The following is a 461,373-nucleotide window of genomic DNA, read 5'->3' as shown; positions in this document are numbered from 1 at the left end:
TATAGGTTTGAAGGTTACCACCCGTTGTAAAACTAGCATCAATATTCCAATCGTTGATAGTTGATTTGAAACCTACCGTACCATTATAATCACTTAATAATCCTTCAAAAGTTGGAACATAACCATCATATCCACCAGCAGTATTTGGATTATTGCCTGGAAAAAAGTCCGCTAAATAAGGGAAGTCATCAACGGTCCTCCAATAAGGAGTCCTATAGTTGGCAAAACTGTTTACAGATTTATAAACATATGCGGCATTTGCATAAAGTGAAGAATTCTCACTTAAATCATATCCAAAGTTAACAGAAAATTTGGCCGCTGCTGTTTCTGGGGAACCATTAATGTTACCAGCATCGGGTCTTCTAGATAAAAATTCTTGTACATCAGCAATATCGGCGCCAAAATCACCAGCTTCACCAGCAGCGTTAACGGTACCTGGTCTATTAGCTAAATTAACCTTAGAAAAGTCCACGGTATAATTTACAAAACCTTTATCATCGCCAATCTCTGATCCATTATTGATTGCAACGCCAAACATTTCGCCGTCACCTTCAGAAGTAATTCCAGTTCTAATTGTTGCCGATCCATCATTTGGAGAATCTTTTAATATGATATTCATAACACCTGCAATGGCATCGGAGCCATATTGGGCAGAAGCACCATCACGAAGAATTTCAACTCTTTTTATGGCATCCGTTGGTATGGCAGATATGTCAGCACCCGTCTCACCACGACCTGGTGATGTTTGTGTATATAATAGCGCACTTAAGTTCTTCCGTTTTCCATTGATCAATATCAATGTCCTACTTGGCCCCATATTTCTAATTTCATATGGATCCAACAAAGATGTTGCATCGTTCACGGGTGTTTGTACCGTGTTAAAAGATGGTATTCTATACTGTAAGGCTTTGTCAAAAGTAACTTGTCCCGTTGAAGTCAACTCTTTAACACCAACAACATCTACCGGTAATGGTGTATCTGTATTACTTCTTGGAGCGGTCCTAGAACCAACAACAATAAACTCATCTAACTTAACACCTTCACTTAATTGTACGTTCACCACAGCTTGTCCGGCTACTGCCTTTTCAACTGTAGAAAAACCAATATAACTATATACTAAAACTGCATTATCTGAAACGTCTATAGAATAATTACCATCAAAATCGGTAGTAGTACCGTTCGGGGTACCTTTCTCAACAATATTTACACCTGCCAATGGTGCTCCATTATCATCTGTTATCTTACCGGTAACTGAATTCTGCAATATAGTAAGGTCTATTTCGGTATTAAAGCCCAAATTTTCAAGATTGAGTTTACTTATTTTAACTTTCTCGGCCTTTTTGTGGTACACTACGTAGTATTTATTTCCCAAATACTCAAAATCAAAACTTGTCTTGTTTTCAAGTTTATTAATGATCTTGTTAAGTTTGGTGTACCTATATTCTTCTGGGTTGAGATGAGCTCCAGAAATTAAACTTGGGTTATAGGTGAAATAAACTTCATGTTTTTTACTCACATCGTCTAAAAAATCTGAAAGTGAAACACTTTTTTCCAATGTGGACACATCGGATTTGTTCGATGCCTGAATAGGAAGTGACCCAAAAATTAGGGACGCCAACATCAGCATGTTTGTAATAGTTGTTTTCATCATAATGATTTGAATTTGAGTTAGTCTTTAAAAATTAATAGTCTATTGTCCTTTAAAACAATTCTAGTTCCTGTCGATTTTTCAATTGCTGACAAACAAATTTTGAGATTTTGATTTGGGATACCTCCCGATAGTTTTTCGTCTTTTAATTCTTCATCAATGAATTCTGTCTCTAAACCATAGGCATGTTCAACATTTTTCATGACTTCATATACCGTGGTATTATTGAAAATATAGGTACCTTCCCTCCAGAGTGAATAGGAAAGTTCTTGACTCACTTTTTCATGGGTAACCGCCTTGTTCCCTATAGAGTATGATACCAATTCGCCAGGCACCATTGTTCTTGTAGCTCCGTTCCCTAACATTAATTCTATAGAACCCTCGTCTAGAAGAACATCCGTTTTATCATCTCTCGTATTTACATGAAATTGTGTTCCATAAACCTCTACTTTTAAATCCTTCGTGTTTACCCAAAATTTAGTATTGGTAGATGGTATGGATTTAACCTTAAAGTATGCTTCCCCGGATAAGTTAATTTTTCGAGCATCTGTTTTTTTATATGAAATTTCCGAGTTGCCATTTAGTACTACGGAGGTGCCGTCTGGTAATTTCAAATCTATGATTTCTCCATATACCGTTTTATGAACAACCGTAGTATCGTTCTTTATTAGCTTAAAAGTAATACCCGTTACCAAAACAAGAACAAAGGCTATCGCTAGACTAGCAATTCTAAATGGTTTGTTCTTTACTCTTTTTAAGCTTTTAGATGTTGGATCGATTTTTGAAATAACCTCTTTTAACTCTCCATTGACCTTACTTTCCGTAGGATTGTGCTTTTTAAATTTTATCCCTAGCACTATTGATTTGGCATTATAAACCGTATGAATTTTTTCTGGATGTTTTTCAATCCATTCATTCCAAAATGAAACGTCATTTTGATTATTGTTTTTAGCCCAATTAATAAATGATGCATCTGAAGTCAAAATTTCTAATAGGGAAAGGTCTTTTTTGCTCATAGGAATGGTCTTCTTTAATAAAGAGACCACTTATAAGGTATTATACCCTATAATTTTAGTTTATTTTAAAAATTGCTGAAATTTTTTGGTCCTCTACCTTGCTTCTAAGCTTTGTAAAGGCCTTTTGAAGCAAGTTCAAAACACTTTGGTATGATATATCCATAACTTCAGAAATCTCGTTAGTTGTTAGATTACTGTAATATTTAAGATAAATAACTTCACGCTGTCTAACAGATAATGCGTTTAAGAGAGATGCAAGTGTTTCATTTTTAAGTTTAACTACCTCTTGGTCAATTGCAAGTTCCACTGTGGAGAAGCCAAAAATTTCATTTGTTTCAAAAATTTGATCATATGAAGTATAACGACGCTCTTTTTTAATAAACTTTAATAGTGCCCTTCTAAATGAAATAAACAAATATGATTTCACATTGTTTATTGTACCTAAATTTTCTCGTGAATTATATAAGTATACAAAGAAACTTTGGAGGCAATCCTCTGTAATCATTTGATCCGAAGTTATTTTTATTCCATAATTGTGCAATTCGGAATAGTATGTTTTGAATAAAGAAGAAAAAGCATTTATTTCACCTTCAATAAACAATTGCCACAAAAGCTTTTCATTTATAGTGCTCATTTTCATGAAATAGAAAAACGTAATATATGTAAAACTTATTAAAAGTATTTTAAATAATGAATTTTTTTTACTAAAATGGAGTTTTTATTGATTTTTATGTAAAAAAAATTAAAAATATGCTAAAATAAAATCATATGCATGCATAATTTTTTGTAAGATATCAATCCAACAGCAATTCCATTAAAAATACTTTCTACCAATACCATTTCAAAAAGTTATCTTTGCGCACTATTTTAATAGACCTAAAAAAATTAAACCTTTTTAATTACAGTTTACAAGATGAAAGCAGGTATCGTAGGATTGCCAAATGTTGGAAAATCGACCCTTTTTAATTGTTTGTCCAATGCCAAAGCACAGAGTGCCAACTTTCCTTTTTGCACTATAGAACCCAATATTGGAGTTGTGAACGTACCCGATACTAGATTGGAAAAATTGGAGGAATTGGTGAATCCAGAAAGAGTTTTGCCAGCTACAGTTGAGATTGTAGACATTGCAGGTTTGGTAAAGGGTGCCAGTAAAGGTGAAGGTTTAGGGAACCAGTTTTTGGGTAACATTAGGGAGACAGATGCTATTTTACATGTCTTACGTTGTTTTGACAATGACAATATTGTTCATGTAGATGGTAGTGTGGATCCAATACGGGACAAAGAGACCATAGATATGGAGTTGCAGCTAAAAGATTTGGAAACCGTTGAGAAAAAGTTGGATAAAGTAAAAAGAGCTGCGAAAACAGGCAATAAAGAAGCCCAGAAAGAGGAAGCCGTGCTACAAGCCATAAAAAATGGACTAGAATCAGGAACTTCTGTTAGAGCTATTGAGATATCTAAGGAAGACAGGGCCGAGTTTGTTAAACCCTTACAATTTATTACTGACAAACCAGTATTGTATGTTTGTAATGTTGATGAAGGTGCCGCTGTAAATGGCAACGAATATGTAGAAAAAGTGAAAACCTCTGTTGCCAATGAAAATGCGGAGGTTATCGTTTTGGCAGTGGGAACTGAAGCTGATATCACTGAGTTGGAAACTTACGAGGAACGACAAATGTTTCTAGAGGATTTGGGTTTAAAAGAGCCAGGTTCTGCTAAATTAATCCGTGGGGCATACAAACTTTTAGACCTAGAAACTTACTTTACGGCTGGGGTAAAGGAGGTTAGGGCCTGGACTATTCCTGTAGGTGCTACTGCACCCCAAGCCGCAGGGGTAATACATACCGATTTTGAAAAAGGCTTTATACGTGCAGAGGTTATTGCTTATGACGATTATGTTAATTTTGGTAGTGAGGCAAAAGTAAAGGAAGCTGGTAAAATGCGTGTTGAAGGAAAGGAGTATATTGTAAAAGATGGCGATGTCATGCACTTTAGATTTAATGTTTAGACCGTAATATATCAACAATAGTCACAATTCTATTGTTAATTACTTTACAGTTTAGGGGTTTTTTCTTTTTGCGAGTCATGCTATCTTTAACATCACTTTCAAAAATTTTAGTTAAATGTCCCAAGAATCCCAATATACAGAAGACAATATACGATCGCTTGATTGGAAGGAGCATATCCGATTGCGACCTGGTATGTATATTGGCAAACTGGGTGATGGTTCATCTGCAGATGACGGAATCTATATTCTTTTAAAAGAAGTTATAGATAACTGTATAGATGAATTTGTAATGGGCTCTGGGAAGACTATAGAAATCACTATAAAGGATAAGATTGTAAAAGTCCGTGATTATGGTCGCGGTATTCCACTGGGTAAAGTTGTGGATGTTGTGTCCAAAATGAATACCGGGGGTAAATATGACAGTAGGGCATTTAAAAAATCTGTAGGGCTAAATGGTGTAGGTACCAAAGCCGTAAATGCGCTTTCCAGTTTTTTTGAAGTACAATCATCTCGAGAAAATCAAGTTAAAACCGCTCAATTTAGTTTTGGTAATTTAGATCAGGAAGAGGGGCCTGTAGAAACTTCTAAAAGGAAAGGCACCAAGGTAACCTTTATACCAGATGAAAGCATATTCAAGAATTATAAATACCGTAACGAGTATGTGGAGCGCATGCTTAGAAATTATGTGTATTTAAATCCTGGGCTTACCATAGTTTTTAATGGAGAAAAATTTCATTCTGAAAATGGTTTAAAGGATTTGCTAGAGGATAATAACAATGTTGAGGATATGCTCTATCCTGTTATCCATTTAAAAGGAGACGATATTGAAATTGCCATTACACATAGTAAAACCCAATACAGTGAGGAGTATCATTCTTTTGTAAACGGGCAGCATACTACCCAAGGAGGTACCCACCAAGCTGCTTTTAGGGAGGCCATTGTAAAAACTATAAGGGATTTTTATGGTAAAAATTATGAGGCTACCGATATAAGAAAATCCATCATCTCGGCCATTTCCATAAAGGTAATGGAACCTGTTTTTGAAAGTCAGACCAAAACCAAGCTAGGTTCTACAGATATGGGAGGTGAATTTCCTACTGTACGTACTTATATCAACGATTTTGTAGGTAAATATTTAGATAATTACCTACATAAGAACCAAGATACCGCAGATAAGTTACAGCGAAAGATCATGATGGCGGAGAAAGAACGAAAGGAACTCTCCGGTATAAGAAAATTAGCTCGTGATCGAGCCAAAAAAGCAAGTCTGCACAACAAAAAACTTAGGGACTGCAGGGTGCATCTTGGCGATATGAAAAAAGAAAATCGTTTGGACAGTACTTTGTTTATTACCGAGGGGGACTCTGCATCGGGCTCAATAACCAAATCCAGGGATGTAAACACCCAAGCAGTATTTAGCCTTCGTGGCAAGCCGCTAAATTCCTACGGTATGTCAAAAAAAATAGTTTACGAGAACGAGGAATTTAACTTACTACAGGCTGCCCTTAACATTGAGGAATCAATGGAGGATTTGAGGTATAACAATATAGTAATTGCCACTGATGCTGATGTTGATGGCATGCATATTCGATTATTGTTAATTACTTTCTTTTTACAGTTTTTTCCTGAACTAATTAAAGAGAACCATTTATATATTTTGCAAACGCCTTTGTTTAGGGTTCGTAATAAAAAGGAAACAATTTACTGCTATAGTGATGAAGAAAGGCAAATGGCCATTAATAAATTATCCGGCAAGCCTGAAATCACAAGATTTAAAGGATTAGGTGAGATTTCACCAGATGAATTTCAACACTTTATAGGAGACGATATAAGGCTAGAGCCTGTAATGTTAGACAAGGCAATGTCCATTGAGGAATTATTAAGTTTTTATATGGGTAAAAACACACCTGACCGGCAAGAATTTATCATTGAAAACCTTAAGGTAGAAGTTGATTTAATAGAAGAAAAATAATTACAAACCAAATAAATTCTATTGCTTCTGAATGGAAGAAAATGACGAACTGAACGAGGAACAGAACGAAAACCAATTTGCAGATGATGCGGTCATCCAAGACGGATCGGAAGCCCTGACAAGGGTTACGGGAATGTATAAGGATTGGTTTTTAGATTACGCTTCGTATGTAATTCTAGAGCGAGCAGTGCCGGCCATTGAAGATGGTTTTAAACCGGTACAGCGAAGAATAATGCATTCCTTAAAGGAATTAGATGATGGCCGCTACAATAAGGTTGCCAATGTTGTTGGGCATACCATGCAGTACCATCCCCATGGAGATGCCAGTATCGCAGATGCGATGGTCCAAATAGGACAAAAAGATCTACTGATTGATACCCAGGGAAACTGGGGAAATATTTTAACAGGAGATAGGGCTGCTGCTTCCAGATATATTGAGGCGCGTCTTTCTAAGTTTGCCTTGGAAGTGGTTTTTAGCCCCAAAATCACGGAATGGCAACAGTCATATGACGGTCGTAAAAAAGAACCGGTTAACCTTCCTGTAAAATTCCCGCTTCTACTGGCACAGGGTGCAGAGGGAATTGCGGTAGGCTTGTCTACCAAAATTTTACCTCATAATTTCATTGAGCTTATCGATGCCTCTATTAAACATTTAAAAGGGCAACGTTTCCAGCTTTATCCAGATTTTCCTACCTCAGGGATAATAGATATTACCAATTATAATGATGGTCTTCGCGGTGGTAAAGTTCGTGTGCGTGCAAAAATATCACAACAAGATAAGAATACACTGGTTATCAATGAGATACCATACGGCACTAACACCTCTTCTTTAATTGATTCTATCCTTAAGGCAAATGATAAAGGCAAGATAAAAATTAAAAAAATTGAGGATAATACAGCTGCAGATGTAGAAATTCTGATACACCTGCCTTCGGGTATATCACCTGATAAAACTATAGATGCATTGTACGCATTTACCGCCTGTGAATCATCTATATCTCCATTGGGTTGTATTATTGAGGATAATAAACCCTTGTTTATTGGGGTTACGGAAATGCTTAAACGCTCCACAGAAGCTACTGTAGATTTGCTAAAGCAAGAGTTGGAAATCCAATTATCTGAACTAGAGGAACAATGGCATTTTGCTTCCTTGGAGCGTATTTTTATTGAAAATAGAATATATCGTGACATTGAGGAAGAAGAAACATGGGAGGGAGTCATTAGTGCAATTGATAAAGGCTTAAAACCATATGTGACCCACTTAAGACGAGCTGTGACCGAGGAAGATATCGTCCGACTTACAGAAATAAGAATTAAGCGCATATCAAAATTTGATTTAGACAAAGCGCAACAGTATTTAGATTCTTTAGAGGAAAAAATAGCTCAAGTAAAACATCATTTGGAGCATTTGGTAGATTTTGCCATAGATTATTTCAAAAACTTGAAGTCTACCTATGGTAAAGACCGTGAGCGTAAATCCGAAATAAGGGTGTTTGATGATATAGAAGCTACTAAAGTGGCCATTCGAAATACCAAGCTGTATGTGAACCGAGAGGAGGGTTTTATAGGCACTTCCTTAAAAAGGGACGAGTACGTCGCAGATTGTAGTGATATAGATGATATTATTGTATTTACCAAAGATGGTAAAATGCAGATTACCAAAGTAGATGCAAAAACATTTATAGGTAAGGATATCTTACATGTTGCCGTATTCAAGAAAAAGGACAAAAGAACAACATACAACTTAATATATAAGGATGGTAAAGGTGGTGCTACTTATGTAAAGCGCTTCAATGTAACTTCCATAACTAGGGACAAACCATATGATTTAACCGCAGGAAGCCCAAATTCGCAAGTGTTATATTTTTCAGCGAACCCCAATGGCGAGGCAGAAGTAGTCACGGTAAATCTAAGACAGGCCGGCAGCATTAAAAAGCTCAAATGGGATATCGATTTTGCCGATGTCTTGATTAAGGGAAGGAACTCTAAAGGTAATATCGTTACAAAATATGCTGTAAAACGCATTGAGCTTAAAGAAAAGGGAGTATCCACTTTAAAACCCAGGAAAATTTGGTTTGATGATGTTGTTAGACGACTAAATGTAGATGGTAGGGGAGAGTTGATAGGGGAGTTTAGAGGAGATGATCTATTATTGATTATCACGCAAAAGGGAATTGTAAAAACTATTTCGCCTGTACTAACATCCCATTTTGAAGATGATATGATTGTTCTGGAGAAATGGAATCCAAATAAACCCATATCGGCAATTTATTGGGAAGGTGAGAAGCAACGTTATTATGTGAAGCGTTTTCTCATTGAGAACGAAAACAAAGAGGAATTATTTATTTCTGAACATCCAAAATCATTTTTGGAGTTGGTTTCAACAGATTGGAGACCCATGGTGGAAGTCGAATTCCCAAAACCGAGAGGTAAAGACGCTAAAGAGAGCATAAGTATTGATATTGAGGATTTTATAGCAATTAAAGGTATTAAAGCTTTAGGTAATCAGTTTATAACCGAGAAGGTAAAGAACATTAATTTACTAGATCCGTTGCCTTATGTAGAGCCTAAATCGGATATCGCAGAGGATATAGAGGTTATAGATGAAGAAAATGTAGTAGCTGACAAGGAAACGCCAATAAACAATAATAATTCTAAACTTTCAACAGACGAAGGTGAAGAAGGTCAAACTACATTATTTTAAATAACTCGATGAAAAAACTTTTTCAGGAATTTAAAAATTTTGCGGTTAAAGGGAATATGATAGATATGGCCATTGGTATCATCATAGGAACCGCATTTAACAATGTAGTAAATACCCTGGTTAAAAAGGTAGTGATGCCACCTCTTTCCTTATTAACGGATGATGTTAATCTTTCAAATAAAAAATGGGTACTCAGGGCCGGTAGTGATGAAATGGAGGAGATTTATATTGGTTACGGGGAGTTTTTAGAAGTTATAATAGATTTTGGAATTATAGCATTTACCATTTTTATGGTTTTGAAATTTATTAAACGTTTTAAAGACAAAGCGGAAGACCCTGATAATTCTGAAGTAGAAACTCCAAAAAATATAGAACTGTTATCCAAAATGGAAAGATTGTTACAAGAACAAAATGAAATTTTAAAGCAAAAAAGTCATTAGTATTTTGTTTAGCTAATGTTTAAGTAATCATAAATATAATACAGCTAAAAGTTAAACATGTTATTTAATAGTGGCATTTATAGCTATATTTGGTCGAAATTGAATTAAAATAATGGATTTAACAAACCCCCTCATTTATGGAGTTCCCTGCTTCATTGCCTTCATTTTATTAGAAATTACATATAGCTACACTCACGGTGATAAAGATTTATACGTTTGGAAAGACCTTATGGCCAGTGGGGCTATGGGAATAGGATCTGCAATATTAGGTCCGTTGCTAAAGGTTACCGTGCTAATAGTGGTGTTTAACTTCACCTATGAACTTTTTAATCCACTAGTAGACGGAGTACGAACCAATATCATGGGTTATGAATCCTTTGGTTATGCTTGGTACATATTTTTACTTTGTCAATTGGCCGATGATTTTACATATTATTGGTTCCATAGGGCAAATCATGAAATTAGGGTGTTATGGGCCGCACATATAGTGCATCATTCTTCTGATCACTATAATTTAGGCACTGCCATTAGAAACGGATGGTTTACATTGTTGTACAAACCGTTTTTTTATATGTGGATGCCCGCGGTGGGCTTTCCTGTAGAGGTGGTTATTTTTGCGCTGGCCATAGAATCTTTTTGGCAATTTCAGTTGCATTCCCAGTATGTTCCAAAAATGGGATGGATAGAGAAAATCTTCAACACACATACCATGCATCAGGTGCATCATTCGCAGAATGTTCAATATTTAGATAAAAACCACGGAGGATTCTTGAATATGTTTGATAAAATATTTGGCACTTGGAAAGAGCTAGATGATGATGTGGAAGTTAAGTTTGGGGTTATACACGCTCCACAATCCTATAATCCACTTGTAATACTTACACACGAATTCAAGGATATTTGGGCAGATGTTAAAAAGGTGGACAAACTATCACACAAACTGATGTATATATTTGGCCCACCTGGATGGAGTCATGATGGTAGCACCATGACGGTTAAACAACAACAGCGGTTGTTTAAGCAACAGAAACAAGCTAATCCTGAAGTTTCTTTTAGTAGGCCAAATTAAACATCTAGCTAATAATTAATTTATACTTCCCAACCTGGTCTGTAGTTGCGTCCAACAAATTGGTTAGCCTCTTCTAGATTGGTTATTCTCATGTTTTCACCATCCCATAATAATTTTTTGCGTGCAAAAAAGTCCATTTTACCTTCAGAATCTTCTTTTTGCAGCATATAACTTCTTATGGCCAAGTTACCCATTAAGACGGTCTCTGTCATAGGTCCTGCATAATCAAAAGAAGATGTTAGCCCTAAGTGCTCATCACTGCCAAAACCAGACTTACAAGCATCAACCCATCTTCGTTGGTGACCATATTCCGGCTCCAGGTTTTCTTCCACTTCTGGTCCAAATTCAGTAGTGCCATCATTTAAATATAATTTTGGCATTAATGGGGAGCTGTCATTGATATTCGTGGATATGATGCCTTTTTCCCCAATAATCAATACTCCATTGGCACTATTCTGACCTCCTATATCATCATTTGCGGGTATAATATCTGGGTGTGATGGCCTAATCCCACCATCACTCCAAGTCATTTCTATGGGTGACTTAGATTTTTCGGTTGCATCAAAATGCAGTGTAATAAATGACGATGGCGGACAACCCTCTGGATAATAATCTGGTGTCCACATTTTAGTAAAAACCGAACCAACACTGCATTCTGCATCTGTTGGATATTTTAAATTCAAGGTCCTGAATGGAATATCAATTAAATGACAGCCAACGTCACCTAAGGCTCCTGTGCCATAATCCCACCATCCTCGCCAGTTAAACGGATGCATATTAGGAATGTATGGCCTTTCCTTTGCAGGGCCAAGCCATAAGTCCCATTTTAAGGCATTTGGTTTAAGACTGTCATCGGGTTTAGACATTTCAACTCCTTGGGGCCAAACTGGCCTGTTGGTCCAAACTTGAACTTTGGAAATTGCACCAATGGCATCCTCATCAATCCATTTTTGCACCATTCCCAATAATGGATTGGATCCTCCCTGGTTTCCCATTTGTGTAACAATCTTGTTTGATCTAGCCATCTCCGTAAGTATTCTAGCTTCACGGATATTATGGGTCATCGGTTTTTGGACATATACATGTATACCTCTTTCCATGGCCCATTTGGCTGCAGGGCCATGCACATGGTCAGGGGTAGATATCGTTACGGCATCTATATTTTTTTTCTTATCAAGCATTACTCGAAAATCATCAAACAACTTTGCTTTTGGGAATGCCTCAACACTTTTGGCTGCAGAACCAGAAAAATCAACATCGCATAAAGCGACTACTCTTTCCCTTCCGCCAACAGATGCATTTACAATATCACTATGTCCTTTGCCGCCTGCACCTATGGCTGCCAAGTTTAATCTGTCACTTGGGGATATAAATCCGGGACCACCAAGTACATGTCTTGGCACTATGAAAATTGAAGAGGCTAGGGCACCTTTTTTAACGAAAGACCGTCTGCTTATGTGGTTGTTTTTTTTTACCGGTTTGCTCATTTTTTAATATAGGTTTACGTTTAAGTGGAATAATTAATCTTATTATGGTTATGAAGATAGTAAATAAACCAATTAAAGAATTAAGTACTTCGCAATCATGAAAAAACCAAGGGTGAAAATTCTTGAATTTTCACCCTTGGTTCAAACGATAGCCCATCACTTTGCAATATGACCGAAATAAATAGATTATTCTTCTGTTTCTATTTCTTTATGAGGTGTTTTATTCCTTTTCATTCGTAGATCAAAAAACTCTACCATTAACGAGAAAGCAATTGAAAAATAAAGGTATCCTTTAGGAATAGTGCCTACTTCATTACCAAAAACAATTAAATGGCTTAAGTGGGCCGACTCTGAAATCAACATAAAACCAATCAATATTAGAAACGAAAGCCCTAATATTTGTATTGACGGATGCCTGTTCACAAATTCACCAACAGGATTGGCAAACAACATCATTATCACTACAGATATCACAACCGCAACAATCATTAACACCAATGCGTCGTTTGGATTTGGGGAAATTCCATTCGTCATACCTATTGCAGTCAAAATTGAGTCAAAGGAGAAAACAATGTTTATTATGGTAATTTGAACAATGGCATTACTTAATGAGGTTGACCTCGCTTTTTTAACCTCCCTTTCATCATGGCCCTTATCCTCAACTTTTTCATGTATTTCTTTCGTACTCTTGTAAAGTAAAAAGAGCCCACCACCAAACAAAATAAGTGCTTGTCCACTAATTCCGCCACTTATCCAGTCGGCATCAATCATCCAAAAAGGTTTTTTCATTGACGTTAACAGTGAAATACCAAAAAGCAAAACAATACGCATTACCATGGCTAGAATAAGGCCAATATTCGTAGCCTTTTTTCTTTGGCCTCTTTCAAGTTTGCCAGCAGCAATGGATATAAAAATAATATTATCTATTCCTAGTACAATTTCTAGAAAAGTTAATGTCAACAACGCAATCCAGGCATCTGGACTTGTGAAAATTTCAAACATGTTATTTGGATTTAAATGCGGTACCAGTTTTAACTATTAATTTGCGATTAGGGTCTTTTATAGCGTTTGAATACTGAAAAGTATAGGAACTATCAGTAGTGCTTATTATCTTGTATTGAACACCGACCTTATTATTTAAATCTTGCAGGATGAATTCACAATCATTAATCCATCGGACACGTGCACTATCTATTTTTCCATCATAATAGTCTATACTGAAAGATTCATTTCTAATAAACTTACCTGACTTAACCGAATCGCCAATTTTATATTCAAAGGTAAATTCTCCTGTTTTAAATGAATTGCAATTTCTTTGTGGCTCATAACAAGACGCCAAAAGCAAAAACATAAAAAACACTAACAAGATTTTATATAACATACTCGCAAAATAAAGAAATTCGGAGTTAATTATAGAAGGATAAGCTAATATTTACTTGAAAAATAATCTTTGATTTTGCTTACCCATTTGGGTAATGGGTTGTAAAGGTTTGGTCCTTGTAAAAAATAACAATTCTTTCAATTTCAGACTTTGTAGATACGACGTTAGTGTCAGTGGCTTTTATTGCATCTTTTTCCTCTTTTACCCTAGAAGTGTATTCATATGCTGGGAAAGTGCCTTTGCCGTACAAAAGCCAATACAGATCAACTTCCTTGTAGACGTCAATCACCTTGGTTACAAACTCTAGACTAGGTTTGTTTCTACCTGTCAAAAGATGGGAAATTGAAGACCTCTGTACACCAATGGTATCGGCAAAGGCAGCAGCCGTCACTTGGTAAAAATTCATGATTTCCTCAATTCTTTTAATTACTGATTTCATTTCCATATCTGATTACAAAAATAAACAATATAGAGGCATCTTATAATTTAGTCTCAAGTTTAAATACATCATCAACCGTTATATTTTTACACAAATACTATATGTAAAAATGTCTTACTAACTGATTAATAGTATATTAAATTAATTAATTACTGCCGATTTACATTTGTTATTTTCAGTATTTTAAATCCTGTGAAAAATTGTATTTAACATTTTTAATTTGGTTACAATTGTAATTTTTAACTATTGTATTTTTGCAATTGATATTTTATTTTATGATTCTAGAAGATTTCGATTACGCCAACTTTAAAGTAAATGATGTACAGGGAAGGTATGTTACCAATCAACATATACTACCTTTTTTAAAGCAACTGGATTCAAGTTTTAATTTGGAGGTTATAGGTACATCGGTTAACCAAAATCCTATTTATGGGCTTACCGTTGGAAGTGGACCTATTAAAATATTAATGTGGTCACAGATGCATGGAAATGAATCTACAACGACCAAAGCCGTTTTAGATCTTTTACATTTTTTTGAATTAGAAAATGATAACGGTACGGAAATATTGTCTTCATGTACTTTGAAAATTATTCCAATACTAAACCCAGATGGGGCCGAAGCGTATACAAGAATCAATGCCAACGAGATTGACCTTAATAGGGATGCTCAAAAACGTACCCAACCAGAAAGTAGGGTGTTAAAATATATATATGATGAATTTAAACCTGATTACTGTTTTAATTTACATGATCAGCGTACCATTTTTAATGTTGGGAATACGGATAAACCTGCTACCATTTCATTTCTAGCCCCTGCTTTTGATGAGGATAGGAACAACTCTGAGTCCAGGGAGTTAAGCATGTTATTGATTGCTGCAATGAATTCCAAATTACAGACTATTATTAAAGGTCAGGTTGGCAGGTATGATGATAGCTTTAATTCTAATTGTGTGGGAGATGCTTTTCAAATGAGGCAAACACCAACAATTTTGTTCGAGGCTGGTCATTTTCCGGAAGATTATGCTAGGGAAAAAACTCGTGAATTAATCTTTTTGGCATTGACGGAAGTGATAATAAGAATTATCAACAATAGTGCAAATGATTTTTCTATAGAAGATTATCTCTCTATTCCCGAAAACAATAAGATGTTTTTCGATGTTCTTATTAAAAATGCACATATGATTGATTCTTCCTTAGAACATAATAGTAATATAGGAGTATTATTTAAGGAAGTATTGAAGATGGGAGAAATAGTTTTTAGCCCAACACTAGAAAAACAAGGACTATCAATTAATGAATATTTTGGGCATAAAACACTGGATTGCTCGGTTGAATCTGATATGGAATGGATGGCTCAAAATGGAATTTTAAAGCTTTTCTAAGCCTTTGTTTTTTATTTCTTTTACATCAAACTGCGCTAAACATTACATTTTCATTAAAAATATTTAAGATTCGTTACAATTAATTTTATAATTTTTTATTTTTGCTCAAAATTTAAGATAAATGGGAAAAGTTAAATTAGACGAAATAGATCACCAGATTCTGGATATGTTAATTGATAATACCAGAACTCCTTTTACAGATATTGCTAAAAAGCTTTTAATATCTGCTGGTACGGTGCATGTTAGAGTTAAGAAAATGGAAGAGGCCGGTATTATTAAAGGCTCCTCTTTAACATTGGATTATGTGAAGTTGGGTTACGCTTTTATAGCTTATGTTGGTATATTCTTAGAAAAAACACATCAAACTAAATTTGTGTTGGAAAGACTTAACCAAATACCAAATGTTACTATTGCACATATAACAACGGGTAAATTTAATATATTCTGTAAAATTAGGGCCAAGGATACAACCCATGCTAAAAATATTATTTTTAAAATAGATGATATTGATGGTATTAGTAGAACGGAGACAATGATATCATTAGAAGAGAGCTTCAATGATAAAAAGCGATTGATGCATACTATTTTTAATGAATTGTAAATATCCAGTCTAACCAATAAATTAAGCCTAATCTATATAGATTGGGCTTTTTTGTTACTTTATCTTATGAGAAAATCAGAATTACATTCTAGTGAATATGGATATTTTTATGCTACATATCTAAATGCTTTAGAAGATGTTGACTTATGTTCAGAACTTACCAATGGTAAACTAAAATTTGAACAATTTTTAAATACTTTGCCCTTAGGTAAATTATCATACAGGTATTCTGAAGGAAAATGGACCATAGAAGAAGTGTTACAACATATTATAGATTCAGAAAGGGTATTCCAGTATAGGGCTTTTCATTTTTCAAAAAATGACAGAACACCGTTACCAGGTTTTGAGCAAGACGATTATGTCTCGGAAAGCGAGCGGGGTAGAAATATAGAGGATATCTTACATGAATTTAATTCGGTAAGGAATTCAACTATTAGTTTATTTAAAGACTTGCCAAAAAATAAACTAAAAAGAATAGGTACTGCAAGTGGAATGCCATGGAGTGTTGCTGCATTGGGATTTGTTATCTGTGGTCACCAGCAGCATCACCTTAATATTCTTAAGGAAAGATATCTATATTATTGATTTAAATCTTAAAGTTCTTCCTCTTCCGAGGTAAAGTCAAAATTCATTTCAGAATTTAACTCTTCATCATTCATAATTGTTTCTGGAGTTTTAGATTCTAACTCTTTCTCCATATTTTCCTCAAAATTGGCAATAAAGTTGGATAAACTTTTACTGATTTTCACCAAGTACAAAGTATCCTCTGTACGCAATTCTACTGCTTCAACAATATCACCATTAATGTTTTTGAAACAAATGATATCCTCGTCACCATATCCATATGGGTAACTGTCTATTAATAAGGTTGCTAATTGGTGATCTAGCTTCTTATAATCTATTAATCTTCTGGTCATAACTGGTTAGGTTAAATAGGTTATTATTTCCTTGACCTAAGCTAGTTATTTTATGAATCTAACGTTCTAAAGAGTTGTGAAAAGCTATTTTTAGTATATGAAGTTTTTATTCACTGTAGTAAGCAAATGCTTCGGCAAATAATTGTGAATCAACGTTTACGTCAATTTCGGTATCTCCGATAGTTTTAAGCAACACAAAATTAATTTTACCATGGGCATTTTTCTTGTCATATTTTAACAACTCCAAAATCTTCTCTATGTCAAAATCTGTAAACTCCACTTTTGGGTAGTGCTCAAGAAAAGTACTTTTAATTTCCTCTAAATTGTCATGGGATAACCCTGTGAGTTTATAGGACAAATACCCTTCCAATATCATGCCGATACCTATGGCCTCACCATGCAAAAGAGTTTCCTTGGCTTCATTTTCTAGAAAATAAGATTCTATGGCATGACCAAGTGTATGGCCATAATTTAAGATCTTTCTTATATTTTGTTCTGTAGGGTCTTGTAAAACAACTTCATTTTTAATTTGTACCGATGTTAGAATTTGACTTTTTATTTCCGTAAGGTCATCGATTCTTTTTAGGGTGTTCCAGTACTTTTCATCTTTGATCAGTCCGTGTTTTAACATCTCTGCAAAACCGCTTTGCATTTGTCTATCTTCAAGAGTGTCTAGAAAATCAGATACAATAAGTACCATAACGGGTTGGTTGATCACCCCGATTTGATTTTTTAATGGACCGAGATCAACACCAGTTTTGCCTCCCACTGAGGCGTCTACCATTGAAAGCAGGGTAGTGGGCACATTAATAAAATCTATTCCCCTTTTAAAGGTAGATGCCACAAAACCACCCAAATCTGTTAGTACGCCGCCGCCTAAGTTTATGAGTAAACTTTTTCTATCTGCACCCAGCTCAGAAAGTGCTTCCCATACACCTACACAGGTTTCGATAGTTTTATTTATTTCTCCAGATTCAATCTCTATAATTTCATAATGATAGTCACCTGAAATTTGAGACATGAAGTTTGCAAGGCATAATTCATGGGTATTTTCATCTACCAAAATAAAAATAGTTGAGTATGCTTTTTTTACTAGATGGCTATTTAAAACATTAAAAGCAGTAGCGTTGAAATGAACCGAATATGAATCTGATACTATGGAATCCATTGAAAAAAGGTTGAATTGTGTCTTAGTTATATTATATTTTTTACGCAAAATAAAGGTAATTTTCAATGAAAGGAATATAAAAGGTGTGTTTATCTTTGATGCTTGTAGATATTATTACATATGGATAGGATTTTTGAGAATACGGCAACGGCATTTGCCCTAAAAACAGATTCTGAACTAGAAAGGGCATATTTTCTTTTTAAAATGATTGCGAATGAGCCCTTAGTGAAAATGGGCACATTAATGACCAATTTTGCAATAAAAGCACACCTCCCTGTGGAAGGATTGATTAGGGCAACCGTGTTTGATCATTTCTGTGGCGGTGTAAGTGAGGAAGATTGCTTGCCTATTGTAGATCGTATGTATGAAAAGGGTGTGTCTTCTGTTTTGGATTATTCCGTTGAAGGAAAGGAAGAGGAAGACCCATTTGATAATGCCACCAAAATGATTTTAAAAATTCTAGATTTTGTCAAGGAGAAAAAAGCTATCCCTTTTGCGGTGTTTAAACCTACCGGGTTTGGGCGTTTTGCATTATATCAAAAAGTAAGTGAGAAAAAAGATTTGACCAGTAATGAAAAAGCGGAATGGAGCCGTGTGGTCAGTAGATTTGACAGGGTATGTAAAAAAGCCCATGACCTTGAAGTTTCGCTATTAATTGATGGTGAGGAAAGTTGGATGCAACAAGCTGCTGACGACTTGGTCGAAGATATGATGCGAAAGTATAATAGTAAAAAAGCGATAGTTTTCAATACCTTACAAACCTATAGATGGGATAGATTGCCTTACCTCAAGGAATTGCACCAACGTGCAGTAAAGGATGGTTTTAAAGTAGGTGTAAAAGTAGTTCGTGGCGCATATATGGAAAAGGAAAATGATAGAGCCAAGGAAAAAGGGTATCCTTCACCAATTTGCGAATCTAAATTGGCAACAGATGAAAATTTCAATGATACAATTGCATATATGCTTAATGATTTGGATACATTTTCACTTTTTGCAGGAACCCATAATGAAAATAGTTGTTATAGGTTAATGGAGCTTATGGATGATAAAGGAATGGACAAAAACAATGAGAGCATTTGGTTTGGGCAATTGTACGGAATGAGTGACCATATTTCCTTTAATCTTGCTTCTGCTGGTTATAATGTGGCCAAATATTTGCCTTTTGGTCCAGTAAGGGATGTGATGCCTTATTTAATTAGAAGGGCTGAAGAAAATACATCTGTGGCCGGACAAACAAGTAGGGAACTATCTTTGCTTAAAAAAGAGCGAAAACGCAGAAAAATATAGGCTTATTGGGAATTATTGTATTTTTATAAGTTGTTGTATGATGGCCTCATTACTACAATTTTTGACTTCCATTTCAATTTCTTGATTATCCAAAATACCTTCAATCAAATAGGTTTTACATCCTACAGATTTAGTATCACTTCTGCCAAAATCTACTTCTCCTTGTGTAAGTATATAGTTAATATCTGTACTGTCAATTACCCTATCCTTCACTAAATCATTGACCTGGTCCGAATACACCAAGGGTTTAGACCTAATGTCTTTTAATGTTCTACAATTTGGAAAGTAACAAAAAGAAACACCTGTTTCTTCTGATTTCTTTTTAAGGAAAATTGTCAAGAATACAATCCCAATTGATAGTCCAAATAAATAAAATCCAAGACGCTTTAAAAAAGCCATATGTGTTGTAGTGAAATTAATTCCAAAATTATGGCTTTAATATTGATGTTGAAAGCAAGAACTATGTATTTCTAAAAAATAAGGAAGTTAATATCGCTGTATTGTAAATCAAACCACTCGCCAACAGATTTATTGGTTAATATCCCATGGTACATATATAGTCCGTTTCTTAGACCTTTATCGAACCTAAGAGAGTTTTCCAATCCGCCATCCTCACCAATCTTCAATAAATAGGGTGTGAAAATATTACTTATGGAAACCGTCGCCGTTTTTGGATACCTAGATGGTATGTTAGGGACCCCATAGTGTATAACCCCACATTTTTCTATGGTTGGCTTATTATGGGTTGTAATTTCACTTGTTTCAAAACAACCACCGGTATCTATACTTACGTCTATTACAACAGCACCTTTTTTCATGTGTTCTACCATGGTTCTAGTTACTATTACAGGCGACCTATCCTTACCCCTAGTGGCTCCAATGGCTACGTCACATCTTTTAAGTGCCTTTAGTAAATTTTTAGGCTGTATGGTAGAGGTGTACACGGTTTGTTTTAAATTGGTTTGTATTTTTCTAAGCTTGGTAATGGAATTGTCAAATACTTTAATATTTGCACCAAGTCCAATGGCTGATCTTGCCGCATATTCGCCTACGGTACCAGCGCCTATGATTACAACTTCTACCGGAGGCACTCCACTTATGTTGCCAAACATTAGTCCATTTCCCTTACTAGTGGCTGCCATAAGTTCAGCAGCAATAAGTACTGAAGAAATACCCGCAATTTCACTTAAAGAACGTACAGCAGGGTAGTTGCCATCTTCATCCCTTATATACTCAAAGGCAATGGCAGTAATCCGTTTCCTTGCAAGTTCCTCAAAATAGGTTTTATCTTGCGTTTTTATTTGTAATGCGGAAATAATGGTAGTTTGAGGATTAATCAAGCCTATTTCTGCCAAAGTAGGGGGTTCTACTTTTAATAACAGTGGGCATGAAAATACTTTTTTGGTATCGCGGGTAATTTCACCACCGGCATTTGTATAATCAATATCTGAAAAATGGGACCCTTCACCAGCACCAGCTTCAATTAAAACACGATGCCCGTTAGAAGTTATCGCATTTACTGCATCAGGTGTTAAACATATACGTTTTTCCTGAAATAAGTTTTCTTTTGGTAGGCCAATAAAGAGTTCGCCTTTTTGTTTAAAGACTTCTAGCTTTTCTTCTTGCGGAAGCAGTTGTTGCTTGCTAAAAGGTGATGTTGGTTGATTCATAAAAAATTATTGACTAACAGATAGGTGTTAGTGCTTCACCCAAATGTACAATTTTTAGGTAAAACTAGAATTTAATGAAAAATGTGGTGCTATGGAATAAAGTTTAAAACTTGAGATGAAGCCAGTTTTGGATTTTATACTGCCACTGTTTTAGCGAATTCTCTATGTTGTTAGTAGAAAGTTTTCTGTTTATTTCTTCTGAAAGTGATTCAAACTCTGTTTCATTATTGTCTCCGTTGGTTAAACCACTGCTTTCTCTGATCTCTTTTTTTGAGTTTAATTCTTGCAATTCCTCTTCCATGGCTTCCAAGTCTATGCCATGTACATATTTGTCATACAATTTAATACGAATAAAATATACAAAGGGGATGATCACCATACATATGGGAAGCACCCATAAAATGTTGGCACTATCTATTACTTCATCATAAACAAACCATTCTTCAAAAATTTGAAAGGCATACATCGCAATAGGGATTATCAAAATATGATACCACCAATCTTTTGACGTTAAAAACCATAAAACCATTAAATACAATGGGATTATTTTTCCCATCATAAACCACACATACGTAGAAACACTAGCAAAGCCATTACTTCCTATAGTTATTCCTAAGAAATTAAAACTAGCATTTTCTTCTTTTGGAAGGTAGTCATAGAATTTAAAAAGAAATGGAGCAATGGCTATTAGAAAAACAATTAATGACTCAATTATTATTTTTTTCTTGATTTTAACGTTCTTAGACATTCTTTTAGTTAACTCGTTAATAACAACCTTTTAACGAATAAATAAAGATTTAATTATAAAAAAAAGGGCAACTTTTTCAAATTGCCCTTTAAATCTACTCATATTGAGTACAATTATGCTCTACCACTAGGTTTGACCTCGCTTCTTTTAACACCATTAACATCATCGTTTACAGAAATTATAGGAGCAACAGTAGCCAAAAGAAAGATGCCTAATGCAATTGACGCTAAAAATGTTCTCTTGTTTTTCATTTTCGTTAGGGGTTTTTAGTTAGACAATCATTTGTTCTACCACAAACGTAAGAAATAATGGACAAACAAAATGTTTTTAAACGTTAAAATTGTGCATTTTAGCGATTAAACCGAGCATTTAATCGAAAATCGTGCTATTCGTCGAAAAAATGCAATAAAAATTATGTCAGACCGATATCCCCGAAATACAAAATATCTTCAGTTGTTGAAGTAAAATCAATAAAAAATTGATTAAAAAGTTAACTGCCTTGTAGTTGGGTTAATTATTTTAATGTTTATTTGGGAGCTATCAAGGGGAAGAAAACTAGGGATTTTTTCGGGCCATTCAATAAAAATCCAAGCATCAGATCTTAAATAGTCTTCGAAACCCATGTCTAAAGCTTCTGATTCATCCTTTAATCTATAAAAATCGAAGTGATAGGCAAGTAGATTATCATCCTTATCATGATATTCATTTACCAGTCCAAAAGTAGGGCTGCTGACATCATCTAAACTACCAAGTTCGCTTACAATGGCTTTTATTAAAGTGGTTTTGCCAGCTCCCATGGGAGCATTAAACGCAACAATTTTATTCGGTAAATTTTTAATCAATAAACTTGCTATTTCCACAAGGTCTTTTTCCTGATAGCTCTTCTCCATAATAAATTCATTTAGGATCCAAAACTACAAAAGGAATAATCATTTCCTCCAAAGAAACACCGCCATGTTGATATGTGTTTCTGTAGTAACTTACATAATGGTTGTAGTTATTTGGGTAAGCAAAGAACAAATCATTTTTGGCAAAAATATATGAACTGCTCATATTGATACTTGGCAGATAAATACTTTTAGGGTCTTTAGCGGCTATCACATCCTTATCCTCATAACTCAGGCTCCTACCTGTTTTGTATCGTAAATTAAGACTGGTATCCCGGTCGCCAACAACCTTAGAAGGTGCTTTTACGTTTATAGTCCCGTGGTCTGTGGTAATGATCAATTTTAAACCAAGAGTTTGTGCTTGCTGGATAATTTCTAGCATGGGAGAATTTTTAAACCAACTTTTTGTTAATGAACGGTATGCCTTATCATTGCTGGCCAATTCCTTTATTACCTCCATTTCAGTTTTGGAATGGGATAGCATATCAACAAAATTGTACACGATAACCGTTAAATCATTGTCTTTCTGAGATTTGAAATTCTGGGATAATTGTTTTCCTTGTTTAAGGCTACTGATTTTATGGTACTCCCATTTTAAGTCCATGCCCAATCTTCGTAATTGTTCTCCAAGAAATTTATCTTCAAAAAGATTTTTACCTCCTTCATCTGTATCGTTTTTCCACCAATCGGGATATTTTTTTTCCATATCCAGAGGTGTGAGTCCAGAGAAAATAGCATTTCTTGCATATTGTGTAGCTGTTGGCAGTATACTGAAATATGATTTTTCTTTTTGTTTTTTATAGAATGAACTAACAACGTCCTCAAAGGCATACCACTGATCATATCTCAAATTATCTACCACAATAAGCAATGATTTTTGGTCCTTTATTTCTGGTACTATCCAGTCTTTAAACAAGGTATGCGACATTACAGGCACATCATGGCTAGTGAACCAACCTGTGTAATTTTTATCTACAAATTTTCCAAATTGGTTATTTGCCTCTGTTTTTTGGGATTCTAAAATCTCAAACATACCACTATCCTCAATTTCTTCTAGTTGTAGTTCCCAGTATATTAGTTTCTTATAAAGTTCAACCCATTCTTCATAACTGTTTACCATTGACATATCCATAGCAATTTTACGGAATTCTTGTTGGTAATTACTAGTGGTTTTTTCAGAAACCAATCGAGAGTGATCCAAATTCTTTTTTAAAGAAAGTAGTATTTGGTTTGGATTAACTGGTTTTATTAAATAATCAGCTATTTTGGATCCAATGGCCTCTTCCATAATAAATTCTTCCTCACTTTTTGTAATCATTACAACAGGTAGGGAAGCATTATTTGTTTTAATTTCGCTTAAGGTTTCTAAACCGGAGATGCCCGGCATATTCTCATCAAGAAATACTATGTCAACGGTGGTTTTTTCTAATTCTTCAAGTGCTTCTTGACCACTTTGGCAGGTAATAACTTCATAATTCTTACTTTCTAAAAATAGGATGTGAGGTTTTAAAAGGTCTATTTCATCATCGACCCATAATATTTTTATTTTGTTCATAGTTGCAGTGATAGTGCTTATTCTAATTTATTCACAAGAAATTGGAGATAGAACACACCATAGTATCCCTAGTTATCTCAATTCATTTATATAACTTTGGGTCTGAAATTAATTGATTGAAACAGACCTTGAGTAAACCAAACAAGCTTAAAATATTTAATGATCCAATTTACGGATTTATTAGAATCCCAAACACACTCATATTTGATTTAATTGCTCATCCGTATTTCCAACGGCTTCGTAGAATTTCCCAAATGGGTCTTTCTTATTTGGTTTATCCAGGTGCCCACCATACAAGGTTTCACCACGCATTAGGAAGCATGTACTTAATGCAAAAATCTATTCAAGTGCTTCGTTTTAAGGATGTTGAAATTTCTAATGATGAGGAAAACGGACTTTTGGGGGCTATTCTTTTACACGATATTGGTCATGGACCTTTTTCCCATGCCATGGAACATAGTATAGTGGAAGGGATCAGCCATGAGTATATTTCGCTCCAATTTATGAATGAGTTAAATAAAATGTTTAACGGAAGTTTAACTGTTGCTATCTCAATTTTTACTGGAAACCATCCTAGAACCTTTTTAAACCAATTAGTGTCCAGTCAATTGGATATGGACCGATTGGATTATTTAAAAAGGGATAGTTTTTATACCGGAGTAGCTGAAGGAAACACCAATGCAGAGCGATTAATTACAATGTTAAATGTTGTTGATGATAAGCTGGTCGTGGAAGAAAAAGGCATTTATTCTGTTGAGAAATTTCTAATGGCAAGACGGTTTATGTATTGGCAGGTTTATTTGCACAAAACAGGGGTAGTTGCTGAGCAACTGCTCATAAAAATATTAAAGCGGGCTAGGCATGTGTTGGATCAAGGGGTTGACTTGAATGCGAGTAGTGCATTGATTTATTTTTTAAAAACACGAATTGACCAAGATAAATTTAATAATGAAACATTGGCTGTTTTTGCCAAATTAGATAATGTGGATATTTTATCTGCCATTAAGGAATGGCAAGAATCCAAGGATTTTGTGCTTTCTGAACTTTGTAAGATGATCGTTAATAGAAGGTTGCTCCATATTAAGGTTAAAAAAGAGCCAATTTCTAACGAAAAGATGAGGCTGAAAATGGAAAAAATCAAAGAACAACTTGGACTGAAGGATTTCGATGAAACATCTTACTTTGTTTTTACCGGAAAAATTGAGAACAAGGCCTATGATAGGGATAAACAAAATATTAATATCCTTAAAAAAAATGGCAAAATAGTGGATGTCGCCAAACTATCTGATCACTTAAATTTAAATGCATTGTCCAATACGGTAACTAAATATTATATCTGTTACCCAAAAGAGGCCGTTTAACTATTTTTCTTACTTTTGTGCCCATGGTATTTACAGCAGGTCAGATTGCAGGTATTTTAGAAGGTGAAGTACAGGGAAACCCAGAGATAGCCGTTCATAAACTTGCAAAGATAGAAGAGGGTGAAAAAGGCTCATTAACATTCTTGGCCAACCCTAAATACACTTCTTTTATATATAAGACAAAAGCTTCTGTCACTATTGTGAACAAAGACTTTATACCCGAACAGAATTTAACTACTACCTTGATTAAAGTAGAGGATGCATATAAATCATTTTCCAAATTACTGGAGTATTATAACCAGGTAAAGAATAATAAAATAGGAATTGAAGAACCAGTTTTTAAATCCGACACGGCAACTTATGGCCAAAATTTATACTTAGGTGCTTTTTCTTATTTGGGAAATAATGTAACTATTGGTAATAATGTAAAAATATACCCTAATGTATACATTGGTGACAATGTTAGCATTGGAAACAATGTAACTATTTTTGCAGGCGCAAAAATATATTCAGAAAGTATAATTGGCAATAATTGTGTTGTTCACAGTGGCGTTATCATTGGTGCAGATGGTTTTGGATTCGCCCCCAATGAAAATGGGGAGTTTACTAAAGTTCCACAAACAGGCAATGTGATTTTAGAGGACAACGTGGATGTTGGTGCTGGTACTACCATAGATCGTGCAACTTTAGGCTCTACAATTCTTAGAAAAGGGGTGAAATTGGATAATCAAATTCAAATTGCCCATAATGTTGAGATAGGGGAACACACAGTCATAGCTGCACAAACTGGTATTGCAGGTTCTACTAAAATTGGAAAACGCTGTATGATTGGTGGCCAAGTGGGCATCGTGGGCCATATTACGATAGGGAATAATGTTAAGATACAAGCGCAATCCGGTATAGGAAGAAATGTAAAGGATAATGAGGTATTGCAAGGTTCGCCAGCTTTGAATTATGGCGATTTTAATAAGTCTTATGTTCACTTTAAGAACTTACCCAAAATAATTAACAGAATCGACAACTTAGAAAAGTAGGGATTGACGATGAATACAACAAACAAGCAAAGAACTATTGAAAAAGCAACCTCTTTAACTGGAGTGGGCTTGCATACAGGTGAAAATGTAACTATTACATTTAAACCTGCACCAGAGAACCATGGTTACGCATTTAAGCGTATAGATTTGGAAGGTGAACCCATAATTGAGGCAGATGCCAATTATGTAGTCAATACGCAAAGAGGCACCAATCTTGAAAAGAGAGGTGTTAAAATACAAACGTCGGAACATGTATTAGCTGCCTTGGTAGGTTTGGAAATAGATAATGTCCTTATTGAGTTAGACTCTCCTGAACCACCAATAATGGATGGGTCATCCAAATTCTTTGTTGAAGCACTTGAAAACGCTGGCATATTGGAACAAGATGCTCTTAGGGAGGAGTACATTATTAAAGATGTAATCTCATTTAAGGATGAAGCTACCGGTAGTGAGATAACTGTGATTCCATCAGATGAATACCAAGTCACCACTATGGTGGATTTTGGCACCAAAGTTTTAGGGACGCAAAATGCCACTTTAGAGAAATTATCAGATTTTAAGACTGAAATAGCGGATGCACGTACCTTTAGTTTTCTGCATGAATTGGAAATGCTTTTGGAACATGGGTTAATTAAAGGTGGTGACCTTAACAACGCCATCGTCTATGTAGATAAAGAAATTTCTGAGGAAACCATGAAAAAGTTAGAGAAGGCTTTTAATAAAAAGAAACTCTCTGTTAAGCCAAATGGAATTCTTGACAACCTTACACTACATCAACCAAATGAAGCGGCACGTCACAAGTTATTGGATGTTATAGGCGATTTGGCATTGGCTGGCACTAGAATTAGGGGGAAAGTTATTGCTAACAAACCAGGGCATTATGTAAATACCCAATTCGCCAAAAAGCTTTCGAAGATAATTAAGATGGAGAAAAGGAACAATGTTCCTAAATATGATTTGCATGCTACCCCATTAATGGATGTTACCCAAATCATGAATATGTTACCACATAGGCCTCCTTTTTTATTGGTAGACAAGATTTTAGAATTATCTGACACCCATGTGGTTGGCGTGAAAAATGTAACCATGAACGAGCCTTTTTTTGTAGGACATTTTCCTGGGGCACCAGTAATGCCAGGGGTATTACAGGTTGAAGCTATGGCACAGACAGGGGGTATATTGGTATTAAGCACTGTACCAGACCCTGAGAACTACTTAACATTTTTCATGAAAATGGATAATGTGAAATTTAAAAGACAAGTATTACCTGGTGATACCTTGATTTTTAAATGTGATTTGATTACCCCTATTCGAAGAGGTATTTGTCACATGCAAGCGTATGCCTATGCTAACGGAAAATTGGTTTCAGAAGCGGAATTAATGGCGCAAATAGTAAAAACAAAAGAAGAAAAGTAAAATGAATCAACCGCTTGCTTATGTACATCCGGGTGCTAAAATCGCAAAAAATGTCGTAATAGAACCTTTTACCACAATTCATAATAATGTAACCATTGGTGAAGGTACTTGGATTGGTTCCAATGTAACTATTATGGAGGGTGCCAGAATAGGTAAAAATTGTAATATCTTTCCAGGAGCTGTTATTTCAGCGCCTCCCCAAGATTTAAAGTATGAAGGTGAGGATACTACGGTAGTTATAGGAAATGGAACAACCATACGCGAATGTGCGACTATCCATAAGGGTACCTCAGATCGCATGAAAACGGTAATAGGAGAAAATTGTTTAATTATGGCCTATTGCCATGTTGCCCATGATTGCTTAGTAGGTAATAACTGTATTTTTTCAAATAATTCTACATTAGCGGGCCATGTAACTATAGGCGATAATGTTATTTTGGCTGGGTTGGTGGCAGTGCATCAATTTGTTTCCATTGGTCAACATGCATTTGTTACAGGTGGTTCATTGGTAAGAAAGGATGTCCCCCCATATGTAAAGGCCGCAAGGGAACCTTTATCCTATGTTGGTATAAATTCTGTAGGTTTAAGAAGAAGGGGGTTTGTATCCGAAAAAATTAGGGAGATACAGAATATTTATAGAATTCTTTATCAAAAACACTATAACAATAGCCAGGCAGTGCAAATTTTGGAAGCTGAAATGGAGGCAACGCCAGAACGTGATGAGATTTTACAGTTTATTAGAGATTCCCAAAGAGGAATAATGAAAGGATATTTCAGTAATAATTAATAAGAAGATAATACGAGGGTTTTTTAGCATTTATAAATTCCCAATAAATTTAAATCAGATTTTATTAGCATGGCATCTACTTCAGATATTAGAAAAGGATTATGTATTAGATACAACAATGATATATATAAGATCATTGAGTTTTTGCACGTAAAACCAGGAAAAGGTCCTGCATTTGTGAGAACAAAATTAAGAAGCGTAACTTCCGGGAAAGTATTGGACAATACTTTTTCTGCAGGACACAAAATTGAGGATGTACGTGTAGAAACACGTTCTTACCAATTTTTATATGCAGAAGGTGAAACTTATCATTTTATGAATACAGATGATTATAATCAAATTATCCTACAAGAAAGTGCCTTGGATTCGCCAGGACTTTTAAAAGAAGGTGAAGTGGTTAAGATCATGTTCAACACAGAGGATAGTATGCCGTTATCTGTAGAAATGCCTGCAAGTGTTGTTTTGGAGGTTACTTATGCGGAACCGGGCGTTAAGGGAAATACGGCAACTAATGCAACTAAACCCGCAAAAGTAGAAACAGGGGCAGAAGTCAACGTGCCTTTGTTTATAAATGAGGGGGATAAGATTAAAATTGATACTTCTAGCGGTTCTTATATGGAGCGTGTTAAGGAATAAATTAAAGATTCATTGAAATTCCCAACTACTTTTACGCTGCAACAAATCTCTGAAATAATCGGGTCGGAGTTTGTTGGTGATACCAATTTCCCTATTCTTGGCATGAATGAAATTCATGTAGTGGAAGCTGGGGATATTGTATTTGTAGATCATCCAAAGTATTACGATAAAGCCTTGTCTTCCAAAGCTACAATTGTTTTAATTAATAAAAAGGTAGATTGTCCAGAAGGTAAGGCATTACTTATTTCCGATGACCCTTTTAGGGATTTTAACAAACTTACAGATTATTTCAAACCATTTGTAGTTTCCAATAAAAACATAGCAGATTCATCTAAAATTGGAAATGGTACTGTTTTGCAACCCAATGTTTTCATTGGTAATAATGTAATTATAGGCAATGATTGTACCATACATGCAAATGTTAGCATCTATGATAACTGTGTTATAGGTAATGGTGTTACCATCCATTCTGGAACCGTTATTGGGGCGGATGCTTTTTATTACAAAAACAGACCTAGTGGATTTGATAAATTAAAATCCGGCGGGCGTGTTGTAATTCAGGACCATGTTGATTTAGGTGCCCTTTGTACCATTGATCGTGGGGTAACTGGCGACACAACAATTGGGGAAGGCACTAAAATAGATAACCAAGTACATGTAGGTCATGACACGGTTATTGGTAAAAAATGCCTAATTGCCTCACAAACAGGAATTGCAGGGTGTGTAATCATTGAGGATGAAGTTACCTTATGGGGACAAGTAGGCACCAATAGTGGTATTACAATAGGGAAAAAGGCCGTAATTATGGGGCAAACAGGAGTTACCAAATCGGTTCCGGGCGGTAAAAGTTATTTTGGTACGCCCATAGAGGAATCTAGGGAAAAATTGAAACAATTGGCCTATACCAAAAAGATTCCGGATATAATTAAAAAACTTGAAAATAAATAAGGAGTAGAATACTTTAGTATTCTTTCACAAACATATATTTTTGCACAAAAGAAATAAAAACCAACTGTAGATATGAGCGTTTTAGTAAACAAGGATTCCAAAATAATTGTTCAAGGATTTACTGGAAGTGAAGGAACTTTCCATGCGGAACAGATGATAGAATATGGCACCAATATCGTTGGTGGTGTTACCCCAGGAAAAGGAGGTCAAGAACATTTAGGAAAGCCTGTTTTTAATACCGTTTCTGACGCCGTTGAAAAAGTTGGTGCAGATACCACTATTATTTTTGTTCCGCCCGCATTTGCTGCAGATGCTATCATGGAGGCCGCCAATGCCGGGATTAAAGTTATTATTACCATAACTGAAGGTATTCCAGTGGCTGATATGGTAATGGCTTCAAACTATATAAAAGATAAAGATTGTAGATTAATAGGACCTAACTGTCCAGGAGTAATTACCCCTGGTGAGGCCAAAGTGGGTATTATGCCAGGTTTTGTTTTTAAACGTGGTAAAGTAGGTATTGTATCGAAATCAGGAACATTAACCTATGAGGCCGCTGACCAAGTTGTTCGTCAAGGTTTGGGTATTACCACTGCAATTGGTATTGGAGGTGACCCAATAATTGGTACAACCACTAAAGAGGCTGTAGAATTGTTGATCAACGACCCAGAAACGGAATGTGTGGTTATGATAGGTGAGATTGGTGGTCAATTAGAGGCAGATGCCGCAAAATGGTATAAGGAAAGTGGTAGTAAAAAACCAGTGGTAGGCTTTATTGCAGGTGAGACCGCTCCTGCAGGACGTACCATGGGCCATGCAGGTGCTATCGTGGGTGGTAGTGATGATACTGCACAGGCAAAAAAGAAAATAATGAGAGAACACGGTATCCACGTTGTGGATTCCCCTGCTGAAATTGGATTAAAAGTAAAGGAAGTAATGGGTTAATAACTTCATGAATTCTATAAAATCCCGTCTTATGCGGGATTTTTTTTAGCCTATTTTTCAAACAAAACTTATATTTGGTAAACGACCTTACAAAGAGATAACTTATGAAATTGTTAGAAGGAAAGAACGTAATCATTACAGGAGCAAGCCGAGGAATTGGAAGAGGAATCGCAAAAGTATTTGCAGAACAAGGTGCAAATGTAGCCTTTACCTATAGCTCAAGTGAGGCACCTGCCTTGGAATTGGAAAAGGAATTAATTGCATTGGGTGTTAACGCTAAGGCCTATAAAAGTAATGCTGCAAGTTTTGATGAAGCCCAAGAGTTGGTAGATAACGTTTTGAAAGATTTTGATGGTGTTATAGACGTTCTTATAAATAATGCGGGAATTACAAAGGATAATCTCTTAATGCGCATGTCAGAGGCAGATTTTGACACAGTAATGGAAATAAATCTAAAATCTGTGTTTAACATGACCAAAGCCGTTCAAAGAACTATGTTGAAGCAGCGTAAAGGCTCCATCATAAATATGAGTAGTGTTGTTGGTGTTAAAGGAAATGCCGGTCAAACCAATTATGCCGCTTCAAAAGCTGGAATGATTGGATTTACCAAGTCCGTGGCTTTGGAACTTGGTTCTAGAAACATTCGTTGTAATGCTATTGCACCCGGTTTTATAGAAACAGAAATGACAGAAAAGTTGGATGAGAAAACCGTTCAAGGTTGGAGGGAAGGTATTCCTTTAAAACGTGGTGGTTCTACAGAAGATATAGCAAATGCATGCTTATTTTTTGCCTCGGACCTGTCTGCCTATGTAACCGGTCAGGTTCTTAATGTAGATGGCGGCATGCTTACCTAAGCGATAAAATACTTGTTGGCCAAATTGTTGCAATTGGTTGTCTATTGCTTTCCAAAATTCATTTTAAATAATTTTAATGCAAACGGAAACGGTTTTATTGATAGGTCTTGCAATAGTGATTGCACTGTCAATAACACTATTTCAGTATTTTTTTAAGACTAAAAGAAAAGGGAGCTTAAGCATTGTACTTGCATTGTTAAGATTTCTAGGTGTTTTTGGAGTATTACTTTTATTGGTCAATCCTAAGCTTTCAAAGATATCCTATACCTTAGAAAAGCCGAATTTAGCTTTACTAATAGATAATACTGAATCTGTAAAGGAGGAAGGTAAGTTAATTGATAGTTTAGTTATGGCTATTCGGACGTCGGACAAGATATTGGAACGTTTCAATCTAGCCGTCTACCCATTTGGAGAAGAAATATCACTATCGGAGGAGCTAAGTTTTGATAATCAACATACAAATATTTATAAAGCCTTACAGACTTTAAAAGAAGTTCATGGAAAGCAGAATTTAGCCACTATTCTTATTTCTGATGGGAACCAGACTATTGGTAAGGATTATAGCATTGCCCAAGCATCTAATTCCTATCCGGTATATGCCGTTACTGTTGGGGATACAACAAAATTAGAAGATGTAAGTATTGGCATAATCAATACCAATACATATGCATTTCTAAATAATAAATTCCCATTGGAAACTTTTGTTAAGTATCAAGGAAAAGGAAATGTTACCGTGAAACTTACAGCGCATATTGACGATGATTTGGTAGCATCCCAAACCATAACATTATCACCAACCAACAATTTAAAAAGTATAAAATTACTATTAGATGCCAAAACTGTTGGTCTAAAAAGCATTAGGGTATCGGTATCCCAACTCCAGAACGAAAAGAATATAACCAATAATGTTAGAAAGGCATCTATTGAAGTAATTGACGAAAAAACCAATATTGCCATAATTTCACAGCTCTTACATCCAGATATAGGGGCCTTAAAAAAAGCAATAGAAAGCAATGAACAAAGGGAGGTACATATTTTAAAACCATCGGTACCTCTTACTGAGCTAACCGAAATAGACTTTTTTATTCTTTATCAGCCTAATTCTTCCTTTAGAGGAATTATGGAATATATAGATAAGAAGCAATCTAATCTCCTTTTAATTTCAGGACTTCATACCGATTACAATTTTTTAAACACCGTTCAAAGTGAATTCTTTATTGAAGATGGGTACCCTGAACAGGAAGTTTTTGGTAGTATCAATAGTGGTTTTACCAAATTTGATATTTCAGATTTTGATAGTACAGATTTCCCGCCATTATTAAGTAATACTGGAGCAACCGATATAAATGTTTCCAATGAGCTACTTATGAGTATGGAAATAAAGGGATTGGAACTAGACCAACCTTTGTTTGTGGTTACAGAAAAAGATTCGAATAAAAAAGCACTATTATTTGGTGAAGGCATTTGGAAGTGGAGGGTTCAATCTTTTAAGAATTCTGGCTCTTTTGATAATTTTGATACGTTTATTGGTAAGCTCTTGAGATATTTGGTAAGCAATACTAAAAGAGACAGGTTAAATCTAGAATATTCTAATGAATATGAAGGAAGGGGTTCTGTTTTTATTACTGCCAGTTACTTTGATGAAGCCTATAATTTTAATCCAAATGGGGTACTTACCATCTCAGTGGTTAATGCAGACACCAACAAAACCTCCAGTATGCCAATGATTCTTAAGAATGGCTACTATGAGGCGGACTTATCCAATCTTGACCCAGGAAAATATTCATTTAATGTAGCCGTTAAGAATGAGGATATTAACAAATCAGGAACATTTTTAATTTCTGATTTTAACGTTGAAAATCAATTTGTTTCCAGTAATTATGAAAAAATGATTGCGTTGACAAGGGCCACAACGGGCACACATTACTTTCCTTCGGAGATAAATGAATTGGTAGATAATCTTACTACTGACCAGCAATACCTTCCCACTCAGAAAAGCACAGAAAATATCGTATCTTTGATAGATTTTAAAACCCTTTTGGCGTTGATTATAGTGGTCTTTACAGCCGAGTGGTTTTTAAGAAAATATAATGGATTAATTTAAGAAAAACGTATGGATAAGTTACCAAAGATTGCATTACCTGCTCTTTTTATTTTTATAGTATTAGTTATTGGAATATCAAAATCTACCGTTACCATAGAATCGGGTCAAGCGGGTGTTTTATATAAAACTTTTGGGGATGGCGTTGTAACCGATGAACCACCTATGGGTGAAGGATTTCACTTAGTTGCGCCATGGAATAAGGTATTTATTTATGAAGTAAGACAACAAGAGGTTTTTGAGAAAATGAATGTTCTTTCAAGCAACGGATTGGATATTAAATTGGATGCGTCCGCATGGTTTCAGCCAAAATATGCCGATTTAGGCAAGCTACATCAAGAAAAAGGCGAAGATTATATTCAACGCGTACTGTTGCCAACTATTCGTTCGGCGGCGCGTTCGGTAGTAGGGAGATATACCCCAGAACAATTGTATTCAAGTAAGCGTGATGCTATACAGGCTGAAATTTATGAAGAAACTAAAAAAATTGTTGATGGCGAATACATACAGCTGAATGAAATACTTGTTAGGGATGTTACCTTACCACCAACTATTAAAGATGCAATTGAACGTAAATTAAAACAGGAACAAGAGTCTTTAGAGTATGAATTCCGTTTGGTTACTGCGTCTAAAGAAGCAGAGAAAGTGAGAATTGAGGCCCAAGGTAAAGCGGATGCGAATAGAATTCTTAGTGCCTCGTTAACAGATAAGATATTACAGGATAAAGGAATAGACGCTACCCTAGAACTTTCCAAGTCACCAAATACCAAAGTGGTTGTGGTTGGTAGTGGGGATTCTGGCTTGCCGTTAATTCTTGGAAATAACTAATTTTTAAAAATTGTTATTTTTCAAGATTATTCTTTTGTACGAGAAAATTAAATTTTACTTTTACAGCATGACAAAAAATAATACACATCATCATTTTTACACTTGCTCTCAAGCGAGGTAAAGATGTATTGTAGTATTACAAACATATTTAAAACCCGTTTGAGCAATCAAACGGGTTTTCTATTTAATCCAGTTTTGATTGTTTTGAACTAATTAAACAACAAATGACAAAAATTAGAATTGCTATTCAAAAATCAGGAAGGTTGAACGAGGATTCCCTACAGATTTTAAAAGATTGCGGTATTAGTATCGATAATGGAAAGGACCAATTAAAGGCATCATCCCGAAATTTTCCAATGGAAGTGTTTTATTTACGAAATGGTGATATTCCACAATATCTTAGAGATGGGGTAGTAGATATTGCTATTATTGGCGAAAATGTATTGATAGAGAAAGGGGATGATATTGCGATTGCAGAGAAATTAGGATTCTCCAAATGCAAGGTGTCACTTGCCGTTCCAAAGTCTTTTAAATACAAATCCGTGAACGATTTTGAAGGAAAGCGTATAGCTACTTCGTATCCTAATACCGTTAAAAACTACTTAGCGGAAAAAGGTGTCAATGCAGAATTACATATTATAAATGGTTCTGTTGAAATAGCGCCGAACATTGGCTTGGCAGATGGTATTTGTGATATCGTATCAAGTGGTAGTACACTTTTTAAGAACAACTTAAAAGAAGTGGAGGTCATGCTCAAGAGTGAAGCGGTGTTGGCTGTTTCACCAAATATATCCGAGGAACGAAAGGTGATTCTTAAGAAATTACAGTTTAGGATTAAATCGGTACTACAGGCAAGGCAATCAAAATATGTATTATTGAATGCACCCAATGATAAATTAGAGGAAGTTATTGCCCTATTACCTGGAATGCGAAGCCCAACCGTTTTACCTCTTGCGGAAGAAGGCTGGAGCTCAGTGCATACGGTAATTAACAAAGATAAATTCTGGGATGTGATAGATAGTCTTAAACAGACCGGTGCAGAAGGTATATTGGTTTGTCCTATCGAGAAAATGGTGCTGTAATGAAGAAAATTTTTAATCCCGATAGAAAAGATTGGAAGAAAATCTTGGAACGCCCAACACAGACCGTTGCTGCTATTGAAGAAACTGTAAATACAGTATTTAAAGAAGTTCAAGAAGGTGGTGATAAGGTTTTGGATAAGTATACCCAAAAATTTGATGGTGTTGCCTTGGAATCTATTTTAGTTGTTCCTTCAGAAATTCAAGAAGCCAAAAATTTAGTTTCGGATCAGCTGAAAGGGGCCATTAATTTGGCCAAATCTAATATAGAATTATTCCATAAAGCACAACAAACAAATAGGGTTACGGTTGAAACACAACCTGGGGTACAGTGTTGGCAAGAAAAAAGGCCGATACAAAAAGTGGGGCTTTATATTCCTGGGGGAACTGCGCCACTATTCTCAACCATTTTAATGCTAGCCGTTCCTGCAACTATTGCCGGATGCCAAGAAATAGTACTATGTACACCTCCAAATAAGGAAGGAAAGGTAAATCCTGCCATTTTGTATACCGCCTTACTTTGTGGTGTTACAAAAATATTCAAAGTCGGTGGTATTCAGGCCATTGCCGGAATGACGTTTGGGACGGAAAGTATTCCTCAGGTGTATAAAATTTTTGGCCCTGGAAACCAATACGTAACTGTCGCCAAGCAAATAGCCACCAAATATAGAGTAGCCATAGATATGCCTGCGGGACCTTCAGAGTTATTGGTGGTTGCAGATGATACGGCAAATGCCTCATTTGTGGCTTCTGATTTATTGAGTCAGGCCGAGCATGGGATAGATAGTCAGGTGATTTTAGTCTCTACTTCTAAGGCAAGCATTGAAGCAGTGGAATTGGAAGTAGAAAAACAGATTGATGCCTTGCCACGTAAAGAGATCGCACAAAAGGCAATTGATAACAGCAAATTGATTTATGTTGAGGATGACCAAACCGCCATTGACCTAATCAATGCATATGGACCTGAACATTTTATTGTCTGCATGGCGAATGAAGATTTCTATATCGAAAACACCATGAACGCAGGTTCTGTATTTATTGGTAATTATACCCCTGAAAGTGCGGGAGATTACGCATCGGGTACCAATCATACGCTCCCAACAAACGGTTATGCCAAGCAATATAGCGGTGTAAACCTTGATAGTTTTACAAAAAGCATGACGTTTCAAAAGATTTCTGAAGCTGGAATTAAAGAAATCGGTAATGCTATAGAAATCATGGCAGATGCAGAAGGATTACAGGCACATAAAAATGCAGTGACACTAAGATTGAATAGTTTGAAATGAGTACGAAATTCAACATAGAAAACCTGGTTCGTGATAACGTAAAAGGATTAAAACCCTATTCTTCGGCACGTGATGAATATGTTTCGGATGGTTCTGAAATGGTGTTTTTAGATGCCAATGAGAATCCATTTGAAAGTGGGGTAAATCGCTATCCAGATCCCCAACAACGCAGTTTAAAATCAGTTTTGGCCAAGCAGAAAGGGGTATTGGTTAATAATATCCTTTTAGGTAATGGTAGCGATGAAGTATTAGATCTTATTTTCAGGGCCTTCTGTGAACCAGCTATAGACAACATCATCTCGTTACCACCTACTTACGGAATGTATAAGGTATTATCGGGTATCAATAATATAGAAAATAGAGAGGTGCTGTTGACCCCAGATTTTGAACCAGATGTTACGGCAATATTGAAAGCAGCTGATCTAAAATCTAAAATTCTATTCCTATGTTCTCCCAATAACCCTACAGGAAACGTTTTTTCAGAGGATAGGATAATACAATTGTTGGAAAACTTTAATGGTTTGGTGGTTATCGATGAAGCTTATATCGATTTTTCGAAAGAAAAAAGTTGGGTAGCACAGTTGAAAAACTATCCTAATCTTATCGTTACCCAAACCCTTTCCAAAGCCTATGGTTTGGCAGGAATCCGATTGGGAATTTGCTATGCCTCCGAAGCCATCATAGCGGTATTGAACAAGATAAAACCACCTTATAATGTGAACGAACTAACACAGCAAAAGGCCTTGGAGCGCATATTGGATATTGATTCTGTTAGATCGGAAGTAGTGTCTATTTTACATGAAAGGGAAATTTTGTCCGAGGTTTTACTTCAGGTTAATTTCGTTGAAAAAGTATATAAGACGGATGCGAATTTTATTCTGGCAAAAGTAGATGATGCCAATATGCGATATCAACAGTTGGTAGAAAACGGCGTGGTGGTGCGTAACAGAACAAGTCAGCCCTTATGTAACAATACCTTACGGTTTACTGTAGGAACAGAAAAAGAGAATAAAAAACTTGTTAAGGCGTTAAAGAGCATATAACCATTAAACTAATACCAATGAAAAGCAAGTTCATTTACTTATTTACTTTATTTTTTACGATTACAGTATCCCGGGCTCAGGATAAAGAACGATTAGAATTTATAGCAGATAGTTTAAACCTTAGTGCCGAAGACACAGAAGCATTGATAAGTTTTAAAATGTATTCTGATAGTATAGAAAATACGTTTACCTACATTTATGATAGAACTTTGCTAGGTGGTGATATAGCAAAAATTATAGTACCCAAAGGATATAAGTTCTTAGACAAACCACAAGCACAACGTGTACTTTCAGATATTTGGGGCAACCCTGTTGATAATTCCGTGATGGGATTATTGCTTAAAGAAGATGATACTCCTGTTGAAACTAGCTATGCTATAGAAATTTCATATGCCGAAGAAGGTTATATTAAAGATGATGATGCCCAAGATTTAGACTATGATGATCTTTTAAGTGAAATGCAAGAAGATGCTAAAAATGCAAATCCTGAAAGATCAAGATTGGGTTACCCTACGGTTGAATTGCTAGGATGGGCTTCTAAACCATATTATGACCAAGATGGTAAAAAACTATATTGGGCCAAAGAACTTTTATTTGAAGAGGATGAGACTAGCACTTTAAATTATAATATCAGAGTATTGGGTAGAAAAGGATATATGAATCTAAATGTTATTGGTGACATGGATACCCTTGAAGATGTTCAGAATAATTTGGATCCAATTTTAGCAAGCGTTTCATTTAATACGGGGTATAAGTATTCTGAATTTGACCCTGATTTTGATGATGTTGCTGCATATGGTATTGGAGGATTGATAGCAGGTAAAATTTTAGCTAAAGCTGGTTTTTTTGCCTTAATCCTTAAGTTTTGGAAGTTTATTGCCATTGGAGCAATCGCTTTGTTTACTGGGGTTAAAAAGTTCTTTTTCGGGGCAAAGCAACAAACCGCTATAGAAGGACCTAAAGACGATTCAAAATTGTCCTAGGAGAATAATTATATGAAAGAAAATGAAAAAAAGAGTACTATTTATTGACCGTGACGGTACACTTATTAAAGAAACCGTGGACGAACAGATTGATGCCTTCGAGAAGATGGTATTCTACCCCAAAGCATTTACCTATATGGGTAAAATTGCCAAAGAATTGGATTATGAACTTGTCATGATCACCAATCAAGACGGTTTGGGTACTGATTCTTTCCCTGAGGATACGTTTTGGCCCGTTCACAATTTTATCCTTCAGGCCTTTGAAAATGAAGGGGTTGTCTTTGATAGGATATTTTTAGACCGCACATTTCCACATGAAAATGCAAATACAAGAAAACCAGGTACCGGCCTGTTGACCGAGTATTTTTCAGAAGCGTATGACCTGAAGAATTCCTTTGTTATCGGTGATCGGTTAACGGACATGGAGTTGGCCAAAAATTTAGGGGCCAAAGGAATTTTCATAAACGATGATACAAACCTTGGAACAGGTGAAATTACCGTGAAACGAGACGAATTGGATGCCGTTATCGCTTTGGAGAACAGCGATTGGCAGAAAATCTACGAGTTTTTGAAATTGGAGAACCGTAGCGCTGAAATTAGTCGCAAGACCAACGAGACTGATATTCAAATAAAAGTGAACCTTGACGGTACAGGAAAAAGTGCTATTTCCACCGGGTTGGCATTTTTTGATCATATGCTAGACCAATTGGCGCGTCATGGCCAAATGGACTTGGATATTAAGGTAGATGGGGATTTAGAGGTTGATGAGCACCATACCATTGAAGATACCGCAATTGCCTTGGGTGAAGTTTTTCACAAGGCGTTAGGATCCAAATTAGGGATAGAACGCTATGGCTTTTGTTTGCCTATGGATGATTGTTTAGCCCAAGCGGCCATTGATTTTGGCGGGCGTAATTGGCTCGTGTGGGAAGCCGACTTTAAAAGGGAAAAAATAGGGGAGATGCCAACAGAAATGTTTTTTCACTTCTTTAAGTCCTTTACAGATGGGGCCAAGGCAAATTTGAATATTAAAGCCGAGGGCACGAATGAACATCACAAAATAGAGGCTATTTTCAAGGTTTTTGCAAAAGCTATTAAGATGGCAGTGAAACGAGATGTGGAGAAAATGGTATTGCCCTCAACGAAAGGGGTATTGTAAATAGTATTTAGTAGTAAGTAATAAGTATTAAGTTTTTAAAATTATACGAACGACTTACTTTGTACTCACTACTCTTTACTTAATACTAAGGAAAATGAAAATTGTAATAATAAATTATGGTGCCGGAAATATTCAAAGCATCAAGTTTGCCATTCAGCGTTTAGGCTATGAGGCGGTTTTGAGCGATAACCCTGAAGAAATCAAAAAGGCGGACAAGGTTATTTTTCCAGGTGTTGGGGAAGCGAGCAGCGCTATGAAAAAGTTAAGAAATAGTGGTTTGGATCAATTGATTCCCAATTTAAAACAACCCGTTTTAGGTATTTGTTTGGGGATGCAACTCATGTGTAACTCCTCGGAAGAGGGGAACACAAAAGGCTTGGGCATTTTCGACGTAGATGTGGTCAAATTTTCAAATAAAGTAAAAGTGCCCCAAATAGGTTGGAACCAGATTTCAAACTTGAAAACGGACTTGTTCCAGGGTATTGCAGAAAAAGAATATGTGTATTTAGTGCATAGCTTTTACGCCCCCCTGTGCCAAGAGACCATAGCTGAATCTGACTACGGACTTAGTTACAGTGCAGCTTTGGGCAAGGATAATTTTTATGGAACACAATTTCACCCAGAAAAGAGCAGTGATGTAGGAGAGAAAATTTTGGAGAATTTTTTGAAAATTTAAATGGTAATAAGTTAAAAGTACAAAGTAGTAAGTACAAAGTAGTAAGTACAAGGTATTAGGTAATTGTATTCAGTTTGGATTAAAATGTAATAAGATTCATTTAAATGAATAATTATAAAGAATTAAATATTTGGAAAAAAGGGATGCAACTTGTTGAAGAAATTTATTTCTTAACTAAGAAATTACCGGATGACGAAAAATTTGGACTGATTTCTCAAATTAAAAGATGTAGTGTTTCAATTCCATCAAATATTGCTGAGGGCGCAGGTAGAAATTCAAATAAAGAATTTACCCGTATTCTCAGTATTGCTAATGGTTCAACAACAGAACTTGAAACACAATTAATACTAATTGTAAATCTAAAATTTGCACCTGAGTCTGATATTAATAATGCGTTAGCGTCATGTAATGATATAAAAAACATGAACTATGCATTACAAAAAAGTTTAAAATAATTAGAGTCACGGTATTTAAGACTTAAGAGATTATGCTTGAGACTTTAGACTTTATACTATAAAAAAACATGAGAATTATACCAGCAATTGATATTATAGAAGGTAAATGTGTTCGCCTTTCCAAGGGAGACTATACTACTAAAAAAATATATAATGAAAACCCATTGGAGGTCGCCAAAGAGTTTGAGGCCCATGGTATTCAATATTTACATTTGGTAGATTTGGATGGTGCCAAATCAAAACACATTGTCAATCACAAGGTATTAGAGCAAATTGCTTCAAAAACGAGCTTAAAGATAGATTTTGGAGGTGGGTTAAAGACCGATAAAGATTTACATATTGCCTTTGAAAACGGTGCGAACCAAATTACAGGAGGTAGCATTGCAGTGAAAGATAGAACTACTTTCACCAATTGGATACATACATACGGTCCTGATAAAATTATCTTAGGAGCCGATGCCATGGATGAGAAAGTGGCTGTTTCTGGGTGGCAAGAAGAATCTAAAGAGGAATTGATACCATTTATAAAAGAGTATCAAAAGCATGGTATAAATTATGTTATTTGTACCGATATTTCAAAGGATGGCATGCTTGAAGGGCCTGCCTTTGATTTATACCAAAAAATCATAGATCGTACCGATGCCTCTATTAAACTCATTGCCTCAGGCGGTATCTCCACATTTGATGAACTGCCCAGACTTGCTGAAATAGGTTGCGAGGGCACTATTATCGGCAAGGCAATTTATGAGAATAAAATCAGTCTTAAACAATTAGAAAACTATATTCTATCGGTATGACACAAGAAAATTTGTTCAAGGAGGAATTGGTTAAAAATGCCTTATACCGTATGGATGAAAGTACCCGTATGATTAGCAAAAGTCTAGCCGAAATTTCAGAAGATGAAGTATGGCAAAAACCCAACAATTCCTTAAATAGTATCGGGAACTTGATTCTGCACCTATGCGGAAATATTACCCAATATGTGGTTTCTTCCTTGGGTGAAAATGAGGATGTTAGAAATAGAAATTTAGAGTTTTCAATATCGAATAGTGCTACAAAAATAGAATTGTTAAAACAATTGGAAGACACTGTAGATACGGCCAAACGTATCATTTTTGATGCCTCCGAAAAACAGTTATTACAATTAAAGTCCGTTCAAGGTTTTACCTTTTCAGGTGTGGGTATCATTATGCATGTGGTAGAACATTATTCATACCATACCGGTCAAATTGCTTTTTGGGTAAAGTTGTTAAGGAATAAGGACCTTGGTTTTTATAGTGGAATGGATTTGAATACTAAAAATGAATAGGAGGTACAAGGTTAAAGTACAAGGTTAAAAGTATAAGGTCAAAAGTATAAGGTTAAAAGTACAAGGTCAAAAGTACAAGGTCAAAGTGCAAGGTCAAAGTACAAGGTCAAAAGTACAAGGTCAAAGTGCAAGGTCAAAGTGCAAGGTCAAAGTGCAAGGTCAAAGTGCAAGGTCAAAAGTGCAAGGTCAAAAGTGCAAGGTCAAAGTGCAAGGTCAAAAGTGCAAGGTCAAAAGTGCAAGGTTAAAAGTACAAGGTCAAAAGTACAAGGTCAAAGTGCAAGGTCAAAAGTGCAAGGTTAAAAGTGCAAGGTCAAAGTACAAGGTCAAAAGTATAAGGTTTAAGGTAAAATGAAAATATGCAAGATTTAAAATCCAGAACTAAGACGTTTGCTGTTGACTGTTGGCGGTTTTGTGCGAAGCTTCCTAAATCTAGGGAATATGATGCTTGGGCAAGACAACTGATACGTTGTTCAAGTTCAGTTGGCGCTAATTATCGTGCTTCTCAAAGGGCAAAGTCTACTGCGGATTTTATAAATAAACTTAAAATTGTAGAGGAAGAAGTTGATGAGTCGGTGTATTGGTTAGAATTATTTTTGGAAGTTCTACCGGAATATGAACCTGAAATAATTTTATTAAAAAAAGAAGCTTCAGAATTACTCGCTATTACCGTATCATCTATAAAAACTGCGAGAAAAAATAGATAATGAAAAATAAGTATAAAGCTATAGACTTGTACTTCAAACCTTTAACCTCGTACCTTTGAATTATGTTAGCAAAAAGAATTATCCCCTGTTTAGATATTAAAAATGGCCGTACCGTTAAAGGTGTCAATTTTGTAGCCCTTAGGGATGCCGGAGATCCTGTGGAATTGGCAGAAATCTATAGTAAGGAAGGCGCGGATGAACTGGTTTTTTTGGATATTTCGGCAACGGAACAAAAGCGAAAAACCTTAGCGGAACTCGTTTACCATGTGGCCGAAAAGGTGAGTATACCGTTTACCGTAGGTGGGGGCATATCTTCAGTAGAAGATGTAGATATTTTGCTGCATAACGGGGCCGATAAAGTATCGATCAATTCGTCGGCGGTCAAAAATCCACAATTGATCAATGATTTGGTAGCCAAATTCGGCTCACAATGTATTGTTGTGGCCATTGATGCCAAACAGATTGATGGGGAATGGATCGTACATTTGGTAGGCGGTAAGGTTCCAACGGAGCGAAAACTGTTCGAATGGGCCAAAGAAGTTGAGGAACGCGGAGCGGGCGAGATTCTATTTACATCAATGGACCATGACGGTACAAAAGAAGGATTTGCCAATGAGGCCTTGGCACGCTTGTCCAAAGAGTTGAACATTCCTATTATTGCATCGGGCGGGGCAGGTAACACGCAACATTTTGTGGATACCTTTATAGACGGGAAAGCGGATGCTGCTTTGGCTGCCAGTGTTTTTCATTTTAAGGAGATAGGCATCGGCAACTTAAAACAAGAATTAAAAGATAATGGGATTCCGGTACGGATTTAGTTCTGGTTGATAGTTGATAGTTGATAGTTGATAGTTGATAAGTATAAGTAAAAATAACATTGTCATCCTGAGCGCAGTCGAAGGAATTGGAACACATATTCAGTTGACAGTTAGCAGTATAATAAAGGATAACAAAAGAAAAATAATGATTTAGGCTATGAAAAAGATAGGGTTAATTGGGGGTATTACTTGGCAATCCACCCAATTATATTATCAATATTTAAATACAAAAGTTGCTGCATCTTTAGGGGGCAAACATTCTTGCCGTTGCATTATTGAATCTGTTGATTTTGCGGATATCTCTAAAAAACAGGCGGCTGGTGATTGGGAAGAGCTTCATAATGACATGGCAGAAATTGCCCTTAGGTTGGAAAACGCCGGTGCAGATATTATTTTGATTGGTGCCAATACCATGCATTTAAGCGTACCAACGATGAAGAAAAGCGTATCGGTTCCTATTTTACATATTGCGGAAGTAGCAGGTAAGGCCGTTATAGAAAAAGGATGCCAGAAAGTAGTATTGTTAGGCACGAAATACACCATGGAACTTGATTTTTATAAGGATATTCTAAAAAATAAATTCGGAATTGAGGTTCTTATCCCCAATGATATTGACCGAGATATCATACATAATATCATTTATACAGAATTGGCAAAAGGAATCATAACCCAGGATTCTAAACAGCAATATGTAGACATTATAAAAAAGGCAGAAGAAGATGGTGCAGAAGGTGTAATTTTAGGTTGTACGGAAATACCCTTATTAATTAAGGAGGGAGATTGCGATATTCCCACTTTTGACACGACAAAAGAGCATGCGTATGCTGCGGTGGAGTTTGCGTTGGGTCAGTAATTGAAAAAATTAGTTGACGTCACCCTGAGCTCGTTTCAGGGTCACATAGTATAATGAATTAGTATTGGATGCGATTCTGAACTAAATTCAGAATAACAAGCTTATATAGAGTTAATAAAAGAATACAAAGGATATGGATTTTAAGACACCGGATTGGAATAAAATGAACGACGGACTCGTTCCCGCAATAATTCAAGATGCCACGACTAAAAGCGTATTGATGTTGGGGTACATGAACCAAGACGCTTTGGATAAAACCTTAGAAACCAAAAAGGTTACTTTTTTCAGCCGGACCAAAAAACGGTTATGGACAAAAGGGGAGGAAAGTGGCCGCTTTTTGAATCTGGTAGCTATTAAAAATGATTGTGATAATGACACGCTGTTGGTTTCAGTACATCCTGTTGGGCCCACATGCCATACCGGTAGTGACACCTGTTGGGATGAAAAAAATGAATCTCGTTTTGGATTTCTTTCCACATTGGAGGATACCATAGCCCAACGCCGAGAAGCTGCTGAGGATTCCAAGTCCTATGTTGCCTCCCTGTTTAAAAAAGGAATAAACAAAATAGCCCAAAAAGTAGGGGAGGAAGCGGTAGAGACCGTCATTGAGGCTATGGATAACAATGATGAGCTTTTCTTATATGAAAGTGCAGATTTATTGTTCCACTATTTGATGCTATTGCAGGCAAAAGGCTTTACTTTAAAGGATATTGAGGCGGAATTGATTAAAAGGCAGAAATAAGTAGTTTAAAATACCTTGAGGCAATAATTTTGATTTATATAGGTGTTTTGTGGCACCAAACTTTCATGAATTATTGCCCAATCCCTAGGTAGTTTTCTAGCCAATATTTACATTAAACAAGTAGCCCACCAATGCGGTCAATCCCATGGCAACGGTTCCCCAAAATGTTATTCTTAAGATTGCCTTCCAAATATTTGAACCACCCGTTTTTGCTGCTATGACGCCCAATACAATAAGAAAGAATAGCGCAAAGGCATACAGGGAATATTCCATACTTTTTAACGGCAAAAAAAGCACCACTAATAAAGGAAGTAGTCCGCCAATTGTAAAAGCCGCCCCAGAAGCAATTGCGGCCTGTATAGGTTTTGCCTGACTAATTTCATTTATTCCCAGTTCATCGCGAATATGGGCTCCTAAAGCATCCTTTTCAGTCAGTTCTTTGGCAACGATAAGCGCAGTTTCTTTTTTAAGGCCCCTATTTTCATAAATGTCAGCCAATCGTTGTAATTCAATTTCTGGCATTTCCTCTAATTCTATTTTTTCCCTTTCAATGTCGGCCTTTTCCACATCGGTTTGGGAACTTACCGAAACATACTCCCCTGCGGCCATGGACAATGCACCCGCAACTAATCCGGCTAAGGTGGCTAATATAATAGGCTCCCTTATATCGCTGGCGGCGGCAACACCTATCGCAAGACTTGCCGTTGAGAGAATTCCGTCATTGGCACCAAGTACAGCAGCCCTCAGCCAATTACTTCTTTGAATATAATGTGGGTCTAAATACGAATCTAAATCATCCAACTGTTCACTCATCTATTTATTTTTTTAACTTTTCAAACCATTAGCTCTTTAACTCGGTCCACTGAATTAATAAGGAAATATAACAAAATCTTCTAACTATTCCTTTGGATTTATTGGTGATCTAAGTACCACAAACTACTCATTTTCACTTGGCTTTGATAAGCATATCGTTATAGCCCCAGACCTGACCATGTTTAGGGTTACCGTTATATGTCATTCTGTCCACATAAAACACGCTATTTTTATGTTTTGAAAGTATGGCCATGACCATTTTCTTTAATACTTCATATCCTTCGTCAAGTCCCATTGGTGGGTTACCCCACGCAATAATGACGTTTTTGTTTCTTGAGCAAACTTCATCTATAACACGTATATTTTCGTCGTCGATGATACCTTCTTTTACATCTTGGAGTTTACTCGAATCGGTAAGATATTTAGGAATTAGATTCACTATGGTAACGGTTCCGATGTTTTGTAATTCCGTATAGTTTTCTCGGTTTCGGTATATATAATTAGACACATTATATACGGTTTTGTCCGATATAGTCTTATCGGCCCGACTCGGATTTTTTAAGATTACCGCGATACCATCCGTTTTGGTATCGTCAATTTTTAAGGTGAGCCAGTACCGTTTTCCATCTGTCCGTTTTAAGGTCACTTCTTGTACAAAATCGGGGTATTTGTAAATCGGTTTTCTCATACTATGATTACTCTCGTCTTTTAAATGGTGCATCTACCTATGCCCGTAGCGCTATGACATTAATAGGGGAGTATCATCGGCATGCTGCGCCATACATAAAAAGGATATAAGGTAGCACTATTTTGATTGAACACCGAATTGCCCATAACCACTAGTACATGAAAATGAGAGGCTTAAAGGTACTTATGTGTCAAATTATACACTACACAAACCTTTGAGGTGATGTACGGGTTATGCCTTTGTTTAAAATTTAAAAGTATTTTACAGGATATAAATCACAAAAAAACCTAAATAGGTTCCCAGGGTATTTCCCAAAGTACCAACTAAAATTGCGGGTAATATCAACTCCCTTCGGTCAAAGGTTTCGGCAAGTGCAATAGCAGTGGTGCCGCCCCCAATATTCGCTTGGCTTACAATAGCGATCATTTCCCAATCACGATACAACAAACCGCCGATAAGTATGATTATAATACCATGCAACAGTACCGCTGAACCTGCAAATAGAAACAGGGTCATACCAATATCCTTGAGTTCAGTAACAGCACTAAGTTCGCAATATGCGCCAATTACCGCTAAGAAAATATAGACCAAATACAATCCTAAACTATGACTGCCTTTCAAATTTGCCACAAATTTAGTTTGCGCCAATACAATTCCTATGGTAGATAGTATGAGTATAGATGGAATTTTGGGCAAAAGGCCTGAAAGGGCTTCTGATATAAAATATGCGGCAACTCCCAAAAAGACCAACCATTTAAGTGATGTCAAATCAATGCTCTCATCATAATCATGTACTTCATCATTGGTACTGGTAGGTGATTTTAAATTGGTTTTACCTTTCCATACGCGTCTTAAAAATATCGGAATGGTCAAGGTGGCCATAATCCATAACGTTGTGATTACATTATCCACCGCAATTGTTCCGGCATACAATATCCCTTTTTCATGGAATCCATATTCCAAAGCCACCGCATTAAAATTAACACTTCCTCCTGTGTAGGTTCCTGTCAGCATACCCGCAATAACTTTTCCGTCTTCACCTAAAACATTTCCCGGTGATAATACGGCCCATGAAAGCAATATACCTAACGTGGTTGCCATTGAACCCACTAAAAATAGGCCAATCATTGGAAAGCCTGCCTTCTTAATGGAGGTTAGGTTAACATTCAGCAATAAATTAAAAATGGAAATTGGTGCGATATACTTAAAAATCCCATCATATAAATCAATACTGTTTGATGCGGAAGGAATAAGTTTTAGGTTGGCGAGTATGGCTGTGAACAGAATAACAAGTAATGCCGCACCAAACTGTTTTCCAAATTTGGTTTTGCCAACATATATAGCTAAAATGACCATGAGGCATAATACCGCTAATACATAAATGGGGTTCGTTATAAAGTCCATGGTAATTGGTTGGTTATAATGAAACACAACGGAGATGTATTTCCGTCAGGTATGGGTTAAAGTTACACAAACCTTTCCGGGGAACCGTTTAAGGTTGAACCACTAATTTAACCAAAGCAAACAAAAGAACACAAAGACGCTATAATTACCTAATAAACTGAATCCTCCATCAAGTTACGGATACCTTCTGCAATCAAGGGGGCGATATTGATGGTATCGACCTTCTTTTCCATGAGTTCTTTACTCAGTAGTTGGGGAGGAATACTGTTCGTTATCACAATTTTATCCAAGGCCGTATCTTTCAGCGTTTCATTAGCTGTAACTGAAAAAACGCCATGTGTGGCCACCGCATAGACTTTTTCCGCCCCTGCTTGTTTACATGCCTTGGCGGCCCTTAACAGGGTAGTGCCCGTACTAATGAGGTCATCTATAATGATGACGGTTTTGGTACGGACCTCTCCAAAGATCTGTGCTGTCCCCCCAACAACACCTTCACTACGGGATTTGTGCATTACGGCCACAGGAATCGGTGTATTTTGTTCTTTTTCGAGGGTTTCCGCAAATGCCATGGCACGTTTTATACCTCCGCTATCTGGGGATAATACCACAGTTTCGGTTTTTTTAAGCAATGGGGCAAAATAGTTCGCAATATAGGTTTTGGCCTCTAGGTGGATCGTAGGTATCCGAAACGCATTTTCAAAGGCCTGTACATTATGCACATCAAGGGTCACCAACCTGTCCGTTCCCAGGGCCTCGAATAAACGGGCAACATATTGGGCGGTAATGGGGTCATGGCCCTTGGTCTTTTTATCTTTTCGGGAATAGCACAAATACGGGGCGATTACCGTAACCGTGGTTGCCCCCGCATCCTTTAACGAACCAATAAAGAACAATACGCGGCACAGTTTGTCATTGACCGTTAGTTGGGGGTCCCCAAAGAGGCTGTATATGATAAAGATGTCCTTGTTCCGCACATCTACCAATGACCGTATCTTATGTTCCCCTTCTGAAAAGTCCCGCTCCTCGTGGGCGCTCAAAGTGCTCCCTATCGCTTCTGCGACCATGCTGCCAAAAGCTTTACTGGGTTCCAAAGCAAAAATCAGGTTTTTGGTAGTGTTCATTCGTTTTTATTTGATGTAGTAGCCATGTTTCCCGTGAAATTGAAAAAAACAGAAACACAATACAATGATACTAGTCAGCCGAAACCCGATGATCTACATCATTGTAAAAGGGGCATGGGACCCATAATTTTATTAACATCGTGGTAGGATGGTAAACCACGGTAGATGTACAAAAAAATCAATTTAAAACAGAGTATTATGACACATTCCAATACATTCAAATTCAAGTATAGACTGACATTATTTTTGGTCATGGGCATAACGACTGTACTTTTCTCCTGTAAAAGGGCTGCGGAAAAGACCGGTGAAAAAATCTTGGAAAAGTCCATGGGCGATGATGCCAAAGTAGCTATAGAAGATGAGAAAATAGTTATTGAAACCGATGAGGGTACCTTTACCACAGATGCTACGGTACATAGCTGGCCCAAGGAAATTTCTAGTGAAGTACCTGAATTTACATACGGTAAAATAACGGCGGTTACTACGCAAGAAATGGAAGGAGACAAGAACTGGGTACTTATTTTTGAAGAGGTGCCCCAAACTGCCCTGGAACAATATAAAGAGCAGTTAGAGAACGAAGGTTTTGAAATCAAGTACACGGCCACTGCAGGAACCGGCGGCCATCTCACCTGTGAAAAAGGGAAACTCACCGTGATGGCCATGGTGGGGGATGGGAGTGCCACGCTTACCATTGGTTCGCAACAGTGAGAACCTATAAGAATAGCTAATGGCACAAAAAATCACCTTATGTTTCTCTGGCGATGTAATGACGGGGCGTGGTGTAGATCAGATACTGCCGCATCCGAGTAACCCCGTACTGTATGAATCCTATGTGAAAGATGCACGGCATTATGTGGAACTGGCCGAAAGAGTGAACGGACCCATACCACGCCCCGTCCCGTACAACTACCTCTGGGGAGATACGCTTAAGTACATGAAGGATGCCGATGCACGTATTATCAACCTGGAAACCAGTATCACCTATAGTGAAGCGTATTTGGACAAGGGGATCAACTATCGTACGCACCCCAAAAACATCCCTTGCCTTACCGAAGCGCATATCGATTGTTGTGTATTAGCGAACAACCATGTTATGGATTGGGGCACAGCGGGATTGCTGGAGACTCTTGAAACCTTAAAAAAGGTGGGGATCGGGTATGCTGGAGCGGGTAGGGACCGTACGGAAGCCAGCGCACCTGCAATTCTAGAAATGGGAGACAACGGCCGCGTGTTGGTGTTTTCCTTCGGATGTACCTCCAGTGGAATTCCGCAGTATTGGAAGGCAACAGAGAACAGCCCTGGGGTGAATGTACTCGATGATTTTTCCATGGAAACCGTAGAGCGTATCAACCAATTGGTCACTACCTACAAACAAACAAATGATGTGGTCGTTGCCTCCATCCACTGGGGCGGTAACTGGGGGTATGACATTCCGCTTGCACATCGGTATTTTGCATATCACCTGATCGATCAGGCCCAGATCGATATTATCCACGGACATTCTTCCCATCACTTTTTGGGCATTGAGGTGTATAAAAAAAGACCTATACTCTATGGTTGTGGCGACCTATTGAACGACTATGAGGGCATTAGCGGCCACGAATCCTACAAGGCCCAGCTGGGGTTCCTGTATGTTGTGGAAGTTAGCACTACTGGGGAGCTCACTAGCTTGCAACTGGTACCTACGGAAATAAAAAAGCTACAACTAAAACGGCCCAATAAAAAAAACCGTAGTTGGGTGCAAAAGGTCTTGAACAGGGAGTGTAAGCAGTTTGGCACCCAGGTGAACTTGGCGGATAATGGTTCTTTCTTTTTAGGCTGGACCTGAAGCCTTGGGTACCACGCCAGCTTTCTTAAATGATGTGTATCATTGTGTGTTTGCTAAGATGTTTACACCTTGTTTTCATTAGACATAACCGACCAGGAATGGGGTTTGGAAACCCCAACCATACCGTATAGTAGCACTAAAAAAGAACATCATGACAACTAAAAAAGCAAGGGGCCTTATTTTAAAATTTTTGGGTCTCACCGTATTCTTTTTATACACCGGCAGCTATGCCCAAGAACAGATTGGGGGCTGGGACCCGGAACTTGAGGCAAAGGCGATGGAAACGATAGCCCTGTTCAAGGAAAAAGACCCGGGATTGGAACGTTTCTTTAAAGAAGCCTATGGGTATGCCGTTTTCCCAGGGGTAGGAAAGGGAGCGGTAGGGGTTGGTGGCGCCCATGGCTCAGGAGTGGTTTTTGAGGCGGGGGAGCCTATTGGCAAGGCCACGATGACACAGATTACCGTTGGGTTTCAGTTTGGCGGACAGGCCTATAGTGAGCTTATATTTTTTGAGGATGAAAAGGCCATGAAACGGTTTAAGCGCGGAAAACTAAAATTTGCGGGGCAGGTCTCCGCCGTAGCAGTAACCCTAGGTGCCTCTGCCGATGTGGCCTACCAAAACGGTGTGGCCGTGGTCACTATGGGCAAAGCCGGACTTATGTACGAAGCCTCGGTTGGGGGGCAAAAGTTTAAGTTTAGACCTAAAAATGAATGAAGCGGAAGCAAGGGATAGGAACGTCTAGTACATGAAAAGTAGGCGATTTTGAAGCACTAAACTTTCAGCTTGGCACAAACTTTAATACGAGCCAAAATCTATGATTCTACTACTATTTTGCCTATTTTTTTATACATTGTTGTACTGCGTTATTATTGTATTTGTTGGTATTTTCTTCTTCTTTTTTCAAATGCCAGTTCTCCACCCTCAAGTATTTGGCATATTTTAGAGTTTATTAATTGGTTTTCTAAACTACCCGAAATATAGTTCAATATACCGTCAACATTTGAAGCAACTATAACTTGTTCTGCATCTGCATTTACAACTAAATTGGCATTATGAGTTACAATAATTACTTGTCTATACTGTTTTAATTCTTTAAATAATGAGATAAGATTTTGCATAATAAACTCATTATCTAAGTCATCTTCTGGTTGGTCAAAAATTATTGGTTTAGAAAAGGCTTCCGTTGCAAGCATCATTTTTAAGTAGACTGTTCCTTTTTGTCCAACAGAAATTTTATTTAAATCTTTTTCTTTGTATTTGAGTATTGGGAATACTTTCAAGTACTGCTTACGTTCTGATTCTTTAAAGAATATGTCTTTTAGGATTTTACTATGAATATTGTCGCTTTCATAAAAATCTTGATACTTGGTTCTGAGAAAGTCATAAAAAGAATCTAAGTCCGTAATTTCAAATGCACTTTTTTGGGCTTCAATATTTCCTTTAATTCTCCACTTTGCTCCATCTATTGAATGGTAGATTAAACTGTAGAATTTTTCAATATCAAAATCTATTTTGACTTCAATTTCGAGGTCTGTTAGTAGATTTTTCATAATTGCCTTTTGAGAAGGATTTAACCGTTCTTTAGAATCTACATCTTTGAAATCTTCCCAATTTTTCAGTAGTTCAGAAACTTGCGATTCATAGTCTGATTTAATTTTATCAATAAGTGAAATGTGTCCAGGGTCTGAAAAGTAAATCTTCTTTTTAAGTATTGCTAATTGTTCTTTTTTCGATTTTGAAATCGCAATATCTTCACGGATTTGAGATAAATTTTTCTGAAACTTATCTATATCATTTAGTAATGTTGTCAAATCACCTTTATAGTCTTTAAATTCTTCTTTGACAGCAGAAATGATAACTGAAATTGTTTCAACCTCTTTTTGCAATTCAGACTTCCAAGCAATTATTTCATCAAACTGTTTCTTTAAAGCAGATAATTCAATTAGAGATATTTTAGAGGCTTCTCCGTTTACTTTACTGATTTCTTGATTTAATTTCTCAATGGAATTATTTAGACTTATTTCTAATTCATTTAATTCTTTGAGCTTAGAATTCAGATTATTTCTATTCCTAAGATTTTCAGAGTATTTCTCTAATTTGTCTTTATTTTCACTTGTAGTGATATTACTTATGAAATCATTGATCGCTTTTTCTTGGCTTTCTAGATATTTAATTGAATAAATAAAATTTCCATCTTCATCTTTTATGCTAAAAAAACGATTCAATTCGTGAAACTCCTCTAAAGCATCCAATATTTGCTTATCAAGTTCCTTATTAAATTCTGGCTCTTTAAGTTTTGCAAGTTTTCTTATAGAGTTTGCAAGTTGAAATTGTTTATCTTTTTTCTCAACTAAAGTTTTTAATCGACCTTGATTTATATAGATAAATTCTACTGCTTTCTTATCTTCTGTTAGGTCAAAATTAATTATGTCATCTTCTGATTGATTGGATTTATGATATGACAAGTTAACTTCACCATTTTTATTAAAAACCCCTTCTTTTGAATGTTCTTGACCTATGAAACTACTAGCTACATAGTCTGTAAGCATACTTTTCCCTTCTCCACGACCTCCAATAATAGTTACTAAATTTTGATTTAATGGAATGCCCTCATTTTGTTGGAAATTCAAATCGTCTTCGTCCTCAAAGACACTTAAATTGTTTTTAAATTTAATGTTAGAAATGTATGGCTTGTCAAATTCGAGAACAGGGTTTTTGTCCGATATTCTTATTCTTTCCTCTGGTTCATAAAGAATTTGTATTAATCCGTCAAAAGTTGGGTCAGCTTTAATCCAACAATACCGATTATCATCAGGGTTGAATATTTTATCATTCGAATGAGCGTCACAGCCGTGAAAGCAAGGTTTTAATGAACCGCATTTTCGTATTACTGTCTGTTCATCATCAACACTTTTACCTGTAAAGTAATTTCGGTCTCCTTCGTTTGAAGAGAATATTGTGTCTGAAAACTGATATAGACTCTGTCGGGTGGCATCTAATTGTGATTCATTTTTGTTAATGAAAAAATCTTCGTGTTTAACAATACCTGTAACACCGTCAGTACTCTTGTTGGAAGCTACGATAATTGTGTTTTCCTTTAATTTTCGGTCATTTTTGAATATTGAATCGAGAGAATCTAATGTAATAACAAATTGCTCTACACCTTTTTTATATGCAGTTTCTTCATCTAAAGTTTGATAATTAGAATGGTCTCTGCCAAACCTTATCAGCTCTTGTTTTGTAGCTGAGTAACTGCTGTTAGAATTTGTAAATTTCAACTTTGCTAAAAATCTTGTTTCAATTTCGGAATCAATTGAATTATTAAAAATGCAATGCAAGTTAATAGGTGTTGCCGAACCTGTTACAGGTAAAACTCTTAACTCAATATTTGGTAATATAAGGTCAAACTGTTTAGTGATAGTCCCATCAGTTTGTAATTTTTTGAATTTGAAATAATTTTCAATACTGAAATAATCTGTGATTCCTAGGACAGAAATCTGCTGAGTTGAATTGTTAATTGAAGTAACATAATTATCCCATTTCTCTTCAAGATTCGCACCTGTAAATTGGTCGTTCTTTTTTGTTCCTGGTGTGTGAATATGTAAATCCCAAATTCTCCATTCAGAACCTTTAGGGTAATTTTTACTCATATGTTCGATTTTTCTTTAATGCAGTACAACTAATACATAAAGTTATTGTTGATATCCTGTTTATAAGGTTAACTCAAAAATAGTCCGTTCGATGGGGGAGAGAAAACGTACGTAACTATAGCTATTAACAAGAAATTACGACAATATACCCATACTATTCTTTACAAGTAGTATAAATTCTTATTTTCTTGGCAATTACCACCATACCACAAAAAACTACTCGTATTCGGTATCAGATTTCCGTAGCCAGACCATGGGGGCGTTTTCTTTAATTAGCCGCAGGTTAATTTCCATACAGGTCTCAAAATGATTGGTCCACTGTACTTTCCCATGGGGCGCTACCACCCATTCCGTTTTATAGGTTGTTTGATCTCATAAATAATTGTCCATCAAAATAAAAATTTACCTAATTGATCTTAGCTATTAAAGAATTTGTATATAAGTCATAGATGCATAAACTCCCGTCATTTTCTAATTGAAAAAAGGCATTGGTTCCAATTTGTGGCGTATTTGAGGCATAAATCGGATCAAAGTCATTATTGTAAAAAACCAAATTACAATCTGACTGCATGACCAACCTACCGGGAACCCCTAAATCCTTTTGCCAAATAGCAGCGGGTTTCGTTCCAGTTAAATCGTACAAGATCAATGATCCAGTTGTGTTATTAATGAACTGATAGTTTCCATTTAATGAGTATAAACACTGTCCTGGAGACAAGAATTGATTCTGATATCCAGAAAGGCTGTAATAAGAAGTTAATTCACCTGCTAAATCTTTGACCATTAATTGTTCAATTTGGGAAATATCATTCGTCCCGTATTGTGCATTCAACACAATCAACTTAGTTATTGCGGCAATTGCAGTCATATCATAACCGCTAATGACACCACAAGATTTCAACCACGCACCTGTGGCATAGGCGTTATAATTTACATCTCCTTGATAAACCTGCGTGCAATCCACAATTACTGTTCCCGAGCCATGAATACTTTTCAATACATTTTGCATTTGTTGATAACTTGGAACATTGCCTTCTCCATAAGCCTCCAATATTAAGCCTTTTATAGTTGGTGAACTCTTCATTATGTTTTGAATCATGGAAACTAACAAAGATTCATCTCCATTTACATTATAATATGCGGGAAACATTAGTAGCGGAATAGTGGCTGTAGAATCAATATTGGCTTTAATGGTTTGTAATATTTGTTTAACCTGTGGTATGTGATTATCGATTGCCTTATTTTTAGGTTGAGGCATCAACATTGAGTTATTTATAACGGGTAACACACCATATTCACCCAATGCAGGGAAATTAGGTGACGTAAAGGCGGTAAATTCACTGGCGTTGCTTTTCACAACACGATTTCCTCTATACAAATAATCATCAAAATAAAGACAAACCTCTGGCATCTTAAATGTTGCAAATTCGATTGCACCAAGTACATTTCTCAATGCATCAGTATTATACAATAGGGTACAATTTTCTGAATCATTTTGAAAAAATAATGGTAATTGAGACCCCGAAACAATAACAGGTTTAGAAACATTAGGTAATAAAAATGATAGAGCTGAAGATGTAAATGCCATGGTGTCAGTACCATGAAGAATGAGAAAACCGTCATAACCCTCATAATTGTCCACAATTTTATTTGCCATCAATAGCCAATCAGATGGTTGCATATTGGTGCTATCCAATGTTTTCTCAAACCAATCATAGTGTATTGTTGTTCCAGAAATTTGTGTTGTTATTGTCCCCTCCACATTATCTTTGAAGGCTTTGACAAATTTTGGCCCCTGTAATGGTGCTAATGGAGTCCCTACACAACCAATGGTTCCTCCAGTATATAATAGATATAATTTCATAATTTTCTGAAAATAGATTAAATTATATTTACACCGGTTGAGGGGACAAACATATAGGTATAAAAGTCATATGACACTACCAATTCACTAGGATTAGATTTACTAATTGGTCCTTGGTTTACTTTCCAATTTGCTGTTTGTGGATTTATAATTGGTTCTCCCGCAAAATCAAAGTTAGTTACTTGATCTCCACCATCTTTTTGTGACCATGTTGACAATTGAATATCATCACATCTAACCCAGTGATAATCTCCAGGCCAACCATTAGTAGCATCGGTTGGTGAGATTAACAAAGCAACATAATGTCCTGCATTAGCATTTGATTCTTGGTGTGTTTTAAGCTGTTCTAGAGAAGCTCCCACATCTTTTAAACCATCCATGGTCGCTCCTTTTACAACGTCTTGACCTGTGAAATTTGCAGGTAATAAATAGCCATTAATTCTTCCTGGTTGTGGAAATGAATTACTGGTAATTACACAACCGTAAGCATAACAGTTATTATTCGGTTGAAACTTAGCCGACATAAAATATCCATCGCAATCGGTAGGTGGATTATAGCCATTATACTTACCAAACACTGTAGGTGCGTATTGGGCAATATCACCCACTCCCGTTATATGTACATAATGGGGAGGAATTATGGATTCATCGGTTACTTGTGCTTTTAATAAATGTCTTGTATCATCTTCAGGTATGCGCCCTGAAAACTTAAATTTTCTTGGTTTGCTCATGGTTTAATTAAACTTTAGTTAATAATTCTTTAGATTCTCTGATAGAAATATTTTTTGAAACAGTATGCGTACCAAAAACATCCGTAATAAGAGTATAAGGATTTGTTCTTGGGTTGCCGTTTAATTGATATGCACAATTAACGGTATGACCATCTGTAAAAAACAAAGCGGTGGCCTGGGTGTAATAAGGAGATTCTTGCGGTGGTGTTTCACTATTTACCCTACAAATAGAGAATACCGTTTCACCAAAGTATTGGTCTTTTAATACGTTAAAGGGGCCTTGTGCATTAGTGTTTTTTTCAAGAGCAGCTTCAGCTCTAACCAACCTTAAATAAGAACTATGGTTCATAGGATAGAGTACCCCTCCATATAACATCCTAAAGTGATTAGTGGATGCAAAGAATAGATCCGTTCGTTCAATGCATTCCACAACATCTTCATTTGTTTCTATAAAATACGATGAGGTAGCATCATTAATAAGTAAAATATCAGGACTTTTAAAGCTTTTATAAAACTTACTCATATAGACTGCTGCCTCTTGAGCTGTTTTACAATCAGAAATAATTTTGGTGTATGCTGCAAATATATCTTGGTCTACACCCTTAAGTACAGCTATATGTTTGTCGGTTACTTCTAAATAAGCATCAGCAGCTACAAAAGACACCCCATAATTATTCACTCCTGCCCAAGGGCCATTACTTCCAACTCTTTTAAAGGGAAGGTATTTTATGTCTCCCAGTCCCTGTTCAATTATCGGTTCAATAAATTCAGTTTTTTTTTCTAAATCACATTGTTTAAAGGATATTAGTCCATTTGATTCCGGAATAAATACATTTCCAATTGTACACATATCCTTAGTTTTTGTTATTATAGTTTAACACATATTCCGCAGAAATTCTCAATGATTCATAGAACCAAGGAGCTTCATATTGTGGAGTTGATGAGTATTTGTTTAATACTTCATCTTTTGTCATTTTAAGAATGGATACCCAATTTTCTTTATTAGCGGCATCAACTAATAATTTAATTTGTTCAGGTGTGAAGTCTTGTGAAGCAAGTTGTAACACAATTTGAGGCTTTACTTTTAATCCAAATACGCAATATAAAGTTTGGACCCCTCCCGTTGGATCTCTTTGCAATGGCGTCAATACAAATTCCTCATTACTGACAATCATTGTTCCCAAATCTATACCATAACAACCACGGTCGTCTAACTGCGGATTACCTAATCCTAAAGAAAGACTTGACTGAGAAATATACCAGTTAGGTTTTGAATCATTTTTGTCCATTGAAGATGCCGATGGAATGAAAATATTGTCATTTATCCAATTGATAACTGTTTTCTCATTTAGTAGAGAGGTGTAAGTGTACTCATTGTTCTTTAATGCTGGTTGGGGAGGGTTGGCACCTTGAGCAAAAATGCTAACTTGACCATGAAATGTCTTACTAACAATTTTAAAAAAAGCTAAAAAACGTTCTGTTCTACTTAAGTGACTTAAGGCAATAATAGGATTGCTGTCTTTATCTTTTCCTTCAACAATTACAATAATGCATGACGTAGCACTGTCTGAATATAAGTAATGTTTATCTCGAACTGATGGATTGTTAAGGTTTGAAATAAAATAATTGTCTTGGCCTATATAAAAAAATCCATCAGGTAAATTATTTTTAACCAGTAATTTTGTTTGATTAATTTTCATTTTTTTGATTTATTAATTACCTATAACGATAGGAGTATACTAACTTTTTTATATGCCCAACTCAAAAATAGTTCGTTCGATGGTGGAGGAAAAATGAACGTATCTATAGCTATTAACAAGAAATTACGACAATATACCTATACTATTCTTTACAAGTAGTATAAATTCTTATTTTCTTAGCAATTACCACCACACCACAAAAAACTTCTCGAATTCCGTTTCAGATTTCCGCAGCCAGACCATGGGGGCGTTTTCTTTAACCAGCCGTAGGTTAATTTCCATACAGGTCTCAAAATGATTGGTCCACTGTACATTCCCATGGGGCGCTACCACCCATTCCGTTTTATAGGGGATATAATAGGTATGGGCCTTGAACTCGGACGTATTAAAACTATTGAACCGTAGCCAATACCCGGTAACACAGTGCTTGTTCAGGGGCCTAATATGCACCGAAGTGTCCCCATAGGGCATAAACAATTGGGCCTTATAACAAGTCTCATGGGTTATTTCGGTACTGTTGATATGGTTTTGGAGCAAGGTTTCCCTACCTTCTTTTGAATGGAGAAGTTGAAATTGAACGTTCTTTATCTTTTCCATTTTGGTAAAGAACATATCCCGTTTGTTAGGCCCCATCAATTGATGGATAGGTTCGGAGATATTCGTATCGATAATATAGAATTTGTAGGTAAGCTCTATATGTACCAGTTGTTCCGTTGTTTTGCTACGTATGATAAAATCAATTTCCCCTAGGGTCTGTTTTCCTTTCCGTACAGGTAGGTTGTGCAGCAAAATATCATAATGTCCGGAGTGGGAGAGGAGTTGATGAAATACATACTCCATTTGATGCCCCAGTCGCAAACGCTCCGGTATGGCTTGGGGTACAAAGGTGGAAAGGTCCAGCTCAGGAAGCTCAAATTGCGGAATACCGAATTGCACCCGCGTCCACAGGGGCGGTGTTTCTAGAAATCCGCTAAAGCGTTTATCGGTCATCATTGTTACTTGTGGCGAAAGCGTTAAGTTTTCTTAAAAGGGATATTATGCAATGTTAAAAGTAGTATTTTTATACTATGGCTATGAATATGAGAAAAGGGTTTCGGTTTGTTCCTTACGAAGCTCCCGAACAAACTCCCTTTGATAAACTTTTTGAGATTTTTCAAGAATTGATTACCCATACTTCGGGCGATTTCGATGAGGCCATCGATTGGCTACGTGAGCTGGACAAGGAATATGAGCTTACCGATGAGAACTATACCATAGATGATTTTATAGAAGACCTAAAGGCCAAAGGCTATATACGTGAAGAATTTGAGGATGGCGGCGGACAAATGGGCGAAGAGGGCGAGGAAGGTGATGGTGGTGGTAAGGGCACGATTTCCATCACGGCCAAAATGGAGCGTATCATTAGACAACGTGCCTTGGACCAAATTTTTGGAAAACTAAAACGTAGTGGCGCGGGCAACCATAAAACGGGAAAATCCGGCCAGGGAGACGAGCACACGGGAGACTTTAGGGAATATAGATATGGTGATGGCCTAGAGCATATCTCCATGACCGAAAGCCTTAAAAACGCCCAAGTAAACCATGGTATCGGTAGCTTTTCATTGAGTGAGGAAGATTTGGTGGTAGAGGATACCCAATACAAGGCACAGATGAGTACGGTGCTGATGATAGATATTAGCCATAGTATGATCTTATATGGTGAGGACCGGATCACCCCCGCCAAAAAGGTGGCCATGGCCTTGGCAGAGCTTATTACCACGCGGTACCCAAAGGATACCTTGGATATATTGGTGTTTGGTAACGATGCCTGGCCCATACCCATTAAGGACCTGCCCTATTTAAAAGTGGGGCCCTACCATACCAATACCGTTGCCGGACTACAATTGGCGATGGATATGCTACGGAGAAAACGCAATACCAACAAACAGATCTTTATGATTACCGATGGTAAGCCCAGTTGTCTGCGACTGCCCGATGGCACCTACTATAAAAATAGTGTGGGGCTGGACGATTATATTGTGGAGAAGTGCTACACTATGGCACGACAGGCGAGAAAGTTACACATACCGATCACCACCTTTATGATTGCACAAGATCCCTATTTGATGCAGTTTATCCGGCATTTTACGGAGGCCAATAAGGGCAAGGCCTTTTTTACGGGATTGAAGGGTTTAGGTGAAATGATTTTTGAGGATTATGAAAACAATAGAAGAAAAAGATTGAAATAGCTTCGACTACGCTCAGCTACCGGAGTAATAACAACTGGTGATTGAGCGGAGTCGAAATCACAAGGAAAAATAGCTTCGACTACGCTCAGCTACCGGAGTAATAACAACTGGTGATTGAGCGGAGTCGAAATCACAAGGAAAAATAGCTTCGACTACGCTCAGCTACCGGAGTAATAGGAACAGGTGATTGAGCGGCGTCGAAATCACGAAGAAAAAATAGCTTCGACTACGCTCAGCTACCGGAGTAATGGCAACAGGTGATTGAGCGGAGTCGAAATCACAAGGAAAGAAACTAAAACGGTTAAAATAGCTTCGACTACGCTCTGCTACCGGGGTAATAATAACAGGTGATTGGGCGGAGTCGAAATCACGAAGAAAAAATAGCTTCGACTACGCTCAGCTACCGGGGTAATAACAACAGGTGATTGAGCGGAGTCGAAATCACAAGGAAAAATAGCTTCGACTACGCTCAGCTACCGGAGTAATAGTAACAGGTGATTGAGCGGAGTCGAAATCACGAAGAAAAAATAGCTTTGGCTACGCTCAGCTATCGAAATAACGAAAAACGATTTATGAAATTAAAGCATACCAAAATCAAGACCTTGGACCAACTGATCAAAGCTGGTTACAAAAGTAAAAGTATAAAAGATGAATTACGTGATAACCTAAGGGAGCGTATTAAGAACGGGGAAGAAACCTTTGCTGGGGTATGGGGTTATGAGAATTCGGTTATCCCTGAATTGGAACGCGCTATTTTATCACGTCATAATATTAACCTTCTAGGCTTACGGGGCCAGGCTAAAACACGATTGGCAAGGTTAATGGTGAATCTATTGGATGAATGGATCCCTGTAGTGGAAGGTTCTGAAATTAATGATGACCCCTTACGGCCTATGTCCCGATATGCTATGGAATTGATACGGGAAAAAGGGGATGATACACCCATTTCTTGGATCCATAGAGAAGAGCGTTTTTATGAAAAACTGGCAACGCCAGACGTTACGGTAGCAGATTTAATAGGTGATGTGGATCCTATAAAGGCAGCGAACCTAAAACTTTCCTATGCAGATGACCGGGTAATCCATTTTGGTATGATTCCACGGGCCAACCGTTGTGTTTTCGTTATCAATGAATTACCGGATCTACAGGCACGTATTCAAGTTTCCCTCTTCAATATCCTGGAAGAAGGTGATATACAGATCCGAGGCTTTAAATTACGATTGCCTTTGGATATCCAGTTCGTATTTACGGCCAATCCAGAAGATTACACCAATAGGGGAAGCATCGTAACGCCTTTAAAAGACCGTATAGGTTCACAAATATTGACCCATTACCCCGATGATATTGAGACCGCCCGTAAAATAACGGAACAGGAATCGAATCTTGATCAGCGCCAGACAGAAACCGTTTATGTGCCGGATATAGCCAAAGACCTTTTGGAACAAATTAGTTTTGAAGCGCGGAATAGTGAATATGTAGATGCCAAAAGTGGGGTCAGTGCACGTACCAGCATTACTGCCTTTGAAAATTTATTAAGTACTGCAGAGCGTAGGGCCTTATTGTCAGGGGCAGATAAAACCATGGTACGGTTAAGTGACTTTCTAGGTGTTATACCAGCCATAACAGGAAAAATAGAGTTGGTGTATGAAGGAGAGCAGGAGGGAGCCGATGGCGTTGCCGCCATCCTAATCGATGATGCCGTTAAGTCCTTGTTTCCTGAGTATTTCCCGAAAATAAATAAATTGGAACGCAAGGATGCGGAAACCCCATATGATGCCTTGTTACATTGGTTTTTTCAGGGCGAAGGATTTGAACTATTAGATGATTTCACCGACGAGGAGTACAAACGCACCTTAGATGGCATACCAGAATTAAATCAACTTTTAAAGACCTATCAACCAGATTTTCCAGTTGAGGATAGTTATTTTTTAAAGGAGCTTTTGCTTTGGGGCTTGGTATCCCATAAAAAATTGAGTAAACATAGGTTTGAGGAAGGTTATCAGTTCAAAGACCTCTATGGTAGTTTTATAAGTGGATTATAAAATCAAAATGAGGCTGTCTAAAAATCCTATTTCGTTGTCTGTTCGAGCGCAGTCGAGAACTATAAGCCTTTGATTTTTCAATAAATTTCGACTGCGCTCGATATGACAGTAGTGCTAATTTTAGGTTTTTTAGACAGCCCCTTTTATTTATGACTTGGATTTTAATTCCAGTTGTCTACATGCTGGCCCATTTCGTCAAATCGGTAACTTCCAACGAGTTGTTTTCTATAGCTAAAGCTTAATAAGGTAAGACCCATTAGAACTAAATAGAGCAGGAATATTGAAACGCCTAGAGGTATAAAAGTGCTGGGTATTAAATATTCTTCATAATTACCATAAGATAAAAGTATAATAAGGCTATCTATGGTTTTGTATAAATAGATAATCAGAATTACATACAATGAAAATTCCAAATTTCGCATAGGCCGATCGCTTAGTTCGTCCTCTTTTATTTTAAACCACATGACATATAAAAATAAAAAATGCACCACCGATAAAATAGGAATGATGTAGTTGTCAATTTTAAAAAAATAAAACTTATTGGTGTAGAGGCCATAAAAGCTAAAAATGTTCAAAAAAAACAAAATAACAACGGACAAAAAAAGCGTTCGCTTCCAAGGAAAAAATCCTTTTATCATATTCATAATACCTTTATTATAGGCACATTGGGGCCTTTTGCACAATACTAACGATCAATTTATGGGTTTGTTTTAAAAAAATCGATGAACCGTATTAAACATAATGTAATCAGCAATAAAAGCAATAATACTATTAGCTAAGCCAGTTTTTGTCGATTGCCCTATTCGAAAATAACACGAGTAAAACGCTTACCACTAAAATCATAATTGGCATGGCCATGGCTCCCGTACCATACACCTCAAAAGTATTGCTCAAAAAGAAATTATAGGTGGTTTGTGCCAACACTCCCAAGAGGGAAATAACAAAAACGGTTTTCGCCAACTTTTTACGAATCAACAATAAAATACAGCCAAGCAACCCAGCCCAAACCGCTATGGCAAAAGCAGCGGTTACCCACGCCGGTTGTGATTCGTACAATGCCCGTTCCGCTTGGGACATGGCTTCCAAAGCTTCAATACTCATAAACGCTTGGGCCAAATAGGCAAAAACGCCCATTACATTCCATAAAAGAGCCAATACACTTACGATCCAAAACCACTTAGGTGGGTTAACTTTAGTTTCTGTAGTCATAATAATTTGGTTTAGATTAGTTGTTGTTAATTTACAAAAAAGAACAATTACTTGTTTTGAATAATTAGTACCACTATGGTATTTTGTTCGATTTTAAAAAAGCATGGAGAGAATACGGTTTTATTATCTTATCAGGATTCAATACTTAGGGTTTCGATTTAGTGGTTGGCAAAAGCAACCAAATCAGTTGACCATAGAAGGTATGCTTAGCAAGACCTTGAAATATGTGTTACCGGAAAAGCGATTTAAATTGTTGGCCTCTGGTAGAACAGATGCTAAGGTATCTGCGTTGAATGGTGTTTTTGAGTTATTTCTAGAGAATCATCAAATAGCAGATTTGGAGGAATTTATAGCGGTGTTCAATAAAAATTTACCACCAGATATTAGGGTCACGCAAATAGAGCCCACAAATGCGGATTTCAATATCATTCAAAACAGCAAATCGAAAGAGTATACCTATCTATTTTCATTTGGAGAAAAAAACCATCCGTTTTGCGCCCCGTTTTTAGCCAATATAGTTGAAAATCTAGATATTGATGAAATGATGTCGGTAGCAGAATTATTTAAAGGTACACATGATTTTTCAGCGTATACGGCAAGATTACAGCCAAATACCAAAGTTATACGAAACGTAAACTCGTGTAATATCTCCAATAATGAATTGATTAGTGCCAGTTTCTTTCCAAAAAACAGTTATGCCCTAACCATTAAGGGTGATGGGTTTATGCGGTATCAAATACGTATGATTATGGGTGCTTTGTTTCAAGTAGGTAAAGGGGAGTTAAGCAAACAGCAAATAATAGATTCACTGAAGCCTAACAACACTATACAACTTACGACGGTGGCTCCTGGCTCTGGATTAATACTTAACCAGGTAGAATTTAAAACCACAACGTAGCAGCTTTTATTATCTTTAAACAAACTTTTGACCAATGGCATTGAAACGGAAATTGAACATCCCTAAAATAAAAAAGAAGGTTTCCCGTGTACATGGTAAAATGGGCACCGCTCCCGGTACCGTAAGTTATTTGGGTAGTAAGGAAAAAGGGGAAAGTGAAGTTTTTGTTACAGCGTATGATGGTGAATCGTTCGAGAGTACCAATGTTAAGGACTTAGATGCCATTTTAAAGTATAAAAATTCTATAAAAACAACATGGATCAATGTGGTTGGTATCACTGATGAGTCCTTTATTGAAGAATTGGGAAAAAGATTTGGGCTAAACCCCTTACTGCTTGAAGATGCTGTAAACACGGACCAACGACCTAAAATTGATGAGTATGAAGATCATATTTTTGGAGTTTTTCGTATGCTTTATATAAATGGGAATGATGAGATTATTGGGGAGCATGTGGCTATGGTATTGATGGAAAATACGGTCCTAGTTTTTCAAGAGGTACGTGAGGACGTTTTTGGAGGTGTTAGAAATAGGCTCCAATCCCTTTCTGGAAGAATTAGAACTCGTGGGGCAGACTATTTGTTTTTTGCTTTGTTGGATGCGATTATAGATAATTATTTCCTCGTTTTGGAACATATAAACCATAGAATTGAGGCTTTGGAAGATGAAGTATATGCCGACCCAAAACCGATTGTGGCCCAAAACATACAGCAATTAAAAAAGGAAGTACTTAAAATTAGACGGTGGATCTTCCCGGTAAAGGAATTAGTGAGTAGGCTCATAGATTCTGACCATGCCCTTATAAAACATGACACTAAACTCTACTTAAGGGACGCTCTGGACCATTCGCTTGAAATTAATGAAAGCCTTCAGATCTACAGGGAAATGAGTATGAGTTTAATGGAAATGTACATGAGTAATATGAGCAATAAGATGAACGAGGTAATGAAGGTACTTACGATAATGGCCTCAATCTTCATCCCATTAACCTTTATTGCAGGCATCTACGGTATGAACTTTGAACACATGCCGGAATTGCACTATAAATATGGCTATTATACCGTTTGGGCGGTAATGATCTTACTTTTTATAGGGATGCTGTTCTATTTTAAAAAGAAGGACTGGCTTTAAGCACCCCTCTAAATGGGTTGCATTAATTAGTATCCCACTTATTTTGTAAATTGAAGACCTATGATTTCTTCAATAGATTGGAAGTACGTGTTGGCGGTTATCGTGATATCCTATCTCGTAATTAATATTCTTGTTTATTTTTTACAGGATTATCTATTGTTCAAACCTGAGAAACTGCATAAGGATTTTGAGTTCTACTATGACAATCAGAGTATTGAGGAATATAATATAGAAACTAGGGATGGTGCCGTGATTAACGGGTTACGATTTAAGACCAAGAACCCCAAAGGTGTTGTTTTTTATTTGAAGGGAAATTCTAAAAGCATCAAAGGCTGGGGAAAATTTGCGGTCGACTTTACAAGGCATCACTATGATGTGGTTATGGTAGATTATAGAGGGTTTGGCAAAAGCACGGGAAGACGAACCCAAAAAGCCATAAAACGGGACTTGCAAGTGGTTTATGATAAACTAAAGGAAAACGTTCCTGAAAAATACATCATTTTATACGGACGTTCATTGGGTTCAGGATTTGCAACGAAATTGGCATCCATGAACAATCCGAGGATGCTTATTTTAGATGCTCCCTATTACAGCTTAAGTAAAGTGGCAAAAAGATATATGCCTTTTATGCCCTTATCATTATTAATTAAGTTTCCTATGCCCACGTATAAATGGTTAAAATATGTAAAATGTCCCATTCATATTATCCATGGTACCGACGATAAACTAATACCTTATAAAACCAGTGTGAAACTCTCTAGAATTCAGCCAAAACTAACAACACTACATTCGGTAATAGGGGGAGGGCACAAAAATCTAAATACCTTTGAGGCATATCATAAAATGTTGGACAATATTATTACCACAAGATCAAAACCCATTAATTTAGAGGGTTCCAGTATTCATGTGAAGCACTCATCTAAAAAACGAAATGCGTAGATTAAAAAAAATTGGATTAGTTGTATTGGTCCTTTACTTGCTATTGTTGGGCTCTGCATATGTCTTTCAAGAAAAACTCATATTCATCCCTTCTAAAATGCCCATAAACCATACCTATGATTTTTGTCAAAATTATGAGGAACTTTGGTTAACGGCAGATGACGGCGCCAAATTAAACGCCGTACACATTAAAAACGAATCGGAAAAAGGTGTAGTACTCTATTTTCATGGTAATTCCGGAAACATTTCACATTTAAACCATGTTGCCAACTTAATTACAGCCTATGGATATGATGGAATTTTTGTTGATTACAGGACTTATGGCAAAAGTACTGGGGAATTGAGCGAGCAAGCCATTAAAAATGATGCACAACTTTTTTATGATTACGCGAAAGCCATTTATAATGAAAGTGATATTATAGTGTACGGAAGGTCTTTTGGTACTGGTGTGGCATCTGGTTTAGCGGCAACTAATAAACCATGTAAATTGGTGTTGGAATCCCCGTTTTATAGTGCGGTTGCATTAGGAAAACATAGGTTCCCAATTTTTCCAATAGATCTTTTGTCACAGTTTAAATTTCCATCGCACCACTATGTTAAACAAGTGAATTGTTCTATTTATATAATACATGGCACCGATGATTTTGTAATTCCTTACGAGCAGGCACAGGATTTATTTAATGAAATCCCAGATGGGCAAGGTTATTTTTATACTGTACAGGGTGGTGGGCATAATTATTTACAAGACTTTGAAGTTTTCGACCAAGCAATGGATGATGCCTTCAACTAAAACTTTAATCGAACAAGCCCGAAGATAAATAGCGATCTCCCCTATCACAAATAATAGATACGATTACCCCTTTATCCAATTTTTCCGCCAGCTTTAATGCAACGGTTGCCGCGCCACCACTGCTCATCCCAGAAAAAATACCTTCTTCCTTGGCAAGGGTTATAGCCATTTGCCTTGCTTCGTCCTCGCTGACCTCCATAACCGTATCCACTTTAGAAGCATCAAATATTTTAGGGAGATATTCTTTGGGCCATTTGCGTATGCCAGGTATTTTAGATTCGTCTGTTGGTTGTACACCAACAATCTGTATGTTTTGGTTTTGTTCCTTTAAGTAGGTAGAAGTTCCCATTATGGTACCTGTTGTTCCCATCGCAGAAACAAAATGAGTCACCAAACCATCGGTATCGTTCCAAATCTCTGGTCCTGTGGTTTTATAATGGGCCTTCCAATTATTAGCGTTGGAAAATTGGTTCATCATTACATATCCGTCTTTAATTACCTTCTGCTCCGCATAATCCCGAGCCCCTTCAATACCTACATCAGCAGGGGTAAGGGTAACTTTGGCGCCATAGGCGCGCATGGTCTGTACACGCTCTATTGTAGAGTTTTCTGGCATCACCAATTCTATATCCAAATGGTAAATTCCTGCAATCATTGCCAAGGCAATACCAGTATTGCCACTTGTGGCCTCAATTAATTTATCCGTTTTTTTAATACTACCGTCCTTAAGACCACTTTGTATCATGTTTAAGGCGGCACGGTCCTTTACACTTCCACCGGGGTTATGCCCCTCCATTTTAAAAAGGAGCTTTACATTTGGGTTGGTATTTAAGACCCTAGAGGCTATTAAGGGAGTATTTCCTATTAAATCTAAAAGGGATTTAGACATTTGAAGCTGTTTTTATTTTTATTTCTGGAGAATGGAACACAGTTGAGTGCGGTGGAACGGACGCCGTTAGCCATGCATTGCCACCAATAACACTATTGGCACCAATAATTGTTTCTCCACCTAATATTGTGGCATTGGCATATATGGTAACATTATCCTCTATGGTTGGATGCCTTTTTGTTTTTTGCAAGTGTTTGGCGACATACAACCCACCCAAAGTAACACCTTGATATATTTTAACATGGTCTTTTATGATTGCCGTTTCACCGATAACCACACCCGTTCCATGATCAATATGAAAAGAATTGCCTATGGTAGCTCCTGGGTTTATATCCACACCTGTTTGTCTATGGGCATATTCTGTCATTAAACGGGGAACCAAAGGAAATCCAATTTTATATAACTCATGTGCCAATCTGTATATGGCAATGGCATAGAACCCGGGATAGGCCATATACACTTCTTCTATAGATAAGGAAGCGGGGTCACAATTTACGGTTGCCTCTGCATCTAAATTAAGTCGTTCCAAAATTTCCGGTAATTTTTCAACATAGTTGGCCCAAACTTTTTTACAGGGTCTTTCACTTTCCCAACATGCAAGGTCCACAAGATTATTAAATTGTGCCTGTAGTTCCATTAGATTTTCCGAAACAGGCGTATCTATATCAAAAAGGGTGTAAAACAATAAATTTGTAAATGTTTCTACGTCTTCCTTTAATCGATACCTTAAATTAGGTTGTTTCTTATGTTTTATTATTTTCTCTACTATAGATGTGTGGTCCATTATCTTAGTTTATAGAATCAAAATTAACCAATAAATCAAAAGGACTTTCCTGCAATTGGTTAACTTTAGCTTAAAATCACAACTGCTAAGTCGTATGTTACATCCGGTAATTACCAAAGAAACCATAGAATTTTTAAATGACCTAAAAAAAAACAATAACCGTGAGTGGTTTACGGGACATAAAAATAGGTTTACAGAACGTCAAAAAGAGGTAAAAACCTTTATGGAATATATTTTGGAGATGATGAAATCCCATGATGAGATAGAAAAATTGAAAATGTTCAGGATCTACAGGGATATTAGATTTTCAAAGGACAAAACCCCGTATAAGCACAATTTTTCAGGTTCATTTAGTCGTTCTGGCTTAGATAGGAGAGGTGGTTATTATGTACATATAGAACCTGGCGGTAGTTTTATTGCAACAGGTTTTTGGAACCCCGAAAAAGACGACCTTCTAAGGATTAGAAAAGAATGGGAACTGGATACTACTGAGCTTAAGGGAATAATAGAAAATAAAGGGTTTAAGGAAATCTGGGGCGAGTTAGTCGGTGATGAGTTGAAAACAGCACCGAAAGGTTTTGATAAAGATGACCCTAATATTGATTTGATCAAAAAAAAGCAATTTATTTTTATCCGGAAATTTACGGACACAGAAGTCTTACAACAATATTTTGCGGATACTATACTTGAATCTTTTAGGCGTATTAGGCCTTATTTTGACCTAATGAGCAGCATACTTACCACCAATCTAAATGGGGAATCCTTATTGGATTAACACTTGTTCATCAAAAAACTGTACTTGGTCCTGTAACCTTGTAATAACCATATTCATCATTCTTTTGTTAAAAGCCGATGAATTTTGAATATAGTGGTCATATTCCTCAATGGTATATTGGCCTATAATCATTCCTTTTAAAGAATTACGAAATTTGATATCCTTTTGAATGGCATTGGTGATAAAATCCAATCGCTTTTCTAAAGAAAGGTCGTAGAAGGTATTCTTGGTCTTAACGATATAGTTTTGAAAAGCTGCCAACAATAAATCGTTCTGTAATTTGATAATTGGCCTAAGTGTTTCGTTTTGAAATCGCTCTTCAGAGCTCATATTTGGAAGGATTTTGGCCGAAGGAATTGTTGGCCTTATTTGAACTAGCTTTTGTGACCTGAGGTTCATAATGTAGTTATTTATCTAAAGGTAATGATTAAGGTTAGCCTAAATATTTAAGGAATTGGAAGTTTTTAACGAGGTTATAAACAGACTTCAGATTAAGTTGTAATCGCCTGATTATGATGCTAAATCATCCTTCATTATTTTACATTTCTTTAACATATTCTCAATAATTTGATAATATATCATTACTGTTTGTCGATTAATCGGCAAAATCGACAATAAAATGTCAATTTTATAATTGTTGCAGACTCCATTTACCGAATTTAAAATAAGGCCCTAGTGTAAAATCGAAAATGATAAATCTGCATTTTAAAATGAAGATTTATGACTTCTGTACTGATTTTCGTTATAATTTTGAACCATAAAATTTGCATTATGAGATTCCATACAAGAAAATTAGTAAAGCCTGAAGATTTAAATTCTAACGGTACATTGTTTGGTGGTAAGGTTTTGGCGTGGATAGATGAGGAAGCAGCCTTGTATAGTATCATTCAATTAGAAAATGGAAGGATAGTTACCAAATATATGTCTGAAATAAATTTTATGAGTGCCGCAAAACAGGGTGATATTGTAGAAATTGGTATACAGGTGGTAAAATTTGGAAAAACATCACTAACGCTAAACTGCGAGGTTAGGAACAAAATGAACCATGAAACTATCGTTACCGTTGATAATATAATTATGGTGAACCTTAGTGAAGATGGCAAGCCTACTCCCCATGGTAAGACAAAAATTGAGTTTGTTAAAGACAGGTTGGCGGCAATTGATAGTGTTTAGTTATGGGCTAATGTTTTGGCTATAACTTGTACTTCGTCTAAAACACGAAGTAGGTTACCGCGCCATAATTTTTCACTCTCATTTTCGGTATACCCTCTTTTAACAAGTTCTAAGGTTAGATAAGAGGGCTAAGAAGCATCTGACCAACTTTCTATTCCATTGTCAAGGTTAAAATTGGAATTTTCTACATGGTCTATTCTAATTAAACCTACCATATAATCTATATATGCGGTCTACAAAATCGAATATGGTAACCGTTCGTCATCAAGATTTCTGCAATGATCGATCAAGGCCGTAGTAGAGGAATGTGCGGCTATAATTGTTGATTTTTAAACGCTATCATTTCCTTCATTAGCGCTTCTAATGGGTCAGATATATGGATTTTAAATAATATTCTATCTATTTCATTTACATCATCTTAACCTGCATTAATTAAACTATTTTTTAACCTTTTCAAATCCTCTTTACTATTTGCCAAATGCTCAAATTGTTTTAACATCATTAGGGGTATTACGAGCTCTAGTGCACTAGGTGCAATTACTTCGTCTAACCAACAAATAACATCTAATTTTCCCATGGCATAACCTTTAGCGGTGAGTGAATCTTGACCAGTATATCAATTAAACAACTAACATCTAAGCCGCTCTTATTCATCTTAAGGAGATTTAACGGCGTATTTAAATCTTTTATATAGTTAACACCATCTGTGAATTTCTTGAAATTGATATCCTTATGCATATCAATCGTAATGATTTTTAAAGTAATATTCTTACTTTTTCTGGAATCTATTCTTGAGAATTCTATTCTTTTTGTTCACAAGAAAACAACACAGACACAAGGAGAAAACAGACTAAATGCTTCATAATGTTAAATTTTACACCTACAAATTAGGCCCATTCACAACATAAAAAGAAGGCTATAGAACATTTAATTGCCCATAGTAGGTGAAAGCAGGATTTTTAACACTGTAGATACTGAATAATGTATCAAAATTAGCAAACCAACCTATGTCCGTTTTGAAAACGAAAGATTTATTGCACCAATTGTCTCAATTGGAAACCAGTTTGGATTACTTCTCATTTGACACCTTAAGTGCTAAAGAAGCCTCTGCGCTTAAAAGCTCTTTCAATGGGTTTAAAGAAAAGTTAGAACAGCAAATATTTAATCCAGGTGAAAAGATTGAACAACCAAAAGATAAAAGAACTGCCTCGGGAAATGACACGAAGTTTATAGCCCATGTAAGTCACGAAATACGAACACCACTAAATGGAATTATTGGTTTTGTTAATCTTCTTAAAGATGAAGACCTAACTCCTAGCCAGGTTAAAAAGGTAAATGCCATACAATCGGCCTCCTATTCCCTAATGGAAATTATTAATGAGGTTTTGGAGTATTCCAAGCTAATTTCTGGTACAGATGAGTTTGATGAAATTGACTTTAATCTTCACGGCTTGGTAAATGACATCATGTTTTTATGCCAAACCTTAATACTTAATAAAAGTGTCAAACTACAGTATCATATTGACCCTAAAATACCAAATGTTTTAAAAGGGGATCCCTCTAAACTTTCACAAATATTACTTAACCTGATAGGTAATGCAATCAAATTTGTGGAGAAAGGTTCTATATCACTTAAAGTGACCTTAGGCAATACTACGGTTAATAAAGGTTTTAATCTAGATTTCACAGTTTCCGATACTGGTATTGGTATTGCACAAAATAGGTTGAAAAGTATTTTTGAAAGTTACACACAGGCTGAAAATGATACCTTTTCTAAATATGGCGGTACGGGTCTAGGCTTAAGTATTGTGAAGGAAATAGTGGAAAAACAAGATGGTAAAATAAGTGTTGATAGTAAAATTGGTGTTGGTACCACATTTAAGTTCAACATACCCTTTAAAAAAGGGATTCTAAAGAATATTCCACAAAAGTCTGCTGAAACCATTAATGTTAAAAAGGGCAAGGAACTTTTAAGCGGCACCAGCATCTTAGTGTTTGAGGATAACCTCATGAATCAGCATCTCATCACTGAACAACTCACGAAATGGGACTGTAAGGTAATCGTTACCTCTGATGGTAAAAAAGGATTGAACATGTTACTTACCCAAACAATAGATATGGTATTAATGGACCTAAAAATGCCTGGTATGAATGGATTTGAAATTTCTGAACAAATAAGATTACACAAAAAACTTAGTGACGTGCCAATTATAGCGGTTAGTGCGGATTTCACGGCACAAGATCAAGAAAGTTGTATTTCATCTGGCATAAATGACTTTTTATTAAAACCCTATACTTTGGAAGAGCTTTTGTCAAAATTACTTAAGAATAAATCAGAAAAACCACTAACACTTGAAAGTAGAACGCTTTTGCAGCAGACTACCATTAGACCTAACCTAGATTTGAAAGTTGATCTGAAATCTGTTCTAGATGATTGTTGTGAAGAATTGGATGTTCTAGAAGAGCTTATCAGGTTATTTAAGCAAAACGCTTATGAATTTATAGGGACTGTAAAGATTAATCTAGAAAACGATAACCTAGTAGAAATTGGTTTGGCGGCACATAAATTAAAGGCAGGTTTGGCAATGATGAAAGTTGATTACCTAAGAAATTTAATGGTTGAGATGCAAACCAGTTGTAAAAATAATGATAAGGAACGTGTTGAAGTTCTTTTTGAGGATTTCTTAATTAGCTATCCTATCTGTGAAGATAATATAAACAGTTCTTTTAAGAACCTTAAGGGATACTAATATGGTTGGAAAACAAATCTTACTGGCAGATGATGATGAGTTATTGGCATCCTTACTCAATTTTAGATTAAAAAAGGGAGGATATCAAGTACATTATTCTACTAATGGTAAAGAGGTTAAGGAATATTTGAAAACAAATATGCCAGACCTCATCGTCAGTGATATAATGATGCCTTATTTTTCTGGTATTGAGTTAATAAATTATGTTAGGAACGAGCTTTTATCCAGTATTCCAATTATTATCATTTCTTCAGCTGGTAATGAGGAAAATGTATTAAGCGCGTTTGAACTTGGAGCCAATGATTTTATTTCTAAACCAATAAGGCCTTCAGAACTTTTGGTTCGGATCGCACGGGAATTAAATAGCATATAAGATTTGATAAAAGTTCCCCAGACATATATCACACATTTGGTTACCGCCCCTAAAATCTCGACAGATTTATTATGGGGCCTGTCTATTTTGTTTGTGGTATTGACTTTGATTTACGTGTTCTCAGTATTTTATTTTCGAAATAAAATATCAAATGAGGCAGAAAAAATACGGGAAAAGAAAATGGAACTTTCCCCAATCATTAGTGAGTTTCTATTTTATGATGAAAAAGGGGACAAGATTGAAAAGATCAATTACATAGGTTTAAAAATTCAGGTACGGGAACTTATCAAAAATACTTTTGATCGTAAAGTACTTACTGAAATATTAATGGACCTAAGAAAGGATGTATCTGGGGCAACAAGAACGGAACTATTTCATATATACCAAGATTTGGAATTACATAAAGACGCCTATAAGAAATTAAAAAGTCTACGTTGGGAAATAGTTTCCAAAGGTATATATGAGCTTACACAAATGCATGTTGAAGAATCTTATGGTTACATTACCAAATTCATTAATGACAAGCGGCCAACCATAAGAAAACAAGCAGAAATTGCTACTGTAACGTTGAAAGAAGAAGGAATTGCATTTTTCTTGGACCATACTAAATTCAAGATTTCAGAATGGCAACAATTAAAACTGCTGGATGTAGTAAGAAATATAGAAGATCTTCAGCCCCCTTCATTTAGACTTTGGCTTACTTCTAAAAACAACCATGTGGTGCTCTTTTCTCTACGATTAATAAAATACTTTAATCAAAATGATGCCAGCGCATCTTTAATTCAGCTTTTAAATCACAAAAACCACACAATTAAGCGTGAGGCCATTACCTGTATCAAGGAATTTAATGTAAAAGAAGCCATACCGGAACTTAAGCAGATTTTTGGTCCTTGTAATACAGATTCAAAGTTATTTATATTGGATGCAATTTCAACCTTGGGGAATGAATCTGATTTGGAATTTCTTAAGCAGGTTGAAAAAACGGATAGGGATTTTACGGTAAGGAACAAAGCGGTAAGAGCTATTAACACCATTTGCCCTGAATCTATTTTACCTACAAAGGATATAGTGCCTACTATTGCTGAAATCGAAGATATAAACGCAAATGATTCTTCTGGAACCAGTATTGAGCACTTGGAAAATATAGAATACCATTCCTTGCAATCGGATATAAAAAGGGATAATACCCTTGGAGTCCATTCTTCTTCAGAACTGGAATCTATTGGTCAAGAAGTTGATGATGAGCCAGATACCATTACAAAAGACACAATTGATTTAGAGGATATTAACGTCTTGGCCGATGAAGTCTTAATTGACGAACAAGACATTGAGTTACCAGTTGAATTATCTATAGAGGATATTGGATTCTTGCCCATTGTTACCGATAGTATAACAGCAGGTAATGGCCAAACTACTGAAGTTGATGATGAAACTTTTGGTAACGTGCCAAATAGCGATCATGATACTAAAGGTAAGATTGAAGTAGAAACCAAGGAGTGGAATGGAGCACTGAATTTAAATTTTCTTCCAATTATTGTAGGGGAAGAAGTGCTTACGAACACCATAGAAGATCTAGAAGTTATTCATGAAACAATAATTGTTGCGCCATCCGAAGATATTGACATTAACGAACTAGAGGTGATTTATGAAATTGTTAGGGCTGCTAATCCAGTTTTAAATGTAACTGATAGAGTGGATGACCAAACAAATATCTTTACTAAGGACAATATAGATCTTAATGTTCATAAGCTTGAAGTCAATTACGAGGAAATAAGCTGTAATGAAGAAGCAAAAGAAGAAACCGAAATATTTTTAGACTGGACATTATTTTCGGATTTGGAAGAATCTGAACCATTAGAGATTACTACGAGTAAGGTCGAAATAGAAACTACTATCGAAAAATCAGTTAAAATACCTGAGACTACAAAAGACATAACGATACCAAAAGCTATCTTTTTTGAAGATGATGTGCTTGAAAAATTAGTGCTCTTAGAGGACATTTCAGATTTAGGGGATCATAGGGAGATACCTTTATTAAAATTAATGCTTTTAGATGAAAAGTCTAATCCTGTTAAACAAAGAATAAATGACTTAATACAAAGGTTTACAGTAAATTTTGATGGCGTAACCTACTTTAAAATAACTGACCTAGAGCCTAGTTATAGTGTTTTTCAAGAGTTATTTGAAAAAAGTGATTTTGAATCCAAGATCCTATTATTAGATGAGATTGCCCAGATTGGCGATGAAAAGGAACTTCCCTTATTAAATGAATTAGTTAATGGTAACAATAAAATTATTGCTAAAAAGGCGGCAATGGTTACCACGGCTTTACACAAGCGATTAGCAGCAATACAGGCAGCTAGCGGTATGATTTCAGGGAATGGAAATAGTTCAGGATCTTTTGCAATTCATGAATCAGAAGAAACTTTGTTCGAAATAGATTTTGAACCTGGTAAACCAAGCCTAACAAATACAATAAAAAATAAGGATAACCCAACATATGGCAGTACCCTATTTGACCATTTAGTTGGTGCATCATCAAAATTATACAACAAGTTTAACAAGTAATGGAACGATGGAAATTTTAATAGAATACATAAACCTGGTGTTTCTGGTGTTTACGGTAGTGCTATTTACCATGTTTACGCTTATGGGCTATTTTGCTACAAGAAATTCCATTCACTACAGAAACAAGAATAGCTTTGGTGATATGTCCAAATTAATGGCCTCCCCATTAGCTCCAAGTATTACGATAATTGCCCCTGCTTATAACGAGGGGCTTACCATTGTAGAGAATATTCGTTCATTAATGTCGCTCCGGTATGTGAACTACGAGGTTATGGTAGTAAATGATGGGAGTAAGGATGATACGCTTCAAAAAATGATTGATGCTTATGACCTGGTTAAAATTGAACAGGAAATTGATCCGGATTGGAAATCCAAGCCTATCAGGGGCATATATAAGTCTCCTCACAAGGCATTTTCAAAACTTACGGTAATAGATAAGGAAAACGGGGGCAAATCTGATGCCTTGAATACCGGTATGGCTTTGTCTACCAATCAGTACGTAGGTTGTATAGACGTAGATTGCCTACTTTTGCCCGATGCCTTGTTACATGTGGTCAAATCATTTTATCAACGTTCAGAAAAAAGAGTGATTGCCGTAGGTGGCGTTATTAGGGTGGCTAATTCCTGTGTTATTCAAGGTGGGCAACTAGAAGAAATAAAATTACCCACTAATTGGTTGGCCAGGTTTCAATTATTGGAATATACCCGTTCCTTTATTTTAGGAAGAATGGCATGGGGTAGAATAGACAGTTTATTGATTATATCAGGTGCATTCGGTTTTTTTGACAGGGAAATTGCATTAGCGGTAAATGGCTATGACACAAATACCGTTGGTGAGGATATGGAGATTGTTTTTAAAATGAGACGGTACATGCACGAGCGTAAATTACCCTATACCGTAGAATACATTCCAGATCCATTATGTTGGACAGAGGTACCAGAGGATTTAAAAATATTGATAAACCAGCGAGATCGTTGGGCAAGGGGAAATTTAGAGACACTGTTCAAACATAAGGATATGTTTTTTAACCCAAAATTTGGCAGACTGGGAATGCTCAGTTACCCATATTGGTTTTTTTATGAATGGCTTGCTCCCTTATTAGAGTTTTTTGGTTTTTTTACCATAATCCTATTTTACTGGATGGGAATTCTAAACTGGGATTTTTTTATCGCCATTACAGTCTCAGTATATGTGTTCTCAATTATGTTTTCATTCTATGCGATTTTATGGGATGTGTACTCTTACAATGAGTATAAAAAGACCAAAGATATCTTAATACTTATGTTTTGTGCCATAATTGAGCCAATAGCCTTTCATCCTATAGCTGTATGGTCGGCAATTCGCGGTAACTACAAGAAATTGTTTAAAATAAAATCTGGCTGGGGCTCCCAAGTAAGAAAAGGATTTGCCAAAGCAAGCTAATATGCAGATTGAAGAAAACATAGCGATACGGCAAAGTGCTAAAAAACTAAAGGATTTTATACCTATGGTTTTGTCATTTTTTGCAGGCTTAATTGTTTTATCATTCTATCAAAACATATCATTATATTATTATGGTGTTTTAGACACTGTGTTGAATAGTAGCTTTCTACTACAGCTACTTCACCATTTAGGGTATGTTTCTGTATGTGCTTTGGTGTTGGCATTTATTTTTAACTTTCTAGAGAATAAAAAACCTACACTCGGATTCAAGACCATTAAGGTTATCATTTTTCTGCTTTTGGGCTTAGAAAGCTCATTAATTACGTTTTATCTACAAAACTTCGAGCCTTTAGGTGCCAATTTATTTGGGCTTACCAACCATGACAACTTTAATTTTTCCCTTTCAAAGGCATTGGTAATTGCCGCTTTTGCAGTATGGACTTGTCATTTTAGCTATACCTACATTGCATCGTTTTATAAGGTAATAAGTAGAATGTATCCTTTTACAATTATCTTATTCAGTTTGTTTCTGGCAACTTTATATTCTGAAAAAAAACCTGTAAATGAGAATAAGACACAGCATTTGGTAGAAAGGGTTTGTGCCCATTGGTTTAGCAGTAATACTTATAAAGGTGAAAAAGCATATCCTCTTCTTAAAACACCCTTGACCAATTCAGGATTAACTAATTATTTCAATTTAAAAGATGAAAGGCCAAATATTAAAATCTTAATCATTGAAGGGTTAGGTTCTGATTTTGCTGAACCGAATGGTATGTACAGTGTTTTCATGCCTAATTTAAAATTGTTACAAGAGAACTCCTTGTATTGGAGTAATTTTCTAAGCAACACAGGAGAAAGTTATGCTACATTACCTACTATTTTAGGGTCACTACCATTTGGGGAAAATGGATTTACAAATTTAGAGAATTTCACAAGTAGAAATACCCTATATAGCATTCTTGGAGCAAATGGATATGCGACATCCTTTAATTACGGGGGTAACAGTGCCTTAAATTATTTAGATCGTTTTTTGGAAGAAGAAAATGTAACCTCCATATTGGACAAAAAGGTATTTGGTGAAGGGTATTCCCTTCAAAAGGAAGATAGGGCGGGTATAACACTAGGATACGCCGATAAAGATTTATTTAGAAGATACCATGAAACAGAATCAAGTTCCGAAACGCCAAAACTTGACGTGTTTCTTACACAAAGCACCAAGGCTCCATACCATATTCCCAATTTGGAAACTTATATGGAAAAGGCTAAAAAAGTAATTGCAAAAACCAACTTTGACTCAAAAACAAGACGAATTATAAACAATAACATTGAACTCTTTTCTAGCTTTATGTATGTAGATGAAGCTATATCGGAATTCTTAAGGGAAGAACAACAGAAACCTTATTTTTCAAATACAATTTATGTGATAACTGGTAGTCATAATTCAGAAGTGTTACCGCATCTTAATGCCTTAAATAGGTATGAAGTGCCCCTGTTCATTTTTAGCCCCTTGCTAACTGAAAGAAAAGAGGTTAAAAATTTTGCTTCACATGCTGATATTGCTCCAACGTTAATTACCATGTTAAATGAGAAATACAGGTTGCAAACACCAAAAGAAGTGGCCTGGTTAGGTTATGATTTAATAGAGACTTCACTTAGTACCAAAAAAAATATACCCCTTTTAAGAAGTTCTTATAATGTACAAGATTATATTAGCGGCGATATTTTTATCTCAGATGGTAATACTTTTTTATTGGATAACAATATGAAAATGAACGATTTAGATGATGCTAAAAAAGAAATACTTGTTAAGAATGAGTTTGAGAACTTTAAAGCTATAAATAGGTATACTACCAAGAATAATAAAATAGTGCCCAAGTCGATATCACTGGTGTCAAACCCAAATCCAGAATTTTCAAAAGTAGATTTGATCTGGTTAGAAAGTGTATTTAATGGAAAGGATTTTGACCAAGCCTATACTACCGCTAAAATGCTCGCGATCAACAAAAAGTGGAACAGATCTATTTTGCTTTGCGATTTTATTCTGAGCAATATTCCTAGACATCCTGATACTGAAATATTAAAGGGAAGGGTATTTGCTTGGCAAGAAAAGTATGCAACATCTACGAAATTATTGCAAAATGTAATTAAGAAATACCCTAATTATGAGGATGGTTATTGTGCCTTAATGGATACTTATTATTGGTCCGGACAGAATGATAAAGTTTATGAGATTCAGAAATTGGCAAAATTGAATAACGTTTCACAATCCCTATTATCCGAAAAAATTAAAAGATCGTTGCTTTTAGTTCAGAATAATAATAATATCAACCAATATCAAGAGGATAGCACGGATCAAATCACATTACAAAACTAATAATGAGTTATAGTAAACTAGGTGTACGTATTATTCTTCTGTTCTCTTTTGTGGTCGTTAAGGCACAAAAAAAGGAATATAACGGGAATCCAGACACCTCTTTTTATACGGCCCGTGAATTGGCTTTTAGTGGTAAAACAGCGATTGCTAGAGATACTTTACAATATGTGCTGACCAAGTATCCGGAATATACAGATGTGAGGGCTTTATTAGCAAAAACATACAGTTGGGAACACAAATTTGACCAAGCACGTTCACAATTTAACCATATAACCAGTAGGGAAAGAGAAAACAAAGAGGTCTGGATAGCTGCCATAAAGAATGAACAATACGCAAAAAATTATTCAATCGGAATTGGTTTGGCCAACAAAGCCTTGACCTATTTACCAGAAGATGTAGAAATAGTAGCTCTTAAAGAGGAAATACTATTGCAAATAAATCAAGAACAATTATTACAAAACGTACTAAAAGAGACCAAAATAGAGGATGTCAATACGCAAGCATTAACGCTTTATACGCAAGCAGAAGTATTTGAAAGTGAATTGGATCCTATGTTTTATGGTGCATTGGAATATAAAAAAGAATTTAACTGGGGTGTTCTTTTACCACGATTAAACTTTAACAGAAGATTTAACAGTAATGGACTGCAAGCCGAAATTGATGCCTATCCCATAATTAACAAATCGCTTAGTGGGTATTTTAATTACGGGTACTCCAATGCCAAAATATTTCCAAAGCACCGAATAGGAGGGGAGTTGGTAAAGGAATTGCCAAAGGCCCTTGAGGTTTCTTTAGGGTTCAGGCATTTAGTTTTTGAGAATGATGCTGCAACTATATTAACTGGTACTTTTGGGTTATATCGTGGCAATTATTACGCCGTTATTAGACCTTATGTGGTTCCCGACACTAAAAAAGGAATCGGAATTTCTGGAAATGTACTGGTAAGACGTTATTTAAAGGATGGAAATAATTACCTAGGCCTTAATATAGTATATGGTTTTGATACAGAGCTAAATCAATTTATAGTAGATGGTGAATTACTGGCCGAAACACTATTATACCTAGAATCCCAAAAATTAAGATTGGAGTATCAATTCACTAATTTAAAGGGCAATCAACAATATAAGGCCAACCTTGGAGTAAATAGACAAGAATTGGCATTTAGCTCTGGAAACTTCTTTCTCTCAGTCACTGCTGGTATTGCTTATCAAATAAAATTCCGATAACCCATTGGTTATTGCACTATTCATAATTTAATGATAGTTGGTCAATTACTTACACTTACACATCTTATTAATTATAGTTTTACAACAAAATTAAATATGTACACCACAATTAATTGTTTCAGGTACACATTATATATATATTTAAATATAAAATTAGAGTACCCAAATCAATATTAAATAAATACCCAATTTATGCTTTACGATACCTACGGTGAAGAATATTTGATATTTCTTCAAGATCTAAACGAAATTTTAAGTCTTAATGAATTAGTGGAACTAGACTATATGTAGTTTAATTTCTAATTATAAATCCCAAAAACTTACAACTATGGCACACAAAGATCAGGACAATTCCTCTTATCAAAATTTTATTCAAAATTTAAATAGCATTCTGGTAAATTACAATATTAATAAACTATCATATTCTTAGTTAATAGTGTTCTTAAATCAAAAAACGCCCATATAAAATGGGCGTTTTTTATTTGAGGCTTCAACACGTATTTACCCTAAGTATGTTTTTAGCAACTTACTTCTTGAGTTGTGACGTAACTTACGAATAGCCTTTTCACGAATTTGTCTAACCCTTTCTCGTGTTAGATCAAAAGTTTGTCCAATTTCCGCCAAGGTCATTGATTGTTGATCACCAATTCCGTAATATAATTTAACAACGTCTGCCTCTCTTGGGGACAAGGTTTCCAAGGCACGGTTGATTTCTGTATTCAAAGACTGCTGCAACAATTGGTTATCTGGCCTAGGTGATTCTCCAGACCTTAAGACATCATATAAATTTGAGTCCTCACCCTCACGTAACGGGGCATCCATAGATACATGTCTACCAGTATTTTTCAAACTCTGCTTTACCTCACTAACGGTCATTTCCAATTCCTTGGCTATTTCTTCAGGAGAGGGAGGTCTTTCATGGGTTTGCTCTAAATATGAGAATGTTTTTTTTATCTTATTAATAGAACCAATTTTATTCAATGGTAACCTAACTACCCTAGACTGTTCTGCCAAAGCTTGTAATATAGATTGCCTGATCCACCAAACGGCATAGGATATAAATTTAAATCCTCTGGTCTCATCAAATCTTTTGGCTGCTTTTACAAGCCCCAAATTACCTTCGTTAATTAAATCCGGTAGTTTTAAACCTTGATTTTGATATTGTTTTGCTACAGATACTACGAACCTTAAATTGGCTGTAGTTAATTTTTCAAGTGCAATTTGATCGCCCTCTCTAATACGTTGGGCTAATTCTACTTCTTCATTGGCTGTAATCAAATCGATTTTACTGATATCTTGCAAGTATTTATCCAATGATTTTGATTCACGATTGGTAACCTGCTTGATAATCTTTAGTTGCCTCATATATATATTTGTGTTTTAGCGTTGTACAAGTTTACATAATACATTTTTATTGCGTCTTTTCCAAAGGGAAAGGCATAATGTTTTACAAAAATTATTAGAGCCACTATATTATTGGAAGAGGTTAGGTGTATATTTCCTTATAGCTTATTTTTGAATTGAAGGAATTTGAAATGAGTAAAAGAGCATTAAAATCATATTTAACGACATTATCCAAAAAAGATTTAGAAGATCAGTTAATGGAATTGTACAACAAGTTTCCTGCTGTTAAAACGTATTATGACTTTGCATTTAATCCTAAGGAGGACAAGTTGGTTCAAGAAGCAAAAACAAAAATTTCAAACGAATACTTTCCGTTAAGGAGAAAAAGACCAAAAGCCAGGAGATCGGTTGCCCAAAAATATATAAAGCACTTTATAAAATTAGGAATGGACGCGCACCTTATTGGTGATGTCATGTGTTTTAATTTGGAAATCGCACAAACTTTTTCTTTGGAAAAAAATGTCGCCGATTCTTTTTATAAGAGTATGCTGAACTCCTTTTCTGAAATGACCCAGTTTATTTCGCAAAATGGTTTGTTACACACTTTTAAAGCGCGTATCATTAAAATTTATAAACACTCACAAACAAATCACTGGCCTTTTGAAGAAGATTTCTCAAAAGCATTAGATATATTAGATTAGATGGCAATTGTTATTATAAGGCAAGATGGTAAAATAGACCTTTGGAAAAAGGCCTTGCAAAAGGCCAATCCGGGGCTAAAGATTTATAGCTATTTAAAGGAACACCCCAAAGAAGATATTGTGATGGCGGTAATTTGGAAACATCCCAAAGGAAGTTTGGCACATTATCCCAATTTAAAATGTATTGCTTCTGCAGGCGCGGGTGTAGATTATATTTTTAGTGATCCAACCATACCAGAAGATATTCCTATTACAAGAATTGTTGATCCCTATTTGGCAAGTGATATGTCTGAACATGTTCTTGCTGTAATTTTGGCAGAAATTAAAAATTTTAACATTTACAAAGTACAACAGTTTAATACAGATTGGAATCCTAAAATATATCGAAGAATTAAAGATGTGACCATTGGTATAATGGGGTTAGGGGAACTTGGCTCGTTAACTGCTACAGATTTAAAAAAGGTTGGTTTTAATGTGCAGGGCTGGTCTAAAAGCAAAAAAAATATAGGTGGTGTAAAAACCTATAGTGGTACAAAATCATTGGAATTATTCTTAAATACTACCCATTTCTTAGTCTGTCTTTTGCCCTTAACCCCTGAAACGGAAGGTGTACTAGATAAAAAGTTGTTTGCCATGTTGCCCAAAGATTCTTATATAATAAATGTCGCCCGAGGTGGGCATCTCGTAGATGAGGATTTACTGCACGAATTAGATAACAACCATTTATCAGGAGCCTGTTTAGATGTTTACCATCAGGAACCTCTACCTAAGTCCCACCCTTTTTGGAAACATCCAAAAATATTTATGACTCCCCACTATGCAAGTGTTTCAGACACCAATTCGGTAATACCACAAATAATGGACAATTACGAAAGACTTATAACTGGTAAAACTTTACAGAACCAAGTAAACCGTACTAAAGGATACTAAAGGATATTAGAGGATAAAATGCGCTTCTTTAAAACAACTTTGTTTGTAACGGTTGGTAAAATGGGCTACGGTTTTATCAAAGATTAAGCAGATAGATCCACTTTTGGTCATAACTTTTAGTTATTTTCAAGGTTTTGATTTCATTGAAGCCTAAAAATCTTCTAATTTTATAAGGTTTTTGCGATTTTAAGCACTTAACCTAAAAATACTTTTTACTCTTTTGAAACTACAGAAAGACATTATTGAAAAAACACTATACGATTATCAAGAGGAAGATCTGAATTCTATTTTTAAGTATTTAGATGAAAATCAAGATGATAACTTGTTATATCAATTACCAACTGGTGGGGGCAAAACTGTAGTCTTTTCCGAAATTGCACGTAGGTATATAGAAAAGACTAAGAAAAAAGTTGTTGTACTCACACATCGTATAGAACTTAGTCGGCAAACCTCCAATATGTTGCATGGTTTTGGGGTTATGAACAAAATCATTAATAGTGACGTTAAGGAGCTTAAGGATCAAGATGAGTACATGTGCTTTGTTGCCATGGTGGAAACCTTAAATAATAGGTTACAAGAAGACAAAGTTGAGATTAAGGATATTGGATTGGTTATTATTGACGAGGCCCATTATAACTCATTTAGAAAACTCTTTAAGTATTTTGAGAAGTCCGTTATTCTTGGTGTCACCGCTACTCCTTTAAGCTCCAATATTAAACTACCTATGAAAGACAACTATAAAAAGTTGATTATAGGTGAGTCCATCGCATCACTGATTCAAAAGAAATTTTTGGCAAAAGCCAATATGTATAACTATGATGTAAGCCTGCAAAGCCTTAAATTGGGTATTAATGGTGATTATACCGTAAAATCTTCTGAAGAACTTTACGGTAATCATAGTATGCTAGGTAAACTACAAACAGCATATAGTGAATTGGCAAAAGGCACCAAGACCTTAATTTTTAATAACGGCATAAACACATCTATATATGTTTACGAGACTTTTAAAAAGGCCGGGTATAACATTAGGCATTTAGATAATAAGAATACCGCAAGTGAACGCCGGGAGATTTTGGAATGGTTTAAGCATACACCAGATGCAATTTTAACATCAGTTAGCATATTGACCACTGGTTTTGACGAACCTTCGGTAGAGACCATAATATTGAATAGGGCTACACGATCCTTAACCCTATATTTTCAGATGATTGGTAGGGGTAGTAGGTATTTAAGCAATAAGGAGGAATTTACGGTTATTGACTTAGGTAACAATATTGCACGTTTTGGTATGTGGGATGCTGGTTTAGATTGGCAAGAAATATTTCACTTTCCTGATTTCTACCTAGAGAATATAAAGAATGATGAGGAAATAGAACGTGAATTTGTTTATGAGATGCCCCAAGAGCTCAGGGATGAGTTCTCAAAATCAAAGGATATTGAGTTTGACATTAAGGCTGAATATAAAAAAAGTTTTGCCAATGGTGAGAAGTCCAAATTAGTCTTGGAAAGAAGTATTGAACAACACGCTAAGATTTGTGTTGAAAATGCAGAGGATGTGTTTGATGCACGAATTTTAGCTAAAAAACTGAAGGAGGAAATTGCTTATAGGGTAAGACAATATTCCTACTGTATCATGAACAATACCAAGAATTACAAAGAATGGTTAGAAGAGGATTATGAACGTAAATTGCGTTCAAGGATTTCTAAAATGTTTGCCGCTAAAATGTAACGCCATGCTACTAAAATATCCTTAAGGCTGGAAAAACCGATCATTTTAATTGAAGTAAGAAAATACATCTTCAAATTTGAAAATCAATAAATTACTTATCATAGGCCTAACATGGCCAGAGCCAAATTCGACTGGTGCCGGTGTTAGGATGATGCAACTTATCGATGTTTTCATAGATGCTAATTATGATGTAACCTTTGCATCTGCAGCTACGCAAACCCAATTTTCTGCAGATTTAAAAGAAATTGGAATTAAGATTCAAAGTATAGTATTGAACGACACCTCGTTTGATACGTTTATACATACGTTATCCCCAGATATTGTTTTATTTGATCGCTTTTTAACCGAAGAACAGTTTGGGTGGAGGGTCACAGAAACCTGTCCTAACGCGATAAGAGTTCTAGATACAGAGGACTTGCACTCATTACGCCATGTTCGTGAGCATTGTTTTAAAAAAGACCTACCATTTTGTACTAAAACATGGTTGCAAGATGATAAGACCAAAAGGGAAATTGCCAGTATTTATCGTTCAGACCTTTCCCTTATCATTTCTAGTTATGAAATGCAACTACTTATGGAATTGGTACGAATAGATAAACGTTTTTTACTTCACTTGCCCTTTATGGTGAATGAAATAGATGACCTTACAACGTGGCCCAAATTTGAGCAACGTAAAAATTTTGTCTTCATAGGTGGAGGAAAACATAAGCCCAATTTAGATGCTATAAACTATCTGAAATCTGATATCTGGCCTAAAATATATGAGAAGTTGCCTACAACTAAAATGAACATATATGGGGCATATTTACCCCAGCAAATTCTTGAAATGAACAATCCAAAACAAGGATTTCTAGTAAAGGGTAGGGCAGAAGAGGTTAAAACAGTTACAGAAAATGCCCGTATTTGTATAGCCCCAATTCGTTTTGGTGCGGGGATAAAGGGCAAATTATTACATGCAATGCAGTTTGGCACGCCTAGTATTACAACATCAATAGGTGCTGAGGGAATGTATGATAATTTACCTTGGAACGGTGCTATTGAAGATGAAACTGAGAAGATTGTCAGGGCGGCTGTTAGCTTATATACAAGTAAAGAGGCGTGGATTAGTGCCCAGAATAATGGAAAAATACTGATTAACAAATATTACGCAAAGTCAAAGTTAACTGAACGATTACTCAAATCAATTGAAAGCATTTTCACCCATAAAGAAAAACATCGAAGTAAAAATTTTATTGGAAACCTTTTACAACACCATACATTATTGGCAACCAAATATATGGGCAAATGGATAGAGGAGAAGAATAAAACCAATTAATGAATTCTCATTAAAACAAAAACATGAGCTAAGCCCAGTATGGAAGTACCTCATTTTATTATTCTTCTCCGCAAAACTGATTATAGAATCTAACCACGTCTAAGGGGTTTTTAATACCATTGTTGTTTATTTTTTGAACTAAGTTGGGGCAGTTTTTAAAATATTCCTTGAGTCGTTTCTTTTTCAATCCAAAAATTCCTTGGGTAGCAAGTTCAAATTTATTTTCCCCATCTCTAATAAACAACTCAAAATAATCAAAATACCCATTACCATCCTGAATATATTCCTTAGCGTAGCAACTCAATTTACCTTTAATTAATACTTTTAAAAACACCTTTTTACCATACCCTTCTAGATTGGAATATTCCTGTCTAAAAAAATTACTTTCTTCTTGATACCACAAGGATTCGTACCTATTAATTCCTTTTTTGTAGCCAATAAGGTCATAGGCACTAAAGCGTTTCGTCTTTTTATGGTAGTTTGGCTTAAATTTTATTTTGTTAAATAAATTGCCATACTTTCTGTCTTTAATACTTCCATAAAGAGTATCGTTAGTGTTTAAAATAACATAGCCAGGTTCATATTCATTTTGAGCATATGATATTTGTGCAAACAATAACCATAGAATAGCTAAATATCCAAAAGGTTTTATTTTTTTCTTATTGCAAAACATATAATTATCCTATTAATCGTATTGTGAACTCAAAGTATGTTCCAAAGTTGTGAATAAACTTATTACTCCGTTAAAGAGCATCATGTTTGATATAAAGTTATTTTGTGCAACGAATTATGGTTGTTTAAAAAGTAGTCCTTTTTTATAAACTTCTAATGAATATGTATGATTGAACTTGTTGTTTTTGGTATAATTGTAAATCAACCATTATCTTTATATTTAAAACACATTTCAAAAATTATGGATATGCCTAATTGGAAAACAGCGATAGAATTTAAAGATATTACCTATAAAAAATGTGATGGTGTTGCCCGTATCGCTTTTAATAGACCCAATGTTAGAAATGCTTTTAGACCCAATACTACAAGTGAGCTTATTAAAGCATTTTATGATGCTCAGGAAGATACATCTATAGGGGTAGTTTTACTTTCCGCAGAAGGTCCTTCTACCAAAGACGGTATTTGGTCTTTTTGCTCAGGTGGAGATCAAAAGGCAAGGGGTCACCAAGGTTATGTGGGCGAGGATGGTCAACATAGATTGAATATTTTAGAAGTACAGCGCATGATAAGGTTTATACCAAAAGTGGTTATTGCAGTTGTACCGGGCTGGGCAGTTGGTGGTGGCCATAGTTTACATGTGGTATGTGATATGACCCTGGCGAGTAAAGAACATGCAATTTTTAAACAGACAGATGCCGATGTTACCAGTTTTGATGGTGGGTATGGTTCCGCTTACTTGGCTAAAATGGTAGGTCAGAAAAAAGCTAGGGAAATTTTTTTTCTGGGTAGAAATTATTCTGCACAAGATGCCTTTGAAATGGGTATGGTTAATGCTGTGGTACCACATGATGAACTTGAGTTAACGGCCTACCAATGGGCACAGGAGATTTTACAAAAATCTCCCATATCAATTAAAATGCTAAAATTTGCCATGAACTTAACTGATGACGGTATGGTTGGGCAACAAGTTTTTGCAGGCGAAGCTACACGTTTGGCATATATGACTGAAGAGGCAAAGGAAGGTAGAAATGCCTTTTTAGAAAAGCGTAAACCTAATTTTGGAAAGAATACGTGGATTCCTTAAGATATTTATCTTTACTTGTAAATTGGCCCATTACAAAATAAATAAATAAACCCCAGTACAGTATTATTTGAAAATAGAACTGTATTGGGTTTTCAAACAAAATCCGAATCAACAAATCCGTTGTAAAAAGAACAAAATAAAAACCACTTGAGTTCATTAAAAAATTTCGCATTGTTACCTGATCATCAAAATAATTAAGCGAATTTTTAATTCCAAATTTGTTATTCCTTTCCGCTTTTTGAAGTGTAAATCTATTATCCCAATCCAATAGCTTCTTCAAAAATTTGATGAAAGCTTCGTTTTTAGATGAAATCAGAATAGATACTTTATTACTATTATAGGGAACAAAAGCAATTAAATAAATTAGAATGGAATCTAAAAAATGACCAAAACGTTGTAAAGTAATCGAAAACAACAATGTGTGAAAAAAAAGAACAATTATAATCGCTGATTTTCTGGTCTTTTTAAAAAGTAAAAACGTAGCTATAAGCAGCTCAAGAAACATAGAAAACCAAGAAATAAGTTTGGCGCCAATTAAATTGGCATTGGTTCCTATGGTGCTTAAATATAATTTATTGTGAAGTATTTCGGACATCCAATAATGCATATAGACTCCATTCCACCAATCTTCTTGAAATAACTTATTAATGGCCGCACCGTAATACACAACACTTAATTGCATAATCAACAGCCAAGGCACCTCACTCTCTTTGTGGAAAGAAGCCAATAAAAAAGCACATCCACAAATTAAAATATGATTTCTGAAAAGGCCTTTAGAACTTAATAAAGTTATTAATATAGAAATACCTAATATAAAACACATAAGCCTGACCTTATAGTTAAAAAAAAGTAATATCCCCGCTATCAAAAAGAGTGATTGAATACTATATTTAATTAGATTAGGATAGACATTTAACATATCTAAAAATTCAAAATGAGGCACATATGGATCTCTAATCTTACCTAGAAAACCATTTAATACTAAAATCAAAAAAAACAATTTACACATAACAAGTACGTTCCACCTCATATCTGAGGTATTGTTTTTTAACGGATTTCTATTGCTTAATATGTCCAAATCAAATCTTTTTTACCATTGATATTATAATGAACGGTCACTTTGGCATTATCTAAAATGCCATATGTTCTTTCGTACTGTTCTATAATACTAAACACATTGTGAATTGATCGCGATTCAACACGTTTGGCCCCATAACCGTACCTTGAGGAAACTTCATTTTCAGAGAGCATTCTGCTATTTACTTCAACTTGAATTAGATATGGTGTTTGCTCATCATACGGAGCCCAACAAAAAAATCTTTCGGGTATAAATCGGGAATAAATTATCTGCCCTATTTGTATAAGAAGCAAAAAACAACCAATTAACAAATACTTATTATTTTTCATTGACAACAAATTAAAATTTAAATGAATAACAATAAAAAACTTACGGATTAAATGCACCGAAATTCGTCAATGTATTCCAAGGCGAACTTTTCAATAAAAATATGAAGTGTAATATACTCTTTATCAATACTATTATAACCAAAAAGAGTCTGATCCTTAAAGACCAGACTCTTTTACGAGAACACTATATGAAAATGAAAAAAATTAATTCGTTTTTGTAACATTGTAAAAGTAATTCGTTCCCTTGAGCTAAGTAAACTATTGTTGTGTCCTAAGAAGGATTTGTTGTCAGACAATAAAAAATTGTGGTCGTATAGGATTAATCTTCCAAACACATAGCTAGAACTAATTGTTTTGCCTTATTACGGAAAGTATATTGTGAAGTAGTATATTAAATTGGGCATCAGTCTGTTCCTTAATGCCGGTGCGCACCACTACTATGTCGTGAGATGGAAAAATAAATATGCGCTGACCCTGAAATCCATTTGCTGAATAAAGTTCTCTTGGCAAATCTGGATATTTACCATTTGTATTCAACCAAAAATGCGCTCCATATGCACCATTCGAATTTATTGTCGGTTTGGTTATATAGTCTACCCATGATTTGGCAAACAATCTCTTACCGTTCCAATCGCCTTCATGTAAATAAAGCAATCCAAACTTTGCCCAATCAAGGCTTGTTGCCCACCCGTAGGAGGAACCTACATAATTTCCTGTCAAATCCGTTTCTAAAAGCATGGAATGCATGCCTATAGCATCAATTAAATTTTTATAAGGGAAGTCTAAATAATCTTGGTAAGATTTAAAATACCACCTAGCAATACCAGATAATAGGTTAGTGGAACCTGAAGAATAATTCCAAACCTCTGTTGGTTTGGCAACAGCTAAATTATTCTTTTGTGTTAAAGACATATCACTATCTAAAAATAGCATTTTTGTAACATCAGATATCTTAAAATAGTCCTCTTCCCACGCAAGTCCACTTTGCATACGTAATAAATGATTTATTGTTATCCCCTGGTGAGAATCGGTTTGCCATCGTTTCATAGGAGCTCAATCCGACGCCTTCAATATTCCTTCAAATTTCATTATTCCGTATAGGGTGGCCAAAACACTTTTGGTCATAGACCAACCTAAAACAGGAGTGTTTTTTGTGATATCTTGGGCATATTTCTTTCCAATTATTTGATCCTTATAAACAACTATAAGTGACCGCGTCTTTTGGTCAGGGTCCCCAAAGGCATTTGAAAGGATTTTTCCTAACTTATCATAATCTACATTGCTAAATATAGTATCATCCTGTTCGTTATTTCCATATGGAAAAGGCAAATCAATAGTTGAAATAGACCTTTTAGGCACTAAGTTAAAACCGTGGTAATCGTATTCACCATTTGTTAATACCGCTCCCAATCCCTTTTTAAACACAGATTTCCTTTCCATTAATCCAAAAAAAGATGATGTAGCTACATATTCATAGATATTAATTTTCTCATGTGCCAACTTAATCAATGGCATATCATGGTCCTTTGCACTAATAGTTTCGGAATGTCTATGAGCTAGAAATACATTGGTAGCCATGTTCTTGGAAGCATAACCGGAAATCAGATTAAGTTTAGGATAATTATGGTATGCAATTAGTAGTGTACAAAAAATCAAAAACCCTAACAGCCATTTTATTTTTTCCAATTCTGATCTTTTTAAGAAATATCCATTTTAAAAGTTAAAGGGGGCAATTAATTCATGTTAAACTTTTGACATACCGCATCTGAACTTAGTTTAAAGGTTCCTAAATGTTCAAAATCACATTCTTGTAGCAGAACAAAGGATATATATTGCCTATAATTGACTCAAAACTTATTTTAGCTTTATATACTGATCCGTTAGGCTCATATTCCTTCATGAATATTTTATACTGTTCCTTTATAACATCGCACTTTGCACTAAATAGATTGTCAACATTTACAATAATGGTATTTTTCCAAGATGGAATATCTGGCAGAATTACCATACGAGCTGCCTGATTGGTTACTTAAGCCAATAATTTACTATAATAGGTCTGATGTGTTACATCGAAGACTACCATATCTAGTTTTTATCTTTTCCCATAGCGATACTAAATTAATCATTTAGATTTTTTTGGTCGAAATAAAACTATAGGTATCTTCAGGTTAGAATTCAGTTTACAATTAAACATAATAATCTCTTATGAATACCAAACTAATAGTTTTTTTAATTGGCTTATTTATTTTCCAATCTTGTTCTATGGAAAATAAAAAAAAAGAAATTACACTTTATGAAAATTATTGTTCTCGTTGTCATATTGCTCCAGAAATAAAAGATTTACCTAAAAATATATGGGAAAACAATGTATTGCCAGCAATGGCAGCCAGAATGGGTATTATTAATCAAGAAAATCATCCCTATTATAATTTACCATTCAATGAACAATCTATTATTATTCAGAAAGGTATTTTTCCTAATCAACCAATTATTAATTTAGAAGATTGGGAACTATTAAAATCATATATAATTGGATTAGCACCTGATTCACTAAATACTATAAGTTATCCTTATACATCCAAGAAAATCAGTCAATTCAAGGAGAATCTAATGTACTTGGATGAAAACATCAGCTCCAATATAACCTATTTAGGCTATAATCGTAAAGATGAAAATATTCTCCTTGGAAGTAATAGGGGAACATTAACTAGCTATGATCTTAAAAAAAACAAATATAACCCATTTGGTAATTTCATGTCCCCGATTAGTGATGTGCGAATAGTTAATGACACTACCTACATAACAACAATGGGTATGTTATTGCCTTCTGAAATATCTTCAGGCAATTTGATTTTTCATGATGGGAAAGGACGTGAAAGGTTGTTAAGTTCATTACACAGGCCTGTACATACCTTAATTATGGATTTAAACAATGACGGTATAAATGAATATGTTGTAAGCGAATTTGGTGATTTAGGTGGACAATTGTCATTGTGGTTTAAAAATGACAAAGGGGAATTAACAAGACACAATCTGCTAAATCAACCTGGAATAATTAAAGTAGCCGCAATAGATATGAATAAGGATGGTAATAAGGATTTAGTAGTTCTTTCATCGCAAGGTGATGAAGGGATTACTATTTTATATCAAGATACCCCTTTAAAATTCAGTAGTAATAAAGTAATTAGGTTTAGCCCTGTGTATGGTACAAGTTGGTTTGAAGTGATAGATTATGACCAAGATGGTGATATGGATCTAATAACGGTCCATGGAGATAATGCCGATGAATCATACACGCAAAAGCCATATCATGGCATGAGAATACATTTAAATGATGGTTCAAATAATTTTAAAGAAACCTATTTTCACCCGTTAAATGGAGCCACGAGAGTTATTGCGAAGGATTTTGATTTAGATGAGGATATTGATATAGCCTTATTGTCCACCTTTCCTGACTATGAAAAAAAGCCTAATTATACGTTTGTCTATTTAGAAAATAAAGATTCTAAGTTGAATAATTTTGAGGTTTTTACCTTGAATAATGCTTTGACCAACAGATGGTTCCTTATGGATTCAGCAGATATAGATAATGATGGTGATCAGGATATTATTCTTAGTTCTTTTGACCAAGTTTTTACACCGGTGCCTGAAGGTTTAGCACAGCAATGGAAAGAGAACAATGGAGACCTACTAATACTGGAGAATGTCTTAAAATAAACATAAGTTGAAAACAATTTATTATTTGTACTTTCTTGTTTTTTTCTTATCCTGTAACAACAATACAAGTAAGTTGCCAAAATATGATTGGCTACCATTAGATGTTACGGCTACTGCCTATAATTCTTTACCTGGACAAACTTCCTATGAGCATCCAAAAATCACTGCATGGGGCGATAGCATAAAGCCTGGGGTAAGATGGATTGCCGTTTCTAGAGACCTCTTAAATAATGGCCTTAGTTACAACACCATGGTTAAAATTGATACTTTTAAGGATATCTATCTAGTAAAAGACAAAATGCACCCACGTTGGAAAAACAGGATAGATATTTATATGGGAGAAGATGTTGAAAAGGCTAAAAAATGGGGTAGAAGAAAAGTATCAATACAATATGCGGTTAAAAGGGACACGTCTAAATTAGAATAAAATGAGATTTGCAATAGTTATAATATTGACCCTGTTATGTTCCTGTAGTACCCAGAAAGTTATTGTAGAGAAACCGATTACTTTTAATGAAGATCGCAAGGTATTGACACTGGAATATTTACAAAATAGATATGGGCTAGATCAAGAGCTCCCGGAGATCGTGCCAAAAATGATCGTACTCCATTGGACGGTAATTCCTACCCTAGAAAAATCTTTTGAAGCCTTTGATTCACCAACATTACCTAACTGGCGACCAGATATTAAGAATATAAGCGGCTTAAACGTTAGTTCGCAATTTATGGTAGATCGCGATGGCACCATATACAGACTATTACCAGAAACTACTATGGCTAGACATGTAATTGGACTGAACCATTGCGCCATTGGGGTTGAGAATATTGGTGGTACAGAAGACCTGCCTCTAACCAAGGCACAATTAAAATCTAATATTTGGTTGGTTCGTTATTTAGCCGATAAATATGAAATTGATTATGTAATTGGGCATTATGAATATACCTTGTTTGAAAATCATCCACTTTGGTTAGAAAAGGATGAAGGCTACCGTACCGTTAAAACAGATCCAGGAAAACAATTCATGGCCAAAGTGCGAAAAGCTGTTAAAGACCTTAATTTTAAAGCATTACCAAAATGACCAAAGTAAATACTTTCATTATCCTGATGCTATTCACAGCGTATGGATATTCTCAAAATATTGAGTTAACAAGTCAACTTTTTGAAACATATGACACCTACAAAGAACAAACTTTAAGTACGAGGCGTATAAAACATGCTGACATACAACCTTTATTGGATAATTTTAAGACAAAGAGCACATTTAAAATATCCAAAGTTGGCAATTCTATAATGGGTAGGGACTTACACTTAGTATCAATTGGGAGTGGAGAAACCCAAGTGTTTCTATGGTCTCAGATGCATGGTGATGAGCCAACGGCTACACAAGCCATTTTCGATATTTTAAACTTTTTTAACAGTTCTAATTTTGCTACGGAAAAAAAAGAAATACTTTCTAAACTTACCATTCATTTTCTTCCCATGTTAAATCCCGATGGGGCTGAATTATATCAACGTAGAAACGTATTGGGTGTGGATATTAACAGGGATGCCTTGAGATTGCAATCACCAGAATCACAAACCTTGAAACGAGTAAGGGATAGTTTAGAGGCTGATTTCGGATTTAACCTTCATGACCAAAGTACCTACTATAATGCTGAAAGAACAACCAAACCAGCAACCATTTCCTATTTGGCTCCGGCCTATAACTATGAAAAGGAAATTAATGATACTAGAGGAGATGCTATGCGAATTATCGTGTACATGAACACTATTATTCAAAACTACGCGCCAGGTCAAGTAGGCCGGTATAATGATGATTTTGAGCCTAGGGCATTTGGTGACAATATTCAGAAATGGGGTACCAGTACTATTTTAATTGAATCTGGAGGGTACCCGGCGGATACTGAGAAGCAGGAGATACGTAAGCTAAATTATGTTTCAATTCTATCGGCCATATATACTATAGCAAAAGGAAACTATAAGGAAATACCACTAGGCGATTATGAGAAAATTCCAGAAAACGACCGTAAACTTTTCGATTTAAAAATAGTTAACGCTACATACAACCTTTTTGGTAAGAATTACACTATAGATTTGGGAATTAACCAGATTGAAGTGGATTATGAAAATCATCAGGACTTTTGGTATAGCAGTCGTATTATAGATCAAGGTGATCTATCTACCTATTTTGGATATGAGACCTTTGATGCTACAGGGTATAAAATAAAGCAGGCAAAGATATATCCAAAAATATTTAATTCTCCATCGGAATTAATAAACTTAAAGGCATCTGAATTGGTTAAGGATGGATATGCATATATACGCGTAAATTCAATTCCAAAAAATGTACTGAACTCTGACATACCATTACACCTTATTGGAGAAAATTATAGTGTTCCAGAGTTGGAATTAAAGCCAGGAATCAATCCTACATTCTTTTTAGAAAAAGATGGAATTTTAAAATATGGTGTTATCAATGGATTTTTGATTGATTTGGATTCCGATAATATTGAAATCAACAATACTATGATTTACAGATAACTAATATCCATATTGTATATTTAAAAAAGGTCCGTATATAATTAATAGCGTCAACATAATAATTAAAATGGAAACTATCGAAGTAAACAAAAACAACACTACTCCCTTAAAAAAGATAGATAGTTCTGCGAAGGCACTTTGTTCTGCAATTTCGTTTATCACATCCATACTATTTGTTTTTTAGATTAACCATTACCATAGCTTTTAGGATGTTAGTTTCTCTGTACTATTTGGGGTCGTTGTACCTATAAAACACTCTATTCACCAAAAACCCTACTTTAATATCAATTAGTAGTATAAAAAAAGGGAAGCGATTGCTTCCCTTTATAATCGTTTCCCTAATCTTAATTAGAGACTAGCGTTATCCAATAAGGCAAAGAATTTATCCAAATTAGGAAGAATAACGATCTTTGTTCTTCTATTCTTGGCCATGTTCTCTTTTGTGTCATTCTCCACCAAAGGCAAATAACTACTTCTGCCTGCAGCTATTAGTTGCGTTGGGTCTACATCGTATTTGTTTTGTAGTTCCCTAACAATGGAAGTGGCCCTTTTTACACTTAGGTCCCAGTTATCTGTTACCATTGGTGTATTTATAGTTCTTGAATCGGTGTGCCCTTCTACCATTACCTCCATGCTAGGTTCAGATTTTATTACCTCGGCTAGTTTTTTAAGAATGTTTTCTGCTTTATTACTAACCCTGTAGCTGGCAGTATTAAACAAAAGTTCATCGGAAATATTGATCATAACCACGGTTTTATCAATACTTACCTCTACATCCTCATCCTCCTCAGAGATACTTTGTTTTAATTTATATGAAACAGCTAAATTCATAGAATCCTGCAGGGTTTTAGCCTCTGCCAATTTAGCAGGATCTACATTTTTCAATGTATTACGCATATTGGCTTTAGTATTGTTGCTCATAACCGTAACATCATCAACCGAAGTATATTGGCTATCATTCATTTCTTTAAGAGAATTGATTTTGGAATTATATTCCGCAACACGTGCCTCTATTTTAGCGAACTTTGTTTCCAATTCCTCTTTTTCTACTTGTGTTTTGGTCAATCTACTTTGAGTTTGGGATAGGTTGTCTTCCAAAGCAACATATTTCTTTTTTGAAACACATGAAGTTAAAAGTGCAAAAGATAGCATGCCAACTACTGATAATTTTTTCATTTTAAAGGTTCTTTAAATTTATATTAGTGTTTTCAGTAATTATTTACGGATAAAATGTAATAATGGATGTTTAAAAGCCAATCCTTCAATAGTACATTTATCAAGCGAGGTGGTTAACAAACTGAAATAAAGTATTTTAAATGTTGATAAAAGGACAAAAAAAAAGGTGCATAAAATGCACCTTTCAGATAAAATAATTTTAATTGTTTATTCACAGCCACCAGTAAATCCGTTGGCACTAAACTTGGTTTGTACGGCTCCTTCCCTAGATCCTGTTTTAACCTGGATAGCTAAATTATTCTCGCCACTACCATCACGCTTAGGGCTACAATACTCAAATAAATAAAAGCTATTGGCACGCTCTGACACCTTTTCTGAAATATCATTGAACGTACTCTCCAACTCATCTTTGTTCCCGGCAAAAACACTAAAGGTCTTGCCTATATCCTGTAATACTTGAGTATCTATTTCACTACCAAGACCAATACTGAAAAAGGATATATTGGCATTTGCCTCATTTACCTTTTTTAACGCTGCATCCTCTGTATATCTAGATGCCTGGTCTGTACCATCTGTAAAAATGACTACTGAGGCAGCACCAATGTTACCACCTGAAGTTGTATCTTTTATAAGGTTCGATGCAATGTCGGTTGACTTTATAACCGCACCATATAAATCTGTTGATGGATCTGAGCTAATAGTATCAGTTATACCATCAATTGCCGCTATTAATTCCGTTTTGGAAGACGTCAATCCATTCAGCAAATGCAACTCATTTTCACCATCAAACCAATATATTGCCATTTGAAAGGATTCTTGGTCAGTGGCTGGCATCACGTTATTAACAAAACTTGTACTCGCTATTTTTAGCTCATCCAAACTACTATCCAATACACTATTGCTTAAATCCAATACTAATAAGGTATTGTTGTTGAATATTTGGGAATTTGGAGAAATTCGCGCAAAGGATTCAGAAGTAGAGATGGTATTGAAACAATCGTCATTTCTGCCTTGTTCATAAATAGTAAATTGATCAGCAGTTAACCCAGGTACTGGATTACCATCCGTATCGGAAACCTTAAAAAATATGGAAACTTTACCAGGTAAGGTAGTGTATTGCTCTTGTATGGATAAAACCAATTCACCTTCTCCCAATCCTAAACAATCATCAACTGGTTTTCCCTTGCCCAAACCTTCTCCAAGGTTTAAGTTATAATCTACATCATCATCTGCATTACCACATGAAATAAACAAGGAAAGAAAAAAAACAAAACCAAAGGTTTTCAATACAATTTTCATAAACATACAATTTGAGTTCAACAAGCAGAACGGACATTCTTATATTAAATTATGAGTGATTTAAAAAAATATGTTAAACATTGTTAAAGAAGTATGAATCCTTTTATTATACAGAGAGTATTAGGTACTTTACTTCAAAGAAATTTAGATTGGCATTGGTAAATAAGTAAGCCATATTATGATGCACGAACTTAAAAATATTTTTAAAGATTATTTAAATTATAAGGAGCAAGGCCTTAATACTATTTTAGCTACAGTTGTCCACTTGGATGGCTCATCATATCGTAGACCAGGTGTACGAATGCTAATTGCCGAAAATGGTAAAATGACCGGTGCTGTAAGTGGAGGTTGCGTAGAAAAAGAAGTTTTGTTTCAGGCAAGTAGTGTATTTAAAACTGGAAAGCCAAAAATGATGACCTATGATGGTAGGTTTAGGTTAGGCTGTGAAGGAATTCTTTATATTCTAATTGAACCTTTTTCACCAAGTAACACACTTCTTGAGGCATTTAAAAATATCATAAAGGATCGGAATTCCTTTTCTATCATTTCAAACTATGAAAAAGATTATGGGGAACACCCTAACTTAGGCAGTTATTTTGAGTTTTATGGAAACAAAATTCCATTACAGAAAGAATTTGAATCCTATACATCTAGCCTAACTTTTAAACAGATCCTTGAACCTTGTTATAAGTTGTTTATTGTTGGTGCGGAACATGATACCGTTAAACTTTCGCAATTGGCCTTGAACATGGGGTGGGAGGTAATGGTAAGTACCGTTCCCGCTGAAGGTAAAAATATAGCTGATTTTCCAGGAATTGATACCTTGTACGATGTGGAACCCCTTGAACTTCCTGTAGACCAAATAGACCATCAAACTGCTGTTGTGCTAATGACCCATAGTTATGTCAAGGACTTAAAATATCTTTTTGCACTTCAAGAGGCTAAACCTATGTATTTTGGATTACTTGGACCTTCCAAAAGACGTGAGAAATTGTTTAACGAATTTATAGAATTGTATCCTGATTCAAATTATGATTTTTTTGAAATGATACATGGTCCGGCTGGCTTAAATATAGGTGCTGAAAGCCCGGAGGAAATTGCAATTGCAATTCTCGCAGAAATACTTACCGTACTACGGGGACAAAAACCAATCATGCTAAAAGACAAAAAAGAGGGAATCCATAATTGAATATAAAAAATAAAATAGCAATTGTTATTGTCGCGGCAGGAAGTGCAAGTCGTATGGGACAAATAAAGCAGTTATTGCCCTGGAAAGGTTCTTCTTTACTTGAACATGCCATAACTACTTTATTAAAAGTACAAAATCAAGATATTGTTCTTGTTTTAGGCAGTAAGGCCCATGAGATTTTGGATAAAACGGACCTTACTAAAATTGAGACCGTTGTCAACCAAAAATGGGAAAAGGGTATTGGTAGTAGCATAGCATATGGTATTCAACATTTGTTAAACAAGAAAAACCAATACGAAGGGGTTTTGGTCTGTTTGGCGGACCAACCATTGCTTTCCACAGCATATTACCAAAGTTTAATCGAAGATTTTAAAGTTGACACAGCCCAAATTATCGCTACAAATTATGAAAAAGGACCTGGTGTACCAGCAGTTTTTCCTAACTCGTTATTTATTGAATTATCTCTTCTGGATGAGGATTACGGTGCCAAACATATTTTACGTTCAAATAAGGTTCCTTTAAAGCTTAAAAATGCCGGAACACAAATAGCGGATATTGATACTATAGAAGATTACAAAACACTTTGCCAACAAACTAAAGAATAAAAGCATGAGAAAAGAAAACACCCTTAAAGCATTATTATTGAGTTTAGTTTTTATTACTGTTCTGACAACTCAAATGCATTCACAGGAGATGAGTTTTGAAGCATATAATCCAAAATCTACACTGGTAGTGCCAGGCGTTGAAATAAAAAGTGCCAAATATCCATTCATAGATATACATAGTCATCAAAGGGATATGTCTGTGGAAAAATTGACAAGTTTACTTAGTGACATGGAGGTCTTGAACGAGGGTATCATGGTTAATTTAAGCGGCGGTTCTGGGAATAGCCTTAAGGAAAAAGTTGACAATATTAATAAGAGCTACCCAAACCGATTTGTGGTTTTTGCCAATGTAGATTTTGAAGGTGTCGGTAGTTCAAGTTGGGGAGATAAGGCGGCAAGTCAGTTAGAACAGGACATTAAAAATGGTGCCAAAGGACTAAAAATATATAAAAGCCTAGGTTTGCGCTATAAAGATAGTGATGGGAATCGTCTTGCCATAGATGACCCTAGACTAGACCCAATATGGTCCAAATGCGCGGAAATGGGCGTCCCCGTGCTTATACATGCAGCCGACCCAAAGTCTTTTTGGGATGATATGGACAGTGACAATGAACGTTGGTTAGAGTTAAAAACACATCCTAGAAGGAAACGCTCTGCAAATGATCCTGCTCCCTGGGAACAAATAATTCAAGAACAACACAATGTTTTTAAAAAACATCCCAATACCAAATTTATAAATGCCCATATGGGATGGTATGCCAATAATTTAAAAAAGTTGGGTGAACTATTGGACGAAATGCCAAATATGAACGTAGGCATTGCCGCGGTAATTGCTGAGTTAGGAAGACAACCGCAAAATGCGAGGGCTTTTTTCATTTCTTACCAAGATAGAATACTATTTGGTAAGGATAGCTGGCAACCAGAAGAATTTCCAACCTATTTTAGGGTCTTGGAAAGTAACGATGAATATTTCCCATATTATAAGAAATACCATGCTTTTTGGGCAATGTATGGTTTAAATCTACCAGATGAAGTACTTAAAAAGGTCTATTATAAAAATGCACTAAAAATGATACCGGGATTAGATATATCCCTTTTTGAAAAGTAAATAGGCCTTAATGCTCTTTACTGGGAGTTGATTTGGGAGTTTTGTCTACATCTTGAAAAATTCCACAGGAAATTTCTCTTTTGATCAAGGAAGATGTTTTTTTCCTCTTGGTCAACGCCTCTATTTCTTTATTTAAAAACTGCATATAATAATTTTTAAGAGAAACGTGTCAATGCCTAAGAATGTTGTGTTTAGAGGATATTTTTAAAAGAAAAATGAGTTTTTTTCAACTTTTATGTGACAATTAAGGCTGTTCTGATACCTATCGATAAATTAAGTAGCACAAATGGCCAACCAGCGTGTATTTGCAGATTTAATAAGGCAGCATCAAGGATTGTTATACAAAGTAACCTCTATTTACACCAATAATAAGGAAGACCAAGAAGACTTGTTTCAAGAAGTCGTATATCAACTTTGGAAATATTTTGACACTTTTCGTGAAGAATCCAAAGTAACCACTTGGATGTATCGGGTAGCGATGAATACCGCTATAACCTATTTAAAAAAATCCAAGAAAAAGGGTAGTTGTATACCAATAGCCGATACCATTCTGGTACAAACCAATAGTCAAAATGAAGTTTTTGAAGAACGATTAAGGTTATTATATACCCATATAGGACATCTTTCACAAATGGACAAAGGCCTTATGCTATTTGAAGGAAAAAGTTATAAGGAAATGGCTGTTATCACCGGCCTTAACCCTTCCAATGTTGGCACACGTATATCAAGAATAAAAGAAAAATTGAAACAAAATATGACCAAATCATAATCGTATGGAAATAGAAGAATTACAAAAGGCTTGGGAGCACATGAGTCACGAATTGGAACATCAAAAAAAATTAACCGATGAAATCATAATGAAAATGACTAAGGATAAATTCAAGAGTAAATTTAGAAAACTAGCTACTTATGAAAGTATAGGTGCTGCCATATGTTATGGGGTCTCAGTACTGGTACTATTTAATTTTAACAAACTGGATACTTGGTATTTGATGGTTTGCGGTATAGTGACAATTGCTTTTTTAACAATCTTGCCAACATTGGTTTTAGGTGCATTGAGGGAAATACAAAACGTGGATATCTCCAACGGTACCTATAAGGAAAATCTTGTGACCTATAGCAAGGCTAAAAACAAACTATTAAAGCTTCAGCAAATTGGCATTGGATTAAATTTTTTAGTCATGTTTTTAGTGGTTCCCGTAACTACTAAGATCTTATCCAATAAAAATGTCTTTTTGATTAAAATGGAACCCGTACAGTGGATAGCTATTTTTGTTGCCCTTATTTTTATGTTTATTATTTCGAGGTGGGGATATAAAAGTTATTTAAAAATCACAAATAGTGCTGCTCAAATTCTGAAAGATTTTGAGTAGTATTATTCTGTAAGCTTTTTTTGAATGTAGTTTAATATTAGCATCCAATTCATTTTAAGTAGGAGGGAGGCTGTGGGAACATTGTCGTCCTCAATGGCAGAAATTATGGCTTCATGCTGATTATCAGATCTATTATAGAATAACTCATCAGATGTAAAGGCACGTTCGTAAAAGAAAATGCGGGTTTTGAGGTCTTTTAGAATTTGTAATGCTAAATCATTTTCAAAACCATGTGTCAAAATTTCATGAAAATCCAAATCGGCCTGTATTCTTGAAATAGCATCTTGCGCATTCTCAAAAACTTCCTGCTGTTTTTTTAATGCAACAATGGTCTCTTCGTTAAATTCAGCACTTTCAATTGCCATAACCTCTAAACTAGCTACAAGATTATAAAGATCCTCCGCTTCCTTTACATCTAATTCTGCAATAATAAATCCCCGATTGGGTACCGCTTTGATGATATGGGCTTGTTGTAATTGGGTCAAAGCCTCCCGTATTGGGGTTACACTAACCTTAAGCTCTCTAGCTAGGGCCGCTAAATTTAGCGTTTTACCTAATTGTAAATTGCCAGATTTCATTTCTGTCAAAAGATAGTCCCGTACTTGATCCCTTAAATTAATTTTATTGATCATAAATCAAATATAATATATCGTATATGATTTAACGATAATGCAATAAGAATAGTATCTACACTTACCATGGATTATTCGATGAAACACAATATCCCAAGATACTAAAAGGAATGACAATCCGTTTTAATGGTTTAACCCACAAACAAAACAATATGAAAAATGTAACAACAATTTTAAAGAACTTAGGTGTTCTAGCTTTAGGTTTATTGGTAACTTATAGTTGTAGTGACGATGCGGAGACAGAAAATGAAGTACAGTTGACCCAAACCGAAGTTAAAGCAATACTAGAAGCAGATGATGTTTCTGGTGCTGTTGATACCGTACTTTCCGAATTGTATATGAATAACGGTACTACTGGCAAATCTAGTAGTGCTAACGACTGTTATAGTGCCGAATATACCGATACGGGTTATGTAGCTACTTTTAACAATTGTGTATTAAATGGAACGGACAATATCAACGGTACCCTTACGGTAACCTATAATTTAGAGAGTGAAACGGCTTCGTATACTGCTAATTACGTGGATTTTTATGTAGGTGAAATTAAGATAAATGGTACAAGAACCTATGTTCTTAGTGGTAATTCTACCCAAAATTCAATCTCATTTTCAGTTACTAGTGACATGAGTTTAATTTTAGAAGATGGTTCTGAAATAGCAGAAAATGGCACAAAAACATTTGGTATTACTTTTGGTGATAGCTTGGAGACATCTACGTTCACTATAGATGGTAGTTGGGTCTTATTTTTAGACGGCAACACATATAGTGTAACTGTAAACTCTGTTCTACAAGGCAATTTTAGCTGTAGTTATTTAAATATGGGTGCTATGACCGTAAATAAAAATGGATTAGCTATTGATGTGGATTTTGGTGATGGAACCTGTGATGACATAGCAACTATAACATATCCAAACGGGGTAGAGGAAGAAATTACATTGCGGGATTAAACCTGATCAATAGGTATTGGAATAAAAAAAGGATGGGATTGATGAAGTCTCATCCTTTTTCTTTGTTGCTAATTCTGCATTGCCAAAGAATGCGATTCTTTAGCTGCTACCCAACGAACACTCTTATTTCTAGGCATATTTGTGAAAAATGCAAATTTACTTGCCGTAGTTGGGAGCATTCTTCTGTTATGTTTCATGACTCCTGTTTTTAGATTGATTCTGTTTTGAATGATTAATAGGTATGGTGTCTTACCTCTGCCCACTGTACCCTTTTACTTTTGCTAAACGTGGAAAAGTAAGCGTGTCTTCTAGATTCTGTCGGTGATTGATTGATGAAAATTCTCATGATGTCTGTTTTTATGATTGATGTATGATTTATAAATAGTGAATTTGATTAATGGCTATGTTGTCTTACCTCTGCCCATTGTACCCTTTTACTTTTGCTAAACGTTGAAAAGTAAGCGTGTCTTCTAGATTCTGTCGGTGATTGATTGATGAAAGTTCTCATGATGTCTGTTTTTATGATTGATGTATGATTTAGTATTAGTGAATTTGATTAATGGGTATGATGTCTTACCTCTGCCCATTGTACCCTTTTGCTTTTGCTAAACGTTGAAAAGTAAGCGTGTCTTCTAGATTCTGTAGGTGATTGATTGATGAAAGTTCTCATAATGAAATTTTTTAAAATTGATGAATAATTATTTTGTTGTTATATCTAGTAGACGATACATTGCTATTTTTGTTACAGTACTATGTATAAAAAGGTACTATATTTAACAATATTTAACAACTATTAATCATCAAAAAAATTATAACGCATTGTTTTTCAGTTTATTAAATGAATTTAATTTACTTTAGAATATTTGTAATACTTTTTACAACTACGTTCAACCTAAATTTTATCACTATTAATAGTAGAATAAAAGTAACTTGACAAGTAAATACTTGATGGCATATATGCTTAATAATCAAAATACAAATCATATCTTTGTACAAGTTTAAAGGGAAGCAGGAGCTTCTTGCTACGACCTTAAAATGAACAATTTTGCCATTATCAAGAGCAACTTATTCATATTAGTCACCACGTACTTCTATTCTTCTTAAACACCTATTGTTTCACACTAAAATTACTAATGGCAAAATCTCAACAAACATTTAACAAAACTGAAAAGGAAAAAAAGCGCTTAAAAAAGCGCGAAGAAAAAAAGAAGAAAATGCTGGCCCGTAAAGCGGCGGCAAAGGACAGTGGAACCTCAGGTATACCTCTAGCTTATGTAGATTATAATGGTAATTTGGTAGATACACCGCCAGATCCTTCCATGAAAGTTGAAATAGAAGCAGAGGATATCATTTTGGGAATTCCTAAAAAAGAAGAGGGCGATGTAGAGGAGTTTGATCCAGTAAGAAATGGTAAGGTATCGTTCTTTGATACTTCTAAAGGTTTTGGTTTTATCATAGATTCTGAAAACAACGAAAAATATTTTGTTCATGTTAGTGGACTTATCGATGAAATCAATGAAAATGATAAGGTTTCTTATGAGTTGGAAAAAGGCATGAAGGGTATGAACGCTGTTCGTGTAAAAAAAATATAGTCCACACCGCACGTTAAATAATGACTGCTGCCAAACGTAATACAGGCCTGATTATATTGGCGTTTTTTGCTATCTATGTCATCTGGGGCTCCACCTATTTGCTTAATAAAATTGCAGTTACAGAGTTGCCTGCATTTATGTTAGCGGGTATCCGATTTGTAGTAGCAGGTTGTTTAATATTTGGTATTGCCAAATTACTTGGTCTATCTTTAAAAATCACTGGCAAACAATTGTTGAACACCTTAATTGCAGGATTTTTATTCGTAACCTTTGGCAATGGGGTAATGGTCTGGGCACTAAAATATGTAGATAGTGGATTTGCCGCATTAGAGGTTTCTGCACAACCACTAGTGGTATTGATCTTAATGCGGATTTTACAGGGCAAAAGAATTCAGCCCATGTCTATAGTTGGTGTAGCCTTGGGTATTTTAGGCATTTATTTATTGGTGAGTCAAAAACAGATTATTACCCAGGAAGGAGCACTTTTAGGTATGCTTCTTATATTTCTATGTATGCTAAGTTGGTCTTATGGCTGCCTTTTTATTGGCAAGGCCGATCTACCTTCTAACTATTTTGTAAATACTGGATACCAAATGGTAATTGGCGGACTTATGCTGTTTTTGATAAGTTTGGCTATCGGTGAACACTGGATTTCTCCTTTAGATTGGAGTACTCCGGTTAAATGGTCTATGTTATTACTGGTATTGTTGGGCAGTATCGTAGCCTATACGGCGTTCAACTACTTGTTAAAAGCGGTTTCTCCAGAAAAAGTGGCCACTTCATCCTATGTAAACCCAATTATTGCAATGTTGCTTGGTTGGTATTTTTTACATGAAGAGATAACTGTGCAATCCACAATAGCGGCACTCATATTGCTTACGGGCGTTTATTTTATCAATACAAAAAAGAAATTGACCCTTTTGTCTCGGTTCACCTCAAAGAAATTAGGGAATTAAATCCTTTAGTTCTTGAACATCACGCTCTTGTAAAGTTTCAATTGTTATTTGTCCTATACGTATCCTCACCAATCTTACTGTTGGGAAACCTACGGCTGCGGTCATTTTTCTAATCTGCCTAAACTTACCTTCCTTTAAAATAATACGAATCCAAGAGTTTGGTCTATGCACCCCAATCCTTAATTTAGGGCTTGGTTTAGGTAAACTTGGCTCATGATCTAAAAGAAACACTTTACAAGGCTTGGTCATATACGTTTCCCCAAATAAACCAATGGCAACGCCATTCTCTAAAATTGTGATGGCGTCAGTAGTAATATTACCATCTAACTGAACCAAATATTCCTTTTCTAATCCACTTCTATTTATAATATCACTTATTTTACCATTCGTGGTCATTAAAAGTAAGCCCTCAGACTTTTCATCCAATCGCCCAATTGGCATAGAACCTTTGGGAAAAGGATGTAGCTCTGATAAAAACTTTTTCTTTTTAAGCTGTTTGTCCTCGCCGGATGACAATTGGCTTAACATACCAAACGGTTTGTACAATTTATAGTAACTATGGGTTTTCATACAAAATGAATGAAAATAGAAGGCTTTTAATATGGAATTGGTCGGAAAGATACCCTTTTTATCCTATTCATTAGTATTACCCTTTTGAAGGTATTACCTTTGCAGGCCCGAGAAAAAGATAAAATGCAAGAGACCGTTTTTGAATTACAGGATAAAAAGACAGAAAAAGAACTTTACAGCTACCAGCAAGGAGCCATTCAGCAAATCTTTGAGAAGTTCGATACTGAAAGAGATGATTATCACTTATTGTACCAGTTGCCTACCGGTGGTGGTAAGACCGTAATATTTTCAGAAATAGTAAGACAATACTTAAAAAACCATTCCAAGAAAGTATTGGTTATGACCCATAGGGTAGAGCTTTGCACTCAAACTTCTGATATGCTAACCAGTTTTGGCGTAATCAACAAAGTGGTCAATAGCAAGGCAAACTTGGACGATCATGAAAAGTACAGTTGTTATGTGGCCATGGTAGAGACCTTAAACAACCGTCTTAATGATGATAAACTGGATATTTCTGATGTTGGTCTTGTAATTATAGATGAGGCCCACTACAATTCTTTTACAAAGCTTTTCAAGTTTTTTGAAAATTCATTTATACTAGGCGTTACTGCTACACCATTAAGTTCTAATAAAGATTTGCCTATGAACGGCAATTATGATGAACTTATTCCCGGTGAATCCATAGAAAATTTAATTGAGAACGATTTTCTGGCCCGTGCAGAGGTGTTCCAATATGATATGGGTTTAACTTCATTGGAAGTAGGTTCCAATGGCGACTATACGGTAAAATCATCGGCAGACCTGTATACGAGTCCGTCTATGTTAAATAAACTTTTGGAGGCCTACACCAAACATTCCAAAGGCAAAAAGACACTTATTTTCAATAATGGTATAGAAACGTCCATACAAGTATATTATACATTCCAGAATGCTGGTTTACCAATCATGCATTTGGATAATACGGCCACCAAAAAACAACGTAAACAAATATTAAAATGGTTTAAGGAAACACCAGATGCCATTTTAACGTCTGTAAGTATATTGACCACTGGTTTTGATGAACCTACCATAGACACCATAATATTAAACAGGGCCACCAAATCATTGACCTTATACTATCAGATGATAGGTAGGGGTTCCCGTGTGTTAAACAATAAATCTAAATTTACGGTAATTGACCTTGGCAACAACATGTACCGCTTTGGACCCTGGGGTGCTGATTTAGATTGGGTCACCATATTTAAGTCGCCCAATTTCTACATGGACCGTATTAAGGATGATGAAGAAATTGAAGGTGCATTTAAACATGATTTATCAGAAGAGATTAAAGCTGAATTCTCAAAGTCTGAAGAGACTTATTTTGATATTAAGGAAACCTATCAAAAAGCAACATTTGCAGGTGAATCCTCAAAAGTAGTGTTAGAAAAATCAATTGAACACCACGCTTATATCTGCATAGAAAACAGTGAGGATGTTTATGATGCCATTGCATTGGCCAAGTTGCTTAAAGATGATATAGACAATAGAATACATGTTTATGCCAAATGCATCAGTAAGAGTACCTATAACTTTCTTAGCTGGCTAAAGGACGACTATCAAAAGAAATTAAACGCCTATTTAAGGGAAAATTTTGACACCGTATTTGAGGACATTCATGGGCATCCCCCTGAGGATTAACTCAATTATTCAACCAATACGTAAACTTTAGTGTAAGACCCCAATTCCTTGTCTCAAAAGGGGTTATAAAATAGTTATTGGTATAGACCAGAAACAAATCTGAGGCTGGACTATAGCGCCATTGAAAACGGGAGTTTAAGTTAAAGTTGCCTGTTTGCTCGTTATATTGGAACAAGTTGGCAAAAAATAGTTTATTGGTAAATGTAATATCAGCTTCTGCTCCTATTAACCAAAATTCGTTTTTGTTCCAAGGGGCAGGTAAATTGATGTGATTATAATTTAAGTTGGCACTTAAACTTACATAAGGCTGAAATCGATATCCCAATTCCGTAGTTAAACTGGTCCTATTTCCATCTTGATAATACCCTCCTAGGCGCCCCCCTAAAGAATAGGTGAAAAGACTTTGCGGCTTAGATTGATATTCCCAACCAAAGGCGTTCCAATGGTGTTTTGTTCCCTCGGCCAAATCGGCTATTCCCAATCTGGTTGGGTCAAAGGGTGAAAGTAGTTCAACATAATCATCGGAGACAAAAAACATAAGGCTGTTTCTCTTTCTGAAATCGAACTGATAGGTTAAATAAGCAGTATGGTCTGTTTCTACCCAATTACTATTAAAAAAAGTGATATTATTAAGTTGTGGTCCATGGCTGAGTATTGGGCCAGCTTTGGGAAAAAATAAATACCCTACATTACCCGTTAAATTTCTATAACCACTACGACGCACAAATCCAACTTCAGCAGAATAATTATCACTGACCCATTCCTCCTGTACACGCCAATTCAATTTTCTACTTCTATACTCCAAATGGGCACCTTGAGCTATTCCTTTACTACTATCATCTGGAGCCAGCGATTTTAGGAGAAAAGCCTTTCCATTCCATAAGTTGTTAGAGGATGCCAGGTTATATTCTACTCCTAAATTCCGATTAAATTTGGAGTATTGACTGTTTATAGAATCATTTTTAGTTGGGTAATTCATAGACTGTTTATTAACCACCATAAGGCCAATATTACTGCGGCCAAATACTTTTCTTTGTAAGGAAAGCACCCCGAAATTCTGACTTGGCAAACCGGTTTCATCCATACTGGCTGTCTGCATATCCATTATGCCCAAACGCCATTTGTCATTCAAATTACCGCTAACACGGGCACCTGCCTGTATAGGAACACCCAGTCCAATTCTTCTTGAGAAAAAAGGTCTAATAGTGGCGTACCCAAAATTAGCGAACAAATCCCCATTCTCCAGAAAGAACTGTCGTCGCTCAGGGAAGAAAAGTTCAAAACGATCTAAATTGGTTACTTGACGGTCTACCTCTACTTGAGAAAAGTCTGGATTTACAGTAAGGTCAAGGTTCAATGAAGAGGTAAGGCTAAACTTGATGTCACCACCAATTTTGGCATCGGTTTGGGTATTCCCATTTACTTCCAAATCTTGGCTTACCTCGCCTAATACATAAGGTATAATTGAAAAATTAGTTCCCGGTGCTGGAGGAGGGGCATCCCATACCAATGTTCCTGAATATGCCAAAGAAGAAGTTGGAAACTGTCTTGGAACAGGTGTCCAACTAGATTTTTCGCTAGATTTTAGATCAAGCCTACTAAAATTTATACCCCATTCTGTTACTCCTTCCTCATATCGTATGGACTTAAATGGTACTGCCATTTCAAAAACCCATTTTTCATCGTCCCGGGTAACTTCGGAAATCCATTTACTATCCCAATTTAGATCTATCCCTGACCCGTTGTACATGGTTCCATCCCATTGTGCACCAAAGGCATTGGAACCAAATGAAAACCCTGTGGTCTGGTTGTTAAATGGGTCTAAAAAAAGCAGAAAATTATCGTTCTTACCAAATGAAAAATCACGGCGTAAGGATTCTACGAAATAATTCGCCTTTGTGGCATTGTAAAAAGTAGCGAGTAAGTAAATATTCTTGTCGTCATAGGTCATTTTAATAGTAGTGGGTTCTGTGGCCTTCCCTTTATCCATGGGTAATACCATAAAAAAATCTTTGGCCTCTTCAACATTTTCCCAGGCCTTTTCATTTCCGACACCATCTATCTCTATTGGACCAGAAGCTTTTTTGATGTGAAGTCGGTAGCTGCTGTTTTTCTTTTGTGCCTGGGAAATAGTAGTACAAAGTAAAAGGAAAATAAGTACGTAAAAATTTAATTTCATTGAGTATAAGTTGGTGCGCACAACTTAATTAAAATTCATCATTTAACTTTTTAAAATTTAAAAAATTATGCTAAAATTCATGTAACTACCTTTAAACTTCACCAATTTAGTAAGATACGAAGCCTACTATTAAACTAATTTTAACTTTATTTGTCCCAAAGCGTAAAGAATTGTAGTAATGAATCCTATTCTTGAAAAACATATAAAAAAATATATTCAGCCTTCAGAAGAAGATATTTCGTTATTTTCCAGTCTAGTGACATTTCAAACAGTAACTGCTAAATCATTCTTGTTAGAACCAGGAAACTCGTCTAAAAATGAGTTTTTTGTGGTAAAGGGCTGCCTAAAAGCGTATTATTTAGATAGTAAGGGTGCAAGACATATTATTCAGTTTGCCATAGAAAATTGGTGGGTAAGCGATTTTGAGGCATTTTACAAAAACACTCCATCTACTTTATATATTGAGGCAATAGAAGATTCTACCTTATTAACGTTGAGCTACGAAAACAAGGAAATATTATTTTTAAAATCGCCCATTTTTGAGCGTTATTTCAGAATTCTTTTGACCAACGCATTTATTGGTGTGCGTAAACGAATTCTTTCTTCATTACAAAAAGATGCCACTGAACGTTATTTAGAATTTTGCAACGTTTACCCGAGTATCGAACATCGTGTTCAAAACAATCATATAGCCAATTATTTGGGAATATCCCCAGAAAGTCTTTGTCGAATTAAAAGAGCGCTTAAAAATAATTTGACGAATTGACATAGGTCAATTGAATACAGAAAAGAGTATTTTACTTTTGGTTCATCTGAAAATTGTTCACTCTCCTTAATAATCCGGGTGATGCATTTACTTCTGTTGAAAACAACCATATTGTGGCAATTGCTCGTGCTGAAGCTATATAATGAGTAAGTAACCATTAACTAATTCATTAAAGACGGGTGTCATACATTTTTGTGTGACACCTTTTTTATACCATTCAATATTTTATTCATAAGAGCAAAGAAAATAAACCCTAATGACGGAACTTTGTAAAAGAATTATTTAAAAACGTATTAAAATGAATAAGCAAGCATTGCTAGAGCCGTACCATAACAACAACTTGAACCTCAAAAATAGGGTGGTTATGGCACCAATGACCCGCAGTAGGGCAACAAATAAGGAAAAGAAACCAACAGAAGAGCTACAGGCTCAATATTATGCTCAAAGGGCATCCGCAGGATTGATTATTACAGAAGGCTCACAAGTTTCTGAAAGGGCAGTAGGATACATTAACACACCTGGTATTTATTCTAAATCACAAGTGGAAGGATGGAAAAAAGTAACCGAGGCCGTGCATAATAAAGACGGTAAAATATTTATACAACTTTGGCATGTTGGTCGTATGTCTCATCCAGATTTTCATAATGGCGAGCTGCCGTTAGCACCATCTGCAATAAACCCAAATGCCAAGTCATACACACCAGAAGGATTCAAAGAAACGGTCACGCCCAAAGAAATGTCTTTGGATGACATCAACACGACAGTACAGGATTTTAAAAATGCGGCAAAAAATGCTGTTGAAGCAGGTTTTGATGGTGTAGAAATCCATTCTTCAAATGGTTATTTATTCCATCAATTTTTTAATGCATGTTCAAATGAACGAAAAGATAAATATGGTGGAAGTATAGAAAATAGGGCACGTATCTTTTTTGAGGTGTTGGACGAAATAAAAAAAGTAATTCCAGAGCAGAAAATTGGTGCAAGGTTTAACCCCTCCCTACATGGACTCTTTGGCATGGAGATGGACAAGGAAACAATTCCTACATTTGAATATGTTATCAAAAAACTGAACAACTACGATTTGGCTTATGTACATCTATCAGAGCCTTTTACAGATGTATCGAAAATCCCTTATGCCGTTCAGAATATAGCTGAACATTTTAGACCCCTTTATCATGGAACCTTGATGATTAATGGGGGATTTGACCAAGAATCAGGAAATAATATAATTTCCAACCGCAACGCAGATTTAGTGGCATTTGGTAAACTATACATCTCTAACCCAGATCTAGTGGAACGATTTGAAAGTAATTCTGAACTGGCCAAGTGGGACGAGGAAACTTTTTACACCCCTGATAAAGAAGGCTATTTGGATTACCCAACATTTAAGGAAAAAACAAAAGCATAAGATTTTATCTTAAATAATTATATATTTAGATAATTAGAATTAATCCTAAAAAATTGAAATATGAAATTTACAAGAAATGCAAAAGCACAATGGCAAGGAAGCGGAAAAGAAGGCAAAGGCTTTTTAACTACTGATAGTACCGTATTGTCAGAAACACCATATTCCTTTAGCACAAGATTTGAGGATGAAAAAGGAACAAATCCTGAAGAACTTGTTGGTGCAGCACATGCAGGTTGTTTCGCCATGCAACTAAGCTTTTTGCTGGGTGAAGAAGGGTTTACCCCAAATACACTTGATGTTGCTGCAAATGTTAATTTTGTGGACGGTGAGATAAAAACCATAACACTAAATTTAAAGGGCGATGTTCCCAACATTAGTCTAGCCAAATTTGAGGAAATAGCGAATAAAGCAAAAGAAATTTGTCCTATTTCTAAACTTCTTAAGGCAGAAATAGAACTTAAAACCTCATTGAAAAATATTTAAAAGAAGAATTCTTAAAACAATATGGGTTTTCACAAATCACGTTAACTTGGGTCTGGAAACTTTGAACCCTTATTTATTTTAGCACAAATTTTAAGTCATATGAAAATTAAGAGTTCCCTTTACCTACTTATTTTATTTTCGTTACTCGCAGGAATTTCTGCATGTAAAGACAAACAAAAAAAAGGTCATGACGCTGAGGAAAACCAAGAACCGATTCCTTTGGATAGTACAGATTTGGCTCTTCTTGAGCTAGACTTACCAGATGGCTTTAATATTTCAGTTTATGCTAGGGGAGTAGACGGTGCCCGTTCCATGGCCATGGGTGATAATGGTACTTTATTTGTTGGTACAAGAAATGAAAATACGGTTTACGCTATTCAAGATACCAACAATGACTTTATAGCCGATAATGTAATGGTGTTGGATACGATGCAAGTACCCAATGGAATAGCTATGCGCAACGGTGACCTTTATGTAGCTCAAGTAGGTAGCCTTTGGAGATATCCCAATATTGAAAATCAATTAGGTAGACCTTTAAAAAAGGAATTGATATATGATGATTATCCTACCGAATTTCATCACGGCTGGAAATATATTGCCTTTGGACCAGATGACAAACTTTATGTTCCTGTTGGGGCTCCTTGTAATATTTGTGACCGTACAGGGGAAGATAAAAGATTTGGCACCATTACCAGAATGGACCCAGATGGTGGTAACAGGGAAATATATGCACAAGGTGTTCGGAATTCTGTTGGGTTTACATGGCACCCAGATACTGGTGAAATGTGGTTTACAGATAATGGAAGGGATATGCTTGGCGATGATATTCCTCCATGTGAGTTAAACAAGGTAACAGAGGTTGGTCAACATTTTGGTTATCCTTTTTGTCATGGGGGCACCATTAAGGACCCAGAATTTGGGGACCAAAAACCTTGTGAGGATTTCATTGCTCCCGCCAAACAATTGGGAGCCCATGTGGCACCATTGGGAATAAAGTTCAATACGGGAAAAATGTTTCCTGTAGCTTATAAAAATAAAGCCTTAATAGCGGAGCATGGTTCATGGAACCGAAGCAAAAAGGTGGGCTATCGTATCATGATGGCGGACATTAGGGATGGAAATGTTGTCAGCTATGAACCATTTATTGAAGGCTGGTTGAATAATAGCACAGAGAAAGTTACCGGCAGACCGGTTGATTTATTATGGTTAAAAGATGGTTCCTTGCTTATTTCCGATGACTATGGCGATGCTATTTATCGTGTTTCTTACAGTGATACGGCACTAGCGAGTATGGAATAAATACACTTACGAATTCGATTTCCAAACCTTATATTTATAATTCAAAAATGTTCAACACAACTTTTTAACACCTTACGGTCATTATGAATAATCAATCTACTCGAAGAACCTTTTTAAAACAAAGCGGTGTCCTATCGGTTAGCTCATTGTTGCCATTATCAGTATTTGAAATCAAACCACGTTTTAAAATGGGATTACAACTGTTTACTATTCGTGATGCGATGGCCAAAGATCCAATAGAAAGTATAAAGTATGCTAGAGGATTGGGATATGAGGACGGGGAAATATACGGGTACGATGGTGATAATGACACATATTACGGGATTAAATCGAAGGAATTTAAAAAGCAATTGGAAGACTTGGATTTTACAATTTCAAGTGGTCATTATGATTTTTCAAGTCGTTTTAATGACCCAATGGAAAAGCTTGAACGTTATGTAGACCAATGTATAGAAGGTTCATATATCTTAAATAGCAAATTTATTACATGGCCTTGGTTGGCACCAGAGTTTTGTACCATAGAAAATTTCAAGATCCTTACGGACAAATTAAATAGAATAGGGGAGCGGATAAACAAAGCCGGAATGCAATTTGCCTATCATAATCATGATTTTGAATTTACAGACCATAATGGAGAGCAAGGCTACAACATCATACTTTCGGGTACCGACCCAAATTTAGTGAAGTTACAAATGGATATGTATTGGGTAGAACATTCATCAAAGAAAAGTCCAGCTGAATTGATTGCAGAGAACCCTGGCAGATATGTCATGTGGCATATTAAAGACATGGACAAGGTAACTCGTGACTATTCCGAGATGGGTAATGGCTCTATTGATTATAAAAACCTCTTGTCTTCTATTGAAAAAGAAGACTTGCAGTACTATTATATTGAGCAAGGGGGAAACTTTGCCGTAAATTCAATGCAAAGTATTACCGATAGTGCCATATATTTTAAAAAGCATCTTCAGCGATATTTATGATAAATGAAGTATCCAGATAAAGTATATTTAAACGGAAAAATTGTTCATTATAAAGATGCGAACATTTCTGTTTTTGACCGTGGTTTTATTTTTGGTGATGGTATATACGAGGTAATGGTACAGATTGCTGGCTCTTTTTTTTATGAAAAAGACCACCTAGAAAGGCTCAAAGACGGATTATCAAAAATAAATATTGATTTTAATGTTGACAGTTTACAGCCTGAAATAAAAAAACTTTTAAAAGCCGTAAACCTTACAAGTGAAGATTGCATGTTATATATGCAAATTACACGCGGCGTAGCGCCTAGACAACATGCCTTTCCAAAAAATATAGCCCCTACCGTGTTTTTCTATGCCGTACCAAAAGTATTGCCCAGCATTAACCCAGTTCATGCAAAGGTCATAACTAGGGAAGATTTTAGATGGTCTCGTTGTGATATAAAAATGACCTCTTTATTGGGTAATGTAATGCTCAATGAAACTGCCATGGAAAATGACTGTTTTGAAACCATTTTAGTACGTGATGGTTTCATAACCGAAGCGTCCCATTGTAACGTTTTTTTTGTTAAGGACGATGTCGTTTATACCCATGCTACAAATAATCATATTTTAGATGGAATTACAAGAAAAGTAGTTATTGAATTGTGTGAAAAACTAGATATCGGTATTGTTGAGGAGGCCATATTGTCTAAAGATATTTTTGATATGGATGAAGCTTTTCTCACTGGAACCAGTACGCAAATTGCTTCCATACAAAAAATAGATGGGCATACTTTTTACAAAGGTGAAGTTTGCGGGAAAACAACACGAAGACTACAAGAAGCATTTTTAGAACTAAAGGCTTCCAGCTAAATTAAATAATCTCTTAAAATTGTATATTTAAAGTCATTGAAGCATATCAACTATATACTTTTAATAAAACATGTTAACTAATTATATATACCAAACCATGAAAAATCGACTATTACTTTGGACAACGTTACTTTTGATGCATTTTATAGTATCTGCAAATACCATTGAAAATAACAATGCCTATACCATCATTATCAGTAGTTATGATTGGGGACCTGGAGTAAACAAAGTGGTAGTACAAAAACCAGCAACGGAAAAACCGTTTGGAATACAAGACTTTACGGTATTGGTATCCCGTAGTAAGGAAAATGTAGAAATGTCCGTATCGGAGGCTTCGGGAGAAAGAACCGTACTTTACACATATCCTTCCGATGAAAATGGAAATCGTTTAGAAGAAGGCAGCCATATTACTTTGGTATTATTGGTAAGCCCAATTGACCCTTTGAGTTCCCCAATTAAATATTATCGTAGCAATGGACGCGGGAGTAACCAATGGATTGATTATAAGTTGTCCATTACCCATAAACCTTCCAATTCCGTTTGGTACAAGGAGAATAAACGCATTATACCATCACTGGACAAATTTGATTTATCCGGTGTTTACCAATATAAAGATATCCAACTTACCTATGGCAGTTACGCCCCCAAAGGAGATAAGAAATCTCCATTGATCATATGGCTTCATGGTGGGGGTGAAGGGGGTACTGATCCCAGCATTGCCCTTATTGCCAATAAAGCCGTTAATTATGCCTCGCCAGAAATACAAAATATCTTTAATGGATCATATGTGTTAGCAGCACAAACGCCTACTTTTTGGATGCAAAGCGCTACAGGTGAGTATACAAGGGGAGATACTAATGATATTTATAATGAAGCATTGATCAACCTAATAAAAGATTTTGTGGCTAAAAATCCGAATATTGACAAAGATCGAATATATATTGGTGGTTGTTCTAACGGCGGGTATATGAGCCTTAAATTAATTTTGAACAACCCAAAATATTTTGCCGCTGGGTATATCAGTGCCTTGGCATATCAAAATGAATATGTGACGGATGAGATGGTACAAAGCATTAAGAACGTGCCAATTTGGTTTGTACATTCAAAAGATGACACGACAACTGTACCCGATGAAACAGTGGTACCCCTATATCATAGATTAATTTCGGCAGGTGCGCCTAATGTTCATTTTTCACTTTATGATCATGTAATTGACCTAAACGGAATTTATGGTGGTGAAAATTACCATTTCCCAGGCCACTGGTCATGGGTTTATTCACATAGCAATGATGCCGATTTTGATTTTGATGGAAACCCTGTACTCGTGAAAAATAAACCAGTTAGCATAATGGAATGGTTGGCCGCACAGCATAATTAAAAAATACACTTAGTTTTTAAAGACAACTATAAATTTAATAAGAGACCGTCCAAAAAACCAAAAATTAGCACTACTGTCATATCGAGCGCAGCCGAGATATATTGATTTTTAGTTCTCGACTACGCTCGAACAGACAAGAAAAGTGCTTTTTGGAAGGCCTCATCTTTTAGTTATGTTTTTATTTTTTGAGAAGCTAGATTAGCAAGAACTAAAAAGTAATAAAATTACTATCTATAGAATTGCTTCCTTACCCCTTACACCTGTACTAAGGCGTATGGCTTCCTCCACATGATAAATAAATATTTTACCGTCACCTACCTGATTTTCCGATGCGTTTTCCTTGATAACGGAAATACATTTTTCTAAGTGTTCATCACTTACTACGCACATAATCATTACTCTTGTTTGTAAAATCATGGACTGTTCAGTACCGCGATAACGTTCGCTATAGCTTTTCTGAAGTCCAGTTCCCTTAACCGGCACAACGGTAATACATGGTATATCGGCTTCCTTTAGACCTCGTTGAACATCTTTTAATTTAGAGGGACGTATTATGGCTTCAACTTTTTTCATGTTGTTGTTTTTATTTTTTTAGCTATTAGTTATTCAAAAGATGTGTAAGCCTCAACACCAAAGGTCACTGCATCTATTCCAGCATTTTCTTCAGATCTATTGACTCGGATACCTATGGTTTTCTTTAATAGGATCATCAATATAAAAGTAACTACAAAAGAAAAGATAGCTATTGTCAAAACACCAATGGTTTGGGTAAGCAACAAGCTTGTTCCCCCACCAAAAAACAGACCACCTTCTTCTGCAAAAAGCCCAACTGCAATAGTTCCAAAAAGTCCATTTACCCCATGTACGGCAATAGCTCCTACCGGATCATCTATCTTTATTTTGTCAATATAAATAACAGCGAGATCAACAAGGACACCAGCAATCAAACCAATAATTATGGCAGATCCTGGCGATACTATATTGCATCCAGCGGTAACTGCCACTAACCCTGCCAAGACACCATTTATTGTCATGGTAATATCAATTTGGCCATATCTAAAATACGTGTAGAACATGGTAGAGGCTCCACCTGCTGCCGAGGCCAAAAAAGTATTGGTAGCAATAGTACCTATAAGTTCCCAGTTACCTACAGCACCAAGCGTAGAACCTGGATTAAATGCGAACCAACCAAACCACAATATAAACCCTCCAACAGCTGCCAAAGGTAAATTATGGCCAGGAATTGCAATGGGATTCCCATTTGTATCGTACTTGCCTAATCGGGGACCTAAAACCATGGCAGCTGCCAATGCGGCAAAACCACCCATGGCATGCACGGCAGCCGAACCGGCAAAATCATTGAACCCCCTTAAAGCCAACCAACCATTAGGATTCCACACCCAATTGGCTGCCATTGGATACATTATTGCACAGAACACTACAACAAAAAGCGCATAGGTCCATACCTTCATCCGTTCTGCTACCGCTCCCGAAACAATGGATATGGCAGCAATAGCGAAGCCAAGTTGGATAAACCAAAATAATTGATTTGAAACCGTTAGGTCTAATCCCAAGTCATGTTCAAGGATTCCCATATCAAAGGCAAACCAACCATTAGAAGTACCATAGGCAATACCAAAGCCAATGGTATAAAAGGCTAGACCTCCAAAAACAATATCGATAATAACTTTTGCTATGATGCTCATGGCATTTTTTGATCGTACAAAACCGGCCTCAAGTAAAGCAAAACCACCTTCCATAAGAAAAATGATGGCTGCACATATAGACACCCAAACGGTATCAATGGCAGAAATAAGTTCAGTTTGTTCTAGGGCTGTAGCCGCGACTTCATTCATAAACTAAGTGAGTTAAGTTGGTTGATTACTTTATGATTTTTTCATAAAGGCCAACAATATAGGAAAAGTGCAAACTTGAATACCTAAAATTTAGAAATCATAACATTTTTCCTAATTTTTATGAAGACCCAAAGCCATTAACTATGCTTAGCTACGAAAGTAAATACGATATCTAGGGATATCATATCACCCAAACCGTTTCTTTGTTAACTTAAAAGTAAAATTTAGGTAGTATGTTATAGACTACAATGTGTAGAAGTTAAATTACTTTCAAGTAATAAATAAAGCTAACAAGTTCCACAACCATAAGTTATTATAGCGGTGAATGTATTTGAATAATTATAATCAACAAATCAAATAGAACTCTATTACCAATACTTATCGGCAAGAATTAAATAAGTTTCAAACCCCATAGTTACCTTAGCTAGAATCAGTTCCAAGAACATACTAACAGACACTAGATTACACAATATAGCTTGCCATTTAGTTATAGGCAAAAAGCAATCCAATTTCCAGACTTATTTTAATCAGCCAAGTACATTTGTAGGTTTGGTTACTCCGAAAAACTGCGTTTTGTAATGGAGATATTACCACTACTATCTTCAAGTACAATTTTGACCCATATGGTTTGGCCTGAAATCAGGCCAAGCTCTGTGATAACGAATAATACCAAAATTAACTCATAAATACGCTGTTAAATTTTAAATCACACAGAGGGTATTTAAGGGATTGTCCATAAACCATCTTTTGTTTACTTTTGGTGTATACCAACTCAATTTAAGGGTACGGCATGTATCCCTACTAACTTATTTATCAATATGAAACAAAATCAGAATGGATTTAGAACACATGTTTTTACGATTCTAACAGTCACCTTAGGTTCCTTTTTAACGCTTAATTCCTGTAATGAAAAGCCAGTGGCTGATCTTACCCCGCCAGAAGAAAACAGATTCACCACCACCGTACTAACCGAGCCTGGAGAGCTGGACGAACCCATGGCATTTACCTTTTTGAACAATACCGAATTATTGTTTGTGGAAAGAAAGGGAGGTGTAAAATCCTTCAATTCGGATACCAGAATTGTTAAAACGGTGGGCAATGTACCCGTGAACATTTTTTATACTAACAAAGAGGGGCAAACCCGTGCAGCCGAGGAAGGCTTAATGGGTATTGCCGCACATCCAGACTTCACCAACAATCACTGGGTTTTTATGCTTTATGCAGATCCTGATGAACCTAAACATGTTTTAGGCCGATGGGAATATAAAGATGGTAAGCTAGTAGATGAATCCAAAAAGATTGTATTGGAGTATCCCGCACAACGCGAGGTATGTTGCCATACCGGCGGCGGAATGGTATTTGACAAGAATGGCAACTTATTTGTAACCATAGGAAACAATACCGCCAATCCACCACAAGGCACTTCCAATTTGGATGAACGCCCCGGCCATGAATCCTCGGATGATCAGCGTACCGCCGGAAACTCGAATGACCTACGTGGGTCCATCATACGTATTCATCCGGAAGCTGATGGCAGCTATACCATTCCAAAAGGCAATCTATTTCCTGAAGGAACCCCCAAAACTCGTCCTGAGATTTATACCATGGGCCATAGAAATCCTTGGAGGGTTTCTATAGACAATGAGACAGGGTTCATCTATTGGGGTGAGGTGGGACCAGATGCCTCAGAAGACCTAGATCAAGGCCCACGTGGCTATGATGAATTTAACCAGGCCAAAGGCCCAGGATTTTTTGGTTGGCCTTATTTTATTGGCGACAATAAACCATATGCCGATTATGACTACGCGACCGATTCCATTTATGGATATTTTGATGTTGAAAAACCTATAAATACTTCTCCGAACAATACCGGGATTACCGATTTACCTCCTCCACAAAAGGCTTTCTTTTGGTATCCTTATGCCAATTCAGAAGAGTTTCCACAATTGGGTAGTGCCGGTCGTAGTGCTACGGGAGGACCGGTATTTCGCCAAGCCGATTTTTCCGAATCGGACCAACGTTTCCCTGCTTATTTTGAAGGAAAATGGTTAATGACAGAATTTATGCGCGGCTGGATTATGTCCGTCACCATGGATGGGAATGGAGACTACGTTTCCATGGAACCGTTCTTGCCAAAAGAAAATTTTTCAAGTGCCATAGATATGCAATTCAGCCCCAGTGGTGACCTATATATTTTGGAATATGGTTCTGCTTGGTTCCGTGGCAACGAGAATGCCCAAATCAAAAGGATCCAATATAATGGAGGGAATAGAATACCCATTATTATGGCCAGTGCCGATAAGAAGGCAGGTGCTGTACCCCTTTCCGTTAAACTATCCTCGGATGGGACCATGGACTACGATAATGATGAGCTAACTTATGAATGGACGGTATCGTCAGCTAATGGTTTTTCTAAAAATCTAAAAGGAGCTAACCCAGAAATTACACTGGATGATGCAGGAATCTATACCGTAAACCTTCTGGTGAACGATAGTGAAGGTAACAGTAACCAACAACAGTTTAAGATAACTGCTGGAAATGAGCCTCCCATTGTTGATTTACAGATTTTGGAAGGGAACCAGAGTTTCTTTTTCCCAGACAGTAAATTAACCTATAAGATAAATGTCTCTGATAAAGAGGATGGGGCTATAAGTGATGGTGGAATCAAGGAAGAAGAAGTAGCTGTAAATTTTGACTATGCCCCAGAAGGTTTTGACCCAATCGAAATTGCACAGAACCATGTAAGCACGGACGAGTGGATAACCTTATCCAAAGGAAGGGCAATGATAGACGAAAGTGATTGTCTTTCTTGCCATCGTGTAGATATCCGTTCCATAGGCCCAAGCTATATGGAAGTAGCCGAGAAATACAAAAATAATTTAAAAGGACAACGAGAGATTGCACAGCGTATAATTAACGGTAGTGTAGGTATTTGGGGTGAACATGCCATGAGTGCGCATCCAGATCTTAGCGAGCAGGATGCCGCCCTTATTGTAGATTACATTATAGGCTTGATTGAACCCAAACAGGAAATAGAAAAAATACCGCTTTCCGGTAATTATACCACTTCTGTTCCAAAAAAGGAAAATGGGAAGGGGAGCTATTTGCTACGAGCAGCATACACTGATAAAGGCTCTTCTAATAGTAAGTCCTTAACGAGTGAAAAAATTATAGCACTACGAAATCCTGTAATTTCATCGGAGGAATATGATGAAGCGGAAGGGATTAAACTATTGATTACCCCAAGTAGATCTTTAAAAATAAATACTGATGGGGGATGGTTGGCTTATCACAATATTGACCTAACTGGTATTGCAGAAATAACGATCAATGCTGAGGCTTCTACAAGAACCCAGGATATTGGTGGAATTATTGAAGTGCATCTAGATTCACCTGATGGTCCTTTAGTGGCTTCCACGGAAAAAATAGCACCGTTAGAAATCGACTTTAGGCAGGAATTGCAACGCATGCGAAAAGAATGGGAAGCTTCGGGTAAAAAAGGCCCAGAACCTGGTTTTAGGGATGTAATGGCACTTTCGAAACAAAACCTTTCAATAGATGTAAAAGACATTACCGGTTTTAACAATATTTACTTAGTAGTTAAAAATCCTGAAACAAAGCAGGGACAGATGTTGTTGCAAATAAACCATTTAGAGTTTAAAAAGGGAACAACTATGCTGTAATTTACAATGGCATTGTCTGAATCAGTAACAAAAAGCAAACCTTAAGGTTTGCTTTTTTGTTTTAAAATAGCTTCCATAGTTCAACAATCCAAACCCATTTGGCAATAGCTCAACTTACTTTTAAACATAACATAGAATATTATTGTCTCAAAATGAGACTTTAACTTTTTAAAACCATTGTTTATTTGAATAAATGTTTATTTTGCGCTATAATTTTTGATGAAAATCATGAGTTTTATAATGTATGATTTCAATATTTCGATTTTTTAACAAGATTACCGAAGTATCCCGATATGGTAAGTATATATAAAATTAAAGGGTTACCTATTTTAAACATACCCTTTATCTATTAATCAAACCTAATTAAAAGCAAAACTATGTGTTTATCCAATTTTTATTTCAAAAGTATGCCTAGTCTCTTGTTCAAGACAATGGTAATTCTACTAACGCTACCTTTAGCCATTAATGCCCAAGAAGTTGGGCAAACCGAACGTTTGGTCTCTCCTGAATTGGAAGCCGACAATACGGTTGTATTTCGTATTAAGGCACCAAAGGCCGAAAAGGTAACACTTACTGGCAATTGGATGCCTATGGTTCCAAATGGAGATCAAGGTATGATCAGGCAAACGGTGGAACTTGCTAAGGATGATATAGGTGTGTGGACAACCACAGTTGGTCCTTTGGCACCTGAACTTTATGGGTATACCTTTTTGGTAGATGGTGTTACCACCTTGGACCCTTCTAATTTAAAAGTAGCACGTGATGGTGTTTTTAGGACCGAAAGTTTACTTTATGTTCCAGGTGAGGCATCAGACCTCTATTGGGCCAAAACCGGACCAAAGGGTAGTGTACACCAAATTTGGTATGATTCACCCAATCTAGAATTAACGCGCCGTATGTTTGTATATACCCCTCCAGGATATCATGAATCCACTGAAGATTATCCTGTGTTGTATTTACTTCATGGTGGTGGTGGTGATGAGGAAGCATGGCCCACCCTAGGTGCGGCACAAACAATCATGGACAACCTCATTAATAGTGGAAAGGCCGAACCCATGATCGTGGTAATGACCAATGGAAACCCTTCACAGGCTTCCGCCTTAACCATAAGCCCTAAGTTACCAAATGTAGAACAGTCAGGAAGAGGCATGGCCAGTATGTTGTTTGAAAAAAGTCTGGTCAATGACGTTATACCATATATTGAGAAGAATTTTAAGGTAAAAGCCAATAAGGATAACCGTGCCTTAACCGGTCTAAGCATGGGAGGACTGCAAACCATGAACACCTCTTTCGCATACCCAGATTTGTTTAATTATATTGGAGTGATGAGCATGGGATTTGCCGATTTAAGTCGATTTGGAATTGAAGTGGACCATTCAAAACGTGCACAACAGATTCTAGCCCTTAAGGAAGCTAATCCAAAATTGTATTGGATTGCCTGTGGAAAAGATGATTTTCTTTATGAAAGTGTAGTAACCATGCGCGAGGAATTGGACAATCAGGATTTTGAATATACTTATCGTGAAAGTACCGGAGGACACACATGGACAAATTGGAGAATATACCTATCGGAGTTTGCCCCCATGTTATTTAAATAATTATGAATCCATCCATGAAAGAATCATGCTACTTCTTATCCATGATTTTTCTGGCACTTTATCAATAAAAATCTATTTAAAAAAAAATTAAAATAGAAATCACCAACTGTAACGCTAAACAATTAAAATGAAACCTTTAACCAACAACCCTATTTTAAAAACATTTTTAGTACTACTAATTCTTATTATGAATACCGGAATTAGCTCGGCACAGGAATCTAAGAAAAGGCTTCCCATTATAGATGTACATGTACATGCCATGAAAGCCAACCCAAATTTTGCCTCAGAAATGTGTCCGTGGTTTTTAAAGGATATGCCAGGGAGTGGACCCAATCAAGAAGCGCCTTCATTTATAAATACCAACTGTGTGGCCCCCTTAAAGCCGGCTAAGTCTGATAAAGAAATGCAGGAAGCTATCTTAAGGGCAAATAAGGAATTGAATATTACCATGGTGGTAAGTGGTGATGCGGATGTTATTCATAAATGGCATAGCGCGGCTCCCAACCACATTATTCCATCGTTGGGAATAAGTAACCCTGAACAGATGACGGTTGCTGCCTTTAAAGATTCCCTTTCTAACGGATTCTACAAAGTAATGGGCGAAGTGGCACCACAATACCAAGGTATGTCCCCAAGTGATATGTCATTGGATGCCTATTTTGGTGTTGCGGAAGAGCTTGGGATTCCAGTTGGTATTCATATGGGAACAGGTGGTAACGGAATGGCCAATATTAGCTCTCCTAAATATAGGGCATCATTGGGGCAACCTTTTTTATTGGAAGATATGCTGGCCAGACATCCCAAATTAAAAATATGGGTGATGCATGCAGGCTACCCAATGGTAGATCAAATGATAGCCTTAATGGGCGCGAATGCGTATGTATATGTTGACTTGGCAGGATTTATCTGGAGCTATCCTCTAGAAGAAATACATGCCTATCTAAAGCGTTTGGTCCAAGCAGGATTCGCCAAAAGAATATTATATGGCACCGATCTAATGGTTTGGCCAGAATTATTGGAAACTTCTATTGGGGTGATTGAAAATGCAAATTATCTTTCAGAGGAGCAAAAACGGGATATCCTTTTCAATAATGCCGTACGCTTTTTGAACTTGGATGCTTCAAAATTTGAATGAACCCTGTACCAGTTAACGAAAAGACCTACATCTAAAGACTATTATAGTCATTTTGTACGATCTAAATAGCGATTCCTAAATGTTGTGTTGGGGTGTTTTTTACTTCAAAACGGTAAACTTATTTTATTGTGTTTAACTGTAAAGAATTAAAAACACCCCAATTAAAATGCCAAAAAGGGGTACTAGCTTTTTACGCTTATTTTGTTCTTTGAACAGTAAGCCGCCAACCACCACAGCAATGAGAATCTGACTTCTTTTAATCGCGGATAAAAGCATTATCAAAGCTTCAGGGTCTTGTAGCGCCTTAAAATAAAAATAGTCGGCAGTCTGCAACAAAATACCAACCATAGGAATGGTCCAACGCCATTTAAATGAGGTACTTATGGCTTTGTTGCCCGCATAGTTAATAACAACTATCACACCAATAATTAGCATGGTATATGTACAAAACCAAAACTGCAATGTAGGTGGGTTTAAATGAAGTTGTTGAATTAAAAACTTATCATATAGGCCACTAGAGGCTCCTAAAAATGTGGCGGCGATGATGGCATAGATCCATTTGTTGCTTTTAAAGTGTATGCCTTCCCTTTTACCGATTTTGGAATATAAAAAGACCGAGAAAATGATTAGGAAAAAACCTATCCACTGCCAAAAATTAGGTCGTTCTTGATAAATTAGGATAGCTCCTATAAATGTGAAAAAGGGTCCTGCAGAACGGATTGGCGTTACAATGGTAATGGGCAAATGTTTTAAAGCTTGGTATGCCAAAACCCATGATGAAGCCATAAAAAGGGACTTGATCAAGATAAACCAATGCATTTTTAAAGGAATATCCGATACAAATAAATCTATCTCCAGTAATTTTTCAGGCAAATAGATAGAGCCCAAATATAGTGGCAATAACAGTAGAAAGCCAGCTGTAATAGTACCTAAAAGTACCGTAAAAGCCTCATTATTTTGTACAGCATGCTTTTTACATAAATTGTGTAATCCCAAAAATAAGGCGGCCAATAAACCCAAATACATCCACATGAACGCGAAGATACTTTATTGGCGTCTTTTGTTAAACATATTCAATTTAAGATAGGTCCCTATTTAGAATATTTTCTAATAAAAATATATGGTTCGTTTCTTATTTTGGTTCAAGTATAGTAGGGGAAGTTATTTAGATATATTAGTAGTCCAAAGTGAGTACCACTTAAATTTAGCATTTATAATAAATTGAAAATAAGTCAATTAATAGCTTGGATGTCGGAAAAATGGCGCCATCTTTGCGAATTAATACATATTATAAATTTAATTACATTACAATGAGTAAAGGAACAGTAAAATTTTTCAATGACACAAAAGGATTTGGTTTTATAACTGAAGAAGGAGTTGAAAAAGATCACTTTGTACACGTATCCGGATTAGTTGACGAAATTCGCGAAGGCGATGAAGTTGAATTCGATTTACAGGAAGGCAACAAAGGATTAAACGCAGTAAACGTAAAGGTTATCTAATACATATACTTTCCAGTTTAAACAAAACCCCATCACTAGTGATGGGGTTTTGTGTTTTTAGATTGGCAGTATTAATTACTGTTTAACGATTCTTGCGCCTTCCATAAAAAAGTTTTGCAAGCTTTTTACTTTTGGGTGAAGGGCATCGGCATACACTACATATTGACATTTTTTTATACTCTCTGCAGTAGTGGTTAAGGACGTGAAGGTATTTTGTTGTATTAAAAATTTGGCATCATCCACGCTACATATTTTAAGTGCAGCGACACTTACTCCATTGGTGAGAAATAATTTTTGGATGGTTTTTGGTGTGGTAATCAAGATATCGATGCCCAAATAAATTTCAGATTTTTGAACATCTATATGTAGTTCATCATAACTGGCATAAACGCGTAGCGAAGTGTATTTGGTAAACTTCAAAAAAGCGTCGTAAAGCGCAAGTACCTCATCTTTATTTTCAACAATTACCATGGCGCGTGGCGCATTCCCCTCTGCCTTACACTTTAATTTTTGTAAAGTTGTAATAATCAACGTCGTAGTTTTTCCACTATCTTTTGGTGCGATACAGAACACATTGGCCCCACTTTTAATGACTGGAATACTAGAGGTTTGAAATGGGGTAGGGGTTTCTATATGAAGTCGCTCTAGGGCCTCCAATATATCAACATGTAATTTTTTAAATACCATAATTTATCAAAAATCTAAATTTCAAGACATTCATCCAAACAAGATTGCAAAGGTAAAGGTATATGGTCTTGACAACACTATAAATAAATTGACATCTAGGATGTTTGATAAAATGTTTCTATTTCCAGCAATATATAAATACCGATTTTTCCATTACCATCCTTATTAACAAAAGGCCTTCCAACAGTTTGGTATAGGCAAAAATACGATGTACAACCTTTTAAAAAACAACCCATTACACACTATACCTTAGATTGCCTCGTTATAACAGGACTTAAATCTTGGCTTATGAAACCATTTAAATTACTTTTTATTTTTATTGTTCTATCCCCTTTAATGCATTTTGCCCAAATGGATGTTAAATGGAACAAAAATTTACCTAATGATATCTTGTGGCAAGAAGTCACCGCACTAGGTAATCTTATAGTAAACACAAAAGAGGGCCTTATAGGCTTAGATCCAGAAACTGGAACTAATGTTTGGAGCTATCGCGCCTTTGGAAATCTGGATAGGGCCGCTTTTGAAGAACTTCCCAATAGTCCTTTTTTTACCATTACTACCAACAATACCCTACACATGATAGATCAGTTTAGTGGTAAGGAAGTTTTCAATTCCGAGAATGCCGGGTTACAATCCATTGCTAGTTATTACTTATTGTATAATACCAATGCTATAGTTGTTGCAGGTACCGATCAAAATGGTGAGCCTTTAATGGTATCCGTAAACATGTCCGATGCCAAACAATCATGGTCCATGAACGAAAAATTTGGTCGTATCGTTGCTATAAATGAGCTGGGCAATCAAGAAGTATTGATTGTAACCTTATTCAATAATTATAAACTAAATGCAAATACCGGAACAATCATTTGGAAGAATGCCAATTCAAAAGAATCGGCCCAAATAGATGCTATGGGAAAGCTTGGCGCTTTGATGAAAAAGGCTGCGGAGAACCTAACAAAAGATCAAGACTTTCAACTACAATTTTATAAACCAGAGGAGGGAAATGTCTTTTATTTGGGCTCGCAACAAGAGAGCCAATCGGGCATGACCACCTCTTCCAGTGCAAACACCGTTAATTATACCAATAGCTATAATGCCTATAATATTTATGATGGGAGCCTGGTATGGGATAAAGAATTGGTTGCCAATGGTGCTTTAGGCCATTTAAGTTTTTTAACTGCCGGACTACTGGTATTGCCCGATGACGGCAATAGAACTAAAATTAACCTTTTTGATTACCAAACACGTGAAGGCCTATGGGGCAAAAAAGGCCGTGGTCTTACCATTAAGGGTGGTGTTTATGATTATTTGGATTCTGGAAATGGCATTCTACTAGTGTCCCGTACCGAAAATAAAGATTTCCTTAATTTTTTAGACCCAGTTGCCGGAGCGATTACTTTTGACAAGCCGGTAAAGGTAGATGGTACCGTAGTCGGAATCGTTCCCCTTGATAAGGCTATCTTATATATTACTACAGAGTCGATGAATATTCTAGATCCGACTACAGGCACCTTAAAATGGAATAAAAGTATACAGACCAGTCCAGAACTTACGGCTGAACATAATGGTAAAATATACGCTTATGATCAAAAGGAGGGTCTTGTTAAAGTTATAGATATGGCTTCAGAGACCGTTAACGATCTTTCTTCTGTAGCCTTATCGTTTCAAGGAAAGGAAAGTCCTAAACGTATTGAAATCATACAAGACGGTATTTTTATATATTCAGATCAAAATGTAGCCAAGTATGGCTTTGACGGTGCTTTACAATTTCAACAGTATTATGAAGCCCCTAAGGACTCGGGCTGGAAAAGGGCTTTATTATATGCTACCTCAATAAGGGCAGCATATGTAGGTGCTTCATCCTATTACATATCCGGTGCCCTTGCTGCTGCACAAAATGATATTCGCCAAGAAAATGCTGTGGCCGGTGAGCTTGTTAACGAAATAAGCGATGCCTATGGTGATTTGGGCAATACCGCTTCAAGTTATGCCGTAAATGCCTTCAAGCAGGCAAACGCTAGAAAAAAAGCTACCAAAATAGGCAGGGATTTTATGTTTGTTATGTCTAAAAAAGAGAAGGATATCGTTCTTTTAAAAGTGAGTAAGATAACCGGAAATGTTGAAGGGGAAATTAATTTGGGAAAAGATCGCGAACCCATTTATGCCTTAGATGATATTACAGGCCAAGTTTATTACCGTAAAACGGATAAAGAATTGACGTCTTACCAAGCCCGTTAGATGCAATTTAGTTAAAGATGTTAAAGCCATGATTTTGTTATCATGGCTTTTCTTTTTCCACGATAAGCCTTAAACCCCCGATAGCTTTCAATAAAAACTTACCCGTCAAAATAGTATATATTTGAGTGGTCAAATTTGCAAGAACAATTTTTTACAACATTTAAAAAAGTAGCGGAATAAATCACTATGCTAACGTATAGAAAAGAAGAATACCACTAAAAATAGATTTCTTATAAAAAATGAATGGCATACTACTAAAGGTATTTTGCACACAAAGGAGGTTTTGGCCCTATTTAACACTTGTAATCAGCATATGCACGATTATTTTTGGATGTAGGTCCGCAAAAAACGGCAACGCGACAGTTTACCAACCTTTGGCAGATCAAAAATTAGATAGCTCCAAAGACCATGATTACACTACAAAAGCTATAGATGCTGATGATCACCTCGAAATTAACATCAAGGGAACAAGCTTAGATCTACCATATCATGATTCAATCGGAACATTGACCGGAATAGATGTAGTAAAGATAAAAAGTGACACTGCTGAGCGTGAAGAACTGCGTCAAGATCTTGATATTTTCGGATATTCAGAGACTAATAGAGAAGTGGCCAACAAGATTATAGAAAATTATCTGAACAGCACCAAAAAGCAGCCTGGGGGACATTGCCTTGCCGTTAGTAGAACACGATTTGAAAAAGCCTATGAGGGTGTCCACGGTCATTCCGTATATGAAGATCTCCCTGACAGTATGGCTACCGCATTTTATACCCCAAGTGAGGTATTCCATAATTTATATGTGTCTGCCCAAGGCACACACGAGGGTTGGCGTAGTCTTCCTTTAAAATACCGAGGCAAGGGCAATGCTGGCGCAATAGCCTATGCTGGTATGGGTACGTTGGTAGATTGGTTTGGCATTTGGAGTGGCGAACTATTGCCCGGTGCCCTTATGCAAGTTTGGAAACGAAGTAAGGATTACGAACTGGTGGTTAAGGGTGTAAACAAAAAAGATTTTGACCCTTTTGGGCATTCCTTTATTTTCTTGGGCTATGTACATAATGACAAAAACGAAATTATTGGTATTCGAATTGCAGACCAAGGGTATCAGAGCTATCGCCCACTATTACCTAGTGATTACGAAGTATGGTGGGCGGTGAACCTTACCATCTAACTTCTGTCCTTTACAATAAAATAGGTAAAGTTTAACAGTATTGGCAAAATGCATCTTCTAAACTTACGTTTGTTTTATTAAGCCTTATGGGTAATTAATAAAAATTCAATATGATATTTTTTTCCTTGTTACTACTGTTCGGATTAGAGAACGAGGTACCGTTCCCAATAGAATCACCTACAGAAAACAACTTCAAGAATGTGAGGGATGTAATGTTGGTGACTAATTTCCATCCAGAACCGTCCATTGAACACCTACTCATCAAAACCGAAAAGAATCTGGATACCGTTTCCTATTCAGATACCAAAGCTAGTATTGGACTACTTAGAAAGCGTTTGGGCGAAGAACATCGACAAGGCCAAATTTCTATAGACAGTATAAAGTCAGCTTTTACGAATCATTTGGTCAATAGGATTATTCCACATTGGTATGGTACTCCATGGAGTTTTGGTGGTCATACCGCCATACCCAACCAGGGTGAGATTGCCTGTGGATATTTTATATCGACCACCTTGCGCGATATGGGCATTAAACTGAATCGGTATAAGTTGGCTCAAAAATCACCCCTTGACGAGGCCAAGGCGATTAGCTGTGGATCACCTATTTATAGCATTATACAAGAAAGTCCAGAAAAAGCAATTGCCGAAATTGATAACCTGACGAAGGAAGGACTTCATTTTATAGGTTTTGACACCGGGCATGTAGGCTTTCTTCTTAAACAGAAAGGCGAACTGTTTTTAATACACTCCAACTATTTTTCACCAGTATCCGTTTGTATTGAACGTATTGAAGAATCTAGGGCGTTTAAAAGTTTTTCAAAATTCCATCTGGTTGATATTTCCAACAACGATATCCTAATACAACGATGGCTAGATAATGGCATTGTGCTGTAATAAAGGAAATAGTCATGTTTACATTAACTACATTTTAAATAGCGGTGCTATTCCTTTTGAATTATTGGTTACAAATTTAAAGCTCGCCTGTTGATTTAAAATCATTTTCCATTTTAGCTGATAAGCGTCATATTTCATACTATCAAGGTCCATTAACTTTGATATTATGAAAAACATACCCTTCTTACCATTTGTTATTGGTATTGTTATTTGTATGATACCTTTCATATCCACGTACTCCCAACAAACCCTTTCTGCAAAGGAGATTGTGAAGAAATCGGATGATAATATGCGGGGCAAGACATCTCTGGCAGATATCACCATCCAAATCATAAGACCAACCTGGAGTCGCGAAATGAATCTGAAAACCTGGTCTAAAGGCGATGATTATTCCATGATATTGGTTACCAGTCCGGCAAAAGAAAAGGGGACGGTTTTTTTAAAGCGTATAAAAGAGGTTTGGAACTGGGTACCATCAATTGAGCGCACTATTAAATTACCACCATCCATGATGTCACAAAGTTGGATGGGAACAGATTTTACCAATGATGATTTGGTAAAGGAAGCATCCTCAGTGGTAGATTATGATCATACGTTATTGGGGCAAGAGACCGTTGCCAATACAGAATGCTACAAAATAGAAATGATCCCAAAGCCATCTGCGGCCATTGTATGGGAAAAAGTAATTGTTTGGATAGCTACCAAGGACTTCTTACAATTAAAAGCTGAATTCTATGATGAAGATGGTGAATTGGTAAATGTCATGGTCTCTAGTGAAATAAAGGAGCTAGGAGGTAGAAAAATCACCTCAAAGATTGAAATGTTTCCCGTTGACAAAGAAGGAAATAGTACGGTGATTCTCTATAATGCTATCATTTTTGACCAACCTATTGATGATAATTTCTTCACGACCAGAAACATGAAACAGTTGAAATAATGTTGTTAAAACTTGCTTGGTTAAATATATGGCGCAATAAGCGTAGAACGATTATAACAGCAACCTCTGTATTTTTTGCAGTGTTGTTAGCAATCATTTTTCGCTCCTTAACCGATGGCATTTATGATAATATGATTCATAATGTAGTAAGTTATTCTTCTGGCTATTTACAAATTCATCAAAAAGGCTACTGGGATGAGCAATCTATAGATAATACATTTCAAGAAAACCAACAATTGTATCAGAAATTACTCAAAAATCCAAAGGTTACGCACATCATGCCGCGTCTGCAAACATTTGCTTTAGCCTCTTATTCTAATAAAACGAAAGGGGTTTTGGTTTTAGGAATTGATCCTGTTAAAGAAAAAGAAGTAAATAATCTGCACGATAAAATTGTAGCTGGTGAATACATCGATAGTATTAATGATAATGCGGTTGTTTTGGGTGAAGGATTAGCCTCTCAATTAAAACTAAAAGTGAATGATACCTTGGTATTGTTAGGTCAAGGGTATCATGCAAGTAGTGCCGCCGCAAAATTTAGGGTAAAAGGACTTATAAAAATGGGAGCTATTGAGCTGAATAACAATGTAGTATATATGCCTTTGCAACTAGCGCAATATATGCATAGTGCCGAAAATAGGTTAACATCCATTTCTGTAATGTTAGATAAAGCTTCCAATTTAGAAAAGCTACAACAGTCGCTACAAGAATCTATTGATTCTGATACTTACGAAATAATGAGTTGGAAAGAAATGTTGCCGGAAATGGATCAATTTATAGAAGCAGATAGTACAGGACATTATATCGTTATAGGTATCTTATATTTCATTATTTCCTTCGGGTTGTTTGGTACCTTAATGATGATGATTTTTGAACGTAAACACGAACTGGGCATATTGATTTCTATAGGAATGAAAAAAAGACTTCTAGCTTTAATGTTGCTGTTAGAATCCATTATGATATCCTTATTAGGTTGTTCCATGGGAATTTTAGGAGGTTTTCTAATAGTGAAATGGTTTACCATTCATCCTGTTCATTTTACCGGGGAGTTAAAAGAAGTTTATGAAGAGTATGGCATAGAATCGATCATCTACTTTTCTGATCATGAGAAAATTTTTATTACTCAAACGTTAATCGTTTTAATACTATCTATCCTAATCGCCTTTTATCCAGGATATAAAGTGATGAGATTAAAACCTGTTGAAGCTATAAATAATTAATAATGTTATTTCACATTGCTTGGAAAAATATTTGGCGGAATAAAGCCCGAAGCTTAGTAGTCATAAGCTCCATAATCATTGGAGTTTGGGCAGGGATTTTCATTTTGTCCTTCGCTTGGGGTTTGTATCAAAACAATATTGATGAATCGGTATATAGACAATTATCTCACATCCAAATTCACCATCCAACGTTTACTGAGGAGAACGATTCAAAATTTACCATTGCAAGTACCGATGAAAAAATAAAGCAATTCCAATCTGATGACCGTATTGCATCTGTAAGTGAGCGGGTTATTACAACAGGTATGATAACATCGCCAACAACTGCTAGTGGCGTTAAAATTTACGGAATCAATCCCTCTTCAGAAGTATCTCAAATCCGATTAAATGAATATGTAAGGGAAGGAGCATACTTTGAATCCGGAAAAGACAATGAAATCCTGATTGGGGAAAAATTAGCAAAAAAACTAAAGGTCAAACTAAAAAGTAAAGTAGTATTAACCTTTACAAATGTTGAATCTGAAATTATTTCTGGTGCCTTTAGAATAGGAGGTATTTATAGGTCTAAAAATAGTTCCCTAGATGAGGTAAATGTATATGTGCAACAAAAAAACTTGCAAGAACTATTAGGGCTAAAACCATCAGAAAGTAATGAGATAGCTATTTTGGTGAAAGATGAAACTCAATTGGAAGCCATAAAAAAGGATAGTAAAATACTTGCTCCAAATAGTAAAATAGAGGATTGGAAGACGCTTTCTCCGGAATTGGGAATGATTATAGAATCCTTTAATCTATATACCTACATAATTAGTGGACTCATTTTATTGGCTTTGACCTTTGGTATTGTAAATACCATGCTTATGTCCGTTTTAGAGCGCATTCGAGAACTAGGTATGTTAATGGCCATTGGCTTGAACAGGCGTAAAATATTTATCATGATTATGCTAGAAACATTCTATTTAACGCTAATTGGCGCTCCAATTGGGCTATTGGTAGGTTGGCTAACGGTAGCAACATTAGGAAAAACAGGTATTAATTTGGCTATGTTTTCTGAAGGGTTAGCATCCTACGGATTTAATTCAATGATTTATCCAGCACTAGACCATGATAAATATTTAATTATCGTAAGCATGTGTTTAATAACCGCCATATTATCGGCCATATATCCTGCCTATAAAGCATTACAATTAAACCCGTCGGAAGCAATTCGTAAAATTTAGAGTTATGGCAAAAACAATTATCGATGCGCATAATGTGAGTAAAACGTTCAACCCAAAGACAATTCCCGTTCATGCGGTTCAAAATGTGCATGTACATATCGAGGAAGGGGAGTTTGTTGCCCTAGTTGGACCTTCTGGATCAGGAAAATCAACCTTATTGAATATGATGGGAGGGTTAGACGAACCAACGGAAGGCACTGTTTTTATTGATGGTGTTGAAATTACCAAGCTGTCAGAAAATAAGTTGATAGATTTCAGATTGTACAACATAGGATTTGTATTTCAATCCTTTAACCTAATTCCTGTGCTAACGGCAAAAGAAAATGTTGGTTTTGTATTGCAGCTGCAGCATATGCCTAAAAAAGAACGCGAAAAACGTGTTTTGACCCTGTTGGAAGAAGTAGGTCTTGAAGATAAGACGCATAGTAAACCTGGTGAACTTTCGGGAGGGCAACAACAACGGGTAGCCGTAGCGAGGGCCTTAGCTTCTAAACCCAAAATTATACTCGCCGATGAACCCACAGCGAATTTAGACTCAAAATCTGCCGCTAATTTGCTGGAAATTATGGCGAAACTGAACAAAGAAGAAAAAATAACTTTCTTATTCTCGACACATGATCAGCGTGTGATTAAAAAAGCCAGACGTGTCATTACCTTGGTAGATGGTAAAATAGCCTCAGATGTAGCACAAGTCCCAACATAAAGACCATGAAAAGGCTATGGCTTACATATTGCTTCCTATCCTTAAGTTTTATGCTATCTGCCCAAGAGAAGGAACAACAACTCTTTTTATCCGGATACATTAAAAACCTCAATGAGTTCAGTTTTGTAGACCAATTAAATCAATTGCAATGGACTACATTGCTACACAACAGGCTTAATCTTAAATACGCACCTACCGAGGAGATCAAGATCAGGTTAGAACTTAGAAACCGCATGTTTTATGGAGATAACCTTAAAAACATTTTAGGGTTTTCACAGTTCATTGCCCAAGATACCGGTATGGTAGATTTGTCTTGGAATGTTATAGATGGTGAAAATGTGCTTTTTAATTCAACCATTGATAGGGCCTTATTTAATTATACTAGTGGCGATTGGGACATTACCTTGGGAAGACAACGTGTAAATTGGGGAATGAATGTAGCGTGGAATCCCAACGATATTTTCAATACCTATAATTTGCTGGATTTCGATTATGAGGAACGTCCAGGAAGTGATGCCATAAGAATCCAGTATTATTTGGATGATTTCACTAAGATTGAAGTGGCGGCAAAAAAGGGGAAAAGCCCTGAAGACTATATTGTGGCTGCCATGTACAAATTCAACACATGGTCTTATGACATTCAGTTCCTTACAGGGGTGTACCAAAAGGATTGCGTTTTTGGAGTGGGTTGGGCTGGAAATGTAAAGGATGCGGGGTTTAAAGGTGAAGTCACGTATTTTGTTCCTTTCGAAAGTTATGTTAATGCTAAAAATGTATGGAGTGCTTCTGTTTCCGTAGATTATGGATTTAAAAAAGGCCTCTATCTCAATGCTTCCGTTTTATACAATGGTACTGATAACGATACCTCAAATAGTTTAGGGTCCTTGGTGTATACCAACTTAAGTGCAAAAAACCTAATGCCTTTTCAGTTTTCGGGATTTTTACAATTGGCCAAAGAATTTACACCCCTTTTCAAAGGATCATTGAGTACCATATACTCACCAACCCATCATTCTATAATTGCACTACCGAGTATGGGCTATTCTATAGCCACAAATTGGGAATTGGACCTTACAGGACAATCCTTTTTTGAACTTGAGGAGTATAAAACAATAGGGAATAGTTTTTTTGTAAGGTTACGTTGGAGTTTTTGAATATTTTTAAAAAATAATACCTTAATCGCTCCGGTAAAATACCTATCAATCAATTAAAGATACATTGAAACGACTTCTAACCTATACAAAACGCATGATCCTAACTTTACTTTCCATTATTGCTACTTTAGTTACCGCTTACTTTCTATTTGTGGCCTTTTATCCTTCGTTTGGTGGTGAGGTTAGCAAGCAAAGACAATCCCAATATGCTGGCTCTATACAATTCGATAATGGAAAATTTGTGAACACCAACCGTGTGAATATGGACATGGGCTTTTTGGAAACCTTATCACTAGCCCAAAAATTCTTTTTCACCACCGTGAAAAACGGACGTCCCGATCAAGACATTACCGTATCCAAAATAGATTCTTCGTCCATTGCCAATTACAACAGTCCTACGCGATTTGTTTGGTTTGGCCATTCCTCCTTCTTGGTGCAGATGAACCATAAGAACATCTTGTTAGATCCTATGTTTAGTGCAGTTCCTGCGCCACATCCTTGGTTGGGCGGAAAAAGATTTAGCTCAGAATTGCCCATCGAAGTAAAAAAGCTTCCAAAAATTGATGCCGTGCTTATTTCCCATGACCATTATGATCATCTAGATTATGAATCCGTTCAATTATTAAAGGATAAAGTGGTCACTTTTTATACGCCTTTAGGGGTTGGCACCCATTTAGAGGCATGGGGCGTTTTAAAGGAGCATATAGTAGAATTGGATTGGTGGCAGGAAACCACTCTTGATGATTTGACTTTTGTCAATACACCGGCACGCCATTTTTCTGGTAGAAAATTTACAAACCGACAAAGTACTTTGTGGAGTTCATGGATCATTAAATCCAATACAGAGAATATCTTTTTTAGCGGCGACAGTGGGTATGATGCCCATTTTAAAGCCATTGGATCCAAATACGGACCATTTGATTTTGCTATGATGGAATGTGGACAATACAACAAAATGTGGCCAGATATTCATATGTTCCCCGAAGAAACGGCACAAGCCGGTATTGATGTACAAGCCAAAAAGATAATGCCCATTCATTGGGGGGCGTTCAAGCTGGCCTTGCATTCATGGACCGATCCCGTAGAACGGGTAACCAAAAGGGCACATGAACTAAACTTACCCGTAATTACCCCAAAAATAGGGGAGGCCTTTTTATTGCAAGATGCCATGATCGACCATCAAGATTGGTGGCAAAGCCCTTGATGATATGAGGCGAACTAATACTTGAAAAGCGCGATGTGCACAGGATACCATGTTACATGGTGTGTGGTACTAATGGCCATTGACATTCTAAAGCCCAAGGTTTGTCCTTCTTTTATTCAAATTTCCATGCACCCTTTATGGAATTCCATTTAAATAAACCCCTAGAACCAAAAATTCTAGGGGTCTATAAGAGCTACTCTTGTGTTATCTTAAGAATCCTATGATTGCTTCTGTCCGCTATATACAAATCTCCAAGCGCATCAATTGTAATTCCTCGTGGTTGATTAAACAGCGTAGTGGTTCCATCACCTGCTAAAGTGGTCACATTGCCTTCGGGAGAAATTTTACGTATTCTGTTATTGCTACCATCACTCACATAGATATCTCCTTGTTTATCCACTACAATACCAGTAGGGAAATCAAATTGTGCAGCTGTACCTTGCCCATCGGCAAAACCAGAAGTGCTTCCCGCAAGGGTAGTAACATCACCATTAGGTGCTATTTTACGTAGTAAACCAACGGAACTATCGGTTATATATAAATTATCTTCTTTGTCTACCGCAATTCCGTACGGAAAGTTAAATCTTGCGTTGGTACCGTTGCCATCATCAGTGCCGGCCTGACCTGCTCCTGCAAAAACACTGACCTCTCCGCTAACCGTTATTTTGCGTATTCTATGCCTATCATTTTCAACTACATAGATAGTACCCTCGCTATTAACCGTAATACCGGTGATTTGCCCAAATGTTGCCTCTAAAACAGGTCCATTTTCAGAACCATTTACACCGGTACCCGCATAAGTAGTTACCACACCACCAGTGGTTACCCTTTTAATCTTAAAGTTGTTCTTATCGGTCACAAGTAAATTATCAGATGAGGAAAAGCTTAGGTCACTGAGGCCACTAAATCTAGCGATAGTCCCGGTACCATTGACATCACCAATAGATCCATTTCCTGCTAAAGTGCTTACCTCTCTATCAGATGATATTTTTCGAATGCTATTGTTTCCAGCATCTGCAACATATATATTACCAGACCCATCAACCTCAATGCCCTGTGGGGAACTAAATGTTGCCGCCGAACCTAAACCATTTGTAAAACCGGCAAAGCCACTTCCAGCAATATCAGAAACCAGAATTTCAGACACAATGTACGTAAACAAAGGACCTTCTAATTCCGTTCCGTCAATTATTACGGTAAGCATTCCTGTGAATGCCTTATTAGGTACTTTGGTGGTTATTTTATCATTCTGTACAGTAAGTACTTCTGCCTCTTTCCCATTAAAAAATACTTGGACCACGCTAGTATCGATTCCGAATGCACTTCCATTAATAGTCACGGCTGCCTCTTTAATACCACTTTCAGGACTTATAGAGGTGATTCCTGGAAGAACTGTAAACGGAAACCCTTTACCATCATTCTCTGTAACTATACGAAGGATTCCTGTGATTGCACCTTCGGGCACCAGTATTTTAATTTCTGTATCTGTCAATGATTGTATCGTTGCCTCAACATCATTAATAAATACTTGTGTCTTTGTTAAATCTGTACCAAAAGTATTTCCAATGATAGTTACTTCGGTCCCAACCTGAGCACTTTTAGGAAAATAATCGGTTATCGTAAGCTCCAGTAATATGAACTCCGGTCCGGCCAACGCGTTGCCATCAACCTCCATTCTAACCGTTCCTGTCTGCGCTTGTTCTGGCACAATAACCACTACTTCGGTATTGGAAACAGACTCAATAACGGCTTCGGACTCATTTGGCGTGTTCATTGAACTATCCTTAAAAAATACCTTTATTTTGGTGGCATCAGTACCAAAATTACTCCCTACAAAGCTTATTGCGGTTCCTTGTTGTGCACTTTCAGGACTTATACCACTTAAAGTAGGTTGCAGGTATGTAAATATGGGTCCTGTAACTACGGTACCCCCAACAGATACCTTTATTGGGCCAGTACTGCCATTGGTGGGTGCCAGTGTCTTTATTTGTGTATTGGTTACGGACTGTATCGTAGCTTCTGTGGCATTAAAAAGGACCTTTACCTTTGTTTTATCTGTACCAAAATTGGTTCCCATAATGGTCACCTCTGTTTCCTTGATGCCCTGATTTGGATCAATAGTACTTAGTGTAGCCTTGGGAATAGGCTGCGGTTCAGGCTCACCTTCGTCCTTAGAGCAGGCAAAAAATAAAAATGAAGTTACTATGGCAAAGAGAAGAAGTTTAGAAAATGTTTTCATCGGATGTCTATTTATAAATTAACAACTGCAAGTTGTCATTTATACACCCACTAAACATCAGGTAAAAGCCTTGTTTTAATATATCAGGGAAAACCCTTGGAATACATGGATAGCCCTAAAACAGTGCAAATGGCCTTTACTCACCTTGGAAATTAATCTAACAACCCCTTTTCTAAGGCCACCCTAATTAGACCTGCGGTATTTCGGACTCCTAGTTTTTGAATGAGGTTGTTTCGATGGCTTTCCACGGTTTTGGTACTTATGAAAAGGGAAGAGGCAATTTCTTGATTGGTATATTCATTCGCTATCAATTTCAACACTTCTTTCTCCCGTCTGGTAAGTTTGGGAATAAACGTGATTTGTTGTGGATTGCCTATACTATCATTCAGTAATATATCCTGAATATTTCTTGGGAGATATATGTTCCCATTATGTACGGTAGTAATGGCAAGTATCAATTCTTGCTTGTCCGTATTTTTTAGTAAATAACCTCTTGCACCGTTTCGGAGCATGTGTTTTATAAAACCCGTTTCACTGTAATTGGACAATCCTATAATTGCCAGATCGGGATATTCCTTAACAAGCGTTTTACATATATCCAATCCATTGCCATCAGGTAAGTTAATATCCAACAACAATACATGGGGTACATTGTTCTTAATTTCCCCTAAAAGCTGCTTTCCTAAACTATAGGTAGCGGTGATTGTAATATTTTCAGTGTCTTCCAACATCGTTTCAATCCCCCGCAATACCATATGATGGTCATCTAAAATAGCTACCCGTATCATTTTTTATCCAATTTATGCAAATCGATCTCAATACAAAAAGTAGTACCCTTTGTGCTGGAACTAATGTCAAGATTCGCTTTTAAGAAATTAACCCGGGATTTTATATTTTGTAGCCCTATTCCATTCGCAGAAATACTCGCATCAAATCCTTTTCCGTTATCCTCAACGGTAATAATGAGTTTATCCTCGTGAGTATTTAATTGTACCAAGGCTTCCGTGGCATTGGCATGCTTGATACTATTATTTAAGAGTTCCTGAATAATCCGATATATTGCGGTTTCAATCTCTTTTTTTAACACCAACCTATTCCCGAAATATTGAAAACTGATATTCAGGCTGTTTGAGGCGTTTTGTTTAGAACAAAATTGTTGGATGGCCTCTATCAAATCAAAATTGTGCAAGGAGGGTGGAGCAAGGTTGTGCGATATTCTACGCACCTGCTCTACGGCATTGTCCAACATACTAATGGCGTCCAAATAATATTTCTTTTCCCTTTCAGAAAACTTGTTTGTCTCCAAAGAGCTGATCTTATACTTTATTACGGCTAGATCCCCGTTGATGCCATCATGAAGATCCTGTGCCAGTCTGTTTCGCTCTTTTTCCTCACCGTCTATCAATGCTTCCAATTTCACAACTTCTTGTTGATTTTGAAGGGCCAAAATCTCCTTACTCCTTAATTTTTGTCGTTGCCGATAAAACAACCATAAACCTAAACCAAATAAGCCTAAAAATCCTACACCGCCCAAAGCCAAATTATATTGGTTTTTCTTTCTAAGCAGACTATTTTCCTGCGTTTGTAGTAGAAGTTTTTGTGAGGCTATCTCCTTATCTTTTTTTTCAGTTTCATATTGCTTTTCGAACAGGCTGATCTGCCTTAAATATGTTTCGTTGAGCAAGGAATCCTTAAAATGCATATGTAAGTCCAGATATTCATAGGCCCTTTGGTGATTCCTTTGTTCTTTGTCTATTTTGGAAAGTAGGTAATAGGCTTTTTCTTGAATTTCCTTTATCTTATTTTCCCTCCCCATAGTCAGGGCCATTTGTAAATAGGATGTTGCTTTGGGGTACTCTTTAAGCTTGGTATGGGCCTCACCGAGCTGTACGAAAAGCTGACCCCGGTAGTAAGGATCATTGATGGCTTCATTGGCCTTCAAAGCCTTGTTCAAAAAAGAAATTGACGTTTTATAGGATCCATTTAATAAATGGTATTCCCCAAAATTACGGTCCACAAAAAAGTCTAGTTTAGGATCGTCCACTAACCGTGACAAGCTGTCTGCCTTGGTAAAATAGGTAAAAGTTTTGGGTAGATTTCCTATTTTAGATTGGGACAAGCCCATATCCCCATAAATCATTCCCATGAGTCGAAAGTCATCTTTCGGAGCCATTAGCAAGGCTTTTTCTAAATAACGCATTTCTTTCTGGTGCTGTTGTATAGCACTAAAGAGTGCACCCAGGTTCTCATAGGTGATCGCTATACTGGTGCTGTCCTTTAGCGTCTCGAAAACTTGTATCCCTTTTAGATAATGTTCTGCCACCTTATCATAATCCCCTAGAAATTGATATACATTGCCCATATTGATATATGTGGCCGCTTTACCTTTTGGGTATTTTGCCTTGTCACTAAAAGTCAAGGACTTTTTGTAATAAAACAAGGCCGAATCATAATTGACCATGTTCGAATGTACAATGCCGCTATAGTGTAAGGATCTAAACGCCCCTAGATCATATCCGCTTCTATTACTTAATATATAAGCCTTGCTATACATTTTAAGTGCTTTAATCGGATCTGTGCCTTCATAGCCATATGCTTTATCCAATAAGGCTTTTACTTTAATACTATCCCCTTGCCCTAATGCGATCAAAGGCAATAAAAAGCATAAGATGTGTAACCTCATGAGATAGTTTGTAATTCTTTTTCGCATAAAACATTGAATATACCGCTAAAATAAAAGCTAATAACAATCGGGACCATAATCCCCATTGTATACCCTAAAATACCGTTCCCCATTTAGAAACGTCTTATCGTCTTCATCGGTCGTGACAAGGTACTCATAAACCTCTCCATTATAAAAGCTCAGCAACAATATATGATGCCCTTCTTTTTTTATGACCTTCCAGGTACCGGCACCTTGTTGACCATTGGAAGTTTTGCCCGAAACACTGCCTGTATCCAGGGCCATATTATGGCTTGATGAAAAATTAAAATAGCCTCTGCTACATAGGTCTATGATGCGCTTGCTGCTACTGCCACCACCATTGGTAGCATAGGTTGACATGTAGGTTAACCTTGAATCATTTAATATTTCTGTCCATTCCGAGGGGACACCTTGTGATTCGACCGATACTAGTGGTGTTGTACCCACAACTTCATAAAAACGGACGGATGCCGTTACCATTAGCCCTGCATTTTTTAATGCATCGGAATACACATCGGCCTCTGCGGCACTTAAAATAGTTAATCCGGTACCGTTGGGGTTTAACAAACCAACGATCAAGGCTTTGGCGGGTTTGGCATCAATAATGCCGTAATATATACCTGCTATGGCATTATCCATGATTTTTTCCACCCCATTTATGGGTTTTAAAAGCGTACGGTTGCCCACTTCAAACCCATTTTGTGCCTCCCGCTCCATTTCAGATAGACTTTGTATTTGATGTGACAATACCAGAACAAAACCTTTGGTGGTAGCTGAGGTCATAAAAAATCCGGATGCCGTCTTTTTACCTACCCAACCCTCGGGTACATGAAATGAGATTCCCAGTTCAGGATAGTCTATTTTGCCAGATTCTTGGGCATTTATGCACAGTGATAATGCTAGTAACAAGATGAGCATCATGGATGTTGGTATGTACTCTTTCACTTTATTGTTGCTATTTTATTATTCGCACTTAACATCTGGATCAAGTTCTAGGGCAGTACCCGTAGCCACGAGATTACAGACATCTTGGGGAATACTGGTCAACATATTTTCCGTTAAAACCAAACTAGTAAGATTGGTTAATAAGCCCATCTCTTTGGGTATTGTTGTCAACTTGTTCCCATTTAGATTTAAACCGGTTAAACTAGTGAAGTCACTTATTTGCTTTGGTATTGAGGCCAGAAGATTGTGTGACAAATTTAAATAACTAAAACTTTTAAGTTGTGTTAATTCCATAGGGAAGCTTGTTAGCTTATTATTTTTAAGGTCTAACCCAGTTAAACTTGTTAAGCCACCGATTTCTTCAGGCAGTGAGGTTAGTTCATTCTCACTAAGATATATTGTAGTTAGCTTTGTAAGATTTCCTATTTCAGAAGGAAGAGAAATCAATTTATTTCCTTGTAGGTAAATATTATCCAAATTTAAAAGTTGGCCAATAGAAGCTGGAATGGCAGTTAATTGGTTTCCATCCACTTCTAAATTCTGTAGATTTGAGAGTTTTCCAATTTCCTCGGGAAGAAAGATTAATTTATTACCAGTTAAATATAATTCGGTTAAACTTGAAAGTTCTCCGATGGCCGCAGGGATCGAAACTAATAAATTGTTATAAACACTTAAATTTTGTAATTCCTTTAATTGTCCTAATTCTGATGGTAAAATGTCCAGATTTTTTGAATCCATATGCAATACAATAATATTGCCATTATTGTTAGCCTGTACTCCTGTCCAATTACTGATATCCCTATCCTGTAAGTCCCAATTAAGGGTATTATTTGGATTGGCATTGTAGATTGCAATAAGGGCATCCCGATCGGTAAAGGTGATTTCCAAACTAACCTGATATATAGCAGTAGACCCATCCTCAGCCGTAATGGTATAGGTAATGGGGTTGCTAAAATCCTGGGGTCCTTCTGGGCTGATAGTGGCATTGGGGGAAACTGCTATATGGGGCAATAACAAGGCGGCATTGGCACTGTATGAAACCGTGGCCGTTATGGTTTTATTGGCTTCATCAACGGTCGCCATTATGGTTTCCTCTCCATACAGTTCATTGTCCTCCACTTTAAAAACAAAACTTACTATTTCCTTCGCACTGTTCGCTGCAATGATTACTGTTACTTTATAACTCGTTGTTGACCCATCTTCGGCAGTGACTAAATAGTCAATTGGCGACGAAAAATCCTTTGCTCCCGTTTGGTCAACAACGGCTTTTTCAGAAACCACAAGGGTAGGGGTTAAGGAATTAATATCTGTACCATTCGGCATGGTTGCGGTAATGGTTTTATTCTGTTCGTCTATTACTGTGGTAATATCTTCTGTTAAGGCATTATTATCAATTGCCTTAAACATAAAACCGGTAATTTGTTTGGCACTACTTTTAACAGGTTCTTGAATAATTTCGGTGTCATCTTTACTACAGGAGACGATGTTCAATACGAAAGCGGTCAGGAGTATATAAATATGTTGTTTTTTCATGATTTTATATTTTTGGAATGTTTCTTTTTATTTTACTTACACTCAACCCCTGCATCAATACCAATGCTAGTGCCGGTATTCTGTAGATTGCAGACTTCTTGGGGTATGAAATTTAAGTTGTTGTTCCTTAAATTCAAGGTTCTAAGATTTATAAGGTTCCCCATTTCTTTTGGTATTGTTATTAAATCGTTTTGACTTAAATCGAGCGAAGATAAATTTGATAACTGTTCAATTTCGTATGGAATAACTTTTAAATCATTATACCTTAAGTCTAATATAATCAATGATTTAAATGGTTCCATGTTCTTCGGAAGTTCCTTGAATTTATTAAATGCAAGATTCAGATTTGTTATTTTGGTTAGCTGGCCAAACTCGGCGGGTAAACCAGTAAGCTCGTTTCCAGCGATATCTATATCTTCCAGATTAACAAGCTCACCTATTTCTTTGGGCAATTCTATTAGATTATTCTCATTCAACCTTAACCGCGTTAATTTTTTTAACATCCCAATTTCTGGTGGTAGGGATTTTATCTTATTAGCAACTAGAATTAATCTTTCTAAATTTTCCAAATTTCCAATTTCATTGGTTATTGAAGTAATATTATTGAAGTCTAGATATAGATGTGTTAGGTTATTTAATTTTAAAACTGTTGGCGGAATGTCTGTAAATACATTGCCACCTAAATCCAAAATTCTCAAAAAAGACAGCTGAAGAATTTCTTCTGGTATTGTTGTTAAAGAGTATCCATAAGTGCCCTCTCCTCCATCTCTGTTCTCAAGTAAATACAATCCTCTAATATTATTATTTTCGTCCACGCTTACACCTCGCCAACTAGTAATATCTGGGTCATCAAGATTCCATGGTAAGGTATTATTGGGATTTGCATTATAAATTGCAATTAAAACTTGTCTTTGTTTTTCTAGATTGGAAATGCCGATTACCTTATAATCTGTTATAGACCCATCTTCTGCGGTAACCTTATAAAGTATGGTATTCGTAAAATTTTGGGGGCCATCCCTATTAATAGAAGATTTTGGGGAAACCTCCAAAGTTGGCTGCAATAATGAAAGATCTACTCCATTCGTATATACGAATTCTATTGTTTTTAGATCCTCGTTAATAGTACCTTCAATGTCATCTGTAATAGATAAATTATCTTCGGCCTTGAATATGAAACTCAAAATTTGCTTTGATGAACTAAGGGTCAAAGTAATAATAACCTCATACGCTGTAGTACTCCCATCTTGAGCAGTAACTGTATAAGTAATAGGATCTGTAAAATCTTGAACTCCCAAAGGAGAAATAGTTGCTTCGGAGGAAGTTTCAATAAAGGGTATTAAGGCATTTAGTGAGGAATCTTCTGGTAAAACGACATTTATAGTTTTGGCATCTTGATCAATTGAGCCTATTATATCCTCATTTAAATTATCATTTTCATTTGCTTTGAACCCAAAAACCAAAATCTCTTTCTTATCACTAGGATTAATAGTTACCGTAGTTTTATAAACGGCCTTTGTGCCATCTTCGGCCATAACCGTATAATTGACCGGTGAAGAAAAATCCTTTGCTCCCGTTTGGTCAACAACGGCTTTTTCAGAAACCACAAGGGTAGGGGTTAAGGAATTAATATCTGTACCATTCGGCACTGTTGCGGTAATGGTTTTATTCTGTTCGTCTATTACTGCGGTCACATCTTCCGCTATGGCCTCATTTTCGTTTGCCTTGAACACAAAACTGGTAATTTGCTTGACACTACTTTTCACTGGTTCTTTCACCACTTCAGTGTCATCTTTGCTACAAGAAAATAAAGCGAATGCCATTAAATAGATACATAATATTTTCATGACTTATTTTTTTATGGGAGGGTGTTCATTTTTAATTTATCCTTTCAAACTCAATATATTCTTCGCCAACGTCAACCTGTTCAATGATGCGCATTAGGTTGTTGGCATTGGAGAAGGTGACCTTATCTGGTATCTGTGAATCACTTTCGGTTTGTTGGGTTTCCGAATTGAAATACTCAAAATCGAATCGATATTGTCCCGTAGCAATTCTAGTCCAGGTGCCCGTTATGATATAACTTTCATCGGGTACGCAACCGCCACCTGTTTCATCGTGAAATTCCGAGTAAGTGAAATTACCGTTAGAAGTCAAGATATACCTGCTCGTTTGTTCACAAGGGGTATTTTCAAAAGTCTCTGGTGTACCATCATTGGCAAAACCAACTTCCTTTATCGGTTTCCAAGTACCGATGATCAAATCTTGATCTTGAATATCCACATGTTCATTTGAGCAAGAAATTGAACCTATCAATGCCATAATGCAGCATGTTAAAGCAAAATGTTTCATAGTTAGAATGTATTGGTACTATGGTTGCAAGTTGCGTTCAAAAAGGCCGGAATACATCAGGTAAACTATCTGATTTTAAATCTCAGGGTTTTCCCTTGGTTTAGTGTGAAGAATGTTGGAAAATGGGACCTTAGGCCCATTAAAATAAAACTGCTCTAATTTTTATTGAAGCAGCAATATCGATTGTTGAATATTTTATCAACTTCTATGTACTAATATAGAAGTCAACCGATGGAGTACCTTCTGGAAATACACGATATTTTTTCAGCTACTTGATAAAAATGCAGATTTAGGATGAACTGTCCCTTAATATAATGAAGACACAAAACGATTCGCTTTTAAAGAATAGGGTATACTTGTACCATTTCTAATACCATCTAAAAATGATACGTGATACCCAAAGGATAACCAACTATAGATGATGCATCAAAAGATGAAGCCAATTTCATATTGATAGCAGCGGCGCCACCAAGAAAACCTTGCTGAAGATAGAAGTGCTATTAACTTCCCGTTAAGTTTACGATAGAATTGGACATGTATTTGTCCAGCAGAACGAGTAAAAAATTTGTGAAAATGTAAGATATGAAAGTTAATGGCCCAAAGGACTAAGTATACATTTTGTTTTTTTGGCTGATGCATATCATGGCAGCAACAAGATCTTCAATTTACTTTTAACGGTATACCATTTTGTCAAAAAAATTGATAATGAAGAAGTTAAAATGGATTGTTCCGTTGATTTCAGCAATAGGAATTGGGGTCTATTTTGTTGTTATCAAACCCAAAATTGATGCAAAAAACATCGCATTCACCTATACATCATTGGTAAAAGGAGATATTGAATCCATCGTTTCAAGTACAGGTACTTTGGAAGCGATCAACACCGTTGAAATTGGCACACAGATCTCAGGAACCATTAAAAGAATCTACGTTGATTATAACGACAAGGTTACCGCCGGACAATTGCTTGCCGAAATGGACCTGAAATTATTAGAGACCAATTTGGTGAGTGCCCAAGCTAATTGGGCAGTAAGTGAGGCACAATACAACCGTGTAAAGGACGAGTTTCAAAGAAACATGGTGTTGTTTGAAAAAAACGTTATTTCTGAGCAAGAATTTGTTGCCTCAAAGTATGCGTACGAGCAGGCCTTAAGTGCTACAAAAGCAGCATCGGCAGCCGTTAAAAACATACAGGTGAATATTCAGTTCGCCAGGATTACATCGCCCATAAGCGGAACGGTCATTGAGCGAAGTGTAGAGGAGGGGCAAACGGTAGCTGCATCCTTTGCAACCCCAAAAATGTTTGTGATTGCCGAAGACCTTTCTAAAATGCAAATTTTGGCCGATGTTGATGAAAGTGATATTGGCTACATTAAAAATCAAATGCAGGTACGTTTCACGGTACAGACCTATCCGGATAAACCGTTTTTAGGCCTTGTAAGTCAAATTCGCTTACAACCTATCCAAGTGAATAACGTAGTTAATTATCAGGTGGTTGTAGATGTCGATAATACAGAGGGACTGTTATTGCCGGGCATGACCGCGAACCTTGAATTTATTACCCAAAAAGCAAGCGACGTGTTGCTGATCAATAATTCGGCCCTGCGTTTTAGGCCTAACGAGCTGATGCTTGAAGATATAAAGCCGGTTTTAGAAGAGAAAGCCAAGGTACTGCCAGATGCAATCTATCAAAATTTTGTTAGAGCGATCCATAATGAAGAGACCTATGTGCCCGCACGATTCAAAAAAAGCTTACCCGCTACTACAGACGGATTTTTCTATACCGATGACAAAGGCAACATCGACTTTAAATTTATTGAAATAGGTATAAAAACAGGCTTGCAATCAGAGGTCAAACGGTTTTTTGATGGTTCCGAGGTATCGGAGGATATGAAGGCCATCAATGGTATTAAATCAAAAAAATAAGCACCCATATGCCAAACAAGAACGTGATAGAAACCAAAAATCTGGGCCGTGTATTTAAAAATGGGGACATTGAAGTGCATGCGCTTACGGACATCAATATTACCATTGAAGAAAACGAGTTTGTAGCCCTTATGGGATCCTCGGGTTCGGGCAAATCTACCTTGTTACATATTTTGGGCTGTTTGGACCAACCCACATCGGGCGCTTATTATTTGGACGGTGTGCATGTAAACCAACTGAATAAAAATCAGTTGGCGGATATCCGAAATCAAAAAATAGGCTTCATCTTTCAAAGTTATAATCTGTTATCGCGCACCACAGCGCTCGAAAATGTGGAGTTACCGCTGGTTTATGACAGAACGGGTCGTTTTTCCAATTCAAGGGAACGTGCAAAAAAAGCATTGGAACAAGTGGGGTTAGGAGATAGAGTTCATCATAAAACCAATGAACTTTCTGGCGGACAACAACAGCGTGTTGCTATCGCCAGGGCTTTGGTAAACGATCCGTCATTGATCCTATCCGATGAGGCTACTGGAAATTTAGACAGTAGAACCAGTATTGAGATTGCCGATTTGTTTGTCCGTCTCAACAATGCGGGAAAAACAATTTTAATGATTACCCACGAACCGGAAATTGCCCAGTTCGCAAAACGCATGATTTATTTAAGGGATGGTCGTGTATTGACCGATGAATGGATACAAAACAGAAGTACGAAAGAAAGTGCATTACAGGAGTTGGAGCTAACCCCCTAAGAAAATGAAACAGTTGCTAAAAACAGTCAAGGTCGCTTTTCAGTCCATCAACAAGAACAGGACGCGAAGCTTACTTACCACCCTCGGTATCATTATTGGTGTTGCGGCGGTTATTATGACCATTTCTGCAGGAGAAGGGGCCACGCAAGAGGTACAGAGCCAAATATCGGGCTTAGGCACAAATCTATTAATGATCGGCACCAAAACAGAGCATAGGGGAGGTATAGATGTACGAATGGGAAGGCCTATCGATGAAAGGGACTTTGATATGTTGCAAAAAAACTCCGTTTGGATGTCCAAATTATCCCCTATGGTAGCCAATGGCGTACGGGCCATTGGTCCGCAAGGAAATAAATCCACCACCGTTTACGGGGTTTCTTCAGATTATTTTGACATATTGAGCAGGGAACTAATTTCTGGGGATGGGTTTACGGAGGAGGATGTAAAAACGGCCCGTAAGGTCTGTGTCATAGGTGAAACCATTAAAAGGGAGCTCTTTGCAGGGGTGGATCCCGTAGGACGCCAAATACGGATCAACCAAGTACCCTTTACCATTGTAGGGCTTTTAAAAGAAGAAGGAAAAGGCACTATGGGGCAAGATCAAGATGATATGCTCATAGCACCCTATACCACCATTCAAAATAGACTTTACGGACGTAGAAGAGGCTACAATATGATTATGGCCAGTGCCTTAAGCGAAGATCATATTGCCGATGCTGAGATTGAGGCTACCGAGTTGTTACGGGAATCACATCGTATTTTAGAAGGGGAGGAGGACGATTTTGAAATTATGACCCAAGTAGAACTTCAAGAGATAACAGGAAATGTAACCGGTATCTTAACCTTAATTTTAGGGGCTATTGCCAGTATCTCCCTTATAGTTGGGGGGATTGGTATTATGAACATTATGTTGGTCTCCGTAACGGAACGTACCCGTGAAATAGGAACCCGTTTGGCCATTGGTGCAAGGGAAAGCGATATTCTGACCCAGTTTTTAATAGAAGCCATTGTACTGAGTTTAACAGGTGGTTTTTTAGGCATCATTCTCGGCATTATAGGCAATCAAATTATTTATAAGGCGACCAATTTTTATATACCCACAGCGGTAAATTCCATTTTGATCGGTTTTGGTTTCTCGGTCTTGGTAGGGGTTGTTTTTGGGTATTTCCCTGCCCGTAAGGCAGCCTTGTTAAATCCTATTGATGCCTTACGCTATGAATGATGTTATAGCACCCGAGGCAAATAACACTTGGTAGTTTAGTGATTCTAAAAAAATAAATCGGGTTTTGTGTGACAATCTTCAGTTGGTGCATACCAATGGTATACACAAAACTTTTAGTACCATGAAAGATACATCAAAAGAAAAAACCTTTCGAAAAGCCCTCAGTACGTTTTATGCATGTGAACTTCGCATTTTTAAACGCATTCTTGGGCTAAAGTGACTCTTTTGTTAGCGCATAGGCTTGTGGACCCTCATAAATAAATGATGGTCAAGTGGTATCTTACCTGGTCCCAAATAATCCCTTACATCCTAATATGATATCAAATGCAAGCATGCGGCGTTATACGCAAAGCCCTCTAGCTTAGTTGTTACAATTTCTCTTTTTTTTTTTCTAAAAACTATCTTTTAAAATGGGAATAGAACAGGTATTCTCCTGGCTGACAACGGTCCCTGAACGTAGTCGAAGGTGGTCCTTGAGCGACCTGTGCCGAGCGGAGTCGAGGTGAGCCGACGGCAGGAGGGGAGTGAAAGCGAAGCTTCATGAATTCCTTATTAAAAAATAACTAGTGATGAATAAATGTGGGTGGAATGGGAATCTCAGATTATATATAAGCCCAATACTTTGCTTATTAGTTTTACGTTAGAGATTAGTAATCAACAATTCTAAGTCTCGTACATTATGAAAAAAATACTATATGTTCTTTTGTTGTCCGTTTTTATAATTTCTTGTTCTTCAGATGATGATGGACCAACGTTAGTAGACGAACCGAATATAGCATTAGTAGGTAAACAAATATTTCGAATCGAGGATAAGGATTTAACTGCAAAAAGCCAATCCGTTGGAAATCAAAAAAAACTAGACCCCGCATTTGTTCTTTTGAGTATAAATGATGCTAGTGGAAATTCTATTCTTACAAGAGAAAAAGTTGTATTGGTCAAAGATGGTGACAGCTATGTAACTAATGAAATTACTTTAGAAGCTGGCACTTATGCAGTAACAGAATTCATTGTTACTGATGCAAATGATGTTGTAATTTTAATTGCCCCGAAAGAAGGTTCCGTCTTAGCCCAATTCACGACTAAACCATTACCCTTTGATTTTGTAGTAACATCCGATAAAACGAGGGAAACCGTTACTGAAAACATCAATACGGCGGGTTATACATCCGTTAATTTTGGGTATTCAGGATTAAGTTTAACATTCCCTAAAAATACTGATTTCTTTAGCGTGGTTGTCGATGAATCTGAGTTGCTTACAACAAAGACATTAAAATTAGAATCAATCACTGGGTCCATCTATTTAGTAGATTGGGGGGATGGTACTGTAGAAGAATACGTATCCACCATTAACGGGTCTGGAATCGAAAACGAGATATCGCATACGTATGCTCAAAACGGTGAATTTACAATAAACGTAAGTGGACCTGTTGCTGCTATTGAAACCTTAAGTTTTATTGGGGAAATCCCAAACGAAACCTATCAATATCAAACCAACGTATTAGGTATTGATGTGAGCAAATTACTCTTGTTGAAGGACTTGGGCATTTATACAGGTAAATTGACCGATATCAATATCTCAAAGAATACGGTTTTAGAAAACTTGTCTTTACGCAGAAATGCATTGTCGAGTATTGATCTTACTAACAACCCGAATTTGAAAGAAGTTTTTGTGGATGATAATGCCTTAACTAGCATTGATGTATCATCAAATTTGAATTTGGAAAACCTAAATGTCACAGCGAATCAATTATCGAACCTCGATGTATCCAATAATAGCAAGCTGCGCGTATTGAATGCGTGGGAAAATCAATTGAATTCGATAGACCTCTCCAATAACATAGACCTAAACCTTGTTAATTTAAACCATAATGCCCTTACAGCGATAAATATTTCCCAAAACCCGAATCTCCTTGAGATTATTGCTGGGGGTAATCAAATTACGAGTGTGGATGTTTCCAATAACCCAGAATTAAGACGTATCGATTTGTTTCAAAACCAAATCGCAAGTATCGATTTATCAACTAATTTGAATTTGAATGGTTTATATATTGATGACAACCAACTAAGTACTCTAAACCTGTCTAGCAATACAGAACTTGAATACTTGACGGTCGAAAATAATATGCTAAGCGAGCTGAATTTGGTATCTAATTCCAAAGTTTTTGTTGCTCATATAGGGGCGAATCAATTTAGTGCTGCAGAGCTGGATATCATACTTTCACAAATCTATGATCATGCGATTTTAACTTCGACCATGAACGGATATATTGATTATCAAAATACTCCTGGGTTCGCAGAAATTGACCCTACAACGATAGTAAAGCTCAATGAACTAGTAGCGGATTACAGCTGGACTTTTAATAACAACTAGTGCGTTGTTAGCAACCCGGTTAATTGTTATACACATTCTCACTGTCCTATCTAATTTACCGTGTTGGTCGGAAATCCAAAATACTTATATATCAATCTGTATCATAATGTTCCGCGTTATGTAACTTTGCTTAGGTAAAGCAAAGTTTTCTTCTACAAATTTCCCTGAAATTTTTCTTCTAAAAAGTTTCTTCTCAAAAGGTAATGGAACACTTATTAACTGACCGACGGTAGAAGGAGGGAAGGCAATGTGTGTGGAATGGTTTTTTTCTGCCAAACTCCAAAGTTCTAATCCGCTAATTACTGTAGACTAAATTGGTTCAATAATTTATGTATTTGATATACATGGATTTATGTTAAAAAAGACTATATTTAACTAGGTACTAATTTTTCCTTTAACTCTTCACGTTTTTGAAGGATAATTATACTCCTCTATTAAAATTACCTTCCCCCTTTGTACTAAATTAAATATTGAAAAATATTTGATTTTGAAATTAAACTCATTCTATTTCATTGATGCTAAATCAAGATTTTAGATTATTTGAAACGAATAAATTAAAACAATCATGCAGGAAGAAATATTCAGATTTTCAATTGTCCGCAATCCAAAACGCTATTCTTCTGAAAAACTTGAAACCTCGGTTATCCATCTTGTTGATGAACCCATTGAGAAATATCCTAATTATAAAAGTCTTCTTGAGGTCAAAAAGAAAAATCCGACTAGAGAGGAATTTATCTCCTTTCTAGAAAAAAGGCAGAATGATAACAACAACCTTACATTAAAGCAACTATCTGAATTAACGACCAAGATTCCCAAGTTTAGTGAGTGGTTGTTGACTCAGAATAAAATCAATAAAAAAGCCTTAGTTGAGAAATCGAAACAGTTGTTTGGTTCGCTATCCGATTTGGTCAAGTCATCAGATTTTAAAAAAGATAAATACTTAATTACTGAGAGCCTTCTTGTAGCGTCTATTATAGAACCAAAACAGCCGGGTTTGCGCAGCGAGTTAATGAGAGCCCGACGGCTTATCTTTTTATTGGAACTTCTTGCCAAAAAGAAAAATGTAGATACCACGGCTATTCGTAAAATTTTAAACACCACTATTTTATTACCCAGTGCTTTATTCCCAATTCCTAATAAAAACTCTGAATTACGAGAAAAAAGGGAAGCAGCTAGAAAAGAGCGAAAAGAAATAATCAAAAAAAGAACTACGGAAATAAATAGTGATTTAGAAAAGCTCAAAATTAATAACGAAGCCATAGAAGAACTCAAGGCAGCTTATTCCAAACATCTTTTCGAAGAAAAAAATAATGCTAGGAAAAACAATAAACCTAAACTGTCACTGTCATTTATACCTTCTAAAAAATTCGATAGGCTAAGTGTAAAAACAAAAAATGTCGTTAAAAATGATTTGAAGGTCTCAGATGATTCTCTGGATATTACTTTCATCGTAAACGCGATTGAAACCGAGAATAATAAGATATCACTTAGAATTAATGACGCCTTCGGACTTCGAGCAGATGCTATTCCTCCTGATCCTGCTATCCGTGTAGAGAAAACTTGTGGGCCTTGTCCAGTTGTCGTAGTTGTAGATAAAAAGGCAGAAAACAATTTTACCGGACGCACAAAAGGCAAGGTTGTTCCACTTGGAATGCAAGATTTAATGATTGTTCGTCAAGAATTTTTAAAATATGAAACAGGAGAAATTGCCCATATTGAAAATGTACTTAAAGGAGAAAGCAAATCAAGAAAGCATAGGGATTTGCATCGTGTGGAAGAAACCATATTCGAAGAAACAGAAAGATCGGAGGAAGTTGAAAAAGAATTGGAAACAACAGATCGCTTTGAACTGCAATCAGAAACCTCCAAGACAATAAGTCAAGACATCAGTAAAGACGCGGGTGTAACCACCACTGGAACTTATGGTCCAGTAACTGTAGAAGCTTCTGGTAATTACTCAAGCAACAATGCCATAGAGGAAAGCAGGAATTCGGCTTCAACGTATTCAAAAGATGTTGTCAATAGATCTCTTCAAAAGATTAGAGAACGGGTGTTGAAAAGGCGATCTAGAACGGATATTTCAGAAGTAGAGATTATTAATAAGCATAAAATTGATAATACACAGAATAACCCAAAAAATATCGCAGGTATTTATCGGTGGATCAACAAGTTTTATAAAGCCCAAGTGGTCAACTATGGTAAGCGCTCTATGCTAGAGTTCATGATACCCGAGCCTAGTGCTTTTTACCGTTATGCCCTTGAACAAAAACCCAATAATGATATTACCATCGAAAAACCAGATGAACCGGGGTTTTGTCAAAATGGTATATTTATTCCATTAAAACCTTCTGACCTAGATGCAACAACTTATATGTGCTTTGTTGGTAAATATGGGGTAAGTGATATTGTGCCGCCACCGCCTATGTTTATTGTGAAATCAGGTACTCTTACCCAGCATTTCGCTCCAGATTCTTCTAATCCAAAATCAGGTGAAAAATCGGAAATAATCACAATCCCTCAAGACTATAAGGCAATTACTGCTGAATATGTGATTGCGGCTGGTAGAGGACATGAAAAATCTGGTGTTAGTGGTAATAGTAATTCAAATTTTGGAATAAGGATAACCTGTGGCAATAATATTCTTTTATCTCAACAAGCTACAACTCACCCAGGAGCTTTTAAAAAATACGAAACTGCAACTACCAACTTTGGTGGAGAAATAGCTGTTCCAGTCTACGAAAACAGCGCATATCCATTTAATAGTGAGCTAAGCTTTGATGACCCCAAAAAACCACATGAACTTTTAAATGAAATTCAATTAGATGACGAAGAAGGCGAATTTAAAATTGCGATGACCTATGCGTCTGATATTTATTTATTTGCTATACTAAACGTTGCCATTAAATGCCAACGGAAAGATAATGCTTTTAAACAATGGCAAATAGATACATTTGATGCCATCATGAATGCCTATAATTCATTAAGGCTTGACTATGAGGAGGCCATACAGACCCAGGCGTTTCAAACTGATGTGGACATACAAGGAAAGAATCCTATTATCAATCGGGAGGTAGAAAAATCAGAGTTGAAAAAGCAGGCAATTTCCATTCTTACAGGGCAACAATATGAAAGTTTTAATGCTATGGATCAAGATTATGGACAAGGCCTAGGTTATCCCGAAATGGATTTACAAGATGCTGCTGAAGAAGGGTCATTTGTTCGATTTTTCGAACAAGCTTTTGAGTGGCGACACACCACCTATTTATTCTACGATTATTTTTGGGGTAGAAAAGACAAATGGGTCGATATGATGCATCTAAAGGATACTGACCCCGTATTTGAAAAATTCTTAAAAGCGGGTTATGCCAGGGTTTGGATTCCCGTACGCCCAGGTTTCGAAAAGGCAATATTACATTATATCCTTATGGGAGGAACACCTTGGATAGAGAAAGATGCACCAATATGTGAAGAAGAAGGAACCGAGGATATTTCGCTATTGCCAACAATTTCCATTCTCGAAGAGATGAAAGAACAACTGGATAATGATTTTACCGAAAGACCGGGTACTATTGAAGTTGAGAAAGGAAAAAAAGAGGTCATCGGTGACGATGATACCGATTTTTCTGAAGATGATGTCGACAGGGAGTTATTAATCAACTTAGAATCTTACCGAATTGCCGCGGTCGAGACCAAGAAAAAAATCCTCTTAAGGGATGCCTATCGGGGAGAAAATGCCAGTGGCATTGGTGTCACCTTGGGGCCAAAATACGTTGGAGAGCCATGGGTGGTGGAGGTACCTACTAGTTTGGTGTATTTGCAGGAGGATGGGAATTTAAATAATATGGGTTGATTTTACTATCATATACATCATAAGCAAACATGGATAAACCCGTAAGTATCGTCTCCAGAGAATTTCAATTAAAAAAAATCGGGGGACTTATAGATGTATTATTGGAAAATAGTAATAGAGTTCCTTTTTTAGAAAGAATTTATTATGAATGGAAAGTTATTCCAAGCTGGATTAACGTACAAATGACCATGGTGAATTATCAGATAGGATTGAATGAATATAATTTCAAAAAGGTGCTTCTGTTTCACGATATCGAAGAAATTATAGATAATGAAAAAGAAAGACTGAAAAGCTTATTTCCTGAAGAGGATTTTCTGATTATTAATCTAGAATTATATTTAAATATCCCCCGTAAATTAAATCGACAGCTAAATAGACTTAAATTTTATAGAAAGAGTTTTGACTATAGAATCTTGCTGATATCCATTCCCAAGTTGGCTAGTGAATACGCATTCGGAGAAAATGTATTTGTTGTGGATCAATTTGATTTTGACAAAAGTAATCTTACAAGAGAACATAAATCTAAGTTAGGATACCTTTCACAATACATTAAACGAACCTATAATCAACCAACCTCAGAGCATTATAAACCGGTAAAAAAAATACTAATTGATGGTAGAACGGATTTGGTTGGCGATGAGAAATATAACTTTGATCTAGGTGCTAAAAGAGCTTGGAACGTGGCGCTTTATTTAAAAAAAATCGTAAGATATGTTTCCATAAAAGACGAAGATGTAATAACTCAAGGAGAGGGAGATCCAGTTATTAATACAGACCAACCTGAAGGAAAAAATAGATTAGTTGGCATAAGTGTAGTATATCATCTTCCCGCTAATCTTGCTATTAGAGATGTTCAAAGCATTGTCTTAGATGTTTTGGAACAAAAAAAAAATAGATTGAACCCGGATTTCTATAAACAATATAAAAAATTCATTAATGACATGGGTGATGTTGTAAAAGATGACAAGTTTTTAACTGTTGAGGAATGGAGAAGTGCTTTACAATTTAAGAAAGAGATTCCGAGCTATAATGATATGAAGCACGGAAGGCAAATATTATTGAAATTTTACTATACTTCGAAACCAAATGATATCGAGCTGTATAAAAGAGCTGAAAGACTCTTTTTTACTCTTCAAGATTTTGTTTTTAAAATGACCGAACTTGAAAACAAAGGTATGGAGAAACAATTCTCTCCAAGAGGAAAGGTATATTATTTAAATAAGTGGGAAAAGCAATTACTAAGATTCTGGGATTTAAGACTTAATAAAAATTATTCCTATTTGAGTATATTCGAATGTTTTCGAAAGGATTGACTAGCCTAAAATTTTTAATATGACAAATCTTGACCCCAAAAGGTGAATTTCTTTAAAGAGGAGGCGGAAACGACACAAAGAGTCGACTTTTACATAATGTGAGAAACACCTTAAGTAATTGTTGAAATAGAGACGAGAAGTAGCAAGTGCTAAGAAATTATCTCGCAGAGTAATTTTTAGCTTTTGCGGCAAGCTGACGAAATGGTCGTGAAAAATTTGTTGACGGAAATTTGAAGCAAGACGAGAATTTGAAAATGGTGAAAAGGTTTTGCTTTTTTTGGCGTGGGCCAAGCCGCTGGAGATTGTGTTTAAAATAAATTGCCAATAGCAATTTGATTTTAAAAAGCAATGTGCTGTTGGCCGAGCGGCTATTTTACATAACGGCAAATTATAGATACAAATGAAAAGATGTGGCGCAACCGACCGCTAGGGAATGTTTCATGACCCTGTTCATAATTCCCATAAATAACAAAATGTTGAGGGATATTTTACATAATTGAAATGCGAAGCATTCACGAACCCCTTTAAATTAAATATAATGGCCGTGAGTAATTATGACCTACAGCCGTTAAGTAGCATTCCAGTAAAACGGCTTTGACATAATATCTGACGATATGAACCTAAAGGCGACATATCTGATATTATATCAAATACAAGCATGCGCCGTTTTACGACATATACCAATCTGTACTATAATGTACCGCGTTATGTAACTTGAGCTTTGGTAAAAGCGAAAGTTTGTACAGATCTCCCTGAAAAATTTCTCCTAAAATTTCCTTTTAAAAAATATAATGGAATACTGTTTTGCCGAACCCGCAGAGTGGGGAAGGTAAAAGTGTATGGAGTGGGAATATTCTTCTTTACTCTTTAAAAACAACAAATTTCCGTAATAAGTTACTTGTTAAAATTTATTATATTTAAACTCTCCCCCTTATATAATTACCATTTGTTCATAAACAAAACACTTCCATTTGAAACGGATAGTTCATAAAATAAAAAACAATTAAAAATATATGCTTGACCAGTCGTTCTCGTTGGAAAACTTTACCAAAATATTTGAAATAGAAAATCGAAAAGGAAACTTTATTAAAGAATACTATTCTGAAAATTTTCATGCTCTCTCCAATGAATTAAAGAATCAAAGAAAAATTATTAAAGAGTATAGAAGTAAAGGAGATATTGAAAAGGAGGATGAATATCTTTTAAAGCTTAATGAAATAAAAAAGGATATTGAGGACAGAAAAAAAAATGAACTAGAAATTAGTTTACAAGAATATGTGAAAAATGTAAACGATAAGGAATTTAAGTTTGTTTTCTCCAAATTCCTGCACGAAGAGAGTGGAAAGCATGTATATCCTACTGGAAATGATGGGGCTTCATTTTTTGCAATGAAACAATTGCAGTTTAATATAAAAAGGACATTTAAAGTTAAACAAGGCAATAGATATTTGATTTCTAAACAACTGCAAAGTTTGATAAAAGATGACTACCCAAAAATCATATTGAGAACTGACATAAGAGGTTTTTACGAAAGTGTTCTTCAAGAGAAGTTGTTGAGCATGATAAATGATAATCAATTATTAAGTCCAAAATCTAAAACCTTAATTAAGAGTTTGCTCTATAGTTATAACGAAATTACAAATCAATTAGACACACCTAAGGAAGAGCGAAGGGGTATACCAAGAGGGGCCGGTATCAGCGCATATCTAGCAGAACTATTTATGCGAGAGATTGACAATAAAATTAAAAGAAGTAACAATGTAGGCTATTACGCTCGATATGTCGATGATATTGTGATTGTTTATGTCCCCAATTGGCAAATTACCGAAGAAAAGTATTTGGAAGAAGTTAGAAAGATTGTTGAGGAATATGGTTTGACTTTAAATGAGAGTGCTGATAAGACAAAAATTATTGACACAGGGAAAAATGATTTATTCGAGATTGTTTTCTTGGGTTATATTTTTAGAATTGAGAATAAAAAGTATTTAGGAACTGCACTTTCTGAAAATAAAAAAAACAAATATGTCCGACGTATTGAAAAAACAATAGACACATATTTAATCCAAAAGGATTATTCCCAAAATGAAGCTTCAAAATTATTGATTCATAGAATGAATTACCTAACAAAAAACACACGTTTACATAAGCCAAAAAAAGGATTGGTTGGAATATACTATTCAAATAGTTTAATTGAAAACGATTGTTCTGATTTAGATTTCCTTGACAGTGAATTAAAAAGATTAGTCGATGAAAAATTACCAGTTGCATTATACCCTAAATTAAATATAAAGCTCAAGAGTTATAGTTTTAAAGATGGTTTCATAAACAAATCCTTTTTTAATATTAATTCCAAACGAAAGAATATTTCGGATTTAAGACCAGCTCCTTTAAAAGAGCTAAAGAAGTTGGACAATAATTTTGAACGAGTAATTTCAATTTGGAAATAAAATGAAGAGAAGCAAATTAAAATTACCGATTAAATACGCAATTGAAAGAGCTATTTTAAGTGATGTACTTCCATATGAAACACCCATAATATTTTCAAATAGACATTTCTACGAATTTTTAGTTAATCATAAAATAAAATTTGATTTTGGAGATAACTCCTTTAGCTGGATTGACTGTAAAGATGAAAATAGTATCCAGAAAGTAATAAGAATACTTTTCGATGCTAATGGGACATCACACAGAAATGGTCGCAAACTTAATTCATTTAGGAAAATCGCTTTCAATTACAAGATAACACATAAAGAAAAGGATTTTAGAGATTTAGCAATTCCACATCCCAAAAGCCAAATTGAGCTGGTATCATTCTATGAGCGATATAAAGAATTAATCCTTTATTATTCTAAAGAAAGTCCGTACTCCATAAGAAAACCTGATAATATTGCGAAGTTCGTTTATACAAATGACAATACATATGTTGAGAATAGGGGAGACGAGGATGATTTTGTAGAGGAAAGTGGAAAAGAATATAAAAGCTTGAAAACGTTCTTTACCTATAAAAGATTTTCTAATATTTATAAGTTCTACGAACATTATATCTACCATCGCGCTGAGAAGAAGTATGATAAAATGTCAAAGTTTGATATTGCTAAATGCTTCGATAGTATTTATACCCACTCCCTTTCATGGGCCTTAGCGGACAAGGAGTTTGTAAAGCAAAATAAGGATACCAAAACATTCGCTGGACAGTTTGACAAATTCATGCAGAACACTAATTATGGAGAAACCAATGGAATTATTATTGGTCCTGAATTTTCTAGAATATTTGCCGAACTAATATTACAAAGCATTGATAAACGAATTGAAAAGATATTAAGAGAAGAGAAGAAGATTTATCAAAAGACAGATTATGAAATCTATAGGTACGTTGATGACTTTTTTGTTTTCTATAACAATGAAGAAACCAAAAAAGAAATTTTGAATAACTATAAAATCCTATTAAAGGAATTTAAACTTTCATTAAATAATTCAAAAACTAAGGATTATGATAAACCTCTGATTACAGAAATAACAATTGCAAAGAATAAAGTTGTTAATCTATTAAATGATGGAATAAAGTTTAAAATTTTAAAAGAAAAGGAGAGAGAAGATAAAGAAATCCCAGAAGACAAGATATCCGATAAAGATTTTATTCCAAGAAAAAAAATATTAGTAAGTGATGTAGATATAAGGTGTAATTCAAACAAGTTGATTACTGAATTCAAAACAATTGTAGTAGTCTCAAAGGTTGCCTATAAAGATATCATGAACTATACTTTAGCGGTTTTTAGAAGTAATCTGTTACGTGACATTAAAAAATATGAGGAACATAAAAGAAGACTGGACAAAGATAAATTCAGTGGTTTATTAACTAAAGAGGAAGAAAAAAAATTAATAAAACAAGAATCAAATTTTACTAAATATATTGTTGAAATGCTTGATTTTGTTTTTTTTCTCTATGGTGTTTCTCCCAAGGTCAATTCCACAATTAAATTAGTTGGTATATTATCTTTTATTATCAAGTCATTTAAAAAAAGATATAGGTTCAAGTTTGATGAACCTATAGAAGGCAAAACTTATAAATTGATAAATCAATTCGATAAGTTGAATCAAGAAGTTGTGTTTAAAAAAATTTTAGATGAAATAACCTTGATACTTGATAAGAGTAAAATAGATGAGCATTTACAGATTGAAACGCTATATCTTCTAATTGTATTAAAAGAGCTGGGTAAAGAATATAGATTAACTAAAGAACAGCTTGTCAAATACCTTAATTTAAAATTAGTGAAACAAGATGATGGTACAGATGTATATGATTTTAGAAATAGCATTAACTATTTTGTAATTATAGTTTTACTTTTTTATTTTAAAAATATTAAGGAATATACCGTACTTAAGGAGATATTAAAAAAAGCAATAATTAGCAAAATAGAAGCTATAGAAGAAGATAAGCGAACCAAATATTCCGAATTGGTACTTTTATTTTTTGATTTAATTAGTTGTCCCTATCTTAATGAAGATAATTATAGCTTCAAAAGGAGGATATTAGATTTATTTAATATTAAAACTGATAAACAAGAGTTCATTAAATTTGTTATGAAACAAAGGTATTGGTTTACAAAATGGGATAATTTTAATTTAGTTGAAGAAATGAATGCTAAAAGCTCATTAGAGCCTTATTCCTAATAAAAAAGGACGCACCAGATGGAATTTGCAATTTCGATTGCCACACACAAGCGTTCTAATATGTCCGTTAAAAGACAATCACAAAGTTAGTTTTATCTGGGACTAACTTTTTTTATTTGTATCAATGAAAAGATATTTATCTAAATCAAGGTTCAAATTAGGTTTGGAATGTCCAACCAAACTTTATTATACAAATAAAAAGGAATATTCCAATCAAAAAAAAGATGATGATTTTCTTGAGGCATTGGCCCAAGGCGGTTTTCAGGTTGAGGAATTGGCTAGATTGGAGTTTGATGGAGGTATACTTCTTGAAGGTAAACCATGGGAGTATAATTTATTATTGGAAAAAACCAATGAATTATTAAAACAGGAGAATGTTATTCTTTACGAACCTGCCTTTTTGTATAATAATTGTTTTGTCAGAGTAGATATTTTAGTCAAAAAAGGTGATGAAATAGAATTAATTGAAGTCAAAGCAAAATCAATAGATTCCAATGAAGAATATTCTATTTTAGGAAAACGGGGAGGGCTAAGAAGTGAATGGAAGGCCTATATGTTTGACATTGCTTTTCAAGAATTTGTTATACAAAATAACTTCCCAAATTGGTCAATTAAACCTTTTCTAATGTTAATTGACAAAAGTAAAACAGCAACGGTTGATGGTTTGAATCAAAAATTTAGAGTAACATCTAATTCAAATAATCGAACGGGAATAGTTGTTAAGAAAGGAACTACTAAAAATGACATAGGAGAATCTATATTAGCTAAAGTTCCTGTTCAATCAATTATTTACAATATTAAATCTGGAGTTTTTAAATATAATGAAGAATTATCCTTTGATGATGCTGTTTCTTTATTTACAGATAATTATTCAAAGGATATCAAGATGAAAACTCCTTTAAACGTAAAATGTAAAAGCTGTGAATTCTATACGGTTAATGAGACCAATTTAAAGAGCGGATTTGTTGAGTGTTGGACAGAACAATTAAATATTCCGGAACAAAAAATTATTAATGACCCAAAAGTATATGAAGTTGGTAATTTTAAGTCAGCTTCCAAATTGATGAAAGAGGGAATATACTTTATGAAAAATATTTCGGCAGATGATATATCTATTGTGTCAAAACCTTATGGACTATCATTATCCGAAAGACAGTGGATACAAATAAGTAAAGTTAAAGAAAATGACAATACACCTTATATCGATGTTGAGGGGTTAAACCTAGAGATTAGCGGCTGGAAATTCCCTTTGCATTTTATTGATTTTGAAACATCTACAGTTGCAATTCCATTTAATAAAGGAAAAAGACCTTATGAGCAAATTGCTTTTCAATATTCACATCATAAAGTTTCGAAGGATGGAAAAATTTCACATGAATCTGAATATCTTAATACTAAAGCAGGTAGTTTTCCAAATTTTGATTTTTTGAGAAGCTTAAAGAGCTCCTTATCCTCAGATAAAGGAAGCATATTTAGATATTCATATCATGAAAATACGGTTCTTAATGCAATTTATGAGCAATTGATATCTTCAAATGAAAAGGATAAGGAAGAATTGATTGTTTTCATTCAGTCTATTAGCCATTCAAGAAAAGGAAGTAGTATTACATGGGTGGGAGAAAGAGACATGATAGACTTATGTGAGCTAGTTAAACTATATTATTATGAACCTCAAACGAAAGGTTCAAATTCTATCAAAGCAATATTACCAGCAGTTTTAAATACTAGTGAGTACTTAAGAAGCAAATATTCTAAACCAATAAAAGAGATTTCTTTATCTAGTTTGAATTTTAATGATAGTAAGGTGTTTGTTGAATATGATGAGAATAATAAAGTTATTAGCCCATATAAAAGCTTACCACATTTATTTGATAATTGGAGTGAGGATCAACTGGATAATTTAATTTCAGATTTGGAAGGAGTAGACAATGGAGGTGCCGCATTAATAGCATACTCGAAATTACAGTTTCAAGAAATGAGTGATGCTGAAAGGCTAGAAATAAGAAGGGCATTATTAATGTATTGCGAACTGGATACTTTAGCAATGGTTATGATCTACGAGTTTTTAAGAGACAATGTTGCTCGATTTAGTAGTATAAAATATAACCCTGGGCAATCTTAGTTTTGAAGAATTTTAAACAGTATTTAAGGGTAGTGGCGAGAAGAAAATGCGGGCGAGTAGGGGAGTGAATTTGTGGCTGACACAAAGAGCCATTGCCCTGGGCTTTGTGTTGGGGCGTGGAACGCCTAAATAGCGAAGCTATTAAGACACAAAGGGAGCGGGGAAGCATATTTTCTTCTTGATTTTTTGTTTCTTTTTTATCAAGAAAAAAGAATAGTATTAATATTTAAAACATACTTTACAAAATGACTTTTAACTCTGAAATAACGGTAGACACTATAGTTCAAATAGTAGGTTTCGCTCTAGCAATTATAGCTATTTGGCAAACTTTTAAGCAGATGAAAGAATCATCAAGGGTCAATAGAGTCAGATTTATATATGATTTAACTAACGATTTATTTGCTGATGATAAAATAAGAGAGTTCTTCTATAAAATTGACTATGAAAAGTTTGAATTCGAATTCGATGATAAAAAAATAGAGAAATTCAAAGGCAGCGATGAGGAAAGATGGTTAGATACAATTCTATATCGATATGATGTAATAGGAAGAATGGTTAGGACAGAAACAATGCCTCTAAAAGATATTGAATACATTCTTTTCGAAATTATCCAGGTTTACAAGAACAAGGACGTAAGAAACTATCTCAAGTGGTTGGACGGAGAATTTGATACACATGGAAAACTTGGAAAGAGTAAGAGGAAAAGAGCTCATGACGATTTTAGATGGCTCGCAGAAAAGATTCAAGAGAGAAGTTTAGAGGATTGACTTATGCAAACTGATACTTTTAAATCTTTGGAAATTAGGAATTCCGACGAACTTTTACCTTACTTATTTAAGTATGATAATCAAAAGGACTCTTATCTAAATTCACCATATTATTTTTTGCTAACAGGCAGAAAGGGATTAAAAGTAGTCATAGATGATAACAATTCTATTATATTCTCAGAACATCCAAACTTGGATGATGAAACCATTATATTTCCTCCGTCGAACAAAGAGGAAGTTTCTTTTTTAAACTCTCTTCTTGGTTCAAGTAGTAATCTTTTCAAAAGTAAAATTAGAATAATAAGATGTGATAAAATACATCAAGATTTTATCGCTAAAGGAATTTCTGAAAAGTATAAATTAAATACGGTAGAAGAGAAGTTGTTGGATTGGAAGTATCCGTCAGTCATTATTTCAGTAGAAAATGTCGTGAAAATGAAGGGTAAGAGCTTTAAAGATTTACGATATAATGTCAACAAAGTAGACAGAAATGAAGTTCTCTTTGTGGAGTATCAAAGTGATTTACATTACAAAGATTCTCTAAAACTCATTAGTAAATGGAGCAATAGAAACGTCTCTCCTTTATTTAATGAATTTAATTTGGCCGCCCCTTATATTTTCCTTTTGAATCAATTAGCTAATGCTAAAGTTCTTAAAGGTTATGTCTTGTATTACAAAAAGAGTTTGGTGGCCTTAAACATCTTAGATAATGTATTGAATAATCAGGAAGAGTTAACCTCATTAGCTTTTTTAGCAGATATTGATTTTAAAGGTATTCCCAGTTTCATGCGTTATCAAGTATGTAATTTTTTGAAAAATAAAGGTGTTAATACAATACATATTGGAGGCTCCGAAACGTTTGGTTTGTATAAGTTTAAAAAGAAATTGGTTCCCTTAGTACAGTTAGATTTAAATTCAATAACAAACAATTAAAGTATAAATCAGTAAACGATTTAGCAAGTGCTTAGAAATTTATGCTATAGCAAAATTTTAAGCTTTTGCGGCAGGCTGACGAAAGGCCCATGAAATTTTTCTTTTCCAAATTTCCAATTAAACCAAAAAGGTTTCAATAAAAACGGAAAGCTGAGCTTTTAATGGCGCTGGCCAAGTGGCTGAAAATGGCATATAAAAGAAAATGTGAAGACATTTTACTTTTATCAAAGCCATAAGCGTTGGCCGAGCGGCTATTTTACATAACGGCAAATTATAGATACAAATAAATTATTTCGCCGTTCGCAGCACACCGCTTAATTAGTTTAATGGCCCTGTTGAGAATTTGAATAAACAGAAAACTGTTGAGGGATATTTTACATAATAGAATTATAGCTTACGAATATGAACAAACTTTTCAGTAAAACGGCTTTGACATAATTGTTGACGATATAGAACACTGGCGTGTCGCTATATCTACAATTATATCAAATACGAGGTATGCGCCGTTTTACGCTATAAACATATTTGTACTATAATTTATATTATGTAAAATAGAATATTTAAAGTACCATATAGATTATCAGTCCATCGCTGATTCCCGCCAACCTTTTCAATCATCCACAGGATAATCAAAAACGATTGCGTATGTAAAATAGAATATTTAAAACTCGACATCTTACTTAGTCCATCACTGCTTCCCGCCAACCTTTTTAATCATTCACAGGATAATTAAAAACGATTGCGTATGTAAAATAAAATATTTGGGACCCGTAATTAACCACGTGCTTCAAACCAACTGCCCATGCGCTGGAAACCTATTCCACGTTCTTTAGCTCCTTTACTTTTCCCGTGTACCGAATTCTATTTCGATGTGAACTGGCAATGCGTACCGTACTATTTAATTTTGGTGATAGTTCAACCGTAATAGAAAAAGATTCTGTACCGTCGTTCACATCAAAACTTATATCATAGCTATGCTTCATCGCATTTTCTGCTATTTGAACATCGCTAGCCTGGGTATCAAATACTATCCCTGCATCGGTGCCATAACCGCCACCCATTTGTTGCTCCCCAAAATACGGTAGGTTCGCGGATACCTTTTCTCCATCCATTTGAATGAAATACCCATCCCCTTTAACGTCAATACGGTTCATGGTATTGCCCGGTGGCAGTAACCCACTATTGGCAATTTGTGCCAAAGCGGCAGTTACCATAGGCTCTGCCGTTTGTATCTCTATTTTAAATGCATGATCGGCTACCATTTTCTCCAGTCTGGGATTAGGTCTAACCGTTTTTTGTGAGGAAGTACACCCTAAAACCATGATGCCAATTAAAACTACCCCCAATATCCTATATAGTGTCATAACTTTAAATTTATAGTTAACTAACTGTAATACAGCAATTTTTATACCAAAAGCATCTAATTTTATTGATAAAAATGATTCTAAAAAATCTATCAAAAACCTACAAAAAAACCGCCCTTAAAAGAACGGTTTGTATTTTATAAATCGATATTAAACCTTACTTGATCTCTACCAGTGTCAAGCATGTCCTTCGAAGGTGGTGCCCTTAAACTATCGGGACATAGCTACGGGCAGTCAAGGAGCCATAAATGTCCCCAGCTAATAACTAAATTGCATCAATATTGTATTTGTGGCCAATTCATAAATTTATTAAACTATTACTTTAAGTAAGAAACACTAACTCAATCGTATCAAACTCTATAAAATATATGATTTGAATGTTTATTTTAAATCATCATCCATTTCATCGTCTTCAAATTGGGTGTTGGCCAGTATGGTCTTTTCGAATTTTTCGGAATTCAAATCACGATATAAAGCTTTGACCAATTTTAAACGTTTACGTTCCGAAATTGGCAAGGTATCTAATGCCCTTATTTTGGCTCTTAAGGAATTTCTCCGTTCCGTTTTGGCGGAGACATAATCTGGTTCAAATTGATACATAATAGGCCCCTCTTCCTCTTCACCTATTTGAGCTACCGTTTTTGTGATTTCGTTTTGGGCTGATTGGGCCTTTAGGGAATTTAAGCCAAGGATAAAACTGCACCCTAAGGCAGCAAATACTAGTTTTTTCATTCAATACGATATAGTGTCTATCACTAAATTAATAGAAAAATGTAAACTGTTATTTATTGACCAGCATACGAACTGTTCATCGAATTAAGATGTCATTTAATCGGCAAAAGAAAATCCTTACCCATTAAGGGACATGATATATTTCGTAATACCATCTTCCAGCATTTTTGCCGTGCGGAGTTGACTTTTTATTATTACTATTGTTTCTGACACGAGCTCACCAGCCTTTATGGTATTAAGCAACTCTAGGTGTACTTTTAATTGGTTATTTACACCTCTTGCCAATTCTTCCCTCATGGTATATTGCTTATATGTAGTAGGCTCATATAAATAAGAGTTTAGTTTGGTCTTAAATTGCAAAAGATTGTTATAACTGCGCTCTACACGCAATGCACTGGTGTTTAAATCGGTAATCTTAACTTCTGCTCTAGTACTTTCCATAGTAGTTCTGGTATTAAGATTTCTATTGACTGTGCGAAATTTCCTTTAAGTTACGAATAATTCGCATACAGTTTTACGCATTAACGTGAGAATTGGCACGTTTAACACAACTTTAATTTTCCTTTAAAATAGATAACCTAAGCTTCATTTTTTGATAAAGAATTTTGTACCTTTTACTTAAACAATTTGGTGTATGAATATAAATTTTGAATACGATGATGTAAAGGCCAGTAATCGACTGGAGATTATGGCGGCCTCAAAACTGGAAAAACTTTTAGATAAGTTTGATTTTATTGTAAGGGCTGATGTTTTTTTCAAAAAAGAAAATACCTCGTCCCCAGAAACGGGAATGATCTGTAATATTCGTTTAAGTGCCCCTGGACCACGACTTTTTGCAGAATCTAGCAACGCAAACTTTGAAACATCAATCGCAGCTTCCATTGATGATCTTCATCGGCAACTACAAAAAAGAAAAGCTAAAATGAAACCCTATTCTTAGGGTTTCATTTTTTTTAAGGCCGATCTTCCTCCTCTATATCCTCAAACTCACTGTTAGCCATAATAGCTTCGTTAATTCTTTTTGAAAATGGACTTTTTTTCAATTCCCTAATAAGTTTACGTCTTTTCCTATCGGAAATAGATAAGGTATCCAAAATTCTTTTTGTCCTTTGTTCTTGCACAAGTCTCTTGTCTTTTAGTGCCGCACGCTCGTCTATAGACAAGACATATTCTGGCTCAAACTTATCCATTAGCGTACGTTTTATTATCGCTTCCTTCTTTTTGTTGTCCGTTTGTCCAAAAGCGTTGGTAAAAGCCAAAGTGCTCAACGCTATACATACCCAGATGGAGATTCCCTTTTTCATTTTATGTGTAATGTTCTCTTTTTAAATATACTGAATAAAAAATTGGCGTATATCCTTATCTTTATAATGACTATCAAAAACCAATTGTTCGTTAGTGCAACACTAGGCTTATGTTTAAAAAAATCGCCCCACTCCTATTTTGTTGTTTCACAATAGCATTTCATGCTTATGCACAACAACAAATAAAATCTGCAACGGTAAATTTTGTTTTTGTTGAAAAAAACGTGGAGGGACAATTTTATGGCTTTACCTCAAATACAAATCTAGACTGGGAAAACATAAGTGATTCGGTTTTAAAGGGCGCTGTTGAAACCGAGACCATAAAAACAGGTAATTTCTTAAGGGACTGGTCCCTAAAAGGTGAAAAATATTTTGATGCGGACACCTATCCTAAAATCACTTTTAGAAGTACCGGAATCAAGGAAGATAATAATACCTTTTTGGTCGATGGCATATTGACTATAAAGAACATCGCCAAACCCATTCAATTTACGTTTTATAAAAAAGACAATCATTTCCTTGGCAAGACCACCCTATTTTCATCAGATTTTGATATCACTATCTTAAAAAAGGGCAGGGACTCCAATAAAGTAACTATCGAGATTGACCTTGAGTTGGAATAACGCACTTTTTCCCAAAAAATACTTTTTCAACATGCTTAAAATCATAATTAAAACTATCGAAAATTAGTACCTTCGTCGCCCTTATATCGCTATTATGATCGTCTGGATAGTTTTTTTGGCATTTGTACTTGTTTTTCTAGCCTTGGACCTCGGTATTTTCCATAAACACGAGCACGTTATTAAGTCCAAGGAAGCAGGAATATGGACTGCTATTTGGGTTTCTATAGCCTTTGCCTTTAGCGGGGTTATTTATTGGTTGTTTTCGGCCGGTATAATTGAAAATCCCACCAATTTAACCCCAAACGATGCAGTTCTTAAATACATCACCGGGTATTTGATAGAGCTCTCTTTGAGTATAGACAATGTATTTGTAATCGCCGTTATTTTTTCTTCTTTTAGGATACCGCCCATATATCAGCACCGTGTATTATTTTGGGGAATATTGGGCGCTATTGTTTTTAGGGCACTAATGATATTTTTTGGCGTAGCACTAATAACCAAATTCGAGTGGATTATCTATGTCTTTGGAATATTCTTACTCTATACAGCCTTAAAAATGCTTAAGAATGATGAAGAGGATTTTAACCCTAAAGACTCCTTTGTATTTAAGCAACTAAAAAAGATTTACCCTGTTACGACCACTATTAGTGGAAATGATTTCTTTGTAAAGAAAATGGGTGTACGGGCCGCCACTCCCCTATTTGTTGCCCTAATAGTTATAGAGTTAACAGATATCCTTTTTGCCTTGGACAGTATTCCTGCAATCTTAGCGATAACCGCAGATCCCTTTATTGTATTTAGTTCCAATATCTTGGCCATTTTAGGTCTACGATCCATGTACTTCCTAATCTCAAGGATGTTGGCTAAATTTAGATATATCAATTATAGCTTGGTTGTTATTTTAGCCTTTGTAGGCTTAAAAATGCTATTCTCCCATTTTATACATTTACCGGAATGGGTTTCCTTAACCGTAATTTCGGTATCCTTACTTTCCGGCATCGTTGCCTCGCTTTATGTTCCGGAACAAGAATAGGACCAAGTCTAGATTTTAGGTTTACAAACCGATTGATATAGTTTAGCTACGGCCCAATTGCCTAACGGAAAGTACAAGGCAAAGAAAAGGGCCATCCCTAATGCAAAGGTACGCTCCCCAAAAAACTGGTCCATCAAATTATTAGGGTAAGCATAGGATGTTTTAAGGGCATAACCCCCAAATTCCAGTATTCCCATGGCTATAAGTCCGTAGGCATATTGCATATGAAAAGGAAAATTTCGCAATAGTAAGGAAATAGGCACCATATAAAGAATATAACAGGTTACTACTTGCCACCAGAACGTGAATTTGGCAATTTCAACCTGTGCCCCAAACCAGTTCATACCCAATCCCCAAATGAAATAAACCAAACAGTATATAACAATCAACCTATAATCGACCGATAGTCTTATTTTGGCCCAAGCTATAAATTCATTCATCAAGTATAGGTTTTTAAATGTTGATTCTAAATTAGCTATCCGATGTTTGATCCAGTTTTTTATCTATGATGGTAAGGGCGTCTTGAACTGTTTTCATTTGGTCCATATCCTCATTCTCCAATCGAATATCAAACGTATCCTCCACATCCAGCATTATATCAACCAGATGGGCAGAATTGATGTTCAACTCTGAAATAAAATCACTGTCTAGGGTAATATCCGTTACCATGACATCTTCGGGCAAGTACACTTTTATAATGTCCTTTAATTTTTGATATTTTGATTCTTTGTCCATAGTTCCCTTCACTAACTGCGCTAATATGATTAATCCTTAAAAGCACTAAAAATAACACAAGCATTTACATCCCCAAAGCCAAAACTTGCCTTTGCTATAATTTTGGGCCTAAATGGAATTGTATGTTGGGGAATCCGATTTTTGGAGATGACTTTAGTAATCTCTGGATGGATATCCTCGCAGTTTATATTACCAAACACACAAGCTTCCTCAAACTGCAAAACGGTCCCAACACATTCAATGCTACCCGCGGCGGCCAAGCAATGTCCGATCATTCCCTTAAACGAGTTGATGTATGGAAATTCTTCTCCCTTACGGCTCAAAGCTTCACTCCAGTTTTGTATTTCCAGGCTATCTTTAGTCGTTGCGGTTAAATGACCATTTATGGCATCGATATCATTTGCCTGTATGCCGGCATTTTCCACTGCTTTTTGTATACATCGTTGTACTGCCTCACTGTTGGGCGCTGTCATGGAGCCTTCACCAATTTGGCCACCGCTATTCAGTTCCCCACCTAAAATTTCCGCGTATATTTTAGCACCCCTGTTTTTTGCACTTTCCAAGGATTCCAGCACCATGGCCCCTGCCCCACTACCTGGCACAAAACCTTTGGCACTTGCACTCATGGGCCTACTTGCCCTAGTTGGGTCACTATTATGAGCGCTTGGCAGAATACGCATAGCATCAAAACCACCCCAAACATAAGGCCCACTATCACTACAACTACCCGTAAGCATTATTTCGGCGTTACCATTGGCAATGCGCTCATAGGCCATTAAAACCCCTTCTGTACCTGTAGCGCAGGCAGATGAGTTAGTAGTAACCTGATTCCCACAACCCAACATGCCGCCTAAATACGCACTTATGCCACTGGCCATGGTCTGGACTACAGTAGTACTCCCCAATCGTCTTACATTCTTATCATCTACCAAGTGAATGGACTCCCTAAATTTATCAACCCCCAAGATTCCTGTTCCAAAAAGGACACCGCAATCCCAGCGTGGCTGGCTGGTTGTGTTTTTTTTTAGCCCGGCATCCTCCCAGGCATCCATACCTGCCACTACCCCATAAACCAAACCGGAAGCATTCAATCCCTTTAATTCCAAGGGCGTGAAGTAATTGTTTACCACATTATCCTTAAGTAGCGGTTCTGCAGCTATTTGACATGAAAAATTTAACTCTTTTAATTGGGAATTATAACGTATGCCGCTTTTGCCATTGACCAATGCTTCCGTAAAGTTTTTTAAGCCTATACCATTAGGTGCGCAGACACCCATTCCAGTGATGACTACCCGTCTACCCATTTGATTGATTCATTAACATCCCTGACAAAATGCCCTTACAGACCAATTCACCCTTTGAGTTATACATCTTTACCTCACACTTAAGTTTATGGAACCTAAAATAGATTTTCCTTGAAATTACCGTCACTTTTTCATTAGGAACTACTGGTTTTAAGAATTCCATTTGGGAACTGCTCATGCCAATTTTTAAGTTTTCAATCGTAATACTTAACTTCATAAGGTAAATACCAAGGCATACTAACCCTATTTGGGCGCAACATTCCGTTAATAGCACGCCTGGGGTAACTGGATAATTTTTAAAGTGGCCTTTATAAAAGACTAAATCTTCCGTGAAAGTGAAACTCCCTTCGCAACCATCATCATTTACTTGTGCAAGCTCATCTACGAATAGAAAGGGCTGTTCATAAGGCAATAACGCTACTATTTCACTGTGCTTCATATACAATCATCGTAAACTTTCTCCCCCATCAACCTTTATTACCGTACCAGTTATCCATTTGGCCTCCTCCATAGTTAATAAATATACTGCATTCGCCACATCCTCAGGTGTGGTTAATCTACTATTGGGGTTTCGCGCAAGGGCATGTGCCATTAGTTTTTCGTAACCGGGTATCATCTCTAGGGATTTGGTTTGGGTTACCCCGGCCTGTACACAGTTCACCTTAATCCCGATCGGGGCAAATTCTAATGCCATATTTCGCGTTAAGGCCTCCAATGCCACTTTTGCCACGGAAACTGCTCCATAATTGGGAAGTGCCCTCGTATTCCCTTCACTAGTGAATGAGATAACCCTACTGTCATTTGAAAATAGCTGCGCGTTCATCAACGTTTTGGTCCAGTCATATAAACTCAGGGCCATGGCGTCAAAAGTAATTTTGATGTCCTGATCGGACAAAGTAGCACCATCTTTAGCATACATTGGTTTAAGACTTCCTTTTGCGATGCTGTGTACCAATACTTTAACCTTATGTCCCACAGGTAGATTTTCAGATATCCCATGCAACAATTCTTCACGCTTTTGGGGATGTAAGGCATCTGCATTATAGGCATTGAAAAGCACGCCGGTAGCTTTTATTTCCTCAAATTCTTTTTCAATAGCTGCCAAGGCGGTTCTTCTATCCCTATGAACGATTATGATATGATAGCCATGCTTTGCCAATTTCTTGGCCGTTGCCAATCCTAGTCCGTTACTACCGCCCAAAATAAGGGCCCATTCTTTTTTCATTAACTTAATTCTTTTACCATTCCAATAAAACACGCTGGGCAGAAAATCCAGGCCCGAAACTCAGTACCAATCCTTGCTCCCCTTTTGCAATGTCCTTATTTAAAAATCGCTCCAACACATAAAGTACGGTAGCACTGCTCATATTCCCATATTGGCGCAACACTTCCCTAGTATCATCTATATTCTTGCCCAAACTTCCAAATAATTCGTCTACCGTCTGCACTATTTTCTTGCCTCCGGGGTGAAAGATAAGATGGTCAACCTTGTTTATATCACTTCCGTGTTTTTCTAAAAATGGATGTACAATTTCTGGAAAGTGTTCACTTATAGTTTTGGGCACATCGGGATCTAAGATCATTTTAAGTCCGTGATTGGTCAGGTCAAAACCCATTAGGTGGGTGGCATTCTTAAAATGAAACATCTCCTCCCCGATAATGGTTGGCCCATTTGCATCTTCTTCAGAAGATAACAACACACAAGCCGCACCGTCACCAAAAATAGCGGCACTAACCATGTTGGCCATAGAATAATCGTTTAATTGAAAGGTTGCCGTTGGACTCTCCACAGCCACTACCGCTATTCTCTTATTGGGATTGGATTTTAGAAAGTTGTGTGCGTATAGTATCCCGGAAACACCTGCCGCACAGCCCATTTCGGTAACTGGTAGCCGTACAATGTCCCTTCTCAGGTCCAAGGCATTTATAAGATAGGCATCCAAGGAGGGTATCATAATACCCGTGCAACTTACGGTAATGATATAATCTAGGCTTTGGGATTCCCAATTCGCTTTTTTAAGTGCTTTTTTCAATACATTGATCCCTAATTTCTTGGCCTCCCTAACATAAATCGCATTCTTCTCCTCAAACGAAGTAGCCAAAAACACATCTTCTATAGGCATGATGCCATAGCGCTTATCCACGGCCGCTCCCTCAAAAATTTTCACCACTTTACGCCTAAATCGCTCATCCTTATCTTGCAACCAAAAGTCTACGAAGGGTATAATATCTTTGGTCTCCCTACAATATGGGGGAAGTTCTTTGGTGACACCTACTATTTTAGTGTTGCTCATATTTTGGGGCGGGATGATTTTTGCAAAACCCATAGATACCTAAAGGCCCATTTCCATTTAATTTGATGCTGTAAATGACTCAATTCTTTAGCATAAAACTGAAGGTCTTTCTTTCTAAACCCCTTACTAATGGAAATGAGTCCGTCTACCTTGGCCACATCCGTTTTTATAAAAATAAGACTAAAGATTCGGAACAAATAATACGCCAGCGGACTTCGTTGCAAATCGTTAATGACCACACCTATACTGGCCAGGTCCGCAAACTGTTTCGTGAATTTTAAAATATCCGTATGGGGCAAGTGATGCATCATTAGTGTATTCATGACAATGTCACATTTAAAATTGCTAAAATCATCGGACAAAATATCCTTTTCAAAATAATCAATTTCTGGAAAGTCCACCGACTTCTGCCTAGCAATCAACAAGGCATCCGCGTTTAAATCCACTCCAATCAATTTCACCTTTATTTTCTTTTTACGAGCCATTAAAGCAAGCTCACGAAGCATATTACCATCGGCACAACCGACATCCAATATCGTATACGATTTTTTTATGTTTTCTTCAATCAGCCTAAATACAGCAGTTAAGGTGATATCATTTCCTCCTAAAATGGTATTCACACGGGTGATGTCATCCAAAACCACTTGCAGGTCCACGACACTTCCTTGAAAGTCGTCCATTAACTCTGCCCTATCACTTCTAACCGACAAATCAACCATTATATAATACCATTTCCATGGGTTTTTTTAATGATAGATTTCAGCAAATAATCTGACTTCCCGATGGTCTTTAAACCAAGGTTCATTATGTTTTTATGAAGTAAAATATACTGCAAATTTCTTCCATACCATAACCGATTCTTAAAATTTGAGTTCCAGATACGACAATACTCCTGTTCCATATGCTTTCTGCCAACACCTTTATGCTGAAAATAAGCATGGATGCACTCCGCTGCCAATTTAGCACTATGTATGGCCATGGCCATCCCGTTACCACAAAGTGGATGTATGAGTCCGGCCGTATCACCGCACATTAGCACATGATTTACCACGGGTTCCTTTTTATGAAATGATATTTGGGCAATGGATAACGGTTTTTCGAAAATGGGTTCAGATGAATCCAAAAATTGTTGTAAGTGTTTATTTTTAGACACCTCTTTGGTGTTAAACTCCTCTATGGTATTGCATTTTTTGAAACTTTCATAATGTGCCAAATAGCAGAAATTGACCGCCCCTGTTTCGGTTTTGGATAGTCCACCATAACCTCCCTTGAAGTTATGTAACGCAACCACATCATTAGGAAAATCATCGTTTCTATAGTGTGATTTTACGGCAAGCCAACTGTTCTTAACCCCTATAAAATCCCTTTTTAGGGCTTTATCCAATGAGGAACGCTTTCCATACGCGCCAATAACCATATTTGCCTTAAGGGTATGGTTATCACTGGTCACAAGAAATTCATCAGTCTTACATTGAATATCGCTTACCTTTTCGAACAAAAAATTAACGCCCTGGCTCAATGCCTCTTTATAAAGGATATTGTCCAGCGCATACCTACTAATACCTGTACCACCCAAATCTAGTGGAACAGAGGTCTTATGTCCGTTCAGGGTGCTGATTTCAAACGTAGTAATGGGGACACCACCCAATTTCAACAGGTCTATGCCCAATGTCTTTAAATAAGGAAGTACCTCGTTAGAGACATATTCACCACAAACCTTATGATGCGGATACGGTTTAGCTTCGTACACCAGCACCCCATAACCTAAACGGGCCAATGCATTGGCAGCTGTCAGCCCTGCCAAACCACCACCAACAATAAGTACGTCATACTTTTTCACTCTTGGGAAGTTACATGATCCCACAAAAAAATCCCTGCGTTTGCAGGGATTTAATTTATTATAGCATTTAAAAAGTACGTTACTGCTTTGTTTTCTGTATCGCCTCTTCTTTTAGTTCCTCACTGGCTACAATAGCCAATTCCACTCTTCGGTTTTTTGCTTTTCCCTCAGTAGTGGTATTGTCGCCAACCGGCTGTAGCTCACCATACCATTTTGTGGTAAACCTTGTTGGGGAAATTCCCTTAGCTGTTAAATAATTAGTAACAGATTCTGCCCTTTGTCTAGAAAGGTTCATATTATATTCTTCCGGACCAGCGCTATCCGTATGGCCTTCAACCAAAATATTAGAATTAGGATATTCCTTAAAAATGCCTGCCAACTTATCCAAGGTAGTGGCAGATGTCCCTTTTACATCGGACTTATTGGTATCAAAATAAACACCGGCATCCTCATTAAAGGTCACATTGATACCTTCGCCTACCCTTTTTACTTCTGCACCGGGTATTTCTTCCTCAATACGCTCCGCTTGCCTATCCATTCTATTACCGATGTAACCACCGGCTGCACCACCGATAGCGGCACCTAGAATTGCGCCAAGAGCCGTGTTATTGCCACTCCCAACATTGTTGCCCAAGACTCCACCGATAACGGCACCACCTGCAGCACCTATTACCGCACCTTTTTGGGTTTTATTCGCATTCTTTACCGTACTACAACTCATTACCATTGCCAAGGCCAATACGTAACTTGTGTTTTTCATTATATTTAATTTCATAATCTCTTGTATTATTAATTTGTGTTATTCCTACTTTTTGGTGAATTCATAAACGACCGTTACAGGCTGGCCATCTACATTAACATTGGATTTTAATATCATTTCCTGTTCCGTTAAGGATTCGATATTCAATCTATATCCCAAGCCTCCGGAAATATCTTTGTTTTTTTCGTCTATAAATTTGAATTGCAGCTGACTGGTGTAATTCTCCGCACGCTCTACGACAGACCATCTAATGTAGCGGTCTCCCCCATTACAAAGTGTTGACGGACTAATAGTATATCGACCCGTACTATTATTGTCCCTAAAAAACCACTCGCTACCTTCTAAACAAATATCCTCTACATCATTAAACAAAACCGCTTTAAAATTTCCTGTATTATTCTCAAACGAGACATTATTAAGAGACCAGGTGCCGCTAAGTAAATTTCTTTTGGACCTTGCATCTTTTGATACAGAACATGAGGAAAGCATCATTGCAAATACCCCTAAAAACAAAATCAATTTTTTCATACTATTATATATTTTTTATTACCCTTATATACGTTGCCGACCTATTCTTAGATCAGCAATACATAAATATTCGATTAACTGCTTACAAAGATTAAGATTAGGGTAGGCATATCTTCACTCTTTTACGATTTATGTTAACGTATATGCTAGTAGTCCAAAAGTTGAAGCAAGGCTTTTTCGAATCTTGCCTTTGGCAAGTACTGTTGTTCTAAATCGGCATTAAAAGGTATAGGTGTCTCCAAGCTTGCGACCCTTTGTACGGGAGCATCCAGATATTCAAAGCAATTTTCCATAACTAAGGCAGAAATATCACTGGCTATACCACCAAACAAACTATCTTCTTGTAGTATAATTAGTTTACTTGTTTTTTTAACAGAAGCATAAATACTTTGTATATCCAAAGGCTGCAGGGTTCTTAGATCTAATACGTCTGCCTTAATGTACACATGATTATCCAATACTTCCAATGCCCAATGCACACCAGCGCCAAAACTTACAATGGTTATTTGCCCACCTTCCCGCAAGAGGGTTGCCTGGCCAAAGGGAATAGTATAATAGTTTGTGGGCACTTCTTGGTAAACACTTCTATAAAGCCCCTTATGCTCAAAGAAAAGAACTGGGTTGGGATCCTCGATAGCCGTTGCCAACAAACCTTTCGCATCTGCAGGAAAAGCAGGGTATACCACCTTTAATCCCGGTGTTTTTGTGAACCAGGCTTCATTGGTTTGTGAATGGAAAGGTCCTGCGGCTACCCCACCACCACAGGGCATGCGAATGACCACATCTGCTTTTTCTCCCCAGCGGTAATGGGTCTTGGCAAGGTAATTTACTATAGGATTAAATCCACTACTGGCAAAATCCGCAAATTGCATTTCCATAATTGCCTTCATCCCGTTGATTGATAGGCCCATTGCGGCAGAAACAATGGCCGATTCACAAATGGGTGTGTTTCTAACCCTATCCCTACCAAACGCCTCCAAAAAGCCATCGGTTATTTTAAATACACCTCCATATTCAGCGATATCCTGTCCCATAATTACCAGATTCCCATACTGCTCCATCGCCGTTCGTAACCCATCGGAAATAGCATCAACAAAACGAATATTTTTTGTATGTATTTTTGGCTTAACTTCTTTTAAATCAATTTCTTCATAAACATCATTTAACTCTTCACTTTCATTAGGTATAATTGCTTTTTCATTGTAAGCAAGCTGTAAATTCGCTTCTATTTCCGCGGTAATTGATTGCTTTATCCGTTGTTGTTCTTCATCGTTCAAAACACCTTCGCTTAGAAGATAATGCAAGTAGTTATCCAAAGGGTCCTTTTCTGCCCATGCCTCCATAAGATCCTTTGGCACATATGTAGTACCACTTGCTTCTTCATGGCCCCGCATTCTAAATGTTTTAAATTCACATAATACCGGTCTAGGATTTCTTCTGATGTCCTCGCATAGGGCATGAACTTTTGCATACACTTCCAATATATTGTTACCATCAATGATATGCGACTCCATACCATATCCAATTCCCTTATCCGCTATGTTCCTACATTTAAACTGCTCCTGGGTAGGGGTAGACAGTCCATAACCATTGTTTTCAACACAAAACAAAACTGGCAGGTCCCAAACAGCAGCTACATTAAGCGCTTCGTGAAAATCACCTTCACTAGTAGCGCCTTCGCCAGTAAAAACAGCTGTTAGTTTATTTTCCTTTCTGATCTTATGTGCCAATGCAATACCATCGGCCACGCCAAGCTGGGGTCCTAAGTGTGAAATCATTCCAACAATCTTATATTCTTGTGTGCCAAAATGAAAACTCCGGTCCCTGCCTTTGGTAAAGCCATTTGGTTTGCCTTGCCACTGACTAAACAAGCGATGCAATGGAATGTTTCTTGAGGTGAATACCCCAAGGTTCCTGTGCATTGGTAAAATATATTCATCCGCATGTAAGGCAGCGGTTACCCCAACTGATATGGCTTCTTGACCTATCCCGCTAAACCACTTGCTTATCTTGCCCTGCCTAAGCAATACCAACATTTTTTCCTCAATCAATCTCGGGACAAGCATGGCTTTAAAAAGCTTAAGTTTGATTTCGTTAGATACTTTACATTTGGAATAATCCATTACCTATTTGCCGTTTTATTAGTACGACATAAATGTAACAAAAAGCACTTAAAAGGATGCGATTTGTTATAATTGAAACTGACCGATATTTTGTAATTTTACAGTCAATTTTAAAATCATCCCTATGAGTCTGGTACCCAGTGTAGATTTATCCGATTTTATTTCGGGCGACCCAAACCGCAAACAAAAATTTATTGATGAGATAGGTAAAGCCTTTGAAGATATTGGATTTGTTGCCTTAAGCGGACATTTTCTTTCCGATGAATTGGTAGAAGGCCTATATACAGAAATCAAAAAGTTCTTTGATTTACCACAAGCAACTAAGGATGAGTACGAAATTGAGGGTATAGGCGGACAACGGGGCTACACCTCCTTTGGCAAAGAACATGCGAAAGGTCGTAAGGAAGGTGATTTGAAAGAGTTTTGGCATTTTGGTCAATATGTTGAAAATGATAGTAGGTTGGAAGCGGAATATCCTGAAAATGTAATCGTAAAGGAACTACCTGAATTCAATACAATAGGTAAAGAAACCTACAAGATGCTGGAAAAAACAGCGAAATATGTTTTAAGGGCTTTGGCGCTACATTTAAATTTGGAGGAAACCTATTTTGACGACTTTATAAAAAACGGTAATTCTATATTAAGACCAATACATTATCCTCCAATTACATCAGAACCTAAAAACGCGGTAAGGGCAGCTGCCCATGGTGATATTAATTTAATAACCTTATTGATGGGCGCCCATGGTAAAGGATTGCAAGTACAAAACCATAAGGGCGAGTGGATTGACGCTATTGCCAAGCCAGATCAGTTAATGATCAATGTGGGCGATATGCTATCTAGATTAAGTAACAACAAATTGTTGTCCACCATTCACCAAGTAGTGAACCCACCGCGGGAATTATGGGGCACCTCTAGATATTCCGTCCCATTTTTTATGCACCCCGTTAGTGAAATGCCCTTGAACTGTCTAGAAAATTGTATTGATGGGTCTCATCCCAAATTACATGAAGATATCACAGCTGGCGAGTTTCTTCATGAACGCTTAATAGAACTTGGATTGATAAAAGAATAATCATGGACCTTAAAGACCAACTTAAAAATTTATTTCCAGATCACGAACCAGAGGAAATACTGGTACCAGAGGTTGAAAATGACATCTGGTTACAAGATGATCCGCTTATTTGCAAGTATGAAAAACGAAAAGGAAAACCAATTACCATTATTGAAGGGTATAATGGTGCAGAGTCGGATTTTAAAATACTGGCCAAAGAACTTAAGACGAAGTTAAGTGTTGGTGGCAGTTTTAAAAATGACAAAATCATCATACAAGGTGATTATCGAAATCAAATCATGGAGATTTTAAAGCAAAAAGGCTTTAAAGTAAAGCGCGTTGGAGGGTGAACCCCCAGACCTAAATCAATAGCAATATGATGGTTGCGTCTTTTTTTGTTAATTTTTTTTATTTATTTACATTTAACCTTACATTTATCTACTACTTTTTTTAGAACCTAAACGAAACCGAAAATGAGTTCAGTCCTACACATTACCAATGGCGACAGTTTTACAGAACGTCTAAAGAAGTTAAATTTAGACGGCGATATAATAACGTGGCGCGAAATGTTGTGTGAAGGTAAGACCCTTACCAATGTTGGCAGTGAGTCGTTTTGGAAGACTAGGTTCGAATTTTTGAACAAGAATTATAAGGTATCCAAGTCTTGGTTCATTGAAAAAACATTAAAAGAATATCGCTCACTCTGTAATCATAAACAACAGGACCATATTGTACTTTGGTTTGAATATGATTTGTTTTGCCAAGTAAATATGCTAGCTGTAATAAGTTGGTTACTGACGAACCGTAAGTATGCCGAAATTTCTTTGGTTTGTAGCGGAAATGAGGATGACAGCAACAAACTATACAGCTTAAATGACCTTTCCGATGAGCAACTACACACCTTGTATAAAAATAAGAAGATCTTAAGTCAAGACGATACCGAATATGCAGATTATGTGTGGCAGTTATATTGTAGCAATAATCCTATACGATTAGAAAATCTAACGGATTTTAATGAATACCAGTTTGACTATCTTGGTGATGCGGTAAAAACCCATTTAAAACGGTTTCCTAGTATTGCCAATGGTCTGAATGAAATGGAAAACACGATGCTTAGACTCGCCATGGACGAAAAACCAACATCCAAAACCGATTTCTTGGAAACAATACTAAGCACCCAAAATAACTTAGGTTTTGCCGATACACAATACAATAGGGCCATTGAAAGGTTAAAACCATTGTTTACCAATTTAAATCCTGTTAAACTTACCAAAAAAGGGAAAGAGATCTTGGAAGGGAAAACAAGTTATTATTCCTGTATCCAGGATAATGACGTATACCTGGGAGGTGCTCTAAAATATAACTTTCTTTACAATACCGAGAACGACAGGATCTTAAAATTATAATATGCACTTGCGCCCCTCTGAGCTTATTCTCAATGAGGATGGCAGTATTTACCACCTTAATTTACTTCCAGAAGATATTGCGGACACCATCATTACAGTTGGTGACCCAGACCGTGTGTCTCAGGTTTCCAATTTTTTTGACACCATAGAAGTCAAAAAAGGGAAGCGTGAATTTTTGACCCATACGGGTCATTTAAATGGTAAAAGGCTATGTGTTATTTCAACGGGTATTGGAACGGATAATATAGATATTGTTTTAAACGAGTTGGACGCCCTTGTAAATATCGATTTTAACACTAGAACGGTTACAAAAAATCGTATACGATTAAAGATTGTTCGAATTGGCACCTCAGGCGCAATACAACCAGAAATATCTATTGATTCTTGGCTAATGAGCGAATTAGCTATTGGTTTTGATGGCTTGCTTCATTTTTACCAACATGGACAAGACCAACATTCTGCCATGGAAGATGAATTTATGAACCAAACCCAATGGTCTACAAAAAAAGCAAGACCATATATCATAGATTTTGATAGTAATCTCGGTGAATTATTTACCGATAATCGTATACGATTAGGATTTACAGCAACGAATACGGGGTTTTATGGCCCACAAGGCAGAACCTTGAGAATCCCTTCCAGTATAAATGATTTTACCAATACATTGGCTCACTTCAGGTATGGCAACCATCAAATTACCAATCTAGAAATGGAGACTTCCGGTATTTATGCCTTAGCAAAACTATTAGGACACCAAGCGGTTTCCCTCAATTGCATTTTAGCCAACAGGGCTACTGGCGAATTTTCTAAATCGCCATCAATAGCTATTGAAAATCTTATTGAATTCACTTTAAATACATTAACATCGTCTTGAAAACCGTAAAAATTATTGGGGTACCAGAACATTTCAATCTGCCATGGCATTTAGCAATTGAAGAAGGTGCTTTTAAAGAAAGAGGCATTGAACTTATTTGGACCGATATTCCGGAGGGCACCGGAAAGATGTGCCAAATGCTCTCCGAACAAGAAACGGATTTGGCCATTATTTTAACGGAAGGAATTGTCAAAAGCATTACGGAGGGAAATCAATCAAAAATTATCCAGGAATACATAGCCTCGCCCCTACTTTGGGGAATACATGTGGCTAAAAAAAGCAAATACAATACTATAAGTGACTTAATTGGCACCAAGGCGGCCATAAGTAGGTATGGTAGCGGAAGCCATCTAATGGCCTATGTCTTGGCTAAAAATGAAGGTTGGGACCTAGATAAGTTGGATTTTGAGGTTATTAATAATCTTGATGGTGCTGTTCAGGCACTTACTGATGGTGTTGCCGATTATTTCATGTGGGAACATTTTACCACCAAACCTTTAGTGGATAAAGGTATTTTTAGGAGGGTTGGTGATTGTCCTACCCCATGGCCTTGTTTTATGCTTGTGGGAACACAACAATTTATTTCTGAACACCAAGGCACACTTAACCATATTTTGGAAATAATCAATCTATATACCGAAGAGTTTAAAAGCATTCCCAGTATTGATAGAACTTTAGCCAATAGGTACGGTCAAAAGCTAGAGGATATTCAAGAATGGATGGCTATCACAAAGTGGAGTCAACAGCAATTACCCATAACTAGTCTTGATAATATTCAAGATACACTTCTTAGTCTCAACTTAATAGGTGCCAAACTCCCATCAAAAGACTTACTATTTTAATGGCAGGCTATATGGCCGTGGTTAAGCTAAAGTGCTTGTTGATCAATTTTTTAAATGCATTATCAGACAATGGCTTTTGTGCAAAATCCATAATAAATGGATTGGCAATGGCCTTTTCCTTATCCTCCTTACTATCACTAATAGTAACCAAAACCACTTTAATTTGATCTTTTAACTGCTTAGGAACCTGCTCTTGGTAATTTTTAATAAACTGCCATCCATCCATCACTGGCATACGAATATCCAACATTACCATACAGGGTAATTCCAAAGCCTCAACACCTTTGTTTAAAATAAAATCCAAGCCTTCCTGACCGTTTAAAGCAGCGTTTATTTTAATTCCTAAGCCTAGTTTGTTAATAAAAATAGAGTGTAAGAAGTTACTTGCTTCATCGTCATCTATAAGTAAAATTGACCTTAAATCGTTGTTTGTACTCATGTTAGTTTGGTTTGTTTAGAGTAAAAGTAAGAAAATACATTGTTAGTATTAGCATTTTTCCTATATAATAAACTTACCAAATAATAGTTTTATTGCCTGATTTTTTTAAAATTTCATTAGTTCTTGAAAAATGACCATTTCCAAACCAATATCCCCTATTTGCACTAAGCGGTGAGGGATGGCCAGAAGTTAGGATATGATGTTTTTCGCCATGTATTAATTTTGCTTTCTTTTTAGCAAATCCACCCCACAGTAAAAACACAACGTTTTCTTTTTCTTCAGAAATTTTTTTGATTACGGCATCCGTAAAATCCTCCCAGCCTTTTTTTTGATGGCTTCCCGGTTTATGGGCTCGTACCGTAAGGGTAGCATTTAACAACAATACTCCTTGTTTTGCCCATCGTTCCAAATTACCACTTTCGGGGTAAGGAACATCTAGGTCAGTATTAATTTCCTTAAAAATATTCACCAAGGAAGGTGGGTGGGGTAAATTTCCGTTCACTGAAAAACAAAGACCGTGTGCCTGATCGATACCATGATATGGGTCTTGACCGATAATGACAACTTTGGTATCTTGAAACGAACAATAGTTAAACGCGGCAAAAATTTCATTCGACTTGGGAAAACAGGTGAAGCTATCATATTCTGTTTCAACAAAAGAAATTAATTCTTGAAAATAAGGCTGCCCAAATTGTGCTTCCAATCTAATTCTCCAATCCTCTTCCAATACTAACTTCATCTTTGACCTTACTTATATTAGATAGTATGATTATAATACTATATTGACCACACTATTCATGTCAGATAGCTCCAGTATCCACAAAATTATAAAAAACCCTTCTTCTTTTATTTTATATTTAGGCTCTAATCCTTTTTTACATAAGCAAACCATGGAATTACGGGTAGATGCAAAAGAAATGCAAACTGTTTTAAACCAATTATTCTTGAAATATGGATTTTCAGAAAATAAGGCTATACTGCTTTCGGAAACATTTACGGAGAACACTTTAGCGGGTATCAACTCGCATGGCGTAAACCGTGTTCCTGTATTTATTGAGTATATTAAAAATGGTATCGTAAAAATTGATGCTGAGGCAAAAAAAGTACAAACATTTGGCACTATTGAACGATGGGATGGTGGTCTGGGACCAGGTATCGTTAATGCCCGCAAATGTACTTCCCGGGCTATTAAACTTGCCAAAAAACATGGCATGGGCCTTGTGGCCTTGCGCAACACCAACCATTGGATGCGCGCCGGTGCATACGGTTGGCAGGCTGCCGAAGCGGGCTGTATTTCTATTCTTTTCACCAATACCAAGCCTAACATGCCCGCTTGGGGAGGCAAGGATAGCCGGATTGGAAATAACCCATTTGTAGTATCCATTCCCAGAAATGAAGGTCATGTAGTTTTAGACATGTCCCTATCCCAATTTTCCTTTGGCAAAATACACGAATACGATCTTAAAGGACAGAAACTGCCATATGTTGGCGGCTGGGACAAGCATGATCAACTTACAAAGGATCCAAAATCTATTCTAGGGAATGAACGCGGCCTCCCTATTGGCTACTGGAAAGGTTCTGCCCTATCTATGGTACTGGATATGCTGGCAACCTTACTATCAGCTGGCAGCTCAACCTATAAAATTAGTTCTAGGGTGCACGAGACGGGGGTTTCCCAGATTTTTCTTTGTATTTACCCTAAACTCTTTGGTGATGACCAGTTACAGCAACAACTAGTAGATGAAATTATTACTTATACACATGATGTTGCCCCAATGAAACCTGGAGATCGCACCTATTATCCCGGGGAAAGGGCTTTGGCAAATACTATTGAAAACTCAAAAAATGGTATGACCATAAATAAGGAAATTTGGGAATCCATACTAGCACTGTGACATATAACATGAACATCTGTACCATGTAAATATGGTTTTTAATGAGTTCTTGATTTAACGGCATAGCCCCATCTCACTATCAATACGTACCTTTGTGTTATTATTTAATAAGCAGGTGATAAAAATACATTCCAAGACACTACAAGATTTAGAATTCCCAACCGTACTCCAACAAGTGGCACTGCGCTGCAACACAGAATTAGGCAAAGAAAGCGCTTTGGAAATAAGACCATTTCCAGAGCAAGGACTTGCTGTAGGTGCCTTAGGAAAAACGTCTGAATACCTTTCCTCCTTCATTAATGAAAATCGAATCCCAAATCATGGTTTTGAAAGCATTAATGGCGAGTTGCAACTATTGAAAATAGAAAATACTACATTAGAATTAAAGGGGTTTCAGCGTATATCCGGTATTTGCAATACGGTTGTTACCCATCAAAAATTCCTTAAAAAATTTAAGGAATACTATCCTTTGCTACATGAATTCGCCGTAGCGTTAGAATCCAATACGGAGATACCCATATTGGTAAACGGCGTTATAGACCGATTTGGAGAAGTTAAGGACAATGCATCTGATACTTTGTTAGGTATTAGAAGACAAATGAACCATGTAAGGGGCAAAATAAGTCAAAGTTTTAGTGCTGCTTTGAGCACCTATCAAGCTTCTGATTATTTAGATGAAATTCGAGAATCGGTGGTAGATAACCGTAGGGTTCTTGCAGTTAAGTCTATGTATCGTAGAAAAATTAAGGGTAGCGTTATGGGCACTTCCAAGACAGGAAGTATTGTGTATATTGAACCCGAGGCGGCTTTAAAATATAGCAGGGAGCTTAATAATCTGGAGTTTGAGGAAAAAGAGGAAATTCAACGTATTCTAAACCACCTAACCAATCAAATAAGACCATATAGAGCGCTTTTAAGCGATTATCAAGCGTATTTAACGCAAACGGATGTCACCGCTGCAAAAGCAAAGCACGCTCAAGATATAAACGCCCTGTTGCCAAAAATTAATAGGGATAAGCGATTGTATTTGCGGGATGCCTATCATCCGCTATTGTTTTTAAGCAATACACGTAAAAACAACAAAACGTATCCCCAAACCATTGAGCTGCATGGGGAAAACCGAATTATTGTTATCTCTGGACCAAATGCCGGGGGTAAAAGTATTACCCTTAAGACCATTGGTCTTTTACAAATTATGCTACAAAGCGGACTTTTAATTCCGGTTCATGAACGTAGTGAGGTCTGTTTTTTTGACAAGGTATTAACAGATATAGGAGATAATCAATCTATTGAAAATCATTTAAGTACATACAGTTACCGGCTTAAAAACATGAACCAGTTTTTAAAACGTTGTAATGACCATACCTTATTCCTAATTGATGAATTTGGAACGGGTAGCGACCCTGAACTTGGGGGTGCCCTGGCCGAGGCATTTTTAGAAGTTTTTTACGAGCGTGGTTCTTATGGCGTAATTACAACACATTATGCCAATCTAAAGGCCTTGGCCAATGAATTACCCCACGTGACCAATGCCAATATGTTGTTTGATGGAAAAACCTTGGAGCCTACTTTTCAATTGATACTTGGGGAGGCGGGTAGTTCCTTCACTTTTGAGGTCGCACAAAAAAATGGAATTCCTTACTCGTTAATAAACAAGGCAAAGAAGAAGATTGAGCGAGGCAAAGTACGTTTTGATGCTACTATCGCCAAGTTGCAGAAAGAACGCAGTAAAATGGTGCAAACAGGCTCTAGATTGCAAGAAGAAGAGTCCAAGGTAAGGGAGGAAGCCTTACGTTTAGAAAAACTCAATGCCAAGGTAAAATCCAAATTAGAGAATTATCAAGAGTTGTATGACCATGACCAACGTATGATACAATTGGGCAATAAGGTAAATATAGCTGCTGATAAATATTTTCAAACCAATAAAAAACGCCCTTTAATATCAGAATTACTTCACATAGTAGAAACAGAGAACAGCAAACGTAAAAAGAAATCGGCACAAGAGGCTAAAAAAGATAGGGCTAAAAAGACACAGGTGGCCCAAGAAGTACAAAAAGAAGTCAAGGTAATTCGTGAGAAAAAACAGGTAGAAAAGAAAAAAGCGATAATCAAGGAAAAAAACAAACCAAGGCCCATTTTTAAAGTTGGTGATCGTGTTCGATTAAAAGATGGCAAAGCCGTGGGAAGTATTGACAAGTTGGAAAAAAACAAAGCCATAGTAAACTATGGCTTATTTACCACTAATGTTGGCATAGAGCAGCTCGACTTAGTCGAAAAAAAGAACTAAGGCGCATTATCTACCTTGAACCAAAGCACTTAAGTTCTCTAATGCCTTTGCATAATAGTCATTATACTGCTTAATATTTTCTTCCGTAGGATTCTGCAAGACATTTTCCAGGTATGGCATTTCTGAAAATTTAAAAACTTGATTGCCTATATCTTTAGACTGCATCATGTTCCTTAGTTTTGCAAATTTTTCCTGGGTAGAGGCCTGTTGGTCAAATCCATATTGCTGCATTAAAATCTGTTCCATAGTTCTAGACGTAGTGGTTTTTACGTTGGTATCAACCGTAACCGTTTCCACATCAAAATAAGTAGGTTGGTACGCGGGATTTGCAGCCACCAATGCATCTTGCATACGGTTCATTACCGCTTGCATATTGGACACCACGTTAACCAAATCATTACTATTGATACCTACCGCTGTATTAATATATGAAAACAGTTCATTACCGAAATAGTTGTCCCAAGCTACCCCTATGATTCTTTTGTAGTCATTTGTTCGCATATTTTGTGGCGAAACGGCAATGCCCATACCATCCAAATTACCCGAAGGCAAAATATAATCGCCCTTATTCACCGTACCTAAAACTTTTACGGGCACCTGACCTAAAAAGGCCACTTGTTTATAACGACTCTCCTCGCCTTGTTCCGGCATTGCCCCAGAAACAATAGGGTTTTTGGAAATAACCATGAACCTATCGGCATCTACAAAATTCTTGGATATTTCGCCTGCCCTTAAGCCAACTACCTCGCCATATGTAAATGTTTCCTTAGGGTCATATTTTTTGAGCCATTCGGCATAATCAGCACCACCCGACTCAAAGGCGACCCCAACATTGGCCTCATTATACCAGACATATAAAGATATTTGAACGCCTTGAACAAACAATTGAAATGCAGACCACGCCGCATCATCACAGTCACCGGCAATACCCACTCCGGCAATACAGGCGCCTAAATTCCACCCAAATGTCGCCGATGCCTCAAGCAGATCCATATATTCCAGAAGTAGATTTAATGAATAATCATTGTTTAAATAAACCGCAAACGCGCTAGGTGCTTCTGCAGGTGGTGCCGTATCGTCATCTTCTTGGTCCTTGGCCTCATCTTCGGTGGGTTCGTTAGCTAATAATACTTCTAAGATAAAATTTTGACTCACATCAGTGTAGGCTTGAAACCCCTCTATTCTTCCAATTGGCGTACCATTTCCATCCCAAAAAGACATAAAATTATGTTCCCGACTGGGTACTGCACTGTTGAGTTGTATCGCCATACCATGGGCGCTACCTTGCAATCGTAAGGGATAGGCATCTATATCAGATTGGTTGGTAGTGGACATCATGGCATCGATAGTGACCCTTTCATTAAAGTTCGCTGCCCCATCTGCAGTAATGGTTTGCAATCTAGTGTCCTGATCAACGAATACATCGCCCGAAAAACGGGAAATACTTTGGTTATTTACATTAAAATCATTGTTCAGGTCAGTAACACCATCTGCTATTAGATTTCTATGTCGCACATAAGGCACATACGTCAAGGGCTGGGTGCTAAATCCCACAAAATTAGTGCCTGCCTCTAAATCAATATCTACATTTAACGTTTTAGCCCCATCCCAATTAATGTTATTGAAGGCGCCTAGGCTTTCCGATGTTGTTTGACCCTCCCCTATAGTAAGGTTAATGGTTCCATAGGCATCGGTTTGTGTTTCTTGCGTTTCCTGATACTCTATAGCACCCGTTGCATCCAGAATGGTAAAGCGAATGGTCAGTGCTTGATCGGGAATATTATTTGATGGTATATCTACCCCAGGAATTTCATCGGGGTTGTTATCTACCAAAACTGCTTGGTAAGTTATTCCTTCTGTTTGTGCAAATCCATAAAGCAGGACAAAGAGGCTGAAAACGGTGAGTATGTAATTTTTTTTCATGATTTGGTTTTTTTAAAAGGAACAATTGCAACCTGGTAATTGGATAAGGATGCCTATTCCGAAATTATGGTTTGAAATATTTAGTTTTTCGTTATCGTCTGGATTGGTATTTACCAAGGAAAAGCTCCGCCCATATTGATATTGCACGTAAAGTGCGGCTTTGTTAGAAATTGGATAGTGCACCCCGAGCCCCACTCTTGGTACTAGTATGATATTGTCAAATTCGTCTTCCCTAGTAAGATCATATACTTGATTGTTCAATGTTTGGGAACCACGCAGCAAATACTCCATAGAAGCATTAACCTTAGTGAAAAAGACAAAATCCCTAGACCTGGCAAAATCATACCATAAACCGGCTTGCAGACCTACATAAGAGATATCCCACTCGTAATAATTGTCTAATGTAATGTCACTTCCAATGGCCCCATAGTTGGTGAATACCCCTCCTAATTGCACATGGGCCTTATCCCCGGGGAGTTGAAATGCATAGCCTAAACTCATGTAGGTCTTACTTCCCTTTTGAAGATTATCCAATGAACCACCAGATGAATTTTTATAATTGAACGAGGAAAGTGTCTGGCCCATTTCACTATATAGCATTTGCCCATAACCAAAGGTGCACACGAAAAAACTGGCCACCATAACATATTTGCCCATACTCACTGCTTTATGACTTGTTTAATGTTCTCCTGTTCACCAACCTGTAGTCTTATGAAATAAGCCCCTTTAGATAGGTTTTCCAAAGGAATTGCCAATTGGGTGTTATTATCATAAACATCATTTAGGATAAGTCTACCCGTGATATCGTACAAAAACATCCCAATCACATCAGCTTCTGTATTTTCTAGGTTTACCACAACGCCATTGACAAATGGGTTTGGGTATACCACCATTTCCAATATATTGGGGTTACTACCAAGGACACCCAACCTAAGTTGTTGTAGAAACCCTTGTCGGAGTGATTTATTCTCTACTGTAAAGGTGTTTATAACACTCAATTGGCCAATGCTTTCTTGTAAAAAATAGTTTCCTTGGCCTGATGTGACCATTCCACTGGTTCCACCAACCGATAAGGTTTGTCGCAACAATGCTTGGGAACATAGACCTAAGGGCACTAGAAGAAATACCAGTAAAATAGTTCTCATTTCCTTTTGTTTATTTGGATTGGTACAACAATTAAGTTTTGTCCACCTTTCTCAAGATTTAAGATCTTTCTTGCTTTGGTTAATAAGTTCTCCATGAATAGGTATAAGGTATCTCTCATGATTAATAATTAATAAAGATTCAACACCCCTAAATTAGACCAGAATCAGTGTCAATCCAATTTTTGTCCATAGACAAACTATGGACAACTATCATATTGTTCCACAAATCAAAAGATGGACAAGCCTAAAATATATGTTCACTAAAAATGAGCGAAAGCCCTTTAATACAATAGCATTTCAAGATGTTTTTAAAAAAATTTTAAGCCTGTTTTCATGGGAAAAGTTATGGACAAGTGCAGAATCGAACCTCGATTACCGCTTTTTTTGAATGGATTTTATGACTACATTGAAATCCTAAATCAAACCGCCATATGAAAACCATAAACTACTTTATCGTTCTCCTATTGATTATTTGTGTCAATTCTTTTGGTCAGGATAGAAAGAAAGAATTGGATAGTTTAATACAAAGGGCCAAATCCCTTCCCGAAGACACACTTAAGGCGCAGGTTCTCTCTAGAATCCATGAAAGAATGATGTTTATGGACAATGAAGGTGCACTGGAGTATGCCAGACAAGCGCAACAACTATCCGAAAAAATAGGGTATGAAAAAGGAGTGGCCAATGGCTTTGTCCAATTTGGCAATTACTACTACAATCAATCTAAAAACGATTCTGCTCAGTTTTTTCACAATAAGGCATTGGACAAGTTCAAGGAAATAAACTCGGTTAGGGGCCAAATCTTTGCCATGCATTCCTTAGCCACTATAGAACGGGAGAAAGGTAATTACGCTAAAGCTATAGCGCTCACAACGTCTATATTAGCTATGTATACAGAGGAGAACAGAAAAAATTCCGATTTAGGCGAGTTTGATTTGAGAGGCTCTGAATATGAGGTCCTCGGTGGCATATATTTTGAAAAGGGCAATTATAAATTAGCCCTTGAGAATACCTTAAAATCCTTAAAATCTTTTGAAGAAGTCGAAGACGAGGTAAGACAAGGTGATGCCTTAAAGCAATTGGCAGATATTGAATATCAGCTTGGCAATTTCCCATCAAGTCTCATATATGCGGAACAGGCAATCACTATTTATAAAAAAAATGATGACAAAATATACCATAGTTATGCTTCAAATACCGCAGGTTTGGCGGCAGAAAAATTGAACAATACTACCTTGGCCGAAAAATACCAAACAGAGTCCATAGACCTGGCCCGGGAAATGAACGTGCAATCTATGATTTCACAGTCTTTGAATGACTTGGCACGATTAAGTTATACTCAAGGAGACTACCAAAAAGCTGGTAATTTACTTAATGAATCACTTCAAATAGCAAGAAAAGAAGACATTAAATTAGATTTGACCGAAGTGTTACATGAATTGGCCAATTTAGGAATGGCGCAAGACAATCCTGAACGTGCACTGGTCTATATAGAAGAAGTTGTTTCAATAGCCACCGAAATTGGCGCCTTGCCTACACTTAGCGATGCCATGAAAACAAGGGCCAATATTTGGCATATGCTGAATAAAAATGATGTGGCCTTTGCCGATTTTAAGGAATATCACACCTTAAACGATAGTATTTATAATTTAAAAAAGAACCAACAGATAGAAGAACTTCAAACCATCTTTGAAACCGAAAAAAAAGAAGCGGAAATAGAATTACAGCAAGAAGAAATAAATACGCTAAATGAAAAGGCCAAAGTTGACCAACTGACAAAGGGACTTTATGCTGGCGGAATGTTCACCTTTGTGGCGGTTTCTGGCCTATTGTTTTTTGGGTTTAAACAGCGAATAAAGAAAAACCGTATTGCAAGGGAAAAACAGGAAGAAATCTATAAACAAGAAATTGAGCACAAACAAAAGGAATTGGCTAGCCAAACCCTGCATCTAGTTCAAAAAAATACGTTTATACAGGAGCTCATGGAGAACCTAGAACATATAAAGAACTCCCCAGAGAAATTCAAAATGGAGTTTAGGCGTATAGTTATGCTCCTAAAGAAAGAAAATGCCTCAGATAAGGATTGGGAGGTGTTTAAAACCTATTTTGCAGAGGTTCATAACGACTTTGACCAAAAACTAAAGACTATTTATACAGACATCTCAGAAAAGGAAATACGTCTAGCGGCCTTTTTACGAATGAACCTTACCACTAAAGAGATTGCCGCAACCTTAAATGTTTTGCCAGACAGTATCTTAAAATCCAAGTATCGGTTGAAGAAAAAATTGGGATTGGACAAAGAGACTGATTTAAACACTTTTTTAAGTGCACTTTAATGATGATTCCAAAAAATCTGATACCATGTGCTATTTTATCAATTTAAGTAGCTGATAAACAGTTTATTGTAAAATATCGTATACGATTACAAGTCTGCTAAAACGAAAGAAAATAGAAGTGTTAGTACGCTTTTCTTTCTTTAGAATACACCTTTTGAACAGCATTTAAAAGAACAGCCGGCATCAAGTTAGTTGTTGAACCCAACCTGAGCGGCCAGCTGCCGTTTTTAAAATAACCAGTTCAATACTCAGAAACTAACTTCTACTAATTGTAATGGCTTAACTGCTTGCTTCCCTGCCATGTACCGTCCATGATTCTTCCTGAATCTAACCAGGTACCCATAGCTTCGTTATTTTCCCCTAGTTGACCAACAAACTCACGGTCCTCTGTATTACCCTAGTTAGCCGCCAACATACCGTTTGAGTTGACCTTTCGGGTTATGGCGGAAGAATCGGAGGTAAAAGTGGAAGTTGCAGTTCCGGAGACATTACCATTGGAACTAATGGTTACCACCTACACGCCCCTGTCGTCTCCAGAATAGGTGTCGACCCAGGTTCCTGTTAAACTGGAATCAATTTCCCCTCCCTATTCGTCTTTTAAACAAGAGGTGCCAATAATCATAAAAATCAGTATGGGTATAAATAGTAGTTTTTTCATTTGTTTTTTGATTTACACTGCTTAACTAGATGCATTTCCTTTAAAACAACAGCCGACACCAAGTTGTTGAATCGCAACTTTAGGCGCCGACTGTCTTAATAATTGATTTCGCGTACTTTAGTACTTACTTAACTCTTTCTACAGTAAAAGTTGCGATAACGCGATGTAACGCTACTTCATTGAATGTTAATTCCTTCGTTTGAGGTTCTCCCAATTTTAGGTCTACCAATGGAATTTCAAGCGACCTTACCCCTAAGTTATCACTACTGAACAAATCTTTATCGTTCAGGTCGCCCTTAATCTCAATGTAATCATTATCATAATCTGGCCTTTCCACCTCAACCGTTACGCTCTGGTCGATTGTGTGTGAAAGCAAATAGGGAATTTGCAGGTCGTTAGTACTGGCCCTAGCCCATCTTACCCTACTACCCACTCTTGATCCGTTCTTTTTGAGTTCACCTTCTACAGAGCCCCAAATTTCCAAATGAAGTCCTTCAGAAGTCCCAACGGGTGTTAGGTTCACCAAAAGGTTTTTTATCGTAATTTTAAACTGTGGATGTGTTAAATCACAACTTCTTGCTTGATATTCGGTAGACAATACCACTTTGGCTGTTGGGAAACCCTCTTTTACATAACTTAGTTTATAAGCTATAGGCGCTCCTGGTGATTCTTTGGAATAATTACCACCTTCAGCAATAAAATCATAGATTTGACTTGGATTGTCTTTAAGCCCACCAACCGCTTGAGCCGCACTACTACCAGATCCTCCCTTAATCAAGACTTTAACACTGGCTTCTTCGAATATATTTTTATCCTTAACCTCAAGTTCTCCACTCCCCCCCTTTTTTCCTATTTCGTAAGCAGCAGAAAAAGCGGCTTCTACTTCACTCAGACTATAGGACGATTCTACAGTATAAAAAACCAATCGCCCATAAGTAACGGATTCTACCAGAACTGGGCTAGTTGACCCTAAACTTTCAACACTAGGCAGCTTAGTAAATAAATTACTAGGTGATTTTGGATCATCCACATCCAAGGTAAAATATTTTTGTACGAACTTCAACACATACTTACGCTTAACTGATGTTGTACTAAAGTCAAAGCTTCCAGAAATATCTTTGGTCCTACTACCGTAATTGACACCTAAGGCGATCGATAATTGTTCTTCTGAGTACGCTTCATATTCATCAGAAATCAGCTCTGCCGGTGTTGCCCCATTAATCTCTCTATTTAGAAGCTCGGCGATACCATCCCTTACATCACTTATTTGGCTAGGGTCCTCAATGGTAACAGATGGCTTTCCTTCAGCATTAAAGAAAGTAGTAGATATAGTAATCGGAGCCCTTTCTCCTGAAATCCTTATATACTCCCCTGTTGGTATGGATTCTCCCTTTAACAAAGCTCCAGGATAAATCACATTGGTTGTTGGGTCTAACATAAAGAGTTCATTATATCCTGGGGCGCCCTTATAGGTTCTAACGGAACATGAATATTCGCTATCTTCTACTCTTGCAGTTTCTTCTGGACTTGTGGGGACAATAGCGGACTCCTCTGGTTGGTTAAATGCACTTAGATTGGCAACGGCGGTATTAAAATCATCTGCATCATTGTTTGAAAATTGTAGCGTGCCCGGGTCATCAGGAAGTACTTCATCTTTACTACAACTTTGAAACACTACTATGGCAACACTGCATAGACTTATAAAAAGTCTTCTTTTAAATACTAATTGTTTTGTTTTCATAACTTCTTGGTTTTTAGGATTCAACACTCCAAAACTAGAAGCACTTAGATTCGAAACCTAAAAACAGAGCTAGACAAAACATGGACAAAATTCCATCTTAGCACTTAAAAAGACCTAGACAATTGAAAAATTAAAATGTACAATAAACCAATAAACATTTGATTATCAATATTTTAAAAAATTTTTTACTGCTCAATCTTATTACAGATGTCTATACAAATCCTAGACAGCTGCTTTTTGGGATAAAATCCTCTATTTAGTTGTATTATCTTTATAAAAGAGGCATTTTTAACAGAATTACCTAGGTGTTTTAACTTAAAAAGTAAATTTAATATGAAGAAATGGACACTATTATTGCTAATAATTGTTCCGCTATTAACCGTTGGTCAAGATCAAAAAAAAATAGACAGCCTTCTCATTCTTTTGAAAAATGCAAAAACTGACTCTACAAAAAACGACCTTTTAATAAACGTTTGGGATCATTATGTTGACACAGACGGTAAAAATGCAATAAAATTTGCTCAAAGATTGGTTGATTTAGGCAAATCTTCAAAAAAAGAATCAATTTTGGCGGGTGGCTACATGCGTCTAGCCATATCACATGGCTATATTTCAATTGATAGCTCATTGAAATACAACAAGCTTGCCTTGCATTCATATCAGAATAGAAGAGACACGCTAAGAACTGCAGTTATTCAAATGAATCTAGGTGTCGATTATACAGATCTAGGGGAATATGACAAAGCACTAAAAGCTATTGATGAGGCTTTTAGTGGATTTAGCGTTATGAAAGATACTTTGGGTATGGGCCAATCACTTGAAAATCGTTGCAGGCTTCATTTTGTTAAGGGCTATTACAAATTAGCTTTAATTGATGCAACGGAAGCTATTCGCCATGTACAAAAGACCAATAAACAAGATTATCTGGAGCGGATTAATAGCAGGTTAGCCGCGATATATAGTGTTCTTGGGGATACAATTGCCTCTAATAAAATATATAACAATATCATCAATCAGATAGATAAAGACGTTAACTTACGAAAATTGCTACAATTTAGAGTATCACAGGCTGAAATGTTTATTCTGCATAATTATAATTTGAATATTGCAGAAAGGATTCTCAAAGAGAGTAAACCAAAAATTCAGGAGTTAGGCGACTATTTAACTTTGATACAAGTGAACAATGCATTTGCAAATATTAAAATTCGAAAAAAAGAATTCCAAGAATCATTAAAATATTTAGATCAAAATAAGCATCTACTTAAAGATTTTGGTAGTGACAAACTAAAATCACAAACCTTTAATATGCTCGGTTCAGTACAACTCGAATTAAAAAACAATGTTAAAGCAAAAGAATTTGCTTTGAATGCCTTATCGCTCTCTCAAAAAATTGGAATATTGGAAGAACAAGTACAGGCTTATAGAATTCTGACTGAAATCGCAAGTCAAAACAGAAATTATCAAGAAGCACTCGAATATCAAGAATTAAAATCTTCAATATATGATAGTCTATATAACATCAAAAAAGTGAATCAAATTCAGGAGTTAAATATTATTCATAATACCGAAAAAAAAGAAGCCGAAATCACCCTACAAAAAGAAGAAATCAACACACTATATGAAAAAGCTAAAGTAGACAAACTAACGAAAGGACTTTATGCCGGTGGTATGGCCTCTGCCCTAGCCTTATTCGGTATTTCCGTTTTTGGATATCGTCAACGTATAAAAAAGAACCGTATTGAAAGGGAAAAGCAAGAGGAAATATACAAACAGGAAATTGAACACAAGAAAAAAGAATTGGCTAGCCAGACCCTTCATTTGGTTCAGAAAAGCAAGTTCATTTCTGAATTAAAGGACAACCTGGAAAAAGTAAAGAACTCTCCCGAATTGTTTAAGATAGAGTTCAAGAGAATAGTTATGCTCTTAAAAAAACAAAGTGCGGCGGATAAGGATTGGGAAGTATTTAAATCTTATTTCTCTGAAGTGCACCAAGATTTTGATGATAAGCTAAAAAGACTAAATGCTAAAATAACGGACAAGGAATTACGATTGGCCTCCTATGTTAAAATGGGCCTGAACAATAATGAAATTGCGCATATTCTCAATGTGTTGCCCTCAAGTATCCATACCTCCAAATACCGGTTAAAGCAAAAACTGGATGTGGATAAAGAATTAGATTTTGATGGTTTTATTAAAGGATTGTGATTTAAAGTTTTTTTGGCCACAATAGACCCCGTTTTTCACCAAACTTCATTCATATACATTGGTTTTTAATCAGTTATTGATTATCATATACGATTATAACCCATTTAAAAACTTCGTTCCTATTAAAAAACAGCCGACACCAAGTTGTTGAATCGCAACTTTAGGTGCCGACTGAACTAGTAACTGATTTTAATTAATGGCCCATGGCCCTTCCTGTTCATTAGTATTCAAATTTTGTCTTGACATTTTTCCATCAGAGGAGAAATAAAGAATGAAATCCGTGTCATTCAGCTCAACCTTGCAGGCTGCCTCTACCCGTTCCAGTCTAAAATCATCAACATCGGAGACTGATTTTTCGTCTGCCCAGCATCTGAAATCTTGACCTGAATTGATTGATGTATTAGAACCATAATAATCTGAACGGGCATATGAAGTTCCATTACTGTTCAAACTCCAGAAATATGTTCGTGTTCTTGTAGCTGTATTCGGAATGGGGCCAGATGATATGTTCACATCTACAACACTCCTTCTGGCCGCTGCTTGAATGCCTTTAGAAACAAAAGCATAGGTGTTGCAGTCTATGGTAGTAAATGTTACTGGGTCACCTATTAGTTGATTTTCCGTAAATACATCATCTGTAAGATACTGCCTATTCGCACCATTTTGCTGTATGTACGCTCCAATAGGACCATTGGGAAAACCCGATTGGGCACTGTCATAATCTATAATTTCAAATCGTGTACCATCTTCATTAAAAATATAAATCTTAGTCAAAAAAGCCCTAACCGCTGCGCCCACCTTATCAAAACCAGAAGCTCCTAATGGTGCACTGGCATCATTGATGTTATAGGGTCCTTCGACATCGGCACTTCCAAAATTATAAATATAGTATTGGTTACCTGCTTTGTTGAAAAGGGCTACATATCTGCCGTGCAATTGGGTAGCCGCCCCAATACCGTCATCAAAAAGGTCAACAAGCACCTCAAATGCAACTGGCGGCAAAACGCCTTGTAGATTGCACTCTACACGATCATACGCAGTGGCCAACTTGGTGCCTACCACTTTGTCAGGTTCAGCTACACTGCGCACCACATATGAAAGCGGTTGACCAGTTCTGATATCCGTAGATTCTGCCAATTTTTCACCAATGGTAACAATGTCCAACTCTCCTACCAATTCAAATGCACTCTGCACGCTGCCACCATAAGCAATGATTTTGGTTTTGACCTCATCAAGGGTGTTGTATTCCTCATAATCTACCTCACCTTCTACTTTGTTGCCAAAACCTTTATAAGTTCCTTCAATACGGCTTATTAAATCTGAACGTGATGATGTAGATTCTACCAACATGTAAAATATACGACCATAGGTGACTGACGAAATATAGGTTGCGGGGTTATCTGCCTGAACAAAGGGGTCTAAATCCTCGCCTGTAACGTTAGGGGCAAAAATATCTTCGTTACCGTTGACTTGGTCCATTGACATGGTATAATACTCTTGTGTAAGTTTTACCAGTACCCGATTGTACTGTTGTTCGCTTGAAAAAGAGAGGTTGGCTTGGGCTTTTGCTTTATAGGATTCATAGCTGATGCCCATGGCAAAGGCCATTTGCTCTTCTGAGAAGACTTCTTCAACCTCCAATACAAAGTTTGCAGGCACAATATTGGGGTCACCTTCTATGATGGCGTTCATGGCCGTTTGTACATTTCCTTTGGTAATCTCATCAACTGTTTGGGCAGAAACGCTGTTCCCATTCACCAAATTATACGAGATGGTATTACCTGCCCTATCCACATTTATGGAACTAGGTGTGGCTTGGCCAAGTGTTTTGCCCTGTAACAGGTTTCCCGGCCAAATGATTTCCGCGGTGGGGTTGAACAACGGGAACTCCCCATTACCGTCTTCCACGCTCACTTTTTTTGTTTTACATCGAAACCGCAGGGTCTCCGTATCATCATCCAATGAGCGGTAATCTTCACTATACTGCTCAGAAACCTCAAGAGTATCAGCGGTCTGTGTTTGTGGAAAGTCGTTAACGACCGCCCTGGCCAAAACTTGGTCAATGGTCAATATTGATGATGGGTCACCATCATCTTGCCCAATAGGGTTATCGGCTGTGGGTATTTCCGGGTTATCACTATCACTGCTACAGGATACCAATAGTAAAATCAAAAGCACTGCTAGGCTCAAGATTTTGAAAATGAATTGATTTGTTTTCATAAGTTCTTGGTTTTTTAGATTCAACGAGTCAAATTTACCTGCAAATCAAGCCGTTAACTAATTTTCTCCGTAGACAAAGTATGGACAAACATAATAGGACATACCCAATAATGGTGTGGACAATAAAAATTTAGGTTACCTGATGAAAATGATATAACCTCAATAAATAAAAGGGTTTACATAAATTAGTCAAGCGTTTTTCGAAAGTGTTTTATAAACTTTTTATGGACAACCGGTTTTTTGTATTCGGATTAGGAGTTGAGAGCAATTGATATATTGTCTATCTTGGAAATCAATAGAATAGTATCATATGAAATACAATTACACACTTTTCTTTTTTTGTCTATTGTACATTCAAAATGCCATTGCTCAGAATAAAGTATCCCTCATTGAAAAATTCGAAGCATATGAAGAGCTTTATATGGAAAATAGAGGTAGAAATCAGGAAATAGCAGCGATTTATATAGACTCCATGCGGTTAATCGCTAAAAAGAAAAATGACTTTTCACTATTAGGTAAAGCCATTAGAGCAGAAGGGGCATTATTAGCTTATAAACAGGATTACAGGGTTTCTAAAGACTCTACTAAAAAGTCTATCATAATATTTAAATCTATTAACGATTCACTAGGGCTTAGTGGTTCTTACAATGACTTAGGAGTTACCTTCAGGAAACTAGGATTGCTTGATTCGGCCATGGTTTACAATATGATGTCCTTAAAAATCAGAGAAAAATTAACCCCCAATAGCGATGTTCTTGCCCAAAACTATGCTTCCATAGGCACTTTACATGGGATGATGGATAATGACCTTAAAGCTGAACAATATTTTTTCAAGGCTGAAGCAATTTACCTCAAAACCAAAGAGTACTCTAGACTCGGGGATATTTGGAATAAAATTGCGGTTAATAATGAGCGAAGGGATAGTATAAATGACGCTATACGGTATTATAAAAAAGCGGATTCATTATTTAATTCGATAGACCATACTCGAGGACGTGCCCTTATAGCAAACAATTTAGGTATTCTGTACGGGATTAAAAATGACACAGCCGTAGCCAATGATTACTACAAAACCGCAATTGAGTTAGCCAAGGAAAGTAAGCGAATTAATATTATTGCTAAAGCCAACATTAATTTAGGACATAATTTATATCTACAAAAAGATTATAACGCAGCAATTAAGCATTATATGGAAGCACTTGTTATAACGGAGCAAACTGGTAAATATGATAATTTAAGCAGTATTTATAGAAATATGTCTGCTGCCTTGGCAGGCTTGGGAAAGTACAAAGAGGCTTTAGAATATAAGGAAAAACACTTTGTGGTTTATGATTCCGTATACAGCCAAGAATCTCGCACAAAAATTAACGAATTAGAAATACAATATCAAACCGAGAAAAAGGAGTCAGCAATCGCTCTACAGCAAGAAGAAATCAAAACCTTAAATGAAAAGTCACGTGCCGACAACTTGAAAAAAGGACTATATGCCGGTGGTATGGTTTCTGCCCTTGCCCTATTCGCCCTTTCGTTTTTTGGATTTCGCCAACGCATGAAAAAAAACCGTTTGGCACGTGAAAAGCAAGAGGCTATTTATCAGAAGGAAATCGAGCATAAACAAAAGGAACTGACCAGCCAGACCCTTCATTTGGTACAAAAAAACACGTTTATCCAAGAATTAAAGGAAAACCTTGAGAACATCAAAAATTCACCTGAAAAATTTAAAATGGAATTTAGGCGTATCGCCATGCTTTTAAAGAAAGAAAATGCGTCTGACAAGGACTGGGAGGTATTTAAAACCTATTTTGCCGATGTGCACAACGACTTTGACCAAAAACTCAAGACCATCTATCCGGACATTTCAGAAAAGGAAATCCGATTGGCTGCCTTTCTTCGCATGAACCTTACTACTAAAGAAATTGCCGTCACTCTCAATGTCTTGCCAGACAGTATCCGAAAATCAAAATTCAGACTCAAGAAGAAGCTAGGGCTTGATAAAGATACCGAATTAGGTACTTTTTTAGATTCGCTTTAAAAATGTTCAATAGGCACCTTTTTATATACGAAATTTTTATTGCTAAATGGCGCAAGACATATAGCTGTCCTTGTATATTAAGGAAAAACAAAGGAAATAGAAAAAGTGTAAGTAGCAGGTTCGAGTGGTATATTTTACAATTCCTCGCAGGGCAAAATATATATTGAGATTTGTTTTTGTTTCCAAAATAAAATTGGCGAAATACCACTGGGGCTTATCTTGGGGGCAGTCGGTATAAAGAAATTTTATTATTGAAAATTAGATCAGCAGTTATCGATAACCTACCCTATCTTTGCAATGTGGAAAAAGGAAAAAAAATAGTTTTATTTGACGGTGTTTGTAACCTATGTGATTCTTCGGTACAATTTATCATCAAACACGATAAGGACGATGTATTTAGATTCGCAACACTACAAGAAAAAGTAGGTCAAAAACTGATTTTGGAACGAGGAATTGATACTTCTAAAGTGGATTCCATTATACTTATAGACCCAGGCTTAGCGTATTATACTAAATCTGATGCGGCGTTGGAGATTGGCGCCTATTTAAATGGGTATAGTACAATTTCAAAAATATTGAAATTGATTCCCAGCGCTTTACGAAATATCGTATATGATTTTATAGCTAAAAACAGGTATAGGTGGTACGGAAAAAAAGAGAGTTGTATGGTACCAACCCCAGAATTGATGGCTAAATTTTTATAAAAAGCAAACTATTAAGCGTTCTATTTACGTTTGTTGGTTTTTTAATTATAATCATGAGCGATTTTAAATCGTATATCATTCCATTTGAAGATTTTTACATGTAGAAAAAAAGAAGTTGCACCATTCTTCAATATCTACTTCAAATGTTGAAAGTGATTTATACACCATATATATTGAACATTTGATTGGCAGGTAAACTGGGGATTTTTAAAATAAATTAGCGCTATTTCAAATTATTAAGTATAAAATCAAGTGTTTTGTTAACATTCCTATTTTCGGCATAAGCAAAGTTTGCATAACCATTTTTTTGAGCTAGCCCAATTTTTTTTAAGTTAGTGATAGCTGGCTCATAATCCATACTTACCTTGCCAGATAAGAGAACATCCATAGGTACTTCTTTAAGATATCGTTTGTAAATTTTTCTAAGCCCGCTTAAGTACAACCTATCTTTGGTGAAGCCTCCTCCTCTATGAGCCCTTAAGGTAATAGAAAAGGCGTCGTTTTTATTCAATTTATATTGGCTGTGAATCATATCAAAGGTATCGGCAAACGTGTACCCCTTAATGAGACTGTCAGAAGCCAATACCCTATACGAAAGTTCCTTTAATCGTTTCAAGGTCAACGCCCCGCTCATATACTCGCTAAAAACAGCCAAGCCTTCTTGTGTTTCCACATTCTTAGGAAAACCATTTGAGAATATCTTTAACGGCTGATTTTTTGCATTATACGTGGTCACTAAATGTACGCCAATCTCATGGTTGGCCAAGGTCAACATTTGGTTCATGCTGAACTTGGTGTTTCGTTTTATAAGTAAGGTTTCAGTGGCATTACTCACCATAGCATCTGCGGCGATATGGGTGGAATATTTAATATTCAATGGAAAATCGTAACGTTTGGAAAATTCTTCGAAATAAGCCTTTGCATCGGCTGGAGTATATGTCTTATCCATGTCCACCGAGACTGGCTCATCAGCAAAATGAAGAATAAACTTTGCATTTTCTACATCCTTTTCGGTGGGGGAACCATAAACCCTTAAGGAGTTATAATGAAATCGTTTTTGCTCTCCGATAGTTTCAATACATTGTACCATATTGGAGTAATAATAAATAATCTCCTGGTACAACTTTCGTATATCCTCATCCTCTATACGTTCCAAACGTTGGGAAAAGAACAGACGGTGCAACTTATAAGGGTTGAATTTTAACTTTGGATATCTAAACTCTGGGTTAGAAGTGTATTTGGATGCAAAGAACACGTTTTTCTCCTTCTCTATGTTTAAAGGGTTTACATAGCTTAACAATTCAATCTTTTTAACCAGCCGGTCTAAATTGGCATCAATCTCAAATAAGCTAAGGTGTTCTTTTTGTAGTTCTTGCAGTTCCTTTATCATACGATTCCTTAAAATTCCTTTGCCTGCAAAGGTATTAATTCTTTAAATCGATATGTGATAGATTTTTCTATTTCACTTCTTCATAATGGTCATCCCAATTCTTAACTTTAGGTTTTCCCAATTTCCCTACGGATTTTGCAACAATCATAGAAACAGTAGCGTCACCTGTAACATTTACGACGGTCCTGCACATATCCAAAGGCCTGTCTACGGCAAAAATCAATGCAAGTCCTATAGCCAACTTATCTTGTGGAAAACCAATGGATTCCAACACGATTACCAACATCACCATACCCGCTCCCGGTACGGCAGCTGAACCAATAGATGCCAATAGTGCGGTTAACACGATAGTTAATTGGTTTGCCAAGGACAAGTCAAATGCCAAGGCTTGTGCAATAAACACTGCCGCCACCCCTTGATACAAGCTTGTACCGTCCATATTTATGGTAGCTCCGACGGGCAATACAAAACTGGAGACCTCCTTATCTACACCTATATGTTCCTCTACCCTTTCCATTGTAACTGGTAAGGTTGCTGCGCTTGAACTGGTAGAGAATGCCAATAGTTGAGCTGGACTCATTTTACTCAGGAAGGTAAGTGGGTTATAGCCTGTAAATGATGATACTATCAAACAATAAAAACCTATCATAATGGCTAAGCCCAATACCACTACCCCAGCATATTTTAACAAGGCCAATAATAATTCAGGATCGCTTGAAGATACCACAACCCCTGCCAACAAGGCAAACACTGCGTAGGGGGCTGACAGCATAATTAAATCCACCATTTTAAGCACAACATCATTCAATGAGTCAAAGAACTTTTTTAATGGTTTTGCCGATTTTTCACCAACGAGCAACATGGATATCCCTAAGAATATTGCAAAGAAGATTACCTGCAACATAAGACTGTTATTTGTCATTGAAGCCAATGCATTATCAGGGACCATGTCAACCAAGAACTGTAATGGACCCGATCCTTGTTGTCTTGATGCTTCCTCCATTTTAGAGGTAACACCGCTATCACTTGCATAGGTTTCTGTAAGTTTGGTAATGGTCTCTTCTGAAATACCTTCACCAGGTTTTATCAGGTTTACCAAAATCAACCCGATGGTAATGGCTACAATTGTAGTTGCCACGTAAATTACAATTGTACGAATACCGATATTCCTGAACTTGGAAATATCCTTTAAATCTGAAATGCCTTTAATTAGGGATGCCAATATCAGTGGTATGGCAATCAGCTTTAATAGTTTTACGAAAATTGTTCCAAAGGGCTGTATCCAATCCCCTACAAACTCCTTACCCCAATCTACTTGGGTCATTGCAAAACCAAAAAGAATGCCCAAAAGCATTCCTATTAAAATTTTCCAATGTAGTTCAAGTTTACGCATATTGCTGTTGTTTTGGGTCAATATACCAAATTGGCAGCAATCCCACCACCTTGAGCCGCTAAATTTTATTGGTTCTGGCAATAAGCATATAATCTGCTAATACCAATGCAGCCATAGCTTCTACAATGGGTACAGCCCTTGGTACCACACAAGGGTCATGCCTGCCTTTACCTTGGGTGGTTATGATATTCCCTTCCTTATCAATAGTTTCATAAGGCTGAATGACTGTAGCTACCGGCTTAAAGGCGATATTAAAATAAATATCCATACCATTGCTTATTCCACCTTGAATACCACCGCTATTATTTGTTTTGGTCGTACCATCTGCATTAAAAGGGTCGTTATGGGCACTTCCTTTCATGGTCACACCTTCAAAACCACTACCGTATTCAAATCCTTTAACCGCATTTATGGAAAGCATTGCTTTTCCAAGTTCTGCGTGTAATTTATCAAATGCAGGTTCTCCTAAACCAATCGGTACATTTTTTACAACACAGGTTATGACTCCGCCTATCGTATCCCCTTCCTTCTTGATGGATTTGATATAATCTTCCATTTTGGAAGCCGTATCCGCATCCGGACACCTAACCGCATTGGACTCGGTCATGGACAAATCCAATTGGGAATAATTCTTATCCAGTTTCAGGTTGCCAACTTGAGATACAAAGGCATTGATTTCAATATCTTGAAGAAACTGTTTCGCAATGGCGCCTGCTACAACCCTACTTGCGGTTTCACGGGCAGAACTCCTGCCCCCGCCTCGATAATCTCTAAAACCATATTTTTGATCGTAGACATAGTCTGCATGGGATGGTCTGTAAGAATCTTTAATGTGACCATAATCCTTTGACTTCTGATTGGTGTTGAATATGGCAAAACCAATAGGGGTACCAGTGGTCCTACCTTCAAAAATACCAGAAAAAAATTCAACCTCATCCGGCTCCTTTCGCTGTGTAACAATAGCAGATTGACCGGGTTTTCGCCTATCCAAGTCTTTTTGTATGGCCTCTAAATTCAATTCTATTCCTGCTGGGCAACCATCAATCACTCCACCAATTGCCCTTCCGTGGGACTCGCCAAACGTACTTACCTTAAAAAGGTTTCCAAAAGTATTTCCTGCCATAATTTATAATCGATTTCCAATAAACAAAGGTAAATGTTAAAAACTTCAAAGAAAAATTTACATCCCACTTAAACATTATTTAACCTTGGTCCTTTTTGGTGATGATTTTTTAACACTGTAGTTAACTAATAATGATATGAGCTTTAGCATTTTAAAATACCATTAGGTCTAATTTTGTAGAAATTAAAGACTTGAAAAAGAGAAAACTAGAAATAGCGGTTATTTCCGATGTTCACCTGGGCACTTATGAGTGTTATGCAGATGAATTACTGGTTTATCTTTGTAGTATTGACCCGAAAATATTAATTCTAAACGGTGATATCGTAGATATTTGGCAGTTTAGCAAAAGCTACTTTCCTACTTCCCATTTAAACGTGGTCAAAAAATTGGTTTCAATGGCTTCCAAAGGAACCGAAGTACATTATATTATGGGAAATCACGATGTGGCTCCCAAGAAATTGGCAAATATATCTTTAGGAAATATAAAATTCAGCAAGAAACTAGTGTTGAACATACATGGTAAAAAGACGTGGTTTTTTCATGGCGATGTTTTTGATACACCATTTATTAATAGCAGGTGGGTCGTAAAATTAGGCAGTTTAGGTTTCAACCTTTTGATCAATTTGAATAAGTTGATCAATTGGGTATTGAAAAAATTTAAAAAAGAAAAATATTCCCTAGCAAGCAAAATAAAAAGAGAAGACCATAAATCCCTTAAATATATTAGGGATTTTGAGACTACTGTCACAGACATAGCCATAGAAAACCAATATGACTATGTCGTTTGTGGACATATACACCAACCCAGGAAACAACTTTTTGAAAACGCCAAGGGTATGGTTACCTATTTAAATTCAGGAGATTGGGTAGAAAATCTTACTGCACTTGAATACTCCTTTAAACGCTGGAAATTATATACCTATAAGAATGATAAGTTATCACCATTCTTTATGGACGAGGCTTTAAAAGAAATGGATCTACACCAATTGATAGCTTCTATTACTGCTAAAAAAGAAAAACCATTTGGTAAGAAAAAGATACACTAATCTAAAAGTGCCTCTTTTAAAATGCTTACCGGATGTTGGGCAATTCTATTAGTGCCATCAAATATCTGATGCCTACAACTCGTACCATTTGCAGCTATAATCGTTTCATTAGATGATTTACTTACCGCGGGAAAAAGTTTTAATCCACCTACCTTCATACTCGTTTCATAATGCTCCTTTTCATAACCAAAAGAACCAGCCATACCACAACAGCCAGAAGGAATAATAGTGACTTTATAATTCTTAGGTAAATTTAAAATATCAAAAGTTACTTTCTGATTGCTCAACGCCTTTTGGTGACAGTGGTTATGAATTTTTATTTCTTTTGAAGACTCATTAAAAACAGTTGCATCCAACTCTCCTTTTTGAATCTCCTTTGCCAAAAATTCCTCTATTAAAAATGAATTGTCCGCAATCTTAGCTGCTAAGTCCACATCCTTTAACATACGTTTATATTCATCCCTAAAAGACAAAATGGCGGAGGGCTCCAATCCTAAAATAGGCAACCCTTGATTTACATAATCGGCTAGCTTACTCGCATTTTTTTCAGCTATGGCCTTGGCCTGTTTCAAAAATCCCTTTGACAAATAGGTTCTACCACTTTCACCGTAAAACAGCGTCACTTCATAGCCCAATTTCATCAAAAGCTCTATTGCATCCTTGCCTACCTCAACATCTAGATACCTCGTAAACTCATCAATAAACAAAACAACCTTTATTTTATTTGTAACAAATTTATTTTCAAATAGTTGTTTATACTTATCAAAATCAACACTATAAACTTTAGGCAAGCTTCTTTCCTTGGCTACACCACTGACTTTTTTCAATACCCCCCCGAAAAAACTAGAATCGTACATGGCATTTGTCAAGCCTGCCATTTTACTTCCCAGTCTATTAAACTTGGTATTATGTGCAAATAGTTTTCCTCTTAAAGGATAGCCGTTTACTTCTTGGTATTGAAACAGGAACTCCGTTTTTAAAGTAGCAATATCTACATTACTAGGGCACTCAGTAGCGCAAGCCTTGCAGCTAAGACAAAGGTCAAAAACCTCTTTAAGCTCTTTACTATCAAATGCATTAGAACCCTCAGGATTGGTAAGCATCTCCCTAAGTGTATTGGCCCTTCCCCTAGTGGTATCTTTCTCGTTTTTGGTCACATGATAACTAGGGCACATTCCTCCGGCCATTACATGTGTCTTTCTACAATCACCACTACCATTACACTTTTCTGCCGCTTTAAGGATACCCTCGCTGTCAGAAAAATCAAAAAGTGTTTTTATCACAGGCTCTGTACGGTCTACTTCATACCTAAAAGATTCGTCCATAGGAAAAGCATCCACAATCTTTCCAGGATTAAAAATGTTATTCGGGTCAAAATATGACTTTATCCTTCTCAATAATTGATAGTTTTTGTCTCCAATCATTAATGGGATAAATTCTGCCCTAACGATTCCATCACCGTGTTCGCCACTAAAAGAACCCTTGTATTTTTTGGTAAGTTTAGCAACATCTGTGGTTATAGCCCTAAACAAACCAACATCAACTGATTTTTTCAAATTTAGAATTGGCCTCAAATGAAGTTCCCCAGCACCCGCGTGCGCATAGTATACAGCGTTTTGACCGTAACCTTCCATGATTTGAGTAAACTCAGCTATAAAATCTTTCAAGTCCTCAACGGCCACCGCAGTATCCTCTATACAGGCAACAGCTTTCATATCGCCCACAATATTGCCCAGCAACCCTAAGCCTGCTTTACGCAATTCTATGGCTTTATGTATGTCGGCACCATAGAGAACCGGGCTTGCATAACTTAAACCAGAGGTTTCAACAGTTTTCAACAATTCTCTAACAGCCTTCTCTAATTCAGCTTCGCTATGGGCGTTTAACTGCAGCATTAACAACCCCTTCGGGTCACCTTCAACAAAAAATCTATTTGCTAATTGGGTTCTATTGTTTTTGGTACAATCCAAGATTACCTTGTCCATCATTTCACATAATTGCAAAGGATGCTCCATAACAGGTACCACATCTAAAAGACACTCTTCCAAAGAGTGGTAATGCGTAACCACCATGGCAGAAAGTTTTGGAGGTAGATCATCCAATTGCAAGGTTATCTCAGTAGTAAAGGCTAGTGTACCTTCACTACCACTCAGCAATTTTGCCAGGTTTATATGCTGTTCTGGGCCTCCAAAAACAGATGCCTTTAATAATTCGTCCACGGCATAGCCCGTATTTCTTCGATGTATCTGAGGTTTTGGAAATTGTTCTTTTATTTCACTTTGTATATCACTAGTTATTAATTCTTTATGTAAATTGTAATAAAGTGATGCTTCAAAACTATTTTCTTTTAATTTATCTTGAAATTCTTCATTACCAAGGGTCTTGAATTCCGCTTCACTGGCATCGGACAATATGGTTTTCATAGAAATCACCTTATCCCTTGTCACTCCATATTGTATAGAGGTCGTACCAGATGAATTATTACCAACCATACCCCCTATCATACACCTATTGGAAGTAGAGGTGTTGGGTCCAAAAAATAAACCAAAAGGTTTTAGATATAGATTAAGCTCGTCCCTAATAACCCCTGGCTGGACCGTAACTTGTTTCTTTTCCGAATCTAGATGCAAAATATTAGTGTAGTGCTTAGAAACGTCCACAACTATGCCCTCACCAACACATTGACCTGCTAAAGAAGTACCTGCCGTTCTTGGTATAAGGCCAATTTTGTGCTCATTGGCAAAATGGATCAGCCTTTTAATATCCCCATTACTTTTTGGAAAGGCAACTGCCATTGGCATCTTTCTATATACAGATGCATCAGTGGCATAAAGTGTTTTGGAGAGTTTATCTATATGAAGTTCGCCCTCTAATTCCTGATCTAACCCAGATAATAAATTATTGTTCAATTTGGCACAATTTTAGCTGCTAAAATAAGTTTAAATGTTTGAGCAACATAAGGATTTTGCTCACTTTTTTAATTCTAAATTTAATTTGAACCTATGAAAATTTTAAATTATTTATCCGTAATTCTATTACTCACTTCAATTTCTTTGTCTGCACAAGAAATATCAGAACATGCCTTAGGACTTCGTTTAGGGGATAGTGATGGTTTTGGAGCCGAAATCTCCTACCAAAAATCTATTGGACGTACCAACAGGGCAGAATTTGATCTAGGCTGGAGAGACAGCAGAAATTTTGATGCTTTTAAGTTGGCCGGACTTTACCAATGGGTTAGACCAATTGAAGGGGGTTTTAATTGGTACTACGGTGTTGGGGGCGGTGTTGGTAGCGTTGATTTTAATCCGGCATTTAACACAAATGATGATGGTGGCGTTTTTATTTTTGCCGCAGGGGATATTGGTATTGAATACCATTTTGATATACCCTTATTACTTTCGTTGGATTTTAGGCCAGAAGTAGGCATTGCTGGCTATGACGGCTTTTCCGATAACTTTGATTTTGATATTGGTTTAGGGGTTAGGTATTTGTTTTAAACCAAAATAGGCACACTTAAAAGACCCTTTGTTAATCGCTTAGGGTCTTTTTTTATATCCTAATATATAAGTACATTTGCCTGAATTAAAATACGTATTCTATGAAAAAGAGCCTACTGTTAATAGTTGGTATAGCAACTTTAATGAGTTGTAATAGTACACCGGAAGGTTTTACCATTAACGGTGAACTAAGAGGTGAAATCCCAGAGGGCACTAATGTATTCCTAAAAAGAATAAACAACAATAACCAACCAGAAGAAGTAGATACTGCAATGGTATCAAATGGTATATTCCAGTTTAAAGGTGTTTCCAATACGCCTGAACTACATTATATATTTGTTGATAAGCTAACCGGTTATACTGCGATAATATTAGAGAATGGAACTATAGACTTTACTGCACAAAAAGACAGTTTAGGATTTGCAGAGATAAAGGGAACTTATCAAAATGATATTTTTTCAAATTACTTGAAAAAATCTAGGGATTTATCATTACAGGCAAAGTCAATTCAAGAAGATTTACAAATGGCCGCTGCCAATGGAAGTTCAGAGGCCAGTGTTATGGCCTTAAAGGATGAGATGCAAGAGCTTGAGGAAAAATACCAAGGGTTTGAGATTGAATACATCAAGAATAATCCCGATGCTTTAATATCAGCCTTACTCTTAGATCGCGCAATGTCTACAAAGACCATAAGCAGTGGTGAATTACAAACTTTGTATGAGGCATTATCGCAAGAAATTAAGGATTCACGCCCTGGCAAACGTCTCATGGAAGGTATGGAAGCATTGAAAAGATCCGAGGAAAATGAAAAAAACACTTCTGTAGGTGCCACAGCACCAAACTTTTCCGGTCCTAACCAAAATGGTGAGAACATAGCCCTTAATGAGTTGCTAGGGAAAGCTACCCTAATTGATTTCTGGGCAGCATGGTGCAGACCATGTAGGGCAGAAAACCCTAATATTGTTGCCGTTTACAAAAAGTACCATGATAAAGGTTTAAACGTGGTTGGTGTTTCGTTGGACAAGACTGCTGACGCTTGGAAAAAAGCAATTGCCGATGATGGATTAGAGTGGAACCATATATCTAACATTGCCTATTTTAATGATCCCATAGCTAAAATGTACAATATTAATGCCATTCCTGCGGCATTCCTTTTAGATGAAAATGGTGTTATTGTGGCGAAAAACCTAAGAGGCTCAGCATTAGAAGAAAAAGTGGCAGAACTACTGAATTAGAAAGAAAGTGCCTTTCATAAAAAAGCCCGAGACAATGCTTGTCTCGGGCTTTTTTTGTATTACATCAACAAATCTGTCCTCTAATTATGATATTAAAATTTAGCTTTCACATCATTGAAGGTGCCTAAAACATTGGCATTGGCATGTTTGTTTACACTTCCAAATATATTTACAACCGAATTTTCTCCAATAAATTCAATTGTAGCACCGTCCTCTAGGTTCAAATCTCCATAAATGGTAAGGTTTCCTTCCACCCTAAAAGTTGCATTTTCACCCACAGTAACATCTTTTCTTCTAGAATTTCTAGCAACTACAAAAGTACCGTTCATTTCCAATAAAGCATTGGCTGTAATGTTTACTTCATTCCTAACGGTCCATGATCCACAAAGTAATAGGGAGCCGTTTACATTAAAATCATTAAATCTTTTTGCACCACGATATGATAACACATCTGATATACCGATATTTAAATCTGAACTTCCAGTGTAAAATGATAAATCGGCGCAACGACTTACCAAACTTGCATCGGGCCTGTTTAATTTTATTATCTGTAAACCTTCTTTACCAGATGCAGCGAATATATAATCTCCTTTAGTTGCAACATAATTTATTGAACCTTCTAATTGAATGATTCCCACTAAATCGGCATCTTGGTTATCTTGGTCTTCCGACAAACATAATCCTGCACCACCATTTGCCATTAATAAAACATCCCCATTAACAGCAACCGCATTTGTAACAATATCAGATACATCAACTGATTCTGGATTTATTAATATTGGCACATATTCAATAAAAGCCCCCGTAGTTGCATTGTACACGCCAGCACCATTGGCACCTTCGGCAACAACTATATTATCACGTGAAAATTCCAAGGTACGTTTTGTATTAATGCCAAAGTCAGAATCTATTGCTATATCACTTATTTTATTAAGTCCCTCGTCCATGATGGTTACACCTGCACTAGCATCCAAAACAGCAATTTTATTGTCTTTTGTGGTTACAGACCTTAGGTCTAGAAACGGAGCTTCAACTACAGTTGTCAAATCCGATGCGTTATAAACTCTAACAAATCCTTCTTGACCACTAGTTACTATCACATTATTACCGACCACTTGCACATCAGTCGCATTATAACCGTCTTGAAAGCCATAGGTTATTCCAGCATCCAAATCTAAACGTCCATTAGCAGCTACAATTTTAGCGACAAAGGAATTTCCCGTAGCGGTTACGGATCTTTCAGAATCTACTCCACCTGCCAAATACACAAAACCATTATCATAATCAATTGAATTGATATCCGCATTTGTGTAATACAATCTTGAGGTTACCCTTGGGTTGGTTGGATTACTTACATTAATAATGTCAACCGCACCTACATATCCATCTTCTACCGTATTGTAAGATACATAAGCGTAATCACCATCTATATCTACATGGGATGCCGTTAAATTCTCTCCTCCTTGGTATGAAGGCACATCCACTTGGGCAACTAAGGTTAAAGGATAATCCCCAGCTTGTTCCGCCTTGCCCGAAGCATTTGATTTTCCAGTGACAGTAGCCACATCCAAAATATCTAAAACCCCAGCTTGGTCATACAAAATGCTGTTTTCCAATAAGGTTTCATTTGTTTCCACTCTAAGATTCTCAGTATTATTTGGCTCTTCATATACCGTGGTCTCATCACTACACGAAAAAGTAAATGCGAGTAATGTTAAAACACTAGTAAGTATGGGGAATTTCTTCATAATAAACTTTATTCTTGGTTGTTAAAGTTTTTCAAGAACGTTTAAGGCGTGGTTCTTTTATAAAACAACAGTGCTTTTCGATGAAATGCACGAATTTTTCTACCAACATCAAATTATAATAAGAAAATTCCTACTTTATTAAAGTTTACCCATCTTTTCTAAAATAAAAAGCAACACAATGGGCAATGCCAATAAAAATACCATTAAAGTATCTGTCTGTAGTAGACTTGGCATAAACAACAATGTGGTAATATAACCACCTATAGCGCCACCAAAATGGGCCGTATGGCCAATATTTCCAAGACGACTTTTCATACCATAAATGGAATATAGCAAATACCCAATTCCTAATATATACGCTGGAAGGGGAATGGGGATAAACATAATACCCAATTGCATATTGGGTTGTAATAGAATAGCACTATATAGAATCCCAGTCACTGCACCACTTGCTCCCACAGCCGTATAGTAGGGTTCGTTCTTATGAAAAAATACCGCTAAAAGACTACCGGCCAATAGGCTAATGAAGTAAATGACAATGAATTTTCCCTCACTGAACCAACGTATAACCACTGGTGCAAAAAAATACAAGGTGAACATATTAAAAAAGAGATGGGCAATATCTACATGAAGAAAACCAGAAGTAAGCATTCTTTCCTTTTGGCCTGCTTTAATTGCTCCAATACCAAATTTATAGCGATCAAAAAAATAAGAATCATTAAAACCCTTTAGCGAAACCAAAATATTGGCGGCGATGACCACTATCGTGGCAATGTCCATATTGTTCATTAAGAAACCATTATTATTGGTTTCAAATATAGCTATATTTGCCCATTATATATAAAGGCATGCAACTACTGGTATTTCTTTTGGTCTATCCTTTTTTATGGTTGATCTCCATTTTACCACATAGACTGTTTTATACTTTTTCTGATTTTGTTTTCTTCTTCGTTTACCATGTATTTGGTTACCGAAGAAAAGTAGTACAAAAAAATTTACACCTAGTTTTTCCTGAAAAGGAAGAAGCTGAAATTAAAACTATTGAAAAGGAGTTTTACAAGCATATGTGCGATATGTTCCTTGAAATGGTAAAGACCATGAACTTAAGCAAAGAGCAGGTGCGTAAAAAATATAAGGTACTAAATGTTGAAGTAATCAAGAAAATTGAAAAGGAACGAAGCGTATTAATAGTTTGTTCCCATTATGCCAATTGGGAATGGAACGTAAGTATTAACAACTATGTAAACGCAAAGGGATACGCTGTTTACCAGAAAATAGGGAATAGATATTTTGATGATTTCATTAAAAAAGTTCGTGCACGATGGAATACCACCCTAATTACCCAGCAACAAACGGTAAAAACAGTTGTGAGGGACAAACGAGATGGCACCATAGGAATTTTCGGTATGGTTAGTGACCAATCCCCACAGGCACATAGGGCTCAATATTGGGCAGATTTCATGGGTATAAAAGTACCTATATTCAATGGGGCCGAAACTATGGCGAGAAAACTAGATTTAGCCGTAGTATTTTTAAAGGTAAGCAAAGTTAAACGAGGGTACTATCAGGCTGAATTTATCCCCATTACGGAAAGCGGAAGGAATACAGAGGAAAATTATATAACCGATACTTTTTTACGTTTAACAGAAAAGCAAATACGGGAAAACCCAGCGCACTATTTGTGGACACATAAAAGATGGAAGCACCGAGACAAACAACCTGCCCATTTTGCTAAAACTTCTTAAGGCATTAGACTTTAGTCCAAAATAGCTAATAAAACTCCAAAAATTTCACTTTTCTTAATTTTTATAAATATTTTAGTTCATAAAACTAAAATTCATGGAGTTTTTGGACATATTTTATAATGAAATCATTGGGTTCTTGGGAATTTCCCAAGCATGGGAAATTATAAAGACCGGGGACTATAGTTCCTTTAGGACCTTTGAAGGCTTAAAAAGCCTAATTTATCCCATCATACCCTTGTTATTACTATTGGAACTTATTTTGGGGTTAGTGTATAAAAAGCCCCAGACAAAAGTGTACAAAGTAAACTTCCTGATTTATGTTTTTAATAGGTTCATAGGTAGGTTTATTGCCATTGCCATGGTCACACTTTGCATTGGTTGGTTTCAGCCCCTTGCGATAATTCAAACGGGGCCAACCTGGTACTGGTTTATATATGCCTATATGGTTTGGGAGTTCGGACATTTTATTTACCATTACCTAGGGCACAAAGTAAGACTATTTTGGTGTCTCCATTCAACACATCATGCCCCTGAGGACATGAATCTCTCGGTGACCTACGCACACTTTTTTTTAGAAGCACCCTATGCAGATACCATAAGGACCACCGTATGTATAGTATTGGGAGTAGAACCTACTATGTTGTTTTTAATCATGTTTATTGACGGGACCTATGGTGCTTTTATCCATGTAGGTGATAACATAGTGAAAGATGCTCGGTTGGGCTTTTTAAACAAAATTATGCTAACACCTTCCCATCATAGGGTACATCATGCAAGAAACCCACTTTACATGGATACCAATTTCTGTAATTTATTAAATATTTGGGATAGGGTTTTTGGCACCTATCAAGAGGAGAAATTAGACACCAAGCCAGAATATGGCATTACCCGTAACGTTAACAGCGGTAATTTTATAGATGTGTATTTTGGTGAGATTATTGCTCTCGGCAAGGATATACTAAAGGCTCCAGGGATTAAAAACAAGCTTGCTTATATTTTTATGCCCCCTGGATGGAGTCATACAGGGGAGCATAAAACTTCTAAAATTGTTAGAGCCAATTATTTTGCTGGCAAGTCTTCTTAAATTCCTGCCACTTCCTTAATCTCTGCAATAATCCTATCAGCTAATGCATCCGCATCAATCTGGCTCTTTGCCTCTGTGTAAATTCTAATAATAGGTTCCGTATTAGATTTCCTTAGATGAACCCAATTTTCCGGAAAATCTATTTTCACACCATCTATAGTAGAGATGTCCTCATCTGCATATTTTTCTGCCATTGATTTTAATATTCCATCAACATCCAATCCAGGGGTTAATTGGATTTTCTTTTTACTCATAAAATAGCTTGGATAACTAGCCTTTAGTTCCGCTACAGTCCCCCCTTTTTCTGCCATCAACATTAAAAATAACGCGGTTCCCACTAAAGAATCGCGACCGTAATGACTTTCTGGATATATGATGCCTCCATTGCCTTCACCTCCAATAATTGCATTGTTCGCTTTCATTTTAGTCACCACATTTACTTCACCAACAGCAGCAGCCTCATAGGTGCCCCCGTGTTTTTCAGTAATATCACGTAATGCCCTAGACGATGATAAATTAGATACCGTATTTCCTTTGGTTTTACCTAAAACATAATCCGCACAAGCAACTAAGGTATATTCCTCGCCAAACATTTCCCCATCATTACTAATAAATGCCAAACGGTCTACATCTGGATCAACCACAATGCCAAAATCGGCCTTTTCCTTAACCACGAGTTCACAGATATCCTTTAGATGCTCTTTTAATGGTTCTGGGTTATGGGGGAAATGACCTGTTGGATCACAATACAACTCCACCACTTCTACCCCTAATTCCTTTAATAATTTAGGAATGGCAATTCCTCCAGTAGAATTAACACCGTCTACCACTACTTTAAATTTAGCCTTTCCAATCACTTCCGCATCAACTAAAGACAAATCCAGTACTTCATCAATATGAATATCTATATAACTATCATTTTTTACTATTTCCCCTAAATCATCTACCTCCGAAAAATCAAAATCCTCCTGTTCTGCGATCTCCAATATTTTAGCACCTTGTGCCGCATCTAAAAACTCTCCCTTTTCATTCAACAACTTAAGGGCGTTCCATTGTTTTGGGTTATGACTGGCCGTAAGAATAATTCCACCATCGGCCTTTTCTAAAGGCACCGCTATTTCAACCGTTGGCGTGGTAGATAGATCTAAATCAATTACATCTATTCCTAAGCCCACCAAAGTAGAAACCACTAAATTCTGGATCATTTCACCAGAGAGCCTTGCATCCCTTCCTATAACAACCCTAAGTTTATCTTTTTTTGAATATTCTTTTAACCAAATACCATAAGAGGCAGCAAATTTTACAGCATCTATTGGGGTTAAATTATCACCAGGCTTACCTCCTATAGTACCTCTTATTCCAGAAATAGATTTAATTAGTGTCATAAATTGATTTAAGTTTTTGCAAATATACAAGGTCTGATTACAATTGGGAGGTTAGCAATTCGTAAATTCGACCTTAACAAAATATTCTCGGCAAATGAACTTTTTAGCCCATATTTACCTTTCGTTTGGGGATAATGACATTACCATTGGCAATTTTGTTGCTGATAGTATACGAGGAAATAAATACCAGCATTTACCGGAAAGAATTCAAAAAGGCATAACATTACACAGACATATAGATACATATACCGATGCCCATAAAATACCCAGAATGAGCAGTAAAAGACTTCATGAAAACTATAGTCATTATAGCAGGGTGATTGTGGATATTTTTTATGACCATTTTTTGGCAAAAAATTGGTCCACCTATTCTGATATGCCTTTAGATGTTTATGTTAATGATTTTTATCATTTATTGAAGGACAATTACTTGCTTTTACCGGATAATACAAAACGAATGATGCCCCATATGATATCTGAGAATTGGCTATATAACTATTCTAAGATGGAAGGCATTGCCAATGTACTGAACGGCATGAACAGAAGGACTAGAAATAAATCGAAAATGAATTTTGCCATCATTGACCTAGAAGAGCATTATAGTCATTTTGAAAACGAGTTCACACTGTTTTTTGAGGAATTGATTATCTTCTCTAAACAAAAATTCAACTCATTATAAATATCGAGATTATCATTACAACACAACTTTATGAAAAAAGCCATACCCTTTCTACTTATACTCCTTGTTTTTGTTCATTGTAAAAAAACATCTGCTCCACCAACAGGTTTGGTGACAGATAAAGCAATGGTGGTATCTGCACGTGAAGAAGCATCAAAAATTGGATCTGAAATTATGAGAAGTGGCGGTAATGCCTTTGATGCCATGGTGGCCACGGAAATGGCACTGGCTGTGGCCTACCCATTTGCGGGTAATCTCGGTGGTGGTGGTTTTATGGTGTATCGTAAGGCAAATGGTGAAATTGGCGGCCTAGATTATAGGGAGAAGGCTCCTCTTGCAGGGCATAAAGACATGTATTTGGATTCCTTAGGCAATGTAATACCAGGTAAAAGTACGCTAGGTGCTACTGCAGTTGGCGTTCCAGGTACTGTTGCTGGAATTATTGAGGTGCATAAAAAATTTGGATCACTGCCGTTAAAGAAAATTTTGGAGCCCGTTATAGCCTTGGCAGAAAAAGGAGTTTTAGTTACTGCTAACCAAGAAAAGAGATTGGCCAGTCAACGTGATAAGTTTATAGAAGTAAATGGGGATAGCACCAAATTTGCCCATGAATATAAAGAAGGGGAAACGATTACTTACCCCAATCTGGCAAATACATTGCGAAAAATAGCTGATAATGGTAGAGACGGATTCTATACAGGTGAGGTTGCCCAAAAGTTAGCTGCTTTTATCAAAGAAAAGGGAGGGTATATTACCGAAGAGGATTTGGAAAAATACCAAGCGGTGTGGAGAAAACCTATCGTTTTTGATTATAAAGACTTAAAAATTATAAGCATGAGTCCCCCAAGTAGTGGTGGTGTAACCATTAATCAAATTTTAAAGATGATGGAGCCCTACAATATTGCAGAGTTTGGACACAACTCGGCCAAAACCATACAGTTGTTCACCGAAGCTTCTCGCAGGGCATATGCAGATCGTAATTATTTCCTAGGTGACCCAGATTTTGTGGATATACCGTTGGATATTTTGTTAAGCGATTCCTATTTACAAGATCGTATGACCAATTTCTCATTTGACAGGGCTACCAAATCCTCTGAAGTGGAACGGGGAAATGTTGAAATTATAGAAAGTATGGAGACCACTCACTATTCCATAGTAGATGCTGAAGGTAATGCAGTATCGGCAACCACTACATTGAATGGAGCTTATGGCTCAAAATTATACGCTGACGAGCTAGGTTTTTTCCTGAACAATGAAATGGACGATTTTAGTGCAAAACCAGGTGTGCCCAACATGTTTGGTCTAATTGGTGCAGAAGCAAATAGTATAGCTCCCGAAAAACGTATGTTAAGTAGCATGACGCCTACCATTGTAGAAAAAGAAGGTAAACTATGGTTGGTTGTAGGAACACCAGGTGGGTCTACCATAATTACGGCAGTGGCACAAACTATTTTAAACACCTACGAATTTGATATGAGCATGCAAGAAGCGGTGAACGCACCACGTTTTCACCATCAATGGCTACCCGATTTGGTGATTTTTGAACCAGAAGGGTTTCCTGAAACCCTTCTGGATGAAATGAAGTCAAAAGGATATATTATTAATGAAGAACGAACACCAATAATAGGCAAAGTTGATGCTATTAGAATACTATCTGACGGAAAGTTGGAAGGTGGAGCAGATAAACGTGGTGATGATGCGGCAGCAGGATTTTAAGTTGATAATAAGCGCTGGTTAATTTATTATAAATGAAAAAACGCTCAAAAATACTAGGTATACCGCTACTTCTTTTGCTGTTGGCCCTAGGTACTGTTTACATTATTTATAACGAACCTTTACCTGAAGGTAGAACTGGCACTGAAGCGGATGCTTTGGCACATAAAATGCTCAGATCCTTAAACTATGAAACGTATAGGAATACCCGTTTTTTAGAATGGTCTTTTAGAGGTGGGAAGCACCAGTATAAGTGGGACAAAACTAATGGCATTGTTGAGGTGCAGTGGGATGGCTATATTGTGAATGTGGATTTAATAACACCAGAATCTAGTGTGGCCAGCAAAGATGGGATAGAACTTGAATCTTATAAAAGGATAAATGCCACGGAAAAAGCAATTGAAATGTTCAATAACGATTCTTTTTGGCTTGTAGCACCCTATAAAGTGATGGATAAGGGAACAGAACGCAAAATTATCCCTTTATCAGATGGCTTAGAAGGGTTATTGGTAACGTATACCAGTGGAGGTTCAACTCCGGGTGATTCTTATTTATGGATATTACAACCCAACGGTTTCCCGAAAAGCTTTAAAATGTGGGTAGCCATACTACCTATTGGTGGTATTGAGGCCACTTGGGACGAGTGGGCCATTATGGAAAGTGGCGCTTTTCTGCCAAAAAATCATACGTTAGGTCCTATTACATTAAAAATGAGAGATGTTAGGGCTTACAATCGCTAAAATTTGATAATACAATATTTTATGGAGATAGAATTATTGAACAACAAAAAGATTTCATACAAATTACAGCAACAATTAACCATGCTTTACAAAGAATTAAATGCTGAGCTTAGGCAACTTTCTTTAGAGGAAATCCTACAAGAACCAGAAGGTATTGATATTGCTTGTTGTTTTGACAATGATCAAGTGGTGGGTATTGCGATGATGGCAAATTATAAGGTAATATCTGGTCACAAGGGCATGGTGGAAGATGTTGTAGTTTTCGAAAAATATAGAGGTCAAGGCTTGGGTAGAAAACTTATGGAAAAGCTATTGAATTGTGCAATAGAAAGAAAACTAGATGAGGTACTTTTATTTAGTGGCCATCACAGAACCACTGCCATCAATCTGTATAAGAGCCTAGGGTTTAAATTGAAAAATAGTGGCCTTTACGTTAAAAAATTGGTTTAAAATAAAATAATAAGGTCAAACCTTTTTAACGTGCTGTAATTGATTTTTAAGCTCCTGCATAGACTCCTGTAATTGCCTCAATAAGCCACTGTCAGTGGTTGCATCAACATTAAAGGTTATTTTACTGCTTACCTCCCAAATTTCCTGCACCTGAAAAGGTTTAATATCATACGGTGGATAGGTTTCATTTAAGGAAACCAAGGTGATATTATTGGAATTTGGCCTTTTTTCAATCTTTTTGACCATGACGGAATCCTGGAGAACCACTACATACATTTTGTTGGCACTTACATGGTCTATATGCTCTATTGCCCTTGCCAATACCCATTCCCCTGGATGCAAATTAGGCAACATACTGTCCCCTTCCACCTGAAAACCCCTATACGTAGCATTTCTAAATTCCGGAATAGGCAAATCAAATGCAGGTAACTGTTGGTACCAACTGGTATCTGCAATATTTTGGGGATAACCGGCGGCTGCTTTTGCGTTTACCAAAACCATGTTATCGTTTTCAGAACTATCAACCGTAACTACTTTAGGTATTACGCTTGTTTTGGAGGTTTCCAAATATTGATTGTCACTCTCCCCAAATAACCATAATGGATTTATCTTAAACTGACGAAGCAACTCAGAAACTACTTTACCTGATAACTTGGTTCTACCGCGTTCTATATCTGCCGTGGTATTGGAAACACCTAATAACTTGGCAAACTCAGCCTGTGTGTGTCCTAATTCCCTTCGAATATCAGTAAAACGCTTTAATGTAAGTTCATTTTCCATACTCAAATATAGTAAATTAGGATTATTTCCAAAATATTTTATGGATTATTTCCATTATTTGGAATATATCCATATTTTTGGAATAATTACTTTTCTTATGGACTTTGAACGAATTAGGGAAAAATTGAACATATTGGCAGATGCAGCCAAATATGATGTGTCTTGTTCTAGCAGTGGCAGCAAACGTAACAACAAAGACAAAGGTCTTGGAAATAGTTCAGGAATGGGTATTTGCCATAGTTATACGGAAGATGGTAGATGTGTTTCCCTATTAAAAATATTACTCACAAATCACTGCATTTTTGACTGTGCTTATTGTGTTACCCGAAAAAGCAATGATATAAAGAGGGCGGCATTTAAAATTCAGGAGGTGGTGGACCTGACCATTAATTTTTACCGAAGAAATTACATTGAAGGCCTGTTTTTAAGCTCCGGGATTTTTAAAAGTCCAGATTACACTATGGAAAGGTTAATTGCTGTTGCAAAAAAACTTCGGGAAGAAGAAAATTTTAATGGCTATATACATTTAAAATCCATTCCGGGTGCTAGTGATGAGCTCATGTATGAGGCTGGATTATATGCTGACCGATTATCCGTTAATATTGAAATTCCCACAATTTCCGGTCTTAAATTATTGGCACCAGATAAAAAGCATGAGGATTTTACTAAACCTATGCTTAAGGTCAGGAACGAAATTATTAAATATAAAAACGAAAAAAAGCTTATAAAGGCAGCGCCTAAATATGCCCCTGCCGGGCAAAGTACCCAAATGATTGTTGGCGCTACAGGTGAATCTGATAAAGATATCATGTATTCCGCTACGCATTTTTACAAAAACTACCATATGAAACGAGTGTATTATTCTGGTTACGTGCCCGTTACCAACGACAATCGCCTTCCTGCAATGGGTAGCCAAGTACCCATGCTTCGGGAAAATAGATTATATCAGACCGATTGGCTTTTGCGATTTTACGGCTTTAATGTAAGTGAACTATTAAATGATGCACATCCAAATCTAGATGTAGAGATAGACCCTAAATTAAGTTGGGCCTTACGTAACCTTCACCATTTCCCAGTAGATGTAAATAAAGCGGAGAATCATCTTCTTGCGCGTATACCAGGGGTTGGTATGACATCGGTTTCGAAAATTATAAAAGCTAGGAGATTTTCAAAATTAAATTGGGAACACCTTAAAAAGATGGGAATAGCCTTAAACCGTGCCCAATATTTTATGGTTTGTGATTCTAGACATTGGGAAAGAAGGGATTTAGAGGCTAATCATATTAAAGGAATGATTTTAAAAACATCTACAGGGAAATTTAGAAATAATTATAGTAGTCAATTGTCTCTTTTTAACTAATAATCAACACTTAATTCAGCCAAAATGGAATACCTAAATGAAACTAAACATCAGCTGTTAGTCCCAAAAACAAACCAACTTTTAGAACGAAGCCATACCATGGTCCTAAATACTGGTTATGCCTTTATTCTCCAGAGGAACAGGTTCAAAAAATATTGTATTGGCCAATGGAGAAAAATCAAAACATTTTACTTTTAAAACAAACAATATGAACACATCTAGAACATTAATTTACGACGGAAGTTTCAATGGTTTTTTAACTGCAGTTTTCACTGGATTTGAACAAAAATTAAGTCAAGTGGAAATACAAAGAAAGAGTCAATCACAAAATGGTTTGTTCACAGAGACAGAGACTATATTTACAAATGTTGAAAAAGCAAAAAGGGTTTGGAATGGTATTAGAAGTCGAAGTAACAATGCCATAAAGAATATTTATTTTGCCTTTTTAAGCGAGCAAAAAGGGATTGAACCCCTACTCTATCATTACATTCAGAAAGTAATGAAATCTGATAAAAACAAGGAATCCGATTTCTCTGATGATTGTATTTTAAAGATTGGACAATTAGCACACAAAGTAGGTCGTGAAAAGCATAGGATGGAAGCCTTTGTAAGGTTCCAACTAACCAAGGACGAAGTGTATTTTGCCAATATAGAACCAGACTTTGACGTATTACCCCTAATTTCTAAACATTTTCGTTCTCGATATGCAGACCAACAATGGATTATTTATGATGTTAAACGCAACTATGGCCTGTTTTATAATTTGCAAGGTGTAGAATTAATTTCCTTGGATTTAAAAGATGTACATAACAACGGTATACTTAAGAGTAATGTGTTTACCAATACGGAACATGATTATCAAGAACTTTGGAATAATTATTTTCAAAGTACCAATATTAAATCGCGCATTAATAAAAAATTACATATACAGCATGTTCCTAAACGCTATTGGAAATATTTAAGCGAAAAGAAAGAGGCTGTGTAATTTAAGGATGAATCAATAATACGGGTCTTATTTGCTTCGCTCCCCAACAAATTGGTCGCTTTTATTTTTGAAAAGCACATTAAATGTGGTGAGACTGCCATAAATACGGGTAATATATTGTTGCAGCTCAACTTTTTCCTGATCATCCAAGTTATTACTGGAATTTATTTTTTGTTCCATTACTCGAATCCGGTCACGCACCATTACTATTTTATGAAAAAAGGTGTCTATTGGAATTTCTTTATTACTAAGTCCAACTTCACCCGGTTCTAAAATAAGGTTACCACCTTTCCACTTGTCCGCAATGGCGACTTGCTCCGTAACATCGCTCCATTTTTTTAAGATAGAGACCAAAGAACTTTCTACATCAAAAAAGCTAATTGTATCTACATCATCATCTAGCCGCTCTATAACCTCAAAATCATCGTTAATATCAATGGTTTCCAAACCATTTTCCATAAACGTTACCCAGTAGTGTTTAGAAGAAACATTGGTTACAACCCCTTTGCCAAATTCCGAATGTTCAATACGAGAGCCTATACCTAATAATTGCATTTTTTATTTTTTATCAATATAAATGCTAATTTAAACTGACAATTAATTTTTGGCAAGTTGAAACAAATATAAAAGTTGGCAAATAATTGCCCATTAACGAAAAAACCTATGTTGTGAATTTGAACAACTTCCATTACATTTAAAGATTATCACTAATGAAGCAAATAAATCCCTGAAAATGAAAAAACTAAATTGGTTAGTAGTAATAGTATTATTGGTTATGGCTTGTGGTCAAGACAATAAGAAAGAAAACGCAGTGGCCAAAGAACCTTCCAAATTAAAAGCATTGATCATTGATGGACAAAACAATCATTTTATATGGCCAAAAACCACCATGATGATGAAAGATTATTTAGAGGAAACGAATCTTTTTGAGGTAGCTATTCACCGTATGGATTCGGTGTGGTTAGGCATAAAGTACAATCAATCGAGACCAGAAGCCTACACATCATTTATTGAAAAGTATCCTTTAGATTCTGCTGCTTATGGTATTTCCCATACTCCTATAACCACTTCCAATTTTTCCATTGATTTTGAACAATATGATCTAATAGTATCCAATTTGGGGGCAGAATCACCCTTATGGCCAACAGAAACTAGAGCGAAATTTGAAGAATATATGAATAATGGCGGTGGTTTTGTTGTTGTACATGCAGCAAACAATGCATGGGGAAATTGGCCTGAATATAACAAAATGATCGGTTTAGGAGCTTGGGGCGGACGAGATGAACAATCTGGGCCATATGTTTATTATAATGAGGAAGGCAAATTAATAAAGGATAATTCAGAAGGTGGTTGCGGATCACATGGTGCCGAGTATGAGTTTGAGGTAACAACACGTGCGCCAAAACACCCAATCATGCAAGGTTTACCTACCACTTGGTTACACACACCTGATGAAATGTATGAACGTATGAGAGGACCATTTGTTAATGCGACCATCCTTGCCACCGCATATTCAGATGTTGAAAAAAATGCACCACCATGGGACCCAACAGTAAAAGGGTTGGGACAGCATGTTCCTATGTTAATGGCCATTGATTATGGACAAGGACGAATATTTCATACAACACTTGGCCATTTTGATTATTCCGCTGAATGCGTTGGATTTATAACCACTTTGCAACGTGGTTCTGAATGGGCTGCAACAGGAAAGGTAACTCAAGCGATTCCCAGTGATTTCCCTACTAAAGAAAAATCAGTATCGAGAAAATGGGATAAATAATAGCTGTATTTACAAAAGTTTACGTTACTCAGGGCTATTTTGGCAACCTTGCTTTCTTCGAGTATCTATGAGATAAATAATCTTCCAGATACCCTCTTCCTTAAAAAGTTGAAAGGAATTAACACCGCAATGGTGAAATTTGTCGTTTAACCAAAACTCGTAGGGCGTCCATGCATTGGCCATGGCGCCATCTATCTGAATGCTGTAATTGATTATTTTTTCTTGAAAGTTAACGGAATCAGGTATGCTGATTATTGAGTTTATCAAATCGTCAAAATGCTCAGTTCGCAACACTTGCTTTCCTTCCCTATCAACTCCTATGGTCTGTAAAACCACTTCTGGACTCACAATTTTTTTCATGCCCTGTTCATCTTTTGCGTGAAAGGCATCAAAAAAAGAAATCACCGTATTTTTAACGTTCCTATCTTCTTCCGTCTGCCCAATCCCATAGGTAATTGTAAATATCGCCAATAGTAAAAGTGGATTTTTCATTTGATGCTGTATTAAAAAATTTTATATAAAATTAAGCATTATCCATTTGTTATTGTTTCTATCAACGAAATATTGAGTCTCATTAAAACTCCTTATTTTTATCAACATTAAAAACTTATAAATGTCTGTAGCAAAAAAAGAATATAAAAGGGTAACGGTTAAATCCTTGGTGGATATGAAAAGTAACGGAGAAAAGATATCCATGCTAACTTCATATGACTATTCCATGGCCAAGATAGTAGATGCCGCCAACGTTGATGTAATTTTAGTTGGGGATTCTGCCAGTAATGTGATGGCAGGTCATGAAACTACCTTGCCAATAACCTTAGACCAAATGATATACCATGCCTCATCGGTCATAAGAGCTGTAAAAAGGGCTTTAGTGGTTGTGGATCTGCCTTTTGGTAGTTACCAAAGTGATCCAAAAGAGGCATTACGCTCTGCCATTAGAATTATGAAAGAAAGTGGCGCTCATGCCGTAAAGGTTGAGGGTGGTACGGAAATTAAGGAATCTGTCAAACGTATCCTAGCAGCTGGTATTCCAGTAATGGGCCATCTTGGGCTCACACCACAGTCTATTTATAAATTTGGCACCTATACCGTAAGAGCCAAAGAAGAGGAGGAAGCCCAAAAACTAATGGAGGATGCCTTAATGTTGGAAAAATTAGGCTGCTTTGCAATTGTATTGGAGAAAATACCAGCAGAATTAACAAAGAAGGTATCTGAAAGCTTAACCATACCAACTATTGGTATTGGTGGTGGAAAATATGCTGATGGCCAAGTATTGGTTGTTCATGACCTATTAGGTATGACACATGAGTTCAACCCCCGTTTTCTAAGAAGGTATATGAATTTATATGAAGAAATGGGTGATGCTATTTCAAACTACGTAAAAGATGTAAAAAGTATGGATTTCCCAAGCGATGAGGAACAATACTAATTCAATATGAAGACAATCCAAAAGCCAATTCTTAGCAGATTGATGATACTTTTGATAGTCCTGCTAAATATAGGTTGTGATCAGATTTCAAAAGAAATAGTTCGTACCACTATAAAAAGTCATGATTATATTCAAGTGATCAGTGATTATTTTATTCTTACGAATATAGAAAATACGGGTGCTATGTTAGGTTTTGGCCAAAATTTTCCACCTATTTTGAAAGTTCTTCTATTGCAAGTATTACCATTGCTGGTTTTACTTGTTTTACTGTACCGTACACTGACGAAAACCAATTTAAATAAATGGATGGTTTTAGCATTTGCCTTTGTTATTGGCGGTGGTATTGGAAATTTGATTGATAGGATTGCTTATGGTTCTGTAACCGATTTCTTCCAGATACGCTTAGGTATTATTAAAACAGGAATTTTTAACTTGGCCGATGTAGCAGTTACGATTGGGGTTCTCCTCATCCTCTTTTTAAGTCTTACTGGTAAGAAATTATCTGTTTAACATTAAAACCTTCAAATAAACACTTCTTTTTGGGCAACAAACAACATTCTACTAAAGACAATCTTCAGGTACTTTTTGAGGACAACCACATCATCATTATTAACAAAAGACCTGGGGATATTGTACAAGGTGATAAAACTGGGGATACACCTTTAAGCGAAGTTGTAAAAAAATATCTAAAAGATAAATATCATAAACCTGGAAATGTGTATTTGGGCGTTGTGCATAGGTTAGATAGACCAACCTCTGGCATTGTGCTTTTTGCAAGAACCTCCAAAGCCTTACCTAGGTTAAATAAATTATTTGCAGACAAGGAAGCTAAAAAAACGTATTGGGCCATTATTAAAAAAGCACCCGAAACACCTGAAGGAACCTTGGTTAATTGGTTAAAGCGTAACCCTAAGCAAAATAAATCATACGCCCACTCAAATGAAGTTCCCGATAGTAAAAAAGCAATTTTAGATTATCGCATATTAAAAAAATTAGACCGGTATTTTCTGTTGGAAATTGATTTAAAGACAGGGAGACACCATCAAATACGTTCACAATTATCAGGCATAGGATGTCCAATAAAGGGCGATTTAAAATATGGTTTTGATAGAAGCAATGCGAATGGTAGTATTCATTTACATGCTAGAAAACTTTCTTTTAACCACCCCGTAAGTAAAGAACTAGTTACTGTTGTGGCACCCTTGCCTAAAGACCCAATCTGGGATGCATGTGTCTAATTTTAGTGTTTTTTAGTATTTCTAAGACCAAACGCTAAAATCATGAAACGAAACGTAACAATGCTTTCAGCTATTCTTTTTTTATCTGGATATGATATAGACACCTTTTACACTGCACATAAAAAGAGGATAATCAAATAATTGCTGTTAGAGTTTCTCTATTTAAGCTTACCACTAACCAATAGTGTTTCCCTAGAAATACAGTTTGAGGGCAATAACCCTACAGTTAATCAAAAACAGTGACGTTTTGTTTTTTCACAGATCTAAAACTTTCGATAACTACGGAGCTTACTATTAAAATTCCACCAATTACAGTTGTTACTTCCGGTATTTCATTTAGAAAAATCATACCAATAAGTATTCCATAAACGGGTTGTATACTGCTTAGGATACTAACTACAGTAATACTAAAATGCTTAAAAGTAATTAAAAACAAGGAATGGCCAATTGCGGTTGTGATAACCGCTAACGCAAGTAGGCCTTGCCACTGGTTGAGTATTGTAGAAACCTCTGTGAAAAACAGAACTGGTAATAGCAATACCCCTATTACAGCGGTCTGGTAAACCATTAACATAGTTCCGTGATACTGGGTTACTTTCGACTTCATCAAAACGTTACGCAAGGCGTATGAAAAGGCAGAAAGTACACCCATCCCAACTGCAATGGTCATTGAACCATCTAAATCAAAATCTGGACTCAAAAAATATATTCCACCCAAAACAAGAGCTCCCAAAAGCAAATGAATACGTTGAAGTTTAGTTTTTAATAAAATAGGCTCAAGAAATGCAGTTATTACCGGATAGGTAAACAAAGACAACATTCCAACAGCAACATTAGACCATTTTAAGGCATAAAAATAAAATAACCAATGAAGCCCCATTAAAACTCCACTTAAAAGAACAATTGGCATATCCTTTTTGTACACCTTTAACGAAATACCTTTCCATTTACAAAACAATAGAAGCACCAAAAATGCCAATATACCCCTAGATGCAGTGGTCACCGGTACAGGAAGGTCTACAAATCGACCCAAAGCACCAGATGTGCTGATAAATAACATCGCCAAATTAATTTCTAGCAAGTGTGAGAAATGCTTTCGATTCATTAACGATATAACTTAACGGGTATGTTGAAGCGCTTTTTCCCTAATAATCTGTGAAACTGGTTTGTTTTCCAAATGACTTTCCAACCAAGATATAATGTCTAAATATAAAAATGCCCTTTTTTCGTATGGATGGTCTTCATATTTCTTTAATTCTGAATGTAACTTTTGGAATTCCGCTCTTAGCTCATTTGGATAAATTCCTCCAAGGTTCCTTAAAAATTTGATCATTTCCTTTTGAACGGCATGCATATCATTCATTTTAAGCAAGAACTTATAGGTGCTCTTTAACTGTACCTCCAAATGATAGTCCATTCCCGCTTCATAATGTGCAACCAAACTTAAAACTCTAGCGAAACACATTAAGTCCTCGCGCATTTTAAGATTTTTATTGTCTATTATTTTCTTCAAATACAGAATACATGTTTTATTATCACCTATTCCAAAATACAAACAGGCAATTTTATAATACAATACCATTACATGGTGGGCATCGATCCTATCCTTGTGTTTATTTATGCCATACTCAATTATTTTTACGAGATATAGCCCTTTCTTAAATGTTCCTTCTAAAAAATGAAGGTTCAATTTGTTAGCATTTAGGTATAGAAAGGCAAGTGAGCTAATATTGTCATTTTTTGGAAAACTTTTGTCGTTTATTACATCTTCCAAATTATCAAGTGTTTCTTTAAGTTGAGAGCTGTATTTTACATAAAATAAGGATTCTAATAAATAATGATTCCCTTTTAAAAAGAAAACTGGGTTTAAATAAATCATTTCACTGTGCTCATAAAAAAGATCAACCCATTTACTGGCATATTTGTAACACGAAAGAAAATCTTGTATTAAAAAACTGTACCATAAATGCGCTTTATAAAGCCATAGTTTTTCCCTAAAGCCTAATTGCTCCAATTCATACTTTGGTAGATGTTTGGCAAAATAATCCTGGACTTTTTTTAAGTCCTCATCGCCTCTCACATAGCCAACTTTTAGCATCATCCCGTATAGTTGTAAGGATAAATTGGAAAGCTTGCTGGTCATTACATTTTGCTCGGAAAGTTCCTTCGCCTGCAAAGCAAGCTCGTTGGCCCTGTCTGGAATACTTCTCGTAATATATTGGGTCTCGATAATCTTTTCTAGCTCAACTATTTCATAGGCGATATTTTTTTCCTCATTATCAATGGCTGTAGATTTTGCCTTATCCAGAATTTTAAGACTTTGTTTATACAGGCCTTTTTGGTATAAAATGGTGGCAAAATCTAATTGCTCCCTAATTTGCACCCGTATATTCTGGTTAACAGGGTTTAATCTTAGGCTAACCAAAATCTGTTTGTACAGGTGTGCTTTCAGATTAGAAAGCTGTGCTTTTTTAACTATCCCACTTTCTAGGATCACCTTTTCATCATATTGCTTAATTTTGTCCAATAAATTGAATAGGGCCAGAAATTTCGCGTCAGTATTTACACCCAATCGGCCTACGTACAATTTAAATTGTCGTTTCTCAGATTTAGAGAGTGATTTGACCAAAACGAACAAAGCGTCTTTATGAGCATTTGTCATCGTAAAAAAAATAGTTTAAGTAATTGATTTTTAAGATATTATTTAGACTAAAAAGTATATTAACGTTGTAAATTATATAACAAAATTTGGGTTTTCAGTTAATAGCGTTATATATTCGTTTAACCAGCTAAAATTACACAAATATAATGAGCAAAGATATAGTACAGATATTTGATACTACACTAAGAGATGGCGAGCAGGTTCCTGGTTGTAAATTAGACATGGAGCAAAAATTGGTTATTGCCGAAAGATTGGATCTTTTAGGTGTAGACATTATAGAAGCTGGATTCCCTATTTCCAGTCCTGGCGATTTCAAATCGGTTGAGAGTATTTCCAAACTCGTTAAAAATGCAACGGTTTGTGGCCTTACCAGAGCTGTGAAAAGAGATATCGAGGTCGCAGCAGAGGCCTTAAAATATGCGAAAAGGCCAAGAATCCATACTGGTATTGGAACATCTGACTCCCATATTAAATTCAAGTTCAATTCAAATAGGGATGCCATTATAGAAAGGGCCGTTGAAGCTGTGAGCTATGCTAAAACCTTTGTTGAAGATGTAGAATTTTATGCTGAGGATGCCGGTAGAACCGATAATGAATTCTTAGCCAGGGTTTGTGAAGCCGTAATTAAAGCCGGGGCTACAGTTTTGAATATTCCAGATACCACAGGATATTGTTTGCCAGAAGAATACGGTGCAAAAATGAAGTTTTTAAAGGAAAATGTAACTGGAATAGATAAGGCAATACTTTCTTGCCACTGCCATAATGATTTAGGATTGGCCACTGCCAATTCAATTGCTGGGGTGATTAATGGGGCAAGACAAATTGAATGTACCATAAATGGTATTGGTGAACGTGCCGGTAACACCTCATTAGAAGAGGTTGTTATGATTATGAGGCAGCATCCAAACCTGAATTTAGATACTAGAATCAATAGTAAGTTGTTATATGATACCAGTAAAATGGTCTCAAATAAAATGGGCATGATGGTTCAGCCAAACAAGGCTATTGTTGGCGCAAATGCTTTTGCACATAGCTCCGGCATACATCAAGATGGCGTAATTAAAAATAGGGAAACCTATGAAATTATAGATCCTGCAGATGTAGGTGTTACTGAATCCTCAATCGTTTTAACCGCAAGAAGTGGTAGGGCCGCCTTAGCATATAGGGCCAAAATTGTAGGTTATGAACTGACCAAGCTACAATTGGACAAGGTATATGAGGAGTTTTTAAAATTTGCGGACCGTAAGAAGGAAATCGTGGATGAGGACATTCATGAAATAATTGAGGTAAGTAAGGTCAACCTTCAAAGCATTGGTTAACTATGCACATTAATATTGCTGTTTTAGGGGGTGATGGTATAGGACCAGAGGTGGTAACACAGTCAATTAAATGTTTACGATCCGTAGAGGAAACCTTTGGGCATAGCTTTACTTTTAAAAAGGCAATCATAGGAGCTGAGGCGATAGAGAAAAATGGCAATCCATTACCAGATGAGACCTTAAAAATCTGTAAAGATTCGGATGCAGTACTATTCGGTGCTATTGGTTCGCCAAAATACGATGGAAACCCTAGGGCCAAAATCTGGCCAGAACAAGGATTGCTTAGGTTAAGAAAGGAACTTGGGCTATTTGCAAATATTAGACCTGTAAAAGTTTTTCCAACCTTGGTCAGACAATCCCCATTGGCAAAAAGAATTGTTAAGAATACAGATCTGGTAATTTATAGAGAGTTGTCTGGCGGCATATACTATGGGGAAAAAACAAATAATGAAGATGACCTTGTTGCAACCGATATTTGCACGTACACAGAAAAAGAAATCAGCCGCATAACGCATTTAGCTTTTAAGGCTGCAAAGGCTAGGCGAAAAAAACTTACCCTTGTTGATAAGGCCAATGTTTTGGCAACATCTAGACTTTGGCGAAGAATTGTTTTTGAAATTGGAAAAAGTTACCCAGAGGTAGCCCTAGAAGCTCTTTTTATTGACAATGCAGCGGTGCAAATGATTTTGAACCCTACTCAGTTTGATGTTATTTTGACAGACAACATGTTCGGTGATATTTTATCGGATCAAGGCAGCGTAATTGCAGGGTCTATTGGATTACTGCCTTCCGCTTCCGTTGGTGCGGAGCATGCGATGTTTGAACCAATACACGGCTCCTATCCTGATGCAAAAGATAAGAACATAGCGAATCCTGTGGCCTCTATCCTAAGTGTAGCAATGCTTTTACAACATTTTAAACTCAACGAGGAATCAGATGCTGTGGTAGCCGCTGTCCTTAAATCATTTTCCAAAAAAATCGTTACCCCAGATATTATGGGAAGCAGCAAATACGGCACAAACTATGTGGGCGACTTTATTGCTGATAATATCATGGAAATTGATGACCACTTTAATATGAACGACGAAAATATTGGTTTAGGAAAATCTACCATCATTTAATTTGTCCTTACCTATTCTTCCAGCAATTGATTTAAAAAAGAATTGAATTCTTTTTTAAACTCAACAAATTTTTCTCCTGTTGCAGGTCCGTTAAATCCAGTGTGGATTTTTCTGACTTTTCCTTTTTTATCAATAAATATTGTAGTAGGATAGGATAAAACATGATTCAACATAGGTAGTTTTTCCTGTGCTTTCACTTTATCCGAACTTCCAAATTGTGCCAACAATACAGGATAGTTCACTTTAACCCTATCTACAAGTCTTTGGATGCTTTTTTGGGCAAGTGCTTCCGTCTTAGCATATTCAAAAGCCAAGCCAATCACCTTTAAATCCTCATTAGGGTTTTTATCAAGGTAGTCTACCAGAAATTTAGTCTCGTCCAAACAATTAGGACACCACGTTCCCATTATTTGGACTAAGACCACTTTATTGTTAAATCCTGTGTCCCCCAAAGAAACCATATTGCCGTTCACATCAGGAAACGAAAAGGCCAATTTATCATAACCTTTTTTTAAAAAAGTTAAGGAATCTGGACTCTCCAAATCAAAAAGCTCATTTCTTTTTGCTATAAAGGGCTCTTTGAAATGATTGCCTGAATAAAAAATCCCGTTCATAGTGGAATCTGTAACTTTAGCAGTGAACAAAAACGCGTGCGCACCATCAAAAGCTGATATTTTCAATGAATCCCCATCAACAATACCTTGTAAAAATCTATAATCACCAGTTGTAGTCCTAAACGTTCCGGTTACCTCTCCATCGATAAGCTTAAAAATCCCCTTTCCCATATACCTATCTTCTGTCATTGGACTAAATTCAGTTTCCCAAATACCCGTAACATCAACTTTACTTTGTCGCTTTTTAGAAAAACGACTAGATAAACCGTAACTAGCTTCAAAAGGCACTACCCTATCCAAACTTGCTATGGTGAATGCTCCCGAGATACTGGAATCAGTTGCCTTTCCAGCAATATATCCCTCAAAAACAGGTATTTTGATATTAATGGAATCCCCAACTAAAACAATCTCATCAACCGTTATTACTTCATCAGCATTATAAATATCCATTTGAAGTTTATTTCCGGTGCTCTTATAGAGCTTAAAATTGAATGGTAAGGTTTGGTTATCCATTACGGTCAATCTTCCCTGCCATATCCCTTCTAGTAAAAAATTCTGTTTTTTTCCTTTAGAACATCCAATAATTAGTGTTAAAACAATTATGACTTTCAAATAATTTTTCATCCATCAATTTTTATTAGTGGCGAAATAACAATATATATTGAAGTTTATAAAATTAAAAGCAAATCCGTTGTAAGTATATTGACTGTCTTAGGGCATTGTTTTATCTTTACCGGCTTTAAAAGCAATTAATGAAGATTTCTTACAACTGGTTAAAACAGTTTATAAATACGGATTGGGATTCCAATAAAACGGCCGAACTTTTAACAGACCTTGGTCTAGAGGTAGAGGGTATAGAGAATTTTGAATCCGTAAAAGGCGGTTTAAAAGGTATTGTTGTTGGACACGTCCTGAGCTGCGAAAAACATAGCAATGCTGACAAACTTAAAGTTACCATGGTTGATATTGGCGAAGAAACACCACTACAAATAATATGTGGTGCCCCAAATGTTGCCAAAGGACAAAAAGTACCAGTTGCTACTATAGGAACTACTTTATATACCAAGGAAGGCGAAGCTTGGGTAATTAAGAGAGGGAAAATTCGTGGTGAGGAAAGCCAAGGGATGATTTGTGCCGAAGATGAGTTAGGCTTGGGTGAAAGTCATGATGGCATTTTGGTTTTAGATGACAATTTGCAACCAGGAACACCATGCGCATCTGTTTTTAAGGTAGAGCTTGACGAGGTTTTTGAAATTGGCTTAACTCCCAATAGGGCTGATGCCATGAGTCATTTTGGTGTTGCCCGGGATTTAAAGGCCGGGTTAAAACAAAAGGAAATAAACAAGGAGTTAATTACACCCCCAACCAGTCATTTTAACATTGACAACCGTTCCTTGAAGATTGATGTAAAGGTAGTGGATAATGAACTTGCACCTAGATACTGTGGCATCACCATAAGCAATCTTGTGGTTCAACCCTCACCAGATTGGTTAAAGAACAGACTTAATGCCATAGGAATTACTCCAAAAAACAATGTGGTAGATGCCACCAATTATGTACTTCACGAATTGGGACAACCTCTACATGCTTTTGATGCGAATAAAATCAAAGGCAATGAGATAGTTGTGAAAACAATGCCCAAGGGTACAAAGTTTATAACATTGGATGGCATAGAAAGAGAATTAGATGAAGAAGATCTAATGATTTGCGACAGTGAAAAGCCCATGTGTATTGCTGGTGTTTTTGGCGGGTTACATTCAGGGGTTACAGAGGATACCACCGCAATTTTTCTGGAAAGCGCCTACTTTAACCCTGTATCTATTAGGAAATCCGCAAAAAGACATGGCTTAAATACAGATGCCTCTTTTAGATTTGAACGTGGCGTTGATATCGAAAATGTTGAATATAGCCTTAAACGTGCTGCCCTTTTAATTAAGGAAATTGCTGGAGGGGATATTACCTCTGAAATTATAGATCTTTATCCAAATAAGAAAGGAGATTTTGAGGTCTTCCTTGCTTTTGATAAGATTCATAATCTTATTGGCCAGGTAATTCCTGAAGATACCATAAAATCTATTTTAACATCACTGGAAATAAAGGTAAAAAATGTAACCGAATCCGGAATGGGTCTTTCAGTTCCCTCCTATAGAGTGGACGTACAGCGACAAGTAGATGTAATTGAGGAAATATTAAGGGTATACGGATACAACAATATTCAATTTAGTGAAAAACTAACGGCATCTATAGCTAGTACAGGCCCATTTGAAGATCATAAGATCCAAAATACCATAGGCAACCTTTTATCTTCAAAAGGGTATTATGAGATTTTGACCAACAGTCTCACAAGTCCAGAATATTATACAAAAAGTGATGGATTCGCGGATAAGAAAGCTGTTGAGATTTTAAATCCATTAAGCGGGGAGTTATCTATTTTAAGAAAATCTTCCATATTTTCTGCAATGGAAGCGGCCAGCTATAATATTAATCGAAAAAAACAAAACCTTCGGTTATTTGAATTCGGTAAAACATATTATAATTTAAATGAAGAGCGCCGGGAAGATAAATATTTAAGTCTGCTACTAACTGGCGACACCAGGGAGGCAAGTTGGACCCAAACATCTTCCAAGGTAAACTTCTTTCAACTTAAAACAATGGTACTTTCTATATTGGAAAGGGTAGGAATCACCACTTTTGAAGAGCAACCTGTAGGATCCGATTTATTTTCGGAAGGACTTTCAGTTTACAAAGGACCACACGAACTAGTAGAATATGGCGTAGTAAAAAAAACTATTTTAAAGCAGTTTGATATAAAACAAGACGTTCTTTTCGCCAATTTTAATTGGGACAATATTTTAAAATTGTTGAACAAAAAAGGAATCGTATACAGGGAAATATCGAAATATCCAGAAGTTAAAAGGGATTTTGCCTTATTATTGGACAATGCCATTACTTTTAAAGAAGTATATGATCTTGGATTTAAAGCAGAGCGTAAATTGCTTACCAATATTAACCTATTTGATGTTTATCAGGGTAAGAATCTTCCAGAGGGTAAAAAATCGTATGCTGTTAGTTTTACCTTACAAGATGCCAATGGCACGCTTACAGATAAACAAATAGAAAAAATTATGACTAAGCTTAAAACTACCTATGAGCGTGAGTTACAAGCTGAACTTAGATAATTAAATCTTTACAGGAAGAAATACGCTATCAATCTCATGGATAACCCCATTGCATTGATTAGAGTCTGCGGAAACAATTTTTGCCTTATTGCCATGGATATCAGTTAAGACGATATCGATTCCATTCATGGTTGCAGTGATTTTATCACCTTGCACGGTGGTGAAAGTGGCTTTGCCATTGCCCCTGCACATAGCCTTAAGGATTTTCGATGCAGATATATTTCCTGCAATGATATGATATGACAGTACCGCTCTGAGCTCCTTTTTATTTTTTGGATCCATTAATCGTTCCTGTGTCAATTCAGACAGTTTGGCAAAAGCTACGTTAGATGGCGCAAACACAGTAAACTGTCCATCATAATCCAATACCTCGTCCAGTTCAGTGGCCCGTAACGCTTTTAACAAATAACTGTGGCGCTCATTTTTCTCGGTACGCTTAATTATAGATGTTTGAGATTCTGCTAAATAGGTAGATATATTATTAATAGGAGAGATGCTTATTTGTTCCTGAGCCCTAGAAAATAGGGTGAACAAAGCTAGGCATAGACACACGGGGAATGTCCAGTTTTTCATATTCATGGTTCTTAAAGGGGCGTACTATTCTCGTAATCGACGAAAGGTAAACTTTCATCGACAATATACAATCTAAGTTCTATTTCCAAATGCAAATAATCCCTAATACTATAATTTTAACTTTTATTTAACATTTGATTGGATTAAACAAAATTTTAGTGGAATTATTAATTCGCTAACTTTGAGATAATTGCTAAAAAAGAGGATATGTTGCTAAGAAAGACGAATCTAAAAGAGAAGTTGGATAGGGAAAGGCTAAAACAAATTGGTGCTCCTGAAATTGCGATAAAAAAGGTTTATGAAATATTCGCTAATGTGTCAAAAAACTATGAACGCATAGAACATAATTTCTCAAACCAAAAAGACAACCCACCAAATAACTTTAATATAGATTTACTGGATGCTTCTAGCATTTATCATATTGATCAGATCAAAAAAATCTGTATTGACTACCGTTTGCGATTTTTAAACACTAACTATTTTAAAGGAAAAATTCCTTATGAGGCCATTTCAAAAATAAGTACTCTAGAAAGGGAACATGCTATTGAAATTAAAGGATTTAAAATAATAGCGCCTTCTAAACTGTTTAAGTTAGAAGATAAAGACGACCCTCTATTATTTGCCCCATTGGGAAATGGCTATTTTTATTTGATTCATAAATGGGGTAGTGATTTACACCCTTTACGTAAATTTTTAATGTGGCCTTTTAAAAATGTAATAAACCTAATTTCAGTAGTTTTGGTTATGAGTCTTTTGGTTACACTATTGGTTCCAGAAGGGTTGTTTTCAAAAAATAATTCCGCAGTAGAATTTTGGATTATCTGCTTTTTTATGTTTAAATGTATAGCGTCTATAGTTATCTTTTATGGTTTTGCACATGGTAAAAATTTTAATCATGCCATTTGGAACAACAAATACCTTAAGGCTTAATTAAATATAACTAGACATTAATTAATGTTCGTGCAATTCCATCCAAATCCAGATAGTCAACAATTCTTAGGCTCTGGCGAAGGTTTAATACTTAAAATCGCTCTTTTACTCAAGCTATTAAACCGTAACAGCATACATTTTACCTCGCTGCTCCTTTAATGCCTTATCGGACATATACTCGTCAAATGTAGAATAACGGTCAATGTTGCCTTTTGGTGTCAATTCTATAATTCTGTTTGCTACCGTTTGTGCAAATTCATGGTCATGGGTTGTAAATAAAACCGTCCCTTTAAAGTTCTTTAGGGAGTTATTAAAAGCAGTGATACTCTCAAGATCTAAGTGATTTGTAGGTTCGTCCAACATAAGTACGTTGGCACGTAACATCATCATTCTACTTAGCATACACCTAACTTTTTCCCCACCAGATAACACGGTACATTTTTTTAAGGCTTCTTCACCACTGAACAACATCTTACCCAAAAATCCGCGAATGTGCACCTCTTCACGCTCCTCCTCTGTTTTGGCCCATTGTCTTAACCAATCTACCAGATTAATGTTTTCTGTAAAAAAATGACTGTTATCAGCGGGTAAATAGGATTGATTGGTAGTCACACCCCATTGAAAATCACCACTATCTGCCTTCTTATTTCCATTTAATATTTCATAAAATGCAGTGGTAGCCCTAGAATCTCTTGATATAACGGCAACTTTATCTCCCTTTGCCAAATTTATATTTACATTGTCAAAAAGTAACTCACCTTCTTCAGTGGATGCCTTTAGGCCATCTATATTTAAAATTTGGTCCCCAGCCTCTCTTTCCCTTTCAAAGATAATGGCAGGATATCTTCTACTAGAAGGTTTTATATCATCTACCTTAAGCTTGGAGAGCATCTTTTTTCTTGAGGTAGCTTGTTTACTTTTTGCAACGTTGGCACTAAATCGCATAATGAACTCCTGAAGCTCCTTTGCTTTTTCCTCTGCCTTCTTATTTTGTTGTGCCCTTTGTCTGGCTGCCAACTGACTACTTTCGTACCAGAAAGTGTAATTACCGGAATATAAGTTGAGCTTACCAAAATCTATATCACCTATATGTGTACATACCGTATCTAAAAAATGCCTATCGTGAGAAACAACAATAACTGTATTTTCATAATCGGCAAGAAAATTCTCTAACCAATTAATGGTCTCATAATCCAAGTCGTTAGTAGGCTCATCCATTATCAATACATCTGGATTTCCAAATAATGCTTGTGCCAACAACACCCGCACTTTTAGCTTAGAGTCCATTTCCGACATCAAGGTAAAATGAAGTTCAGCCCCAATTCCTAAGTTAGACAAAAGTGCTGCGGCATCACTATCCGCATTCCAACCATTCATTTCTTCAAATTGAACTTGCAACTCCCCTATCCTATCTGCATTTTCATCACTATAATCTGCATAAAGGGCATCAATTTCCTTTTTTATCTCGTAAAGCGGTTTATTTCCTTTAACAACGGTTTCCAAAACAGTAAATTCATCAGCTGAATTATGGTTTTGTTCTAGAATGGACATTCTTTTGCCAGGCTCTAGATGAACATGACCAGATGTTGGGTCCATTTGACCGGATAGAATTTTTAGGAATGTAGATTTACCGGCGCCGTTAGCCCCAATGATACCATAACAATTACCTTGTGTAAACGTTACGTTTACTTCATCAAACAATACTCTTTTCCCAAATTGAACCGAAAGGTTAGATACCGATAGCATAATCTCTTATTTAAAATCGGTGCAAAAATACAGAAATTTAAAGGCTAAAACCAACAAACTTAACATACAACGTATTTAACTTATACTATATCTAGTTCCTGCAATTTTTAACTAGCCATTAACAAGATGGGTAAATTTGGTTCAGTACTTTTGGAGAAACAGTTGCCCATTTGTGTATGGATAAATATTTACCTCTAGCACTTATTCTTTTAATTTTTAGTTGCAATACCTCCAATGAAGAAAGCGATGAAGTTATTTTTGCTGGGGAAATTGTGAATCCTACAGACGAATATGTTGTTTTGTACAAGGGAAGTTCCGTAATCGATTCTGCGAAGCTCGATGGCAACAACCGCTTTTCATTTCATTTAAACTCAGTCGAAAACGGACTATATCACTTTAACCACAAGCCTGAGCAGCAATATGTTTTTCTAGAAAAAGGGGATAGCCTTATGGTAAGGTTAAATACTATGTATTTTGATGAATCCTTGGTTTTTTCAGGAACCAACGAAGAGTTGAACAACTTTTTAATAGAAGTGTTTTTGGCAGATGAGGAAGTAGAGCAGACAATGTATTCCGAGTACTACGAATTGGAGGCTGCTGATTTTTCAATGAAAATTGATGCCTTAAGAAAGGAAAAACTTAATGTTCTAGATAAATTAAAGACAGATGCTGACTTGTCGGAAACAGCATATGAAATTGCAGAGGCTAGTATCAACTACACCTTTTATAAGTATAAGGAAATATATCCTTTTAAACACAAACGTAAATTAAAGGAAGACGAACTACATAATCTCCCAAAAGATTTTTATGCCTATCGTAAGGCTATAAATTATAACAACAAAAACCTCATATATTTAAGGCCATATTACCATTTTATGAAATCGCACTTAGGTAATTTGTCCTATATGACCTGTTCCAAATCTTGTGGAAAGGAAAATGGGGTTATTACCAATCAACTTCATTTTAATCAACACAAACTTACTATGATCGATAGTTTGCTTGCTGAAAAAGAATTGAGGGATAATCTTTTTAGAAACGTAGCCTTTGATTATTTGCTGAGAGAACATGATGAACCCGATAGCAGCAAAATTTTTATTGATGAGTTCCAGAAGGTATCTGGGAACAATATGCACATTAAGGAAATAGAAAAATTATACCAAGGAATACGAAACATACAGCCAAATAGTCCTGTGCCAGCTGTCAAGGTTTTGACTATGGATAGCCTTGAAGTTTCACTTACGGATATCACCAAGAATAAAAACGTTGTATTCTATTTCTGGTCAGCAACGGATAAGAGTCATTATGAAAATATCTTTAATCGGGTAAGGGAGCTTGAAAAAATGAAACCGGACTACGATTTTATAGGAATAAATATCCGTACAGAAAATAATAATTGGAAAGCCATAGTAAAAAACTCAAAATTAACACCAGGCTCACAATTTAGGGCTGGGGATTTTGAACAGCTTTCAGAAAAACTTATTCTTTATCCTATGAACAAATGTATTATTGCAAAAGATGCACTTATAGTTGATGCTTTTTCCAATATATATAGGAACTTATAGACTTACAAGGAATCAAACCTAATTTTTATTTACTGCTATAATTCATTAATAGTTTTTCGTACCAATTATCAGGTAAGACCCTTTTTAAAATAATTGAAAATTTCTGAAAAAATGTTCCAACCTTATAATGGATTTTAGGGTTTTTGGCCTCAATTATCCCATGTACCTTTTTTGCCACTTGAATGGGGTTGCCACCATTATCCACATCTTTATCTATTGCTTTTAAGGTATCCCCATACACTTTTTCATAAGGGGAATTTTTAATTACTGGGGCGTGATACCTACCAGATGCTATGTTGGTGGCGAAGTCACCGGGGGCCAAACAAGTAATGTTAATTCCAAAAGACTTGGTTTCCATTCTTAAACTTTCGGTAATAATTTCCAAAGCACCTTTTGTGGCTGAATATATTCCCCTGTAAGGAAGGCCCATATAACCAGCAATAGAAGTAATATTGATAATTAAACCTTTTTGCTGTTTTCTCATAATGGGCAAAACGGCCTTGATCACATTCAATGGACCACTAAAATTGGTATCAAAAGCATTTACTATTTCTTCAGAGGGCGTTTCCTCTAATGGCCCTGTAATTCCTACACCAGCGTTGTTTATTACCACATCTAACCTAACTTCATTGGTCAGTACTTCATCGATACAATCTTTAATGCTCTGTGCATTACGAACATCCATTTGCACCAACTTAAAATCATTGAAATTTGGATATTTAGCTATATTACGAGTAGTACCATAGACATTATATCCTTTTGTTGTTAAGTAGATACCAATAGCTTTACCTATTCCCGAAGATCCACCGGTAATTAGAACAGTTTTTGATTTCATTTCACTTTCAAGTTATCAATAAGAATTGATATTTAGAATTGAGTTATGCCCAATTTGCCGTTGCAGTACTAAACTAGAATAGAGATCCACATGTACAAATCCCATATGTTTGGTTGACTATTGGGTACAAAAAAAGGCAAGCTACCTACATCGCACCGCTACGACCGTATACCCTTGCTGCGTTCCCACCCTGGGGGATTCTACAGGAGCTGGTCGTGTAGGACTTGCCGGGTGCAAATATACAATCTTTTAAATCTTTCACAATCCTTTTTCATTGTAAATTTTATCAATTAACTTGCCGTTTTAAGATTAATTCATCCTGGTTTTGACTTAAGTTTTATACTATAAAAATATACATCTTATCATGAATTTATTCAAATTGCTATTTATCAGCATAATTACTTTTATTTTGGCCTCATGTGGTAGTGGTAATCAAAAAGCATCCGCATTATTTGAAATACAGATTGAAGGCAATACAAAACAATTTAATAATAATGACTTAGTAGGCATTGCTGTCAAAAACATTAAAAACAAGGCTATTGACAACATTAGTTATAGCATTGATGGGCAAGAGCTACAATTACAAGACAATAAAATAGCCATTCAATCTACAAAGCTTGGCAATAAAGAACTAAAGGCAACCATTAGCTTTGAGGGTAATTCTGTTGAAGTATCCAAAAAAATTAAAATACTAGCGCCCAAGGCACCCGAAATTTACACGTATACCATTATTAATGAATATGCTCATGACACCAATGCCTATACCCAAGGGCTAGAGTTTTACAATGACACTTTATATGAAGGAACTGGGAAAAATGGTCGTTCCTTTCTACGAAAATGGAACTATAAAACAGGTGAAATTTATGGTCAAGTGGATTTGGACCAGACTTATTTTGGCGAAGGAATTACGATTTTAAAAGACAAAATTTATCAATTGACTTGGCGTAGTGGTATGGGTTTTATATACGATTTAAACACCATGATGAAATTAGATAATTTTCAATACGGTAAAAGCAGGGAAGGCTGGGGGCTTACAAATGATGGGGTTAGGTTAATAAAAAGTGATGGTACCGAAAAAATTTGGTTCTTAAATCCAGAAACTATGACTGAAGAAGGCTTTATTGAAACCGTTACCAATAGCTCCATATTCAACAAAGCAAATGAATTGGAATATGTAAACGGCAAATTGTATGCAAATGTTTACCAAAAGCCAAGTATCATGATTATTGATTTAAATTCAGGGGCTATTGAAGGAGTGGTTAATTTTAGTGGTTTAAGTGACAAAGTAACCAAAACTGCAAACTGGATAGCTACGGACAATGTGTTAAATGGTATTGCCTATCATCCAGAACGAAAAACCTTTTTTGTTACGGGCAAGGATTGGGACAAACTGTTCGAGGTTGAAATACATAAAAAGTAGAATGTCTACCTTCCAAAAATCAATTGTTGTCAAAGAAGATGACCTAGACGACCTAAACCACGTCAATAACGTTAGATATGTACAGTGGATACAGGACATTTCCAAGGAACATTGGCAATACCAAGCGCCAAAAAAGGCCCAAGACGATTATATCTGGGTGGTGTTAACGCATCATATCGCGTATAAATCCTCTGCAGTTTTAAATGACAAGATTTCATTAAAAACATATATCAAAAAAAGTGAGGGTGCCAAATCTATCAGAGTCGTTGAAATGTTCAATGAAATAACAAATGTGTTATTGGTGCGTTCGGTTACGGAATGGTGCCTTTTAAATAGATCCACTTTAAAACCAATGCGCATATCTGAAGATATCAAAAAAATATTTTCATAGTATTAACATGTAAAAAGAAAAGGTGCGTTTCAATTTATTGTCCATATTAGCTATTCTTTTATTTATTCTTTGGGGAAGTTCCTGCAGAAAAGATTTTGAATATGCAACCAGCGCGGGCAATCTAACCTTTTCCAAGGATACCGTTTTTTTGGATACTGTGTTTAGTTCCATAGGTAGCAGCACATATATATTAAAGGTATATAACACTACAAGGGATGACATTATGATACCATCAATTCAATTAAGAAATGGTGAAGAAAGTTTTTATAGACTTAATGTTGATGGGGTTCCTGGAAAATTATTCAAAAATGTTCCTTTATATGCAAAGGATAGCCTCTTTATTTTTATTGAAACCACCATTACTACCACAGAGACAGACCCTATTGCTTTTATATATACAGATGCCATAGTTTTTGATACGGATACCAACCAGCAAAAGGTTGAATTGGTGACATTGGCCAAAGATGCCATTTTCCTATATCCAGGCAAAAATGAAAATGGAAATAACAAACAACTTATATTAGGAAAAGATGAAGAAGGCAATGCTAGTATAGTAGATAGCTTTGGTTTAACAACCGAACAACTAAATTTCACCAATATACGACCGTATGTCATTTATGGATATGCTGTTATTGACAGTTCCCAAACATTAATTATTGATAGTGGAACTAGAGTACATTTTCACCAAGATTCAGGTATTTTGGTAAACAAAGGAGGTAGATTGATTATTAATGGGAACCTAAGTGAAAATAATACTTTGTTGGAGAAAGAGGTCATTTTTGAAGGTGATAGACTGGAACCTTCTTACAGTGATCTTCCTGGTCAATGGGGCGGAATATGGATTACCAAAGGCAGTATTAACAATCAGATTGAATATTTAACCATTAAAAATGCCGGAACCGGTATTTATGTGGAAGGGCTTGAATCTTTGTCTACCCCTACCATTACTATAAAAAACAGCCAAATATATAATAGTGCCAACAATAATATTGAGGCAAATGACACTCACATTCGCGCCGAAAACGTTGTTTTAGGCGGTGCGGGCAAATCGTCCTTACATGCTTATAATGGTGGTATCTATAACTTTACCCATTGTACAATTGCTAATTATTGGAACCATGGTTTTAGGACGCAAGCCGCTTTAAAAATTAGTAACTCCTCTAAATTTATAGGTGAGAACGAAGCAAATGATCTAGTTGTCGCAAACTTTAAAAATTGTATTATTGATGGCAATGGCCTTCAAGAACTTTCACTATTGGACAATGGAGAGAATGAGTTTGATTTTATGTTCCAAAATTGTATGATAAAAATAGGTGAAAATTCAGGTCAAGATTCCCCGCTTTATGCTTTTGAAACAAATGCTAGATATTCAAACATATTCCTAAATAGTTCTATGGACTATTTTCGTCCTACAAAAAACAATTTTATGATAGGTTTAGAATCAGAGGTCATTAATTCAGGATTATTAGAATTCGCACAAGAAGTACCTCTTGATATATTGGGAAAGAATAGAACTACAGTCCCAGATTTAGGTGCTTTTCAGGCAACATCAAGAGAAGAGTAACTTATATCGTTCTTTTTGTGATGTATTTTCTTTCAAATCAAGCACTTGCAAACATAATATCACTATATCCTCCATTTTTATAAGGTTTTCCTAGTCATCTTTTTTTGTGTCAATTAGTAACTTGCCATAGAACACTATTGCCTTGGAATACAATTATACCATAATCGACTCTGATGCTATCTCTAACTTGCAATTGCGCACGTTGTTAGAGGAGTATGGTGATTTTAATTGTGTCAGTGAAAACCATACTGCTAATGATGGACTTAATAGTATATTGAAGTTCTCACCTGATATTGTATTTATAAATCTAAATAAGCAGGCGGCATCCCTTTTTCAAATTGTAATAGAATTACATCAATACATGAATACCATTCCCATGTTCATCGGTATATCCAAGACCAAGGAATATGCATATGATGCCATTAAAAACGGTTTTTTTGATTATTGGCTATTGCCATTTAACGAATTTGATATTCGAAAATCCATATTAAAACTTAAAAAGAAAGCACCCAAAGAAAAGGAACCACAGACTTTGTGCTTAAAATCTTATAATGATTTTCAGTATCTAAACACTGCAGATATTCTATATCTACAGGCAGATAACAATACCACAGAATTCTTCATGAAAGACGGCACCGTCAATAATGCATTTAAGACTTTAAAAACTTTTGAAAATCAGCTCCCTAAAAATTTTGTGCGCATTCACCAAAGTTATATCGTAAATACCGATTATATCTCACGTATTAATTTTGGCAAATCTATTTGTGCCCTAAACCAAGGGGACAAACAACTTCCTTTTTCTAAATCATATAAGGATAAAATGGACCAATTAAAAAAAACATTGTCCAAAAACTCCGTTTCCTCCCTTAATTAATCAAATTCTCTCAAAATCTAACCAAATACTCACAGACCGGCACCATTCACTAAGTGCTGGCAAAAATGCTGTTTTTAGCTGTGTAAGGATATTACCTTAGTAGTGTAATAAAAAATCCCTAACTAAAAAAACAAATAATATGAAAAAAGCAGCAAGTATTTTCGCAGTAGCATTAATGGCCCTAGGATTAACAACTTATGTAGTTGAAAACACTGCCAACGAGTTTGACTTTATGCAAGATTTGAGTACTATGCTTGCCTGTGATAATTGTGACCAGAAAGCCGATGAAAGAGAAGATCCTACCGCATAAATTTATCCCATAATATTTAGTGAGCCCTGGGCAAAATTGCCCAGGGCTTTTTTATTATCTTGTAGGCAATGACAGAAAAAATAAATTGGCTTAATTTTTATTTTCTATTCCTTATTTGGAGTAGTTTTTCTTTTGCTCAATCTATCCCTGTAAATTCTACCAATAATTTTAAAGAGCAAGATAGTGTCTCATTCTACATTGATGCCAGTAAAAATGCTTTACTAAATGGCGACGAACAATTGTTGCTATTAAAAAAAGCCATTTCATACGCTAAAAACACAAGCAATGACTCCTTAAAAACAAAGCATTTTTCAAAGCTTTCCTTTATGTTTTTAAGATTTAATGAGGCATCCTTATTTAGAGAAATCAATACAGAAACAATAGTTCTTGCCAAAAAAGTAAAGGATTCCGCAGTCTTGGCTGAGGCCTATTGGGATAGGGCATCTTTTTATAACAGGCAAACTAATTTAGATAGCGCCTATTACAGCTATTCCGAAGCCCAAAAAATTTACGAAAAACAAGGTAATGCTTTTTATTCTGGTAGAATGTTATACAATATGGCCTTGGTACAAAACAAAGTACGGGATTATATTGGTAGTGAAACCACGACTATTCTAGCTATTGAACGTTTAAAACCATTAAACAAATACAAACAGCTCTATCAATGCTATGATAATCTAGCCATACTTTCAATTGCTTTAGGTGAATATGATAGGGCACTACAATATTACGACCAGGCATTTTTCTATATAAATAAAATGAACAATCCTAAAGCATTGGTAACCAGTAATATAAATAATTTGGGAACTGCCTATTTAAGTAAAGGCGATTATAAGCAGGCTATTAAAAATTTCAACGAAGTGCTGGCAACGGATAGTTTACAAATCAAAGACCCTATTCTTTATGCCAAAGCCCTAAATAACTTAGCCTTATCCAAAATTAAATCTAATGATACTTTAGGAACACCGGCATTAATAGAAAAATCAATTACCTTAAAAGATAGTTTAGGTGATACACAAAGCCTGGCTTCCTCTTATTTCACCATGGCAGAGTATCATTTATACAGAAAAGATACCGCTGCTGCCATAAAAAATATAAATATATCATCTAGACTTGCAAGGGAAAGTAGCAATAATGAACGCTTTTTGGAATCCCTTGCACTCTTAACAAAATTAGATAATAAAAATGCATCGCTTTATGCCAATGAGTATATAATGCTTAATGATAGCTTACAAAGTGAGGAACGTAAAATAAGAAACAAATTTGCCCGAATCCGTTTTGAGACAGATGAGTTTATTGCAGAAAACGAAGAGTTAACAGAAGAGAAGGCTGTCTTATCCAAGCAAAAACAAATGTGGACGGGTATTTCCATTGTTTTTTTTATGCTTGGAATATCAGTTTATGTCATAATTAACCAAAGGGCCAAAAACCAGAAGTTACTCTTCCAACAACAGCAACAGGCGAATAACCAAGAAATTTTTAATTTGATGTTGGCCCAGAAACAAAAGGTAGATGAAGTTAAAAGATTGGAACAAAAAAGAATTTCAGAGGAATTACACGATGGTGTTTTAGGAAAAATGCTGGGAGCAAGAATGGTCTTGACGGGCTTAAACAAAAAATCGGACGAACAAGCCATTTTAGAACGTTCCCAGGCTATTATCGCATTAAAAAATGTTGAGCATGAAGTCCGCTCCATATCACATGAGCTTAGTCATAGTGCCTATCAGAAATTAAATAATTTTGTGAATTCTATTGAATCATTATTATCATCAGCTAAATCAAATTCGGATATTAATACCGTTTTCACCTTTAACGAAGACGAGGATTGGGATCATTTAAACGGAGAAATAAAGATCAATATTTATAGAATAATCCAAGAAACTTTACAAAATGCCATAAAACATGCCGAATGCCAAAATTTCTTTCTTAATTTTGAGTGTCATGAAGATACATTGGTAGTGACAACCAGTGATGATGGCAAGGGCTTTGTTTTGGAGAAAGAGCGTAAAGGTATAGGAATACGCAACCTTAGTTCTAGAATTGATAAGTTAAATGGAACTTGGAAGATAGAAACCGAACCTAATAAAGGAACTAAAATTGTAATGACAATACCTTTACAATTCAATTCCAATATAACGGATGATACTAAAGAAAGACTTCAGGGCGTTTAATTAAAATAATCTTGGAAGAGAAATTATGGATACGGTAAGGATTTTAGCAGTAGATGATCACGAGATGACAACTTTAGGCTATAAATATATCTTGGAAGATTCTGAATTCGAAGAATTTACTGTTAAGGTAGAAATAGCTAAAAGTTATGATAAAGGCAAAGAAAAAATAGAATTATCTGCCAGAAGCTTGCCATACGATATTATACTATTGGACATTCAATTGTTTCCATCACAATCAAAAGACCCTAGAACCGGTGTAGATCTTGGACTTTTAGCAAGGGAGCTAGTCCCAAACTCCAAGGTTGTTTTTATGTCTTCCTTCAGTGACAACTATCGGATAAATAATATTTTTAAGACTGTTAACCCCGATGGTTATATGGTTAAGTCAGAAATCGACGAGCTATCCTTAAAAGCAATGGTTGAAACAATTATGCGAAACCCTCCATACTATACCGCTAGTGCTTTAGCTGCCATGCGACGTAGAATGTCTAGTAACATTGTGATAGATGATCAAGACCAGAAAATATTATACCATTTGTCCAGAGGTGTCAATACCAGGGATATTGCTCCATTAATTGCGTCGGCAAACACAACGGTTGAAGCTAGAAAAAGACAGTTAAAGTCGATTTTTGGAGTCAAAAATGGAAATGATTTGGCCTTAATCGAAGAAGCCAAAAAAAGAGGTTTTTTATAATTAATTTTTAAACAAGTTGGCTTTTACTTAACAAAAATCAATTTTAAGAGCTTTTTACCTAAAAAAACCACTATTCCCTCCAAAATTCTATGGTTTTCCTAGTAATTAGGAATTTACTTAAATCCTATCTTTAGATTCATCAACTAAAACAAGGAATTAAGTATGTTTTTGAATTTTAACACAAAGCACCTTACTAATGCTTATTCAGAAATAAGTGGAATTGAAATATTTTTGAAATCACTCGAATTTCATTATTTCTCAGAGATTAAATTACGTAATTGTAGTACTAGTCCATTAACATTTGAAATGGGACTAGACCTGCATTGTCCAATTACCTTGTTAGAATTATTGGCTCAATTCAATAAAGGAATCTGGGGAAGTGATGAAGCCAATACCTCTCCTTTAAAATCAAGTTATACGGAATTAACTTGTCAGAATCATATTGAGATAGATATTGAAGAACTGACCCTTACGCTAAAGGATACCAATATTGTAATTAAAAAAATAAACAATAGAAGTATAGTTCATGAATTAAACCATATTCTAAAACAATTAGGGAAACACTATATCTTCCTTACCATGGGTCTTACAGAAAAACCTTATGAGATTTTCGTCTCCGTTGATGAGGATAGTTTACAAGAGCCAGAACCTTTTGGGGAATCTTCCGAACCTGAAGTATCTAGCTATTATAAATTTTGGGGTGTTTATTTTGAATCCAAAGAAGATGCTATGATCTATGATTTGGAAAACCATAAATATATCCCTGCCGATTTAGATTTTTATATGACCGATGAAGATTAGCTATTTTTAAGCCTTCACCAACAAATCATTAAAAATAGGCCTTGTCTGCATCATTGCATTTACCTTTGATTTTACACCTGCAATTACAGCATCGTCCTCTGGATTGGTAATTACTTGGTCTATAAGACCTACAATGGTTTCCATATCTTCTTCCAATAATCCCCTAGTAGTGATTGCAGCCGTACCAAAACGTATTCCAGAGGTTACAAATGGCGATTTATCATCAAAAGGCACCATGTTCTTGTTAGCAGTTATATCTGCTAAAACCAACGCTTTTTCAGCATCTTTACCGGATATGTTTTTGTTGCGAAGATCAATAAGCATCATATGGTTATCTGTACCGCCAGAAATAATATTATAATCACGGGATACGAATGCATTGGCCATAGCATCTGCATTTTTCTTTACTTGAAGCATATATTGCTTAAACTCATCTGTTAATGCTTCACCAAATGCAATTGCCTTGGCAGCTATAATATGCTCTAATGGGCCACCTTGATTTCCTGGAAACACAGCCAAATCCAACAGAGCGGACATCTTTCTTAACTTACCATTTTTAAGTGTTATTCCAAAAGGATTGTCAAAATCCTTACCCATCAAGATCAAACCTCCACGAGGACCTCTCAAGGTTTTATGGGTTGTCGTGGTTACAATATGGCAATGTGGAATTGGATCACTCAAGATTCCTTTCGCAATCATACCAGCAGGGTGTGATATGTCTGCCAATAACAAGGCATTTACACTATCCGCTATTTCCCTAAACCTTTTAAAGTCAATATCTCTTGAATAAGCAGAGGCACCGGCAATAATTAATTTTGGTTGTTCTTTTGTAGCAATTTCCTGTATTTTATTATAATCCAACATTCCTGTTTTCTCATCAACACCATAAAAAACAGGGTTGTACAACCTACCAGAAAAATTGACCGGTGAACCATGGGTTAAATGCCCACCATGGGATAAATCAAATCCCAAAATAGTATCTCCCGGTTGTAAACAAGCGTGATAAACAGATGCGTTTGCCTGTGACCCAGAATGAGGTTGAACATTGGCATATTCAGCGCCAAAAAGCTCCTTTGCCCTGTCAATTGCCAATTGCTCTATTTGATCTACCACTTCACAACCACCATAATAACGTTTGCCAGGATAACCTTCAGCATATTTGTTGGTTAACACAGAACCAGCAGCCTCCATAACCTGTGGACTTGTGAAATTTTCAGAAGCTATCAACTCAATCCCATTAATCTGGCGTTGCCTCTCCAATTCTATAAGTTCAAAAATGCGATTATCCCTTTTCATTATTTTGTTAATTATGATAAGCTGCAAAAATACAAATAGCTATTGTTTTAAGTGAAAAAAAAGAAGCTTTTGGTCAAATATTTATTAATAATAGTTGATAACTCACAAATTTAAAAGAACCTGTTTTTTAATTTATTGCTGGCAGCAAAACTACTTTTTATCGGTTTTACACTATTCTTCATCCTTAATCGTTATTAGTAAAATGTATTGTGGCACGGCCATTGCCATACCAACCATAAACCAAAAATAATTTAGTCATGAAAAATATTCTACTTTTTAGTGTACTACTAGTCTTATTCTCCTGTAGTGGGGTAAAAAAAACCCAGGAAGCATTAAATACTGGCAATTATCAAGCTGCCATTAACAAAGCGGTAAGCAATATTGCCGAAAATAAAAGTAAAAAAAGTAATCAGCCATATATATTGCTCTTGGAGGAAGGTTTTGAAAAAAATACAGAGCGTGAACTTCAACACATTAAATTTTTGAAAAAGGAAGGGAATGCTGCTAATTACGAAGAAATTTATGATTCGTACAACAGACTAAAAACCATTCAACAACAAATTCGTCCTTTATTGCCTTTGGAGATTTATGATCAAAATAGGGTGGCACAATTTAATTTCAAGAACTACGATTCTGATATTTTGGCTGCAAAAAATGAACTTTCCAATTACCTGTACAACAACGCTTTAACCTTGCTTGAAAATGCTAGCTATAAAATGGATTATAGAACTGCATATCAAGACCTTAAATATTTAGATGACATAAATCCAAATTTTAAGGATGCAAAATTGAAAATGGAAGAAGCCTATCAAAAAGGTTTGGATTATGTGGTTGTTGAAATGAACAATAATACCGATAAAGTAATTCCTCAAAGATTGGAGGATGAGCTCCTTAACCTAAACACATATGGACTCAATAATTTATGGACAGAATATCATACCAATAAACTCCCAAATCTTGAGTATGACTTTTTAATGGAAGTATCTTTTCAAGCTATCAATATTTCACCTGAACAAATCAATGAAAAGCAAATTATTAAAGAAAAACAGATAAAAGATGGTTATAAATATGTTGAGGATAATAATGGTAACATTGTCAAGGACAGCCTAGGTAATGAAATAAAAATAGATAAATTTAAAACGGTAAGATGTGACTTTTATCAATTTACACAATTTAAAAGCGCACAAGTCGCAGGAGTGGTCAACTTCACTGATTTAAGAAAACAACAACAAATAAATCAATATCCATTGGCTAGCGAGTTTGTATTTGAACATGTATATGCAAATTATGACGGCGACAAAAGGGCATTGGACAATGATTTAATATCGTTACTTAACTTGGCAAGGGTTCCTTTCCCTTCCAATGAGCAAATGGTTTATGACGCAGGTGAAGACCTAAAGAACAATCTTAAAAATATTCTTAAAAGACAAAGTTTTAATTAAAATAGAGCTCCGAGAAATCGGAGCTTTTTTATAAATACTCCCCTAAGTTTATTTCGTTGATTCCACCGTGAGATCCATGTGCCACTACATCGCCATTCTTAAGAATCAATAATTGTGGTGATTGGTGAACAACATCAAATTTTTTGGCTATTGCGTTGGATATGTCCCTATTCGCATGTAAATCCAGAAAATAAAAGTCCATTAACCCATTTTCAAGGTTATATCCCGAGTTAAACCTATTTAATACCATTCTACTAATACCGCAAGTGGTAGAATGCTTAAATACAACTTGTGTCCTTTCTTTAGAATTCATTTCAATTTCTTGAAGTTGTTCCATAAATTCCAATGTTTTCCATGGAACACTACTTTTGTCATCTATTTCCCCGACATTTTTATTACCAAACAATCCACTAAAAATCCCCATACTTTCAATTTTAATATTTTAGACATCAATATGACGTAATGTCTTGCTTACCAGGCGGTTTAATGACATTTTGTCGTTAGAACCTAGTTGGTAAGATTATTGTCATTTCATCTGCAAAAGTAGTATTCAAAACTAAAAATTAGAACATATGAACATTAATAATTTCACTATAAAATCGCAAGAGGCCATACAGCAGGCCCAACTCATCGCCCAATCATTGGGACATCAACAAATTGAGAACGAACATCTTTTTAAGGCCATCAATGAAGTAGATGAAAACGTAATTCCCTTTATCATTAAGAAATTGGGGATTAATTATGGTTTAATTCAACAAATCTTAGAAAAGGAATTGAACAGTTATCCCAAAGTTGAGGGTGGTGATATCATGTTTTCTAGGGAAGCCGGTAAAACCTTGAACGAGGCGAGTATCATTGCCAAACAAATGAACGATGAATTTGTTTCAATTGAACATTTATTTTTGGCGGTATTTAAGTCTAAAAGCAAAATTTCCCAAATCCTCAAGGATCAAGGCATTACCGAAAAAAATATCAATGCTGCAATTACGGAATTACGAAAAGGTGGTAATGTTACATCACAAAGTGCCGAAGAAACTTACAACTCGTTGGATAAATATGCCAAAAATCTTAACGACCTGGCCGATAAGGGAAAATTAGACCCCGTTATAGGTAGGGATGAGGAAATTAGGCGTGTTTTACAGATATTATCCAGAAGAACTAAAAATAATCCTATGCTGGTAGGTGAACCAGGTGTAGGTAAAACTGCAATTGCAGAAGGCTTAGCGCATCGTATTGTACAAGGAGATATTCCAGAAAACCTTAAGGACAAAACAATTTACTCCTTAGATATGGGGGCTTTAATTGCCGGTGCAAAATATAAAGGCGAATTTGAGGAACGATTAAAGGCGGTCATTAAAGAGGTTACAAGTGCAGATGGCAACATCATTTTATTTATTGATGAAATCCATACCCTTGTTGGAGCCGGTGGCGGCCAAGGTGCAATGGATGCTGCCAATATTTTAAAACCTGCATTAGCAAGAGGGGAACTAAGGGCCATTGGAGCAACAACCCTTGATGAATATCAGAAATACTTTGAGAAAGATAAAGCGCTGGAACGTCGTTTTCAAAAAATAATAGTTGATCAACCTGATACAGAAAGTGCAATTTCTATATTAAGGGGAATTAAGGAAAAGTATGAAACCCACCACAAGGTTCGTATTAAAGACGAGGCGGTAATTGCTGCAGTGGAACTTTCACAACGATATATTACAAATAGGTTTTTACCAGATAAGGCTATAGACTTAATGGATGAGGCTGCCTCTAAACTGCGTATGGAAATAAATTCCAAGCCAGAGGAACTAGATGTCTTGGACAGAAAAATAATGCAGTTGGAAATTGAGATTGAAGCCATTAAACGAGAGAATGACAAATCTAAATTACAAACGCTAAATTTAGAATTGGCCAATGTAAAAGAAGAAAGAAATGAAATTTACGCAAAATGGGAAAGCGAAAAATCAGTGGTGGACAATATCCAAAAAACAAAGCTCGATATTGAGAATTACAAGGCTGAGGCAGAGCGTGCAGAAAGAAATGGGGATTATGGAAAAGTAGCCGAAATTAGGTATGGCAAAATAAAAGAGGCCCAAGAAAATTTGGTAAAACTCCAAGAAGAACTTTCACAGCAACAAGATGCGGGCACCTTAATAAAGGAAGAGGTGACTAGTGAGGATATTGCAGAAGTAGTCGCAAAATGGACTGGAATACCTGTCACCAAAATGCTACAAAGCGAAAGGGAAAAACTATTGAAGCTAGAAGAAGTGCTTCACCGAAGGGTGGTTGGTCAAGAAGAGGCCATACAAGCAGTTTCCGATGCCATTAGAAGAAGTAGGGCGGGATTACAGGACATGAAAAAACCAATTGGCTCCTTCCTATTCCTGGGTACAACTGGGGTTGGTAAAACAGAACTTGCGAAAACACTGGCCTCTTATTTATTTGATGATGAGAATGCAATGACTAGAATAGATATGAGCGAATATCAAGAAAGACATTCGGTTAGTAGGCTAGTTGGTGCTCCTCCAGGATATGTAGGTTATGATGAAGGCGGACAGCTTACTGAAGCAGTTAGAAGACGCCCCTACTCTGTTGTACTTTTAGATGAGATAGAAAAAGCACATCCAGATACCTTCAATATTTTGTTACAGGTGCTTGATGAAGGCAGGCTAACAGATAATAAAGGCCGCGTGGCAGATTTTAAGAATACGATAATCATCATGACGAGCAACATGGGTAGCCATATTATTCAAGAAAAATTTGAAAATACGAAGGATATCTATAGCGCTTCTGAATCGGCAAGAGTTGAAGTCCTAGGTCTTTTACATAAAACCATTAGGCCGGAATTCTTAAATAGAATTGATGACATTATCATGTTTACACCTTTAAACCAAGAAAATATCCGTGAAATTGTAAAACTACAATTGGAAGGTTTGAAGAAAGTTTTAAACAAACAAAATATTGTTTTAGATGCTACCGAAGAAGCTATAGATTTCTTAGCTGAGAAAGGGTATGACCCGCAATTTGGTGCTAGGCCAGTAAAACGTACAATCCAAAAAGAAGTATTAAACAATATGTCCAAAGCACTATTGAGTGGCGAAATTAAATCGGACAGTGTAGTTCTTCTTGATGCATTTGACAGTGAACTGGTATTCAGAAATCAAAGCGATTTGGTGGTTTAAAACATGAATACTACATTTAACGCCCTTAATAATTATTAAGGGCGTTTTTTTTATAAACAATATATACCATACAGTATAGATTTTTTTATATTCGCATAAAACCGACGTGAATGTCTACCAAAGCCGAACGAACCGCAGCCTTCATCATTGAAACTGTTGCTCCAGTTTTTAACAAACATGGTTATATAGGCACGAGCATGAGTGATCTTACCGAAGCCACGGGATTGACCAAAGGTGCTTTATACGGTAATTTTGAAAACAAAGAGGCCTTGGCTCTTTCCGCTTTTGAATATAATTCAAAAATATTATTGAAGGCCTTAGATGAAGTATTGGAAAGCCCTGGTACAACTTTAGAAAAACTAGGTCGCCTCATGGATTTCTATAAAAAGTATGACATTTTCACCCTTAGCATGGGTGGCTGTCCTATTTTAAATGTTGGAATGGATGCCCAACATAACAACAAACTATTGGCTGCTGCTTCTAAGGAAGCAATTAAGGATATTGAAGGGAAAATTGCTTTGGTTTTAGAAAATGGTATTAATAAGGGTGAGATTAAATTGCCGGTTACGCCGCTTCAGTTTGCTAAGCAATTATTTACCATGATTCAAGGTGCTATTGCCATGGCATCTATCATGAAAGATCGTAAATACCTACTCAACACCATAGCCTACCTAGAATTATTGGTGAAAAAAGAGCTTGTATAAAGCCCTTTAAAGCCACAAAATAACTTCATACCTTTTTTCGGATGTATTGAAACAGGTTTAGGCTATTCCCCAACAACCCTAAATATCCAAGTTTTTTCCGTGTATTTGCCATTAAACCTAGAGTCCCTAGCTGTCCTTGCTTCATTAATGGAATTATATCTGGCCAAATAAACATAATTGTATTTGTTCAAATCCCGGTAAAATGAACCTGGTGAAAGTCCTTTTTTCTTAAGGTCGGCCATAAAGGCTTCAAAATAGCGTTTTGTCCCGAATACATTTGCTATAAGATAGTAACCTGGTTCAAGAGAGCCCTGCTTGGTTACTTCTTCATATTTCTCCCCAGCTTGTGGTGTTACCACTTCCTTCCTTTGTGCCAGACGCTCTAGTTCCGCCTGTTTTTCTGCAGCTTCTTTTTCGGCCAATTTAGCCCCTGCAATAGAATCTTTTTCTTTTTGTAATGCTATGGCCAAAGCATCTTCCCTAGCCTTCTTAACCGCATTTAACGAATCTTGCATTTGCCGCTGTTTACTTTCCTCTGTTTTGGCAAGTGCTTGTTTTTCCCTTTCTATTTTTAATGCCTCTGCCTTACGTTTAGCATCCAATAGCTCTTCCTTTTGTGCTATTTCTGCAAGTTTATTAGCTTCTGTAATGGAATCTTTTTCTCTTTTAAGATTAATTTTGGCCAAACGCACTTCTTCCTTCTCGGCTTCACGTATTGCCAATCGCTCAGCCCTGGTCAATTCAACTTCTTCAATTTTCATTTCCTCCTCTACCTCTGCAATCAACTCTTCTTTAGGCATTTCTTCCTCTGCATCACCAATTGTTCCCAGCTTATAGGACGTAACCAGTTCAAAAGTGGGATCTTGGCCTTTAAGGTCAGAACCAGTGCCAAATTCTACTATAGCTCCAAAAGAAAATCGTTTAAAGAATCTGCCTCCTACACCTCCTGAGATTCCATAAAAACTATTATAACCCAATTGCGTCCAATATTTATTTGTGCTCAACAAAGTATTGAGACCTATTTGTGTATCTAATCCTGGAATAGACTTAAAATAAATGGTTGGTCTTAAAACAGAGGCATTATCCGAACTTAATAGAGAAATTGGAACATCATAACTAGCAGCACCAAAAACTACACGATCTTCTGGGCTAGTATTCCTTTCATTGGTACTAAAATTGTAATCGAAAAGATTTTCTGAGGCAAAACCTATACTAAATCTATCTATCCTAACATTTATGCCGGGTGCCATTTGCAGAACAAAGTCATTGGTAGGCTCTGTTTGAATTAGGTTGGGCTGAAAAAACCTTGTATCTGCCAATTTTTGTTTAAAAGCAAATACATTAAGACCCACCCCTAATGAAGCTTTTGGGCCAAGAACAATATTGTAGGCATAATTAATCGCCCCACCAGTATTTAAAAATGAACCTGTATTATGCTGAAAAAAACCAACACCTACAACCGAAGATTCATTTAACCTTCCCGTGTAGTTCAGGAATAAAGTGGTTGGATCCGCATCAAAGGTCTGCCATTGCCATCTACTCCAAAAAGCTAGGGAAGATGGGTTATTGAGCCCTAATGCATATGCAGGATTTAATAAACTAGAATTATATTCCGTAAGGTTATGCTGTCTAAAATCACTTGGCAAAACTGCCTCTTGCGCCTTCAAACCAAAAACCACAAAACCAATAAGAAGTGCCCCACAAAAATTTTTCATATACAAAAAAACAAAAAATAGTGTTCTAAGCGCACTAATTTCCACTAATTTTAGTTTTAATTATGATTAAACAATCACAATATAAATGAAATCATTAAAGATTTTAGCACTGTGCTTCTTTGCCATTACATGGTCATGTAAAAATGAGACGCCTATTGAAACCGCTCCAGACAGCTCAACATTCTACTTAATTAGACATGCGGAAAAAGATAGAAGCAACCCGGAAGATGCAGATCCCGAATTAAACCAAAAAGGTTTAGGGCGCGCCATGCATTGGGCGGAAATATTGGATGAGGTAGACTTGGATGCCATTTATTCTACAGATTACAACCGTACTTCAATGACAGCCGCACCTACATCAATCAAAAAAAATATAGATGTCCAATATTACGACCCTAGGGCTTTTGAAATAGAACAGTTTAAGGCAGAAAACTTAAACAAAAAGGTACTTGTTGTAGGTCATAGCAACAGCACACCAGATATGGTAAACAAATTAATTGGTGAGGAAAAATACAGTCAAATAGATGACAGTGAAAATGGTATTTTATTTATTGTGCAGCTTACCGGAAATAGTAGTACCGTAAGTAAACTAAAATTTAATTGTAATTGCCCTGATTAACCACTACGTTCCTTAATTCTATTTTAGACAAAAGTTCCAGTTCTTTATTCTGAAAAAGCTTATCCATATCATAGATACTTGCCCCTTTTTCAAGCGGTTTAAAATTGGCGTAGTCTACGAATCGGATTCCATTAACATATCGCTCATTATAAGCTTCCCGAAATCGTTTTCCCCCATCATTTACATGAAACTCATACGCTAAGTAATCGGGTTTAAATGTGCTGGTGTTAAACCAATAAATATACACATCATCAAAATCATCACCACCACCTACTTCTTGAAAGGTGATTTCAATTTTATAATATTCTTGATTTTTGATAATCGTCTTTCCCAAATACTTTTTTTTAACGGCCCGATCATTAAGTCCATAAGGCAAGCGTGAAAAATAGTGGACAGAATTTACCGAGTTTGCATATTTATTTGCGGTGGTATCTGCTAATTGCACCAAGCTATCATTAACAAATCGTTGAAAACCATTAGGTGATATTACGTCTTTAATAATTAAGGAATCCTGCTTAATAATTCTACTTAAAATATGTCTATTACCATCTGATTCTGATGTATATTGAATTTCTCGAAAATCAAAAGTAATTTTGCTTCCCTTATACTTATGTCCTCCGCTTACCTCTATACTTTTATCTATGATTTCTTGAGCAGAAATTTTCGGTTTTGTTTCATTGCAAGAGACAATTAAAACAACACATAACAAGACAAGCAATCTATACATAAAACTTATTTTATCATTATTCGTAATCACATCTAAAACATTACAATTTTAATATGTTAATTTATTCTGAACAAATACTATTGCCTAATTGTTCTTACCTTTGTATTAGATGCTTAAGAATATCAACATAAAAAATAAAAGAGCTCGGTTTGAATATGAGCTTTTAGATAAATTTACGGCAGGAATTGTCCTAGCTGGCACAGAGATAAAATCCATTAGATATGGCAAAGCCTCTATTTCAGAAAGTTTCTGTGAGTTTAATGAAAAAGGGGAACTATTTGTTATAAATATGCAAATAGATGAGTACTCCCATGCTTCCCATTTTAACCATAAACCTAAAGCAGAACGTAAACTTTTGTTGAATAAAAGAGAGTTAAAAAAATTACAGAAAGAGGTTAAAGCATCAGGATTGACGATTGTACCACTTACCTTATTTCTAAATGATAGAGGTTTGGCCAAAATGCAAATTGCGCTTGCAAAGGGTAAAAAATTATATGATAAGCGAGAAACCATGAAGGATCGTGACAACAAAAGGAACCTAGATCGTATTAAAAAGAGCTTTAACAATTAGAATTAGTTCTTGTTTTCCAACAATGGAACAAATTTGAAAGAGCCAAATTCACTCTTTTCAAATTCTTTCTCGGATATACGAACGTACAAAGTCATTATTTGATTCTCAAAGCCAACAGGAATCACAAGCCTTCCCCCAACTTTTAGTTGAGACAAAAGTGCTTTGGGGACTTCCGGAGCACCTGCGGTAACAATAACTCGGTCAAATGGTGCATTTTCTGGCAAGCCTTTATAGCCATCGCCAAAAATAAATTTCTTTGGTCTGTAACCCATTTTCTTAAAGAATATATTGGTCTTTTTAAACAGTTCCAATTGGCGTTCTATGGTAAACACCTTTGCTCGGCATTTTAATAAGACGGCAGTTTGGTAACCACTGCCCGTGCCAATTTCCAAAACGGTACAGTTTGGTTTAAGTTCCAATAACTCCGTCTGGAAGGCTACGGTATAAGGTTGTGAAATGGTTTGGTTTGCCGCAATGGGAAACGCCTTGTCCTGATAGGCATGTCCTTCAAAACTACTGTCCATAAATAAATGCCTAGGCACCTCCCTAATGGCATCGAGGACTGTTTTTTCTTTTATTCCTTTATCTATGAGTACCTGCGCCAGTTTATTGCGCATTCCCTTATGTTTTAAGGTATCTTTCAATGGTAGTTGGTTTGGATTCCAAAGTTAATAAAGATCTTCTATCTAGGAAGGTTTCTTTCAGACGAACATTAATTTATCTAATTTATAATGCCTAATCCTGTTTACTTATAAAGTATGCTTATTTTTGGGGAAAAGAAAAAAGCATGCTAAAAGTTGGTGTTTTAGGGGCAGGACATTTAGGAAAAATACATCTTCGCTTACTTAATCAATCCCCAAAATATGATTTGATAGGATTTTATGATGCAGATATTATAAATGGTAAAAAAGTTGCTGATGAATTTGGGTATACCTACTTTGAAAACATCAATGAACTTATTGAGAATGTTGATGTGGTTGATATAGTTACCCCTACACTTTCACATTTTGAATGTGCTAAAAAGGCCATAGAAAAACGCAAACATGTCTTTATTGAAAAACCTATTACCAACACTTTGGAGGAAGCTGAAAGCTTGGTGAGTCTAGCGAAGGCGTATAATATAAAAGGGCAAGTGGGTCATGTTGAACGTTTTAACCCCGCTTTTACAGCTGTAAAAAATAAAATACAACAACCTATGTTCATAGAAACGCATAGATTGGCGGAGTTTAATCCTAGAGGAACAGACGTTCCTGTGGTATTGGATTTAATGATTCATGATATAGATGCGATTTTGAGCGTTGTCAATTCCAAAGTAAAACAGATTAATGCCAGTGGTGTTTCTGTTATTAGTCAATCTCCAGATATTGCCAATGCCCGACTTGAATTTGAAAATGGCTGTGTAGCCAATTTAACCGCTAGTAGAATATCCTTGAAAAACATGCGGAAATCTAGGTTTTTTCAAAAAGATGCCTATATCTCTGTAGATTTTTTGGAGAAGAAGGTAGAGGTCGTTAAAATGAAGGACGCACCAGAAATTCCTGGTGATTTTGATATGGTCTTACAGAATGCGGAAGGGATTAAAAAACAAATTTATTTTGAGAATCCGTCTATAGAAGAAAATAATGCCATCCTTGATGAGCTTGATGCTTTTGCTGATGCCATAAACCATAATACTACACCAGTGGTAACATTGGAACAAGGCACACAGGCTTTACAAGTAGCTTTGCGTATTATTGAGGCATTTGAAGCGAATACACTATGAAGACCATTGCGGTAATAGGAGCTGGTACTATGGGTAACGGAATAGCCCATGTATTTGCCCAAAAAGATTTCAAGGTTAATTTAATCGATGTTTCTTCTAACGCTTTGGAAAAAGGAATTTCTACCATTTCCAAAAATTTAGATAGAATGATAGCAAAGGGCACTAGTACTGAAGAGGAAAAAGCTAATACCTTAACTAATATTTCTACCTGTACCAGCCTTAAAGATGGCGTTACTAATGTCGATTTGGTAGTTGAGGCGGCATCGGAAAACATTGATATTAAACTTGGTATATTTAAAGAGTTGGAGGCCTGTTGTGCTGAGAAAACTATTTTAGCCACCAACACTTCTTCTATATCTATAACACAAATTGCCTCAGCGACCAAGAGACCCGATAAGGTTATAGGTATGCATTTTATGAATCCGGTTCCCATAATGAAATTGGTAGAGATTATTAGGGGGTATAGCACATCTGATGAAACTACTACTGCAATAATGGGGTTATCAAAACAATTGGACAAGACGCCAACCGAGGTTAATGATTATCCTGGTTTTGTTGCCAATAGAATATTAATGCCAATGATCAATGAAGCAATTGAGACCCTTCATCATGGCGTGGCCGGTATTTTAGAAATAGATACGGTTATGAAATTAGGTATGGCACATCCTATGGGACCTTTGCAATTGGCTGACTTTATTGGTTTAGATGTTTGCCTTTCAATTTTGAATGTAATGTACGATGGTCTTAAGAATCCAAAATATGCCCCTTCCCCCCTTCTCGTAAATATGGTCATGGCTGGTAAATTAGGTGTAAAATCAGGTGAAGGTTTTTATGACTATTCAGGGAATAAAAAGGCAGAAAAAATTTCGGCTCAATTTATAAAAGGGTGATGCCTTTCTATTATAGCATACTAAAATTTAAATTCGAAAAAAATCAATATGTCCATTGCCAATAATCTTTTGTCAATAAAAAACTCCTTACCAGACCATGTTACCTTGGTTGCGGTTTCTAAAACCAAACCTATTGCTGACATTATGGAGGCGTATGATGCGGGACAACGCATATTTGGGGAAAACAAAATACAGGAAATGACCCAGAAATGGGAAGAAATGCCCAAAGATATTCAATGGCATATGATTGGACATGTCCAACGAAACAAAGTGAAGTACATGGCCCCTTTTGTATCCTTGATTCATGGAGTGGATAGTTTAAAGTTACTTAAGGAAATTAATAAGCAGGCAATAAAAAATGAGCGTAAAATTTGTTGTTTATTACAAGTTCATATCGCCGAAGAGGAAACTAAATTTGGTTTTGATGAAGACGAATTATTGGATATGATCAACCATCCGGAATTTAAGGAACTTAACCATGTAGTAATTGAAGGCGTAATGGGAATGGCCACTTTTACAGAAGATACCGAGCAGATTAGAAAAGAGTTTCATAAATTGAATAACATCTTCAAAAATCTTAAATTGAATTTTGAGTCAATACACATTTTATCAATGGGTATGAGTGGCGATTATAAAATTGCCATTGAAGAAGGAAGCACCATGATACGTGTGGGCAGTAGTATCTTTGGAGCACGAAATTATCAGTAACCAAACGCTGTCTAAATTACTTTAATTACTAAAAATTTTATGTACGCAATACTGGATATTGAGACAACAGGAGGCAAATACAATGAGGAGGGCATCACAGAGATTGCAATACACAAGTTTGATGGCCACAAGGTAGTGGATACCTTTATAAGTTTAGTGAATCCTGAAAAGGACATTCAACCGTTTGTAGTGAACTTAACGGGTATCAATAACAAAATGCTACGTACGGCCCCCAAATTTCATGAGGTGGCCAAACGTATAGTCGAAATTACCCATGATAGTGTTATTGTAGCGCACAACGCCCAATTTGATTACCGTATTTTAAGAACGGAATTTAGACGTTTGGGCTATAACTTTGAACGAAAGACCTTATGTACAGTGGATTTGTCAAAAATGCTCTTACCAGAAGCTGAATCCTACAGTTTAGGCAAACTGGTTCGTTCTTTGGGCATTCCGGTAAGTGATAGACATAGGGCAAATGGCGATGCTTTGGCAACGGTAAAACTATTTAAGTTGCTACTTGCTAAAGACTCTGAAAAGAAAATTGTACAGGATGTTATCCGAAAGGAAACACATGGTGAGCTTTCTGAAAAACAGTTGGATATTGTTAGGGCCATGCCCAATGAAACCGGCATTTTTTATATGTACAATAAAGAGGGTGATATCATATACCTTTCAAAAAGTACAGATATTAAAAAAAAGATTAACCAATTATTTACCAAAAGCGGAAGTAGCTCACGCAAGTTGATTAAGGATACTAGAAAAGTAACCTATGAAAAAACTGGTAGTGAGTTGGTTGCGCATATTAAGGAGTATCAAGAATTAATTAAAAACAAACCGAAATTTAACAGGGTACCTCGAAAAAAAATGTTCTCGCACACTTTGGTGAAATCAAAGAACCAGATGGGCTATGATGAGTTAATTGTTGTACCATTTAATAGTGATAACGAAAAATGGGGACGATTTAATGGTGAGTTTAGTGCAAAAAATCATCTTTTTAAAATCACCAAAGAATTTGTACTCTGTGATAAAATAAACGGATTTAGCGAAGCTAGGACCAATTGTTCTAAATATACAGAAGGCCATTGTAATGGTGCATGTATCCAGGCAGAAGAAACTGAAACCTATAATAGCCGTGTAAAGGAGGCCTTATCCAAATACAGTTTAAAAAATAAAGATGTATTATTGATAGACAAAGGGCGTGATATTGGGGAAAACAGTGTTGTTTTAATAAGGAAAGGCACTTTAGTCGGTGTCGGCTACTACGATTTAAATCATCAAATAAATAATATTCATATATTAGAATCGCTCATTACGCCAATGAATGGAACTGAAAACGCTAATTATATTATTGAATCCTATTTAAGAAAAAAGCGCATCTTAAAGACAATTCCTTTGAAAATAGAACATTGAAAGACGAAAAATCCAAAATAGATTGGAAAAATAAACTTCATGAAATTATTTATGAAGCAGATACACGTGAGGGGAAGCTATTTGATATCCTATTGATCATCATCATCATTTTCAGCGTAATTCTGATTATGTTGGAAAGTGTAAAAAGTTTTGATGCAAATCACCATGATATCTTACTTACCCTAGAATGGATTGTTACCATCTTTTTCACTATTGAATATATCGCGAGAATAGTATGCATAAAAAAACCATTAAAGTATATCTTTAGTTTTTATGGAATTATAGATTTCCTTTCCACAATACCATTATACCTATCATACATATTAGCTGGTTCGCAAGTTTTATTAGCGGTTAGGGCATTTCGTTTGCTTCGTGTCTTTAGAATATTAAAACTTGTACAGTTTCTTGGAGAGGCTTCCCAGTTAGGGAAAGCACTTAAAGCTAGTCGTGCAAAAATTACTGTTTTTCTTTTTGCGGTACTTATCGTTTCTGTTATGTTGGGTACATTAATGTATATCATTGAGGGAGATGAGGCAGGATTTACCAGTATCCCAACCAGTATTTATTGGACTATTGTAACATTGACTACTGTTGGCTACGGGGATATTGCGCCTATCACACCTATTGGTCAATTTATTGCTACCGTGATAATGCTGCTTGGTTATGGTATTATTGCGGTACCTACTGGTATTGTTACTGTGGAATTCGGGAAACGTGCAAAAAAAGGATCTGGTGATGAAAGCATAGAACATTTTGTACATGTCAATACACAAGCCTGCCCGTCATGTGGAAAAGAAGGTCATAGGGATGATGCCAAACATTGTTTTAATTGTGGATCTTTCTTAAATGAATAAGATTCTTATTTCTGTTGTAGGTCCTACAGCAATTGGTAAAACAAAATTGGCCATAGTACTGGCCAAGTACTATGACACTGAAATTATTTCTGCTGATTCTAGACAATTTTATAAGGAAATGGATATTGGGACCGCAGTACCATCAGCAGATGAGCTAAAAGCTGCTAAACATCATTTTATTCAACATAAAAGTATAATGGAACCTTATACCGTTGGGGATTTTGAGCGTGAAGCTATTGCCAAATTGGATACCTTATTTAAGAGCAATGAGATTGTAATAATGGTAGGTGGCAGCGGTTTATATGTGAATGCGGTGACCAATGGCCTTGATTATTTTCCAGAAATAAAACAAGGTGTTAGGGAAAAACTAAATAAAATATATAGTGAAGAAGGGATTCAAATCCTCCAAAATCAACTCAAGGTTTTAGATCCGGTCCATTTTAATATGATAGATATTCAAAATCCCCATCGATTAATTCGTGCATTAGAAGTTTGTATTTCTAGTGGTAAACCCTATTCAAGTTTTTTAAGGCAACCTAAAACTAGCAGAAACTTTAAGGTAATCACGATAGGAATAACTGCCGAAAGGGAACATATTTACAATAATATCAATACAAGGGTAGATATTATGATGCAAAATGGTCTGCTGGAAGAAGTTCAAAAACTGCAAGAACATCAAGAGCTGAATGCCTTACAAACGGTAGGTTATAAAGAGCTTTTTGAATATCTAAAAGGAAAATGGGACCTGGATATATCAATTTCCGAAATTAAAAAAAATACACGACGATTTGCCAAACGACAATTAACATGGTTTAAAAAAAACAAGGAAACCATGTGGATAAATGCAAATTATGCGTTAGAAGATATTACAGATAAAATTAACAAGCTCATAAAATTCAATATCAATGAATAAACCATATATAGTTTATGTTATGGGAGTTTCAGGAAGTGGCAAGTCTACCGTTGGAAAGCTATTGGCAGAAGCGTTGGGATTCCCATTTTTTGATGGTGATGATTATCACCCACCTGCTAACATAGCTAAAATGTCTAGTGGAAAACCTCTCGATGATTCTGATAGAAAAGGTTGGTTAGAATCCTTAAACAGGCTTGCTTTGGCCAATAGACATAATGGAGCGGTAATTATATGTTCTGCCTTAAAAGAAGCCTACAGAGCGCTTTTAACCAAAAATTTAGAGGGTAATTACCAATTTGTCTTTTTAGACGGTACAATGGATGAAATAAGTGAGAGATTGGCACAAAGAAGTGGCCATTTTATGCCAAAAGACCTATTGCAATCTCAATTTAACACCTTAGAACGACCAAAAAATGCCATTACCGTATCCATAAAACATACACCAACTAAAATAGTTGATATTATTCTTGATAGCATCTAAACTAAAAAAGCACCCATTCCAAGGGTGCTTTTTAATGGTATATTATAAATACTATTCTTCTTCGGTCTTTATAACCAAACGGAAACCTTCGCCATGAATATTTAAGATTTCAACGGTATCATCACGTTTTAAATATTTACGAAGCTTGGCAATGTAAACGTCCATACTTCTTGATGTAAAATAGTTATCATCCCTCCAGATTTTAGTAAGCGCTAATTCCCTAGGCATTAAATCATTCTCATGTAAGGCCAATAAACGAAGAAGTTCATTTTCCTTTGGAGATAATTTAATGGGTTCTTCATCTTTATAACGCAATATCCTAAGTTTGGAATTTAAATGAAAACCACCAATTTCAAACTCAAACTTTTTACTGTCTACTAAACTATTAGAAGCCTTTCTTTGAAGTATTGCTTTAAGCTTCATCAATAAGACCTCAGAATCAAAAGGTTTGTTTAAATAATCATCGGCACCGGCTTTATATCCTTTAAGCACATCCTCTTTCATTGTTTTGGCGGTTAGGAATACAATAGGTACGTTTTCATTTTTTTCACGTATTTCCTTTGCCAATGTAAATCCATCCTTATATGGCATCATTACATCCAAGATACAGATATCGTAATTATCCTTCTTGAATTTTTCAAATCCCTCCATACCATTTTTAGCCAATGTAACGTCAAAATCATTCATTGACAGATAATCCTTAAGAACAATTCCAAAATTTGGATCATCCTCTACTAAAAGTATTTTCTTATTTACTGTTTCCATAATTTTTAAATTAAAGGCAGTTTAATATAAAAAGTGCTTCCTTTTCCTTTTTCACTTTCTGCATAAACCTCCCCTTGATGATCTTCTACTATTTTTTTTACGTATGCCAGACCTAATCCATGTCCTTTTACGTTGTGTATATCTCCTGTGTGTTCCCTATAAAATTTCTCAAAAACCCTTTTCAAGACTGCTTTACTCATTCCTGCACCTTGATCTTTTACTTTTATAATAATATAATTATTGACCACTTCAGTATAGACATCTATTTTAGGTGCATTTTCAGAATATTTTATGGCGTTGTCCAATATGTTTACAATTACGTTCGTAAAATGCATTTCATTGGCCAGAACCTCTGAACGTGTCGCATCCAAATGCGTTTCTATATAGCCTCCCCTATCTGCAACAAGCAGTTCAACATGGGTAATGGCGTCTTCAATTATTTCATGGGCATCTACCCTGTCCTTGCTTATATCTAGTTGATTTTTCTCAAGCTTAGATATTCTAAGTACATTTTCAACTTGCGCATGCATCCTTTTGTTCTCATCCCTTATCATTTGAAGATATCGATATACTTTTTCTTGATCGCCAATAATTTTTGGATTACGAATAGCCTCAACCGCTAAATTAATTGTAGCAATCGGTGTTTTAAATTCATGCGTCATATTATTAATGAAGTCCGATTTAATCTCAGATATCTGTTTTTGACGTATCAATTGATAAATTGCACCCGAATAGGCTATGACTATTATCAACGTAAACAGTAATGATAACATAGCCAAAGGTAAAATTGATTGGACCAAAAAACGTTTTTGTTTCGGGAACGAAACCATTAAATCAAAATTAGAGTTCCCTTCAAAATCAGTAAACATGGGTGATTTAAAGATATTTGACCCCGCGTTCTTAAATTTTTTGGACTTCACTTTTGTAGGTAGTCCGTTGCTGTAAACACCATACTCAAAATCAATCGCAACACCCCTGTTCTCTAACTCCCGCTGCACTAAAAGTTCAATTTCTTGCGTAGAAACACGTTTGTGTATGGGTACCCTTTTGGCAAATGTGCTGAACATTTCTTCCATAGCAGCTTTCTCCATTTTAGAAAGCCCTCCAATTTTTTCTACACGTTGTATGGGCGTTAACCTAAAACCCTTGCCATCCAAATCAAAATCTTCCTTAAAAATGGATGTTGTACGTTTGCTGGTGTAATTTTTTACAAATGTGGTGTCGTTACCGTCACCACTATCAAAGAACGTAGACGAAATACCGTAATCTTCTTCTAGAATACCATGCTCATATAACAGTATCTCATTAGAATTTACATCTCTATCAATGAAAAAGAAATTGGTGAGTTGTGTTTCCTTTAATTCACCAACACTATCCTTGGCCTGTAAATATCTATCAAAGTAATTTTTGGTCTCCCGTTCAGATATTTTTTGGGTAACACTGTTCAAGGCCTCAGAAACAATATTCGAAAATTGTTCCTCCTTATCCTCAACCGATTTCTTAATCCAAAAACTTTGAACAAATATCAACCCTACTAGCGAAAGGCTCATTAGGATTACCAAGAGCACAAATAACCTCTTATTCATTATAATGTTAAAATTAAAGATTTAACAGGAAGCGAATAGTACGTTTAACCAAACCTTAACACAAATGTTAAATTCCAGTGGAATACTAGCAATATTCAAGCAGGGCACTATTTATTTCCGCAACTTTTTCCGAAGTTTTCTCCCAATCTATATTCTCGATTACAAAATCGGATTTTTCAATTTTAAGGTCATCATCCAATTGATTTTTCATTCTTGCCAAAACCCCATTTTTCGAAGAATTATCTCTTTCAACAACCCTTTGTATTCTTATTTTTATTGGGGCGGTTACAAGAATCACCTTGTCATAATTGTCCCTTGACCCGTTTTCAAACAGTAAGGCCGTCTCTTGAATCACATAGGGGTGATTCTGTTTTGTGGCCCATTTTAAAAAGTGTTTTCTAACCGCTGGGTGAACGATCGCATTTAAGGATGTTAACAATTCCTTGTTCCCAAAAACCTTATCCGCAATATATGCCCTGTTGAGTTTACCGTCAACATATGACTGCTCGCCAAGTAAATCAATTATTTTATTATGGATTTTTTTAGAGGAATCCATTAGTTTTTTTGCCTGTTTGTCTGAATTGTAGACTGGTACACCTAATTTCTTAAACATATTGCCAACAGTAGACTTACCACTGCCAATACCTCCGGTTAACCCCACTATCATCATTCCCTTCGTAATATAAATTCTATTTCATCTACCTCTAAAGATGCATTTCTAATTGTACTGGGCACCTTGGCCAAGGCTATTGTTCGTTTATTATCTCCAGAAGTATCAGGGCTTAGATAATCTGCAGTGAGTAAAAAATCAGAAGGTTTTAACGCTTTTAAATCTTCTAATTTTCCTTGGCAAACAACATTTACCCTATCTGGAAACATACGAACCTTTATGCTATCTGGCACATTGATCATGGTAACGGGAACGGACAGCGCTTTTTCCGCAAAGCGATGAACCTTACCTGAAATAGTGACGTTATTGGGCACTAATAGCGTTTTATCCAATTCTTTTGGTCTAACAAGCGCTACTTTCTGCGCAAAGTCCTTATCCACCATCAGTAGGTCCAATTGAACCGTATTTATACTTTTTACCGTATCTATTTGATTTTTTGGTCCTTTTATCGTAACAACATTTGGGGAAATTTCCATTTCCCCATCTAACATATAATTCTTGGCCAAACTAAGGTTTATACGCGTTAAAACCGGAACTTGTTTAGATAAGACCTCTGTGAAATCCATAAATATCGTATCCCTATCCAATGCTAAAAGCTCCATGTTTCTAGAAATCTGAGTTGCTATTTGCCTTTTAAAAATTTCAGATGGAACATAAAACAAGGAGTCTTTTCTTTTCGCCTTAGAAAGATCTATTAAAATTCTTTTTTTTCTGATGCCAAAACTTAAAAACTGAAAACCTACCGCCTTCAATCGTACTTCCAGACTTTTTTTAGGTTCTTTGGAGAGTATATAATTTTCGGGTGGATTTGTATAGTCAATAACAAAAGTCGTATTACTAACATAGGTTTGGGATAGATTATTTAGTAGCCAGGCCAAAGTAGAAAGTGCTAAAAATAGTAAGAACACCTTGGCCTTCCTTTTTTTCAATCCCGCCTTTATCCGATCAACTATCAAAATCTTTTACTTGATTGTGAAAAACAATTTTGGAAATAGCTTTTCTGGTGACTTCCCACTAAAATTAGTATAAATACTGGACTTCAAGAAACCGTAGCCGTAACCAGAGAATTGAACTACCACTGCCAACAAAGCTAAAATAGCTACCATGAGACTTTTGTTTTTTATAAGTGCATCAAAGAACAATACCACAAAATAAACACCATAAAACGCTACTGGAAACCATACTTTCCAAAACAACAACCCTAATGCAAGTAGAAAGCCAACTATAAAAAACGTCGGAAACCAATAGGTAAGCTTAGCTGTTTTAGGATGCCATTTGTTTAGAATTGGACGTACCATGCCAAATTTATTAACCTGAATAAAAAAGGTCTTCCAATCTATTCTTCGTTTGTGATAAACAAATGCCTCTGGTATAAGTTTGGTCTCAAAACCTTTGTTCCATATACGAATGGTTAAGTCTGGATCCTCACCGGGATGGATATTTCCAAAGCCCCCCACCACTTCAAAGGCCTCTTTAGAAATCCCCATATTAAAGCTTCTTGGCTGAAACTTGTTTACAGCTCCCTTCTTCCCCCTAATACCACCTGTGGTCAAAAAAGAGGTCATGGCATAGTTAATCGCTTTTTGAACCTTAGTAAAAGAAGAATGTGCGGCATCTGGACCTCCAAAACAATGTACAAATTCTTGTGAGAGGCTTTTTTCTACCTCAGATAAATACTGGGATGGAATAATGCAGTCTGAGTCAAAAATGATAAAATAGTTCCCTTTTGCCTTTCCCATTCCGTAATTTCTAGAATCACCAGGGCCAGAATTCGACTTTTGATAATAGGATATGTTTAAGGATTCCTTATACTCAGCAATCACTCCTTCTGAAGAAAGTGAAGAACCATCTTCTACAATAACAATCTCATAAGGTTTATTATACGTTTGCCCTAAAAGACTATCCAGTAGTTCCTTTATCTCGTTGGGTCTGTTATATACGGGAATAATAAAAGAAAATGATAGATCCATTTTAACCTTTTTTACTCGATAATCGAGATTTAAAATGTGCCGACGCCCCCCTAATTTACACATAGGCTTGGGTCGAAATGTTTTTAAAAATTTCTTTTAACTGCTTCTCGGGCCTATCCAGGGTATTTAACCAATAAGTCCCAATCAAAAACTGACCTTTTTTGTTGTGGAAATCGACTAAAATTTATCTATAACCTCTTGGCTTACCCCAGTATTGGAGAAACCTCCATCGTGAAATAGGTTTTGCATCGTAACTTTTCTAGTAAGATCAGAGAACAACGTTAGTGTATAATCCGCACAATCCTGTGCCGTAGCATTACCTAAAGGTGACATTTTTTCGGCATAATTGATAAAGCCATTAAAACCTTTGATTCCCTGACCCGCTGTAGTAGCTGTTGGAGACTGGGAAATAGTATTTACCCTAACCTTTTTTTCCTTACCAAAGAAATAACCAAAACTACGGGCAACAGACTCTAAATATGCCTTGTTATCTGCCATATCGTTATAATCGGGAAAGGTACGTTGTGCTGCCATATAGGTCAGCGCCACTATACTACCCCACTCGCTCATCGCATCATTTTTGTACAGAGCTTGCATTACTTTATGAAAAGACAATGCGGACACATCCCATCCTTTTGCCGTAAAATCATAATTTTCATCTGTATAAGCCCTTCCTTTACGAACATTCACAGACATCCCAATAGAGTGAAGCACAAAATCCAATTTACCACCCAAAATCTCCATAGACTTGGTAACCAAATTTGCCAAATCCTCCTCATTGGTAGCATCGGCAGGTATAATTTCAGAACCTGTCTTTTCTGCCAATTGATTTATCTGTCCCATTCTCATGGCAATAGGTGCATTGGTAAGTACAAAGGTACCGCCTTCGTCATGAACGCTTTGTGCTGTTTTCCAGGCAATTGAATTTTCATCCAAAGCCCCAAATATGATTCCCCTTTTACCTTTTAATAAATTATATGCCATGATTGTTGGTTCTATTGATTTTTAATAAAGTTCAAAGATATTTAAAATATGTTAATCCCTTATTTATTTTATGCTTCTAAACCTTAGTTCAGCAATTGCCTTGCATGTGCCAATGCAGAATCCGAAACATCTTTACCACCTAACATTTGAGCTAATTCCACTACCCTTTCGTCATTATTAAGTTTTCTCATATTGGTCTTAGTGCCTTCACCCTCATCAAACTTAAAGACTTTAAAGTGATGGTTGCCCTTTGAAGCAACCTGTGGTAAGTGAGTAATGGAAAACACTTGCATTTGTTGGCTCATTTCCTTCATGATATCTGCCATTCGATTGGAAATTTCACCAGATACACCAGTATCGATCTCATCGAACATTATAGTTGGCAACTTTTCATATTTGGCCATTACTGATTTTATCACCAACATAATTCGGGATAATTCGCCACCAGACGCTACTTTCTTTAAAAGACCGTAATCGCTGCCTGTATTTGCCGTGAACAAAAACGACAAATCGTCCATACCATTATATTTATAGGTATCTAGAGCATTAACCACAATTTTAAATGAAGCGTTTGGCATCCCTAAAAGGGATAATTGCTGCTCTAACTGCTTTTTTAAATCAGGAATTGCGGTATTACGCTTCTCACGTATAATTAACGCCTGTTCTTCCAAAGCCGATTCCAGTTCTTGTAGTTCCCTAGTCTTTATGGCTATTTTCTCATCTACATGAGCCGTCTCGAAAGCTTTATCAGAAAGGGCATTCTTAATGGCAATTAACTCAGAAATCTCACTTACACCATGCTTTTTCTGCAAATTGTATAGTAGCTGTAGTTTGGCGCTCACTTCCTCCAATAATGATGGGTTGACTTCTACCCCATCCTGAAAAGTCTGTAGTTCTGAATTAATATCATCCAGTTCTATAAAAACCGACTGTATTCTTGTATATATATCTGCATACTGACTTCCAAATCCGTTCAGTTTTGATAAGACGGACCTTAACTCTGTCACCAAGGATATCAAACCTATCTGGTCATCGTTCATTAACTGATCTCCTTTGGATAATTCCTCCATGATCAGCTCAACATTGTTCAATTGTTGGTATTGTTCTTCCAGTTCCTCTAAAACACCTTCTTTTAAAGGGGCAGCCTCCAATTCTGTAAGTAAAAAATTATTGTAATCCTGCTCCTTGGTTGCCTCTGCCTGAAAGCTTAACAGGTCTTGAAGCCCTTTTTGGGTTTTAGAATGTGCTTTTAAAAGCTGCGAATAGGTTTTTAATTGTTCTTTATTGTTGGCCAGTGCATCAATCAATTTCATCTGAAAATCATTCTCTGTCAATCGCATAGTTTGATGCTGTGAATGTACATCTATCAATCTATCCCCTAATTGGGATAGCACATCCAAGGTAACTGGTGTGTCATTGATAAAGGCACGCGATTTTCCACTGGGCAGAATTTCCCTTCTTATAACAGTCTGGTCCTCATAATCCAAATCGTTTTCCTCAAAAAAAGGTCTCAAACTATAATCCTTGATAATAAAATCTGCTTCAATAATGCATTTCTTTTCCTTATCACGTAGTGTTGATAAATCGGCACGTTTACCTAGAATTAATGATAATCCGCCCAAAAGTATGGATTTACCAGCGCCAGTTTCCCCGGTGATAACCGTAAAACCGCTGTCCAAGCTCACATCCAAGCTATCGATTAAGGCATAATTTTCAATGGAGAGATTTGATAACAAACGTCAGAAATTTAGATAAACCAAAGGTAATCTATATTCTGATTTAACAAAAGTATCAATAGGTAATATCATTCCAAGTGCTGGAATACAATGGTGCTATTTTATTAAGCGTCTCCTTAAGCTTTACAATATCCACTTTAGGACCATCGGAAAATATATTCTGGATCTCTTCAGACTTGGCATCAAAGAAGGTCTGTATCAAAAAAGCATTTGGCCTTCTATTGATCATGGTCTCAAAGAGCTTCATGGTACCGGCGATTACTTGTTTTCCAGTACTATTGTTATCGCCCAATATATCCAAACCCTTTCTATGGTAATTGTACATGGCCACCCGGTATTCCCTATACGTATTGGAAAGTAGGTTGTCTACCAACTCAAACCTACTACGGTCTGTAGTTTGGCTCCATCCAGAGGAATTACTGCCTTGTGCTTGGGTTACTATGTTCTGGGCCTTTCTAAAAAACTCCGTTCCGCCATCTAAAGAAAACGTATCTGCATCCAGACCTAAAATAATATAAGCGTAATAGGCTACCACGGCAACTAGGTTAGATTCATATACATTTTCATTAAATACCAAAGGCTGAAATTCTTGGTACTGAAAATTAAACTGATTGTCCTTATAATTAAAAACTGGGGTTTCATAGGACGTGTTAAAAACTGGACGTGAAGACTGTATCTGTATGTTTCCCTTAAAGCGATCGGACTCATATTCCGTTATGGTAATGAACATTTGGGCATTTACCCTTTCATTCTCCTTATACACACGATTGGTCCATTTACTTTTATTCACAAAATCATTTAAGGACTGCTCTAAAGTCTTAAATATTTGCTGATTGGTTTGAGACACCTGATCAGAGTTTACCGTAACCGTACAATTAAGTTCTTGGGCAGTTAGTGGAAACGCAAATAAAGTAATGGTAAATAAGAATAATAGCTTACGCATAACGCCTTGTGATGATTTCATTAAGGATATCCTTGGCAACAGCTGCCTTTGTCTTTAATTCAAACGTCTGTATTGCAAAATTGGTATCTATGAAACTAATTTTATTGGTGTTCCCAGCAAAACCAGCACCATTATCATTCAAGGAGTTTAAAACAATGGCATCTAGATTCTTGCGTTTTAGCTTGCCTTTGGCATTTTCCACTTCATTCTCGGTTTCCAATGCAAAGCCAACGAGATATTGGTTTTTCTTAATCTCACCTAGCGAATATAGAATATCCTTGTTCTTTACCAAATCGATAGATAATTCACTGTCAGATTTTTTAATTTTCTGCTCTGCCTTAACCTTTGGCCTGTAATCCGCCACAGCGGCCGCACAAATGACGATTTCCGCATCCTTATAATGTTCATGTGCGCTATCATACATTTCATCGGCCGAAACCACTGGTATCAACTTTATAGATGCATTTTCTATGGTATACTTCGTTGGACCGGAAATCAGCACTACATCAGCTCCTAAACTGGCAGCCGCTCGTGCCAATTCAAAACCCATTAGTCCAGAAGAATGGTTCCCGATAAAACGTACGGGATCTATAGCTTCATAGGTAGGCCCGGCGGTAATCATCACTTTTTTACCCCGTAATGGTAATCCACTTAACAAAAAATCGTTGATATAGGCTACAATTTCCTCAGGTTCTGCCATGCGCCCCTCACCATGCAATCCACTGGCCAGTTCACCAGAACCTACGGGTATTATATGATTGCCAAAGGATTTTAATTTTTCCAAGCTGCTAAGTGTACTTGGGTGTTTGTACATATCCAAATCCATTGCAGGGGCTATAAAAACCGGGCATTTAGCCGATAGGTAACAGGCCAACAACAAATTGTCACAATTACCCATTACCATTTTTGACATGGTATTAGCCGTTGCTGGGGCAATTAGCATTAAATCTGCCCAGAGTCCCATTTCTACATGGTTGTTCCAATCTGTGGTGAGTGCATCGGTCTTTACAAAATCCGATACCACAGGGTTTTTGGACAAGGTGGCCAAGGTAAGTGGTGAAACAAAAGAGCTGGCGCTATCGGTAAGAACAATCTTAACGTTAGCGCCAGCCTTTATAAATAATCGTACAAGAAAAGTGGTCTTATATGCTGCAATCCCCCCGGTAATGCCTAAAAGGATATTTTTATCACCTAGCATACTACTTATGCGTCTTTCTCTGTATTTCTAAAATAGATTTTGTCCTTTAACCACTCCTCTACTGCCAAAGCGTGTGGTTTAGGTAATTTTTCGTAGAACTTGGAAACCTCTATTTGCTCCTTGTTCTCAAAAACTTCCTCCAAGCTATCGCTATAGGTGGCAAACTCCTCTAATTTCTCCAACAATTCCTTTTTAATTTCAGAATTGATCTGAACCGCTCTCTTAGAAGCAATGGAGATAGCCTCATAGATATTCTCTGTCTTGGCATCAAATTCGTTTCTGTTGATGGTTACTGTAGATACGGCAGCCTTAGAGTTTTTTAAATCGTTCATGTTCATAATGGAAACTATTTTATTTTGATTCTTTTATTTCTTCTGTGTTGAATTTCTGTAATTCTTTTTCTATGCGCTCCAATAAGTCTGTAGATTCTTTTTCAAACTTGGTATTGGGGTACTGCTTTTTTAATGCGATATACGCCGCTTTGGCACTAAGCAAACGTTCTTTTTGTACACTCTCAAAACTGTTCATGGCCATATGCGTCAAAGCATCTAACTTCAAAAAAAGGGCATCCTCCCTATATTCAGACCCTGGAAAGTCCGATACAAAGTTGTCACTCGCAGCTATGGCAGACTTCAACATGTCATAATTAAACTGTCCCAGTTTGTTGTATTGTTTCATTATCTCAAAGGCCTTACGCTCCTTTTTTGTAGTAAGTTCCTTTGCCATGGCATTGGCCTCCGCATAAAATTCAGACTCAGTATTCGCATTAATGAAGTTCTGCAACTTTATCAAGGCCTTGTCGGTATCCGTTTGGTCCAAAGAATATGTTGGTGAAAGTTTATAATAACTCTTTGCACTTAGGAAGGTAGCTTCGGTAATCTTATCACTCTTTGGGTACGACTTTACGAATCGTTCAAATTGATAACCGGCCATGTTATAATCCTTACGCTGAAAGTAAGAGTTTGCCAAGAAGAACATTACCCTTTCCCCTTGTGGCTTACCAACATACTTTGGTGCAATCTGCTCAAACAACCTATTGGCACGTTTAAAATCGCCTTCTTCATAATACCTTTCCGCCAAATCGTACTTTGCCTTAACATCCTCATTTTTAAGCACTTTTTGGTACTCATTACAAGAATATAACGCAGAAACTACAACTGCCAATATAAAAAACCGCTTCATTTTAAAAAACATTTTGCAAAATTAGTGATTATCAATGGATTTAAAAAACATTTTTAAACCATCAAAAATAGGGTCAATCCCTTTGGAAACCTCTTTTTTAGCGAAGATTTAACGTAAAAACACTACGCAGGTATTTTGGATAGCGAAGCGATAAATGCCGTAAGCTTTGTTTTTAGTTCCATACTGGCCGCTACCAACGGGAGCCTAACATTTGGTTTTGCTAGTCGTAACACATCAAAAATAGCCTTTATTCCTGCTGGGTTCCCTTCCTCAAAAATTAATTTCATTCCTTCTTGAAGCTCATACTGCAATTCAAATGCCTCTTGTATCCTACCGTTCAATCCGTGACGGATCATCTCTGAAAATGACACCGGTAATCCCTGTCCTAATACAGATATTACACCATCGCCGCCAGCGACTACAGTTAACAACGCCGTAATATCATCGCCTGAAAGCACTAAAAAGCCTTCTGGCCTATTTTTGATCAGATCCATAACCTGTACCATATCGCCACAAGCTTCCTTTACGGCCACAATATTACCAAAATCATTGGCAAGTCTCAATGTGGTGCTTGGCAGCATATTGCTCCCTGTTCTCCCTGGCACATTGTAAAGGATAATAGGTTTTGGTGATGCGGTTGCAATGGCCTTAAAGTGCTGATAAATACCTTCCTGGGTGGGCCTATTGTAGTATGGGCTTACGGATAAAATAGCATCAAAAGCGTTTAAATCCCTCGTTTGTAGTTCTTCAACAACAGCCAAGGTATTGTTGCCTCCAACCCCTAAAACCAATGGCAAGGCACCGTTATTGGCATGTACAATGGTATTGATGACCAATTCTTTTTCAGCCGGGGTTAAGGTAACGGTCTCGGCAGTGGTACCCAAGGCCACCAAATACTCTACCCCACCTTCCTTACAGTATGTAACAATATCAATAAGGGCATTCACGTCTACGCTGCCATCTGCCTTAAACGGTGTGATCAATGCCACGCCTGTACCCCTTAACTGTTCCATATCTATAATTCTTTAAAAACGCCTAAATATTTTTTCAATTCTCGCTTGAACGTTTTAAAATCCGAAATCGGTGTATTAATGATCAAATCATTATAATCAGGTCCCACTTCATTAAATCCTACTTTAAGTCGTGCCTTGGTTTTAATGGACATTAAGTTCAGCAACAGATTGTTTTGGTCATAGTAATTGACCAATAAATCATATTCCCTGCTCAAAAATTCCAATGCATAGCTGTTTTCTATATCTCCGTTCCAACCCAAATCCTTGTCGGAAAAAACTGGGGTGGCATAGGGCGAATTTTTATCGTAATAGCTTTTATACCCTATTATCTTCACCGCATTGGGCTTTAAGGAAAACTCCTCTAAAAACTCATAGAAAACATCAGCATTTTCAAACTTGTCCAAATCTACAATACAACCTAAAGAACGTATCCCCTTACCTCGGGTACTTTCATAAGCCGGATTTTCCAATGCCTGCCTTATGAATTTTCGTCCGGATTTCTGTTTAAACTTGTCCTTAATTCCTTTTAAAAACATGTATTTTTACATTTCTACAAATGTAAATAATATCCGTTCAAGTATATGGCGAAGTTAAAACACTTTATGGATTTAAAAATAAAACATTTTGTTATATTTTTAACATTGGCCTTTTTCATTTCCTGCAAACAAGCTCCCAACACCCTCACAGAAATTGAGGCGAAACAGATTCCCGTGGACACTAGCTTTACTTCTGTAGCGGAGGTCGCCAATTATATACAGCCTTATCATGACCGAGTAAATGCCGTCTTGGACAGCACCTTGGCCTTTGCCCCATATAAAATAGCTAAGACCGATGGTATTTACAATTCTACTGCCGGCAACTTAATGGCAGATATCGTGTTTGAACAGACTGCACCCATTTTTAGGAAGCGCACCAGTAAGGAGCTGGACTTTGTTTTGCTCAACCATGGTGGCATACGGTCTATCATTTCCCAAGGCAATGTTTCTGCCCGTACTGCTTATGAGGTTATGCCGTTTGAAAATACCATTATGGTGGTTGAATTGGATGGTGCTTCCGTGTTAGATATGATTTCCTATCTTATAAAATCGAAAAGGGCACACCCCGTTGCGGGCATACAAATTATATTGAATAGTGACGATACGCTACACTCCTTAAAAGTGCAGGGCAAACCGTTTGACAAAAACAGGACCTACTACGTGGCCACTAATGATTATCTGGTCTCTGGCGGTGATAATATGGTCTTTTTTAAAGACGCCAAAGCCATTACCGAGATAGATTATAAGATTAGAAATGCCATGATCGATTATTTTATGAAAGTGGATACCCTAAGCCCAAAAATAGATAACCGTTACTACAAATTAAACTAGGTATGAAAAGAAGGACCTTTATAAAAAATACGGCCGCTACAGGAGCACTTGTCGGTTCTGGGGCACTTACCTTGGAGGCTTGTGGATTATCAAAAAAGAAACACATTACCATTTTACATACCAATGATGTGCATAGCCATATTGATGCCTTCCCCAACGACCATTCTGAATTTCCAGGTTTGGGTGGACTGGCGCGCCGTGCGGGATTGGTGAACAGCATACGTCAAGAAAATCCGAATACGCTGTTGTTCGATGCTGGCGATATCTTTCAAGGTACCCCCTACTTTAATTTTTATGGCGGCGAACTTGAGTTTAAACTCATGAGCATGCTTAAATACGATGCCACCACTATTGGTAACCATGATTTTGATAATGGTATAGACGGACTCCTAGCGCAGATGCCCTATGCCCAGTTCGATTTCCTGTCCGCCAATTACGATTTCTCAAATACTGTACTCAACGGGTTTACCAAACCGTACAAAACCTATTTAAAGGATGGGGTGAAAATTGGGGTATATGGTCTGGGTATTAAATTGGCAGGTCTCGTAACCAAAAAATTGTACAAGGAAACAGTCTATCTAGACCCTTATGAGATTGCAACGGACATGGAACGGCAGTTAAAAGAAGAAGAACAGTGCGACCTGGTCATTTGCCTATCGCATTTAGGCTATAAGTACAGGAGCGAGGACAGACCGCAAGATGTGCAATTGGCCAAACACACCAAGTATACCGACCTCATTATTGGTGGCCATACCCACACCTTTTTAGATAAACCTACCCTACTACAAAATGCACTGGAGAAGGATATTCTGGTAAACCAAGTAGGTTGTTTTGGCATTAACCTTGGCCGTGTAGATTTCTATTTTGGGGCCGATGGCAACAGTGCCAATGGCGTTACCATAAAAGTTTGACCTTTGGCCGTATGGATGGTATTTTAAGAACGGACGCCAGCAATCCACATTTTAAAGCGCTCGTAGCTTTGTTAGATGCCGATTTGGCCAAAAGGGATGGTGCCGACAATGTTTTTTACACCCAGTTTAACGGTATTGACACCCTACCGTATTGCGTTGTATATTTTAAAGGTACGCAGCCTTTGGGCTGTGGTGCCATAAAACGGTTTGATAGACATAGCGTAGAAGTAAAACGCATGTTCGTGCAATCCAATGCTCGAGGCAAGGGTATTGCCACAAAAGTATTGACCGCTTTGGAAACGTGGGCCAAGGAATTAGGCTATACCCATTGTGTACTGGAAACTGGAAAACGCCAACCCGAAGCCATTGCCCTTTATAAAAAGAACGACTATAAAGTAATACCCAATTATCCGCCATATGAGGGTATGCACAATAGTGTATGTTTTAAGAAAGAGGTTTGACCACCAAAAAGTCTTTTTTTTTTCGTTACTGTTCCATTGTTATAGTATAAAAGTAACGGCAAGTAACTATTCATGTTGGAGAAAAGTAGGATCTAGAAGCGAATGTGTTCAAATTTTATTCGGAACTTAGGAAGCATATTCCAAATACCACACCAAATGATCCGAAATACGCTTTTCCTTTTAAGTAGCTTATGCATTGTACTTGTCTCTTGCAGACAAGAAGTAAAAACTATGGCAACCGTAGAAAAATATCAATTTGCATCTCCCGAGGAGGTAGGAATGGTGGCGGACAGCTTGGCCAAAATAGATGAAATGGTGATGGAATTTGTCGAGGCCAAAAAATATCCTGGAGCAGTAACCTTGATAGCCAAAAATGGTAAAATTGTGTACGAATCCGAAGTAGGATGGTCAGATTCTTCCAGAACGGAGCCGTATAGAAAAGACCATTTGTTTCGCATGGCCTCAATGACCAAACCTGTGGTATCCGTGGCTGCAATGCAACTGGTAGAAAAAGGCACCATTGGACTAGATGATCCGGTAGGCAACTACATTAATTCGTTTAAGGAAACCGAGGTAATCACAAGTTTTAACCCGCAAGACACTACATGGACCAGTACCCCATCTGCGGCAGTTCCTACGGTACGGCAACTATTGACGCAGACGGCCGGCGTGCCCTACGCGTTCATGAATCCTCCAGTACATGGCGCCATACTTGCCAAACATGGTATTCCAGATTTAAGTACACACCTACCTATGACCGTGGCAGAAACCATGGCCAAAATAGGTGACCTGCCACTGGTACATGAACCTGGTGCAAAATGGATGTATGGCCTCAATACCGATGTTTTAGGTCGCGTAGTGGAAGTTGCCTCTGGACAAAAACTGGATGACTATGTCCGAGAACATATCACCAAACCACTGGAGATAGAAAAGCTCGACTTTTATTTTGATGATTCCCTCACTACGGACCTTCCTAAAATTTTTGTCCCTAATCCCGAAGAAACAATAACCCAGGTAGACGCTGCTATGGGACCCATGTATATAGCCAACTACCCCACACAAGGTGCCAAAACCTATCTTTCTGGAGGTAGTGGTATGACGGGTACTGCCCGTGATTACTTTCTTTTTTGTCTAGCAATGCTCAATGATGGCGCATTGGGCAACAAGCGAATTTTAAAGGCCGAAACGGCACAATCCATGCATCAGGACCAAATTGACACGCTCTCCTATCCATGGGGTCCCGCACGCTTTGGTTTTGGTTTTGATGTGGCAGATGGCCATCCCATACGACCAGATGGCACCTACAGCTGGAGCGGTGCCTTTAGCACTACGTTTTGGATAGATCCAACGAACGATTTGATTGTTATTCAATTGAGGCAGGTACTACAGTCACCAAACAATAACGATATTAATGGGAGATTGGAGAAAATCGTTTATAGTGCCTTGATCGATTAAAAAGTATACCACTGGCACATAGCTGTGGTACCGCTTTAAAACCAAATAAAAACATGCTCGTTGGGTTGTTCACAACTTTCGTACAAACCTTGTAAGAAACCCTTGAAATCGTGTTTGGAAAACCCGAACTTCGTTAGCGTTGGATATAGACTATTGAAACAGTTTTATATCTTATTCGTTAGCTGTAATATCAAAAGAATGCCCAAATACCTAGTAAGATTTACTTCTAAAGAATACTACCCGAATTTTGAAGACCTTTCGAAATATAAAATCAAACTAGGCACGTTTCACCATTATCGAAAGATTGAAGATGGAGTCCGACAAGATAAAGAGGAAGGACAAAGAGGCTTGGATTTGGTAATAAAAAAGCCCTGTAAGAAGTTACTTGATGGAATTGAGCGAGATGAAATAATTTTCGGGCCTTATGATGAAAGCTTATTAAACGAAAATGGAGAATTCAAAGCAGAAACACACATTTTGGTTCACGAGCACTTATATGAATTTAATTCTTGGATGTTTTGTTGTTCAATTATTGAAGATTTATCACTAATTCCAAAATTGGAAGAATACTTTGAATGTGATTCACATTACTTTATATCTGATTTAGATGGTTTTGTAAAAGCAACTCAGAATGCACTCGCTGATTCTCTCAAAAAAAATAGATTTGATAAAGACGGAAAACCATTTATTCTGCACGGTACTGAACCGAATGTTTGGATTGATGGATTTAAGAATTACGTTAAATACGGAATAAGGGATGGTTACCAAAATGAAACTGTAAATACGTTAACAGAATTTATGAACAGCCAAAAATCCAGAGCAATTAATATGGACATATGGTTTCATAAGCCTAAAAGGTTTGAATTTGAAAGTGAGTTTAGAATTGTGCTATATGCAACAGCTGGCCGAGAAGAAAATAAAGTATTCAATATCAATGATGATTCTAGATTAGTGGAATGTGATTTGACAGATTGCATTAGTATTGAACCGAAAACATTTGAGAAATAAGTACTACAGCTAACAAATAACAAAACCTAAACGTAATGCGGACATTAAGGCAAAACCGAAAGGTCTATATATTTATAAAGTCGCTAAATCTTTGGGATTTAGCTTTGGACAAAAAAAGAAAAAGCAAAACTATAAGCTTTAGCTAAACCAAAAACGAAACTTTTAACCTCCTATTCCATTTTCATTCAAAACAAAGGTCACCATCTCCTTTAACTCTTCCTCCAACGACTTTTCTGGGTAGGTTTTGTTCGCTTGCCCGTACCAGTAGCCGGCATTAAAACGGTCACCTTCCTTTCTATGTAAATAGGCATGGATCCAGCTGCCCAAGGTATTGTACATGTCTTGGGCAATGTTGTGGGAAGCTTCCCAGTCGCCCTTAGCATCAAACCAAAGGGCTTTTAAACCTTCGGGCCAATCAGCAGGGGGTGTCTGTAAATGAAGCGTAGCTTCAAACTCGGTATAGTTTTTAGGCTTCATATCGTTACTTTCTTAACAAGTTTCCCTACCGTAAGTCCCTGCCCAATTATGGAGAATACCACCACAACGTAGGTAATCACCAAAAACAGGTCCCTGTGCATTTCTTGGGTAAGCCCCAGTGCCAGGGCAATGGAGATACCCCCGCGCAATCCGCCCCAGGTCATTACCAGATTGGTCCTCGGTACAAAGTCCAGCTTTTCCTGAAAGAATTTAATCGGTAATAGCAAGCTCAAATAACGGCAAAGCAGTACGATAGGAATGGCCACAATACCGGCCACCATATAACTGGTCTCAAAATTAAGCACTAGCATTTCCATACCAATAAGGACAAATAGCAGGGTGTTCAACAAAATATCCAACAACTCCCAGAACTTGTCCACATAGGTTTCCGTGGTCTTGGACATGGCGGAGTTACGTACGGTATCATTCCCCACCACCAAACCTGCGGTGACCATGGCCAAGGGTGCGGATACATGTAGTTTTTGGGCTACCACGGTACCCATCATTACGGCTGCAAGGGTAATGATCACCTCAATATCATAATCGTCAATAGAGCGCATTAATCTGTAGGTCATCCAGCCTATGAGCAAGCCCAACACAATACCGCCAATAACCTCAACCCCAAAGAGTTCTATAATAGCCATGGGTTCAAATTCCGATGACCCTGAGGAAGCCAATTGAAATATGGTAAGGAATACCACAACACCTACCCCATCGTTAAACAGGGATTCACCCACAATTTTGGTCTCCAGCTTTTTGGGTGCCCCGGCCTGTTTTAAAATTCCGAGTACGGCAATAGGGTCCGTTGGGGAAATCAAGGCCCCAAACAGCAGGCAGTAGATAAAGTTCACCTCCATTTGACAGAGCTGTAAGAGGTAAAACATGAAGATGCCTACCAAAAAGGTAGATACCAGTACGCCCAAGGTAGAAAATACGAATATGGGCCAACGCTGAACCTTTAACTGCTCAAAATTGGTATGCAGGGCCCCTGCGAACAGCAGGAAACTCAGCATAATATCCAATAATACCGTTCTAAAATCGATTTGGGTAATGATATAGCGTTCGGCATTGAGTAGGGTATCATCTACAAAACTGATCGCAAAAACCACCAAGGTAAACACAATGGTAATCAGCATTAACCCAATGGTGTTGGGCAGTTTTAGGAACCGCACATTGATGTATCCAAAAATGGCGGAAATAAATACCAGTACCGCGCTAATTATAAAGTAATCCATAGTTTAACTTTTATCTATCTAGATGGTCTAACTTGAAACTTGTCTTTCCTTTAGAGCCATCAAAAATAGTTTTCTTCCCGTGGCCCGGCCACTATATCATTTGTAAAAAATCCTGCTCCGTTATAATGGGGATACCCAGGCCTTCTGCTTTGGTGCGCTTGCTAGGCCCCATTTTATCACCGGCCACCAAATAACTGGTTTTGGAGGAAATAGAGGAACCTACCTTGCCCCCATTGTCCTCTATCAGCTTTTTAAGCTCATCCCTACTGACCGACTCAAAAACACCCGAAACCACAAAGGTGGATCCTTTTAAGATATCGGTCTGGTTTTCCAGTTTCTCTGCCGAAAGTTCAAATTGGATACCGTGGGATTTTAATCGTGCAACCATAGCTAGGTTTTTCTCGTTCTTGAAAAAATCTACCACACTCTCCGCTATACGCTCGCCAATCTCATCTACGGTAACCAATTCCTCCATAGTGGCTGCCATAAGTGCATCTATATTTTTATAGGCCTTTGCCAATTTTTTAGCTACGGTTTCCCCCACATAACGTATTCCTAAGGCAAACAACACCCGCTCAAAAGGCACATTTACGGAGTCCGCCACGCCTTTTATTAAATTCTCTGCCGATTTCTCTGCCATACGCTCCAAAGGCAAAATCTGTTCTTTGGTAAGGTCATAGAGGTCAGCATAATCCTTAATAAGTCCCTCTTTAAAAAGAAGTTCTACGGTTTCGCCACCTAAACCTTCTATATCCATGGCCTTTCTAGAAATAAAATGTTGGATACGCCCTGTTATCTGTGGCGGACAACCATATTGGTTGGGGCAGTAATGTTTGGCATCGCCTTCCTTACGAACCAAAGGGGTACCACATTCCGGACATTCCGTGATATATTTCGTCGCTTTTGAGCCTTCGGGTCTTTTAGAAAGGTCTACCCCAATAATCTTGGGTATGATTTCCCCTCCTTTTTCCACAAAAACGGTATCCCCTTCGCGGACATCAATTTTTTCTATTTGGTCCGCATTGTGCAGGGATGCCCTTTTAACGGTGGTACCCGCCAAAAGTACAGGTTCTAAATTGGCTACTGGGGTAATAGCACCCGTACGCCCTACTTGGTATGAAATATGAACCAATACTGTAGAAGCTTGTTCTGCCTTAAACTTATAGGCCATGGCCCAACGGGGGGACTTGGCGGTATAGCCCAATTCATCTTGGTATTGCAGATTATTAACCTTTACCACTACCCCATCGGTCTCATACGGTAAATCATGGCGGTGCTCGTCCCAGTGATTTACAAAGTCCATCACCTCCTCGGTATTCTTACACAATTTGGCCACGGTAGGCACTTTAAAGCCCCAATCATGTGCTTTTTGTAACATCTCAAATTGTGTTGCGATACCCAAATTATCTCCAACGATACCATACAACAAACATTCCAAAGGACGTTGTGCCACTGCGGCGCTATCCTGTAATTTTAAACTTCCCGAGGCCGTATTTCTAGGGTTCATATAAGGGTCTTCCCCATTTTCTATACGTTCCTCGTTCATTTTTTGGAATCCCTCAAAAGGCAAGACAATTTCCCCACGAATATCAAATTTCTCTGGGTAGTCCCCTTTTAGCTGTAAAGGCACCGATTTTATGGTCTTTATATTGGTAGTGACATCATCACCTTGAAAGCCATCGCCACGGGTAACCGCCTTAACTAACTTCCCGTTTTCATAGGTGATACTGATAGAAGCCCCGTCATACTTTAATTCACAGGTAAATTGTACGGGGACATCGCCTAAATTACGCTGAATACGCTTTTCCCAATCCTCCAGGTCTTCTTTGGAATAGCTGTTCTCCAACGAATACATACGGTGCTCATGGGCAACGGTCTCAAAGTTCTTGGTCACCATGCCACCCACACGCAAAGTGGGAGAGCTTTCATCATAAAACTCCGGATGTTTAGCCTCCAGATCTTGAAGCTCCTTTAATTTCATGTCAAACTCATAATCCGAAATAGTAGGCTTGTCCAAGACATAATAATTATAATTATGTAGGCGAAGCTCCTCACGAAGGGCATTTATTTTTTCGGCAACGTTCATTATAGTTGTTCTTTATTAATCCACTTAGGAATAGGCAGTGGTACATAATTCTCCATTTTCTCCAATAACTGGCTAATATCTTGATCTACCAATATTGCCTGATAGTTTTCAAGCTTTACAAAACCTTTGCTCACCATCTTTTGTAACATGAGTAACAGCTCATCGTAAAATCCGTTGGTATTTAAAATACCTATGGGAAATTGGTGTAAGCCTAACTGACCCCAAGTAAGCATTTCAAAAAATTCTTCCAAAGTCCCAAAACCGCCTGGCAGCATCAAAATACCATCTGAAAGGTCATGCATGGCCAATTTGCGTTCATGCATGTTTTTGGTAATGATCAACTCGCTTAACGAGTCATGAAAAACTTCCTTTTTCTTTAAAAATTCTGGTATTACGCCAATTACCTCCCCACCATTTTCCAGAGCACCTTGGGCAACCTTGCCCATGATACCAATCTTAGCACCACCATAAACAAGCCTAATACCTTTCTTGGCCAGTTCACTACCAAGTTCATAACCCATAGCTGTATAGGCCATTTCTGTACCTTCACTGCTTCCGCAAAATACGACTACACTTTTCATTTTTTCGTTGCCTTTATCATTCGGTCGTTTCCGAACATATCTTTTCTTATAGTGATATCCTTAAAATTATAACCTTTTAAGAGTTCTACCATTTCCTTGCCCAAATATTGGTTGATTTCAAAGTATAGACTTCCCCTAGTTTTCAGATGTTTATTGGCATACGCCGTTATCGCCTCATAAAATACCAAGGGTGCCTCATTTTTTACATATAGCGCCCCTTCGGGTTCGTGCTGTTTCACATTTTCCTGCATTTCAGCTTTTTCCATTTCCCGTACATAAGGCGGATTGGAAACGATAACGTCAAATTCCATTTGTAAACTCGCCGGAAGGCTATGGGTCTGTAGGATATCGGTCTCAATAAAATCTACCGCTACCGCATTCCTTTCCGCATTGCCAACCGCTATTTTTAAGGCTTCGGATGAAATATCCACAGCCTTCACCATAGCAAATTTTATATTTTTAGCCAGCGATATGGCAATACAACCCGTACCCGTGCCTATATCCAATACCTGTACCCCGGAATCGTTATTTTTAAAATCATCAAGTATCCAACATACCAACTCTTCAGTTTCTGGCCTTGGTATCAAAACATTGGAATTCACTAAATATTCCATTTCCATAAATTCCACATGTCCAATGATATGTTGAATTGGGATATGCAGTTTTAATTGGGCCAATGCCCCAAAGATTCGACTTTCCTGTTCTTTGTCAAGAGTATAGTTTGGCTCAAAAGCCAATATAAATCGTTCTAAATTAAAATACTCCTCAATAAGCAAATAGAAGAAACTAGTTACTTCATCTCGCCCATAAACCGTATCCAGTTCCTTATGAAATATGTTTTTGATCTCGCCCAGTAACATTAAACCAATGTTTTAAGCATCCAAACCGGACATGAATAGTGGCCTGTATTGCCCATAGGGGCATCTATGTATTTAAAACCAGATTTTTTATATAGTTTTTGGGCATCTGTCATGTAGGGCATGGTTTCCAAGTAGCATTTTTCAAAGCCGAATTCCTTGGCCTTATCCAAACAAATTTGTATCATTTTAGCACCTAGACCCCTTCCCCGGGCTTCCTCCAAAAAGTACATTTTTTGTAGCTCACATACATTCCCTTGGTAATTATCCAATTGGGCAACACCCGCACAGCCAATGATTTGTCCATCTTGTTCTACTACAAAATAAGTAGCCTTGGGAACATCATAATTTTCAAACATATGGTCCAAGGCCTTATCTGCATAGGCCGTGCCTACTTTAGGAACCCCCAGATCTACTAATACCTTGCGTACAACCGTAGCTACCGCGGCATTGTCCTCTTTCTTTATCTCCCGTATAATTGCGGTATCCATGGTTTCCTTAAGATAGGTTTTAAAGTGCTATTTTTGACGTGTGAAGATACGTGAATTACGTAAAAACATAAAGTAGAAGCACCAATAAAATTAGGTCCAGAAAATGGTAGGCCAACAGCAAGACATTCAGATAAATACCGATGTAGGATTCATGCGTAGGTGTATACAAATTGCTAAAAACGCTTTGGGTAAAACGGCACCGAACCCAATGGTGGGTGCGGTGATTGTTCTAAACAATAAAATTATTGGCGAAGGATTTACCAGTGCGTATGGTGGTGCCCATGCCGAGGTAAATGCGATTAGTGGTGTAGCGGATAAAACCCAACTTAGCCATGCCACCTTATATGTGACATTGGAACCTTGCTCGCACTATGGCAAAACACCACCATGTGCCGACCTTATTGTAAAACACAAAATCCCCAGGGTTGTTATAGGCCTTAAAGACCCGCATGAAAAAGTAGCGGGCAAGGGCATAAAAAAACTGCAAGATGCCGGATGTGACGTTGTAACAGGAATCTTGGCGAAGGAATGTAGGGAACACCACAAGCGTTTTTTATGTTTTCATGAGAAAAAGCGACCATACATTATTCTAAAATGGGCAGAAACCTTAGATGGGTTTATTGCACCGGAGGAACAAGAAAGAACAAAAAACCCAGAACCCTATTGGATCACGACGCCATTATCTAGACAGTTAGTGCATAAATGGCGTAGTGAGGAACAAGCCATACTGGTAGGTACAACTACTGTTTTGGCTGATAATCCCAAATTGGATACCCGATTATGGAATGGAAATTTGCCTATACGGCTTGTAATAGATAAAGATGTAAAGATTCCGCCGAATTACCATGTATTGGATGGAAATCAAAAAACAATAGTTTTTACCTCCACATCGGTAAATACTACTGAAAAACCGAATGTAATGTATATTCAGGTTAATTTTAATGATAACCTGGCGCAAGAAATTTGTGAACAATTATATATTTTAAACATACAAAGTGTCTTTATTGAAGGAGGTACAAAAACCCTCCAAACTTTTATTGATGCAGAACTTTGGGACGAAGCAAGAATATTTAAAGGTCCAGTTACTTTTAAAACCGGTATTACATCGCCACAGATAACAGGACGTTTGGTTAAATCACAAACCGTGGACAAAGACCAATTAATTATATTACAGCATGATTAAGAACCTCATTTTCGATTTTGGTGATATTTTTATTAACCTAGACAAACCCGCAACCTTTAGGGAACTGGAAAAATTGGGATATATGGAAGTACAACCTGACATGCTAGCCTTGGCTAAGCAATATGAGATGGGTCTGGTTTCTTCTGAAGGCTTCCTTTTGCAACTAAACACCATGCTTCCCCTAACGAATGTTGAACATATCCAACACGCTTGGAATGCTATTATCAGAGATTTTCCAGAGTATCGACTCACATTTGTTGAAGAATTGAAACAGGAAAACAACTATCGCCTTTTCTTATTGAGCAATACCAATGATTTGCATATTGAGTATGTGAAAAAAACCATGGGTTTGGACCGTTTTGAGCGATTTGAGACCTGTTTTGAGCAGTTTTACCTGTCACATGAAATACATATGCGAAAACCAAATAGCGATATTTTTGAATTTGTGTTAGATCAAAACCAATTAAAGGCTGAAGAAACTTTTTTTATAGACGACACCAAAGAGAATACGGATACCGCACAGCTATTAGGAATAAAAAGTTGGAACCTACAGGTTGGCAATGAGGACATCATTGATCTTAAAAGCAAATTGTAGATGTACTACTTACTTTTAAGTGTCCTATCCTCCAGTTTAATCTTTATTGTTTTTAAGTTGTTTGCCAAACATAATGTGCAGACATTTTATGCCATTGTCGTAAATTATATTACGGCCTCTGCGGTTGGTCTGAGTCTATATCAAGGAGAGGTACAGGTATTTGAAATATACACAAAACCATGGTTTATAGGAACCCTTTGTTTAGGGGTGCTTTTTATTTTGGTCTTTAACATTATGGCAGCCACATCACAAAGAATTGGCGTATCGGCTGCCTCTGTAGCAACTAAAATGTCTTTGGTAATTCCGGTAATCTTTGGGGTACTGGTTTATGGGGAAACGTTGGGGATTATAAAAGTCTTAGGAATAGCGTTGGCCTTGTGCGCCGTTTATTTTTCGTCTGTAAAGAAAAATACGATAAGATTGGACAAATCGGACCTATGGCTACCTATTTTGGTGTTCTTAGGTTCAGGAATCATAGATACGAGTATAAAATATGTACAGGAGGTCTATGTTCAGGAAGAGGAGTATCCCCTATTTACCGCTTTGGTATTTGCAGCTGCTGCAACCACAGGCATGTTTTATTTGGTAATTAAAAGTAGTAAAGAACCCATAAAAGTGAATTTTAAAAATGTTTTGGGCGGTATTGCATTAGGGGTGCCCAATTACTTTTCCATTTACTTTTTGCTAAAAGCATTACAGCTCACCAAACTCAACAGTGCCTCTATTTTTACGATCAATAACGTGTTCATTGTTATTTTTACCACACTCTTAGGTATTTTACTGTTCAAGGAAAAAATTAGTTTAAAAAACTGGATCGGTATCATCATAGCCATTATAAGTATACTTTTAGTTGCCTTTGGCGATGACATTTTACCATTCAAGAACCCTATATTCTGATGGATGACCAGTTAGACACGTATCTCACAATAGCGAAACCTACCGAAGCCATATTGCTTAAAGAAAGAAAAAGTAAATTTTACGGCTACGCTTTTCCTATTGATGATGAAGAACAGGTAAAACCGATCATTGACTCCTTGAGAAAGAAATACCCCAGTGCCAACCATGTTTGCTATGCTTGGCAAATAGGCGTTCACGACCCAACATATAGGGCCAATGATGACGGCGAACCTAATAATTCTGCAGGGATGCCCATTTACGGACAAATACAATCCTTTGGGGTAACGAATTTAGTAATTGCCGTGGTTCGTATTTTTGGAGGCACTAAATTAGGTGTTGGCGGATTAATAAGTGCCTATAAGAATACCGCGCAACTCACTTTGGAGCATAGTGATATTAAAGAGGGGATAATTCAAAAAAGTTTTGAATTACAATTTGCGTATCCCGAAATGGATATTGTTATGCGTTTGATCAAAAAGAACCAACTTAATATCGTTGACCAAGAATTGAAACTGGAATGCAAAATTACCGTTTCTGTAAGGGCCAGTGAATTTGAAAAAATCATGAAAGAATGCAATTCATTTCATAAACTTAAAATCACACCGAAAAAACATTGAGAATTGGTAACCAATTTAAACTTAACTAAGTTTTTTAAGGATATAATCTGGACATTTTATAGGTCTTTTCCTATTAACATCCATAAATGCCAAAATAGTGCTTGCCTCAATCAATTTTTCGCCTTCCTGATTTAGGATAATATATTCAAATTCTATTCGTACAGTAGGTAACTTTTTTAACCTTGTCTTTACGGTAATTACATCATCATAAATGGCAGATTTAAGAAAGTTGATCTGCAAATTGATAACAGGAAGCATAACCCCCTGGGTTTCCATATCCTTATAGGAAACCCCTAGGGCCCTAAGCCACTCAACTCTTCCTATCTCTAGATATTGCGCATAATTACCATGATACACCACACCCATTTGGTCTGTTTCACCGTACCTGACCCGAAAAGAAATTTCATTAAAATCCTTCATTTTGAAGTAAAATAGTATATATTTAGTACCTCCCTTGGATACAACGCGAACATGGGGAAAAAAAAGGTCATATTCAATAGAGTTTGATTTTTTTTTTAGAATTTTTGTTCACATATTTGTCCACCCGATAAAGCAGTAATAAAAAGTTTAATCTTAATTACCGCTTACTATTTTTTTAATCTAAAAAAGAGAGCTTTTTTTATTATGAGTGTTACTGCCAATTCCGTATGGAAAAATTGTCTGGAATTTATTAAGGATAATATCCAACCGCAGGCATTCAAAACATGGTTTGAGCCTATCAAGCCTGTAAAGCTTTCTGAGAATTCATTGAGCATTCAGGTACCTAGTAAATTCTTTTATGAATGGCTAGAGGAACACTATGTTAAACTATTAAAAGTTTCACTAACAAGGGAGTTAGGTGAATCCGCTAAATTGGTATATATCATTAGAATGGAAAATACCTATGGCAACAAGGAACCATTCACCGAAAAGATACCAAGTTCCAACCGCGGCAATATGCAACCACAGGAAATGGATGTTCCCATAAAATCTAAAAATCCTGAATTAAGAAATCCTTTTGTCATTCCAGGCATTAGGAATATCAAAATTGAATCCCAACTTAACCCTAATTATAACTTTGATAATTTTTTAGAAGGGGACTCAAATAGGTTGGCACGTTCCGCCGGTATGGCCGTAGCCAATAAACCAGGAGGCACTTCCTTTAATCCCTTATTAATTTTTGGCGGTGTTGGATTGGGAAAAACCCATTTGGCTCATGCCATTGGGGTTGAGATAAAGGACAAATATCCAGAACGTACCGTTCTTTATATTTCTGCAGAAAAATTCACGCAACAGTATATTGAGTCTGTAAAGAAGAACACAAGAAATGATTTTATTCATTTTTATCAATTGATAGATGTTTTAATAATTGATGATGTTCAATTCCTATCAGGTAAATCCGGCACCCAAGACGTGTTCTTCCATATATTCAATCATTTACATCAAAATGGGAAACAAGTTGTTTTAACCTCTGATAAGGCTCCTGTTGACATGCAGGATATAGAGCAACGATTGTTATCCAGATTTAAATGGGGACTTTCCGCAGAATTGCAAAGTCCGGATTATGAAACTCGTATTTCTATCCTTAACAACAAACTATATCGTGATGGCGTAGAAATGCCCGAGGAGATCATTGAATATGTTGCCAAACATATCAAAACAAATATTAGGGAATTGGAGGGCGCCATTATTTCATTGATTGCGCAATCTACCTTAAACAAAAGAGAAGTTACGATTGAGCTTGCACAGCAAGTAGTGGAAAAATTCGTAAAGAATACAAAACGCGAAGTTTCTATAGATTACATACAGAAGGTAGTTTCTGATTATTTTGAAATGGATGTGGCCACATTACAATCCAAAACAAGAAAAAGACATATTGTTCAAGCTAGGCAGTTAGCCATGTTCTTTGCCAAAAAATTCACAAAGGCTTCTTTAGCAAGTATCGGTTCACAAATTGGTAAAAGAGACCATGCAACTGTTCTCCATGCTTGTAAAACCGTTGATAACTTAGCGGAGACAGATAAGCAATTTCGTAAGTACATAGACGACCTTACCAAGAAATTCTCATAATTATTTCATGAAAACTAAAGTCTTGATGGTATGCCTTGGAAATATTTGCAGGTCGCCATTAGCTGAAGGTATTCTGAAAAATAAACTAAATCCTGATATGTTTTTTGTAGATTCCGCTGGTACTGGCGGGTATCATATAGGAAACGCCCCAGACCCAAGGTCCATTGCGGTAGCAAGAAAATATGGTATAGACATTAGCAACCAAGTTTGTAGAAAATTTTCGCCTAATGATTTTGCTGAATTTGACATCATATATGCGATGGATAAAAGCAATTATGGCACTATTATAGCACAAAGTAAAAACAAGGCCGATGCTGATAAAGTACGTTTATTATTAAGTGAACTTGATGTACATACTATAGAAGTGCCAGATCCTTATTATGATGCCGATGAAGGATTTGAAAAAGTATATCATCTAATAGATACCGCCTGCACTGCCATCGCAAATAAAATAGAAACCGGTTTATGAGCGGAACTTCAAAAAAAACAGGTAAGTTATATTTGATCCCTACAACATTGGGAGACATACCACCATTGGAGGTGTTGCCCATTTCTATTAAAAGGGCCATTGAGGAAATAGACCATTATATTGTTGAGAACGAAAAAACAGCCCGGCATTTTATAAAAAAAATAAGCCCTAGAAAGTCACAACCCTCACTCCATTTATTTGCACTTAATAAGTTTACCGAACCGAATGACATTCCCAACTTTCTTAATCCCTGTCTTGAAGGGTATGATGTGGGTATACTGTCTGAGGCAGGTTGCCCAGGAATAGCCGATCCCGGTGCAGCAGTAGTTAAAATCGCTCACCAAAAGCATATACAGGTAGTGCCTTTAGTAGGGCCGTCATCAATATTGTTAGCATTGATGGCCAGTGGACTAAACGGTCAAAATTTTGCTTTTAACGGATATTTGCCCATAGATAGTCCTGAAAGAAAAAAAGAAATCAAAAAACTTGAAAAAAAGTCGCGAGACGAATCACAATCCCAATTGTTTATAGAAACACCTTATCGTAATAACAAATTATTGGAAGAACTTATTAAGACCCTTGCCCCAAATACATTTATTTGTGTGGCAACCGATATTACCTTGCCTACGGAATATATTGTCACCAAAACTGCCTCCGCATGGAAAAATGAAAATATTGACTTGCACAAAAGACCAACAATATTTATTATACAGGCATAAAAAAGCCCTGACTAAATAGCCAAGGCCCCATTTTCATATATAGATAAAATTTTAAATCCTAGGATTCTTAATGGCTTCTACCGAAGAAACATCATAGCCAGAAAATTTCTGTAGATATTTTGCAATTGTAGTGCCGTAACCATCTATTACATCCACTTTACCATAAGACCTAAGGTATGATTTTACATTTCCTGCACCGGCCAAATGTGCCGCAGCAAGTATGCCAGATTCCGTAACCATGATTCCTTTAATAGGTTTTCCCACAAATCTTTTTATATCCCTTCTGAGTATCCATTTATTACGGGACATATTAATTTGGAAAACCTTTTCTTGTAGAATGGGATCATTTAAGAATTGGTGTTGATTATAAACACCCATTAATTGCAAGGTATTCATACCAAATTGGTACTTACCAAGGTAGCCGAACGTATTCACGGCAGCATAGTTACCTTGTGATTCCTTGAATGCCAGTGCTTCCTTAAAACCGTTTAAGGAACTCCCCAGAAAAGGAGGCGTTGCTTCGAGGCGCTCAAAATAGATTTTGTCTTTGGGAAACAAAACCTCAGTAGGTTCTTTTACCTTAAGTGCATTTGGCACACTAACCTTATAAAGATCAAAGCCATAACTCACTAAAATAAAAATCACGATAAGTGGACAACTTAACAATATCCATCTTCTCATAAAGTGCTTTTCTTAAGACTTACAACGCAAAAAAAATGTTCGCTTAAATTTCACTTCGCAAAGTTAGAGTAGATATTATGGCTATTCTAGAAGGTTTTGTTAAAACTATACAATTTTAGTTAACATGTCATAAAATTCGGACAATAGTATTATCTATTGATGTTTTTTGAATTGATCCATCGGATGTACTGTGCTTTATTTCGGTTATGTTGCACTAAGTTCTCTGCAAACATGTGATATCCAAAATTTTCGACATTTGCCACAAAGTAATAGTAATTATGTTTTTCAGGATTAAGAACTGCATCTATTGCACTTATATCTGGCATTGCAATTGGACCCGGAGGCAATCCACCATATTTATAGGTATTATAGGGCGAATCTAGTTCTAGATCCTTGAATAAAACCCTTTTTATTATCGTATCAAAATCACCAGTTTTCCTTTTAATGGCATAAATAACGGTTGGATCTGCCTGTAATAACATGCCCTTCCTTAATCTATTTAAATATACTCCGGCAACCCGTGGACGTTCGTCTACCTTGGCGGTTTCTTTATGAACAATTGATGCCAATGCTACTACCTCTTTTGGGGTTAAATTTAGTTTTTTAGCTTTTTCTTGGCGTTCGACCGTCCAAAATTTCTCATATTCCTTCAACATTCGCTTTCTAAACTCTTCAGCACTAGTATTCCAGAAAAACTCGTAACTATTTGGAATATAGGGAGCTATGCCGTTTTCTAATGCAAAGCCATTGTCTTTTAAAAAATCTACATCTTTAAAACTTGCCAAAAGACTTGCGCTATCTGCTTCGATTTGTTGGGAAATTCTCCCGGCCAAATCTTCTAGAGTCTCTTGATTGTTAAAAGATACCTTAACAGAAATATTATTTACTCTTAATGTGTTTATGATGTCATTATTGGTCATGCCTTTTTTTATGGCATATTTGCCCCCTTTTATGTTTGCGGTATATCCTTTACGTTCCGCTGCAGCTGTAAAAGAGTCCATATCTTCCAAAAGTGGTTCTAATGATTCTTTCACTTGATCAAAAGTAGCTTCTGTTGGTATAAAAACAAAGGCCTTTTCATTAGCAAAGCTAGTGTTGGGCGTGAAAAAGGTGCCATAGACCATGTAAGCAAAAATGCCACCAACAAGAAGGCCAACAAGTACAATGGTCAGTAGAATACGTTTAATGTACATTAGTTATTTAGCTTTTGAAATAATAATTCGTTTTTAAATTTTTGGTTTGAAAAAATCCAGTCTTTTTTAGTCCCTACCAATTCAAATCCATGTTTTTGGAATAGATGTATACTGGCTTGGTTACCCTCTAATATATTAGCATACAATTGGTGGACATCCAAAGTATTAAAAGCATACTTATAGAGCACCTCCAGTGCCTCTCCCCCAGCGCCTTTATTTCTGTCCGAGGCATTAATGATTACGATCCCGATACCGGCCCTCTTATTCTTAGGGTCAAAATCAAATATATCAATTAATCCAATGGCCTCATGGGCAAGATTGCACACTACCAACCGTAATTGTTTTACATCATAAATGTCCCTATGTGCATTTTCTAAATATAATTGTAAAACATTTTTTGAATATGGCGTAATAGTCCCACTTATTTCCCAAACATCTGTATTGTTTTCTAAATGGTAGAGAAAATCAAGATCCCCTTTTTCAAGAGCTCTTAAATAAATATGTTCTCCCTCTAAGGTCATATGGTTATCTCTCCTTTAAATACTTGTTTGGCTGCCCCAGTAAGAAATATGTTGTTATAACCATCCTTGGCCACATTAAAGCTAACCTCTAATTGCCCACCTCTTGCATTGACAATAACTTTATTATTTTGGGTTTTTGCCGTTTTATGCATCGCCAGGGCTGCAGCAGTCACTCCAGTACCACAAGATAAGGTCTCATCCTCTACACCACGTTCATATGTTCTAATCGCAAAAGAATCATTGGATTCTTGTTCTACAAAATTTATATTACTACCGGGCTTTCCATAAAGTCCATATCTTAATTTGGCGCCTTCCCTATATACTTCAAAATTTTCTAAATCAGAAACCATTTGTACATGATGCGGTGAACCGGTATCCATAAAAACAGTATTGTTTCTAATAGTAATATCAGAAACATCTTGCATTTTTAAACTAACAACGGTATCATTTAAAATTGCTTCGTGTATGCCATCAACTGCGTTAAAAACGGTTGAATCTTCAATTATATTTAAAAAATTTGCAAATGCAACAATACTCCTTCCTCCATTTCCACACATACTACCCTCATTTCCATCTGCATTAAAATAAACCATTTTAAAATCGGTAGCATCATCATTTTCTAGAAGTATAAGGCCATCTGCCCCAATACCAAATCTGCGGTCGCACAATTGGGCTATTAATGAACTATCTTGCTTTGGAAAAAGAAGCTCACGATTGTCAATCATTACAAAGTCGTTCCCAGTGCCCTGATATTTATAAAAAGGTAAATTCATAGTACAATTTATGGCAACAAAGATACGGTTTATTGGCACTATTATAGAGGTTAAAAAGTCGTTAAAGACCAATGAAAAATAAACAAAACGGTTAATTTTACTTTGTTTAAGTAAAATAATACAGAATATGAAAAGAATTGGAAGCCTATTTATTGTTGCTGTTTTTGCCGGGGCAATTACTTTGGGTGCTTACAAGCTTTTTTTTGAAAAAGTCAATTATGCAGTAATTTCATCTGACCAACAAAATAGTGTGGTAAGTACCAGTTTTACGCCCACATCTGCGAAAGGTGCAGGGATAAATGAGGTAGATTTTACTATGGTAGCGGAAACTACGGTGAATGCAGTGGTACACGTTAAAAATGTCACCTTAAATAGAAGACCTTCTTCTGTATTTGATTTCTTTTATGGATCTGAAGGTAGCGTTACACCACAAGTAGGTACCGGATCTGGGGTCATTATTTCACAAGATGGTTATATAGTTACTAACAACCACGTTATTGCTAAGGCGAGTCAATTGCAAGTGACCTTAAATAACAATAGAACCTATGAAGCAGAATTAATAGGGACCGACCCAAATTCCGATATTGCTTTAATAAAGATTGAAGCAGATGAAAAACTACCCTATTTGGCCTTTGGGGATTCTGATAACTCTAAAATAGGTGAATGGGTATTGGCCGTAGGTAACCCATTTAATCTTACCTCTACGGTGACTGCAGGGATTATTAGTGCTAAAGCAAGAAGTTTGGACACAAGGTCCAACCAGTCCTTTATACAAACAGATGCTGCGGTAAATCCCGGCAACTCTGGAGGGGCCTTGGTAAATACCAACGGTGATTTAATTGGTATTAACACTGCCATATCTTCACAAACAGGTTCTTATGTAGGTTATTCTTTTGCAGTTCCCAGTAATATTGCCAAAAAGGTGGTGAATGACATTTTGGAATATGGCAATGTGCAAAAAGCCATTATGGGTATATGGCCGGCACCAGTTAATACAAAAGATGCCATAGAAAAAGGTATTAATGAAATTGACGGTGTTTTTATTGAAACTATTGAAGAGGAATCTGGTGCTTCAGAAGCTGGTTTGCAATATGGTGATATCATCAAAAAGGTGGATCAGATAGAAGTTCACAAATATCCAGATTTAACAGGATATCTATCCACTAAAAGACCTAAGGACACCATAAATGTTACCATAGAAAGAAAAAGTGAACAATTGATAGTGCCCGTAATACTAAAGGAAAGAAGCCGTATTGTGGTACCTGTTATGGGAATGGAGGTTAGAAATCTTACCGAAGCCGACAAGAAGAAATTCAAAACAAAAAATGGAGTGAAAATCATCGGGGTACCCGAAAGGTACAGAGGTTATGGACTTACCGGAAAAGTGATCATTAAGGTTGATGAAAGTGACATTAGCAATATCACAGATGCGAATACCGCATTTGGAGCTATCTCACAATACGGTAAGACTGTCATTACCATGCTGAACGATAATGGAGAACGGGAACGTCTAATCTTTCAATAAGTACCTTACTTTAATCAAACTTAAAAAGTATCCCCTAACGCGGATACTTTTTAAGTTTTTAAGTGTTACAAAAACACCTAAATATCTTAATTTTGAATAAATTTATAACATCCAAAGCCTATTATGTCTCGTAAAATAGCATATGAAAAAGAGCTCGCTTTTCAAGCAGATAGAAGAAAAGCCACTACGGAATTCATAAAGATCATTAGTGATCTATGGTATGATAAATCCATCGAAATTGTTCTTTTTAAGAACCAGGTCATAGATAAAAATGTTAGCGACATAATTCAACTGCATGAATATGCAGGCGAATTTGTACAAAAACCAATTTCAATCTTTGACTCTGTAGAATTATTACGGGCCATTAATGATATTAAGCTGCCCCCTTCAAAATTGGATATTGGAAAGCTGACCTACGAATATCATTCAGACGATAATAATTTTGCCAATGTAAAAGCCTTCGTCATTGAAAAATTAAAGGACGCACCTAATGCCAATACTATCAACCCAAAAGACGTGGTATTATACGGTTTTGGTAGAATTGGCCGTCTGATTGCCAGAGAGCTAATGTCCAAAACCGGAAAAGGAACCCAACTACGTTTAAGGGCAATTGTTGTTAGGGGCCCAATGGACATAGCTGTTTTGGAAAAAAGAGCAAGTTTACTGCAAACAGATTCTGTACATGGTAATTTCAACGGTACGGTAAACGTTGACCAAAAAAATAATGCACTTATTATCAATGGAACGACAGTAAACGTAATTTATGCATCACAACCCGAAGATTTGGATTATACCAAATATGGTATTTCCAATGCATTGATTATAGATAATACAGGGGCTTTTAGAGATAAAAAAGAATTATCCAGACACTTAAAGGCAAAAGGTGCATCAAGAGTTTTATTAACCGCCCCAGGAAAGGAAATTCCAAATATTGTTTATGGCGTTAACCATTTTGAAGTAGACCCAGATAAGACCAAAATATTGTCTGCCGCATCTTGCACTACTAATGCCATTACCCCAATCCTTAAAGTAATTGAAGATTCCCTTGGTATTAAAAAAGGCCACTTAGAAACCATACATGCGTATACAAATGACCAAAACCTGGTAGATAATATGCATGGCAAATACCGAAGGGGACGTGCTGCCGGTTTAAATATGGTAATTACGGAGACGGGTGCCGGCAAAGCGGTTTCCAAGGCATTACCCTCCTTGGAAGGTAAACTAAGTTCAAATGCTATTCGTGTGCCCGTACCCAATGGCTCATTGGCAATTTTAAACTTGGACTTAGAGAATAAGACTTCTATAAATGGCATAAATACAATTTTAAAGAAATATGCTCTTGAAGGCGATTTGGTGGAACAGATAAAATACTCGCTAAGCAAAGAATTGGTGTCATCTGACATTGTAGGTACCTCTGCGCCTTCAATTTATGACAGCAAGGCAACCTTGGTATCAGACAATGGAAATAACTTGGTGTTATATATTTGGTACGACAATGAGTATGGATATTCACATCAAGTAATCCGATTAGCCAAATTCATTTCTAAAGTTCGTAGGTATACCTATTACTAATTTAATTAACATTAAAACATCCTTACAAGTGAATTTTAACGTAGTTGTAATGACAAGGACATAGGTTGTATCTTTTATTTCTTTAATTGATTTTAATAAATTACTTTAGTCCTCTCTAAATCATTTTTTAACAGCAATAATATAGTAATGAAAATCTTAAAAATAGTATGTTTATTGATGGTCCTACTTACCGTAAATATACATTATGGCCAAGAATCGGAAGGCGAGGATAAACTATCATTGGATGAGGGTCCCATAAGTAATCAATTTGACTTTATTTCAAAGCGTTCCGGTAACTATAGAGCAGATGGCGTTCGCTACGAGGTTGTAAAAGAAACTAACCTATATAAATTAAGGAAAAATGTTTTGGACTCTATCGCTGCATTTAATAAAAAAACAGCGGAATTAAAGGCTACGATTTCGGAACATGAAACCACCATAAGTTCGCTTAATAATAAACTTGAAGAGACTACCAGAAACTTAACGTCCGTAACGGAAGAAAAGGATAGTATGTCATTTCTAGGCATATCCGTATCCAAAGGCACCTACAATGTAATTCTTTGGGCCATAATTACCGGGTTATTCGTATTATTAGGGGCTTTTATATATAAGTTTAGAAATAGTAATATCTTAACACAAGAAGCTAAACAAAACCTATCTGAACTAGAGGTCGAGTATGAAGACCATAGGCGAAGGGCCTTGGAGCGAGAGCAAAAAATAAGCAGACAACTCCAAGACGAGCTTAACAAGCAAAAAAAAACTAAATAATTAAAAGCTCCTTATTAAGGAGCTTTTTTGTTGGTAATTATGATAATTGTGCAAGCCGATATTTCTAATTTAAATGACTTGGTTCCCTAATTTAACAAGTATAGAATTTTTTACAAACAGGTGTCCAATATGACTGCTGCCTTTTTATTTTTAAAGGAACGCTTTGCTAATAATGAGTCGGTCGTTTTTTTATCTTATGATAATGAAATTGCTACGGGATTTGTTCAATTATATTTTTCTTTTTCATCGGTTAACCTAAAACCTACATTACTATTAAATGATTTATATGTTTCTGAAAATCATAGGAACAAAAATATTGGTACCCAACTACTAAAACATGCACAAACGTATTGTAAAGAAAATGGGTATCTAGGTCTAGCATTGGAAACAGCAACAGATAACCCAGCACAAAAATTATACGAAAAGTTAGGTTGGCAGAAGGAATCTCATTGTTTTCACTATTTTTGGAACGCTTAGTAAATAATCCCTCAACACATGCGTATTGACATCATTACGGTATTACCAGAATTATTAAAAAGTCCGTTTGAAGCTTCTATCTTAAAGAGAGCTATAGACAAAAAGCTGGTAGAAGTACATTTTCATAATTTAAGGGAGTATACCAGTAATAACTACAAGCAAGTAGATGATTATCAATTTGGTGGCGGCGCAGGCATGGTAATGATGATAGAACCAATTGACCTCTGTATCTCAAAGTTAACCTCACAACGAGATTATGATGAAATTATTTATATGACACCTGATGGTGAAACATTAAACCAACAAACAAGTAATAGTTTATCCTTACTAAAAAATATCATCATTCTTTGTGGCCATTATAAAGGCGTTGACCAAAGGGTAAGAGATGCATTTATCACCAAAGAAATCTCAATTGGCGATTATGTGCTCTCTGGGGGAGAACTTGGTGCCGCCGTTCTTTGTGATACCATTATAAGACTATTGCCGGGAGTTTTAAATGACGAGACATCCGCGTTGACAGATAGTTTTCAAGATGGTTTGCTGGCGCCGCCGGTATATACAAGGCCAGCGGAATATAAAGGAATGAAGGTGCCAGATATATTGTTAAGCGGCAACTTTGGTAAAATAGAAGAATGGCGCGAGCAAAAAGCACATGAAAGAACCCAGCAACTTAGACCAGATCTATTGGAATAGGGAGGCATCAAAGGAAAATTAAAATTCCTGAAATAATTTTTGCAAGTTCTAATTTTAAGACTATTTTTGCAGCCTGTTAAATCAACCTCTGACGAGAATCGTGAAAGTTGCTTTGATAAAATTCCAATAACAAAAATTTACAATGGAATCATTAATACAATATGTTCAGGACGAGTTTGTAGCCAAAAAAGAATTTCCAAAATTCTCTGCTGGTGATACAATTACCGTTTACTACGAAATTAAGGAAGGCGAGAAAACACGTACCCAGTTCTTTAAAGGTGTTGTAATACAACGAAGAGGCACAGGTGCAACAGAAACTTTTACGATTCGTAAAATGTCCGGTACTGTTGGTGTAGAACGTATATTCCCAATTAACTTGCCTGCACTTCAAAAAATTGAAGTAAACAAAAAAGGTAAAGTACGAAGATCTCGTATTTACTACTTTAGAGGCTTAACTGGTAAAAAAGCAAGAATTAAAGAGGTTCGTTCATAGGACCTTTGTTAAAATAATTTTAAAACACCGTCTATTCTTAGACGGTGTTTTTTTGTTTATAAACAATTGTGAATTTCCTTGGTTAATATTATGTTGATAGTTAATTAGTTAAAAAACAGCCTATTATCAAAATTTTTAATTATCTTTAAATACGATTAGAAATTTTACCTAAGGGGTTTTTCTCCAATCGTTATAAAGTTAACGTTCTTTATATTGTTGTTATATCACCATGTATACCTAATAAAGTATATAGAAAATGATCAGTATTACCATAAAGGGCTGTCGCTCCTTATTGTATTATGGGAATTTAAGAAGTTAATGTTTTTATAAACAAAAATGGATTTTGTTCTAAGGCAACAAGAAGAAATGGAGTATGGTTACTTAGTTAGATGATTAAGAACCTAGAAACATTTTAAACGTCGGATCAGTGACGCAGATGCAATCAATGGTTGCCGTTTTAGTCCAAGGATTAAAACATTAGGTCTGTAAACTTTTTCTAAAAAGCCATATCAATGTACAAGTACAATGATATGGCTTTTGTTATTTAACAATTCTACCCCGGATTGGCTTAAATATTAAGGCTCATGCTACTTTTTAAGCCTAGAAAAAATGGTATATTTGCTGCGCTTTAATTTAAACCAAAATGCATATGTCTAAAATTTTATATACCAAAACTGACGAAGCACCTGCTTTGGCAACTGCGTCTTTTCTTCCAATTGTAAAAGCATTTACACAGTCCTCAGGAATTGAAATTGAAACTAAAGACATTTCATTGGCTGGCAGAATCATTGCTTCTTTTCCAGAACTCTTAACCTCAGAGCAACGTATTTCAAATGATCTGGAAGAACTTGGGCATATGGCCAAACAGCCTGAAGCTAATATTATTAAACTACCAAACATTAGTGCTTCTGTTCCTCAGTTAAATGAAGCAATAAAAGAACTGCAAAGCAAAGGCTACAAACTTCCTAACTACCCTGATGAACCAAAGACTGAAGCAGAAAAAGAAATAAAATCTAAATACGATAAAATTAAGGGTAGTGCCGTAAACCCTGTATTAAGGGAGGGTAACTCAGATAGGCGTGCTCCTAGGGCGGTGAAGAATTATGCTAAGAAAAACCCACATACCATGGGTGCTTGGTCTAGTGACTCTAAAACCCATGTTGCTACTATGGACGCTGGTGATTTTCAGGCAAATGAAAAATCCTTGACCTTAAGTAAGCCTACCAACATTCAAATTCAATTAGTCACTATTTCAGGTGCAAAAACGGTTCTAAAGGAAAAAATTGCATTACAGGCAGATGAAATTATTGATGCAACTGTAATGAGTAAAAAAGCACTCCTTGAGTTTCTTAAAAAAGAAATTAAAGACGCGAAAGATAGTGGTGTTTTGTTTTCCGTTCACCTGAAAGCAACCATGATGAAGGTATCCGACCCTATCATATTTGGTCATGTAGTTGAAACATTTCTTAAACCAGTTTTTGAGAAATATGAATCAACTTTTGAAAAACTAGGTGTTAATCCAAATGATGGTCTAGAAAATTTATACCAAAAATTAGAAAAATTACCTGCAGCTGAAAAGACCGTAATTGAAAATGCAATACAGCAAACTTTGGCAGATGGTCCCGATCTAGCTATGGTAAATTCAGATAAAGGCATCACAAATTTACATGTCCCCAGTGATATCATTATTGATGCGTCAATGCCGGCAATGATTCGTAATTCAGGCAAAATGTGGAACAAAGAAGGTAAAGCCCAAGACACAAAAGCAGTTATTCCTGATAGCAGCTATGCCGGAATATATACTGCAACCATTGATTTTTGCAAAGAACATGGTGCATTTGATCCAACTACAATGGGTACGGTTCCCAATGTGGGTTTAATGGCCCAGAAAGCGGAAGAATATGGTTCTCATGACAAAACCTTTGAAATTAAGGATAATGGTGTGGTGCAAGTAATCGATATAGAAAGTGGTGAGGTGCTTATTGAACATACTGTGGCAAACGGAGATATATGGCGTATGTGCCAAGTAAAGGACGCACCTATTCAAGACTGGGTAAAATTAGCCGTGTCTAGGGCTAGAGCTACCAAAGTGCCTGCAATATTTTGGTTGGATGAAGAGAGGGCACATGACGCGGAATTAATTAAAAAAGTGAATGTTTATTTAAAAGACCATGATACTGAAGGACTGGAAATTATGGTCATGTCACCCATTGAAGCCACTAAGTATACCTTAAAAAGAATGAAAGATGGTCTAGATACTATTTCAGTGTCAGGAAATGTACTTAGGGATTATTTAACCGATTTATTTCCTATCCTAGAAGTAGGGACAAGTGCTAAAATGCTATCCATTGTGCCGTTAATGAACGGTGGAGGCCTATTTGAAACAGGTGCGGGTGGTTCTGCTCCTAAGCATGTTGAACAGTTTATAGAAGAGGGCCATTTACGATGGGATTCCTTAGGTGAGTTTTTGGCCTTAGGTGTTTCACTTGAGTTCTTTGGTGAAAAAAACAACAACCCAAAGGCAAAAGTTTTTGGTGACACCTTGGATAGTGCTACTGAGAAGTTTCTTTTAAATGATAAATCCCCTTCAAGAAAAGTGAAGGAGTTGGATACTCGCGGTAGTCACTTTTACTTAGCCAAATATTGGGCAGAAGCTCTGGCTGAACAGGATAGTGATGAAGAGTTAAAACAAATATTTAGTACGGTAGCTACAAACATTCAAGATAAGGAACAACAGATATTGTCAGAGTTAATGGATGCGCAGGGAAGTCATCAAGATATAGGTGGTTATTATAAACCAGACCCTATTTTGGTAAATAAGGCTATGCGACCAAGTACTACTTTCAATACTATTTTAAGTGCCTTATAACAGACAATCAAATACAAAAAGCCTCCAAATAGGGGGCTTTTTGTATTTTCATGAATCTGCACTGCTTAACCTAATATTCTCCTTATTTTTAATTAAAAATTTTTCATGATAAGAAGTATTGGTATAACCATTTTTATTTTTTTTATCAGTACCATTATTTGCCATGCCCAACAAAAATATACGCTTAGCGGAAGTATCACCGAAGAAAACAGCAATGAGACCCTAATTGGCGTTACCGTTGTTGTTCCGGAGTTAAACACAGGTATTACTACTAATGAATATGGTTTTTATTCCATAACGCTTCCAGAAGGAAAATACAACATCATTGTAAGTTATCTTGGCTTTGAAGATATCTCTAGAATCATTGATCTTAACCAAAACACGAAATTAGATTTTAAACTCAATGAAGAGGTAGAACAACTAGAGGAAGTTGTAGTCACTGAGAATGTGGAGAAAATGGATATTAGAAAACCACAGATGAGTGTAAATACACTTTCTGTAGCCACCATAAAAAAGATACCTGTAATCCTAGGTGAGGCAGATATCATTAAATCCATTCTCCTCTTGCCTGGAGTAACCAATGCAGGCGAAGGTGCATCTGGCTTCAATGTTAGGGGTGGTGCCGCAGACCAAAATCTTATTCTTTTAGACGAGGCTACTATTTTTAACTCATCCCATCTTTTTGGTTTTTTTTCCGTTTTCAATCCAGATGCCATAAAGGATATCAAACTCTATAAAGGCGGTATCCCTGCACGCTATGGGGGTAGGCTTTCCTCGGTATTGGATATTTTCCAAAAAGAAGGGAATAGTCGTGAATTAAAGATCAATGGCGGTATAGGCGCCGTAGCGAGTAGATTATTAGTAGAGGGACCTATAAAGAAAGATAAGGCTGCCTTTTTGGTGGGTGGCAGAGCATCATACGCCCATTTGTTTTTACCCCTGTTTGATGTGGACAATACGGCCTATTTCTATGATTTAAATACAAAACTGAACTTTAAGATCAACCCTAACAACAATATTTTTCTATCTGGTTATTTTGGCAGGGACGTTTTTGGGATTAGTGACAGTTTTGTAAACACCTATGGTAATGCTGTAGGTAATTTAAGATGGAACCATCTATTTTCCGATAAACTGTTCTCAAATCTATCCCTAATTTATTCTGACTATTATTATGGCCTAAAGCTAGATTTTGTTGGGTTTAATTGGAATTCCGGTATCCGTAATTTCAATATAAAATATGACCTTAAGCATTATGTAAATGATAAATTTCAAGTGAATTATGGCATCAACAATATCTACTATCAATTTAATCCAGGCAAAATAGAGCCCTCCAATAAAGATTCTGGTATTTTAGAAGAACAACTTAACCAAAAATATGCAAATGAATTTGCCGCATATATAGATGTTGAACATAGGTTAAGTGATAAATTAAGCATGGGTTATGGCTTACGTTTCAGTTATTTTAATAGACTTGGACAAGACGAACTTAATGTGTACGAAAATAATAATCCCGTTCGCTTTGATCCTTTTCTATTAATTTATCAAGAAGCGGCACCCATTGGTGTTTCAAACCCAGGAAGAAAGGGTAGTCTGGCGACATTTAATAATTTTGAGCCCAGAGTGTCCTTGGCATACACTTTTAATGAAAAAAGTTCCATAAAGGGGAGTTATACAAGATTAGCGCAATATTTACATCTGTTATCCAATACCAGCTCCCCTACTCCTTTAGATGTTTGGACACCTAGTGGTCCGTTTGTAAAACCACAATTATTAGATCAATATGCTTTAGGATACTTTAGGAATATGAAGCAAGGTGACTATTCCATAGAGACCGAGGTATTTTACAAAGACATACAAAATAGGATAGATTATATAGACGGTGCCAATTTGATCGCCAATAATGCTATTGAGCAAGTTATTTTAAATGGTGAAGCCAGAGCTTATGGCTTTGAGTTGCTTTTTAGAAAAAATGAAGGTAAGCTTCAGGGATGGTTAGCCTATACGCTATCCAAATCAGAGCAACGTACCCCTGGTAGAAGTAATTTAGAGAGTGGAATTAATTTTGGCAATTGGTACAATACCCCTTACGATAAACCACATGACATATCATTATTTCTTAGCTATGATCTGAACAAGAAATGGAGTTTTAGTGGTAATTTTGCTTATCAAACGGGCCAGCCTACCAATTATCCTATTGGTCAGTTTGAATTTCAGGGGCTTACCATTCCATACTACGGACTTAGAAATAAAGAACGATTACCCGATTATCATAGAGTAGATATTTCCGCAACATTAACACCACGGAAAAATCTAAATAAAAAAATTAAGGGCGAATGGGTTTTTAGCATATATAACCTTTATAATAAAAGGAATGCTGCATCTATAAACTTTAGAAGAAACCAAGATACTGGAGTTAATGAAGCGGTACGGACTTCAATTTTTGGTATTGTTCCAGCGGTAACCTATAATTTTAAATTTTAAGCTATGGGCAAGTCTTTTTATTTTTTTCTCCTATCAATTACCATCTTTAGTATTGGTTGTGAAGATGTCATAGATGTTGACTTACCAACTGAAAAACCTAGGTTAGTGGTTGATGCAGTTATTAGAATAGATACCAGTGAGGCATTTACCATGGCTCAAGTCAAAATTGCCTTAAGCAGTTCTTTTTTTGAAAATAATGATGGGATTGACGTAGATATGGTTCAAATTCAAAATTTAGAATATGTACCTCAAAGCTCCTTAGATCAAAACTTTATACTATTAAATTCTGAAGAAACTGGTGTTTATAGAGGTAGTAAAAACACCAATTTTTTCACTGAAGGCCCACTTGACCTCCATATAAATTATGGAGAAGAATCGTTTTATGCAAGAACAAGATTTGTCCCATCTGTCCCAATTGATACGTTAGCACAGGGAGATGAAACCTTGTTCTCTGAAGATGAAACCGAGGTAAAAGTAACCTTTACAGATATTGGGGATAGGGATGATTTTTATATAATTGATTTTGGCTTTAATGAATTTCTTGTAACAGAAGATGAGTTTTATCAAGGACAGACATTTGGGTTCTCTTATTTTTACGATGAAAAATTTGAATCTGGTAGAGAATTAGAGATAGGTATTTTGGGTGCCGATGAGCCTTTTTATAATTACATGAATCAGGTCATTGTGCAGTCGGGCGGCGATCAGGGTCCATTTCAAACACCAGCAACAACCGTTCGCGGTAATGTTTTTAATGTTACCGGAATTGACAATATGGAAGTTTTGGATAATGTAGAACGAACCAATAATTTTGCATTGGGATATTTTGCCGTGGTACAGGAATATAAAAAGACTTTAACCATACAATGAGAACTGATAAAGAACTTTTGGTTAGTGGAATTAAAAAACTAGGTTATACCGTAGTCCTTATGTTTACTGCTCCTGTGGTAATTTGGCAAGCTTTTAAAAATGAAGGCCATGTACTTTATTGGCCTGTTCTTATTATAGGGATAATCCTAGGAATCACAGCCATTTTCATGGGATTTAAAGGTATTTCTACTATTGTAGACTCATTATTTGGGAAAAGAAACAAACAATAAACTTATTGTTTGGATGCTGCCTTGACCGGTGATTTCCATTTATTGGATAAATCAGCATAATTGTAATCTAAAACAGTTTTTTGACGCTCCAACTTTCCTGAGGCAAAGGCTCTTTGTAAAATATCCTCTATAAGATAGTCTTCCTGTATTTTATCTGGGTGAAATTCTTCCTTAATACTTATTTTAAACAATTTAGCTGTAGTATTATACCAAAATGCTCGCCAACCATTTCTTAATTCCTTTACCAAATCAAAAGCAGTAGTACCAGTTTGTCTATAAATAAGCTTCACTAAAATTTGACCTTCGGTCCTTGTGAGTTTCTTTAATTCTTCAGAGAATTCCTCTTCTATGTATTTTTGAACCTTCTTTGTGTAACGTTTTCTTTTTCTATTATTTTTTATACTGAATAAGCTATCATTTAGTTCAACCAACCGCTCTGCAGCAAGCTTTGCATATGGGTAAACCTTTTCTGTCTTTCTCCTTAGGATATAATACTTTAATTTTTCGTCGTATGTATTGAACTTCAATTTTCCAAATACGAAGGCCTCCTCCAAAGCTATAGAGGTTTGCACCAATGAATCCCCTGAAATAATTATCATTTTTTCAGCAATGGAATCCAAAGGTTCTTCCTTTATCTGGCCATTTAAATAAATGGTTCCAAAAAGAAGCAGAAGTAATACATGTATACTTTTAAACATAACAATTTTAAAGCAAAAGCCTTGCCAAAATTAACGAATAATCAATGAGCATATTATTAAAACCAAGTGAATATTATTAAGTTTGTAGTTAAATATGAACTGAATGGCTAAGAAAAATATTATTACTAAAAAATCCCTTGCGTTTTTTGAAAAATACCTTAACAACGCTGCTCCAACAGGTTACGAATGGGAAGGTCAAAAACTTTGGATGGATTATTTAAAACCCTATGTAGACACTTTTATAACCGACACATATGGTACTGCAGTTGGTGTGATAAATCCAGATGCCAAATACAAGGTAGTTATAGAAGGCCATTCTGATGAAATTTCATGGTATGTAAATTACATTACTGATAATGGTTTAATATATGTAATTAGAAATGGGGGTAGTGACCAACAGATTGCGCCTTCTAAATGGGTAAATATCCATACAAAAAAAGGAATTGTAAAAGGTGTTTTTGGTTGGCCAGCAATTCACACACGTAAAAACGACAAAGACAGTCCAGTACCCAAACTTGACAATATTTTTATTGATATTGGGGCAAAAGACAATAAGGAAGTTGAAAAATTGGGGGTTCATGTAGGCTGTGTAATTACATACCCTGACACTTTTCATGTTCTTAATAAAGACAAATTTGTGTGTAGGGCCATTGACAATCGTGCCGGTGGATTTATGATTGCCGAGGTTGCTAGACTCTTACATGAAAACAAGCAGAAACTACCGTTTGGCCTATATATTACCAATTCTGTACAAGAAGAGATTGGACTACGTGGGGCCGAAATGATAACACAGACCATTAAGCCTAATGTGGCTATTGTAACAGATGTTTGCCATGATACCACTACCCCAATGATTGAGAAAAAAACCGAAGGACATACAGAAATTGGTGCCGGTCCAGTAATCTCATATGCGCCAGCAGTCCAAAATAAATTACGTGAACGAATCATTGAGACAGCTGAAGCCAAGAAAATACCATTTCAACGTATGGCCGCATCAAGAATGACAGGTACCGATACCGATGCCTTTGCCTACAGCAATGGTGGTGTTGCATCTGCCCTAATTTCCTTGCCTTTGCGATATATGCATACCACAGTAGAAATGGTACACAAAGAAGATGTAGAAAACGTGATACAATTAATTTATGAAACCTTGTTAACTATTAAAGAGGGGGAAACTTTTAGTTATTTCGATTAAATAACACTTACAAATCCTTCCCTTTTCGGAAGGATTTGTTTTTTATAAACCTATATGGATGAATTAATTGATATTCTAGATAGTAGGGGTAAGTACACCAATACCACAGCCATGAAATCGGAGGCACATGCTAAAGGCCTATATCACCCTACCGTACATATTTGGTTTTATACCGCTCATGGCGATGTCCTAATTCAGCAAAGGGCAAAGAATAAAGACACGCATCCATTACTTTGGGATGTATCCGTTGCCGGGCATATTGGTGCGGGTGAAGATATAGATGAATCTGCTATACGTGAGGTACAAGAAGAAATAGGACTCACTATCGTTAAAACTGACTTGGAAAAAATAGGCGTTTTTAAATCGATACAAAGGCATTCGGACGATTTAATAGATTGTGAATTCCATCATACTTTTTTATGCCAACTTAAGAGACCTTTTGCCGAATTAACAAAACAGGAAAGCGAAGTACAACAATTGTCCCTTATTCCACTTAGCACCTTGGAAAACGATATACTTGAAAATCAGGATTGGAACAGGTATGTCCCTCACGAAACAACCTATTACAAAAAAATTTTTAATAGTATTAAAACTAGACTAAAGTGATTTTATAAAGTCTTGTACATTGTCCAATAAATAGTTGACCTGTTCGCCGGTAGCCATATTTTTAACGACAAAAGAACGGTCTATCAATTCTTGTTCTCCCAGTAAAACAACAAAAGGGACTTTTAGGTTATTAGCGTATTTAAACTGTTTTTGAATTTTTGCCGTCGACGGATATAAATCTACCTTAAGTCCGGCCTTGCGCAACACCGTGGTTAATTCTAAGGCAGCCATGCCCTCCTGTTCGCCGAAGTTTAAACAAAGGATATCCAATGACTGTTCTATTTTTTTAGGGAACAAGTCCAATTCTTCCATAACCAAATAAATACGATCAAGACCAAAAGATATACCGACACCACTTACATCTTTTAATCCAAAAATACCTGTTAGGTCATCATAGCGGCCACCACCGCCAATTGACCCCATAGATACACCTGCTGGAGCAGAAACTTCAAAAATAGCACCCGTGTAGTAATTAAGTCCCCTGGCCAAGGTAACATCAATTACTAATTTTGAGGATTGCAAACCTAATTTGCCTATGGCCTCCGTAATAAAACGAAGTTCTTTAAGCCCCTTGGTTCCTTCACTGGAATCTTTAAGAATATCTTGTAATACCACTAATGGATCTACAATAGCATTGGACATTTGAAACAACGGAGTTGCTTTTTCTATGGCCTCCTCGGAAATACCTTTGGACAGCATTTCTTTTTTAACACCTTCCTCGCCTATTTTGTCAAGCTTATCCAGTGCTACGGTAAAATCTATTAATAAGTCTGTAGCACCAATGACTTCTGCAATTCCTGCAAGGATTTTTCTATTATTGAGCTTAATGGTTACACCGGCCAATTTTAAATCTGTAAATACAGCGTCGTAAAGTTGAATTAATTCCACTTCCTGTAAAAGCGAATCGGAGCCAACAACATCTGCATCACACTGATAAAACTCCCTAAACCTTCCTTTCTGTGGCCTATCTGCACGCCAAACTGGCTGTATCTGATAGCGCTTAAAGGGAAAATCCAATTCGTTTTGGTGCATAACCACATATCTGGCGAAAGGTACCGTTAAATCATACCGTAAGGCCTTCTCAGAGATTTTTGGGGTAAGGGCATGTGAATTTTTAGCCTTATACGTAGTTTCATCAACCTTGCTTAGAAAATCCCCGGAATTCAAAATTTTAAATATCAACCTATCCCCTTCATCTCCATACTTCCCCATTAAGGTTTCATAATTCTCAAAAGATGGTGTCTCTATAGGCTGAAAACCAAAAGTTTTAAAATGCTTTTTTACAACATCAAAAATATAGTTGCGCTTATTTACTTCGGCTGGGGAAAAATCCCTTGTCCCTTTAGGTATAGATGGTTTTTGTGCCATTAAAATTCGGTATTATGAAGATCTATAGAAATCTTAAGTAACTATAATTTTGCGGTAAATATCGCCTTATCCTATCACTTTATCAAACCACTGGTATAATTCACCTTTGGTAATTACGGAGCCTTGCTGTATCAACTGAAATTTATCCAGGTTAGGCTCATCTGTGTATGCCTTTGAAGCAGTCATATAATCTACAAAGTCTGACTGCCAATTCTTTTTGAACCAATTGAAGCCTACTTCTGAAGTAAGATCAATTTCCGGATTCATTACTTTTACCGCAATAAGCTTCATTTCCTTCTCCGTTAAGTGAAACAAATGCATTTGTTGTTCAGAAATACTCTCCAAATATTGGACCTTTGTAAGTACACCCTCCCAAACCAAATCACTAAACACATCTAATTCTTCCTCTGCAACTTTTGGGTTTTCCTTTTTTATAGTATCCCATTCACTGGCAGTAATAGATTGGGTTGCCAAGAAGTTAATGAACTCTTGATGTAATTCCTCTAGCTGTTCTTTTGTAAGTCTTGCGTATTTCATGAAAAATAAAAAACAAATAAGCCTTTCAGGAAACTGAAAGGCTTATATTTTAATTTTAAATCAAATTATTTCTGTTCTGCGACAACCTCAAATGGGAAATCTACAACAACATCTCTGTGTAATCTGATCTGTGCATTGTAAGGACCAGTTCTTTTCACAGACCCACCTTGAATGCTAATAAATTTTTTGTCTATTGAATGACCTTCTTTAGCTATTGCCTCGGCTAAATCATTATTGGTAATAGATCCGAATAATTTATCTCCCGCACCTGCTTTTGCCGTTATCTTCAACTCCAATGCTTTTAAAGCATCTGCAGTTTTAGTAGCAGCATCTACAACTTTTTTCTCTTTGTGCGCTCTTTGTTTTAGGTTTTCTGCCAAAACTTTTTTAGCAGAAGGAGTTGCCATAGTTGCTAAGCCTTGTGGTATAAGATAATTTCTACCATAACCGTTCTTAACACTTACCAAATCGTCCTTAAAACCTAAATTCTCTACGTCTTCCTTTAATATAAGCTCCATGATTCTTTTCTTTTATTTTAATAAATCACCAACATATGGCATTAGCGCCAAATGACGAGCTCTTTTTACCGCTTGGGCCACTTTTCTTTGATACTTCAAGGAAGTTCCTGTAAGTCTTCTTGGTAATAACTTACCTTGCTCGTTCACTAACTTCATTAAAAAGTCTGCATCTTTATAATCCACATACTTGATGCCGGATTTTTTAAATCTACAATACTTCTTTTTTGAGTTTGTTTCAATGTTTAGAGGGGTAAGATACCTGATCTCCCCATCCTTTTTACCTTTTGCTTGTTGTTGTAATGATGACATAATACTTAAGCTTTAGTAGTTTTGTTTCTTGTTCTTCTTTTTTCTGCCCACGCCACAGCATGTTTGTCCAACTTAACGGTCAAAAATCTCATAACGCGTTCATCTCTCCTAAATTCCTGCTCGTATGGCATAACCACCTCACCAGTATTAGTAAATTCGAACAAGTGGTAAAAACCACTTTTTTTGTTTTGGATGGGATAAGCCAATTTCTTTAGGCCCCAATTTTCTTTGGACACCATTTTGGCTCCATTGTTAATTAAGAAATCCTCGAATTTCTTAACTGTTTCCTCTATCTGGACATCAGATAGAACGGGATTCAAAATGAAAACAGTTTCGTAATGGTTCATAATATATTTTATTTTAAGGAGTGCAAAAATAAATAAATATTTATACTAATTACAAGAAAACGAAAAATTCTTCGTTATAGAGAGAAGAAATATTAAAATTAAAGAAACCAAATCTTAAAACCCATGATCATTGCTGATTATACAGTTAACCATGCATTGTTTACATCTTTTGTTGTAGTTGAGCATGTTTTTTCAGTAATTTGTCGATGATTTAACCCCACAAATCAGCCCTTATGAAATTAAGAAGTATTATCGTTGACGACTCGTCTATGCAAAGGATGGCCGTCGCAAAGTTGGTTAACAATCACCCCAACCTTGCTATGGTAGCTGAATATAGCAACGCTATAGAAGCGAAGAACGGCATCAAGAACAATGAAATTGATTTAATTTTCCTAGATGTTGAAATGCCAATTATCACTGGATTTGACTTACTCGAGTCCTTAGATAACAGCCCTCAGGTAATTTTAATCACTGGTAAACCAGATTACGCACTCAAAGCGTTTGACTATGATGTAACAGATTATCTTCACAAACCAATAACTATGGCACGTTTTGATGCTTCCGTTAAAAGAGCAGTTGCCAAGTATGAGCAAATGAACAGGGTAACCGAGGATGAGGAACATATTTTTGTGAAGAGCAATCTTAAGAAGAGAAAGGTTATTTTAAACGACATCAAGTGGATAGAAGCACTAGGTGACTATATTAAATTAGTTACGGATGAAGCCAATATCGTAATCTTATCAACAATGAAATCTTTTGAAAAGCAATTGCCAGAAGATAAGTTTCTAAGAATTCACAAGTCTTATATTGTAAATTTAGAAAAAGTGGAGAAATTCAATAGTAAGAATGTAGAAGTTAGTGGCCGATCCATTCCTTTAAGTAGGAATAAGAAAACAGAATTGGCAGAAGCCCTCAGTAATGTGTAATACGGCTTATGATATAATTTTACTTATTACAGAAGATAACAAAAAACCGCCAATGTGCGGTTTTTGTTTTAGATATGATCTACATTATAAATTACCCTAACACTCCTAAACATTGATATTGCGTTAAAGGACTTTTCTATCCTTTTAATGTTTCGCTTATTTTTTGTCAATGAGTCACTTTTGGAAATTTTAACCAATACATGTTTTAAATACTGATTTCTAATGCGCGAGACCGGTGGGTATTCTGGACCTAATACAACACCGCCAAAATTATTTTTTAATGCTCCGGCAAACCAGTCTGCCGCCTCATTTAGGACATTATAATTTTTATGTTTAAACGTAATTTTAATTATCCTATTTACAGGTGGATATTTATATTGCTCCCTCTCATATAATTGCTCCCTATACATTTCATTATAATCACCTGTAGTAACTTGTTTTAAAATTTGATGGTACGGATTATAACTTTGAATAATTACTTTACCCCTTTTTTTAGTCCTACCAGCCCTACCCGATACCTGGGTCAACAATTGAAAACTTCTTTCATGTGCCCTATAGTCCGGAAAATTTAATAGCGTATCCGCCTGCATAACCCCTACTAAGCTTACATTTCTAAAATCCAACCCTTTGGTAAGCATTTGGGTGCCAATTAAAACATCCAATTCTTGCTGTTCAAAGGAGGTTATGATTTTTTCATAAGCGTGCTTACCCCTCGTAGTATCCAAGTCCATTCTCCCAACTTTCACATTGGGGAATAGTTTTTTGACCTCCTCTTCTATTTGTTGTGTCCCAAATCCTTTGGTATCCAAATCAGGCCCTCCACATGCAGCACAACTCTCTGGAAGCGCAGCATGGTGACCACAATAATGACATCGTAACTGTTTTCTAAATTGATGATACGTTAGGCTTACATCACAATTGGGACATTGTGGCGTATGACCGCAGGTTAGACATTCTAGAATTGGGGCATACCCTCTTCTATTCTGAAATAAAATAACTTGCTCCCCAGCATCTAAAGTCTCTTGAATTTCTTCCATCAAACGCTCAGAAAAATGTCCTTTCATTCTTCTTTTTCGTTGTGCCTCCTTTATATCAACCAACTCCATATCCGGCATAAGCACATTACCAAAACGCCGGTTTATTTCTGCATAGCCATACTTGCCTATTTGAACATTATAATAACTTTCGATACTTGGGGTAGCGGATCCAAGTAAAATATTGGCCTCATGGAGATTGGCCAAAACTATGGCCGCGTCACGGGCATGATAGCGCGGTGATGGGTCAAACTGCTTAAAAGATGATTCATGCTCTTCATCAACAATCAATAAACCTAAATTTTTATAAGGTAGAAATAACGATGACCTAGCACCAATAACTATTTGTGCTTTTGGTTTTTCGTTTAGGACGTTGTTCCATACCTCAATTCTTTCATGAACATTGTATTTAGAATGATATACCGCTATCTTTTCCCCAAAATAATCCTGTAATCTTGAGATTAACTGGGTGGTTAAGGCAATTTCTGGAAGGAGATATAAAACTTGTTTGCCTTCTGATATACAAGATTCGATCAACTTAACATATACCTCGGTTTTACCTGAAGAGGTAACGCCCTTTAAAAGAGTCGCCTTTTTATCCTTAAATGATTGTTGAATAGCGTTTAAAGCCGTTATTTGATATTCATTTAAATCTTTTATGTTAGTACTATCGCCTGTACCATGGTAACTTACCCGATCGGTTCTGATAAAGTATTCTATCAATATTTCCTTATCCACCAGTGCCTTAATTACTGCTTTTGAACTATTACTTGTCGTAATTAAGTCGCTTACGGAAATTGGTTTTTTTGTCGTTCCTACCAATTGAAATAATGCTAAAACTACTTGACTTTGCTTTGGTGCCTTTGTTAGGGACTTCAATAGTAATTCTAAAGATTCATCTGAGGTATACCCATCACCAAGTCTTATATAGCTTACCAATTTTGGCTTGTATTGCTCAAATACCTCCTCTTTTAACTGAATGATATTCTTGTCCAAAAGTCTGTTGAGAATAGGTAATACATTTTTTCGACCAATAATGGCAGCCACTTCATGTACTTTTAAAACAGCTTGATGCAGTAATGCCTCATAAACTAAAAACTCTTCATCTTTGAGCTCCTGCTCATTTACTTCTGTTTCAGTATTCCTTAGGACCAGAGTTTCACTTTCCAGTAAAAATGCAGATGGCAAAGCGCTTCTAACCACTTCGCCGAGGGTGCTCATATAATATTCAGCAATCCATTGCCAATGTTTTAATTGTTGTAGGGTAACAATAGGTTCGTGATCTAATATCAGGTCAATATCCTTTGCCTCATAAACCTCCGGTGCTGTTTGATGAACACTATGAACCAGGCCTGTATATATTTTGGATTTACCAAAGGGTACCGAGACCCTCATTCCGGGCCTTAGAACCTGTTCCTCCTCGGATGTTATACGATATGTAAATTGCCGTTCTAAAGGAATGGGCAATATAACATTGATAAAATGTGCCATAATTCTATTTTCCTACACGTAGCCAAGTTTGGGTACGATAGATAAATGCGAGATATCCCCTAACCTTTAGCTCATTAGGGTTTTCTGGGTTCAACCAAATTTTACAACGAAATGTCATGGCTTGTTCCGGATCAAAAAGTCTTTTCCCTTTCCATTCACCATCACCATTATCTGCAGCTGCCGTAATAATCTCCATTCCTATTACTGGTTTGCCCTTTAATTCCCCATCACACTTTAAGCACGTTGCATTTTCTTTTCCAGCCTCAAGTATTTTCTCAACAAAACCATACATTAGTCCATCTTTTTCGTAAATGTTGATAATTCCCTTAGGGTTACCAGTGCGATCATCTATGGTCTTCCATTTGCCAAAAATACCTTGACCATACATTAAACATGAAAAAAAACTAAAAAAAAGAACTAGAAAACTACACTTAAAGTCAATCATTATTTTTGGTGATTTTACGGAGGGAATTTAACGATGCATTTAATTCAAATCCCAATAGCAATATATTGGAATTTAACCAGATGTAGACCATTAAAATTAATAATCCCCCTAATGCACCATATAGTTCATTATATCTCGCGAATTTTTCCACATAAATACCAAATAGATATGAGGTTAGCAAGAAAAGTATTGTGGTCATTAAAGCCCCTATTGAAAAAAACTTGGCTTGTTTTCCTTCCCTAGTGCCAAAGTAATATAGTATTGCGGTGGTGAAATAAGATAAAACTACAAAGAACAATACCTTGGCAATTTGAACACCAATCACCTCATCCTCCCCTAAAACATAACCGCCTTGTCTTGCCGCAAATTCTGTCAAATAACCTAAAACATAAAATTCAAAATAAATAAATGCAATAAAACCCACTATTATTAGAATGGCCAAAACTAAACCTACCATTAAGGCAAACAGGTATTGTCTAAAAAAATTTCTGGTCAATTCTATATGATATGATGTTTCAAAACCCCCGAATATGGCATTCACACCATTTGCCACTAAAAAAATAGAAATAAGAAATGCCGATGACAACAAACCTCCTCTTTTCTGGTCCTTTATTTGTTGAAAAACCTCACCGAAGTAATCACCGGTAGCATTGGGTAAAAAGGATTCCAAAAACAATTGAAACTGAACTTCAAAATCTGCATTCTGAATACTGATATAGTCTACCAAAAATGGGACTAAGGTAACCATGAAAATAAGCAAGGGAAACAACGCCATAAACAGACTAAAAGATATAGCACTGGCCCTAGTTGAAATAGTACCTTTTAGAATCCCTAAAACGTACATCTCCGATAAATCATAAATGGATAAACCTTCAAAACCGGGAAGCTTAATATTTTTCAATATTTTCACTACCCACTTGATAATAGGTATCTGTTCTAGCTTTTTTTCAATCTCAGCAGACATTTACACGGCTTTAAGGCTAAGGTCCATATTATAAACAGAATGTGTTAAAGCACCAGAAGAAATAAAATCTACGCCGCATTCAGCATATTTCCTGATAGTCTTTTCATTTATACCACCAGAGGATTCTGTTAAACAGGTATCGCCAATTAGTTGTACAGCTTTTTTGGTATCCTCATAATTAAAATTGTCTATTAAAATACGGTATACTCCATCTGTTTTTAATATTTCTTCAATTTCTTTAAGGCTTCTTGCCTCAACTATTATCTTTAGGTCCCTACCCGTATTTTTAAGGTATTCCTTTGTTTTTTCAATCGCTTTTGTAACGCCACCCGCAAAATCGATATGGTTGTCCTTTAGCATTATCATATCGTACAGGGCAAACCTATGGTTCTCCCCTCCACCTATTTTAACCGCCCATTTTTCTAAGGCGCGGATACCAGGGGTTGTTTTTCTTGTATCCAATATTTTTGTACCTGTACCTTCTAAGAGACCAACAAAATAATTCGTTTTTGTAGCAATTGCGCTCATTCTTTGCATGGCATTAAGTACAAGTCTTTCTGCCATTAATATACTTTGTGACTTGCCTTCTACATAAAAAACAATATCGCCATGCTTAACCTTTTTTCCGTCTTCTATTAATGTAGTTATGACCAAATCCCTATCAACATAAGCAAATACTTGTTTCGCAAATGCCACCCCCGCTATAATGCCTTCATCCTTTACCAAAAGTTTAGCTTTACCAGTGGCTTCCCTAGGAATACAAGCTAGGGAACTATGGTCCCCATCGCCTACATCTTCTCTAATGGCATTGGCAATTATACCTTTAATCTCAATTTCAAATTGTTTATCCGTAATCATAGTATATGCTTGATGTATGCTAAAATACGAATCCATTTTGTGAAATTGATTTACTTTTGAAATATGACCATAAAGTTATTAGCTATAGGAAAAACGGATAGTTCTCATTTGCAGGAGCTTATAGAGGTATATGAAAAACGTCTAAACCATTATATTAAGTTTGAAATAGAATTATTGCCTGATTTAAAAAACACGAAGAACCTAAGTGAAGAACAGCAAAAAGCAAAGGAAGGGGAACTTATTTTAAATAAACTGGCCCCAACAGATATATTGATATTATTTGATGAGAAAGGAAAACAATATACCTCAGTAGAGCTCTCCTCATATTTACAAAAAAAGATGAATTCCGGAATTAAACAGTTGGTTTTCCTTATCGGCGGACCCTACGGATTTAGTGATGACATCTACACTAAGGCTTCGGGAAAAATAAGTCTTTCTAAAATGACATTTTCCCATCAAATGGTACGCTTATTCATAACCGAACAACTTTACAGAGGTTTTACAATTTTAAGGAATGAACCTTATCACCATAAATGAAAATTTAAACAAACAACATGGTATATCAATCCTCTTTAGCTAAGGATTTGACCATGTTATTGGAAACAGCTTGCAAATCATTAAGCTCGCCCATTAAACATCCTATCAGCTCTTCTTTATAATCCATATTTTTTTCAATGCCGATAACGTATTGAAGCTTTTTAATATTTGAAATATGTGATTTGAAAGCATGGGTTTGATGCCAGGATATCTCCTTTAATTTTTGATTTTGACGGGTTATTTTTCTTATAGAAGGGTTTATGAAATAAAATATCTCGAAAATTATTATTACCAAAGTCAACATGGCAAGCTCTAACTCAACAATCATCAATGCTCTAATGTCCTTTTCAGAAGATTTTTGGAACTGATTCACGATAGCATCCATAATTACCAAAAAACTATCAACCTCAGTTGATAATTCCACTAAAGAAATGTTTTCTAAACGTTCAAAATCACTTAATTTTTCAAGGATATAATTCAAATGTGGTTGTAACTTATCAAAACTCATTTGAATGTTATCATCTTCCAATGGTTCCAATCCAATCGTATTATTTCCCTCTTGTAAAGACTTGTTTGTATTAGCTAGCCTATTTAATACCAATCTTAATTTTCCATAATTACAATTGGCATATCTGCACTCATATACTTGCTTAACAAGCATTTGGGACCTCATTCTTTGTTTACCTGCAACATTTATTCTTAAGGCATCGTGTTCCTGCCTTGATAGGGAATATTGAATTATTGATTGTATGGCCAGAGTTAACACAATCATTGTGAAAACTAACAAGTAATATTTATTAAAACTTTTACCAAGCTTTAATTTTGCTAAAATATCTTTCAACATTATTTAAGGTATTTCCTACAACTAACGAATATACCATAATGATAAAAAGGTACTAAAAAAATGTTGTGACCATGCTTGAAACCACGGTGTAGGCAACAGTTCCGCAAGTCTTAATAAATACTTACCAGTTTAAGGTTGGATTAACTATTGCAGTAAAAAAACTATTTACGTAGCATCGCACTAATACAATACCCTAAATTTTATAGTGTTTTCTACCTTTTTAAGATCTTTGATCACTTCTTTGTTGTACTCCTTATCCAAATCCGTAATCACATAACCAACTTCATTATCGGTTGAAAGATATTGACTGGAGATATTCAAATCATATTTAGCCAATACTTTGTTGATCTTGGCCATAATGCCAGGTACATTTTTATGTATGTGCAAGAACCTATGTACATTCTTTTGCTTAGGAAGACGAATATTTGGAAAATTAACAGCATCTACAGTATTGCCAGAATTTATGTAGTCCATAATCTTGTTGGGGACAAACTCTGCAATATCTCTTTGGGCTTCCTCAGTACTACCACCTACGTGAGGTGTAAGGATAACATTAGGAAAGCCTTGTAGTTTTGTATCAAACTCACCATTGCTAGCAGGTTCATCTGGATAAACGTCAATAGCCGCACCACCAATATGTCCATTTTTCAATCCTTCTGCCAAAGCATCAATATCTACTACAAAACCTCTTGAAAGGTTAATTAACATGGCCCCTTTCTTCATTTGCTTTATTTCACGCTCACCAATGAAATCCTTATTGGCCTTGTTGTCATCGATATGTAAGGTTACCACATCTGAAACATTTAATAAATCTTCAAGTGTATTGCATTTTACAGCGTTACCAAGTGCGAGTTTATCATCAATGTCATAGTAGTAAACTCGCATACCCATTGCTTCTGCTAATACAGATAATTGCTTACCAATATTACCATAACCTACAATACCCAAGTTTTTACCACGAACCTCTCTAGAACCTGCTGCTGTTTTTTGCCATTGTCCTTCATGAATTTCCCTACTACGGTCAAATACACTTCGCATTAACATTATTATTTCACCAATAGCCAATTCTACAACAGAACGGGTATTACTGTACGGCGCATTAAACACCACAACACCCTTTTTCTTAGCATATTCAAGGTCTATTTGAGTGGTTCCAATACAAAATGCACCAACCACTAACAACTTTTCAGCCGCATCCAAGACTTTTTGGGTCACCTGTGTTTTAGAACGTATGCCTAATACATGTACGTTCTTTATTTTCTCAATCAGCTCTTCTTCTGATAAACTGTGCTTTACCTGTTCAACAGAAAAACCATCTTCTGAAAGGTTATCGAAGGCAACTGTATGCACATTTTCTAATAAAAGGACCTTAATCCTATTTTTGGGGTACGAGACTTTTCTTGGCAAATCGTTCACAAATAAAAATTCATCTAAACTTGGTGTAACATAATCCGCTTTATTCGCGGCCTTTTCTCTATGCACATTTTCGGTATAAGCAAAAAACTTATCTGCTATACCAGCTTCACGCATAACATAATCACTATAGCCATCCCCTATAACCTGTACTTCGCCTTCCAAATCCATATCCTTTAGGCACTGTATTTTTCCGTTATGCTGGGATAGCACATTATTTTCATCAAAACCTACAATATTACCATTGGTGTCAAATTTAAATGTATTGGCGTACACTCGATTGGATGGTATATTATATTCCTTTACAATAGGATCAATAAACTCTTTAAAACCACAGGATATTACATAAATATCTTCTGAAAATTGGTGGAAAAAATCTTTATTGGCCGCTATAGATTTAGATATCTTTTGTCTCAACTCGCCAACTAGTTTATCTAAATCATCTTTATGGGCGTTTAGTAATTTGATACGACGCTCCAATGATTCCGTAAAAGAAATATCCCCATCAATGCCCAGATTGGTTATATGTTGTATTTCCTTGATTACTTCCTCTTTATTGGATTTGCCCTCTAATGTCATTTCTGCAAGAACGTCCAACGCTTCTACCCTAGTTAAGGTACTATCGAAATCAAATACATATTTTCTACTTGCCGCCACCATGTTGATCTACTTTCGATTTAAAATTTATTGAAGTAAATTTAAGAGGCAAAAATATAAATTATATCCTTCTTAATATACTGAAGAAAAGAAATTAAACAAAAAGATCGGTATTGATTAAAAATTGATCCGTATTTGTAAAAAAATGTATTACAAAAACTTTAGTATAGCCTCTGAAAACATGGCTGATTTATAGGTACTGTTGTGGTCACCTGGCACAATAACCAATTTACCCTTTTTAAATGCTTTTTTCAGTTCTTCTGGACTACCATTGTCCAAATCTTGGTCACCGGCAATTACCAATATTTTAGTGCCAATAGACTGTAATTGGCCAATACTGGTTACAGGTTGATACTTCTGTTGCAGATGCAATGATCGTAAGTCTGCATTTATGGACTTTGCATAATCAACAGCTTCCTTGGTGTATTCCGTGATTTCACCAGCAAATGCTTTCATAAACATAAGCCTCCTATCCCAATCTGGATTTGTAAAATCTAATCCCATGCCACCTAACACAGCTTTTTCTATACGGTTATCCTTAGTTAAAAGTTTAGCCAAAATAATACTGCCCCTTGAATACCCCACGGCATAATAGTTCTTGGTATTTAAATGCCCCATTAACAACTCTAAGTCTTTTACTTCGGCATCATTTTTATAAGCGTTTTCGTCCTGAGGCTTACCAGATGTGCCATTCCCCCTTAAGTCTGGAACTATTACACGATATCCTTCATCCAATAGTTGTTGTTTAAGCTCAGTATTATCCCAAGATTTTCCGGAGTTTATAAATCCATGAAGCAATAACACTGGTTTACCAAAGCCCTGGTCTGTGTATGAAATTTCTACACCATCAAAAGATTTAAAATAATTGCTTTGCCCGGATACCAAATTGGCCATGCTGAACAAAAGAAATATTAAGATGTGTTTTTTATCGTTCATCTAACTAATTTACTCAAAGTGCATATAAAGTAATCCGCTTAGTAATGCTAAGCCAAAACTTAGTAATGTGCCTATTAAAATATACTCTGTAAGCTTACGGTTGTTACTTTCCTTCAAATCATTGAAGCGAAACACGGATTTAGCCGTAATCAACAAACCTATGGCATCCCATCTACCAGCAAGAATGAATATCAACACAAATAATCTTTCAATTATTCCTATATATTTTCCCGCATTAGGCAATGATTTATGGTCTGTGTTGATTTGGTCGGACATTGGCTCCAATAATTTACCTATTATAACCGACGAAGGAAATGTTACAAAAACCACTGCCAAAACAATTGACCAATTAATCTCTTGAAATAGTTCAATAGTATGACCAGGTAATTTCATATAAAAACTACACACATATATTAAAACTACATGAAGAATTTGGTCTATAAAAAAAGGGATGCTTTTATTTTTAAAAAAAGGATTTATGTAAAGTTTGGCCATATCTACGAACAAATGCCCAATAGATAGAATAATAGCTAAAATCCAATAAAGACTATCCCATAAAAAAAGCATGTACAAAATAAAATGCAGAAATACATGTACATAAAGAAATTTAGATTTAATCTTGTTCGCCTCTTTATGTATTACCCATTTGGTAGGCTGCAGTATAAAGTCACCTATTAAGTGTGCCAACAAAAGCTTTATAAAAATCAACATAAATTAAAATTCTTTACTAATTTCTCCATAGTAAGCCAATAAATCAGTTAGCAAATCCATGCGTGCTCTTTTTAGACGTTGACTTACTGCAGACTGTTTAATGCCAAGTTTTTGTGCAATTTCTTTTTGTGAGTCATTGGGGTAATCCAAAACTATATGTACTATTTCTGCGGATACTATACTCCAGTTATCCATGAAATCCAAAGCCAATCTTAACATTAGGTTCAATGTACGGTCGTAAGAGGCATTCCCCGTGGCTATACTTAAATTAACCTTGTTTTCCTTAATATATTCCAATTGGCGTCCAGATCTTTGATAAGCCGGTCCATTAGATTCACTCACACCCGAACCTATATAAGTCTCCAATCCTATACCTATTGCCATGCGAACCTCAATACCTTTGATCGATTTTAGCAACGCCTTTATCTCAATTGCCACCAACAAGGCGTTTTCTCGGTTTACTTTTAATTGAAATTCATCTCCCCTATATATTTCCCAGTTCATGGGTGAAGGTCCAAATCTTGAAAAATAATCCTTAAGTACAGGAATCCAATCTGAACCAGAATGTTTCACAGAATCTATAATATCACCGGTTATAATTGCAATCATATTTATTAACTAAAAAGCTAATATACTAAAAAATAAGCATATTTGATAATACCTGTAAGTATTAACGAATTGACTAATCCAACAATATCATCTCAAAACCACCTTCTCGTTTTAACAAGGTATTGATTGTACACGCTACCGAATTTTTCAGCTAAAACCCGCTCTTCCGGTATTATTTGATATCTATTCATATAGCCAACAAAACCGGCAACCGAAAGAATATTAAAGGCATTTCCCAAGTAAATACCTAATGCAAGCAATAATAACATCATAGATAAATACATTGGGTTTCTGGTATATTGGTATATGCCACTAGTAACCAAATTTGAGGTTTTAGAAGGATTTGTAGGGTCTATAGTGGTCTTCAATCTATAAAATTGCCATAAGGCAATCATTGCGACCAAAATAGCCATTACAACTAAAACCTTTATCATGAAAACCCTTCCAAAAAAATCAAAAAAACCAAAAGGTAAAAACAAACCTAAGAGGTACATTATAATTGAAAACAAAATAAAGATAACAACCGGTGGTAATTTTAGTTCCATTTTATAAAATTAGTATTTTTGATTTTTTCCGCATTAAAAAGAAAAGGAATAATATTTTAAAATGGAATTGGTATTTGCCACACACAACCAGAACAAACTTAAGGAGATACAAAAATTGGTTCCTGAAGGCATAAAATTATTATCCCTTTATGATATTGGCTGCCATGAGGACATTCCTGAAACCGCAACTAATTTGGCCGGTAATGCAAAAATAAAGGCCGATTATGTAACGCGAAAATACCAACTACCTTGTTTTGCAGACGATACCGGACTTTTAGTAAATGTGCTTAATGGTGAGCCCGGTGTTTATTCTGCCCGCTATGCTGGTGAAAAAAACGATGCCAACGCTAATATGGATAAGCTATTGGACAAGCTAAGCCTATACGCCGATAGAACTGCTTGTTTTAACACCATAATTGCCTTGAATTTAAATGGCATAGACGAAACAACTTTTTTCAGTGGTGCGGTAAAAGGACAAATAATAAGAGAAAAAAGAGGGAATCTTGGTTTTGGATATGACCCCATATTTGTACCCGACGGTCATGAAGAAACCTTTGCAGAATTATCTATAGAAATAAAAAATAACATAAGCCATAGGGGAAAAGCCTTTATGAAACTTATTGACCATCTAAAATCCATACATACTAAAGAATAAGCAAAATACGCTATGGAGAAGAACTAAATTCTTGTAGACCCAACAAAAATAAATGAAGTTAACCAGAGTCAGTACCTAGATAGTGAAATGGGCAAAATAGTAGGCTTTAATGAATAGAAAAACTAGTAAAAAAACATAATAATGCCACTAAAAAATTTGACTTCGGCATGCTCTTCTTTCTGGTAAGCCGTGTATCGAGTGCTGCGTGCATCCTTAATTATAATAACCCCAAAGGGCAGGAAACATTCATAAACATTATGATCGTCTTCGGAATTATAGCGATAATTATGTCCGTTTACGACTATAGTCTAGCACCATAAAATCAACTTAAATAATAATTATTCCATCTCATTAATTAGCAGTACCTTTGCCGCTTTATTAAACGCCGCTGGTATAGCATGTGTTGCAATGGGCATAAATAGGTTATATACGATAATCGCTCTAAGCAACATTCTTATTTGCGATTAAGTATAACATAATTATGACAAAGTTTGAAGCTCTAGGACTAGAAAAGTCCTTATTAGATGCTATTAAGGACTTGGGCTTTGAAAGTCCGTCCGAAGTACAAGAAAAAGCAATCCCAATACTGCTAGAAAGTGATACCGACTTGGTTGCACTGGCACAAACCGGGACTGGAAAGACCGCCGCATTTGGTTTTCCACTAATCCAAAAAATTGATAGGGACAGTAGAACAACCCAAGGGTTAATACTATCCCCAACCCGTGAACTATGTTTGCAGATAACCAATGAGCTGCAACTATATTCCAAGTATGAGAAAAATATAAATGTTGTCGCTATTTATGGCGGTGCAAGCATTACCGAACAGGCAAGACAGATAAAAAGGGGCGCACAAATAGTAGTTGCCACGCCTGGTAGGATGAAAGATATGATCAACCGTAAATTGGTTGATATCTCTAAAATAGATTATTGTATTTTGGATGAGGCCGATGAAATGTTGAACATGGGATTCTTTGAGGACATCAAGGACATCCTTTCCAACACACCAAATGAAAAATCTACATGGTTATTTTCAGCTACCATGCCCAAAGAGGTATCGGTAATTGCAAAAAAATTCATGCACTCTCCCCAAGAAATAACTGTAGGTGCAAAAAACTCAGGTGCTACAACCGTTCAGCATGAATATTATGTAGTAGGCGGAAGAGACCGTTACCCTGCATTAAAAAGATTGGCAGATACTAACCCAGATATCTTTTCCGTGGTTTTTTGTAGGACCAAAAGAGATACGCAAAAGGTAGCAGAGAAGTTAATTGAAGATGGTTACAATGCCGGTGCCTTACATGGTGATTTAAGCCAGAACCAACGTGACCTGGTTATGAATTCGTTCCGTAAGAAACAAATTCAAATGTTGGTAGCCACAGATGTTGCGGCCCGTGGGATTGATGTAGATGATATTACGCATGTAATTAATTATCAATTACCAGATGAAATAGAAACGTATACCCACCGAAGTGGTAGAACAGGTAGGGCGGGTAAATCTGGAATTTCCATGGTCATAGTTACACGTAGTGAAATGCGTAAGATAAAGGCCATTGAAAATAAAATCAAACAAGACTTTATCTCCAAAAAGATTCCAACAGGGATGGAAATATGTGAGATTCAGTTGTATCATCTAGCAAATAAAATAAAGGATACCGAGGTAAACCCAGAGATAGATAATTATTTACCAGCTATCAATGATGTATTGCAAGGAATAGACCGTGAAGAACTAATTAAAAAAATTGTTTCAGTAGAATTCACAAGGTTCTACAATTATTATAACAAAACCAAAGACCTAAATACGTCTGACACTTCTAGAGATAACGGAGAAAGTCGGGATAGGGGAACCGACGCACCTACAAGTGGCTCTGTTCGATATTTTATAAATGTAGGAGAAAAGGATGGCTATGATTGGATGTCCTTAAAAGATTTTATTAGGGACACCGTAGGCTTAGGAAAAGAAGACGTATTTAAGGTGGATGTTAAAGATAGTTTCTCCTTTTTTAACACTGATGCAGAAGTATCTGAACAAATTCTAAAAACATTTACCGAGTTTAAAGTAGACGGCAGGTTTGTGAATGTTGAGGTCTCCAAAAATCCTGGCGGTGGCGGAGGAAGCGGTAAAAGACGAGGAAGCGGCGGATTTAGGGATAAGGATAAAAAACGTGATCGTAACCGAAGTGAAGACCGAAATAGTAGTGGACGCAGAAACCGTGGTAATGCCTCCAGTCCTAATTCCGGAAAAAGAAGAAGCCAAAAAAGAAAGGGTGACTTCTTTTAGTTAATTGTATATTAAAAAATACGCTTCGGCGTATTTTTTTATTTTGTTTGTACCTTTAAAATTCACCATACAGATACATGTCCAAATATTTTTTTATTATCTCCCTATTCATCAGTTCAATAACAATAGCCCAGGAAGAGATTCAAAACAGTTCTATAACCGCTCTTGTTGTTAACGCACAAACAGATGAGGTCATGGAGAGCGTACACGTGGTTAACCTAAACCAAGTATTAGGAACAATTACGAACGATAAAGGTGAATTCACAATTACAGCTGCCGTAAACGATACCTTATATTTTTCATTCCTGGGATTCAAATCCCAAAAAATTAGGGTTACCAATGATATGTTCAAGTTTAAGGACACACAAATTGCCTTAACGGAGTTAGCATACGCATTAGAAGAAGTAATTGTTAGGCCTTACCAACTTACAGGTTATTTGGAAATAGATGTGAAGAACCTGCCCATCAACAATGCATATCAATACAGTATATCCGGACTGTCCGTAGGTTATGAAGGTGGTAATAAAAACCCCAGTGCAGTTACTAAGGTCTTAGGTGCTATCTTAAACCCTGCCGATTTATTGCGTAATCTCTTTGGAAAGAAACCCAATCAGATGCGCAAACTACGTCAAATGAAGGAGGATGATGAGATTCGAAATCTGCTCGCTTCAAAATTTGACAGGGAGACCCTAACAGAATTTCTTCAGTTGGAAAAAGTAGATATCCAGGATATTTTGAATAACTGCAATTATTCAAAATCATTTATAACCACGGCAAATGACCTACAAATTTTAGATGCCATTAGTAATTGCTACGAAGAATATAAAGTACTAAATAGGAAGAAATAAAATTTTCCAATTACAACAGCATTTTATAGCTTTAAGCAAAATACAATGCACATGAAATACCTACTTACATTCGTTGTGCTTCTTTTCATTTTTTCTTCATGTAAAACGAAAAAAGAAGAAGCAAATAACGATTCCCAAACTGTAATTGATTCATCTAAAATCGCAGAAAAACAAATTCCTTTTGTTTGGGACGGTGCAAATATTTATTTTCTACTTACTGATAGATTTAATAATGGCAACCCAGATAATGATATCAATTTCAATCGAAATAATCCTACTGGTAAATTAAGGGGATTTATGGGTGGCGATATACAAGGGATTACCCAAAAAATTGAAGAAGGTTATTTTACCGATCTAGGGATAAATGCCATTTGGTTTACTCCTGTTGTAGAACAAATACATGGAGCTACTGATGAAGGAACAGGAAATACGTATGGCTACCATGGGTATTGGACTAAAGACTGGACCGCATTAGATCCCAATTTTGGAACAAAACAAGATTTAGGTGCCTTGATAGCAACAGCCCACAAAAATGGAATTAGGGTTTTAATGGATGTAGTTTTGAACCACACAGGACCAGTTACTTCAAAAGATTCCATATGGCCAAAAGAATGGATTATTTCAGAGCCTACGTGTGAATTTACCACTTATGAGAATACTACAAATTGTACTTTGGTAAATAATTTACCAGATATTATTACAACATCAAATGAAACTGTAAAACTACCGGATGCACTTTTGGCAAAATGGAAGACTGAAGGCCGATTAAGTACGGAATTGGATGAATTACAATTATTTTTTGAACGTACGGGATACCCAAGAGCACCACGGTTTTATATTATAAAATGGCTTACAGATTATATTCATGAGTTTGGCATTGACGGTTTTAGAGTTGATACCGTTAAACATGTTAATGAGAACACATGGTCAGAGCTTTATACAGAAGCCGCCTATGCTTTTGAAACTTGGAAAAAAAAGCACCCTGGATCTGTTTTAGACAATAACGTATTTTACATGGTCGGTGAGGTTTACAATTATGGGATAACAGGAGGAAGAGATTTTGATTTTGGAGATAAAAAAGTTGATTATTTTTCGAATGGTTTTCATAGTCTCATCAACTTTGATTTAAAGAATGATGCTAAATTGGATTATGAAAACATATTTTCAAAATATAACACCCTGTTAAATACGAAGCTAAAAGATAAAGGTGTACTAAACTATTTAACTTCGCATGATGACGGGGAACCTTTTGATAAAGAACGAAAATTACCAATAAAATCTGCGAATATTTTACTATTAACCCCTGGTGCTTCACAAGTATATTATGGTGATGAAACGGCAAGAAGTTTGGTTATAGACAGTACCCAAGGCGACGCAACGTTACGCTCGTTTATGAATTGGGAAGAACTAGATAGTTTACCCCATATTCAAAAAGTTCATGAACATTGGCAGAAACTTGGTAGTTTTAGAAACCATCACCCGTCAGTAGGTGCTGGAAAACATAAAATGTTGTCCAAAAAACCCTATGTCTTTAGTAGAACTTATCTAAAAGACGATTATAAAGACAAAGTAGTTATAGGTCTTGACTTGCCAAAAGGTAAAAAGTCATTGGTCGTAAAAGGATTCTTTGGTGATGGCACTAAATTGTACGACACCTATTCCCAAACAGAGCTTTTAGTTGAAAAAGGTACAATAACATTAGAGAACGATAACGAGGTCGCCCTAATCGAAATTTTAGAATAGGATTATTGGTTTGAGTGTAGTGCTATTCTATTTCCCTCAGTATCCTTTACTAAGGCCATAAATCCATAGCCACCACCTATCCCTGTTTTTGGCTTAAGAATAGAACCTCCAGCGGCTTCTACCCTACTGAGCTCATTAACAACATCTAAACACGAAAAGTATAACACAGGACCGTGAGTTTCACTTGGTATATATTCCTTATGCTTTACTAAAGAACCAGAAGCTCCACTTTTTTCAGGATTCATAGGGAACCAACCCATCTGCAAGCCTTCTAAATCATGAATTGCAATATTTATTTCAAATACAGCATCATAAAACTGTTTAGCCCTATTCATATCAATGACAGGTATTTCAAACCAGCTTACTAAATTTTTATCCATAACTAACTTTCTAATTTGGCTTTTAACATTTCTAGGCCTTCCTCAAAATCCTTTCCTATCATTTTGTCCATATTCATAAACAACATCATAATAGTAAAAGGAAATTTATTTTTTCCTGTAAATCCCCATGTGACCTTATTTTTACCTTGGGTAATCTCCTCCAAATCTATATAACAATCAGATTCAGATTTCCATGGTTTTAAAAATCGCAACTCGCTTTCAACCCGCTTACCTTCCATAATTTTGGTAAGCTCTTGTTCTCCCTCCCCTACTGCTTTGTTGCCATTCCAATAACTAACTGCCCCTACTGCACCATCAGTTCCTATAAGTTTAGTTTCCATATCGGGATCTTTCTTAGCCCAAGGTGACCATTCCCTTTGCTTTTCCAAATACTTCAAATACGGAAATATGCGCTCATTTGAAGTATCAATTTCAATTGCCCTAGAAACATCATATGTTTTTGGTGCTATAATCGCCAAGAATACTATTAGTAAAACAATAGTGGCCAAAACGTAAAGCAGTGTAGTCATTTGTATATCAATTAGTTGGTTGCTCGTTGAAATTACTAAAAATATCAATCTGATTTATAATATCTATCCAGAATATCATCTATACTTTTAATAGACTTTTTAGTCCAATCCAATCTTTTTTCAACAACCTCTTCAGGTGAAAGCGACCAATTAAGTCCACTTCTTTTTAATTGGGCAGTTAATTGCTGTAAAATGATTGCAGCAGAAACAGATATATTTAAACTTTCAGTAAAACCTACCATGGGTATTTTTAAATAGGCATCTGCTTGTTGCATCACTTCGTCGCTTAAACCTTCTCTTTCAGTTCCAAAAAACAAGGCGATTTTATCATCAATCTTATAATCTGTTAACAGTGAACTATCATTATGTGGCGTTGTGGCCACTATCTTATATCCTTCTTGCCTCAAGGATTTAATTGCTTCACTAGAATTTGAATACCTATGCACATCTACCCATTGTTGTGCGCCCATGGCAATATTTTTATCTAAACGTTTTCCAAACCTACCCTCAATTATATGGGCATCTTGTACCCCAAATGACTCACAACTTCTTATTACTGCACTTGTATTGTGCATTTGGTATACATCCTCAATTGCCACAGTAATGTATCTTGTTCGTTGCTCTAGAATTTTAATAAAACGTTCGGAACGTTCCTTGCTAATAAAACCTTCTAAATAATGGAGAAGTTCTTCAATCATCATAAAACCAAGATAAGAAATGAAAATAAAATGAATTTATAGAATTTACCAAAAAGTATAACTTACCATTCCTTTAAGTAGTAGAAACACTTAGGCTTAACAGTATAAAAATGTATTTTAGAATTAAAATTTAAACAGATGAGAAACATTGTCGTATTAACGGGTGCAGGCGTTAGTGCTGAAAGTGGACTTAAAACTTTTAGGGATGCCAACGGCTTATGGGAAGGACATGATGTTATGGAAGTGGCTACGCCAGAAGGGTTTAAAAATAATCCAAAACTCGTGTTAGAGTTTTACAATCAACGTAGGCGGCAACTCTTGGAGGTAAAACCCAATGCTGCACATATTGCCTTAACCCGTTTGGAAGAACATTTCCAGGTTCATATTGTGACACAGAATGTGGATGATCTTCATGAACGTTCTGGTAGTAAAAATGTACTCCACCTACATGGTGAACTTCTTAAAGTACGAAGCACAAAGCCTAATTCTAAACCAATAGTATGGAAAAAAGACCTAGTTCTAGGGAACCAATGTGAAAACAATTATCAATTAAGGCCCCATGTCGTTTGGTTTGGTGAGGCGGTTCCAATGCTTGATGCAGCTATTCAAATCACCAACAAAGCCGATATTTTAATAATTATTGGAACCTCAATGCAAGTATATCCAGCTGCAAGCCTTATTGATTTTTGCCAAGATGATGTTCCTGTTTATTTCGTAGACCCCAATCCTTCTCTCTCAAATAAGCAGAAAAATAATCTAACCGTAATTTCCGAGAAGGCTGCTGTTGGTGTTCCTAATTTGGTAGCGCATTTAATTGATAAAGAATCAAAGTTTTATTTGCCCAAGCAATAATAGAATCAATTTCGATGTCTGTGAGTTTAGCATCGCCGTGAATCCAGGTGTAAGAAGGCAATGGCATCTTTTTTTCGGTGACTTCAGTTATCAATTCCTTTAGCTTATGGGCTTTTTGTTTATTACTTAAGGCATTCCATTCAGAAAAATTTAAGTGTTCCTTGCCCTCGGCAATATGTCCAGAAATCCAAAAAGATACAGGTGCTACATTATTGTACCAAGGATATTCTGTATGGTTACTATGGCAATCATAACAAGATGTAGTCAATAAATCCCTTACTTCATTGGTTGGCCTAGTTTCGGTAATAAAAGTTAGGTCATGATTAGTATGGGCTATATTTTTTTTTGGCGTGAAAAATTGCAACACAACAAAAAGCACTAGTAGGCCTAAAAAGATTTTTTTAAGTATTTTCATTGGGGGGAATTAGTACTTTAAAATTAAGAATTTTATGCAAGTCGACGAACTATATCAGGCATTAAATTATGTTGACCACTCAAGAAAAAAACGTAAGGAAATGGCTCGTTTGGCGAAAAATAATCCCTATTTAATGGGGCCTTTATTACATATTGCATTTAGAGTAAATGACCCCATATCTTCCAAAGCTTGTTGGGTTTTAGAATTTACGGCCAAAGAAGATTTAACCTATCTTTTTCCTTGGTTATCTATCTTTACTGAAAAACTTCAAGATTTTCATTTAGAGCCTTCGGTTAGACCCATTGCTAAAATCTGTGAGTATTTGGCTATCTCATATTTTAAATCCAAAAACCCTAAAACCATTAAAGCGTTAACAGATGTTCATTTAGAAAGAATGGCAACCGCTTGTTTTGATTGGCTGATCGGAAATTATAAAGTAGCCCCAAAAGCGTACTCAATGACCAGTCTTTTTCTTATTGGCCATAAATTTGATTGGATACTCCCCGAATTAAAAATGGTATTAGAGCAAAACTATCACAGTAGTAGTGCAGCATATAAAGCCCGAGCAAGAATGGTTTTAGCGAAATTGCAATAAACTTACTTATGTGTTAAGTAAGTTTAAATAGCCCTTTTAAACTATATAGGTAATAGGTATCTTTGCCCTTTTGTAATTAAACCAATCTAAACACTATGGCCCTGAACGAATTAAATGCCATTTCACCTATTGACGGTCGTTATAGGAATAAAACAGCAAGTCTTGCCCCATATTTTTCTGAAGAAGCCCTTATTAAATATAGGGTTAGGGTAGAAATTGAATATTTCATTGCACTTTGCGAAATACCCTTGCCCCAACTTGCAGATTTTGATAATTCAAAATTTAATTCCCTAAGGGATATCTATATCAATTTTAACACGAAAGATGCAATTGAAATAAAGGAAATTGAAAAGACCACAAATCACGATGTAAAGGCAGTAGAGTATTTTATTAAGAGTGCTTTTGATAGATTAGGCCTTTCCAAGCATAAAGAGTTTATACATTTTGGACTAACATCGCAGGACATAAACAATACCGCTATACCACTTTCTATTAAGGAAGCGCTAAATGATGTTTATGTGACACAGTACCTAGAAGTTTTAGAAAAGTTAAGGGAACTTAGCCAGGAATGGGCGGAAATTCCTATGCTTGCCCGTACTCATGGCCAGCCTGCTTCCCCAACACGTTTAGGTAAAGAAATAGCTGTTTTTGTTACTAGGTTAAAAGAACAGTTTAATCTTTTAAATGATATACCCAGTGCTGCAAAATTTGGTGGGGCAACTGGTAATTATAATGCGCATCAAGTAGCTTATCCACAAATAGATTGGAAAAATTTTGGCGAACAATTTGTTACAGATAAATTGGGCTTACACCACTCCTTCCCAACCACACAAATTGAACACTACGACCATATGGCCGCCTTGTTTGATGCTTTAAAACGTATTAACACCATTATTTTGGATTTGGATAGAGATTTTTGGACGTATGTCTCTATGGATTATTTCAAACAAAAAATAAAGGCTGGTGAGGTAGGTTCTTCTGCCATGCCACACAAAGTAAATCCCATTGATTTTGAAAACTCTGAGGGTAATTTAGGTATTGCCAATGCAATTTTTGAGCATTTATCTGCAAAATTACCGGTCTCAAGGCTTCAACGAGATTTAACGGATAGTACCGTTTTAAGAAATGTTGGCGTTCCATTGGCCCATACAATAATCGCATTTCAATCTACCTTAAAAGGATTAAACAAGTTGTTGTTGAATAAAGAGAAATTTGAACAAGACCTTGAAAATAACTGGGCCGTTGTAGCTGAAGCCATACAGACCATTTTAAGAAGGGAAGGATATCCAAACCCGTATGAAGCCTTAAAAGGATTAACACGTACAAATAGTAAAATCAACCAAGAGTCAATTGCGGATTTTATTGATACGCTAGATGTTTCAGATGTCATTAAGTCTGAGTTAAAACAAATAACACCAAGTAATTACACGGGCATCTAGTTCCTTTAACCCGATAAAAAGAGACCGCTGTAAAGCGGTCTCTTTTTATTTATAGACGGACTTAATTATTTATTAATTTGGACTTCGTGCGGATAAGGTATTTCAATACCCGCTTTGTCCAATGCATCTTTAGTTCCTTCTATTGTTCCAAAATATACATCCCAATAATCTTCTGGCTTACAATAGGGCCTTACGGCCAAATTAACGGAGCTATCTGCCAATTCGGCTACATTTACACTTGGTGCTGGGTCTTGTAAAACCTTGGGGTTAGATTTAAGCATTTCTAAGAGCACTTCTTTCGTCTTTTTAATATCGGAACCATAATCCACACCTACAGTGGTATCTACCCTCATTTTGCCTTCTGCAGTATAATTTATAATGTTACCATTGGCCATAGCTCCATTGGGTACAATGGCAAGTTTATTTTGAGGGGTAATTAATTTTGTTGTGAAAATCTCTATTTCCTTAACAGAACCTAGGACACCTTGTGCTTCTACCAAATCTCCAATTTTATAAGGTTTAAATATGATAAGCAACACGCCTCCAGCAAAGTTAGACAGTGAACCTTGAAGTGCTAGTCCAATAGCCAATCCTGCAGCGGCAATTACAGCAGCAAAGCTGGTTGTCTCTACACCTAAGGTAGAAATGACAGTAATAATCAAGAAAATGGTAAGTCCCCACTTGGCCAGATTTAATAAGAATTTTTGAAGAGATTTATCATATTCTTGTTTTGACATTCCCTTTTTAAGGACATTTATTACTTTCTTAATTATCCAAGAACCAATACTATAGATAAGAATAGCACCAACCACTTTTGGCCCATATTCCATTATAAAATCAATTCCTTTGTCAATCCAAACTTGTGCATTTTCCATAATAGTGTCTAATGTTTAGTGATTACAATGTTATATACAATTGGACACCAATATAGGTAGAAGGTCACAGATAAATAGGGATGTAAGACTTCACATAAGCTAAAAACCCAATATAAATATTATATCGGGTTTTTTAAATTGAGTTCTATATGTCTTAATCCTTAAACAAAGCACCAATATTTAAACCATCGGCATTAAAATTAGTGGCCTGAATTGCTTGTATAAGTTGCATAAAATGAGCAGGGTTCATGTCTTTACCAAGCACACGCACCAAGGCAAAACCTTTATCTTTGTTATCCCCAAAAATGATTACCTCATCAATTGCATCGTCATCTCCCTTATACTTAACCACGGCTCTACCAAAATCGGTATTCATTTTGATCAATTCATTAAAATCGTCATTGGCCAGTATTTCTTTAACATTTGCTTTTTCCATCTTATAATCTGCCACATTAGTAGTAGTCTTTTTAAAAGCAAGTATGTTCATCTTTTTTAAGGAACCTAATGCAACTCTTTGATCATTTGTCAAGTTAGCTTCCTCAATATTCAATATACTAGCTGGAACATCTAGGGAAATAAAATTGGGGTTCTCGGTATTGTCAACAAAATATTCCTGTAGGCTACGAGTAGATGAGCAAGCCGAAATCAAGAAAACCATCAATATTGAGATGGTAAAAATTACTTTTTTCATAATTGTATTTTTTACAGTAATAAAGGCCTACCAAAAATGATCTGGTAGGCCTGCATACTTATTTATAAATTATTTGCCCCCAGCTTTGTTAAGTTCTTGTGGTAAATCCATTTTATCTGTCAGCGTACCAATTTTATTTAGATCTATATCTCCTGTAAGACTAACCAATACCGTTTCCAATTTTCTGCCATTATGACCAATTTCCACATTATCCATACCAGAAACAAACATTAATAGTTCACTAACATGGTCCTTTTTGGCTCCGTCCCTTACATAAAACTTAACGTTTACATCCTTATCCTTAACACGCATTAACTCCTCTAGTTTAGACGATTTTAAATATTTTTTTACGGTCATTGACATGTCTGCTGAAACCTTGGAATCTTCTGTCATAAATACTTTTACGCCTTGCAGACCAGATGCCATTTCCATAAACTCTTTCGCTTCTGGGTCATCACTTACGGCTCCAATTTTAGAAACCAGATCTATCATTCCCTTGTTTACGATTACAGATCCTACATTATCCATATCCTCATATTTATCAAATATAGACTGCGCAAAACCTAATGATGGTAAAATTGCGATTAAAAATACTACTACTACTTTTTTCATGATTGTCGTTTTTTGTGTTCACCTTTTTTTGATGAACGATTAATGATTTGATGATTATTGATTACTATTTAATTACTTTTTTTACTTGCCTTTCCTAATTGGTCCCCTCCTGGTAAGTCCATTTTATCGGTCAATTTAGAAACGGACCTTAAATTTATGTCCCCTGTTAAAGAAAGTAACACTGTTTCCAGTTTTTTACCATTAATGTCTATATCCTTCATTCCGGTAACAAACATTAACAACTCTTTTACGTGATCGTCATCCTTGCCTTCTTTTACATAGAACTTCACATTGCTATCACCATCCCTCACACGCATCAATTCTTCAAAAGAGGAGCTCTTTAATCTATTGGTAACCCAGTTATCTACATCTTTAGAAATTGCTGCATCATCAGTAGTGATTACTTTAAAACTTGTGATGGAATTTACAAGCTCAAAAAATTCCTTTGCTTCAGGGTCATCTGAACTCACACTCATTTTACCTAGCATCTGGAACATTTTTGGTTGCATGGCAACAAAGGTTACTTTATCGTTATCCTCATACTTATCAAAAATATCCTGGGCAGTTGAGAAATAGGGCGCCAACGCCAATGCGCATATAAATAATATCTTTTTCATGTTTTTGTATTTAATTATTCTTGTTATCATGGTAAACCATAGGATTTAAAAGATTCTTCTAGTTTGCTACTTCTATTCTTTGGTTAAAAATTTATTCGTGTTCTTTTGAAATTCTTCCAAGTAGTTCAATTGCTCGGTTCCCTTGTTAAAGTTCATTGCCAATAGAGCAAGTGCTTCCTGTGCAGATGCAATCTCTTCTTGTGTAAATTCATCTGCCAAAGAAGTTGGTTCTGGAGTTGGACCATAAAAGTAAAAGCCTATCATGAATACCGCGACTGCTGCAATGGAAAGCCATTTATAATACTTTTTTCTAGGTTCTAATGGCACCTGCTTGGTAAAACGTTCTTGTTTTGCTACATCAAAATACTGGAACATTGGGGCGTATTGTTCTAAATGTGTTGCCACACTTTCTTTTGAAAAATAAGCCTTTAGCGTCTCCTCCTCTGCCACCGTTGTAGTTGCTTCAAAGTACTTCTCCAATAATTTTTCTATGTTATCCAATTCCATAACTGTGTTTTTGCATTAATTTTTCCCTTACGGTTTTTCTTGCCCTAGATAAGGCTACTCTAATTGCTGTTGGCTTCATGTCCAACAATTTTTCTATTTCGTCATAATCATACTGTTCTACGTCCCGCAATTGCAATACCATTTTTTGCTGTTCTGGTAATTCCTCCATTATTCTTTCTACCCAACTAATGCTGTCCCTAGCTTCTACTTGGTGTTGCAAGGATACATTTTCATCTGTATAATTACTATGTACCAATTTTAAGTTACCAGCTTGTTTGGATTTTAACCTATCCAAACAAAAGTTTTTAGTCATGGTCATTGCAAATGCCTCTACATTATTGTAACCTTCTATAGCCTTATTCTTGGACCATAACTTCAAAAGAATTTCCTGTGTTGCATCCTCTGCTTCTTCAGATGACACTAACAAGCGTTTCGCTAATCGGTACATCCTATCCTTAAAAGGCATTACCACATTTAAAAATTCAGCTTGCTTCATTGTTGGCTTGGTTGTTCTAAAACCTTCTTAAAGGTCTACATATGGAAGACGATATTCATCGAATTTTGTTACAATTTATTTTTTTAAACTGCTTTCATTAGTAAATTTAACATCCTTAGAATAGGTTTTTACGTATGTAATTGAAAAAATAATCCCATATTATTGGTTCCTTTTATATGGTATAATTATTGTTCCAGCTAAAAAGTTGCAAATTAAATTGAAGAAAAGCTATGAAAAAATTATTGTTGGTATTCCTGTTTCTTGGGGTATTATCCACATCATGTAATAAAAATGATGACAATCCTATAATTGAGGAAGAAATTGCTGTGGAGGATGTTGTTGAGGAAGAAGTTGTTGAGGAAGTCGATATCAATGTCCAAAATTTTTTATGGCAAACTTTAAATGCCTATTACTTTTGGCAAGGTCAAGTACCGGCTTTAGCAGATAGTAGATTTTCAACGCAATCTGAGTACGAAGATTATTTAACATCCAACCCAAACCCAGAGGATTTCATTAGTAACAAACTTCTTTTTTCAGAAGATCGATTTACTTTTTGGAGTGATGATTATCAAGATTTGACAAATTCGATCGCAGGAATTCGTAAGTCGAACGGGCTTGAATTCGGACTGTCACTTATTGGTGACACTGATGATGTTTTTGGATATGTGGAGTATGTCATAAAAAATTCCGACGCTTCTACAAAGGACATAAAGCGAGGCGATGTCTTTATAGGTGTAAATGGCACAAGACTCAATAGAAATAATTATATAGATTTATTATTTGGTAATGCCGATACCTATACGTTGAATATGGCCGAAATGACCAATAATACCATTAGTCCTATCGATAAAGAAGTTTCCTTAACAAAGGAAGAAGCATTAGTAGAAGACCCCATACATGTAAACACCATTTTAAATATTGGTGATAAGCGCATCGGGTATTTAATGTACAATTTTTTCACCTTAGATTCTGGAGATGAATTAAACCAAGTATTTGCCAATTTCAAAAGTCAGAATATAACTGATTTGGTAGTAGACCTAAGGTACAATCCTGGTGGTCGTGGATCTACGGCCAGTATTTTAGCTAGTTTGATTTATGGTCCAAATACAGATCAGTTATTTTTTAAAACTACCTATAATTCAAAAATAGAGGCGCAATTTGACTCTGGGGCACTTGATAATAACTTTGTTAGTACCACAGGAACTGAAAATGGGGGTATGAACGAAGCTCTTAATTCCCTTAATTTAAATAAAGTATATATATTGGCAACTGAAGCTTCGGCATCGGCAAGTGAACTGGTTATGGTAGGGTTAGAACCTTATCTAGATGTTGTTCACATTGGTACTACTACGGTAGGAAAAAATCAAGGCTCTATACTTTTTGTAGATGATTTTGACAATGGTAATTTTTATGATAAAGAAAGGGAAGGCCAGATTAACCCCAATAACAAGTGGGGCTTACAACCTATAGTAAGTCAGGTTCAGAACAGCGCAGGATTTTCAGATTATGCAGATGGACTTTTGCCTGATATAGAATTAGATGAAGATATTACCAATTTAGGCGTTTTGGGAGATCAAAATGAACCACTTTTGGCAAGGGCAATCCAAGAAATTACTGGGGTAAGTGCTAAAATTAGTTTTGAGGTTGTATATCCCCCTTCTTTAATTTCGAGCTCCAAACTAGTTGACCCAAAAACCACTTCATTGATTTTAAATCAAACAGCGGTTCCTTCGATAAAATGGAATCTACCAAATAATTAAGCTGTCCCAATATATTATTTATAAATGAAAAAGTTAATCCCCATTTTTATTTTACTGTTCATGCTATCTTGTTCTAAGGACAATGAGTTGGACATTCCTGGAACAATAAATCCAAACTCTGATCAAGTACAGACTCAGGATTTTATGTGGAAGGCAATGAATTTTTGGTATTTCTGGCAGGCCGATGTAACTGACTTGGCCGATGACAGATTTCAAGATTCTGAGACATACACTGCTTTTTTAGCATCCGAAAGTGATCCTGGTGCTTTTTTTGACAATAAATTGCTATTTACAGAAGATAGATTTAGTTTTTATAATGAAGATTATAGAGTGCTTACGCAGTCCTTGGCAGGTATCTCAAAAAGTAATGGACTTGAATTTGGTCTTGTACGTAAAAGGGATAGTGAAGATGTTTTTGGTTATGTACGTTATATAATTCCAAATTCTGATGCCGCAACCAAGACAATAAAACGCGGTGATTTGTTCACTGGGGTCAATGGACAAACGTTGAATATCAACAATTACATTTCCCTATTATTTAGTGATAATGATACCTATACGTTGAATATGGCAGATTTTGTAAATAATGATGTTGTACAAAATGATGTTGAGGTTACTTTAACCAAACAAGAGGCATTGGCAGAAAATCCTGTTTTTCTCGCTAAATCCTTTGAGATAAATGGTATTAAAATTGGTTATCTAATGTACAATCAATTTACCAATGAATATGACGATGACCTCTATGACGCCATTGCCGATTTAAAAATAGCAGGTATATCAGAATTCATTATTGATTTAAGATACAATCCAGGTGGTTCTGTTAATACCACTAGATTGTTGGCAAGTATGATTTATGATACCAATACATCTAACTTATTTTTAAGAAAAAGATATAATGACAAAGTACAAGTCCAATTATCTACGAGTCAGTTGGAGGTATATTTTGCTGATAAAGTTGGTAGTAGAACAATAACCTCGCTGGATTTAAGCAAACTTTATGTTCTTACCTCTGCCAGTTCTGCATCTGCCAGTGAATTATTGATCAATAGCTTGGAGCCCTATATTGATGTTGTTCATATTGGAGATGTCACTAGGGGGAAAAATGAATTTTCTACGACATTGGTAGACGATAGGGATAATTCCTATTTATATACACCCTCAAGAACAAATAACATCAATTCTAATAATGAGTGGGCCATACAGCCACTTTTAGGAAGAAATGAGAACGCAGATGGCTTCTCTGACTTTACCAGTGGTTTAGTTCCAGATATAGAACTTAAGGAAGATTATGGCAATCTAGGTATTATTGGCGATATAGATGAGCCACTTTTAGCTAGGGCCTTACAGGAAATTATCGGTGCAACCGGAAAAAGGGATTTCACTGTTAAAAACCCAATTGAGCTCTTAAGTAGCTCAAAAATGTATAGTCCCTTTAAGGATAAAATGATAGATGACACACACTATAACAGTACGGTATCTTTTCAATAAATAGAGGCATTAATACTATTTAAAAAGAGCGACCTAATGGTCGCTCTTTTGTATTTATAATTTTAAGGTAAATCCTATCCTAACATTTCTACCAAGAGTGGTATAATCTACCAACTCCACATAATCTTCATTAAAAAGATTATTGATTGATGCAAACAATCTGAATTTATTGTTGAAATCATGTTTTGCGTAAAAATCCAATACTGTAAATGGCTCCAAATCTATGGTACTGAATGTCTTAAAATCGGCATCAGAACGTTCGGAAACAAATTGTACTGCTAGGGAGAAATAGGTATTCCTACTAAAAGTGTATCCTACACTACCATTTACTTTGCTTTTTGGTATTCGTAATGCCAAACCATCTTGTGCATCCGTATAGGTGTAGTTGGTAGCAATAGTTAAATTTTCAAATGGTTTTAACTGCAGCTCAAATTCAACACCATGCAGTACTACTTTCTCTGCCAGATTTCTATATTGACTTTCAAATGTCTCTTGGTCTATGGTCATATACGTAATTCTATCTTCCTCTACCCTATTAAAATAAACTCCGCTAAGTCTCAAATTATCGGATAGTCTAAATTCCATACCACCTTCTATGGTAGTATTGGTTTCTGGGTTCAAATCAGGGTTAGCTCCAAACGGACCATATAATTGCGACAAATTAGGGGCAATAAATGAAGTCGCATAAGACCCCATTAATTTTATATACCCTTGTTGCATTCTTAAACGAAATGATGGATTTATATTATAAATTAAGTGGTTACCATAGGTACTATGGTTGTTTAAACGAGCTCCTGCATTTACGTTCAATCCTTTATTACCAATAAATACAGCATTTATATATGGGTCTACCGACATGACATTTTCATCATCAATAAATCCGGTAACATGGTCTATTAGATTAACACCTATAATTGTATGCACTTTATCATTAATGGTATATTTATTAAAAATATCAAACACCAAAGATTCTGAATTATAGGTCGATGGGAAGCTAGATTTAAAGCTTCTATCAATTTGGTTAAATGCAGATCTTAATGCTAGGCTGCCTTTTTTATAGTTATATGTGGATGATAAACTAAATCTTGATGTTTCGTTATTAAAGAGAAAATCTGCATCGGCAATAGGGTAACCATTATCAAATTCAGTATTCATTTTATGATAATAGGTTGCCATTTCTATGTTGAATCGGTCCGTAAATTGATATCCCAACGTTACATTCGCATCAATTCTAGAAAATACATCTGGTTCTGTACCTATTGCTGCCGACAAGCCATCGGTGTGCTGATGTCCACCATTAGCTAAAACAGAAAGCTTATCACGTTTAAACATCAACTGCAACGAATTTGAAAAATCAGAGATATTATAATCTTGCTTGTTTTGGGATTGATTTGTGCCTAAACTACTACGTACCTCAAGAGCAGTACCATTTTCCTTTGCCTTTTTTGTAGTAATATTAATTACGGCCGTCGCAGCCGAGTTACCGTAAAGTGTGCTTGCTGCTCCTTTAAGGATCTCAATACTTTCAATCTGCGAGATATTCAACATACGTAAATCATATTCTGCATTTACGTTAGATGGATCAGAGACTTGTATGCCATCTATTACCACCAAAACCTGCCTGTTATTCCCACCTCTTGCAAAAACCGAAATGTTTTGCCCTGCATAACTTCTGGCTCCATTTACCTCAATACCACTTTTGGTATTTATGAGCTCTGCTATAGTTCTCCCTTGGTAGCGTTCCAATTCCTGGGCAGAAATTTGTATTACGGTTTTACCGGAATTTTCCCTTTTTATAACAAAACGGGAATCACTGACCACTACTTCATCCAATTGTTGGATATTCATGGAATCACTTTTCACATTTTCCTTACTAATTTCCAAGGATTGTGCAATCATTTTAGTGCCTAGCAATGCCACAACACTAAAGCCAATTAGCTTTTTGTTCATTTTTTTAATCTCTTGTCCGAGCGAATAGTATGTCTGTACCCATACGAAAACCTTTATCCCGAAAGTTTAACAATAGTTGTTTGAATATGGCAGGTCTCCTGACTTGCGTACTATCATTGACCTTCCCGTTCAACAGAACAGTGGTGTTTGAAGAAAATGATAGCCACCAAAACGAAAAAGAATTTCATCTTGGCAAAGCATACAGTTGCGGGAACAGTTCTGGATTTTCACCAGATTCCCTTTTAATCGATATAAACCCCATGTCTATATCAAACCAAAATTCATGGCGAAAATAATCATTTTGTTTAACGTCGCAACGAGACATCAAATAATATTACTTTTGGATATTCAATAAAAAACAATCTAATTTGAAACAGCTTTCCCTTTTTTTATTTGTTCTCCTACATGTAGCATGTAAATCCGATAAAAAAGAAATTATATCAGAAAAAGGCATCCCAAATAATGTAAGAATTACACATGCTACCGGTTTTACGATAGAAAAAACAGCTAATGGTATTACATTAATTAAAATAACCTCACCTTGGCCCAATGCAGAAGCATCCTTTACGTATGCGCTAATTCCAAAAGAAAAATTAAGGACAATACCCTTGGAAAAAGAAAAATATGACGCTATTATACCAACCCCAGTAGAAACTATAGTGGTTACCTCTACAACGCATATTCCCGCCTTGGATGCCTTAGGTGTTCTAGACAAACTCATAGGCTTCCCGGACACTAAATATATCTCATCGGAAAAAGCCAACAACTATGTAGCATTGGGTAAAATAAAAGATATAGGAATCAATGAATCCCTTAATACAGAACTTACCATTGCCCTACAGCCAGAAGTTTTGGTTGGCTTTGGTGTAAACGGTCAAAATTCGACCTATGAAACATTAAAACGTTCCAATATTCCTGTGGTGTATAATGGAGACTGGACAGAGGCGACTCCATTAGGAAAAGCGGAATGGATAAAATTCTTTGCACCTTTTTTTGATAAGGAAAAAGAAGCCGAACTTATTTTTTCCAAAATACAAACCGCGTATAATGAGGTAAAACAAATTGCTTCAAAAGCTAAAAACAGGCCGACGGTACTGAGTGGTGCCATGTATAAAGATGTTTGGTATTTGCCCGGTGGCAATAGTTGGGCAGCTCAATTTATAAAAGATGCAAATGCAGATTACCTTTGGAAAGATAATTTAGATACCGGTAGCCTATCCTTAAGTTGGGAACATGTATTACAGAAGGCTAAGGATGCCGACTATTGGATTTCCCCTGCGCAATTCATTTCTTATGAAGACATGATCAATACAAGTTCGCATTACAAAGAATTTGCTTCCTTTACCAATAAAACTATTTATACTTTCGCTAATACCATAGGTGCTTCGGGAGGTATATTGTATTATGAGTTAGCTCCCCAACGTCCAGATTTGGTTTTAAGGGACCTCGTTTATATTTTGCATCCAGAACTTTTGCCGGACCACGATCCATTCTTTTTTAAACTTGTACAATAATTGAAAAATATAACGTCACCACTGTCAACTTTCATTCTCCTAGCATTTCTGTTGGTTGTGCTGTTTTTTATCAATCTTAGTATTGGCTCGGTTACCATTTCCCTCAATGATACCTTCAATGCGATTTTTGGTCAAGAAGTATCCCATACATCATTTGAGTATATTATTTGGAACTATCGCATTCCAAAAGCCGTAACTGCTATTTTAGCAGGTAGTGGGTTGGCGTTATGTGGCCTTTTAATGCAAACCTTATTTAGGAACCCGTTGGCTGGACCTTTTGTTTTAGGAATCAGCTCTGGGGCTAGTTTAGGTGCTGCACTGCTTATTATGGGTTTATCTTTATTTTCAGGTTCGATCGCTTTTAGTTTAAGTGATCATCTTGCCTTGGCCATTGCCTCTAGTTTAGGTAGTTTTTTAGTTCTTTTGGTAGTAATGGGCGTTGCTGTAAAAGTAAAGGATACCATGTCACTTTTAATAATTGGACTAATGTTCGGTAGCCTAACTGCTGCCATAGTTAGTATACTTTCATTTCTCGCCAAAGCGGAACAATTACAGAGGTATGTTTTTTGGACTTTTGGCAGTCTGGGAGATTTATCATGGAACCAAATCTATATTTTAATGGTTATGGTTTTTGTAGGAATACTAGTAAGCATACGTTGTATTAAATCCTTGAATAGCTATCTTATTGGAGAGAATTACGCCAAAAGTATGGGGGTCAACTTAAAAAAATCGCGATTTACCATTATAGCCGCTACTGGTTTGCTGGCTGGTAGCATCACTGCTTTTGCCGGACCAATTGCCTTTATAGGATTGGCAGTCCCACATTTGACCAGACAACTATTTAACACTACGGATCATAAAATATTGCTGCCAGCAGTTTTAATCAATGGAGGTATTATAGTATTGGTTTGTGATATGGTAGCCCAATTACCAGGCTCTGTTAAAGTGCTACCTATCAATGCCATTACGAGCTTAATTGGTGCTCCAGTAGTAATTTGGCTCTTGATGAGAAAAAAAAATATAGTTTTTTAAAAAGTGACAATTAATCAAACAAAGAAACATATCACCCTAAGTACAAAAGACCTGAGTATTGGTTACACATCTGTACAGGTATGTAACCGCATTAATTTTGCCCTTACCCAAGGGGAGCTTACAGCAATTGTTGGCGTTAATGGTATTGGTAAATCTACCCTGTTGCGAACGCTCGCAAATTTTCAGCCAAAACTATCAGGTAGCATTAAAGTCCTTGGAAAAAACTTGGAAGCATACACACCATTGACACTTGCGTCAGTTATAAGTGTGGTTCTCACAGAACCCTTGGCCACCAAGAACATGACCGTATACGAGCTTATTTCTTTGGGTAGACAGCCCTATACCAATTGGCTGGGTAGTTTATCGCAACGAGACAAGAATAAAATAAAGGATGTTATTGACTTGCTCGATTTAAATATCCTCAAGAACAAAAAGTGCTTTGAGCTAAGTGATGGTCAATTACAACGTGTACTTATTGGAAGGGCCTTAGTACAGGATACAGATATTATTTTACTAGATGAGCCCACAACGCATCTAGACCTGTACCACAAAGTGCAGCTACTGAAGTTATTACGCTTTATAGCACATGAAACCCAAAAAACAATCATCTTTACAAGTCATGAAATAGAATTGGCCATACAACTATGTGACAAAATGTTGATTTTAGATGGTAAAGAAAATCCTTTTGACCAACCTTGTACACTCATTGAAAAAAATGCTTTTATAAACTTATTTCCAACCGATACGGTTACCTTTGAAAGAGAAACAGGTACTTTCCGAATTAAGAAGTAACCTGTATCTTTACTTATGAATACAATGATGAAATGAACGATATCCTTATTTATATATTAACCGGATGTATTTGCCTTGCCATTGGCTTTTTACTTGGCAATTATATTCAAAAACTAAAAACCAAATCAAGTCAGAGTAAGTTAGAGGAAGAAAACCGACAGTTGGATTTGGCAAAAGTGGCCTTGGAAAACAAAACCCTTGCCATTATTAACGAAAAAGAAGAACTACGATCAGAAAAGGAGCACCTGGGAAACCAAATCGTAAGGTACCAGGCCGATTTGGAAAATTTACAGTCCAAGAATAACGAACAGAAAGCTGAAGTGGAAAAACTTCAGGAAAAGTTTACCAAAGAGTTTGAAAATTTAGCAAACAAGATTCTAGAAGAAAAAAGTGTAAAGTTTACCGAGCGTAATGAGCGTAACATAAAGAACATCCTGATTCCCTTGAATGAGAAAATCCAATTGTTCGAGAAGAAAGTTGAAGAAAGTCAAAAAGAGAACATAAGCATACATTCTGCTTTAAAAGAGCAATTATTAAACCTCCAAACACAAAATTTAAAGATAACACAAGAGGCCGAAAACCTTACCAAAGCTTTAAAGGGCGACAGTAAAATGCAAGGAAATTGGGGAGAATTAGTGTTGGAACGTGTTCTGGAAAAATCTGGATTGGAAAAAGATAGGGAATATACCGTTCAACAAAGTTTTACAAAGGAAGATGGCACTAAAGTACTGCCAGATGTTATTATCAATTTGCCAGATGGCAAAAAGATGATTGTAGATTCCAAGGTCTCCTTAACCGATTACGAACGCTATGTAAATGCAGAGGATGCGTTACAGGAAAAATTCTTGAAAGATCATATTAATTCACTTCGTAGGCATGTGGACCAATTATCGGCCAAGAAATATGAAGACCTGTATGAAATGGAAAGTCCAGATTTTGTTTTGATGTTTGTGCCCATAGAACCCGCTTTTGCCATTGCTATCAATAATGACAACTCATTATATAACAAAGCTTTTGAGCAGAACATAGTTATTGTTACCCCGTCTACATTATTGGCCACATTACGCACAATAGATAGTATGTGGAACAACGAGAAACAACAACGAAACGCCATTGAAATTGCACGCCAAGCAGGCGCTTTATATGATAAGTTTGAAGGTTTTGTGGGTGACTTGACTAAAGTAGGCAAGAAAATGGACGAAGCTAAATCTGAATACAAAGGTGCTATGAACAAACTGGTAGAAGGGCGTGGCAATATTATCACTAGTATAGAAAAGTTAAAGAAAATGGGTGCTAAAGCTAAAAAATCCATCCCAGAACCAATATTAAAGAGGGCTATTGAGGATGATTTTGAAGAAGAGGAACCTAAATTAAAACACTAATGAAAAAAATACTATTTCTATTTATTGGTGGAATCATTGCCTTAATGGCGCTGTACTACGCGTTTGTTTATTATGTGCCTTACAGTGAGGGTGTACGCTCTGGAGAACTTATAAAAATTAGCAATAAAGGGGTGTTGGTAAAGACATGGGAAGGTGAGATTAGCCAAGGCATTTCTGGCGCACAGATTTTTGCATTTTCTGTGTTGGATAAGGATAAAGACGTTATTGAAAAGCTAAAGGAATATCAGGGTAAGTATGTAAAAGTAAGTTACATAGAGCGCTATGCTACCTTCTTTTGGTTGGGCGATACAAAATATTTTATAACCGAAGTGGAACAGGAGCAATCTCCACATTTTAGAAATTAATGGAAAATTACAAAACTGTTGAGGAATCCCAAGTGGCCATTACAGAACTCATGCTTCCCGCCCATTCCAATTTTGGTGGCAAGGTACATGGCGGCTATATTTTAAACCTTATGGACCAGATTGCTTTTGCCTGTGCATCGAAGCATTCGCAGCGTTACTGTGTTACAGCATCGGTAAACCGGGTAAATTTCCTTAATCCTATTGAGGTTGGCGAATTGGTCACACTAAAAGCCAGTATTAACTTCACAGGCCGTACTTCTATGGTGGTAGGAGTTCGTGTAGAATCGGAAAACATTACCACAGGAGAAACAAAACATTGCAATTCTTCCTATTTTACCATGGTGGCCAAAGGTCCAAACGGTGAAAACGTATCCATACCCGGACTTTTAGTGAAAAATGAACAAGGTGTACGTAGGTTTGCACGTAGTAAATACAGAAAATTAGAAGCACAAAAGCGAGACACCAAATTTGAATCCTCTAGCTTTAAAGCTTCTGATTATTTGGAAGAACTCACCAAGGAAAATTGTAAAATTGTATTGGATTAACTCCTAAACTAAATTTGATTTTTTTGGTAATATACATGCTCACATAGTTTTTTTAGTTGATTTCAGATGCGGCGTCTTCATCCAAAAACCAAAGTAGCCGTTTAGAAGCGGGAGAAACCAAAGAAGCGGGAAATACTTCAAATCCTTGCTCTTTTTTAGTGATAATCCTTACTTTTTCTGACTTTCCAGCACCTGTGACCAAGAAAACGACTTCCTTGGCATTGTTTATTATTTTGCCTGTGATGGAAACCCGTTTTTGACCAGATTCTGGATGTACTGCAACGACACAATTTTGACTAGCATCCCATAAATCTATTTCATGTGGGAAAATGGATGCTGTATGTCCGTCATCCCCCATTCCCAAAATGACCAAATCAAACTGCGGAACGTAATTGGCCAAGGGTAAGTTTTCTTCTAAAACTTCCGAATAACGCCCTGCCTCATCTTCGGGTTTGTTTTCTCCTTTTATACGGTGAATATTTCCCTCAGGTATCTGAATTTTGGATAACAAATGTTCAACCGTCATTTTGTAATTGCTATCATCATCCCTAGGTGGCACACAACGTTCGTCTCCCCAATAAAAATGGATGGTATCCCAATTAATCTCTTCGGCATATAAATCGGCCAAAACATCAAATACAATTTTTGGGGTACTCCCACCGGACAAGGCGATATGAATAGCGTCCTTACCAGCAACAAAATCCTTTAAATACTTAGAAAATTTCTGTGCAACTTCTTGTTTGTCCTTATAAATATTTAATTCCATTTCATTTTTCATTTTAACCTATTAACAAATAACACAGAAATTATCATCATCCGTTAAATTAGGCCCAGGATTACGCCAAGAGCCAATACCATCTATTAAATTATCTGCATTTTCTGGACCCCAAACACCTGATGGGTAGCCATACATACGTACATCTTCCCCCTTACTCCAATAATTTAAAATAGGGTCTACAAACTCCCAAGCTGCCTCCACTTCGTCTGCACGTGCGTACAAAGTAGCATCACCTTGCATAGCATCCAACAGCAAACGCTCATAGGCTTCCATTACATGGTTTTCTACTAGGCTAGAGTAATAGAAATCAAGATTGGCGCGCTCAACCTTAAAACCTTGCCCAGGTACCTTTACACCGAATTTCACAAGTATCCCCTCGTCGGGCTGAATCCTAATTATTAACTTATTATCCTTGTTTTGCATTCCAGAATCTTTAAAGATCTGATGGTGCGGTGTTTTAAAATGAATTACCACCTCAGTGACCTTAGTAGGCATTCTTTTAGCGGTCCGTACATAAAAGGGAACGTCTTTCCATCTCCAATTGTCTACAAAGAATTTTATCGCAGCATAGGTTTCCGTAGTAGAATTTTCACCTACCCCTTCTTCCTCACGATAACCCCTTACTTTTTCACCATCTATCTCTGAGGCCATATATTGGGCCCTAATAGTATTATCGTGTAGGGTTTGCTCATCTTTCATGATACGGAGCGATTTTAAGGCCTTTACCTTTTCATTACGTATTTCCTCTGGCTGGTCACCAATTGGTGGTTCCATTACAATTAAAGAAACAATCTGTAAAAGGTGATTCTGGAACATATCACGTAACGCACCAGATTTATCATAGTAACCACCACGCTTTTCAACGCCAACACTTTCTGCATTGGTAATCTCTATATGGTGAATATAGTTTCTGTTCCAAAGTGGTTCAAAAATACTATTGGCAAAACGAGTTACCAGCAAGTTTTGCACGGTTTCCTTACCCAAATAGTGGTCAATTCTATAAATTTGCTCTTCCGTAAAGTGATTTTGGATGCCCTTGTTCAACGCTTTGGCAGTCTCCAAACTATACCCAAAAGGTTTTTCTACAATCAACCGTTTCCAACCGTTATTTTGGGTGCTAAGTCCAGCTTCCGCTAAATTCTTGGCTATGGTCTCATATAATGTTGGTGGCGTAGAAAGGTAATACATGATATTTCCACCAGTATTAAACTTATCGTTCAAATCCCCTACCCTGGTCCTAAGCTTACCATAATGCGTATCGTAATCGCCACCCAAATCCTCATAAAAAAACTTATTGGCAAATTTAGATACCCAATTTTCATCTAAGTCTTCAATTTTATCCTTTAGATAGGTACTTTCCAAAACTACTTTTTCCCTGAATTCCGCATCGGTCATATCGCTACGACTGGCTCCTAAAACAACAAAATTTTCAGGTAATTGATCAGCTACAAATAAATTAAAAAGTGCAGGTACCAATTTACGGGCTGTAAGGTCTCCCGATGCACCAAAGATCACCAACATTTGGTTTTCTGTCTTCTTCATAGGTTCTTAAAAAAGTTTCAAGGGTTAAAAGTATCGAAAAGAATAGGCTTTACCAATGAGATTACAATAAGATAGTGACCATTATAGATATTTTCGTTTATTTTTGGCTTTTACTGATATTAAAATAAGAAAAAGTACACTTTATGGAGCAGAAATACGATTTTGGATTAGTTGGATTGGGCGTAATGGGACGTAATTTTATCTTGAACGTTGCCGATAACGGTTTTACCGCTTTTGGAAACGATTTAGACAAGGAAAAGGTGAATGCTTTAATTGAGGAAGGTGGGGACACAAAAAAGGTAAATGCCACATCAGACGCCAAAACTTTTATTGATGCCCTTACTACCCCTAGAAAGATTATGTTGTTGGTGCCCGCAGGAAAAGTGGTAGATATAGTGATTGAAAGTCTTTTGCCTAATTTGGACAAGGGTGATATCATTATTGATGGTGGCAACTCTTTTTATACCGATACGGACAGGCGGGAGGCCTACTTGGCCGAAAAAGGGATTAACTTTTTTGGCGCAGGTGTTTCAGGTGGTGCCAAAGGAGCTAGAAAAGGCCCAAGTATTATGCCTGGTGGCAACAAGGAAGCCTACCAACATGTAAAGCCTATTTTTGAGGCAGTATCCGCTAAATATAACGGAGAGCCCTGTGTAGCCTATTTAGGCCCGAAATCCGCAGGGAACTATGTAAAAATGGTACATAACGGTATTGAGTACGGACTAATGCAACTTACTTCCGAAATATATGATGTGCTTAAAAAAGGAGGTGATTTTACCAATGATGAGCTGCATGCCACTTTTGCCAAATGGAATGCTGGACGTTTACAGTCTTTTTTAGTTGAGATAACCTCTGAGATTTTTGAACAGGAAGATGATTTGGGCCCAGGAAGGTTGGTTGATAGTATTTTGGACAAGGCCAAACAAAAGGGAACTGGAAAATGGACGAGCCAAAATGCCATGGACCTTGGTATTCCGGTACCATCCATTGATGTTGCCGTAAGCATGCGCGAAATTTCTGCACTTAAGGAAGAACGTGTTGCTGCAGATAAGCTTTATGACAGGCCCCAAGTAGCACATATGGACAAGGCCCAGTTAGAAAAAATAACCGAAGAAGCCTTGTATTTTTCATTTATCATTACCTATGCACAAGGGTTGCACCAATTGGCGGATGCCTCTAATGAATATGGTTATGAATTGGATATTGCAGAAATAGCTAAAATATGGCGTGCCGGTTGTATCATACGTGCCGGTTTATTGGCCGATATTACCGAGGCTTTTAAGGCAGACCCAGTATTGCCTAATTTACTGTTATCACCAACATTTGTAGAGAAGGTAAAGGGAACTGTAGATTCTGCCCGTGAATTGGTAAGTTATGCCGCTAAAAACGGAATACCATTACCAGGACTTTCTAACTCATTAACCTATTTTGATGCTTACACCTCTAGTAGGTTGCCTTTGAACCTTATACAAGCCCAACGCGATTATTTTGGTTCACACACCTATGAAAGATTGGACCGAGAAGGTATTTTCCACACAGAATGGGAGAAGTAATTTTATAGATAGGATATCATCTACAATGATGGTATCCTATTGTTGTGCTTCATTGAAAAAATTAACAAAACTAATTGAAAGAAAAAAAATATTCTTGGAATAATTATAAGCCTTTTTGGACTATTCATTATCGACATTGAATTAAGAAAAAATTCAAAAAGTGGAGAAAACAATTTAGCGTTTACTTTTATGTGTCTCTTCATTGTTTTGTTGGAGCTTTTATTGTTATCTCTTTTAATAAGAAAAAGTCAAATATGTAATATTGACTAATTACTGAAAACAGTGCTGAAATTTACATCAATTTTTTAGTTCTGATTTGGATTTTTTACTCAATAGGAATTAAAACCTTTGGAATCAAATATAACCTGAACATAGAGAAGAAAATCCTGTTTTAAAAATGCTAAAGGAGTTGATCGAAAAATAAAAACCTGTAGCTAATTATGGTTTTAAAAAATATGGCATAAATCGCTATATTTATTTAGTTGGTATTATTTGCCAAGACCTTTAGAACTTAAGGATTAACTAATAGGATTTCTATTTATAATAAGTAATTTGCGATAACGCTGCACTAAGTTGTCAATTAAAAAATAAAACAATTATGAAACATAAAGCTTTGTTTTTGTGCGCTGACCTGTCGTCAGTACGGGAGGTAAAAGCTTTTACTTGCCTCCCACTACCCTTTGCCAAAACGTTGCCCGTTATTTAAGGAAATGAAATGCTATAAATAAAAATCAAAGACCTAATAAAATGAAAACATACCTCACATTTATTATAGTTCTGGTCACAAATTTAATTTTTGCCCAAAACCTTCAATTTTCAGAACTGCTTAACTATTATAAGTCAGAAAAGCATTTCAATGGTGTAGTGCTTGTTGCCACGAATGGGAAAATTGATTTTTTAAGCAGTGTTGGCATCGGAAATCGGCAAAATGGATCGGTTTTAAATACCAAATCCAAATTCAAAATTGCCTCTATGACTAAAGTATTTACGGCAGTGATGATTATGAAGCTAGTTGAAGAAAATAAGTTATTTCTTGGCGACACAATTGGTGAATACCTACCAAATTACCAAGGTGAAGGAAAAGACAAAGTTACTATTCATCAATTATTGACCTATTCCTCTGGAATTCAAAACATATTGGACTCTCTTGGTTTAATACCCTACCAAGTTGACAAAACTTTGGATGACTTTATTGAATCATATTGTTCAGGGCAATTGCTGTACCCTCCCGGGGAAAAATCCGAATATGGTAACACTGAGTATATCCTACTTCATAAAATTATTGAAACGGTTTCCAAGGTAAGTTATGATGCCTATTTGAAGGAAGCTATAGTAGCTCCCCTTGGATTGGAACACACGCAAATGGTAAATTCTAAAGAAATTAATTTAGGTCTATTACCAAGTTATACTTATGAAGATTCACTCAGTGTATTTTATAATGATGCCCCATATTATCCTGAACTCTATTTTGGATCAGGTGCTTTATATTCTACCGTTGAAGACTTGCTAAAGTTTGATCAGGCACTTTTCACTAACACGATACTAAATAAGGAATCTACTGAAAAACTATTAACAATCCATCCCGAACTGGGATATACAGCTTATGGGCTTTGGGGCTCGACAGGCTGGGGGAACTTTAGTGAACCATTCTATTATCGCACAGGTGCTATTTTAGGTGCTAATGCGAATTGGATTCATACCATGGAGAAAGGCAAAACCATTATCGTGTTGAGCAATACAAACGCCACTAATTTATATGAGCTATCAGAAAAAATGTATTTGACGAGTATTGGCAAACGGGTAGAAATTCCAGCAACCGAATTAGAAAATAATGCTGTTGCCATTGATGTTGAGAAAATCAAGGGTAATTGGAAAATTGATTTAAGACCAACGCCAAATAGCGAACCCTATCTAAAAGACCTTTATATTACTGAAGTATCAGGAAACGGATTTAGTGGGGAATTTTATGGCTCACAATTTTCAAACGCACTCGTAAACAATGACTGGGGCAAGCTACATTTTGCCTTTACGACAATTGATAACAGTTATACTTACTACCACTCAGGTTACTTTTCTGGCAACAGAATTTATGGTACCTCATATTCTGAAGGCAGGAAATTTATTTCATATTGGCAAGGAACAAAAGAATAAAAAGATAAGAAAAGCTCAACAATACCTATAATTCATTGTGGGCGAATTTCCTAGATGAAATCCTTAACTTTAGATAATTTACTTGGTTTCAGGGGCAAAAATCCAATTGGATTTTAACTCAACGATAGTGTAGCTGTAATGTTACAAACCATTTAATTACAAATCTAAATGAAGAGAAAAGAAGAAAAAGATATGAAAATCAAATTAGTACGCAATATTTTTTTGATTGTTCTAGGATTTCTAGCATTGGGTGCTGTTGGAGGTGGTATCGTACTAATAATCTCTCCAACTGGTGAGATGATAGGTCTACCGTTGTCTGAATTTAAAACTGTTCCTTTTGATAGTTTCTTAGTTCCTGGAATAATTTTATTGTCTATTCTAGGCGTTTTGCCTTCATTGTTGATAATAGCATTGCTAAAAAAACCCAAATCAAAAATTGCGGACCAAATTAATATTTTCAATGATATGCACTGGTCATGGACATTTAGTATTTATGTTGCTTTTTGCCTCATTGGCTGGATACAAATCCAATTGATATTTCTTCAAGGTGGCATACACTGGTTACATACATTTTATATGTTTTATGCAGTAGTAATTATCATCATCGCCCTCCTTCCCCAGATTAGAAGTTTGTACAGGAAAGAAACTCTGTAAAGAACTAGTAAACAATTTGTAACCAAGGCAATGGCAATTTTGGCAAAATATAAAAATTAAAAATTGAATTTATCAGATTATGTAAAAAGGAGAAATGGTGTGCCTTTAGGTCACAGTGATTCCCTACGAAATATGTTTATTCGTTCTCTGGGAGCCGGAACGTTTTCGAAATTTTGGCAACACTGGAATCCTATCTGGAGTTATTACCTAGGGAAAAATATTTTTAAACCGCTTAAATTAATTTTTCCACAGGCATTATCCCTGCTAATCACTTTTGTTGCCTGCGGATTTATTCATGATCTTGTGATTATGCTATTAAAATGGAAAATTACCTTACTCCTAACCCCATGGTTTTTCTTAATGGGCATTTGTGTAATTTTAGGTGACTATGCAAAAATTGACTATTCAAAATTTCCATGGATAGTGCGAGCTATACTAAACACAACAATTATTTCAAGTTGTTTGTTAATAGCGTATCAGGTAAGAATCTGATTATAGACATTAATTTTTAAATTAAAAAGAACCAAACTTAAAAACGATTTAAAGTATAGAAGAAATAGAGGCAAAAGTCTATACTTGAACCATTTTGATTTTTATTAAGTAAATTATTCTCCAAAAAAGTAAGTTATAATTTATCTGCTACAGCTCTTAAATAAACAATTAGCCATAAGGTCTAAATGAAAAAAACATCAAAATTAAAAAAGCTAGAAAATAGCACTCAGGCTTATTCAAATACCGAAAGAATGCCAGTGCTATTTTTAGGACATGGCTCGCCTATGAACGGTATAGAAGACAATGAATTTGTACAGGGTTTTAAAAAACAGGGGAAACAATTAAGTAAACCAAATGCGATTATTGTAGTATCTGCACATTGGGAAACCAAAGGTACTTTTGTTACCGCTATGCAACAACCTAGAACCATTCATGATTTTGGCGGATTTCCCAAAGCCCTTTATGAAGTACAATACCCTGCCCCAGGTAACCCAAAACTAGCAAAAGAGTTGACACATGAGGTAAAGCCTGAGAATACAATTGGATTAGATGATCAATGGGGCTTGGACCATGGGGCTTGGACCGTTGTTAAACATTTGTTCCCAAATGCAGATGTGCCCGTTATTCAATTAAGTATAAATTATACCCAAAAACCGGAATATCATTACCAGTTGGCAAAACAGTTGAAAAACCTAAGGGATAAGGGAGTTTTAATAATTGGCAGTGGTAACATGGTACATAATTTAAGGCAAGTTGCCTGGGATAAGATAAATGAAGATTATGGCTATGATTGGGCCATAGAGGCTGATGCCAAAATGAAACAGTGGATTTTAAATGGTGATCATAAGTCTTTAGTCAGTTTTCAAAAACAGGGTAAAGCTTTTGACTTGGCAATACCTACACCGGAACATTATATGCCTTTGCTTTATACTCTAGGCTTAAAAGATGACCAAGACGATATTCTTATTTTTAATAACAAACCTATTGGTGGTTCGTTAACTATGACCAGTGTGAAATTTGGATGATATGCTAACTTGGTCCTTATTTTTAAATTGATTTTTTACACTATCGTAGTTAAGACCTAATTCCCTAAACTGCATAATAATTAAAATATAAAACCGTATTTATAAAATGTCCAAAACGCAATATGCTATTTATGTTATAGAACTTTCAAAAAAAGTCTTTACGGAAAACCAAAGGTTTAGGGAGGCAAATCCACAATTCAACGGTGTTTTGGAATGTTTGTATGTAGGGATGACCAGTAAATCGCCTAAAGAACGGTTTGAGCAACACAAAAGTGGTTACAGAAATAAGAAAGGACACAATTTATCTTCCAATTTGGTTAAAAAGTATGGTTCTTATCTTAGACCAAGCCTTTATAATCATATCAAACCCATTTATTCACGTACAGAAGCATTAAAAATGGAGCAAATCTTAGCGTTGGAGTTAAGGCGTAAACGGTATGCTGTATGGTTTAATTAACAAAAAAAGCACCTACATTGAGGTGCCTTTTAAACTAAGTATGGTATTCTTATTTACTTAAATACATTTTTCTTCTAGCATAAAGGTTGTAGAACTCATCGTCCTTTAGGCTATCAATAAACAAAATACTCTCTCCTGTACTCTTCATCTCAGGGCCAAGGTTTTTGTTCACATTAGGGAATTTATTGAAAGAGAAAACAGGTTGCTTTATGGCATAACCTTCTAGTTCTGGTTTAAATTCAAAATCCTTGATTTTCTTTTCTCCCAACATTACCTTGGTTGCATAGTTCACATAAGGTTCTTTATAGGCTTTGGCTATAAAAGGTACGGTACGTGATGCCCTTGGGTTTGCTTCTATGATATAAACTGTATCATCCTTAATGGCAAACTGAATGTTAATTAATCCTACCGTATTTAATGCCAGGGCAATTTTCTTGGTATGGTCCTTAATCTGTTGCATTACAAATTCACCTAAGTTAAAAGGTGGTAAAGTAGCATTTGAATCGCCAGAATGAATACCACATGGCTCTATATGCTCCATGATACCTATAATGTAAACATCTTTACCGTCACAAATTGCATCTGCCTCGGCTTCAATAGCACCGTCCAAGTAATGGTCTAGAAGTAATTTATTATTCGGAATCTTTCGTAACAAATCCACAACATGCTCCTCCAGTTCCTCTTTGTTTATTACAATCTTCATTCCTTGTCCACCTAAAACATAGGAAGGTCTAACCAGCAACGGAAAATCTAACTCATCTGCAAGAATCAATGCCTCATCAGCGGATTCCGCCACACCGAATCTTGGAAAAGGAATGTCATTTTCCATTAGTAGTTTAGAGAAACTACCTCTATCTTCGGCTAAATCCAAGGACTCAAAACTGGTACCTATAATCTTGACGCCGTATTTAGAAAGTTTTTCAGCTAATTTCAAGGCAGTTTGACCACCTAACTGAACAATAACCCCTTCTGGTTTTTCATGACGGATAATATCATAAATATGTTCCCAAAATACTGGTTCAAAATATAGCTTGTCTGCAGTATCAAAATCAGTGGAAACTGTTTCTGGGTTACAATTGATCATAATAGTCTCATAACCACACTCAGCCGCAGCCAAAACACCATGAACACAGCAATAATCAAACTCAATCCCCTGTCCTATGCGGTTTGGTCCAGAGCCCAAAACAACAATTTTCTTCCTATCTGTTACCACACTATCGTTTTCTACATAACGTGTGCCATCTGGTTTTTCTATTTCTGCTTCAAATGTAGAATAGTAGTATGGTGTCATTGCCTTAAACTCCGCCGCACAGGTATCTACCAGCTTATAAACCCGGTTGATGTTCAGCTCGGTTCTTTTGTTATATACTTCACTCTCATAACAATCCAACATATGGGCTATTTGACGATCGGCAAATCCTTTTTGTTTTGCTTCCAGTAATAAATCTTTAGAAAGACTGGCAATGGTATATTTTGAGATTTCTTTTTCTAAATAATGTAGTTCCTCATATTGCTTCAAGAACCACATATCAATCTTGGTAATCTCATGTATCCTACTAAGTGGAATACCCATTTGTATTGCGTCATAAATAACAAATACCCTATCCCAACTAGGAATGGTAAGTTTACTTATTATCTGATCGTAATCCTTATACCCCTTGCCATCGGCACCTAGACCATTTCTTTTGATTTCTAAAGATTGCGTTGCTTTGTGCAGTGCTTCTTGAAAAGAACGCCCAATTCCCATTACCTCTCCAACTGACTTCATTTGAAGTCCCAAGGTCCGGTCAGAACCCTCAAACTTATCAAAATTCCATCTAGGTATCTTTACGATCACATAATCCAATGTTGGCTCAAATAGGGCCGAAGTTGACTTTGTAATTTGATTTTCCAATTCATCCAAAGAATAACCAATGGCCAATTTGGTTGCTATTTTTGCAATGGGATACCCCGTTGCTTTAGAAGCCAAAGCGGATGACCTGGAAACCCTAGGGTTGATCTCAATGGCAATTATATCTTCTTTTTCATCTGGACTTACAGCAAACTGTACATTACAACCGCCTTCAAAATCCCCAATACTGCGCATCATTTTAATGGCCATGTCCCGCATTTTCTGAAAAGTACGGTCAGATAATGTCATAGCGGGTGCTACAGTAATAGAATCACCCGTATGGATACCCATTGGGTCCATATTTTCAATGGTACAGATAATAACAACATTATCATTCTTATCACGAAGAAGTTCCAACTCATATTCTTTCCAGCCCATTAAGGCCTTATCAATCATTACCTCATGAATAGGTGAAATTTCAAGTCCATGACTTAGCAATGCATCAAAATCCTCTGGCCTATACACTATGGAAGCCCCTGCCCCACCCAAGGTGTAGGAAGCTCTAATCACCAAAGGAAAACCAAATTCCTGGGCAATTTCCTTACCTTTTAAAAACGATGTAGCTGTTGCCTGAGGCGCCATACCCACACCAATCTTAAGCATTAGTTCACGAAATTGTTCACGATCTTCAGTTATATTAATCGCATCTATATCAACTCCTATTAATTCTACCCCGAAGTCTTCCCAAATTCCTTTTTTGTCAGCCTCAATACATAAATTCAATGCGGTTTGTCCACCCATTGTAGGTAGAACCGCATCAATCTGTGGATGTGCTTTCAGAATTTCTACGATAGATTTTGTGGTCAATGGTTTTAAGTAGACATGGTCTGCCATTGAAGGGTCTGTCATTATAGTCGCAGGGTTACTATTAATAAGTATGGTTTCAATACCATCCTCTCTTAAAGAACGTAATGACTGACTACCCGCGTAATCAAATTCACATGCCTGACCTATTATAATAGGGCCAGAACCAATCAATAAAATGGAGTTTAAATCTTTTCTTTTCGGCATTTTCTAAAATAGTGTTGTAGTTATTGGGCAAAAAAAAGGTGCTACTTTAAAAAAAGTAACACCTTCAATATTTTAAAACAAAATATTCATTTATTTCTTATGTCTTGGCTCAGAGGAAACAGTTAACTTTTTTCTTCCTTTAGCTCTTCTTCTCGCAAGAACCTTTCTTCCGTTTACGGAAGCCATACGCTCACGAAAACCGTGCTTATTTTTTCTCTTTCTCTTAGAAGGTTGGAATGTTCTTTTACTCATCGCCTATATATTTATTCTTTCTGTCTTTATTGCGTTACCTTTAAATGGGTAGGTAAAACTGGGCGCAAATATACAAAGAGTTTTTGCTTTCGCAAGGAGTAATTAAAAAAATATTTTTTAATGTTCTATACAGTCCAAAAGCATGGATTTCCCTAATTTTGCTCGAATGTTTTTTTACCTTAAACAAAGGTGTTTTCATTGTTTTTGATAAAAAAATTAGTTGTAAAGAACTTTAAAATAATCATCTTAAACCAAAGAACCATGTTCAATAAGAATATAAAACTTGTCATAGCAGGCCTAATTATTACCTATGCAGTATATCAATTTATAGAAGGGAATATAGGTAATGGTATTTTTCTCATCTTACTTTCCCTAATTTTTATTTTCCTTTATTTTAGAAATGAAATTATCCTCCTCGCTTTTTTAAGGATGAGAAAACAAGATTTGACCGGTACCCAAAATTGGCTCTCCAAAATTAAAAACCCAAAAGGGGCTTTAACTAAGAAACAACAGGGGTATTTTAATTATTTACACGGTATCATTTTTTCTCAAACCAATTTGACACAAGCTGAAAAATACTTCAAAAAAGCCCTAAAGCTAGGTTTGACAATGGATTATGACTATGCTATGGCAAAGTTAAGCTTAGCAGGAATTGCTATGCAAAAACGTCGTAAAAGAGAGGCTACCATGCTTCTAAATGAAGCAAAGAAGTTAGACAAGAACAACATGCTGACCGAGCAAATTAAGATGATGCAACAGCAAATGAAAAAAATATAGCCTTACTTAGATTCCTTATAATAGCCTTTATTAGGAATTTCTATAGTGTATTTTTTTTGGGAAGTGTTGTTTAAATGTGGTTCTCTTAGCCAAGGGTTATGACGTTTTAAAATCTTGTACGTTATTTCATATTCATTGGCAAAATCTGCAAAGTTGGTCACTGGCTTGTCAACTTCAACTGTAAATGTGGGTACTGCACTGTAAAGGTCTTCTTTCTCTATATGATATCCATATTTTTCTGGATGCGTTAAAATCTCTTTAATAGCCATAATCCTAAATAAATACCTACCTGTTTCCTCACCTAACAATAAATCATAATAGTTATCCACTTTCTGGATACCCATATACTTTTTAATAGCACCAGGGCCAGCATTATAAGTTGCCGCAGTAAGTGTCCAACTACCATAATTATCTTTCCATTTGTTTAAATATTTACAGGCAACCTCAGTAGATTTTTCTAAATGGTAACGCTCATCTACATTGGAATTAACCTCTAACCCATATTCTCTTCCGGTTTCTTTCATAATTTGCCAAAAACCTGTTGCCCCTGCAGGAGAAACCACGTTAGTTAAACCACTTTCGGCGACTGCCAAATATTTAAAATCATCAGGAATTCCATTTTTGGCCAAAATTGGCTCAATTACCGGAAAATATTTATGTGCCCTTTTCATTAACAAAAGCGCATTGGACTGCCAATAGGTATTTACCAAAAACTCCCTATCTACACGTTCCATTATTTCAGGGTCTTCTTGTGGCACAATTTCACCGGCAAAATTCAAATCGCTAGGTATATCAATAGCGGAAATACGATATTCAGATGCCACATTTTTATTTATACTGTCGTTCTCCACTGGCTGTAAAGCGGTTCTCACCTCATTAACGTTAACGGCAAAAACCAACGAACCTACCACAAATAAAACACCCAAAAGCATGAGTATATTTTTCAAGATCTTCATATCAAAAGTATTTAGTTACAACCAAAGGTATCAATAGAACTGTCTTAATCCAAAATAATTGTAGGCAAGTGTTCATTAAACCATTTTGCTCTGTGAATTATCATGGTATGTGTGCCATTCTTGACTAGAATACAATTCTTAATATTCGAAACAGGAAATACGGCATCCCTATCGCCTTGAATATGGACCAAATTATTGGGAAAAGTCTCTTGTTTCCAATTTACCATTTTATCCAAGCACCAGTCGATATATACTTTATCCCGTATTGATAAGTATTTTTTATACAAATCCAAACGCTTGGTCACTGTTTCCCCAAAAGCGTATTTGGCCAATAATTCCATATTATTCACCAATCCCGTAGGCAATAATTTATGGGCGCTTGTATAGCTCGCAAATAACATTCTTTTGGGAAGTTCCGATGTAAGTTTAACACTAGATATAATTATTATTTTGGAAACAGGAATTAATTTAGAAATTTCCTGCACTAATATGCCGCCAAAGGAAACCCCCACCAATATTGGATCACTATGGGTAATTAAAGAGCACATCTGTTGCGCATAATCAGCTAGACTCTGCTGTTTTGTAGGAGAGGTCCATTCTAATAAATGGCATTCAAATTTTTTCGAAGGGAGTATTATATATTCAAATATACTACTATGAGCTGCCATACCAGGCATAAAATAAACGTGAATTTTACTACCGCCCATAATTAGTGAACACTATAAAAACTAGGAATTTAGGTATTTTTTCATTACTTTTGAACATAGCTTGTTAATTTTTAAAAAACTTATTAATAACAAGCCATTAAGTTGACGAATTACGATTGAGAACATCGTATTTTTTTTGTCTAAAACCAAAACTAAAATCATCTATATGAACAATGTTACTATTAAGGACAATGCTTTCTTACGTCAATTTGAAGCGAATGTAGAGAACCATTTGGCAAAAATTGAATACTCTTCACAAGAAAGAAAAGTGTTTTTAACCAAGTTAGTAGTTCCTGAAGCAATTACCGAAGAGGGCTTTAAAGAAAATTTTATTAAAGCAGTTTTAAATCACCTTCAGGAGAAAAATTTACGAGTAGTCCCTACAAGTCCACAAATTGCAGGGTTTTTGAGAAAAAATAGACAATACAAGGAAATGTTACCGGTTGGTATACGGATCTAATTTGAAAAGCCTCTTTAAAGAGGCTTTTTTTACGCTGTTATTTTCTCATCCACAAAATCCATGGTTACCAAACCATCATCCCCAATCTCATTTAACTTAATTTTATGTATGGTATTTATTAAAGTGGGATTCCATGGGGTTTTAACCTTTACATAATTCTCGGTAAAACCATTTATATACCCTTCCTTATTCTCACTTTCAAATAAAACTTCCAGCTCAGTACCTAATTGGCTTTCATAAAAAGCCCTTCGTTTTTTAACTGACAATCCCCTTAACATCTTGCTTCGTTTATTTCTAACATTTTTTGGCACTATACCAGGCATACCTACCGCAAGGGTATTATCACGTTCAGAATAAGTAAAGACATGCAGATATGAAATATCAAGGTTATTTAAAAAGTGATATGTTTCTAGAAAATCCTCATCAGTCTCACCCGGAAATCCAACTATAACATCTACCCCAATACAACAATGGGGCATTGTAGATTTTATTTGAGCAATTCGTTCCGTATACAAGCTAGTTAAATAACGCCTTTTCATCAATTTTAGGATGGTATCGCTTCCACTTTGCAAGGGAATGTGAAAATGAGGCACAAATGAATCACTATTTGCAACAAATTCTATGGTTTCATTTTTTAATAGGTTTGGCTCAATAGAAGATATTCGCAGTCGGTTGATCCCTTCTACATTATCCAATGCCTTTACCAAGTCTAAAAATGTATGTTCGTGCTTTTTGTTTCCGAATTCCCCTTTACCGTAATCTCCAATATTTACGCCTGTAAGCACAATTTCCTTAATGCCTTGAGCGGCTATTTCTGCTGCATTATTCAGTACGTTCTCTAGCCTGTCACTTCTAGAAATACCTCTGGCCAAAGGAATAGTGCAATACGTGCATTTATAATCACAACCATCCTGCACTTTTAAAAAGGCTCTAGTACGATCACCAATGGCATAACTCCCAACATAAAAATCCGCTTCAGAAATCTCACAGGAATGTACTTCACCAAAATCATTTTTGGAGAGGTCATTGATATAATCGGTAATCTTAAATTTTTCGGTAGCCCCCAAGACCAAATCCACACCGTCAACAGCGGCCAGCTCTTCAGGTTTTAATTGGGCGTAGCATCCTACAGCCGCAATAAAGGCTTTTGCATTCTTGTTTTGCGCCTGTTTTACAATAGTCTTGAATTTTTTATCAGCATTGTCGGTCACAGAGCACGTATTTATAACATACATGTCTGCTTTCTCTGAGAAATCAACCCTTTGAAATCCTTCATCTACAAAACCTCTTGCAATGGTAGATGTTTCTGAAAAATTAAGTTTACAACCCAAGGTGTAAAATGCCACTTTTTTTTTCATTATGACCAATTCTATCGTTTACGTTACTTTAATAATTTCGCCATTTTTTGGTAATCTCAAACACATGGTTCAAAATATTGGCTTCAATATCGTTAAATTCAACATTTCTTCTTGCCATCATTACCTTAGCTGCCTCAAATGCTTTTGTAGGCATATATGTTGAAAAACCTGAGGCACCGCCCCAACTAAAACTTGGTACAAAATTTCTAGGAAACCCTGGCACATAAATATTTGAGCTAACACCAATTACAGTTCCTGTATTAAACATAGTGTTTATAGCAGTTTTACTATGGTCACCCATCATTAATCCACAAAATTGAAGCCCTGTATGCTCAAATTTTTCAGTGGCATAATTCCATAGTCTTACCTTGGCATAGTTGTTCTTAAGATTAGAGTTATTGGAATCCGCTCCAATATTACACCATTCCCCCAACACTGCATTACCTAGATAACCTTCATGACCCTTGCTACTATATCCAAAAATTACCGAGTTACTTACCTCCCCACAAACTTTTGAGTAAGGTCCAATAGTGGTTGGACCGTAAAGCTTACCTCCCATTTTTATGATTGCATTATCACATAAAGCCAAGCCGCCCCTTATTAAACTACCTTCCCAAATTTCTGCGTTTTTGCCAATATAAATTGGTCCCTCTGTTGCATTTAAGATACTATATTCAACCTTAGCACCTTCTTCCAAGAAGATACGTTCGGGATGAATTAAGCTATTTGTATTTGAAATAGGTTGACTTTTCCTTCCTTTGGTCAAGAAATCAAAATCTGCCTGAAGTGCTTCCCCATTTTTAGAGAATATATCCCAGGTGTTTAAAATCTGTACTATCTCACCATTGTAATTCAATTGGTCAAAGGATGAGACATCCTGATCCTTATCTGCGGTCTTACTCCAATATGCAATTATAATATCATCTTTTAACAAGACTTCATTTTCTGATAAATTCCTTAATTCCTGAACTAATTTTTCACTTGGTAAAATTGATGCATTGATCATCAAATTTGTATTGGCCAAGGTCAATGGATATTTCTCAGATAAATAATCCTCGGTAAGGTATGAAATGGGGCAATTTAAATAAGCTTCCCATTTTTCCCTTATTGTCATGATGCCAACCCGTATTTCCGCTACAGGCCTGGTAAAGGTAAAAGGCAATAGGTTATCTCTAACTGGTCCATCAAAAAGAATGCAATTCATGTATTTTAATTTATGCCAAAATTAACCAATCTAGACTACGTAAAACAACATTACTGACCAAGGGTAACAAAACCGGGATATATTTAAAACAAAAACACCCTCGATATCTTCGAGGGTGCTTACTTATTATATAGAAAAATACTATTCCTCCTCTTTCTTTGCAGCAGGTTTAGAAAATTTCTTGTACTTGTTCTTAAATTTATCAATACGTCCTGCTGTATCCAAAAATTTAGCCTTACCTGTGTAGAATGGATGGGATGTTCTTGAAATTTCCAATTTCACCAATGGGTATTCAACGCCATCAACTTCTAATGTCTCTTTGGTGTCAGCAGTAGATTTGGTTAAAAAAACCTCCTCGTTGGACATGTCCTTAAAGGCAACTAATCTATAATTTTCTGGGTGTATTCCTTTTCTCATTTTTAAAATATTTAATGTACCCATTCCGACGGGTACTCATTTTAAGGCTGCAAATTTAGTTAATTAATACAAACTAACAATTTAAAATACTAAAATTTATGAAATTTATTTCTTGTACATTATGTAACATTTTAATTTAAAACAATACTTATCCATTAATCAACTAAAAAACATTTTAAAATGGAGGAAAATAAACCAAAAACTGGAAAATTTGCTTTAAACTTTGGCACCATAACAGGTATTGTGGGAGTGGTATTCGCAATTATGCTCTTTGTTATGGATATGCATTATGAGCAAGGTGCAGGAGTCCAAATAACACAAACTGTTATATTGGCCTTAGGTATCGTGATAGGTATCATGCAATATAAAAAAGCCAATGAGGGACTTTTAGATATTTCAGATGCTTTAAAAGTAGGTGCTGGCGTTGCATTGATTGCCGGGATAATAGGCTTGCTTTGGTTTTTTACCCTATCCAATGTCCTAGAACCAGAATATATGGATAAGATGTACGAGATTGGGAAAGTGAAAGCTATGGAACAAAACCCTAATCTTACCGCAGAACAAATAGATCAAGGAATAGAAATGCAAAAGAAATTTGCTTGGATTTCGTACCCTGTTATATTGATTATCAATGTAGTTATAGGATTGGTGGTTGGTTTAATTGCAGGATTGGCCATGAAAAAACAAGAGGCTGCGTATTGATACTTTAGTAATTTGTACTTTTGGTATAGAATTCCTTAAGTAACAAATGCAACTATCCATAGTAATCCCATTACTAAACGAAGAAGAATCGCTCAAAGAGCTACATGATTGGATTGTATCCGTGATGCAATCCAATCATTTTTTATATGAAATTTTATTTGTGGATGATGGCTCTACCGATCAGTCTTGGGAAGTAATCAAAAGTCTTTCTAAACAAAACCCAAATGTTAAAGGCATACGATTTTTAAAGAATTTTGGAAAATCACAAGCATTACATGCGGGGTTTAAGGCCGTAGCAGGAGATGTTGTAATTACCATGGATGGAGATTTACAAGACAATCCAGAGGAAATCCCAGAATTATACCATCTAATAACCAATGAAGGTTATGATTTGGTTTCTGGCTGGAAGAAAAAACGCTACGATTCGGTCTTATTTAAAAACACACCTTCCAAATTATTTAATTGGGCCGCAAAAAAAACTTCAGGTGTTAAACTGCATGACTTTAATTGTGGCTTAAAAGCCTATGACAAAGCTGTGGTAAAAAACATAGAGGTCTCAGGAGAAATGCATAGATATATTCCCGTATTGGCTAAAAATGCAGGTTTTAATAAAATTGGGGAGAAAATTGTAAAACATCAAGCCCGCAAATATGGGAAGACCAAATTTGGAATGGAACGTTTCATAAATGGGTTTTTAGATTTGATTACTATTTGGTTCGTTTCTAAATTTGGAAAGCGCCCCATGCACTTATTTGGTGCCCTAGGCGTTTTAATGTTTATCATTGGTTTTGGATTTGCCATATATCTCGGAATTGATAAATTATTTATTAACCCTTTTGGGCGCTTGATCACAGATAGACCTCAATTCTACTTGGCCCTAACATCAATGGTTATTGGAACGCAATTATTTTTAGCCGGTTTTATTGGTGAAATATTAATAAGAAACCGCAAAAATGAGCTTCGCTATAGAATAGCGGAAGAAATAAATACGAATACAGAAGAAAAACAATATTCTTTGTAAATTTAAATTCAAACATAAAGTAAAGCATATGAATAATGTCCTTGATACCGCCAAGAGTTGGTTAACCGATTTTTTTGACCCTGCAGTTAAAAAAGAAATTCAGCACTTAATAGAAAATGATACCGAGGAACTAAAGGACCGTTTCTATAAAAATATGGAATTTGGTACTGGTGGTATGAGAGGGGTTATGGGCGTTGGTACAAATAGAATCAATAAATACACCTTGGGTAAAAGCACACAAGGGCTAAGTAATTATCTAAATAAAATTTATGCCAAAGAAGAAATAAAAGTAGTCATTGCTTATGACTGCCGACATAATAGCGATACATTGGCAAGAACAGTAGCAGAAGTATTTTCCGCTAACGGAATTAAGGTTTTTCTTTTCTCCGAACTACGTACTACGCCAGAACTTTCTTTTGCCGTAAGATACTTAAACTGCCATGCTGGTATAGTCTTAACAGCGTCACATAATCCTCCAGAATATAACGGTTACAAGGTGTATTGGACAGATGGAGGCCAAATAGTACCACCACAAGATGGAGAAATTATTGCAGAAATAAATGCTTTGGAATTTGAGGATATTAAGTTTGACGCCAATGATAGTTTAATTCAAGTAATTGATAAAGAGGTAGACGAAGCATTTATCGAGCAATCTGTGGCGAATGGCAATTTTAATGCTGCAGGTAAAGATGATTTTAAGATAGTATTCACTTCATTACATGGCACATCTATTACTGCCATACCGGAGGTTTTAAAGTGTGCTGGATATAAGAATGTAACTATTATAGAAGAACAGGCTGTTCCCAATGGTGATTTTCCTACGGTAAAATCACCAAATCCTGAAGAACCCGAAGCCTTGTCTATGGCCGTAAAAAAAGCGGAGGAAATAGGCGCTGATATGGTTGTGGGTACGGATCCTGATAGTGACCGCTTGGGAATAGCCGTGCGTAATCTTGAAGGAAACATGGAAATTGTCAACGGTAATCAAGCTATGGTATTGATGACCAAATTCCTTTTAGAAAAAAGAAAGGCAAAAGGTTTCAAGGGAAATGAATTTATTGCCACCACTATTGTATCTACCCCAATGATGGAAGCCATGGCCAAAGCATATGGCGTAGAGTTTAAAACCGCTTTAACTGGCTTTAAATGGATTGGCAAAATGATAAAAGATTTTCCACAGTCAGATTTTATTGGGGGCGGAGAAGAAAGTTTTGGGTATATGGTAGGAGACTTTGTTCGTGATAAGGATGCTGTGACCTCTACCCTATTGGCTTGTGAAATTGCCAGTGCGGCAAAAGCTAACGGAAGTTCATTTTATAAAGACCTGATACAATGTTATGTAGACTATGGTTTTTACAAAGAACACCTAGTATCTATCACTAAAAAAGGAATTAGCGGGGCAGAAGAAATTAAACAGATGCTTAAAGATTTTAAAGAAAACCCTGTGGATTCTGTTGCTGGCTCCAAGGTGGAGTGGATAGAGGATTACAACACGTCAATCGCTAAAAATGTATTGACAGGTGAAGAAAAGGCCATAGATATTCCCAAATCAAATGTTCTTATTTATGAAACGGAAGATGGAACCAGAATTGCAGCAAGACCAAGTGGTACGGAACCTAAGGTGAAGTTTTATATAAGTACCAACACTACTCTTGAAAAAGCGGAGGACTATAAAGAGGTTTCAGCTCAGTTAGATGCCAAAATTAATAGCATTCTGAGCGAGCTTAATTTAGGTTAATGAATTATTTCAAAAAGATTCTTCGCTTTGCGAAGCCTTATAAGGTTTATGCAATACTAAATATCATCTCCAATATTTTTTATGCGCTTTTTGCAACATTGGCAATGGTATCTCTATTTCCTATGCTTACCGTTTTATTCAATAAAACAGAAAGAGTTACAGTTGCGCCAGAATGGATGGGTATTACCCAAGCCAAAGAATACGTTTTAAATTACCTTAATTTTTTTGTGACTACCCAAGCAAATGAAGGAGAAGGACAAGCGTTATTATTTATGGTAATTCTAGTAATAAGCATGTTCTTTTTAAAAAACCTTTTTGGTTACTTAGCCATGTATTTTATTACCTATCTGCGTAATGGGGTTCTTAAGGATTTGAGGAATGAATTATATGACAAAACAATTAGTCTACCCATTTCTTACTATTCAGAAAAAAGAAAAGGTGACACTATAGCTAGAATAACTTCAGATGTACTAGAAATACAGCATTCATTTCTTTCTATTTTAGAATTAGTTGTTAGGGAACCGCTTACTTTGCTATTTACCATTTTGGCAATGCTAACCATTAGTTCCAAATTAACGGTTTTCGTATTTATTTTTCTTCCGTTATCCGGTTACCTCATTTCATTGATAGGAAAGTCCCTAAAAAGAAAATCAGATAAAGTACAGAAAGAACAAGGAGAGTTTTTATCAATACTAGAAGAAACACTAAGTGGCCTTAGAGTAATTAAAGCCTTTAATGCGGAATCAAAATTTCATCAAACCTTTAAAAATTCAACTGAACGGTTTTATAGATTTTCAAATAGTCTTCTTAACAGACAAAATCTAGCATCTCCTACTAGTGAATTTTTTGGTATTGCCGCCATTGGTGTTATTCTATGGTACGGTGGTAAAATGGTCTTAGTAGATAAAACATTGGAAGCTGGCCTTTTTATAACCTACATGGGCTTGGCCTATCAAATATTAACCCCTGCAAAAGCTATAAGCAAGGCTTCTTATGGCGTTAAAAAAGGAAATGCTGCGGCAGAACGCGTATTGGAAATTCTAGAAACAGAAAATCCAATTACTGAAATTAAGAATCCAATTAATCAAGAAACCTTTGAAAGTGCCATTATTTTGAATAACGTCTCATTCAAGTATGAAGATGACTATGTTTTAAAAAATTTCAACTTAAAAGTTGAAAAAGGCAAAACGGTTGCTTTGGTTGGGCAATCTGGTAGTGGCAAAAGCACCATTGCAAATCTTGTGACGAGGTTCTATGATGTTAACCAAGGAGAAATCCGCATTGACGGCAATAACATTAAAAACCTTAGTAAAAATTCGTTACGAAACCTATTAGGCTTGGTTACACAAGACTCTATCCTATTTAACGACACCGTTAAAAACAATATTGGTCTGGGAAAAGAAAATGCTACTGAAGAAGAAATTATAGCTGCTGCCAAAATTTCAAATGCACATGATTTTATTATGGATTTGCCAAATGGTTATGACACCAATATTGGTGATAGTGGTAATAAATTAAGTGGCGGACAAAAACAACGGCTTTCAATATCCAGGGCCGTATTAAAAAACCCACCAATTATGATTTTGGATGAAGCAACTTCTGCCTTAGACACTGAAAGTGAACGTTTAGTGCAGGATGCTTTAGAAAAAATGATGAAAAATAGAACCTCAATCGTAATTGCACACCGTCTTTCTACCATTCAAAATGCAGATACTATTGTGGTACTTCACAAAGGTGAAATTGTAGAGCAAGGTACTCACACAGAACTTCTTGCCAAAAATGGGACTTATAAAAAACTGGTGACTATGCAGTCATTGGCATAATAGTGTCAAAATATCAGAAGTAAGTTTTCCATAAAAAATCATAAATTATTACTCACTCTGCAATACTGCGTTTTTATAAGGTTAAACCTTTTTGTAAATTCATAGTCCAATACATAACCAAACCTATTACGGTTGATTGCGGAAGAAACTTTAGTTAAGGATTTAAAGGCAAAAAAAACACAGTCCAGCGCATTTGAGGTACTTGTGAGTACTTATAAGGTTAGACTGTATTGGCATATCCGTAGAATAGTTTTAAACCATGACGATGCAGACGATGTTCTGCAAAATACATTTATAAAAGTATTTCGGAATATAGATGGATTTAAAGGTGATAGTAAATTATTCTCATGGATGTACCGTATTGCCACGAATGAAGCTTTAACCTTTCTGAAGCAAAAATCCAATAAGATAGGGATGGATGATGCTGATTTACAAGACAGACTTGTAGCAAATTTACAGTCCGATGTGTATTTTGAGGGAGATGAAATTCAAATGAAACTTCAAAAAGCAATAGCTACTTTGCCGGAAAAGCAAAAATTGGTTTTTAATATGAAGTATTTTGAAGAACTCAAGTACGATCAAATTTCTGAGATACTGGAAACATCAGTTGGTGGACTCAAAGCTTCTTATCATCTGGCCGTTAAAAAAATTGAAAGTTATTTAAAAGAGGATTAAACCATTTAAACTTTTGATAGTCATATTAGTACAATGAAAAAGAACACAAATAAAAATCCGTTTATAACTCCAAAAGGCTATTTTGATACTTTTGAGGCTAACCTAATGGATACACTTTCCAAAGAGGAATCTAGCATTCCTACAAATGAAGGTTTTAGTGTTCCAGATGCTTATTTTGATACTTTTCAGCTTAAACTCAACAAAAGGCTAAAACAAGATAACAAAGTTATTACGTTAGTGCCCTATAAACGATATTTAGCTATTGCGGCGGCGGTAGCAGCACTATTGGTATTTGCTATTGGACAACAAATAAACTCCATAGATGATGTGGGTTTTATGGATTTGGCCAATTCAGAAATAGAAGCCTATTTCGACTCAAATGACCTAGGTATGTCCTCATATGAACTGGTAGAAGTATTGCCGGTAGATCAATTAGAAATAAATGATATTCTAGATATCCATATTAATAACGAAAACATTGAGGATTACCTACATGAGAACATTGATTATTTGGAGGAATTAAACGTAGATTAACATGAAAAAAATACTTTTACCCATATTTATCTTATTTGCCACGTTTTCTTTTGCACAAAAGGAAAGCTGGGAAAAAATAAAATCATTAAAAGTTGCTTACATTACTGAGCATCTTGACCTAAGCAGTGAGGAAGCACAGGAATTCTGGCCTGTTTATAATGCATATGAAGAAAAAAGAAATGCTTTACGACGCAAAGAACATGTCCAAATAAAAGATAAGATAAAAGATGCTGATGCTTTCTCTGAAAAGGAAGCGGAAAAATTATTGGGCCAATTAATCAAATTGGAAGAGGAACAGGAAGAATTGGACAAGGCATTTTTAAAAGATGTAAGCAAGGTAATTTCTGCAAAAAAAACATTGTTATTAATGCGGACAGAAGAAGATTTTAAACGACAACTCATAAAACAGTACCGTCAAAAAAGAGCTAATCGCTAGTAATCGTTATCTTAAAATAAATCCAATCCATATTGGGTAAATTAGTCCCTATCAAAAAATTAATTCTGCAATCTTGTTTTTTCCTGCTGCATAGGCTAAGGAATCATTCTTAAAACGGATAGTATAAAACGATTCATCGGATAAGTTTTTCCATGTCTCCCCCATATCAAAGGAATAAGATATACCTGTAAAACCAATAGCTACCATCTCTTTCCCATTTGTATTGGGCACAAATTGAATACAGCTTTTATACCCGGGAAGTCTCCCATCAGCAATCAGGTCCCACGTATTACCCCCATCTTTGGTAATCGCCTTATTAGAGGTATTTTTATTGGGTTTCGTATAATCACCACCAATTACAACACCTAAGTTTTCATTATAAAAGTCCATCGAATATATTCCTTGAGTGGGTTCATCGGTTAGTATTGGTGTGCTAAATTGCACCCAAGTTTTACCCTTATTTCCAGAGTATAGGATTCTTTTCGTAGTGGCAATCCATGCCTTATTTCCTTTTACTACAATATTTGTGTTACTGGCTGCAAATGCCCCTTCACCTTCAATGCCTTCCGGCAAATCCGAACAAGGCAATTTATTCCATGTAGAACCTCCATCCCGCGTAATAATAATGCTGAGACAACCGTTCATACTATCTCCCACTGCAATGCCTTCCTTGTCGTTCCAAAATGTCATGGCGTCATAGAAAACTGCCTCATCTTCTTCTCTATAAACCAACTCCATGCTACCTTGCTCACCCGTTTTATACAATAAAGCCGGATTTGCTACCGATAGCATAAAAAAATCAGTTGCCGTATGTGCGACTGCCCTGAATTCGGGTACAAGTGTATCGTATTTTTGAATATTCGTACGTACTTTTCCAGCTTGCAGATCAATGGATCCAAAAATTCCATTACTTCCAGCAAATGCCAGACTGTTTCCCATCAATTCAATAGCCCTAATACTTATCGAATCTTGATACAAAGAATTTATTTTTACTGAGTGAAACGGCTCATGTACTTTTGTTTCTGAACAGGAAAAGAATAAAATGAAAACTAATAATCCAAAGAAATATCGCATAGGTACAAAGTTTCTCAAAATTAAAGCCATTCACTTCTAAAACAATACCTTTGTAGCCTTAATTTTTTAAAATGAAATTGCATAGAAACTTAGTTTTTGCAGTAATAGATGCCTTGAATTTGATTTTTAATGAAAAGGAATATGCTGATAAAGTGGTACAAAAGGTATTAAAGTTTGATAAACGTTGGGGAGCTCGTGATCGCGGTTTTATTGCTGAAACCACCTATGAAATGGTTCGCTACAAGAGATTGTATGAGGAAATTGCAGAGGTAAAAGCACCCTTTAGCAGACCAGATCTGTTTCGCATGTGGGCGGTATGGGCCGTTTTAAAAGGTATACAAATACCGGACTGGAAACAGATAGAACCTACACCAGAAAGACGCATAAAAGGTAGGTTTGATGAACTTTCCAAAATAAGAAAATATCGAGAAGCGATTCCAGATTGGATAGATGAATTAGGTGTGAAAGCATTGGGTGAAAAGTTATGGGAAGCAGAAATGGCCAAACTTAATGAGCCTGCTGAAGTTATCCTAAGAACCAACACTTTAAAAACCACAAAGGAACAATTACGAAAAGCGCTGTTGGACGAGGGCATAGTAACTGACCCCATTAAGGGGTACCCCGTAGCACTAAGGCTACCAGAAAGAGCTAATGTTTTTGTAACCGAATGCTTTAAGAAAGGATTATTTGAAGTACAGGACGCCTCTTCGCAACTAGTTGCTGAAATGTTACAAATAGAACCAGGACAACGTGTGGTGGATACTTGTGCCGGTGCTGGCGGCAAATCACTTCATATAGCTGCACTTATGGAAAATAAAGGTCAGTTAATTGCCATGGACATCTATGAAAGTAAACTGAAGGAATTAAAGAGACGTGCCAGAAGAAACGGAGCCCATAATATTGAAACAAGGGAGATTGAATCTACAAAGGTTTTCAAAAAATTATATGGCAGTGCAGATAGGGTTTTAATAGATGCTCCTTGTACTGGACTTGGAGTTCTGAGAAGAAATCCTGATAGCAAATGGAAAATGCAGCCAGAATTTTTGGAGAAAATCACAAAAACACAGCATGAAATAATTAGAAGCTATAGTAAAATTGTGAGGCCTGGTGGCAAGATGGTGTATGCTACATGTTCTATACTACCCCAAGAAAACAATGATCAGGTGACCTCTTTCTTGGCTTCTGAAGAAGGAAAGGATTTTACTTTAGTGCAAGAAAAGAAGATTTATGCTTCTAAAAGTGGTTTTGATGGCTTTTACATGGCTTTGTTAGACAAAAAAGCGCAATAGACTTCTATCCAAATAAAGGAAGTTGTTGGTTTTTTTTCTTGCTAGCATGTATTACTTGCTTGGGCTTTTTCTGACCCCAACGCTGCATAGCTTGTAAAACTGGTGACAATGACTGGCCCTTTGCGGTTAGAGAATATACTACCCTTGGTGGTACCTCAGCATAAACCTTTCTTTCTATTAGCCCTGATTTTTCAAGCTCTTTTAACTGTTTGCTAAGCATCTGTTTGGTAATGCCTTGAACATGCTTATGAAGCATATTAAATCTATTCTTTCCACCAGAAATACAATAGAGCAATATGGGTTTCCACTTACCGCCTACTACTTCCATACATTGTAACAATGCCACTAATTTCTCGTCCGTTACTGTAGCTTTTTCGGTTTGTTTCATATTATTTTAATCGATATTGATTCAAATATAGCTACATAAGTTCATATATCATACTATTTCAAATACCACATAAGTCTATTTTGCATACTACAGAGTAATTTTTAAAAGCAAGCAAAAAGAATTATTTCAAAATTTTAGCTGTTAGATGTAGTTATTTCAATGCAAAAGACTGTAAAAACCTAATATTAAAATGCATTTTACAGTCTTCCTTTTAGAATTTGGGCCATTTAAGGAATAAAAAAATTACTCTTTTAATGTAGGGTATTTAACACCGAGTTGTTCCAAATAAGAATCATACCTCGTTTCATCATAATAATATGGCTCTAACAGAGGTCTAAACTGACCCTGTTTATCTGTGTTCAGATAAATTGGGGGCAAATCATCCTCAGTAATCATTGGTTTATACGTAGTTTCCTTTGACTGAACGTTATTAAAATAGTCCCAAGCCCCAGACAATAAATCGGGTTTCAGTAAAAAATCGAGAATTGTCATGGCTTCCGCCTTAGCACCTACCACTACCCCTTTATGCGCAATTGGTGTTGCCATGGCAATAGCGTTACTCCAATGATGCCCTTGTAAACCAGGAATATTGGAAGGAAAACGCATTGTTACTGTGGGCACTTTCCATGAAATATCGCCAATATCATCCGAACCACCACTTATTGGTTCTTCCACTGGAAGCCCTAATGGGGATAATTCTGTTGGCAAGCCTTCTATTTTATCGGACGCCACCTCTGTCTGAACAGCCTTGGCCAAGATTTGGTCAGCCTCTGACCATGTGGGCAGTCCAACTTCCTTTATGTTTTCATACATAGTCTCAGCAATTACCTTATTATAATGTCTAGGCCATGCAGTTCCCAAAACTTTTGATGTCATAGTAGTGCCCGTCATTAGGGCAGCACCTTTGGCCATATCATTTGCCAAGGCATACATATCCATGATTCCCTCATATTTCACATCCCTAAAGTAAAACCAAATGGCTGCTTTAGACGGCACAACGTTGGGTTGGTCACCTGCATCGGTAAATATGGAATGGCTACGTTTTAAAGGATGTAGATGCTCACGCTTATAGTTCCAAGCAATATTCATTAGTTCTGCAGCATCCAAGGCACTTCTGCCGCGCCAAGGGGATCCAGCCGAATGTGCCGCTTCTCCTTCAAATGAATATTCTACTGAAATTAGTCCTGTTCCACGGGTTGGACCATAAGAAACACTAAGGTTATTACTAACATGGGTGAAAATACACATGTCAATATTGTCAAAAAGGCCATCACGTACATACCATGCTTTGGCTGCAACCAACTCCTCCGCGATACCTGGCCAAATAATCAAAGTCCCCCCTATATTCTCCTTCTCCATAAGTTCCTTCACCGCTAACGCCGATAAGATGTTCAAGGGAATTCCAGAATTATGTCCTTCACCATGTCCTGGTGCCCCGTCAACTATAGGTTTATGATAAGCAACACCAGGGTATTGCGATGCCTTGGGAATACAATCTACATCACTCCCTAGAGCAATTACTGGGCCGGCACCATTACTCCATTTGGCAAACCATGCCGTGGGAATTCCAGAAATGGAATGTTCAATATCAAACCCATTTTTGGCTAAAATCCCAGTTATATATTTTGATGATTCCACCTCCTGAAAACCAAGCTCGGCAAAGCTGAATATCTTATCTACCATTACTTGTGCCTGTTTCTTCTGGCCCTCTATCGTTGTGGTTAGTTCTGATTTTAATTTCGCTATCTGTTTTTGGGAATATTTCTTTTGGGCATGTAGCAAAACATTTCCATTAAAACATAGGAACATTGCTATTAAAAAGCTTTTTTTGATCATTTTGGATTTTTATTGAATTAGCAGTTAAAAAGTACAGAAATTCATCGTTATTTCAATATACCCATTTCACTTTTATAGAATTCAAAATATAGGCATCAAGTTTTATAAAAATCTAGTTTTTTGATCTCTAATAATGTATAATTGATAGCAATGACAAACTTGGTTCTCAAATAAAACTATCAACAACTATAGTTGAAAAGTGTTAAACTACAGCTGATAAATTTGAGCTTAAAATTGTAAATTTGCATTTTCCATTTTGTAAAAGAACAACACCAATATGATCCATTTCTTTGGGGACATGGCAAACAAGGTTTTTGCCGTCCAAACTGCTCAAGAAATTTCCAACTCAGACGAATCAAAATTAACATGGTTGTTCGGCAACCTACAAAAAATAAATGCGGCGTCCCTAGACGCCTTTTTTGTTGGCCCTCGTGCTGCGATGGTAACCCCATGGAGCACCAATGCAACGGAAATCACCCAAAATATGGGTATTACTGGAATAATTCGTATAGAGGAATTTAAAACAGTCCCAAAGGATTTTACAGATTATGACCCCATGCTTTCGCAAAAATTTGAAGGTCTAAATCAAAATATTTTTAAGATAGATGTTTCTCCAGAAGCCATATTGGAGATTGAAGATATCGCGGCATATAATGTAAAAGAAGGTTTGGCATTAAGTGATGAGGAAGTTGATTACCTAAATACTTTATCAAAAAAAATTGGTAGAAGATTAACTGATTCGGAGGTATTTGGTTTTAGTCAAGTAAATTCCGAACACTGTCGGCACAAAATCTTTAATGGCACGTTTATTATAGACGGAGTAGAAATGCCAACATCATTATTTAAACTTATCAAAAAAACTTCGCAGGAAAATCCTAATGATATCGTCTCGGCATACAAAGATAATGTTGCCTTCGTAAAAGGCCCTAGTGTAGTTCAATTTGCCCCAAAAAGCGCTGATAAACCTGACTATTACGAAGAAAAGGAATTTGAATCCGTAATTTCCCTAAAGGCCGAGACCCATAATTTCCCTACCACCGTTGAGCCATTCAATGGTGCGGCAACCGGCTCAGGAGGTGAGATACGAGACCGTTTAGCTGGTGGTAAAGGCTCACTGCCACTTGCGGGCACCGCTGTCTATATGACCGCTTTATCCCGATTGGAACAAGATCGACTATGGGAAAAAGGAATGGCAGAACGTAAATGGCTATACCAGACGCCAATGGATATTCTAATCAAAGCGTCTAATGGCGCTTCTGACTTTGGAAATAAATTTGGCCAACCGCTGATAACAGGTTCTGTTCTAACTTTTGAACATGAGGAAGAAGGTAGAAAGTTGGGCTATGACAAAGTTATCATGCAAGCGGGTGGTATTGGTTATGGTAAAGTAGAACAGGCATTAAAAGACACGCCCCAGACAGGCGATAAAATTGTAATTCTTGGTGGTGACAACTATCGAATAGGTATGGGTGGTGCTGCAGTATCAAGTGCCGATACGGGTGAATTTAGTTCAGCCATTGAATTGAATGCCATACAACGTTCCAACCCAGAAATGCAAAAACGTGCGGCAAACGCCATTCGTGGTATGGTTGAAAGTGATGGGAACAGTATTGTCTCTATACACGACCACGGTGCTGGCGGACACCTCAACTGTCTTTCAGAATTAGTTGAGGAAACTGGTGGAAAAATAGATTTGGACCAATTACCGGTTGGCGACCCAACCTTGTCAGCCAAAGAAATAATTGGTAATGAATCCCAAGAACGTATGGGATTGGTCATTGGAGAAAAAGATTTGGCGCACTTAAAAAGAATAGCAGACAGGGAACGTTCGCCAATGTACGAAGTAGGTGTAGTTACTGGCGATGATAAATTTACTTTTGAGTCGAAAACTACAGGTGAAAAACCTATGGACCTGCAACTAGAGGACATGTTTGGAAGTTCCCCTAAAACTATAATGACAGACAATTCGGTTATTAGAAATTATACTGAGGCATCCTATTCCCTTGAGTTTTTTCATGATTATTTAGAACAAGTACTACAATTAGAAGCTGTTGCCTGTAAAGATTGGTTAACAAATAAAGTTGACAGATGTGTTGGTGGCCGTGTTGCCAAACAGCAGTGTGCAGGACCACTACAATTACCGTTGAACAATTGTGGAGTAATGGCCTTGGATTTCAAAGGCAAGGAAGGTATTGCCACCAGTATAGGGCACTCCCCTATTTCTGGATTGATAGACCCATCGGCAGGAAGTAAAAACAGTATTGCCGAAGCCTTGACCAATATTATCTGGGCCCCATTAAAAGAGGGCTTAAAATCCGTTTCTTTATCTGCAAACTGGATGTGGCCTTGTAAGAATGAAGGTGAAGATGCTCGCTTATATGAAGCGGTACAGGCGGTTTCGGATTTTTCAATCGCCCTAGGAATCAATGTACCAACTGGGAAGGATTCTTTATCCATGAAGCAAAAATATGCTGATGGCGATGTGATTGCACCTGGAACTGTGGTTATTTCAGCAGCAGGAAATTGTAACGATATCAACAAAGTTGTTGAACCTGTATTACAAAAAGATGGTGGCTCTATATACTACATTAACCTATCAAAGGATGCCTATAAATTGGGTGGCTCTTCATTCGGACAAATTCGAAATAGTATAGGTATTGAGGCTCCGACCATAAAGGACGATGCCTATTTTAAATTGGTATTTAATGAAATGCAAAGATTGATCAAAGCAGGTCAAATTACTGCAGGTCATGATGTTGCATCAGGTGGATTGATAACAACCCTTTTGGAGTTATGTTTTGCAGATGTAGACCTAGGTGCAAAATTAGACCTATCGTCTTTAGGGGTGACTGATAGTATAAAAGTATTATTTGCAGAGAATGCTGGGATTGTTTTTCAAACAAAATATGATACTGTGGTAAAGACTTTGATAGACGCTGGTATTGCGGTGCATACAATAGGGACAGTAACATCCGAGGCTACTTTGACCATTAAAAATGGGGGTATGGAATTAGGCCTGAACATTGCCTCCTTAAGGGATATATGGTTTAAAACTTCGTATTTGTTAGATGCTAAACAAACGTCGAATAATCTTGCCAAAGACCGTTTTGATAATTACAAAAACCAACCATTACACTACGCTTTTCCAAAACAATTTACGGGTAAATCCATAAACTTTAGTGGAACTAGACCTAAAGCGGCTATTTTACGCGAGAAGGGAAGTAATTCTGAAAGGGAAATGGCCAATGCTATGTATTTGGCAGGTTTTGATGTAAAAGATGTGCACATGACCGATTTAATTTCGGGTAGGGAAACCTTAGAGGAAATCCAATTTCTAGGTGCTGTTGGTGGTTTTTCAAATTCAGATGTTTTAGGTAGTGCCAAAGGTTGGGCCGGAGCAATAAAATATAATGAGAAAGCCAACAAGGTTATAAACGACTTTTTTGCTAGACCGGACACTTTATCGGTAGGCATTTGCAATGGCTGCCAGTTATTCATGGAGCTAGATTTAATTAATCCAGAACATGCTGTTCACGGGAAAATGACCTATAATGACTCTCATAAGCACGAGAGTAATTTTACATCGGTCAAAATCCAAGAAAATAATTCTGTTATGTTGTCTTCTCTTGCAGGAAGTACATTGGGAGTATGGATTTCACATGGAGAAGGTAAATTTAGTTTACCACAACCAGAAAACGAATATGATATTGTTGCCAAATATGGCTATGAAGAGTATCCTGCTAATCCAAATGGTAGTGATTACAATACGGCCATGTTATGTGACAAAACAGGACGTCATTTGGTAACTATGCCACATATTGAACGTTCTACCTTTCCATGGAATTGGGCACATTACCCAACTCAAAACAATGATAAAGTATCTCCGTGGCTGGAAGCTTTTACCAATGCGAGGGAATGGATTATGAAAATTAATAACTAACTTATGGTCAAAGTAATAGACCATGAAAAATTCAGAATCTCCGTTTAACAGAAGGAATTTTATTAAAAAATCCTCGGTACTTGCATTGGGTACTTTGGGAACTGCCAGTATGTATGCTGTTTCTGACGTTTCACCCTTAAAACCAAGTCAGGCAAACGATATAAATATTGTAGGGCCTAAAGAAGGCTATACGCCGCATATAGGCACTTTAGTTTCCATGATGAATTGGATGCGCATGGTAATCTTGTCACCAGTAAAGGATATGAGTATTTCTGATTTGGATTATTTGGTTGATGAAAATGCAAACAGCATTGGGGCCATGCTTATGCATTTGGCCGCTACCGAACGTTTTTATCAAATACATACCTTTGAAAATAAGATTTGGGGAGATTGGCCAAGGGAAGATGCGGAAAAATGGACCACTGCGTCAGGTTTGGGCGATGCTGCTAGAAAGAAAATAAAGGGTAATTCGTATGATTTTTATTTAAATGAGCTTTCTGAAGTAAGGGAAAACACCTTAACTGAATTTGCAAAAAGGGATGATGAGTGGCTTTTGACCGTAGATAAGGATTGGCCTTGGGGTCCTACCAACAATTATTGTAAATGGTTTCATGTATGTGAACATGAATCCAACCACAATGGTCAGTTCAAGTTTATAAAATCACGGATACCGGTTTAAACGGGAAACACCTTGGTTACCAAAGAATTAAATTTGTACAATCTAAAAAATAGTGGATACCCTTTTTGTTTGCACCCATTGTTTTATCACATTCTTAATAATATCGAAGCTATTTTAAAATTACTATTTTAAAATCCGGTGTTCTTTCACTATTTTGCAATACCTTATTAGATACTAAGTATGCAAAAAGTTACCCGCTTATTTGATTTTCCATATTATCAATTGGAAAACCATCCATTACAAAAATCACTTACCACAAAATATGATGGAAAGTGGGTTAGTACCTCTACGCAGGAATATATTAATAAAGCCAACGCTATGAGCCGTGGGCTGCTGCATTTGGGTGTAAAACCAAATGACAAAATTGCCATAATCTCACTTACCAATAGAACGGAATGGAATATTACAGATATAGGTGTGCTGCAGTTAGGTGCACAGACCGTACCTATTTATCCAACTATATCAGAAGAAGATTATGAGTATGTATTAAATCACTCAGAGGCTAGCTATTGTTTTGTATCGTGTGATGAAGTCCTTACCAAGGTTAACGCTATAAAAAGTAACTTAAAACACCTAAAAGGAGTATACTCCTTTAATGACCTCTCTAATTGTGAGAGTTGGGAGCATATTCTTGATTTAGGGAAAGATGAATCCAACCAACATGAAGTTGAGGATTTAAAAGATTCCGTTACGCCTGAACAACTAGCAACGATAATATATACATCAGGTACAACAGGAAGACCTAAAGGGGTTATGCTTTCCCATAACAACATTGTTTCCAACGTAATTGCTAGCGAGCTTAGGGTTCCATTTGAAGCTGGCGCGGGTGCATTAAGCTTTTTACCTGTCTGTCATATTTTTGAGCGAATGATCTTATATCTATATCAATACTGCAGTATAGAAATATATTTTGCTGAAGGGTTGGATAAAATCAGTGACAACTTAAAAGAGGTGAAACCAAATGTAATGACGGTTGTGCCACGCCTGCTAGAAAAGGTCTATGATGCAATTATAGCCAAAGGAAGCCTGCTTACCGGTATTAAGAAAAAACTGTTCTTTTGGGCAGTAGATTTAGGTCTAAAATTTGAACCTTATGGTAAAAATGGCTGGTGGTATGAAAAACAGCTGGCGTTGGCAAGAAAGTTAATATTTAGCAAGTGGCAAGAAGGCCTTGGAGGTAATCTTACCACCATGGTTTCTGGCAGTGCGGCATTGCAGACAAGGTTAAGTCGTATTTTTGGTGCTGCAGGGATACCTGTTATGGAAGGCTACGGACTTACGGAGACTTCGCCTGTGATTTCCGTAAACCAGGAAGAAGGTGGTGGATGGAAAATTGGGTGTGTTGGGAGAATCATCAAAGATGTAGAAGTCAAAATAGCTGAAGATGGTGAAATACTTTGTAAAGGTCCTAACGTAATGATGGGCTATTACAAAGATGAAGAAAAAACTAAAGAAGTTCTTATAAACGGATATTTTCATACAGGTGATATAGGTGAAATAGATTCAGATGGATTCCTAAAAATTACCGACCGTAAAAAAGAAATGTTCAAGACATCTGGCGGTAAATATGTAGCGCCCCAACTACTAGAGAATAGATTTAAACAATCCAGGTTTATAGAACAAATAATGGTAGTTGGAGAAGGTGAGAAAATGCCAGCTGCATTAATACAACCAGATTTCGACTTTTTAAATAATTGGGCAGCCAAAAAAGGAATTTCTTTATCGCAAACGTCAGATATTACCTTAAACCCTACGGTATTGGAAAGGTTTCAAGAAGAAATAGATTTGGCAAATGAACAATTTGCCAAATGGGAAAAGGTGAAACAGTTTCGACTAACACCTGATGTTTGGACAATAAATGACGGACACCTTACCCCTACAATGAAGCTGAAAAGAAAAATTATTAAAGAGAAGTATATCCATCTTTACAATGACATTTACGGACATTAGTACTATTAAATGTTAAAAGATTATTTTAAAAATCTTACCAACGCACAACTCAAGTTTAAAAAGGGTGCTATGGTAGGGATTACTTCGATTTATGTTATTATAATCATAACTCTTTTTGTGTTGAATTTTATAAAATCGCCCAATCATATTGATATTTCCTTCATTTCCATTCTACCTCTAGCCTTTCTAATACTATATGGTTCTAAATTAGATAAGGAGATCAAAAGTAGAACATAACAACACTTTAAATAGAATCTAAAGTTCAAAACCAAAAAACTTAAATTTAATTTATTATGCATGCATAATAAATTTTCATATATTTGAAGACCAACTAAAGAATATATGAAGGAAATTACCATTGATTATGCCCTTCGTGCAACCTGGCAAGCCGTTGCCAGAATGTACAACGAAGAGGCAAAGCATTTTGACACTACAATGGCAATTGGCTTTACATTATTAAGTATTGACCCTAAAACTGGCACACCATCAACCGCATTAGGACCAAAAATGGGTATGGAAGCTACCAGTTTATCAAGAATACTTAAAAGTATGGAAGAGAAAGGGCTTATTATTCGTAAACCAAATCCAGCTGATGGTAGAGGTGTCTTGATACATTTATCGGATTTTGGATTAGAAAAAAGAGCAGATTCAAAAAATGTAGTACTCCGATTTAATGATGTTGTAAAACAGCACCTTAGCGAGGAGAAACTAAATGCTTTTTTTGAAGTTACGGAGACGATTAACAAACTCATTGCAGATAAAAAGATATATACTGAAAACGCATCAAATCATTAATACAGCTAATATTACATGAACAAGCACATCAACAAAGTAGCGGTAATTGGATCTGGGATAATGGGAAGCGGAATTGCTTGTCATTTTGCCAACATTGGCGTTGAAGTTCTCTTATTGGATATTGTCCCAAGAGAACCCAATGATAAGGAAAAAGCCAAAGACCTAACCCTAAAGGATAATATTGTACGTAATAGATTGGTAAACGATTCATTGGCGGCGGCCCTAAAATCTAAACCATCACCTATTTATCATCAGAAATTTGCCAATAGAATTATAACTGGCAACCTGGAAGATGATATTTCTAAAATAGCAAAGGTCGATTGGATTATAGAAGTGGTAGTTGAGCGCCTTGATATTAAAAAGTTGGTTTTTGAGAATATTGAGAAATACAGGACTCCAGGAACATTAATCACCTCAAACACCTCTGGTATTCCTATTAAATTTATGAGTGAAGGGAGAAGTGATGATTTTCAAGAACACTTTTGTGGCACACACTTCTTCAATCCGGCCAGATACTTAAAATTGTTTGAGATTATCCCTGGTCCAAAAACAAATCCCGACGTGTTGGACTTTTTAAATGGTTATGGTGAAAAGTTTTTAGGCAAGACGTCTGTTGTTGCAAAAGACACGCCAGCATTTATTGGTAACCGAATTGGAATTTTCAGTATTCAAAGCCTTTTTCATGCGGTTAAGGACTTAGGAATGACCGTTGAGGAGGTTGACAAACTAACTGGGCCCGTTATAGGAAGACCAAAGTCTGCGACTTTTAGAACGGTAGACGTAGTAGGTTTGGACACTTTGGTTCACGTTGCCAACGGTATCCATGAAAACTGTAAAGATGATGAACGTCTTGAACTTTTTAAACTACCGGATTTCATCACTACTATGATGGAAAACCAATGGCTGGGTAGTAAATCTGGTCAAGGCTTCTATAAAAAAGTAAAGGGGGACAATGGCAACAGTGAAATTCTGACCTTAGACTTGGACACTATGGAATATAGATCCAAAAAAAGTACAAAATTCGCCACCTTAGAACTTACAAAGACGATAGATAAAGTAGTTGACAGATTTTCTGTACTAACAAGCGGAAAGGACAAAGCAGGAGAATTCTATAGAAAAAGTTTTGGGGAATTATTTGCTTACGTTTCACACCGTATACCGGAAATTACAGATGAGCTATATAAGATTGACGATGCCATGAAAGCGGGTTTCGGTTGGGAACATGGGCCTTTTCAAATCTGGGACGCCGTAGGTCTGGACAAAGGTTTAGAATTTATTTCAGCCCAAAAACAAGAAGCGGCACAGTGGGTTGCAGAAATGAAAGAAGCAGGTATCACTTCTTTTTATAGTTTAAAAAACGGTGCTACCTATTTCTATGATATTCCTAACAAAGAAATGGTGAAAATTCCAGGTCAGGATGCTTTCATTATTTTAGATAATATTAGACAATCCAAAGAGGTCTTCAAGAACAGCGGAGTCGTTATAGAAGATTTGGGCGATGGTATACTTAACTGCGAGTTCCAGTCCAAAATGAACACCATTGGTGGTGATGTCCTTGCTGGTTTAAACAAGGCTATTGATCTAGCGGAAAAAGATTTCCAAGGATTGGTAGTAGGAAACCAAGCAGCTAATTTTTCGGTAGGGGCCAATATTGGCATGATCTTTATGATGGCCGTTGAACAAGAGTATGATGAATTGAACATGGCCATTAAAATGTTCCAGGATACCATGATGCGTATGCGTTATTCATCTATCCCTACTATATCCGCGCCACACGGCATGACCCTCGGCGGTGGGTGTGAATTATCGCTCCATGCAGATAAAGTGGTAGCCGCTGCAGAGACGTACATTGGGCTAGTAGAATTTGGAGTTGGTGTTATTCCAGGAGGCGGTGGCTCAAAAGAATTTGCACTCCGCGCTTCCGATTCTTTTAGAAAAGGTGATGTAGAATTAAATATCCTGCAAGAATATTTCTTGACAATAGGTATGGCTAAAGTTTCCACTTCCGCATATGAAGCCTATGATTTGGGAATCCTTCAGCAAGGAAAAGATATTGTTGTCGTGAACAAGGACCGACAAATTGCAATGGCAAAAGCCCATGCCAAACTTATGGCAGAAGCAGGGTACACAAAACCACCTAAACGAAATGATGTAAAAGTACTTGGAAAACAAGCGCTTGGAATGTTCTTGGTTGGCACGGATGCTATGGAAGCTAGTCACTATATCAGTGAGCACGATAAAAAAATAGCGAATAAGCTGGCTTACGTTATGGCTGGTGGTGACCTGTCAGAGCCAAGTTATGTTAGTGAGCAATATTTGTTAGACCTTGAGAGAGAAGCATTTTTATCGCTTTGTACAGAGCGTAAAACGTTGGAGCGCATACAGCACATGCTAAAAACTGGTAAACCTCTAAGAAATTAAAAACATGAAAACAGCATATATAGTTAAAGGATATCGTACAGCAGTTGGAAAAGCGCCAAAAGGAGTTTTTCGTTTTAAGAGAACGGATGAATTGGCAGCAGAAACCATTGCATTCATGATGAAAGAGCTACCTCAATTAGACAAAAAACGTATTGATGATGTTATTGTAGGTAACGCTATGCCTGAAGGTTCTCAAGGCTTGAACATGGCCCGTTTAATTTCGTTAATGGGCTTAGACATTGTTGATGTTCCTGGGGTTACCGTGAACCGATTCTGTTCCTCGGGTATAGAAACCATTGGTATTGCTACAGCCAAAATTCAATCAGGTATGGCAGATTGTATCATTGCCGGTGGTGCTGAAAGTATGAGTTCTGTACCTATGACCGGTTATAAGACCGAATTGAATTATGATCTGGTGAAATCTGGCCATGAGGACTATTACTGGGGAATGGGAAATACGGCCGAAGCGGTAGCACAAGAATTTAATGTATCTCGTGAAGACCAAGATGAATTTGCATACAACTCACACATGAAAGCGCTACGTGCCCAAGCAGAAGACCGTTTTCAAGATCAAATTGTACCCATTGATGTTGAGCAGACTTACATAGATGCCAATGGAAAAAAAGCAACAAAAAAATATACGGTAACCAAAGATGAAGGACCAAGAAAAGGGACTTCTATAGCAGCTTTAAATAATTTACGACCTGTATTTGCAGCCGATGGTAGTGTTACGGCTGGTAACTCATCTCAAATGAGTGATGGTGCTGCATTTGTGATGGTAATGAGCGAGGAAATGGTAAAAGAGCTAAATCTGGAACCCATTGCCCGTTTGGTAAACTATGCCGCGGCGGGTGTGCCTCCACGAATTATGGGTATAGGACCTGTTGCCGCTGTACCAAAAGCCTTAAAACAAGCGGGTTTAAAACAGGAAGATGTTGAATTAATTGAGCTTAACGAAGCGTTTGCCTCACAATCTTTAGCTGTTATCCGTGAATTAAAATTAAATCCAGATATCGTGAATGTAAATGGTGGCGCCATTGCCTTGGGGCACCCATTAGGATGCACAGGAGCTAAGCTTTCTGTCCAATTATTTGATGAAATGCGCAAACGTAACATGCAAGGTAAATATGGTATGGTAACCATGTGTGTAGGAACAGGGCAAGGAGCTGCTGGTATTTATGAATTCCTTCAATAAGAATTTAGCGAAGAGATAAAAGAAAATAAATATCCTACTCTATATGACTTTTAGGCACAACTATAAAAATTTAAAGATTTGGCTATTGGGTTTAGAAATTGTAAATGATGTATCTGATTTGGTTTTAAGTCTTCCTAATCATGAAAAATTTGGACTGTCGTCCCAAATGAGTAGGTGTTCTATATCGATTCCAAGTAATATTGCCGAAGGATCTTCAAGAACAAATAAATCCTTTAGTCATTTTATTGATATTAGCCTGGGTTCATCCTTTGAATTAGGAACCCAATTACTAATCGCAAAACACAAAAAATATATAACAGATCATAAATTAAAATCACCAGAAGAAAAGTTAGGAGAATTTCAAAAAATGACAATGTGTTTTCAAAGTGCACTTGTATAAATCTTTCTTCTAGCTTCTATTTTCTAAAATCTTCATAAAAATGAGTACAGAAACAATAGACAAAGATAACTTGCTACGAGGAGGCCAATTCCTTGTTAAAGAAACCAATTGCGACGATATCTTCACTTTGGAAGATTTGAACGAAGAGCAAAAAATGATGCGTGAAAGCACCAAGGAATTTGTAGATAGGGAACTTTGGGCACATTGGGAGCGATTTGAGAAAAAGGACTATGCCTATACCGAGGAGACCATGCGCAAAGCCGGGGAATTGGGATTGCTAAGTGTTGCCGTACCCGAATCTTATGGTGGTATGGGAATGGGTTTTGTTTCCACAATGTTGGTTTGCGATTATATTTCTGGTGCTACAGGCTCATTTAGTACAGCATTTGGAGCACATACTGGTATTGGCACCATGCCAATTACGTTATATGGCACCGAAGAACAAAAGCAAAAATATGTGCCAAAATTGGCCTCTGGTGAATGGTTTGGGGCATACTGTTTAACTGAACCAGGTGCCGGTTCTGATGCCAATTCGGGAAAGACCAAAGCAGTTCTTTCAGAAGACGGAAAGTATTATAGTATTACAGGTCAAAAAATGTGGATTTCAAATGCAGGTTTTTGTAATCTGTTTATTGTTTTTGCGAGAATTGAGGATGATAAGAACATTACGGGTTTTATTGTAGAGAACGATCCTTCAAATGGCATTACATTAGGTGATGAAGAGAAAAAATTAGGTATCCACTCCTCCTCTACCCGTCAGGTATTCTTCAATGAAACCAAAGTACCGGCAGAAAATATGCTTTCGGAACGTGGCAATGGATTTAAGATTGCCATGAACGCCTTGAATGTAGGCCGTATAAAATTAGCTGCAGCATGTTTAGAAGCTCAAAGACGTATTATTGGCGAAGCTACCAAATACGCTAACGAGCGTATCCAATTTAAAACTCCCATAATTTCTTTTGGAGCCATAAAGGCCAAGATTGCAGATATGACTACCAATGCGTATGTAGATGAGTCTGCTTGTTATCGTGCAGCAAAAAATATTGAGGATAGAATTGCAATTCGGGAAGCTGAAGGCAATACTCACCAAGAAGCAGAATTAAAAGGTGTTGAAGAATATGCCATTGAATGTTCTATACTTAAAGTTGCGGTTTCTGAACACGTACAGCATACCACAGATGAAGGCATCCAAATCTTTGGTGGTATGGGCTTTAGCGCCGATACTCCAATGGAATCCGCTTGGAGGGATGCTCGAATATCAAGAATATATGAAGGTACCAATGAAATTAACCGCATGTTGGCCGTAGGAATGTTGGTGAAGAAAGCCATGAAAGGCCATGTTGATCTATTAGGACCTGCGACCGCTGTGGGTGAAGAGTTAATGGGAATACCATCTTTTGACACACCGGATTTCTCTGAATTATTTGCCGAGGAAAAAGATTTAATCAAGAGATTAAAAAAAGTGTTTTTAATGGTAGCAGGTAGCGCAGTCCAGAAATTTGGACCACAGTTAGATGAGCACCAACAATTATTAATGGCAGCATCGGACATATTGATACAAGTGTATTTGGCGGAATCCACCATTTTAAGAACGGAAAAAAATGCCAAACGCTTTGGGGAAGAATCGCAATCGACCCAAATTGCCATGTCTAAATTGTACTTATACCGGGCGACGGATATCGTTATCCAAAAAGGTAAGGAAGCTATTGTTTCTTTTGCCGAAGGAGACGAACAAAGAATGATGCTAATGGGCCTAAAACGTTTTACAAAATATACCAATAACCCTAATGTAGTAGCTTTACGTACACAAATTGCAAATAAAGTAGCTTCAGATAACGGTTACACCTTTGACTAATTCAGATTACCCTTTTGTTTTGTTAGACAGAAGTAAAACCGCTCCTTATAGGAGCGGTTTTTATTTATAAGCCTATTATCTATTTAAATTGTCTAATGTTTTACAAGCATGAATAAACAGTGATTTACATTAATTTCCTTAAAAACGACTCCATATTAATAAATTAACAATTTTAACGTTTTTTCAACAATATAGTGTGTAAATGTTAAATTTTATAATATCTTCTACACCATAACTAAAACACTATTAAAGAATGAAAAAACGTATTTACTTTCCCCACAAACCTATCCTGGCAATGGTTCTAGGAATTTCTCTTTTTACATCATGTAGTACTGAAAATGAAACCCTGGAAAATGGTGAGCTTAATGCAATTTATGCAAAAAGTACAACGAAGAAGGATTATATGGTAATTCTTAAAAATGAAGCAATTCCAGAGGGCTTTAAGACACAATTGGAAGAACTGGGGGCATCTGTCACCTCTTCTATTGATGAAATAGGAATTGTTATTATTTCATCTTCGCAAAAAGCAAGTGATGCAATAGCTTCTATTTCTGAGGTTAGATCTGTTGTTCCGGATTTAAATGTTAAGTGGATAGATGAAGACCTTAATCCAGAGGCTTCCCCATTGAGTATTGGCAGTGATGAACCATACTTTGATTATCTCTGGGGTATGGATGCAATTGACGCACCGGAGACATGGAATCAAGGTTACACTGGGGCTGGGGTAAGGGTCGCTGTTTTAGATTCTGGTATAGACGCCGAACACCCAGATTTAGCACCAAATTTGAACACAGAATTGAGTGCCTCATTTGTGCAAGGCGAAGATTGGAACGTACGGGATGGTTTCTATTTTAACCATGGCACCCATGTGGCAGGGACTATAGCAGCAGCTGATAATGAATTTGGTGTTATTGGTGTTGCCCCAAATGCAGAAATAGTAGCAGTAAAAGTATTATCGGAATATACCGGTTCTGGACCTTTCAGCAGTATAAACGCTGGTATCGTTTACGCGGCTTTAATAGGTTCGGATGTTATCAATATGAGTCTTGGCGCTACGTTCAATAAAAATGGTTTTATCCCTCTAGAAGATGGTTCAGTAGTTAAAGTACCTGGCAAATTAATCGCAGAAATTAAACATGCGCAACAAAGAGCTATTGATTTCGCCTATAGAAATGGAGTTACCATAGTGGTTTCTGCAGGAAATGGAGGCACTAATTATGATGGTAATGGTTCTGCCTTAAAATTACCTGCTGGATTAAACAATGTGATATCTGTATCAGCAACAGCCCCTATGAGTTGGATAGAAAATCCAACAGGGAGTTTGGATATTCCTGCTAGCTATACAGATTATGGTAAAAGTCATATAACCGTGGCAGGACCTGGAGGTGATTTTGATAGTCCTTCCCCATATTGGTATTATGATATGGTATTTAGTACCATACCTGGAGGATGGTCTTGGAGTGCGGGGACCAGCATGGCATCACCCCACGTTGCAGGAGTTGCTGCTTTAATTATTGGTAAAAATGGAGGAGAAATGGCACCTCATAGTGTAACCAAACAAATTGTAAATACGGCCGATAAGATAGATGGTAACGGTGTAAGTGTTTATTATGGAAATGGTAGGGTAAACGCATATAGGGCGGTAACAGAATAAAAACTATCCTCAGAAATTAATAAAAAACCGCTCCCTTTTGGAGCGGTTTTTATTTGTTCAAATTGTTGGAAGCATCTAATTTTAGCAAATGAACAAATTACTCCTAGAATCGGTTTACAACCCTGAGTTTTTCAAAGAAAAAGGGCATCAACTAATTGATGATCTGACAAAACACCTAGACGATAAACTCAACCAGAAATCCAACAAGGCTATTCACTGGAACGACCCTGAAAAGGAGCTTTTATTTTGGCAAGAATTTTTAAAAAATGGCGAGAAAGATCATTTGTTCACAGAAATCACCAAACGCACTACCTATGTTCACCACCCAAACTACATTGGCCATCAGGTGAGTCCCACGGCACCCATCACTGGTCTCACAGGGTTAATAAGTTCTTTACTCAATAATGGTATGGCGGTATATGAAATGGGTATGGCTCCAAGTGCCATAGAACGTGTGGTTACAGATATTGTTTGTGAAAAAATTGGGTATGACCAAAATTCAAGAGGATTTTTAACCTCAGGTGGCACCTTAGCCAATTTAACCGCTCTCTTAACGGCAAGGAAAGCGATTCTAAAGGAAGATGTGTGGAATAAGGGTAACCAGCAACAATTAGGAATAATGGTAAGTGCGGAGGCCCATTACTGTGTTGAAAGAGCAGCAAAAATTATGGGGCTTGGAGAACAAGGGATAATTAAAGTTCCCGTTACCGGGGACTATAGGTTGGATACGAGTCTACTGGAACAAAAATTTGCAGCGGCAAAGAATAGAGGTGTACATATTTTTGCAATAGTGGGTAGTGCCCCTAGTACTGCAACAGGAATATTTGATAATCTTCATGAAATTGGGGATTTCGCCAAAAAACAGCAAATATGGTTCCATGTGGATGGTGCACATGGTGGGGCCGGGATTTTTTCGCAAAAATATAAATATACCTTAAAAGGAATTGCCCAAGCTGATTCTGTTGTGATAGATGGTCATAAAATGATGATGATGCCCACCATTACCACAGCCCTTTTATTAAAAGAAGGAAGACACGCCAATGCTACCTTTAGTCAAAAAGCTGACTATTTACTTACTGAATCTGAACATGAAGATTGGTATAATTCTGGTAAACGTACATTTGAGTGTACAAAGACCATGATGTCTATTCATTGGTATACTTTGATGAAGTTTTATGGATTAGAGGTTTTTGATGCATATGTTACCAATTTATATGATATGGGTGCAACTTTTGGGGAAATTATTAAAAACAATTACAACTTTGAACTTGCCATTAAACCAATGTCTAACATTGTTTGCTTTAGGTATATAGATAGCAAATTAAACCCAAGCGAACTAAACCAATTAAACGCAAAAATTCGCCAACAACTATTAGAGGATGGCGAATTTTATATTGTGCAGACCAAACTAAAAGGTTCACATTACTTACGGGTAACTATAATGAATCCGTTTACAACAACTGAACACTTAAAAAAATTATTAGCTAAGGTTACCAGCTTGGCCCAACATCTCTTGAAATTAAATTAGACCTTGATTACGAGTTTATAGACGCTAATACTTGCGCTTCACTTTCCTTTTTTGAAAAGTTAATGGCACACTCTATTAAAGCTAAATGTGAATAGGCCTGTGGAAAATTCCCCAATAGTCTTTTTGTCTTAAAATCAATATCCTCACTAAAGAGACCTAAATGATTGCTATAAGATAACAGTTTGTCAAAATGCGCCATTGCCTTCTCCTCCTCTCCTATTTTAAAAAGGCTATTAATAAACCAAAAAGTACAAATGGTGAATGAGGATGATGGTAAACCAAAGTCATCTTCATTTTTATATCTGTATAATAAGCCATCATTGCTCAAATCCTTCTCAATAGCTTTTACGGTACTTACAAATTTTGGGTCTTTTGCATGTATAAACCCATAGGCCTCCATTAATAAGACCGATGCATCTAAATCTGGAGAACCATACGATTGCGTAAATGCGTTAACATCTGGATTCCATGCATTTTCGTGGATATCATTTTTAATTTCTTGTTCAAGGGCTGTCCATTTCTCAATTTTTGCCGTTTTTCTAAAAATCCTAGCCACTTTAATCGCCCGGTCTATCGCCACCCAACAAAGTACTTTTGAGAAGGTAAAATGACGATCTTCCGTCCTAAATTCCCATATGCCCTTATCTGCTTCTTTCCAGTGTTTGGCAACTATCCATACGATACCTTTGGTAATGCCCCAAAGTTCCTCTCCGTTTTCGGTGTCATTGCTATATTTAGAAAGTTGTTCGTAGATAACATCCATTAAAATACCGTAAATATCGTTCTGCTTCTGTTTATATGCAGCATTACCAATACGAACGGGGCTGGACCCTTTATAACCCTCAAGATGGTCCAAGGTATGTTCGGTCAATTTTTTCTCTTTATTGATACCGTACATAATTTGTAGTTTTTCATCCTTATCAGGAATCAAGTCTACAATAAACTGCAGATATCTTTTAGCAACATTTCTATGGCCTAAATCCCCTATTACTTTTATTGCCATAGAGGCGTCACGGATCCAACAAAAACGATAATCCCAATTACGAACCTCGCCAATGGTCTCTGGTAATGAAGTTGTAGCTGCGGCCAAGACAGCCCCGGTTTTATCATAGCTCAATAATTTTAAGGTAATGGCACTACGACTTATTTGTGAATTATATTTTTTATAATTTGGGGTCCTACTACTCCAATTTAACCAGTAAACCTTAGTCCTTTCCAGTTCCGTATACATTTTACGAACGGTAGGTTTAAATAATTTCTCATTATATCCTAAAAGAAAATAGCCATCTTTTGTTAGCTCAAGCTCCCTACCGTCTACCACGGCATTTTTATTAAAAGAGGTATAAAGAAAACAAGTGTCAAATTTTTCCCCATGGGTAAGGCTTACAACAAAGTTCTTTTTAACATACGTTTCTGTCTTCCCATGTGCATATTCCAATTTTGGATTGTATAGTATTTTGAATTTAGGCTTTCCGCTAACATGCTTAAAATAACGTACCAATTCTGGTGGTGAATTATAGCCTCCCCCTTGTTTGCGGTATCGCGGCATAAAATCCCTAATCTCAAAAATGTTATCACCCGATGAAAATCGGGTTATTAAAACGGCGGTATGCTTTTTATAACGTTGTTTTATTTCATAGGAATCGTCCACTATAACTTCAAAACTGCCTCCCTTTTTCTCATCCAATAACTTGGCAAATAAAGAGGATGAGTCAAACTCTGGCAAACAGCACCAATCTATAGAGCCATCTTTAGAAACTAATGCTGCACTTCTACAATTCCCTATTATTCCGTAATCTAAATTGTCCATTCAATAAAAATGTTAATCCATTTGGGTTTTCAATTGTTATTACCCTTCTTTTTCCCGAAATTGAGAGAAATAAAATTTAAATCAAAGCAAAACCTGCTAATTATGTCCAAAACTATCATAATCTCAAATAGACTACCCGTACAATTACAAATTAGCAATGGAAGTATCACTGCAATACCAAGTGTGGGTGGATTGGCCACAGGTATGAAATCTGTTCATTCTGGGGGAGATAGCCTTTGGATTGGATGGAGTGGACTTACAGATGAGGAAATTCCTGAGGAAATAGCCCCTAAAATAGATAGTGCCCTTGCAGAACATGGTTCTTCTAAAGTGAAATTGACCAAAAAAGAAGTTGATGGATTTTATTTTGGATTTAGCAATAGAACAATTTGGCCCTTATTCCATTACTTTCTAGAATATTCAGAATTTGAATTGGAAAGTTGGGAAATTTATAAGGCCGTAAACCAAAAATTTGCGGACGCCATATTAGAAAAAGCGGATGATAACGATACCATTTGGGTACATGACTACCAATTAATGTTGGTGCCACAAATGGTGCGGGAAAAACGTCCCAATATTTCTATAGGTTTCTTTTTACACATTCCGTTTCCATCATTTGAGATTTTTAGGACATTACCTTGGCGTAAAGAGGTTTTACTAGGACTTCTGGGTTCAGATTTAATAGGATTTCACACCTATGATTATGAACGACATTTTTTAAGCTCTGTTAGAAGGCTTTTGGGTTTGGAAGTCAGCTTTAATGATATTTATCTGGATGATCGTGTAATTAAGGTGGATTCTTTCCCTATGGGTATTGACTACAAAAAATTTAACGATGCGGCCAAAGAACATTCGCAACGAAGTGAGGATGAAAAATCTGAGCTACAAAAACGTTTGGACACCCATAAAAAATCTACTCCTGATGCTAAATTTTTCCTCTCGATTGACCGTCTGGACTATACCAAAGGAATTGCCAAACGACTAAATGCCTTTGAATATTTCCTTAACAAATACCCTGAATACAAGGAAAAAGTACGCTTAATAATACTCGCTGTACCTTCAAGGTCCAACGTGCCACAATACAAATTACTTAAAAAGGAGATAGATGAACTTGTTGGTAGAATAAACGGTGAGCTTTCTACAGTAAGCTGGACACCGATATGGTATTTCTACCGATCAATGCCTTTTGACAACTTAATAGACCTGTATACTGCTTGTGATATTGCTTGGTTAACACCAATTAGGGATGGAATGAATCTTGTTGCGAAAGAATATATAGCAACCAGAACCGACAAGACAGGAGTATTAATTTTAAGTGAAATGGCAGGTTCAGCCAACGAAATGAACGAATCTTTATTGATCAACCCTAATAATTTTGAAGAAATAGCAGACACCTTGTTCAAAGCTATTAAAATGCCTAAGGAAGAACAGCAACAACGAAATGCCTTGTTACAAAACCGATTGGAAAGGTATAATGTAGAGAAATGGGCCAACGACTTTATGACCTCACTTTTGCACCAGAAAGAAAAAGACGATACCTATATATCTAGAAGACTTTCTGTAGACCTAATGAATACAATTATTAAGGACTATAACGCAGCTAAAAGAAGGCTCGTATTTTTAGATTATGACGGCACATTGGCAGGGTTTCATAACGATCCACAAAAAGCTAGTCCAGATGAAGCGTTATATACACTATTAGACGAAATATCATCTCAAGAGAATACAGATATGTATTTGATCAGCGGGAGGGACAAAGACACCTTTACCAAATGGTTTTTACCCAAAAAGTATAATATGATTGTAGAGCATGGTGTGTGGATCTCACAAAATGGTGAGGCGTTTAAAATGCTAGAGGCCGTAAAAAAAGATTGGATGGAAAAAATACATCCTGTATTGGAATCCTTTGTAGATCGTACTCCCGGTAGTTTTATAGAAGAAAAAAATTATTCTTTGGCTTGGCACTACAGAAATACAGACCCTGATTTTGGACAGAAAAGAGCTGTAGAACTAAATACAGTGCTAACAAGCCTTATCGCAAATGATGATCTAAGCGTATTGAACGGAAATAAGGTAATGGAAATAAAAAGTAGTAATGTAAACAAAGGACGTGCATCTATGCGCGTTTATTCTGAAAATGATTACGATTTTGTATTTGCCATTGGTGATGACTGGACAGATGAATTTATGTTCCAAGAATTACCGGAAGATAGTATTACCGTTAAAGTTGGTCGCCAAAAAACACAGGCGAAGTATTTTGTGGACAACACTAAAAATGTTAGGGATATCTTAGCCCGTTTTGCGGAAAAGCGATGATGGTATTGAACATTATGATTAGTATCAAATGCGGAGTTTGGGATATTGCCTAAAAAATCTTTGTCGTTTAAATTGAAAATAAAACCCCATATCCTACCTGTTATCGTCATTGCTCAATTTGCATGTACCTCACCGTGGTTTGCTGGCAATACGATTATTGATGAGCTTACTTTAAAAACTGGTCTTGGCACTGAAATCATGGGGTGGGTCTTATCATCGGTGCAGTTAGGATTTATCATCGGCACACTAGTGTATGCCATTTTCATGATTGCCGATAGGTTCGCCCCATCGAAAGTATTTATGTTTAGTGCCGTTATAGCAGCCCTTTGTAATCTTTGGCTCCTACAAGAAAATTTAGATAAATGGGATTTACTTTTCGCTAGGTTTGGTACAGGTTTTTTTCTGGCGGGCATATACCCCGTAGGGATGAAAATTGCTTCAGATTATTACGAACAAGGCTTGGGAAGGGCCTTAGGTTTTTTAGTAGGTGCCCTAGTATTGGGCACTGCTTTTCCTTACTTGGTTAATGGGACTTTATGGGGTAGTAATCCTGATACAGTAATTAAACTAACTTCCGCATTTACTGTTTTTGGTGGTTTAGCTATTAATTTTCTTGTGCCAAACGGACCTTTTAGAAAAGCTAGTAATACATTGGATTTCTCTATTGGTACAAAATTATTTGGTATTGTCGGTTTTCGTAAAGCTGCCTTTGGCTATTTTGGCCATATGTGGGAATTATATGCCTTTTGGGCATTCACTCCATTTGCCATAAGTAGCTATAATGAAATTTTTAAAAGCAACATATCCATTTCCTTTTGGACAGGCATTGTAATTGCTTTCGGAGGTTTATCCAGTGCTATAGGCGGATTGTTTTCACAGAAATGGGGCAGTAAAAAAGTGGCTGTTTTCGCATTGACAATTTCAGGGATATTCTGTTTGATCTCTCCATTATTGTTTCAGTCATCTACAGCCATTTTTTTAGGGGGATGGTGTCTTTGGGGGATGGCAGTTACAGCAGACTCACCCCAATTTTCCAGTTTAGTTGCTTCTTCCTTATCTCCTGAGTTAAAGGGAACAGGTTTAACACTAGTAAACTGTTTAGGGTTCGGAATAACCATTGTAAGCATTCAATTGTTGGCACTCATGACCGATAAGATATCACCCATATTTATTTTCATAATTCTATCTATTGGGCCAATTATCGGATTGTCGCAGCTAATGGGTGCTAAAAACAATTAATTTTTAATACTTTTAGTGAGTACAGGGTATTAGAAAAAATAACATCAGATTATAAAAATTGAATAAGGTATATACCAAAAAAACATCCGTAAAAAACATCTGTAAAACATTGATAACAAACATAAGTATGAAAAACATATTACTCATTGGTCTCACCATTTTATCCTTTACCGTATCCGCACAAACAAACCAACGTATCTATGACATCATCGATGCTGTTTCAGCGGAGCGTATCGAAAAGGATATAACCACCTTGGCCAATTTTGGAACACGTCACACCTTAAGTGACACCGTTTCACAAACTCGTGGCATAGGCGCAGCAAGACGCTGGATCAAATCGGAATTTGAGAAAACCTCCAGTGATTGTAACAACTGCCTAGAGGTTTTCTACCAAAAGGATTTGGTGAAAAAGGATGCCAATCAGCGTATTGTTCATGATGTGGAAGTAGTAAACGTGCTTGCGGTACAAAAAGGAACCAAGTACCCGAATAGGTACATTATTATGAGTGGTGACATCGACTCTAGAGTAAGCGACCCTACCAACTTTACTGATGATTCCCCTGGGGCAAATGATAATGCAAGTGGTATGGCAGGAACACTTGAAGCGGCAAGGGTATTATCTAAATATACCTTTGAGAATAGTATTATTTATATGGGCCTTTCTGGCGAGGAGCAAGGATTGTTTGGTGGTGGCGGAGTTGCCCAGTATGCCAAAGATCAAGGCTGGGAAGTCATTGGCATCTTCAATAATGATATGATCGGAAACATAACCGGTGTAGATGGGGTTGTAAGCAATGTTGATTTTAGAATATTTTCTGAGCCGGTTCCACCAACGGAGACAGAAGAAGAAAGAAGGCGTAGACGTTTTTATGGCGGTGAGGTAGATGGTATATCCCGCCAATTAGCGCGTTATGTACATAAAAATGTAAAACAATATATGCCAGAGATGAACCCTTTGATGATCTATCGTTTAGATCGTTTTGGAAGAGGTGGACACCATCGCCCTTTTAACGATGCCGGTTTTCCAGGCATTCGCATTATGGAAGCCCATGAAAACTATACGCAACAACACCAAGATATTCGTATAGAGAACGGTATTGCCTATGGTGATGTATTAGAACATGTAAACTTTGATTATGCTGCAAAATTAACCGCAGTAAATGCCATTAATCTGGCTTCACTGGCATGGGCACCCCCAGCACCAGAAGAAGTTAAAATTGGCGGTATTGTGGAGCCATCGGCGAAATTTCAATGGAGTAAGGTAGATGGTGCCATTGGTTACCAAATTTATTGGCGGGATACAACCGCACCCACTTGGGACAATAGTAGGTTTGTAGGTGATATTTCAGAATTCACGCTGAAAGGTATTGTTATTGATAATTACTTTTTTGGTATTTCTTCGGTTGGAAAAGATGGATTCGAGAGCCCTGTAGTTTTCCCGACAGGAGTTTTTAGATAATTAAGCAATAAACATCTAGAAAGAATGAAAAAACTGTTATACGTCTTATTCTGCAGTATTATTTATATAAGTCACGCACAAACATTCACTGAACAAGACACCTTGAGAGGGTCTATTACACCCGAAAGGTCTTGGTGGGATTTAAACTATTATCATTTAGATATTGATGTGGACCCTAAGAATAAATTTATTTCTGGTACCAATACGATCAGATACAAAGTGTTGACGGAAAAAAAAGTATTACAAGTAGACCTTCAACCTCCCCTAATCATTGAAAAAATTACCCAAGACGGTAAAACTCTAGATTTTACCAGTAACGGTAATGCTCATTTCGTAACCTTACATAAACAACAAAAAGTAAATGACCACAATGAAATTATAGTCCATTATTCCGGACATCCCAAAGAAGCTATAAAAGCTCCTTGGGACGGTGGTTTTTCATGGAAAAAAGATAGCAATGGCAAAGACTTTGTAGCTACCTCATGTCAAGGATTGGGTGCCAGTGTCTGGTGGCCAAATAAAGACCACATGTATGATGAGGTAGACAGTATGCTGATCAGTGTAAAAGCACCTAAAGGATTAATGAATGTATCAAATGGACGTTTACGTAAGATAGATAAAAAGACCAATACCTACCATTGGTTTGTTTCCAATCCTATTAACAATTATGGCGTCAATGTCAATATTGGCGATTATGTTCACTTTGGAGAAATCTACAAAGGTGAAAAAGGCATGTTGGATATGGACTATTATGTATTAAGGAATAATCTTGAAAAAGCAAAGGAGCAGTTTAAACAGGCTCCAAAAATGATGGAAGCGTTTGAATATTGGTTCGGCCCCTACCCCTTTTATGAGGACTCCTTCAAACTAGTAGAGGTTCCTTATTTGGGTATGGAGCATCAAAGTTCGGTTACCTACGGAAATCAATACGGTAATGGTTATTTAGGTAGGGACCTATCCAAAACGGGTTGGGGTTTAAAGTTCGATTATATCATCATACACGAATCCGGACATGAGTGGTTTGCCAACAACATCACCTACAAGGATATTGCCGATATGTGGGTTCATGAAGGGTTCACCATGTACTCAGAAAGTCTTTTTTTAGATTACTATTATGGTAAAGAAGCCGCATCTGAGTATCTTTTAGGTATTAGAAACAATATTCGTAACGACCGGCCTTTAATAGGCCCTTATGAGGTGAACAAATCTGGGTCGGGTGATATGTACAATAAGGGGGCAAACATATTACATACGCTGCGTCAAATTATGGAAGATGATGATAAATGGCGGGCTACCTTACGCGGCATGAACGAAGAGTTTTATCATCAAACGGTCACTTCCGACGAGATTGAACATTACTTAAGCGTACAGATGGGAGGAGATTTTAGGCCCTTTTTTAATCAATATTTACGCACCACCAAAATACCTTTGTTTGAATACCATATGGAGGAGGATATCTTAACGTATAAATACCATAATATAGTAGAAGGTTTTGAAATGCCTCTTCGCATTTTTATAGAAGACGAACCGGTATGGATAAAACCAACCAGCCAATGGCAGACCTTAAAAACAAAAGGTGACTTGGGAACCTTAGCAATTGATGCAAATTTTTATATAGAAATAAAAGAGAACAAATAATATGGTTAAGCAAAGTTTATCAATTCCAGACAAGTTAAAAATACTTATTACCAAAGAAACCGTTGATTGGAATTTGGTTTTAAAAGAGGTATTAGCTCTTTTTGAATGTTCTACTGGGACCTTACATTTTCTGAACCACTCAAATAACATGCTGGAACTGGAAACTCAAATCGGTATTCCAGAATTTCTAATTCCAAAACTTTCAACAATTCCTATAGGCAAAGGAATGGCTGGAATTGCAGCGGAAAGGCTAAAGCCAGTAGAGATGTGTAATTTACAAACCGATGATTCAGGTGTGGCCAGACCAGCTGCCAAGGAAACAAAAGTTGAAGGCTCATTGGCCGCACCATTGATTTATGAAGGCAAACTATACGGTACCATAGGTATTGCCAAGCCAGTACCCTACGACTTCACCGAAAAAGAAATAGAAACATTAATGAATATAGGCAATAAAATCTGCCAAGAGATTGGTTAGATATACCGCTATAAAATTATGCAATAAAAAAAAGCCCGCTAATTGAGCGGGCTTTTAAATTATATATAACTTTTTACCTAAACATGGCACCTGTTAGGGCAATTGCAGAAAACTCTTTTCCTTCTTCCGCCTTGTAGGTTACATAAAAAGGACCATCACTGGATACTCCCGAAATTGGAATATTTATTTGCGTTCCTTGTCCACCAGACTGAGCAGGCATTGTTGCCTCTCCCAGAACAGGACCGTCTGGAGTATTTTCATGAATTTGGAATGTAAAACTCAATTTAGGCGCACCTTGCCAAGCAGCATTTAAAGTCAAAGAATTAACCCCTTTAAGTGAGGTATCTGCTAATTCGAGCCAACCTGTCGCTCCGTTTAGCAACATTAGGTTCATTCCTCCAAAGCTCATAGCTTGCATGTTGTTCGTCTTTATATCTTCGGTAAACTCTATAGTACTACTTGGAATAGCCACAGCTTTAGAACCGGTCAAAGGAATGGTTCCCTCTGCCCCTTCATCAGTATAACTAGCTGTTAAGACTAACATATTTCCAGGTGCTGATGCCTCTGCAGTTATGGTTCCATTAACTGGTAAGGACTTTTCTTCTTCCTGTTCACCGGAAAGGGAAAGAATGTAAAGTGCAATTTGTCTAGATTCATCAGAAGTGATTTTTGGGTGGGCAGGCATGGTCACCTCTCCCCAAACGCCACTTCCACCAGTTTTTATCCTAGTCTGAAGATAGCTCATGGCATCCCTTCTATCCTTATATTTTTGGGCTACATCCATATAATTTGGACCAATGGAAGCCTCAGCCTCCTTATGACAAGTCTTACAATCCATTGCCTGGGTTAATGCTTTACCTGTAACCGCAGCAGATACTTGTTGGTGACCTAAATTCATCGCAACTTTGTCCATTCCTTCCAAATAATCAACACTTACAAAGATATTGCTCTGGTCAACCGTACCACCATCAGGATCAGTTACACTAACGGCATAGGTGATTTTTTGTCCAGGTAAGTAAAAAGATGGTGTACCGCCTTTTAACGTTATGCTTACCTGTGGTCTAGAGTTACCGGCTACAATACTAGTGCTTTCGCTTACAGCAGATGCACCTTTGTCATCCACCACAGTAACATTTAAATTATAGGCTCCTGCATCGGCATAGGAATAACTAACCATTGGTTCCGCCGTTTCCCTAGTTTCCCCGTTTCCAAAATCCCACATATATTTTATGCTATCACCTTCGCGGTCACTTGCCTCAACTTTTGCGTTTATAGATAATGGTGTTTTTCCAGAAGTCTCTTCTACAATTAAATTATCAATAACTGGAGGTCTATTACCACCATTATATTCAATGTAACTTAGACCAGAATTCGCATTTTGGGAGAACCAACCACTGCCATATTCTAGCAAATATATTTTGCCATTTGGTCCTACTTCCATATCTATTAAATTGTTCAACTTAACGTCTGGTGCAAAAGGCTCCATTTTATTGAAACTACCATCTTCTTTAAGGTGTACGGCAAACATCCAACCACGCATCCAATCGTAAATAATTACTTTTCCATCATAGTAACTCGGAAGTTTCTCATCACCTGTATAAAGATCTGAATAATATGTTGGGCCCGCCATAGCATTTCTACCTCCTGTTCCTGTTTGTGGGAATAAGCTAGTTTCTACATATGGATAATATATATAGGCAGCAGTAGCTGGAGGTAACTCTGTTAGACCTGTATTGTTTCTAGAGGTATTCATTGGTTTTTCTGGATCAAACTCCGGTCCAGTTTCGCCAGTTTCATAGTTGTATTCATGGTAGGCATAATTACCCCCAATAAATAATGGCCAACCAAAGTTTCCTGGTTTACGGGCCTGGTTCATTTCATCATAACCTCTTGGTCCCCTAGTGGCCAAGCTGTCTGCCCTAGCATCTGGACCCACATCTCCCCAATATAGATACCCCCGTTTGATATCTACAGAGATTCTATAAGGATTTCTATGACCCATCGTATAAATTTCCGGTCTTGTCTTATCAGTTCCAACAGGAAAAAGATTGCCTTCAGGAATATCATAACTGCCATCTTCGTTCACCTTTATCCTTAAAATTTTACCTCTAAGATCATTAGTGTTACCAGAAGTTCTTCTAGCATCAAATTGTTCATGGCCTGGGGTATCGTTTAACGGCGCAAAACCATTGTTCACATACTTTTCCCCTTTCTCGTTAAAAGGTGTTGAATTGTCACCTGTTGAAAGATATAAAAGGTTATCTGGACCAAAAGCTATAGATCCACCGGTATGGCAACAAATTTCGCGCTGACTATCTATTTCAAGTATAACTTGCTCTGTTGTCAGATCAAAATTGCCGTCAATATATTTGAAACGTGATAACCTATTTATCCATTTATCACCTGTTGGTGCATAATACAGATATATCCAATTGTTATTTGAAAAATCAGGATCTTTCTGTAAGCCCATTAAACCTTCCTCTGCATTTACACCTGGCGTGTTCAACGTTTTATGATAAACATCAAGCTTTGCAACTTGTGTTAATTGCTGGGTTTCATCATTGTAAAGCATGACCTCTCCCCTTCTTTGTGCAATTAGCACATCACTATTTGGTAAAACCGCCATTTCCGTAGGTTCAAAAAATTGACCTTCAGACAATACAACTTTGGAAAAACGATCGGTATCTGGTGGTATTTGTGATGTTACTTGTTCATAGTTTAAAATAGAATTATCACCTATGGCGTAGTTGATACCTCCTAAAAGATGCTTTAAGAACAAATCCTCAGAGAAAGACTCATCGGCATGTCCACCACCGGTATAAAACGCTCTACCCCCATCAAAATCATGATACCATGCAATAGGATGAAAATCACCATTCTCACCACCTTCATAAGATGATTCATCCAAGGTCATTAAAACATTTACATCTGGATTGATATTCTTATAATTATATAATTCATCATTTCTATTCCAAATAGTGTCAGTAAAAAATGATGTTGCTACAAAATTTTTGTCCTTAATGACAAAATCCGCATTTGGTGTCCCTCTTGGATGACTTAAAAACTGAGCTCCGGCCAAGTCATTGTACCAACCCCAGTCATATTCTGTGTCAGCCGCTGCATGAATACCTACGTAACCACCTCCTGCTTGAATATAACGCTCAAAAGCTGCTTCTTGGTTATGATCCAAAACATTGCCAGTAGTACTTAAAAATACTACTGCAGAATAGTTTTTTAAATTTTCATCCGTAAAAAGTGCTGCATTCTTGGTGGTATCAACGGTAAAACCATTTTCCTGACCAAGTTTTTGAACGGCTGCAATCCCAGCTGGTATAGAAGCGTGTTTAAATCCCATGGTCTTGGAGAATACCAAAACCTTTGGCGCCCCATCCCGTTTATTGTTACCACATGAGACAATAATTAGCGCCATGCATACCAAAAGCGCTCCAATAATCTTTTTCATCCCTTAAAAGTTTTTGTTTTGTTAGTTTAAGAAGCGCTAAAAATACCATTAGGAATGGTATTTACCAACAGAATTTATACCTAAGATTGTATTTTTATGAAAATTTAATATAAAATACAAAGATTGTGTCAACTATTCCAGAGTTATACTTTCAAAAAGACAGTGAATTTAGGGTATGGCTACATGATAATCACTTGACATGCAAAGGAATTTACCTCATATTTTATAAGATAGATCATGAATCTCAAAGTATGAGATGGGAAGAAGCAGTGCGTGTTGCCCTTTGTTATGGATGGATAGACAGCACCGTTAAAAGTCTTGGGAATGGGAAAAGAAGACAATATTTCTGTCCCCGAAAACCAAAAAGTGTTTGGAGTAAGGTCAATAAAAATTATATAAAGGATTTACTAAGGGATAACAAAATGCATGAAAGTGGATTATCCGCTATTAAAATAGCTAAGAATAATGGTTCCTGGATAGCGTTGGATGATGTTGAAAATGGCATTATACCAGATGATTTAAAAAAAGCCTTTGATAGTAATATATTGGCATTCAGCAACTTTGAAGAATTTACTAGAGGGCAACGAAAAAGTTACTTATATTGGTTAAACCAGGCGAAAAGGTTGGAAACGAGGCAAAAGCGCATTTCAGAAATAATACAACACTGTGAAGACAATTTAAAATATAGAAACGGTGGTAGTAGATAAAGACTTTTAAAAATTGTGAGCTAACCTTCTAGCATGTGAATTGTAAATAAAACATTATTTTTATAATGTATTTAAACGGTGTGCCAAGCTAACGTGTTCTCGTTATTGGTTTTTCCCTTAAATTCACTTTAAATGTCCAAGCTACCTGAGGAACACCGTTTTTTGGATTTATCCGATTACGGCAGACCACTTGCCATTCAAATAGCCAACGTCCTAAAAACAACCTCCCTAACCCCAATACACATTACTATTGGTTTTATTATATGTGGCCTAATAGCCATTGGTTGCTTACTTAAGGAACATTACGGACTAGCATTTCTTTTTTTAATACTAAAATCAGTCCTTGATGCTGCCGACGGTGAATTGGCTCGACTTAAAGAGACACCCTCACATACAGGTAGGTATTTAGATTCTATTTCTGATATCATCCTTAACCTAATACTGTTCTTGTCCATTTGGTATATTACCAACGGATTTATTGTACTTACCATAATTTCATTTTTATGTTTACAATTACAGGGCACACTTTATAATTACTATTACGTAATACTTAGAAATAGGTACCATGGTGATACTACCAGTAGGGTTTTTGAAAACAAAAGTCCTAAAGCCCTGAAAGGAGAAAGTCAGCAAACAGTAAACATTATGTTTAAAGTCTATTCTTTTTGCTACGGTTTTTTTGATAAAATAATTTATAGATTAGATAAGAATGCAGCTAAAGACAAACGCTTCCCAAATTGGTTCATGACTGCAGTTTCTTCATTTGGATTAGGGTTTCAATTATTGCTTATTGGTTTAATGCTCACATTTGGTTGGCAGCATTATATCATTCCTTTTTTCATAGCCTATTCCATAATGATATTGGTATTTATTATAACTAGACAATTCTTGAATCGGTAATTCTTTTTACCTTTCTGTTTTAAGCTATTTCTATGCATCATAAAACTATCATTCATTTAAGTTATATTATCATTTTCTTCTTCCTTTGGATAAGTTGCTCTGAAAATTCCAAACCTGCATACGATTTAAAAATCCACAATACTCAAGTAATTAATTTACAAACGGGTTCCATACAAAACCTTGATATATTTATCAATGAGGGCAAGATTGTGAAATTGGATAGCGTAAATACTGTGACGAACACCAACGCTCTTCAAAATGTGGATGGTACTGGAAAATACACATTACCAGGATTCTGGGACAATCATGTACATTTTAGAGGTGGTGATAGTTTAATTTTAGCGAACAAAAATTTCTTAAAACTTTTTCTGGCCAACGGTATTACTACAGTAAGGGATGCTGGAGGTGATTTGACTACTTCTGTAATATCATGGAAAAAAAGTATAGAAAATGGTAATTTAGACGGACCTACCATTTTTACCTCTGGCCCAAAAATTGATGGCCCAAGTGGCTCTTGGGCTGGTTCTCTTCAAGTGACCGATGATGTCAGCATTGATATCGCATTGGATTCCTTGGAAAAAATTCCTGTTGACTTTGTAAAACTTTATGATAGCAAAATTTCAGGCGATGCCTATTTGAAAACTATTGAAGCAGCAGAAAATAGAGGGTTGATTACCTCGGGACACATGCCTTTTACGGTTACCTTGGAAGAAACCATTTTAGCTGGACTAGATGCCGTAGAACACTTATACTACATTATGAAAGGCTGTTCTGGCAATGAACAGGAAATTACTGCCAAATTAGTGAAGAATGAAATGGGCTTTTGGGATGCTATGCCACTTTTGCAAAGCACATATCAAGACAGTATTGCAAAGCGCACCTTTAACCAACTGAAATCCAATAATGTATTTGTGGTCCCAACTCTGCATATTGGCCATACTTTGAGTTATTTAGAGGAAAACGACCATAGTAAAGACCCTTATTTAAATTATATGTCAGCAGCTATCATAAAGACCTATGAAGGTAGAATAAACCGAGTTAAATATGCTACTGCCAAAACTATAGCCGACAGAAAAGCTTTGGATAGTTTTTTTGGGGAATTGGCATTAAACTTAAATAAATCTGGGGTTTCCCTATTGGCTGGTTCCGATAGTGGTGCCTATAACAGTTTTACATACCCTGGGGTTTCTTTGCATAAAGAATTGGAAGCTATGGTCTCCATTGGTATTTCTCCTTTAGAAGCACTTAGAACATCTGCATACAACGGAAGTAAATTCCTTAAAAAAGATAATGATTATGGCGAAATATCAGAAAATAAAATAGCGGACCTAGTTCTGTTAAATGATAATCCGTTAAAGGATATAAAGAATTCAAGCGATATCTTTATGGTAATTAAGAAAGGGAGGTATTATAATTCAAAGCAATTGGATTCATTACTGAAATCGGCTGTTATTAAACCATAATACATTAAAATTAAGACAAATGAAGTATCTGCTAATTTTATTCCTAAGCTATAGCCTAACCTTAACAAGCCAAACACTACTTCAGCCGGATAGGGTATTTGATGGAACAGAAATGCATGAGGGCTGGGTGGTACTGGTAAATGAAAATAAAATCCATTATACCGGCCCTGTCACTACCATTCCAAAAACTAAAATAGCTGAAATAATAGATTTGAAGGGTACAACCTTACTACCTGGTATTATTGAAGGGCACTCACATCTCTTATTACACCCGTACAATGAGACAGAATGGAATGATCAGGTATTGAAAGAATCACCTGTAGAAAGAGCTATCAGAGGCACGGTACATGCAAAAAACTCCTTGATGGCAGGCATCACAACAATGCGGGATCTAGGTTCTGAAGGTGCTGGTTATGCAGACGTATATCTCAAAAAAACTATAGACAATGGCATTGTAACAGGCCCCAGATTATTGGTTGCCGGACCTGCAATTGTTGCTACAGGAGCTTATGGACCTAAAGGCTTTCATGATGGGGTAAGTACCCCATTAGGCGCTGATACCGCAAGTGGGGTAGCGCATTGCATTGAAACCGTGCGAAAACAAATGGGCAATGGGGCAGATTTCATTAAAATATATGCCGATTATAGATGGACACCCGGAGCTGATTCCCAACCTACTTTTTTACAGGAGGAAATTAATGCCATGGTTGCCACTGCAAAAAGTGCAGGAAAATATGTGGTTGCCCATGCCAGTACACCAGAAGGCATGAAAAGAGCAATTGAAGGTGGCGTAGAAACCATTGAACATGGTGATGGTGGAACATTGGCTATTTTTAAAATGATGAAAGAAAAAGGTATTGGGTACTGCCCCACCCTAGCTGCTGGGGACGCTATAACCCAATATCGCGGGTGGAATAATGCCACTGAGCCAGAACCAGATCGTATTCAACAAAAACGAAAATCCTTTAAAACAGCTCTAGATTCTGGTGTAAATATTGTTTTTGGTGGTGATGTAGGTGTCTTTGCACATGGCAAAAATCACAAGGAGATGGAACTTTTGGTAGATTACGGTATGTCTCCATTGGCTGTACTTAAAGCGGCTACATCAGGCAATGCAAAAATATTTCACTTAGAAGATTTAGGGAATTTAAAGGAGGGGTACCTTGCCGATATCATTGCGGTAAAAGGCAACCCTTCTAATGATATCAACAGAATGGGAGATGTAATGTTTGTAATGAAAGATGGCGTGGTCTATAAAAAGTAATGTGTTTTCCCATTACCAAACATTTTTCAAAGTTCGCTTCTAATTTTACAAGGATTGCCAAAAGCCAAGACATTATCTGGTAAACTTTTGGTTACTACACTACCAGCACCTATAGTGACATTATGACCAATAGTTACGCCAGGAAAAATCACTGAATTTCCACCAATCCAAACATTATCACCAATATTTACTGGCTTTGTTGATGTCAAATAGCGAGATCCTATGCCTTTCCCTATAATTCGTTCTGATGCTTTTAAAGGATGACTTGCAGTATAAATTTGCACGTAAGGCGCAATTAATCCATTTTTTCCAATAGTTATTTTATTATTGTCCAAAAACATACAATTCGTATTTACAAATGTGTTTTCTCCAATTGAAATATTTTCGCCATAGTCACAAAAGAAAGGTGATTCAATCCAAACTCCATTCCCTTTAAATTCTAATAGTTCCGCTAAAATCTGTTCTCGCTGTACCACTAATTCCGAATCAATATTGTTGTACTTTTTCAATAATTTACGCGCCTTATGATACATTTTTATCAATTCCGAATCTCTAGAATCATAATACACTCCTTTTAACATTTTATCTTTTTCAGTCACGAGTTTGGTTGGTTATTCCGTTATTTTTATTTCATTATTCAACTCAAGTATTTTTTCGATAAAAGATTCATTGGTTTTGGGGCTTATATAAATTTCATTATGCTTATCATATTTTACTCTTAAACCATTTCTTGCAGTTGCGTATTTTAAACCAATCCATGGTGGGTTTCCTTGTCCAATTTCTGTAATTCGTCCAAGGCTTATTTTTCCATTAAATGGCCCACATCTATAAATAAACTCCGTTTTGGTCAATTCATAGTTCGTTCCGAAATACAACCAGAAAAAAAATCCTATAAATATAGGAATAGGGATCAATGTCCAATATTTGCACTCGTCCATTTCTTCAGTAACCAGACCGATAATGGCAATTGAGAGTAATAAGGCAATTAGTCCAAGAATAACTGAGCTAAATACTATGTCTTTTCGGCTTTGGAATTTCATTTTGTCAGCTTTTGGTTTTGAGTAAGCTACGTAGGGTGTAAAAAGCGCCAATTTTTTCAATAAACCCAGACCATTAAATTTAGCCTTTTTGCTCTATTTTCTTACACTATAATTTCATTTTCTAAGTTTGAATATTGGCTTCAATCTACATTAAGGGTAAATTATTTTAATGGATATGTAGCATTTGAGTTGAAAAGTATCGTCTTTAGTCGTTTTAAAGCAGAATTATTGCACCTAGGATTTCGAAAACTACCAGTTCTGTACATGCATTTTTCCCAATTGGCATTTTGTATTTAAAACTTGCATAAATAGACCACTTACCAAGCACATCAATTGTTGCATCGGTCAAAACCAATCAAATTAAAATACCAAACGTTTTAATCTGCCAAGAGCGTACTACCCAGCTTTCCAACAACCTATTGGTAGTAGATTTGGAGCAGAAGTAACGGGATTTAAAGCAAAAAAAAACAGTAACATAAATTAATAGGCATTCAGAAAAAGATTCTATTCAATTTGATTTTTATGTTGGGGATAGATTAAATTGTACTTTACAATACTAAACACCTAAAAAGAAAGGAATCCACAGAATTTATTGGAAAATGGAAAGAATATCATGAAGGTATAGAGGCATTAAAATTGTCTACTTTTAAAGGAAACAAAGAACTTTACTTTTAACCGTAATACAACAGTAAACAAATAAAATGAACAAATTATTTTTAGCATTTATATTGACTATATGTACCTTAAAACTATCTGCTCAAGAAACCGGAGAAGATAAACTAGGTAGTTGGCATATGTATTTTGGGACCAATAGAATTTCAGATAGGTTAAGTATACATTCGGAAGTTCAGCTTCGCTATTTTGAACAAGCTAAAAACTTTAATCAATTATTACTGCGTACCGGGTTAAACTATCATATTAACCCAAATGCCACTGCTACCGTTGGGTATGGGTATATTGATACTGATCCAACTTTTGTAGAAAGTCCTAGAGAGTCAAACCTGGGTGAACACCGTATTTTTGAGCAATTTATTATAAAAAACAAGGTCTCTGAGTTCCTTTTTGAACATCGATATCGTTTAGAACAACGCTTTATATCGCAAACAAATATACGTAGTGACCCAGAAGAAGATTTAAGCAGAACAGAACACAGGGCTCGATATAGATTACAGGTAACCTTGCCACTAACCAATATTTTCTTTCTAAACTTTTATGACGAAGTGTTCTTAAACTTACAAGGAAATGCGTTTGGCCAAAATCGCTTGTATGCGGCTTTAGGCATTAAAGTTACAGAAAACCTCAGTGTGCAGATGGGCTACTTAAAAAACCATTTCACTTCCACTGATTATGACCGATTACAAGTGGGTGTATTTTATAACCCGGACTTAAGAACCCTATTTAAAAGGAAAGAGAAGAATCGAAATTAGGGATAAGGTCAAAATCATTTTGATATGAGTTCATATACCCCGTAGATTTTCTTAGTTTTATACTTCTTAATATTTAAACAAAATAAAACATGAAAAAAATTATACAAATTTCTTCAATAGCGCTTGTGGCGATAACTGTATTTAGCTGTAAAGATTTAAAAAAAGGAGCTAAAGATGGTATGGAAGAAGCAGAAGAAACTATGGAGGAAGTAAAAGAGGAAATTGCGATGGAAAGCATTTCATTTATGATGGAACCAAAAAGTGATAGTAACGTTACTGGGGAAGTAACTTTTACAAGTGAAGGTGGAACTGTAAAGATGAAAGCTAATTTAATTGGTTTATCAGAAGGTGAGCATGCCATACATATTCACCAGACAGCCGATTGCTCCGCTGCCGATGGCACATCTACCGGAGGGCACTGGAACCCTACCAATGAACCCCATGGTAAATGGGGAGCGGCTGAAGGTTACCACAAAGGAGATATCGGTAATTTTGTGGCAGATGCAGACGGTAACGCTACTATTGAATTCTCAACAGACCAATGGTGCATTGGATGTGATGATGAAAACAAAAATATTGTTGGCAAGGCGGTAATTGTGCACCAAGGTGTTGATGACTATACTTCACAGCCTAGTGGCGCTGCTGGTGCAAGAGTAAGTTGCACGGGTATTATTCAGTAAGAAAAAAATAGTGAAGAAAAAGCTACTCTTTGAAGTAGCTTTTTCTATTTTTAGAAAGAAAATTACAATTTATGCAATTAGAGGTTTTGGTAGAACAATTTCAAAAGAAGGATGCTTCCGCTTTTGAAAAACTCTATGGCATGTATTCTGAAAATATATGCGGTGTGATCAACACCATAGTTAAGGATGATGTGCTCTCACAAGAGATTTGCCAAGATGTTTTTATTAAAATTTGGAACAATTCCTCTAATTATAACTCATCCAAGGGTCGCTTCTTTACCTGGATTCTGAACATCGCCAGAAATGCAGCCATCGATGAAATACGCAGTAGGTCGTATAAAAATCAAAAAAAGAACCTTTCCATAGACTACTTCGTAGGTATTTTGGATAACAGTAATGAAGAGGATAGTACTTCTTTTGACACTAAGGGTTTAAGAAAATTAGTGCAAAATCTAAAAGAAAAATGTGTTCAGATAATTGAGTTACTTTATTTTAGGGGATACACACAAAAGGAAGCTGCGGAAGAACTGGAAATTCCAGTAGGTACCGTTAAGACAAGAAATAGAAGTTGCATTTCCCAATTACGGGAAAATATGGATGCGAAGTAAATGGATGTTCAAAACTACATAGCGTCGGGAATACTGGAACTTTATGTTGCCGGGGTACTTTCAGAAAAGGAAAATCTGGAAATAAGCACCTATGCCAAGGAATATCCAGAAATTCAAAAAGAAATTATTGCCATAGAGGAAGCTATATTAGCCTTAAGCAGCAGGGCAAATACAGTAATTCCTTATGGTTTTGAGACTATCAAAGGAAAAATAGACCTAACTGAAACCAAGGTTATTCCATTAACAAAAGGAAGGGCCAACTGGACGCAATATTTAGGATGGGCAGCATCCATCCTATTGGCAATTGGATTGTTTTGGGTGTATGACCAAAATAAAGAGCTGAAATCTGAAATGGAGGTGGTTGTACAACAAAACATACAATTAGAACAACAAATAGCAGATTCTGATTCTTCATTAGAGAATACAAAAGTATTATTAAGTACCATTAGGGATAAAAACATAACGGTTGTTCCTTTAGGTGGACAAGAGATTTCACCAACATCCTATGCTAAGGCATATTGGAATAAAGAAGAGCAAAAAGTATTTATAGACGCCCAAGGATTACCTGAACCACCAGCTGGTTTTGTTTATCAAGTTTGGTCCCTTAAACTATCCCCAACCTTAACACCAACTAGTGTTGGTCTTTTAGCTGATTTCACTTCAGATGAAAATAAAGTTTTTTCATTGGAAAATCCAAATGAATCTGAAGCATTCGGTATAACCTTAGAGCCGGTAGGAGGTAGTGAATCACCAACTTTAGAACAATTATATACATTAGGTATTGTATCTGCCTCTTAAGTTTTAGGTATTTATTAGATTTTTTCTAATTTTTTAGCCATGGATTTAAAGAATTTTTAGGCACCGTATAGAACACATCTTGAAATTGAAGGTCTTGTATTTGCAGCAATTTTATTTGGGAATTTCACAGACACTATAATGGTACTTATTGTTTATGGTGTTCTAGGTGCCATATTTTTCTTGTCAGGAATAGGGCAAATCCCTAATACCAAAGCAAAAAATCAATTTAAGCCTTTTGTTAAATATTCTTTGAAATTTTATGTAAGCGCAGTGTTTTTACCAACCATTTTGGTAAAGGTTTTTCTGGATTTCTTTTTTTAAGATTTAAAAACAGGCCCATGGCTTTTATGATGGGAACCTTGTGTGTTTCCACAAACTCTATTAACGTACCATCTGGATCTTCAATATAACTAAAATGCCCTGCTGCATCTCCCATATCAAAGCTTTGGGCACTATCTACTGTAAATGGATGGTTTAAATGAGCGGCCTTATCTCGCAGTATATCCATACCCTGCACATCAAAACAAATATGAATGTACCCTAGATCACCCCAAACTCGGTCTTTATATATTTTAACTGCTTCCCTGTCCAACGCCTGTAGCAACTCTATCTGTGTTGGTCCCAATAATTCACCAAAACCACCAATTTTAGGCCTGGAATGTTCTAGGATTACCTGTCTAAATTTTTCTGATTTATTAGCGGTAGCACTAGTATTGATTTCTATTGATCCATCAGAAATCACATTTTTATACCCTAGTAATTTTTGATAAAATTTCAATGACCTTTCCATATCCGAAACACCGATAATCACTCCTAAAACCCCTCCATTATACGTGTTGGATTTTGAAAAGGAATACCCATCTTCAACTACTTCAACATTATTTCCCCATGGATCTGTAAAATAAAATCCAACCTTTGTGCCATTACTGTCCAAAATCCCTAAATAGGGCAAATTAATTTTTTGAAGTGCGGCATGACTAGCATGAATATCAGCAGATCTTAATTTCATGGCATTTATACCAAAATCACCAAACCTAACCGGAGTTTTAGGTGCCACGGGAATACGGTCTTTAAACTGCCATATTTCCAATCCACCACCACCTTTCATATTTAAGGAAAGATAGGCATCCCTTCGTTCTGCTTTCCCATTGGTATATTTTGTCATTAGAGAGGCGGTAGCTTCATCCCTAAACAAGAGAATATCAAATCCAAGATATTTTCTATACCAATTAAATACTTCTTTGGTATTGGACACCCCCAAACCTATTTGTTGAATACCGTTTATAATTTCAACCATTATATGGGGTACGTATTAATTTGTCGTGCAGCGATTTTAATTTTCGGCTAGAATAGCCCATTTTAAATAATATTACCAACAAAAGATTAGAAAGGTTTACGCGGAGGTATGAATTACTTTCGTATTTTCTAGCAGAGACTACAAGGTCTTTTTTAACAATGGTATAAGACACTTTATTTTCCTTCATTCTCCTAAAAAACTCAAAATCCTCCATTACCAATTGCTCCTCATTAAAGCCCTTCAAGACATTGAAAATATCCTTTTTAATGAACAGGCATTGGTCTCCTCCTCCGGTAAAAATACCATCCTTAGAGGTAAAGGATGCATTAATTTTAAGTAATGGACTCTCTTTGTCAAATTTATAGGAAAAAAAACCTGCATCATAATTTTGGGAAATGGTACTTCTAATATCTGTTAAAAAAGAGCAAGGTGGTTTTACATCAGCATGTAAAAAAACGAGTATATTACCATTTGCCAACTTAGCAGCCTCATTCATTTGTGCAGCCCTACCCTTTTTGGCACAGGTGATAAAATGAATATTCCTATTTTCAAATTCAATGTACTTATTTTCGCTCTGTGGGGAGAGGGCTACAAATATCTCTGCAGTATCATATCCTTCATAAGTTTTTAGACTGCTTAAAAGCAGGGTTAAATTTTGCTTTTCCTTATGTGCAGGGATAATTATAGTTATCATATAAAAAATGCATTGTTTATTTTAAACTATTTGAAATTTCTCACTAAAACAAACGTGTTTATAATATACTAAATCTACGTAGAAAAGGTACTAAGGGTTTCATTTAATAAACATAAACACGACCGAACTTTGAAAGTTTAATGTTCTTTTACGACTCAAAAGACAAACCATTTACCTTAGTTTACGTAGGTATGTTACTTAAAATAATAAATATGAAAAATATAAATGTCTTTTTTTATACTCTGCTAATATCGTTTTTTGCTTGTAAAAGCGACATTAAAGCGCAGGTTGCAACTAACAGCCCCGATGATTTTAATTCGCTATCTGAAGATTTTCTGAATCAATTAAAAGATAATAAAGACACTGGGGAAATAGAAGCTAAAATTGCTAATGCTGATTTAGTTGAATTAGAAATAGCTCTAGATACAGATGCGAAAAGACTAGCATTTTGGGTAAATATTTACAATGGCTATATTCAATTAATACTTAAAAGAAATCCAGAACTTTATAAGGATAGGGCTGCTTTTTTTAAGATGGATCAATTACATATTGCCGGTGAACATATTTCTTTTGCAAAAATAGAACATGGTATCATTAGAAAATCACAATGGGAATATGGACTAGGAATGATCCGGAAATGGTTCCCAAACAAATTTGAACGTAAATTACGTGTAGACAAGAGGGACTACAGAATACATTTTGCGTTAAACTGTGGTGCAAAGGACTGTCCACCAGTTGCAATTTATGAATGGGAAAGGTTAGATGAACAGTTTGAAAAAGGAACAAAAAAGTACTTAGAACGAACCACTTCTTATAATCCTGTTACCAAGGAAGTTTCAGTTACTTCATTATTTAATTGGTTTAGAGGAGACTTTGGTGGTAAAAGTGGTATAAAAAAGATTTTAAAGGATAAAGGACTTATACCAACTACCGATGGAGCAGACCTTATATATAAAAACTATGACTGGACTTTAGATTTGGAAAATTTTATTGCGTTGTGAAATTAGCCCTAACCAAAACTCTTTTAATAACTTAGCATTAGGCAATAAAACTTTAGTATAACAATATGCCCAAGTTTGATTAATTTGCACCCAATTTGACAAAAACGAACGTTTGGCATCCCTTATAAAAAGACTTCCTTTACTAAAAAGTCTAGGTATCTTAATTTTTATTGTTCTTGGAATACTTTCGGCATCTGTCCTAGGTAATCTAAAATTCTCTTTTGATTTTAGCCAATTTTTTCCAGAAGAAGACCCAGAATTGGCTTTTTATGAAGACTTTACCAAAGAATTTGGCACAGATGATAATTTTCTACTAGTTGCCATTGAAAATAAAAACTCAGTTTTTGAAAAAGATTTTTTGAATAAATTTCATGAATTTTCAAAAGCCAGTAAGGATTTTGAATTTGTTACCGCCAGTGCTTCCCTTACCTCATTATCCTATCCACTAAAAACATCTTTTGGGTATACAAGCTTACCCATAATACATGTAGAAGAACCAGAAAACTATAGCAAAGACTGGAAAAAAATAAAAGAGGATTCCATCTTCATTAACATGCTTATCAACGAAAAGGCAAACTCCTTAGTCGTGGCCTTACAGACCGATGATAATTTAGACTATAAACAGTCTGAAGTGTTATTAAACCAGGTAAGAACAGCTCTTAAAAACAGCCAATTAAATCAATATCACCTATTAGGAAGGGCTTTTTTTTACGAAGCCATAGTAGATATGCAAAAAAATGAAGTACTAAAGACCACTATTATTGCCGCTGTTTTAGTGTTTATCATACTGGTATTGGTGTATAGAAGTTTACCTGTAGTTCTTATTTCGGTTTTGTCCATTGCGTTGTCATTATTACTCTTTATGGGCCTACTGGCCATTCTTGGGAAGGAATTAAATGCCATGGCGGCATTCTATCCTGTTTTAATGCTAATAGTAGGTACCTCAGATGTTATTCACCTAACCGATAGTTTTATAAGAAAACTGCAAAACGGGCGTGAGCGGTACGGGGCAATAGTATCATCATTAAAGGAAGTAGGCCTCACTACACTTCTAACCTCCGTAACTACTGCTATTGGGTTTGTTACCTTGCTTTCCTCCAGATTGGTAAGTATACAGGATTTTGGTATTAATGCAGCTATAGGCGTTATAGTAGCCTATGTTACTGTAATTTTATTTACTGGGTCACTTTTAATCAGTGTGCCGGAGAAAAGATTACTAGGTCAAAAAAGTGTATCAAAAAAATGGATTGGTTATTTGTTGGGTATCAATACTTTCACCAAAAACTATCCAAAAAGGATTATTTACGGCACCATTGTATTTACCATTTTTTGTGGTTTGGGAATAGGTTTGATCAGTACAGATAATCAATTTAAGCAAACTCTTCCCAACGACAGTAAAATTGCGAATGACTTCGAGTATTTCCAAACCAACTATGCCGGTTTTAGACCTTTAGAAATAGCCATTCTTGTACAAGAAGGATACAAGGCTACCGATTTTGCAATCGCAAAGGAAATTGAGCAGCTAACAAGCTTTCTTGATAAAATTAAAAGTATTGGCAATATTCAATCCCCGAATTTCGTGTATAAGATCATTAATAAGGCCAATAACCTTAACAAGGCAAGTTTCTTTAAACTACCTGACGATGCCACAACTTTTGCACGATATAAAAAGGATGCGAATAGGTTAGCACAAAATCAATTAAAACAGTACGTTAACCAATCTGGAAAAATAGCACGAATAAATGGAAGGTTACAAGATATAGGTACAGATAGTTTAAAGCTTATCTATACAAAAATAGAATCATTTGCCAAGCATACCTTGGATACCACCAAAATTAAAGTGAAGGTTACCGGTAAAAGCAAATTATTGGATAAAAATTCAGAATATATAAGGGCTAGTCTTTTAGAAGGCCTTTTTTATGGTCTACTCTTAATTGGCATACTAATGGCCATTGTATTTAAGGACTTGAAAATGTTCGTTATTTCTTTAATACCCAATCTTTTGCCTATTTTATTTTCTGCCGCTATATTAGGATTCCTGGGTATACCGTTAGAAGCATCATTATCCGTAGTCTTCGCCATAGTATTTGGAATAGCCGTAGATGATACTATACATTTTTTAGCAAAGTACAAATTAGGCATATCGCAAGGACTTACCCAAGAACAGGCAATGGAAAAAACATTTTCCCAAACGGGCCGAGCTTTGGTAATAACCACAATAATCTTATTTTTCGGGTTTATGGTACTGTTATTTTCAATACATCAACCCAGCAGAACTATAGGAATAATTATAAGCGTTACCCTAGTCACCGCATTGGTACTGGATCTAATCTTGCTACCTGTACTAATTAGGAAACTAATACTTACTAAATAATTGTGTTTTTTTGGTTTAAGGTTCTTTGTAGAGAACGATAGGCCAAAATACTTTTACCTACCATAACCGCCATAGCGACAATCCATAAGGAGAATAGAATATAATCCATAACTAAAGTAATTTAAAAAAGTAGTTGGTTTTGGTTAAATTCAAAAGATTGAATTAATCATTGGGCTATTAATTTATTCAACCTTGCGCTTCATCGATAAATATATACATTTCATCTATACGCTTGTTAAAAAAAGACTAATTTTCGACGAAATACACGGGTTGAGACAAAAAACGCCATGATCTAATGATCATGGCGTTTCCATAAAACAATCCAACCTAAAACAAACCGGGTGTAAAAATAAGTGGGCAATAATTACAATTCCTGGATTTGCTTTTCCATATTAGGACCTAGCTCATAAAGAGCGCCTATTAATTCTCCTTTTAGTTCTTTTACCTTTTCTAATTCATTATGGGCCTTATATACCTCGGCAGCATGGTATAAAAGAATAGGTTCAAACGTTTTATTTACAACATATGTATCTATGATTTCTTTAGCCTTATTCTTATCACCCTTCTTTAGATAACTAAAGGCCAACCAGCTATATGATTCTGGTGTGGGTCTATTTTCAACCTCCCTTTGTGCCAATTTTATCGCTTTATCAAACTGATTTGTTTCATCAATAAACAAACTAAGGTTATACCCATTATACATTTCACCATAATCTGGATTTTTAACATTTAAAAAGTAATGGTCTAAATTTTGGAGTCTTTTAATATCATCACCCAAGTAGTCTGCTATTTCCGCTTTTAATAAGAAATAATCCGGTGCATTATAAGACATGGTAACAGAATCTAAGATTCTAAGAGCCTCTTCCGGATTTTTATCTTTGGAAAATACTATCCAGGCTATACCTTTTTTAGCATAGGCATTGGTAGGGTCTATTTCCAAAGACATTAAATAGTGCTCATAGGATTCGTCTATACGGCCTGCATGACCGTAATAATCGGCCAAATTGGTATAACTCCATATCATAAGCTCTTTATTTTTGGAGGCTTCAGCTATATTTTTAGCCTTCTCCATAAATTTAATTGTAGTATCTAAATCTCCTTTGTAATCGTTCCATTTAGATAACCTGATTAGATATCCAAAATCAGTCATGTTTTTAATACTGTCCAGATATTTTTCTGCTGTTCCATAGTTGCCAAGTTCCATATGAACATCAAATAGCAAGCTTTGGGTTGCACTTAAATCACTACCAATAGCTTTAGCTTTCTCAGCATCTACCAATGCCTCTTTAAATCTATGTTGTGATATGTAATTTCTGGCCAATGCCCTATGATATCCGGCCCTACCCACAGCCGCTATTTCTACAGCTTTCCTAAAACTTTTCTCCGCCTTCTTTAAGTATTGGATATCACCGGTATTTTTAAAATATCTATTGTATTCGCCACCAACCACACCAAAACTGGTTAATTGCATACTATCAGGCCTAATTTTTGAATTCCAAAGTTCAAAATACTTGGACGTAGTTTTAATAGGGTTCACAACTAAATATTTGTCATAATCTTCTTTTTGTGCTACTGAAGAACCATTTTCAGTGGCACAAGAAATGAAAAACATCAACGTAATAAGATATAATATAGGTTTCATGGATGTGTTTTTTGTTGGATGAAATTAGAATGATTAAAATATGGGAGAGCATTAAAGCCCTCCCATATGCTCCTTTTTCATAGACTTATTCAGGAGCTCCCAAATAAGGGAAAGTTGTTGATATATCGGCGGTAAGCCCAACACCATCTGATGTTAATCTTGGTAAATCTGATACACCATCCATATCTGTATCTTGACCACTAAAACGATCACCTTCCATACCTCCAAATAAAAGAATCAAGGAAATATCAATTATATCATCTTGTGGTGTCCTACCTGTTAATGCCACCTCATCACCATCTGGCACTAAAATTCTGCCATCCATGTCATTATCCGTTCCAGGATTGAAATACGTTGTTGGCAAATCGGGAGCAACCTCCAACACATCAGCCGCTAAATAACCGGTTAACGTTGCAGCATCAAGTCCTAGGATATTGTTCTCATAATTCACATCAGCCGGATCAGCGCCTAACAAAACTGCATATACATCATGGTATTGCTCTAACCTAGCTTCAAATCCTGCTTGAAAAGCAGCACTCATTTCAGAGGGGATTGCCATATTATGGGCATCTTTTGTTGCGTCATCAGCACTAAGTACGGTATTGATCCCGGGTCGCCCCATAAAATCTACTTGGGCATATATACCTGTAAAATCTGGCATCATAGGTTGCATACTGTCATCTTCACAGGGCACACAGGAAGTGCCACCACAATCAACTCCAGTTTCATTACCATTCATGATACCATCACTACATGTTGCTTGAAGTCCAGATTCATAATTGTCATCGTTATCACAGGATGACAAAGCTGCCACCGTATAAAGTGATAAAAACATAATTTTAATAGTATTTAGTCTCATTTTATTTCTTTTTAAAGGTTTCTTATTGTTTTGCATTTGTAGTTACCCAAGTCTTATATACGGTAAGACCTAAAGCGTTCTGAGCAGTGGTTTCCCCTAATAAACTGTTTGGCAATTCTACCACGATAGACATGGTATTCGCACCATCAAAAGTGTCTACGCCTGTTGTATCGTCATCATCCGTACTCATTGGATTTCCAGCTGGCTTAAAACCTTCTGGTGCCATGCCTCCAATTACTGCATTGAATTGAAAAAAGTCAAAGAAAAAAGCATCTTGTCTGGGTCCGGCAAATAAGGAAACCCCGTCGGTAGTCGTCTCAACTATTGCTGTTTCTGCTGAAATATCTACAGAACCTAAAGGACTGCCTACCAAAACTTCACTGCTTGTGCCCGTAGATGAAGGTACCGCCGGTCCAAAAAAATACATTTTACCATCTCTTGGAATGGCTTGAATAACGAGGTCTTCTACCAAGTCCCCATCGGTATCAATATTTATTTCCGTTAAGATGTTCTCATCAAATGTACCATATGCTAAATCTGGCAATACATTGGATTGCAGATCCACCGCAAAAACAGTGTTATTAGAACCCTCAGAAGGTTCAAAAGCATAATAATCAGCAATATCGGCCGTAGTTCCCATTGAACCTGGAGCATCGATATGATCCGCTGCCACTAATAAGGCCCCAACAATGGCTAGTGCCCCAAGACCAAAAAACAATTTTGATTTTTTCATTTCTATTTAATTTTTAGATTAGAATCACCCTTATTTACGGGACATTGTTTGAAGGGTTTGGTTTGAAATGTTAAAAAAAAGTTAAACCAGTAATCAGAGGATGTTTGACTTATAATCTTCGTAAATGATTATTTTTCAGACGGTTAATTAGAATCCGTTTTTTAAATAATTAAAAAGAATTTCTATTTATCATTGATTGTACTATGGAAATTAATGGAGTTGGAATTTTAATTTTATCATTTACTTAACTTTACCACAGATAAAATAGCTTACTATGAACCCTTCCGCCACTGGCTGGATAGAAAAATTTGGATCGCTTGTTACCAAGCATCAAAGTCTATATCCAAATTTTGAAAAGCTATATATAGACTTAAAGGAAAATGGTTTTGTATATGGAATTAATGTTGGTATACCATCCTTCATAACTCCCAATCATAAACTATCCGAGGACGAAAAAGGAAAAATAAATCTTTTAAGTGCTCTATACTTTACCTACCAGCTAGAAACCTTACAAACCGACTTCCATAGTTTTGTTGAGGAAATTTTTAAATTTTATAAAAGTTTAGAAGTTAATACCGTTTCTTTTTTAGGCAAACTGTTTACGGGTAGCAAAACATCAAATAAATTGGAGAAGGTTTTAGAATCCAGAGTTTATCTAGAAGACAATATTATTAGTAAAACATTTAATAGTTTCATTACCAATTCTCTCTTATTTGTAGATGTTCTTTTATTCAGAACCTATTTAACAAACACAAAGAACATAGTACAACATGCCCAACGACTAGAGTATTTAGCCATAAACATTACTTATCACGCTTTAAATTCTAAAGAGATGAATAAAAAGGATGAAAAACTGGCACAGCTCTTAGCCTCATCCTTAACATATATAACCAGCGAATCAAAACAATTTGATGGGTCTTACAGGAAACAACTTTTGGCCAATGAATCTATTTGGGAAAACCAATACCTTTTAGATATGGCATGTCTTACCGTTTGGGAAGACCATTCTTTGGAATACCAAGAATCTGAATTCATCTATGGCATTGGAAAAGACCTAGGTTTAGAAGACGAAGTCATTCGTACATCACTGACAGATGTCACACATTTTTTTGCCAAAAATTCTGCAACCATACCTATTCTTAAGGAACAAAATTTGGCCGTACAGTTTTATGATAGTATGGGAAGATTAGTTAATAGGCTAATTTTAAGAAATAGCAAAAGACTCCAAAAAGAACTGTCTGAAAGTGCTGAACTGGTAACCCTTTTATCTAAATCTACGTTAAGGGACCTATCTGAAGAAGAACGAAAAAAAGTACAGGAACAGTTGTTGGATATTTTTAAAAGTATACCTTCTTTGGCAATTTTTCTTCTACCGGGCGGTGCGGTTCTCCTCCCAATTTTTATAAAATTAATTCCCAAATTATTACCATCATCATTTGATGAAAATCGGATTGAAAAAACTGAGTAAAGTATCAGTTTTAAGGATATAGATAAAATTTATACTAAATTACAAATAACTCCTTTTCAGCTATTTAATTAATATTACTCCAACCATAACTTAAAGTCTTTTACACGCTCCCTGCTAACTATAATTTCCTGTTCAGAAAAGGTATTTAACTTAATTTGAAGTCGAGAATTGGTGTATGAAATTATATCTTTAATATGATTAATATTGATGTAGTGTCTACGACTTACCCTAAAAAATATTTTAGGTTCCAATTCATTTTCCAAATGCTCTAACGTGGTATCCAAAAGGTAGTTTCTACCGTCAGTCGTTGCTGCGTAGGTACCTTTGTTTTCACTATAAAAACATTCCACCTCATCTGCATTTATAATTTTTAGATGCTGTCCTACCTTGGCGGTAAATCTTTTTTTAAACTCTCGCTCAATGGGATTTACCAGAAGGTTTTTAATATCCTCAAAATCCAACGATAATTTTTTGAACTCCGGCTTTAAGGATCTATATTTATTTACGGCACTTTCCAATTCCTCATCATCTATAGGTTTCAGCAAGTAATCTATGCTATTGAGTTTAAAGGCCTGTAATGCATATTCATCATAAGCAGTGGTGAATATGATGGCACTTTTGACTTCTACAATGTCAAATATTTCAAACGATAGACCATCGGATAACTGTATGTCCAAAAAAATAAGGTCGGGGTGCTGGTTCTCTTTAAACCATGCAATGGATTCTTCCACAGAATGCAACATGGTAGAGACTTCTACCTCCAATTCCGACAATAGCCTTCCCAATCGCCTTGCGGCCGGTTTTTCATCTTCTATTATTATTACGTTCATTTTATTGCTTTGCTTTCTAAGTAATTAAAGGTGTTAAATTTAGACTATTGCTTTTTGATTTCGTTTTCTTCATTTTCCCTTAAGATCTTCTCCAATTGTTTTTCTTCCCACCTTCTAAGGAATTCCGGTTTTAATTCTTTCCAAGACTTAGACTTTAGTTTAAATACATATAGTCCATGTATCGCCAATCCTATTCCCCAAAGTAGGGGTGTTCCTATAATATTTATACTAAACCAATTAGTAAAGTTGGCAGATTGCATCCAATCATAATCGCCTTTGAACCATTCAAAAAGATTCAGCTTTACAAAAAGCAACACTACGTTCACAATACTATAGACCCTCAGGTGACGATAGAACTTTTTCATATCGTTGACCCGTTCTTGGGCCTTTAAAAATTTTAACGATTGCTTTGATTCCATTTCAACTAAATTTTTCCTTATCTCTTTTATCCTTATCCATAATTTTTTTCAATTGACGCTCTTCCCATTCTTTAGAAAAAATGGTTTTAACAGAGAATACTTTTACCCCATGTAGAAAAAGGCCTATTCCCCAAAAAAGCCAAGTTGCCAACGTACTGAAATGCAAGAAAGGCCCCATAAAATATTCGCCATAATAGGCGTTACCTATTATTTTCATTAATGTAATCGCAGTATTTATGATTAAATATACCGTGAGATGCGTATAAAAGCCTTTTATTTCAGCTATTCTTTTACGTGCTCTATCTAATCTTTCTTTTTCGCTAGTATCTACCATTAGTTATCGTCTTGATTATTTGAAATGCCCTTCCCTTTTTTACTTGAATTTTTGGGCCTCACGTTTGTCCTTCTCAATATATTTTTGAATTTGACGTTCTTCCCACTCTTTCGAAAAAATAGGATTATAGGAGAACACCTTCAAGCCATGAAAAAATAAACCAATTCCCCAGAAAAACCATACCGCAAACGTTCCAAAATCCAGCACATCCACAAAATCTGATCCATTATTCATCCTACCTATTATGGTAGAGATAGTAATAAAACTATTTACCCCGATGTAAGCGGCTAAATGCCAGTAAAATCCTTTTAATTCCTTTAGCCTTTCCTTGGCCCTTTCCATTTTTTTATCCTTTCTTTCCATGGTTATCTCCATTTTTCTTGTTCTTCATCTTCCTTCATTAACTCGTTCATCTTTCTGGTTTCCCAGTCTTTTCCTAGAATTGGATTGTACCCAAATACTTTCACTGCCTGGAATACCAACCCAATTCCCCATCCAAATGCGGCCCAAAGAAACCACGGATAATTCCATTGATCTAACCAGTAATTTACACCAGCCAAAAAGGCAATGAATAGTACATAGGAAAGTAGGCTTGTGTAGAATTTTTTTAGGTTGTCTACCCGTTCCTTTGCTCTATAATATTTCGTTTCTTTATCTCTGTGTGTCATGATAGTTACGTTTGTTGATGATAAGAATCACTTAAAGATACTTTTTTCCTTAAAACTCCTCACCATTCATAAATTCCCTAATTTTACGTTCTTCCCAATCTTTGCCTAATATGGGGTTATACCCATAGGCATTTGACCAATGTCCCACCAATCCTATTCCCCACCCTATTGCAGGAAAAATGGCCCAAGGAAAACTTGTAGTATTGTAATTTACCCATACTAAAAAAGGTATCACTAGGCAATATGCCAACAGGTTGTTGTAAAATGATTTAATTGCATCCACCCTTTCTTTTGCTTTTCTAAACTTGTATTCGTTTGAAGTATTCATAATTTATCTTTTTAGTGAGTATGGCCCCATGGTTATTTTTTGTGTATACTTCAAAGTTCTTTAAAAGAAGAACTATTTAAAAAAGGGAGTTACCCAACTGTATATTTTTGAGGATGGGTTGTAACTTACGCTACTAGTTACTTAATAAATCTTGGTCTTAATGAGGAGCTTGACAGAAATTAAAGCTCAAAATGGGAGTGTCCTTTTAATTAATATAATCCTATTTTAACGGAATCGGAATTAAAAATCATCTTTCTCCATCAACTGGCGAAGCTTCTTTTCCTCCCACCTTTTACCCCAGAGAGGATGATATCCAAAAGCCTCTAACCCATGGGTCAACAGACCAAATCCCCAACCTACAACGGGAAAGATTATCCAAGGGAAACTTGTGGTATTATAGTTTAATACTGCAAGGCAGGGTATTACAATACAATAGGCTATAAGATTGCCATAAAAGCCTTTAATATTCTCAACTTTCTCCTTGGCCTTTTGATAACGCTTGTCCTCAATGAAATCCTCTTGGGTTTCCACAATGGATACTTTCTGGGTCAGCATGGGAAGAATTACGGTGAAATTGGTAGCCGTTTTTTCAATTTCCATTTTACGCGTACTTAAGAGCTCGTAGCGCTGTTGAATATTTTGCAATCCTACTCCACTACTCTTTTTTACTACCTGTTTTTCCTGTAAGTTGTTGGTTACTTTTAATTGTCCGTCATCCTCAAAAATTTTAATATGTAGGGGTTTTGCGGAATTCACAATATTATGTTTTACGGCATTTTCAAGTAACAATTGTAAGGACAAAGGCACAATTTTAGCCTCTGGATTACAGGATTTTTCCGGGATATCTAAAATAATACTATCCTCAAATCGCATTTTCAGGAGCTTCACATAAGTCCTTGCAAACTCTAATTCCTCATCTACGGAAACCAAATCTTTATTTTTCTGTTCTAGCACATAGCGATATACTTTAGAAAGGGAAGTAGTAAATTTTTGCGCCTGATGGGGGTCTTCTTCAATTAGACTGGTCAACACATTAAGACTATTAAAAAGAAAATGTGGGTCCAGTTGATTTTTAAGTGCGTCAAATTTGGCAGATGCCGCACCGGCAATAATTTTTTGCTCCTTTACCCGGTTCTCTTGTAGCGCCTTGTAAAAGTGAAAAGCATGAAGAAATAAGGAAATCATAGCCGTTAAGCCTATAGCGAACACATAAGAGGATGATGCTTCGTTCTCTAAAAAAAACCGAAATGAATTACCATATATCACCAAGGATAAAAACACGCGCATAAGTCCAAAGGCTAAAATTGAAAGGATTATGGAACCGATCGCCCCTACCCAAAGACGTGTCCTGGGCTGCGTTGCCCAATCATATCTTATGGAAACACCATCATAATAATAGGCGTTCACCAGAGTTAGTACAAAACTGAACAAAAAACAAATACCAAAATACCTAAGGAATACCGCCCAAGAAAAGAGCTCATCGAGAAAAAAAAACAAATTTAGCAGGGTTACCCCTGCTGTAATATAAATTGATATTCTTAACAATTTTAGAAACTTCTGCATTGCTTAACCTTTACACTTTTCAAATGTTTCCATTGCCCTTTCCACACCCCAATTAGGATGGAAATGACTTTCTGGTTTAAAGTTAGCAAAAAGTTCCAACGAACGTTCTACATCTTTACAGTAGGGGGCTAAATCCTGTCCAAAATACCTTGCGGCACCCATGTCCCATTCGGCTTTTGAAAATACAACCCTAGGGTTCTTAGGACCTAATTTAATAGCTTTCGCATATAATGCCGCTACTTTTCCAGAAAGTGTCATCCCGTACGTGGCACCATCAAAAATAATCCAAGCGGTATGCATCATAGCTTCTTGCACCAAAATTTCTGGATTATCTGGGGAAATAACCTTAGCCAATTCCAAGAACTCCCTAGCTTTATCTAATTGTTGTTTTAATCTAGCTTCATCCTTTTCATCAAATGACATTACGGTATTCACCTGCGCCACGTAGTAATAAGGCAACCAATTATCCAGCTCCACTGAGCTTATGCGTTCAAACAAATTGGAAGCCGCAACAGGTTTTCCCTGTCCCCATAATTCAAATGCCTTTTGCATACCTTTGGTATATTGATCCTGGGCATTCATCCATGCAGAGAATAGAACCGCTAGTACTAGTACCTTTTTTTTCATGACTACTATTTTTTAATTTTTATGGTACAAAATTGAGCCAAGAATCATAGGACTAACAATGAAAATTACTGAACTGTAGAAATTACGTGATGAATTGTTCGAGTGGGATTTCATTTCACTAGAACCTATTATAAACCCATAAAAAAACCGAAATCATAACATAGTGATTCCGGTTTTTTACGTGGTTGGCTGTATCTTACTTAAGATGACAATGTAAAACTGGGCAGTTTTATGATTTCACCTCCTTTTTCAGCTGATTCATGCGCCAAAATACCTACACAAGTTATGTTTGCCGATTGTTTTGCGTTAGGATAAGGCGACTTGCCTTTCGCCAGTGCATCAATAAAAACATGCACTAAATGTGGGTGTGATCCTCCATGACCTGCACCTTGTGTAAAAGACAAGTGTTGATTTTCATCTTCATCATAAACCCCTTTTGTTGTAAAGTCCTGTATTTCTTCTGGTAGTAATTTCGCAAAATCTGGACTCTGTACTTCCTCTGGGATTTCTGCCTCTGGCTTTTTAGCGGTATGAACCACTAATGGGTTTCCTTCTATTAATGGCCATTCCACTGATTTTTTGGAACCATATACCTCAAAACTCTCACGGTATTGTCTAGCGACATCAAACAATGAACGATAAACCTGTGCACTCAAGTCCGAATTTCTGAACTTAATATGGGTCGTCTCAACAGCATAAGGTGAATTATAATGGCCAATAAGTTCTTCTCGTATTGTACCTGAACCAAAACAAGAGACGTATTCCGCCTCATCCCCTGTTAATCCTAAAACAGGACCCACACAATGGGTAGCGTAATGCATTGGCGGTAAGCCTGGCCAGTAATTTGGCCATCCATCCATATCTTGTTGATGACTGGCCTTTAGAAACTGTACTTTGCCCAACTCCCCATTATCGTACAATTCTTTCATATAAAGAAATTCACGGGCATACAGCACGGTTTCCATCATCATATACGTTAGCCCAGATTTTTCAGTTAGCTCCACAATCTGTCTGCATTCTTCAACTGTAGTGGCCATAGGCACTGTACATGCCACATGTTTACCCGCTTTCAGCGCTTTTATAGACTGCTCACCATGATTTGGTATTGGCGTATTGATATGAACTGCATCTATATCTGGATCTTGTAATAGTTCATCATAAGATGTAAACCGTTTTGGAATTTCAAAGGCATCCGCCAATTGGTTTAATTTCTCCTCATTACGCTGGCAAACCGCTACCAACTCCGCATTTGGGTGTTTTTTGTAAATAGGTATAAACTCAGCACCAAATCCCAAACCTATAATGGCAACTCTTATTTTCTTTTTACTCATATTAACTATTATTGGTTGTTAAACGTATTCATTAAAAATTCTAGCCCTTTACTCGCAAATTCATCTTGACTGTCGGCCATATGCTTCCAAATACACACCGCTGCCGCAAGTTCCTTTATTTCTGGGGTAAAACTCTCAATTACCACTGCGCCTTGATAATTTATATCTTGTAATCCCTCTTTAAATTGATGCCAAGGCGTTAATCCTGTACCCGGAATTCCCCTGTGGTTTTCTGATACCTGAAGATGAACAAGCTTATCCCCTACCGTATTTATTGCTTGCCTAATATTGCTTTCCTCAATAGTCATATGGAAGCCGTCTAACAAGACTTTAGCTGATCTGTGATTAATATCATTTACCAATCGCATAACGTCATTGGCAGTATTTACCATATCGGACTCGAACCTATTCAAAGGTTCCAATGCGATACTAAGTCCCTTTTCATCTGCCATGTTACAGACTTTATACAAATTGGAAACCGCCAACTCCCATTCCCTTTTTCTTTGGTCTTGAGATACCATTCTAGCTTTACCCACAGCAGAATACATAGGCCCTGCCAAAAATTGCGCACCCAATAGGTTACAGAGATCAAAACATTGTTCCAAATAATCAAAGCATTGTTGATGCACCTTAACATCATCATGGGTTAAATCCTTACTTGGCCCAAATGCACCGCAAACACTTACTTCTAGACCACTATCTATTAATGCCTTTTTAACTTCTTGTCCATCTACTAATTTTGGATCTTCAACAGGTATTTCTACCAAATCATAGCCAAGAGCCTTTATTTTGGGAAATAATGTAACCGATTCTGTATTAAAAGGGGATTCCCATAACCATGTACTCGCCCCTAATTTTAGTTTTTGTTTCATTCTTTTAAACTTGTAATGGTGAACTCTTACTTGACGATCATTACCCCTTGCATTATTCTCCAGTGCCCTGGAAAAGTGCATATAAATGGATATTTTCCTGGTGTAGTAGGTGCGGTAAACTGTAAGGTTACCGTATCATTTGGATTAAGTAATGCCGTCGCAAACAAAACCTCGCCCATCTGTGGTACATAATTTAATTGTGCAGCATTGGGGTCTACCGCCATTTTATCTGCTGCTGCCCCAACTTTCTCCATAGCCCCAGGCATGGTTATAACCAGATTATGTTGCATGAAATCTGGGTTTTGCAACTCCAAAGCTACTTGCTCACCTGCGTTGACAGTGAATTCTGTAACATCGAACTTCATTTTGTTAACAATAGTCTTGATCACTATGTGTTTGCCGGCAACATTGGCTTCCTCTTTTTCATCACTTAATTCACTACCCGTCTCTCCATTATTTTTAATAAGTAGTTCTGCCATTTCATTAACAGAAATAGCACTTTGTTTCTTGTTGGCATAGTTTAATTCCACTTTGTATTTCCAAGTCCCGACAAGACTTGTCCTAGTGTCTTCTGACCTAAGGTTCAATTGCCAAGTATTACCATAAATACCGCCTTCACCGCCGGTATCATCTACTCTTACAGCAATGGTATTCATACCACTTTTAAGAATCCCCTCCGGAATTTCATAACTACGTGCCGTACTATAACTGGCAATCATTCTTCCAACTTCCACACCGTTAACATAGGTGATATCAGAATCATCAATTGGTCCCAATGATAACACCCCAGGTTTATTGGCAAGGTTAGCTGGTAGGTTTAGTGTCTTTCTAAACCAAATCACCCCATCAAGTTCCAAGCCTGCATCTTCTATATATTGGGGTATCTCCATGGTATCCCAATCACTGTCATCATAGGCCAACATACTTGGAGTGATGTTGTTAGATACCTCTATTTTAAAATTAGGATTTTCCTTTTTAAATGCATTTATGAATCCTCCCGAATGCGTTGATGATGCAGCAAATAAACCCTTGAAAAGCCAAGGATCATTCATGGTATTTTCATTTTTGGACATAGCATATAGTATGTTCCCTATTTTTTGTGATGAAGACCTTTCGGTAAAATATGTAAGTGCGGCCAATTGCACCATTGGTTCTCTATCCTCCAAGGTTTTTGAACTAAACAAAGCTTGATCGGTTTCAACAGTTTTAGGAAGTATTTGTACAGCTGCCCTACGAACACCACTAGCTTTATGGAAAAGTGCACCTTGTACTACTCCTAATGCATTTTTATCATTTTCCAAAACTCCTAAACCATTTATGGTCCATAGCGCATGTAAGGCGGCATTATTTAGACCGTTGGCATCTACCTCATCGGTATTAACCAACCTATAAAGGTCATTAAGTATGTCATTTTCCCCACGTTCCACCAGTAATCTTTGGGCCGTTAGTCGCCAAAATTGATTGTCATGGCTTAATGTAGCCAATAATTGCTCTCGGTTTTTTATTGATAATTCCAATGGTTCGTTTTCATAACCGTGCTTAGGAACAACTCTCCAAATTCTTCCTCTAGATTTGTCCCGTAATGGGTTTACATAAGCATTGCCATCACCATTTACGGCGTCATAACCTCCTCGGTCTGCACTTGGGGTAGGATTATGCTGTACTATGAAATTATACCAATCTGCCACCCAAACTACACCATCAGGCCCTGTCTTAGCTTCTACAGGCGAAACCCATTCATCACTAGATGCAAATAAATTTCCAGCATCTTCTTCTGAATACCCAGCACCATCTTTTATTATAAGTGCTTGATGCACTAAACCTCCCGTAGGTTCGCAAACAAATGCGATTTTATTCCAATAAGTACTCGGGTAATTACGTGCCGTATAAAAATGATGTCCCGCAGCAGCCGTAAATCCTCCAAAAACATCCACCTGTCTTACATTAGGGGTAATTGGTTGCATGTCATAATGACCATCAATTTTTTCGCTACCTGCTAAATTTAAGCCCTTGACATTTTTGAAGGCCCTATTTGGCAATCCTACAAAAACACTATGGGTATTATTAGCGGTAGATGCAAAAAGTGAATTATCCTCAGTAATTCCCAATCCCCAAGTATTGTTACTGGTATTTGTGAGCACTTCAAATGTTTTATCCTTTGGCTCAAAACGATAAACCACTTGAGCGAACTTTTCTTCCTTATCAAAAATCTTACCTTCAAAACCAGAGTACCCAACCACACCATATAAATTATTATCAATACCATATTGAAGGTTAGATGGTCCGGCATGAGTATCGCGAGTGCCCCAACCGTCAATTAGTACTTCCCGTACATCTGCGATATCATCACCATTAGTATCTTTTAAAAAGAGGAAGTGAGGCGCTTGTGAAACTAAAATTCCACCATCGTAAAACGTAAAACTTGTGGGGATGTTCAGGTTTTCCGCAAACACGGTTACCTTATCTGCCCTACCATCCCCATTGGTGTCTTCTAGTATTTTTACCTTATCATCACCTATATTATCATCGTTTCTCACTGTATTTGGATAATCTACAGTTTCTATAACCCAAAGTCGTCCTCTTTCATCCCAATTCATAGCTATTGGGTTTATGATATCGGGCTCCGATGCAAATAACTGCACTTCAAAACCTGGCGGAACCTGAATTAATTTTTTTGACTCCTCTGGAGTTAATGGTAATTGATATTTAGGTGCAGGGTCTCGTTGTTCATAATTTGGAATATTGTCCCTAGATTCATAACTAAGTGTTGGCATATCTACCATATATGCCTCCCAGTTGTTTTTCACATTATCGTCAACGGCCCATAAAATACCTGATTTCACCAACTCATGAAATCCCGGATTACCCCATGTACGCTCATCGTGCCCATAAGCAGTATAAAAAACTTTTCCTTCCCCTACTTCTTTAACCCATGTCCAAGGCTCTTTATGATCTCCTTCTATACGTTCCATCAATACAGTTATATCACCTGCAATTTTATCATGTACATAGGTTTCGTCCCAAGTTTCAAAAGGTATTAATTGCTTGGTTAACATATGATCATTGGTTGTCATATGAGTAGTAAATGTTCCTGTTTCATGACTCATGAACTGTGCCCCTACTAAATCTATATACTCTGGTGAGTTCTTAAAACAAAAACTTGCGGAGTGCAATGGAATAAATGCCTTGCCTCCTTTTACAAAATCTAAAAGCGCTGTTTCTTCCTCTTTGGTTATAGTTTCATGATTGGCGTACACAATAAGCCCGTCATATTTCTCTAAGTTCTTTTGATTAAGATCGGATGGTTTTTCAGAATAGGTAATATTAATCCCGCTTTTAGTCAATGCTGAAGCTAAAATGGGATAATAAGCCCTGGAATTATGATGTTCTACACTATGGCCCAAAAACAATATTTCTATTCTTCTAGGCTCATCGTCTTTATACTCCTTTTGCTGGGTTCCACAAGAGGTTATAAACAACACTAATAGTAGATAGGGAATTTTAAATTTGAGAATTTTCATGACGTCATATATTTTCTGTTACCAATATTACACAATATTTAGGATTAAAAAATACTCTTATTTACCCCATACCGACTATATTATATCTTTATTTATAAAAAATGCCAATAATAATGATACATTAGTATGATTATTTAAATTTATCTATATTTTGAATTAATAACAGAACATTGAAATCTGCCTTACAAAAATCCCCAATTCCGGAGACCCGTGCCTACCTTGCCAAAACCTTAAACGAAGCTGTTTTTGATCCTCATTGGCATTTTCATTCAGAATACCAACTTTTTATGGTGCTTAAAGGAAGTGGCACTAGATTTATTGGGGATAGTGTAAAATCCTATAAACCAGGCGATATTACCTTTACGGGGCCTAACCTACCACATCTGTGGAGGAGTGATGAGACGAACGAACAAGAACTCAACATTGCATGGTCTGAGGGTGTTGTTGTTTATTTTAAAGAGGATTTTTTCAGTAATAAACTAATAGATTCTGAGGAAGCCATTAGAATTAGGCAAATTTTCCATAAAAGCTTACGTGGAATGGAGTTTAAGGGACAAACAGCATTGACATTAAAATCACTGATGCAAGAATTGGTACCCATGCGGGGATTTAAAGGTGTACTCCAATTAATGAGGATTCTTGATGTTATTAGTAGGTCAAAAGACTATAATCTTCTGGCAAGTCCTGGCTATTCCAATACCTTGAGGGAAGCGGACACAGAGCGTATGTATAAAGTATATGCATTTGTTATGAATCATTTTAAGGAGAAAATGTCTATTGCACAACTGGCACAGCTTACTAATATGACGCCAACTTCCTTTAGTCGTTATTTTAAGGTGCATGCCAATAAATCCTTTTCTGACTTTGTTAGTGAAATAAGGATTGGGCATGCTTGTAAATTACTTATAGAGGCAAAAATGAACGTTTCCCAGGCCTGTTATGAGAGTGGATTTCAAACACTTTCCAATTTTAATAAACAGTTTAAAGCAATCACCAAACGAACTCCTTTAGCCTATAAAAAGGAATATGAGGTTTACTAGAACAATCCTTTAAATTCAATTAATTTTGCAACATGGTCAAAAATGCTCAAATACGATTAACGTTAGAGGAAGAAGCGCAAGAAGGAAGCCTTAAAAAGAAAACCGCCAAATATCTTGGTTTAGGGGATCGGTCTTTTTATTTAAAAATACTTCGAAAATCCATTGACGCAAGAAAACCAGAAATCTTTTTTAATTATAAACTGGCCGTTTTTATTGACGAACCTGCACCCAGCAATACCCTAAATTTTGAATACAAAGATGTATCAAAGGCCAAACCAATTCATATTGTAGGTTTCGGACCAGCAGGAATGTGGGCAGCACTAAGATGCTTGGAACTTGGTTTTAAGCCCATTGTTTTTGAAAGAGGCAAAAATGTAAAAGACCGAAGACGAGATTTAAAAGCGATTAATCAAGACCATAAAGTAAATCCTGAAAGCAATTACTGCTTTGGCGAGGGTGGCGCGGGAACTTATTCCGATGGGAAACTATATACCCGAAGCCTTAAACGTGGTGATGTTCGTCGGATTTTTGAAAGCCTTGTATTTCATGGCGCTACTGACCAAATTCTGGTAGATGCCCACCCGCATATCGGCACCAATAAACTACCAAAAGTTGTTAAGAATATTAGAGAGGCCATATTGCATCACGGTGGCGAAATTCATTTCAATACCAAGGTGACCGATTTCATTATTAAAAACAATACCTTAAAAGCAATTATTTTAAATGAAAAGGATGAAATGGCCGTGGAACGCGTTATTTTGGCTACCGGACATTCCGCTCGCGATATTTTTGAGCTTTTACATAAAAAAGAAATTGCGCTAAAGGCTAAATCCTTTGCCATGGGTGTACGTGTAGAACATCCACAACAAATAATCGATAGTATTCAATACCATTGTTCTGGCGAACGTAGCAAATTGTTACCGGCAGCTTCATATAGTTTGGTAGAACAAGTAAAGGAAAGAGGGGTTTATTCATTTTGCATGTGCCCAGGTGGATTTATAGTTCCTGCCGCAACCGCTCCAGGTGAAGTGGTTGTGAACGGTATGTCTCCATCTAAACGAAATAACCTATTTGCAAACTCCGGTATTGTAGTGGAAATCAATGTGGATACCGACATTCCTAAGTATGAGAAATTTGGCGCATTAAGAGGACTGGAATATCAGAAGAACTTAGAACGCTTGGCATTCACTTCAGGCGGGCGCACACAAACTGCTCCTGCACAGCGTTTAACCGATTTTGTCGAAGGGAATTTATCGACGGACTTAAACCCAACCTCATATCAACCAGGATTGAATTCCGCTCCCTTACACTCGCTATTGCCAAAATTAATTGGTGGAAGATTACGTCAAGGATTTAAAGCTTTTGGAGATAAAATGCATGGGTATTACACATCGGAAGCTAATATTGTAGGTGTAGAATCTAGAACCTCATCCCCCGTTAATATCCCTAGGAACGAACAATTGGAACATCCTGTTGTAAAAGGGCTTTTTCCTTGTGGAGAAGGCGGAGGTTATGCGGGTGGTATCGTTTCTGCTGCAATGGACGGGGAACGATGTGCAGAAGCGGCTACTAAAGGTTTATAATGTTTTTAATTCCTTTTTACCCTAAAAGTTATATTGCGGTTGGTAATCACGGAACACCCCATTATCAGTGTAGTTGTCAAGGTAACATTTATAACTGGGTCACCAGTCATGCCCCCATACTCTACCACGTAACCTTGTGCAGCATAGGCACCTCCGCCACCAGTATTGGGTAAATCATTCCAAGAGCCCTCTACACCCACACTGTTATCGGTAATATGCGCATAATTTTCTTGTCCAGGTGTACTAGGGCCATCTGGAAAGTCATTTGGTTCGCTATTGTTCCAAAAAGCAAAGGTTAATTCTGTGCCACCGACCCCACCGCTCCAAAATTGAGTACCAGCTTCAGGACCTGTCACCCAACGCCATTCACCTTCCACAGCGGCATCCGTAGCCCCAATCCAACCAACACCAAGTGCTTGAGAACCTGAAAAATCTGCCTCTTGTTGTGAAGTCAGGGTCGCTAAATAACCTTGTAATCCATAATACGTTCTTGAAGCTGCTGCTGTTTCTGCCACAGTCCAAGTAATGCCTGGTGCCGCGACAAATTCATAATAATGTTGGGTTGTAGGCAAATAATTTGCCTCACCTACTGTAATAGAAAACTGCCTAATACCACTTGGATTTGCTGAAGTACTAGAATAATTGACTGCAGAAATAGCGGTTTCAAATTCTGTATATGTTGCTGGCCCTACCAAAGATAATTTTCCTTGCAATGCATCCCAGGAAGCGGTAATATTAGGGTGTGACCCTATTAATGTTAATAAATCCTCACCATTAACATAGCCAGTTGATATTTGAATATGAACTGCATCGGTACTTGTATTATCAACATCTGTAATACTTATACTTTCCACAATTGGCTTGGAACTTCCTCTACAATACCTTTGATACCCATAACCAGTTACCTCAGGTGGCGTGGTAGGGTATTGAATATTGAACATTACATTGTCAATTAACATGGTCTCTGAACCACTCCAACCACCACTTCCCGTCTTAAATCGTATCCCGGAATTCGCGGATAATTGAGAAGGATTAAGTGAATAGCTCAACGAACCGCTACCATTTAATGTAGTAATGGTTGAATATGCTGTACCATCGAATAATTGAACATCCACTCTTTCGTTTCCATCGGTTCTATTATAGGTAAAAGTTAATGTACCTGAAATAGCTCCTGAAAGATCAAGTGTTCTGGTAATTTCCCTATCATCTAAATTTTGAAGCCGTAATTGATTACTTTGAATACTTATCCTTCCACTTGAAGGGTCTGTAGTTTCATTGGTCTCTACCCATGAGGTAGAAAAATTTGCTGTCCCTGAATTGTTCGAATAACTACCCGAATTAAAATTGTCTATATAAGTTTCTTGTCCTTTTACAATTACATTAATAAAGAAAATCATAATTACAAGCACTATGTATCTAGAGTTCATTTGGTGGTATTCTTTATATATAATGGCGGGGAACTACGGGTTAAACTTAAAAGGAATTGAAGAATTACATAAATTTTTGTTGTAAATGGCTGAAAAAACAGTGTTAACGAATAAAATATTCACTTTTTTTAATATTACTAAAGCCTTTAACGCTATAAATGATTAAGTCAAATGAATAACCGTACCTTTGCCGCTTATAAAAATTTATGACATTTAAAGAACTCGGCCTTGCAGAACCCATTCTAAGAGCCTTATCGGCAGAAGGATATACCAATCCAACCCCAATTCAAGAAAAGGCCATTCCCATTTTACTAAAAAGAAAAGACCTACTAGGTGTAGCACAAACAGGAACTGGTAAAACAGCAGCTTTTGGTATTCCTATTTTACATCATTTATATGAAGGGATCAGCTTAAGTACCACAAAAAGAAAAATAAAAGCTTTAATAGTAACCCCAACTAGGGAACTTGCCATACAAATTGGTGAGAGCATAACCGCTTATGGCATACACACTGGATTAAGAAACACGGTAATTTTTGGGGGTGTAAAACAAGCCAAACAAGTAAACGCCCTTAAAAACGGAGTAGATATTTTAGTTGCTACCCCAGGTAGATTATTAGACCTTATGAATCAAGGTTTTATTACATTCAAGGATTTGGAATATGTGGTTTTAGATGAAGCTGACCAAATGTTAGATATGGGCTTTATACACGACATCAAAAAAATAATTGCCAAACTACCCCCAAAAAGACAGTCGCTTTTCTTTTCAGCTACCATGCCAAAAGACATTGTTGAACTTTCTAGAAAAATGCTGGGCGACTTTGAACGGATCACTATAAAACCAGAACAGGCTACAGCTGAGAAAGTAGAACAAGGCGTTTATTTTATTAGCAAACAGAATAAGCCAAAACTATTGGTACATCTTATTAATGAAAACCCGGAAAACACGCTAATTGTATTTTCTAGGACAAAGCACGGTGCCAACAAAATTGTAAAAAAACTGGATCAGGCCGGTATACGGTCTGCCGCTATACATGGAAACAAATCCCAAGCTGCACGACAAAAAGCTCTGGGAAATTTTAAGGATGGTAAGTTAAAAGTATTGGTTGCTACGGATATTGCCGCGCGTGGCATTGATGTAGAGGACCTCTCATTAGTAGTGAACTACGATTTACCCAATGTGTCTGAAACCTATGTTCACCGCATAGGACGTACAGGGCGTGCAAACGCTAGCGGTATAGCAATTTCATTTTGCGATAAGGATGAGAGACCTTACTTACGTGATATTGAAAAGCTGATAAAGCAAGAAGTACCCCGAATGCCCGAGCATCAGTTTACCGATGAAGATGCTGAAGATAACACTATCGATAGACCAGCACAACAACCTAGTAAACAAGGAAATCCACGAAACAAAAACAGAAATTCCCATAGACCAGGAGGTAACAACTTTCGAGGTAAGAACAATAGAAATACCAACAGACCTAAAAAACGAAATGATTCTGGCAGAAGCGAATAGCTTCTGTTAGAAAATCATTTTATCTTTAACCAATAATCTCATTTAAAAAATGAAAAAGCAATTGGTTATATACGGTAGCGGAAGACATACCGTACCTTTTTTAAATTATATCGCAGAAGCTACAGGGAAGAAAAAACCCAATATGTGCTTTATTCCTACTGCTAGTGGTGAAGACCAAGCCTACATAGATTCATTTTTTGAAGTTTGTTCGCACATTAATGTGATACCACATGTAATGCGTGTTTGGATAAACTCATACGACCAAAAAGAATCTTTCGACGAAATTATTTCCAGTATGGATGCCATTATCGTGGGGGGTGGTAATACGCTAAACATGCTGGCTATATGGGAAGCGCAAGGTATAGATATTGCCCTAAAAAAAGCTTATGACAATGGGGTTGTTATGGGAGGTGGCAGTGCAGGATCTTTATGCTGGTTCAATGCAGGCACTACTGATAGTAGGCCTAAGGAATTAAGCATTGTAAAGGGCATGTCCTTTATTGACAGGAGCCATTGTCCACATTACAATTCTGAAACATCCCGAAGACCCCTTTACCACAACAATATCCTTTCTGGCAATCTTACCGATGGCTATGCTTGTGATGACCGATCCGCAATACATTTTATTAATGAACAGGTCCATACCTCCGTTTCTTTGGACAGCAACAATCACTCCTATTTTGTTTTCAATAATGCTGGAGAAATTATTGAACAAAAAATAGAAGGGTCGGTTTTAGTATAAATCCCTTTAATACGATAATCCCGTACTTTTTTTGATTTACCTCTAAGACTTTTGTAGCGTTGGCATATTGCTGGTGTGATTACTAAAAGTGTTATAAGCATAGCACATTTGGTGCCTATTTTCTTATTATTATTGTATATTTAAAATGTTTAGAATTTGCAATTCGTTTCCCCTTAGGGTTGCAGTAAACATTAATATGGTGGCTTTATTTTGTGGTTATAGATGCTATTTCCAACTGAAACAAAAAATACAACCCTTTAAACCTCAATAATGGTAAATACAAGCAAAACCTGGTCTAAGCATGAATTAAAAATTTACATGCTACTACTATGTGGGCAAGCAGATTCAATGTTATCTCAAGAAGAACTAAATCTCATTAAAAGTAAGACCGATAACGAAACGTTCGAATCCCTTTACCGGGAATTTAAAATGGATAACGAAGATATCAGTATTCAAAAAATAGAAACTTCGGTTGGCAAGCACCAATTTAGCCATATGGAGCTGGCAGATTTAAAGAAAGAATTCAATGAATTGTTCAATTCGGATAGCAAATTCTCAGCGGCGGAACGCTATTTGAGTAAAATACTTGACAATATCGTTTATTAAGTTTTAGCATTGCTTCTTTTTAAGTCTATACAATTATGCTCGTAACTTTTAATTCTATTAGAAGGTTTTAGCGCATAAAACGACATTTTTCTATGTTCTATTTAACCTATTAACCTGTTATGCCTGATCGCTTTCTTTCCTCATTTAAAACTATTTACGGTAATAAGACAGGTAATGGTAATTTACCCTAATTTAAACATATTAAAAGATTTCCTAACTTTCACAGTTTTGGTAATTAAAGCGTCCTCAGTTATCAATAAGACTAGCTACGATGTTTCTTTCTATTTTAGATTTTTAAAAAAATGGGAGGAGATATACATAAACTAGACAGATGGGCACAAGTAGTTTATTATACTTTTAAATTTTACAGCACTTTGCAGACGAATAAAAATTCGCACTCTCATAAAAAAATTAAAGATCTATTTTTAACCTAACCAAACGAACACAATGAGATGTTAAGCTATTTTTTGAATCCATGAAACAAAGGGAAATGATAGGTCTTATTCACCAAGAAATAACCTTTGGTCATTCAGGACGGGTCAGTAATCGCTATAACGACAGCCATAGGATTTGTCTGGAACTCATGGATTCCATTTGTGAATATCTTAAAAAAATCAAGTAATGAAAGTGTTCCGTACCATACGCTATAAATTAAGTAAACAAAACAAACTACATAGGTATTTAAAATACGCTTTTGGCGAAATTGTGTTGGTGGTTATTGGTATTTTGATCGCTTTACAGATCAATAATTGGAATCAACAACGCCAACAGAAAAAACAACTAAGGGCAATCTATAAAATTATTCTAGACGATTTAAATAGAAATGTAATTGAAGTGGACTCTTTTATTGTAAACTATGAAGCTATAAGAAAACCATCTTTTGAGGCTCTTGTTTCTGGCAATCCTACGCTACAAGAAATAAAGGCCAATGCTGTGTTATTTTCTAAAATCTTTAACGGCTATGAAGATATTGCAGTAAACACCAGAGGCTTTGATTTGTTTAAACAGCAATCTATTCCAGTGCTTTTAGATCAAGACCTGTCATCAAAAATTGATGAATTTTATAACGATCATCTTATTGAGATAGATATTGCACAAAATGAACTGACCACAGCATTCACCTATAATAACAGATACTTTGAGAGCCTTGATTGGAGTGTTAAACTCTATTTTGAAAAAAAGACCGAAGGCTATTTTAATTATCTCGCGAAAGAACCAAATGCAAAAAGAAGAGCTGGCAGCTATTATATCTATTATTCTATTTATATAAATGAATTAAAAAGGTTTAGAGACCAAGCAGATATACTCGTTCAAACCATAACAGAATATTTGGCAAAATGATTAAATTCTTTAGAAAAATCCGTCAGCGTATGCTAAAAGAAAATAGAGCTACTAGATATACAATTTATGCCCTTGGTGAAATTGTGCTGGTAGTCATTGGGATTTTGATTGCTTTACAGATCGATAATTTGAATGAAAGAAATAAAATCAAAAAACTCGAGCAACAACTATTAAAAGGATTATTGACCGAATTCGAGTCTAATCTTCAATTGTTGGACGATGCCATTTACCTGAACAACGCAAACATAGAAAACAGCATACGACTTGGCGAATATACGGGACCTTCAATATCGGACATCAATGAAAAAGAACTTTCGCAATTAATGGTGGGGATATTTAAAAATGAGCCAAGGTTTTCGCCAAATCAGGGTACGGTACAAGAGGTCATAAACTCGGGCAGATTAAGCATACTATCGAATGCACAACTTCGCAAGGCCATATCCTCATGGCAATCGACACTCGAAACCGTGAAGCGCCAAGAAAACTACGTTGTGGAAAGGCGCGATGTAGGGCACGATTTCTTTTTGAAGGAGGGAAATTTTAGAAGGCACGTTGATTTGATAGACGATGCACTGCTCGACGCAAAACC

The 461,373-nt window shown here is 36.4% G+C and carries 424 protein-coding genes, 1 other RNA gene and 1 riboswitch (2 of these 426 only partly in view); of the genes, 242 read left to right on the top strand and 183 right to left on the bottom strand.

What is annotated here, in order from left to right; all coding sequences use genetic code 11:
* The 3 genes in view from ACOCEA_RS09830 to ACOCEA_RS09820 are tightly spaced (at most 55 nt apart) and all read right to left on the bottom strand, a layout consistent with a single transcriptional unit that may run on beyond the window.
* A protein-coding gene (locus ACOCEA_RS09830) for a TonB-dependent receptor (RefSeq protein ID WP_420756058.1) crosses the window boundary here: on the bottom strand, positions 1–1,651 show its 5' portion. It extends 1,466 nt beyond the left edge of the window; 1,651 of the gene's 3,117 nt are visible here — the first part of the coding sequence; it begins with the start codon at positions 1,649–1,651; the stop codon falls past the left edge of the window.
* A 17-nt stretch (positions 1,652–1,668) separates the two neighbouring features.
* Positions 1,669–2,664, bottom strand: a complete 996-nt coding sequence (locus ACOCEA_RS09825; protein WP_420756057.1) for a FecR family protein — start codon at positions 2,662–2,664, stop codon at positions 1,669–1,671.
* Between the two features lie 55 nt (positions 2,665–2,719).
* A complete protein-coding gene (locus ACOCEA_RS09820) occupies positions 2,720–3,298 on the bottom strand; it encodes an RNA polymerase sigma factor (RefSeq protein WP_420756056.1) in 579 nt (192 codons plus the stop codon).
* Positions 3,299–3,577: 279 nt separating this feature from the next.
* Here ACOCEA_RS09820 and ychF point away from each other — a divergent pair, with 279 nt between their 5' ends.
* From ychF to ACOCEA_RS09795, 5 genes are all read left to right on the top strand, one after another.
* Positions 3,578–4,672, top strand: a complete 1,095-nt coding sequence (gene ychF / locus ACOCEA_RS09815; protein ID WP_420756055.1) for a redox-regulated ATPase YchF — start codon at positions 3,578–3,580, stop codon at positions 4,670–4,672.
* Positions 4,673–4,787: 115 nt separating this feature from the next.
* Complete coding sequence (locus tag ACOCEA_RS09810) at positions 4,788–6,644, top strand: DNA topoisomerase IV subunit B (protein WP_420756054.1); 1,857 nt, start codon at positions 4,788–4,790, stop codon at positions 6,642–6,644.
* Between the two features lie 31 nt (positions 6,645–6,675).
* Positions 6,676–9,348 (top strand): DNA gyrase/topoisomerase IV subunit A, encoded by a 2,673-nt coding sequence (locus tag ACOCEA_RS09805; RefSeq protein ID WP_420756053.1) that lies wholly within the window; start codon positions 6,676–6,678, stop codon positions 9,346–9,348.
* 8 nt (positions 9,349–9,356) lie between these two features.
* On the top strand, positions 9,357–9,788 hold the full coding sequence (gene mscL / locus ACOCEA_RS09800; RefSeq protein WP_420756052.1) for a large-conductance mechanosensitive channel protein MscL: 432 nt from the start codon (positions 9,357–9,359) through the stop codon (positions 9,786–9,788).
* Between the two features lie 112 nt (positions 9,789–9,900).
* Positions 9,901–10,857, top strand: coding sequence for a sterol desaturase family protein (locus tag ACOCEA_RS09795; protein ID WP_420756051.1), 957 nt, complete (start codon positions 9,901–9,903; stop codon positions 10,855–10,857).
* 20 nt (positions 10,858–10,877) lie between these two features.
* On the opposite strand, the gene ACOCEA_RS09790 is transcribed toward ACOCEA_RS09795, so the two are convergent.
* The 4 genes from ACOCEA_RS09790 to ACOCEA_RS09775 form a co-directional block, all read right to left on the bottom strand.
* The gene (locus tag ACOCEA_RS09790) at positions 10,878–12,344 is read right to left on the bottom strand and encodes a Gfo/Idh/MocA family protein (protein ID WP_420756050.1); all 1,467 of its coding nucleotides are present in this window, start codon (positions 12,342–12,344) and stop codon (positions 10,878–10,880) included.
* A 186-nt stretch (positions 12,345–12,530) separates the two neighbouring features.
* Entirely contained in the window at positions 12,531–13,346 is an 816-nt protein-coding gene (locus tag ACOCEA_RS09785) for a TerC family protein (protein WP_420756049.1), read from the bottom strand.
* Position 13,347: 1 nt separating this feature from the next.
* Positions 13,348–13,725, bottom strand: coding sequence for a hypothetical protein (locus ACOCEA_RS09780; RefSeq protein WP_420756048.1), 378 nt, complete (start codon positions 13,723–13,725; stop codon positions 13,348–13,350).
* Between the two features lie 79 nt (positions 13,726–13,804).
* Complete coding sequence (locus ACOCEA_RS09775; RefSeq protein ID WP_420756047.1) at positions 13,805–14,164, bottom strand: helix-turn-helix transcriptional regulator; 360 nt, start codon at positions 14,162–14,164, stop codon at positions 13,805–13,807.
* A gap of 275 nt (positions 14,165–14,439) precedes the next feature.
* Between ACOCEA_RS09775 and ACOCEA_RS09770 the strand changes: the two genes are divergently transcribed.
* From ACOCEA_RS09770 to ACOCEA_RS09760, 3 genes are all read left to right on the top strand, one after another.
* Entirely contained in the window at positions 14,440–15,546 is a 1,107-nt protein-coding gene (locus ACOCEA_RS09770) for a M14 family metallopeptidase (RefSeq protein WP_420756046.1), read from the top strand.
* Positions 15,547–15,667: 121 nt separating this feature from the next.
* Positions 15,668–16,147 (top strand): Lrp/AsnC family transcriptional regulator, encoded by a 480-nt coding sequence (locus tag ACOCEA_RS09765; RefSeq protein ID WP_027066901.1) that lies wholly within the window; start codon positions 15,668–15,670, stop codon positions 16,145–16,147.
* A gap of 66 nt (positions 16,148–16,213) precedes the next feature.
* Complete coding sequence (locus tag ACOCEA_RS09760; protein WP_420756045.1) at positions 16,214–16,732, top strand: DinB family protein; 519 nt, start codon at positions 16,214–16,216, stop codon at positions 16,730–16,732.
* 8 nt (positions 16,733–16,740) lie between these two features.
* Here ACOCEA_RS09760 and ACOCEA_RS09755 read toward each other — a convergent pair whose 3' ends face one another.
* Positions 16,741–17,064 (bottom strand): hypothetical protein, encoded by a 324-nt coding sequence (locus ACOCEA_RS09755; protein WP_420756044.1) that lies wholly within the window; start codon positions 17,062–17,064, stop codon positions 16,741–16,743.
* A 106-nt stretch (positions 17,065–17,170) separates the two neighbouring features.
* Positions 17,171–18,232 (bottom strand): 3-dehydroquinate synthase, encoded by a 1,062-nt coding sequence (gene aroB / locus ACOCEA_RS09750; protein ID WP_420756043.1) that lies wholly within the window; start codon positions 18,230–18,232, stop codon positions 17,171–17,173.
* 120 nt (positions 18,233–18,352) lie between these two features.
* Here aroB and ACOCEA_RS09745 point away from each other — a divergent pair, with 120 nt between their 5' ends.
* Positions 18,353–19,519 (top strand): proline dehydrogenase family protein, encoded by a 1,167-nt coding sequence (locus ACOCEA_RS09745; RefSeq protein WP_420756042.1) that lies wholly within the window; start codon positions 18,353–18,355, stop codon positions 19,517–19,519.
* Positions 19,520–19,531: 12 nt separating this feature from the next.
* Here the strand turns inward: ACOCEA_RS09745 and ACOCEA_RS09740 are convergent, their stop codons facing one another.
* The 6 genes from ACOCEA_RS09740 to porX form a co-directional block, all read right to left on the bottom strand.
* A complete protein-coding gene (locus ACOCEA_RS09740) occupies positions 19,532–19,918 on the bottom strand; it encodes a DUF4258 domain-containing protein (RefSeq protein WP_420756041.1) in 387 nt (128 codons plus the stop codon).
* A 71-nt stretch (positions 19,919–19,989) separates the two neighbouring features.
* The gene (locus ACOCEA_RS09735) at positions 19,990–21,189 is read right to left on the bottom strand and encodes an alanine dehydrogenase (protein ID WP_420756040.1); all 1,200 of its coding nucleotides are present in this window, start codon (positions 21,187–21,189) and stop codon (positions 19,990–19,992) included.
* A gap of 103 nt (positions 21,190–21,292) precedes the next feature.
* Positions 21,293–21,937 (bottom strand): hypothetical protein, encoded by a 645-nt coding sequence (locus ACOCEA_RS09730; protein ID WP_420756039.1) that lies wholly within the window; start codon positions 21,935–21,937, stop codon positions 21,293–21,295.
* Positions 21,938–22,050: 113 nt separating this feature from the next.
* On the bottom strand, positions 22,051–22,188 hold the full coding sequence (locus ACOCEA_RS09725; RefSeq protein ID WP_420756038.1) for a hypothetical protein: 138 nt from the start codon (positions 22,186–22,188) through the stop codon (positions 22,051–22,053).
* Between the two features lie 231 nt (positions 22,189–22,419).
* The gene (gene tsaE / locus ACOCEA_RS09720; RefSeq protein WP_420756037.1) at positions 22,420–22,827 is read right to left on the bottom strand and encodes a tRNA (adenosine(37)-N6)-threonylcarbamoyltransferase complex ATPase subunit type 1 TsaE; all 408 of its coding nucleotides are present in this window, start codon (positions 22,825–22,827) and stop codon (positions 22,420–22,422) included.
* A gap of 7 nt (positions 22,828–22,834) precedes the next feature.
* The gene (gene porX, locus ACOCEA_RS09715) at positions 22,835–24,379 is read right to left on the bottom strand and encodes a T9SS response regulator signal transducer PorX (RefSeq protein ID WP_420756036.1); all 1,545 of its coding nucleotides are present in this window, start codon (positions 24,377–24,379) and stop codon (positions 22,835–22,837) included.
* Positions 24,380–24,507: 128 nt separating this feature from the next.
* Between porX and ACOCEA_RS09710 the strand changes: the two genes are divergently transcribed.
* From ACOCEA_RS09710 to hisIE, 23 genes are all read left to right on the top strand, one after another.
* The gene (locus ACOCEA_RS09710; RefSeq protein WP_420756226.1) at positions 24,508–25,740 is read left to right on the top strand and encodes an HD domain-containing protein; all 1,233 of its coding nucleotides are present in this window, start codon (positions 24,508–24,510) and stop codon (positions 25,738–25,740) included.
* A gap of 23 nt (positions 25,741–25,763) precedes the next feature.
* Positions 25,764–26,774 carry a UDP-3-O-(3-hydroxymyristoyl)glucosamine N-acyltransferase gene (gene lpxD, locus ACOCEA_RS09705; RefSeq protein WP_420756035.1) on the top strand — a complete coding sequence of 337 codons (1,011 nt, stop codon included), beginning with the start codon at positions 25,764–25,766 and terminating at the stop codon, positions 26,772–26,774.
* 9 nt (positions 26,775–26,783) lie between these two features.
* Positions 26,784–28,190, top strand: a complete 1,407-nt coding sequence (locus ACOCEA_RS09700) for a bifunctional UDP-3-O-[3-hydroxymyristoyl] N-acetylglucosamine deacetylase/3-hydroxyacyl-ACP dehydratase (protein ID WP_420756034.1) — start codon at positions 26,784–26,786, stop codon at positions 28,188–28,190.
* Position 28,191: 1 nt separating this feature from the next.
* Positions 28,192–28,977 (top strand): acyl-ACP--UDP-N-acetylglucosamine O-acyltransferase, encoded by a 786-nt coding sequence (gene lpxA / locus ACOCEA_RS09695; protein ID WP_420756033.1) that lies wholly within the window; start codon positions 28,192–28,194, stop codon positions 28,975–28,977.
* Positions 28,978–29,046: 69 nt separating this feature from the next.
* Positions 29,047–29,613 carry an elongation factor P gene (gene efp / locus ACOCEA_RS09690; protein ID WP_420756032.1) on the top strand — a complete coding sequence of 189 codons (567 nt, stop codon included), beginning with the start codon at positions 29,047–29,049 and terminating at the stop codon, positions 29,611–29,613.
* A 12-nt stretch (positions 29,614–29,625) separates the two neighbouring features.
* Positions 29,626–30,561 (top strand): UDP-3-O-(3-hydroxymyristoyl)glucosamine N-acyltransferase, encoded by a 936-nt coding sequence (locus tag ACOCEA_RS09685; RefSeq protein WP_420756031.1) that lies wholly within the window; start codon positions 29,626–29,628, stop codon positions 30,559–30,561.
* A 72-nt stretch (positions 30,562–30,633) separates the two neighbouring features.
* Positions 30,634–31,506 carry a succinate--CoA ligase subunit alpha gene (gene sucD, locus ACOCEA_RS09680; RefSeq protein ID WP_420756030.1) on the top strand — a complete coding sequence of 291 codons (873 nt, stop codon included), beginning with the start codon at positions 30,634–30,636 and terminating at the stop codon, positions 31,504–31,506.
* A 104-nt stretch (positions 31,507–31,610) separates the two neighbouring features.
* A complete protein-coding gene (gene fabG / locus ACOCEA_RS09675; RefSeq protein ID WP_420756029.1) occupies positions 31,611–32,360 on the top strand; it encodes a 3-oxoacyl-[acyl-carrier-protein] reductase in 750 nt (249 codons plus the stop codon).
* Positions 32,361–32,436: 76 nt separating this feature from the next.
* Positions 32,437–34,464, top strand: a complete 2,028-nt coding sequence (locus ACOCEA_RS09670) for a vWA domain-containing protein (RefSeq protein ID WP_420756028.1) — start codon at positions 32,437–32,439, stop codon at positions 34,462–34,464.
* A gap of 9 nt (positions 34,465–34,473) precedes the next feature.
* On the top strand, positions 34,474–35,289 hold the full coding sequence (locus ACOCEA_RS09665) for a prohibitin family protein (RefSeq protein WP_420756027.1): 816 nt from the start codon (positions 34,474–34,476) through the stop codon (positions 35,287–35,289).
* Positions 35,290–35,513: 224 nt separating this feature from the next.
* Positions 35,514–36,371 (top strand): ATP phosphoribosyltransferase, encoded by an 858-nt coding sequence (gene hisG, locus ACOCEA_RS09660; protein ID WP_420756026.1) that lies wholly within the window; start codon positions 35,514–35,516, stop codon positions 36,369–36,371.
* Entirely contained in the window at positions 36,371–37,654 is a 1,284-nt protein-coding gene (hisD, locus tag ACOCEA_RS09655; protein WP_420756025.1) for a histidinol dehydrogenase, read from the top strand. The genes hisG and hisD overlap by 1 nt, the downstream gene beginning before the upstream one ends.
* A complete protein-coding gene (gene hisC, locus ACOCEA_RS09650) occupies positions 37,651–38,697 on the top strand; it encodes a histidinol-phosphate transaminase (RefSeq protein ID WP_420756024.1) in 1,047 nt (348 codons plus the stop codon). Before hisD ends, hisC begins: the two co-directional genes overlap by 4 nt.
* Before the next feature lie 17 nt (positions 38,698–38,714).
* Positions 38,715–39,680, top strand: a complete 966-nt coding sequence (locus ACOCEA_RS09645) for a DUF2167 domain-containing protein (protein ID WP_420756023.1) — start codon at positions 38,715–38,717, stop codon at positions 39,678–39,680.
* A gap of 22 nt (positions 39,681–39,702) precedes the next feature.
* Positions 39,703–40,839, top strand: coding sequence for a bifunctional histidinol-phosphatase/imidazoleglycerol-phosphate dehydratase HisB (gene hisB / locus ACOCEA_RS09640; RefSeq protein ID WP_420756022.1), 1,137 nt, complete (start codon positions 39,703–39,705; stop codon positions 40,837–40,839).
* Positions 40,840–40,933: 94 nt separating this feature from the next.
* Positions 40,934–41,515 carry an imidazole glycerol phosphate synthase subunit HisH gene (gene hisH / locus ACOCEA_RS09635; RefSeq protein WP_420756021.1) on the top strand — a complete coding sequence of 194 codons (582 nt, stop codon included), beginning with the start codon at positions 40,934–40,936 and terminating at the stop codon, positions 41,513–41,515.
* Positions 41,516–41,619: 104 nt separating this feature from the next.
* The gene (locus ACOCEA_RS09630) at positions 41,620–41,970 is read left to right on the top strand and encodes a four helix bundle protein (protein WP_420756020.1); all 351 of its coding nucleotides are present in this window, start codon (positions 41,620–41,622) and stop codon (positions 41,968–41,970) included.
* A 68-nt stretch (positions 41,971–42,038) separates the two neighbouring features.
* Positions 42,039–42,767, top strand: coding sequence for a 1-(5-phosphoribosyl)-5-[(5-phosphoribosylamino)methylideneamino]imidazole-4-carboxamide isomerase (gene hisA / locus ACOCEA_RS09625; protein ID WP_420756019.1), 729 nt, complete (start codon positions 42,039–42,041; stop codon positions 42,765–42,767).
* Positions 42,764–43,279, top strand: coding sequence for a DinB family protein (locus ACOCEA_RS09620; RefSeq protein WP_420756018.1), 516 nt, complete (start codon positions 42,764–42,766; stop codon positions 43,277–43,279). The genes hisA and ACOCEA_RS09620 overlap by 4 nt, the downstream gene beginning before the upstream one ends.
* A 356-nt stretch (positions 43,280–43,635) precedes the next feature.
* Positions 43,636–43,983: a four helix bundle protein gene (locus tag ACOCEA_RS09615; RefSeq protein WP_420756017.1), complete on the top strand. Its 348-nt coding sequence runs from the start codon at positions 43,636–43,638 to the stop codon at positions 43,981–43,983.
* A 62-nt stretch (positions 43,984–44,045) separates the two neighbouring features.
* Positions 44,046–44,801, top strand: coding sequence for an imidazole glycerol phosphate synthase subunit HisF (gene hisF / locus ACOCEA_RS09610; RefSeq protein ID WP_420756016.1), 756 nt, complete (start codon positions 44,046–44,048; stop codon positions 44,799–44,801).
* A gap of 157 nt (positions 44,802–44,958) precedes the next feature.
* The gene (locus ACOCEA_RS09605) at positions 44,959–45,654 is read left to right on the top strand and encodes an aspartate/glutamate racemase family protein (RefSeq protein WP_420756015.1); all 696 of its coding nucleotides are present in this window, start codon (positions 44,959–44,961) and stop codon (positions 45,652–45,654) included.
* 133 nt (positions 45,655–45,787) lie between these two features.
* Positions 45,788–46,396, top strand: coding sequence for a bifunctional phosphoribosyl-AMP cyclohydrolase/phosphoribosyl-ATP diphosphatase HisIE (gene hisIE, locus ACOCEA_RS09600; RefSeq protein WP_420756014.1), 609 nt, complete (start codon positions 45,788–45,790; stop codon positions 46,394–46,396).
* Positions 46,397–46,492: 96 nt separating this feature from the next.
* Here hisIE and ACOCEA_RS09595 read toward each other — a convergent pair whose 3' ends face one another.
* The 4 genes from ACOCEA_RS09595 to ACOCEA_RS09580 all read right to left on the bottom strand — a co-directional run bounded on the left by ACOCEA_RS09595 (position 46,493) and on the right by ACOCEA_RS09580 (position 50,422).
* Positions 46,493–47,209: a VIT1/CCC1 transporter family protein gene (locus ACOCEA_RS09595; RefSeq protein WP_420756013.1), complete on the bottom strand. Its 717-nt coding sequence runs from the start codon at positions 47,207–47,209 to the stop codon at positions 46,493–46,495.
* A 133-nt stretch (positions 47,210–47,342) separates the two neighbouring features.
* Positions 47,343–47,897 carry a DUF1643 domain-containing protein gene (locus ACOCEA_RS09590; RefSeq protein WP_420756012.1) on the bottom strand — a complete coding sequence of 185 codons (555 nt, stop codon included), beginning with the start codon at positions 47,895–47,897 and terminating at the stop codon, positions 47,343–47,345.
* Between the two features lie 261 nt (positions 47,898–48,158).
* On the bottom strand, positions 48,159–49,301 hold the full coding sequence (locus tag ACOCEA_RS09585) for a DUF819 family protein (protein ID WP_420756011.1): 1,143 nt from the start codon (positions 49,299–49,301) through the stop codon (positions 48,159–48,161).
* 149 nt (positions 49,302–49,450) lie between these two features.
* Positions 49,451–50,422 carry a ribose-phosphate diphosphokinase gene (locus ACOCEA_RS09580; RefSeq protein ID WP_420756010.1) on the bottom strand — a complete coding sequence of 324 codons (972 nt, stop codon included), beginning with the start codon at positions 50,420–50,422 and terminating at the stop codon, positions 49,451–49,453.
* Between the two features lie 165 nt (positions 50,423–50,587).
* Between ACOCEA_RS09580 and ACOCEA_RS09575 the strand changes: the two genes are divergently transcribed.
* The 3 genes from ACOCEA_RS09575 to ACOCEA_RS09565 all read left to right on the top strand — a co-directional run bounded on the left by ACOCEA_RS09575 (position 50,588) and on the right by ACOCEA_RS09565 (position 52,965).
* Positions 50,588–51,130, top strand: a complete 543-nt coding sequence (locus ACOCEA_RS09575) for a hypothetical protein (protein ID WP_420756009.1) — start codon at positions 50,588–50,590, stop codon at positions 51,128–51,130.
* 19 nt (positions 51,131–51,149) lie between these two features.
* Positions 51,150–52,250 carry a CapA family protein gene (locus ACOCEA_RS09570; protein ID WP_420756008.1) on the top strand — a complete coding sequence of 367 codons (1,101 nt, stop codon included), beginning with the start codon at positions 51,150–51,152 and terminating at the stop codon, positions 52,248–52,250.
* 151 nt (positions 52,251–52,401) lie between these two features.
* Positions 52,402–52,965, top strand: a complete 564-nt coding sequence (locus tag ACOCEA_RS09565) for a lipid-binding SYLF domain-containing protein (protein ID WP_420756007.1) — start codon at positions 52,402–52,404, stop codon at positions 52,963–52,965.
* A gap of 152 nt (positions 52,966–53,117) precedes the next feature.
* Here ACOCEA_RS09565 and ACOCEA_RS09560 read toward each other — a convergent pair whose 3' ends face one another.
* The 6 genes from ACOCEA_RS09560 to ACOCEA_RS09535 all read right to left on the bottom strand — a co-directional run bounded on the left by ACOCEA_RS09560 (position 53,118) and on the right by ACOCEA_RS09535 (position 61,189).
* Positions 53,118–55,901 carry a TrlF family AAA-like ATPase gene (locus ACOCEA_RS09560; protein ID WP_420756006.1) on the bottom strand — a complete coding sequence of 928 codons (2,784 nt, stop codon included), beginning with the start codon at positions 55,899–55,901 and terminating at the stop codon, positions 53,118–53,120.
* A 406-nt stretch (positions 55,902–56,307) separates the two neighbouring features.
* Positions 56,308–57,765 carry an asparaginase domain-containing protein gene (locus tag ACOCEA_RS09555; protein WP_420756005.1) on the bottom strand — a complete coding sequence of 486 codons (1,458 nt, stop codon included), beginning with the start codon at positions 57,763–57,765 and terminating at the stop codon, positions 56,308–56,310.
* A gap of 17 nt (positions 57,766–57,782) precedes the next feature.
* On the bottom strand, positions 57,783–58,496 hold the full coding sequence (locus tag ACOCEA_RS09550; protein WP_420756004.1) for a hypothetical protein: 714 nt from the start codon (positions 58,494–58,496) through the stop codon (positions 57,783–57,785).
* A 7-nt stretch (positions 58,497–58,503) separates the two neighbouring features.
* The gene (locus ACOCEA_RS09545) at positions 58,504–59,346 is read right to left on the bottom strand and encodes a C45 family peptidase (RefSeq protein WP_420756003.1); all 843 of its coding nucleotides are present in this window, start codon (positions 59,344–59,346) and stop codon (positions 58,504–58,506) included.
* 4 nt (positions 59,347–59,350) lie between these two features.
* A complete protein-coding gene (locus ACOCEA_RS09540) occupies positions 59,351–60,196 on the bottom strand; it encodes a hypothetical protein (RefSeq protein WP_420756002.1) in 846 nt (281 codons plus the stop codon).
* A 183-nt stretch (positions 60,197–60,379) separates the two neighbouring features.
* Positions 60,380–61,189: a DUF1853 family protein gene (locus ACOCEA_RS09535; protein ID WP_420756001.1), complete on the bottom strand. Its 810-nt coding sequence runs from the start codon at positions 61,187–61,189 to the stop codon at positions 60,380–60,382.
* A gap of 74 nt (positions 61,190–61,263) precedes the next feature.
* Here ACOCEA_RS09535 and ACOCEA_RS09530 point away from each other — a divergent pair, with 74 nt between their 5' ends.
* Together ACOCEA_RS09530 and ACOCEA_RS09525 are read left to right on the top strand one after the other, a co-directional pair.
* Entirely contained in the window at positions 61,264–62,424 is a 1,161-nt protein-coding gene (locus tag ACOCEA_RS09530) for a vWA domain-containing protein (protein ID WP_420756000.1), read from the top strand.
* 572 nt (positions 62,425–62,996) lie between these two features.
* Positions 62,997–64,466, top strand: a complete 1,470-nt coding sequence (locus ACOCEA_RS09525; protein ID WP_420755999.1) for a MoxR family ATPase — start codon at positions 62,997–62,999, stop codon at positions 64,464–64,466.
* Positions 64,467–64,627: 161 nt separating this feature from the next.
* Here ACOCEA_RS09525 and ACOCEA_RS09520 read toward each other — a convergent pair whose 3' ends face one another.
* Together ACOCEA_RS09520 and ACOCEA_RS09515 are read right to left on the bottom strand one after the other, a co-directional pair.
* Positions 64,628–64,888 (bottom strand): hypothetical protein, encoded by a 261-nt coding sequence (locus ACOCEA_RS09520; RefSeq protein WP_420755998.1) that lies wholly within the window; start codon positions 64,886–64,888, stop codon positions 64,628–64,630.
* 349 nt (positions 64,889–65,237) lie between these two features.
* Entirely contained in the window at positions 65,238–65,675 is a 438-nt protein-coding gene (locus ACOCEA_RS09515) for a hypothetical protein (RefSeq protein WP_420755997.1), read from the bottom strand.
* 103 nt (positions 65,676–65,778) lie between these two features.
* Here ACOCEA_RS09515 and truA point away from each other — a divergent pair, with 103 nt between their 5' ends.
* The 4 genes from truA to ACOCEA_RS09495 are packed head-to-tail and all read left to right on the top strand — an operon-like array spanning position 65,779 to position 69,431.
* Positions 65,779–66,573 (top strand): tRNA pseudouridine(38-40) synthase TruA, encoded by a 795-nt coding sequence (truA, locus tag ACOCEA_RS09510; protein ID WP_420755996.1) that lies wholly within the window; start codon positions 65,779–65,781, stop codon positions 66,571–66,573.
* A 34-nt stretch (positions 66,574–66,607) separates the two neighbouring features.
* Positions 66,608–67,702, top strand: coding sequence for a magnesium/cobalt transporter CorA (gene corA, locus ACOCEA_RS09505; RefSeq protein WP_420755995.1), 1,095 nt, complete (start codon positions 66,608–66,610; stop codon positions 67,700–67,702).
* 60 nt (positions 67,703–67,762) lie between these two features.
* Positions 67,763–68,641, top strand: a complete 879-nt coding sequence (locus ACOCEA_RS09500; protein ID WP_420755994.1) for an alpha/beta hydrolase — start codon at positions 67,763–67,765, stop codon at positions 68,639–68,641.
* Positions 68,634–69,431, top strand: a complete 798-nt coding sequence (locus ACOCEA_RS09495) for an alpha/beta hydrolase (protein WP_420755993.1) — start codon at positions 68,634–68,636, stop codon at positions 69,429–69,431. Before ACOCEA_RS09500 ends, ACOCEA_RS09495 begins: the two co-directional genes overlap by 8 nt.
* A 4-nt stretch (positions 69,432–69,435) precedes the next feature.
* Here ACOCEA_RS09495 and cysM read toward each other — a convergent pair whose 3' ends face one another.
* Together cysM and epsC are read right to left on the bottom strand one after the other, a co-directional pair.
* Positions 69,436–70,320 carry a cysteine synthase CysM gene (cysM, locus tag ACOCEA_RS09490; RefSeq protein WP_420755992.1) on the bottom strand — a complete coding sequence of 295 codons (885 nt, stop codon included), beginning with the start codon at positions 70,318–70,320 and terminating at the stop codon, positions 69,436–69,438.
* Positions 70,313–71,104 carry a serine O-acetyltransferase EpsC gene (epsC, locus tag ACOCEA_RS09485; protein ID WP_420755991.1) on the bottom strand — a complete coding sequence of 264 codons (792 nt, stop codon included), beginning with the start codon at positions 71,102–71,104 and terminating at the stop codon, positions 70,313–70,315. The genes cysM and epsC overlap by 8 nt, the downstream gene beginning before the upstream one ends.
* Before the next feature lie 94 nt (positions 71,105–71,198).
* Here epsC and ACOCEA_RS09480 point away from each other — a divergent pair, with 94 nt between their 5' ends.
* The gene (locus ACOCEA_RS09480) at positions 71,199–71,879 is read left to right on the top strand and encodes a DUF2461 domain-containing protein (protein WP_420755990.1); all 681 of its coding nucleotides are present in this window, start codon (positions 71,199–71,201) and stop codon (positions 71,877–71,879) included.
* Here ACOCEA_RS09480 and ACOCEA_RS09475 read toward each other — a convergent pair.
* Entirely contained in the window at positions 71,868–72,278 is a 411-nt protein-coding gene (locus tag ACOCEA_RS09475; protein WP_420755989.1) for a glyoxalase, read from the bottom strand. The genes ACOCEA_RS09480 and ACOCEA_RS09475 overlap by 12 nt on opposite strands.
* A 372-nt stretch (positions 72,279–72,650) precedes the next feature.
* On the opposite strand from ACOCEA_RS09475, the gene ACOCEA_RS09470 reads away from it, so the two are divergent.
* On the top strand, positions 72,651–73,052 hold the full coding sequence (locus tag ACOCEA_RS09470) for an acyl-CoA thioesterase (protein ID WP_420755988.1): 402 nt from the start codon (positions 72,651–72,653) through the stop codon (positions 73,050–73,052).
* A 418-nt stretch (positions 73,053–73,470) separates the two neighbouring features.
* Here ACOCEA_RS09470 and ACOCEA_RS09465 read toward each other — a convergent pair whose 3' ends face one another.
* Positions 73,471–73,629 carry a hypothetical protein gene (locus ACOCEA_RS09465; RefSeq protein ID WP_420755987.1) on the bottom strand — a complete coding sequence of 53 codons (159 nt, stop codon included), beginning with the start codon at positions 73,627–73,629 and terminating at the stop codon, positions 73,471–73,473.
* 439 nt (positions 73,630–74,068) lie between these two features.
* Here ACOCEA_RS09465 and ACOCEA_RS09460 point away from each other — a divergent pair, with 439 nt between their 5' ends.
* From ACOCEA_RS09460 to ACOCEA_RS09435, 6 genes are read left to right on the top strand one after another with little or no spacing between them, the layout of a single operon-like run.
* Complete coding sequence (locus tag ACOCEA_RS09460) at positions 74,069–75,802, top strand: ATP-binding protein (protein ID WP_420755986.1); 1,734 nt, start codon at positions 74,069–74,071, stop codon at positions 75,800–75,802.
* Between the two features lies 1 nt (position 75,803).
* Complete coding sequence (locus tag ACOCEA_RS09455; RefSeq protein ID WP_420755985.1) at positions 75,804–76,175, top strand: response regulator; 372 nt, start codon at positions 75,804–75,806, stop codon at positions 76,173–76,175.
* Between the two features lie 3 nt (positions 76,176–76,178).
* A complete protein-coding gene (locus ACOCEA_RS09450) occupies positions 76,179–78,743 on the top strand; it encodes a HEAT repeat domain-containing protein (RefSeq protein WP_420755984.1) in 2,565 nt (854 codons plus the stop codon).
* 7 nt (positions 78,744–78,750) lie between these two features.
* Complete coding sequence (locus ACOCEA_RS09445; RefSeq protein ID WP_420755983.1) at positions 78,751–80,166, top strand: glycosyltransferase family 2 protein; 1,416 nt, start codon at positions 78,751–78,753, stop codon at positions 80,164–80,166.
* A gap of 1 nt (position 80,167) precedes the next feature.
* Positions 80,168–82,540: a sulfatase-like hydrolase/transferase gene (locus ACOCEA_RS09440; protein ID WP_420755982.1), complete on the top strand. Its 2,373-nt coding sequence runs from the start codon at positions 80,168–80,170 to the stop codon at positions 82,538–82,540.
* A 2-nt stretch (positions 82,541–82,542) separates the two neighbouring features.
* The gene (locus ACOCEA_RS09435; RefSeq protein ID WP_420755981.1) at positions 82,543–83,766 is read left to right on the top strand and encodes a YaiO family outer membrane beta-barrel protein; all 1,224 of its coding nucleotides are present in this window, start codon (positions 82,543–82,545) and stop codon (positions 83,764–83,766) included.
* A 501-nt stretch (positions 83,767–84,267) separates the two neighbouring features.
* Here ACOCEA_RS09435 and ACOCEA_RS09430 read toward each other — a convergent pair.
* Positions 84,268–85,131, bottom strand: coding sequence for a sigma-70 family RNA polymerase sigma factor (locus tag ACOCEA_RS09430; RefSeq protein ID WP_420755980.1), 864 nt, complete (start codon positions 85,129–85,131; stop codon positions 84,268–84,270).
* Between the two features lie 170 nt (positions 85,132–85,301).
* Here ACOCEA_RS09430 and ACOCEA_RS09425 point away from each other — a divergent pair, with 170 nt between their 5' ends.
* The 4 genes from ACOCEA_RS09425 (at position 85,302) to ACOCEA_RS09410 (ending at position 89,785) form a co-directional block, all read left to right on the top strand.
* Positions 85,302–85,811 (top strand): DUF6155 family protein, encoded by a 510-nt coding sequence (locus tag ACOCEA_RS09425; RefSeq protein ID WP_420755979.1) that lies wholly within the window; start codon positions 85,302–85,304, stop codon positions 85,809–85,811.
* A complete protein-coding gene (locus ACOCEA_RS09420) occupies positions 85,812–86,741 on the top strand; it encodes a 2-hydroxyacid dehydrogenase (RefSeq protein WP_420755978.1) in 930 nt (309 codons plus the stop codon).
* A 220-nt stretch (positions 86,742–86,961) separates the two neighbouring features.
* Positions 86,962–88,470 carry a DEAD/DEAH box helicase gene (locus tag ACOCEA_RS09415; protein ID WP_420755977.1) on the top strand — a complete coding sequence of 503 codons (1,509 nt, stop codon included), beginning with the start codon at positions 86,962–86,964 and terminating at the stop codon, positions 88,468–88,470.
* A 76-nt stretch (positions 88,471–88,546) separates the two neighbouring features.
* Complete coding sequence (locus tag ACOCEA_RS09410; protein ID WP_420755976.1) at positions 88,547–89,785, top strand: glycosyltransferase; 1,239 nt, start codon at positions 88,547–88,549, stop codon at positions 89,783–89,785.
* Between the two features lie 58 nt (positions 89,786–89,843).
* Here the strand turns inward: ACOCEA_RS09410 and ACOCEA_RS09405 are convergent, their stop codons facing one another.
* Positions 89,844–90,458, bottom strand: coding sequence for a hypothetical protein (locus tag ACOCEA_RS09405; RefSeq protein ID WP_420755975.1), 615 nt, complete (start codon positions 90,456–90,458; stop codon positions 89,844–89,846).
* A 240-nt stretch (positions 90,459–90,698) separates the two neighbouring features.
* Between ACOCEA_RS09405 and ACOCEA_RS09400 the strand changes: the two genes are divergently transcribed.
* Positions 90,699–91,541: a 1,4-dihydroxy-2-naphthoyl-CoA synthase gene (locus tag ACOCEA_RS09400; RefSeq protein ID WP_420756225.1), complete on the top strand. Its 843-nt coding sequence runs from the start codon at positions 90,699–90,701 to the stop codon at positions 91,539–91,541.
* Here ACOCEA_RS09400 and ACOCEA_RS09395 read toward each other — a convergent pair.
* The 4 genes from ACOCEA_RS09395 to ACOCEA_RS09380 form a co-directional block, all read right to left on the bottom strand.
* Positions 91,510–92,364, bottom strand: a complete 855-nt coding sequence (locus ACOCEA_RS09395; RefSeq protein ID WP_476422497.1) for an HTTM domain-containing protein — start codon at positions 92,362–92,364, stop codon at positions 91,510–91,512. The two genes, ACOCEA_RS09400 and ACOCEA_RS09395, sit on opposite strands and share 32 nt — an antisense overlap.
* Positions 92,365–92,606: 242 nt before the next feature.
* A complete protein-coding gene (locus tag ACOCEA_RS09390; protein ID WP_420755974.1) occupies positions 92,607–92,948 on the bottom strand; it encodes a hypothetical protein in 342 nt (113 codons plus the stop codon).
* Positions 92,949–93,293: 345 nt separating this feature from the next.
* A complete protein-coding gene (locus ACOCEA_RS09385; RefSeq protein WP_420755973.1) occupies positions 93,294–93,995 on the bottom strand; it encodes a serine hydrolase domain-containing protein in 702 nt (233 codons plus the stop codon).
* Between the two features lie 6 nt (positions 93,996–94,001).
* Complete coding sequence (locus ACOCEA_RS09380; protein ID WP_420755972.1) at positions 94,002–94,634, bottom strand: hypothetical protein; 633 nt, start codon at positions 94,632–94,634, stop codon at positions 94,002–94,004.
* A gap of 576 nt (positions 94,635–95,210) precedes the next feature.
* On the opposite strand from ACOCEA_RS09380, the gene ACOCEA_RS09375 reads away from it, so the two are divergent.
* From ACOCEA_RS09375 to ACOCEA_RS09360, 4 genes are read left to right on the top strand one after another with little or no spacing between them, the layout of a single operon-like run.
* Entirely contained in the window at positions 95,211–96,665 is a 1,455-nt protein-coding gene (locus tag ACOCEA_RS09375; protein WP_420755971.1) for an FG-GAP repeat domain-containing protein, read from the top strand.
* Between the two features lie 7 nt (positions 96,666–96,672).
* The gene (locus tag ACOCEA_RS09370; protein ID WP_420755970.1) at positions 96,673–97,092 is read left to right on the top strand and encodes a 3D domain-containing protein; all 420 of its coding nucleotides are present in this window, start codon (positions 96,673–96,675) and stop codon (positions 97,090–97,092) included.
* A gap of 1 nt (position 97,093) precedes the next feature.
* Complete coding sequence (locus ACOCEA_RS09365; protein WP_420755969.1) at positions 97,094–97,744, top strand: peptidoglycan recognition protein family protein; 651 nt, start codon at positions 97,094–97,096, stop codon at positions 97,742–97,744.
* Complete coding sequence (locus tag ACOCEA_RS09360; protein ID WP_420755968.1) at positions 97,741–99,207, top strand: M14 family zinc carboxypeptidase; 1,467 nt, start codon at positions 97,741–97,743, stop codon at positions 99,205–99,207. The genes ACOCEA_RS09365 and ACOCEA_RS09360 overlap by 4 nt, the downstream gene beginning before the upstream one ends.
* Before the next feature lie 348 nt (positions 99,208–99,555).
* Here ACOCEA_RS09360 and ACOCEA_RS09355 read toward each other — a convergent pair whose 3' ends face one another.
* Positions 99,556–100,383, bottom strand: a complete 828-nt coding sequence (locus tag ACOCEA_RS09355) for an OmpA/MotB family protein (protein WP_420755967.1) — start codon at positions 100,381–100,383, stop codon at positions 99,556–99,558.
* Positions 100,384–100,590: 207 nt separating this feature from the next.
* Complete coding sequence (locus ACOCEA_RS09350) at positions 100,591–101,682, bottom strand: vWA domain-containing protein (protein ID WP_420755966.1); 1,092 nt, start codon at positions 101,680–101,682, stop codon at positions 100,591–100,593.
* Between the two features lie 178 nt (positions 101,683–101,860).
* Here ACOCEA_RS09350 and ACOCEA_RS09345 point away from each other — a divergent pair, with 178 nt between their 5' ends.
* The 3 genes from ACOCEA_RS09345 to ACOCEA_RS09335 are packed head-to-tail and all read left to right on the top strand — an operon-like array spanning position 101,861 to position 104,584.
* Positions 101,861–102,871: an XdhC family protein gene (locus tag ACOCEA_RS09345; RefSeq protein ID WP_420755965.1), complete on the top strand. Its 1,011-nt coding sequence runs from the start codon at positions 101,861–101,863 to the stop codon at positions 102,869–102,871.
* Positions 102,868–103,476, top strand: a complete 609-nt coding sequence (locus ACOCEA_RS09340) for a nucleotidyltransferase family protein (RefSeq protein ID WP_420755964.1) — start codon at positions 102,868–102,870, stop codon at positions 103,474–103,476. The genes ACOCEA_RS09345 and ACOCEA_RS09340 overlap by 4 nt, the downstream gene beginning before the upstream one ends.
* Before the next feature lie 4 nt (positions 103,477–103,480).
* On the top strand, positions 103,481–104,584 hold the full coding sequence (locus ACOCEA_RS09335; protein ID WP_420755963.1) for an amidohydrolase family protein: 1,104 nt from the start codon (positions 103,481–103,483) through the stop codon (positions 104,582–104,584).
* Positions 104,585–104,591: 7 nt separating this feature from the next.
* On the opposite strand, the gene ACOCEA_RS09330 is transcribed toward ACOCEA_RS09335, so the two are convergent.
* The gene (locus ACOCEA_RS09330) at positions 104,592–104,729 is read right to left on the bottom strand and encodes a hypothetical protein (protein ID WP_420755962.1); all 138 of its coding nucleotides are present in this window, start codon (positions 104,727–104,729) and stop codon (positions 104,592–104,594) included.
* A 141-nt stretch (positions 104,730–104,870) separates the two neighbouring features.
* On the opposite strand from ACOCEA_RS09330, the gene ACOCEA_RS09325 reads away from it, so the two are divergent.
* Both ACOCEA_RS09325 and ACOCEA_RS09320 read left to right on the top strand, forming a co-directional pair.
* Entirely contained in the window at positions 104,871–105,353 is a 483-nt protein-coding gene (locus tag ACOCEA_RS09325) for an RNA polymerase sigma factor (protein ID WP_420755961.1), read from the top strand.
* 4 nt (positions 105,354–105,357) lie between these two features.
* On the top strand, positions 105,358–105,957 hold the full coding sequence (locus tag ACOCEA_RS09320; RefSeq protein ID WP_420755960.1) for a hypothetical protein: 600 nt from the start codon (positions 105,358–105,360) through the stop codon (positions 105,955–105,957).
* A gap of 2 nt (positions 105,958–105,959) precedes the next feature.
* Here ACOCEA_RS09320 and ACOCEA_RS09315 read toward each other — a convergent pair whose 3' ends face one another.
* Entirely contained in the window at positions 105,960–106,589 is a 630-nt protein-coding gene (locus ACOCEA_RS09315; protein ID WP_420755959.1) for a GntR family transcriptional regulator, read from the bottom strand.
* Between the two features lie 152 nt (positions 106,590–106,741).
* Between ACOCEA_RS09315 and ACOCEA_RS09310 the strand changes: the two genes are divergently transcribed.
* Positions 106,742–107,536, top strand: a complete 795-nt coding sequence (locus tag ACOCEA_RS09310; protein ID WP_420755958.1) for a hypothetical protein — start codon at positions 106,742–106,744, stop codon at positions 107,534–107,536.
* 68 nt (positions 107,537–107,604) lie between these two features.
* On the opposite strand, the gene ACOCEA_RS09305 is transcribed toward ACOCEA_RS09310, so the two are convergent.
* Positions 107,605–107,733, bottom strand: a complete 129-nt coding sequence (locus ACOCEA_RS09305) for a hypothetical protein (protein ID WP_420755957.1) — start codon at positions 107,731–107,733, stop codon at positions 107,605–107,607.
* Between the two features lie 936 nt (positions 107,734–108,669).
* Between ACOCEA_RS09305 and ACOCEA_RS09300 the strand changes: the two genes are divergently transcribed.
* Positions 108,670–109,128 (top strand): cold-shock protein, encoded by a 459-nt coding sequence (locus tag ACOCEA_RS09300; protein WP_420755956.1) that lies wholly within the window; start codon positions 108,670–108,672, stop codon positions 109,126–109,128.
* A 20-nt stretch (positions 109,129–109,148) separates the two neighbouring features.
* Positions 109,149–110,084, top strand: coding sequence for an EamA family transporter (locus ACOCEA_RS09295; RefSeq protein ID WP_420755955.1), 936 nt, complete (start codon positions 109,149–109,151; stop codon positions 110,082–110,084).
* On the opposite strand, the gene ACOCEA_RS09290 is transcribed toward ACOCEA_RS09295, so the two are convergent.
* Entirely contained in the window at positions 110,073–110,654 is a 582-nt protein-coding gene (locus ACOCEA_RS09290; RefSeq protein WP_420755954.1) for a pseudouridine synthase, read from the bottom strand. The genes ACOCEA_RS09295 and ACOCEA_RS09290 overlap by 12 nt on opposite strands.
* Positions 110,655–110,777: 123 nt before the next feature.
* On the opposite strand from ACOCEA_RS09290, the gene ACOCEA_RS09285 reads away from it, so the two are divergent.
* Positions 110,778–112,331 (top strand): DEAD/DEAH box helicase, encoded by a 1,554-nt coding sequence (locus ACOCEA_RS09285; RefSeq protein WP_420755953.1) that lies wholly within the window; start codon positions 110,778–110,780, stop codon positions 112,329–112,331.
* A 1-nt stretch (position 112,332) separates the two neighbouring features.
* On the opposite strand, the gene ACOCEA_RS09280 is transcribed toward ACOCEA_RS09285, so the two are convergent.
* Entirely contained in the window at positions 112,333–114,510 is a 2,178-nt protein-coding gene (locus ACOCEA_RS09280) for a DUF5916 domain-containing protein (RefSeq protein WP_420755952.1), read from the bottom strand.
* A gap of 178 nt (positions 114,511–114,688) precedes the next feature.
* Here ACOCEA_RS09280 and ACOCEA_RS09275 point away from each other — a divergent pair, with 178 nt between their 5' ends.
* The 7 genes from ACOCEA_RS09275 to ACOCEA_RS09245 all read left to right on the top strand — a co-directional run bounded on the left by ACOCEA_RS09275 (position 114,689) and on the right by ACOCEA_RS09245 (position 121,679).
* Positions 114,689–115,276 carry a Crp/Fnr family transcriptional regulator gene (locus tag ACOCEA_RS09275; RefSeq protein WP_420755951.1) on the top strand — a complete coding sequence of 196 codons (588 nt, stop codon included), beginning with the start codon at positions 114,689–114,691 and terminating at the stop codon, positions 115,274–115,276.
* A 298-nt stretch (positions 115,277–115,574) separates the two neighbouring features.
* Positions 115,575–116,684, top strand: coding sequence for an alkene reductase (locus tag ACOCEA_RS09270; protein WP_420755950.1), 1,110 nt, complete (start codon positions 115,575–115,577; stop codon positions 116,682–116,684).
* 60 nt (positions 116,685–116,744) lie between these two features.
* Positions 116,745–117,167, top strand: a complete 423-nt coding sequence (locus ACOCEA_RS09265; RefSeq protein WP_420755949.1) for an OsmC family protein — start codon at positions 116,745–116,747, stop codon at positions 117,165–117,167.
* 99 nt (positions 117,168–117,266) lie between these two features.
* The gene (locus tag ACOCEA_RS09260) at positions 117,267–118,466 is read left to right on the top strand and encodes a PQQ-dependent sugar dehydrogenase (protein ID WP_420755948.1); all 1,200 of its coding nucleotides are present in this window, start codon (positions 117,267–117,269) and stop codon (positions 118,464–118,466) included.
* 83 nt (positions 118,467–118,549) lie between these two features.
* Entirely contained in the window at positions 118,550–119,449 is a 900-nt protein-coding gene (locus tag ACOCEA_RS09255; protein ID WP_420755947.1) for a sugar phosphate isomerase/epimerase family protein, read from the top strand.
* Positions 119,450–119,452: 3 nt separating this feature from the next.
* Positions 119,453–120,301 carry an aminotransferase class IV gene (locus tag ACOCEA_RS09250; RefSeq protein WP_420755946.1) on the top strand — a complete coding sequence of 283 codons (849 nt, stop codon included), beginning with the start codon at positions 119,453–119,455 and terminating at the stop codon, positions 120,299–120,301.
* Positions 120,302–120,398: 97 nt separating this feature from the next.
* Complete coding sequence (locus ACOCEA_RS09245) at positions 120,399–121,679, top strand: prolyl oligopeptidase family serine peptidase (protein WP_420755945.1); 1,281 nt, start codon at positions 120,399–120,401, stop codon at positions 121,677–121,679.
* Positions 121,680–121,910: 231 nt separating this feature from the next.
* Here ACOCEA_RS09245 and ACOCEA_RS09240 read toward each other — a convergent pair whose 3' ends face one another.
* Entirely contained in the window at positions 121,911–122,252 is a 342-nt protein-coding gene (locus ACOCEA_RS09240; RefSeq protein WP_420755944.1) for a P-II family nitrogen regulator, read from the bottom strand.
* 29 nt (positions 122,253–122,281) lie between these two features.
* Positions 122,282–123,535, bottom strand: coding sequence for an ammonium transporter (locus ACOCEA_RS09235; RefSeq protein ID WP_420755943.1), 1,254 nt, complete (start codon positions 123,533–123,535; stop codon positions 122,282–122,284).
* A gap of 818 nt (positions 123,536–124,353) precedes the next feature.
* Here ACOCEA_RS09235 and ACOCEA_RS09230 point away from each other — a divergent pair.
* The 3 genes from ACOCEA_RS09230 (at position 124,354) to ACOCEA_RS09220 (ending at position 129,951) form a co-directional block, all read left to right on the top strand.
* Positions 124,354–127,218, top strand: coding sequence for a PQQ-dependent sugar dehydrogenase (locus tag ACOCEA_RS09230; protein WP_420755942.1), 2,865 nt, complete (start codon positions 124,354–124,356; stop codon positions 127,216–127,218).
* A 377-nt stretch (positions 127,219–127,595) separates the two neighbouring features.
* Entirely contained in the window at positions 127,596–128,816 is a 1,221-nt protein-coding gene (locus ACOCEA_RS09225) for an alpha/beta hydrolase-fold protein (RefSeq protein ID WP_420755941.1), read from the top strand.
* 127 nt (positions 128,817–128,943) lie between these two features.
* Positions 128,944–129,951, top strand: a complete 1,008-nt coding sequence (locus ACOCEA_RS09220; RefSeq protein WP_420755940.1) for an amidohydrolase family protein — start codon at positions 128,944–128,946, stop codon at positions 129,949–129,951.
* A gap of 132 nt (positions 129,952–130,083) precedes the next feature.
* Here ACOCEA_RS09220 and ACOCEA_RS09215 read toward each other — a convergent pair whose 3' ends face one another.
* Complete coding sequence (locus ACOCEA_RS09215) at positions 130,084–130,983, bottom strand: EamA family transporter (RefSeq protein ID WP_420755939.1); 900 nt, start codon at positions 130,981–130,983, stop codon at positions 130,084–130,086.
* A 278-nt stretch (positions 130,984–131,261) separates the two neighbouring features.
* On the opposite strand from ACOCEA_RS09215, the gene ACOCEA_RS09210 reads away from it, so the two are divergent.
* Entirely contained in the window at positions 131,262–131,453 is a 192-nt protein-coding gene (locus ACOCEA_RS09210; protein ID WP_013995610.1) for a cold-shock protein, read from the top strand.
* A 75-nt stretch (positions 131,454–131,528) separates the two neighbouring features.
* Here ACOCEA_RS09210 and ACOCEA_RS09205 read toward each other — a convergent pair whose 3' ends face one another.
* Positions 131,529–132,140, bottom strand: coding sequence for a DEAD/DEAH box helicase (locus ACOCEA_RS09205; RefSeq protein WP_420755938.1), 612 nt, complete (start codon positions 132,138–132,140; stop codon positions 131,529–131,531).
* A 288-nt stretch (positions 132,141–132,428) separates the two neighbouring features.
* Here ACOCEA_RS09205 and ACOCEA_RS09200 point away from each other — a divergent pair, with 288 nt between their 5' ends.
* The 9 genes from ACOCEA_RS09200 to ACOCEA_RS09160 all read left to right on the top strand — a co-directional run bounded on the left by ACOCEA_RS09200 (position 132,429) and on the right by ACOCEA_RS09160 (position 142,881).
* The gene (locus ACOCEA_RS09200; protein WP_420755937.1) at positions 132,429–134,378 is read left to right on the top strand and encodes a hypothetical protein; all 1,950 of its coding nucleotides are present in this window, start codon (positions 132,429–132,431) and stop codon (positions 134,376–134,378) included.
* Positions 134,379–134,617: 239 nt separating this feature from the next.
* The gene (locus ACOCEA_RS09195; protein WP_420755936.1) at positions 134,618–135,550 is read left to right on the top strand and encodes a hypothetical protein; all 933 of its coding nucleotides are present in this window, start codon (positions 134,618–134,620) and stop codon (positions 135,548–135,550) included.
* 110 nt (positions 135,551–135,660) lie between these two features.
* Positions 135,661–136,443, top strand: a complete 783-nt coding sequence (locus tag ACOCEA_RS09190; protein WP_420755935.1) for a hypothetical protein — start codon at positions 135,661–135,663, stop codon at positions 136,441–136,443.
* A gap of 166 nt (positions 136,444–136,609) precedes the next feature.
* Positions 136,610–137,380 carry an outer membrane lipoprotein-sorting protein gene (locus ACOCEA_RS09185; protein ID WP_420755934.1) on the top strand — a complete coding sequence of 257 codons (771 nt, stop codon included), beginning with the start codon at positions 136,610–136,612 and terminating at the stop codon, positions 137,378–137,380.
* A complete protein-coding gene (locus ACOCEA_RS09180; protein ID WP_420755933.1) occupies positions 137,380–138,600 on the top strand; it encodes an ABC transporter permease in 1,221 nt (406 codons plus the stop codon). Before ACOCEA_RS09185 ends, ACOCEA_RS09180 begins: the two co-directional genes overlap by 1 nt.
* Positions 138,601–138,602: 2 nt before the next feature.
* The gene (locus ACOCEA_RS09175) at positions 138,603–139,820 is read left to right on the top strand and encodes an ABC transporter permease (RefSeq protein ID WP_420755932.1); all 1,218 of its coding nucleotides are present in this window, start codon (positions 138,603–138,605) and stop codon (positions 139,818–139,820) included.
* Positions 139,821–139,824: 4 nt separating this feature from the next.
* Entirely contained in the window at positions 139,825–140,523 is a 699-nt protein-coding gene (locus tag ACOCEA_RS09170) for an ABC transporter ATP-binding protein (protein WP_420755931.1), read from the top strand.
* 5 nt (positions 140,524–140,528) lie between these two features.
* A complete protein-coding gene (locus ACOCEA_RS09165; protein ID WP_420755930.1) occupies positions 140,529–141,677 on the top strand; it encodes a hypothetical protein in 1,149 nt (382 codons plus the stop codon).
* 94 nt (positions 141,678–141,771) lie between these two features.
* Entirely contained in the window at positions 141,772–142,881 is a 1,110-nt protein-coding gene (locus ACOCEA_RS09160) for an MBL fold metallo-hydrolase (protein ID WP_420755929.1), read from the top strand.
* A 193-nt stretch (positions 142,882–143,074) separates the two neighbouring features.
* Here the strand turns inward: ACOCEA_RS09160 and ACOCEA_RS09155 are convergent, their stop codons facing one another.
* The 7 genes from ACOCEA_RS09155 to ACOCEA_RS09125 form a co-directional block, all read right to left on the bottom strand.
* Positions 143,075–145,120 (bottom strand): IPT/TIG domain-containing protein, encoded by a 2,046-nt coding sequence (locus ACOCEA_RS09155; protein WP_420755928.1) that lies wholly within the window; start codon positions 145,118–145,120, stop codon positions 143,075–143,077.
* A 152-nt stretch (positions 145,121–145,272) separates the two neighbouring features.
* Positions 145,273–145,908: a response regulator gene (locus tag ACOCEA_RS09150; protein ID WP_420755927.1), complete on the bottom strand. Its 636-nt coding sequence runs from the start codon at positions 145,906–145,908 to the stop codon at positions 145,273–145,275.
* A complete protein-coding gene (locus ACOCEA_RS09145) occupies positions 145,905–147,803 on the bottom strand; it encodes an ATP-binding protein (protein WP_420755926.1) in 1,899 nt (632 codons plus the stop codon). The genes ACOCEA_RS09150 and ACOCEA_RS09145 overlap by 4 nt, the downstream gene beginning before the upstream one ends.
* Positions 147,804–147,860: 57 nt before the next feature.
* A complete protein-coding gene (locus ACOCEA_RS09140) occupies positions 147,861–148,769 on the bottom strand; it encodes a hypothetical protein (protein ID WP_420755925.1) in 909 nt (302 codons plus the stop codon).
* Between the two features lie 18 nt (positions 148,770–148,787).
* Complete coding sequence (locus tag ACOCEA_RS09135) at positions 148,788–150,302, bottom strand: DUF5018 domain-containing protein (RefSeq protein ID WP_420755924.1); 1,515 nt, start codon at positions 150,300–150,302, stop codon at positions 148,788–148,790.
* 32 nt (positions 150,303–150,334) lie between these two features.
* Positions 150,335–152,146, bottom strand: a complete 1,812-nt coding sequence (locus ACOCEA_RS09130; RefSeq protein WP_420755923.1) for a leucine-rich repeat domain-containing protein — start codon at positions 152,144–152,146, stop codon at positions 150,335–150,337.
* A 31-nt stretch (positions 152,147–152,177) separates the two neighbouring features.
* On the bottom strand, positions 152,178–152,621 hold the full coding sequence (locus ACOCEA_RS09125) for a lipocalin family protein (RefSeq protein ID WP_420755922.1): 444 nt from the start codon (positions 152,619–152,621) through the stop codon (positions 152,178–152,180).
* 735 nt (positions 152,622–153,356) lie between these two features.
* Here ACOCEA_RS09125 and ACOCEA_RS09120 point away from each other — a divergent pair.
* The 11 genes from ACOCEA_RS09120 (at position 153,357) to ACOCEA_RS09070 (ending at position 172,575) form a co-directional block, all read left to right on the top strand.
* On the top strand, positions 153,357–154,574 hold the full coding sequence (locus ACOCEA_RS09120; RefSeq protein WP_420755921.1) for an efflux RND transporter periplasmic adaptor subunit: 1,218 nt from the start codon (positions 153,357–153,359) through the stop codon (positions 154,572–154,574).
* An 8-nt stretch (positions 154,575–154,582) separates the two neighbouring features.
* The gene (locus tag ACOCEA_RS09115) at positions 154,583–155,326 is read left to right on the top strand and encodes an ABC transporter ATP-binding protein (RefSeq protein WP_420755920.1); all 744 of its coding nucleotides are present in this window, start codon (positions 154,583–154,585) and stop codon (positions 155,324–155,326) included.
* A gap of 4 nt (positions 155,327–155,330) precedes the next feature.
* Positions 155,331–156,548 (top strand): ABC transporter permease, encoded by a 1,218-nt coding sequence (locus ACOCEA_RS09110; RefSeq protein WP_420755919.1) that lies wholly within the window; start codon positions 155,331–155,333, stop codon positions 156,546–156,548.
* Positions 156,549–157,227: 679 nt separating this feature from the next.
* Complete coding sequence (locus ACOCEA_RS09105; RefSeq protein WP_420755918.1) at positions 157,228–158,919, top strand: leucine-rich repeat domain-containing protein; 1,692 nt, start codon at positions 157,228–157,230, stop codon at positions 158,917–158,919.
* 565 nt (positions 158,920–159,484) lie between these two features.
* Positions 159,485–162,769, top strand: coding sequence for a hypothetical protein (locus tag ACOCEA_RS09100; RefSeq protein ID WP_420755917.1), 3,285 nt, complete (start codon positions 159,485–159,487; stop codon positions 162,767–162,769).
* A 29-nt stretch (positions 162,770–162,798) separates the two neighbouring features.
* Positions 162,799–164,082, top strand: coding sequence for an OmpA family protein (locus tag ACOCEA_RS09095; protein WP_420755916.1), 1,284 nt, complete (start codon positions 162,799–162,801; stop codon positions 164,080–164,082).
* Positions 164,083–165,095: 1,013 nt separating this feature from the next.
* The gene (drt3a, locus tag ACOCEA_RS09090; protein WP_420755915.1) at positions 165,096–166,529 is read left to right on the top strand and encodes an antiviral reverse transcriptase Drt3a; all 1,434 of its coding nucleotides are present in this window, start codon (positions 165,096–165,098) and stop codon (positions 166,527–166,529) included.
* Position 166,530: 1 nt separating this feature from the next.
* On the top strand, positions 166,531–168,753 hold the full coding sequence (drt3b, locus tag ACOCEA_RS09085) for an antiviral reverse transcriptase Drt3b (protein WP_420755914.1): 2,223 nt from the start codon (positions 166,531–166,533) through the stop codon (positions 168,751–168,753).
* A 124-nt stretch (positions 168,754–168,877) separates the two neighbouring features.
* The gene (locus ACOCEA_RS09080) at positions 168,878–170,875 is read left to right on the top strand and encodes a DUF2779 domain-containing protein (protein WP_420755913.1); all 1,998 of its coding nucleotides are present in this window, start codon (positions 168,878–168,880) and stop codon (positions 170,873–170,875) included.
* A gap of 338 nt (positions 170,876–171,213) precedes the next feature.
* Positions 171,214–171,642, top strand: a complete 429-nt coding sequence (locus ACOCEA_RS09075) for a hypothetical protein (protein WP_420755912.1) — start codon at positions 171,214–171,216, stop codon at positions 171,640–171,642.
* A gap of 3 nt (positions 171,643–171,645) precedes the next feature.
* Positions 171,646–172,575 carry a hypothetical protein gene (locus ACOCEA_RS09070; protein ID WP_420755911.1) on the top strand — a complete coding sequence of 310 codons (930 nt, stop codon included), beginning with the start codon at positions 171,646–171,648 and terminating at the stop codon, positions 172,573–172,575.
* An 815-nt stretch (positions 172,576–173,390) separates the two neighbouring features.
* Here the strand turns inward: ACOCEA_RS09070 and ACOCEA_RS09065 are convergent.
* The 3 genes from ACOCEA_RS09065 to ACOCEA_RS09055 all read right to left on the bottom strand — a co-directional run bounded on the left by ACOCEA_RS09065 (position 173,391) and on the right by ACOCEA_RS09055 (position 175,112).
* Positions 173,391–173,939, bottom strand: coding sequence for a DUF4251 domain-containing protein (locus tag ACOCEA_RS09065; RefSeq protein ID WP_420755910.1), 549 nt, complete (start codon positions 173,937–173,939; stop codon positions 173,391–173,393).
* A 381-nt stretch (positions 173,940–174,320) separates the two neighbouring features.
* Complete coding sequence (locus ACOCEA_RS09060; RefSeq protein ID WP_420755909.1) at positions 174,321–174,671, bottom strand: hypothetical protein; 351 nt, start codon at positions 174,669–174,671, stop codon at positions 174,321–174,323.
* A gap of 117 nt (positions 174,672–174,788) precedes the next feature.
* Positions 174,789–175,112 carry a hypothetical protein gene (locus ACOCEA_RS09055; RefSeq protein ID WP_420755908.1) on the bottom strand — a complete coding sequence of 108 codons (324 nt, stop codon included), beginning with the start codon at positions 175,110–175,112 and terminating at the stop codon, positions 174,789–174,791.
* 193 nt (positions 175,113–175,305) lie between these two features.
* Between ACOCEA_RS09055 and ACOCEA_RS09050 the strand changes: the two genes are divergently transcribed.
* Positions 175,306–175,611, top strand: coding sequence for an HPF/RaiA family ribosome-associated protein (locus tag ACOCEA_RS09050; RefSeq protein ID WP_420755907.1), 306 nt, complete (start codon positions 175,306–175,308; stop codon positions 175,609–175,611).
* A gap of 13 nt (positions 175,612–175,624) precedes the next feature.
* Here the strand turns inward: ACOCEA_RS09050 and ACOCEA_RS09045 are convergent, their stop codons facing one another.
* Positions 175,625–175,975 carry a hypothetical protein gene (locus ACOCEA_RS09045; protein ID WP_420755906.1) on the bottom strand — a complete coding sequence of 117 codons (351 nt, stop codon included), beginning with the start codon at positions 175,973–175,975 and terminating at the stop codon, positions 175,625–175,627.
* Between the two features lie 110 nt (positions 175,976–176,085).
* Here ACOCEA_RS09045 and ACOCEA_RS09040 point away from each other — a divergent pair, with 110 nt between their 5' ends.
* On the top strand, positions 176,086–176,598 hold the full coding sequence (locus ACOCEA_RS09040) for a YceI family protein (protein ID WP_420755905.1): 513 nt from the start codon (positions 176,086–176,088) through the stop codon (positions 176,596–176,598).
* Positions 176,599–176,692: 94 nt separating this feature from the next.
* Entirely contained in the window at positions 176,693–177,631 is a 939-nt protein-coding gene (locus ACOCEA_RS09035) for a TerC family protein (RefSeq protein WP_420755904.1), read from the top strand.
* An 8-nt stretch (positions 177,632–177,639) separates the two neighbouring features.
* Here the strand turns inward: ACOCEA_RS09035 and ACOCEA_RS09030 are convergent, their stop codons facing one another.
* From ACOCEA_RS09030 to ACOCEA_RS08980, 11 genes are all read right to left on the bottom strand, one after another.
* Positions 177,640–178,071, bottom strand: coding sequence for a hypothetical protein (locus tag ACOCEA_RS09030; protein ID WP_420755903.1), 432 nt, complete (start codon positions 178,069–178,071; stop codon positions 177,640–177,642).
* 31 nt (positions 178,072–178,102) lie between these two features.
* Positions 178,103–178,366 (bottom strand): acyl carrier protein, encoded by a 264-nt coding sequence (locus ACOCEA_RS09025; protein WP_420755902.1) that lies wholly within the window; start codon positions 178,364–178,366, stop codon positions 178,103–178,105.
* A 29-nt stretch (positions 178,367–178,395) separates the two neighbouring features.
* A complete protein-coding gene (locus tag ACOCEA_RS09020) occupies positions 178,396–179,670 on the bottom strand; it encodes a beta-ketoacyl-[acyl-carrier-protein] synthase family protein (protein ID WP_420755901.1) in 1,275 nt (424 codons plus the stop codon).
* Positions 179,663–180,109 (bottom strand): 3-hydroxyacyl-ACP dehydratase FabZ family protein, encoded by a 447-nt coding sequence (locus ACOCEA_RS09015; protein ID WP_420755900.1) that lies wholly within the window; start codon positions 180,107–180,109, stop codon positions 179,663–179,665. The genes ACOCEA_RS09020 and ACOCEA_RS09015 overlap by 8 nt, the downstream gene beginning before the upstream one ends.
* Before the next feature lie 6 nt (positions 180,110–180,115).
* Positions 180,116–180,895, bottom strand: a complete 780-nt coding sequence (locus ACOCEA_RS09010; RefSeq protein WP_420755899.1) for an SDR family oxidoreductase — start codon at positions 180,893–180,895, stop codon at positions 180,116–180,118.
* Between the two features lie 13 nt (positions 180,896–180,908).
* Positions 180,909–181,964 (bottom strand): type III polyketide synthase, encoded by a 1,056-nt coding sequence (locus ACOCEA_RS09005; RefSeq protein WP_420755898.1) that lies wholly within the window; start codon positions 181,962–181,964, stop codon positions 180,909–180,911.
* Positions 181,961–182,683 carry a methyltransferase domain-containing protein gene (locus ACOCEA_RS09000; RefSeq protein ID WP_420755897.1) on the bottom strand — a complete coding sequence of 241 codons (723 nt, stop codon included), beginning with the start codon at positions 182,681–182,683 and terminating at the stop codon, positions 181,961–181,963. Before ACOCEA_RS09000 ends, ACOCEA_RS09005 begins: the two co-directional genes overlap by 4 nt.
* Positions 182,683–183,804: an NAD(P)/FAD-dependent oxidoreductase gene (locus ACOCEA_RS08995; protein ID WP_420755896.1), complete on the bottom strand. Its 1,122-nt coding sequence runs from the start codon at positions 183,802–183,804 to the stop codon at positions 182,683–182,685. The genes ACOCEA_RS09000 and ACOCEA_RS08995 overlap by 1 nt, the downstream gene beginning before the upstream one ends.
* Positions 183,805–183,883: 79 nt before the next feature.
* Entirely contained in the window at positions 183,884–184,579 is a 696-nt protein-coding gene (locus tag ACOCEA_RS08990) for a YiaD family glycine zipper/OmpA-like lipoprotein (RefSeq protein ID WP_420755895.1), read from the bottom strand.
* 30 nt (positions 184,580–184,609) lie between these two features.
* On the bottom strand, positions 184,610–185,092 hold the full coding sequence (locus ACOCEA_RS08985) for a lipocalin family protein (RefSeq protein ID WP_420755894.1): 483 nt from the start codon (positions 185,090–185,092) through the stop codon (positions 184,610–184,612).
* Between the two features lie 146 nt (positions 185,093–185,238).
* Positions 185,239–187,215 carry an alpha-ketoacid dehydrogenase subunit alpha/beta gene (locus ACOCEA_RS08980; protein ID WP_420755893.1) on the bottom strand — a complete coding sequence of 659 codons (1,977 nt, stop codon included), beginning with the start codon at positions 187,213–187,215 and terminating at the stop codon, positions 185,239–185,241.
* A 124-nt stretch (positions 187,216–187,339) separates the two neighbouring features.
* On the opposite strand from ACOCEA_RS08980, the gene ACOCEA_RS08975 reads away from it, so the two are divergent.
* The 5 genes from ACOCEA_RS08975 to ACOCEA_RS08955 all read left to right on the top strand — a co-directional run bounded on the left by ACOCEA_RS08975 (position 187,340) and on the right by ACOCEA_RS08955 (position 191,391).
* The gene (locus ACOCEA_RS08975) at positions 187,340–188,290 is read left to right on the top strand and encodes an isopenicillin N synthase family dioxygenase (RefSeq protein WP_420755892.1); all 951 of its coding nucleotides are present in this window, start codon (positions 187,340–187,342) and stop codon (positions 188,288–188,290) included.
* A 2-nt stretch (positions 188,291–188,292) separates the two neighbouring features.
* The gene (locus ACOCEA_RS08970) at positions 188,293–188,619 is read left to right on the top strand and encodes a translation initiation factor (protein ID WP_420755891.1); all 327 of its coding nucleotides are present in this window, start codon (positions 188,293–188,295) and stop codon (positions 188,617–188,619) included.
* A gap of 123 nt (positions 188,620–188,742) precedes the next feature.
* Positions 188,743–189,675: a DUF1835 domain-containing protein gene (locus ACOCEA_RS08965; RefSeq protein ID WP_420755890.1), complete on the top strand. Its 933-nt coding sequence runs from the start codon at positions 188,743–188,745 to the stop codon at positions 189,673–189,675.
* A 1-nt stretch (position 189,676) separates the two neighbouring features.
* A complete protein-coding gene (locus ACOCEA_RS08960) occupies positions 189,677–190,549 on the top strand; it encodes a nucleoside phosphorylase (protein WP_420755889.1) in 873 nt (290 codons plus the stop codon).
* Positions 190,546–191,391 carry a substrate-binding domain-containing protein gene (locus ACOCEA_RS08955; protein WP_420755888.1) on the top strand — a complete coding sequence of 282 codons (846 nt, stop codon included), beginning with the start codon at positions 190,546–190,548 and terminating at the stop codon, positions 191,389–191,391. The genes ACOCEA_RS08960 and ACOCEA_RS08955 overlap by 4 nt, the downstream gene beginning before the upstream one ends.
* Positions 191,392–191,398: 7 nt before the next feature.
* Here ACOCEA_RS08955 and ACOCEA_RS08950 read toward each other — a convergent pair whose 3' ends face one another.
* Positions 191,399–191,830 carry a response regulator gene (locus tag ACOCEA_RS08950; RefSeq protein ID WP_420755887.1) on the bottom strand — a complete coding sequence of 144 codons (432 nt, stop codon included), beginning with the start codon at positions 191,828–191,830 and terminating at the stop codon, positions 191,399–191,401.
* A 73-nt stretch (positions 191,831–191,903) separates the two neighbouring features.
* Positions 191,904–192,569 (bottom strand): uracil-DNA glycosylase, encoded by a 666-nt coding sequence (locus tag ACOCEA_RS08945; RefSeq protein WP_420755886.1) that lies wholly within the window; start codon positions 192,567–192,569, stop codon positions 191,904–191,906.
* Between the two features lie 151 nt (positions 192,570–192,720).
* Here ACOCEA_RS08945 and yiaK point away from each other — a divergent pair, with 151 nt between their 5' ends.
* Positions 192,721–193,725: a 3-dehydro-L-gulonate 2-dehydrogenase gene (yiaK, locus tag ACOCEA_RS08940; RefSeq protein ID WP_420755885.1), complete on the top strand. Its 1,005-nt coding sequence runs from the start codon at positions 192,721–192,723 to the stop codon at positions 193,723–193,725.
* Between the two features lie 115 nt (positions 193,726–193,840).
* Positions 193,841–196,012, top strand: coding sequence for an endonuclease MutS2 (locus ACOCEA_RS08935; protein WP_420756223.1), 2,172 nt, complete (start codon positions 193,841–193,843; stop codon positions 196,010–196,012).
* A gap of 6 nt (positions 196,013–196,018) precedes the next feature.
* Here the strand turns inward: ACOCEA_RS08935 and ACOCEA_RS08930 are convergent, their stop codons facing one another.
* Genes ACOCEA_RS08930 through ACOCEA_RS08920 form a run of 3 tightly spaced genes read right to left on the bottom strand, consistent with a single transcriptional unit; the run spans position 196,019 to position 199,080 of the window.
* The gene (locus ACOCEA_RS08930; RefSeq protein WP_420755884.1) at positions 196,019–197,935 is read right to left on the bottom strand and encodes a hypothetical protein; all 1,917 of its coding nucleotides are present in this window, start codon (positions 197,933–197,935) and stop codon (positions 196,019–196,021) included.
* Positions 197,936–197,947: 12 nt separating this feature from the next.
* Positions 197,948–198,592, bottom strand: a complete 645-nt coding sequence (locus ACOCEA_RS08925; protein WP_420755883.1) for an outer membrane beta-barrel protein — start codon at positions 198,590–198,592, stop codon at positions 197,948–197,950.
* A gap of 2 nt (positions 198,593–198,594) precedes the next feature.
* Entirely contained in the window at positions 198,595–199,080 is a 486-nt protein-coding gene (locus ACOCEA_RS08920) for a T9SS type A sorting domain-containing protein (RefSeq protein WP_420755882.1), read from the bottom strand.
* Positions 199,081–199,511: 431 nt separating this feature from the next.
* Here ACOCEA_RS08920 and ACOCEA_RS08915 point away from each other — a divergent pair, with 431 nt between their 5' ends.
* Complete coding sequence (locus ACOCEA_RS08915) at positions 199,512–201,413, top strand: tetratricopeptide repeat protein (RefSeq protein ID WP_420755881.1); 1,902 nt, start codon at positions 199,512–199,514, stop codon at positions 201,411–201,413.
* Between the two features lie 782 nt (positions 201,414–202,195).
* On the opposite strand, the gene ACOCEA_RS08910 is transcribed toward ACOCEA_RS08915, so the two are convergent.
* Complete coding sequence (locus ACOCEA_RS08910; protein ID WP_420755880.1) at positions 202,196–203,812, bottom strand: thiol-activated cytolysin family protein; 1,617 nt, start codon at positions 203,810–203,812, stop codon at positions 202,196–202,198.
* A 333-nt stretch (positions 203,813–204,145) separates the two neighbouring features.
* Here ACOCEA_RS08910 and ACOCEA_RS08905 point away from each other — a divergent pair, with 333 nt between their 5' ends.
* On the top strand, positions 204,146–206,017 hold the full coding sequence (locus ACOCEA_RS08905; protein ID WP_420755879.1) for a hypothetical protein: 1,872 nt from the start codon (positions 204,146–204,148) through the stop codon (positions 206,015–206,017).
* A gap of 189 nt (positions 206,018–206,206) precedes the next feature.
* On the opposite strand, the gene ACOCEA_RS08900 is transcribed toward ACOCEA_RS08905, so the two are convergent.
* On the bottom strand, positions 206,207–208,237 hold the full coding sequence (locus ACOCEA_RS08900) for a thiol-activated cytolysin family protein (protein WP_420755878.1): 2,031 nt from the start codon (positions 208,235–208,237) through the stop codon (positions 206,207–206,209).
* 310 nt (positions 208,238–208,547) lie between these two features.
* Here ACOCEA_RS08900 and ACOCEA_RS08895 point away from each other — a divergent pair, with 310 nt between their 5' ends.
* Positions 208,548–210,269: a tetratricopeptide repeat protein gene (locus ACOCEA_RS08895; protein WP_420755877.1), complete on the top strand. Its 1,722-nt coding sequence runs from the start codon at positions 208,548–208,550 to the stop codon at positions 210,267–210,269.
* Between the two features lie 251 nt (positions 210,270–210,520).
* Positions 210,521–210,973, top strand: a complete 453-nt coding sequence (locus tag ACOCEA_RS08890) for a thiol-disulfide oxidoreductase DCC family protein (RefSeq protein ID WP_420755876.1) — start codon at positions 210,521–210,523, stop codon at positions 210,971–210,973.
* Positions 210,974–211,196: 223 nt separating this feature from the next.
* On the opposite strand, the gene ACOCEA_RS08885 is transcribed toward ACOCEA_RS08890, so the two are convergent.
* The 3 genes from ACOCEA_RS08885 to aroC all read right to left on the bottom strand — a co-directional run bounded on the left by ACOCEA_RS08885 (position 211,197) and on the right by aroC (position 214,879).
* Entirely contained in the window at positions 211,197–212,363 is a 1,167-nt protein-coding gene (locus ACOCEA_RS08885; RefSeq protein WP_420755875.1) for a peptidase MATCAP family protein, read from the bottom strand.
* Positions 212,364–212,430: 67 nt separating this feature from the next.
* The gene (locus ACOCEA_RS08880) at positions 212,431–213,756 is read right to left on the bottom strand and encodes a dicarboxylate/amino acid:cation symporter (RefSeq protein WP_420755874.1); all 1,326 of its coding nucleotides are present in this window, start codon (positions 213,754–213,756) and stop codon (positions 212,431–212,433) included.
* Positions 213,757–213,814: 58 nt separating this feature from the next.
* Entirely contained in the window at positions 213,815–214,879 is a 1,065-nt protein-coding gene (gene aroC / locus ACOCEA_RS08875; RefSeq protein ID WP_420755873.1) for a chorismate synthase, read from the bottom strand.
* Between the two features lie 191 nt (positions 214,880–215,070).
* Between aroC and ACOCEA_RS08870 the strand changes: the two genes are divergently transcribed.
* Complete coding sequence (locus ACOCEA_RS08870; RefSeq protein ID WP_420755872.1) at positions 215,071–215,925, top strand: UDP-2,3-diacylglucosamine diphosphatase; 855 nt, start codon at positions 215,071–215,073, stop codon at positions 215,923–215,925.
* On the opposite strand, the gene ACOCEA_RS08865 is transcribed toward ACOCEA_RS08870, so the two are convergent.
* Positions 215,922–218,834 carry an FAD-binding and (Fe-S)-binding domain-containing protein gene (locus tag ACOCEA_RS08865; protein ID WP_420755871.1) on the bottom strand — a complete coding sequence of 971 codons (2,913 nt, stop codon included), beginning with the start codon at positions 218,832–218,834 and terminating at the stop codon, positions 215,922–215,924. The genes ACOCEA_RS08870 and ACOCEA_RS08865 overlap by 4 nt on opposite strands.
* A 93-nt stretch (positions 218,835–218,927) precedes the next feature.
* On the opposite strand from ACOCEA_RS08865, the gene ACOCEA_RS08860 reads away from it, so the two are divergent.
* Both ACOCEA_RS08860 and ACOCEA_RS08855 read left to right on the top strand, forming a co-directional pair.
* The gene (locus tag ACOCEA_RS08860; RefSeq protein WP_420755870.1) at positions 218,928–219,422 is read left to right on the top strand and encodes a hypothetical protein; all 495 of its coding nucleotides are present in this window, start codon (positions 218,928–218,930) and stop codon (positions 219,420–219,422) included.
* Between the two features lie 101 nt (positions 219,423–219,523).
* On the top strand, positions 219,524–220,657 hold the full coding sequence (locus ACOCEA_RS08855) for a redoxin domain-containing protein (protein WP_420755869.1): 1,134 nt from the start codon (positions 219,524–219,526) through the stop codon (positions 220,655–220,657).
* A gap of 92 nt (positions 220,658–220,749) precedes the next feature.
* On the opposite strand, the gene ACOCEA_RS08850 is transcribed toward ACOCEA_RS08855, so the two are convergent.
* Complete coding sequence (locus ACOCEA_RS08850; RefSeq protein WP_420755868.1) at positions 220,750–222,405, bottom strand: LVIVD repeat-containing protein; 1,656 nt, start codon at positions 222,403–222,405, stop codon at positions 220,750–220,752.
* Positions 222,406–222,543: 138 nt separating this feature from the next.
* Positions 222,544–223,194: a rhomboid family intramembrane serine protease gene (locus ACOCEA_RS08845; RefSeq protein WP_420755867.1), complete on the bottom strand. Its 651-nt coding sequence runs from the start codon at positions 223,192–223,194 to the stop codon at positions 222,544–222,546.
* Positions 223,195–223,253: 59 nt separating this feature from the next.
* Between ACOCEA_RS08845 and ACOCEA_RS08840 the strand changes: the two genes are divergently transcribed.
* Together ACOCEA_RS08840 and ACOCEA_RS08835 are read left to right on the top strand one after the other, a co-directional pair.
* The gene (locus tag ACOCEA_RS08840) at positions 223,254–224,150 is read left to right on the top strand and encodes a lysophospholipid acyltransferase family protein (RefSeq protein WP_420755866.1); all 897 of its coding nucleotides are present in this window, start codon (positions 223,254–223,256) and stop codon (positions 224,148–224,150) included.
* Positions 224,151–224,244: 94 nt separating this feature from the next.
* Positions 224,245–225,234, top strand: a complete 990-nt coding sequence (locus ACOCEA_RS08835; RefSeq protein WP_420755865.1) for a sterol desaturase family protein — start codon at positions 224,245–224,247, stop codon at positions 225,232–225,234.
* Here ACOCEA_RS08835 and glmM read toward each other — a convergent pair.
* Positions 225,231–226,619, bottom strand: coding sequence for a phosphoglucosamine mutase (glmM, locus tag ACOCEA_RS08830; RefSeq protein WP_420755864.1), 1,389 nt, complete (start codon positions 226,617–226,619; stop codon positions 225,231–225,233). The two genes, ACOCEA_RS08835 and glmM, sit on opposite strands and share 4 nt — an antisense overlap.
* A 94-nt stretch (positions 226,620–226,713) precedes the next feature.
* Here glmM and ACOCEA_RS08825 point away from each other — a divergent pair, with 94 nt between their 5' ends.
* Genes ACOCEA_RS08825 through ACOCEA_RS08810 form a run of 4 tightly spaced genes read left to right on the top strand, consistent with a single transcriptional unit; the run spans position 226,714 to position 230,201 of the window.
* Positions 226,714–227,298, top strand: coding sequence for an acyl carrier protein phosphodiesterase (locus tag ACOCEA_RS08825; protein WP_420755863.1), 585 nt, complete (start codon positions 226,714–226,716; stop codon positions 227,296–227,298).
* Positions 227,299–227,328: 30 nt separating this feature from the next.
* The gene (gene ggt / locus ACOCEA_RS08820) at positions 227,329–229,014 is read left to right on the top strand and encodes a gamma-glutamyltransferase (RefSeq protein WP_420755862.1); all 1,686 of its coding nucleotides are present in this window, start codon (positions 227,329–227,331) and stop codon (positions 229,012–229,014) included.
* Between the two features lie 32 nt (positions 229,015–229,046).
* Positions 229,047–229,751, top strand: a complete 705-nt coding sequence (locus ACOCEA_RS08815) for a hypothetical protein (protein WP_420755861.1) — start codon at positions 229,047–229,049, stop codon at positions 229,749–229,751.
* 21 nt (positions 229,752–229,772) lie between these two features.
* A complete protein-coding gene (locus ACOCEA_RS08810; protein WP_420755860.1) occupies positions 229,773–230,201 on the top strand; it encodes a GNAT family N-acetyltransferase in 429 nt (142 codons plus the stop codon).
* A 15-nt stretch (positions 230,202–230,216) separates the two neighbouring features.
* On the opposite strand, the gene ACOCEA_RS08805 is transcribed toward ACOCEA_RS08810, so the two are convergent.
* Positions 230,217–230,981, bottom strand: coding sequence for an XRE family transcriptional regulator (locus ACOCEA_RS08805; protein WP_420755859.1), 765 nt, complete (start codon positions 230,979–230,981; stop codon positions 230,217–230,219).
* Between the two features lie 97 nt (positions 230,982–231,078).
* Between ACOCEA_RS08805 and ACOCEA_RS08800 the strand changes: the two genes are divergently transcribed.
* Together ACOCEA_RS08800 and ACOCEA_RS08795 are read left to right on the top strand one after the other, a co-directional pair.
* On the top strand, positions 231,079–232,341 hold the full coding sequence (locus tag ACOCEA_RS08800; protein WP_420756222.1) for a putative DNA modification/repair radical SAM protein: 1,263 nt from the start codon (positions 231,079–231,081) through the stop codon (positions 232,339–232,341).
* A gap of 118 nt (positions 232,342–232,459) precedes the next feature.
* Positions 232,460–233,326, top strand: coding sequence for a TIGR03915 family putative DNA repair protein (locus tag ACOCEA_RS08795; RefSeq protein WP_420755858.1), 867 nt, complete (start codon positions 232,460–232,462; stop codon positions 233,324–233,326).
* A 27-nt stretch (positions 233,327–233,353) separates the two neighbouring features.
* Here the strand turns inward: ACOCEA_RS08795 and ACOCEA_RS08790 are convergent, their stop codons facing one another.
* A complete protein-coding gene (locus ACOCEA_RS08790) occupies positions 233,354–233,881 on the bottom strand; it encodes a hypothetical protein (RefSeq protein ID WP_420755857.1) in 528 nt (175 codons plus the stop codon).
* A 178-nt stretch (positions 233,882–234,059) separates the two neighbouring features.
* Here ACOCEA_RS08790 and ACOCEA_RS08785 point away from each other — a divergent pair, with 178 nt between their 5' ends.
* On the top strand, positions 234,060–235,106 hold the full coding sequence (locus tag ACOCEA_RS08785) for a ThuA domain-containing protein (RefSeq protein WP_420755856.1): 1,047 nt from the start codon (positions 234,060–234,062) through the stop codon (positions 235,104–235,106).
* Positions 235,107–235,130: 24 nt separating this feature from the next.
* Here ACOCEA_RS08785 and ACOCEA_RS08780 read toward each other — a convergent pair whose 3' ends face one another.
* Positions 235,131–235,598 carry a nuclear transport factor 2 family protein gene (locus ACOCEA_RS08780; protein WP_420755855.1) on the bottom strand — a complete coding sequence of 156 codons (468 nt, stop codon included), beginning with the start codon at positions 235,596–235,598 and terminating at the stop codon, positions 235,131–235,133.
* A 121-nt stretch (positions 235,599–235,719) separates the two neighbouring features.
* Between ACOCEA_RS08780 and panB the strand changes: the two genes are divergently transcribed.
* Genes panB through ACOCEA_RS08765 form a run of 3 tightly spaced genes read left to right on the top strand, consistent with a single transcriptional unit; the run spans position 235,720 to position 237,776 of the window.
* Positions 235,720–236,538, top strand: a complete 819-nt coding sequence (gene panB, locus ACOCEA_RS08775; RefSeq protein ID WP_420755854.1) for a 3-methyl-2-oxobutanoate hydroxymethyltransferase — start codon at positions 235,720–235,722, stop codon at positions 236,536–236,538.
* A gap of 6 nt (positions 236,539–236,544) precedes the next feature.
* A complete protein-coding gene (gene lspA, locus ACOCEA_RS08770) occupies positions 236,545–237,048 on the top strand; it encodes a signal peptidase II (RefSeq protein ID WP_420755853.1) in 504 nt (167 codons plus the stop codon).
* A gap of 29 nt (positions 237,049–237,077) precedes the next feature.
* Positions 237,078–237,776, top strand: coding sequence for an RluA family pseudouridine synthase (locus ACOCEA_RS08765; protein ID WP_420755852.1), 699 nt, complete (start codon positions 237,078–237,080; stop codon positions 237,774–237,776).
* Positions 237,777–238,002: 226 nt separating this feature from the next.
* On the opposite strand, the gene ACOCEA_RS08760 is transcribed toward ACOCEA_RS08765, so the two are convergent.
* Entirely contained in the window at positions 238,003–238,881 is an 879-nt protein-coding gene (locus tag ACOCEA_RS08760) for a DMT family transporter (protein WP_420755851.1), read from the bottom strand.
* Positions 238,882–238,893: 12 nt separating this feature from the next.
* Positions 238,894–240,438, bottom strand: coding sequence for a hypothetical protein (locus ACOCEA_RS08755; protein WP_420755850.1), 1,545 nt, complete (start codon positions 240,436–240,438; stop codon positions 238,894–238,896).
* 146 nt (positions 240,439–240,584) lie between these two features.
* On the opposite strand from ACOCEA_RS08755, the gene ACOCEA_RS08750 reads away from it, so the two are divergent.
* Positions 240,585–241,757: a 2-isopropylmalate synthase gene (locus ACOCEA_RS08750; RefSeq protein ID WP_420755849.1), complete on the top strand. Its 1,173-nt coding sequence runs from the start codon at positions 240,585–240,587 to the stop codon at positions 241,755–241,757.
* Positions 241,758–241,759: 2 nt separating this feature from the next.
* Positions 241,760–242,878 carry a 3-isopropylmalate dehydrogenase gene (gene leuB / locus ACOCEA_RS08745; protein ID WP_420755848.1) on the top strand — a complete coding sequence of 373 codons (1,119 nt, stop codon included), beginning with the start codon at positions 241,760–241,762 and terminating at the stop codon, positions 242,876–242,878.
* Between the two features lie 11 nt (positions 242,879–242,889).
* Here leuB and ACOCEA_RS08740 read toward each other — a convergent pair whose 3' ends face one another.
* Positions 242,890–244,116, bottom strand: coding sequence for a peroxiredoxin family protein (locus ACOCEA_RS08740; protein WP_420755847.1), 1,227 nt, complete (start codon positions 244,114–244,116; stop codon positions 242,890–242,892).
* Between the two features lie 128 nt (positions 244,117–244,244).
* Here ACOCEA_RS08740 and pheT point away from each other — a divergent pair, with 128 nt between their 5' ends.
* Positions 244,245–246,671, top strand: coding sequence for a phenylalanine--tRNA ligase subunit beta (gene pheT / locus ACOCEA_RS08735; RefSeq protein WP_420755846.1), 2,427 nt, complete (start codon positions 244,245–244,247; stop codon positions 246,669–246,671).
* On the opposite strand, the gene ACOCEA_RS08730 is transcribed toward pheT, so the two are convergent.
* Entirely contained in the window at positions 246,672–247,244 is a 573-nt protein-coding gene (locus ACOCEA_RS08730; protein WP_420755845.1) for a fasciclin domain-containing protein, read from the bottom strand.
* A gap of 207 nt (positions 247,245–247,451) precedes the next feature.
* Between ACOCEA_RS08730 and ACOCEA_RS08725 the strand changes: the two genes are divergently transcribed.
* Positions 247,452–248,174, top strand: a complete 723-nt coding sequence (locus ACOCEA_RS08725; protein WP_420755844.1) for a hypothetical protein — start codon at positions 247,452–247,454, stop codon at positions 248,172–248,174.
* A gap of 117 nt (positions 248,175–248,291) precedes the next feature.
* Here ACOCEA_RS08725 and ACOCEA_RS08720 read toward each other — a convergent pair whose 3' ends face one another.
* A complete protein-coding gene (locus ACOCEA_RS08720) occupies positions 248,292–249,920 on the bottom strand; it encodes an ABC-F family ATP-binding cassette domain-containing protein (protein WP_420755843.1) in 1,629 nt (542 codons plus the stop codon).
* A 176-nt stretch (positions 249,921–250,096) separates the two neighbouring features.
* On the opposite strand from ACOCEA_RS08720, the gene ACOCEA_RS08715 reads away from it, so the two are divergent.
* Positions 250,097–251,482 (top strand): transaldolase, encoded by a 1,386-nt coding sequence (locus ACOCEA_RS08715; protein ID WP_420755842.1) that lies wholly within the window; start codon positions 250,097–250,099, stop codon positions 251,480–251,482.
* Between the two features lie 25 nt (positions 251,483–251,507).
* Here the strand turns inward: ACOCEA_RS08715 and ACOCEA_RS08710 are convergent, their stop codons facing one another.
* Positions 251,508–252,317 (bottom strand): SDR family oxidoreductase, encoded by an 810-nt coding sequence (locus ACOCEA_RS08710; RefSeq protein WP_420755841.1) that lies wholly within the window; start codon positions 252,315–252,317, stop codon positions 251,508–251,510.
* Positions 252,318–252,448: 131 nt separating this feature from the next.
* An RNA gene (ffs, locus tag ACOCEA_RS08705) (signal recognition particle sRNA small type) lies at positions 252,449–252,547 on the bottom strand.
* A gap of 134 nt (positions 252,548–252,681) precedes the next feature.
* Between ffs and ACOCEA_RS08700 the strand changes: the two genes are divergently transcribed.
* The 8 genes from ACOCEA_RS08700 to ACOCEA_RS08665 all read left to right on the top strand — a co-directional run bounded on the left by ACOCEA_RS08700 (position 252,682) and on the right by ACOCEA_RS08665 (position 260,542).
* Positions 252,682–253,737 (top strand): glutaminyl-peptide cyclotransferase, encoded by a 1,056-nt coding sequence (locus ACOCEA_RS08700; RefSeq protein ID WP_420755840.1) that lies wholly within the window; start codon positions 252,682–252,684, stop codon positions 253,735–253,737.
* Position 253,738: 1 nt separating this feature from the next.
* Positions 253,739–254,128, top strand: coding sequence for an acyl-CoA thioesterase (locus tag ACOCEA_RS08695; RefSeq protein WP_420755839.1), 390 nt, complete (start codon positions 253,739–253,741; stop codon positions 254,126–254,128).
* Positions 254,129–254,150: 22 nt separating this feature from the next.
* On the top strand, positions 254,151–255,692 hold the full coding sequence (locus ACOCEA_RS08690; RefSeq protein WP_420755838.1) for a hypothetical protein: 1,542 nt from the start codon (positions 254,151–254,153) through the stop codon (positions 255,690–255,692).
* Between the two features lie 142 nt (positions 255,693–255,834).
* Entirely contained in the window at positions 255,835–256,566 is a 732-nt protein-coding gene (locus ACOCEA_RS08685) for a LytR/AlgR family response regulator transcription factor (RefSeq protein ID WP_420755837.1), read from the top strand.
* 139 nt (positions 256,567–256,705) lie between these two features.
* Positions 256,706–256,876, top strand: coding sequence for a hypothetical protein (locus ACOCEA_RS08680; RefSeq protein WP_420755836.1), 171 nt, complete (start codon positions 256,706–256,708; stop codon positions 256,874–256,876).
* A gap of 68 nt (positions 256,877–256,944) precedes the next feature.
* Positions 256,945–259,047 carry a tetratricopeptide repeat-containing sensor histidine kinase gene (locus ACOCEA_RS08675; protein ID WP_420755835.1) on the top strand — a complete coding sequence of 701 codons (2,103 nt, stop codon included), beginning with the start codon at positions 256,945–256,947 and terminating at the stop codon, positions 259,045–259,047.
* 25 nt (positions 259,048–259,072) lie between these two features.
* Complete coding sequence (locus tag ACOCEA_RS08670) at positions 259,073–259,741, top strand: response regulator (RefSeq protein WP_420755834.1); 669 nt, start codon at positions 259,073–259,075, stop codon at positions 259,739–259,741.
* Between the two features lie 306 nt (positions 259,742–260,047).
* Positions 260,048–260,542: a hypothetical protein gene (locus tag ACOCEA_RS08665; RefSeq protein ID WP_420755833.1), complete on the top strand. Its 495-nt coding sequence runs from the start codon at positions 260,048–260,050 to the stop codon at positions 260,540–260,542.
* 6 nt (positions 260,543–260,548) lie between these two features.
* On the opposite strand, the gene glyA is transcribed toward ACOCEA_RS08665, so the two are convergent.
* A complete protein-coding gene (gene glyA / locus ACOCEA_RS08660; protein WP_420755832.1) occupies positions 260,549–261,838 on the bottom strand; it encodes a serine hydroxymethyltransferase in 1,290 nt (429 codons plus the stop codon).
* A 257-nt stretch (positions 261,839–262,095) separates the two neighbouring features.
* Between glyA and ACOCEA_RS08655 the strand changes: the two genes are divergently transcribed.
* The gene (locus tag ACOCEA_RS08655; RefSeq protein ID WP_420755831.1) at positions 262,096–263,280 is read left to right on the top strand and encodes a hypothetical protein; all 1,185 of its coding nucleotides are present in this window, start codon (positions 262,096–262,098) and stop codon (positions 263,278–263,280) included.
* A 28-nt stretch (positions 263,281–263,308) separates the two neighbouring features.
* Here the strand turns inward: ACOCEA_RS08655 and ytxJ are convergent, their stop codons facing one another.
* On the bottom strand, positions 263,309–263,704 hold the full coding sequence (gene ytxJ / locus ACOCEA_RS08650; RefSeq protein WP_420755830.1) for a bacillithiol system redox-active protein YtxJ: 396 nt from the start codon (positions 263,702–263,704) through the stop codon (positions 263,309–263,311).
* Between the two features lie 148 nt (positions 263,705–263,852).
* On the opposite strand from ytxJ, the gene clpB reads away from it, so the two are divergent.
* Positions 263,853–266,453 carry an ATP-dependent chaperone ClpB gene (clpB, locus tag ACOCEA_RS08645; protein ID WP_420755829.1) on the top strand — a complete coding sequence of 867 codons (2,601 nt, stop codon included), beginning with the start codon at positions 263,853–263,855 and terminating at the stop codon, positions 266,451–266,453.
* Positions 266,454–266,563: 110 nt separating this feature from the next.
* Entirely contained in the window at positions 266,564–267,157 is a 594-nt protein-coding gene (locus tag ACOCEA_RS08640) for a TetR/AcrR family transcriptional regulator (protein WP_420755828.1), read from the top strand.
* Positions 267,158–267,219: 62 nt separating this feature from the next.
* Here ACOCEA_RS08640 and ACOCEA_RS08635 read toward each other — a convergent pair whose 3' ends face one another.
* Positions 267,220–268,872 carry a PorP/SprF family type IX secretion system membrane protein gene (locus ACOCEA_RS08635; RefSeq protein ID WP_420755827.1) on the bottom strand — a complete coding sequence of 551 codons (1,653 nt, stop codon included), beginning with the start codon at positions 268,870–268,872 and terminating at the stop codon, positions 267,220–267,222.
* 85 nt (positions 268,873–268,957) lie between these two features.
* Here ACOCEA_RS08635 and ACOCEA_RS08630 point away from each other — a divergent pair, with 85 nt between their 5' ends.
* A complete protein-coding gene (locus tag ACOCEA_RS08630) occupies positions 268,958–269,491 on the top strand; it encodes a SixA phosphatase family protein (RefSeq protein ID WP_420755826.1) in 534 nt (177 codons plus the stop codon).
* On the opposite strand, the gene ACOCEA_RS08625 is transcribed toward ACOCEA_RS08630, so the two are convergent.
* Positions 269,469–270,218 (bottom strand): DUF6503 family protein, encoded by a 750-nt coding sequence (locus tag ACOCEA_RS08625; RefSeq protein ID WP_420755825.1) that lies wholly within the window; start codon positions 270,216–270,218, stop codon positions 269,469–269,471. The two genes, ACOCEA_RS08630 and ACOCEA_RS08625, sit on opposite strands and share 23 nt — an antisense overlap.
* A gap of 109 nt (positions 270,219–270,327) precedes the next feature.
* Between ACOCEA_RS08625 and smpB the strand changes: the two genes are divergently transcribed.
* Complete coding sequence (gene smpB / locus ACOCEA_RS08620; protein ID WP_420755824.1) at positions 270,328–270,789, top strand: SsrA-binding protein SmpB; 462 nt, start codon at positions 270,328–270,330, stop codon at positions 270,787–270,789.
* 2 nt (positions 270,790–270,791) lie between these two features.
* Here the strand turns inward: smpB and ACOCEA_RS08615 are convergent, their stop codons facing one another.
* A complete protein-coding gene (locus tag ACOCEA_RS08615; protein WP_420755823.1) occupies positions 270,792–271,433 on the bottom strand; it encodes a protein-L-isoaspartate(D-aspartate) O-methyltransferase in 642 nt (213 codons plus the stop codon).
* A 143-nt stretch (positions 271,434–271,576) separates the two neighbouring features.
* Here ACOCEA_RS08615 and ACOCEA_RS08610 point away from each other — a divergent pair, with 143 nt between their 5' ends.
* From ACOCEA_RS08610 to ACOCEA_RS08580, 7 genes are read left to right on the top strand one after another with little or no spacing between them, the layout of a single operon-like run.
* A complete protein-coding gene (locus ACOCEA_RS08610) occupies positions 271,577–272,551 on the top strand; it encodes a Gfo/Idh/MocA family protein (protein ID WP_420755822.1) in 975 nt (324 codons plus the stop codon).
* Positions 272,548–273,441 (top strand): 3-hydroxyacyl-CoA dehydrogenase family protein, encoded by an 894-nt coding sequence (locus ACOCEA_RS08605; protein ID WP_420755821.1) that lies wholly within the window; start codon positions 272,548–272,550, stop codon positions 273,439–273,441. Before ACOCEA_RS08610 ends, ACOCEA_RS08605 begins: the two co-directional genes overlap by 4 nt.
* Positions 273,442–273,489: 48 nt before the next feature.
* The gene (locus tag ACOCEA_RS08600; RefSeq protein ID WP_420755820.1) at positions 273,490–274,149 is read left to right on the top strand and encodes a YggS family pyridoxal phosphate-dependent enzyme; all 660 of its coding nucleotides are present in this window, start codon (positions 273,490–273,492) and stop codon (positions 274,147–274,149) included.
* 39 nt (positions 274,150–274,188) lie between these two features.
* A complete protein-coding gene (locus tag ACOCEA_RS08595; protein ID WP_420755819.1) occupies positions 274,189–275,562 on the top strand; it encodes an exonuclease domain-containing protein in 1,374 nt (457 codons plus the stop codon).
* Complete coding sequence (locus ACOCEA_RS08590; RefSeq protein ID WP_420755818.1) at positions 275,559–276,416, top strand: ion transporter; 858 nt, start codon at positions 275,559–275,561, stop codon at positions 276,414–276,416. Before ACOCEA_RS08595 ends, ACOCEA_RS08590 begins: the two co-directional genes overlap by 4 nt.
* A complete protein-coding gene (miaA, locus tag ACOCEA_RS08585) occupies positions 276,409–277,329 on the top strand; it encodes a tRNA (adenosine(37)-N6)-dimethylallyltransferase MiaA (RefSeq protein ID WP_420755817.1) in 921 nt (306 codons plus the stop codon). Before ACOCEA_RS08590 ends, miaA begins: the two co-directional genes overlap by 8 nt.
* A complete protein-coding gene (locus tag ACOCEA_RS08580; protein WP_420755816.1) occupies positions 277,322–277,810 on the top strand; it encodes a gluconokinase in 489 nt (162 codons plus the stop codon). The genes miaA and ACOCEA_RS08580 overlap by 8 nt, the downstream gene beginning before the upstream one ends.
* Before the next feature lie 51 nt (positions 277,811–277,861).
* Here ACOCEA_RS08580 and ACOCEA_RS08575 read toward each other — a convergent pair whose 3' ends face one another.
* The 13 genes from ACOCEA_RS08575 to ACOCEA_RS08515 all read right to left on the bottom strand — a co-directional run bounded on the left by ACOCEA_RS08575 (position 277,862) and on the right by ACOCEA_RS08515 (position 290,393).
* Positions 277,862–278,575 carry a response regulator transcription factor gene (locus ACOCEA_RS08575; protein WP_420755815.1) on the bottom strand — a complete coding sequence of 238 codons (714 nt, stop codon included), beginning with the start codon at positions 278,573–278,575 and terminating at the stop codon, positions 277,862–277,864.
* Between the two features lie 5 nt (positions 278,576–278,580).
* Positions 278,581–280,161: a sensor histidine kinase gene (locus ACOCEA_RS08570; protein WP_420755814.1), complete on the bottom strand. Its 1,581-nt coding sequence runs from the start codon at positions 280,159–280,161 to the stop codon at positions 278,581–278,583.
* Positions 280,162–280,246: 85 nt separating this feature from the next.
* A complete protein-coding gene (coaE, locus tag ACOCEA_RS08565; protein ID WP_420755813.1) occupies positions 280,247–280,831 on the bottom strand; it encodes a dephospho-CoA kinase in 585 nt (194 codons plus the stop codon).
* Positions 280,828–281,760 (bottom strand): CdaR family protein, encoded by a 933-nt coding sequence (locus ACOCEA_RS08560; RefSeq protein WP_420755812.1) that lies wholly within the window; start codon positions 281,758–281,760, stop codon positions 280,828–280,830. The genes coaE and ACOCEA_RS08560 overlap by 4 nt, the downstream gene beginning before the upstream one ends.
* A gap of 33 nt (positions 281,761–281,793) precedes the next feature.
* Entirely contained in the window at positions 281,794–282,801 is a 1,008-nt protein-coding gene (locus tag ACOCEA_RS08555; RefSeq protein WP_420755811.1) for a glycosyltransferase family 2 protein, read from the bottom strand.
* A gap of 177 nt (positions 282,802–282,978) precedes the next feature.
* Positions 282,979–283,785 (bottom strand): enoyl-ACP reductase FabI, encoded by an 807-nt coding sequence (locus ACOCEA_RS08550; RefSeq protein ID WP_420755810.1) that lies wholly within the window; start codon positions 283,783–283,785, stop codon positions 282,979–282,981.
* An 83-nt stretch (positions 283,786–283,868) separates the two neighbouring features.
* On the bottom strand, positions 283,869–285,521 hold the full coding sequence (gene recN / locus ACOCEA_RS08545; protein WP_420755809.1) for a DNA repair protein RecN: 1,653 nt from the start codon (positions 285,519–285,521) through the stop codon (positions 283,869–283,871).
* A 55-nt stretch (positions 285,522–285,576) separates the two neighbouring features.
* Complete coding sequence (gene porD, locus ACOCEA_RS08540) at positions 285,577–286,464, bottom strand: type IX secretion system protein PorD (RefSeq protein ID WP_420756221.1); 888 nt, start codon at positions 286,462–286,464, stop codon at positions 285,577–285,579.
* Positions 286,457–287,662, bottom strand: a complete 1,206-nt coding sequence (gene coaBC / locus ACOCEA_RS08535; RefSeq protein ID WP_420755808.1) for a bifunctional phosphopantothenoylcysteine decarboxylase/phosphopantothenate--cysteine ligase CoaBC — start codon at positions 287,660–287,662, stop codon at positions 286,457–286,459. The genes porD and coaBC overlap by 8 nt, the downstream gene beginning before the upstream one ends.
* 5 nt (positions 287,663–287,667) lie before the next feature.
* Positions 287,668–288,000: a DNA-directed RNA polymerase subunit omega gene (locus tag ACOCEA_RS08530; RefSeq protein WP_420755807.1), complete on the bottom strand. Its 333-nt coding sequence runs from the start codon at positions 287,998–288,000 to the stop codon at positions 287,668–287,670.
* Positions 288,001–288,013: 13 nt separating this feature from the next.
* Positions 288,014–288,844 carry an outer membrane protein assembly factor BamD gene (locus ACOCEA_RS08525; protein ID WP_420755806.1) on the bottom strand — a complete coding sequence of 277 codons (831 nt, stop codon included), beginning with the start codon at positions 288,842–288,844 and terminating at the stop codon, positions 288,014–288,016.
* 122 nt (positions 288,845–288,966) lie between these two features.
* Positions 288,967–289,857, bottom strand: a complete 891-nt coding sequence (dapA, locus tag ACOCEA_RS08520) for a 4-hydroxy-tetrahydrodipicolinate synthase (RefSeq protein ID WP_420755805.1) — start codon at positions 289,855–289,857, stop codon at positions 288,967–288,969.
* A 2-nt stretch (positions 289,858–289,859) separates the two neighbouring features.
* On the bottom strand, positions 289,860–290,393 hold the full coding sequence (locus ACOCEA_RS08515; protein ID WP_420755804.1) for a DUF6913 domain-containing protein: 534 nt from the start codon (positions 290,391–290,393) through the stop codon (positions 289,860–289,862).
* A gap of 66 nt (positions 290,394–290,459) precedes the next feature.
* On the opposite strand from ACOCEA_RS08515, the gene ACOCEA_RS08510 reads away from it, so the two are divergent.
* From ACOCEA_RS08510 to ACOCEA_RS08490, 5 genes are all read left to right on the top strand, one after another.
* A complete protein-coding gene (locus ACOCEA_RS08510) occupies positions 290,460–291,224 on the top strand; it encodes a 5'-nucleotidase C-terminal domain-containing protein (protein WP_420755803.1) in 765 nt (254 codons plus the stop codon).
* Positions 291,225–291,226: 2 nt separating this feature from the next.
* Complete coding sequence (locus tag ACOCEA_RS08505) at positions 291,227–292,135, top strand: metallophosphatase (protein ID WP_420755802.1); 909 nt, start codon at positions 291,227–291,229, stop codon at positions 292,133–292,135.
* An 11-nt stretch (positions 292,136–292,146) separates the two neighbouring features.
* On the top strand, positions 292,147–292,596 hold the full coding sequence (locus ACOCEA_RS08500; protein ID WP_420755801.1) for a GNAT family N-acetyltransferase: 450 nt from the start codon (positions 292,147–292,149) through the stop codon (positions 292,594–292,596).
* A gap of 231 nt (positions 292,597–292,827) precedes the next feature.
* The gene (locus ACOCEA_RS08495) at positions 292,828–294,051 is read left to right on the top strand and encodes a serine hydrolase domain-containing protein (RefSeq protein ID WP_420755800.1); all 1,224 of its coding nucleotides are present in this window, start codon (positions 292,828–292,830) and stop codon (positions 294,049–294,051) included.
* A 198-nt stretch (positions 294,052–294,249) separates the two neighbouring features.
* Positions 294,250–295,059 carry a hypothetical protein gene (locus ACOCEA_RS08490; protein WP_420755799.1) on the top strand — a complete coding sequence of 270 codons (810 nt, stop codon included), beginning with the start codon at positions 294,250–294,252 and terminating at the stop codon, positions 295,057–295,059.
* A gap of 162 nt (positions 295,060–295,221) precedes the next feature.
* Here ACOCEA_RS08490 and ACOCEA_RS08485 read toward each other — a convergent pair whose 3' ends face one another.
* The 6 genes from ACOCEA_RS08485 to ACOCEA_RS08460 all read right to left on the bottom strand — a co-directional run bounded on the left by ACOCEA_RS08485 (position 295,222) and on the right by ACOCEA_RS08460 (position 300,786).
* Positions 295,222–295,536 (bottom strand): hypothetical protein, encoded by a 315-nt coding sequence (locus tag ACOCEA_RS08485; protein WP_420755798.1) that lies wholly within the window; start codon positions 295,534–295,536, stop codon positions 295,222–295,224.
* A complete protein-coding gene (locus ACOCEA_RS08480; protein WP_420755797.1) occupies positions 295,533–296,771 on the bottom strand; it encodes a cation:proton antiporter in 1,239 nt (412 codons plus the stop codon). Before ACOCEA_RS08480 ends, ACOCEA_RS08485 begins: the two co-directional genes overlap by 4 nt.
* Positions 296,772–296,862: 91 nt before the next feature.
* On the bottom strand, positions 296,863–298,857 hold the full coding sequence (ligA, locus tag ACOCEA_RS08475; protein WP_420755796.1) for an NAD-dependent DNA ligase LigA: 1,995 nt from the start codon (positions 298,855–298,857) through the stop codon (positions 296,863–296,865).
* Positions 298,857–299,438, bottom strand: a complete 582-nt coding sequence (locus ACOCEA_RS08470; RefSeq protein WP_420755795.1) for an LOG family protein — start codon at positions 299,436–299,438, stop codon at positions 298,857–298,859. The genes ligA and ACOCEA_RS08470 overlap by 1 nt, the downstream gene beginning before the upstream one ends.
* Complete coding sequence (prmC, locus tag ACOCEA_RS08465; RefSeq protein ID WP_420755794.1) at positions 299,435–300,298, bottom strand: peptide chain release factor N(5)-glutamine methyltransferase; 864 nt, start codon at positions 300,296–300,298, stop codon at positions 299,435–299,437. The genes ACOCEA_RS08470 and prmC overlap by 4 nt, the downstream gene beginning before the upstream one ends.
* Positions 300,298–300,786, bottom strand: coding sequence for a GNAT family N-acetyltransferase (locus tag ACOCEA_RS08460; RefSeq protein WP_420755793.1), 489 nt, complete (start codon positions 300,784–300,786; stop codon positions 300,298–300,300). The genes prmC and ACOCEA_RS08460 overlap by 1 nt, the downstream gene beginning before the upstream one ends.
* A gap of 103 nt (positions 300,787–300,889) precedes the next feature.
* Between ACOCEA_RS08460 and ribD the strand changes: the two genes are divergently transcribed.
* From ribD to ACOCEA_RS08440, 4 genes are read left to right on the top strand one after another with little or no spacing between them, the layout of a single operon-like run.
* Complete coding sequence (ribD, locus tag ACOCEA_RS08455) at positions 300,890–301,969, top strand: bifunctional diaminohydroxyphosphoribosylaminopyrimidine deaminase/5-amino-6-(5-phosphoribosylamino)uracil reductase RibD (protein ID WP_420755792.1); 1,080 nt, start codon at positions 300,890–300,892, stop codon at positions 301,967–301,969.
* Positions 301,962–302,564 carry an HAD-IA family hydrolase gene (locus tag ACOCEA_RS08450; RefSeq protein ID WP_420755791.1) on the top strand — a complete coding sequence of 201 codons (603 nt, stop codon included), beginning with the start codon at positions 301,962–301,964 and terminating at the stop codon, positions 302,562–302,564. The genes ribD and ACOCEA_RS08450 overlap by 8 nt, the downstream gene beginning before the upstream one ends.
* A complete protein-coding gene (locus tag ACOCEA_RS08445; RefSeq protein WP_420755790.1) occupies positions 302,565–303,461 on the top strand; it encodes an EamA family transporter in 897 nt (298 codons plus the stop codon). It abuts the gene before it with no gap.
* The gene (locus ACOCEA_RS08440; protein WP_420755789.1) at positions 303,461–304,078 is read left to right on the top strand and encodes an IMPACT family protein; all 618 of its coding nucleotides are present in this window, start codon (positions 303,461–303,463) and stop codon (positions 304,076–304,078) included. The genes ACOCEA_RS08445 and ACOCEA_RS08440 overlap by 1 nt, the downstream gene beginning before the upstream one ends.
* A gap of 21 nt (positions 304,079–304,099) precedes the next feature.
* Here ACOCEA_RS08440 and ACOCEA_RS08435 read toward each other — a convergent pair whose 3' ends face one another.
* Complete coding sequence (locus ACOCEA_RS08435) at positions 304,100–304,498, bottom strand: acyl-CoA thioesterase (RefSeq protein ID WP_420755788.1); 399 nt, start codon at positions 304,496–304,498, stop codon at positions 304,100–304,102.
* Between the two features lie 204 nt (positions 304,499–304,702).
* Here ACOCEA_RS08435 and dnaA point away from each other — a divergent pair, with 204 nt between their 5' ends.
* The 3 genes from dnaA to ACOCEA_RS08420 are packed head-to-tail and all read left to right on the top strand — an operon-like array spanning position 304,703 to position 307,315.
* Positions 304,703–306,127 carry a chromosomal replication initiator protein DnaA gene (gene dnaA / locus ACOCEA_RS08430; RefSeq protein WP_420755787.1) on the top strand — a complete coding sequence of 475 codons (1,425 nt, stop codon included), beginning with the start codon at positions 304,703–304,705 and terminating at the stop codon, positions 306,125–306,127.
* 7 nt (positions 306,128–306,134) lie between these two features.
* Positions 306,135–306,596, top strand: coding sequence for a low molecular weight protein-tyrosine-phosphatase (locus ACOCEA_RS08425; RefSeq protein WP_420755786.1), 462 nt, complete (start codon positions 306,135–306,137; stop codon positions 306,594–306,596).
* Complete coding sequence (locus tag ACOCEA_RS08420) at positions 306,593–307,315, top strand: SAM-dependent methyltransferase (RefSeq protein ID WP_420755785.1); 723 nt, start codon at positions 306,593–306,595, stop codon at positions 307,313–307,315. The genes ACOCEA_RS08425 and ACOCEA_RS08420 overlap by 4 nt, the downstream gene beginning before the upstream one ends.
* Positions 307,316–307,366: 51 nt before the next feature.
* Here ACOCEA_RS08420 and ACOCEA_RS08415 read toward each other — a convergent pair whose 3' ends face one another.
* The 4 genes from ACOCEA_RS08415 to dapF form a co-directional block, all read right to left on the bottom strand.
* Positions 307,367–307,996 carry a hypothetical protein gene (locus ACOCEA_RS08415; RefSeq protein ID WP_420755784.1) on the bottom strand — a complete coding sequence of 210 codons (630 nt, stop codon included), beginning with the start codon at positions 307,994–307,996 and terminating at the stop codon, positions 307,367–307,369.
* Between the two features lie 149 nt (positions 307,997–308,145).
* Positions 308,146–309,189 (bottom strand): endolytic transglycosylase MltG, encoded by a 1,044-nt coding sequence (mltG, locus tag ACOCEA_RS08410; RefSeq protein ID WP_420755783.1) that lies wholly within the window; start codon positions 309,187–309,189, stop codon positions 308,146–308,148.
* The gene (locus ACOCEA_RS08405) at positions 309,189–309,710 is read right to left on the bottom strand and encodes a GNAT family N-acetyltransferase (RefSeq protein WP_420755782.1); all 522 of its coding nucleotides are present in this window, start codon (positions 309,708–309,710) and stop codon (positions 309,189–309,191) included. Before ACOCEA_RS08405 ends, mltG begins: the two co-directional genes overlap by 1 nt.
* Positions 309,707–310,483 carry a diaminopimelate epimerase gene (gene dapF, locus ACOCEA_RS08400; RefSeq protein WP_420755781.1) on the bottom strand — a complete coding sequence of 259 codons (777 nt, stop codon included), beginning with the start codon at positions 310,481–310,483 and terminating at the stop codon, positions 309,707–309,709. The genes ACOCEA_RS08405 and dapF overlap by 4 nt, the downstream gene beginning before the upstream one ends.
* A gap of 127 nt (positions 310,484–310,610) precedes the next feature.
* Here dapF and ACOCEA_RS08395 point away from each other — a divergent pair, with 127 nt between their 5' ends.
* From ACOCEA_RS08395 to ACOCEA_RS08350, 10 genes are all read left to right on the top strand, one after another.
* Positions 310,611–312,008, top strand: coding sequence for a trypsin-like peptidase domain-containing protein (locus tag ACOCEA_RS08395; protein WP_420755780.1), 1,398 nt, complete (start codon positions 310,611–310,613; stop codon positions 312,006–312,008).
* Between the two features lie 123 nt (positions 312,009–312,131).
* Positions 312,132–313,580: a glyceraldehyde-3-phosphate dehydrogenase gene (locus ACOCEA_RS08390; protein WP_420755779.1), complete on the top strand. Its 1,449-nt coding sequence runs from the start codon at positions 312,132–312,134 to the stop codon at positions 313,578–313,580.
* 147 nt (positions 313,581–313,727) lie between these two features.
* Positions 313,728–314,348: a tRNA (guanine-N1)-methyltransferase gene (locus tag ACOCEA_RS08385; protein WP_420755778.1), complete on the top strand. Its 621-nt coding sequence runs from the start codon at positions 313,728–313,730 to the stop codon at positions 314,346–314,348.
* 129 nt (positions 314,349–314,477) lie between these two features.
* Positions 314,478–314,825: a GNAT family N-acetyltransferase gene (locus ACOCEA_RS08380; protein WP_420755777.1), complete on the top strand. Its 348-nt coding sequence runs from the start codon at positions 314,478–314,480 to the stop codon at positions 314,823–314,825.
* An 18-nt stretch (positions 314,826–314,843) separates the two neighbouring features.
* Positions 314,844–315,518: a tRNA (guanosine(37)-N1)-methyltransferase TrmD gene (trmD, locus tag ACOCEA_RS08375; RefSeq protein WP_420755776.1), complete on the top strand. Its 675-nt coding sequence runs from the start codon at positions 314,844–314,846 to the stop codon at positions 315,516–315,518.
* Between the two features lie 142 nt (positions 315,519–315,660).
* Positions 315,661–316,011 (top strand): 50S ribosomal protein L19, encoded by a 351-nt coding sequence (gene rplS, locus ACOCEA_RS08370; RefSeq protein WP_420755775.1) that lies wholly within the window; start codon positions 315,661–315,663, stop codon positions 316,009–316,011.
* A 649-nt stretch (positions 316,012–316,660) separates the two neighbouring features.
* Positions 316,661–318,880 (top strand): NADP-dependent isocitrate dehydrogenase, encoded by a 2,220-nt coding sequence (locus tag ACOCEA_RS08365; RefSeq protein ID WP_420755774.1) that lies wholly within the window; start codon positions 316,661–316,663, stop codon positions 318,878–318,880.
* A 105-nt stretch (positions 318,881–318,985) separates the two neighbouring features.
* On the top strand, positions 318,986–321,361 hold the full coding sequence (locus tag ACOCEA_RS08360) for a TonB-dependent receptor (protein WP_420755773.1): 2,376 nt from the start codon (positions 318,986–318,988) through the stop codon (positions 321,359–321,361).
* 3 nt (positions 321,362–321,364) lie between these two features.
* On the top strand, positions 321,365–322,228 hold the full coding sequence (locus ACOCEA_RS08355; protein WP_420755772.1) for a DUF4249 family protein: 864 nt from the start codon (positions 321,365–321,367) through the stop codon (positions 322,226–322,228).
* Positions 322,225–322,458, top strand: a complete 234-nt coding sequence (locus ACOCEA_RS08350) for a DUF6095 family protein (RefSeq protein WP_420755771.1) — start codon at positions 322,225–322,227, stop codon at positions 322,456–322,458. The genes ACOCEA_RS08355 and ACOCEA_RS08350 overlap by 4 nt, the downstream gene beginning before the upstream one ends.
* Before the next feature lie 2 nt (positions 322,459–322,460).
* On the opposite strand, the gene ACOCEA_RS08345 is transcribed toward ACOCEA_RS08350, so the two are convergent.
* A complete protein-coding gene (locus tag ACOCEA_RS08345; protein WP_420755770.1) occupies positions 322,461–323,156 on the bottom strand; it encodes a DUF4294 domain-containing protein in 696 nt (231 codons plus the stop codon).
* Between the two features lie 103 nt (positions 323,157–323,259).
* On the opposite strand from ACOCEA_RS08345, the gene ACOCEA_RS08340 reads away from it, so the two are divergent.
* Positions 323,260–324,351: a M42 family metallopeptidase gene (locus tag ACOCEA_RS08340; protein ID WP_420755769.1), complete on the top strand. Its 1,092-nt coding sequence runs from the start codon at positions 323,260–323,262 to the stop codon at positions 324,349–324,351.
* A gap of 54 nt (positions 324,352–324,405) precedes the next feature.
* Positions 324,406–324,957, top strand: coding sequence for an NUDIX hydrolase (locus tag ACOCEA_RS08335; protein ID WP_420755768.1), 552 nt, complete (start codon positions 324,406–324,408; stop codon positions 324,955–324,957).
* Here ACOCEA_RS08335 and hisS read toward each other — a convergent pair.
* The 5 genes from hisS to rpsF form a co-directional block, all read right to left on the bottom strand.
* Positions 324,949–326,325 carry a histidine--tRNA ligase gene (gene hisS / locus ACOCEA_RS08330; RefSeq protein ID WP_420755767.1) on the bottom strand — a complete coding sequence of 459 codons (1,377 nt, stop codon included), beginning with the start codon at positions 326,323–326,325 and terminating at the stop codon, positions 324,949–324,951. The genes ACOCEA_RS08335 and hisS overlap by 9 nt on opposite strands.
* 66 nt (positions 326,326–326,391) lie before the next feature.
* On the bottom strand, positions 326,392–326,862 hold the full coding sequence (locus tag ACOCEA_RS08325) for a DUF6495 family protein (protein WP_420755766.1): 471 nt from the start codon (positions 326,860–326,862) through the stop codon (positions 326,392–326,394).
* Between the two features lie 65 nt (positions 326,863–326,927).
* Positions 326,928–327,380, bottom strand: a complete 453-nt coding sequence (rplI, locus tag ACOCEA_RS08320) for a 50S ribosomal protein L9 (protein ID WP_420755765.1) — start codon at positions 327,378–327,380, stop codon at positions 326,928–326,930.
* A gap of 12 nt (positions 327,381–327,392) precedes the next feature.
* Entirely contained in the window at positions 327,393–327,689 is a 297-nt protein-coding gene (gene rpsR / locus ACOCEA_RS08315) for a 30S ribosomal protein S18 (RefSeq protein ID WP_420755764.1), read from the bottom strand.
* A 5-nt stretch (positions 327,690–327,694) separates the two neighbouring features.
* Positions 327,695–328,036: a 30S ribosomal protein S6 gene (rpsF, locus tag ACOCEA_RS08310; protein ID WP_420755763.1), complete on the bottom strand. Its 342-nt coding sequence runs from the start codon at positions 328,034–328,036 to the stop codon at positions 327,695–327,697.
* Positions 328,037–328,269: 233 nt separating this feature from the next.
* On the opposite strand from rpsF, the gene ACOCEA_RS08305 reads away from it, so the two are divergent.
* A complete protein-coding gene (locus ACOCEA_RS08305) occupies positions 328,270–328,962 on the top strand; it encodes a LytR/AlgR family response regulator transcription factor (RefSeq protein ID WP_281540413.1) in 693 nt (230 codons plus the stop codon).
* Between the two features lie 68 nt (positions 328,963–329,030).
* Here ACOCEA_RS08305 and priA read toward each other — a convergent pair whose 3' ends face one another.
* The 4 genes from priA to nadC are packed head-to-tail and all read right to left on the bottom strand — an operon-like array spanning position 329,031 to position 333,754.
* A complete protein-coding gene (gene priA / locus ACOCEA_RS08300; protein WP_420755762.1) occupies positions 329,031–331,487 on the bottom strand; it encodes a replication restart helicase PriA in 2,457 nt (818 codons plus the stop codon).
* Positions 331,488–331,491: 4 nt separating this feature from the next.
* Positions 331,492–331,932 (bottom strand): DUF2147 domain-containing protein, encoded by a 441-nt coding sequence (locus ACOCEA_RS08295; protein ID WP_420755761.1) that lies wholly within the window; start codon positions 331,930–331,932, stop codon positions 331,492–331,494.
* A complete protein-coding gene (locus tag ACOCEA_RS08290) occupies positions 331,925–332,896 on the bottom strand; it encodes a YihY/virulence factor BrkB family protein (protein WP_420755760.1) in 972 nt (323 codons plus the stop codon). The genes ACOCEA_RS08295 and ACOCEA_RS08290 overlap by 8 nt, the downstream gene beginning before the upstream one ends.
* Positions 332,897–333,754, bottom strand: a complete 858-nt coding sequence (gene nadC / locus ACOCEA_RS08285) for a carboxylating nicotinate-nucleotide diphosphorylase (RefSeq protein ID WP_420756220.1) — start codon at positions 333,752–333,754, stop codon at positions 332,897–332,899.
* Positions 333,755–333,817: 63 nt separating this feature from the next.
* Between nadC and rlmH the strand changes: the two genes are divergently transcribed.
* Entirely contained in the window at positions 333,818–334,291 is a 474-nt protein-coding gene (rlmH, locus tag ACOCEA_RS08280) for a 23S rRNA (pseudouridine(1915)-N(3))-methyltransferase RlmH (protein ID WP_420755759.1), read from the top strand.
* A gap of 25 nt (positions 334,292–334,316) precedes the next feature.
* Here rlmH and ACOCEA_RS08275 read toward each other — a convergent pair whose 3' ends face one another.
* From ACOCEA_RS08275 to ACOCEA_RS08250, 6 genes are all read right to left on the bottom strand, one after another.
* Entirely contained in the window at positions 334,317–335,135 is an 819-nt protein-coding gene (locus ACOCEA_RS08275; protein WP_420755758.1) for a type IV pili methyl-accepting chemotaxis transducer N-terminal domain-containing protein, read from the bottom strand.
* 180 nt (positions 335,136–335,315) lie between these two features.
* Positions 335,316–337,208 (bottom strand): phosphoglycerate dehydrogenase, encoded by a 1,893-nt coding sequence (serA, locus tag ACOCEA_RS08270; protein WP_420755757.1) that lies wholly within the window; start codon positions 337,206–337,208, stop codon positions 335,316–335,318.
* Between the two features lie 147 nt (positions 337,209–337,355).
* Positions 337,356–338,141 (bottom strand): alpha/beta fold hydrolase, encoded by a 786-nt coding sequence (locus ACOCEA_RS08265; protein WP_420755756.1) that lies wholly within the window; start codon positions 338,139–338,141, stop codon positions 337,356–337,358.
* A gap of 9 nt (positions 338,142–338,150) precedes the next feature.
* Positions 338,151–338,852 (bottom strand): DUF3307 domain-containing protein, encoded by a 702-nt coding sequence (locus ACOCEA_RS08260; RefSeq protein ID WP_420755755.1) that lies wholly within the window; start codon positions 338,850–338,852, stop codon positions 338,151–338,153.
* 3 nt (positions 338,853–338,855) lie between these two features.
* The gene (locus ACOCEA_RS08255; RefSeq protein ID WP_420755754.1) at positions 338,856–339,461 is read right to left on the bottom strand and encodes a SatD family protein; all 606 of its coding nucleotides are present in this window, start codon (positions 339,459–339,461) and stop codon (positions 338,856–338,858) included.
* A 92-nt stretch (positions 339,462–339,553) separates the two neighbouring features.
* Complete coding sequence (locus ACOCEA_RS08250) at positions 339,554–340,006, bottom strand: methyltransferase family protein (RefSeq protein WP_420755753.1); 453 nt, start codon at positions 340,004–340,006, stop codon at positions 339,554–339,556.
* Between the two features lie 61 nt (positions 340,007–340,067).
* Between ACOCEA_RS08250 and ACOCEA_RS08245 the strand changes: the two genes are divergently transcribed.
* The 4 genes from ACOCEA_RS08245 to ACOCEA_RS08230 all read left to right on the top strand — a co-directional run bounded on the left by ACOCEA_RS08245 (position 340,068) and on the right by ACOCEA_RS08230 (position 345,530).
* Positions 340,068–340,661: a non-canonical purine NTP diphosphatase gene (locus ACOCEA_RS08245; protein ID WP_420755752.1), complete on the top strand. Its 594-nt coding sequence runs from the start codon at positions 340,068–340,070 to the stop codon at positions 340,659–340,661.
* Between the two features lie 481 nt (positions 340,662–341,142).
* Entirely contained in the window at positions 341,143–342,939 is a 1,797-nt protein-coding gene (locus ACOCEA_RS08240; RefSeq protein WP_420755751.1) for a DEAD/DEAH box helicase, read from the top strand.
* Positions 342,940–343,016: 77 nt separating this feature from the next.
* Positions 343,017–343,787: a carboxypeptidase-like regulatory domain-containing protein gene (locus tag ACOCEA_RS08235; protein WP_420755750.1), complete on the top strand. Its 771-nt coding sequence runs from the start codon at positions 343,017–343,019 to the stop codon at positions 343,785–343,787.
* A gap of 51 nt (positions 343,788–343,838) precedes the next feature.
* Positions 343,839–345,530 carry an alpha-amylase family glycosyl hydrolase gene (locus ACOCEA_RS08230; protein WP_420755749.1) on the top strand — a complete coding sequence of 564 codons (1,692 nt, stop codon included), beginning with the start codon at positions 343,839–343,841 and terminating at the stop codon, positions 345,528–345,530.
* A 2-nt stretch (positions 345,531–345,532) separates the two neighbouring features.
* Here ACOCEA_RS08230 and ACOCEA_RS08225 read toward each other — a convergent pair whose 3' ends face one another.
* From ACOCEA_RS08225 to ACOCEA_RS08215, 3 genes are read right to left on the bottom strand one after another with little or no spacing between them, the layout of a single operon-like run.
* On the bottom strand, positions 345,533–345,910 hold the full coding sequence (locus ACOCEA_RS08225) for a VOC family protein (protein ID WP_420755748.1): 378 nt from the start codon (positions 345,908–345,910) through the stop codon (positions 345,533–345,535).
* Between the two features lie 2 nt (positions 345,911–345,912).
* Positions 345,913–346,440, bottom strand: a complete 528-nt coding sequence (locus tag ACOCEA_RS08220) for an SRPBCC family protein (protein ID WP_420755747.1) — start codon at positions 346,438–346,440, stop codon at positions 345,913–345,915.
* A gap of 44 nt (positions 346,441–346,484) precedes the next feature.
* Positions 346,485–347,141, bottom strand: coding sequence for a TrmH family RNA methyltransferase (locus ACOCEA_RS08215; RefSeq protein ID WP_420755746.1), 657 nt, complete (start codon positions 347,139–347,141; stop codon positions 346,485–346,487).
* Between the two features lie 135 nt (positions 347,142–347,276).
* Between ACOCEA_RS08215 and ACOCEA_RS08210 the strand changes: the two genes are divergently transcribed.
* Positions 347,277–347,990: an SIR2 family NAD-dependent protein deacylase gene (locus ACOCEA_RS08210; protein ID WP_420755745.1), complete on the top strand. Its 714-nt coding sequence runs from the start codon at positions 347,277–347,279 to the stop codon at positions 347,988–347,990.
* On the opposite strand, the gene ACOCEA_RS08205 is transcribed toward ACOCEA_RS08210, so the two are convergent.
* Complete coding sequence (locus ACOCEA_RS08205) at positions 347,932–348,405, bottom strand: heme-binding domain-containing protein (protein WP_420755744.1); 474 nt, start codon at positions 348,403–348,405, stop codon at positions 347,932–347,934. The genes ACOCEA_RS08210 and ACOCEA_RS08205 overlap by 59 nt on opposite strands.
* A gap of 34 nt (positions 348,406–348,439) precedes the next feature.
* On the opposite strand from ACOCEA_RS08205, the gene ACOCEA_RS08200 reads away from it, so the two are divergent.
* Together ACOCEA_RS08200 and purB are read left to right on the top strand one after the other, a co-directional pair.
* A complete protein-coding gene (locus ACOCEA_RS08200) occupies positions 348,440–349,000 on the top strand; it encodes an adenylosuccinate lyase (RefSeq protein ID WP_420755743.1) in 561 nt (186 codons plus the stop codon).
* A gap of 95 nt (positions 349,001–349,095) precedes the next feature.
* A complete protein-coding gene (purB, locus tag ACOCEA_RS08195) occupies positions 349,096–350,439 on the top strand; it encodes an adenylosuccinate lyase (protein WP_420755742.1) in 1,344 nt (447 codons plus the stop codon).
* Positions 350,440–350,504: 65 nt separating this feature from the next.
* Here purB and ACOCEA_RS08190 read toward each other — a convergent pair whose 3' ends face one another.
* From ACOCEA_RS08190 to ACOCEA_RS08165, 6 genes are all read right to left on the bottom strand, one after another.
* On the bottom strand, positions 350,505–351,314 hold the full coding sequence (locus tag ACOCEA_RS08190) for a mechanosensitive ion channel family protein (RefSeq protein WP_420755741.1): 810 nt from the start codon (positions 351,312–351,314) through the stop codon (positions 350,505–350,507).
* A 154-nt stretch (positions 351,315–351,468) separates the two neighbouring features.
* Positions 351,469–352,005: a DUF4252 domain-containing protein gene (locus tag ACOCEA_RS08185; RefSeq protein ID WP_420755740.1), complete on the bottom strand. Its 537-nt coding sequence runs from the start codon at positions 352,003–352,005 to the stop codon at positions 351,469–351,471.
* A 69-nt stretch (positions 352,006–352,074) separates the two neighbouring features.
* A complete protein-coding gene (locus tag ACOCEA_RS08180) occupies positions 352,075–352,617 on the bottom strand; it encodes a DUF4252 domain-containing protein (protein WP_420755739.1) in 543 nt (180 codons plus the stop codon).
* A 68-nt stretch (positions 352,618–352,685) separates the two neighbouring features.
* Complete coding sequence (locus ACOCEA_RS08175; protein WP_420755738.1) at positions 352,686–353,234, bottom strand: DUF4252 domain-containing protein; 549 nt, start codon at positions 353,232–353,234, stop codon at positions 352,686–352,688.
* A gap of 72 nt (positions 353,235–353,306) precedes the next feature.
* The gene (locus tag ACOCEA_RS08170; RefSeq protein ID WP_420755737.1) at positions 353,307–353,741 is read right to left on the bottom strand and encodes a hypothetical protein; all 435 of its coding nucleotides are present in this window, start codon (positions 353,739–353,741) and stop codon (positions 353,307–353,309) included.
* Positions 353,728–354,237 (bottom strand): RNA polymerase sigma factor, encoded by a 510-nt coding sequence (locus tag ACOCEA_RS08165; protein ID WP_420755736.1) that lies wholly within the window; start codon positions 354,235–354,237, stop codon positions 353,728–353,730. The genes ACOCEA_RS08170 and ACOCEA_RS08165 overlap by 14 nt, the downstream gene beginning before the upstream one ends.
* A 230-nt stretch (positions 354,238–354,467) precedes the next feature.
* Between ACOCEA_RS08165 and ACOCEA_RS08160 the strand changes: the two genes are divergently transcribed.
* Both ACOCEA_RS08160 and ACOCEA_RS08155 read left to right on the top strand, forming a co-directional pair.
* Entirely contained in the window at positions 354,468–355,997 is a 1,530-nt protein-coding gene (locus ACOCEA_RS08160) for a S41 family peptidase (RefSeq protein ID WP_420755735.1), read from the top strand.
* A 24-nt stretch (positions 355,998–356,021) separates the two neighbouring features.
* Entirely contained in the window at positions 356,022–357,485 is a 1,464-nt protein-coding gene (locus ACOCEA_RS08155) for a S41 family peptidase (RefSeq protein WP_420755734.1), read from the top strand.
* A gap of 54 nt (positions 357,486–357,539) precedes the next feature.
* Here the strand turns inward: ACOCEA_RS08155 and ACOCEA_RS08150 are convergent, their stop codons facing one another.
* Entirely contained in the window at positions 357,540–359,435 is a 1,896-nt protein-coding gene (locus ACOCEA_RS08150) for a TonB-dependent receptor plug domain-containing protein (protein ID WP_420755733.1), read from the bottom strand.
* Positions 359,436–359,506: 71 nt separating this feature from the next.
* Positions 359,507–359,729, bottom strand: a riboswitch (cobalamin riboswitch).
* A gap of 74 nt (positions 359,730–359,803) precedes the next feature.
* Between ACOCEA_RS08150 and ACOCEA_RS08145 the strand changes: the two genes are divergently transcribed.
* From ACOCEA_RS08145 to ACOCEA_RS08120, 6 genes are read left to right on the top strand one after another with little or no spacing between them, the layout of a single operon-like run.
* Complete coding sequence (locus tag ACOCEA_RS08145; protein WP_420755732.1) at positions 359,804–360,949, top strand: ABC transporter substrate-binding protein; 1,146 nt, start codon at positions 359,804–359,806, stop codon at positions 360,947–360,949.
* The gene (locus ACOCEA_RS08140; RefSeq protein ID WP_420755731.1) at positions 360,950–361,981 is read left to right on the top strand and encodes a FecCD family ABC transporter permease; all 1,032 of its coding nucleotides are present in this window, start codon (positions 360,950–360,952) and stop codon (positions 361,979–361,981) included. It begins immediately after the preceding gene.
* Between the two features lie 3 nt (positions 361,982–361,984).
* Complete coding sequence (locus tag ACOCEA_RS08135; protein ID WP_420755730.1) at positions 361,985–362,773, top strand: ABC transporter ATP-binding protein; 789 nt, start codon at positions 361,985–361,987, stop codon at positions 362,771–362,773.
* A 32-nt stretch (positions 362,774–362,805) separates the two neighbouring features.
* On the top strand, positions 362,806–364,155 hold the full coding sequence (locus tag ACOCEA_RS08130) for a DNA recombination protein RmuC (RefSeq protein ID WP_420755729.1): 1,350 nt from the start codon (positions 362,806–362,808) through the stop codon (positions 364,153–364,155).
* Positions 364,155–364,520 carry a 6-phosphogluconate dehydrogenase gene (locus ACOCEA_RS08125; protein ID WP_420755728.1) on the top strand — a complete coding sequence of 122 codons (366 nt, stop codon included), beginning with the start codon at positions 364,155–364,157 and terminating at the stop codon, positions 364,518–364,520. The genes ACOCEA_RS08130 and ACOCEA_RS08125 overlap by 1 nt, the downstream gene beginning before the upstream one ends.
* The gene (locus ACOCEA_RS08120; protein ID WP_420755727.1) at positions 364,520–365,065 is read left to right on the top strand and encodes an acyl-CoA thioesterase; all 546 of its coding nucleotides are present in this window, start codon (positions 364,520–364,522) and stop codon (positions 365,063–365,065) included. The genes ACOCEA_RS08125 and ACOCEA_RS08120 overlap by 1 nt, the downstream gene beginning before the upstream one ends.
* A 52-nt stretch (positions 365,066–365,117) precedes the next feature.
* On the opposite strand, the gene pgl is transcribed toward ACOCEA_RS08120, so the two are convergent.
* Both pgl and zwf read right to left on the bottom strand, forming a co-directional pair.
* Positions 365,118–365,831 (bottom strand): 6-phosphogluconolactonase, encoded by a 714-nt coding sequence (pgl, locus tag ACOCEA_RS08115; RefSeq protein ID WP_420756219.1) that lies wholly within the window; start codon positions 365,829–365,831, stop codon positions 365,118–365,120.
* A 21-nt stretch (positions 365,832–365,852) separates the two neighbouring features.
* On the bottom strand, positions 365,853–367,385 hold the full coding sequence (gene zwf, locus ACOCEA_RS08110) for a glucose-6-phosphate dehydrogenase (RefSeq protein WP_420755726.1): 1,533 nt from the start codon (positions 367,383–367,385) through the stop codon (positions 365,853–365,855).
* Positions 367,386–367,528: 143 nt separating this feature from the next.
* Between zwf and gndA the strand changes: the two genes are divergently transcribed.
* The 6 genes from gndA to ACOCEA_RS08080 all read left to right on the top strand — a co-directional run bounded on the left by gndA (position 367,529) and on the right by ACOCEA_RS08080 (position 373,717).
* Positions 367,529–368,938 (top strand): NADP-dependent phosphogluconate dehydrogenase, encoded by a 1,410-nt coding sequence (gene gndA / locus ACOCEA_RS08105; RefSeq protein WP_420755725.1) that lies wholly within the window; start codon positions 367,529–367,531, stop codon positions 368,936–368,938.
* Positions 368,939–369,685: 747 nt separating this feature from the next.
* Complete coding sequence (locus tag ACOCEA_RS08100) at positions 369,686–371,089, top strand: serine hydrolase domain-containing protein (protein WP_420755724.1); 1,404 nt, start codon at positions 369,686–369,688, stop codon at positions 371,087–371,089.
* Positions 371,090–371,257: 168 nt separating this feature from the next.
* The gene (locus ACOCEA_RS08095; protein ID WP_420755723.1) at positions 371,258–371,743 is read left to right on the top strand and encodes a hypothetical protein; all 486 of its coding nucleotides are present in this window, start codon (positions 371,258–371,260) and stop codon (positions 371,741–371,743) included.
* A gap of 63 nt (positions 371,744–371,806) precedes the next feature.
* On the top strand, positions 371,807–372,235 hold the full coding sequence (locus ACOCEA_RS08090) for an MBOAT family O-acyltransferase (RefSeq protein WP_420755722.1): 429 nt from the start codon (positions 371,807–371,809) through the stop codon (positions 372,233–372,235).
* Between the two features lie 185 nt (positions 372,236–372,420).
* Positions 372,421–373,260 carry a 4,5-DOPA-extradiol-dioxygenase gene (ygiD, locus tag ACOCEA_RS08085; protein ID WP_420755721.1) on the top strand — a complete coding sequence of 280 codons (840 nt, stop codon included), beginning with the start codon at positions 372,421–372,423 and terminating at the stop codon, positions 373,258–373,260.
* A 106-nt stretch (positions 373,261–373,366) separates the two neighbouring features.
* Positions 373,367–373,717 carry a ribose-5-phosphate isomerase gene (locus tag ACOCEA_RS08080; protein WP_420755720.1) on the top strand — a complete coding sequence of 117 codons (351 nt, stop codon included), beginning with the start codon at positions 373,367–373,369 and terminating at the stop codon, positions 373,715–373,717.
* Between the two features lie 49 nt (positions 373,718–373,766).
* Here the strand turns inward: ACOCEA_RS08080 and carB are convergent, their stop codons facing one another.
* On the bottom strand, positions 373,767–376,619 hold the full coding sequence (gene carB / locus ACOCEA_RS08075; RefSeq protein WP_420755719.1) for a carbamoyl-phosphate synthase large subunit: 2,853 nt from the start codon (positions 376,617–376,619) through the stop codon (positions 373,767–373,769).
* Between the two features lie 90 nt (positions 376,620–376,709).
* Positions 376,710–376,871 (bottom strand): 50S ribosomal protein L34, encoded by a 162-nt coding sequence (rpmH, locus tag ACOCEA_RS08070; protein ID WP_084696363.1) that lies wholly within the window; start codon positions 376,869–376,871, stop codon positions 376,710–376,712.
* A 261-nt stretch (positions 376,872–377,132) separates the two neighbouring features.
* On the opposite strand from rpmH, the gene ACOCEA_RS08065 reads away from it, so the two are divergent.
* Positions 377,133–377,648, top strand: a complete 516-nt coding sequence (locus tag ACOCEA_RS08065; protein WP_420755718.1) for a DUF2892 domain-containing protein — start codon at positions 377,133–377,135, stop codon at positions 377,646–377,648.
* 2 nt (positions 377,649–377,650) lie between these two features.
* Here ACOCEA_RS08065 and ACOCEA_RS08060 read toward each other — a convergent pair whose 3' ends face one another.
* Positions 377,651–378,604 carry a lytic transglycosylase domain-containing protein gene (locus ACOCEA_RS08060; RefSeq protein WP_420755717.1) on the bottom strand — a complete coding sequence of 318 codons (954 nt, stop codon included), beginning with the start codon at positions 378,602–378,604 and terminating at the stop codon, positions 377,651–377,653.
* 44 nt (positions 378,605–378,648) lie between these two features.
* Positions 378,649–379,311 (bottom strand): alpha/beta fold hydrolase, encoded by a 663-nt coding sequence (locus tag ACOCEA_RS08055; RefSeq protein WP_420755716.1) that lies wholly within the window; start codon positions 379,309–379,311, stop codon positions 378,649–378,651.
* Positions 379,312–379,477: 166 nt separating this feature from the next.
* Here ACOCEA_RS08055 and ACOCEA_RS08050 point away from each other — a divergent pair, with 166 nt between their 5' ends.
* A complete protein-coding gene (locus ACOCEA_RS08050) occupies positions 379,478–379,771 on the top strand; it encodes a GNAT family N-acetyltransferase (protein ID WP_420755715.1) in 294 nt (97 codons plus the stop codon).
* A 29-nt stretch (positions 379,772–379,800) separates the two neighbouring features.
* Here the strand turns inward: ACOCEA_RS08050 and mtaB are convergent, their stop codons facing one another.
* From mtaB to ACOCEA_RS08035, 3 genes are all read right to left on the bottom strand, one after another.
* Positions 379,801–381,129, bottom strand: a complete 1,329-nt coding sequence (mtaB, locus tag ACOCEA_RS08045; RefSeq protein WP_420755714.1) for a tRNA (N(6)-L-threonylcarbamoyladenosine(37)-C(2))-methylthiotransferase MtaB — start codon at positions 381,127–381,129, stop codon at positions 379,801–379,803.
* Between the two features lie 28 nt (positions 381,130–381,157).
* Positions 381,158–382,333 (bottom strand): GlmU family protein, encoded by a 1,176-nt coding sequence (locus tag ACOCEA_RS08040; protein WP_420755713.1) that lies wholly within the window; start codon positions 382,331–382,333, stop codon positions 381,158–381,160.
* A 141-nt stretch (positions 382,334–382,474) separates the two neighbouring features.
* Entirely contained in the window at positions 382,475–382,750 is a 276-nt protein-coding gene (locus tag ACOCEA_RS08035) for a type B 50S ribosomal protein L31 (RefSeq protein WP_420755712.1), read from the bottom strand.
* Between the two features lie 180 nt (positions 382,751–382,930).
* Between ACOCEA_RS08035 and ACOCEA_RS08030 the strand changes: the two genes are divergently transcribed.
* The 7 genes from ACOCEA_RS08030 to ACOCEA_RS08000 all read left to right on the top strand — a co-directional run bounded on the left by ACOCEA_RS08030 (position 382,931) and on the right by ACOCEA_RS08000 (position 389,679).
* A complete protein-coding gene (locus ACOCEA_RS08030; protein WP_420755711.1) occupies positions 382,931–383,452 on the top strand; it encodes a DUF4199 domain-containing protein in 522 nt (173 codons plus the stop codon).
* 46 nt (positions 383,453–383,498) lie between these two features.
* Positions 383,499–384,473 carry a glycosyltransferase family 2 protein gene (locus tag ACOCEA_RS08025; RefSeq protein ID WP_420755710.1) on the top strand — a complete coding sequence of 325 codons (975 nt, stop codon included), beginning with the start codon at positions 383,499–383,501 and terminating at the stop codon, positions 384,471–384,473.
* A 28-nt stretch (positions 384,474–384,501) separates the two neighbouring features.
* Positions 384,502–386,211: a phospho-sugar mutase gene (locus tag ACOCEA_RS08020; protein WP_420755709.1), complete on the top strand. Its 1,710-nt coding sequence runs from the start codon at positions 384,502–384,504 to the stop codon at positions 386,209–386,211.
* Positions 386,211–388,034, top strand: coding sequence for an ABC transporter ATP-binding protein (locus tag ACOCEA_RS08015; RefSeq protein ID WP_420755708.1), 1,824 nt, complete (start codon positions 386,211–386,213; stop codon positions 388,032–388,034). The genes ACOCEA_RS08020 and ACOCEA_RS08015 overlap by 1 nt, the downstream gene beginning before the upstream one ends.
* A 132-nt stretch (positions 388,035–388,166) precedes the next feature.
* Complete coding sequence (locus ACOCEA_RS08010; protein ID WP_420755707.1) at positions 388,167–388,709, top strand: RNA polymerase sigma factor; 543 nt, start codon at positions 388,167–388,169, stop codon at positions 388,707–388,709.
* Positions 388,710–388,742: 33 nt separating this feature from the next.
* Positions 388,743–389,243, top strand: a complete 501-nt coding sequence (locus ACOCEA_RS08005; protein ID WP_420755706.1) for a hypothetical protein — start codon at positions 388,743–388,745, stop codon at positions 389,241–389,243.
* A 1-nt stretch (position 389,244) separates the two neighbouring features.
* Positions 389,245–389,679, top strand: a complete 435-nt coding sequence (locus ACOCEA_RS08000; RefSeq protein ID WP_420755705.1) for a hypothetical protein — start codon at positions 389,245–389,247, stop codon at positions 389,677–389,679.
* A 51-nt stretch (positions 389,680–389,730) separates the two neighbouring features.
* Here ACOCEA_RS08000 and ACOCEA_RS07995 read toward each other — a convergent pair whose 3' ends face one another.
* Positions 389,731–390,753: a WD40/YVTN/BNR-like repeat-containing protein gene (locus tag ACOCEA_RS07995; protein ID WP_420755704.1), complete on the bottom strand. Its 1,023-nt coding sequence runs from the start codon at positions 390,751–390,753 to the stop codon at positions 389,731–389,733.
* A gap of 71 nt (positions 390,754–390,824) precedes the next feature.
* Here ACOCEA_RS07995 and ACOCEA_RS07990 point away from each other — a divergent pair, with 71 nt between their 5' ends.
* Entirely contained in the window at positions 390,825–392,042 is a 1,218-nt protein-coding gene (locus ACOCEA_RS07990) for an RsmB/NOP family class I SAM-dependent RNA methyltransferase (RefSeq protein ID WP_420755703.1), read from the top strand.
* A gap of 4 nt (positions 392,043–392,046) precedes the next feature.
* Here ACOCEA_RS07990 and ACOCEA_RS07985 read toward each other — a convergent pair whose 3' ends face one another.
* On the bottom strand, positions 392,047–392,430 hold the full coding sequence (locus tag ACOCEA_RS07985) for a winged helix-turn-helix transcriptional regulator (RefSeq protein WP_420755702.1): 384 nt from the start codon (positions 392,428–392,430) through the stop codon (positions 392,047–392,049).
* A 243-nt stretch (positions 392,431–392,673) separates the two neighbouring features.
* Positions 392,674–394,266, bottom strand: a complete 1,593-nt coding sequence (locus ACOCEA_RS07980) for a zinc-binding metallopeptidase family protein (RefSeq protein WP_420755701.1) — start codon at positions 394,264–394,266, stop codon at positions 392,674–392,676.
* A gap of 277 nt (positions 394,267–394,543) precedes the next feature.
* On the opposite strand from ACOCEA_RS07980, the gene purL reads away from it, so the two are divergent.
* From purL to ACOCEA_RS07930, 10 genes are all read left to right on the top strand, one after another.
* Positions 394,544–398,206 (top strand): phosphoribosylformylglycinamidine synthase, encoded by a 3,663-nt coding sequence (gene purL, locus ACOCEA_RS07975; RefSeq protein WP_420755700.1) that lies wholly within the window; start codon positions 394,544–394,546, stop codon positions 398,204–398,206.
* Positions 398,207–398,228: 22 nt separating this feature from the next.
* Positions 398,229–398,885 (top strand): DinB family protein, encoded by a 657-nt coding sequence (locus tag ACOCEA_RS07970; RefSeq protein WP_420755699.1) that lies wholly within the window; start codon positions 398,229–398,231, stop codon positions 398,883–398,885.
* Positions 398,886–399,065: 180 nt separating this feature from the next.
* The gene (locus ACOCEA_RS07965; RefSeq protein WP_420755698.1) at positions 399,066–400,835 is read left to right on the top strand and encodes an AMP-dependent synthetase/ligase; all 1,770 of its coding nucleotides are present in this window, start codon (positions 399,066–399,068) and stop codon (positions 400,833–400,835) included.
* A 342-nt stretch (positions 400,836–401,177) separates the two neighbouring features.
* The gene (locus tag ACOCEA_RS07960) at positions 401,178–401,630 is read left to right on the top strand and encodes a MarR family winged helix-turn-helix transcriptional regulator (RefSeq protein ID WP_420755697.1); all 453 of its coding nucleotides are present in this window, start codon (positions 401,178–401,180) and stop codon (positions 401,628–401,630) included.
* Positions 401,631–401,645: 15 nt separating this feature from the next.
* The gene (locus ACOCEA_RS07955) at positions 401,646–404,051 is read left to right on the top strand and encodes a 3-hydroxyacyl-CoA dehydrogenase/enoyl-CoA hydratase family protein (RefSeq protein ID WP_420755696.1); all 2,406 of its coding nucleotides are present in this window, start codon (positions 401,646–401,648) and stop codon (positions 404,049–404,051) included.
* A gap of 4 nt (positions 404,052–404,055) precedes the next feature.
* Positions 404,056–405,246 (top strand): acetyl-CoA C-acyltransferase, encoded by a 1,191-nt coding sequence (locus ACOCEA_RS07950; RefSeq protein ID WP_420755695.1) that lies wholly within the window; start codon positions 404,056–404,058, stop codon positions 405,244–405,246.
* A gap of 43 nt (positions 405,247–405,289) precedes the next feature.
* Positions 405,290–405,646 carry a four helix bundle protein gene (locus ACOCEA_RS07945; RefSeq protein ID WP_420755694.1) on the top strand — a complete coding sequence of 119 codons (357 nt, stop codon included), beginning with the start codon at positions 405,290–405,292 and terminating at the stop codon, positions 405,644–405,646.
* Between the two features lie 40 nt (positions 405,647–405,686).
* Entirely contained in the window at positions 405,687–407,501 is a 1,815-nt protein-coding gene (locus tag ACOCEA_RS07940) for an acyl-CoA dehydrogenase family protein (protein ID WP_420755693.1), read from the top strand.
* 253 nt (positions 407,502–407,754) lie between these two features.
* Positions 407,755–409,155: a S8 family peptidase gene (locus tag ACOCEA_RS07935; protein WP_420755692.1), complete on the top strand. Its 1,401-nt coding sequence runs from the start codon at positions 407,755–407,757 to the stop codon at positions 409,153–409,155.
* A gap of 88 nt (positions 409,156–409,243) precedes the next feature.
* A complete protein-coding gene (locus ACOCEA_RS07930; protein ID WP_420755691.1) occupies positions 409,244–410,683 on the top strand; it encodes a pyridoxal phosphate-dependent decarboxylase family protein in 1,440 nt (479 codons plus the stop codon).
* A gap of 7 nt (positions 410,684–410,690) precedes the next feature.
* Here the strand turns inward: ACOCEA_RS07930 and ACOCEA_RS07925 are convergent, their stop codons facing one another.
* Entirely contained in the window at positions 410,691–412,493 is a 1,803-nt protein-coding gene (locus tag ACOCEA_RS07925) for a glycoside hydrolase family 15 protein (RefSeq protein WP_420755690.1), read from the bottom strand.
* A gap of 102 nt (positions 412,494–412,595) precedes the next feature.
* On the opposite strand from ACOCEA_RS07925, the gene ACOCEA_RS07920 reads away from it, so the two are divergent.
* The 5 genes from ACOCEA_RS07920 to ACOCEA_RS07900 all read left to right on the top strand — a co-directional run bounded on the left by ACOCEA_RS07920 (position 412,596) and on the right by ACOCEA_RS07900 (position 419,620).
* Positions 412,596–414,809 carry a bifunctional alpha,alpha-trehalose-phosphate synthase (UDP-forming)/trehalose-phosphatase gene (locus ACOCEA_RS07920; RefSeq protein WP_420755689.1) on the top strand — a complete coding sequence of 738 codons (2,214 nt, stop codon included), beginning with the start codon at positions 412,596–412,598 and terminating at the stop codon, positions 414,807–414,809.
* A gap of 72 nt (positions 414,810–414,881) precedes the next feature.
* The gene (locus ACOCEA_RS07915) at positions 414,882–416,048 is read left to right on the top strand and encodes an MFS transporter (RefSeq protein WP_420755688.1); all 1,167 of its coding nucleotides are present in this window, start codon (positions 414,882–414,884) and stop codon (positions 416,046–416,048) included.
* Positions 416,049–416,175: 127 nt separating this feature from the next.
* Entirely contained in the window at positions 416,176–417,507 is a 1,332-nt protein-coding gene (locus tag ACOCEA_RS07910) for a M28 family peptidase (protein ID WP_420755687.1), read from the top strand.
* Positions 417,508–417,531: 24 nt separating this feature from the next.
* Positions 417,532–419,145 carry a M1 family metallopeptidase gene (locus ACOCEA_RS07905; RefSeq protein WP_420755686.1) on the top strand — a complete coding sequence of 538 codons (1,614 nt, stop codon included), beginning with the start codon at positions 417,532–417,534 and terminating at the stop codon, positions 419,143–419,145.
* A gap of 1 nt (position 419,146) precedes the next feature.
* A complete protein-coding gene (locus tag ACOCEA_RS07900) occupies positions 419,147–419,620 on the top strand; it encodes a GAF domain-containing protein (RefSeq protein ID WP_420755685.1) in 474 nt (157 codons plus the stop codon).
* A gap of 73 nt (positions 419,621–419,693) precedes the next feature.
* Here the strand turns inward: ACOCEA_RS07900 and ACOCEA_RS07895 are convergent, their stop codons facing one another.
* Positions 419,694–423,083 carry a ThuA domain-containing protein gene (locus ACOCEA_RS07895; protein ID WP_420755684.1) on the bottom strand — a complete coding sequence of 1,130 codons (3,390 nt, stop codon included), beginning with the start codon at positions 423,081–423,083 and terminating at the stop codon, positions 419,694–419,696.
* A gap of 125 nt (positions 423,084–423,208) precedes the next feature.
* Here ACOCEA_RS07895 and ACOCEA_RS07890 point away from each other — a divergent pair, with 125 nt between their 5' ends.
* The 4 genes from ACOCEA_RS07890 (at position 423,209) to ACOCEA_RS07875 (ending at position 427,417) form a co-directional block, all read left to right on the top strand.
* Positions 423,209–423,790: a YdeI/OmpD-associated family protein gene (locus tag ACOCEA_RS07890; RefSeq protein ID WP_420755683.1), complete on the top strand. Its 582-nt coding sequence runs from the start codon at positions 423,209–423,211 to the stop codon at positions 423,788–423,790.
* 132 nt (positions 423,791–423,922) lie between these two features.
* Positions 423,923–424,690: a CDP-alcohol phosphatidyltransferase family protein gene (locus ACOCEA_RS07885; RefSeq protein WP_420755682.1), complete on the top strand. Its 768-nt coding sequence runs from the start codon at positions 423,923–423,925 to the stop codon at positions 424,688–424,690.
* A 32-nt stretch (positions 424,691–424,722) separates the two neighbouring features.
* Positions 424,723–426,153, top strand: a complete 1,431-nt coding sequence (locus ACOCEA_RS07880) for an amidohydrolase family protein (protein ID WP_420755681.1) — start codon at positions 424,723–424,725, stop codon at positions 426,151–426,153.
* Positions 426,154–426,172: 19 nt separating this feature from the next.
* Positions 426,173–427,417, top strand: coding sequence for a metal-dependent hydrolase family protein (locus ACOCEA_RS07875; protein WP_420755680.1), 1,245 nt, complete (start codon positions 426,173–426,175; stop codon positions 427,415–427,417).
* 26 nt (positions 427,418–427,443) lie between these two features.
* Here ACOCEA_RS07875 and ACOCEA_RS07870 read toward each other — a convergent pair whose 3' ends face one another.
* Together ACOCEA_RS07870 and ACOCEA_RS07865 are read right to left on the bottom strand one after the other, a co-directional pair.
* On the bottom strand, positions 427,444–428,016 hold the full coding sequence (locus ACOCEA_RS07870) for a sugar O-acetyltransferase (protein WP_420755679.1): 573 nt from the start codon (positions 428,014–428,016) through the stop codon (positions 427,444–427,446).
* Between the two features lie 12 nt (positions 428,017–428,028).
* On the bottom strand, positions 428,029–428,457 hold the full coding sequence (locus tag ACOCEA_RS07865) for a PH domain-containing protein (protein ID WP_420755678.1): 429 nt from the start codon (positions 428,455–428,457) through the stop codon (positions 428,029–428,031).
* 701 nt (positions 428,458–429,158) lie between these two features.
* Here ACOCEA_RS07865 and ACOCEA_RS07860 point away from each other — a divergent pair.
* From ACOCEA_RS07860 to ACOCEA_RS07845, 4 genes are all read left to right on the top strand, one after another.
* Positions 429,159–429,884 (top strand): DUF2490 domain-containing protein, encoded by a 726-nt coding sequence (locus ACOCEA_RS07860; protein WP_420755677.1) that lies wholly within the window; start codon positions 429,159–429,161, stop codon positions 429,882–429,884.
* An 89-nt stretch (positions 429,885–429,973) separates the two neighbouring features.
* Positions 429,974–430,564, top strand: a complete 591-nt coding sequence (locus ACOCEA_RS07855) for a superoxide dismutase family protein (protein ID WP_420755676.1) — start codon at positions 429,974–429,976, stop codon at positions 430,562–430,564.
* Between the two features lie 71 nt (positions 430,565–430,635).
* Positions 430,636–431,172, top strand: a complete 537-nt coding sequence (locus ACOCEA_RS07850) for an RNA polymerase sigma factor (RefSeq protein WP_420755675.1) — start codon at positions 430,636–430,638, stop codon at positions 431,170–431,172.
* Positions 431,173–431,970: an anti-sigma factor gene (locus ACOCEA_RS07845; RefSeq protein ID WP_420755674.1), complete on the top strand. Its 798-nt coding sequence runs from the start codon at positions 431,173–431,175 to the stop codon at positions 431,968–431,970.
* A gap of 238 nt (positions 431,971–432,208) precedes the next feature.
* Here the strand turns inward: ACOCEA_RS07845 and ACOCEA_RS07840 are convergent, their stop codons facing one another.
* Positions 432,209–433,267, bottom strand: coding sequence for a VOC family protein (locus ACOCEA_RS07840; protein ID WP_420755673.1), 1,059 nt, complete (start codon positions 433,265–433,267; stop codon positions 432,209–432,211).
* On the bottom strand, positions 433,260–433,961 hold the full coding sequence (locus ACOCEA_RS07835; RefSeq protein WP_420755672.1) for a glycosyltransferase: 702 nt from the start codon (positions 433,959–433,961) through the stop codon (positions 433,260–433,262). The genes ACOCEA_RS07840 and ACOCEA_RS07835 overlap by 8 nt, the downstream gene beginning before the upstream one ends.
* A gap of 212 nt (positions 433,962–434,173) precedes the next feature.
* Here ACOCEA_RS07835 and ACOCEA_RS07830 point away from each other — a divergent pair, with 212 nt between their 5' ends.
* A complete protein-coding gene (locus ACOCEA_RS07830) occupies positions 434,174–434,962 on the top strand; it encodes a DUF547 domain-containing protein (protein ID WP_420755671.1) in 789 nt (262 codons plus the stop codon).
* Positions 434,963–435,074: 112 nt separating this feature from the next.
* A complete protein-coding gene (locus ACOCEA_RS07825) occupies positions 435,075–437,336 on the top strand; it encodes an efflux RND transporter permease subunit (RefSeq protein ID WP_420755670.1) in 2,262 nt (753 codons plus the stop codon).
* 364 nt (positions 437,337–437,700) lie between these two features.
* Here the strand turns inward: ACOCEA_RS07825 and ACOCEA_RS07820 are convergent, their stop codons facing one another.
* The 3 genes from ACOCEA_RS07820 to ACOCEA_RS07810 all read right to left on the bottom strand — a co-directional run bounded on the left by ACOCEA_RS07820 (position 437,701) and on the right by ACOCEA_RS07810 (position 440,570).
* The gene (locus ACOCEA_RS07820; protein WP_420755669.1) at positions 437,701–438,978 is read right to left on the bottom strand and encodes a tetratricopeptide repeat protein; all 1,278 of its coding nucleotides are present in this window, start codon (positions 438,976–438,978) and stop codon (positions 437,701–437,703) included.
* 85 nt (positions 438,979–439,063) lie between these two features.
* Positions 439,064–439,837: a DUF4331 family protein gene (locus ACOCEA_RS07815; RefSeq protein ID WP_420755668.1), complete on the bottom strand. Its 774-nt coding sequence runs from the start codon at positions 439,835–439,837 to the stop codon at positions 439,064–439,066.
* A 22-nt stretch (positions 439,838–439,859) separates the two neighbouring features.
* A complete protein-coding gene (locus ACOCEA_RS07810) occupies positions 439,860–440,570 on the bottom strand; it encodes a DUF4331 family protein (protein WP_420755667.1) in 711 nt (236 codons plus the stop codon).
* 274 nt (positions 440,571–440,844) lie between these two features.
* Here ACOCEA_RS07810 and ACOCEA_RS07805 point away from each other — a divergent pair, with 274 nt between their 5' ends.
* A complete protein-coding gene (locus ACOCEA_RS07805; protein WP_420755666.1) occupies positions 440,845–442,038 on the top strand; it encodes an LETM1-related biofilm-associated protein in 1,194 nt (397 codons plus the stop codon).
* 74 nt (positions 442,039–442,112) lie between these two features.
* Here ACOCEA_RS07805 and ACOCEA_RS07800 read toward each other — a convergent pair whose 3' ends face one another.
* From ACOCEA_RS07800 to ACOCEA_RS07750, 11 genes are all read right to left on the bottom strand, one after another.
* Positions 442,113–442,868, bottom strand: coding sequence for a LytR/AlgR family response regulator transcription factor (locus tag ACOCEA_RS07800; protein WP_420755665.1), 756 nt, complete (start codon positions 442,866–442,868; stop codon positions 442,113–442,115).
* A 44-nt stretch (positions 442,869–442,912) separates the two neighbouring features.
* The gene (locus tag ACOCEA_RS07795; RefSeq protein ID WP_420755664.1) at positions 442,913–443,287 is read right to left on the bottom strand and encodes a 2TM domain-containing protein; all 375 of its coding nucleotides are present in this window, start codon (positions 443,285–443,287) and stop codon (positions 442,913–442,915) included.
* A gap of 1 nt (position 443,288) precedes the next feature.
* Positions 443,289–443,621, bottom strand: a complete 333-nt coding sequence (locus tag ACOCEA_RS07790; protein WP_420755663.1) for a 2TM domain-containing protein — start codon at positions 443,619–443,621, stop codon at positions 443,289–443,291.
* Positions 443,622–443,660: 39 nt separating this feature from the next.
* Entirely contained in the window at positions 443,661–443,984 is a 324-nt protein-coding gene (locus tag ACOCEA_RS07785) for a 2TM domain-containing protein (RefSeq protein ID WP_420755662.1), read from the bottom strand.
* A gap of 2 nt (positions 443,985–443,986) precedes the next feature.
* A complete protein-coding gene (locus tag ACOCEA_RS07780) occupies positions 443,987–444,289 on the bottom strand; it encodes a 2TM domain-containing protein (protein ID WP_420755661.1) in 303 nt (100 codons plus the stop codon).
* A gap of 49 nt (positions 444,290–444,338) precedes the next feature.
* Positions 444,339–444,617 carry a 2TM domain-containing protein gene (locus tag ACOCEA_RS07775; protein ID WP_420755660.1) on the bottom strand — a complete coding sequence of 93 codons (279 nt, stop codon included), beginning with the start codon at positions 444,615–444,617 and terminating at the stop codon, positions 444,339–444,341.
* A gap of 240 nt (positions 444,618–444,857) precedes the next feature.
* Positions 444,858–446,180 carry a 2TM domain-containing protein gene (locus ACOCEA_RS07770; protein ID WP_420755659.1) on the bottom strand — a complete coding sequence of 441 codons (1,323 nt, stop codon included), beginning with the start codon at positions 446,178–446,180 and terminating at the stop codon, positions 444,858–444,860.
* Positions 446,181–446,183: 3 nt separating this feature from the next.
* A complete protein-coding gene (locus tag ACOCEA_RS07765; protein ID WP_420755658.1) occupies positions 446,184–446,807 on the bottom strand; it encodes a hypothetical protein in 624 nt (207 codons plus the stop codon).
* A gap of 200 nt (positions 446,808–447,007) precedes the next feature.
* A complete protein-coding gene (locus ACOCEA_RS07760) occupies positions 447,008–448,138 on the bottom strand; it encodes a Gfo/Idh/MocA family oxidoreductase (protein ID WP_420755657.1) in 1,131 nt (376 codons plus the stop codon).
* A gap of 8 nt (positions 448,139–448,146) precedes the next feature.
* Positions 448,147–449,010 (bottom strand): sugar phosphate isomerase/epimerase family protein, encoded by an 864-nt coding sequence (locus ACOCEA_RS07755; protein ID WP_420755656.1) that lies wholly within the window; start codon positions 449,008–449,010, stop codon positions 448,147–448,149.
* A 26-nt stretch (positions 449,011–449,036) separates the two neighbouring features.
* Entirely contained in the window at positions 449,037–452,531 is a 3,495-nt protein-coding gene (locus ACOCEA_RS07750) for a PVC-type heme-binding CxxCH protein (protein ID WP_420755655.1), read from the bottom strand.
* A 170-nt stretch (positions 452,532–452,701) separates the two neighbouring features.
* On the opposite strand from ACOCEA_RS07750, the gene ACOCEA_RS07745 reads away from it, so the two are divergent.
* Together ACOCEA_RS07745 and ACOCEA_RS07740 are read left to right on the top strand one after the other, a co-directional pair.
* Complete coding sequence (locus ACOCEA_RS07745) at positions 452,702–453,571, top strand: AraC family transcriptional regulator (RefSeq protein WP_420755654.1); 870 nt, start codon at positions 452,702–452,704, stop codon at positions 453,569–453,571.
* A gap of 32 nt (positions 453,572–453,603) precedes the next feature.
* Positions 453,604–455,154 carry an NAD(P)/FAD-dependent oxidoreductase gene (locus ACOCEA_RS07740; RefSeq protein ID WP_420755653.1) on the top strand — a complete coding sequence of 517 codons (1,551 nt, stop codon included), beginning with the start codon at positions 453,604–453,606 and terminating at the stop codon, positions 455,152–455,154.
* Positions 455,155–455,159: 5 nt separating this feature from the next.
* Here the strand turns inward: ACOCEA_RS07740 and ACOCEA_RS07735 are convergent, their stop codons facing one another.
* The gene (locus ACOCEA_RS07735; protein ID WP_420755652.1) at positions 455,160–456,581 is read right to left on the bottom strand and encodes a C-type lectin domain-containing protein; all 1,422 of its coding nucleotides are present in this window, start codon (positions 456,579–456,581) and stop codon (positions 455,160–455,162) included.
* 206 nt (positions 456,582–456,787) lie between these two features.
* Here ACOCEA_RS07735 and ACOCEA_RS07730 point away from each other — a divergent pair, with 206 nt between their 5' ends.
* The 5 genes from ACOCEA_RS07730 to ACOCEA_RS07710 form a co-directional block, all read left to right on the top strand.
* Positions 456,788–458,095 (top strand): DEAD/DEAH box helicase, encoded by a 1,308-nt coding sequence (locus ACOCEA_RS07730; RefSeq protein ID WP_420755651.1) that lies wholly within the window; start codon positions 456,788–456,790, stop codon positions 458,093–458,095.
* 49 nt (positions 458,096–458,144) lie between these two features.
* Positions 458,145–458,837 (top strand): Type 1 glutamine amidotransferase-like domain-containing protein, encoded by a 693-nt coding sequence (locus tag ACOCEA_RS07725; protein WP_420755650.1) that lies wholly within the window; start codon positions 458,145–458,147, stop codon positions 458,835–458,837.
* Between the two features lie 270 nt (positions 458,838–459,107).
* Positions 459,108–459,443 (top strand): hypothetical protein, encoded by a 336-nt coding sequence (locus tag ACOCEA_RS07720; RefSeq protein ID WP_420755649.1) that lies wholly within the window; start codon positions 459,108–459,110, stop codon positions 459,441–459,443.
* 621 nt (positions 459,444–460,064) lie between these two features.
* A complete protein-coding gene (locus ACOCEA_RS07715; protein ID WP_420755648.1) occupies positions 460,065–460,784 on the top strand; it encodes a DUF6090 family protein in 720 nt (239 codons plus the stop codon).
* Positions 460,781–461,373 carry the 5' portion of a DUF6090 family protein gene (locus ACOCEA_RS07710; RefSeq protein ID WP_420755647.1) on the top strand. The gene runs 166 nt beyond the window's last position, so only the first 593 of its 759 coding nucleotides appear in the window; its start codon is at positions 460,781–460,783; its stop codon lies off the right edge, out of view. Before ACOCEA_RS07715 ends, ACOCEA_RS07710 begins: the two co-directional genes overlap by 4 nt.

This window comes from Maribacter luteocoastalis, from assembly GCF_048890225.1.
In the GTDB taxonomy this organism is placed as follows: Bacteria; Bacteroidota; Bacteroidia; order Flavobacteriales; family Flavobacteriaceae; genus Maribacter; species Maribacter luteocoastalis.
The sequence above is the reverse complement of the archived record's forward strand: the minus strand, read 5'-3'. Positions and strand labels throughout refer to the sequence as shown.

What these genes read in the sequence shown, in the direction of transcription:
- ACOCEA_RS09825 (WP_420756057.1), bottom strand. Translation starts at nt 2,664, where the DNA reads ATGAGCAAAAAAGACCTTTCCCTATTAGAAATTTTGACTTCAGATGCA.
- ACOCEA_RS09820 (WP_420756056.1), bottom strand. Translation starts at nt 3,298, where the DNA reads ATGAGCACTATAAATGAAAAGCTTTTGTGGCAATTGTTTATTGAAGGT.
- ychF (WP_420756055.1), top strand. Translation starts at nt 3,578, where the DNA reads ATGAAAGCAGGTATCGTAGGATTGCCAAATGTTGGAAAATCGACCCTT.
- ACOCEA_RS09810 (WP_420756054.1), top strand. Translation starts at nt 4,788, where the DNA reads ATGTCCCAAGAATCCCAATATACAGAAGACAATATACGATCGCTTGAT.
- ACOCEA_RS09805 (WP_420756053.1), top strand. Translation starts at nt 6,676, where the DNA reads ATGGAAGAAAATGACGAACTGAACGAGGAACAGAACGAAAACCAATTT.
- mscL (WP_420756052.1), top strand. Translation starts at nt 9,357, where the DNA reads ATGAAAAAACTTTTTCAGGAATTTAAAAATTTTGCGGTTAAAGGGAAT.
- ACOCEA_RS09795 (WP_420756051.1), top strand. Translation starts at nt 9,901, where the DNA reads ATGGATTTAACAAACCCCCTCATTTATGGAGTTCCCTGCTTCATTGCC.
- ACOCEA_RS09790 (WP_420756050.1), bottom strand. Translation starts at nt 12,344, where the DNA reads ATGAGCAAACCGGTAAAAAAAAACAACCACATAAGCAGACGGTCTTTC.
- ACOCEA_RS09785 (WP_420756049.1), bottom strand. Translation starts at nt 13,346, where the DNA reads ATGTTTGAAATTTTCACAAGTCCAGATGCCTGGATTGCGTTGTTGACA.
- ACOCEA_RS09780 (WP_420756048.1), bottom strand. Translation starts at nt 13,725, where the DNA reads ATGTTATATAAAATCTTGTTAGTGTTTTTTATGTTTTTGCTTTTGGCG.
- ACOCEA_RS09775 (WP_420756047.1), bottom strand. Translation starts at nt 14,164, where the DNA reads ATGAAATCAGTAATTAAAAGAATTGAGGAAATCATGAATTTTTACCAA.
- ACOCEA_RS09770 (WP_420756046.1), top strand. Translation starts at nt 14,440, where the DNA reads ATGATTCTAGAAGATTTCGATTACGCCAACTTTAAAGTAAATGATGTA.
- ACOCEA_RS09765 (WP_027066901.1), top strand. Translation starts at nt 15,668, where the DNA reads ATGGGAAAAGTTAAATTAGACGAAATAGATCACCAGATTCTGGATATG.
- ACOCEA_RS09760 (WP_420756045.1), top strand. Translation starts at nt 16,214, where the DNA reads ATGAGAAAATCAGAATTACATTCTAGTGAATATGGATATTTTTATGCT.
- ACOCEA_RS09755 (WP_420756044.1), bottom strand. Translation starts at nt 17,064, where the DNA reads ATGACCAGAAGATTAATAGATTATAAGAAGCTAGATCACCAATTAGCA.
- aroB (WP_420756043.1), bottom strand. Translation starts at nt 18,232, where the DNA reads ATGGATTCCATAGTATCAGATTCATATTCGGTTCATTTCAACGCTACT.
- ACOCEA_RS09745 (WP_420756042.1), top strand. Translation starts at nt 18,353, where the DNA reads ATGGATAGGATTTTTGAGAATACGGCAACGGCATTTGCCCTAAAAACA.
- ACOCEA_RS09740 (WP_420756041.1), bottom strand. Translation starts at nt 19,918, where the DNA reads ATGGCTTTTTTAAAGCGTCTTGGATTTTATTTATTTGGACTATCAATT.
- ACOCEA_RS09735 (WP_420756040.1), bottom strand. Translation starts at nt 21,189, where the DNA reads ATGAATCAACCAACATCACCTTTTAGCAAGCAACAACTGCTTCCGCAA.
- ACOCEA_RS09730 (WP_420756039.1), bottom strand. Translation starts at nt 21,937, where the DNA reads ATGTCTAAGAACGTTAAAATCAAGAAAAAAATAATAATTGAGTCATTA.
- ACOCEA_RS09725 (WP_420756038.1), bottom strand. Translation starts at nt 22,188, where the DNA reads ATGAAAAACAAGAGAACATTTTTAGCGTCAATTGCATTAGGCATCTTT.
- tsaE (WP_420756037.1), bottom strand. Translation starts at nt 22,827, where the DNA reads ATGGAGAAGAGCTATCAGGAAAAAGACCTTGTGGAAATAGCAAGTTTA.
- porX (WP_420756036.1), bottom strand. Translation starts at nt 24,379, where the DNA reads ATGAACAAAATAAAAATATTATGGGTCGATGATGAAATAGACCTTTTA.
- lpxD (WP_420756035.1), top strand. Translation starts at nt 25,764, where the DNA reads ATGGTATTTACAGCAGGTCAGATTGCAGGTATTTTAGAAGGTGAAGTA.
- ACOCEA_RS09700 (WP_420756034.1), top strand. Translation starts at nt 26,784, where the DNA reads ATGAATACAACAAACAAGCAAAGAACTATTGAAAAAGCAACCTCTTTA.
- lpxA (WP_420756033.1), top strand. Translation starts at nt 28,192, where the DNA reads ATGAATCAACCGCTTGCTTATGTACATCCGGGTGCTAAAATCGCAAAA.
- efp (WP_420756032.1), top strand. Translation starts at nt 29,047, where the DNA reads ATGGCATCTACTTCAGATATTAGAAAAGGATTATGTATTAGATACAAC.
- sucD (WP_420756030.1), top strand. Translation starts at nt 30,634, where the DNA reads ATGAGCGTTTTAGTAAACAAGGATTCCAAAATAATTGTTCAAGGATTT.
- fabG (WP_420756029.1), top strand. Translation starts at nt 31,611, where the DNA reads ATGAAATTGTTAGAAGGAAAGAACGTAATCATTACAGGAGCAAGCCGA.
- ACOCEA_RS09670 (WP_420756028.1), top strand. Translation starts at nt 32,437, where the DNA reads ATGCAAACGGAAACGGTTTTATTGATAGGTCTTGCAATAGTGATTGCA.
- ACOCEA_RS09665 (WP_420756027.1), top strand. Translation starts at nt 34,474, where the DNA reads ATGGATAAGTTACCAAAGATTGCATTACCTGCTCTTTTTATTTTTATA.
- hisG (WP_420756026.1), top strand. Translation starts at nt 35,514, where the DNA reads ATGACAAAAATTAGAATTGCTATTCAAAAATCAGGAAGGTTGAACGAG.
- hisD (WP_420756025.1), top strand. Translation starts at nt 36,371, where the DNA reads ATGAAGAAAATTTTTAATCCCGATAGAAAAGATTGGAAGAAAATCTTG.
- hisC (WP_420756024.1), top strand. Translation starts at nt 37,651, where the DNA reads ATGAGTACGAAATTCAACATAGAAAACCTGGTTCGTGATAACGTAAAA.
- ACOCEA_RS09645 (WP_420756023.1), top strand. Translation starts at nt 38,715, where the DNA reads ATGAAAAGCAAGTTCATTTACTTATTTACTTTATTTTTTACGATTACA.
- hisB (WP_420756022.1), top strand. Translation starts at nt 39,703, where the DNA reads ATGAAAAAAAGAGTACTATTTATTGACCGTGACGGTACACTTATTAAA.
- hisH (WP_420756021.1), top strand. Translation starts at nt 40,934, where the DNA reads ATGAAAATTGTAATAATAAATTATGGTGCCGGAAATATTCAAAGCATC.
- ACOCEA_RS09630 (WP_420756020.1), top strand. Translation starts at nt 41,620, where the DNA reads ATGAATAATTATAAAGAATTAAATATTTGGAAAAAAGGGATGCAACTT.
- hisA (WP_420756019.1), top strand. Translation starts at nt 42,039, where the DNA reads ATGAGAATTATACCAGCAATTGATATTATAGAAGGTAAATGTGTTCGC.
- ACOCEA_RS09620 (WP_420756018.1), top strand. Translation starts at nt 42,764, where the DNA reads ATGACACAAGAAAATTTGTTCAAGGAGGAATTGGTTAAAAATGCCTTA.
- ACOCEA_RS09615 (WP_420756017.1), top strand. Translation starts at nt 43,636, where the DNA reads ATGCAAGATTTAAAATCCAGAACTAAGACGTTTGCTGTTGACTGTTGG.
- hisF (WP_420756016.1), top strand. Translation starts at nt 44,046, where the DNA reads ATGTTAGCAAAAAGAATTATCCCCTGTTTAGATATTAAAAATGGCCGT.
- ACOCEA_RS09605 (WP_420756015.1), top strand. Translation starts at nt 44,959, where the DNA reads ATGAAAAAGATAGGGTTAATTGGGGGTATTACTTGGCAATCCACCCAA.
- hisIE (WP_420756014.1), top strand. Translation starts at nt 45,788, where the DNA reads ATGGATTTTAAGACACCGGATTGGAATAAAATGAACGACGGACTCGTT.
- ACOCEA_RS09595 (WP_420756013.1), bottom strand. Translation starts at nt 47,209, where the DNA reads ATGAGTGAACAGTTGGATGATTTAGATTCGTATTTAGACCCACATTAT.
- ACOCEA_RS09590 (WP_420756012.1), bottom strand. Translation starts at nt 47,897, where the DNA reads ATGAGAAAACCGATTTACAAATACCCCGATTTTGTACAAGAAGTGACC.
- ACOCEA_RS09585 (WP_420756011.1), bottom strand. Translation starts at nt 49,301, where the DNA reads ATGGACTTTATAACGAACCCCATTTATGTATTAGCGGTATTATGCCTC.
- ACOCEA_RS09580 (WP_420756010.1), bottom strand. Translation starts at nt 50,422, where the DNA reads ATGAACACTACCAAAAACCTGATTTTTGCTTTGGAACCCAGTAAAGCT.
- ACOCEA_RS09575 (WP_420756009.1), top strand. Translation starts at nt 50,588, where the DNA reads ATGTACAAAAAAATCAATTTAAAACAGAGTATTATGACACATTCCAAT.
- ACOCEA_RS09570 (WP_420756008.1), top strand. Translation starts at nt 51,150, where the DNA reads ATGGCACAAAAAATCACCTTATGTTTCTCTGGCGATGTAATGACGGGG.
- ACOCEA_RS09565 (WP_420756007.1), top strand. Translation starts at nt 52,402, where the DNA reads ATGACAACTAAAAAAGCAAGGGGCCTTATTTTAAAATTTTTGGGTCTC.
- ACOCEA_RS09560 (WP_420756006.1), bottom strand. Translation starts at nt 55,901, where the DNA reads ATGAGTAAAAATTACCCTAAAGGTTCTGAATGGAGAATTTGGGATTTA.
- ACOCEA_RS09555 (WP_420756005.1), bottom strand. Translation starts at nt 57,765, where the DNA reads ATGAAATTATATCTATTATATACTGGAGGAACCATTGGTTGTGTAGGG.
- ACOCEA_RS09550 (WP_420756004.1), bottom strand. Translation starts at nt 58,496, where the DNA reads ATGAGCAAACCAAGAAAATTTAAGTTTTCAGGGCGCATACCTGAAGAT.
- ACOCEA_RS09545 (WP_420756003.1), bottom strand. Translation starts at nt 59,346, where the DNA reads ATGTGTACAATTGGAAATGTATTTATTCCGGAATCAAATGGACTAATA.
- ACOCEA_RS09540 (WP_420756002.1), bottom strand. Translation starts at nt 60,196, where the DNA reads ATGAAAATTAATCAAACAAAATTACTGGTTAAAAATAATTTACCTGAT.
- ACOCEA_RS09535 (WP_420756001.1), bottom strand. Translation starts at nt 61,189, where the DNA reads ATGATGACCGATAAACGCTTTAGCGGATTTCTAGAAACACCGCCCCTG.
- ACOCEA_RS09530 (WP_420756000.1), top strand. Translation starts at nt 61,264, where the DNA reads ATGGCTATGAATATGAGAAAAGGGTTTCGGTTTGTTCCTTACGAAGCT.
- ACOCEA_RS09525 (WP_420755999.1), top strand. Translation starts at nt 62,997, where the DNA reads ATGAAATTAAAGCATACCAAAATCAAGACCTTGGACCAACTGATCAAA.
- ACOCEA_RS09520 (WP_420755998.1), bottom strand. Translation starts at nt 64,888, where the DNA reads ATGCGAAATTTGGAATTTTCATTGTATGTAATTCTGATTATCTATTTA.
- ACOCEA_RS09515 (WP_420755997.1), bottom strand. Translation starts at nt 65,675, where the DNA reads ATGACTACAGAAACTAAAGTTAACCCACCTAAGTGGTTTTGGATCGTA.
- truA (WP_420755996.1), top strand. Translation starts at nt 65,779, where the DNA reads ATGGAGAGAATACGGTTTTATTATCTTATCAGGATTCAATACTTAGGG.
- corA (WP_420755995.1), top strand. Translation starts at nt 66,608, where the DNA reads ATGGCATTGAAACGGAAATTGAACATCCCTAAAATAAAAAAGAAGGTT.
- ACOCEA_RS09500 (WP_420755994.1), top strand. Translation starts at nt 67,763, where the DNA reads ATGATTTCTTCAATAGATTGGAAGTACGTGTTGGCGGTTATCGTGATA.
- ACOCEA_RS09495 (WP_420755993.1), top strand. Translation starts at nt 68,634, where the DNA reads ATGCGTAGATTAAAAAAAATTGGATTAGTTGTATTGGTCCTTTACTTG.
- cysM (WP_420755992.1), bottom strand. Translation starts at nt 70,320, where the DNA reads ATGTCTAAATCCCTTTTAGATTTAATAGGAAATACTCCCTTAATAGCC.
- epsC (WP_420755991.1), bottom strand. Translation starts at nt 71,104, where the DNA reads ATGGACCACACATCTATAGTAGAGAAAATAATAAAACATAAGAAACAA.
- ACOCEA_RS09480 (WP_420755990.1), top strand. Translation starts at nt 71,199, where the DNA reads ATGTTACATCCGGTAATTACCAAAGAAACCATAGAATTTTTAAATGAC.
- ACOCEA_RS09475 (WP_420755989.1), bottom strand. Translation starts at nt 72,278, where the DNA reads ATGAACCTCAGGTCACAAAAGCTAGTTCAAATAAGGCCAACAATTCCT.
- ACOCEA_RS09470 (WP_420755988.1), top strand. Translation starts at nt 72,651, where the DNA reads ATGAGATTCCATACAAGAAAATTAGTAAAGCCTGAAGATTTAAATTCT.
- ACOCEA_RS09465 (WP_420755987.1), bottom strand. Translation starts at nt 73,629, where the DNA reads ATGGGAAAATTAGATGTTATTTGTTGGTTAGACGAAGTAATTGCACCT.
- ACOCEA_RS09455 (WP_420755985.1), top strand. Translation starts at nt 75,804, where the DNA reads ATGGTTGGAAAACAAATCTTACTGGCAGATGATGATGAGTTATTGGCA.
- ACOCEA_RS09445 (WP_420755983.1), top strand. Translation starts at nt 78,751, where the DNA reads ATGGAAATTTTAATAGAATACATAAACCTGGTGTTTCTGGTGTTTACG.
- ACOCEA_RS09440 (WP_420755982.1), top strand. Translation starts at nt 80,168, where the DNA reads ATGCAGATTGAAGAAAACATAGCGATACGGCAAAGTGCTAAAAAACTA.
- ACOCEA_RS09435 (WP_420755981.1), top strand. Translation starts at nt 82,543, where the DNA reads ATGAGTTATAGTAAACTAGGTGTACGTATTATTCTTCTGTTCTCTTTT.
- ACOCEA_RS09430 (WP_420755980.1), bottom strand. Translation starts at nt 85,131, where the DNA reads ATGAGGCAACTAAAGATTATCAAGCAGGTTACCAATCGTGAATCAAAA.
- ACOCEA_RS09425 (WP_420755979.1), top strand. Translation starts at nt 85,302, where the DNA reads ATGAGTAAAAGAGCATTAAAATCATATTTAACGACATTATCCAAAAAA.
- ACOCEA_RS09420 (WP_420755978.1), top strand. Translation starts at nt 85,812, where the DNA reads ATGGCAATTGTTATTATAAGGCAAGATGGTAAAATAGACCTTTGGAAA.
- ACOCEA_RS09405 (WP_420755975.1), bottom strand. Translation starts at nt 90,458, where the DNA reads ATGTTTTGCAATAAGAAAAAAATAAAACCTTTTGGATATTTAGCTATT.
- ACOCEA_RS09400 (WP_420756225.1), top strand. Translation starts at nt 90,699, where the DNA reads ATGGATATGCCTAATTGGAAAACAGCGATAGAATTTAAAGATATTACC.
- ACOCEA_RS09395 (WP_476422497.1), bottom strand. Translation starts at nt 92,364, where the DNA reads ATGTGTTTTATATTAGGTATTTCTATATTAATAACTTTATTAAGTTCT.
- ACOCEA_RS09390 (WP_420755974.1), bottom strand. Translation starts at nt 92,948, where the DNA reads ATGAAAAATAATAAGTATTTGTTAATTGGTTGTTTTTTGCTTCTTATA.
- ACOCEA_RS09385 (WP_420755973.1), bottom strand. Translation starts at nt 93,995, where the DNA reads ATGAAACGATGGCAAACCGATTCTCACCAGGGGATAACAATAAATCAT.
- ACOCEA_RS09375 (WP_420755971.1), top strand. Translation starts at nt 95,211, where the DNA reads ATGGAAAATAAAAAAAAAGAAATTACACTTTATGAAAATTATTGTTCT.
- ACOCEA_RS09365 (WP_420755969.1), top strand. Translation starts at nt 97,094, where the DNA reads ATGAGATTTGCAATAGTTATAATATTGACCCTGTTATGTTCCTGTAGT.
- ACOCEA_RS09360 (WP_420755968.1), top strand. Translation starts at nt 97,741, where the DNA reads ATGACCAAAGTAAATACTTTCATTATCCTGATGCTATTCACAGCGTAT.
- ACOCEA_RS09355 (WP_420755967.1), bottom strand. Translation starts at nt 100,383, where the DNA reads ATGAAAAAATTATCAGTAGTTGGCATGCTATCTTTTGCACTTTTAACT.
- ACOCEA_RS09350 (WP_420755966.1), bottom strand. Translation starts at nt 101,682, where the DNA reads ATGAAAATTGTATTGAAAACCTTTGGTTTTGTTTTTTTTCTTTCCTTG.
- ACOCEA_RS09345 (WP_420755965.1), top strand. Translation starts at nt 101,861, where the DNA reads ATGATGCACGAACTTAAAAATATTTTTAAAGATTATTTAAATTATAAG.
- ACOCEA_RS09335 (WP_420755963.1), top strand. Translation starts at nt 103,481, where the DNA reads ATGAGAAAAGAAAACACCCTTAAAGCATTATTATTGAGTTTAGTTTTT.
- ACOCEA_RS09330 (WP_420755962.1), bottom strand. Translation starts at nt 104,729, where the DNA reads ATGCAGTTTTTAAATAAAGAAATAGAGGCGTTGACCAAGAGGAAAAAA.
- ACOCEA_RS09325 (WP_420755961.1), top strand. Translation starts at nt 104,871, where the DNA reads ATGGCCAACCAGCGTGTATTTGCAGATTTAATAAGGCAGCATCAAGGA.
- ACOCEA_RS09320 (WP_420755960.1), top strand. Translation starts at nt 105,358, where the DNA reads ATGGAAATAGAAGAATTACAAAAGGCTTGGGAGCACATGAGTCACGAA.
- ACOCEA_RS09315 (WP_420755959.1), bottom strand. Translation starts at nt 106,589, where the DNA reads ATGATCAATAAAATTAATTTAAGGGATCAAGTACGGGACTATCTTTTG.
- ACOCEA_RS09310 (WP_420755958.1), top strand. Translation starts at nt 106,742, where the DNA reads ATGAAAAATGTAACAACAATTTTAAAGAACTTAGGTGTTCTAGCTTTA.
- ACOCEA_RS09305 (WP_420755957.1), bottom strand. Translation starts at nt 107,733, where the DNA reads ATGAAACATAACAGAAGAATGCTCCCAACTACGGCAAGTAAATTTGCA.
- ACOCEA_RS09300 (WP_420755956.1), top strand. Translation starts at nt 108,670, where the DNA reads ATGGCAAAATCTCAACAAACATTTAACAAAACTGAAAAGGAAAAAAAG.
- ACOCEA_RS09295 (WP_420755955.1), top strand. Translation starts at nt 109,149, where the DNA reads ATGACTGCTGCCAAACGTAATACAGGCCTGATTATATTGGCGTTTTTT.
- ACOCEA_RS09290 (WP_420755954.1), bottom strand. Translation starts at nt 110,654, where the DNA reads ATGAAAACCCATAGTTACTATAAATTGTACAAACCGTTTGGTATGTTA.
- ACOCEA_RS09285 (WP_420755953.1), top strand. Translation starts at nt 110,778, where the DNA reads ATGCAAGAGACCGTTTTTGAATTACAGGATAAAAAGACAGAAAAAGAA.
- ACOCEA_RS09280 (WP_420755952.1), bottom strand. Translation starts at nt 114,510, where the DNA reads ATGAAATTAAATTTTTACGTACTTATTTTCCTTTTACTTTGTACTACT.
- ACOCEA_RS09275 (WP_420755951.1), top strand. Translation starts at nt 114,689, where the DNA reads ATGAATCCTATTCTTGAAAAACATATAAAAAAATATATTCAGCCTTCA.
- ACOCEA_RS09270 (WP_420755950.1), top strand. Translation starts at nt 115,575, where the DNA reads ATGAATAAGCAAGCATTGCTAGAGCCGTACCATAACAACAACTTGAAC.
- ACOCEA_RS09265 (WP_420755949.1), top strand. Translation starts at nt 116,745, where the DNA reads ATGAAATTTACAAGAAATGCAAAAGCACAATGGCAAGGAAGCGGAAAA.
- ACOCEA_RS09260 (WP_420755948.1), top strand. Translation starts at nt 117,267, where the DNA reads ATGAAAATTAAGAGTTCCCTTTACCTACTTATTTTATTTTCGTTACTC.
- ACOCEA_RS09255 (WP_420755947.1), top strand. Translation starts at nt 118,550, where the DNA reads ATGAATAATCAATCTACTCGAAGAACCTTTTTAAAACAAAGCGGTGTC.
- ACOCEA_RS09250 (WP_420755946.1), top strand. Translation starts at nt 119,453, where the DNA reads ATGAAGTATCCAGATAAAGTATATTTAAACGGAAAAATTGTTCATTAT.
- ACOCEA_RS09245 (WP_420755945.1), top strand. Translation starts at nt 120,399, where the DNA reads ATGAAAAATCGACTATTACTTTGGACAACGTTACTTTTGATGCATTTT.
- ACOCEA_RS09240 (WP_420755944.1), bottom strand. Translation starts at nt 122,252, where the DNA reads ATGAAAAAAGTTGAAGCCATAATACGTCCCTCTAAATTAAAAGATGTT.
- ACOCEA_RS09235 (WP_420755943.1), bottom strand. Translation starts at nt 123,535, where the DNA reads ATGAATGAAGTCGCGGCTACAGCCCTAGAACAAACTGAACTTATTTCT.
- ACOCEA_RS09230 (WP_420755942.1), top strand. Translation starts at nt 124,354, where the DNA reads ATGAAACAAAATCAGAATGGATTTAGAACACATGTTTTTACGATTCTA.
- ACOCEA_RS09225 (WP_420755941.1), top strand. Translation starts at nt 127,596, where the DNA reads ATGTGTTTATCCAATTTTTATTTCAAAAGTATGCCTAGTCTCTTGTTC.
- ACOCEA_RS09220 (WP_420755940.1), top strand. Translation starts at nt 128,944, where the DNA reads ATGAAACCTTTAACCAACAACCCTATTTTAAAAACATTTTTAGTACTA.
- ACOCEA_RS09215 (WP_420755939.1), bottom strand. Translation starts at nt 130,983, where the DNA reads ATGTGGATGTATTTGGGTTTATTGGCCGCCTTATTTTTGGGATTACAC.
- ACOCEA_RS09210 (WP_013995610.1), top strand. Translation starts at nt 131,262, where the DNA reads ATGAGTAAAGGAACAGTAAAATTTTTCAATGACACAAAAGGATTTGGT.
- ACOCEA_RS09205 (WP_420755938.1), bottom strand. Translation starts at nt 132,140, where the DNA reads ATGGTATTTAAAAAATTACATGTTGATATATTGGAGGCCCTAGAGCGA.
- ACOCEA_RS09200 (WP_420755937.1), top strand. Translation starts at nt 132,429, where the DNA reads ATGAAACCATTTAAATTACTTTTTATTTTTATTGTTCTATCCCCTTTA.
- ACOCEA_RS09195 (WP_420755936.1), top strand. Translation starts at nt 134,618, where the DNA reads ATGAATGGCATACTACTAAAGGTATTTTGCACACAAAGGAGGTTTTGG.
- ACOCEA_RS09190 (WP_420755935.1), top strand. Translation starts at nt 135,661, where the DNA reads ATGATATTTTTTTCCTTGTTACTACTGTTCGGATTAGAGAACGAGGTA.
- ACOCEA_RS09185 (WP_420755934.1), top strand. Translation starts at nt 136,610, where the DNA reads ATGAAAAACATACCCTTCTTACCATTTGTTATTGGTATTGTTATTTGT.
- ACOCEA_RS09180 (WP_420755933.1), top strand. Translation starts at nt 137,380, where the DNA reads ATGTTGTTAAAACTTGCTTGGTTAAATATATGGCGCAATAAGCGTAGA.
- ACOCEA_RS09175 (WP_420755932.1), top strand. Translation starts at nt 138,603, where the DNA reads ATGTTATTTCACATTGCTTGGAAAAATATTTGGCGGAATAAAGCCCGA.
- ACOCEA_RS09170 (WP_420755931.1), top strand. Translation starts at nt 139,825, where the DNA reads ATGGCAAAAACAATTATCGATGCGCATAATGTGAGTAAAACGTTCAAC.
- ACOCEA_RS09165 (WP_420755930.1), top strand. Translation starts at nt 140,529, where the DNA reads ATGAAAAGGCTATGGCTTACATATTGCTTCCTATCCTTAAGTTTTATG.
- ACOCEA_RS09160 (WP_420755929.1), top strand. Translation starts at nt 141,772, where the DNA reads ATGATCCTAACTTTACTTTCCATTATTGCTACTTTAGTTACCGCTTAC.
- ACOCEA_RS09155 (WP_420755928.1), bottom strand. Translation starts at nt 145,120, where the DNA reads ATGAAAACATTTTCTAAACTTCTTCTCTTTGCCATAGTAACTTCATTT.
- ACOCEA_RS09150 (WP_420755927.1), bottom strand. Translation starts at nt 145,908, where the DNA reads ATGATACGGGTAGCTATTTTAGATGACCATCATATGGTATTGCGGGGG.
- ACOCEA_RS09145 (WP_420755926.1), bottom strand. Translation starts at nt 147,803, where the DNA reads ATGAGGTTACACATCTTATGCTTTTTATTGCCTTTGATCGCATTAGGG.
- ACOCEA_RS09135 (WP_420755924.1), bottom strand. Translation starts at nt 150,302, where the DNA reads ATGAAAAAACAACATATTTATATACTCCTGACCGCTTTCGTATTGAAC.
- ACOCEA_RS09130 (WP_420755923.1), bottom strand. Translation starts at nt 152,146, where the DNA reads ATGAAAATATTATGTATCTATTTAATGGCATTCGCTTTATTTTCTTGT.
- ACOCEA_RS09125 (WP_420755922.1), bottom strand. Translation starts at nt 152,621, where the DNA reads ATGGCATTGATAGGTTCAATTTCTTGCTCAAATGAACATGTGGATATT.
- ACOCEA_RS09120 (WP_420755921.1), top strand. Translation starts at nt 153,357, where the DNA reads ATGAAGAAGTTAAAATGGATTGTTCCGTTGATTTCAGCAATAGGAATT.
- ACOCEA_RS09115 (WP_420755920.1), top strand. Translation starts at nt 154,583, where the DNA reads ATGCCAAACAAGAACGTGATAGAAACCAAAAATCTGGGCCGTGTATTT.
- ACOCEA_RS09110 (WP_420755919.1), top strand. Translation starts at nt 155,331, where the DNA reads ATGAAACAGTTGCTAAAAACAGTCAAGGTCGCTTTTCAGTCCATCAAC.
- ACOCEA_RS09105 (WP_420755918.1), top strand. Translation starts at nt 157,228, where the DNA reads ATGAAAAAAATACTATATGTTCTTTTGTTGTCCGTTTTTATAATTTCT.
- ACOCEA_RS09100 (WP_420755917.1), top strand. Translation starts at nt 159,485, where the DNA reads ATGCAGGAAGAAATATTCAGATTTTCAATTGTCCGCAATCCAAAACGC.
- ACOCEA_RS09095 (WP_420755916.1), top strand. Translation starts at nt 162,799, where the DNA reads ATGGATAAACCCGTAAGTATCGTCTCCAGAGAATTTCAATTAAAAAAA.
- drt3a (WP_420755915.1), top strand. Translation starts at nt 165,096, where the DNA reads ATGCTTGACCAGTCGTTCTCGTTGGAAAACTTTACCAAAATATTTGAA.
- drt3b (WP_420755914.1), top strand. Translation starts at nt 166,531, where the DNA reads ATGAAGAGAAGCAAATTAAAATTACCGATTAAATACGCAATTGAAAGA.
- ACOCEA_RS09080 (WP_420755913.1), top strand. Translation starts at nt 168,878, where the DNA reads ATGAAAAGATATTTATCTAAATCAAGGTTCAAATTAGGTTTGGAATGT.
- ACOCEA_RS09075 (WP_420755912.1), top strand. Translation starts at nt 171,214, where the DNA reads ATGAAAGAATCATCAAGGGTCAATAGAGTCAGATTTATATATGATTTA.
- ACOCEA_RS09070 (WP_420755911.1), top strand. Translation starts at nt 171,646, where the DNA reads ATGCAAACTGATACTTTTAAATCTTTGGAAATTAGGAATTCCGACGAA.
- ACOCEA_RS09065 (WP_420755910.1), bottom strand. Translation starts at nt 173,939, where the DNA reads ATGACACTATATAGGATATTGGGGGTAGTTTTAATTGGCATCATGGTT.
- ACOCEA_RS09060 (WP_420755909.1), bottom strand. Translation starts at nt 174,671, where the DNA reads ATGAAAAAACTAGTATTTGCTGCCTTAGGGTGCAGTTTTATCCTTGGC.
- ACOCEA_RS09055 (WP_420755908.1), bottom strand. Translation starts at nt 175,112, where the DNA reads ATGGAAAGTACTAGAGCAGAAGTTAAGATTACCGATTTAAACACCAGT.
- ACOCEA_RS09050 (WP_420755907.1), top strand. Translation starts at nt 175,306, where the DNA reads ATGAATATAAATTTTGAATACGATGATGTAAAGGCCAGTAATCGACTG.
- ACOCEA_RS09045 (WP_420755906.1), bottom strand. Translation starts at nt 175,975, where the DNA reads ATGAAAAAGGGAATCTCCATCTGGGTATGTATAGCGTTGAGCACTTTG.
- ACOCEA_RS09040 (WP_420755905.1), top strand. Translation starts at nt 176,086, where the DNA reads ATGTTTAAAAAAATCGCCCCACTCCTATTTTGTTGTTTCACAATAGCA.
- ACOCEA_RS09035 (WP_420755904.1), top strand. Translation starts at nt 176,693, where the DNA reads ATGATCGTCTGGATAGTTTTTTTGGCATTTGTACTTGTTTTTCTAGCC.
- ACOCEA_RS09030 (WP_420755903.1), bottom strand. Translation starts at nt 178,071, where the DNA reads ATGAATGAATTTATAGCTTGGGCCAAAATAAGACTATCGGTCGATTAT.
- ACOCEA_RS09025 (WP_420755902.1), bottom strand. Translation starts at nt 178,366, where the DNA reads ATGGACAAAGAATCAAAATATCAAAAATTAAAGGACATTATAAAAGTG.
- ACOCEA_RS09020 (WP_420755901.1), bottom strand. Translation starts at nt 179,670, where the DNA reads ATGGGTAGACGGGTAGTCATCACTGGAATGGGTGTCTGCGCACCTAAT.
- ACOCEA_RS09015 (WP_420755900.1), bottom strand. Translation starts at nt 180,109, where the DNA reads ATGAAGCACAGTGAAATAGTAGCGTTATTGCCTTATGAACAGCCCTTT.
- ACOCEA_RS09010 (WP_420755899.1), bottom strand. Translation starts at nt 180,895, where the DNA reads ATGAAAAAAGAATGGGCCCTTATTTTGGGCGGTAGTAACGGACTAGGA.
- ACOCEA_RS09005 (WP_420755898.1), bottom strand. Translation starts at nt 181,964, where the DNA reads ATGAGCAACACTAAAATAGTAGGTGTCACCAAAGAACTTCCCCCATAT.
- ACOCEA_RS09000 (WP_420755897.1), bottom strand. Translation starts at nt 182,683, where the DNA reads ATGGTTGATTTGTCGGTTAGAAGTGATAGGGCAGAGTTAATGGACGAC.
- ACOCEA_RS08990 (WP_420755895.1), bottom strand. Translation starts at nt 184,579, where the DNA reads ATGAAATTAAATATAATGAAAAACACAAGTTACGTATTGGCCTTGGCA.
- ACOCEA_RS08985 (WP_420755894.1), bottom strand. Translation starts at nt 185,092, where the DNA reads ATGAAAAAATTGATTTTGTTTTTAGGGGTATTTGCAATGATGCTTTCC.
- ACOCEA_RS08980 (WP_420755893.1), bottom strand. Translation starts at nt 187,215, where the DNA reads ATGGATTATTCCAAATGTAAAGTATCTAACGAAATCAAACTTAAGCTT.
- ACOCEA_RS08975 (WP_420755892.1), top strand. Translation starts at nt 187,340, where the DNA reads ATGAGTCTGGTACCCAGTGTAGATTTATCCGATTTTATTTCGGGCGAC.
- ACOCEA_RS08970 (WP_420755891.1), top strand. Translation starts at nt 188,293, where the DNA reads ATGGACCTTAAAGACCAACTTAAAAATTTATTTCCAGATCACGAACCA.
- ACOCEA_RS08965 (WP_420755890.1), top strand. Translation starts at nt 188,743, where the DNA reads ATGAGTTCAGTCCTACACATTACCAATGGCGACAGTTTTACAGAACGT.
- ACOCEA_RS08960 (WP_420755889.1), top strand. Translation starts at nt 189,677, where the DNA reads ATGCACTTGCGCCCCTCTGAGCTTATTCTCAATGAGGATGGCAGTATT.
- ACOCEA_RS08950 (WP_420755887.1), bottom strand. Translation starts at nt 191,830, where the DNA reads ATGAGTACAAACAACGATTTAAGGTCAATTTTACTTATAGATGACGAT.
- ACOCEA_RS08945 (WP_420755886.1), bottom strand. Translation starts at nt 192,569, where the DNA reads ATGAAGTTAGTATTGGAAGAGGATTGGAGAATTAGATTGGAAGCACAA.
- yiaK (WP_420755885.1), top strand. Translation starts at nt 192,721, where the DNA reads ATGGAATTACGGGTAGATGCAAAAGAAATGCAAACTGTTTTAAACCAA.
- ACOCEA_RS08930 (WP_420755884.1), bottom strand. Translation starts at nt 197,935, where the DNA reads ATGAAAAAAAATTACATACTCACCGTTTTCAGCCTCTTTGTCCTGCTT.
- ACOCEA_RS08925 (WP_420755883.1), bottom strand. Translation starts at nt 198,592, where the DNA reads ATGGGCAAATATGTTATGGTGGCCAGTTTTTTCGTGTGCACCTTTGGT.
- ACOCEA_RS08920 (WP_420755882.1), bottom strand. Translation starts at nt 199,080, where the DNA reads ATGAGAACTATTTTACTGGTATTTCTTCTAGTGCCCTTAGGTCTATGT.
- ACOCEA_RS08915 (WP_420755881.1), top strand. Translation starts at nt 199,512, where the DNA reads ATGAAAACCATAAACTACTTTATCGTTCTCCTATTGATTATTTGTGTC.
- ACOCEA_RS08910 (WP_420755880.1), bottom strand. Translation starts at nt 203,812, where the DNA reads ATGAAAACAAAACAATTAGTATTTAAAAGAAGACTTTTTATAAGTCTA.
- ACOCEA_RS08905 (WP_420755879.1), top strand. Translation starts at nt 204,146, where the DNA reads ATGAAGAAATGGACACTATTATTGCTAATAATTGTTCCGCTATTAACC.
- ACOCEA_RS08900 (WP_420755878.1), bottom strand. Translation starts at nt 208,237, where the DNA reads ATGAAAACAAATCAATTCATTTTCAAAATCTTGAGCCTAGCAGTGCTT.
- ACOCEA_RS08895 (WP_420755877.1), top strand. Translation starts at nt 208,548, where the DNA reads ATGAAATACAATTACACACTTTTCTTTTTTTGTCTATTGTACATTCAA.
- ACOCEA_RS08885 (WP_420755875.1), bottom strand. Translation starts at nt 212,363, where the DNA reads ATGATAAAGGAACTGCAAGAACTACAAAAAGAACACCTTAGCTTATTT.
- ACOCEA_RS08880 (WP_420755874.1), bottom strand. Translation starts at nt 213,756, where the DNA reads ATGCGTAAACTTGAACTACATTGGAAAATTTTAATAGGAATGCTTTTG.
- aroC (WP_420755873.1), bottom strand. Translation starts at nt 214,879, where the DNA reads ATGGCAGGAAATACTTTTGGAAACCTTTTTAAGGTAAGTACGTTTGGC.
- ACOCEA_RS08860 (WP_420755870.1), top strand. Translation starts at nt 218,928, where the DNA reads ATGAAAATTTTAAATTATTTATCCGTAATTCTATTACTCACTTCAATT.
- ACOCEA_RS08855 (WP_420755869.1), top strand. Translation starts at nt 219,524, where the DNA reads ATGAAAAAGAGCCTACTGTTAATAGTTGGTATAGCAACTTTAATGAGT.
- ACOCEA_RS08850 (WP_420755868.1), bottom strand. Translation starts at nt 222,405, where the DNA reads ATGAAGAAATTCCCCATACTTACTAGTGTTTTAACATTACTCGCATTT.
- ACOCEA_RS08845 (WP_420755867.1), bottom strand. Translation starts at nt 223,194, where the DNA reads ATGAACAATATGGACATTGCCACGATAGTGGTCATCGCCGCCAATATT.
- ACOCEA_RS08840 (WP_420755866.1), top strand. Translation starts at nt 223,254, where the DNA reads ATGCAACTACTGGTATTTCTTTTGGTCTATCCTTTTTTATGGTTGATC.
- ACOCEA_RS08835 (WP_420755865.1), top strand. Translation starts at nt 224,245, where the DNA reads ATGGAGTTTTTGGACATATTTTATAATGAAATCATTGGGTTCTTGGGA.
- glmM (WP_420755864.1), bottom strand. Translation starts at nt 226,619, where the DNA reads ATGACACTAATTAAATCTATTTCTGGAATAAGAGGTACTATAGGAGGT.
- ACOCEA_RS08825 (WP_420755863.1), top strand. Translation starts at nt 226,714, where the DNA reads ATGAACTTTTTAGCCCATATTTACCTTTCGTTTGGGGATAATGACATT.
- ggt (WP_420755862.1), top strand. Translation starts at nt 227,329, where the DNA reads ATGAAAAAAGCCATACCCTTTCTACTTATACTCCTTGTTTTTGTTCAT.
- ACOCEA_RS08815 (WP_420755861.1), top strand. Translation starts at nt 229,047, where the DNA reads ATGAAAAAACGCTCAAAAATACTAGGTATACCGCTACTTCTTTTGCTG.
- ACOCEA_RS08810 (WP_420755860.1), top strand. Translation starts at nt 229,773, where the DNA reads ATGGAGATAGAATTATTGAACAACAAAAAGATTTCATACAAATTACAG.
- ACOCEA_RS08805 (WP_420755859.1), bottom strand. Translation starts at nt 230,981, where the DNA reads ATGGAAAATGAACTTACATTAAAGCGTTTTACTGATATTCGAAGGGAA.
- ACOCEA_RS08800 (WP_420756222.1), top strand. Translation starts at nt 231,079, where the DNA reads ATGGACTTTGAACGAATTAGGGAAAAATTGAACATATTGGCAGATGCA.
- ACOCEA_RS08795 (WP_420755858.1), top strand. Translation starts at nt 232,460, where the DNA reads ATGCCTTTATTCTCCAGAGGAACAGGTTCAAAAAATATTGTATTGGCC.
- ACOCEA_RS08790 (WP_420755857.1), bottom strand. Translation starts at nt 233,881, where the DNA reads ATGCAATTATTAGGTATAGGCTCTCGTATTGAACATTCGGAATTTGGC.
- ACOCEA_RS08785 (WP_420755856.1), top strand. Translation starts at nt 234,060, where the DNA reads ATGAAAAAACTAAATTGGTTAGTAGTAATAGTATTATTGGTTATGGCT.
- ACOCEA_RS08780 (WP_420755855.1), bottom strand. Translation starts at nt 235,598, where the DNA reads ATGAAAAATCCACTTTTACTATTGGCGATATTTACAATTACCTATGGG.
- panB (WP_420755854.1), top strand. Translation starts at nt 235,720, where the DNA reads ATGTCTGTAGCAAAAAAAGAATATAAAAGGGTAACGGTTAAATCCTTG.
- lspA (WP_420755853.1), top strand. Translation starts at nt 236,545, where the DNA reads ATGAAGACAATCCAAAAGCCAATTCTTAGCAGATTGATGATACTTTTG.
- ACOCEA_RS08760 (WP_420755851.1), bottom strand. Translation starts at nt 238,881, where the DNA reads ATGAATCGAAAGCATTTCTCACACTTGCTAGAAATTAATTTGGCGATG.
- ACOCEA_RS08755 (WP_420755850.1), bottom strand. Translation starts at nt 240,438, where the DNA reads ATGACAAATGCTCATAAAGACGCTTTGTTCGTTTTGGTCAAATCACTC.
- ACOCEA_RS08750 (WP_420755849.1), top strand. Translation starts at nt 240,585, where the DNA reads ATGAGCAAAGATATAGTACAGATATTTGATACTACACTAAGAGATGGC.
- leuB (WP_420755848.1), top strand. Translation starts at nt 241,760, where the DNA reads ATGCACATTAATATTGCTGTTTTAGGGGGTGATGGTATAGGACCAGAG.
- ACOCEA_RS08740 (WP_420755847.1), bottom strand. Translation starts at nt 244,116, where the DNA reads ATGAAAAATTATTTGAAAGTCATAATTGTTTTAACACTAATTATTGGA.
- pheT (WP_420755846.1), top strand. Translation starts at nt 244,245, where the DNA reads ATGAAGATTTCTTACAACTGGTTAAAACAGTTTATAAATACGGATTGG.
- ACOCEA_RS08730 (WP_420755845.1), bottom strand. Translation starts at nt 247,244, where the DNA reads ATGAAAAACTGGACATTCCCCGTGTGTCTATGCCTAGCTTTGTTCACC.
- ACOCEA_RS08725 (WP_420755844.1), top strand. Translation starts at nt 247,452, where the DNA reads ATGTTGCTAAGAAAGACGAATCTAAAAGAGAAGTTGGATAGGGAAAGG.
- ACOCEA_RS08720 (WP_420755843.1), bottom strand. Translation starts at nt 249,920, where the DNA reads ATGCTATCGGTATCTAACCTTTCGGTTCAATTTGGGAAAAGAGTATTG.
- ACOCEA_RS08715 (WP_420755842.1), top strand. Translation starts at nt 250,097, where the DNA reads ATGGATAAATATTTACCTCTAGCACTTATTCTTTTAATTTTTAGTTGC.
- ACOCEA_RS08710 (WP_420755841.1), bottom strand. Translation starts at nt 252,317, where the DNA reads ATGAAATCAAAAACTGTTCTAATTACCGGTGGATCTTCGGGAATAGGT.
- ACOCEA_RS08700 (WP_420755840.1), top strand. Translation starts at nt 252,682, where the DNA reads ATGAATTTATTCAAATTGCTATTTATCAGCATAATTACTTTTATTTTG.
- ACOCEA_RS08695 (WP_420755839.1), top strand. Translation starts at nt 253,739, where the DNA reads ATGTCTACCTTCCAAAAATCAATTGTTGTCAAAGAAGATGACCTAGAC.
- ACOCEA_RS08680 (WP_420755836.1), top strand. Translation starts at nt 256,706, where the DNA reads ATGAAAAAAGCAGCAAGTATTTTCGCAGTAGCATTAATGGCCCTAGGA.
- ACOCEA_RS08675 (WP_420755835.1), top strand. Translation starts at nt 256,945, where the DNA reads ATGACAGAAAAAATAAATTGGCTTAATTTTTATTTTCTATTCCTTATT.
- ACOCEA_RS08670 (WP_420755834.1), top strand. Translation starts at nt 259,073, where the DNA reads ATGGATACGGTAAGGATTTTAGCAGTAGATGATCACGAGATGACAACT.
- ACOCEA_RS08665 (WP_420755833.1), top strand. Translation starts at nt 260,048, where the DNA reads ATGGGACTAGACCTGCATTGTCCAATTACCTTGTTAGAATTATTGGCT.
- glyA (WP_420755832.1), bottom strand. Translation starts at nt 261,838, where the DNA reads ATGAAAAGGGATAATCGCATTTTTGAACTTATAGAATTGGAGAGGCAA.
- ACOCEA_RS08655 (WP_420755831.1), top strand. Translation starts at nt 262,096, where the DNA reads ATGAAAAATATTCTACTTTTTAGTGTACTACTAGTCTTATTCTCCTGT.
- ytxJ (WP_420755830.1), bottom strand. Translation starts at nt 263,704, where the DNA reads ATGGGGATTTTTAGTGGATTGTTTGGTAATAAAAATGTCGGGGAAATA.
- clpB (WP_420755829.1), top strand. Translation starts at nt 263,853, where the DNA reads ATGAACATTAATAATTTCACTATAAAATCGCAAGAGGCCATACAGCAG.
- ACOCEA_RS08640 (WP_420755828.1), top strand. Translation starts at nt 266,564, where the DNA reads ATGTCTACCAAAGCCGAACGAACCGCAGCCTTCATCATTGAAACTGTT.
- ACOCEA_RS08635 (WP_420755827.1), bottom strand. Translation starts at nt 268,872, where the DNA reads ATGAAAAATTTTTGTGGGGCACTTCTTATTGGTTTTGTGGTTTTTGGT.
- ACOCEA_RS08630 (WP_420755826.1), top strand. Translation starts at nt 268,958, where the DNA reads ATGAAATCATTAAAGATTTTAGCACTGTGCTTCTTTGCCATTACATGG.
- ACOCEA_RS08625 (WP_420755825.1), bottom strand. Translation starts at nt 270,218, where the DNA reads ATGTATAGATTGCTTGTCTTGTTATGTGTTGTTTTAATTGTCTCTTGC.
- smpB (WP_420755824.1), top strand. Translation starts at nt 270,328, where the DNA reads ATGCTTAAGAATATCAACATAAAAAATAAAAGAGCTCGGTTTGAATAT.
- ACOCEA_RS08610 (WP_420755822.1), top strand. Translation starts at nt 271,577, where the DNA reads ATGCTAAAAGTTGGTGTTTTAGGGGCAGGACATTTAGGAAAAATACAT.
- ACOCEA_RS08605 (WP_420755821.1), top strand. Translation starts at nt 272,548, where the DNA reads ATGAAGACCATTGCGGTAATAGGAGCTGGTACTATGGGTAACGGAATA.
- ACOCEA_RS08600 (WP_420755820.1), top strand. Translation starts at nt 273,490, where the DNA reads ATGTCCATTGCCAATAATCTTTTGTCAATAAAAAACTCCTTACCAGAC.
- ACOCEA_RS08595 (WP_420755819.1), top strand. Translation starts at nt 274,189, where the DNA reads ATGTACGCAATACTGGATATTGAGACAACAGGAGGCAAATACAATGAG.
- miaA (WP_420755817.1), top strand. Translation starts at nt 276,409, where the DNA reads ATGAATAAGATTCTTATTTCTGTTGTAGGTCCTACAGCAATTGGTAAA.
- ACOCEA_RS08580 (WP_420755816.1), top strand. Translation starts at nt 277,322, where the DNA reads ATGAATAAACCATATATAGTTTATGTTATGGGAGTTTCAGGAAGTGGC.
- ACOCEA_RS08575 (WP_420755815.1), bottom strand. Translation starts at nt 278,575, where the DNA reads ATGGAAACAGTAAATAAGAAAATACTTTTAGTAGAGGATGATCCAAAT.
- ACOCEA_RS08570 (WP_420755814.1), bottom strand. Translation starts at nt 280,161, where the DNA reads ATGAATAAGAGGTTATTTGTGCTCTTGGTAATCCTAATGAGCCTTTCG.
- coaE (WP_420755813.1), bottom strand. Translation starts at nt 280,831, where the DNA reads ATGATGATAGTGGGGTTAACCGGAGGTATTGGCAGTGGTAAGTCTACT.
- ACOCEA_RS08555 (WP_420755811.1), bottom strand. Translation starts at nt 282,801, where the DNA reads ATGGATCTATCATTTTCTTTTATTATTCCCGTATATAACAGACCCAAC.
- ACOCEA_RS08550 (WP_420755810.1), bottom strand. Translation starts at nt 283,785, where the DNA reads ATGGCATATAATTTATTAAAAGGTAAAAGGGGAATCATATTTGGGGCT.
- porD (WP_420756221.1), bottom strand. Translation starts at nt 286,464, where the DNA reads ATGCGTAAGCTATTATTCTTATTTACCATTACTTTATTTGCGTTTCCA.
- coaBC (WP_420755808.1), bottom strand. Translation starts at nt 287,662, where the DNA reads ATGCTAGGTGATAAAAATATCCTTTTAGGCATTACCGGGGGGATTGCA.
- ACOCEA_RS08530 (WP_420755807.1), bottom strand. Translation starts at nt 288,000, where the DNA reads ATGAACATGAACGATTTAAAAAACTCTAAGGCTGCCGTATCTACAGTA.
- ACOCEA_RS08525 (WP_420755806.1), bottom strand. Translation starts at nt 288,844, where the DNA reads ATGAAGCGGTTTTTTATATTGGCAGTTGTAGTTTCTGCGTTATATTCT.
- dapA (WP_420755805.1), bottom strand. Translation starts at nt 289,857, where the DNA reads ATGGAACAGTTAAGGGGTACAGGCGTGGCATTGATCACACCGTTTAAG.
- ACOCEA_RS08515 (WP_420755804.1), bottom strand. Translation starts at nt 290,393, where the DNA reads ATGTTTTTAAAAGGAATTAAGGACAAGTTTAAACAGAAATCCGGACGA.
- ACOCEA_RS08510 (WP_420755803.1), top strand. Translation starts at nt 290,460, where the DNA reads ATGGATTTAAAAATAAAACATTTTGTTATATTTTTAACATTGGCCTTT.
- ACOCEA_RS08505 (WP_420755802.1), top strand. Translation starts at nt 291,227, where the DNA reads ATGAAAAGAAGGACCTTTATAAAAAATACGGCCGCTACAGGAGCACTT.
- ACOCEA_RS08500 (WP_420755801.1), top strand. Translation starts at nt 292,147, where the DNA reads ATGGATGGTATTTTAAGAACGGACGCCAGCAATCCACATTTTAAAGCG.
- ACOCEA_RS08495 (WP_420755800.1), top strand. Translation starts at nt 292,828, where the DNA reads ATGGCAACCGTAGAAAAATATCAATTTGCATCTCCCGAGGAGGTAGGA.
- ACOCEA_RS08490 (WP_420755799.1), top strand. Translation starts at nt 294,250, where the DNA reads ATGCCCAAATACCTAGTAAGATTTACTTCTAAAGAATACTACCCGAAT.
- ACOCEA_RS08485 (WP_420755798.1), bottom strand. Translation starts at nt 295,536, where the DNA reads ATGAAGCCTAAAAACTATACCGAGTTTGAAGCTACGCTTCATTTACAG.
- ACOCEA_RS08480 (WP_420755797.1), bottom strand. Translation starts at nt 296,771, where the DNA reads ATGGATTACTTTATAATTAGCGCGGTACTGGTATTTATTTCCGCCATT.
- ligA (WP_420755796.1), bottom strand. Translation starts at nt 298,857, where the DNA reads ATGAACGTTGCCGAAAAAATAAATGCCCTTCGTGAGGAGCTTCGCCTA.
- ACOCEA_RS08470 (WP_420755795.1), bottom strand. Translation starts at nt 299,438, where the DNA reads ATGAAAAGTGTAGTCGTATTTTGCGGAAGCAGTGAAGGTACAGAAATG.
- prmC (WP_420755794.1), bottom strand. Translation starts at nt 300,298, where the DNA reads ATGTTACTGGGCGAGATCAAAAACATATTTCATAAGGAACTGGATACG.
- ACOCEA_RS08460 (WP_420755793.1), bottom strand. Translation starts at nt 300,786, where the DNA reads ATGGATACCGCAATTATACGGGAGATAAAGAAAGAGGACAATGCCGCG.
- ribD (WP_420755792.1), top strand. Translation starts at nt 300,890, where the DNA reads ATGGTAGGCCAACAGCAAGACATTCAGATAAATACCGATGTAGGATTC.
- ACOCEA_RS08450 (WP_420755791.1), top strand. Translation starts at nt 301,962, where the DNA reads ATGATTAAGAACCTCATTTTCGATTTTGGTGATATTTTTATTAACCTA.
- ACOCEA_RS08445 (WP_420755790.1), top strand. Translation starts at nt 302,565, where the DNA reads ATGTACTACTTACTTTTAAGTGTCCTATCCTCCAGTTTAATCTTTATT.
- ACOCEA_RS08440 (WP_420755789.1), top strand. Translation starts at nt 303,461, where the DNA reads ATGGATGACCAGTTAGACACGTATCTCACAATAGCGAAACCTACCGAA.
- ACOCEA_RS08435 (WP_420755788.1), bottom strand. Translation starts at nt 304,498, where the DNA reads ATGAAGGATTTTAATGAAATTTCTTTTCGGGTCAGGTACGGTGAAACA.
- dnaA (WP_420755787.1), top strand. Translation starts at nt 304,703, where the DNA reads ATGAGTGTTACTGCCAATTCCGTATGGAAAAATTGTCTGGAATTTATT.
- ACOCEA_RS08425 (WP_420755786.1), top strand. Translation starts at nt 306,135, where the DNA reads ATGAAAACTAAAGTCTTGATGGTATGCCTTGGAAATATTTGCAGGTCG.
- ACOCEA_RS08420 (WP_420755785.1), top strand. Translation starts at nt 306,593, where the DNA reads ATGAGCGGAACTTCAAAAAAAACAGGTAAGTTATATTTGATCCCTACA.
- ACOCEA_RS08415 (WP_420755784.1), bottom strand. Translation starts at nt 307,996, where the DNA reads ATGAGAAGATGGATATTGTTAAGTTGTCCACTTATCGTGATTTTTATT.
- mltG (WP_420755783.1), bottom strand. Translation starts at nt 309,189, where the DNA reads ATGTACATTAAACGTATTCTACTGACCATTGTACTTGTTGGCCTTCTT.
- ACOCEA_RS08405 (WP_420755782.1), bottom strand. Translation starts at nt 309,710, where the DNA reads ATGACCTTAGAGGGAGAACATATTTATTTAAGAGCTCTTGAAAAAGGG.
- dapF (WP_420755781.1), bottom strand. Translation starts at nt 310,483, where the DNA reads ATGAATTTACCTTTTTATAAATATCAGGGCACTGGGAACGACTTTGTA.
- ACOCEA_RS08395 (WP_420755780.1), top strand. Translation starts at nt 310,611, where the DNA reads ATGAAAAGAATTGGAAGCCTATTTATTGTTGCTGTTTTTGCCGGGGCA.
- ACOCEA_RS08390 (WP_420755779.1), top strand. Translation starts at nt 312,132, where the DNA reads ATGTCTCGTAAAATAGCATATGAAAAAGAGCTCGCTTTTCAAGCAGAT.
- ACOCEA_RS08385 (WP_420755778.1), top strand. Translation starts at nt 313,728, where the DNA reads ATGAAAATCTTAAAAATAGTATGTTTATTGATGGTCCTACTTACCGTA.
- ACOCEA_RS08380 (WP_420755777.1), top strand. Translation starts at nt 314,478, where the DNA reads ATGACTGCTGCCTTTTTATTTTTAAAGGAACGCTTTGCTAATAATGAG.
- trmD (WP_420755776.1), top strand. Translation starts at nt 314,844, where the DNA reads ATGCGTATTGACATCATTACGGTATTACCAGAATTATTAAAAAGTCCG.
- rplS (WP_420755775.1), top strand. Translation starts at nt 315,661, where the DNA reads ATGGAATCATTAATACAATATGTTCAGGACGAGTTTGTAGCCAAAAAA.
- ACOCEA_RS08365 (WP_420755774.1), top strand. Translation starts at nt 316,661, where the DNA reads ATGTCTAAAATTTTATATACCAAAACTGACGAAGCACCTGCTTTGGCA.
- ACOCEA_RS08360 (WP_420755773.1), top strand. Translation starts at nt 318,986, where the DNA reads ATGATAAGAAGTATTGGTATAACCATTTTTATTTTTTTTATCAGTACC.
- ACOCEA_RS08355 (WP_420755772.1), top strand. Translation starts at nt 321,365, where the DNA reads ATGGGCAAGTCTTTTTATTTTTTTCTCCTATCAATTACCATCTTTAGT.
- ACOCEA_RS08350 (WP_420755771.1), top strand. Translation starts at nt 322,225, where the DNA reads ATGAGAACTGATAAAGAACTTTTGGTTAGTGGAATTAAAAAACTAGGT.
- ACOCEA_RS08345 (WP_420755770.1), bottom strand. Translation starts at nt 323,156, where the DNA reads ATGTTTAAAAGTATACATGTATTACTTCTGCTTCTTTTTGGAACCATT.
- ACOCEA_RS08340 (WP_420755769.1), top strand. Translation starts at nt 323,260, where the DNA reads ATGGCTAAGAAAAATATTATTACTAAAAAATCCCTTGCGTTTTTTGAA.
- ACOCEA_RS08335 (WP_420755768.1), top strand. Translation starts at nt 324,406, where the DNA reads ATGGATGAATTAATTGATATTCTAGATAGTAGGGGTAAGTACACCAAT.
- hisS (WP_420755767.1), bottom strand. Translation starts at nt 326,325, where the DNA reads ATGGCACAAAAACCATCTATACCTAAAGGGACAAGGGATTTTTCCCCA.
- ACOCEA_RS08325 (WP_420755766.1), bottom strand. Translation starts at nt 326,862, where the DNA reads ATGAAATACGCAAGACTTACAAAAGAACAGCTAGAGGAATTACATCAA.
- rplI (WP_420755765.1), bottom strand. Translation starts at nt 327,380, where the DNA reads ATGGAGCTTATATTAAAGGAAGACGTAGAGAATTTAGGTTTTAAGGAC.
- rpsR (WP_420755764.1), bottom strand. Translation starts at nt 327,689, where the DNA reads ATGTCATCATTACAACAACAAGCAAAAGGTAAAAAGGATGGGGAGATC.
- rpsF (WP_420755763.1), bottom strand. Translation starts at nt 328,036, where the DNA reads ATGAACCATTACGAAACTGTTTTCATTTTGAATCCCGTTCTATCTGAT.
- ACOCEA_RS08305 (WP_281540413.1), top strand. Translation starts at nt 328,270, where the DNA reads ATGAAATTAAGAAGTATTATCGTTGACGACTCGTCTATGCAAAGGATG.
- priA (WP_420755762.1), bottom strand. Translation starts at nt 331,487, where the DNA reads ATGGCACATTTTATCAATGTTATATTGCCCATTCCTTTAGAACGGCAA.
- ACOCEA_RS08295 (WP_420755761.1), bottom strand. Translation starts at nt 331,932, where the DNA reads ATGATTGACTTTAAGTGTAGTTTTCTAGTTCTTTTTTTTAGTTTTTTT.
- ACOCEA_RS08290 (WP_420755760.1), bottom strand. Translation starts at nt 332,896, where the DNA reads ATGTCTGCTGAGATTGAAAAAAAGCTAGAACAGATACCTATTATCAAG.
- nadC (WP_420756220.1), bottom strand. Translation starts at nt 333,754, where the DNA reads ATGATTACGGATAAACAATTTGAAATTGAGATTAAAGGTATAATTGCC.
- rlmH (WP_420755759.1), top strand. Translation starts at nt 333,818, where the DNA reads ATGACCATAAAGTTATTAGCTATAGGAAAAACGGATAGTTCTCATTTG.
- ACOCEA_RS08275 (WP_420755758.1), bottom strand. Translation starts at nt 335,135, where the DNA reads ATGTTGAAAGATATTTTAGCAAAATTAAAGCTTGGTAAAAGTTTTAAT.
- serA (WP_420755757.1), bottom strand. Translation starts at nt 337,208, where the DNA reads ATGGTGGCGGCAAGTAGAAAATATGTATTTGATTTCGATAGTACCTTA.
- ACOCEA_RS08265 (WP_420755756.1), bottom strand. Translation starts at nt 338,141, where the DNA reads ATGAACGATAAAAAACACATCTTAATATTTCTTTTGTTCAGCATGGCC.
- ACOCEA_RS08260 (WP_420755755.1), bottom strand. Translation starts at nt 338,852, where the DNA reads ATGTTGATTTTTATAAAGCTTTTGTTGGCACACTTAATAGGTGACTTT.
- ACOCEA_RS08255 (WP_420755754.1), bottom strand. Translation starts at nt 339,461, where the DNA reads ATGATTGCAATTATAACCGGTGATATTATAGATTCTGTGAAACATTCT.
- ACOCEA_RS08250 (WP_420755753.1), bottom strand. Translation starts at nt 340,006, where the DNA reads ATGGAACTAAAATTACCACCGGTTGTTATCTTTATTTTGTTTTCAATT.
- ACOCEA_RS08245 (WP_420755752.1), top strand. Translation starts at nt 340,068, where the DNA reads ATGGAATTGGTATTTGCCACACACAACCAGAACAAACTTAAGGAGATA.
- ACOCEA_RS08240 (WP_420755751.1), top strand. Translation starts at nt 341,143, where the DNA reads ATGACAAAGTTTGAAGCTCTAGGACTAGAAAAGTCCTTATTAGATGCT.
- ACOCEA_RS08235 (WP_420755750.1), top strand. Translation starts at nt 343,017, where the DNA reads ATGTCCAAATATTTTTTTATTATCTCCCTATTCATCAGTTCAATAACA.
- ACOCEA_RS08230 (WP_420755749.1), top strand. Translation starts at nt 343,839, where the DNA reads ATGAAATACCTACTTACATTCGTTGTGCTTCTTTTCATTTTTTCTTCA.
- ACOCEA_RS08225 (WP_420755748.1), bottom strand. Translation starts at nt 345,910, where the DNA reads ATGGATAAAAATTTAGTAAGCTGGTTTGAAATACCTGTCATTGATATG.
- ACOCEA_RS08220 (WP_420755747.1), bottom strand. Translation starts at nt 346,440, where the DNA reads ATGACTACACTGCTTTACGTTTTGGCCACTATTGTTTTACTAATAGTA.
- ACOCEA_RS08215 (WP_420755746.1), bottom strand. Translation starts at nt 347,141, where the DNA reads ATGATGATTGAAGAACTTCTCCATTATTTAGAAGGTTTTATTAGCAAG.
- ACOCEA_RS08210 (WP_420755745.1), top strand. Translation starts at nt 347,277, where the DNA reads ATGAGAAACATTGTCGTATTAACGGGTGCAGGCGTTAGTGCTGAAAGT.
- ACOCEA_RS08205 (WP_420755744.1), bottom strand. Translation starts at nt 348,405, where the DNA reads ATGAAAATACTTAAAAAAATCTTTTTAGGCCTACTAGTGCTTTTTGTT.
- ACOCEA_RS08200 (WP_420755743.1), top strand. Translation starts at nt 348,440, where the DNA reads ATGCAAGTCGACGAACTATATCAGGCATTAAATTATGTTGACCACTCA.
- purB (WP_420755742.1), top strand. Translation starts at nt 349,096, where the DNA reads ATGGCCCTGAACGAATTAAATGCCATTTCACCTATTGACGGTCGTTAT.
- ACOCEA_RS08190 (WP_420755741.1), bottom strand. Translation starts at nt 351,314, where the DNA reads ATGGAAAATGCACAAGTTTGGATTGACAAAGGAATTGATTTTATAATG.
- ACOCEA_RS08185 (WP_420755740.1), bottom strand. Translation starts at nt 352,005, where the DNA reads ATGAAAAAAGTAATTTTTACCATCTCAATATTGATGGTTTTCTTGATT.
- ACOCEA_RS08180 (WP_420755739.1), bottom strand. Translation starts at nt 352,617, where the DNA reads ATGAAAAAAGTAGTAGTAGTATTTTTAATCGCAATTTTACCATCATTA.
- ACOCEA_RS08175 (WP_420755738.1), bottom strand. Translation starts at nt 353,234, where the DNA reads ATGAAAAAGATATTATTTATATGCGCATTGGCGTTGGCGCCCTATTTC.
- ACOCEA_RS08170 (WP_420755737.1), bottom strand. Translation starts at nt 353,741, where the DNA reads ATGGAATTGGATAACATAGAAAAATTATTGGAGAAGTACTTTGAAGCA.
- ACOCEA_RS08165 (WP_420755736.1), bottom strand. Translation starts at nt 354,237, where the DNA reads ATGAAGCAAGCTGAATTTTTAAATGTGGTAATGCCTTTTAAGGATAGG.
- ACOCEA_RS08160 (WP_420755735.1), top strand. Translation starts at nt 354,468, where the DNA reads ATGAAAAAATTATTGTTGGTATTCCTGTTTCTTGGGGTATTATCCACA.
- ACOCEA_RS08155 (WP_420755734.1), top strand. Translation starts at nt 356,022, where the DNA reads ATGAAAAAGTTAATCCCCATTTTTATTTTACTGTTCATGCTATCTTGT.
- ACOCEA_RS08150 (WP_420755733.1), bottom strand. Translation starts at nt 359,435, where the DNA reads ATGAACAAAAAGCTAATTGGCTTTAGTGTTGTGGCATTGCTAGGCACT.
- ACOCEA_RS08130 (WP_420755729.1), top strand. Translation starts at nt 362,806, where the DNA reads ATGAACGATATCCTTATTTATATATTAACCGGATGTATTTGCCTTGCC.
- ACOCEA_RS08125 (WP_420755728.1), top strand. Translation starts at nt 364,155, where the DNA reads ATGAAAAAAATACTATTTCTATTTATTGGTGGAATCATTGCCTTAATG.
- ACOCEA_RS08120 (WP_420755727.1), top strand. Translation starts at nt 364,520, where the DNA reads ATGGAAAATTACAAAACTGTTGAGGAATCCCAAGTGGCCATTACAGAA.
- pgl (WP_420756219.1), bottom strand. Translation starts at nt 365,831, where the DNA reads ATGGAATTAAATATTTATAAGGACAAACAAGAAGTTGCACAGAAATTT.
- zwf (WP_420755726.1), bottom strand. Translation starts at nt 367,385, where the DNA reads ATGAAGAAGACAGAAAACCAAATGTTGGTGATCTTTGGTGCATCGGGA.
- gndA (WP_420755725.1), top strand. Translation starts at nt 367,529, where the DNA reads ATGGAGCAGAAATACGATTTTGGATTAGTTGGATTGGGCGTAATGGGA.
- ACOCEA_RS08100 (WP_420755724.1), top strand. Translation starts at nt 369,686, where the DNA reads ATGAAAACATACCTCACATTTATTATAGTTCTGGTCACAAATTTAATT.
- ACOCEA_RS08095 (WP_420755723.1), top strand. Translation starts at nt 371,258, where the DNA reads ATGAAGAGAAAAGAAGAAAAAGATATGAAAATCAAATTAGTACGCAAT.
- ygiD (WP_420755721.1), top strand. Translation starts at nt 372,421, where the DNA reads ATGAAAAAAACATCAAAATTAAAAAAGCTAGAAAATAGCACTCAGGCT.
- ACOCEA_RS08080 (WP_420755720.1), top strand. Translation starts at nt 373,367, where the DNA reads ATGTCCAAAACGCAATATGCTATTTATGTTATAGAACTTTCAAAAAAA.
- carB (WP_420755719.1), bottom strand. Translation starts at nt 376,619, where the DNA reads ATGCCGAAAAGAAAAGATTTAAACTCCATTTTATTGATTGGTTCTGGC.
- rpmH (WP_084696363.1), bottom strand. Translation starts at nt 376,871, where the DNA reads ATGAGTAAAAGAACATTCCAACCTTCTAAGAGAAAGAGAAAAAATAAG.
- ACOCEA_RS08065 (WP_420755718.1), top strand. Translation starts at nt 377,133, where the DNA reads ATGTTCAATAAGAATATAAAACTTGTCATAGCAGGCCTAATTATTACC.
- ACOCEA_RS08060 (WP_420755717.1), bottom strand. Translation starts at nt 378,604, where the DNA reads ATGAAGATCTTGAAAAATATACTCATGCTTTTGGGTGTTTTATTTGTG.
- ACOCEA_RS08055 (WP_420755716.1), bottom strand. Translation starts at nt 379,311, where the DNA reads ATGGGCGGTAGTAAAATTCACGTTTATTTTATGCCTGGTATGGCAGCT.
- ACOCEA_RS08050 (WP_420755715.1), top strand. Translation starts at nt 379,478, where the DNA reads ATGAACAATGTTACTATTAAGGACAATGCTTTCTTACGTCAATTTGAA.
- mtaB (WP_420755714.1), bottom strand. Translation starts at nt 381,129, where the DNA reads ATGAAAAAAAAAGTGGCATTTTACACCTTGGGTTGTAAACTTAATTTT.
- ACOCEA_RS08040 (WP_420755713.1), bottom strand. Translation starts at nt 382,333, where the DNA reads ATGAATTGCATTCTTTTTGATGGACCAGTTAGAGATAACCTATTGCCT.
- ACOCEA_RS08035 (WP_420755712.1), bottom strand. Translation starts at nt 382,750, where the DNA reads ATGAGAAAAGGAATACACCCAGAAAATTATAGATTAGTTGCCTTTAAG.
- ACOCEA_RS08030 (WP_420755711.1), top strand. Translation starts at nt 382,931, where the DNA reads ATGGAGGAAAATAAACCAAAAACTGGAAAATTTGCTTTAAACTTTGGC.
- ACOCEA_RS08025 (WP_420755710.1), top strand. Translation starts at nt 383,499, where the DNA reads ATGCAACTATCCATAGTAATCCCATTACTAAACGAAGAAGAATCGCTC.
- ACOCEA_RS08020 (WP_420755709.1), top strand. Translation starts at nt 384,502, where the DNA reads ATGAATAATGTCCTTGATACCGCCAAGAGTTGGTTAACCGATTTTTTT.
- ACOCEA_RS08015 (WP_420755708.1), top strand. Translation starts at nt 386,211, where the DNA reads ATGAATTATTTCAAAAAGATTCTTCGCTTTGCGAAGCCTTATAAGGTT.
- ACOCEA_RS08005 (WP_420755706.1), top strand. Translation starts at nt 388,743, where the DNA reads ATGAAAAAGAACACAAATAAAAATCCGTTTATAACTCCAAAAGGCTAT.
- ACOCEA_RS08000 (WP_420755705.1), top strand. Translation starts at nt 389,245, where the DNA reads ATGAAAAAAATACTTTTACCCATATTTATCTTATTTGCCACGTTTTCT.
- ACOCEA_RS07995 (WP_420755704.1), bottom strand. Translation starts at nt 390,753, where the DNA reads ATGCGATATTTCTTTGGATTATTAGTTTTCATTTTATTCTTTTCCTGT.
- ACOCEA_RS07990 (WP_420755703.1), top strand. Translation starts at nt 390,825, where the DNA reads ATGAAATTGCATAGAAACTTAGTTTTTGCAGTAATAGATGCCTTGAAT.
- ACOCEA_RS07985 (WP_420755702.1), bottom strand. Translation starts at nt 392,430, where the DNA reads ATGAAACAAACCGAAAAAGCTACAGTAACGGACGAGAAATTAGTGGCA.
- ACOCEA_RS07980 (WP_420755701.1), bottom strand. Translation starts at nt 394,266, where the DNA reads ATGATCAAAAAAAGCTTTTTAATAGCAATGTTCCTATGTTTTAATGGA.
- purL (WP_420755700.1), top strand. Translation starts at nt 394,544, where the DNA reads ATGATCCATTTCTTTGGGGACATGGCAAACAAGGTTTTTGCCGTCCAA.
- ACOCEA_RS07970 (WP_420755699.1), top strand. Translation starts at nt 398,229, where the DNA reads ATGAAAAATTCAGAATCTCCGTTTAACAGAAGGAATTTTATTAAAAAA.
- ACOCEA_RS07965 (WP_420755698.1), top strand. Translation starts at nt 399,066, where the DNA reads ATGCAAAAAGTTACCCGCTTATTTGATTTTCCATATTATCAATTGGAA.
- ACOCEA_RS07960 (WP_420755697.1), top strand. Translation starts at nt 401,178, where the DNA reads ATGAAGGAAATTACCATTGATTATGCCCTTCGTGCAACCTGGCAAGCC.
- ACOCEA_RS07955 (WP_420755696.1), top strand. Translation starts at nt 401,646, where the DNA reads ATGAACAAGCACATCAACAAAGTAGCGGTAATTGGATCTGGGATAATG.
- ACOCEA_RS07950 (WP_420755695.1), top strand. Translation starts at nt 404,056, where the DNA reads ATGAAAACAGCATATATAGTTAAAGGATATCGTACAGCAGTTGGAAAA.
- ACOCEA_RS07945 (WP_420755694.1), top strand. Translation starts at nt 405,290, where the DNA reads ATGACTTTTAGGCACAACTATAAAAATTTAAAGATTTGGCTATTGGGT.
- ACOCEA_RS07940 (WP_420755693.1), top strand. Translation starts at nt 405,687, where the DNA reads ATGAGTACAGAAACAATAGACAAAGATAACTTGCTACGAGGAGGCCAA.
- ACOCEA_RS07935 (WP_420755692.1), top strand. Translation starts at nt 407,755, where the DNA reads ATGAAAAAACGTATTTACTTTCCCCACAAACCTATCCTGGCAATGGTT.
- ACOCEA_RS07930 (WP_420755691.1), top strand. Translation starts at nt 409,244, where the DNA reads ATGAACAAATTACTCCTAGAATCGGTTTACAACCCTGAGTTTTTCAAA.
- ACOCEA_RS07925 (WP_420755690.1), bottom strand. Translation starts at nt 412,493, where the DNA reads ATGGACAATTTAGATTACGGAATAATAGGGAATTGTAGAAGTGCAGCA.
- ACOCEA_RS07920 (WP_420755689.1), top strand. Translation starts at nt 412,596, where the DNA reads ATGTCCAAAACTATCATAATCTCAAATAGACTACCCGTACAATTACAA.
- ACOCEA_RS07910 (WP_420755687.1), top strand. Translation starts at nt 416,176, where the DNA reads ATGAAAAACATATTACTCATTGGTCTCACCATTTTATCCTTTACCGTA.
- ACOCEA_RS07905 (WP_420755686.1), top strand. Translation starts at nt 417,532, where the DNA reads ATGAAAAAACTGTTATACGTCTTATTCTGCAGTATTATTTATATAAGT.
- ACOCEA_RS07900 (WP_420755685.1), top strand. Translation starts at nt 419,147, where the DNA reads ATGGTTAAGCAAAGTTTATCAATTCCAGACAAGTTAAAAATACTTATT.
- ACOCEA_RS07895 (WP_420755684.1), bottom strand. Translation starts at nt 423,083, where the DNA reads ATGAAAAAGATTATTGGAGCGCTTTTGGTATGCATGGCGCTAATTATT.
- ACOCEA_RS07885 (WP_420755682.1), top strand. Translation starts at nt 423,923, where the DNA reads ATGTCCAAGCTACCTGAGGAACACCGTTTTTTGGATTTATCCGATTAC.
- ACOCEA_RS07880 (WP_420755681.1), top strand. Translation starts at nt 424,723, where the DNA reads ATGCATCATAAAACTATCATTCATTTAAGTTATATTATCATTTTCTTC.
- ACOCEA_RS07875 (WP_420755680.1), top strand. Translation starts at nt 426,173, where the DNA reads ATGAAGTATCTGCTAATTTTATTCCTAAGCTATAGCCTAACCTTAACA.
- ACOCEA_RS07865 (WP_420755678.1), bottom strand. Translation starts at nt 428,457, where the DNA reads ATGAAATTCCAAAGCCGAAAAGACATAGTATTTAGCTCAGTTATTCTT.
- ACOCEA_RS07860 (WP_420755677.1), top strand. Translation starts at nt 429,159, where the DNA reads ATGAACAAATTATTTTTAGCATTTATATTGACTATATGTACCTTAAAA.
- ACOCEA_RS07855 (WP_420755676.1), top strand. Translation starts at nt 429,974, where the DNA reads ATGAAAAAAATTATACAAATTTCTTCAATAGCGCTTGTGGCGATAACT.
- ACOCEA_RS07850 (WP_420755675.1), top strand. Translation starts at nt 430,636, where the DNA reads ATGCAATTAGAGGTTTTGGTAGAACAATTTCAAAAGAAGGATGCTTCC.
- ACOCEA_RS07845 (WP_420755674.1), top strand. Translation starts at nt 431,173, where the DNA reads ATGGATGTTCAAAACTACATAGCGTCGGGAATACTGGAACTTTATGTT.
- ACOCEA_RS07840 (WP_420755673.1), bottom strand. Translation starts at nt 433,267, where the DNA reads ATGGTTGAAATTATAAACGGTATTCAACAAATAGGTTTGGGGGTGTCC.
- ACOCEA_RS07835 (WP_420755672.1), bottom strand. Translation starts at nt 433,961, where the DNA reads ATGATAACTATAATTATCCCTGCACATAAGGAAAAGCAAAATTTAACC.
- ACOCEA_RS07830 (WP_420755671.1), top strand. Translation starts at nt 434,174, where the DNA reads ATGAAAAATATAAATGTCTTTTTTTATACTCTGCTAATATCGTTTTTT.
- ACOCEA_RS07820 (WP_420755669.1), bottom strand. Translation starts at nt 438,978, where the DNA reads ATGAAACCTATATTATATCTTATTACGTTGATGTTTTTCATTTCTTGT.
- ACOCEA_RS07815 (WP_420755668.1), bottom strand. Translation starts at nt 439,837, where the DNA reads ATGAGACTAAATACTATTAAAATTATGTTTTTATCACTTTATACGGTG.
- ACOCEA_RS07810 (WP_420755667.1), bottom strand. Translation starts at nt 440,570, where the DNA reads ATGAAAAAATCAAAATTGTTTTTTGGTCTTGGGGCACTAGCCATTGTT.
- ACOCEA_RS07805 (WP_420755666.1), top strand. Translation starts at nt 440,845, where the DNA reads ATGAACCCTTCCGCCACTGGCTGGATAGAAAAATTTGGATCGCTTGTT.
- ACOCEA_RS07800 (WP_420755665.1), bottom strand. Translation starts at nt 442,868, where the DNA reads ATGAACGTAATAATAATAGAAGATGAAAAACCGGCCGCAAGGCGATTG.
- ACOCEA_RS07795 (WP_420755664.1), bottom strand. Translation starts at nt 443,287, where the DNA reads ATGGAATCAAAGCAATCGTTAAAATTTTTAAAGGCCCAAGAACGGGTC.
- ACOCEA_RS07790 (WP_420755663.1), bottom strand. Translation starts at nt 443,621, where the DNA reads ATGGTAGATACTAGCGAAAAAGAAAGATTAGATAGAGCACGTAAAAGA.
- ACOCEA_RS07785 (WP_420755662.1), bottom strand. Translation starts at nt 443,984, where the DNA reads ATGGAAAGAAAGGATAAAAAAATGGAAAGGGCCAAGGAAAGGCTAAAG.
- ACOCEA_RS07780 (WP_420755661.1), bottom strand. Translation starts at nt 444,289, where the DNA reads ATGACACACAGAGATAAAGAAACGAAATATTATAGAGCAAAGGAACGG.
- ACOCEA_RS07775 (WP_420755660.1), bottom strand. Translation starts at nt 444,617, where the DNA reads ATGAATACTTCAAACGAATACAAGTTTAGAAAAGCAAAAGAAAGGGTG.
- ACOCEA_RS07770 (WP_420755659.1), bottom strand. Translation starts at nt 446,180, where the DNA reads ATGCAGAAGTTTCTAAAATTGTTAAGAATATCAATTTATATTACAGCA.
- ACOCEA_RS07765 (WP_420755658.1), bottom strand. Translation starts at nt 446,807, where the DNA reads ATGAAAAAAAAGGTACTAGTACTAGCGGTTCTATTCTCTGCATGGATG.
- ACOCEA_RS07760 (WP_420755657.1), bottom strand. Translation starts at nt 448,138, where the DNA reads ATGAGTAAAAAGAAAATAAGAGTTGCCATTATAGGTTTGGGATTTGGT.
- ACOCEA_RS07755 (WP_420755656.1), bottom strand. Translation starts at nt 449,010, where the DNA reads ATGAAACAAAAACTAAAATTAGGGGCGAGTACATGGTTATGGGAATCC.
- ACOCEA_RS07750 (WP_420755655.1), bottom strand. Translation starts at nt 452,531, where the DNA reads ATGAAAATTCTCAAATTTAAAATTCCCTATCTACTATTAGTGTTGTTT.
- ACOCEA_RS07740 (WP_420755653.1), top strand. Translation starts at nt 453,604, where the DNA reads ATGGTCAAAAATGCTCAAATACGATTAACGTTAGAGGAAGAAGCGCAA.
- ACOCEA_RS07735 (WP_420755652.1), bottom strand. Translation starts at nt 456,581, where the DNA reads ATGAACTCTAGATACATAGTGCTTGTAATTATGATTTTCTTTATTAAT.
- ACOCEA_RS07730 (WP_420755651.1), top strand. Translation starts at nt 456,788, where the DNA reads ATGACATTTAAAGAACTCGGCCTTGCAGAACCCATTCTAAGAGCCTTA.
- ACOCEA_RS07725 (WP_420755650.1), top strand. Translation starts at nt 458,145, where the DNA reads ATGAAAAAGCAATTGGTTATATACGGTAGCGGAAGACATACCGTACCT.
- ACOCEA_RS07720 (WP_420755649.1), top strand. Translation starts at nt 459,108, where the DNA reads ATGGTAAATACAAGCAAAACCTGGTCTAAGCATGAATTAAAAATTTAC.
- ACOCEA_RS07715 (WP_420755648.1), top strand. Translation starts at nt 460,065, where the DNA reads ATGAAAGTGTTCCGTACCATACGCTATAAATTAAGTAAACAAAACAAA.